407 protein-coding genes, 2 tRNA genes, 2 other RNA genes, 4 pseudogenes and 2 riboswitches (2 of these 417 running past the window's edge) are annotated in these 456239 nt (G+C 62.4%); of the genes and pseudogenes, 212 read left to right on the forward strand and 203 right to left on the reverse strand.

The window, feature by feature from the left end:
- Both AC1Z32_RS15305 and rnpB read left to right on the forward strand, forming a co-directional pair.
- Positions 1-567: the 3' portion of a DUF3025 domain-containing protein gene (locus AC1Z32_RS15305; RefSeq protein WP_483479441.1), read on the forward strand. Its footprint begins 246 nt before the window's first position; 567 of the gene's 813 nt are visible here — the last part of the coding sequence; the start codon falls outside the window, past its left edge; its stop codon occupies positions 565-567.
- Between the two features lie 13 nt (positions 568-580).
- Positions 581-996: RNase P RNA component class A (gene rnpB, locus AC1Z32_RS15310), an RNA gene on the forward strand.
- 67 nt (positions 997-1063) lie between these two features.
- Here rnpB and AC1Z32_RS15315 read toward each other — a convergent pair.
- Complete coding sequence (locus AC1Z32_RS15315) at positions 1064-1486, reverse strand: OsmC family protein (RefSeq protein WP_014190403.1); 423 nt, start codon at positions 1484-1486, stop codon at positions 1064-1066.
- Positions 1487-2073: 587 nt separating this feature from the next.
- On the opposite strand from AC1Z32_RS15315, the gene rplM reads away from it, so the two are divergent.
- The 3 genes from rplM (at position 2074) to erpA (ending at position 3486) form a co-directional block, all read left to right on the forward strand.
- Positions 2074-2502, forward strand: a complete 429-nt coding sequence (rplM, locus tag AC1Z32_RS15320; protein WP_008351572.1) for a 50S ribosomal protein L13 — start codon at positions 2074-2076, stop codon at positions 2500-2502.
- An 11-nt stretch (positions 2503-2513) separates the two neighbouring features.
- On the forward strand, positions 2514-2906 hold the full coding sequence (rpsI, locus tag AC1Z32_RS15325; protein ID WP_061117817.1) for a 30S ribosomal protein S9: 393 nt from the start codon (positions 2514-2516) through the stop codon (positions 2904-2906).
- A 214-nt stretch (positions 2907-3120) separates the two neighbouring features.
- Entirely contained in the window at positions 3121-3486 is a 366-nt protein-coding gene (gene erpA, locus AC1Z32_RS15330; RefSeq protein ID WP_483479442.1) for an iron-sulfur cluster insertion protein ErpA, read from the forward strand.
- A gap of 54 nt (positions 3487-3540) precedes the next feature.
- On the opposite strand, the gene AC1Z32_RS15335 is transcribed toward erpA, so the two are convergent.
- Both AC1Z32_RS15335 and AC1Z32_RS15340 read right to left on the reverse strand, forming a co-directional pair.
- Entirely contained in the window at positions 3541-4671 is a 1131-nt protein-coding gene (locus tag AC1Z32_RS15335) for an anhydro-N-acetylmuramic acid kinase (protein WP_483481640.1), read from the reverse strand.
- 206 nt (positions 4672-4877) lie between these two features.
- Positions 4878-5081 carry a hypothetical protein gene (locus AC1Z32_RS15340; protein ID WP_483479443.1) on the reverse strand — a complete coding sequence of 68 codons (204 nt, stop codon included), beginning with the start codon at positions 5079-5081 and terminating at the stop codon, positions 4878-4880.
- Between AC1Z32_RS15340 and tyrS the strand changes: the two genes are divergently transcribed.
- From tyrS to AC1Z32_RS15355, 3 genes are read left to right on the forward strand one after another with little or no spacing between them, the layout of a single operon-like run.
- A complete protein-coding gene (gene tyrS / locus AC1Z32_RS15345) occupies positions 5065-6321 on the forward strand; it encodes a tyrosine--tRNA ligase (RefSeq protein ID WP_483479444.1) in 1257 nt (418 codons plus the stop codon). The two genes, AC1Z32_RS15340 and tyrS, sit on opposite strands and share 17 nt — an antisense overlap.
- On the forward strand, positions 6318-6776 hold the full coding sequence (gene dtd / locus AC1Z32_RS15350) for a D-aminoacyl-tRNA deacylase (RefSeq protein WP_483479445.1): 459 nt from the start codon (positions 6318-6320) through the stop codon (positions 6774-6776). Before tyrS ends, dtd begins: the two co-directional genes overlap by 4 nt.
- Before the next feature lie 13 nt (positions 6777-6789).
- A complete protein-coding gene (locus tag AC1Z32_RS15355; RefSeq protein ID WP_062606287.1) occupies positions 6790-7440 on the forward strand; it encodes a histidine phosphatase family protein in 651 nt (216 codons plus the stop codon).
- On the opposite strand, the gene ruvB is transcribed toward AC1Z32_RS15355, so the two are convergent.
- The 9 genes from ruvB to AC1Z32_RS15400 form a co-directional block, all read right to left on the reverse strand.
- Positions 7437-8498: a Holliday junction branch migration DNA helicase RuvB gene (gene ruvB, locus AC1Z32_RS15360; RefSeq protein ID WP_008351556.1), complete on the reverse strand. Its 1062-nt coding sequence runs from the start codon at positions 8496-8498 to the stop codon at positions 7437-7439. The genes AC1Z32_RS15355 and ruvB overlap by 4 nt on opposite strands.
- Positions 8499-8554: 56 nt before the next feature.
- Positions 8555-9136, reverse strand: a complete 582-nt coding sequence (ruvA, locus tag AC1Z32_RS15365; RefSeq protein ID WP_483479446.1) for a Holliday junction branch migration protein RuvA — start codon at positions 9134-9136, stop codon at positions 8555-8557.
- A gap of 23 nt (positions 9137-9159) precedes the next feature.
- Positions 9160-9702 (reverse strand): crossover junction endodeoxyribonuclease RuvC, encoded by a 543-nt coding sequence (gene ruvC / locus AC1Z32_RS15370; protein WP_062606281.1) that lies wholly within the window; start codon positions 9700-9702, stop codon positions 9160-9162.
- A gap of 103 nt (positions 9703-9805) precedes the next feature.
- On the reverse strand, positions 9806-11371 hold the full coding sequence (gene purH, locus AC1Z32_RS15375) for a bifunctional phosphoribosylaminoimidazolecarboxamide formyltransferase/IMP cyclohydrolase (RefSeq protein WP_483479447.1): 1566 nt from the start codon (positions 11369-11371) through the stop codon (positions 9806-9808).
- Between the two features lie 64 nt (positions 11372-11435).
- Positions 11436-11669 carry a Fis family transcriptional regulator gene (locus AC1Z32_RS15380; RefSeq protein ID WP_008351548.1) on the reverse strand — a complete coding sequence of 78 codons (234 nt, stop codon included), beginning with the start codon at positions 11667-11669 and terminating at the stop codon, positions 11436-11438.
- Positions 11666-12760 carry a tRNA dihydrouridine synthase DusB gene (gene dusB, locus AC1Z32_RS15385; protein WP_483479448.1) on the reverse strand — a complete coding sequence of 365 codons (1095 nt, stop codon included), beginning with the start codon at positions 12758-12760 and terminating at the stop codon, positions 11666-11668. The genes AC1Z32_RS15380 and dusB overlap by 4 nt, the downstream gene beginning before the upstream one ends.
- 223 nt (positions 12761-12983) lie before the next feature.
- Positions 12984-14180 (reverse strand): UbiH/UbiF/VisC/COQ6 family ubiquinone biosynthesis hydroxylase, encoded by a 1197-nt coding sequence (locus AC1Z32_RS15390; protein ID WP_483479449.1) that lies wholly within the window; start codon positions 14178-14180, stop codon positions 12984-12986.
- Positions 14181-14182: 2 nt separating this feature from the next.
- The gene (locus AC1Z32_RS15395) at positions 14183-15580 is read right to left on the reverse strand and encodes an aminopeptidase P N-terminal domain-containing protein (protein ID WP_483479450.1); all 1398 of its coding nucleotides are present in this window, start codon (positions 15578-15580) and stop codon (positions 14183-14185) included.
- Between the two features lie 95 nt (positions 15581-15675).
- Positions 15676-16980 carry a THUMP domain-containing class I SAM-dependent RNA methyltransferase gene (locus AC1Z32_RS15400; protein WP_483479451.1) on the reverse strand — a complete coding sequence of 435 codons (1305 nt, stop codon included), beginning with the start codon at positions 16978-16980 and terminating at the stop codon, positions 15676-15678.
- 147 nt (positions 16981-17127) lie between these two features.
- Between AC1Z32_RS15400 and AC1Z32_RS15405 the strand changes: the two genes are divergently transcribed.
- Positions 17128-17829, forward strand: a complete 702-nt coding sequence (locus AC1Z32_RS15405; protein ID WP_483479452.1) for a hypothetical protein — start codon at positions 17128-17130, stop codon at positions 17827-17829.
- Between the two features lie 64 nt (positions 17830-17893).
- On the opposite strand, the gene AC1Z32_RS15410 is transcribed toward AC1Z32_RS15405, so the two are convergent.
- The 3 genes from AC1Z32_RS15410 to AC1Z32_RS15420 are packed head-to-tail and all read right to left on the reverse strand — an operon-like array spanning position 17894 to position 20816.
- Complete coding sequence (locus AC1Z32_RS15410; protein WP_483479453.1) at positions 17894-19336, reverse strand: NAD(P)(+) transhydrogenase (Re/Si-specific) subunit beta; 1443 nt, start codon at positions 19334-19336, stop codon at positions 17894-17896.
- Entirely contained in the window at positions 19337-19657 is a 321-nt protein-coding gene (locus AC1Z32_RS15415) for an NAD(P) transhydrogenase subunit alpha part 2 (protein ID WP_483479454.1), read from the reverse strand. It lies immediately after the preceding gene.
- 13 nt (positions 19658-19670) lie between these two features.
- Entirely contained in the window at positions 19671-20816 is a 1146-nt protein-coding gene (locus AC1Z32_RS15420; protein WP_483479455.1) for a Re/Si-specific NAD(P)(+) transhydrogenase subunit alpha, read from the reverse strand.
- Between the two features lie 223 nt (positions 20817-21039).
- Between AC1Z32_RS15420 and AC1Z32_RS15425 the strand changes: the two genes are divergently transcribed.
- From AC1Z32_RS15425 to AC1Z32_RS15440, 4 genes are all read left to right on the forward strand, one after another.
- The gene (locus AC1Z32_RS15425; RefSeq protein WP_483479456.1) at positions 21040-21522 is read left to right on the forward strand and encodes an NUDIX hydrolase; all 483 of its coding nucleotides are present in this window, start codon (positions 21040-21042) and stop codon (positions 21520-21522) included.
- Between the two features lie 42 nt (positions 21523-21564).
- Positions 21565-22695 carry a tRNA 2-thiouridine(34) synthase MnmA gene (gene mnmA / locus AC1Z32_RS15430; RefSeq protein WP_483479457.1) on the forward strand — a complete coding sequence of 377 codons (1131 nt, stop codon included), beginning with the start codon at positions 21565-21567 and terminating at the stop codon, positions 22693-22695.
- 172 nt (positions 22696-22867) lie between these two features.
- Complete coding sequence (locus tag AC1Z32_RS15435; protein WP_483479458.1) at positions 22868-23425, forward strand: TetR/AcrR family transcriptional regulator; 558 nt, start codon at positions 22868-22870, stop codon at positions 23423-23425.
- A gap of 281 nt (positions 23426-23706) precedes the next feature.
- The gene (locus AC1Z32_RS15440; RefSeq protein WP_483479459.1) at positions 23707-24741 is read left to right on the forward strand and encodes an alpha/beta hydrolase; all 1035 of its coding nucleotides are present in this window, start codon (positions 23707-23709) and stop codon (positions 24739-24741) included.
- Positions 24742-24786: 45 nt separating this feature from the next.
- Here the strand turns inward: AC1Z32_RS15440 and AC1Z32_RS15445 are convergent, their stop codons facing one another.
- The 5 genes from AC1Z32_RS15445 to AC1Z32_RS15465 all read right to left on the reverse strand — a co-directional run bounded on the left by AC1Z32_RS15445 (position 24787) and on the right by AC1Z32_RS15465 (position 29290).
- Positions 24787-25395 (reverse strand): glutathione S-transferase, encoded by a 609-nt coding sequence (locus AC1Z32_RS15445; protein WP_483481641.1) that lies wholly within the window; start codon positions 25393-25395, stop codon positions 24787-24789.
- Positions 25396-25553: 158 nt separating this feature from the next.
- Positions 25554-26258 carry a PqiC family protein gene (locus AC1Z32_RS15450; protein WP_483479460.1) on the reverse strand — a complete coding sequence of 235 codons (705 nt, stop codon included), beginning with the start codon at positions 26256-26258 and terminating at the stop codon, positions 25554-25556.
- Positions 26255-27940 carry a PqiB family protein gene (locus AC1Z32_RS15455; protein WP_483479461.1) on the reverse strand — a complete coding sequence of 562 codons (1686 nt, stop codon included), beginning with the start codon at positions 27938-27940 and terminating at the stop codon, positions 26255-26257. Before AC1Z32_RS15455 ends, AC1Z32_RS15450 begins: the two co-directional genes overlap by 4 nt.
- On the reverse strand, positions 27933-28613 hold the full coding sequence (locus AC1Z32_RS15460) for a paraquat-inducible protein A (protein ID WP_483479462.1): 681 nt from the start codon (positions 28611-28613) through the stop codon (positions 27933-27935). The genes AC1Z32_RS15455 and AC1Z32_RS15460 overlap by 8 nt, the downstream gene beginning before the upstream one ends.
- A complete protein-coding gene (locus AC1Z32_RS15465) occupies positions 28610-29290 on the reverse strand; it encodes a paraquat-inducible protein A (RefSeq protein WP_483479463.1) in 681 nt (226 codons plus the stop codon). The genes AC1Z32_RS15460 and AC1Z32_RS15465 overlap by 4 nt, the downstream gene beginning before the upstream one ends.
- A gap of 451 nt (positions 29291-29741) precedes the next feature.
- On the opposite strand from AC1Z32_RS15465, the gene AC1Z32_RS15470 reads away from it, so the two are divergent.
- The 3 genes from AC1Z32_RS15470 (at position 29742) to AC1Z32_RS15480 (ending at position 31623) form a co-directional block, all read left to right on the forward strand.
- On the forward strand, positions 29742-30311 hold the full coding sequence (locus AC1Z32_RS15470) for a cytochrome b (protein ID WP_483481642.1): 570 nt from the start codon (positions 29742-29744) through the stop codon (positions 30309-30311).
- A 116-nt stretch (positions 30312-30427) separates the two neighbouring features.
- Positions 30428-30985 carry a YceI family protein gene (locus tag AC1Z32_RS15475; protein ID WP_483479464.1) on the forward strand — a complete coding sequence of 186 codons (558 nt, stop codon included), beginning with the start codon at positions 30428-30430 and terminating at the stop codon, positions 30983-30985.
- Positions 30986-31044: 59 nt separating this feature from the next.
- Complete coding sequence (locus tag AC1Z32_RS15480) at positions 31045-31623, forward strand: YceI family protein (RefSeq protein WP_483479465.1); 579 nt, start codon at positions 31045-31047, stop codon at positions 31621-31623.
- Between the two features lie 77 nt (positions 31624-31700).
- On the opposite strand, the gene secF is transcribed toward AC1Z32_RS15480, so the two are convergent.
- From secF to queA, 5 genes are all read right to left on the reverse strand, one after another.
- Positions 31701-32651 carry a protein translocase subunit SecF gene (secF, locus tag AC1Z32_RS15485; protein ID WP_483479466.1) on the reverse strand — a complete coding sequence of 317 codons (951 nt, stop codon included), beginning with the start codon at positions 32649-32651 and terminating at the stop codon, positions 31701-31703.
- Between the two features lie 26 nt (positions 32652-32677).
- On the reverse strand, positions 32678-34744 hold the full coding sequence (gene secD, locus AC1Z32_RS15490; protein WP_483479467.1) for a protein translocase subunit SecD: 2067 nt from the start codon (positions 34742-34744) through the stop codon (positions 32678-32680).
- 127 nt (positions 34745-34871) lie between these two features.
- Positions 34872-35201: a preprotein translocase subunit YajC gene (gene yajC / locus AC1Z32_RS15495; RefSeq protein ID WP_062604644.1), complete on the reverse strand. Its 330-nt coding sequence runs from the start codon at positions 35199-35201 to the stop codon at positions 34872-34874.
- A 183-nt stretch (positions 35202-35384) separates the two neighbouring features.
- On the reverse strand, positions 35385-36548 hold the full coding sequence (tgt, locus tag AC1Z32_RS15500) for a tRNA guanosine(34) transglycosylase Tgt (RefSeq protein ID WP_483479468.1): 1164 nt from the start codon (positions 36546-36548) through the stop codon (positions 35385-35387).
- A gap of 56 nt (positions 36549-36604) precedes the next feature.
- A complete protein-coding gene (gene queA / locus AC1Z32_RS15505) occupies positions 36605-37651 on the reverse strand; it encodes a tRNA preQ1(34) S-adenosylmethionine ribosyltransferase-isomerase QueA (protein ID WP_483479469.1) in 1047 nt (348 codons plus the stop codon).
- An 83-nt stretch (positions 37652-37734) separates the two neighbouring features.
- Between queA and recG the strand changes: the two genes are divergently transcribed.
- The 6 genes from recG (at position 37735) to ubiA (ending at position 44517) form a co-directional block, all read left to right on the forward strand.
- Complete coding sequence (gene recG / locus AC1Z32_RS15510) at positions 37735-39921, forward strand: ATP-dependent DNA helicase RecG (protein ID WP_483479470.1); 2187 nt, start codon at positions 37735-37737, stop codon at positions 39919-39921.
- 120 nt (positions 39922-40041) lie between these two features.
- A complete protein-coding gene (locus AC1Z32_RS15515; RefSeq protein WP_062604647.1) occupies positions 40042-41001 on the forward strand; it encodes a hydrogen peroxide-inducible genes activator in 960 nt (319 codons plus the stop codon).
- 218 nt (positions 41002-41219) lie between these two features.
- Positions 41220-42692: a catalase gene (locus tag AC1Z32_RS15520; RefSeq protein WP_483479471.1), complete on the forward strand. Its 1473-nt coding sequence runs from the start codon at positions 41220-41222 to the stop codon at positions 42690-42692.
- Positions 42693-42725: 33 nt separating this feature from the next.
- The gene (locus AC1Z32_RS15525) at positions 42726-42878 is read left to right on the forward strand and encodes a hypothetical protein (protein WP_483479472.1); all 153 of its coding nucleotides are present in this window, start codon (positions 42726-42728) and stop codon (positions 42876-42878) included.
- Between the two features lie 179 nt (positions 42879-43057).
- Entirely contained in the window at positions 43058-43546 is a 489-nt protein-coding gene (locus tag AC1Z32_RS15530) for a Dps family protein (RefSeq protein ID WP_062604766.1), read from the forward strand.
- Between the two features lie 113 nt (positions 43547-43659).
- A complete protein-coding gene (ubiA, locus tag AC1Z32_RS15535; protein ID WP_483479473.1) occupies positions 43660-44517 on the forward strand; it encodes a 4-hydroxybenzoate octaprenyltransferase in 858 nt (285 codons plus the stop codon).
- Positions 44518-44590: 73 nt separating this feature from the next.
- Here ubiA and proC read toward each other — a convergent pair whose 3' ends face one another.
- The 6 genes from proC to AC1Z32_RS15565 form a co-directional block, all read right to left on the reverse strand.
- Positions 44591-45403 (reverse strand): pyrroline-5-carboxylate reductase, encoded by an 813-nt coding sequence (gene proC / locus AC1Z32_RS15540; RefSeq protein ID WP_483479474.1) that lies wholly within the window; start codon positions 45401-45403, stop codon positions 44591-44593.
- Between the two features lie 13 nt (positions 45404-45416).
- The gene (locus AC1Z32_RS15545; RefSeq protein ID WP_483479475.1) at positions 45417-46112 is read right to left on the reverse strand and encodes a YggS family pyridoxal phosphate-dependent enzyme; all 696 of its coding nucleotides are present in this window, start codon (positions 46110-46112) and stop codon (positions 45417-45419) included.
- 46 nt (positions 46113-46158) lie between these two features.
- Positions 46159-47385: a glycolate oxidase subunit GlcF gene (gene glcF / locus AC1Z32_RS15550; protein WP_483479476.1), complete on the reverse strand. Its 1227-nt coding sequence runs from the start codon at positions 47383-47385 to the stop codon at positions 46159-46161.
- An 8-nt stretch (positions 47386-47393) separates the two neighbouring features.
- Entirely contained in the window at positions 47394-48482 is a 1089-nt protein-coding gene (gene glcE / locus AC1Z32_RS15555) for a glycolate oxidase subunit GlcE (protein ID WP_483479477.1), read from the reverse strand.
- Positions 48483-48591: 109 nt separating this feature from the next.
- Complete coding sequence (locus AC1Z32_RS15560) at positions 48592-50136, reverse strand: FAD-linked oxidase C-terminal domain-containing protein (protein ID WP_483479478.1); 1545 nt, start codon at positions 50134-50136, stop codon at positions 48592-48594.
- A 67-nt stretch (positions 50137-50203) separates the two neighbouring features.
- Positions 50204-51622, reverse strand: a complete 1419-nt coding sequence (locus AC1Z32_RS15565; RefSeq protein WP_483479479.1) for an FAD-binding oxidoreductase — start codon at positions 51620-51622, stop codon at positions 50204-50206.
- 257 nt (positions 51623-51879) lie between these two features.
- Here AC1Z32_RS15565 and AC1Z32_RS15570 point away from each other — a divergent pair, with 257 nt between their 5' ends.
- Together AC1Z32_RS15570 and AC1Z32_RS15575 are read left to right on the forward strand one after the other, a co-directional pair.
- A complete protein-coding gene (locus tag AC1Z32_RS15570) occupies positions 51880-52440 on the forward strand; it encodes a cob(I)yrinic acid a,c-diamide adenosyltransferase (RefSeq protein ID WP_483479480.1) in 561 nt (186 codons plus the stop codon).
- Positions 52441-53167: 727 nt separating this feature from the next.
- Entirely contained in the window at positions 53168-53695 is a 528-nt protein-coding gene (locus AC1Z32_RS15575) for a hypothetical protein (protein ID WP_483479481.1), read from the forward strand.
- 53 nt (positions 53696-53748) lie between these two features.
- Here AC1Z32_RS15575 and aroG read toward each other — a convergent pair whose 3' ends face one another.
- Positions 53749-54822, reverse strand: coding sequence for a 3-deoxy-7-phosphoheptulonate synthase AroG (gene aroG / locus AC1Z32_RS15580; protein ID WP_483479482.1), 1074 nt, complete (start codon positions 54820-54822; stop codon positions 53749-53751).
- 41 nt (positions 54823-54863) lie between these two features.
- On the opposite strand from aroG, the gene AC1Z32_RS15585 reads away from it, so the two are divergent.
- On the forward strand, positions 54864-55079 hold the full coding sequence (locus AC1Z32_RS15585) for a hypothetical protein (RefSeq protein WP_483479483.1): 216 nt from the start codon (positions 54864-54866) through the stop codon (positions 55077-55079).
- Positions 55080-55174: 95 nt separating this feature from the next.
- On the opposite strand, the gene tldD is transcribed toward AC1Z32_RS15585, so the two are convergent.
- The 3 genes from tldD to AC1Z32_RS15600 all read right to left on the reverse strand — a co-directional run bounded on the left by tldD (position 55175) and on the right by AC1Z32_RS15600 (position 61988).
- Positions 55175-56641 carry a metalloprotease TldD gene (gene tldD / locus AC1Z32_RS15590; RefSeq protein ID WP_483479484.1) on the reverse strand — a complete coding sequence of 489 codons (1467 nt, stop codon included), beginning with the start codon at positions 56639-56641 and terminating at the stop codon, positions 55175-55177.
- Positions 56642-56784: 143 nt separating this feature from the next.
- Entirely contained in the window at positions 56785-57615 is an 831-nt protein-coding gene (locus AC1Z32_RS15595) for a carbon-nitrogen hydrolase family protein (protein WP_483479485.1), read from the reverse strand.
- Positions 57616-57683: 68 nt separating this feature from the next.
- Positions 57684-61988, reverse strand: coding sequence for a YhdP family phospholipid transporter (locus AC1Z32_RS15600; protein WP_483479486.1), 4305 nt, complete (start codon positions 61986-61988; stop codon positions 57684-57686).
- A gap of 183 nt (positions 61989-62171) precedes the next feature.
- Here AC1Z32_RS15600 and glnE point away from each other — a divergent pair, with 183 nt between their 5' ends.
- Positions 62172-64967, forward strand: a complete 2796-nt coding sequence (gene glnE / locus AC1Z32_RS15605) for a bifunctional [glutamate--ammonia ligase]-adenylyl-L-tyrosine phosphorylase/[glutamate--ammonia-ligase] adenylyltransferase (protein WP_483479487.1) — start codon at positions 62172-62174, stop codon at positions 64965-64967.
- Between the two features lie 3 nt (positions 64968-64970).
- On the opposite strand, the gene recN is transcribed toward glnE, so the two are convergent.
- Together recN and AC1Z32_RS15615 are read right to left on the reverse strand one after the other, a co-directional pair.
- Complete coding sequence (gene recN, locus AC1Z32_RS15610) at positions 64971-66623, reverse strand: DNA repair protein RecN (protein WP_483479488.1); 1653 nt, start codon at positions 66621-66623, stop codon at positions 64971-64973.
- A 36-nt stretch (positions 66624-66659) separates the two neighbouring features.
- Positions 66660-67556: an NAD kinase gene (locus AC1Z32_RS15615; RefSeq protein WP_483479489.1), complete on the reverse strand. Its 897-nt coding sequence runs from the start codon at positions 67554-67556 to the stop codon at positions 66660-66662.
- A 174-nt stretch (positions 67557-67730) separates the two neighbouring features.
- Here AC1Z32_RS15615 and hrcA point away from each other — a divergent pair, with 174 nt between their 5' ends.
- The 3 genes from hrcA to AC1Z32_RS15630 all read left to right on the forward strand — a co-directional run bounded on the left by hrcA (position 67731) and on the right by AC1Z32_RS15630 (position 70380).
- Positions 67731-68747, forward strand: a complete 1017-nt coding sequence (gene hrcA / locus AC1Z32_RS15620) for a heat-inducible transcriptional repressor HrcA (RefSeq protein ID WP_062604664.1) — start codon at positions 67731-67733, stop codon at positions 68745-68747.
- 132 nt (positions 68748-68879) lie between these two features.
- The gene (gene hemH / locus AC1Z32_RS15625; protein WP_483479490.1) at positions 68880-69947 is read left to right on the forward strand and encodes a ferrochelatase; all 1068 of its coding nucleotides are present in this window, start codon (positions 68880-68882) and stop codon (positions 69945-69947) included.
- 25 nt (positions 69948-69972) lie between these two features.
- The gene (locus AC1Z32_RS15630; protein ID WP_483479491.1) at positions 69973-70380 is read left to right on the forward strand and encodes an RNA-binding S4 domain-containing protein; all 408 of its coding nucleotides are present in this window, start codon (positions 69973-69975) and stop codon (positions 70378-70380) included.
- On the opposite strand, the gene AC1Z32_RS15635 is transcribed toward AC1Z32_RS15630, so the two are convergent.
- Positions 70352-70513, reverse strand: a complete 162-nt coding sequence (locus tag AC1Z32_RS15635) for a hypothetical protein (protein ID WP_483479492.1) — start codon at positions 70511-70513, stop codon at positions 70352-70354. The genes AC1Z32_RS15630 and AC1Z32_RS15635 overlap by 29 nt on opposite strands.
- A gap of 372 nt (positions 70514-70885) precedes the next feature.
- On the opposite strand from AC1Z32_RS15635, the gene grpE reads away from it, so the two are divergent.
- The 5 genes from grpE to pabB all read left to right on the forward strand — a co-directional run bounded on the left by grpE (position 70886) and on the right by pabB (position 77228).
- On the forward strand, positions 70886-71488 hold the full coding sequence (gene grpE, locus AC1Z32_RS15640; RefSeq protein WP_483479493.1) for a nucleotide exchange factor GrpE: 603 nt from the start codon (positions 70886-70888) through the stop codon (positions 71486-71488).
- Between the two features lie 16 nt (positions 71489-71504).
- Positions 71505-71912, forward strand: coding sequence for a thioredoxin domain-containing protein (locus AC1Z32_RS15645; protein WP_483479494.1), 408 nt, complete (start codon positions 71505-71507; stop codon positions 71910-71912).
- A 163-nt stretch (positions 71913-72075) separates the two neighbouring features.
- A complete protein-coding gene (dnaK, locus tag AC1Z32_RS15650; protein WP_483479495.1) occupies positions 72076-74031 on the forward strand; it encodes a molecular chaperone DnaK in 1956 nt (651 codons plus the stop codon).
- Positions 74032-74269: 238 nt separating this feature from the next.
- Complete coding sequence (gene dnaJ, locus AC1Z32_RS15655) at positions 74270-75403, forward strand: molecular chaperone DnaJ (protein ID WP_483479496.1); 1134 nt, start codon at positions 74270-74272, stop codon at positions 75401-75403.
- A 37-nt stretch (positions 75404-75440) separates the two neighbouring features.
- Positions 75441-77228 (forward strand): aminodeoxychorismate synthase component I, encoded by a 1788-nt coding sequence (gene pabB, locus AC1Z32_RS15660; protein WP_483481643.1) that lies wholly within the window; start codon positions 75441-75443, stop codon positions 77226-77228.
- 24 nt (positions 77229-77252) lie between these two features.
- Here pabB and dgoD read toward each other — a convergent pair whose 3' ends face one another.
- Positions 77253-78401, reverse strand: coding sequence for a galactonate dehydratase (gene dgoD / locus AC1Z32_RS15665; protein ID WP_483479497.1), 1149 nt, complete (start codon positions 78399-78401; stop codon positions 77253-77255).
- Between the two features lie 104 nt (positions 78402-78505).
- Between dgoD and AC1Z32_RS15670 the strand changes: the two genes are divergently transcribed.
- Entirely contained in the window at positions 78506-79222 is a 717-nt protein-coding gene (locus AC1Z32_RS15670; RefSeq protein ID WP_483481644.1) for a FadR/GntR family transcriptional regulator, read from the forward strand.
- On the opposite strand, the gene AC1Z32_RS15675 is transcribed toward AC1Z32_RS15670, so the two are convergent.
- From AC1Z32_RS15675 to AC1Z32_RS15745, 15 genes are all read right to left on the reverse strand, one after another.
- A complete protein-coding gene (locus AC1Z32_RS15675; RefSeq protein ID WP_483479498.1) occupies positions 79219-80079 on the reverse strand; it encodes an MBL fold metallo-hydrolase in 861 nt (286 codons plus the stop codon). The genes AC1Z32_RS15670 and AC1Z32_RS15675 overlap by 4 nt on opposite strands.
- Before the next feature lie 137 nt (positions 80080-80216).
- The gene (locus tag AC1Z32_RS15680) at positions 80217-81146 is read right to left on the reverse strand and encodes a DMT family transporter (protein ID WP_483479499.1); all 930 of its coding nucleotides are present in this window, start codon (positions 81144-81146) and stop codon (positions 80217-80219) included.
- A gap of 175 nt (positions 81147-81321) precedes the next feature.
- Positions 81322-81708: a lactoylglutathione lyase gene (gene gloA / locus AC1Z32_RS15685; RefSeq protein WP_483479500.1), complete on the reverse strand. Its 387-nt coding sequence runs from the start codon at positions 81706-81708 to the stop codon at positions 81322-81324.
- A 79-nt stretch (positions 81709-81787) separates the two neighbouring features.
- Entirely contained in the window at positions 81788-82708 is a 921-nt protein-coding gene (locus AC1Z32_RS15690) for a M48 family metallopeptidase (RefSeq protein ID WP_483479501.1), read from the reverse strand.
- An 85-nt stretch (positions 82709-82793) separates the two neighbouring features.
- Positions 82794-83567 (reverse strand): lysophospholipid acyltransferase family protein, encoded by a 774-nt coding sequence (locus AC1Z32_RS15695; protein ID WP_483479502.1) that lies wholly within the window; start codon positions 83565-83567, stop codon positions 82794-82796.
- 12 nt (positions 83568-83579) lie between these two features.
- A complete protein-coding gene (gene gmhB, locus AC1Z32_RS15700) occupies positions 83580-84152 on the reverse strand; it encodes a D-glycero-beta-D-manno-heptose 1,7-bisphosphate 7-phosphatase (RefSeq protein ID WP_483479503.1) in 573 nt (190 codons plus the stop codon).
- Positions 84153-84161: 9 nt separating this feature from the next.
- A complete protein-coding gene (gene glyS / locus AC1Z32_RS15705; RefSeq protein ID WP_483479504.1) occupies positions 84162-86261 on the reverse strand; it encodes a glycine--tRNA ligase subunit beta in 2100 nt (699 codons plus the stop codon).
- Between the two features lie 17 nt (positions 86262-86278).
- A complete protein-coding gene (gene glyQ / locus AC1Z32_RS15710) occupies positions 86279-87298 on the reverse strand; it encodes a glycine--tRNA ligase subunit alpha (RefSeq protein ID WP_483479505.1) in 1020 nt (339 codons plus the stop codon).
- Between the two features lie 187 nt (positions 87299-87485).
- Positions 87486-89159 carry an apolipoprotein N-acyltransferase gene (lnt, locus tag AC1Z32_RS15715; protein WP_483479506.1) on the reverse strand — a complete coding sequence of 558 codons (1674 nt, stop codon included), beginning with the start codon at positions 89157-89159 and terminating at the stop codon, positions 87486-87488.
- Positions 89160-89236: 77 nt separating this feature from the next.
- Positions 89237-90142: an HlyC/CorC family transporter gene (locus tag AC1Z32_RS15720; protein ID WP_483479507.1), complete on the reverse strand. Its 906-nt coding sequence runs from the start codon at positions 90140-90142 to the stop codon at positions 89237-89239.
- A gap of 202 nt (positions 90143-90344) precedes the next feature.
- Entirely contained in the window at positions 90345-91037 is a 693-nt protein-coding gene (locus tag AC1Z32_RS15725; protein ID WP_483479508.1) for a gamma-glutamylcyclotransferase, read from the reverse strand.
- 35 nt (positions 91038-91072) lie between these two features.
- Positions 91073-91537 (reverse strand): rRNA maturation RNase YbeY, encoded by a 465-nt coding sequence (gene ybeY / locus AC1Z32_RS15730; RefSeq protein WP_483479509.1) that lies wholly within the window; start codon positions 91535-91537, stop codon positions 91073-91075.
- Complete coding sequence (locus AC1Z32_RS15735) at positions 91534-92649, reverse strand: PhoH family protein (RefSeq protein WP_062604682.1); 1116 nt, start codon at positions 92647-92649, stop codon at positions 91534-91536. The genes ybeY and AC1Z32_RS15735 overlap by 4 nt, the downstream gene beginning before the upstream one ends.
- Positions 92650-92670: 21 nt before the next feature.
- The gene (gene miaB, locus AC1Z32_RS15740) at positions 92671-94032 is read right to left on the reverse strand and encodes a tRNA (N6-isopentenyl adenosine(37)-C2)-methylthiotransferase MiaB (protein WP_483479510.1); all 1362 of its coding nucleotides are present in this window, start codon (positions 94030-94032) and stop codon (positions 92671-92673) included.
- A gap of 113 nt (positions 94033-94145) precedes the next feature.
- Positions 94146-95117: a LysR family transcriptional regulator gene (locus tag AC1Z32_RS15745; protein WP_483481645.1), complete on the reverse strand. Its 972-nt coding sequence runs from the start codon at positions 95115-95117 to the stop codon at positions 94146-94148.
- 111 nt (positions 95118-95228) lie between these two features.
- Between AC1Z32_RS15745 and AC1Z32_RS15750 the strand changes: the two genes are divergently transcribed.
- The 3 genes from AC1Z32_RS15750 to AC1Z32_RS15760 are packed head-to-tail and all read left to right on the forward strand — an operon-like array spanning position 95229 to position 97542.
- Entirely contained in the window at positions 95229-95627 is a 399-nt protein-coding gene (locus tag AC1Z32_RS15750) for a VOC family protein (protein WP_483479511.1), read from the forward strand.
- A gap of 12 nt (positions 95628-95639) precedes the next feature.
- Positions 95640-96818 (forward strand): MFS transporter, encoded by a 1179-nt coding sequence (locus AC1Z32_RS15755; RefSeq protein WP_483479512.1) that lies wholly within the window; start codon positions 95640-95642, stop codon positions 96816-96818.
- Between the two features lie 37 nt (positions 96819-96855).
- Complete coding sequence (locus tag AC1Z32_RS15760; RefSeq protein WP_483479513.1) at positions 96856-97542, forward strand: HAD family hydrolase; 687 nt, start codon at positions 96856-96858, stop codon at positions 97540-97542.
- Between the two features lie 13 nt (positions 97543-97555).
- On the opposite strand, the gene ribB is transcribed toward AC1Z32_RS15760, so the two are convergent.
- Both ribB and glpK read right to left on the reverse strand, forming a co-directional pair.
- Positions 97556-98293 carry a 3,4-dihydroxy-2-butanone-4-phosphate synthase gene (ribB, locus tag AC1Z32_RS15765; protein ID WP_483479514.1) on the reverse strand — a complete coding sequence of 246 codons (738 nt, stop codon included), beginning with the start codon at positions 98291-98293 and terminating at the stop codon, positions 97556-97558.
- Positions 98294-98444: 151 nt separating this feature from the next.
- Positions 98445-98610, reverse strand: a riboswitch (FMN riboswitch).
- 119 nt (positions 98611-98729) lie between these two features.
- Complete coding sequence (glpK, locus tag AC1Z32_RS15770) at positions 98730-100226, reverse strand: glycerol kinase GlpK (RefSeq protein ID WP_483479515.1); 1497 nt, start codon at positions 100224-100226, stop codon at positions 98730-98732.
- Between the two features lie 212 nt (positions 100227-100438).
- Between glpK and AC1Z32_RS15775 the strand changes: the two genes are divergently transcribed.
- Positions 100439-100819, forward strand: coding sequence for a hypothetical protein (locus tag AC1Z32_RS15775; protein ID WP_483481646.1), 381 nt, complete (start codon positions 100439-100441; stop codon positions 100817-100819).
- A gap of 74 nt (positions 100820-100893) precedes the next feature.
- On the opposite strand, the gene AC1Z32_RS15780 is transcribed toward AC1Z32_RS15775, so the two are convergent.
- Positions 100894-101091, reverse strand: coding sequence for a hypothetical protein (locus AC1Z32_RS15780; protein ID WP_008351420.1), 198 nt, complete (start codon positions 101089-101091; stop codon positions 100894-100896).
- 461 nt (positions 101092-101552) lie between these two features.
- Between AC1Z32_RS15780 and ggt the strand changes: the two genes are divergently transcribed.
- From ggt to AC1Z32_RS15800, 4 genes are all read left to right on the forward strand, one after another.
- A complete protein-coding gene (gene ggt / locus AC1Z32_RS15785) occupies positions 101553-103190 on the forward strand; it encodes a gamma-glutamyltransferase (RefSeq protein WP_483479516.1) in 1638 nt (545 codons plus the stop codon).
- Between the two features lie 125 nt (positions 103191-103315).
- Entirely contained in the window at positions 103316-104665 is a 1350-nt protein-coding gene (locus tag AC1Z32_RS15790; protein WP_483479517.1) for an MFS transporter, read from the forward strand.
- A gap of 350 nt (positions 104666-105015) precedes the next feature.
- Positions 105016-105840: a ferritin-like domain-containing protein gene (locus AC1Z32_RS15795; RefSeq protein ID WP_483479518.1), complete on the forward strand. Its 825-nt coding sequence runs from the start codon at positions 105016-105018 to the stop codon at positions 105838-105840.
- Positions 105841-105882: 42 nt separating this feature from the next.
- Entirely contained in the window at positions 105883-106392 is a 510-nt protein-coding gene (locus tag AC1Z32_RS15800; RefSeq protein ID WP_483479519.1) for a hypothetical protein, read from the forward strand.
- Positions 106393-106439: 47 nt separating this feature from the next.
- On the opposite strand, the gene AC1Z32_RS15805 is transcribed toward AC1Z32_RS15800, so the two are convergent.
- From AC1Z32_RS15805 to AC1Z32_RS15820, 4 genes are all read right to left on the reverse strand, one after another.
- Entirely contained in the window at positions 106440-108020 is a 1581-nt protein-coding gene (locus tag AC1Z32_RS15805; RefSeq protein WP_483479520.1) for a DEAD/DEAH box helicase, read from the reverse strand.
- 236 nt (positions 108021-108256) lie between these two features.
- Positions 108257-108877 (reverse strand): PAQR family membrane homeostasis protein TrhA, encoded by a 621-nt coding sequence (gene trhA / locus AC1Z32_RS15810; RefSeq protein WP_483479521.1) that lies wholly within the window; start codon positions 108875-108877, stop codon positions 108257-108259.
- A 124-nt stretch (positions 108878-109001) separates the two neighbouring features.
- Positions 109002-110300, reverse strand: coding sequence for a c-type cytochrome (locus AC1Z32_RS15815; protein ID WP_483479522.1), 1299 nt, complete (start codon positions 110298-110300; stop codon positions 109002-109004).
- A gap of 21 nt (positions 110301-110321) precedes the next feature.
- Positions 110322-111068, reverse strand: coding sequence for a c-type cytochrome (locus AC1Z32_RS15820; protein WP_062604698.1), 747 nt, complete (start codon positions 111066-111068; stop codon positions 110322-110324).
- Positions 111069-111530: 462 nt separating this feature from the next.
- Between AC1Z32_RS15820 and AC1Z32_RS15825 the strand changes: the two genes are divergently transcribed.
- On the forward strand, positions 111531-112463 hold the full coding sequence (locus AC1Z32_RS15825) for a copper resistance D family protein (RefSeq protein WP_483479523.1): 933 nt from the start codon (positions 111531-111533) through the stop codon (positions 112461-112463).
- Positions 112464-112513: 50 nt separating this feature from the next.
- Here AC1Z32_RS15825 and AC1Z32_RS15830 read toward each other — a convergent pair whose 3' ends face one another.
- The 7 genes from AC1Z32_RS15830 to hda form a co-directional block, all read right to left on the reverse strand.
- The gene (locus AC1Z32_RS15830) at positions 112514-112813 is read right to left on the reverse strand and encodes a hypothetical protein (protein WP_483479524.1); all 300 of its coding nucleotides are present in this window, start codon (positions 112811-112813) and stop codon (positions 112514-112516) included.
- 126 nt (positions 112814-112939) lie between these two features.
- Positions 112940-113755 (reverse strand): 3-methyl-2-oxobutanoate hydroxymethyltransferase, encoded by an 816-nt coding sequence (gene panB / locus AC1Z32_RS15835; protein WP_483479525.1) that lies wholly within the window; start codon positions 113753-113755, stop codon positions 112940-112942.
- Positions 113756-113791: 36 nt separating this feature from the next.
- The gene (locus AC1Z32_RS15840; protein ID WP_483479526.1) at positions 113792-114472 is read right to left on the reverse strand and encodes a deoxynucleoside kinase; all 681 of its coding nucleotides are present in this window, start codon (positions 114470-114472) and stop codon (positions 113792-113794) included.
- Entirely contained in the window at positions 114469-115035 is a 567-nt protein-coding gene (folK, locus tag AC1Z32_RS15845) for a 2-amino-4-hydroxy-6-hydroxymethyldihydropteridine diphosphokinase (protein ID WP_483479527.1), read from the reverse strand. Before folK ends, AC1Z32_RS15840 begins: the two co-directional genes overlap by 4 nt.
- 78 nt (positions 115036-115113) lie before the next feature.
- A complete protein-coding gene (gene pcnB, locus AC1Z32_RS15850; protein WP_483479528.1) occupies positions 115114-116682 on the reverse strand; it encodes a polynucleotide adenylyltransferase PcnB in 1569 nt (522 codons plus the stop codon).
- Positions 116675-117361: a histidinol-phosphatase gene (locus AC1Z32_RS15855; RefSeq protein ID WP_483479529.1), complete on the reverse strand. Its 687-nt coding sequence runs from the start codon at positions 117359-117361 to the stop codon at positions 116675-116677. Before AC1Z32_RS15855 ends, pcnB begins: the two co-directional genes overlap by 8 nt.
- An 11-nt stretch (positions 117362-117372) precedes the next feature.
- Entirely contained in the window at positions 117373-118212 is an 840-nt protein-coding gene (hda, locus tag AC1Z32_RS15860) for a DnaA regulatory inactivator Hda (protein WP_483479530.1), read from the reverse strand.
- Positions 118213-118452: 240 nt separating this feature from the next.
- Between hda and purM the strand changes: the two genes are divergently transcribed.
- On the forward strand, positions 118453-119508 hold the full coding sequence (gene purM / locus AC1Z32_RS15865) for a phosphoribosylformylglycinamidine cyclo-ligase (RefSeq protein WP_483479531.1): 1056 nt from the start codon (positions 118453-118455) through the stop codon (positions 119506-119508).
- Between the two features lie 59 nt (positions 119509-119567).
- On the opposite strand, the gene miaA is transcribed toward purM, so the two are convergent.
- Positions 119568-120515, reverse strand: a complete 948-nt coding sequence (miaA, locus tag AC1Z32_RS15870) for a tRNA (adenosine(37)-N6)-dimethylallyltransferase MiaA (protein WP_483479532.1) — start codon at positions 120513-120515, stop codon at positions 119568-119570.
- The gene (mutL, locus tag AC1Z32_RS15875) at positions 120512-122464 is read right to left on the reverse strand and encodes a DNA mismatch repair endonuclease MutL (protein ID WP_483479533.1); all 1953 of its coding nucleotides are present in this window, start codon (positions 122462-122464) and stop codon (positions 120512-120514) included. The genes miaA and mutL overlap by 4 nt, the downstream gene beginning before the upstream one ends.
- A 206-nt stretch (positions 122465-122670) precedes the next feature.
- Between mutL and AC1Z32_RS15880 the strand changes: the two genes are divergently transcribed.
- Positions 122671-123330, forward strand: a complete 660-nt coding sequence (locus AC1Z32_RS15880) for a DedA family protein (RefSeq protein WP_483479534.1) — start codon at positions 122671-122673, stop codon at positions 123328-123330.
- Positions 123331-123388: 58 nt separating this feature from the next.
- Here the strand turns inward: AC1Z32_RS15880 and AC1Z32_RS15885 are convergent, their stop codons facing one another.
- Positions 123389-123640, reverse strand: a complete 252-nt coding sequence (locus tag AC1Z32_RS15885) for a GlsB/YeaQ/YmgE family stress response membrane protein (RefSeq protein ID WP_483481647.1) — start codon at positions 123638-123640, stop codon at positions 123389-123391.
- 377 nt (positions 123641-124017) lie between these two features.
- Here AC1Z32_RS15885 and AC1Z32_RS15890 point away from each other — a divergent pair, with 377 nt between their 5' ends.
- The 3 genes from AC1Z32_RS15890 to AC1Z32_RS15900 are packed head-to-tail and all read left to right on the forward strand — an operon-like array spanning position 124018 to position 125945.
- Complete coding sequence (locus tag AC1Z32_RS15890; RefSeq protein ID WP_483479535.1) at positions 124018-124950, forward strand: peptidoglycan DD-metalloendopeptidase family protein; 933 nt, start codon at positions 124018-124020, stop codon at positions 124948-124950.
- The gene (locus tag AC1Z32_RS15895) at positions 124947-125540 is read left to right on the forward strand and encodes a hypothetical protein (RefSeq protein WP_483479536.1); all 594 of its coding nucleotides are present in this window, start codon (positions 124947-124949) and stop codon (positions 125538-125540) included. Before AC1Z32_RS15890 ends, AC1Z32_RS15895 begins: the two co-directional genes overlap by 4 nt.
- A gap of 18 nt (positions 125541-125558) precedes the next feature.
- On the forward strand, positions 125559-125945 hold the full coding sequence (locus AC1Z32_RS15900) for a hypothetical protein (protein ID WP_483479537.1): 387 nt from the start codon (positions 125559-125561) through the stop codon (positions 125943-125945).
- A 375-nt stretch (positions 125946-126320) separates the two neighbouring features.
- Here the strand turns inward: AC1Z32_RS15900 and AC1Z32_RS15905 are convergent, their stop codons facing one another.
- Both AC1Z32_RS15905 and AC1Z32_RS15910 read right to left on the reverse strand, forming a co-directional pair.
- Positions 126321-126812, reverse strand: coding sequence for a hypothetical protein (locus tag AC1Z32_RS15905; RefSeq protein ID WP_483479538.1), 492 nt, complete (start codon positions 126810-126812; stop codon positions 126321-126323).
- Between the two features lie 124 nt (positions 126813-126936).
- On the reverse strand, positions 126937-127632 hold the full coding sequence (locus tag AC1Z32_RS15910; protein WP_483479539.1) for a glycine zipper 2TM domain-containing protein: 696 nt from the start codon (positions 127630-127632) through the stop codon (positions 126937-126939).
- A gap of 178 nt (positions 127633-127810) precedes the next feature.
- Between AC1Z32_RS15910 and AC1Z32_RS15915 the strand changes: the two genes are divergently transcribed.
- Positions 127811-128713 carry a glutamate/aspartate ABC transporter substrate-binding protein gene (locus AC1Z32_RS15915; protein ID WP_483479540.1) on the forward strand — a complete coding sequence of 301 codons (903 nt, stop codon included), beginning with the start codon at positions 127811-127813 and terminating at the stop codon, positions 128711-128713.
- Between the two features lie 39 nt (positions 128714-128752).
- Here the strand turns inward: AC1Z32_RS15915 and AC1Z32_RS15920 are convergent, their stop codons facing one another.
- From AC1Z32_RS15920 to AC1Z32_RS15940, 5 genes are all read right to left on the reverse strand, one after another.
- Entirely contained in the window at positions 128753-129307 is a 555-nt protein-coding gene (locus tag AC1Z32_RS15920; protein ID WP_483479541.1) for a carboxymuconolactone decarboxylase family protein, read from the reverse strand.
- A 37-nt stretch (positions 129308-129344) separates the two neighbouring features.
- Positions 129345-130688: an aspartate aminotransferase family protein gene (locus AC1Z32_RS15925; RefSeq protein ID WP_483479542.1), complete on the reverse strand. Its 1344-nt coding sequence runs from the start codon at positions 130686-130688 to the stop codon at positions 129345-129347.
- A 126-nt stretch (positions 130689-130814) separates the two neighbouring features.
- The gene (locus AC1Z32_RS15930; RefSeq protein ID WP_483479543.1) at positions 130815-131675 is read right to left on the reverse strand and encodes a MurR/RpiR family transcriptional regulator; all 861 of its coding nucleotides are present in this window, start codon (positions 131673-131675) and stop codon (positions 130815-130817) included.
- A 340-nt stretch (positions 131676-132015) separates the two neighbouring features.
- Positions 132016-133998: a hypothetical protein gene (locus AC1Z32_RS15935; protein ID WP_483479544.1), complete on the reverse strand. Its 1983-nt coding sequence runs from the start codon at positions 133996-133998 to the stop codon at positions 132016-132018.
- 365 nt (positions 133999-134363) lie between these two features.
- Positions 134364-134636: a helix-turn-helix domain-containing protein gene (locus AC1Z32_RS15940; RefSeq protein ID WP_483479545.1), complete on the reverse strand. Its 273-nt coding sequence runs from the start codon at positions 134634-134636 to the stop codon at positions 134364-134366.
- A gap of 723 nt (positions 134637-135359) precedes the next feature.
- On the opposite strand from AC1Z32_RS15940, the gene AC1Z32_RS15945 reads away from it, so the two are divergent.
- From AC1Z32_RS15945 to AC1Z32_RS15990, 10 genes and pseudogenes are all read left to right on the forward strand, one after another.
- A complete protein-coding gene (locus tag AC1Z32_RS15945) occupies positions 135360-135875 on the forward strand; it encodes a hypothetical protein (RefSeq protein ID WP_483479546.1) in 516 nt (171 codons plus the stop codon).
- 283 nt (positions 135876-136158) lie between these two features.
- Positions 136159-137271 (forward strand): hypothetical protein, encoded by a 1113-nt coding sequence (locus AC1Z32_RS15950; protein WP_483479547.1) that lies wholly within the window; start codon positions 136159-136161, stop codon positions 137269-137271.
- 219 nt (positions 137272-137490) lie between these two features.
- Positions 137491-138048 (forward strand): HAD domain-containing protein, encoded by a 558-nt coding sequence (locus AC1Z32_RS15955; RefSeq protein WP_483479548.1) that lies wholly within the window; start codon positions 137491-137493, stop codon positions 138046-138048.
- Positions 138045-139391, forward strand: a complete 1347-nt coding sequence (locus tag AC1Z32_RS15960) for a type II toxin-antitoxin system HipA family toxin (protein WP_483479549.1) — start codon at positions 138045-138047, stop codon at positions 139389-139391. The genes AC1Z32_RS15955 and AC1Z32_RS15960 overlap by 4 nt, the downstream gene beginning before the upstream one ends.
- Complete coding sequence (locus AC1Z32_RS15965) at positions 139388-139720, forward strand: helix-turn-helix domain-containing protein (protein WP_483479550.1); 333 nt, start codon at positions 139388-139390, stop codon at positions 139718-139720. Before AC1Z32_RS15960 ends, AC1Z32_RS15965 begins: the two co-directional genes overlap by 4 nt.
- A gap of 641 nt (positions 139721-140361) precedes the next feature.
- Entirely contained in the window at positions 140362-140952 is a 591-nt protein-coding gene (locus AC1Z32_RS15970; RefSeq protein ID WP_483479551.1) for a hypothetical protein, read from the forward strand.
- A gap of 76 nt (positions 140953-141028) precedes the next feature.
- Positions 141029-141397, forward strand: coding sequence for a hypothetical protein (locus AC1Z32_RS15975; protein ID WP_483479552.1), 369 nt, complete (start codon positions 141029-141031; stop codon positions 141395-141397).
- Positions 141398-141589: 192 nt separating this feature from the next.
- Positions 141590-148195 carry a DUF3320 domain-containing protein gene (locus tag AC1Z32_RS15980; protein WP_483479553.1) on the forward strand — a complete coding sequence of 2202 codons (6606 nt, stop codon included), beginning with the start codon at positions 141590-141592 and terminating at the stop codon, positions 148193-148195.
- A gap of 96 nt (positions 148196-148291) precedes the next feature.
- Positions 148292-148438 (forward strand): annotated as a pseudogene (locus tag AC1Z32_RS15985) (DUF4236 domain-containing protein); the annotation flags it as partial.
- A 99-nt stretch (positions 148439-148537) separates the two neighbouring features.
- Positions 148538-150016 (forward strand): lysozyme inhibitor LprI family protein, encoded by a 1479-nt coding sequence (locus tag AC1Z32_RS15990; protein WP_483481648.1) that lies wholly within the window; start codon positions 148538-148540, stop codon positions 150014-150016.
- 484 nt (positions 150017-150500) lie between these two features.
- On the opposite strand, the gene AC1Z32_RS15995 is transcribed toward AC1Z32_RS15990, so the two are convergent.
- Complete coding sequence (locus AC1Z32_RS15995; RefSeq protein WP_483479554.1) at positions 150501-151436, reverse strand: 8-oxoguanine DNA glycosylase OGG fold protein; 936 nt, start codon at positions 151434-151436, stop codon at positions 150501-150503.
- A gap of 1075 nt (positions 151437-152511) precedes the next feature.
- Between AC1Z32_RS15995 and AC1Z32_RS16000 the strand changes: the two genes are divergently transcribed.
- On the forward strand, positions 152512-153012 hold the full coding sequence (locus AC1Z32_RS16000; RefSeq protein WP_483479555.1) for a hypothetical protein: 501 nt from the start codon (positions 152512-152514) through the stop codon (positions 153010-153012).
- A 215-nt stretch (positions 153013-153227) separates the two neighbouring features.
- Here AC1Z32_RS16000 and AC1Z32_RS16005 read toward each other — a convergent pair whose 3' ends face one another.
- Complete coding sequence (locus AC1Z32_RS16005; protein ID WP_483479556.1) at positions 153228-153650, reverse strand: HU family DNA-binding protein; 423 nt, start codon at positions 153648-153650, stop codon at positions 153228-153230.
- A gap of 208 nt (positions 153651-153858) precedes the next feature.
- Positions 153859-154254: a hypothetical protein gene (locus AC1Z32_RS16010; protein ID WP_483479557.1), complete on the reverse strand. Its 396-nt coding sequence runs from the start codon at positions 154252-154254 to the stop codon at positions 153859-153861.
- Between the two features lie 255 nt (positions 154255-154509).
- On the opposite strand from AC1Z32_RS16010, the gene AC1Z32_RS16015 reads away from it, so the two are divergent.
- Positions 154510-154737, forward strand: a complete 228-nt coding sequence (locus AC1Z32_RS16015; RefSeq protein WP_483479558.1) for a hypothetical protein — start codon at positions 154510-154512, stop codon at positions 154735-154737.
- 130 nt (positions 154738-154867) lie between these two features.
- Here the strand turns inward: AC1Z32_RS16015 and AC1Z32_RS16020 are convergent, their stop codons facing one another.
- Positions 154868-155347 carry a LysR substrate-binding domain-containing protein gene (locus AC1Z32_RS16020; RefSeq protein ID WP_483481649.1) on the reverse strand — a complete coding sequence of 160 codons (480 nt, stop codon included), beginning with the start codon at positions 155345-155347 and terminating at the stop codon, positions 154868-154870.
- A gap of 290 nt (positions 155348-155637) precedes the next feature.
- Positions 155638-156657 (reverse strand): TauD/TfdA family dioxygenase, encoded by a 1020-nt coding sequence (locus AC1Z32_RS16025; RefSeq protein WP_483479559.1) that lies wholly within the window; start codon positions 156655-156657, stop codon positions 155638-155640.
- A gap of 221 nt (positions 156658-156878) precedes the next feature.
- Between AC1Z32_RS16025 and AC1Z32_RS16030 the strand changes: the two genes are divergently transcribed.
- The 3 genes from AC1Z32_RS16030 to AC1Z32_RS16040 all read left to right on the forward strand — a co-directional run bounded on the left by AC1Z32_RS16030 (position 156879) and on the right by AC1Z32_RS16040 (position 160398).
- Positions 156879-158225, forward strand: a complete 1347-nt coding sequence (locus AC1Z32_RS16030) for an MFS transporter (protein ID WP_483479560.1) — start codon at positions 156879-156881, stop codon at positions 158223-158225.
- 4 nt (positions 158226-158229) lie between these two features.
- Positions 158230-158907, forward strand: a complete 678-nt coding sequence (locus AC1Z32_RS16035; RefSeq protein WP_483479561.1) for an RraA family protein — start codon at positions 158230-158232, stop codon at positions 158905-158907.
- A gap of 126 nt (positions 158908-159033) precedes the next feature.
- Positions 159034-160398 (forward strand): MFS transporter, encoded by a 1365-nt coding sequence (locus AC1Z32_RS16040; protein WP_483479562.1) that lies wholly within the window; start codon positions 159034-159036, stop codon positions 160396-160398.
- A 46-nt stretch (positions 160399-160444) separates the two neighbouring features.
- On the opposite strand, the gene AC1Z32_RS16045 is transcribed toward AC1Z32_RS16040, so the two are convergent.
- Positions 160445-161155: an IclR family transcriptional regulator gene (locus tag AC1Z32_RS16045; RefSeq protein ID WP_483479563.1), complete on the reverse strand. Its 711-nt coding sequence runs from the start codon at positions 161153-161155 to the stop codon at positions 160445-160447.
- Positions 161156-162020: 865 nt separating this feature from the next.
- On the opposite strand from AC1Z32_RS16045, the gene AC1Z32_RS16050 reads away from it, so the two are divergent.
- The 7 genes from AC1Z32_RS16050 to AC1Z32_RS16080 all read left to right on the forward strand — a co-directional run bounded on the left by AC1Z32_RS16050 (position 162021) and on the right by AC1Z32_RS16080 (position 170764).
- Positions 162021-163394 (forward strand): MFS transporter, encoded by a 1374-nt coding sequence (locus AC1Z32_RS16050; protein ID WP_483479564.1) that lies wholly within the window; start codon positions 162021-162023, stop codon positions 163392-163394.
- 168 nt (positions 163395-163562) lie between these two features.
- Positions 163563-164348, forward strand: coding sequence for a class II aldolase/adducin family protein (locus AC1Z32_RS16055; protein ID WP_483479565.1), 786 nt, complete (start codon positions 163563-163565; stop codon positions 164346-164348).
- A 200-nt stretch (positions 164349-164548) separates the two neighbouring features.
- Positions 164549-165442 (forward strand): amidohydrolase family protein, encoded by an 894-nt coding sequence (locus tag AC1Z32_RS16060; protein WP_483479566.1) that lies wholly within the window; start codon positions 164549-164551, stop codon positions 165440-165442.
- A 207-nt stretch (positions 165443-165649) separates the two neighbouring features.
- Entirely contained in the window at positions 165650-166801 is a 1152-nt protein-coding gene (locus AC1Z32_RS16065) for a porin (RefSeq protein WP_483479567.1), read from the forward strand.
- A 410-nt stretch (positions 166802-167211) separates the two neighbouring features.
- Positions 167212-168531: an MFS transporter gene (locus tag AC1Z32_RS16070; RefSeq protein ID WP_483479568.1), complete on the forward strand. Its 1320-nt coding sequence runs from the start codon at positions 167212-167214 to the stop codon at positions 168529-168531.
- A complete protein-coding gene (locus tag AC1Z32_RS16075) occupies positions 168528-169343 on the forward strand; it encodes an alpha/beta fold hydrolase (protein WP_483479569.1) in 816 nt (271 codons plus the stop codon). Before AC1Z32_RS16070 ends, AC1Z32_RS16075 begins: the two co-directional genes overlap by 4 nt.
- 56 nt (positions 169344-169399) lie before the next feature.
- Complete coding sequence (locus tag AC1Z32_RS16080; protein ID WP_483481650.1) at positions 169400-170764, forward strand: MmgE/PrpD family protein; 1365 nt, start codon at positions 169400-169402, stop codon at positions 170762-170764.
- Positions 170765-170833: 69 nt separating this feature from the next.
- On the opposite strand, the gene gcvA is transcribed toward AC1Z32_RS16080, so the two are convergent.
- Positions 170834-171739 (reverse strand): transcriptional regulator GcvA, encoded by a 906-nt coding sequence (gene gcvA / locus AC1Z32_RS16085; protein ID WP_483479570.1) that lies wholly within the window; start codon positions 171737-171739, stop codon positions 170834-170836.
- Between the two features lie 106 nt (positions 171740-171845).
- Between gcvA and AC1Z32_RS16090 the strand changes: the two genes are divergently transcribed.
- The 6 genes from AC1Z32_RS16090 (at position 171846) to pcaF (ending at position 180278) form a co-directional block, all read left to right on the forward strand.
- On the forward strand, positions 171846-172991 hold the full coding sequence (locus AC1Z32_RS16090; RefSeq protein ID WP_483479571.1) for an acyl-CoA dehydrogenase family protein: 1146 nt from the start codon (positions 171846-171848) through the stop codon (positions 172989-172991).
- 30 nt (positions 172992-173021) lie between these two features.
- Positions 173022-175130 carry an acetate--CoA ligase family protein gene (locus AC1Z32_RS16095; RefSeq protein ID WP_483481651.1) on the forward strand — a complete coding sequence of 703 codons (2109 nt, stop codon included), beginning with the start codon at positions 173022-173024 and terminating at the stop codon, positions 175128-175130.
- Between the two features lies 1 nt (position 175131).
- Positions 175132-177210: a 3-hydroxyacyl-CoA dehydrogenase NAD-binding domain-containing protein gene (locus AC1Z32_RS16100; protein WP_483479572.1), complete on the forward strand. Its 2079-nt coding sequence runs from the start codon at positions 175132-175134 to the stop codon at positions 177208-177210.
- A 54-nt stretch (positions 177211-177264) separates the two neighbouring features.
- On the forward strand, positions 177265-178014 hold the full coding sequence (locus AC1Z32_RS16105) for an electron transfer flavoprotein subunit beta/FixA family protein (RefSeq protein ID WP_483479573.1): 750 nt from the start codon (positions 177265-177267) through the stop codon (positions 178012-178014).
- Positions 178015-178038: 24 nt separating this feature from the next.
- Positions 178039-178971, forward strand: a complete 933-nt coding sequence (locus AC1Z32_RS16110) for an electron transfer flavoprotein subunit alpha/FixB family protein (RefSeq protein ID WP_483479574.1) — start codon at positions 178039-178041, stop codon at positions 178969-178971.
- Between the two features lie 104 nt (positions 178972-179075).
- Positions 179076-180278, forward strand: coding sequence for a 3-oxoadipyl-CoA thiolase (gene pcaF, locus AC1Z32_RS16115; RefSeq protein ID WP_483479575.1), 1203 nt, complete (start codon positions 179076-179078; stop codon positions 180276-180278).
- A gap of 1197 nt (positions 180279-181475) precedes the next feature.
- Here the strand turns inward: pcaF and AC1Z32_RS16120 are convergent.
- The gene (locus AC1Z32_RS16120) at positions 181476-181850 is read right to left on the reverse strand and encodes a hypothetical protein (protein ID WP_483479576.1); all 375 of its coding nucleotides are present in this window, start codon (positions 181848-181850) and stop codon (positions 181476-181478) included.
- A gap of 360 nt (positions 181851-182210) precedes the next feature.
- Between AC1Z32_RS16120 and AC1Z32_RS16125 the strand changes: the two genes are divergently transcribed.
- A complete protein-coding gene (locus AC1Z32_RS16125; protein ID WP_483479577.1) occupies positions 182211-182447 on the forward strand; it encodes a hypothetical protein in 237 nt (78 codons plus the stop codon).
- 223 nt (positions 182448-182670) lie between these two features.
- On the opposite strand, the gene AC1Z32_RS16130 is transcribed toward AC1Z32_RS16125, so the two are convergent.
- A complete protein-coding gene (locus tag AC1Z32_RS16130; protein ID WP_483479578.1) occupies positions 182671-183174 on the reverse strand; it encodes a hypothetical protein in 504 nt (167 codons plus the stop codon).
- A gap of 407 nt (positions 183175-183581) precedes the next feature.
- Here AC1Z32_RS16130 and AC1Z32_RS16135 point away from each other — a divergent pair, with 407 nt between their 5' ends.
- Positions 183582-184091, forward strand: a complete 510-nt coding sequence (locus AC1Z32_RS16135; RefSeq protein ID WP_483479579.1) for a PRC-barrel domain-containing protein — start codon at positions 183582-183584, stop codon at positions 184089-184091.
- Between the two features lie 418 nt (positions 184092-184509).
- Positions 184510-185148, forward strand: coding sequence for a hypothetical protein (locus AC1Z32_RS16140; protein WP_483479580.1), 639 nt, complete (start codon positions 184510-184512; stop codon positions 185146-185148).
- A gap of 513 nt (positions 185149-185661) precedes the next feature.
- Here the strand turns inward: AC1Z32_RS16140 and AC1Z32_RS16145 are convergent.
- Entirely contained in the window at positions 185662-186021 is a 360-nt protein-coding gene (locus tag AC1Z32_RS16145; RefSeq protein WP_483479581.1) for a hypothetical protein, read from the reverse strand.
- Between the two features lie 118 nt (positions 186022-186139).
- Here AC1Z32_RS16145 and AC1Z32_RS16150 point away from each other — a divergent pair, with 118 nt between their 5' ends.
- Positions 186140-186436, forward strand: coding sequence for a DUF6723 family protein (locus tag AC1Z32_RS16150; RefSeq protein ID WP_483479582.1), 297 nt, complete (start codon positions 186140-186142; stop codon positions 186434-186436).
- Positions 186437-187915: 1479 nt separating this feature from the next.
- Positions 187916-188233 (forward strand): hypothetical protein, encoded by a 318-nt coding sequence (locus AC1Z32_RS16155; RefSeq protein WP_483479583.1) that lies wholly within the window; start codon positions 187916-187918, stop codon positions 188231-188233.
- A 152-nt stretch (positions 188234-188385) separates the two neighbouring features.
- Here the strand turns inward: AC1Z32_RS16155 and phoU are convergent, their stop codons facing one another.
- On the reverse strand, positions 188386-189093 hold the full coding sequence (gene phoU / locus AC1Z32_RS16160) for a phosphate signaling complex protein PhoU (RefSeq protein ID WP_483479584.1): 708 nt from the start codon (positions 189091-189093) through the stop codon (positions 188386-188388).
- 850 nt (positions 189094-189943) lie between these two features.
- Between phoU and AC1Z32_RS16165 the strand changes: the two genes are divergently transcribed.
- Positions 189944-190165 carry a hypothetical protein gene (locus AC1Z32_RS16165; protein ID WP_483481652.1) on the forward strand — a complete coding sequence of 74 codons (222 nt, stop codon included), beginning with the start codon at positions 189944-189946 and terminating at the stop codon, positions 190163-190165.
- A 132-nt stretch (positions 190166-190297) separates the two neighbouring features.
- The gene (locus AC1Z32_RS16170; protein WP_483479585.1) at positions 190298-190507 is read left to right on the forward strand and encodes a dodecin; all 210 of its coding nucleotides are present in this window, start codon (positions 190298-190300) and stop codon (positions 190505-190507) included.
- A 286-nt stretch (positions 190508-190793) separates the two neighbouring features.
- On the opposite strand, the gene ligD is transcribed toward AC1Z32_RS16170, so the two are convergent.
- From ligD to hfq, 4 genes are all read right to left on the reverse strand, one after another.
- Entirely contained in the window at positions 190794-193301 is a 2508-nt protein-coding gene (gene ligD / locus AC1Z32_RS16175; protein WP_483479586.1) for a DNA ligase D, read from the reverse strand.
- A gap of 174 nt (positions 193302-193475) precedes the next feature.
- Positions 193476-194600: a VIT1/CCC1 transporter family protein gene (locus AC1Z32_RS16180; protein WP_483479587.1), complete on the reverse strand. Its 1125-nt coding sequence runs from the start codon at positions 194598-194600 to the stop codon at positions 193476-193478.
- Between the two features lie 245 nt (positions 194601-194845).
- Complete coding sequence (locus AC1Z32_RS16185) at positions 194846-195379, reverse strand: cytochrome b (RefSeq protein ID WP_483479588.1); 534 nt, start codon at positions 195377-195379, stop codon at positions 194846-194848.
- A 586-nt stretch (positions 195380-195965) separates the two neighbouring features.
- Positions 195966-196223 (reverse strand): RNA chaperone Hfq, encoded by a 258-nt coding sequence (gene hfq, locus AC1Z32_RS16190; protein WP_483479589.1) that lies wholly within the window; start codon positions 196221-196223, stop codon positions 195966-195968.
- Between the two features lie 1673 nt (positions 196224-197896).
- Between hfq and AC1Z32_RS16195 the strand changes: the two genes are divergently transcribed.
- The gene (locus AC1Z32_RS16195; protein ID WP_483479590.1) at positions 197897-198127 is read left to right on the forward strand and encodes a DUF6723 family protein; all 231 of its coding nucleotides are present in this window, start codon (positions 197897-197899) and stop codon (positions 198125-198127) included.
- Between the two features lie 340 nt (positions 198128-198467).
- Here the strand turns inward: AC1Z32_RS16195 and AC1Z32_RS16200 are convergent, their stop codons facing one another.
- Together AC1Z32_RS16200 and AC1Z32_RS16205 are read right to left on the reverse strand one after the other, a co-directional pair.
- Positions 198468-198914, reverse strand: a complete 447-nt coding sequence (locus AC1Z32_RS16200) for a response regulator (RefSeq protein WP_483479591.1) — start codon at positions 198912-198914, stop codon at positions 198468-198470.
- 176 nt (positions 198915-199090) lie between these two features.
- Entirely contained in the window at positions 199091-200827 is a 1737-nt protein-coding gene (locus tag AC1Z32_RS16205; protein ID WP_483479592.1) for an ATP-binding protein, read from the reverse strand.
- A gap of 428 nt (positions 200828-201255) precedes the next feature.
- Between AC1Z32_RS16205 and AC1Z32_RS16210 the strand changes: the two genes are divergently transcribed.
- Positions 201256-201636 carry a response regulator gene (locus AC1Z32_RS16210; RefSeq protein ID WP_483479593.1) on the forward strand — a complete coding sequence of 127 codons (381 nt, stop codon included), beginning with the start codon at positions 201256-201258 and terminating at the stop codon, positions 201634-201636.
- A 258-nt stretch (positions 201637-201894) separates the two neighbouring features.
- On the opposite strand, the gene AC1Z32_RS16215 is transcribed toward AC1Z32_RS16210, so the two are convergent.
- Positions 201895-202143: a hypothetical protein gene (locus AC1Z32_RS16215; RefSeq protein ID WP_483479594.1), complete on the reverse strand. Its 249-nt coding sequence runs from the start codon at positions 202141-202143 to the stop codon at positions 201895-201897.
- Between the two features lie 160 nt (positions 202144-202303).
- Positions 202304-202492, reverse strand: a complete 189-nt coding sequence (locus tag AC1Z32_RS16220; protein WP_483479595.1) for a CsbD family protein — start codon at positions 202490-202492, stop codon at positions 202304-202306.
- A gap of 355 nt (positions 202493-202847) precedes the next feature.
- On the opposite strand from AC1Z32_RS16220, the gene AC1Z32_RS16225 reads away from it, so the two are divergent.
- On the forward strand, positions 202848-203282 hold the full coding sequence (locus AC1Z32_RS16225; protein WP_483479596.1) for a response regulator: 435 nt from the start codon (positions 202848-202850) through the stop codon (positions 203280-203282).
- 569 nt (positions 203283-203851) lie between these two features.
- Positions 203852-205126 carry a hybrid sensor histidine kinase/response regulator gene (locus tag AC1Z32_RS16230; RefSeq protein ID WP_483479597.1) on the forward strand — a complete coding sequence of 425 codons (1275 nt, stop codon included), beginning with the start codon at positions 203852-203854 and terminating at the stop codon, positions 205124-205126.
- Positions 205127-205188: 62 nt separating this feature from the next.
- Here AC1Z32_RS16230 and AC1Z32_RS16235 read toward each other — a convergent pair whose 3' ends face one another.
- The 5 genes from AC1Z32_RS16235 to AC1Z32_RS16255 all read right to left on the reverse strand — a co-directional run bounded on the left by AC1Z32_RS16235 (position 205189) and on the right by AC1Z32_RS16255 (position 211130).
- Positions 205189-205686 carry a DUF421 domain-containing protein gene (locus tag AC1Z32_RS16235; RefSeq protein WP_483479598.1) on the reverse strand — a complete coding sequence of 166 codons (498 nt, stop codon included), beginning with the start codon at positions 205684-205686 and terminating at the stop codon, positions 205189-205191.
- 56 nt (positions 205687-205742) lie between these two features.
- Positions 205743-206336: a ParB-like protein gene (locus tag AC1Z32_RS16240; protein ID WP_483479599.1), complete on the reverse strand. Its 594-nt coding sequence runs from the start codon at positions 206334-206336 to the stop codon at positions 205743-205745.
- A gap of 426 nt (positions 206337-206762) precedes the next feature.
- Entirely contained in the window at positions 206763-207077 is a 315-nt protein-coding gene (locus tag AC1Z32_RS16245) for a response regulator (protein ID WP_483479600.1), read from the reverse strand.
- Positions 207078-208145: 1068 nt separating this feature from the next.
- Positions 208146-209921 (reverse strand): ATP-binding protein, encoded by a 1776-nt coding sequence (locus AC1Z32_RS16250; RefSeq protein ID WP_483479601.1) that lies wholly within the window; start codon positions 209919-209921, stop codon positions 208146-208148.
- Positions 209922-210746: 825 nt separating this feature from the next.
- Entirely contained in the window at positions 210747-211130 is a 384-nt protein-coding gene (locus tag AC1Z32_RS16255; protein WP_483479602.1) for a hypothetical protein, read from the reverse strand.
- Between the two features lie 224 nt (positions 211131-211354).
- Between AC1Z32_RS16255 and AC1Z32_RS16260 the strand changes: the two genes are divergently transcribed.
- From AC1Z32_RS16260 to AC1Z32_RS16275, 4 genes are all read left to right on the forward strand, one after another.
- On the forward strand, positions 211355-211795 hold the full coding sequence (locus AC1Z32_RS16260; protein WP_483479603.1) for an Hsp20/alpha crystallin family protein: 441 nt from the start codon (positions 211355-211357) through the stop codon (positions 211793-211795).
- A gap of 9 nt (positions 211796-211804) precedes the next feature.
- Positions 211805-212212 (forward strand): Hsp20/alpha crystallin family protein, encoded by a 408-nt coding sequence (locus AC1Z32_RS16265; RefSeq protein WP_483479604.1) that lies wholly within the window; start codon positions 211805-211807, stop codon positions 212210-212212.
- Between the two features lie 567 nt (positions 212213-212779).
- Positions 212780-213280 carry a response regulator gene (locus tag AC1Z32_RS16270; protein WP_483479605.1) on the forward strand — a complete coding sequence of 167 codons (501 nt, stop codon included), beginning with the start codon at positions 212780-212782 and terminating at the stop codon, positions 213278-213280.
- Positions 213281-213403: 123 nt separating this feature from the next.
- Positions 213404-215221: a hybrid sensor histidine kinase/response regulator gene (locus AC1Z32_RS16275; protein WP_483479606.1), complete on the forward strand. Its 1818-nt coding sequence runs from the start codon at positions 213404-213406 to the stop codon at positions 215219-215221.
- 270 nt (positions 215222-215491) lie between these two features.
- Here the strand turns inward: AC1Z32_RS16275 and AC1Z32_RS16280 are convergent, their stop codons facing one another.
- Positions 215492-215695: a cold-shock protein gene (locus tag AC1Z32_RS16280; RefSeq protein WP_483479607.1), complete on the reverse strand. Its 204-nt coding sequence runs from the start codon at positions 215693-215695 to the stop codon at positions 215492-215494.
- A 1218-nt stretch (positions 215696-216913) separates the two neighbouring features.
- Positions 216914-217807, reverse strand: coding sequence for an NAD(P)H-binding protein (locus AC1Z32_RS16285; RefSeq protein WP_483481653.1), 894 nt, complete (start codon positions 217805-217807; stop codon positions 216914-216916).
- Between the two features lie 272 nt (positions 217808-218079).
- Here AC1Z32_RS16285 and AC1Z32_RS16290 point away from each other — a divergent pair, with 272 nt between their 5' ends.
- Positions 218080-218661 (forward strand): TetR/AcrR family transcriptional regulator, encoded by a 582-nt coding sequence (locus AC1Z32_RS16290; RefSeq protein ID WP_483479608.1) that lies wholly within the window; start codon positions 218080-218082, stop codon positions 218659-218661.
- A gap of 228 nt (positions 218662-218889) precedes the next feature.
- Here the strand turns inward: AC1Z32_RS16290 and AC1Z32_RS16295 are convergent, their stop codons facing one another.
- Entirely contained in the window at positions 218890-221079 is a 2190-nt protein-coding gene (locus AC1Z32_RS16295) for a hybrid sensor histidine kinase/response regulator (protein WP_483479609.1), read from the reverse strand.
- 405 nt (positions 221080-221484) lie between these two features.
- On the opposite strand from AC1Z32_RS16295, the gene AC1Z32_RS16300 reads away from it, so the two are divergent.
- Positions 221485-223257: an SWIM zinc finger family protein gene (locus AC1Z32_RS16300; protein WP_483479610.1), complete on the forward strand. Its 1773-nt coding sequence runs from the start codon at positions 221485-221487 to the stop codon at positions 223255-223257.
- A 186-nt stretch (positions 223258-223443) separates the two neighbouring features.
- Positions 223444-224457: an H-NS family nucleoid-associated regulatory protein gene (locus AC1Z32_RS16305; protein WP_483479611.1), complete on the forward strand. Its 1014-nt coding sequence runs from the start codon at positions 223444-223446 to the stop codon at positions 224455-224457.
- A gap of 113 nt (positions 224458-224570) precedes the next feature.
- On the opposite strand, the gene AC1Z32_RS16310 is transcribed toward AC1Z32_RS16305, so the two are convergent.
- A complete protein-coding gene (locus AC1Z32_RS16310) occupies positions 224571-225521 on the reverse strand; it encodes a LysR family transcriptional regulator (protein ID WP_483479612.1) in 951 nt (316 codons plus the stop codon).
- A gap of 335 nt (positions 225522-225856) precedes the next feature.
- Here AC1Z32_RS16310 and AC1Z32_RS16315 point away from each other — a divergent pair, with 335 nt between their 5' ends.
- The 10 genes from AC1Z32_RS16315 (at position 225857) to AC1Z32_RS16360 (ending at position 235466) form a co-directional block, all read left to right on the forward strand.
- A complete protein-coding gene (locus AC1Z32_RS16315; protein WP_483479613.1) occupies positions 225857-227164 on the forward strand; it encodes a cation:dicarboxylate symporter family transporter in 1308 nt (435 codons plus the stop codon).
- Between the two features lie 20 nt (positions 227165-227184).
- On the forward strand, positions 227185-227745 hold the full coding sequence (locus AC1Z32_RS16320) for a carboxymuconolactone decarboxylase family protein (protein WP_483479614.1): 561 nt from the start codon (positions 227185-227187) through the stop codon (positions 227743-227745).
- Positions 227746-227755: 10 nt separating this feature from the next.
- Entirely contained in the window at positions 227756-228589 is an 834-nt protein-coding gene (locus AC1Z32_RS16325; RefSeq protein WP_483479615.1) for an SDR family NAD(P)-dependent oxidoreductase, read from the forward strand.
- Positions 228589-229416 carry an amidohydrolase family protein gene (locus AC1Z32_RS16330; RefSeq protein ID WP_483479616.1) on the forward strand — a complete coding sequence of 276 codons (828 nt, stop codon included), beginning with the start codon at positions 228589-228591 and terminating at the stop codon, positions 229414-229416. The genes AC1Z32_RS16325 and AC1Z32_RS16330 overlap by 1 nt, the downstream gene beginning before the upstream one ends.
- An 8-nt stretch (positions 229417-229424) precedes the next feature.
- Positions 229425-230726, forward strand: a complete 1302-nt coding sequence (locus AC1Z32_RS16335; protein ID WP_483479617.1) for an MFS transporter — start codon at positions 229425-229427, stop codon at positions 230724-230726.
- A complete protein-coding gene (locus AC1Z32_RS16340) occupies positions 230723-231658 on the forward strand; it encodes an SMP-30/gluconolactonase/LRE family protein (protein ID WP_483479618.1) in 936 nt (311 codons plus the stop codon). The genes AC1Z32_RS16335 and AC1Z32_RS16340 overlap by 4 nt, the downstream gene beginning before the upstream one ends.
- A gap of 41 nt (positions 231659-231699) precedes the next feature.
- A complete protein-coding gene (locus AC1Z32_RS16345) occupies positions 231700-232515 on the forward strand; it encodes a substrate-binding domain-containing protein (protein WP_483479619.1) in 816 nt (271 codons plus the stop codon).
- Between the two features lie 74 nt (positions 232516-232589).
- Positions 232590-233465 carry an alpha/beta fold hydrolase gene (locus AC1Z32_RS16350; RefSeq protein WP_483479620.1) on the forward strand — a complete coding sequence of 292 codons (876 nt, stop codon included), beginning with the start codon at positions 232590-232592 and terminating at the stop codon, positions 233463-233465.
- A gap of 55 nt (positions 233466-233520) precedes the next feature.
- On the forward strand, positions 233521-234402 hold the full coding sequence (locus AC1Z32_RS16355; protein WP_483479621.1) for an alpha/beta fold hydrolase: 882 nt from the start codon (positions 233521-233523) through the stop codon (positions 234400-234402).
- A gap of 83 nt (positions 234403-234485) precedes the next feature.
- A complete protein-coding gene (locus AC1Z32_RS16360; RefSeq protein WP_483479622.1) occupies positions 234486-235466 on the forward strand; it encodes an amidohydrolase family protein in 981 nt (326 codons plus the stop codon).
- 110 nt (positions 235467-235576) lie between these two features.
- Here the strand turns inward: AC1Z32_RS16360 and AC1Z32_RS16365 are convergent, their stop codons facing one another.
- The 3 genes from AC1Z32_RS16365 to AC1Z32_RS16375 form a co-directional block, all read right to left on the reverse strand.
- A complete protein-coding gene (locus AC1Z32_RS16365; RefSeq protein ID WP_483479623.1) occupies positions 235577-236395 on the reverse strand; it encodes an H-NS histone family protein in 819 nt (272 codons plus the stop codon).
- A gap of 281 nt (positions 236396-236676) precedes the next feature.
- Positions 236677-237000, reverse strand: coding sequence for a hypothetical protein (locus AC1Z32_RS16370; protein WP_483479624.1), 324 nt, complete (start codon positions 236998-237000; stop codon positions 236677-236679).
- 811 nt (positions 237001-237811) lie between these two features.
- Positions 237812-238213 carry a hypothetical protein gene (locus AC1Z32_RS16375; protein ID WP_483481654.1) on the reverse strand — a complete coding sequence of 134 codons (402 nt, stop codon included), beginning with the start codon at positions 238211-238213 and terminating at the stop codon, positions 237812-237814.
- Positions 238214-238618: 405 nt separating this feature from the next.
- Between AC1Z32_RS16375 and AC1Z32_RS16380 the strand changes: the two genes are divergently transcribed.
- The 3 genes from AC1Z32_RS16380 to AC1Z32_RS16390 all read left to right on the forward strand — a co-directional run bounded on the left by AC1Z32_RS16380 (position 238619) and on the right by AC1Z32_RS16390 (position 239847).
- The gene (locus AC1Z32_RS16380) at positions 238619-238948 is read left to right on the forward strand and encodes a hypothetical protein (protein ID WP_483479625.1); all 330 of its coding nucleotides are present in this window, start codon (positions 238619-238621) and stop codon (positions 238946-238948) included.
- Positions 238949-239055: 107 nt separating this feature from the next.
- Positions 239056-239307 carry a hypothetical protein gene (locus AC1Z32_RS16385; protein WP_483479626.1) on the forward strand — a complete coding sequence of 84 codons (252 nt, stop codon included), beginning with the start codon at positions 239056-239058 and terminating at the stop codon, positions 239305-239307.
- A 348-nt stretch (positions 239308-239655) separates the two neighbouring features.
- Positions 239656-239847 (forward strand): hypothetical protein, encoded by a 192-nt coding sequence (locus tag AC1Z32_RS16390; RefSeq protein WP_483479627.1) that lies wholly within the window; start codon positions 239656-239658, stop codon positions 239845-239847.
- Between the two features lie 1048 nt (positions 239848-240895).
- On the opposite strand, the gene AC1Z32_RS16395 is transcribed toward AC1Z32_RS16390, so the two are convergent.
- The 6 genes from AC1Z32_RS16395 to AC1Z32_RS16420 all read right to left on the reverse strand — a co-directional run bounded on the left by AC1Z32_RS16395 (position 240896) and on the right by AC1Z32_RS16420 (position 248638).
- Positions 240896-241726 (reverse strand): hypothetical protein, encoded by an 831-nt coding sequence (locus tag AC1Z32_RS16395; RefSeq protein WP_483479628.1) that lies wholly within the window; start codon positions 241724-241726, stop codon positions 240896-240898.
- 643 nt (positions 241727-242369) lie between these two features.
- Positions 242370-244070: a DUF6538 domain-containing protein gene (locus tag AC1Z32_RS16400; RefSeq protein WP_483479629.1), complete on the reverse strand. Its 1701-nt coding sequence runs from the start codon at positions 244068-244070 to the stop codon at positions 242370-242372.
- A 165-nt stretch (positions 244071-244235) separates the two neighbouring features.
- A tRNA-Met gene (locus AC1Z32_RS16405) sits at positions 244236-244312 on the reverse strand.
- A gap of 94 nt (positions 244313-244406) precedes the next feature.
- The gene (locus tag AC1Z32_RS16410; RefSeq protein WP_483479630.1) at positions 244407-246065 is read right to left on the reverse strand and encodes an MFS transporter; all 1659 of its coding nucleotides are present in this window, start codon (positions 246063-246065) and stop codon (positions 244407-244409) included.
- Positions 246066-246296: 231 nt separating this feature from the next.
- Complete coding sequence (locus AC1Z32_RS16415) at positions 246297-247886, reverse strand: sensor histidine kinase N-terminal domain-containing protein (RefSeq protein WP_483479631.1); 1590 nt, start codon at positions 247884-247886, stop codon at positions 246297-246299.
- Between the two features lie 5 nt (positions 247887-247891).
- Positions 247892-248638 (reverse strand): response regulator, encoded by a 747-nt coding sequence (locus AC1Z32_RS16420; protein ID WP_483479632.1) that lies wholly within the window; start codon positions 248636-248638, stop codon positions 247892-247894.
- A 284-nt stretch (positions 248639-248922) separates the two neighbouring features.
- Here AC1Z32_RS16420 and recA point away from each other — a divergent pair, with 284 nt between their 5' ends.
- The 8 genes from recA to AC1Z32_RS16460 all read left to right on the forward strand — a co-directional run bounded on the left by recA (position 248923) and on the right by AC1Z32_RS16460 (position 257564).
- Positions 248923-249993, forward strand: a complete 1071-nt coding sequence (recA, locus tag AC1Z32_RS16425) for a recombinase RecA (protein ID WP_483479633.1) — start codon at positions 248923-248925, stop codon at positions 249991-249993.
- Between the two features lie 19 nt (positions 249994-250012).
- On the forward strand, positions 250013-251017 hold the full coding sequence (gene recX, locus AC1Z32_RS16430) for a recombination regulator RecX (protein WP_483479634.1): 1005 nt from the start codon (positions 250013-250015) through the stop codon (positions 251015-251017).
- Between the two features lie 126 nt (positions 251018-251143).
- On the forward strand, positions 251144-251785 hold the full coding sequence (locus AC1Z32_RS16435) for a DUF2889 domain-containing protein (protein WP_483479635.1): 642 nt from the start codon (positions 251144-251146) through the stop codon (positions 251783-251785).
- A gap of 104 nt (positions 251786-251889) precedes the next feature.
- On the forward strand, positions 251890-253071 hold the full coding sequence (gene sucC, locus AC1Z32_RS16440; protein ID WP_483481655.1) for an ADP-forming succinate--CoA ligase subunit beta: 1182 nt from the start codon (positions 251890-251892) through the stop codon (positions 253069-253071).
- Positions 253072-253167: 96 nt separating this feature from the next.
- Positions 253168-254049: a succinate--CoA ligase subunit alpha gene (sucD, locus tag AC1Z32_RS16445; protein ID WP_483479636.1), complete on the forward strand. Its 882-nt coding sequence runs from the start codon at positions 253168-253170 to the stop codon at positions 254047-254049.
- A 108-nt stretch (positions 254050-254157) separates the two neighbouring features.
- Positions 254158-254868 (forward strand): TerC family protein, encoded by a 711-nt coding sequence (locus tag AC1Z32_RS16450; protein WP_483479637.1) that lies wholly within the window; start codon positions 254158-254160, stop codon positions 254866-254868.
- Between the two features lie 167 nt (positions 254869-255035).
- A complete protein-coding gene (locus AC1Z32_RS16455) occupies positions 255036-255572 on the forward strand; it encodes a pilin (RefSeq protein WP_483481656.1) in 537 nt (178 codons plus the stop codon).
- Positions 255573-255752: 180 nt separating this feature from the next.
- Positions 255753-257564 carry a PglL family O-oligosaccharyltransferase gene (locus tag AC1Z32_RS16460; protein WP_483479638.1) on the forward strand — a complete coding sequence of 604 codons (1812 nt, stop codon included), beginning with the start codon at positions 255753-255755 and terminating at the stop codon, positions 257562-257564.
- 11 nt (positions 257565-257575) lie between these two features.
- Here AC1Z32_RS16460 and moaC read toward each other — a convergent pair whose 3' ends face one another.
- Positions 257576-258073 (reverse strand): cyclic pyranopterin monophosphate synthase MoaC, encoded by a 498-nt coding sequence (gene moaC / locus AC1Z32_RS16465; protein ID WP_483479639.1) that lies wholly within the window; start codon positions 258071-258073, stop codon positions 257576-257578.
- A gap of 188 nt (positions 258074-258261) precedes the next feature.
- On the opposite strand from moaC, the gene AC1Z32_RS16470 reads away from it, so the two are divergent.
- Entirely contained in the window at positions 258262-260313 is a 2052-nt protein-coding gene (locus AC1Z32_RS16470; RefSeq protein ID WP_483479640.1) for a M48 family metalloprotease, read from the forward strand.
- Here AC1Z32_RS16470 and AC1Z32_RS16475 read toward each other — a convergent pair whose 3' ends face one another.
- The 6 genes from AC1Z32_RS16475 to AC1Z32_RS16500 all read right to left on the reverse strand — a co-directional run bounded on the left by AC1Z32_RS16475 (position 260314) and on the right by AC1Z32_RS16500 (position 265104).
- Positions 260314-260895 (reverse strand): DUF2946 family protein, encoded by a 582-nt coding sequence (locus AC1Z32_RS16475; protein WP_483479641.1) that lies wholly within the window; start codon positions 260893-260895, stop codon positions 260314-260316.
- 6 nt (positions 260896-260901) lie between these two features.
- Entirely contained in the window at positions 260902-261975 is a 1074-nt protein-coding gene (locus AC1Z32_RS16480) for a YheT family hydrolase (RefSeq protein ID WP_483479642.1), read from the reverse strand.
- A gap of 40 nt (positions 261976-262015) precedes the next feature.
- Positions 262016-262462 (reverse strand): nuclear transport factor 2 family protein, encoded by a 447-nt coding sequence (locus AC1Z32_RS16485; protein ID WP_483479643.1) that lies wholly within the window; start codon positions 262460-262462, stop codon positions 262016-262018.
- Positions 262463-262662: 200 nt separating this feature from the next.
- A complete protein-coding gene (gene waaF / locus AC1Z32_RS16490) occupies positions 262663-263736 on the reverse strand; it encodes a lipopolysaccharide heptosyltransferase II (protein WP_483479644.1) in 1074 nt (357 codons plus the stop codon).
- A 183-nt stretch (positions 263737-263919) separates the two neighbouring features.
- Complete coding sequence (locus AC1Z32_RS16495) at positions 263920-264117, reverse strand: zinc-finger domain-containing protein (protein WP_008351333.1); 198 nt, start codon at positions 264115-264117, stop codon at positions 263920-263922.
- A gap of 66 nt (positions 264118-264183) precedes the next feature.
- Positions 264184-265104, reverse strand: a complete 921-nt coding sequence (locus AC1Z32_RS16500) for a branched-chain amino acid transaminase (protein WP_483479645.1) — start codon at positions 265102-265104, stop codon at positions 264184-264186.
- Between the two features lie 355 nt (positions 265105-265459).
- Between AC1Z32_RS16500 and AC1Z32_RS16505 the strand changes: the two genes are divergently transcribed.
- The 9 genes from AC1Z32_RS16505 to AC1Z32_RS16545 all read left to right on the forward strand — a co-directional run bounded on the left by AC1Z32_RS16505 (position 265460) and on the right by AC1Z32_RS16545 (position 275107).
- Complete coding sequence (locus AC1Z32_RS16505; RefSeq protein ID WP_483481657.1) at positions 265460-266230, forward strand: AzlC family ABC transporter permease; 771 nt, start codon at positions 265460-265462, stop codon at positions 266228-266230.
- On the forward strand, positions 266227-266550 hold the full coding sequence (locus tag AC1Z32_RS16510) for an AzlD domain-containing protein (RefSeq protein ID WP_483479646.1): 324 nt from the start codon (positions 266227-266229) through the stop codon (positions 266548-266550). Before AC1Z32_RS16505 ends, AC1Z32_RS16510 begins: the two co-directional genes overlap by 4 nt.
- Positions 266551-266932: 382 nt before the next feature.
- A complete protein-coding gene (locus AC1Z32_RS16515; protein ID WP_483479647.1) occupies positions 266933-268129 on the forward strand; it encodes a phosphoglycerate kinase in 1197 nt (398 codons plus the stop codon).
- Between the two features lie 370 nt (positions 268130-268499).
- Positions 268500-269936 carry a pyruvate kinase gene (gene pyk / locus AC1Z32_RS16520; protein ID WP_483481658.1) on the forward strand — a complete coding sequence of 479 codons (1437 nt, stop codon included), beginning with the start codon at positions 268500-268502 and terminating at the stop codon, positions 269934-269936.
- Positions 269937-270104: 168 nt separating this feature from the next.
- Positions 270105-271169 carry a class II fructose-bisphosphate aldolase gene (gene fba / locus AC1Z32_RS16525; protein ID WP_035497826.1) on the forward strand — a complete coding sequence of 355 codons (1065 nt, stop codon included), beginning with the start codon at positions 270105-270107 and terminating at the stop codon, positions 271167-271169.
- A gap of 136 nt (positions 271170-271305) precedes the next feature.
- Positions 271306-272196, forward strand: coding sequence for a phosphoribosylaminoimidazolesuccinocarboxamide synthase (locus AC1Z32_RS16530; RefSeq protein ID WP_483479648.1), 891 nt, complete (start codon positions 271306-271308; stop codon positions 272194-272196).
- Between the two features lie 57 nt (positions 272197-272253).
- Positions 272254-272775: a 5-(carboxyamino)imidazole ribonucleotide mutase gene (gene purE / locus AC1Z32_RS16535; RefSeq protein WP_483479649.1), complete on the forward strand. Its 522-nt coding sequence runs from the start codon at positions 272254-272256 to the stop codon at positions 272773-272775.
- 91 nt (positions 272776-272866) lie between these two features.
- The gene (locus tag AC1Z32_RS16540) at positions 272867-274054 is read left to right on the forward strand and encodes a 5-(carboxyamino)imidazole ribonucleotide synthase (RefSeq protein ID WP_483479650.1); all 1188 of its coding nucleotides are present in this window, start codon (positions 272867-272869) and stop codon (positions 274052-274054) included.
- Between the two features lie 21 nt (positions 274055-274075).
- The gene (locus AC1Z32_RS16545) at positions 274076-275107 is read left to right on the forward strand and encodes an L-threonylcarbamoyladenylate synthase (protein ID WP_483479651.1); all 1032 of its coding nucleotides are present in this window, start codon (positions 274076-274078) and stop codon (positions 275105-275107) included.
- A gap of 79 nt (positions 275108-275186) precedes the next feature.
- Here the strand turns inward: AC1Z32_RS16545 and AC1Z32_RS16550 are convergent, their stop codons facing one another.
- Both AC1Z32_RS16550 and dacB read right to left on the reverse strand, forming a co-directional pair.
- Positions 275187-276290 (reverse strand): SGNH/GDSL hydrolase family protein, encoded by a 1104-nt coding sequence (locus AC1Z32_RS16550; RefSeq protein WP_483479652.1) that lies wholly within the window; start codon positions 276288-276290, stop codon positions 275187-275189.
- Positions 276291-276524: 234 nt separating this feature from the next.
- A complete protein-coding gene (gene dacB, locus AC1Z32_RS16555; RefSeq protein WP_483479653.1) occupies positions 276525-278129 on the reverse strand; it encodes a D-alanyl-D-alanine carboxypeptidase/D-alanyl-D-alanine endopeptidase in 1605 nt (534 codons plus the stop codon).
- Between the two features lie 284 nt (positions 278130-278413).
- Here dacB and AC1Z32_RS16560 point away from each other — a divergent pair, with 284 nt between their 5' ends.
- The 9 genes and pseudogenes from AC1Z32_RS16560 (at position 278414) to AC1Z32_RS16600 (ending at position 285454) form a co-directional block, all read left to right on the forward strand.
- The gene (locus tag AC1Z32_RS16560; RefSeq protein WP_483479654.1) at positions 278414-279076 is read left to right on the forward strand and encodes a response regulator; all 663 of its coding nucleotides are present in this window, start codon (positions 278414-278416) and stop codon (positions 279074-279076) included.
- Positions 279076-280377, forward strand: a complete 1302-nt coding sequence (locus tag AC1Z32_RS16565; RefSeq protein ID WP_483479655.1) for an ATP-binding protein — start codon at positions 279076-279078, stop codon at positions 280375-280377. Before AC1Z32_RS16560 ends, AC1Z32_RS16565 begins: the two co-directional genes overlap by 1 nt.
- A gap of 518 nt (positions 280378-280895) precedes the next feature.
- Positions 280896-281024 (forward strand): annotated as a pseudogene (locus AC1Z32_RS16570) (hypothetical protein); the annotation flags it as partial.
- Between the two features lie 102 nt (positions 281025-281126).
- Positions 281127-281231 (forward strand): annotated as a pseudogene (locus AC1Z32_RS16575) (hypothetical protein); the annotation flags it as partial.
- Positions 281232-281330: 99 nt separating this feature from the next.
- Positions 281331-281750, forward strand: a pseudogene (locus AC1Z32_RS16580) (YadA family autotransporter adhesin); the annotation flags it as partial.
- Positions 281751-281938: 188 nt separating this feature from the next.
- Positions 281939-283441, forward strand: a complete 1503-nt coding sequence (locus AC1Z32_RS16585) for a DegQ family serine endoprotease (protein ID WP_483479656.1) — start codon at positions 281939-281941, stop codon at positions 283439-283441.
- Positions 283442-283581: 140 nt separating this feature from the next.
- Positions 283582-284064, forward strand: a complete 483-nt coding sequence (locus tag AC1Z32_RS16590; RefSeq protein WP_483479657.1) for a carboxypeptidase regulatory-like domain-containing protein — start codon at positions 283582-283584, stop codon at positions 284062-284064.
- Positions 284065-284209: 145 nt separating this feature from the next.
- Positions 284210-284587 (forward strand): DUF427 domain-containing protein, encoded by a 378-nt coding sequence (locus tag AC1Z32_RS16595; protein WP_483479658.1) that lies wholly within the window; start codon positions 284210-284212, stop codon positions 284585-284587.
- 75 nt (positions 284588-284662) lie between these two features.
- On the forward strand, positions 284663-285454 hold the full coding sequence (locus tag AC1Z32_RS16600; RefSeq protein ID WP_483479659.1) for an SRPBCC family protein: 792 nt from the start codon (positions 284663-284665) through the stop codon (positions 285452-285454).
- 4 nt (positions 285455-285458) lie between these two features.
- Here the strand turns inward: AC1Z32_RS16600 and AC1Z32_RS16605 are convergent, their stop codons facing one another.
- Positions 285459-286415: a helix-turn-helix domain-containing protein gene (locus tag AC1Z32_RS16605; protein WP_483479660.1), complete on the reverse strand. Its 957-nt coding sequence runs from the start codon at positions 286413-286415 to the stop codon at positions 285459-285461.
- 129 nt (positions 286416-286544) lie between these two features.
- Between AC1Z32_RS16605 and AC1Z32_RS16610 the strand changes: the two genes are divergently transcribed.
- Complete coding sequence (locus tag AC1Z32_RS16610) at positions 286545-287177, forward strand: cysteine hydrolase family protein (protein ID WP_483479661.1); 633 nt, start codon at positions 286545-286547, stop codon at positions 287175-287177.
- Here the strand turns inward: AC1Z32_RS16610 and AC1Z32_RS16615 are convergent.
- Positions 287160-287804 carry a TetR family transcriptional regulator gene (locus AC1Z32_RS16615; RefSeq protein WP_483479662.1) on the reverse strand — a complete coding sequence of 215 codons (645 nt, stop codon included), beginning with the start codon at positions 287802-287804 and terminating at the stop codon, positions 287160-287162. The two genes, AC1Z32_RS16610 and AC1Z32_RS16615, sit on opposite strands and share 18 nt — an antisense overlap.
- 447 nt (positions 287805-288251) lie before the next feature.
- Between AC1Z32_RS16615 and AC1Z32_RS16620 the strand changes: the two genes are divergently transcribed.
- The 7 genes from AC1Z32_RS16620 to AC1Z32_RS16650 all read left to right on the forward strand — a co-directional run bounded on the left by AC1Z32_RS16620 (position 288252) and on the right by AC1Z32_RS16650 (position 301348).
- Positions 288252-289499: an efflux RND transporter periplasmic adaptor subunit gene (locus tag AC1Z32_RS16620; protein ID WP_483479663.1), complete on the forward strand. Its 1248-nt coding sequence runs from the start codon at positions 288252-288254 to the stop codon at positions 289497-289499.
- Positions 289500-289517: 18 nt separating this feature from the next.
- On the forward strand, positions 289518-292703 hold the full coding sequence (locus AC1Z32_RS16625) for an efflux RND transporter permease subunit (protein WP_483479664.1): 3186 nt from the start codon (positions 289518-289520) through the stop codon (positions 292701-292703).
- 1 nt (position 292704) lies between these two features.
- Positions 292705-294231, forward strand: coding sequence for an efflux transporter outer membrane subunit (locus AC1Z32_RS16630; protein ID WP_483479665.1), 1527 nt, complete (start codon positions 292705-292707; stop codon positions 294229-294231).
- 476 nt (positions 294232-294707) lie between these two features.
- Positions 294708-295898 (forward strand): efflux RND transporter periplasmic adaptor subunit, encoded by a 1191-nt coding sequence (locus AC1Z32_RS16635; RefSeq protein ID WP_483479666.1) that lies wholly within the window; start codon positions 294708-294710, stop codon positions 295896-295898.
- A 17-nt stretch (positions 295899-295915) separates the two neighbouring features.
- Positions 295916-299095, forward strand: a complete 3180-nt coding sequence (locus AC1Z32_RS16640; RefSeq protein WP_483479667.1) for an efflux RND transporter permease subunit — start codon at positions 295916-295918, stop codon at positions 299093-299095.
- Between the two features lie 2 nt (positions 299096-299097).
- Positions 299098-300573: an efflux transporter outer membrane subunit gene (locus tag AC1Z32_RS16645; RefSeq protein WP_483479668.1), complete on the forward strand. Its 1476-nt coding sequence runs from the start codon at positions 299098-299100 to the stop codon at positions 300571-300573.
- 190 nt (positions 300574-300763) lie between these two features.
- Positions 300764-301348, forward strand: a complete 585-nt coding sequence (locus AC1Z32_RS16650) for a LysE family translocator (protein WP_483479669.1) — start codon at positions 300764-300766, stop codon at positions 301346-301348.
- 11 nt (positions 301349-301359) lie between these two features.
- Here AC1Z32_RS16650 and AC1Z32_RS16655 read toward each other — a convergent pair whose 3' ends face one another.
- The gene (locus AC1Z32_RS16655; protein ID WP_483479670.1) at positions 301360-302172 is read right to left on the reverse strand and encodes an AraC family transcriptional regulator; all 813 of its coding nucleotides are present in this window, start codon (positions 302170-302172) and stop codon (positions 301360-301362) included.
- A 161-nt stretch (positions 302173-302333) separates the two neighbouring features.
- Positions 302334-303725: a nucleobase:cation symporter-2 family protein gene (locus AC1Z32_RS16660; protein ID WP_483479671.1), complete on the reverse strand. Its 1392-nt coding sequence runs from the start codon at positions 303723-303725 to the stop codon at positions 302334-302336.
- A gap of 334 nt (positions 303726-304059) precedes the next feature.
- Here AC1Z32_RS16660 and AC1Z32_RS16665 point away from each other — a divergent pair, with 334 nt between their 5' ends.
- From AC1Z32_RS16665 to fghA, 4 genes are all read left to right on the forward strand, one after another.
- On the forward strand, positions 304060-305505 hold the full coding sequence (locus AC1Z32_RS16665) for a xylulokinase (protein WP_483479672.1): 1446 nt from the start codon (positions 304060-304062) through the stop codon (positions 305503-305505).
- Between the two features lie 97 nt (positions 305506-305602).
- Positions 305603-306829, forward strand: coding sequence for an AGE family epimerase/isomerase (locus tag AC1Z32_RS16670; RefSeq protein WP_483479673.1), 1227 nt, complete (start codon positions 305603-305605; stop codon positions 306827-306829).
- A 50-nt stretch (positions 306830-306879) separates the two neighbouring features.
- The gene (locus tag AC1Z32_RS16675) at positions 306880-307986 is read left to right on the forward strand and encodes an S-(hydroxymethyl)glutathione dehydrogenase/class III alcohol dehydrogenase (protein WP_250476345.1); all 1107 of its coding nucleotides are present in this window, start codon (positions 306880-306882) and stop codon (positions 307984-307986) included.
- A gap of 14 nt (positions 307987-308000) precedes the next feature.
- The gene (gene fghA, locus AC1Z32_RS16680) at positions 308001-308849 is read left to right on the forward strand and encodes an S-formylglutathione hydrolase (protein WP_483479674.1); all 849 of its coding nucleotides are present in this window, start codon (positions 308001-308003) and stop codon (positions 308847-308849) included.
- 699 nt (positions 308850-309548) lie between these two features.
- Here fghA and AC1Z32_RS16685 read toward each other — a convergent pair.
- The 13 genes from AC1Z32_RS16685 to AC1Z32_RS16745 form a co-directional block, all read right to left on the reverse strand.
- A complete protein-coding gene (locus AC1Z32_RS16685) occupies positions 309549-310337 on the reverse strand; it encodes a metal ABC transporter permease (RefSeq protein WP_483479675.1) in 789 nt (262 codons plus the stop codon).
- On the reverse strand, positions 310330-311232 hold the full coding sequence (locus AC1Z32_RS16690) for a metal ABC transporter ATP-binding protein (RefSeq protein WP_483479676.1): 903 nt from the start codon (positions 311230-311232) through the stop codon (positions 310330-310332). Before AC1Z32_RS16690 ends, AC1Z32_RS16685 begins: the two co-directional genes overlap by 8 nt.
- Positions 311229-312110 carry a metal ABC transporter solute-binding protein gene (locus tag AC1Z32_RS16695; protein WP_483479677.1) on the reverse strand — a complete coding sequence of 294 codons (882 nt, stop codon included), beginning with the start codon at positions 312108-312110 and terminating at the stop codon, positions 311229-311231. Before AC1Z32_RS16695 ends, AC1Z32_RS16690 begins: the two co-directional genes overlap by 4 nt.
- A 41-nt stretch (positions 312111-312151) precedes the next feature.
- Positions 312152-312610, reverse strand: a complete 459-nt coding sequence (locus tag AC1Z32_RS16700; protein WP_483479678.1) for a Fur family transcriptional regulator — start codon at positions 312608-312610, stop codon at positions 312152-312154.
- Positions 312611-312850: 240 nt separating this feature from the next.
- On the reverse strand, positions 312851-313372 hold the full coding sequence (locus tag AC1Z32_RS16705; protein WP_483479679.1) for an Lcl C-terminal domain-containing protein: 522 nt from the start codon (positions 313370-313372) through the stop codon (positions 312851-312853).
- A 103-nt stretch (positions 313373-313475) separates the two neighbouring features.
- Positions 313476-313892 (reverse strand): hypothetical protein, encoded by a 417-nt coding sequence (locus AC1Z32_RS16710; RefSeq protein ID WP_483479680.1) that lies wholly within the window; start codon positions 313890-313892, stop codon positions 313476-313478.
- 68 nt (positions 313893-313960) lie between these two features.
- Positions 313961-314764: a hypothetical protein gene (locus AC1Z32_RS16715; protein ID WP_483479681.1), complete on the reverse strand. Its 804-nt coding sequence runs from the start codon at positions 314762-314764 to the stop codon at positions 313961-313963.
- Positions 314765-314776: 12 nt separating this feature from the next.
- On the reverse strand, positions 314777-315316 hold the full coding sequence (locus AC1Z32_RS16720) for a tetratricopeptide repeat protein (RefSeq protein ID WP_483479682.1): 540 nt from the start codon (positions 315314-315316) through the stop codon (positions 314777-314779).
- Complete coding sequence (locus AC1Z32_RS16725; protein WP_483479683.1) at positions 315313-316059, reverse strand: enoyl-CoA hydratase/isomerase family protein; 747 nt, start codon at positions 316057-316059, stop codon at positions 315313-315315. Before AC1Z32_RS16725 ends, AC1Z32_RS16720 begins: the two co-directional genes overlap by 4 nt.
- 181 nt (positions 316060-316240) lie before the next feature.
- A complete protein-coding gene (locus AC1Z32_RS16730) occupies positions 316241-317107 on the reverse strand; it encodes a TauD/TfdA dioxygenase family protein (protein ID WP_483479684.1) in 867 nt (288 codons plus the stop codon).
- A 94-nt stretch (positions 317108-317201) separates the two neighbouring features.
- Positions 317202-318395 carry a bifunctional glutamate N-acetyltransferase/amino-acid acetyltransferase ArgJ gene (gene argJ / locus AC1Z32_RS16735; protein ID WP_483479685.1) on the reverse strand — a complete coding sequence of 398 codons (1194 nt, stop codon included), beginning with the start codon at positions 318393-318395 and terminating at the stop codon, positions 317202-317204.
- On the reverse strand, positions 318392-319168 hold the full coding sequence (locus AC1Z32_RS16740; RefSeq protein WP_483481659.1) for an enoyl-CoA hydratase/isomerase family protein: 777 nt from the start codon (positions 319166-319168) through the stop codon (positions 318392-318394). The genes argJ and AC1Z32_RS16740 overlap by 4 nt, the downstream gene beginning before the upstream one ends.
- Before the next feature lie 22 nt (positions 319169-319190).
- Entirely contained in the window at positions 319191-320693 is a 1503-nt protein-coding gene (locus AC1Z32_RS16745) for a carbapenam-3-carboxylate synthase domain-containing protein (RefSeq protein WP_483479686.1), read from the reverse strand.
- A gap of 1008 nt (positions 320694-321701) precedes the next feature.
- On the opposite strand from AC1Z32_RS16745, the gene AC1Z32_RS16750 reads away from it, so the two are divergent.
- From AC1Z32_RS16750 to AC1Z32_RS16780, 7 genes are all read left to right on the forward strand, one after another.
- Positions 321702-322475 (forward strand): L-iditol 2-dehydrogenase, encoded by a 774-nt coding sequence (locus AC1Z32_RS16750; RefSeq protein ID WP_483479687.1) that lies wholly within the window; start codon positions 321702-321704, stop codon positions 322473-322475.
- 281 nt (positions 322476-322756) lie between these two features.
- Positions 322757-324124, forward strand: coding sequence for an ABC transporter substrate-binding protein (locus AC1Z32_RS16755; protein WP_483479688.1), 1368 nt, complete (start codon positions 322757-322759; stop codon positions 324122-324124).
- Between the two features lie 66 nt (positions 324125-324190).
- A complete protein-coding gene (locus tag AC1Z32_RS16760) occupies positions 324191-325129 on the forward strand; it encodes a carbohydrate ABC transporter permease (protein ID WP_483479689.1) in 939 nt (312 codons plus the stop codon).
- Positions 325126-325977, forward strand: coding sequence for a carbohydrate ABC transporter permease (locus AC1Z32_RS16765; protein WP_483479690.1), 852 nt, complete (start codon positions 325126-325128; stop codon positions 325975-325977). The genes AC1Z32_RS16760 and AC1Z32_RS16765 overlap by 4 nt, the downstream gene beginning before the upstream one ends.
- A gap of 10 nt (positions 325978-325987) precedes the next feature.
- Positions 325988-326701, forward strand: a complete 714-nt coding sequence (locus AC1Z32_RS16770; protein ID WP_483479691.1) for an HAD family hydrolase — start codon at positions 325988-325990, stop codon at positions 326699-326701.
- Positions 326702-326745: 44 nt separating this feature from the next.
- Positions 326746-327882 carry an ABC transporter ATP-binding protein gene (locus tag AC1Z32_RS16775; RefSeq protein ID WP_483479692.1) on the forward strand — a complete coding sequence of 379 codons (1137 nt, stop codon included), beginning with the start codon at positions 326746-326748 and terminating at the stop codon, positions 327880-327882.
- A 136-nt stretch (positions 327883-328018) separates the two neighbouring features.
- Positions 328019-328870 carry an MOSC domain-containing protein gene (locus AC1Z32_RS16780; protein ID WP_483479693.1) on the forward strand — a complete coding sequence of 284 codons (852 nt, stop codon included), beginning with the start codon at positions 328019-328021 and terminating at the stop codon, positions 328868-328870.
- Between the two features lie 4 nt (positions 328871-328874).
- On the opposite strand, the gene AC1Z32_RS16785 is transcribed toward AC1Z32_RS16780, so the two are convergent.
- From AC1Z32_RS16785 to dalD, 3 genes are all read right to left on the reverse strand, one after another.
- Positions 328875-329822, reverse strand: coding sequence for a sugar-binding transcriptional regulator (locus AC1Z32_RS16785; RefSeq protein ID WP_483479694.1), 948 nt, complete (start codon positions 329820-329822; stop codon positions 328875-328877).
- A 724-nt stretch (positions 329823-330546) separates the two neighbouring features.
- Complete coding sequence (xylB, locus tag AC1Z32_RS16790) at positions 330547-332028, reverse strand: xylulokinase (protein WP_483479695.1); 1482 nt, start codon at positions 332026-332028, stop codon at positions 330547-330549.
- A 171-nt stretch (positions 332029-332199) separates the two neighbouring features.
- Positions 332200-333579, reverse strand: a complete 1380-nt coding sequence (gene dalD / locus AC1Z32_RS16795; RefSeq protein WP_483479696.1) for a D-arabinitol 4-dehydrogenase — start codon at positions 333577-333579, stop codon at positions 332200-332202.
- Between the two features lie 368 nt (positions 333580-333947).
- Between dalD and AC1Z32_RS16800 the strand changes: the two genes are divergently transcribed.
- Positions 333948-335495, forward strand: a complete 1548-nt coding sequence (locus AC1Z32_RS16800) for an FGGY-family carbohydrate kinase (RefSeq protein WP_483479697.1) — start codon at positions 333948-333950, stop codon at positions 335493-335495.
- A 1149-nt stretch (positions 335496-336644) separates the two neighbouring features.
- Here AC1Z32_RS16800 and AC1Z32_RS16805 read toward each other — a convergent pair.
- The gene (locus AC1Z32_RS16805; RefSeq protein ID WP_483479698.1) at positions 336645-337466 is read right to left on the reverse strand and encodes an EAL domain-containing protein; all 822 of its coding nucleotides are present in this window, start codon (positions 337464-337466) and stop codon (positions 336645-336647) included.
- A 251-nt stretch (positions 337467-337717) separates the two neighbouring features.
- Between AC1Z32_RS16805 and hmgA the strand changes: the two genes are divergently transcribed.
- The 4 genes from hmgA (at position 337718) to AC1Z32_RS16825 (ending at position 341601) form a co-directional block, all read left to right on the forward strand.
- Complete coding sequence (gene hmgA / locus AC1Z32_RS16810; protein ID WP_483479699.1) at positions 337718-339055, forward strand: homogentisate 1,2-dioxygenase; 1338 nt, start codon at positions 337718-337720, stop codon at positions 339053-339055.
- Complete coding sequence (gene fahA, locus AC1Z32_RS16815) at positions 339052-340338, forward strand: fumarylacetoacetase (protein ID WP_483479700.1); 1287 nt, start codon at positions 339052-339054, stop codon at positions 340336-340338. The genes hmgA and fahA overlap by 4 nt, the downstream gene beginning before the upstream one ends.
- Positions 340339-340482: 144 nt before the next feature.
- The gene (locus AC1Z32_RS16820; RefSeq protein WP_483479701.1) at positions 340483-341229 is read left to right on the forward strand and encodes a hypothetical protein; all 747 of its coding nucleotides are present in this window, start codon (positions 340483-340485) and stop codon (positions 341227-341229) included.
- A 6-nt stretch (positions 341230-341235) separates the two neighbouring features.
- Positions 341236-341601 (forward strand): hypothetical protein, encoded by a 366-nt coding sequence (locus AC1Z32_RS16825; RefSeq protein WP_483479702.1) that lies wholly within the window; start codon positions 341236-341238, stop codon positions 341599-341601.
- A 95-nt stretch (positions 341602-341696) separates the two neighbouring features.
- Here AC1Z32_RS16825 and AC1Z32_RS16830 read toward each other — a convergent pair whose 3' ends face one another.
- Together AC1Z32_RS16830 and AC1Z32_RS16835 are read right to left on the reverse strand one after the other, a co-directional pair.
- Positions 341697-342857, reverse strand: coding sequence for an MFS transporter (locus tag AC1Z32_RS16830; protein ID WP_483479703.1), 1161 nt, complete (start codon positions 342855-342857; stop codon positions 341697-341699).
- A gap of 22 nt (positions 342858-342879) precedes the next feature.
- Complete coding sequence (locus tag AC1Z32_RS16835; RefSeq protein ID WP_483479704.1) at positions 342880-344052, reverse strand: MFS transporter; 1173 nt, start codon at positions 344050-344052, stop codon at positions 342880-342882.
- Positions 344053-344368: 316 nt separating this feature from the next.
- Here AC1Z32_RS16835 and AC1Z32_RS16840 point away from each other — a divergent pair, with 316 nt between their 5' ends.
- A complete protein-coding gene (locus tag AC1Z32_RS16840) occupies positions 344369-344812 on the forward strand; it encodes a hypothetical protein (RefSeq protein ID WP_483481660.1) in 444 nt (147 codons plus the stop codon).
- On the opposite strand, the gene pdeM is transcribed toward AC1Z32_RS16840, so the two are convergent.
- Genes pdeM through AC1Z32_RS16860 form a run of 4 tightly spaced genes read right to left on the reverse strand, consistent with a single transcriptional unit; the run spans position 344775 to position 350796 of the window.
- Entirely contained in the window at positions 344775-345464 is a 690-nt protein-coding gene (pdeM, locus tag AC1Z32_RS16845) for a ligase-associated DNA damage response endonuclease PdeM (RefSeq protein WP_483479705.1), read from the reverse strand. The two genes, AC1Z32_RS16840 and pdeM, sit on opposite strands and share 38 nt — an antisense overlap.
- On the reverse strand, positions 345465-348065 hold the full coding sequence (locus AC1Z32_RS16850; protein ID WP_483479706.1) for a ligase-associated DNA damage response DEXH box helicase: 2601 nt from the start codon (positions 348063-348065) through the stop codon (positions 345465-345467).
- Positions 348062-349729 (reverse strand): ATP-dependent DNA ligase, encoded by a 1668-nt coding sequence (locus tag AC1Z32_RS16855; protein ID WP_483479707.1) that lies wholly within the window; start codon positions 349727-349729, stop codon positions 348062-348064. The genes AC1Z32_RS16850 and AC1Z32_RS16855 overlap by 4 nt, the downstream gene beginning before the upstream one ends.
- Positions 349726-350796, reverse strand: coding sequence for a ligase-associated DNA damage response exonuclease (locus tag AC1Z32_RS16860; RefSeq protein ID WP_483479708.1), 1071 nt, complete (start codon positions 350794-350796; stop codon positions 349726-349728). Before AC1Z32_RS16860 ends, AC1Z32_RS16855 begins: the two co-directional genes overlap by 4 nt.
- Before the next feature lie 222 nt (positions 350797-351018).
- Here AC1Z32_RS16860 and AC1Z32_RS16865 point away from each other — a divergent pair, with 222 nt between their 5' ends.
- Positions 351019-351516, forward strand: coding sequence for a plasmid fertility inhibition factor family protein (locus AC1Z32_RS16865; RefSeq protein ID WP_483479709.1), 498 nt, complete (start codon positions 351019-351021; stop codon positions 351514-351516).
- An 87-nt stretch (positions 351517-351603) separates the two neighbouring features.
- Here the strand turns inward: AC1Z32_RS16865 and AC1Z32_RS16870 are convergent, their stop codons facing one another.
- Entirely contained in the window at positions 351604-352602 is a 999-nt protein-coding gene (locus tag AC1Z32_RS16870; protein WP_483479710.1) for a LysR family transcriptional regulator, read from the reverse strand.
- Positions 352603-353253: 651 nt separating this feature from the next.
- Between AC1Z32_RS16870 and AC1Z32_RS16875 the strand changes: the two genes are divergently transcribed.
- Together AC1Z32_RS16875 and AC1Z32_RS16880 are read left to right on the forward strand one after the other, a co-directional pair.
- Positions 353254-353574, forward strand: a complete 321-nt coding sequence (locus AC1Z32_RS16875; protein WP_483479711.1) for a hypothetical protein — start codon at positions 353254-353256, stop codon at positions 353572-353574.
- 27 nt (positions 353575-353601) lie between these two features.
- On the forward strand, positions 353602-354450 hold the full coding sequence (locus AC1Z32_RS16880) for an aldo/keto reductase (RefSeq protein ID WP_483479712.1): 849 nt from the start codon (positions 353602-353604) through the stop codon (positions 354448-354450).
- Between the two features lie 12 nt (positions 354451-354462).
- On the opposite strand, the gene AC1Z32_RS16885 is transcribed toward AC1Z32_RS16880, so the two are convergent.
- The 10 genes from AC1Z32_RS16885 to AC1Z32_RS16930 all read right to left on the reverse strand — a co-directional run bounded on the left by AC1Z32_RS16885 (position 354463) and on the right by AC1Z32_RS16930 (position 365507).
- The gene (locus tag AC1Z32_RS16885; RefSeq protein WP_483479713.1) at positions 354463-354882 is read right to left on the reverse strand and encodes a hypothetical protein; all 420 of its coding nucleotides are present in this window, start codon (positions 354880-354882) and stop codon (positions 354463-354465) included.
- A 92-nt stretch (positions 354883-354974) separates the two neighbouring features.
- The gene (locus tag AC1Z32_RS16890; RefSeq protein ID WP_483479714.1) at positions 354975-357044 is read right to left on the reverse strand and encodes an ABC transporter ATP-binding protein; all 2070 of its coding nucleotides are present in this window, start codon (positions 357042-357044) and stop codon (positions 354975-354977) included.
- Positions 357041-357901: an ABC transporter permease gene (locus tag AC1Z32_RS16895; protein ID WP_483479715.1), complete on the reverse strand. Its 861-nt coding sequence runs from the start codon at positions 357899-357901 to the stop codon at positions 357041-357043. The genes AC1Z32_RS16890 and AC1Z32_RS16895 overlap by 4 nt, the downstream gene beginning before the upstream one ends.
- Positions 357898-358905 (reverse strand): ABC transporter permease, encoded by a 1008-nt coding sequence (locus tag AC1Z32_RS16900; protein WP_483479716.1) that lies wholly within the window; start codon positions 358903-358905, stop codon positions 357898-357900. The genes AC1Z32_RS16895 and AC1Z32_RS16900 overlap by 4 nt, the downstream gene beginning before the upstream one ends.
- Positions 358906-360567 (reverse strand): ABC transporter substrate-binding protein, encoded by a 1662-nt coding sequence (locus AC1Z32_RS16905; protein WP_483479717.1) that lies wholly within the window; start codon positions 360565-360567, stop codon positions 358906-358908.
- A gap of 147 nt (positions 360568-360714) precedes the next feature.
- On the reverse strand, positions 360715-361197 hold the full coding sequence (locus tag AC1Z32_RS16910; protein ID WP_035497879.1) for a cupin domain-containing protein: 483 nt from the start codon (positions 361195-361197) through the stop codon (positions 360715-360717).
- 97 nt (positions 361198-361294) lie between these two features.
- Positions 361295-363400, reverse strand: a complete 2106-nt coding sequence (gene fusA, locus AC1Z32_RS16915) for an elongation factor G (RefSeq protein WP_483479718.1) — start codon at positions 363398-363400, stop codon at positions 361295-361297.
- A 204-nt stretch (positions 363401-363604) separates the two neighbouring features.
- Complete coding sequence (locus AC1Z32_RS16920) at positions 363605-364042, reverse strand: DUF192 domain-containing protein (RefSeq protein ID WP_483481661.1); 438 nt, start codon at positions 364040-364042, stop codon at positions 363605-363607.
- Between the two features lie 294 nt (positions 364043-364336).
- Positions 364337-364546 carry a hypothetical protein gene (locus AC1Z32_RS16925; RefSeq protein WP_483479719.1) on the reverse strand — a complete coding sequence of 70 codons (210 nt, stop codon included), beginning with the start codon at positions 364544-364546 and terminating at the stop codon, positions 364337-364339.
- A gap of 385 nt (positions 364547-364931) precedes the next feature.
- Complete coding sequence (locus AC1Z32_RS16930) at positions 364932-365507, reverse strand: pseudouridine synthase (RefSeq protein ID WP_483479720.1); 576 nt, start codon at positions 365505-365507, stop codon at positions 364932-364934.
- A 203-nt stretch (positions 365508-365710) separates the two neighbouring features.
- Here AC1Z32_RS16930 and icd point away from each other — a divergent pair, with 203 nt between their 5' ends.
- Positions 365711-366967, forward strand: a complete 1257-nt coding sequence (icd, locus tag AC1Z32_RS16935) for an NADP-dependent isocitrate dehydrogenase (protein WP_483479721.1) — start codon at positions 365711-365713, stop codon at positions 366965-366967.
- A 159-nt stretch (positions 366968-367126) separates the two neighbouring features.
- Here the strand turns inward: icd and AC1Z32_RS16940 are convergent, their stop codons facing one another.
- A complete protein-coding gene (locus AC1Z32_RS16940) occupies positions 367127-367333 on the reverse strand; it encodes a cold-shock protein (RefSeq protein ID WP_041730164.1) in 207 nt (68 codons plus the stop codon).
- A 523-nt stretch (positions 367334-367856) separates the two neighbouring features.
- Here AC1Z32_RS16940 and clpS point away from each other — a divergent pair.
- Complete coding sequence (clpS, locus tag AC1Z32_RS16945) at positions 367857-368171, forward strand: ATP-dependent Clp protease adapter ClpS (protein ID WP_014190611.1); 315 nt, start codon at positions 367857-367859, stop codon at positions 368169-368171.
- Complete coding sequence (gene clpA / locus AC1Z32_RS16950; protein WP_483479722.1) at positions 368168-370471, forward strand: ATP-dependent Clp protease ATP-binding subunit ClpA; 2304 nt, start codon at positions 368168-368170, stop codon at positions 370469-370471. Before clpS ends, clpA begins: the two co-directional genes overlap by 4 nt.
- 78 nt (positions 370472-370549) lie before the next feature.
- On the opposite strand, the gene dut is transcribed toward clpA, so the two are convergent.
- The 6 genes from dut to AC1Z32_RS16980 all read right to left on the reverse strand — a co-directional run bounded on the left by dut (position 370550) and on the right by AC1Z32_RS16980 (position 377714).
- Positions 370550-370996 carry a dUTP diphosphatase gene (gene dut, locus AC1Z32_RS16955; RefSeq protein WP_483479723.1) on the reverse strand — a complete coding sequence of 149 codons (447 nt, stop codon included), beginning with the start codon at positions 370994-370996 and terminating at the stop codon, positions 370550-370552.
- 11 nt (positions 370997-371007) lie between these two features.
- The gene (locus tag AC1Z32_RS16960) at positions 371008-372009 is read right to left on the reverse strand and encodes an LLM class flavin-dependent oxidoreductase (protein WP_483479724.1); all 1002 of its coding nucleotides are present in this window, start codon (positions 372007-372009) and stop codon (positions 371008-371010) included.
- 4 nt (positions 372010-372013) lie between these two features.
- The gene (gene coaBC / locus AC1Z32_RS16965) at positions 372014-373222 is read right to left on the reverse strand and encodes a bifunctional phosphopantothenoylcysteine decarboxylase/phosphopantothenate--cysteine ligase CoaBC (protein ID WP_483479725.1); all 1209 of its coding nucleotides are present in this window, start codon (positions 373220-373222) and stop codon (positions 372014-372016) included.
- Between the two features lie 54 nt (positions 373223-373276).
- Positions 373277-373795 (reverse strand): signal peptidase II, encoded by a 519-nt coding sequence (gene lspA / locus AC1Z32_RS16970; protein WP_062608819.1) that lies wholly within the window; start codon positions 373793-373795, stop codon positions 373277-373279.
- Positions 373795-376626 (reverse strand): isoleucine--tRNA ligase, encoded by a 2832-nt coding sequence (gene ileS, locus AC1Z32_RS16975; RefSeq protein ID WP_483479726.1) that lies wholly within the window; start codon positions 376624-376626, stop codon positions 373795-373797. The genes lspA and ileS overlap by 1 nt, the downstream gene beginning before the upstream one ends.
- Positions 376627-376718: 92 nt before the next feature.
- Positions 376719-377714: a bifunctional riboflavin kinase/FAD synthetase gene (locus AC1Z32_RS16980; protein ID WP_483479727.1), complete on the reverse strand. Its 996-nt coding sequence runs from the start codon at positions 377712-377714 to the stop codon at positions 376719-376721.
- A gap of 150 nt (positions 377715-377864) precedes the next feature.
- Between AC1Z32_RS16980 and purN the strand changes: the two genes are divergently transcribed.
- The 6 genes from purN to nadC all read left to right on the forward strand — a co-directional run bounded on the left by purN (position 377865) and on the right by nadC (position 384739).
- Positions 377865-378515, forward strand: a complete 651-nt coding sequence (purN, locus tag AC1Z32_RS16985; protein ID WP_483479728.1) for a phosphoribosylglycinamide formyltransferase — start codon at positions 377865-377867, stop codon at positions 378513-378515.
- Positions 378512-379810 (forward strand): RsmB/NOP family class I SAM-dependent RNA methyltransferase, encoded by a 1299-nt coding sequence (locus tag AC1Z32_RS16990; RefSeq protein ID WP_483479729.1) that lies wholly within the window; start codon positions 378512-378514, stop codon positions 379808-379810. Before purN ends, AC1Z32_RS16990 begins: the two co-directional genes overlap by 4 nt.
- Before the next feature lie 3 nt (positions 379811-379813).
- Positions 379814-381178, forward strand: coding sequence for a mechanosensitive ion channel family protein (locus AC1Z32_RS16995; protein WP_483479730.1), 1365 nt, complete (start codon positions 379814-379816; stop codon positions 381176-381178).
- Positions 381179-381427: 249 nt separating this feature from the next.
- The gene (locus AC1Z32_RS17000; protein ID WP_483479731.1) at positions 381428-382624 is read left to right on the forward strand and encodes a DesA family fatty acid desaturase; all 1197 of its coding nucleotides are present in this window, start codon (positions 381428-381430) and stop codon (positions 382622-382624) included.
- Between the two features lie 115 nt (positions 382625-382739).
- Positions 382740-383867: a quinolinate synthase NadA gene (gene nadA / locus AC1Z32_RS17005; RefSeq protein WP_483479732.1), complete on the forward strand. Its 1128-nt coding sequence runs from the start codon at positions 382740-382742 to the stop codon at positions 383865-383867.
- Complete coding sequence (gene nadC / locus AC1Z32_RS17010) at positions 383867-384739, forward strand: carboxylating nicotinate-nucleotide diphosphorylase (protein WP_483479733.1); 873 nt, start codon at positions 383867-383869, stop codon at positions 384737-384739. The genes nadA and nadC overlap by 1 nt, the downstream gene beginning before the upstream one ends.
- On the opposite strand, the gene nadB is transcribed toward nadC, so the two are convergent.
- The 4 genes from nadB to radC all read right to left on the reverse strand — a co-directional run bounded on the left by nadB (position 384736) and on the right by radC (position 387939).
- A complete protein-coding gene (gene nadB / locus AC1Z32_RS17015; RefSeq protein ID WP_483479734.1) occupies positions 384736-386334 on the reverse strand; it encodes an L-aspartate oxidase in 1599 nt (532 codons plus the stop codon). The genes nadC and nadB overlap by 4 nt on opposite strands.
- Positions 386335-386521: 187 nt before the next feature.
- On the reverse strand, positions 386522-386689 hold the full coding sequence (gene rpmG, locus AC1Z32_RS17020; protein ID WP_006478046.1) for a 50S ribosomal protein L33: 168 nt from the start codon (positions 386687-386689) through the stop codon (positions 386522-386524).
- Positions 386690-386700: 11 nt separating this feature from the next.
- Complete coding sequence (rpmB, locus tag AC1Z32_RS17025; protein WP_008351171.1) at positions 386701-386934, reverse strand: 50S ribosomal protein L28; 234 nt, start codon at positions 386932-386934, stop codon at positions 386701-386703.
- 246 nt (positions 386935-387180) lie between these two features.
- On the reverse strand, positions 387181-387939 hold the full coding sequence (radC, locus tag AC1Z32_RS17030; RefSeq protein ID WP_483479735.1) for a RadC family protein: 759 nt from the start codon (positions 387937-387939) through the stop codon (positions 387181-387183).
- A 204-nt stretch (positions 387940-388143) separates the two neighbouring features.
- On the opposite strand from radC, the gene AC1Z32_RS17035 reads away from it, so the two are divergent.
- The 7 genes from AC1Z32_RS17035 (at position 388144) to AC1Z32_RS17065 (ending at position 395090) form a co-directional block, all read left to right on the forward strand.
- The gene (locus AC1Z32_RS17035) at positions 388144-388599 is read left to right on the forward strand and encodes an FKBP-type peptidyl-prolyl cis-trans isomerase (protein ID WP_483479736.1); all 456 of its coding nucleotides are present in this window, start codon (positions 388144-388146) and stop codon (positions 388597-388599) included.
- Between the two features lie 2 nt (positions 388600-388601).
- Entirely contained in the window at positions 388602-389564 is a 963-nt protein-coding gene (ispH, locus tag AC1Z32_RS17040) for a 4-hydroxy-3-methylbut-2-enyl diphosphate reductase (protein WP_483479737.1), read from the forward strand.
- Between the two features lie 429 nt (positions 389565-389993).
- The gene (locus AC1Z32_RS17045) at positions 389994-391214 is read left to right on the forward strand and encodes a branched-chain amino acid ABC transporter substrate-binding protein (protein ID WP_483479738.1); all 1221 of its coding nucleotides are present in this window, start codon (positions 389994-389996) and stop codon (positions 391212-391214) included.
- A gap of 217 nt (positions 391215-391431) precedes the next feature.
- Entirely contained in the window at positions 391432-392382 is a 951-nt protein-coding gene (locus AC1Z32_RS17050; RefSeq protein WP_483479739.1) for a branched-chain amino acid ABC transporter permease, read from the forward strand.
- Between the two features lie 22 nt (positions 392383-392404).
- Entirely contained in the window at positions 392405-393574 is a 1170-nt protein-coding gene (locus tag AC1Z32_RS17055; RefSeq protein ID WP_062608833.1) for an ABC transporter permease subunit, read from the forward strand.
- Positions 393575-393590: 16 nt separating this feature from the next.
- Positions 393591-394367 carry an ABC transporter ATP-binding protein gene (locus AC1Z32_RS17060; RefSeq protein ID WP_483479740.1) on the forward strand — a complete coding sequence of 259 codons (777 nt, stop codon included), beginning with the start codon at positions 393591-393593 and terminating at the stop codon, positions 394365-394367.
- Between the two features lie 18 nt (positions 394368-394385).
- A complete protein-coding gene (locus AC1Z32_RS17065; RefSeq protein ID WP_008351154.1) occupies positions 394386-395090 on the forward strand; it encodes an ABC transporter ATP-binding protein in 705 nt (234 codons plus the stop codon).
- A gap of 55 nt (positions 395091-395145) precedes the next feature.
- On the opposite strand, the gene AC1Z32_RS17070 is transcribed toward AC1Z32_RS17065, so the two are convergent.
- The 3 genes from AC1Z32_RS17070 to AC1Z32_RS17080 form a co-directional block, all read right to left on the reverse strand.
- Positions 395146-395568, reverse strand: a complete 423-nt coding sequence (locus tag AC1Z32_RS17070; protein ID WP_483479741.1) for a GNAT family acetyltransferase — start codon at positions 395566-395568, stop codon at positions 395146-395148.
- The gene (locus AC1Z32_RS17075; protein WP_483479742.1) at positions 395565-396749 is read right to left on the reverse strand and encodes an acetylornithine transaminase; all 1185 of its coding nucleotides are present in this window, start codon (positions 396747-396749) and stop codon (positions 395565-395567) included. Before AC1Z32_RS17075 ends, AC1Z32_RS17070 begins: the two co-directional genes overlap by 4 nt.
- A 276-nt stretch (positions 396750-397025) precedes the next feature.
- Positions 397026-398057: a CDP-6-deoxy-delta-3,4-glucoseen reductase gene (locus AC1Z32_RS17080; RefSeq protein ID WP_483479743.1), complete on the reverse strand. Its 1032-nt coding sequence runs from the start codon at positions 398055-398057 to the stop codon at positions 397026-397028.
- An 89-nt stretch (positions 398058-398146) separates the two neighbouring features.
- Here AC1Z32_RS17080 and AC1Z32_RS17085 point away from each other — a divergent pair, with 89 nt between their 5' ends.
- The gene (locus AC1Z32_RS17085) at positions 398147-399265 is read left to right on the forward strand and encodes an NAD-dependent epimerase/dehydratase family protein (RefSeq protein ID WP_483479744.1); all 1119 of its coding nucleotides are present in this window, start codon (positions 398147-398149) and stop codon (positions 399263-399265) included.
- Here AC1Z32_RS17085 and AC1Z32_RS17090 read toward each other — a convergent pair.
- The 4 genes from AC1Z32_RS17090 to AC1Z32_RS17105 form a co-directional block, all read right to left on the reverse strand.
- On the reverse strand, positions 399262-399438 hold the full coding sequence (locus AC1Z32_RS17090) for a hypothetical protein (RefSeq protein ID WP_483479745.1): 177 nt from the start codon (positions 399436-399438) through the stop codon (positions 399262-399264). The genes AC1Z32_RS17085 and AC1Z32_RS17090 overlap by 4 nt on opposite strands.
- 261 nt (positions 399439-399699) lie before the next feature.
- Positions 399700-400422: a pseudouridine synthase gene (locus tag AC1Z32_RS17095; protein ID WP_483479746.1), complete on the reverse strand. Its 723-nt coding sequence runs from the start codon at positions 400420-400422 to the stop codon at positions 399700-399702.
- A gap of 189 nt (positions 400423-400611) precedes the next feature.
- On the reverse strand, positions 400612-401709 hold the full coding sequence (locus tag AC1Z32_RS17100; protein WP_483479747.1) for a TIGR03118 family protein: 1098 nt from the start codon (positions 401707-401709) through the stop codon (positions 400612-400614).
- Between the two features lie 108 nt (positions 401710-401817).
- The gene (locus AC1Z32_RS17105) at positions 401818-402426 is read right to left on the reverse strand and encodes a hypothetical protein (RefSeq protein WP_483479748.1); all 609 of its coding nucleotides are present in this window, start codon (positions 402424-402426) and stop codon (positions 401818-401820) included.
- On the opposite strand from AC1Z32_RS17105, the gene AC1Z32_RS17110 reads away from it, so the two are divergent.
- Both AC1Z32_RS17110 and AC1Z32_RS17115 read left to right on the forward strand, forming a co-directional pair.
- Positions 402377-403540, forward strand: a complete 1164-nt coding sequence (locus AC1Z32_RS17110) for a hypothetical protein (RefSeq protein ID WP_483479749.1) — start codon at positions 402377-402379, stop codon at positions 403538-403540. The two genes, AC1Z32_RS17105 and AC1Z32_RS17110, sit on opposite strands and share 50 nt — an antisense overlap.
- A 625-nt stretch (positions 403541-404165) precedes the next feature.
- Complete coding sequence (locus AC1Z32_RS17115) at positions 404166-404699, forward strand: hypothetical protein (protein WP_483479750.1); 534 nt, start codon at positions 404166-404168, stop codon at positions 404697-404699.
- 266 nt (positions 404700-404965) lie between these two features.
- On the opposite strand, the gene AC1Z32_RS17120 is transcribed toward AC1Z32_RS17115, so the two are convergent.
- From AC1Z32_RS17120 to AC1Z32_RS17130, 3 genes are all read right to left on the reverse strand, one after another.
- Positions 404966-405050: transfer RNA gene (locus AC1Z32_RS17120), tRNA-Leu, on the reverse strand.
- Positions 405051-405175: 125 nt separating this feature from the next.
- On the reverse strand, positions 405176-406336 hold the full coding sequence (locus AC1Z32_RS17125) for an ABC transporter substrate-binding protein (RefSeq protein WP_483479751.1): 1161 nt from the start codon (positions 406334-406336) through the stop codon (positions 405176-405178).
- Between the two features lie 56 nt (positions 406337-406392).
- Positions 406393-407334: a CysB family HTH-type transcriptional regulator gene (locus tag AC1Z32_RS17130; RefSeq protein ID WP_483479752.1), complete on the reverse strand. Its 942-nt coding sequence runs from the start codon at positions 407332-407334 to the stop codon at positions 406393-406395.
- 238 nt (positions 407335-407572) lie between these two features.
- Between AC1Z32_RS17130 and AC1Z32_RS17135 the strand changes: the two genes are divergently transcribed.
- The 6 genes from AC1Z32_RS17135 to cobA all read left to right on the forward strand — a co-directional run bounded on the left by AC1Z32_RS17135 (position 407573) and on the right by cobA (position 413702).
- Positions 407573-409249, forward strand: a complete 1677-nt coding sequence (locus tag AC1Z32_RS17135) for a nitrite/sulfite reductase (RefSeq protein ID WP_483479753.1) — start codon at positions 407573-407575, stop codon at positions 409247-409249.
- A gap of 10 nt (positions 409250-409259) precedes the next feature.
- The gene (locus AC1Z32_RS17140) at positions 409260-409799 is read left to right on the forward strand and encodes a DUF934 domain-containing protein (protein WP_483479754.1); all 540 of its coding nucleotides are present in this window, start codon (positions 409260-409262) and stop codon (positions 409797-409799) included.
- A 3-nt stretch (positions 409800-409802) separates the two neighbouring features.
- Positions 409803-410525 (forward strand): phosphoadenylyl-sulfate reductase, encoded by a 723-nt coding sequence (locus AC1Z32_RS17145; protein ID WP_483479755.1) that lies wholly within the window; start codon positions 409803-409805, stop codon positions 410523-410525.
- A gap of 82 nt (positions 410526-410607) precedes the next feature.
- Positions 410608-411570: a sulfate adenylyltransferase subunit CysD gene (gene cysD / locus AC1Z32_RS17150; protein ID WP_483479756.1), complete on the forward strand. Its 963-nt coding sequence runs from the start codon at positions 410608-410610 to the stop codon at positions 411568-411570.
- A gap of 28 nt (positions 411571-411598) precedes the next feature.
- The gene (locus tag AC1Z32_RS17155; RefSeq protein WP_483479757.1) at positions 411599-412912 is read left to right on the forward strand and encodes a sulfate adenylyltransferase subunit 1; all 1314 of its coding nucleotides are present in this window, start codon (positions 411599-411601) and stop codon (positions 412910-412912) included.
- 34 nt (positions 412913-412946) lie between these two features.
- Complete coding sequence (cobA, locus tag AC1Z32_RS17160; RefSeq protein ID WP_483481662.1) at positions 412947-413702, forward strand: uroporphyrinogen-III C-methyltransferase; 756 nt, start codon at positions 412947-412949, stop codon at positions 413700-413702.
- A 70-nt stretch (positions 413703-413772) separates the two neighbouring features.
- Here cobA and AC1Z32_RS17165 read toward each other — a convergent pair whose 3' ends face one another.
- Genes AC1Z32_RS17165 through lptF form a run of 4 tightly spaced genes read right to left on the reverse strand, consistent with a single transcriptional unit; the run spans position 413773 to position 416678 of the window.
- Positions 413773-414021, reverse strand: a complete 249-nt coding sequence (locus AC1Z32_RS17165) for an AbrB/MazE/SpoVT family DNA-binding domain-containing protein (protein ID WP_483479758.1) — start codon at positions 414019-414021, stop codon at positions 413773-413775.
- Complete coding sequence (locus AC1Z32_RS17170) at positions 414018-414407, reverse strand: sirohydrochlorin chelatase (RefSeq protein WP_483479759.1); 390 nt, start codon at positions 414405-414407, stop codon at positions 414018-414020. Before AC1Z32_RS17170 ends, AC1Z32_RS17165 begins: the two co-directional genes overlap by 4 nt.
- Positions 414408-414427: 20 nt before the next feature.
- On the reverse strand, positions 414428-415576 hold the full coding sequence (gene lptG / locus AC1Z32_RS17175) for an LPS export ABC transporter permease LptG (protein ID WP_062610186.1): 1149 nt from the start codon (positions 415574-415576) through the stop codon (positions 414428-414430).
- Positions 415577-415580: 4 nt separating this feature from the next.
- Entirely contained in the window at positions 415581-416678 is a 1098-nt protein-coding gene (gene lptF / locus AC1Z32_RS17180; protein ID WP_483479760.1) for an LPS export ABC transporter permease LptF, read from the reverse strand.
- Between the two features lie 179 nt (positions 416679-416857).
- Here lptF and AC1Z32_RS17185 point away from each other — a divergent pair, with 179 nt between their 5' ends.
- The 4 genes from AC1Z32_RS17185 to AC1Z32_RS17200 all read left to right on the forward strand — a co-directional run bounded on the left by AC1Z32_RS17185 (position 416858) and on the right by AC1Z32_RS17200 (position 419660).
- On the forward strand, positions 416858-418381 hold the full coding sequence (locus AC1Z32_RS17185) for a leucyl aminopeptidase (RefSeq protein WP_483479761.1): 1524 nt from the start codon (positions 416858-416860) through the stop codon (positions 418379-418381).
- Between the two features lie 7 nt (positions 418382-418388).
- Complete coding sequence (locus AC1Z32_RS17190) at positions 418389-418802, forward strand: DNA polymerase III subunit chi (RefSeq protein WP_483479762.1); 414 nt, start codon at positions 418389-418391, stop codon at positions 418800-418802.
- A gap of 61 nt (positions 418803-418863) precedes the next feature.
- Entirely contained in the window at positions 418864-419205 is a 342-nt protein-coding gene (locus AC1Z32_RS17195; RefSeq protein ID WP_483479763.1) for a DUF2486 family protein, read from the forward strand.
- Between the two features lie 254 nt (positions 419206-419459).
- The gene (locus tag AC1Z32_RS17200; protein ID WP_483479764.1) at positions 419460-419660 is read left to right on the forward strand and encodes an autotransporter outer membrane beta-barrel domain-containing protein; all 201 of its coding nucleotides are present in this window, start codon (positions 419460-419462) and stop codon (positions 419658-419660) included.
- 76 nt (positions 419661-419736) lie between these two features.
- On the opposite strand, the gene ilvD is transcribed toward AC1Z32_RS17200, so the two are convergent.
- Positions 419737-421410 carry a dihydroxy-acid dehydratase gene (gene ilvD / locus AC1Z32_RS17205; protein ID WP_483479765.1) on the reverse strand — a complete coding sequence of 558 codons (1674 nt, stop codon included), beginning with the start codon at positions 421408-421410 and terminating at the stop codon, positions 419737-419739.
- A 109-nt stretch (positions 421411-421519) separates the two neighbouring features.
- Here ilvD and AC1Z32_RS17210 point away from each other — a divergent pair, with 109 nt between their 5' ends.
- Positions 421520-422479: a LysR substrate-binding domain-containing protein gene (locus tag AC1Z32_RS17210; protein ID WP_483479766.1), complete on the forward strand. Its 960-nt coding sequence runs from the start codon at positions 421520-421522 to the stop codon at positions 422477-422479.
- Between the two features lie 39 nt (positions 422480-422518).
- Positions 422519-423421, forward strand: coding sequence for a prolipoprotein diacylglyceryl transferase (gene lgt / locus AC1Z32_RS17215; protein ID WP_483479767.1), 903 nt, complete (start codon positions 422519-422521; stop codon positions 423419-423421).
- A 42-nt stretch (positions 423422-423463) separates the two neighbouring features.
- On the opposite strand, the gene AC1Z32_RS17220 is transcribed toward lgt, so the two are convergent.
- The 5 genes from AC1Z32_RS17220 to AC1Z32_RS17240 all read right to left on the reverse strand — a co-directional run bounded on the left by AC1Z32_RS17220 (position 423464) and on the right by AC1Z32_RS17240 (position 425805).
- Positions 423464-424195, reverse strand: coding sequence for an SIMPL domain-containing protein (locus AC1Z32_RS17220; protein ID WP_483479768.1), 732 nt, complete (start codon positions 424193-424195; stop codon positions 423464-423466).
- A gap of 87 nt (positions 424196-424282) precedes the next feature.
- Positions 424283-424741 carry an EVE domain-containing protein gene (locus AC1Z32_RS17225; RefSeq protein WP_483479769.1) on the reverse strand — a complete coding sequence of 153 codons (459 nt, stop codon included), beginning with the start codon at positions 424739-424741 and terminating at the stop codon, positions 424283-424285.
- 85 nt (positions 424742-424826) lie between these two features.
- A non-coding RNA gene (gene ssrS, locus AC1Z32_RS17230) (6S RNA) lies at positions 424827-425008 on the reverse strand.
- A gap of 117 nt (positions 425009-425125) precedes the next feature.
- Entirely contained in the window at positions 425126-425440 is a 315-nt protein-coding gene (locus AC1Z32_RS17235; RefSeq protein ID WP_483479770.1) for a cell division protein ZapA, read from the reverse strand.
- A complete protein-coding gene (locus AC1Z32_RS17240; RefSeq protein WP_483479771.1) occupies positions 425437-425805 on the reverse strand; it encodes an ATPase in 369 nt (122 codons plus the stop codon). The genes AC1Z32_RS17235 and AC1Z32_RS17240 overlap by 4 nt, the downstream gene beginning before the upstream one ends.
- A gap of 259 nt (positions 425806-426064) precedes the next feature.
- Positions 426065-426364: riboswitch (cobalamin riboswitch) on the forward strand.
- 83 nt (positions 426365-426447) lie between these two features.
- Here AC1Z32_RS17240 and AC1Z32_RS17245 point away from each other — a divergent pair.
- The 6 genes from AC1Z32_RS17245 to cobC are packed head-to-tail and all read left to right on the forward strand — an operon-like array spanning position 426448 to position 432501.
- Complete coding sequence (locus AC1Z32_RS17245; protein ID WP_483479772.1) at positions 426448-428322, forward strand: TonB-dependent receptor domain-containing protein; 1875 nt, start codon at positions 426448-426450, stop codon at positions 428320-428322.
- A gap of 26 nt (positions 428323-428348) precedes the next feature.
- A complete protein-coding gene (locus AC1Z32_RS17250) occupies positions 428349-429347 on the forward strand; it encodes a FecCD family ABC transporter permease (protein WP_483481663.1) in 999 nt (332 codons plus the stop codon).
- Positions 429344-430120 (forward strand): ABC transporter ATP-binding protein, encoded by a 777-nt coding sequence (locus AC1Z32_RS17255; RefSeq protein ID WP_483479773.1) that lies wholly within the window; start codon positions 429344-429346, stop codon positions 430118-430120. The genes AC1Z32_RS17250 and AC1Z32_RS17255 overlap by 4 nt, the downstream gene beginning before the upstream one ends.
- A gap of 11 nt (positions 430121-430131) precedes the next feature.
- The gene (gene cobT, locus AC1Z32_RS17260) at positions 430132-431184 is read left to right on the forward strand and encodes a nicotinate-nucleotide--dimethylbenzimidazole phosphoribosyltransferase (protein ID WP_483479774.1); all 1053 of its coding nucleotides are present in this window, start codon (positions 430132-430134) and stop codon (positions 431182-431184) included.
- A 1-nt stretch (position 431185) separates the two neighbouring features.
- Positions 431186-431947, forward strand: coding sequence for an adenosylcobinamide-GDP ribazoletransferase (locus AC1Z32_RS17265; RefSeq protein WP_483479775.1), 762 nt, complete (start codon positions 431186-431188; stop codon positions 431945-431947).
- Positions 431932-432501, forward strand: a complete 570-nt coding sequence (gene cobC / locus AC1Z32_RS17270) for an alpha-ribazole phosphatase (protein ID WP_483479776.1) — start codon at positions 431932-431934, stop codon at positions 432499-432501. Before AC1Z32_RS17265 ends, cobC begins: the two co-directional genes overlap by 16 nt.
- Here the strand turns inward: cobC and AC1Z32_RS17275 are convergent, their stop codons facing one another.
- Genes AC1Z32_RS17275 through cobU form a run of 4 tightly spaced genes read right to left on the reverse strand, consistent with a single transcriptional unit; the run spans position 432502 to position 435897 of the window.
- Positions 432502-433395 carry a cobalamin-binding protein gene (locus AC1Z32_RS17275; RefSeq protein WP_483479777.1) on the reverse strand — a complete coding sequence of 298 codons (894 nt, stop codon included), beginning with the start codon at positions 433393-433395 and terminating at the stop codon, positions 432502-432504.
- Complete coding sequence (gene cobD, locus AC1Z32_RS17280; protein WP_483479778.1) at positions 433392-434387, reverse strand: threonine-phosphate decarboxylase CobD; 996 nt, start codon at positions 434385-434387, stop codon at positions 433392-433394. Before cobD ends, AC1Z32_RS17275 begins: the two co-directional genes overlap by 4 nt.
- Position 434388: 1 nt before the next feature.
- Entirely contained in the window at positions 434389-435330 is a 942-nt protein-coding gene (gene cbiB, locus AC1Z32_RS17285) for an adenosylcobinamide-phosphate synthase CbiB (RefSeq protein ID WP_483479779.1), read from the reverse strand.
- 18 nt (positions 435331-435348) lie between these two features.
- Positions 435349-435897 (reverse strand): bifunctional adenosylcobinamide kinase/adenosylcobinamide-phosphate guanylyltransferase, encoded by a 549-nt coding sequence (cobU, locus tag AC1Z32_RS17290; RefSeq protein WP_483479780.1) that lies wholly within the window; start codon positions 435895-435897, stop codon positions 435349-435351.
- Positions 435898-435953: 56 nt separating this feature from the next.
- On the opposite strand from cobU, the gene AC1Z32_RS17295 reads away from it, so the two are divergent.
- Positions 435954-437429, forward strand: coding sequence for a cobyric acid synthase (locus tag AC1Z32_RS17295; RefSeq protein ID WP_483479781.1), 1476 nt, complete (start codon positions 435954-435956; stop codon positions 437427-437429).
- Here the strand turns inward: AC1Z32_RS17295 and AC1Z32_RS17300 are convergent.
- A complete protein-coding gene (locus AC1Z32_RS17300) occupies positions 437423-437842 on the reverse strand; it encodes a PaaI family thioesterase (RefSeq protein ID WP_062610114.1) in 420 nt (139 codons plus the stop codon). The two genes, AC1Z32_RS17295 and AC1Z32_RS17300, sit on opposite strands and share 7 nt — an antisense overlap.
- A 198-nt stretch (positions 437843-438040) precedes the next feature.
- Here AC1Z32_RS17300 and AC1Z32_RS17305 point away from each other — a divergent pair, with 198 nt between their 5' ends.
- Positions 438041-438667, forward strand: coding sequence for a ParA family protein (locus tag AC1Z32_RS17305; protein ID WP_483479782.1), 627 nt, complete (start codon positions 438041-438043; stop codon positions 438665-438667).
- A 54-nt stretch (positions 438668-438721) separates the two neighbouring features.
- Here AC1Z32_RS17305 and panD read toward each other — a convergent pair whose 3' ends face one another.
- The 4 genes from panD to AC1Z32_RS17325 form a co-directional block, all read right to left on the reverse strand.
- Positions 438722-439108: an aspartate 1-decarboxylase gene (gene panD, locus AC1Z32_RS17310; protein WP_062610110.1), complete on the reverse strand. Its 387-nt coding sequence runs from the start codon at positions 439106-439108 to the stop codon at positions 438722-438724.
- Between the two features lie 41 nt (positions 439109-439149).
- Positions 439150-439983, reverse strand: coding sequence for a pantoate--beta-alanine ligase (gene panC / locus AC1Z32_RS17315; RefSeq protein ID WP_483479783.1), 834 nt, complete (start codon positions 439981-439983; stop codon positions 439150-439152).
- Positions 439984-440052: 69 nt separating this feature from the next.
- Positions 440053-440880: a segregation and condensation protein A gene (locus AC1Z32_RS17320; protein WP_483481664.1), complete on the reverse strand. Its 828-nt coding sequence runs from the start codon at positions 440878-440880 to the stop codon at positions 440053-440055.
- Between the two features lie 86 nt (positions 440881-440966).
- Positions 440967-441155, reverse strand: coding sequence for a DUF3460 family protein (locus tag AC1Z32_RS17325; RefSeq protein ID WP_198399382.1), 189 nt, complete (start codon positions 441153-441155; stop codon positions 440967-440969).
- Positions 441156-441479: 324 nt separating this feature from the next.
- On the opposite strand from AC1Z32_RS17325, the gene AC1Z32_RS17330 reads away from it, so the two are divergent.
- From AC1Z32_RS17330 to AC1Z32_RS17370, 9 genes are all read left to right on the forward strand, one after another.
- The gene (locus tag AC1Z32_RS17330; protein ID WP_483479784.1) at positions 441480-443267 is read left to right on the forward strand and encodes an autotransporter assembly complex protein TamA; all 1788 of its coding nucleotides are present in this window, start codon (positions 441480-441482) and stop codon (positions 443265-443267) included.
- 34 nt (positions 443268-443301) lie between these two features.
- Positions 443302-447405, forward strand: a complete 4104-nt coding sequence (locus tag AC1Z32_RS17335; RefSeq protein ID WP_483479785.1) for a translocation/assembly module TamB domain-containing protein — start codon at positions 443302-443304, stop codon at positions 447403-447405.
- Positions 447406-447643: 238 nt separating this feature from the next.
- The gene (locus AC1Z32_RS17340; RefSeq protein WP_483479786.1) at positions 447644-448195 is read left to right on the forward strand and encodes a fimbrial protein; all 552 of its coding nucleotides are present in this window, start codon (positions 447644-447646) and stop codon (positions 448193-448195) included.
- A 553-nt stretch (positions 448196-448748) separates the two neighbouring features.
- Positions 448749-449294, forward strand: coding sequence for a fimbrial protein (locus AC1Z32_RS17345; protein ID WP_483479787.1), 546 nt, complete (start codon positions 448749-448751; stop codon positions 449292-449294).
- Between the two features lie 248 nt (positions 449295-449542).
- Positions 449543-450286, forward strand: coding sequence for a fimbria/pilus periplasmic chaperone (locus tag AC1Z32_RS17350; protein WP_483479788.1), 744 nt, complete (start codon positions 449543-449545; stop codon positions 450284-450286).
- A 208-nt stretch (positions 450287-450494) separates the two neighbouring features.
- Complete coding sequence (locus AC1Z32_RS17355; protein ID WP_483479789.1) at positions 450495-452324, forward strand: fimbria/pilus outer membrane usher protein; 1830 nt, start codon at positions 450495-450497, stop codon at positions 452322-452324.
- Positions 452245-453273, forward strand: coding sequence for a fimbria/pilus outer membrane usher protein (locus tag AC1Z32_RS17360; RefSeq protein ID WP_483479790.1), 1029 nt, complete (start codon positions 452245-452247; stop codon positions 453271-453273). The genes AC1Z32_RS17355 and AC1Z32_RS17360 overlap by 80 nt, the downstream gene beginning before the upstream one ends.
- Before the next feature lie 31 nt (positions 453274-453304).
- Positions 453305-454414 (forward strand): fimbrial protein, encoded by a 1110-nt coding sequence (locus AC1Z32_RS17365; RefSeq protein ID WP_483479791.1) that lies wholly within the window; start codon positions 453305-453307, stop codon positions 454412-454414.
- A gap of 98 nt (positions 454415-454512) precedes the next feature.
- Positions 454513-455043 (forward strand): fimbrial protein, encoded by a 531-nt coding sequence (locus AC1Z32_RS17370; protein WP_483479792.1) that lies wholly within the window; start codon positions 454513-454515, stop codon positions 455041-455043.
- Positions 455044-455161: 118 nt separating this feature from the next.
- Here the strand turns inward: AC1Z32_RS17370 and metG are convergent, their stop codons facing one another.
- Positions 455162-456239: the 3' portion of a methionine--tRNA ligase gene (gene metG, locus AC1Z32_RS17375; protein WP_483479793.1), read on the reverse strand. The gene runs 1043 nt beyond the window's last position; 1078 of the gene's 2121 nt are visible here — the last part of the coding sequence; its start codon lies off the right edge, out of view; its stop codon occupies positions 455162-455164.

Raw genomic sequence — 456239 nt, forward strand, 5'->3', positions numbered from 1 at the left:
ACACGCCACAATCTCCACGATTTTTTCAACGGCTCGATGTGGTTTGCGTATCCGCGCATCAAGGCGGCGCTCAACGCGCGCCAGGCGCAGCAGATCGATGCGCTCGGCATCGGCCCGACGCGCGGCGGCGTGCGCGACGCGCTCACGCTCTTCGACGAAAACGCGGTGCTCTTCGCCTGCGCCGATGCATCGCTCGCCGATGCGCTGCGCGGCTTCGGCTGGCGCGCGCTGTTCGTTGGGGAGCGCGCGGCGTGGGGCATGCGCTGCGAGGCGCGCATCTTCGGGCATGCGCTGCTGGAAAAGCTCGTCGCGCCGTACAAGGCGTGCACGGGGCACGCGTGGATCGTCGATGTTCCCGCTGACTATTTCTCCCTCGACGATGCCGCCCGCCGCGACCTCATCGACGAACGTGTCGCGCAGCGCCTGAACGCGGAACCGCTCGATAGCCGCGCGTTCGCGCCGCTGCCGGTGCTCGGCGTGCCGGGCTGGTGGGACGCGAACACATCGCCCGATTTCTACGACGATGTTTCCGTGTTTCGCCCGGGCCGCCGAGCTCGCGGATGCTAAAATCGATAGCTGCAAAGCAGGCTAGGCAATCGCGGCTTCGAAGGTTTCGGCCGGAGAAGGCGAGGAAAGTCCGGACTCCACAGGGCAGGGTGATGGCTAACGGCCATCCGTGGCGACACGCGGAACAGGGCAACAGAAAGCAAACCGCCGATGGCTCCGGGCGCAAGTCCGGAGATCAGGTAAGGGTGAAACGGTGCGGTAAGAGCGCACCGCGGACGTCGCGAGACGCTCCGGCACGGTAACCTCCACCCGGAGCAATTCCAAATAGGCAGGCGCGCATCTTCGCGATGCAGGACGGGGCCCCCGTTTCGTCTGCGGGTAGGAAGCTTGAGCGCGTCAGCAATGGCGCGTCTAGAGGAATGATTGCCACGCGCGGCCAGCTTTAGCCGGACGCGTGCACAAAATCCGGCTTATCGGCCTGCTTTGTCGTCGTTCAAAAGAGAAGAGCCGGCGTCTCGCGACGTCGGCTCTTTTCATTTCGGCGCACGGCCTGAATTTACGCTTCGACGATCTCGAAGGAATGCGTGAGCTCCGCCGACTTCGCGAGCATGATCGACGCCGAGCAATATTTGTCGTGCGACAGGTTGATCGCGCGCTCGACCGTCGCCGGGTTGAGGTTCTTGCCCGTCACCGTGAAGTGGAAATGGATTTTCGTGAAGACCTTCGGGTCTTCGCTCGCGCGATCCGCCTTGAGGGTGACCGAGCAGCCCTGGATTTCCTGGCGGCTCTTCTTCAGGATCATCACGACGTCGTAGGCGGTGCAGCCGCCGGTGCCGAGCAGCACCATTTCCATGGGGCGCGGCGCGAGGTTGCGGCCACCGCCTTCCGGCGCGCCGTCCATATTGACGAGATGGCCGCTTCCCGTTTCCGCGGCGAAGGCCATGCCGTCTTGTCCCATCCAGCTAACTTTGCATTCCATGCTCAGGCTCCAGCTGCTCAACGCGTCGTTTACAGAGGCTTCATTGTAACGGTTCGTGGAATTTCGATCGGTCGGGCCTTACGCGCTTCCACTGGTTGACGCCGCAAAAAACGACGAGACAGTTCCGTCGCTGAAGATGCGTGATCGATTGGAGTCAGCCCTCTAGATGCCACAGTCAAGGCAAATGCGCCAACGGTTCGTTTTTAAGTTATTGATAATAAGGTAAAAAGTATGGTTTCGCGCAAGCCGGTCTAAATTTCAAATTATGAAATTCACTTTCACTATGCAAATTCTCTTGCCTTGCAGCATGACCGTGCCTATACTCGTTCCTGTCTCCTCCACCTCCTCCTTGGTGGATTAAGCCCGAGCCTCAGTTGCTCGGGCTTTTTTTCGTCCCGTGCGGCCCGCGAACCAAAGCTTTTGACGCGGTGGCCAAATTCCCTTTATAATTCAAAGTTCTCTTCGCTCTACGCCCGCGAAGGGAGGCTTGTGAGAGCCTGCACGCGCCGTGGATGACACGAGCGCACTCATATAAGCAGGGCCGAGCAAGGCATGTTCAAAGGGCAGATTAAATTTTTGGATCGATCATGAAGACGTTTTCCGCAAAAGCCGAAGAGGTGACGCGCGAATGGTACGTGATTGACGCGACGGATAAGGTTCTCGGCCGTGTCGCCAGCGAAGTGGCACGCCGTCTTCGCGGCAAGCACAAGCCTGAATTCACTCCGCACGTCGACACCGGTGATTTCATCATCGTCGTCAATGCCGGCAAGCTTAAGGTCACCGGCAACAAGACCACGGACAAGAAGTACTATCGTCACTCGGGCTACCCGGGCGGCATTTACGAAACGACGTTCGGCAAGATGCAAGAGCGTTTCCCGGGCCGCGCGCTCGAGAAGGCTGTCAAGGGCATGCTTCCGAAGGGTCCGCTCGGCTACGCGATGATCAAGAAGCTGAAGGTCTACGCCGAAGCAACGCATCCGCACACGGCTCAACAGCCTAAAGCGCTCGAGATCTAAGGGGAGCCCACATGATCGGTAACTGGAACTACGGTACGGGCCGCCGCAAGAGCGCCGTCGCTCGTGTCTTTATCAAGTCGGGCAAGGGCGACATCGTCGTCAACGGCAAGCCCATCGCCGACTACTTCTCGCGCGAAACGTCGCTGATGATCGTGCGCCAGCCGCTGGAACTCACGAACCACGGCACCACGTTCGACATCAAGGTCAACGTGTCGGGCGGCGGTGAAACGGGTCAGGCCGGTGCGGTTCGCCACGGCATCACCCGCGCGCTGATGGACTACGACGCAACGCTCAAGTCGCAACTGTCGAACGCAGGCTTCGTCACCCGCGACGCGCGTGAAGTGGAACGTAAGAAGGTCGGTTTCCACAAGGCACGCCGCCGGAAGCAGTTCTCGAAGCGTTAAGCGCTTTGGCGTTTCGCCGGCCCGGGTCTCCCGGCTCACCGGCGAAGCTGCTGCAAAAACCGCCCGCACTCCGTGTGCCGGCGGTTTTTTCGTTTTGGCGCGTTCAGGCAGAAGCGTGTCGAATTTGCATATAGCCTCTTGATTTCATGGACATTCGGCACGATTTCGAGATCGGCCCTACAATATCGCTTAGAAGCTTAATTGGAGAATTCGAATGAGCGCTGTCAGCGACACCCCCACGACCGAAATGCCGATGCCGTTCGTCTTCACCGACGCGGCTGCGGACAAAGTCAAGCAATTGATCGACGAAGAAGGCAATCCGGATCTGAAGCTGCGCGTGTTCGTGCAAGGCGGCGGATGCTCGGGTTTCCAGTACGGCTTCACGTTCGACGAGGAAATCAACGAAGACGACACCGTGATGGACAAGGCGGGCGTGCAGCTGCTCGTCGACTCGATGAGCTATCAGTATCTCGTCGGCGCGGAGATCGACTATAAGGACGATATCAACGGCGCCCAGTTCGTCATCAAGAACCCGAACGCCACGACCACGTGCGGTTGCGGTTCGTCGTTCTCGGTTTAAGCGCGCATTTCCGGCGTTGTGAGAAAACGGAGCCTTCGTGGCTCCGTTTTTTCGTTAACGCGGATAGATCGCGCCCAGTACGCGATCGCCCGCCGCGCCCGTCACGGCCGGCAGATTGCCCGGTTCACGCGCGACGCAGCGCATCGCAAGCCATGCGAAGGCCAGCGCTTCCACTTGCTGCGGCGGCACGCCGAGCGCTTCGGTCGTCATGACGGGCACGCCCGCGACACCGCTGTCTTCGAGCGCCTGTTGCAGCATCGACAACAGCACCGGATTGCGCGCGCCGCCGCCGCACACGTACACGGCGCGCGTATCGGACGCGTGGCGGACGATCTCACGTGCGACGGTCATCGCGGTGAGTGCGGTGAGCGTCGCCTGGACATCGGCGGGGGCGAGGCTCGCGAACGCGGCGAGCTTCGCATCCATCCACACCGGATTGAACAGGTCGCGGCCGGTGCTCTTCGGCGGCGCCAACTCGAAGAAAGGCTCGTCGAGAAACGCGTTGAGCAGCGGCTGATGCACCTCGCCTTGCGCCGCGAATTTCCCGCCATCATCGTAGGGTCTTTGCAGATGGCGCAACGCCCACTCGTCGATCAACGCGTTGGCCGGGCCGCAATCGAAGCCGCGCACCTCGCCGTTCGCCGACAGAATCGTGATATTGCTGATGCCGCCGAGATTGCACACCACCCGCGTCTCGTTTTTCGCGCCGAACACCGTCGCGTGAAAAGCCGGCACGAGCGGCGCGCCTTGACCGCTGGCGGCGACGTCGCGGCTGCGGAAATCGGCGACGACGTCGATGTTGGTCATCTCCGCGAGCAGCGCCGGATTGTTGATCTGCCGCGTGTAGCCCCTTTCGGGCCGATGCCGCACCGTTTGCCCGTGCACGCCGATCGCGCGCACCTTCGTCGCCGAATAGCCGCTCATGCTCTGCAGCTCGTGGCAGCAGACGGCATAGCGCGTCGCGAGCGCGTTGGCCGCGAGCGCCTCGCGCTCGAGCTCGTTTTCGCCAGGCGCTTGCAGTTCGAAGAGCGCATCGCGCAAGCCCTTCGAAAAGGAAACGTGCGCCTCGCCGAGCACGACGGGCGGTTTGCCGGTCGCGAACTGCACCGCGACGCCGTCAACGCCGTCCATGCTGGTGCCAGACATCAAACCGAAGTACACGCCGTCTGCCTTGCCGGTTTCGATTGCTTCGGTTTTCTTTCCCACGCCGCTCTCCTCTTCGATGCCGTATTGCCGCGTTGCCGCGTCGCTTGCCAAGCGGCGATTATCCGCGTTACGGACCGAATCGTTAAGATGCGTCTAATGCGTGTCAGCATCACACGGCGCATTCCGAAGCTCGGAAAGGCGCGCAAAACGGCCCGAAACGACACGAAAAGGCGCGAACGACCGCGTCATCGCGTAAAATCCTGAGCCTGAACAAGCAATTGCGCGCGATTTTCATCATTTTCCGCGCGCGCCGCTTTCAACGAAGCGGCGTCTTTTCCGGCCGCGCCGCCGGATCGCAGCGACAGCGTCGAGGCACCATCTTGCCGCCGCGTCGCCAGCCATCGAACCCTTTTGACTTCACAAGCCGCAAGCATGACCACTGATTCCAACGCTTCTTCCGCGCCCGGCGCGCAGAGCTTCCCGATCACCGACGAAGTGAAGAGCGCGCTCGCCATCGCGAAGCGTGGCTGCGACGAACTGCTGATCGAAGACGAATTCGCGCAAAAGCTCGCGAGGAGCGCCGCGACGGGCAAGCCGTTGCGCATCAAGCTCGGTCTCGATCCGACCGCACCCGACATTCACATTGGCCATACGGTCGTGCTGAACAAGATGCGCCAGTTGCAGGATCTCGGCCATCACGTCATTTTTCTGATCGGCGATTTCACGTCGCTGATCGGCGATCCGTCCGGCCGCAACGCGACGCGCCCGCCGCTCACGCGCGAGCAGATCGAAATGAACGCGAAGACGTACTTCGAGCAGGCGTCGCTCGTGCTCGATCGCGAGAAAACGGAGATCCGCTACAACAGCGAATGGTCGATGCCGCTCGGCGCCGACGGCATGATCAAGCTCGCGTCGCGTTACACGGTCGCGCGCATTCTCGAGCGCGAAGACTTCACGAAGCGCTTCCAAAGCGGCGTGCCGATCTCGATCCATGAATTCCTGTACCCGCTGATGCAGGGCTACGACTCCGTCGCGCTGAATTCGGATCTCGAACTCGGCGGCACGGATCAGAAATTCAACCTGCTCGTCGGCCGCGAATTGCAGAAGCAGTATGGTCAGGAGCAGCAATGCATTCTGACGATGCCGCTGCTCGAAGGTCTCGACGGCATCGAGAAGATGTCGAAGTCGAAGAACAACTACGTCGGCATCAGCGAGAAGCCCACCGAGATGTTCGGCAAGCTGATGAGCATTTCGGACGTGCTCATGTGGCGTTACTTCGAACTGCTGTCGTTCCGCAGCATCGAGGAGATCGCGCGCTTGAGGAGGGAAGCCGAAGGCGGGCGTAATCCGCGCGACTTCAAGGTGATGCTCGCGCAGGAAATCGTCGCGCGCTTCCATTCGTCGGCGGATGCCGAGCGCGCGCTCGACGACTTCAACCATCGCGCGAAGGGCGGCGTGCCGGACGATATTCCGTCGGTGACGCTCGCGGGCGCGCCGCTCGCGATCGGCCAATTGCTGAAGCAGGCGGGACTCGTGCCGTCGACGAGCGAAGCGCTGCGCAACATCGAGCAGGGCGGCGTGAAGATCGACGGTGCGACCGTTTCGGACAAGGCGTTGAAGGTCGAGGCGGGCGAGTTCGTCGTGCAGGTCGGCAAGCGGCGCTTTGCTCGCGTGACGCTCTCGGCATGATCGCTCTGATACAGCGTGTCAAACGCGCCGACGTGCGCGTGGGCGAGCGCGTGACCGGCGCGATCGACGCGGGCCTGCTCGCGCTGGTCTGCGCCGAGCGCGGCGACAACGAAGCCGCCGCCGACAAGCTCCTCGCGAAGATGCTCGCCTACCGCGTGTTCAGCGATGCCGCCGGCAAGATGAACCTGTCCGTCTCCAACATGGACGGCGCGGGACAAGCGGGCGGCGTCCTGCTGGTGTCGCAATTCACGCTCGCCGCCGATACGTCGAGCGGCCTGCGCCCGAGCTTCACGCCCGCCGCGCCGCCCGACGAAGGCAAGCGGCTCTTCGATTACTTCGTCGAGCGGGCGCGCGCGACTCATCCTATCGTCGAGACGGGCGAGTTCGGCGCGGAAATGCAGGTCTCGCTCGTGAACGACGGGCCGGTAACGTTCTGGCTGCAAGTGCGGCCCTGATCTCGAAAAGCCTATGACGACCCAGATCCTTTTCATTCGACACGGCGAAACCGACTGGAATCGCATCAAGCGCATCCAGGGGCATGTGGACATCCCCTTGTCCGAACACGGTTTCCTGCAAGCGGAACAACTCGGTCAGCGGCTCGCGCGCGAAGGGCGGATGGATGCCGTCTATTCGAGCGATCTGCAACGCGCGCAGCAGACGGCGCGTCCTTTCGCAGATGCGCTCGGGCTCGAATTGCGGTTGTCAGAGGGGCTGCGCGAGCGTTTCTACGGCGCGTTCCAGGGCCACGACAGCGACGAGATCAACGACAAGTTTCCCGCCGAATACGTGGAATGGCAGACGCGCGACCCCGGTTTCGCACCGCCCGGCGACGGCGAATCGCAACGCGTGTTCTATCACCGCGTCGTGCATGCCATGGAGCCGATCGTCGCGGCGCACCCGGGCGGGCGCGTCGCGGTGGTCGCGCATGGCGGGGTGCTCGATTGCATTTACCGGTTCGCGATGAAGCTCTCGCTGCAGGAGCCGCGCAACTGGCCGCTGCTCAATTGCAGCGTGAACGTGGTGGACTATGCGGACGGCGGTGCGACGGTCGTCTCGTGGGGCGATATCAGCCATCTTTCCACCGATACCGACGACGATAGTCTGCGCAAGCGCGCTTAGCCGTTGTTCGTATCCCAGAGATCGCGGATCGGCCCCGCATCCGGCGCCGCGAGGCCGAAGTGGCGATACGTGAGCATCGTCGCGACACGGCCGCGCGGCGTGCGCTGCAAAAAGCCCTGCTGAATCAGATACGGTTCGAGCACGTCTTCGATGGTATCGCGCTCTTCACCGATGGCCGCAGCGAGATTGTCCACGCCGACCGGCCCGCCATCGAACTTGTGCAGGATCGCTTCGAGCAGCTTGCGGTCCATCAGGTCGAAGCCAACAGGATCGACATCGAGCATCTTGAGCGCCTTGTCGGCGACGTCGGCGGTGATCATGCCATTCGCTTTCACTTCGGCGTAGTCACGCACGCGCCGCAGCAGGCGGTTGGCGATACGCGGCGTGCCGCGCGAGCGCTTCGCGATTTCCAGCGCGCCTTCGGGCACGATTTCCGCCTTCAGCAGCGACGCCGATCGCGACACGATGCGCGCCAGTTCGCTCGCGTTATAAAACTCCAGCCGCGACACGATCCCGAAGCGGTCGCGCAGCGGATTCGTCAGCATGCCCGCGCGCGTGGTCGCGCCGACGAGCGTGAACGGCTGAAGATCCAGCTTCACGCTGCGCGCGGCCGGCCCTTCGCCGATCATGATGTCGATCTGATAATCCTCGAGCGCCGGATACAGGATTTCCTCGACGACCGGTGACAGCCGGTGAATCTCGTCGATGAACAGCACGTCGTTCGCTTCGAGATTGGTGAGCAGCGCGGCGAGATCGCCTGCGCGCTCCAGCACCGGCCCCGACGTCTGCCGCAGATTCACGCCCATTTCGCGCGCGATGATATGCGCGAGCGTCGTCTTGCCGAGGCCCGGCGGGCCGAACAGCAGCACGTGATCGAGCGCCTCCGAACGGCGCTTGGCCGCTTCGATGAAGATTTCGAGCTGGCCGCGCGCCTTTTCCTGCCCGATGTATTCATCGAGCTTGTGCGGGCGCAGCGCGCGCTCGAACGCTTCCTCGTTCGGCGAGACGGGCGAGGCCGAGATGACGCGTTCGGCGGCGAGTTTGTCGGTTTCGATCATGGGTCGATTGTACAGCGAGCTTTTTTGCGGCGAAGCTGGCCGAATGGCCTAGGCAATTACGCCTTCGACAGCGATTTCAGCGCCAGTTTGATCCCCTCCGACACGCCGGTTCCCGCCGGCACGTTCTTGATCGCGGTGAGCGCTTCCTTCTCCGAATAGCCGAGCGCGAGCAGGGCGTTGAGAATGTCGGATGCGTGATCCGACGCCGAAACAGCCGCCGCCGCCGAACCGAGATCCGCGCCAAGCTTGCCCTTTAGTTCGAGCAGCAAGCGCTCCGCCGTCTTCTTGCCGATGCCGGGCACGCGCGTGAGACGCGCCGCGTCCTGCGTCGTGACGGTCTGCGACAGTTCCTGCACGCTCATGCCCGACAGCACCGCCAACGCCATGCGCGCACCGATACCGCTGATTTTCAGAAGCTCGCGGAACGTCGAGCGCTCCTGCGCGGTGAGAAAGCCATACAGCAGATGCGCGTCCTCGCGCACGATCAACTGCGTGAGCAGCACCACCTTCTCGCCGGTATTCGGCAGGTTGTAGAACGTGCTCATCGGCACGTCGATTTCGTAGCCGACGCCGTTGCAGTCGACGAGCAAATGCGGCGGATTTTTTTCCAGCAGAACGCCGGCGATGCGACCGATCATGTTTTGGTATTCGTAGAAGAGATTTAGCCGATGAGCCTGCCGCGCCGCACGCGCAAGCCCTTCTTCGCGAGCCCCGGCGCGATGCCGCCCAAAGTCGCGAGACCCGTGCCGCCGTGCGCGTGGCAGATGGCCATGCCGAGCGCGTCGGCGGCGTCCGTGCTGGGCACGCCGGAGAGGCTCAGAAGCCGCACGACCATCTGCTGCATCTGTTCCTTCGTCGCGCGTCCATAGCCGACGACGGCCTGCTTCAGTTGCAGCGCCGTGTATTCGGCCACCGGCACGCCGCTCGCGACGAGCCCGCAAATGGCCGCGCCGCGCGCCTGGCCGAGCAAGAGCGTCGATTGCGGATTGACGTTGACGAAGACCTTTTCGATCGCCGCCTGATCCGGATTGTGCTGCGCGATGAGCGTCGAGATGCCGCTGAAGATCGTGTTGAGACGCGAAGGCAGATCCGCCTCGGCCGTCTTGATGACGCCGCTCGTCACGTAATTGAGCGTGTGCCCCGTCTTGTCGATGATGCCGAAGCCCGTCACGCGCAGGCCGGGGTCGATGCCTAGGATTCTCATTCGTTCGCGTTACGCGTTGTCAAAAAGGCGTCGTCAAAATCAAAATGGCCTGTTTGCGCCTTCCAGAGCGCAAACAGGCCAATCTTAAATGAAGCCGTGATGCTTAATGACGGAAATGACGCGTGCCGGTGAAGATCATCGCGACACTGTGCTCGTCGGCCGCGGCGATCACTTCGTCGTCGCGCATCGAGCCGCCCGGCTGGATCACGCAGGTCGCGCCCGCGTTCACGACGACGTCGAGGCCGTCACGGAACGGGAAGAACGCATCCGACGCCACCGCCGAGCCGTTCAGCGTCAAACCGGCGTTCTGCGCCTTGATGCCCGCGATGCGCGCCGAATCCACGCGGCTCATCTGGCCCGCGCCGACGCCGAGCGTCATGCCGCCGCTGCAGAAGACGATAGCGTTCGACTTCACGTACTTCGCAACGCGCCACGCGAACATCAGATCGTCCATTTCCTTCGGCGTCGGATGGCGCTTCGTCACGACGCGCAGTTCGTGCGGCTGCACGTTCTTCGCATCGAGCGATTGCACGAGCAGGCCGCCGCCCACGCGCTTCAGGTCGAACTTGTTGTGTCCATCGCCGAGCGCGATTTGCAGCAGACGCACGTTCTGCTTCGCCGCGAACACGGCGCGCGCCGCCTCGCTGAACGAAGGCGCGATCAGCACTTCGACGAACTGCTTCGCGACAGCCTGCGCCGCGGCTTCGTCGACTTCGCGATTGAACGCGATGATGCCGCCGAACGCGGAAGTCGGATCGGTCTGGAACGCCTTCGAGTACGCTTCGGCGGCGTTCGCGCCGAGCGCCACGCCGCACGGATTCGCGTGCTTGATGATGACGCAGGCCGGCGCGTCGAACGTCTTCACGCATTCCCACGCGGCGTCCGAATCCGCGATGTTGTTGTACGACAGCTCCTTGCCCTGCAGCTGCTCGTAGTTCGCGAGCGCGCCCGCCGGCACCGACAGATCGCGGTAGAACGCCGCGCTCTGATGCGGATTCTCGCCGTAGCGCAGGTCCTGCACCTTGTCGAACGCGAGGTTGAACGTGGCCGGATACGTGTTGCGATCCGAGTGCTGCAGCGCTTCGGTCAGGCTCGTCAGATAGTTCGTGATCGCGCCGTCATACTGCGCGGTGTGCGCGAACACCTTGGTCGCGAGACGGAAGTTCGTCTTGTAGCCGACGGAATTATTGTTCGCGCGCATTTCGTCGAGCACGGCGGAGTAGTCGGCCGGATCGACGATCACCGTCACGTCGCGATGATTCTTCGCCGCCGAGCGCAGCATCGTCGGGCCGCCGATATCGATATTCTCGATCGCGTCTTCCAGCGAGCATTCTTCCTTCGACACTGTTTGCACGAACGGATAAAGGTTCACGACCAGCAGATCGATGGTCGGAATGTCGTGCTTTTCCAGCGCGGCCATGTGCTCGGGCAGGTCGCGGCGCGCGAGGATGCCGCCGTGAACTTTCGGATGCAGCGTCTTCACGCGCCCGTCGAGCATTTCCGGGAAGCCGGTGTAATCGGCGACCTCGGTCACGGGCAGGCCGGCGTCGGCGAGCAGTTTCGCCGTGCCGCCGGTCGAGAGGAGCTTGACGCCGAGTTCCGACAGCGATTTGGCGAAATCGACGATGCCGGATTTGTCGGAGACGGAGATGAGCGCTTGCTTGATCATGATGAACACTGAAACCGAGAAGGGAAAACAGGCCGGACCAAGGCGCGCGCCCCAGTCCGATGAATCAAATCAATCCGTGCTGCTGAAGCTTCTTGCGCAACGTGTTGCGGTTGATGCCGAGATACTCGGCCGCGAGCGACTGGTTTCCGCCCGCCTGCTCGAGCACCACCTCGAGCATCGGTTTTTCCACGCACGAAATCACCATGTCGTATACGTCGTGCGGGTTGGATCCGTCCAGGTCCTGAAAATAGTTGTCGAGGCTCTGGCGGACGCATTGTTCGATGTTATGTCTGCTCATGCGGCAATCAATCGGTCTGTCGTGTTGTCGAGCCCGCCGCACGATTCTTCGCCGTCAGCGTCATCGGCGTCACCGGCCTCGTCCACATAGACGAGACGGTCCGACAACGCCTTTTGAGCGTCGAAGAATTCATTAACAGCGAGCAATTGTTCTTTGGTCGTGTCCAGCGTATTCATCCGGTGCCGGAAGGTGTTGGCGCCGGAAAGGCCGCGAGTGTACCAGCCGATGTGCTTGCGCGCAGTCCGAACGCCCGTGAATTCCCCATAAAAGGCGTAGTGATCTTCGAGGTGCTCGTTCATCACCTGCTGGATCTCGTCGATGCGCGGCGGCGGCAGGCGCTCGCCCGTCTTCAGAAAATGTTCGATCTCGCGAAACAGCCACGGACGCCCCTGCGCCGCGCGGCCGATCATGATGGCGTCGGCGCCGGTCGCGGCGAGCACGTCACGCGCTTTTTCCGGCGTGGTGATGTCGCCGTTCGCGACCACCGGAATCTTGACCGATGCCTTCACCGCCGCGATGGTTTCGTATTCCGCGTCGCCCTTGTAGAGATCGGCGCGCGTGCGGCCGTGGACGGTGAGCATCGAAATGCCCGCGTCCTGCGCGATCCTCGCGATGGTCAGCGCGTTCTTGTTCTCGCGATTCCACCCCGTGCGGATCTTGAGCGTGACGGGCACGGCGTCCGGCCCCACGCCAACCGCCTGCACCACGGCTTCCACGATGCGCGCGACGAGCGGCTCGTTCTGCAAGAGCGCCGACCCGGCCGCCACGTTGCAGACCTTCTTCGCCGGGCAGCCCATGTTGATGTCGATGATCTGCGCGCCGTTCGCGACATTGTGCCGTGCGGCTTCGGCGAGCATCTGCGGATCGGCGCCGGCAATCTGCACGGAGATCGGCTCGACCTCGCCCGCGTGGTTGGCGCGGCGCATGGTCTTCTCGCTTTTCCACAATTGCGCGTTCGACGCGACCATTTCCGACACCGCGTAGCCCGCGCCCATGCGCTTGCAGAGCTGCCGGAACGGGCGGTCGGTGACGCCTGCCATCGGAGCGACGAACAGGTTATTGCGCAGAACGTGTGAACCGATGGTGGGCATGAAGGCTAAAGGATCCGCGCTGGCGAAAGCGGTCCGGAAAGATTCGGAGCCGCGTCAGGCGGATGCAACGTTGCTGAAGGGGAAACGCGTATTTTAACGCGAAGCGGGTGCTGAAATTAAGAGCAATCGCATGCAAGTCTTTAAATCTTCTATGAAAGCACGGGCGTTCATAGAGGATAAGTGCTTCGGATTGGCCTAGACGATTGCCTATTTCCGTGCCTGATCAACGCCTCTGGCCGAACATCATCTGGCGGGCGAGCGCGGTTTTGAGCGGCGGCAGGAACTCGAGCGCGGTGAGGGCGAGGCCGCGCATCGCGGCGAGCGGCGGAAAATCCACCGTGAAGATGCGCGCGAGCGTATCCGTCGCGCCGATAGTCAGGCGCCGGTCCAGCGCGCGGCGCTGCGCGAAATGGGCAAGCGCGAGCGGGCGCGGGCCGTCGGCGGAAAGGGCGTCGGTGAGCGCGAGCGCGTCGCGCAGGCCGAGGTTCAGCCCCTGGCCCGCGACCGGATGAAGCGTCTGGGCGGCATTGCCGATGGCGACGGTGCGCCGGTCGACGAGCACGTCGAGCGCGGTCAGCCCGAGCGGGAAGGCGGCGCGGCCCGCGATGCGCGTGAAGCGGCCCATGCGCGTGCCGAATGCGGCGCCGAGCTCGGCGAGGAAGGTGTCGTCGTCGAGCTGCATGCGGCGCGCGGCTTCGTCGGGTGTGCAGCACCAGACGAGCGAGTAGTCCGCGTGCCGCTGGCCGCCGCAGGGCAGAAGCGCGATCGGACCTTCGCTCGTGAAGCGCTCCCAAGCGACATTTGCGCGCGGATCGGACACGCTCACCGTGCCGACGATGGCCGTCTGACCGTAATCGCGCGCTCGCCGCTCGCCGGGCGCGGTGACGTCGCTCTTCTGATAGAGCCCGCCTTCGGCATTCACGAGCACTTTCACGCGGATCGTGCGCTCGCCGCTCGCCGATTGCAGCGGCAGCGTGACGCTGTCGTGGTCCTGCAGCGGGGCGAGCGCGGAGGTATCGGTGAGCCAGTCGACCTTGGTCGCACGCACCGCATCTGCGAGCGCCCCGACGAGCGAGCCGTAGCGCACCACGTAGCCGAGCTCGGGCAACTCGTGCTCGTCGTGCTCGATCAGGGTCCGGCCGAAATGCCCGCGCTGCGAAACGTGAATGCGGCGAATGGGCGTGGCGTCGGCGGGAAAGCCGAGTGGCTGGAGCATCACGCGGCTGCCGTGCGAAAGCGCGAGCGCGCGCGGATCGTGCGCGGCGGCTTCGGGCGTGCGCGCGTCGATCAGCGCGATGGAAAGCCGCGAGGTCGCGCTGCGGCGCGCGAGCCAGCCCGCCAGCGCGAGCCCGACCGGCCCCGCGCCGACGATGGCGATGTCGTAGTCGAAATGCGGTTCGGTGCCTTGAACGTCGCTCATGGTCAGTTTGCGTTTGATTCGCGCATCAGCGCTTCGATTTCGTCGGCGGCGACGGGCACTTCGCGCGTGAGCAGCTCGCAGCCGTTCTCGGTGATGACAGCGTCGTCCTCGATGCGGATGCCGATGTTCCAGTATTGCTCGGGCACGTCGTCGGCGGGGCGCACGTAGAGACCCGGCTCGACGGTGAGCGCCATGCCGGGCGCGAGCATGCGCCACGGACGCGCGCCCTGCTCGTCGAGCGGACCGTCCGCTTCGCGATACTCGCCCGCGTCGTGCACGTCCATGCCGATCCAGTGTCCGGTGCGATGCATGTAGAAGCGCGCGTAGGCGCGTTGCGCGAGGACATCGTCGACGCTGCCGAATTTCGATTTGTCGAGAATGCCCGTGTCGAGCAGGCCTTGCGACAGCACGCTCAACGCGGCCTGATGCGGCGCGTCGAAGCTGACGCCGGGACGCGTCGCAGCGACGGCGGCGGCCTGCGCCGCAAGCACGATGTCGTAGAGCTCGCGCTGTGCGGGCGTGAAGCGGCCGCTCGCGGGAAACGTGCGCGTGATGTCGGACGCGTAGCCGTCGAGTTCGCAGGCGGCGTCGATGAGAATCAGGTCGCCGTCGCGCGCGATCGCGTTGCCCGCCGGATAGTGCAGCACGCAGGCGTTCGCGCCCGCCGCGACGATCGATCCGTACGCTGGCGCCTGCGCGCCGTGGCGGCGGAACGTGTACAGGAGTTCGGCTTCGATTTCGTATTCGCGCATGCCGGGGCGGCACGCGCGCATGGCGCGGCGGTGCGCTTCGGCGGAGATCGATGCGGCGCGGCGCATGATCGCGATTTCATGCGCGTCTTTGATGAGGCGCATCTCGTCGAGAAGCGGCAGCAGGTGCGCAGCCTTCGCAGGCGCCCGCACGCCGCTGCGGCTCTGTGCGCGCACGGCAGCGAGCCAGCCGCGCACTTGCGCGTCCAGTTCCGCCGATGTCCCGAGCGCGTAGTGCAGCGCGGGTTTATCGGCGATGAGACGCGGCATTTCCTGTTCGAGCGCGCCGATGGGAAACGCGGCATCGAAACCGAAGACGTCGCGCGCGGCCTCGGGGCCGAAGCGGAAGCCTTCCCACGTTTCGCGCTCGGCGTTCTTCTCGCGGCAGAAGAGCATGGACGCGGGCTCGCCCTCTTTCGCGCTCGCGTTCAGCACGAGCGTGGCCTCGGGTTCGTTGAAGCCCGTCAGATAGTAAAAGTAGCTGTCGTGACGGAAAGGGTAGTCCGTGTCGCGGTTGCGCATGACTTCCGGCGCGGTCGGCACGATGGCGACGCCGCCGCCTTGCGCACGCAGCGCGGCGAGCACGCGCTCGCGACGTGCGCGGTAAATTTCGACGGCGATGGGACTGGCGAGTTCGGTCGGTGAGTTCATGCGCCGATTGTAGCGCCGGCCCGGCGATGCCGGCACTCGGCCATTCGGCATAGGCCGTTCGGTCTCATGGCGCGCGGCACTCGCGCGCCGGATACTCATTCACCGGCGGGACGGTTGCGCACGCTGCCCGCGATCAGATCGAAGCGGAACAGGCGGCATTCGAGCGCGCCGTTGAAAAGCGGCGTTTTCGTCGATTCACGCAGCCGCATCAGGCCTGGCAGCTTGCGGTCGGACGTGAGCACGTAAGCGCGCCAGCCGGGAAAGCGCTGCTTGAGGGCGTTGCCGAAGGAGACGAAGAACTCCGTGTCGGCGGGGTCGGGCTGCGCGCGCGCGAATGCGTCGTCTTCTTCGCGGCGGGAGCGCGCGGTCTCGCGGATCTCGCCGCGCGGACCGCGGCCGCGCACTTCGATACGCTCGCCGTACGGCGGATTCGCGATGAGAATGCCGGGCGTGTCGGTCGGCGGCACCATGTTGCGGGCGTCGACCTGCTTGAGCGACAAATCGGTGATGCCGGCACGGCTCAGGTTCGCGCGCGCCTTTTCGAGCATGTCGCCGGAGATGTCGCTGCCGAAGATGCGCAGCTCGGCCTGTGATGCGCGCGCGGCGCGGCGTTGTTCGAGCGCGGCTGTCTTGAGCTTTTGCCACATGCCCGGATGGAACGGCTTGAGCTTTTCGAAGCCGAAGCGCCGATCGCTGCCCGGCGCGATGTTGAGCGCGGTCTGCGCCGCTTCGGCGAGGAAGGTGCCGCTGCCGCACATCGGATCGAAGAGCGGCGTGCCGGGCGTCCAGCCGGTGAGACGCAGGATGCCCGCCGCGAGATTCTCGCGCAGCGGCGCCGCGCCTTTGTCGAGGCGCCAGCCGCGCTTGAAGAGCGGTTCGCCGGAGGTGTCGAGGTAGAGCGTGCACTCGTTCACCGTGAGGAACGCGAACACGCGCACGTCGGGCTGCGCGGTGTCGATGCTCGGGCGCGCGCCGGCGACGTCGCGCAGACGGTCGCAGACGGCGTCCTTCACGCGCAGCGTCGTGAATTCGAGGCTCTTGACCGGCGATTTGATCGCGGTGAGGTCCACGCGCATGGTCTGGCTGGGCGTGAACCATTGCTCCCAGCGCTGGCGATGCGTGAGTTCGTAGATATCGTGTTCGTTGCGATACGGGCCTTGCGCGACCTTCAGGAGCACGCGGCTCGCGATGCGCGAATGCAGGTTCGCCGCCATGCCCGCGACCCAGCCGCCCCGGAAATGCACGCCGCCGGGCACCTGGGCACCGACGATCAGTGATCCGCCGCCCGACAGCGGGGCGCTCGCTACATGCCGCTCTCCGATCTCCGTGAGCTCGGCGGCGAGCGGCGCTTCGAGACCGCGCGGGCAGGGGACAAACCAGTCGAAGAGGGGGGAGGACATGAGGTGGTTTTGCTGATGTTCAAAGGCGGTATTGTACGCGGGGGAGCGACCTCGAACCTGAACTAGAAATTCGGATGTAACGTCTTGTCCTTGCGCGCTAACTTGGGCATCGTCTGAACTCCGAACAATTAGTAGGCAGATCGCCGTATGACCCGAGAAGTAGAAAGAATCATAAAGATGCTCTGTGCGATGGAGCCTTTCAACGCTTCGAATCTCAAAACTTCATTTCATGCCAGGTCAGAGCGCATCGTGCGCCGAATACTTTTAGCCAGTGCGATTTTACTTCTGATTCCGGCGGCGGTCATGTTTTGGAAAAAGTATATTGGGCCAACGCCGCAGCTGATTCAGATCGGCGCCGGAGTTCTAGCGATCGCGTGTATTTTATGCGTCTCAATTGCGCTTCTTATATCAATGCTATTCGACATTCCCGTAGTCTGGAATTTTCAACGGTTCGAGGCGAAGCGCTTCAGGGCGGAATTTAGACATGACATGCTCTACGTCACAAAATTAGCACGTTACGACTTCTCAGCTCTGAAGGAGGCGGATGGCCATATAAAACGGGTTGGCAAGCGCAGAAAGACCTACGTCTCGATCTTCATAGGTTCGATAGGTTCGGTCACGCTTTATTGGCTAGTCTCAAGGGGCTCGGATATCATCGAGCAATTTCAGCATGCGCATTTCGATATGAGCATTTCTTGGCAGACACTGTTTCAACTTGGAGGCGCTCTGCTTGTGGGTCTCTGTTTTGGTGCTTTTCAAATGAAATTTGTCTTGAGTCGATATACTTATTTGCGTGAATTGCTGGCGTTAGCGTTGAAACATAAAGCGAGCCGGCAAACGTCTCTATAGTGAAAAGGAGTACGCCATCCCGGTCGCGTAGGTATCCGAGATGGCGTCCGCTGCTCGCTAGCCGTTACTCCACCGCCTTCATCATCTCCTCAACCACCTTCTTCGCGTCCCCGAACACCATCATCGTCTTGTCCATATAGAACAGTTCGTTGTCGAGACCGGCATACCCCGCGGCCATCGACCGCTTGTTCACGATGATCGTCCGCGCCTTATACGCCTCGAGAATCGGCATGCCCGCGATCGGCGATTTCGGATCGGTCTTCGCGGCGGGGTTCACCACGTCGTTCGCCCCGAGCACCAGCACCACGTCCGTTTGACCGAACTCGCTGTTGATGTCCTCCATCTCCTGCACCATCTCGTAAGGCACTTCGGCTTCGGCCAGCAGCACGTTCATGTGCCCCGGCATCCGCCCTGCGACGGGGTGAATCGCGTAGCGCACGTCGATGCCTTTTTCCACGAGCTTGTCCGTGAGTTCCTTCAGCGCATGCTGTGCGCGCGCCACGGCCAGACCATAACCCGGCACGATCACCACGCTTTCCGCATTGCCGAGCATGAACGCGGCGTCATCGGCGGAACCGGATTTGACCGGACGCTGCTCCGTCGAGCCGCCCGCAACCGCACCGCCCGCCTCGCCACCGAAGCCGCCGAGAATCACGTTGAAGAACGACCGGTTCATCGCCTTGCACATGATGTACGACAGAATCGCACCCGACGAGCCCACCAGCGAACCCGCGATGATCAGCATCGGATTGTTCAGCGAGAAGCCGATGCCCGCCGCCGCCCAGCCCGAGTACGAGTTCAGCATCGACACGACCACCGGCATGTCCGCGCCGCCGATCGGAATGATGATCAGCACGCCCAGCGCGAACGCGATGATCGTCATGATGATGAACGGCAGCCACGATTCGGTGAGCATGAAGATCACGCCGAAGCCGACCATCGCGACGGCCAGCAGCAGGTTGATCAGATGCTGTCCCGAATACACGACCGGCGCGCCCTGAAACAGCCGGAACTTGTACTTGCCCGACAGTTTCCCGAACGCGATGACCGAACCCGAGAACGTGATCGCGCCGACGAACGTGCCGATGAACAACTCGACGCGATTGCCGTACGGAATCGGCTCGCCGAGCGGCGCGAGACCGAACGCGGCCGGTTCTGCAACCACGCCATACGCGATGCAGACAGCGGCAAGACCGATCAGCGAGTGCATCGCCGCGACGAGCTCGGGCATCTTCGTCATCTCGACTTTCGCCGCGATGTACGCGCCCGCGCCGCCGCCGACAATCAGCGCCACGAACAGCAGCGAAAGCCCGAGCGCCAGATTCGCTTCGAGATAAGCCGCCTGCTTCACGATCAGCGCGAGCGTGGTGAGAATGGCGATCGCCATGCCCGCCATGCCGAACGTATTGCCGATGCGCGCGGTCTTCGGATTGGACAAGCCCTTCAACGCCTGGATGAAGCACACCGAGGCGACGAGGTACAGGAGAGTAACGACGTTCAGGCTCATTTACGCACCCTCCTTGCTCGCGATCTTCTTCGGTTCTTTCTTCTTGAACATCTCGAGCATTCGCCGTGTGACGAGAAAGCCGCCGAACACGTTCACCGCCGCGAGCAGCACGGCGAGCGTGCCGAAGAACTTTCCGGCGCCGCCGACGGTCAACCCAGTGGCAAGCATCGCGCCGACGATGACGATCGCCGAAATCGCGTTGGTCACCGCCATCAGCGGCGTATGCAATGCAGGCGTGACGTTCCACACCACGTGGTAGCCGACGTAAATGGCCAGCACGAAGATGATGAGGTTGATCACCGTGTGATTGATGACATCCATGTGCGTCTCCGTGTTATGCCGTGGCGCGCGCCACTTGACCATCGCGGCACTGGAGCGTGGCCGCGACGATGTCGTCCGCGAGGTCGATGTTGAGCGTGCCTTCCTTGGTGAGGATCAGCTTCAGGAAGTCCAGAAGATTGCGGGCATAGAGCGCGGAGGCATCGGCGCCGACCATCGAAGCGAGATTCGTGTGACCGACGATATGCACGCCGTGCTTCATCACCACCGTATCGACTTCGGTGAGCGGGCAGTTGCCGCCCTTTTTGCCCTCGAACTCGGGACCGCGCCCGGCGGCGAGATCGACAATCACGGAACCCGGCTTCATGTGCTTGACCGTTTCGACGGAGATCAGCGTCGGCGCGGGACGGCCAGGAATCAGCGCCGTCGAGATGACGATGTCCGCCGCCTTCGCACGCTCGTGCACTTGCGCCGACTGCCGCGCGAGCCAGCTCGGCGGCATCGGGCGCGCGTAGCCGCCGACGCCTTCGGCCGCCTCGCGTTCTTCATCGGTTTCGAAGGGCACGTCGACGAACTTCGCGCCGAGCGACTCGATCTGCTCCTTCACCGCCGGCCGCACGTCGGACGCTTCGACGACCGCGCCGAGACGCTTGGCCGTCGCAATCGCCTGCAAGCCGGCCACGCCCGCGCCGAGCACCAGCACGCGCGCCGCTTTCACGGTGCCCGCGGCGGTCATCAGCATCGGCATGAAGCGCTGGTAGTACTGGCAGGCCATCAGCACCGCCTTGTATCCGGCGATGTTGGCCTGCGACGAAAGCACGTCGAGGCTCTGAGCGCGTGTCGTGCGCGGCGCGGCTTCGAGCGCGAACGCGGTGACGTTCGCGGACGCGAGCCGCGCCGTGTTCTCGGTGTTGAAGGGATCGAGCATGCCGACGAGCACGGCGCCCGGTTTGAGCATCGCCAGCTCGCTTTCGCTCGGCGATTGCACTTTAAGGACGATCTCGGCGGAAAAGGCCGTGGCCGCATCGACGATATCCGCGCCCGCCTGAGCGAACGCATCGTCGATATAACTTGCCGGCAAGCCCGCGCCGCTCTGGACAGAAACGCGATGTCCTTGCGTGACGAGCTTTTTGACCGTTTCGGGCGTAGCGGCGACGCGCGCCTCGTTCGCCCGCGTTTCAGCAGGCACTCCGATGTGCATCTTCCAATCCTCCTGTCTTTGTTGCCACCGTCGCCTGGGAAGGCTTAGGAAGGCTTAAGGCTGAGTTTTATTTCAAATGCTGGAACTTACGGCTATCGCAACTGTAACCGAAGATTGCGTGCGTAAGAATCCGATCCGGCACTCGTTCCGTTTTGCCCACACTCGGCGCTTACCCTTAGGGCGGGTGCGCGGGATCTGTGCGGGGACGGTAAAATATCTCACCATGAAATCAGACACTTGGGCCCCCCACGTTACGGTGGCTGCCATCGTCGAGCGCGAAGGGCGCTTTCTCGTCATCGAGGAGCACACGTCGGCAGGGCTGCGAATCAACCAACCGGCCGGTCATCTGGAAGCGGGCGAGACGCTCGTCGAAGCGGTGATCCGCGAGACGCTCGAGGAAACGGCGCATCGCTTCGAGCCCGAGGCGCTCGTCGGCGCGTACATGACGCACTTCGCGCGGCCGGGGCGCGATGTCACGTATCTGCGCTTCACGTTCTGCGGCAAGTCGGCGGGCGAAGAGGCCGGTCGTTCGCTCGATGAAGGCATCGTGCGCGCGATGTGGCTCACCGCCGACGAGCTGCGGGCGTCCGCGCAAAGGCATCGGACGCCGCTCGTGATGAAGTGTGTCGACGATTATTTATCCGGGCGGCGCGTGCCGCTCGATTTCATTCATACGCATTCGGTCGCGCCGGTGGTGCGGGCCTGAGGCTCTGGGCTTTGATCGGCCTTCAGCAAACGCGGTATTCCTATGAGCAAGCGAAGAGTGGTGGTGGGCATGTCGGGCGGCGTCGATTCGTCGGTCACGGCATGGCTTCTGAAGGAGCAAGGCTACGATGTGGTCGGCCTCTTCATGAAGAATTGGGAAGATGACGACGACGGCGAATACTGTTCGACGCGCCAGGACTGGATCGACGTGGTGTCGGTCGCGGATCTGCTCGGCATCGACGTCGAGGCGGTCAACTTCGCCGCTGAATACAAGGACCGCGTGTTCGCCGAGTTCCTGCGCGAATACTCGGCGGGCCGCACGCCCAATCCGGACGTGCTCTGCAACGCCGAGATCAAGTTCAAGGCGTTTCTCGATCACGCTATGTCGCTCGGCGCGGAAACCATCGCCACGGGTCATTACGCGCGCGTGCGCGAGCACGACGGGCTCTTTCAACTGCTCAAGGCCACCGATTCGACCAAGGATCAGTCGTACTTCCTGCATCGGCTGAATCAGGCGCAACTGTCGAAGACGCTGTTCCCGCTCGGCGAGATCCCGAAGACGAAAGTGCGCGAAATCGCCGCGCAAATCGGTCTGCCGAACGCGAAGAAGAAGGATTCGACCGGCATCTGCTTCATCGGCGAACGGCCGTTCCGCGAATTTCTGAACCGCTATCTGCCGACCAAACCCGGCCCGATGAAAACGGCCGACGGCAAGATCGTCGGCGAGCATATCGGGCTCGCGTTTTACACGTTCGGGCAGCGAAAAGGCATCGGCATCGGCGGCGCGAAGGACGGCAGCGGCGAGCCGTGGTTCGTCGCCGGCAAGGACATGGCGAGCAACACGTTGTATGTCGTACAGGGGCACGATCATCCGTGGCTGCTGTCGCCGACGCTCGTCGCGGGCAATACGAGCTGGGTCGCGGGATTCGCGCCGCAAGAGGGCGCGGCATGCGGAGCCAAGACGCGCTATCGGCAGCAGGACGCCGCGTGCCGCTTCGCCCGCGCGGAAGACGGCCGCTTCGCGCTGCATTTCGACGACGCGCAATGGGCCGTGACGCCGGGCCAATCCGCCGTGCTGTATCAGGGCGATGTTTGCCTGGGCGGCGGCATCATCGAGCAGGCAGCGGCGGGGCAGGATACGCCGCAGACCGCGGCGCTTGCCGCCGCGCGCTGATCCCGGCGACGGCAATCGAGCGATGAGCCCTGGTTTCGACCAGGGCTTTTTCTTTCCCGCTGCGTCCAGGCGATCCCTATCGGTCCGATAAAAACTTTTTTGATACAAGCGCTTGACTGTCTATCTAGTGATAGATAAATTACGCACATCGAATGCAGGGACATAGACGGAAATGGACAGAAACACGGTACGCGAAGCGCTGCTGGACCATGCTCAGACGCTCCTGATGACGCGCGGCTACAACGGTTTCAGCTACCGCGACCTGTCCGATCTGGTTGGCGTGAAGACGTCCAGCATTCACTATTACTTTCCGACCAAGGAAGACCTCGCGCTCGAGGCAGTGAACGCGTACAGCGCGGACGTGATGTCGTCGATCTACGCGATCGACAGTTCGGCCCCGGCCGACAAGAAGCTCGATCGCTACACAAAGCTGTTCGGGCGAATCATCGGCGGGGGCAACCAGATTTGCCTGTGCGGCATGCTCGCGGCGGACATCGAATCGCTGCCGGAGAGGGTCCGGCACGCGGTGCAGTCGTTCTACAAGGCCAACGAGAACTGGCTGGCGAAGGTGCTCGCCGAAGGCGAAGCACAGGACACGCTCGATGCGGGTGGAAGTCCGGAAGCGGCGGCGCGCACGCTGTACGCGGCGTTTCAGGGAAGCCTGCTCGCATGCCGCCTGTTCCAGACACGGGCTCGGCTGGACGAAGTCGCGAACGCTTTCCGCCGGTAGATAACCCTGTGGATAACCGTGTGAAAAGTGCTTTTTTCATCGCCGTGTTGTCTATCTTTGCATAGATAGATTTTGGCGGAAAAAAGCATGGATTTGGTCCGCGTCGCCAATCCATCCGTTGATATGGCCATACGACGCAGTGGCATCGAAGAAAAGTTGGTCGTACCGCGCCTCATATAGCTGTGTCGTAGCTGGTTATCTATCTAGCAGTAGATAAATTTGTTAAACCCGTCTCGCTGCGTTTTCACATCGCCTGATCGAATCGAAAGAAGGAGTGCCTCATGAAGAAGCTCAAAGCCGCTGTCCTCGCCACCGCAGCTGCAAGCGCCGTTCTGGCGCAGCCCGCCGCGCATGCGCAATCCGCCGCGCCCGTCCTCGAACCCGCGACGCAGCGGTTCATCGACACCCTTGCGGCGACCAACGCGCCGCCGATCTACACGCTCTCGCCCGCCGACGCGCGCAACGTGCTCGCCGGGGCGCAGGCTCAGCCGGTCAGGAAGCAGGCGGCGAAGATCGAAGATCTCGTGATCGAAGCCGGCCCGACTGGCAAGATCGCGCTGCGCATCGTGCGGCCCGAGCGCGCGGTCGGCGCGCTGCCGGTCATCATGTATTTCCACGGCGGCGGCTGGGTGCTCGGCGACAAGAACACGCACGACCGTCTCGTACGCGAGATCGCCAATGGCGCGCAGGCGGAAGTTGTGTTCGTCGACTACGACCGCTCGCCCGAGGCGAAGTATCCGGTGCCGATCGAGCAGGCGTACGCGGCAACGCGCTATGTCGCGGATCACGCACGCGAATTCAACGTCGATGCGTCGCGCATGGCGGTCGCGGGCGACAGCGTCGGCGGCAACATGGCGGCCGCGGTCACACTGCTCGCGAAGGAGCGCGGCGGGCCGAAACTGCGCGCGCAAGTGCTGTTCTATCCGGTGACCGACGCGAATTTCGACGACGCCTCGTACACGCAGTTCGCGAACGGCCCGTGGCTGACCCGCGACGCGATGAAGTGGTTCTGGGACGCCTACGCGCCGAACGCCGCGGATCGCGCGAAGATCACCGCGTCGCCGCTGCGCGCGAGCATCGAAGATTTGAAGGGATTGCCGCCGGCGCTCGTCATCACCGATGAAAACGACGTGTTGCGCGACGAAGGCGAGGCTTATGCGCGCAAGCTGACGCAAGCGGGCGTGCCGGTCACGTCCACGCGCTACAACGGCACGATCCACGACTTCGTGATGCTCAACGCGCTGGCCGATACGCCCGCGACGCGCGCGGCTATCGCACAGGCGAACGCAACGCTCAAAGGCGCATTGAAGAAGTAAAGGAAGGACGCTCCCGCCACGCGCGGGAGCGTTTTCGCGCGCGAATCAGACCGGCGCGGTATCGACGAACGACTGGCGCTGCGAGAGGCGCGCGAAGTATTTGTCGAGGTTCGGATGCGCTTCGCGCCAGTTCAGATCGGGCATGCGGAAGTCGAGATAGCCGAGCGCGCAGCCGCACGCGATATCCGCGAGCGTGAAGCGGTTCGCCGAGCACCACTGCTTCGAGCCGAGCCCGCGCGCCATCGCGCGCAAGCCGTTTTCCACTTTCTGACGCTGGCGCGCGATCCACTTCTCGCTGCGATTCGCTTCCTCGCGCACCACGCCCTCGAGACGGATCAGCACGGCGGCGTCGAGCATGCCGTCGGCGAGCGCTTCCCAGCAACGCACTTCCGTGCGCTCGCGCCGCTCCTGCGGCAACAGCTTGCCGACGGGCGTCAGCGTGTCCACGTACTCGCAGATGACGCGCGAATCGAACACCGCTTCGCCGTCGTCCAGGATGAGGCAGGGCACCTTGCCGAGCGGGTTGTAGTCATGGATCTTCGAATCGGATGCCCAGACGTCCTCGAGCACCAGTTCGCAGTCGATCTTCTTTTCCGCCATAACGATCCGCACTTTGCGGACGAATGGGCTGGGGTGCGAACCGATCAGTTTCATCATCTATTTTTCGCGTTTATTCGGAATGCAGGCGACGACGATCTTAACCGGGCGCGCACGGCCATCGGCAAAATCGAGATGGCGGCGCGCGACAATGTCGCCTGCGGACAACATGAAGCACGCCCGGCGCGATGCCGGGCGCGGCCTGGATCAGTGGATCATTGCGCGTTGGCAGACGTCGCCGCGCTCGCGGAGGGGCACGGCAAGATTGGCGCGGAAGCGGGCTTCGTGGCCGCGCCGCTCTTGCCCTTCGCGGCCGCGACAGGCGCGTTCGCCGTCACGCGCGGCAGCGAACCGAGGCTGCGCACGCCGGCCGAGATCGCGGTGGCGAGTTCGCCGACCGCCTTGCGATGGCCGTCGACGAGCGCGTCGTAACCCGTGCCCACGCGTTCCTCCGCGACCGTCCGGCACGTCAGCACGGTGTCCGAACCGGCGGCGTGCACGCTCCACACGGCGTCGATTAGCGCCTGTGAGCCCGGCCACGATTCGAAGCGCTTCACGTTCACCTTGACGCGATACACCGGCACCGATTCCGGATGCGGCGTGCCGTAGACATCGATCGCGCCCAACTGCTGCGTGAGATCGGCGGACAGCGCGCGCCGCACTTCGTCGCCGGGCAGCGATGCCCAGCGCTCCTCTTCGAGCACGCGCACCTGCGCGGGACTCGTCTGCACGACCAACTGATTCTTCGCGACCTGCTGCGGCATGTCGACGGGCGCGAGCTCGAAATAGAACGAAGCGGGCGTGGAGGACACGGGGCGCGCGTCGCCGCCGCCGAGCGTGTAGAAACGGCTCGTCGGCGAAGCGCAGGCGGCGAGCATCGCGGCCGCGCCCAGAATCGATATCAACGAGCCGAACTTCATGGTTTGTCTCCCGATTTTCCGCGCAAGAGCGATTCCGGATGGCGTTCCAGATAGTCCGCGAGCGAGTTGAGCGATTGAAGCGTGCGCGTGAGCTCCTGCAGCGCCTGATGCACGTCCGACTGAAGCGGCGAGTCCGACTGCAGCGTCGATTGCGCCTGGCCGAAAGTCTTCCGCGCCTCTGTGAGCGTGTCGCGCATTTCCGGCATGACTTCCTTGTCGAGCCGGCCGAAGAGCGCGTTCGCGTTCTTGAGCGAGCCGTTCAGGTTGTCGCCGATCTGGTCGAACGGAATCTTGTCGATCTTGCGCGCGATATCCGCGATCTGCAGTTGGAGTTCGTCGAGCGTGTTCGGCACGGTCGGCAGTTCGAGCGGGTCGCTGTTGAAGTTGACCTTCGCGGGCGCGGCCTTCGGGAAGAAGTCGAGCGCGATATACAACTGGCTCGTCAGCAGGTTGCCGGTGCGCAGTTGTCCGCGCAGGCCGCGCGTCACGAGCAGTTGCAGCATGTCCTGGCTGGCCGGCGACCCTTGCTCGGGCAACACCTGCTTCGCGCGGCGGCCGAGGCGGTCGGGATAGAGATCGACCGTGACCGGCATCATGAAGGCATGCGACTTCTGATCGTATTGCACGCCAATGCCCGTGACCTGGCCGAGCACGATGCCGCGGAAATCGACCGGCGCGCCGACCGACAGCCCGCGCAGCGACTGATTGAAGTTCATCACGACGCGCACGGCCTGCCCGTCCGGATCGCGCATGGCGTCGGCCTGATCGGCGGCGAGGGCGAACGTCGCGCTGTTCTGCGCCTGCGGCCCGGCTTGCTGGTTCGGCGGCGTCTGGAACGCGATGCCGCCCAGCACGACCGTCGCGAGCGATTGCGTGTTGAGCGTGAAGCCGCTCGAATCGAGCCGCAGATCGACGCCGCTCGCATGCCACCAGCGCGAGTTGGTGCCGACATACTGGTCGTAAGGCGCGTTGACGAACACCTGCAGCGTGACGCCGGTGCCGTCCTTGTCGAGCGAAAACGCGACGACCTGCCCGACCTGCACGCGCCGGTAATAGACCGGCGAGCCGATATCGAGCGAGCCGAGCGATTCGCCGTGCAGCGTGAAGGTGTGGCCCTTCTGATCGCCGGTGACGGCGGGTGGCGTTTCCATTCCGACGAAGTAAGTCTCGTCCTCGGTCGACTTGCCCGCATCGACACCGATATACGCGCCGGACAGAAGCGTAGAAAGCCCGGTCACGCCGCTCGCCGCGACGCGCGGACGCACGACCCAGAAGCGCGTGTCCTTCACCGCGAAATCGGTGGCTTCCTTGGTGAGCAGCACGTCGACGAGCACGCGCGAATGGTCCTTCGACAGCGTGATGGTCTTGACCGTGCCGATATCGACGTCCTTGAACTTCACCTTCGTCTTGCCGGGCTCGAGGCCTTCCGCGGAGACGAAGCTGATGGTCACGGTCGGCCCGCGGCTCGACACCGTCTTCACGACGAGAATCACGCCGATCAGCGCCGCGACGAGCGGAATCACCCACACGAGCGACGGCAGCCAGCGGCTGCGCGGCTCGATCACGGGTTCGGGGAGATTCGGCGGCAGGCCGCCGCCTTTGCCATTGCCTTCGCTATTGCTGCTGCCGGCGGATGGCGGTGCCGGCTGCTTCGGGTCGTTCGGACCTTGGGCACTAGTCATAAGTCTTCCCTGACGGTTCGATGTTGTCCCACATGAGGCGCGGGTCGAATTGCATGGACGCGATCATCGTCAGCACGACGACCGACGCGAACGCGAGCGCGCCCGGCCCCGGCGTGATGACGGCGAGCGATTTGAAGCGCACGAGCGCGATGGTCAGCGTGATCACGAAGACGTCGAGCATCGACCAGCGGCCGATGCCCTCGACGATGCGAAAGAGCGTCGTGCGCTGGCGCGGCCGCCACGTCGAGCGCCGCTGCACGCTGATGGTGAGAAAGGCGAGCGTGACGAGCTTGAGCATCGGCACGAGAATGCTGGCAATGAAGATCACTGCGGCGAGCGGATAGTCGCCGTCGTTCCAGAAGAGCGCGACGCCGCTCATGATGGTGTCGTCCTCGGAGCCGAGAATCGACGACGTGTGCATGATCGGAAAGAGATTCGCGGGAATATAGAGAATCGCCGCGCTGATGAGCAACGCCCACGTGCGCGCGATGCTGTCCGGATGGCGCCGGTGCACGACCGCGTTGCAGCGTGTGCAGCGCTGTTTCTCGACGGTGTGCGCAAGCGGTTGCACGAGGCCGCATGCGTGACAGGACACGACGTTCGCGCGCGATGCCGTGGTGTACTGCGCCGTGCTCGCGCGCTCGCCCGCGGCCGGATCGATGATTTCGCTCACGATTTCTGCCTCGCTTCAGAGGGGATGCGTTCGCGGCCGTTCGCCTGCTTCGTCTCGCCGCGCGGGCCGAGTCGGCTCGCGATATCCCACAGCGCGCGCGGATCGAAGCTCACGACGACCGCGAACATCAAGGTCAGCGCGCCGAACGCGAAGAGCGCCGCTTCGGGAATCACGCGCGCGATGCTCACCATCTTCACGAGCGTGACGAGCACGCCGAGCATGAAGACTTCGATCATTCCCCACGGGCGCACGAACTGGATGCCGCGCAGCAGCGCGTTGAAGCCCGGCGGCACATAGCCCGAGCGCAGCGGAATCAGCACGTAAAGCAGCGCGAGCAATTCGCACAACGGAAAGAGAATGGTGGAGCAGAAGACGAGCACGGCCATGAGCTCCATCTGCTCGTTCCACAATGCGACGATCGCGCCGATGAGCGTCGTCTGCGACGTGAGGCCGTTGGCGTCCAGTTCGACGATAGGAAACCCCTGCGCAATCACGAACGTGACGAGCGCGGCGAGCGTCATTGCGCAGATTTTGTCGAGATTCGATGAGATGCTGCGATAGAGCAGCGATCCGCAGCGTGGGCACTTCGCCGAAGTGCGCCGGGGCAGCACGCATTTATGGAAGAGCGCGTCGCATTCGTGACAAGCGATCAGATCGTCCGGTTCGTTCGCGTTCATGTATCGAGGCCCGAAGGGTGTCGAGCGTATTTGTCGGGGCCGCGAGGACCGGCTCCGACGGAGGTGAGCAAGCAGCGGGCCAGCGCGAATGGTAACAAATGCTGCATTTCGGCGAACTGCCGGCGGATTGGAGGGGCGTGTCGAGCGCGTGCGGAATGAAATCGCTCGTCCGCTCGTTAATACCTTTGATGCCGCAATCCGTTGCGGTTCGCGCCGCTACGTCGCGTCTGGATCGACCGTTGCAGGCGTGGAATAGTTCGTTGCATGCGCGGCATGCAAAGACGCGGCATGATGGCCGAAAAGCCCGCAAAGCCGCGCCGGCTCTGGCTGCGCGCGCTGCCGGCGAGCCATTTTGCGGGCGCTGGCAATTCGTTAGCGTTGAGGTAGCATGGCGGCCTTGGATATCTGCCGCCGGCAGGCCGGAACATCGAACACATTGGGTGAAAGCATGATGGAAAGCAGCGCACGCATCGCGGCGACCTCGCCGGCGCAACGATACAGTGCCACGGCGATCGGCCTGCACTGGCTGATCGCGTTGTTGATCGTGTGCGGCTTCTGGCTCGGCTGGATCATGACCGACATTCCGGGCATCACGCCGACGAAGCTCAAATACTTCTCGTGGCACAAGTGGATCGGCGTGACGGTGTTCGCGCTCGCGCTCGTGCGCCTCATCTGGCGCGCGACGCACCCGACGCCGCCGATGCCCGACGGCATGCCGCGCTGGCAGCAAAGCGCGGCCAATCTCACGCACTTCCTGCTGTACCTTCTGATGCTCGTCATTCCCGCGTCAGGTTATCTGTACAGCTCGGCGGCGGGCATTCAGGTGGTGTATCTCGGCGTGCTGCCGCTGCCGACGATCATCGGCCCGGACAAGGCCCTGAAGGCGACGCTGCGCATCGTGCATGTCGCGTTGAACTACACGCTGCTGTTCTTTGTCGTGATGCACGTGCTCGCTGCTCTGAAGCATCATTTCATCGATCGCGATGGCTTGCTCGGGCGCATGCTGCCGTTTCTCAGATAAGCGCATCGCATTGTTTCCTCGCCGTTGGCAGGCCGTTTCCCGGCGGCTGATTGTTCTCGCGTTCTTTTGATTTCCAATACCGGTTTGCTTTTTCGAACCGTTTGAATAGGGCACACATGAAAGTGAAACTCAATCGTTGGATGCTGGCTGCGGCAGCATCGCTCGCCTTGGTCGCCGGCGCGCATGCGCAGGTGGACATGAGCAAGAGCACGGTGATCGCCACCTCGAAGCAGATGAACGTGCCCACCGACGGCAAGTTCAACAAGTTCACCGCGCAGATCGCGTTCGATCCGGCGAAGCCGACGGCAGGCACGGCGAGCATCACCATCGACACCGGCAGCTACGATCTCGGCGACGACGAGTACAACAAGCAGGTGCGCGGCGCGGAATGGTTCGACGCGGCCAAGTATCCGACCGCGACCTTCGCCTCCAGCGCGATCGCACCGGCGGGCGGCAACAAATACAACGTGACGGGCAAGATCACGATCAAGGGCAAGTCGCAGACGGTCACGGTGCCCGTGACGGTCACGCAACAGGGCGCGACGGAAACCTTCGACGGCGCGCTGCCGATCAAGCGTACCCAGTTCGATGTCGGAACGGGCGAATGGAAAGACACGTCGATCGTTGCGGACGACGTCGTCATCAAGTTTCACATCGTCGCCGCGAAGAAGTAAGCGGCGCTTCAGTCACACACGACGCATATTCAGCGTATCTGGTTAGTCAGGAGAAGAACTTGAAAAAGCTTTCGATCATCGCAGCGGGCGCGCTCGCACTGGGTCTGTCGGCGGGCGCGATGGCCGCCGACACGTATCAGCTCGACCCGAACCACACCTATCCGAGCTTCGAGGCCGATCACTTCGGTGGCGTGTCGACGTGGCGCGGCAAGTTCAACAAGAGCAGCGGCACGGTGGTGCTCGATCGCGCGGCGAAGACCGGCACGGTCGACGTGACGATCGACGTGGCGTCGGTCAACACGGGCAATGTGAAGCTGGACGAGCATCTGCAAAAGGCCGAATTCTTCGATGTCGCGAAGTACCCGACGGCGGTGTACAAGGGCACGTCGATCAAGTTCGACGGCGACAAGCCTTCGGAAGTGATCGGCATGCTGACGATGCACGGCGTGACGAAGCCGATCAACCTGAAGGTCGAGAGCTTCAAGTGCTTCGTGAACCCGATGATGAAGAAGGAAGTGTGCGGCGTGGAAGCGACGACGACCTTCGATCGCGGCGACTTCGGGATGGACTACGGCAAGGCGTATGGTTTCAGCCTGAAGACGGTGCTGCATATCCAGGCTGAGGGCGTGAAGCAGTAAGTCGGGCGCCCCAAAACAAAGCGGCCGGTCTGTGAAGACCGGCCGCTTTTTTTACGCCCTGACGAAACGCGTGAGACTCAAACCTGCGCCCCCGCATTCGGATCGTTCGGATCGAACTTGTCCTTCTTGTCCTTCACGAGATCCTCGCGCTTCACGCCGAACCACATCGCGAGCGCCGCCGCGACGAACACCGACGAATAGATACCGAAAAGAATACCGACGGTAAGCGCCAGCGCGAAGTAGTGCAGCGTCGGGCCGCCGAAGAAGAACATCGACAGCACCATCATTTCCGTACAGCCGTGGGTGATGATCGTGCGCGACATCGTGCTCGTGATCGCGTGGTCGATCACTTCCTTCACGGTCATCTTGCGCTGCTTGCGGAAGGTCTCGCGAATCCGGTCGAAGATAACCACCGATTCGTTCACCGAGTAGCCGAGCACCGCGAGAATCGCCGCCAGCACCGACAGCGAGAACTCCCACTGGAAGAACGCGAAGAAGCCGAGGATGATCACCACGTCGTGCAGGTTCGCGATGATGCCCGCCACCGCGTACTTCCATTCGAAGCGGAACGACAGATAGATCACGATGCCGATCACCACGCACGCGAGCGCGAGCAGGCCGTTCGTGACGAGCTCCTTGCCGACCTGCGGACCGACGAACTCGACGCGCTGCAGCTTCACCTGGGCGTTGTCGGCCTTGAGCGCGTTCATCACCTGATCGCTCTGCTGGGCGGACGTCAGACCCTGCTTGAGCGGCAGACGGATCAGCACGTCCTGCGACGTGCCGAAGTTCTGCACCTGCGCATCGGCATAGCCGAGCTTCGCCATGGCCGCGCGCACGGGCTCGGGCGACGCGGCTTGCGGATACTGCACCTCGACGACCGTGCCGCCGGTGAACTCCACCGACAGATGCAGGCCGCGGTGCATGAGGAAGAACACAGCCACGAGGAACGTCACGAGCGAGATCACGTTGAAGATCAACGCGCGCTCCATGAACGGCAAATCGCGGCGAATGCGGAAGAATTCCATTGTCTATTTCTCCGGACTCAGCGGAATCAGCGGGACTCGCCCGGTTTCTGTTGATCGACGCCCGGGCCCGAGCGGCGGCGCACCGTCGGCTTGCCGGAGCGTGCTTGCGCCTGGCCAGTCGCGCGCGGCGCGGCCACCGCGGTCTTGGTCTTGCCCTTCGCGGTCTTCACGATTTCATCGACCGGCGATTCGTCGCCGCGCTGCGCAGCGAGATAAGCCGCCGCGGCCGCTTCGGCGTTCGTGCCTTCCGGCCGCCACACCTGGCCGATCGCGAGCGTCTTCAGCTTCTTCTTGCCGCCGTACCACAGGTTCACGAGGCCGCGCGAGAAGAACACCGCCGAGAACATCGACGTGAGAATGCCGATACAGTGCACGACCGCGAAGCCGCGCACCGGACCCGAGCCGAACGCGAGCAGCGCGAGACCGGCGATCAGCGTGGTGACGTTGGAGTCGAGAATGGTGGCCCACGCGTGCTTGAAGCCTTCCTGGATCGCGGTCTGCGGCGGCGCGCCGTTGCGCAGTTCCTCGCGGATACGCTCGTTGATCAGCACGTTCGCGTCGATTGCCATACCGAGCGCGAGCGCGATAGCCGCGATGCCCGGCAAGGTCAGCGTCGCTTGCAGCAGCGAGAGGATCGCGACCAGCAGGAGCAGGTTGACCGACAGCGCCAGCATGGAGAACACGCCGAACAGCAGGTAGTACGCGATCATGAAAATGGCGATCGCGGCGAAACCGTACTGCACCGAATCGAAGCCCTTCTTGATGTTGTCCGCGCCGAGGCTCGGGCCGACCGTGCGTTCCTCGATGATATCCATCGGCGCCGCGAGCGAGCCCGCGCGCAGCAGCAGCGCGAGATCGGCGGCGGCTTGCGGCGTCGGCTGGCCGGTGATCTGGAAGCGGTCGCCGAGTTCCGACTGGATGGTCGCGACCGTCAGCACTTCGCCCTTGCCCTTTTCGAACAGGACCATCGCCATCGGCTTGCCGATGTTGTCGCGCGACACCGCCGACACCGCGCGGCCGCCGGCGGAATCGAGACGGATGTTCACGGACGGACGCTGATGATCGTCGAAGCCCGCCGACGCATCCACGATGCGGTCGCCGGTGAAGATCACCTGCTTGCGCAGCAGCACGGTGCGGTCGCCCTGCTTGAACGCTTCGTCGCCGGCCGGCACCGCTTCGTTCGGGCCGATGTAGGTGTTGACCGGATCGGCGAGGCGCGCTTCGAGCGTCGCCGTGCGGCCGATGATGTCCTTCGCCTTCGCCGTGTCCTGCACGCCCGGCAGCTCGACCACGATGCGGTCCGAGCCCTGCTGCTGGATGACTGGCTCCGCGACGCCCAGTTCGTTCACGCGGTTATGCAGCGTCGTGATGTTCTGCTTGAGCGCGCCGTCTTCGACCACCTTCTGCGCATCCGGCGAGAACGTGCCGACCACCTGGAAGCCGTCACCGCCCTGGCGCGTGCTCCATTGCAGTTCGGACACGCCGGTCTGGAGCAGGGTGCGCGCGTTGTCCGCGGTCGCCTGCTCGGAGAAGTTCACGACGACCGACTGCCCGACGCGGTTCACGCCGCCATCGCGGATATTGCGGTCGCGCAGATACGTGCGCGCATCGGCGGCGTCGGAGTCGAGCTTCTTGTTGAGCGCGCCGGCCATGTCCACTTGCAGCAGGAAGTGCACGCCGCCGCGCAGGTCGAGACCGAGGTACATCGGGAGCGCGTGCAGGGCCGTCAGCCAGCGCGGCGAGGCGCTCTGCAGGTTCAGCGCGACGATGTACTGCGGATCGGTCGGATCGGAGTTCAGCGACTTGCTGAGCAGGTCCTTCACGCGCAATTGCGTGTCGGTGTCCTTCAGGCGCACGCGGATGTTCGCATTCAGCTGCGAGTTGTCGAACGTGACTTCGTCAGCCTTGATGCTGTTCGCGGCGAGCGCGGCTTCGACATTCGAAAGCGTCGCCGAATCGAGCTTGACGGTCGCCTTGCCGCTCGATACCTGAACTGCGGGCGCCTCGCCGAAGAAATTGGGCAGCGTGTACACGAGGCCGATGACGAGCGCCACCAGCATCACGACATACTTCCAGAGGGGATAACGATTCATGGGGATGGGCCGACCGTAAAGTTGGCTTCGGAGGAGAGGGCGTCCGGCGATATGCGCGACGAGCCGGTCGGATGACTCGGATGGCTCGGTGAGCGAGGCCGCGCCGGACGCGGAAGAACGAGTGGCCTTACAGCGACTTGATCGTGCCCTTCGGGAGAATGGTCGTCACGGCCGCCTTCTGGATGGTGATTTCGGTGCCTTCGGCGATTTCCACGCCCACATATGCATCCGACACCTTCGTGATCTTGCCGACGATGCCGCCGTTCGTCACCACTTCGTCGCCCTTGGCCATGGCGGAGAGCATGTTGCGATGCTCCTTCTGACGCTTCATCTGCGGACGGATCATGATGAAGTACAGCACCGCGAACATCAGGATGAGCGGCAGGAAGCTCATCAGCTGGGATTCCGCGCCACCACCGGTTGCGCCTTGTGCGAAGGCATTGGAAATGAACGACACGTTGGTCTCTCCGTTGTTACATCGAAATAATTGACTGGAAGTCAGCCCGGCATTCTACCACCCGCACCTGTCCTTAAATGCCCGAATGCGCTTTGTCATCAAGCCGTTACGGGCGGTTCGCGGGATTTTCCGCAAGCGGTAGAAAGCAGATTGTAAAGCTTGGCGAAACGAAGCCGCGCGTTTTCAGTCCACGCCGCGCGCGCGGTTCTCCGCGAACGTCTTGCGAAACGCCTCGAACGTGTGATTTTCGATCGATTCCCGCACTTCGCCAATGAGTTGAAGGTAATAGTGCAGGTTGTGAATCGTGTTCAATTGCGCGCCCAAAATCTCGCCGACGCGATGCAAATGATGCAGATACCCGCGCGTGAAGTTCCGGCACGTATAGCAGGCGCAGCTTTCGTCGAGCGGCTTCATCGAGTTCTTGTGCGTCGCGTTCTTGATCTTGAGATCGCCGAAGCGCGTGAAGAGCCAGCCGTTGCGCGCGTTGCGCGTGGGCATCACGCAGTCGAACATGTCGACGCCCGCCGCGACGCCCGCGACGAGGTCCTCCGGCGTGCCGACGCCCATCAGGTAATGCGGCTTGTCGGCCGGCAGCTTCGGGCCGATGTGGTTCAAGACGCGCATCATGTCGTCCTTCGGCTCGCCGACAGACAGGCCGCCGATCGCGAAGCCGTGGAAACCGATGTCCGACAGACCCGCCAGCGATTCGTCGCGCAGATCCTCGAACATGCCGCCCTGCACGATGCCGAAGAGCGCGTTCGGATTGCCGAGCCGGTCGAACTCGTCGATTGAGCGCTTCGCCCAGCGCATCGACATGCGCATGGAATCGGCGGCGTCCTTGTGCGAGGTCGGGATGCCGTTGGTCGCGTAGGGTGTGCATTCGTCGAACTGCATGACGATGTCGGAGTTCAGCACCTTCTGGATCTGCATCGACACTTCGGGCGAGAGGAAGAGCTTGTCGCCGTTGATCGGCGAAGCGAACGTCACGCCATCTTCGGTGATCTTGCGCAGATCGCCGAGCGAAAAGACCTGAAAGCCGCCGGAGTCGGTGAGAATCGGCCGGTTCCAGCCCATGAACTTGTGCAGGCCGCCGTGCGCGCCGATGACTTCCAGCCCGGGACGCAGCCACAGGTGGAACGTGTTGCCGAGGATGATTTGCGCGCGAATTTCTTCGAGCTCGCGCGGCTGGATCGCCTTGACGGTGCCGTAGGTGCCGACCGGCATGAAGATCGGCGTCTCGACGACGCCGTGATTCAGCGTGAGACGGCCGCGGCGCGCCTGGCCGTCGGTCGTCAGCAATTCGAACTTGAGCCCGTTTTCGGGCGGGGTAAATTGACCAGCGGTCATCAATGAAGCTCCAATGCAACCGGAAAACAGTCCGGCGCAAATGTTGTTGAAGAAACTTAGCTTTGGCGAGTCAGCAGCATCGCGTCGCCGTAGCTGAAAAAGCGGTAACGCTCGTCGATCGCGTGACGGTACGCATCGCGGATCGTCTCCATGCCCGCGAACGCGGAAACGAGCATCAGCAGCGTGGACTTCGGCAGATGGAAATTCGTCACGAGCCGGTCGACCACGCGGAATTCGTAGCCCGGCGTGATGAAGATATCGGTTTCGGCCTGTGTCGCGGCGAGCGGGCGGCCCGCCACTGCCGCGTCGCGCGCGGCGGCTTCCAGCGCGCGCATGGACGTGGTGCCGACCGCGATCACCTTATTGCCGCGCGCCTTCACCGCCGCGATACGGTCGACGAGCGACTGCGGCAGGTCGTACCACTCGCTGTGCATCTTGTGCTCGGCGATGTTTTCCACGCGCACCGGCTGGAACGTGCCGGCGCCGACGTGCAGCGTGAGCGTCGCGCGCTCGACGCCGCGCGCATCGAGTTCGGCGAAGAGCGCGTCGTCGAAATGCAGGCCGGCGGTCGGCGCGGCCACCGCGCCCGGATTCGCCGCATAAACCGTCTGATAGCGCGTTTCGTCGTAGGCGTCGGCGTCGTGCTCGATATACGGCGGCAGCGGCAGGCGACCGTACTGCTCGATGAGCGTCAGGCATTCGGCCGGAAAATGCAGCGTGTAGAACGGCTCGACGCGCTCGCCGACGGTCACGTCGAATGCATCGGCGAGGCGGATCGTGCTGCCTTGCACCGGGCTCTTGCTCGCGCGGATCTGCGCGAGCGCCGTGGTCGCGCCGGTCAGACGCTCGACGAGTACTTCCACGCGCCCGCCGCTGGCCTTCTGGCCGAGAAAGCGCGCCTTGAGGACTTTGGTATCGTTGAAGACGAGCAGATCGCCGGACTCGATCAGATTCGGCAGTTCGGAGAAACGACGGTCGACGAGCGTGGCCGGACTCGTGCGGTTGTCGACTTCGAGCAGACGGCTCGCGCTGCGCTCGGCGAGCGCACTCTGCGCGATCAGCTCGGGCGGCAGATTAAAATCGAAATCGGAAAGCGTGAACATGGCGTGAATGAAGCGCGAACAGGACGCGAACACAGCGCAAACGCGCCGAACAAACCTCATATTGTACTTTGCGAAGAGAGTCGATGCCCTTGTCCGACCGCCGCCCGGCTTCCCAGACCGATCCGCTGACCGTGGAGGAAAGCGAAGCGCCGCGCGCCGCCGCACCGGCGCGCAAGAAGGCGAAAGCGGAGGAAAAGCCCAAGCCCGTCGTGAAGACGGCGGACAAGCTCGCCAAGCTCGGCCTGAAATCCGACATCGATCTCGTCCTGCATCTGCCGATGCGCTACGAGGACGAAACCTCGCTCACGCCCATCGGTGAGCTGATTCCCGGCGATATCGCGCAGACCGAAGGCGTCGTGTTCGACAACGAGATCGCGTATCGGCCGCGCCGGCAGTTGCTCGTCAAGATTCATGACGACGCCGGCGACGAACTTACGCTGCGTTTTCTCAACTTCTACGGCTCGCAGGTCAAGCAGATGGCTGTCGGCGTGCGTTTGCGCGTGCGCGGCGACGTGCGCGGCGGCTTCTTCGGCCTGGAGATGGTGCATCCGGCGGTGCGCCCGGTCGATGACGGCACGCCGCTGCCGCAGGCGCTCACGCCCGTTTATCCGTCGACGGCGGGCATCTCGCAGGCGTACTTGCGCAAGGCGATCGACAACGCGATCACGCGCGTCGATCTGCCGGAACTGCTGCCGGAGCCGATCGCGCGCGCGCATCTCGCGCCGCTGAACGTCCCCGGCCTGCTCGATGCCGTTAGGACGCTGCATCATCCGCGCGCGGATTCGGACGAAACCGCGCTCATCGACGGCACGCATCCGGCGTGGACGCGCATCAAGTTCGAGGAATTGCTCGCGCAGCAACTGTCGCTCAAGCGCGCGCACGAGGAGCGGCGCACGCGCGCCGCGCCCGCCATGCCGCGCCGCCTTCCCGACGACGACGGCTCGCTCGTCGTGCGCCTGCTGCGCGCGCTGCCGTTCGCGCTGACCGGCGCGCAGCAGCGCGTGGTCGCGGAAATCGCGGGCGAACTGACGCTCGCGCATCCGATGCAGCGTCTCCTGCAGGGTGATGTCGGCAGCGGCAAGACGATCGTCGCGGCGCTCGCGGCGGCGCAGGCCATCGACGCGGGTTATCAGGCCGCGCTCATGGCGCCGACCGAAATTCTCGCGGAGCAGCACGCGCGCAAGCTGCGCGGCTGGCTGGAGCCGCTCGGTGTCACGGTCGCGTGGCTCGCGGGCAGTCTCAAGGCCAAGGAAAAGCGCGCCGCGCTCGAAGCGGCAGCGCTCGGCACGGCGCAACTGATCATCGGCACGCACGCGATCATTCAGGACGCGGTGGAGTTCGCGCGCCTCGGGCTCGTGATCGTCGACGAACAGCATCGCTTCGGCGTCGCGCAGCGGCTTGCATTGCGCGCGAAGGCGCTCAACGCGGCGGACGGCCGTGCCGACTTCCAGCCGCATCAGCTGATGATGTCCGCCACGCCGATCCCGCGCACGCTCGCGATGACCTACTACGCGGACCTCGACGTCTCGACCATCGACGAATTGCCGCCCGGCCGCACGCCGATTCTGACCAAAGTGGTCTCGGACGGCAGGCGCGATGAAATCATCGGCCGCGTGCGCGAGGCGGCGCTGACCGGGCGACAGGTCTATTGGGTGTGTCCGCTGATCGAGGAAAGCGAGACGCTGCAGCTTCAAACTGCCGTCGAGACGTACGAAACGCTCGTCGCCGCGCTGCCGGAATTGCGCGTCGGGCTGGTTCACGGACGCCTCGCGCCCGCCGAAAAAGCCGCGGTGATGGACGCGTTTTCGCGCAACGAAGTGCAACTGCTCGTCGCGACGACGGTGATCGAAGTCGGCGTCGACGTGCCGAACGCGTCGCTGATGGTGATCGAGCACGCGGAGCGCTTCGGGCTCGCGCAGTTGCATCAGTTGCGCGGGCGCGTGGGGCGGGGCAGCGCGGCGTCCGTCTGCGTGCTCATGTACTCGAATCCGCTTTCGCAGACCGCCCGCGCGCGTCTGCAAACCATGCGCGAAACCACCGACGGCTTCGAGATCGCGCGGCGCGATCTGGAAATTCGCGGCCCCGGCGAGTTTCTCGGCGCGCGGCAATCGGGCGAGGCGATGCTGCGTTTCGCGAGCCTCGAAAACGACGGCTGGCTGATCGAGCCCGCGCGCGAAGCCGCCGACCAGATGCTCAGGTCGTTCCCCGACGCCGTAACGCGCCATCTCGCGCGCTGGCTCGGCGCGCGGGAGCATTATTTAAAGGCCTGATGGCTGAACTTGCGCGTATCTCGTCGGTCCCTATTTGGGCCATGCGGCCTGCAGTTGTCTAGTACGGGCGGCGGGTGTATAAGTCAAACCTATCGAATCAATGTATTTCATTGGCCTCCAATGACGCTCACTGAACTGAAGTACATCGTCGCGGTGGCGCGCGAACGGCATTTCGGCCGCGCGGCCGAGGCGTGCTTCGTGAGCCAGCCGACGCTGTCGGTGGCAATCAAGAAGCTCGAAGACGAACTGAACGTGCAGATCTTCGAGCGCGGCACGAGCGAAGTCAGCGTGACGCCGATCGGCGAGCAGATCGTCACGCAGGCGCAGCGCGTGCTCGAGCAGACGCTCGCCATCAAGGAAATCGCCAAGCAGGGCAAGGATCCGCTCGTCGGCCCGCTGCGTCTCGGCGTCATCTACACGATCGGGCCGTATCTGCTGCCAACGCTCGTCAAGCAGATGATCAAGGCGGTCCCGCAGATGCCGCTGATGCTCCAGGAAAACTACACGCTCAAGCTGATCGAGCTCCTGAAGCAGGGCGAGATCGATGTGGCGATCATGGCGCTACCGTTCCCCGAAACCGGCCTCATGGTGCGCGCGCTGTACGACGAGCCGTTCGTCGTCGCGATGCCGTCCGGCCACGCGTGGGAAAACCGCCCGAAGATCGATCCCGACGATCTCAAGCAGGAGACCATGCTGCTGCTCGGCAGCGGCCATTGCTTCCGCGATCACGTGCTCGGCGTGTGCCCGGAGCTCATGCGCTTCTCGCAGAACGCGGACGGCATCCAGAAGACGTTCGAAGGCTCGTCGCTGGAGACGATTCGTCATATGGTCGCGAGCGGCGTCGGCATCACGGTGCTGCCGCGCATGTCGGTGAGCGAGGTGAAGCCGCATGCGCCGGGCATCGATTCCGGCCTGCTCAGCTACGTGCCGTTCGACGAGCCGGTGCCGGACCGCCGCGTCGTGCTCGCGTGGCGCAAGAGCTTCACGCGCCTGCCCGCCATCGACGCCATCTGCGAGGCGATCGCCAATTGCGATCTGCCGGGTGTCAAAAAGCTCGATATGCCCGTCGCGGTGAACTGAGTTTTTCTCTTCCAGACGCGCGCGGCCCCCGGCTCCCGGGCGCCGCGCGTTTTCATTTCTGGCGCGAAACGCTGCCTATCGAATAGATAAAATTTATTGAATTAAAAATATCGATAGTTTTGTTAAGATTCCTTCCATCGGTCGACGAGACCAGGACGCCTCGGCGCGTTCCCATCCGCATTCATCTCAAGCCATACCTCAAAAACAGGAGCATCACGATGACGACCCAACGACTCACGACCGCAGCCGGCGCACCCGTCGGTGACAACCAGAACTCGCAGACCGCGGGCCCGCGCGGCCCGGTCACGCTGCAGGACTTCTGGCTCGTGGAAAAGCTCGCGCATTTCGACCGCGAAGTGATTCCGGAGCGCCGCGTCCACGCGAAGGGCTCGGGCGCGTTCGGCACGTTCCGCGTGACGCATGACATCACGCGCTACACGAAGGCGAAGCTCTTCGCCGAAATTGGCAAGGAAACGCCAATCTTCATGCGCTTTTCGACCGTCGCGGGCGAGCGCGGCGCGGCCGATGCCGAGCGCGACGTGCGCGGCTTCTCGATCAAGTTCTACACGGAAGAGGGCAACTGGGATGTCGTCGGCAACAACACGCCGGTGTTCTTCATCCGCGATCCGTTGAAGTTTCCCGACTTCATCCACACGCAAAAACGCGATCCGTACACGAATCTGCGCAGCAACGTCGCGGCGTGGGACTTCTGGTCGCGTCATCCGGAATCGCTGCATCAGGTGACGATTCTCATGAGCGATCGCGGCATTCCGAAGAATTATCGGCAGATGCATGGCTTCGGCTCGCACACCTTCTCGTTCATCAACGAGGACGGCGAGCGCTTCTACGTGAAGTTCCACTTCAAGTCGCAGCAGCCGCTCGAGAATTACACCGATGCCGAAGCGGCCGCCGTGATAGCGAATGACCGCGAAAGCGCGCAGCGCGATCTGGTCGGGAACATCGACGAGGGCAATTTCCCACGATGGAATTTCCGCATCCAGGTGATGACCGAAGAGCAGGCCGCGAATTTGAAGGTCAATCCGTTCGATATCACGAAAGTGTGGCCGCACAAGGACTTTCCGCTCATCGATGTCGGTGTGATCGAGCTGAATCGCAATGCGCAGAATTACTTCGCGGACGTGGAGCAGGCCGCGTTCACGCCGGCGAACGTGGTGCCGGGCATCGGCTTCTCGCCGGATCGGCTGCTGCAGGGGCGTCTGTTTTCGTATGGCGACACGCAGCGGTATCGCCTCGGCATCAACCATCACCAGATTCCGGTGAATGCGCCGCGTGCGCCGACTGCGAATCCATTTCACCGCGATGGCGCGATGCGCACCGACGGCAATCTCGGCGGCCGCGTGAACTACGAGCCGAACCGTTACGGCGAATTCGCGCAGGACGTGAACGCGAACGAACCGCCGCTCGCGGGCGGCACGGTGCATCGCTATGACCATCGCGAGGACGACGATTACTACAGCCAGCCGGCCGCGCTCTTCAGGCTTTTCGACGATGCGCAACGCGAGCGCTTCTTCGGCAATATCGCGCGTCATATTCACGGCGTGCCGAATGAGATCGTCGCGCGGCAGATCGCGCACTTCCGACGCATCGATCCGGCTTACGCGGAGGGCGTCATCGATGCGCTCGCGCAGCTCGGCCAGCAAGTCGACGAGCAAAGCATAGCCGCTGTCTGACAGCGGCCCTTCGAAACACAGGGAGAAAACATCATGTCTCAGGCGTTGAACCACATTGCAGAGGCCGTCGAGCATATCGAAGCGAGGAGCCGTCAGGCTTCGCGCGGCGTGCGTGTCGCGATTGCGTTCGGGATCGTCGCGGCCGGGTATGGGCTCGTCGTCGCGAGCGGTGTCGTCGGCGCCTGAGCGTGAACCGGCGGCGCACGGAGTGCGTCATCAAGGCGCAGCGGCGAGCGCCCGGAAGCCCTGCGCCGCGGTGAATCGTCCCTGTTTCTACGATAAACTGTCGAGCGCTCGAAACGCCCGCGGCAACACCATGCGCGCGGCGTTCGCAACCGTTCGAATCACTCTCTCACGGAGTCATCATGGCGAAGAAAGGCACTGCACCTGCCGTCAATATCGGCATCAGCGACAAGGACCGCAAGAAGATCGCCGAGGGCCTGTCCCGGCTGCTGGCCGACACGTACACGCTGTATCTGAAGACCCATAACTTCCACTGGAACGTCACCGGCCCGATGTTCAACACGCTGCATCTGATGTTCGAGACGCAGTATACCGAGCTCGCGCTCGCCGTCGATTCGATCGCGGAACGTATCCGCGCGCTGGGCGTGCATGCGCCGGGCAGCTACAAGGAATTCGCGAAGCTCTCGTCGATTCCCGAAGCGGACGGCGTGCCGGCCGCCGAAGACATGATCCGCCAGTTGGTGGAAGGCCAGGAAGCGGTGGTGCGCACGGCGCGCGAAATCTTCCCGGCGACGGAAGCCGCGAACGACGAGCCGACCGCCGACCTGCTCACGCAACGCATGCAGACGCACGAGAAGACCGCGTGGATGCTGCGCGCGATGCTGGCCTGAGCATTCGTTCGAACCGAAGAAGCCCCGCTCTGAAGCGGGGCTTTTGCTTTTCATGGCGTACGCGCGCGCTGTTCTAAAATACCCGCATCGTGTTTTTCCGCCTGCCTGCCTCCATGTTCGCCCGACTCCCGCTCTTCATGCGCCTCGTGCGCCTCGACAAGCCCATCGGCAGCCTGCTGCTTCTATGGCCGACGCTCAACGCGTTATGGATCGCATCGGACGGCCGTCCTTCGCCAATGCTGCTCGTCATCTTCATCGTCGGCACGATCTTCATGCGCTCGGCGGGCTGCGCGATCAACGACTACGCCGACCGCGACTTCGACCGCCATGTGAAGCGCACCGCCGAGCGGCCGATCACATCGGGCAAGATCAAGGCGTGGGAAGCCGTGGCGCTGGCCGCCGCGCTCGCGCTCGTCGCGTTCCTGCTGATCCTGCCGCTCAACACGCTCACGAAGGAACTGTCGGTGTTCGCGCTCTTCGTCGCAGGCACGTATCCGTTCACCAAGCGCTTCTTCGCGATTCCGCAGGCGTATCTCGGCATCGCGTTCGGCTTCGGCATTCCTATGGCCTTCGCCGCCGTGCAGAACCAGGTGCCGATGCTCGCGTGGATCATGCTCGCCGCGAACGTGTTCTGGTCGGTCGCGTACGACACCGAATACGCGATGGTCGATCGCGACGACGACATCAAGATCGGCATCCGCACGTCGGCGCTCACTTTCGGCCGCTACGACGTGTTCGCCGTGATGCTGTGCTATGCGGTGACGCTCGCGGTCTACGTGGGCATCGGCATCGCGCTCGGCTTCGGCTGGCTGTACTGGCTCGGCTGGCTCGCGGCGGCGGCCTGCGCGGTGTATCACTACGGGCTGATCCGCAACCGCGAGCGGATGGCGTGCTTCGCCGCGTTCAAACACAACAACTGGCTCGGCGGGATGCTGTTCGCGGGCATCGCGCTGCATTACGCGGTCCACTGAACGTTAACGCCTGAAAAGACAAACGGCAGTTCGCAATGAACTGCCGTTTTTTCGTGGCGAGGCGGTTCGCGCGTCAGGCCGCGCCCAGCTCATCCCCCATCTCCTTCGCACGCGCCTGTGCCGCCAGCGCGCCGCGCACGATCGCGTCCTTCACGCCTTGCGCGTCGAACGCGGCGAGCGCCGCTGCCGTCGTGCCGCCCTTCGACGTCACGCGCTCGCGCAGCACGCTCGCCGGCTCGCCCGATTGCGCCGCCAGTTGCGCGGCGCCCGTGAACGTCGCGACGGCGAGCGCGCGACCTTGCTCTTCATCCATGCCGAGCTGGCGCGCCGCTTCCTGCATCGCTTCGATGAAATAGAACACATAGGCCGGGCCGCTGCCGGAGATCGCGGTGACGGCGTCGAGCTTCGCTTCGTCGTCGAACCAGACTGCCGTGCCGACCGCTTCCAGCACTTGCGATGCGAGTGCCTTCGCGGCATCGGTGACGCCGGGCAGCGCGGCGAGGCCCGTCACGCCCATGCCGATCAGCGCGGGCGTATTCGGCATCGTGCGCACGATCTGCGTGTAGCCGTTCAGCCAGCGCGAGAGATCGGTCGCGCGGATGCCCGCCGCGATGCTGATGACCGTCTGCTTCGACAGATGCGGCGCGAGCGCTTCGGCCACGCCTTTGAGCACTTGCGGCTTCACGGCGAGCACGATGGCGTCGTAGCCGGCGAGCGTCGCGTCGACGGCCGCGCCCGTCGCGATGCCGAACTGCTGCGCGGTGCGCTCGCGCGCTTCGTCGTTGATGTCGACAGCATAAATGTCGGCGGGCGCCGTGCCGCGCTTGATGAGACCGCCGATGAGCGCCGCAGCCATGTTGCCGCCGCCGATGAATGCAATTTTCATGATGAAGGTAAGGTCAGGTGGTGTAATTGCGCGCGCCGAAAATCGCGGTGCCGATGCGCACCATCGTCGCGCCTTCGAGCACGGCGGCTTCGAGATCGGCGGACATGCCCATCGAGAGCGTGTCGAGATCGAGGCCATCCGCGCGCAAGGTGTTCATCAATTCGCGCAGTCGCGCATGCGGCGCGCGTTGCGCATCGAGCGTTTCGGCGGGTTCGGGAATCGCCATCAAACCGCGCAACGCCAAGCCGGGCAGGGCGGCGACCGCATGCGCGAGCGCGACGGCTTCATCCGGCTCGACGCCGCTCTTCGATGCCTCGCCGCTCACGTTCACCTGCACGCAAACATTGAGCGCGGGCGCGCCTTCGGGACGCTGCGCGGAGAGACGCTCGGCGATCTTCAGGCGATCGATGGAATGCACCCAGTCGAACTGCTCGGCGACGACCTTCGTCTTGTTCGATTGCAGCGGCCCGATGAAATGCCATTCGATTTCGCTGCGCAGGTCCGCCAGTTCCGCGATCTTCGCGATGCCTTCCTGCACGTAGTTCTCGCCGAACGCGCGCTGGCCGGCGTCGAAGGCGGCGCGCACGTCGCTGGCGGGGAATGTCTTCGACACGGCGAGCAGCTTCACGGACGACGCATCGCGCGATGCGTCGTGCGCGGCACGCGCGATGCGCTGCCGGACTTCTTCGAGATGTTGGGCGATAGACATGCGTAAGCTTCAAGGGCGATCGAGCCACTCATTATACGAAGCGGCTTCACCCGTACAGGAGATGCTCCAGAAGTTGGATCCAGTGCGTGACGGGCGTCGACGTGCCGCTTTGCAGATGCGCGATGCAGCCGACATTCGCCGAGACGATCACCTGCGGCTCCAGCTTCTCCAGCCGGTCGAGCTTCTGGTTGCGCAGCGTGTACGAGAGCTTCGGCTGCAGGACGGAATACGTGCCCGCCGAGCCGCAGCAGAGATGGCTGTCGGCGGGCAGGCGCACTTCGAGGCCGAGCGCGGTCAGCAGATGCTCGACGCGTCCGCGGATCTGCTGCCCGTGCTGCAACGTGCACGGCGGATGAAACGCGACCGTATGCACGCCGCGCCGCCGCGCGAGCCCGACGAGCTCTTCCTCGTACATCGGCAGGATTTCGGCGAGATCGCGCGTCAGATCGACGATCTTCTGCGCCTTCTCCGAGTACGCCGGATCGTTGCGCATCAGGTGTGCGTACTCTTTCACGGTTGCGCCGCAGCCCGACGCGTTCATCACGATCGCCTCGACGCCGCTTTCCACATACGGCCACCAGGCGTCGATGTTGTTGCGCACGTCATCGAGCGCGTCGTCGTTGTAGCCGAGATGCAGGCGGATCGCGCCGCAGCAGCCCGCGCTCGGCGCCGTGACGATCTCGATACCGAGCGCATCGAACACGCGCGCCGTTGCCGTGTTGACGTTCGGCATCATCGCGGGCTGCACGCAGCCGGCGAGCATCAGCATCTTGCGTTCGTGCTTGTTCGTCGGCGCGACGAGCGGCCGCTCGGGCACCGGAATCTTCGCGCGCAGCTTGCGCGGAAGAATGCCGCGAAACTGCTGGCCGAGCTTCATCGCGGGCGTGAAGAGCGTGCTGTTCGGCAGGAAGCTCGCGAGAAAGCGGCGCTGCAGCCGATGCCGCATCGGCCGCTCGACTTTCTCCTCGACGACCTTGCGCCCGATCTCGACGAGCCGCCCATATTGCACGCCCGACGGGCACGTGGTTTCGCAATTGCGGCAGGTGAGGCAGCGGTCCAGATGCAGTTGCGTGCTGCGCGAGACGGGCGCGCCTTCGAGCATCTGCTTCATCAGATAGATGCGTCCGCGCGGCCCGTCGAGCTCGTCGCCGAGCAACTGATACGTCGGGCAGGTCGCCGTGCAGAAGCCGCAGTGCACGCACTTGCGCAGGATGGCGTCGGCTTCGTCGCCATCGGCTGTGCCGCGGATGAATTCGGCGAGATTGGTTTGCATCGAAGCGCCTAAAAGTCGGGATACAAACGTGCGCGGTTGAAGATGCGCGCCGGATCGAATGCGGCTTTCAATCCACGATGAATCTTCATCAGCGGCGCGGGTAGCGGCGTGAACACGCCCGCATTGCGATCATAGGCGGAGCCTGCGCGGAAGATCGTCGCGTGGCCGCCGGCCTGCTTCGCGCTGATGCGCACGGTTTGCGGATCGGTGTCGGTGATCCACCAGCGTTGCGCGCCGCCCCATTCCATCAGTTGCGCGCCCGGCAGATGCAGCGGCTCCGCGATCGACGGCAACGCGAGCCGCCAGAGCGCCGAGCGTGGCTCGATCACCGCGAAGAACGGGTCGGTCTGTTCGCGCATGCCGATCCAGAAGCGGTCGGCTTCGACGGCATCGACCACTTCGCCGCCGAGCGTGTTGCGCGCGGTCTTCACGGCGGCTTCCGCGCCCGCGAGACGCAACGCGAGCGTGCCGTCGCGCCACGCGCTGCCGCAGATCGGCAACGGATGACCGCCCCATTCGTTGAGCTTGCGCACGCCGTCGGTGGCGTGCATGTCGAATTTAAGCGTGGCTTCCGCGACGGGGCGCGGCAGCACCTTGATCGACAGTTCGAGAATCAGGCCGAGCGTGCCGAGCGAACCGGCGAGAAGGCGCGACACGTCGTAGCCCGCGACGTTCTTCACGACTTGCCCGCCGAAATGCAGCACTTGCCCGTGCCCGTTCATCACGACCGCGCCGAGCACGAAATCGCGCGGCGCGCCGGTCCAGGCGCGGCGCGGCCCGGCGAGCCCCGCCGCGATGCAGCCGCCGAGCGTGGCGTTGCGCCCGAAGTGCGGCGGCTCGAACGGCAGCATCTGGTCGTGCTCCCGCAGCGCCGCTTCGATTTCGGCAAGCGGCGTTCCGGCGCGCGCGGTGATGACCAGCTCGGCCGGATCGTAGGCGATGATGCCGCGATACGCGCGCGTGTCGAGTATTTCTCCCTGGAGCGTCTGACCGTACCAGTCCTTCGTGCCGCCGCCGCGGATGCGCAGCAGCGTGCCGGTTTCGGTGGCCCGGGCGATCCTCTCCGACCAGCCGGCGACGATGTCGTCCTGTTCCATTCGTGTCCCGCTCGTATTTCGATTTCTGGTGGACTACCCGGTCGATTGTACCGGCCGCTTAAGGGCGCAATACTCGGTGAAACGTGGATAGCGGAACGCGATCCCTCGCTCAGAAGCGCGGCAGTTCGGGATGCGGCAACAGCCCGCCCCGGATATGCATCTTGCCGTACTCGGCGCAGCGCGCGCGCGTCGGGATGCCCTTGTCGGGGTTGAGCAGACCGGGCGGATCGAACGCGCGCTTCACGGCAAAGAATGCGTCACGCTCTTCCGGCGAGAACTGCACGCACATCGAGTTGATCTTTTCGATGCCCACGCCATGTTCGCCCGTCACCGTGCCCCCCAGCTCGACGCAACATTCCAGGATGTCGCAGCCGAACGCCTCCGCGCGATGCCATTCGTCGAGATCGTTGCCGTTGAAGAGAATCAGCGGATGCATGTTGCCGTCGCCGGCATGGAACACGTTGATGCAGCGCAGCGCGTACTTCTTCTCCATCTCTTCGATGCGCGCGAGCAGCGGCCCGATCGAGCGGCGCGGCACGGTGCCGTCCATGCAGTAGTAATCGGGCGAGATGCGGCCCGCCGCCGGAAACGCGTTCTTGCGGCCCGACCAGAACTTCAGCCGCTCGGATTCGGAGCGCGAGATCTGGATGCGCGATGCGCCGTGCTCGCGCAGGACGGCTGTCATGCGGACGATTTCCTCGGCCACTTCGTCGTGCGTGCCGTCGGATTCGCAGAGCAGGATCGCGGCGGCGTCGAGGTCGTAGCCCGCGTTGACGAATTCCTCGACGGCGCGCGTCGCCGGCTTGTCCATCATTTCGAGGCCGGCCGGGATGATGCCCGCCGCGATGATCGCCGCGACCGCGTTGCCGCCTTTCACGACATCGTCGAAGCTCGCCATGATCACTTGCGCCGTCTGCGGCTTCGGGATCAGCTTGACGGTGATTTCGGTGACGATCGCGAACATGCCTTCGCTGCCGATCAGCACCGCGAGCAGATCGAGACCGGGCGCGTCGGGGCCGAGCGAGCCGAACTCGACGACATCGCCGTCCATCGTCACCGCGCGCACGCGCAGGACGTTGTGCACGGTGAGGCCGTATTTCAGGCAGTGCACGCCGCCCGAGTTCTCGGACACATTGCCGCCGATGGTGCAAGCGATCTGCGACGACGGATCGGGCGCGTAGTAGAGACCATAAGGCGCGGCGGCTTCCGAAATGGAGATGTTGCGCACGCCGGGCTGCACGGTCGCGGTCCGCGCGTAGGGATCGACTTCGATGATCTTGCGAAAGCGCGCGAGCGACAGCACGATGCCGTGGCGAATCGGCATCGCGCCGCCGGAGAGGCCGGTGCCCGCGCCGCGCGGCACGATAGGAATGGCGAGGCGCGCGCAGATCTGCACGACACGCTGCACCTGCGCTTCGGTTTCCGGCAGCGCGACCGCGAGCGGCAGACGGCGATACGCCGCGAGGCCGTCGCACTCATAGGCGGCCGTGTCTTCCTCGCGAAAGAGCAGGCAATGCGTCGGCAGCACGGCCATCAATGCCTGCACGACTTCACGCTGACGCGCGGCGAGTTGCTCTTCGCTCAGCTCGGGTGCCTCTTCGTGCGGCAGATTGGGCGACCGTTGCTCGGATTTGAGCTCGTCGGGTGCGTTCATGTCTCCTCCTTTTGATGCCTGCGCTGTCCGTGGCGCTTATTTCCTGCGTGCATCTTGCGCGACTTCGTCAGCCTTCGAAAGTGAAGATTTTCCCCGGGTTCATGAGGTTCTTCGGATCGAGCGCGTGCTTGATCGCGCGCATCGTGGCGACGGCGTCCTCGCCGTGCTCGTCGATCAGAAAACCCATCTTGTGCAGCCCGATGCCGTGCTCGCCCGTGCAGGTGCCGCCCATCTTCAGCGCGCGCCCGACGATGAGCCGGTTGATGCGCTCGGCTTCTTCCAGCTCTTCGGGCTTGGCCGGATCGAGCAGCATCGCGACGTGGAAGTTGCCATCGCCGACGTGGCCGACGATCGGGCTCGGCAAGTACGAGCCTTGCAAGTCCTTCTCCGTTTCCTCGACGCATTCGGCGAGGCGCGAGATCGGCACGCAGACATCGGTCGTGACGGCGCGGCAGCCGGGCTTCAGTTGCAGCATTGCGAAGTAGGCCGAATGGCGCGCGTTCCAGAGACGGCTGCGGTCTTCGGGGCGCGTCGCCCATTCGAAGTCTTCGCCCTTGTTCTCCGCGACGATGTCCTGCACGGTCTGCGCCTGTTCCTTGACGCCGGATTCGGTGCCGTGGAATTCGAAGAACAGCATCGGCGATTCGCGCAGCGTCAGATTCGAGTGACGGTTGATGGCGCGCACGGCGAGCTTGTCGACGAATTCGACGCGCGCGATCGGCACGCCCATCTGGATCGTTTCGATGACGGCGCGCACGGCGTCGCCCATGGACGGGAATGCGCACACGGCGGCCGAGATCGCTTCGGGCTGCGGATAGAGGCGCACGGTGATTTCGGTGATGACGCCGAGCGTGCCTTCTGAGCCGACGAAAAGACGCGTGAGGTCATAGCCCGCCGACGACTTGCGCGCGCGCGTGCCGGTTTTGATGACGCGGCCATTGGCGGTGACGACCGTGAGGCCGAGGACGTTTTCGCGCATTGTGCCGTAGCGCACGGCGTTGGTGCCGGAGGCGCGCGTCGCGGACATGCCGCCGATGCTGGCGTCCGCGCCGGGGTCGATCGGGAAGAAGAGGCCGGTGTCTTTCAGCGCTTCGTTGAGCTGCTTGCGAGAGATGCCGGGCTGCACCGTCACCGTGAGGTCTTCGGCGTTGATCGAGACGACCTGGTTCATCTCGGACAAGTCGATGGAGATGCCGCCTTGAACCGCGAGCAGGTGGCCTTCGAGCGACGAGCCGTTGCCGTAGGGGATGATCGGGACATCGTGTTCGGCGCAGAGCTTGACGATGGTCTGGACTTCCTCGGTGCTGCGCGCGAAGACGACGGCATCGGGAAGTTGCGGGTCGAACGGGGATTCATCGCGCCCGTGGTGTTCGCGGACGGCCTGCGATGTCGTTGCGCGGTCGCCGAATGCTTTTTTCAGCGCTTCGAAAAGGGGCGCGGGGAAGGGGCGTTTTTGGAGCGCCTGGTGTTCGGTGGGGTGGTTCACGTGCGTGTCTCCGGGCGGTGCGGCTTTGTGTTGTCGGCTTTCGCGCTTGGTATGGGCGTTGCGGGTTTCGCTTACGGTCTCGCTCGTTTTGCCGATCGTTCTGCCGATCGTTCTGCCGATTTGCGATTCGTGCGAAATCCGTACGGTGTTCATCTCATTTTACGCCGTCAGGGCGATGGCAGGCGGGGCCTGGGTTTTGGGCCTGGGGGCGTGCCTATAATGGGTCGGACTATGGTTGGTATATCAGGGAGTCAGCGATGGGAAACCGCTTGAGCAAAATCGCCACGCGTACAGGGGATGATGGGACGACCGGGCTTGGTGATGGCAGCCGTGTATCGAAGGACGATGCGCGCATCGCCGCGATCGGGGATGTGGATGAGTTGAATTCGTGTATCGGCGTTTTGCTTTGTGAGCCGATGCCTTCTGATGTGCGCGATGCGTTGACGCAGATTCAGAATGATTTGTTTGATCTGGGTGGGGAGCTGTCGATTCCGGGGCATTCGATGATTCAGAATTCTCATCTTGCGCAACTGGATGCGTGGCTGGAAGAGTACAACGCGACGCTGCCGCCTTTGAAGGAGTTTATTTTGCCGGGTGGCTCGAGGGCGGCGGCTCTCGCTCATGTTGCGCGCACCGTCTGTAGGCGCGCGGAAAGGGCGATTGTGGCGCTTGGGCATCTTCAAATTGCCGAAGTAAATGAGGCACCGCGAAGGTATGTAAATCGACTGTCGGATTTGATGTTTGTGTTGGCGCGGGTACTGAATAGGGCGGATGGAGGGCACGACGTCTTATGGAATCGCTCCGATTCACGACCCTGAGGCGGCGACTGGGAAATTGAAACATTTTGGGGTATTTATTGCATCGAGTTTGTTGATGCACTAGCTTCCTCGTTCAGACGGACGGTCGGCGTTTGAAATGAAAAATCGAGGAAGCAATACTTGGCGAAATTGAAGAAGGACCAACTCTCGTTCCTGAAAAGACACCAAATTCCGGAGTCCTTGCTCTTTGACGCATCGGGACTATCCAAAAGGCCTCGTGAACTAGCAATGGAAGCCCTAAACAAAAAGTTCTTTTACGGCGGCTCGGTATGTACGAAGGGAGGGCACTCGCTTCGGACCAAGGTGGGGCATTGCATTCAATGCGGCACTTCGAAGATTGCGTTCCAGCTCAGAAGCTCCGAGTCTGGATTTGTGTACCTTTGCCATTCAAAATACACTGGTTATGTGAAAGTTGGCTTTAACAAAGATCACCCCAAGACAGGATGGAGAAGCTTTGCGAGCAAGGCTACGGTGGCGCGCGCGACTGGGATTTAAAGGCGTTCGTATGGCTTGACCGAAATGCCGGGAGGCATGAGTTCGCGATTCACGAACGGCTTTCGAAGTATCAGAAGTTGGTCGATTACGAAAAGGACCCTGGCTATATTGTTCAGTGTCGAGAAATATTTGATTGTTCGTTAGACCGTGCTAAAGAAGCCTTTTGTCATAATAAAGCGCTAAGAGATTAAATTAAGCTACGTGGATGTGCTGATTTTTTGAAGGAAGAGAAATGTCGGATTTAATTTTCTTGGACTTGGCCGTTTATCGTCTCGATGAGCGTCGCTATTACAACGGGCGAAATGACTATGTCGAGCGCACGCTTTTTCCGCGGGGTAGCAAAGATAGCGAGAAGCGACGGGAGAATGAAAAGGTGAGCCCCGAACGTCTTTTTCATCTCAGAAATCGCCTGGAACATTCGTATGGAGGCATTTGGCGCTACAACGAGATCATTGGCTTCATTCGACTCCATTTCTTAGGTTCGCAAGTCAGAGGAGAATATTTCGGTGTAGATCGTCGACGGGTGGTGAAAACTAGGAAAAAGCGATTTGAGTTTAAGACTTGGAAACTTGCTCCAGAGAGAAGTATTGACCCGGACGCCACCGACGATGAGATTTATACAACGATTAAGGAGTACGTTGACGCCTGCCGCACAGAACTCGACGGACGCTATATAGACGATAGCGAGCTTCTCGTCCTCGGACCTTATATTAAGTGGCGTTCCCTTTATGAATTCTCGATTTCGCGCCGCCCCGTGTAGTTTTCTACACAAGGGCGCACGGTGTCTTAAAGAGGTCTTCTTACGCTGATCGATCAGTTGCCGCCGCCCCGCGCGACTCGCCGCTGTTTGACGGATTCCGCCAATCCCTCAAGAACTTTGACGCTTTCGTCCCAACCAATGCACGCATCGGTAATGCTTTGGCCGTAAGTCAGTTCGCATCCCTCCTTCAAATCCTGCCGCCCAGCAACAAGATGCGACTCCACCATCACACCAACAATCCGCTCATCCCCCGAAGCGAGTTGACGCCCAATATCCTCACAAACAGGAATCTGATTCTCATGCTTCTTCGAGCTATTCGCATGGCTCGCATCGATCATCAGACGCGCAGCAAGTCCAGCCTTCCCGATATCGCTACAAGCAGCATTAACTGAGTCGGCATCGTAATTCGGCGTCTTACCACCGCGCAGAATGATGTGGCAATCCTCATTGCCCGCAGTCGAAACGATCGCCGAATGCCCGCCCTTGGTGACGGACAAGAAATGATGCGGCTGCGAAGCCGCCTTGATCGCATCGACAGCGATCTTCACATTCCCATCCGTACCATTCTTGAACCCGACAGGGCAAGACAGCCCCGACGCAAGCTCCCGATGCACTTGGGATTCAGTAGTCCGCGCCCCAATCGCCCCCCACGAAATCAGATCCGCAATGTATTGCGGGCTAATCATGTCGAGGTACTCGGTCCCGGCAGGCAAACCAAGCTCGTTGATATGCATGAGCAGTTCACGCGCGGCTCTCAACCCATCATTGATCTTGAAGCTGTTATCCATATACGGATCATTGATGAGCCCTTTCCACCCGACCGTCGTCCGCGGCTTCTCGAAGTACACGCGCATCACGATCTCCAACTCGCCCGCGAATCGGCGACGCTGCTCGATCAAGCGCCCCGCATACTCCATAGCGGCCTTGGGATCATGAATCGAGCAAGGCCCGATGATGACGATCAACCGGTCATCCATCCCATGAAGAATGCGATGCATCGACTGGCGCGCATTGAAGATCAGCTCGGAAACAGGCTCGGCGCAAGGAAACTCACGGATCAGGTGCGCGGGCGGGGTCAGCTCTTTCAGCTCACGGATACGGACGTCATCGGTATTGTGCGGGGGCATTTCTGTTCTCCTACAGCGGCGTGTGATTCGAACCAAGAAAGATGGAAGGCGAAAAAAAACCGCCAGACTCGCTGGCGGTTTTTTCGGGAATTCGGTCTGTTCAACCTGTGTACGACTCACCCCTCTCGATCCGCCAGCGGCTTGAGATGCCAAAAGAAATAAAAATAAAACTTGGCGGACGTCATGGTTTGGACGGGATCGAAGGTGTGTCGAAAAAAGTTGTGACTGCTTTTATAACCTCAAACGTGCGGCGCTGACAAGCCTGCAACCGCAAAAACGCGGACAATCCGCATCGCAACGGACAAAGACGCTAGATCCGAGCCCGAGCGATGCGGAAAACCCGCATGAAAAATCAAACCGTCCCGCCCACCGTCATCTTCTCGATGCGCAACGTCGGCTGCCCGACGCCCACCGGCACGCTCTGGCCTTCCTTCCCACACACGCCCACGCCACTGTCCAGCGACATATCGTTGCCGATCATCGTCACGTACTTGAGCGACTCCGGCCCGCTGCCGATCAGCGTCGCGCCCTTCACCGGATACGTGATCTTGCCGTTCTCGATCATGTACGCCTCGGACGCCGAGAACACGAACTTGCCGTTGGTGATATCGACCTGACCGCCGCCGAAGTTCACCGCGTACAAGCCGTTCTTCACGGAAGCCAGAATCTCCTGCGGATCCTTGTCGCCGTTGAGCATGTATGTGTTGGTCATGCGCGGCATCGGCAGCGCGGCGTACGATTCGCGGCGCGCGTTGCCCGTCACCGGCATCTTCATCAGACGCGCGTTGAGCGAATCCTGGATGTAGCCCTTCAGGATGCCGTCCTCGATCAGCGTCGTGCACTGCGTCGGGTTGCCTTCGTCGTCGATGTTGAGCGAGCCGCGCCGGTTCGGCAGCGTGCCGTCATCGACGACCGTGACGCCCTTCGCCGCCACCTGCTCGCCGATGAGTCCCGCGAACGCCGACGATCCCTTGCGGTTGAAATCGCCCTCCAGCCCGTGTCCGACCGCCTCGTGCAGCAGCACGCCCGGCCAGCCCGGCCCGAGCACGACGGTCATCGCGCCGGCCGGAGCGGGGCGCGCTTCGAGATTGACGAGCGCTGCGTGCACGGCGTCATCGACGTACTTTTGCAGGATCGCATCGGTGAAATAGGCGTAGTCGTAGCGCCCGCCGCCACCGCCCGTGCCGATCTCGCGCCGGCCGTTCTGCTCGGCGATCACCGTCACCGAGACGCGCACGAGCGGACGCACGTCCGCCGCGAGCGCGCCGTCGCTGCGCGCGACGAGCACGACATCGTATTCACCGGCCATGCCCGCCATGACCTGCGTGATGCGCGGATCTTTCGCGCGCGCCATCTGCTCGACGCGCTCCAGCAGCTTCACCTTGGCCGTGGCATCGAGCGAATGGAGCGGATCGGCGGCGAGATACAGATCGCGGCCCGAAATGCCCGTGAGCGTGCTCGCCGGCTTGATCTTGTGCTTGCCGCCGCCGGCCTTGGCGATCGCGCGCGTGGCGATCGCGGCCTGGCGGATGGATTCGGGCGACAGGTCATCCGAATAGGCGAACGCCGTGCGCTCGCCGGACACGGCGCGCACGCCGACGCCCTGATCGATGCTGAAGCTGCCCGATTTGACGATGCCTTCCTCGAGACTCCACGCCTCGCTGCGCGTGGACTGGAAATAGAGGTCGGCGTAATCGACGCGATGCGTGAAGATCTCCGCGAGCGTGCGCGTGATCAGCCCTTCGTCGAGGCCGTACGGCGTGAGCAAAACGTCCTTCGCCGTGACCAGGTTGCGAATGCCGGGTTCGATGATGTTCATGCGGTGCCTATTGCGTGTGCTGTGACGTGTTCGGTGATATTTTCAGACGAATTTCAGACGATTCTAAGGTCTGTTTCAGTCCGATGATGTGCGGGGAGAAACCCGCGTTTTCAAATCGAGTGTTCCAGCCAACGAACGCGCGATCACTCGATCACGCGATGCCGGTAAGCCGGCAAGCTCTGCCGCACGGCCGCGATGCGTTCCAGATCGATGCCGCCCGCCACGACGCCCATGCCTTCATCCTTCACGGCGACGATCTCGCCCCACGGGTCCACCAGCATGCTGTGCCCCCACGTGCGCCTGCCATTCTCGTGCCTGCCGCCTTGCGCCGCCGCCAGCACATAGCATTGATTCTCGACCGCGCGCGCCTTCAGCAATGTTTCCCAATGCGCGTTGCCGGTCGTGTAGGTGAACGCGGACGGCACGACCATCAGCGCGCAATCGCCGAGCTTGCGATACAGCTCCGGAAAGCGCAGGTCATAGCACACCGACAAGCCCACGCGCCCGAAGGGCGCTTCGAACGCGCGCACTTCGCTGCCTGGGCAAATGGTGCGCGCTTCGTCGAACTTGTCCTCGCCCTTTTCGAAATTGAACAGATGAATCTTGTCGTAGCGCGCGACCTGCTTGCCCGCCGGATCGAAGACGAGCGTCGTGTTCAGCACTCGATCCGGTTCCGGCGATTGCAGCGGCAGCGTCCCGCCGATGATCCATACGCGATGCTCGCGCGCCGCATCGGAGAGAAACTGCTGGATCGGGCCCGAACCCGGCGTTTCGCGGATCGCGAGCTTGTCGGTGTCCTTGAAGCCCATGTAGCAGAAATATTCAGGCAGGAGCACCAGTTGCGCGCCGCCGCGCGCGGCCTCGGCGATGAGGCGTCCGGCATCGGCCAGATTGCGTTCGCGGTCCGGCGTGCTGACCATCTGCAGCGCGGCGACCTGAAACGGGGCCGCGCTTTCGCTCGATCTTTCGCTCATGTCTCGATTGCGCTGGTAGAAATTGGGGACGAAAACGGCGTTGCCGACGCCAGCGCGAGCGCCCGTTCTCAGCGGGCAGCCGACGGAACCACGGCGGCGGCGGGTGTTTCGATCTTACCCTGATCGCCACCCAGGCGCTGGATGACGGGTTTGCTCCACGATCCGGTGATCGAATAGTCGAGCTCGAAGGCTTTCTGGATCGATGCCGACAGCGCGAGATCCGCCGCGAGCGCGCCGAGGCCGAGCAGCGGATTGATCACCGCCGCGCCCAGCGCGACCGCGCCCGCGCCGACAGTCGGAATCACTTTCACGCGGAGGTCTTGCGTCTGCTTCGGCATGTCGACGCTGCCCTGCATCTGCACGCGCGCGGGCGACGTCACCATGAGGAAGTCGTCCGTGTGGCTGATGCCATCGACGATCTTCGCATTGCCCGTGATCTTCTCGAACGGCAGCCCCTTGCCGACGACATCCTCGAAATGCAGCGTCAGCAGGCTCGCGAGGCTGCGCAGGCTGAAGATGCCGAGCCACTTCGCGGCGCCCGGCGCGCGCAGGATCTGCCCGTGACGCAGATCCACGGCGACGTTGCCATCGAGCGTGTTCACATCGACGGCAGTCGGGCCGCCGTTCCAGCCCGCGTGACCCGAGATCGTGCCGCTGCCCGCGTTCACGACATGCGGCGCGCCGAAGCGGTCGATCAGCTGGCCGCCGTTCTTCACGTCGAGCTTGAAATCGAGCGACGTGCGGCGCGCAATGCCGTCGTCGGCGGCGTCGCGCGGGGTGTCCGGTTGCGCGCTCTTCACGGCGCCGCCCGGCAGCGAGCGCCACGTTGCGTTCGCGAGGAGCGTCGCGTCCGGGTTGGCGAGCTCGAGCTTGTCGAGCGTCCAGATCGGTTCGTCGCCGATGACTTCGTTGTGCGCGTCGACTTCGAGCCGCCCGAGGCTGTGTCCGCGATACACGAGATCGTCGATGGCGAGATCGATCGTCGGCATGTTGCGCGGCGGCTTGCTGATCATCTTCGCGGCAGGACCGCTCTCCGTCTTCTCCGGAATCACGACCCGCGCGAAACGCGCCTGCAACGCGCCGGGGCTGTCCTTCGTCGCGCCCTGCGTCCACGCGACATCGCCGGAAATCTGATTCGACACGATGTTCGCCTGCCACTTCCGATCCGTCCCGTTCGCGTCGATGGCGACATTGTCCCAGCGCCGGTCGAGCAGCTTGAGCGTCGTGAAGCGGAGGGCGGCGCGCGTCGGGATGAACTGTTTGACGTTCTCGCTCATCGGCGGGCGCGGCGCGTTCGCGGCTTCGGAACCGGGCGTGCCGGCCGCGCTGAGATCGGTGAAGGTCTTGCGCCAGGCATCGGCGTCGAGCTCGTCGAGATTGGCGGTGGCGCTCACGCCTTCGGCGGGCAAGTCCGCGGGCTTGTTCACGCTGATCGCGCCGCGCACGACTTTGAGCTGCGCGCGCATGTTCATCGGCTCGGCGGCGTTTTGCGGATCGATCTTGACCTGCGCCTTCCCGATCTGCTGCAGCACGTAATGCGCTGCCACGGGCCCGAAGCTCAGCTTCGCGTCATGCAGGTCCGACGCGCCGCCCGGCGTGGGCTGGAAGCTGAACGAGAGGGGCATAGGCGTGCCCTGAGCCTTGCCGAACGGCGCGGGCAGATCGATGCCGAGGCCCGTCAGATCCGAGCTCGCCTGCACGTTCGGCAGCGCGTTCCTCGCGCCGTGCACGTGCAGCTCATACGGCGCGGTGCCGTCGATGCGCTTCATGAACTGCACGGCCTGCGGACTCATGCGCGCGTTGAGCCGCTGGGCCGCGTCCGCGCCGATGCGTCCGTTCACGTCGATCGCGTAGCTGCCGTCAGGCTGCACGCCGCCCTTGGCGCGCACATCGCCGCCGAGCAGTTGCGCGGAGAGGCCGTCGAGCGTGACGGTCTTCGCGGCGAAGTCGGCGCGGCCGCGCAGATGCGTGAGCGGCGGCAGATTGCCGTACGCGACCACGTTGTCGGCGAACGTGACCGAGCCTTTGTATTCGGGCTTGATCGGCGGCAGGGGCGCGGGCGGACGGTAGCGTGGAATGCCGAGCGTGAGCGCGAGCACGGCGTCGCCCTTCGCGTCGATCTTGCGCGTGGCGTGCTTCGCCATCAGGCCGAGCGAGCTGTCGTCGACATAGCGCAGCATGTCGGCGAGCGGACCGCGCGCACGGCCGTCGATCCAGAGCTTCGTCTCGCGATTGCCTGTATCGTCGATGCGCCCGACGACCTTCGATACCTTCACGCCGCGGTAATGCCCCTTGTCGATATCGAAGCCGAGCTTGTTCTGCGCGAGCGTGAACGTGCCGTCGATGCCCTCGAACGCCGGCCAGAAGTTCGGCATTCCGTTGGCCATCTTGCGCGGCGGGAACGGCGTCGGATCGAACTTGCCGTCGGTGAAGGGCGCGTTGATGCGGAAGATGCCCGCGTCGGGGAACTTCGCGTACGGAAAGCGCGTGAGATCGCCGTGCACTTCGATCGTGCCGTTTCTCGATACGCCCGCCTGCAGCGCATGGCCGAGATAGACGCGCACGCGCTCGTTAAGGCTCGTCGGCAGATAGCGCACGAGGCTCGTCACCTTGAGATGCGCGACCTTCGCCTTCAGGTCGAGATTGCCGCGTCCGTGGCCCTGGTTCCAGTAGTCGGCGGTGACTTCGCCTTCGGCGTCGGCGTTCTTCACGCGCAGTGTTTCCAGATGAATCGTGAACGCGCGGCGCAGCTCGCCCGGCGCGATGGCATCGGCGACCGTCCAGCGCGCACGGCCATTCAGCGAATCGAAGGTGAGGCGCGGATCGTCGAATGCGCCGGGAATGATGACGGCCGCGTTCTTCGTGTCGATGGTGATCCTGCCTTCCTTCTCGTTCGCGTCGACGCGGCCCCACAGATTGTCGATGCCCGGAATGCCCGCGCGCGGATGGTTGTTGATCGTGAGGCCGGGCGGTGGCTCCTGCGCCTGAATGCTCAGCCCTTCGAGGTCGCCCTTGAAGGCGTAGCGCAAAAGAGGCTCGTCGCCTTTCTTGCGTTGCTGCTCGGCTTCTTCTTCGGTTTTCGGCGCGCCGCGCTCGGTGAAAATCATGTAGTTCGACACCTGGCCGCGCGGATTGAAGCGCACGAGTTCGTTGAGCACCTTCGCCGGCACCGGCAGCGCGCGCACGAATTCCGCGAGGATGCCGATATCGACGGTATCGCCCGTCAGCCGCACCAGTTGCCCCTTGCCGACACTCGGCGCCCGATACGTGCCCGTAAGCGTGCGCGACACGAGCAGGCGCGTGACCGGCGTGCCGTCCTCGAGCGGCGGCTGGCCGAGCTCCGCGTGCAGGTTCGTGAGGTTCAGCGTGTATTCAGTGTCCTTCTTGTCGATGCTCCAGCCGAAGCGCGCGATCGGCAGGTCGAGACGCGGCTGTGTCGCGCGCACGCGCAGCGCGACGTTCGCGCCGGTCAACTCGCCGGCCGCGCTCTGCAGCTCGCCGCCCGCGAAGTTCAGCCAGATCTGGTTGTTGATGCGGCCGCTGTACATCTGGAACGGCAGCTTCACGTAGCGCGAGAGCGTCGGCAGATCGACCGGGCCCGTCGACATGAAGAGCCGGCCGCTCCAGTTCGCGGGCGCGCCCATTGCGGAAAACGGCTGGTGACGGAAGTCCGCGCGGAGATCGAGCGGGCCGTGCAGCACGTCGCCGTCGGCGGGGGCCTTGAGCGCGAGCCGATGGCGCGTGCCGTCGTTGACGATCGCGAGATGCAGCCGCTTGAACGCGATTTCCGGCGCGGTGCGTTGCGCGTCGCGCCAGCGCAGCGTGCCGTCGCGCAGAAGGATGTGGTCCTGGCCGAGCAGCCATGTCGTGAACGCGTTCGAGCCGGTGCGATGCGTGGGAAGCGGCACGCCCGCGACCGAGAGCGCGCCTTCGGCATTGCGCGCGATGATCACGTCGGGGCCGTCTACGGTGAGGTCAGCGAGCTTCGGCTGAAGATGGAGCAGCGAAGCCCACGCGATGCTCGCGCTCGCGTGCGGCACGGCGAGGCCGGGCGAGCCGTCGGCGGCGTCGATGCGCAGGTTGTCGATATCGAGTGTGGGCGAGAGCCCCGACCATCGCGCGGAAATCCTGCCGATATGAAGCTGCGCGTGGATCTTCGACGAGACGAGTTCTTCGATGCGCGGCCGGAACGAATCGACCTGCGGCATGACGAGATAGCGCAGGCCGACATACACGCCCGCCACCGCGAAATACGCGATGGCCGCAATGACGAGAACGGTTTTGAAGACGCGCGAAAGCACGCGCTCGGCGTTGCCGCTGGGCTTGGCTTGTCCAACTTCGGTCGGGTCGACGGATCGTCTGCTGTCGGACATGCTGCGGCTGTTCGGCGATATGGTAGTTTTGCGTGTTTGACGCTGAAATGTAACACGGGCATAGCGGGGACGGCCGCGGCCTGCGCACTCGTGGATGCTCGCAAAGCCGCGCCCGGCAAGACTCGCGGCGCGATGCCCGACGCGCTATGTCTTTCCGGAAGCAACGAGCGAACCCAATCTTTCATGACCGACGCCACTCTTCTCAGTTCCGACTATTCCAACTATGCGGCGCGCGCGTATGCGGCGCGACCCGAACTGGCGTCGAATGTTGCGCAGTGGGCGCAGTCGCGTATCACGCGCGGCTGGATCGAAGCACGCCTCGACGCGCACTGTGCGCCATGCATCGCAAACGGCGTGCTCGACGAAGCCGCGCTCAAGACCGCGCTGCGGCGTCTGCGCACCGACGTGTTCTGCACGGTGATGGAGCGCGACCTCGCGGGCCACGCGGATGTCGCCGAAGTCACCGGCGCGATGACCGATCTTGCCGAAGTCACCGTGCAGCGCGCGCTCGCGGTGCTCTCGGCGGATCTCGAAGCGCTCTTCGGCGAGCCGCGCGGGCCGGACGGCGAGCGGCTGACGCTCGGTGTCGTCGGCATGGGCAAGCTGGGCGGGCGTGAGCTTAACGCATCTTCGGACATCGATCTGATCTTCGTTTATGAAGAAGATGGCGAAACCTCCGGCGGCACGCGCTCGCCGCTCACGACGCAGGAATTCTTCACACGGCTCGGCAAGCGGCTGATCGGCGCGCTCGCGGAGATCACGCAGGACGGCTATGTGTTTCGCGTCGACATGCGGCTGCGGCCCAACGGCGATTCGGGTCCGCTCGTGTGCAGCCTCGGCATGCTCGAGGAATATTTCTACGTGCAGGGCCGCGAATGGGAGCGCTACGCGTGGATCAAGGGGCGGCTCGTCTCGGAGACGCAAAGCGAGTCCGCGAAGCGCCTTGTGAAGCAGCTCGAAGCGATCGCCACGCCGTTCATCTACCGGCGCTATCTCGACTACGGCGTGATCGCGGCGATCCGCTCGCTGCATCAGCAGATCCGGCAGGAAGCGCGGCGGCGCGCGTCGATGCGCCCCGACAAAGCCGACGACATCAAGCTCGGTCGCGGCGGCATCCGCGAGATCGAGTTCAGTGCGCAGGTATTTCAGTTGATTCGCGGCGGACAGGCAGCGGATTTTCGCATCCGGCCGACGCTCGCCGTGCTCGAGCGCGCTGCGGCGCACGGCTTGCTCGCGCCCAATGTGTGCAAGGCGCTGTCCGATGCGTATCTGTTTTTGCGCACGGTGGAACATCGGCTGCAGTATCGCAACGATGCGCAGACGCACGCGATGCCCGTCGCCGATGACGAACGCGCGCGGCTCGCGGCATCGCTCGGCTTCGCGGACTACGCCGCGCTGATGGAGAAGCTCGACGCGCATCGCGAACTCGTCGAGCAGCAGTTCGACGCGATCTTCGCCGACAAGGTGAGCGGGCAGGGCGGCTGCGGCGTCGCGGAGGATTCGGCGGCGTCGTGGATCTGGAGCAGCGCGCTCGCCGACGACTCCGCGCAGGAAGAGCTCGCCGCGCGCCTGTCGGAACTCGGCTTCGCGGACCCCGCGCCGGTGCTTTCGCGCCTGACCGGCGTATGGAATTCGGCACGCTATGCGGGCTTGCCGTCGCAGAGCCGGGAGCGCTTCGATATCGTCGCGCAGCGCGGGCTCGAAGCGGTGCAGTCGATCGATGCGGCGCGGCGCGGCGACACCATCACGCGTCTCTTCGATCTGCTCGAAGCCATTGGCAGGCGCGGCGCGTATCTCGCGCTGCTGACGGAATATCCGGCGGCGCTGGAGCGCGTGCTGTCGGTGCTGTCCGGCTCGCGCTGGGCGGCGGGCTATCTGATCCGCCATCCGCAATTGCTCGACGAACTGCTCGACGACGAAGCCATCGCGAGCCCGTTCGACTGGACCGCGTTCAAGCGCTCGCTGATCAAGCGGCTCGATGCCGCCGAGGACGCGGAACATCAGATGGATCTGCTGCGTCACGCGCATCAGGCCGAAGTGTTCCGCATTCTGCTGATCGACCTCGCGGGACACTTAAGCGTCGAGCACGTGAGCGACCGTCTCTCCGAACTCGCCGACGCTGTGCTCGACGTGACGGTGCAAACCGTGTGGAAGCAGTTTCCGAAGCGGCATCGCGAGACGCCGCGCTTTTCCGTTATCGCGTACGGGAAGCTCGGCGGCAAGGAGCTGGGTTACGCGTCGGATCTCGATCTCATCTTTCTCTACGACGATCCGCACGAATCCGCCTCGGATCTCTACGCGATGTTCACGCGCCGCCTCATTACCTGGCTCACGGCGGCGACGGGTGCGGGCACGCTCTTCGATGTCGACTTGCGCCTGCGTCCGAACGGCGAATCCGGCCTGCTCGTGACCGACCTCGATTCCTTCCGCCGTTATCAGATCCGCGAAGGCGATGCCGCGAACACCGCGTGGGTCTGGGAACATCAGGCGCTTTCGCGTGCGCGTTTCAGCGCGGGCGATGCCGAGATCGGCGCAGAGTTCGAGAAGATCCGCGCGGACGTGCTCGTCATGGAACGCGACGCCGCCGCGCTCGCCCGCGAGATCGTGTCGATGCGCCAGCGCGTCGCCGAGGGACATCCGAATCGCAGCGACCTGTTCGATCTGAAGCACGATCGCGGCGGCATGGTGGATATCGAGTTCATCGTGCAGTACTGGGTGCTGCTGCATGCGCGCGAGCATCGCGAGTTTCTGCGCAATGCGGGCAATATCACGCTCCTGAAGATCGCGGCGAAAAGCGGACTGATCGCCGAAGAGGAAGCGGATGTGATCGGCGCGGCATACCGGCATTACCGCAAACTCCAGCACACGCTGCGGCTCGACGGCATGGAGAAGGCGCGCGTCGATCCGGCCGAGGTTCAGGGCGAACGCGACGCGGTGACGGCGCTGTGGGAGCGCGTGTTCGCGGTAGCGGCCGGCTGACGCTCAGGCGGCCAGCATTTCCTTCGCGTGCTTGCGCGTGGTCGCGGTGATTTCGAGACCGCCCAGCATGCGCGCGACTTCCTCGATGCGCCTGCTCTTGTCGAGCGGCGTCACCGTGCTGACGGTGCCGCCGGCATCGTCCGACGATTTCGCGACCTGGAAATGCTGGTCGCCGCGCGCCGCCACTTGCGGCAAGTGCGTGACGCAGAGCACCTGACGGTCGCGCCCGAGCTGATGCAGTAGACGCCCGACCACTTCCGCGACACCGCCGCCGATGCCCGTGTCCACTTCGTCGAAGATGAGCGTGGGCGTCGGGCTCGCGGTGCTCGCGATCACGGCCAGCGCTAGGCTGATGCGCGCAAGCTCGCCGCCCGACGCGACTTTCGCGAGCGGCCTCAATGCGACGCCCGCGTGACCGGCGACGCGGAATTCGATCTGCTCCAGCCCGTTCGCGCCGCCCTCGGCGAGCGGCACGAGCGCGACTTCGAAGCTGCCGCCAGCCATCGACAATTCCTGCATGCCTTCGGTGACTGCTTTCGACAAGCTCCTGGCCGCTTTGGCGCGCGCTTTCGACAGCACTTTGGCCTGCGCGAGATAGTCGCTCTTCGCCTTGTCGGCGATGGCGTTGAGCGCGTCGAGATCGGCGGCGGCATCGAGTTCGGCGAGTTGACGGCGGCGCGCGTCGTGTTCCTCCGGCAGCGTTTCGGGCTGAAGACGGAATTTGCGCGCCGTCGAGTGCAACTGGTCCATGCGCTTTTCGACCTGGGCGAGCCGGTCCGGATCGAGCTCCAGCCGCTGCGCGTAGTGCGACAGCGAGTACGAGGCCTCCTGCAACTGAATCTCGGCGGGTTCGAGCGACGCGAGCACGTCGTTCAGCGCCGGATCGATGTCGGCGAGGCCGCGCAGCTTCGAGATGATCGCGCCGAGCTGCGAGATCATCGCTTCGTCGGATTCGGAGAGCGCGCCGAGCGCGCCCTGCACGCCGTCGATGAGACTCGCCGAATGCGACAGCCGATGATGCTCCGCGCTCACTTCCTCCCACTCGCCCGGCTGCGGCGCGAGCTTGTCGAATTCGCTCAGTTGCCAGGCGAGGCGCTCGCGTTCGAGTTGCAGCTCACGGTCTCGGCTTTGCGCGGTCTCGACGGCCTGCTGCGCGTCACGCCACGCGCGCCAAGCGCGATTCACCGCTGTCGCGGCGTCGAGCAACTGCGCGTGGGTGTCGAAGAGTTCGCGCTGCGCATCCGGCCGCATCAACAGTTGATGCGCGTGCTGTCCGTGAATATCGACGAGCATTTCGCCCACTTCGCGCAGTTGCGCGAGCGTCGCGGGCGTGCCGTTGATGAACGCGCGCGAGCGGCCGCCCGAATCGATGACCCGGCGCAACATCACCGAATCGCCGTCTTGCGACAACGCGTGCTCGTCCAGCCATTGCACGACGAGCGGATGCGTCGAAAATTCAGCGGTGATGTCCGCGCGCGCCTGGCCCGCGCGCACAACGCTCGCGTCGCCGCGTGAGCCCAGCGTGAGCGCGAGGGCGTCGATCAAAATCGATTTGCCCGCGCCGGTTTCACCGGAAAAGACCGTGAAGCCTGGATCGAAATCGATATCCAGCGTGGCGACGATGACGAAATCTCGAATGGAAAGATGACGGAGCATGGACGCTTCGGAAGAGGAATTCGGGATTCGCGCGGTTCAGAGAGCGGACGAGTCCTGCGACGGATGCTCGTTCCAGTGCAGCTTCTTGCGCAGCGTCGCGTAGGTGCTGTAGCCGACCGGATGCAGCACCGGCACCGTGTGCTTGGAGCGCCGCACTTCGATCGCGTCATTCAGCTCGACGGCGGTGAACGACTGCATGTCGAAGTTCACGTTGACGTCCCGCCCGCCGATGATCTGAATGGTCACCTTCGAATCGTCGGCCAGCACGATCGGTCGGTTCGACAGCGAATGCGGCGCGATAGGCACGAGCACGAAGCCTTGCAACTGCGGATGCAGGATCGGCCCCGCCGAGGACAGCGCGTACGCGGTCGAGCCGGTAGGCGTCGCGACGATCAGGCCGTCCGAGCGCTGGTTGTACATGAAGTGGCCATCCACCGACACGCGCAGCTCCGCCATGCCGGAGAAGCCGCTGCGGTTCACCACGACGTCGTTGAACGCGAGCGCGTGGTAGATCGGCTTGTCTTCCCGCACGATGCGCGCTTCGAGCAGGCTGCGGTCTTCGCGCTCGAACTGGCCCGCGAGCATCTGCGGCACGAGTTCGCGCATCGCCTTGAGCGGAATGTCCGTGATAAAGCCAAGCCGCCCGTGATTCACGCCGATGAGCGGCGTCTTGTACGGCGCGAGCTGCCGGCCGATGCCGAGCATGGTGCCGTCGCCGCCGATCACGATCGCGACGTCCGCGCGCGCGCCCATCTCGGCGATGGAGAGCGCCGGAAATTCCGTCACGCCGACATCCTTCGCGGTGCCCGCCTCGAACACGACCTCGAAGCCCTGCTGCGAGAGGAGATCGGCGAGCGATTTCAGCGGCGCCTCGATGCCCGGCGTGTTGGTGCGCCCCACGAGCGCGACGGTCTTGAATTGGCCAATTTCCATGCCGGCATTACACCATAGTCAGAGAACGAAAAGAACCGTGGCCGATGCCGTGAAGCCTGACGCGAAGCATGTTCCAGGCAGGGCGATCGTTTCTCGCTAGAATGGAGCGGACGTTGAACGCAGCCCAGGCGGCGCGGTTCGCCGCTACCCGACACGTTGAGCTAAAATTTCCCCATGCTAGACCCACGTGCACAAACCCTCCTCAAAACGTTGATCGAGCGCTACATCGCCGAAGGTCAGCCGGTCGGTTCGCGCACGTTATCACGTCATTCCGGTCTCGAACTGAGCCCCGCGACGATCCGCAATGTCATGTCGGACCTCGAGGAGCTCGGTCTGGTCGCGAGCCCGCATACCTCGGCGGGTCGCATCCCGACGCCGCGCGGCTACCGGCTCTTCGTCGACACGATGCTGACTGTAGAAGCGCCGCAAGACGAAGCCATGACCACTGCGGTCAAGACCCGCCTGCAAGGCGAGGAGCCGCAGAAGATTGTCGCGGCGGCGGCGAGCGTGCTCTCCAATCTGTCTTCGTTCGCGGGCGTGGTGCTGACTCCGCGACGCAGCCACATGTTCAGACAGATCGAGTTCATGCGGCTGTCGGACAAGCGCATCTTGCTCATCATCGTGACGCCGGAAGGCGACGTCCAGAACCGCATGATGGCGACGCAGCGCGACTACTCGCCCTCGCAACTCACGGAAGCCTCCAACTACATCAACGCGCATTTCGCGGGCCTGTCCTTCGACGAGGTGCGCCGGCGCCTGCGCGAGGAAATCGACCAGTTGCGCGGCGACATGACCGCGCTCATGCAGGCGGCCGTGGTTGCGAGCACCGCCGAGACGGACCCCACGGACACCGTGCTCATATCCGGCGAGCGCAACCTGCTCGAAGTGGCGGACCTTTCCTCCGACATGGCGCGGCTGCGCAAGCTTTTCGACTTGTTCGACCAAAAGACGAGCCTCCTGCAATTGCTGGATGTATCGAGTCACGCACAGGGCGTGCAGATTTTCATCGGCGGCGAGTCGAATCTCGTGCCGATCGAGGAAATGAGCGTCGTGACGGCGCCGTACGAAGTGAACGGGAAGATCGTCGGCACGCTCGGCGTGATCGGCCCGACACGCATGGCGTACAACCGCGTGATTCCGATCGTGGACATCACCGCGCGCCTCCTCTCGATGTCGCTCAGCCATCAGTAACGCTGTTTTCACGTCCATCTTGGCGCGCCGACGAAGGCCGCGCCACTAGGCCATTCGGCCAATGATGCGCCCGAAAACGCGCCGCTATAATGAACTTCACCTTTTCGACGGCTCTTCCGGCCCGCTTGCCCTATGCGTTTCGACCTCGAGTTGCCCTCGCAGCCTAGCGCTTCGCATCGCGTCGCGGTGCTGCTGATCAATCTCGGCACGCCGGACGCGCCCACGCCGAGGGCGGTGCGCAAGTATCTGGCGCAATTCCTGTCGGACCCGCGTGTCGTCGAAATTCCGTCGTTCGTCTGGCAAGTCATTCTGCGCGGCCTGATTCTTCCATTGCGTGGACGCGCGTCGGCGAAGAAGTACGCACAGGTGTGGATGCCCGAAGGCTCGCCGTTGCGCGTGCATACGGAAAAGCAGGTCGACGGTTTGCGGCGCCTGTTCGCGGCGAACGACTATCACGTGATCGTCGACTACGCCATGCGTTACGGCACGCCCGGCATCGGCGTGATGTTGAATCAGTTGAAGCTCGAAGGCGCCGATCGCATCCTGCTTCTGCCGATGTACCCGCAATACTCGTCGTCCACGACAGCCACCGCCTTCGACGATGCCTTCGCCGCGCTCAGGCGCGTGCGCAACCAGCCGGAGATTCGCACCATCCGCCATTACGCGGATCATCCGGCGTACATCGCGGCGCTCGCGGAGCAGGTGCGCGACTACTGGCGGCATCACGGCCAGCCGGATTTCGCCGCCGGCGACAAGCTGGTCTTGAGTTTCCACGGCGTGCCCAAACGTACGATGGACCTGGGCGACCCGTATCACGACCAGTGCCAGCTAACCGGCTCGCTGCTCACGGCAGCGCTCGGGCTCACGCCGGTGGAATGCCGCGTGACGTTCCAGTCGCGCTTCGGCAAGGCCGAATGGCTTCAGCCCTATACGGCGCCCACGGTCGCGGAACTGGGCGCGGGCGGCGTCGCGCGCGTGGACGTTTTCTGTCCCGGCTTCACGGCGGATTGCCTCGAGACGATCGAGGAAATCGGCATCGAGGTACGCGACGAATTTCTGAAGGCCGGCGGCAAGCAGTTTCACCGCATTGCCTGTCTGAACTCGGCGCCCGCGTGGATCAAGGCGCTGGGCGAAATTGCCGCGCAACATCTGCAGGGATGGCCCGTGCAGACCGTGCAGCCGCTCACCGCAGTGGCCTGAGCGCGGCTTTATCAAGCATTCACTGATGAACTACAAGATTTCCACGGAACCCGGCGCGCGTTTGCGCATCGATAAATGGTTGTGGGCGGCGCGTTTCTTCAAGACGCGTTCGCTCGCGAGCGACGCGGTGGAAAAAGGCCGCGTGAAGATCGGCGGCGCGAACGTGAAGCCGTCGAAGGACGTGCGCGTGGGCGATATCGTCGAAATCGATATCGAGCGGCTCGTCTGGCAAGTCGAGGTGCTGGGCCTGTGCGAGGTGCGCGGACCCGCGACGGTCGCGCAGACGCTCTATGCCGAAACCGAGGAAGGGCGCACAAAGCGCATGGCCGAAGCCGAGCGCCGCAAGACCTTCCGCGAGCCCGCGGCCAGCATGCAGGGCAGGCCGACGAAGCGCGACCGGCGTGTCATCGACAAATTTTCAGGTTCTGACTAAGGAGTTCGTCCAGGGTCGCGTGGACGCCGCCGTACTCGGTGGTACGGTCGGTCACGGCGCCGGACATGCAGATGGTGGTCGTTCCCGCGACGAGTACCAGGGCGACCACCGCGATAGCAAAGGTCAGTTTCATGGTACCCCCGAAGAGCGGGTTTGCCCGGTCAGGCAACGGCCGGGTCAGGAAACGGGCATGGGCTGAAAGCGGATTGTAGCATTCGTAGGATTAGGGTTAACGTGCGTCCTGCGGTGCTTGTTCGAAGTGTAGGCGAGGCAGTGATTTCCCTCAATCTGAAAATTGCGCGATGCGGCGAAGCTCGCGTTACCGCTCGTTTCACGGTTCGCTGCATCGTTGCCAAGCATGCAAAAACGTCAGAAAAAATCGCCCGCGAAGGCTTGAAAACACCTTCGATGCCCCAATTTTCGCCGCTAGTGCGAAAAATGCGTGCTCGATGTGAGGGGCCGCTTTCGCATCCGATTCAACTCACAGCAATACACATTCAGCGACATGGAAAACACGCAAGAGAATTCAGCGAGCCAGAACCCGACGCCCGCCGACGATAACGCGCGCCAGGCCGCCGACACGACCAATGCCGCCGCGCAGGCGCCTCAGGCCGCTTCGGCGGACGGCGCCGCCGCGCCGCAAGCGGCGACGAACGAGGCCGAAGCCGCGCTGGCCGAGGCGCAGGCCACGATCGTGGCGCTCAAGGAAGACTTCCTGCGCGCCAAGGCCGAAACGGAAAACGTGCGCCGCCGCAGCCAGGAAGATGTCGCGAAGGCGCATAAATTCGCCATCGAAAACTTCGCGGAAAACCTGTTGCCCGTGCTCGACAGCCTCGAAGCGGCGCTTGCCGACCAGTCTTCGGATCTCGTCAAGGTGCGTGAAGGCGTCGAGCTGACGCTGCGCCAGCTCACCGGCGCGCTGGAGAAGGGCCGCGTCGTCGCGGTGAATCCGGTCGGCGAGAAATTCGATCCGCATCGCCATCAGGCTATCTCGATGGTCCCGGCCGATCAGGATCCGAATACCGTGGTCACCGTGCTGCAGAAGGGCTACGTGATCGCCGACCGCGTGCTGCGTCCGGCGCTCGTGACCGTCGCCGCGCCGAAGTAACGCGTCCGAAGCGACCATGGCCAGCGTGCCCGTCGACTCGACCGCCTTCGCGGTCTTCGAGATGCGCGAGCTCGACGAAGCCGGCTTCGACGCCGGCCTCGCATCGGCGGGCGACCAACTGGCCGTGGTGTTTTTCTGGGGCCTCGACTGCTTCAACTGCGAGATCGCCAAGAAAGCGATGCTCGCGAAACCCGATGAAATCCGCGCGCTCGGCCTGACGTGGTTTCACAGCAATGTGTACGCGCAGCGCGGGCTGGGCCGCCGCTTCATGCTGCACGGCGTGCCGACGTGGTTCTTTTTTCATCGGGGCAAGCGGCTCGGCCGGGCGACCGGCTGGCATGGCCTCGCGCACTTCGAAGCGGCAGTGGAGGCGGCGCGCGAAAAGATCGGCGCCAGCGCGGGCGACCGCGAAAAAAAGTTATAGACCGCATCGATTGCAGGGTCTTGAAATCGAAACCTGCGCTCTTATCTTGCGTACAGGTATGAATTTTGGGCGTTCGGCCCGGTAAATCGGCACAAGCCGGCGTCAGGCAAGACACACCGCCGCCGCAACGCCACTGCAATCAAAGCTAGGAGAGTGATAAAAAATGGGCAAAATCATCGGTATCGACCTCGGCACCACGAACTCGTGCGTGGCGCTGATGGAAGGCAATCAGGTCAAGGTCATCGAGAACTCGGAAGGCGCGCGCACCACGCCGTCGATCATCGCGTACATGGATGACAACGAGATCCTCGTCGGCGCGCCCGCAAAGCGCCAGTCGGTCACCAATCCGAGAAACACGCTGTACGCGGTCAAGCGCCTGATCGGCCGCCGCTTCGAAGAGAAGGAAGTGCAGAAGGACATCGGTCTGATGCCCTATAAGATCGTCAAGCACGACAACGGCGACGCATGGGTCGAGGCGCACGGCAAGAACCTCGCGCCGTCGCAGGTTTCGGCCGAAGTGCTCCGCAAGATGAAGAAGACCGCTGAAGATTACCTCGGCGAGCCGGTGACGGAAGCCGTCATCACGGTTCCGGCGTACTTCAACGACAGCCAGCGTCAGGCAACCAAGGACGCGGGCCGTATCGCCGGTCTGGAAGTGAAGCGCATCATCAACGAGCCGACGGCAGCCGCGCTCGCGTTCGGTCTGGACAAAGCCGAAAAGGGCGACCGCAAGATCGCGGTGTTCGACCTGGGCGGCGGCACGTTCGATATCTCGATCATCGAAATCGCGGACGTCGACGGCGAAATGCAGTTCGAAGTGCTCTCCACCAACGGCGACACGTTCCTCGGCGGTGAAGACTTCGACCAGCGCATCATCGATTACATCATCGGCGAGTTCAAGAAGGAGCAGGGCGTCGACCTGTCGAAGGACGTGCTCGCGCTGCAGCGCCTGAAGGAAGCCGCTGAAAAGGCGAAGATCGAACTGTCGTCCACGCAGCAGACCGAAATCAACCTGCCGTACATCACGGCGGATGCCTCCGGTCCGAAGCACCTGAACCTCAAGATCACCCGCGCGAAGCTCGAAGCGCTCGTGGAAGACCTGATCGAGCGCACGATCGAACCGTGCCGCATCGCGATCAAGGACGCGGGCGTGAAGGTGGGCGAAATCGACGACGTGATCCTCGTCGGCGGTATGACCCGCATGCCGAAGGTGCAGGAAAAGGTGAAGGAGTTCTTCGGCAAGGACCCGCGCCGTGACGTGAACCCGGACGAAGCCGTCGCCGTTGGCGCCGCGATTCAAGGCCAGGTTCTGTCGGGCGACCGCAAGGACGTTCTCCTGCTCGACGTTACTCCGCTTTCGCTCGGCATCGAGACGCTCGGCGGCGTGATGACGAAGATGATCAACAAGAACACGACGATCCCGACGAAGCACGCGCAAGTGTATTCGACGGCGGACGACAACCAGGGCGCCGTGACGATCAAGGTGTTCCAGGGCGAGCGCGAAATGGCCGTGGGCAACAAGCTGCTCGGCGAGTTCAACCTCGAAGGCATTCCGCCCGCACCGCGCGGCGTGCCGCAGATCGAAGTGACCTTCGACATCGACGCGAACGGCATTCTGCACGTGGGCGCGAAGGACAAGGCGACGGGCAAGGAAAACAAGATCACCATCAAGGCGAACTCGGGTCTGACGGACGCCGAAATCGACAAGATGGTGAAGGACGCCGAAGCCAACGCCGAGGAAGATCACAAGCTGCGTGAGCTGGCCGACGCGCGCAATCAGGGCGATGCCCTGGTTCACAGCACGAAGAAGGCCGTCGCCGAGTATGGCGACAAGGTCGACGCTTCGGAGAAGGAGAAGATCGAAGCGGCGCTGAAGGACCTCGAAGACACGCTGAAGAGCAGCGCGAGCGACAAGGCCACGATCGAAGCGAAGGTCGAGGCGCTGGCTCAGGCGTCGCAGAAGCTCGGCGAGAAGATGTACGCCGACATGCAGGCGCAGCAAGGCGCGGCGGGTGCGGCTGCCGGTGCGGCGGGCGCGGGTGCATCGGCGGATGCGGGCGCGAGCCAGCATCACGACGATGTCGTCGACGCCGACTTCAAGGAAGTGAAGAAGGACTAACGCCGGATTCGGGCGCGTGAGTGGCGACATTCACGCGCCTTTTCGGTGGGATCACCGGGACGCGTTGGCGTCTTACGTGGAACGCGCCTGGCGAGCTTTTTCGGCTCTCCGGGCACGTTGTTTTTAGAGGCGCGTTGCTTCAGGCGAGGCGCAAAAGGTTTACGCGCGGGTTTGCAGCACGAAACCCGCAGCATCTGACAGGAACCGTCGCGGGCAAGCGCGGCGGCATTGAACCGACATGGCGAAACGGGACTACTACGACGTTCTGGGCGTCGCGAAAAACGCGAGCGACGACGAGATCAAGAAGGCGTATCGCAAGCTCGCGATGAAGTATCACCCTGACCGCAATCCGGACAACAAGAAGGCGGAAGAGAATTTCAAGGAGGCGAAGGAAGCCTACGAAATGCTCTCCGACCAGCAGAAGCGGGCTGCGTACGATCAGTACGGCCACGCGGGCGTCGATCCGAACATGGCGGGCGCGGGCGCGCAGGGCTTCGGCGGTTTCGCCGATGCCTTCGGCGATATTTTCGGCGACATCTTCGGACAGGCGGCGGCTGGCGGCGCTCGCGGGCGCGGCGGTCCGCAAGTCTATCGCGGCGCGGACCTGCGCTACAGCATGGAGATCACGCTGGAGCAGGCGGCGCACGGCTACGACACGCAAATCCGCGTGCCGAGCTGGGTGAACTGCAATGTCTGTCACGGCTCGGGCGCGAAGCCGGGCACCAAGCCGGAAACCTGCCCGACCTGTCACGGTCAGGGCCAGGTGCGCATGTCGCAGGGCTTTTTCAGCATCCAGCAGACGTGCCCGAAGTGTCACGGCAGCGGCAGCTACATTCCCGATCCGTGCGCGAACTGCCACGGCGCGGGCAAGGTGAAGGAAACGAAGACGCTGGAAGTGAAGATTCCGGCGGGCATCGACGACGGCATGCGTATCCGCTCGGCGGGCAACGGCGAGCCGGGCATCAACGGCGGGCCGAACGGCGACCTGTATGTGGAAATCCACATCAAGCAGCATTCGGTGTTCGAGCGCGACGGCGACGACCTGCATTGCCAGATGCCGATTCCGTTCACGACGGCGGCGCTGGGCGGCGAAATCGAAGTGCCCACGCTGGCCGGCCGCGCGAGCTTCACGGTGCCGGAAGGCACCCAATCGGGCAAGACGTTCCGTCTGCGCGGCAAGGGCATCAAGGGCTTGCGTTCGAGCATCGCTGGCGATTTGTACGTGCATGTGCAAGTCGAAACGCCGGTGAAGCTCACGGAGCAGCAGCGCGATCTGCTGAAGCAGTTCGAGAAGTCGCTGGAGCAGGGCGGCGCGCGGCATAGTCCGCAAAGCAAGAGCTGGTTCGACCGCGTGAAGAGCTTCTTCGACTGATGCGGTCGAGTGCATGGTACGTCGTGCGGGCATGACGATGAAAACCGAAGAGCGCGGCGCGATATTCGCGCTGCTCGACGATTGCGATGCGACCGCCGAAAGGCGGTCGAGTCGTTTGTACACGGACTTTGCGCACGAACGCGTGTGCGTGGACGGTCATGCGCTCGAAGCAGTGTGCGGCGACATCGAGCGTGATCTGCGAAGCGGCTTGCATGCGGTCGTCGTCGCGGATTACGAGTTCGGCCGCAACCTCCAGTTCGGCACGGTCGGGCGCGGTGACGATCACGCTTTGCGCGTGCTGATGTTCCGCGAGTGCGCGCATCTGTCGCGCGATGAAGTCGATGCGTGGCTCGCGTCCCAAGGCGATGACATGACCGCAGGCGTCGCGGGCATCGAGCCGAGCGTCACGCGCGGTGAATTCGATGCCGCCATCGCCGCCGTGCAGGATGCCTTGCGAGAAGGCGAGTCGTATCAGATCAACTACACCTATCGGCTGAACTTCGATGTGTTCGGCGGGCCGCTCGCGCTCTATCGGCGCTTGCGCGAGCGTCAGGCGGTGCATTACGGCGCGTTCATCGCGCTGCCGGATGGGCGCTCGGTCGTGTCGTGCTCGCCGGAACTGTTCGTCGAGAAGCGCGGCGACCTGCTGCGCGCGCGGCCGATGAAAGGCACCGCGCCGCGCGACGCCGATCCCGAAGCGCTTCGCAATGACCCGAAGAATCGCGCGGAAAACGTGATGATCGTCGACTTGCTGCGCAACGACATGTCGCGCGTGGCCGTCACGGGTTCGGTGAATGTGCCGGCGCTCTTTTCGGTCGAGCCGTACGCGTCGGTGTGGCAGATGACCTCGACCATCGAGGCGCGCGTGATTCCCGGCACGCCGTTCGCCGGCATCGTCCGCGCGTTGTTTCCGTGCGGCTCGATCACCGGTGCGCCGAAATATCGGACGATGCAGCTGATCGACGAGATCGAAAGCACGCCGCGCGGTCTGTATACCGGCGCGATCGGCTGGCTCGATGCGACTGGCGACTTCTGCATGTCGGTGGCGATACGCACGCTCGTCGTCGATGCGGCGCGCGAGCGCGGCGTGCTCGGCATCGGCGCGGGCATCGTGCTCGATAGCGTCGCCGCCGACGAATACGAGGAGTGTCTGTTGAAAGCGCGCTTTCTGACCGGTGCCGATCCGGGCTTCGAGCTCTTCGAGACGACCTACGCGACGCGCGAAGTAGGCGTTCGCCATTACGCGCGGCACGTCGCGCGGTTGAAGACAAGCGCGGCGTATCTCGGCTTCGCTTTCGACGAGCGCGCGCTTTCGACGCAAGTCGAAGAACACTGCGCGACGTTCGAAGCGGGCAAGCCGTATCGTCTGCGCATCGCGCTGGACAAGGGCGGGCGCATCGCGATCACGAGCGCGCAACTGGCACCGTTGTCATCGGATACGGTGGATGTCCTGCTCGCGTGCGATCGAGGCTTCGCGCCGCAATCGTCCGGCGATCCGCTGCTTCGGCACAAGACGACGCGCCGCGCCGACTACGATCGCGCATGGAAAGCCGCCGAAGCCCAAGGCGCGTTCGACATGCTGTTTTTCAACGAACGCGGCGAGCTCACCGAAGGCGGCCGATCGAGCGTCTTCGCGCAACTCGACGGCAAGTGGTGGACGCCGCCCATCGACGCCGGCGTGCTGCCCGGCGTGATGCGCGCGGTGCTGATGGAAGAACTCGGGGCGGCGGAGCGCACACTCACGATGGACGACCTGCAGAAAGCCGAGAACCTGCTCATCAGCAACGCGCTGCGCGGCGCGGTGAAAGCGCGTCTGAGACGCTGACGCCGCGCGGCGGTCAAACGGAAATCACCACTCGGCCACGCTTCCATCCGCGTGACGCCACACCGGATTGCGCCAGCGATGGCCCACCTTCGCCATCTCGCGCACCTTCTCCTCGTTCACTTCGATGCCAAGGCCCGGCCCTTGCGGAATTGTCACCATGCCGTCTTCGTACTTGAAGACTTCCGGATTCCTGATGTAGTCGAGCAGGTCATTGCCCTTGTTGTAGTGAATCCCGAGGCTCTGCTCCTGAATGAACGCGTTGTAGCTCACCGCATCGATCTGCAGGCAGGTCGCGAGCGCGATCGGCCCGAGCGGGCAATGCAGCGCGAGCGCGACATCGTAGGCTTCGGCCATCGTCGCGATCTTGCGGCATTCGGTGAGCCCGCCCGCATGCGACGCGTCCGGCTGAATGATATCGACGTAACCGCCCGCGAGAATGTGCTTGAAGTCCCAGCGTGAGTAGAGCCGCTCGCCGAGCGCGATCGGCGTGCTCGTCTGGCTGACGATATCGCGCAGCGCCTCGACGTTCTCCGAGAGCACCGGCTCCTCGATGAACATCAGCTTGAACGGATCGAGTTCCTTTGCGAGCACCTTCGCCATCGGCTTGTGCACGCGCCCATGAAAGTCCACGCCGATGCCCACGTTCGGGCCGACCGCCTCGCGCACCGCGCGCACATTGTCGATGACGCCCTGAACCTTGTCGAAGGTATCGATGATCTGCAGCTCTTCCGAGCCGTTCATCTTCACCGCCTTGAAGCCGCGCTCGACAACCGCGCGCGCGTTGTTCGCGACATCGCTCGGACGGTCGCCGCCGATCCACGAATACACCTTGATCTTGTCGCGCACCTGGCCGCCGAGCAGCGCGTGAACCGGCACGCCGTGATGCTTGCCGAGAATGTCCCACAGCGCCTGATCGACGCCGGCGATCGCGCTCATGCCGATCGGGCCGCCGCGATAGAAGCCGGAGCGATACATCACCTGCCACAGGTCTTCGATATGACGCGGATCCTTCCCGATCAGATAGTCGGCGAGTTCATCGACGGCGGCAGCGACGGTATGCGCGCGGCCTTCGACGACCGGCTCACCCCAGCCGGTGATGCCTTCGTCGGTTTCGATCTTGAGGAAGCACCAGCGCGGCGGAACGATGAAGGTCTCGAGTTTCGTGATTTTCATGAAGCGTCTCCCGATAAGGATTCACATGGTAGCAAAAACTCGCGATGTGGGCATATTAATAGTATTATTGAAAGGTAAATTGGGACTTACGAAACATCGGATGAATACCGGATAATCGTGAGGAAATCGAGAAGGAGACCATCATTCACAGGGACCTGCATGGCCGTGTAGCCCATGAACTGGGCACGGCGATTCTGCGAGGCGACTTCCAGCCTGGCTTTCCCTTGCCGCGCGAAGCGGAATTGATGGAGCGCTTCGGCGTGAGCCGCACGGTGCTTCGCGAGGCGTTGCGCACGCTTACGTCGAAAGGGCTGATCGAGTCGCGGCCGAAAGTCGGTACGCGTGTGCGCGCGAAGGCTGCGTGGAACCTGCTCGACGCCGACATGCTCGACTGGTATTCGCGCGTCGCACCGCCGCTGCAGTTCGCGCTCAAGCTTCAGGAAATGCGCGAGATGATCGAGCCGTACGCCGCCGCGCTCGCCGCCGACAACCACGAGGAAGGCGCGCGCGAGCGTCTCACGCGCGCGCATCGGGCGATGGCCGACGCGCAGAACGTCGATGAATGGGTGCGCGCCGATCTCGACTTCCATCTCAGCGTGCTCGCCGCGTGCAGCAACGAATTGCTGATCCCGCTCGGCGCGTTGATCGAACGCACGCTCGAAGGCCAGTTGCGCTTGAACGCGAAGCGCGCGGACATTTACAACGCGTCGCTCGCGGAGCATACGGCGGTGTTCGATGCGATCATCGGCCGCGATGCGAACGGTGCGCGCCGCGCGATGGCCGATCTGCTCGGCGTGACGCGCGGCAGAATCGAAGCTTAGAGCGCGTTGAGCGGAATCTTCAGATAGGTCGTGCCGTTGCCTGCGGCCTCGGGAAACTGGCCCGCGCGGATGTTGACCTGGATCGCGGGCAGGATGAGCGTCGGCATGCCGAGCGTCGCGTCGCGGGCTTCGCGCATCGCGACGAATTCGTCTTCGGTCTTGCCGCCGCCAACGTGAACATTGTGTTCCCGCTGATCGCGCACGGTGGTCTGCCACTGCGGCGCGCGCGTGTTTGGCGGATAGTCGTGGCAGACGAAGAGACGCGTATCGGGATCGAGCGCGAGCAGGCGGTGAATCGAGCGATACAGCGTGCGCGCGCTGCCGCCCGGAAAGTCGCAGCGCGCGGTGCCGACGTCCGGCATGAAAAGCGTATCGCCGACGAACACCGCATCGCCGACCCGGTAAGCCATGTCGGCGGGCGTATGGCCCGGCACGAAGAGCGCACAGGCCTCGATCGCGCCGATCATGAAGCGCTCGCCGTCCGTGAAGAGGTGATCGAACTGCGAGCCGTCGAGCAGGAACTCCGGCTCGAGATCGAAGATCTTCTTGAACACGCCCTGCACCGTGCGGATCGATTCGCCGATACCGATCTTTCCGCCGAGCTCGCGCTTCAGATACGGCGCCGCCGAGAGATGGTCCGCGTGCGCGTGCGTCTCCAGAATCCACTCGATGGAGAGGCGCTCTTCGCGCACGAACGCGATGACCGCATCGGCGGAACGCGTCGACGTGCGGGCGGCTTTCGGGTCGTAGTCGAGAACCGGGTCGACGATCGCTGCGGTTGAACCGGCCGCCTCATAGACGACGTACGTCATCGTGCCGGTGTTGATATCGAAGAAAGGCTGGATGATCGGTTGCACGCTGATTCCCCCGGCTGCGGCGCGTTGCCTCGCGCTGGTCTCTGCTCTTGTCGTCCGGTAAGCAGGGACGCGTTCGGCAGGGTCGCGATACAGTGTAACGCTTTGCGCACCGCGCGGCAGTTGCTACCGCAGTACTGCTACGCGCGTCGCGCCGGCCGGTTCACGAGCGCGATGCCCGCGAGCACCATCACCGCGGCGATCATGAAACGCGTGGTGAAATGCTCGCCGAGCAGGACCACGCCGAAGGTGACGCCGAAAATCGGCGTGAGAAACGAGAACACCGAAAGCCGTGACGCCATATAGCGCGTGAGCAGCCAGAACCACGTCAGATAGCTGATGAATGCGACGACGATCGCCTGATAGGCGAGGCTCGCGATCACGAGCGGCGGCACGGCTTCGACATGCGTCTGCCCGATGCCCGCGGCGAGCACGAGCAGCAGCACCGCCGATACCGCCAGCTGATAGAACAACGTCTTGCTCGCGCTCGCCTGCGCGAGCGTGGACGCGCGCACCACGACGGTCGTCGCGGCCCAGAAGAGGCCGGCCATGATGCCGAGCACATCCCCCGCGATGCCTTGCAGCGTCGGCGTGCCGTTCGGATCGCCATGCAGGAAGCCGTCGGCGAACGCGAGCGCGATGCCGCAGAACGCGAGCACGATGCCGCTCCACTGCGTGCGCGACAGCCGCTCGCCCGCGACGAAAAAGTGCAGGCCGAGCGCGGTGAAGCAGGGCGCGGTGTAGAGGAACACGGCCATGCGCGTCGCCGTGGTCAGGCTCAGGCCGAAGAAAATGCAGACGAACTCGCCGCCGAAGAGCAGTCCCGCGAGCAGGCCGGCCGGCAGCGTGTCGTCGCGTTGAAAGAGCGGCACGCCGCGCGTGCGCGTCCAGATCCACACGAGCAGGGTCGCGATCAGCGAGCGGATGCCAGCTTGCAGCATCGGCGGAATCGATGCGTTCGCTTCCTTGATCGCGACCTGCTGGAATCCCCATGCGCTGCACAACGCGATCATCACGATGATGGCGGTGGCGTCCGGGGCGCGGCGCAGGGCGAGGGAAGACGTGCTCATCGGCGGGCTCTGTCAGGCGTGACGGGACAGGGCCGACGTGAAGCGCACATCGGCCATGCACTGATATGGAGCGTCGATTGTGCCAGCGAACGGCCGGCGAGAGGGAAAGGTCGGGTCGAGCCCGTGGGAATGCGGGGAGTGCGCGCCGCATCGAGCGTGCGGCGCGCGAGATGCATCAGGAATGCTTTTCGATCAGCTCGACCTTGTAGCCGTCCGGATCTTCGACGAACGCGATCACCGTCGTGCCGCCCTTCACGGGGCCGGCCTCGCGCGTGACCTTGCCGCCCGCCTGACGAATGCGCTCGCACGCGTCGGCGGCGCTGTCGACTTCGAGCGCGATATGGCCGTAAGCCGTGCCCAGGTCGTACTTGTCGGTGCCCCAGTTGTAGGTCAGTTCGAGCACGCTGTTCTCGCTTTCGGGACCGTAGCCCACGAACGCGAGCGTGTACTTGTACTCGGTGTTTTCGCTTTGACGCAACACGTGCATGCCGAGAATGCGCGTGTAGAAATCGATGGAACGCTGCAGGTCGCCGACGCGCAGCATCGTATGGAGGAGTCGCATGATGGGGTTTCCTGTTTTGTATTTGCGAGGGACAGGAAAGAAATTGTACCGTCGGCGCTTTTTGCGTGCTGACGACGCATCAAAGCGCCGGCAGCAAGTCTGGCGGATGATGCTTCAGCGTATGCCGCGCTTCGCGGAACTCGGGGAAGATCGATTCGACCGTCCGCCAGAAGCGCGGGCTGTGGTTCATTTCGCGCAGATGCGCGAGCTCGTGCGCGACCACGTAATCGATGATCGACATCGGAAAATGAATGAGCCGCCAGTTGAGGCGGATCTTGCCGTCGCTGGAGCAACTGCCCCAGCGCGTCGCCGCCGACGACAGCGCATACGCGCGATACTCGACGCCGAGCTTCGCCGCATACACTGCGAGCCGCTCGCCGAAGATGCGCTTCGCTTCCGATTGCAGCCAGCCCTGCACGCGATCCTTGATCTGCTGCGTATCGGCGAGCGCCGGCATCGCGAGGGAGAGCACGTTGGTTTCATCGTCGAAAGACAGCACGCTCGCGCTCGATCCGAGCGACACGCTGATGGTCTTGCCGAGATACGGAAACTGCGCGCCGTCCTTCCATTCGATGCGCGGCAGCGCGCGCTGCTCGACGCGCGTCTGCCATTCGGTGAGCTTCTTGACGATCCAGTTCTGCTTGTCGAGGATCGCGCTTTCGATGTCGGCGACCGTCACCCAGCGCGGCGCGGTGATGGCGAGCCCGGTGCCGTCGATGCAAAAACCGATCGTGCGCCGCGACGAGCGCTTCAGCCGGTATTCGAGCGCACCTGCCTTCAGCACGATGCGGCGCAGGCGCACGCCATCGGGAAGCGGAGCCGCCGGCGTTGCGGGCGTGAGTGCGGGAACGGGATCGGCGCTCGGAACGTCGCCACGCAGCGGAGCCGGACCGCTCGCGGGCGGTGCGCCGGAGTAAGCCGGCGCATGCTCGAACGGCAGATCGAGTTGCAGGGTATCGAGCGCGACGGCGGGGCGCTGTCGCGATGGGGCTTTCTGCATTGGCTCGGCTTTGCGCTCACGGCGCAGGAATGACGAGAAGAACGAGTAAGGCACGCCGCGGCTCGATATGAATGCGAGAGCCGCTTCAGCGGCCCGCGCCCGCGGCGCCGGCTTCACCCGGCTGCGCGTTCGGCGCGGCGTAAGCGTGCGGATCGATGCGGCGCATTTCCGTTTCGATCCAGCTTTCGACACGCGTGTTCACTTCCTCGGGTGTGAGGCCTGCCGTATCGATCGGCTTGCCGATCGACACCGTGACTATACCCGGATATTTGATGAACGAATTACGTGGCCACACGTGCCCCGCGTTGTGCGCGATCGGCACGACGGGTGCGCCGGTCGCGACAGCGAAGCGCGCGCCGCCCGTCTTGTACTTGCCCTGACTGCCCGTTTTCGTGCGCGTGCCTTCCGGAAACATGATGACCCACGCGCCTTCGTCCATGCGCGCGCGGCCCTGGCGCGTGACGGACACGAACGCGTCGCGGCCTTGCTTGCGGTCGATATGCACCATCTTCAGGAGTCCGAGCGCCCAGCCGAAGAACGGCACATAGAGCAGCTCGCGCTTGAACACGTAGCAGAGCGGACGTGGCATCAGCGCGGGGAACGCGAGCGTTTCCCATGCGGACTGATGCTTCGAAAGCAGCACGGCGGGGCCATTCGGCAGGTTCTCCATGCCCTCGATCGTGTAGCGGATGCCAATCAGATGCCGCAGCACGACGATCGTCGACTTGCACCAGCCGGCTGCCATCCAGTAGCGCTTGTCGGCACGCATGAACGGAAACGCGATGAAGCAGGCGATCGCGTACGGCACCGTGTACACGATGAAGTAAAGCATCAACAGCAGCGAACGGATGAAGCGCATGGAGTATCGGTGTTACTGGGCCGCGGAGCGGTCCTGATGCCGCGCGAGGAAGTCGAGCGCGAACGCGCGCAAATCCTTGTGAACGACGGTGCCTTCGGGCAACTGGCCTTCCTTGAGCGTCTTTTCGCCCTTGCCGGTGAGCACGAGATGCACCGGAAAGCCGAGCGCCGCGCCCGCCTGCAGATCGCGCAGCGAGTCGCCGACGACCGGCGTGTCTTCCGGATCGATCTCGAAGCGGTCGATGATCTGCTGCAACATGCCCGGCCGCGGCTTTCTGCAATCGCACTGGTCTTCGGCCGTGTGCGGGCAGAAGAACACCGCGTCGATGCGCCCGCCGACAGCCGCCGCCGCGCGATTCATCTTCTCATGCATCGCGTTCAGCGCGGCCATGTCGAACAAACCGCGCCCGATGCCCGACTGATTCGATGCGATCGCCACGCGATAGCCCGCCTGATTCAGGCGCGCGATCGCTTCGAGGCTGCCGGGAATGGCGACCCATTCGTCCGGCGACTTGATGAAGGCATCGGAATCGACGTTGATGACGCCATCGCGATCGAGGATGACCAGTTTTCGGTTCATGACCATGGCGGCGTTTTATGCGGCGAGCTTCGAAATGTCGGCGACGCAGTTCATCTGCTGATGCAATGCATTGAGCAGCGCGAGGCGATTGTTGCGCAGTGAAACGTCTTCCGCGTTCACCATTACGTCGTTGAAGAACGTGTCGACGCTCTCGCGCAACGCGGCGAGCGCGGTCAGCGCTTCCGTGTAGTTGCGCGCGGCGAGCTGGCTCTGCACGCGCGGCGTCACTTGTTCGATCTGCGCGTACAGGCTCTTTTCCGCCGCTTCGACGAGCAGTTCCTTGTTCACCGACGACGGCGCACCCTGTTCCGACTTCTTCAGGATGTTCGAGATGCGCTTGTTAGCGGCGGCAAGCGCAGCGGCTTCCGGCAGCGCGGCGAACTCGCGGACCGCATCGAGGCGCGCGACGATGTCGTCGAGACGCGTCGGATTCAGGCTCAGCACGGCTTCGATGTCGTTGGCCTCGAAGCCGCGTTCGCGCAACAGGCCACGCAGGCGGTCGATGAAGAACGCGTACACCGCTTCCTGCGAATCCGCGACTTGCGGTACGTTGACGAACTGACGCTGCGCGGCGGCGACGAGATCGCGCAAGTCGATCGGCAGCTTCTTTTCCAGCAGGATGCGCAAGACGCCCAACGCGTGACGGCGCAGCGCGAACGGATCTTTCTCGCCGGTCGGCGCGAGACCGATACCCCAGATGCCGACGATCGTTTCCAGCTTGTCCGCGAGCGCGACCGCCGCGCCGACGCCTGTGGACGGCGTTTCGTCGCCCGAGAAGCGCGGCTGATAATGCTCCGAGCACGCGAGCGCGACTTCTTCCGGCTCGCCGTCGTGACGCGCGTAGTACGTGCCCATCGTGCCTTGCAGCTCGGGGAATTCGCCGACCATGTCCGTCAGCAGATCCGCCTTCGCGAGACGCGCGGCGCGGCGCGCCAATGCGGCATCGACGCCGACCATCGGCGCGATTTCGCCCGCCAGCGCTTCGAGGCGCTCGACGCGTTGCAGCGTCGAACCGAGCTTGTTGTGATAGACCACGTTCGCGAGCAGCGGCACGCGGTCTTCGAGACGCTTCTTCTTGTCCTGCGTGAAGAAAAATTTCGCATCGGCGAGGCGCGGGCGCACGACGCGCTCATTGCCTTCGACGATCTCGCCCGGCGTCTTCGTATCGATGTTCGACACGATCAGGAAACGCGAGCGCAGCTTGCCGTGCTGGTCGGTGAGCGCGAAGTACTTCTGGTTCGTCTGCATCGTGAGGATCAGACATTCCTGCGGCACTTGCAGGAACTCCTCGTCGAAGCGGCATTCGTAGACAACCGGCCATTCGACGAGCGCGTTCACCTCATCCAGCAGCGCTTCGGGCATCACGACGCTGTCTTCGCCCGCGAACGCCTGCAACTGCGTGCGGATCGATTCACGGCGATCGTCGAAGTTCGCGACCACCTGGCCTCGGCCGCGCAGCGTCGTGGCGTACTCGTCGGCATGCGGAATCGCGACGAAGCCTTCCGACATGAAGCGATGGCCGACGGTCGTATCGCCCGAGTCGACGCCGAGCGCGCTGACCGGCACGACCTTGCGGCCATGCATCGCGATCAGGCGCTGCACCGGCCGCACGAACTGCACGCTGGTGCCGTCCGGGCGCTGATAGGTCATGACTTTCGGAATGGGCAGCTTGCCGAGCGTTTCGTCGAGCGCGGCCTGCAGGCCATCGGCGAGCGTCGCGCCCGGCGCGGCATAGCGCAGGAAGAACGCTTCGGCCTTGCCGTCCTGCGCGCGTTCGAGTTCGGCGATGGGGAAATCGGGGAAGCCGAGCGCCGCGAGCTTCTTCGCGAGCGGCGGCGTGGGGTTGCCTTCCTTGTCGAGCGCGACCGTCACCGGCAGCACTTTCTCGCGCACCTGCCTTTCCGGCGCGACATCGCGCACGTTCCTGATGAGCACGGCGAGACGGCGCGGCGTCGCGAATTTTTCGAACGAAGGCGCGCCGTCGATCAGATCGCGCGCGGCCAGGCGCTCGACGATGCCATCGGCAAACGCGGTGCCGAGACGCGCGAGCGCCTTCGGCGGCAGTTCTTCAGTCAGCAGCTCGACGAGCAGCGAAGCGTTGTTGGATTGCGTCATTGTTCTGTCGAGCCTCGTCAAACCTGTTCGTTATTGCCCGTGGGCGAGCTTTCCACCTTCAGCGGCGGCGCCCATGCGGGGCGCTGCGCTTCCTGCTCGTCGGTGATGAGATCGCGATCGCCCTTGACCGGATTGCCGAGCATCGGAAAGCCGAGCGCTTCGCGCGAGTCGTAGTAGGCCTGCGCCACGAGACGCGACAACGCGCGGATGCGGCCGATATACGCCGCGCGCTCCGTCACGGAAATGGCGCCGCGCGCATCGAGCAGATTAAACGTGTGACCTGCCTTCAGCACGAGTTCGTAGGCAGGCAGCGCGAGCTTCGCGTCGATCATCTTCTTCGCTTCTTCTTCGTAGCTCTTGAAGAACGTGAAAAGCAGATCGACGTTCGCGTGTTCGAAGTTATACGTGGACTGTTCCACTTCGTTCTGGTGGTAGACGTCGCCGTAGGTCAGCTGACGCAGCACGCGGCCGTTCGGGCCATCTTCTTCCCACTCGGTCCAGATGAGGTCGTACACGTTCTCGACCTTCTGCAGATACATGGCGAGGCGTTCGAGACCGTAGGTGATTTCGCCGAGCACCGGCTTGCAGTCGATGCCGCCCGCCTGCTGGAAGTACGTGAACTGCGTCACTTCCATGCCATTCAGCCACACTTCCCAGCCGAGGCCCCACGCGCCGAGCGTGGGATTTTCCCAGTCGTCTTCGACAAAGCGCACGTCGTTCTGCTTCAGGTCGAAGCCGAGCGCTTCGAGCGAGCCGAGGTACAGATCGAGGATGTTCTCAGGCGCGGGCTTCAGCACGACCTGATACTGATAGTAGTGCTGCAGGCGGTTCGGGTTTTCGCCGTAGCGGCCGTCTTTCGGGCGGCGCGACGGTTGGACATAGGCGGCGCGCCACGGCTCGGGGCCGATCGCGCGCAGGAACGTGTGGACGTGCGAGGTGCCCGCGCCGACTTCCATGTCGATCGGCTGGAGCAGTGCGCAGCCCTTCTCGTTCCAGTAGGACTGCAGCGTCAGAATGATTTGCTGGAAAGTGAGCATGATTGCCTTATGCGGGGCGCGGCCATCGTCGTGACGACGCGACTCGGAGGCTCGGCCGAAGTGCTAAAACGTTGAATTTTAGCCGAATGGAAGGGTGGGTGCGGCTTTTTGGGAAGCCGGGCACCCGGAAAGCGCGGATGCGCGAGCCGGGCCGCATCGCGCGGCGCGGCTTTGTTTCAATCGATATTCAACGCGTGCCCGAGCGTTTTCGGTTCGGCGCGAACGCAAACCCGAACGCCAGCAGAACCAGCGACACCACGATCACCGTCATATTCCCGCTCGTCACGTAAGGCGTGGTTCCCGCCGTGCCTTGCACGCGCGCTTCGAGCACGCCTGTCGTGAAGGTGGGCAGCTTCGACACGACATCGCCGTTCGCCGCGATCACCGCCGTCATGCCGGTATTGGTCGCGCGCAGCATCGGCCGGCCGGTTTCGATCGATCGCATGCGCGCGATCTGAAGATGCTGATCGAGCGCGATCGTGTTGCCGAACCACGCGAGGTTCGTCGAATTGACGAGAATGCCCGCGGGCGTTTCCTGCTCGCGGATCGTGCGCGCGATCTCTTCGCCGAAGATGTCCTCGTAGCAGATATCGACAGCGACCGGCTGGTTGTGCACGAGGAACGCCTTCTGCGCGACCGGTCCGCGCGCGAGGTCGCCGAGCGGAATGCCCATCATCCGCACGAACCAGTGAAAGCCGAGCGGCACGAATTCGCCGAACGGCACGAGATGATGCTTGTCGTAGCGGTAGACGCCGTTCACGTGCGGCGTGACGCCGAAGAGGCTGTTGGTGAAATCGGTCGCGCGGCCGTCGGGGAGGATCGTGACGCCCACCACGCCAAAGAGGATCGACGAGTTCGTGTCGTCCGCGAAGTTGCGGATGGCCAGAGCGAAGTCCTGCGGAATCTGCACCGACAGCACCGGCAACGCGGTCTCCGGCGTGACGATCAGATCGGCGGGTTTCTCTGTGATGAGCCGCTTGTAGAGCGCGAGGGATTCATCGATGCCTGCCTGCTCGAACTTCATCTCCTGCTTCACGTTGCCTTGCAGGAGGCGAACGTCGAGCGGCGCGTTGGCGGGCGTCGTCCATTGCACGAGCGACAACAGCGTACCCGCGACGATCAGCGCAATCGCGACGATGCCCGGCGCGAAGCGCGCTCCGAAACTCTGCGCGCGACGCAGGTTATAGAGCGTCTGCACGATCAACGCGGCGACGAGCGCGAGCACCCAGCCGACGCCATACACGCCCACGATCGCGCCGAAGCCCTTGAGCGGTCCGTCGACCTGCGCATAGCCGCTCGCGAGCCACGGGAAGCCGGTGAACACGAGGCCGCGCAACCATTCGCCGAGCGCCCATGCGCTCGCGAAGGCGAACGCGCCGTGCCACGTCGGCGCATGGCGGGGCGAGGCTTCGATGTCGCGCGCGGTCGCGGCGTCTTCATCGCCGAAACGGGCGCGGCCCGCGACGAACGACCAGGCCACGCTCGACAACGCCGGATAGATCGCGAGATACAGCGAGAACAACGCGACGGCGGCCGCGGCAAGCGCCGGAGCCATGCCGCCATAGACGTGCATGCTGACATAGAGCCACCACACGCCCGTCACGAAGTTGCCGAAGCCGAAGGCCCAGCCGGTGGCGGCGGCGCTCTTCCAGCCGCTCGTGCGCGACAGCCACGCGAAGAACAGCGCGAAGATGACGAGCTCGATCCAGCCGCCGTGCGGCGTCGGCGCGAAGGAGAGCGTGTTGACGGCGCCGAGCACCGCGGCGACGAGGTAATGCCAGAAGGGCAGCGCGCGCGGTGTCGTGGCGATCACCGAGGTGTCGCGTTGACGGGAGAGAAAGGGAAACGATGAATCGGCCATTGACGACGGTCGAGTTGGAACGGAAGCGGGCAAGGAATGAAGACGGGCGTCGGTCGATGCCGACGCCCGCGAAGCGCTCAATCGCGCAGTTCGTCTTCGTCGTCGCCCGCGTGATGATGTTGCTGGGCGAGATTCGGCACGCGCCGCACGAGGAGGACGTGAATCTGGCGGGCGTCGCCGCGCAGGATCTCGAACACGAAATCGTCGATGCGCACCTTCTCGCCGCGATGCGGCACGCGCCCGAAGCGATGCGTGACGAGACCGCCGATGGTATCGACTTCGTCGTCGGAGAAATCGGTGCCGAATTCCTCGTTGAACTGTTCGATGCCGGTGAGCGCGCGCACCCGGAACTTGCCGTCGGGCGTCGCGATGATATTGCCGGCTTCCTCGTCGAAATCGTATTCGTCCTCGATGTCGCCGACGATCTGCTCCAGCACGTCCTCGATCGTGATGAGGCCGGCGACGCCGCCGTATTCATCGACGACGAGCGCGATGTGGTTGCGGTTCACGCGAAAGTCGTGCAGCAGCACATTTAGGCGCTTCGATTCGGGGATGAAGACGGCGGGGCGCAGCATGCCGCGCACGTCGAATTCCTCTTCGGCGTAATAGCGCAGCAGGTCTTTCGCGAGCAGCACGCCGATGACGTTGTCGCGATTGCCTTCGTAGACGGGATAGCGCGAGTGTGCTTTTTCGAGCACGAAGGGGATGAACTCGGCAGGCGTGTCCGCGATGTTGATGGCGTCCATCTGCGCGCGCGGAATCATGATGTCGCGTGCGCAGAGATCGGACACCTGGAAGACGCCTTCGATCATCGAGAGCGAATCGGCGTCGAGCAGGTTGCGCTCGTGCGCGTCCTGGAGCACTTCGAGAAGTTCGTCGCGCGATTCAGGCTCGTGCGAGATGAAATCGGTCAGGCGTTCGAGAAGCGAGCGCTTTTCCTGCGGTTTGTCGGTATGGCGTCGACTGGGATAGGGTTCGTTCATAGCGGAGCGCCCGGGAGTTCCCGGGCGCGGGTTAGCGGAGAGTTAAGCATACACCAAGGCAAAACGCGGGCAGCGTGGCGCGGCGCGCATGTCATGAGCCATGCTAGCCGATAAATATGCGAGAAGTATGTCGGCCCGTGATCCTTGGCCGAACGGACGATGGCCGACGCAAAAAATCATACGGAACGAAGCGCCGCGCGCGTCATTTGCCCGCCTTCGCCTGACAGCGCTTCAACAGCGCTTCGAGCGCGCGATCCGGCATGCCGCTTTCGCGCAAAGCTTCGACCGTCCGGCTGACGTATTCGAGCGTCGTGCCGTAGCGGCCGCTCGCGCAGCCGAGCACGGTGCGCACGATCGGATCGGCGAGCTTGCCGGTATAGGACGTGGCCTCGCGGCGCATGACGAACGCGAGCGCGTCGACGCGCCGTCCGTCCGCGAGCGTGCAGGGCAGCCACGCGGGCCGGTACGACGCCATCGCCATTTCGCGACGCCACAGCACGTCGAGATGTTCGAGGGCATCGGCGCCGGCGAGCCGGAACGCCATGCCGGTGCACGAGCCGCCGCGATCCAGCGCGAGCACGAGGCCCGGCTGCTCCGGCGTGCCGCGATTCACGCGCGACCACAGATACAGCCCGCGATGATAGCCGTGCACCTTGCCGCGCACCGCCTCGAGCGTGGGCAGACCGGGGTTCCAGATCAGCGAGCCGTAACCGAAGAGCCACAGGTCCGACTTGCGGTCCCACTTCACGAGCGCCGCCTCGCGCGAGGCGGCGAGCTCCTCGTCGGTGAGGAGCGCCGATTCGCCGAGCGCGGGCGGATAGTCCGGGCAGGGCGCGGGCGTCTGTTCGGCGGGAAGCGTTGCGGGTTGCGCGGGTTCGGGCGTCTTGTCGTTCACGGCGTTCTGAACATCGGACCGGATTCAGGTCGAGGTCACGTCAAAGGCACATAAGGATCGGAGAATCCCAGAGACTGCATGATATCCGTCTCGATGGATTCCATCTCTTGCGCCTCGCTTTCGACTTCGTGATCGTAGCCCTGCGCATGCAGCGTGCCGTGGACGATCAGGTGCGCGTAGTGCGCGGCGAGCGGCTTGCCCTGCTCGGCGGCCTCGCGCTCGACGACCGGGCAGCACAGGATCAGATCGCCCGCGACGGGATCCTCCTCCGATTCCGCGTAGGCGAACGTGAGCACGTTGGTGGCGTAATCCTTCTGCCGATACGTCCGGTTGAGCATGCGGCCTTCGTCCTCGTCGACGAAGCGCACGGTCAGCTCGGCGTCCGCGAAAAGCGATGCCTTGATCCAGCGCACGACGGTCGCGCGCGGCAGGATCGCCTTGTGCGAAGGGAACGCCTTCGCGGCGGGGAACTGCAACGTCAAAGTGAGGCGCGGCTTCATTCGGGCTTTTGGGCCTGCTGTGCTGCACGCGCGGCTTCGGCGAGCGCGGCGTCCTTCTGCGCCTGCGCGTCGTAAGCCTCGACGATGCGCGCCACGAGCGGATGCCGCACCACGTCCGCCGACGTGAAGTGCGTAATGGCGATGCCGCGCACTTCCGACAGCACGTGCTGCGCCTCGATCAGCCCGCTCTTCTGGCCGCGCGGCAAGTCGACCTGAGTCGTATCGCCGGTGACGACCGCCTTCGAGCCGAAGCCGATACGCGTGAGGAACATCTTCATCTGCTCGGGCGTGGTGTTCTGCGCCTCGTCGAGAATGATGAACGCGTGGTTCAGCGTGCGCCCGCGCATGTACGCGAGCGGCGCGATTTCGATCATCTGGCGCTCGAACATCTTCGCGGTCTTGTCGAAGCCGAGCAGATCGTAGAGCGCATCGTAGAGCGGACGCAGATACGGATCGACCTTCTGCGCGAGATCGCCCGGCAGGAAGCCGAGCCGCTCGCCCGCCTCGACGGCCGGGCGCGTGAGCACGATGCGCTTCACCTGATCGCGCTCGAGCGCATCGACCGCGCACGCGACCGCGAGATACGTCTTGCCCGTGCCCGCCGGCCCAATGCCGAAGGTCACGTCATGCTGGAGGATCTGCTTCAGATACTCGCGCTGCGCGGGCGTGCGGCCGCGCAGGTCGGCGCGGCGCGTGTAGAGCTTCGGCCCGTGGTCCTCGTCCTCGCCGAGATCGATCGTCGCGCTGGGTTCATCGAAGGGATGATCCAGGTCGCCGCGAAAACGCGGATCGGCCTCGGCCTCTTCGCCGTTGGCCTCGCGCGCGTCCTTCGCGCGGCGCGTCGCATGGCTGGCTTCGACAAGCGCGAGCTGGATGTCATCGACGGAAATCGGATCGCGCGCGCGGTTGTAGAAGTTTTCGAGCGCCGCGAGCGCGACTTTCGCGCCACGGCCACGGATCGAAATCTTGTGGCCGCGCCGGGAGAGCGTCACGTCGAGCGCCTGCTCGATCTGCCGCAGGTTTTCGTCGAGCGGGCCGCAGAGGTTGGCGAGCCGCGCGTTGTCCTCGCGCGGTGCGGTGAATTCCAGATGCTGCGTAGGAGCGTTCTTCAAAGTGACTTTGAATTCCTGTCTTTAATGCGTCAGCTCGGGCGCCATCACGAGCTCGCCGCGCAGCGAGTGCGGATACGCGTGCACGATCTTCACGTCGATCATCTGGCCGATCAGGCGCGCGTGCGATGCCACCGGCGCGGGGAAGTTGACGACACGGTTGTTCTGCGTGCGTCCGGCGAGCTCGTTCGGGTCCTTGCGCGCCGGGCGCTCCACCAGAATGCGCTCGACCTTGCCGACCATCGACTCGCTGATGCGCTGCACGTTCTGCTCGATCGTCGCCTGCAAGTGTTGCAGACGTTCGAGCTTCACTTCGCGCGGCGTGTCGTCGTGCAGGTTCGCGGCGGGCGTGCCGGGGCGCGGGCTGTAGATGAACGAGAAGCTCGTGTCGTAGCTCATCTCGTCGATGAGCGTCATCATCTTGTTGAAATCGTCCTCGGTTTCGCCAGGGAAGCCCACGATGAAGTCGGTCGACAGCGACAAGTCCGGACGGATCGCGCGCAATTTGCGGATGACCGATTTGTATTCGAGCACGGTGTAGCCGCGCTTCATCGCCATCAGGATGCGGTCCGAGCCGTGCTGCACCGGCAAATGCAGATGCGAGACGAGCTTCGGCACCTTCGCGTAGGTGTCGATGAGGCGCTGCGTGAATTCCTTCGGATGCGACGTGGTGTAGCGAATGCGCTCGATGCCCGGCACGTCCGCGACATACTCGATGAGCGTCGCGAAATCCGCGATTTCGCTCGAACCGAGCGTCAGCGCGCCACGATACGCATTCACGTTCTGGCCGAGCAGCGTGACTTCGCGCACGCCCTGATCGGCGAGGCCGGCGATTTCCGTGAGCACGTCATCCAGCGGGCGCGACACTTCTTCGCCGCGCGTGTAGGGCACGACGCAATAGCTGCAATATTTCGAGCAGCCTTCCATGATCGACACGAACGCGCTCGGGCCTTCGACGCGCGCGGGCGGCAGGTGATCGAACTTCTCGATTTCCGGGAACGTGATGTCCACCTGCGCGCGGCCGGTGGCGCGGCGTTGATCGATCATCGCGGGCAGGCGATGCAGCGTCTGCGGGCCGAACACGAGATCGACATACGGCGCGCGCGCGACGATCGACGCGCCTTCCTGGCTCGCGACGCAACCGCCGACGCCGATCAGCAGATTCGGGTTCGCTTCCTTGAGCTCACGCACGCGGCCGAGATCGGAGAACACTTTCTCCTGGGCCTTTTCGCGCACCGAGCACGTGTTGAACAGAATGACGTCCGCGTCTTCGGGCGTGTCCGTCTTGACGAGTCCTTCCGCGGCGCCGAGCACGTCGACCATCTTGTCGGAGTCGTACTCGTTCATCTGGCAGCCGAAGGTCTTTACATAAACTTTCTTGGTCATGAATCGTCGCCGGTCGCAGTGGTTAACCTGGGGGCGCTATAAAAGAGATTGAACGGGAGTTTCGCGGACTTCTACAGTGATCTGCCCGCTTTTTACTGTAATTTAGCCCGATATTATAGCTCCGGCGGCAATTCCTGACGCCGTGGCCTGCGATCCGGCGGATAGGCGAGATCGCCGAGCAGTTCGTCGGCCGTTTTCTCGAAGCGCTCGACCAGGAAGTCCAGCAGCACGCGCACGCGCGGCGCCATGTAGCGGTTCGCATGAAAAAGCGCGTGCACGGCGGCCTCGTGCGTGCACCAGTCGGGCAGCACCATCCGCAGCGTGCCGGCGCGCACGTCGGCGGCAATGTCCCAGATCGATTTATGCGCGATGCCGTGGCCCGCTAGCGCCCACTCGCGCAACAGCGCGCCGTCGTTGGTTTCCCATGCGTCCGCGAGCGGGATCGTATAGGCGTAGCGCTCGTCGCCGCGCACGAAACTCAACTCGTTGAGCGGCCCGTTCGCCGTGACCACGATAACGAAATCGTGCCCCACCAGATCCGCGGGCGTCTTCGGAACGCCTTTCTTCGCGAGATATTCCGGCGACGCGCACAGCACCCGGCGATTCGGCGCAAGCGCGCGCGCGGCGAGTCCGCTTTCGGGCGGCGCGCCAAAGCGAATCGCGAGATCGATTTCCTCAAGCAGCAGATTCGACACCGAGTCTGACAGCGTGAGCGCGAAGCGCACGTCCGGATGCAGCGCGCTGAATTCATCGAGCCAGCCGCGCAGCAGCGAGCGCCCGAAATTCGACGTCGCCGAAATGCGCACCTTGCCGCGCACGACGTTCTGGCCGGCTTGCAGCGCGGCCTCGGCGTCGTCGATCGCCTGCAATGCGACGCGGCAATGCTGCAGATACATGCGGCCTTCGTCCGTGACGCGCAGTTGACGCGTCGTGCGCTCGAAGAGCCGCGTGCGCAACGCCTTTTCCAGCTTGATGAGCCGCGCGCTCGCCGCCGCCGGCGACAGTCCGAGCTTGCGTCCCGCCGCCGACAGGCTGCCCGCAGCCGCTGCTTCCACGAAAAGGCGCATGTCGCCCAGCCGGTCCATCGTCATTTTCAAATCCGGTTTGATAATGATTCAAAGCGTAGACCAATTCTCAAAACAGTGCCCGCCTCGCAAAATGCGACCCAAGCGTAAACCCTTGCGGGGCACCCACGTATGCAACTGGACCACGTCACGATCGTCGCGCCCGACTGCGATGCGCTCATGCGCTTTTTCGTCGATATCGCCGGCATGCGGGTCGGGCCGAGGCCGCCTTTCGGCGTCGGCGGCTACTGGCTCTATCTCGGCGCGCGGCCGGCGGTGCATCTGATCGCATCGGGCGCGTCGTCGGCGTCGGCATCGGCGGAGCGGCAAGGCGTGACGCGCATCGACCATCTGGCGCTGCGCATAGGCGACGAAGCCGAATGGCGCGCATTGCTCGAACGTCTCGATTGCCACGGCTACGCGTATCAGCTCGCCGAAGTGCCGCTCGCGCGCGAGTTGCAGCTTTTCGTGCGGCTGGCGCCGGGCGTCGTCGTCGAATTCGTGGCTGCTCAACCCCGCGCTCAATCCTGATCTGGAGTCACCATGCCTCTTCCGCTTCTCGCGCTGGCGATCAGCGCCTTTGCCATCGGCACGACGGAGTTCGTGATCATGGGCTTGCTGCCCAACGTCGCGCGCGATCTTTCCGTGTCGATCCCGTCGGCGGGTCTCCTCGTCACCGGCTACGCGCTCGGCGTCGCGGTCGGCGCGCCGCTGCTCGCCGTGCTGACGAGCAAGCTGCCGCGCAAGCTCGCGCTGCAATTGCTGATGCTCGTGTTCATCGTCGGCAACGTGCTGTGCGCGGTCGCGCCGGGCTACGGCCTGCTGATGATCGCGCGCGTCGTGACCTCGTTCGCGCACGGCTCGTTCTTCGGCATCGGCGCAGTGGTGGCCGCGTCGCTCGTGCCGGCGGAAAAGCGCGCGAGCGCCATTGCGCTGATGTTCACCGGCCTCACGCTCGCGAACGTGCTGGGCGTGCCGTTCGGCACCTTCATCGGCCAGGAGCTCGGCTGGCGCGCGACGTTCTGGATCGTCGCGGGTCTAGGCGTGCTCTCCGCGCTCGGCGTGACGGCGCTCGTGCCGAATCGTCACGATGTCGCGCAAAGCCGCCTCGGCCAGGAAGTGCGCGTGCTGCGCGACGGCCAGGTCTGGCTCGCGCTCACGATGACCGTGCTGGGCTTCGGCGGCGTGTTCGTCGTGTTCACGTACATCGCGCCGATTCTCGAACAGGTGGGCGGTTTCTCGCCGCGCGCGGTCACGCTGATTCTGGTGCTGTTCGGCATCGGCCTCACGATCGGCAATACGATTGGCGGCAAGCTCGCCGACCGCGCGCTGATGCCGTCGCTGATGGGCATTCTGTTCGCGCTCGCGATTGTCATGGCGGTGTTCGCGAAGACGAGCCACAGTCAGACCGGTGCGATCGTCACGATTTTCGTGTGGGGCATCGCGGCGTTCGCGACGGTGCCGCCGTTGCAGACGCGCGTCGTCGAGAAGGCGAAAGATGCGCCGAATCTCGCGTCGACGCTGAATATCGGGGCGTTCAACGTCGGCAATGCGGGCGGCGCGTGGCTCGGCGGCGCGGTGCTGACGCACGGGCACGGGCTCGACGCGCTGCCGTGGGCCGCCGCCGCGGTGGCGCTCGCCGCGCTGGCCGTGACGTGGTTCGCCGCGCGACTGGACGCGCCGCGGGTTACATCGGAAGTAAATGCGGCCGACGCTTGCTGAGCGCTTATCATGTTGGCTCAACGTAATCCGAGGCAACATGATCGATCATCTCATCTGCGATTGCGACGGCGTGCTCGTCGACAGCGAAGTCATCGCGGATCGCGTCATGCTGGACGTTCTCTCAGAGACGTTTCCCGGCATCGACTTCAAACCGGCCGTCAAGACGGCTTTCGGACAGCAGACCTCGCGCTTTCTGGCCCATCTGGAGACGAAGTTCGGCATTCTGATGCCGCCGAACTTCGTCGATACGATCGAGGCGCGCGTCTCGGTGGAGCTCGCGCGCTCGGTCGGACCGATCGCCGGCGTGCGCGCCGCGCTGGAAGGTTGCGGCCTGCCTGTCGCGGTGGTGTCGAACAGCCGCATGGAGCGCGTGCGTGCGTCGGTGCGGCGCGCTGGGCTCGACGAGATCGTCGGCGCGCGCGTGTTCAGCGCGCAGCAGGTTGAGCGGCCGAAGCCTTATCCGGACGTCTATCTGCTTGCGGCGCGCACGCTGGAAATCGATCCGGCGCGTTGCCTCGTCGTGGAAGACAGCGTCGCCGGGCTCACGGCGGCGCGCGCGGCGGGGATGAAGACCATCGCGTTCGTCGGGGCGAGCCATATTCCGTCCGGCTACGCGCAGGTGCTACGCGAAACCGGCATCACCCGGATCATGGAGCACATGGACGAATTGCCCGCGCTCGTCGCTGCCGGCGTGCGCGGGGATTTCGGCGACGTGCTGTCCTGAAGGCGCTTCCGGTTTAGGCCGCTTCCTCGACGGCTTCGCGCGCGGCTGCCAGCGCCGCGCGGAATTCGACCAGTTCCGCGATGGTGAGCATCGGCAGCTCGTGTTCCTTCGCGAAGCGCTCGACCTGCGCGCCGCGGGTCATCGTGCCGTCGGCGTTCATCAGTTCGCACAACACGCCCGCCGGCCTGAGGCCCGCGAGAATCGCCAGATCGACCGTGCCTTCGGTGTGGCCGCGCCGCGCGAGCACGCCGCCCGGCATCGCGCGCAGCGGGAACACGTGGCCGGGCCGCACGATGTCGCCCGGCTTCGCATGATCGGCGATGGCCGCGCGGATCGTCGTCACGCGATCGGCGGCCGACACGCCCGTGGTCACGCCTTCCCGCGCCTCGATCGACACCGTGAACGCCGTGCCGTAGCGGCTGCCGTTCGCGGCGGCCATCGGCGGGAGTTCGAGCGCGCGCACTTTTTCGTCCGGCAGGCACAGGCACACGATGCCGCTGCATTCGCGGATCAAAAGCGCCATCGTGGCGTCGGTGAGCTTTTCGGCGGCGACAATCAGATCGGCTTCGTTTTCGCGATCGTCGTCGTCCTGCAGAACGACGGGGCGGCCTGCGCGCATGGCGTCGAGCGCGGCGGCGATGCGCGGGGGAATTTCGAACGAAGCGAGTTGCGGAAGATCGGCAGTGGCGTCATCGGCGATGACGGCGGGTGCGGCGAACGACAGGCTGCTGGTGAACTGAATCTGGGACATGTGAAACGCTCTCGCGGAAAAATTGGGCGAAAAACGTTTCAGGGCATTGCAAACAGACAGAACGGCACCCCGCGGCGACGCGCCGGAAGGCGCGGCGTCGTCCGGTTCGGCGCGATGCGTGAATCGCCAAGGGGAACGGACATGACCATCTGCACATCTTCTCTCATCCGGACTGTGACCGTCGGCTCTGGCTTCTCACCAGATCTGCTGACCCCGCGCATGAATTGATCGCGCGGGCGCTCGCGGGCTCGTGGTCCGGCCTCGAAGCCTCGCCACATACCGCCGGTGGGGAATTACACCCCGCCCTGAAGACGTACTGAACGCCGGCAAGCTCGAAAGCTCGACGGCTTTTTTAGGATACCGCACGCGATCGTTTTTTGCACTGCCGCAAGCGTCGCGGCTTTTCCAGAAAGCGACATGGGCGGTCCGCACGTTCCTAGCTGTCCGCCCAGGCTTTTGCCGCGTCGATCGCGCGCCGCCATCCGGCGAGACACGATTCGATCTCGGGCGCGGGCATCGATGGCGTGAAACGCCGTTCGAGTTGCCATTGCGCCTTGAGCTCGCCGACATCCTTCCAGTAGCCGACTGCGAGCCCCGCCAGATAGGCCGCGCCTAGCGCCGTCGTTTCCGCGATGCGCGGGCGCGCGACATCGACGCCGAGTATGTCCGCCTGGAACTGCATCAGGAGATCATTCGCGCAGGCGCCGCCATCCACCCGCAATTCGCCTATGCGCATGCCCAAATCCGCTTCCATTGCCTTCAGCACATCGAGCGATTGATACGCGATGGAGTCGAGCGCCGCGCGCGCGATATGCCCCGACGTCGTGCCGCGCGTCACGCCGAAGAGCGTGCCGCGTGCGCGCGCGTTCCAGTGCGGCGCGCCGAGACCGGCGAATGCCGGCACGAGATAGACGCCGTCGCTGTGCGGCACGCCGCGCGCGAGCGTTTCGACCTCGCTCGCGCGGTGGATGAGCCCGAGCCCGTCGCGCAGCCATTGCACGACCGCGCCCGCGATGAAGATGCTGCCTTCGAGCGCGTAATTGACCTGATCGCCGATTTGCCAGGCGATCGTCGTCACGAGGTTGTTGCGCGATTCGATAGGTTTGCCGCCCGTGTTCATGACGAGAAAACAGCCGGTGCCGTAGGTGTTCTTCACCATGCCGGAGTCCGTGCACATCTGTCCGAAGAGCGCGGCGTGCTGATCGCCGGCGAGCGATGCGAGCGGGATGTCCGCGGCGAACACGGTGCCTTGCGTCGTGCCGTACACCTCCGACGACGTGCGCACTTCTGGCAGCATGCTGCGTGGAATGTCGAGCGCGTCGAGCAACTCGTCGTCCCAGCGCCGCTCGTGGATGTTGAAGAGCATTGTGCGCGAGGCGTTCGTGATGTCGGTGACATGCATGCCGTGCCGCGTGAAGTTCCACATGAGCCAGCTGTCGACGGTGCCGAACGCGAGCCGTCCTTGCTTGGCCTTGCCGCGCGCGCCTTCGACGTTATCGAGGATCCAGCGGATTTTCGTCGCGGAAAAATACGCGTCGATGGGCAGGCCGGTTTTCGCGCGCACCATCGATTCGAGTCCGCGCGATTTCAGTTCGTCGCAAAACGCAGCGGTGCGGCGGTCCTGCCAGACGATCGCGTTATAGACCGGTTTGCCCGTCTCGCGGTCCCAGACGATCGTGGTTTCGCGCTGATTCGTGATGCCGACCGCCGCGATCGACGAGGCGCTCGCGCCTGCGCGCGTGACCGCTTCCGCGGCGACGCCTGCCTGCGTCGACCAGATCTCCTGCGGATCGTGCTCGACCCAGCCCGCTTCCGGATAAATCTGCTGGAACTCCTTCTGCGCCACGGACACGACGTTGCCTTTCCTGTCGAAAAGCATGGCGCGCGAGCTGGTGGTGCCCTGGTCGAGCGCGAGAACGTACTGATCCTGCATGGTCTTCTCCGGGTCTGGGCGGACGTAGATGTCCGCCGATGTTCGTTCGGGCAAATCTATCGGACCGCGCTGCTGCGGACAACTCGGCCGAACGGCATAAGCCGATTAACACCTTTTGCGTCGAGTGCAAATCGCCTATGCCATTCGGCCGAGTGGCGCGGCCGTTGCGTTCGTCCGATACTGGCGGCACGAATTCGAACGAGGGGACTGCGATGCGAATCCTGATGGCTTCAGGCGTGCTGGGAGCGGCGATTCTGGCGGGCTGCGTGGGCACGCCGAACCTGGATGGCACGAGGGGCGCGCCATCGTTCAGTGCGCTGCAAGAGATGTGTGGAACGTCCCCGGTCGATTACGGCGCGGATGCGCAATCGGTCTACTCGGCCTTTTTCGACGCCTATGTGGCCCAGCGGCGCGGCGGGCTGTCGAAGGAGCGCTTCTGCGCGTTCCAGGCGGCGATCGCCGAGCGCTATCGCGCCTATCGCGCGAACCCCAGCCCCGAAGCGCAAAGCGCATGGGCGAATTTCTTCCTGGATCAGCGAGCGCAGGCGCTGAGCTGGCGCGCAGCGGTCGATCCGACGCTGCGCGCCGGATGAAGCGGCTTGATCAGAGATGCGAAGGAGGGTGAGACGGACGCGGCCGCAGGCCGCGCCCTGAGTCCTGCCGGGCGCTACGAGTAACGCTTGAAAGCCTTGACGGTGGAATCACCGGTGGCGGTGAGGCGCCATTGCTGGCGTCCTGATGCGAGATTTTCTAGTTGAACGAGCTGGCGTTCGAGCAGGGCGTCGAGCTCCTCGCGTTCCATGTCGACCTGATTGGGCGCTTCCTGAACCAATAGCAGCGTGGCAAATTCGTGCGGACTCAGCATTGTGTTCTCCATGACGACCGAACGGCATAAGCAGCCGGCTTTGTAAGCCGGATCTTTTTGCATCGAAACGTTGTGCGGGGAAAACTGAAAAGCCGGGCAAGCGCGTTGATTTTGTGCTGCGGTTGCCGGGAATTGGGATTGTAGGCAAGCGTCTGACAAGTGCCAAATTCGAAACGAAAATTTTGCCTTTGACTTTTTGCCACGGTGGAGGCGGTCCATCGCGGCCGGAAATTCGAAGAATCGACTTGAGCTTCGTGCCGCAGTGCACACAAGCATGGCGCATCGCTGAAACGCTTTGAGCATCACGAACGGCGCGGGCGATCCATGCGCACCATTCATTAATTTATACGATAAATGAATTTGTTTTGGATTAAGCGGACAATGCAATATTCGTCTTTTGCCCGGCCCGCTTTCAAAATCGCCCGGGTGGTTCTGCCCGCTGGTATTTCGGACTTCATTCAATGACTCGCTTCAACTGGCAAAACCCCTATCCCACGCCGCGCCTGCCGGTGTTCGCCCGCAACATCGTTTCGACCTCACATCCACTCGCCGCGCAAGCGGGCCTGCGCATGCTCTGGAAAGGCGGCAATGCCGTAGATGCAGCCATTGCCGCCGCAGCGGCCATCACCGTGGTCGAGCCGGTGTCGTGCGGCCTGGGCGGCGACGCCTTCGCGCTCGTCTGGGACGGCAAGAAGCTTCACGGTTTGAACGCGTCGGGCGTGTCGCCCGCGGCCTGGAACGTCGATTATTTCCGCCGCAAATACGGCGAGGAAAACGGCCTCGCGCGCCAGCCCAAGCGCGGCTGGGATGCGGTGACCGTGCCGGGCGTCATCGCGGGATGGGAGGCGCTGCACACGAAGTTCGGCTCGCTGCCGTTCGCGGACCTGATGGAGCCGGCCATCGAGATCGCCGAGCGCGGTCACGCGGTGGCGAGCATCGTCGCGTACAAGTGGGCGGCGGCGGTGCCCGAGCTGAAGGATCAGCCGGGTTTCGCGGATGTCTTCATGCCGCACGGCCGCGCTCCTGAAGTAAGCGAGCTCGTGCGCTTTCCGGGCCACGCGAAGACGCTGCGGCTGCTCGCGCAGCACGGTCCGCGCGCCTTCTACGAAGGCGAGATCGCGGAGCGCATTGCCGCGTTCGCGCGAGAGGGCGGCGCCGCGTTGACCATGAACGACCTGCGCGGCTATCGCGCGGACTGGGTCGAGCCCATCAGCAAGGACTATCGCGGCTACACGGTGCACGAAATTCCGCCGAACGGGCAGGGTATCGCCGCGCTGATCGCGCTCGGCATTCTCGACAAGTTCGATGTCAGCGCGCTGTCGGTGGACCGCATCGAGTCCCAGCACTTGCAGATCGAGGCGATGAAGCTCGCCTTCGCGGACGTCTATCGCTACGTCGCCGATCCTCGCTCCATGGAAGTGACGCCCGAGCAGATGCTCGACGACGCCTATTTGACGGAGCGCGCGAAACTCATCAATCCCGCCAAGGCCACGCACTTCGATTTCGGCATGCCGAAGGCGGGCGGCACCATCTACATGTCCGTGGCCGACGAGCGCGGCATGATGGTGAGCTTCATCCAGTCGAACTACATGGGCTTCGGCTCGGGCGTGGTCGTGCCGGAAACGGGCATCGCGTTGCAGAACCGTGGCTGCGGCTTCTCGATGGACCCGAAGTCCGCGAACGTGGTCGAGGGCGGCAAGCGTCCGTTCCATACGATCATTCCGGCGTTCCTGACGCAAGAAGTCGACGGCGCCCGCGAAGCCGTGATGAGCTTCGGCGTGATGGGCGGCGACATGCAGCCGCAAGGCCATCTGCAATCGATCGTGCGCATGCTCGACTACGGCCAGCAGCCGCAGGCCGCGTGCGACGCGCCGCGCTGGAAGGTGAACCGCGACTTCACGATCGACATCGAAGCCACGCTTGATCTCGACACCGCGCGTGGGCTCGAAGGGCTCGGCCACACGATCAAGTCCATCGACGATCCGTACATGGACTTCGGCTCCGGCCAGTACATCTGGAAGCTGGATCGCAACGATCCCGAGCGTGGCTACGTCGCGGCCAGCGACAGCCGCCGCGACGGACTCGCTGCCGGGTTCTAACTCCACCGTCGGAGGCCGTGTCATGTGACCGGTCTCCATCCAACGAGACATAGCGTCCATTCGCCGCTCACGGGCAGCGAAGGGGACCGCGCGCGCCCGCGTCGGGCGACAAGAGAGGGGACATCATGAACGAACAGGTGTATGAAGCGCCGAATGCTCGAGGCGCCTCGGCGGCGAATAGCGAAACGTTCACACAGAAAGCGCCGCCGTCGAAGGCGATGATTCGGCGCATCGTGTTTTCATCGTCGGTCGGCAACGCGCTCGAGTGGTTCGACTTTCTCGTCTACGGCTACTTCGCGACGGTCATTGCGAAGGCGTTCTTTCCGTCGAACGACGAGTGGCTCTCGACCATGCTGGCCATCGGCACGTTCGGCATTTCGTTCCTGATGCGCCCACTCGGCGCGATCGTGCTCGGCGTCTACGGCGACCGCAAAGGCCGTAAAGCCGCGCTCACGCTCGCCATTTTGCTGATGATGGTCGGCACCCTGACGATGGCGGTGATGCCGTCGTATCAGCACATCGGCGTCGCGGCACCGCTGTTGATCCTGCTCGCGCGTCTCGTGCAAGGCTTCGCGGTCGGCGGGGAATTCGGCAGCGCGACCGCGTTCATGGTCGAGCACAGCGAGGCGCGGCGCGGCTATTACGCAAGCTGGCAGTTCGCGAGTCAGGGCCTTGCCGCGATCATGGCTGCGTCGTTCGGCTCGGTTCTGAGCGCGTGGCTGCCGCAGCCGCAACTCGAAAGCTGGGGCTGGCGCATTCCCTTCGTTTTCGGGCTGCTCGTCGGGCCGGTCGGCTACTACATTCGCTCGCATCTGGACGAAACGCCGGAATTTCTCGCGACGCGTCCCGCGAAAATGACGAGCTCGCCGGGCGTCTCGTTCTCGAATCAGTGGCTGAATCTGTTGCTCTCCGTCGGCATCGTCGCGCAATCGACAGTCGGCGTGTATGTCCTGCAGCTTTACATGCCGATGTATGCCGTGAAGCAACTGCACCTGCCGGCCACGGCGTCGTTCGCCGTCGTGGTGCTCAACGGCGGACTACAGTTCATTTTCTCCCCGCTGATGGGCGCGCTGTCCGACCGGCTCGGACGCATCCGCATCATGCTCGGCACATCGATCTTCATGGGCGTGACGATTTATCCGATGTTTGCGTGGCTGCAGGCGCATCCGACGGTCGCGTCGCTCGTGGTGCTGCAAGCGGTCGCCGGCATTCTCAAGGCAGCGTATTCCGGCCCGATGCCCGCGCTCATGTCTGAAATCTTTCCGACGCGTGTTCGTTCCACGGGCCTCTCGATCGGCTATGCGCTCGGCGTCACGCTGTTCGGCGGATTCGCGCCGACGATCGTCGAAGCGTTCATTCACGCCACCGGCGACAAGCTCGCGCCGAGTTACTACGTGCTGTTCGCCGCGGTATTGTCGGGCGTGTCGCTCGCGATCGTCGCTTGGCGCATGCGCACGGCGCGGCGCGCGAGCTGACGCCACACGGCTGGTATCCCTCATTCGAATCAAACGAGGCGGCTTCGGCCGCCTTCGTGCTTTTGCGCTCTTCAAACTTCCCGTCGATGCATAACCGGCATGTTTCATGCTGCGCTGCATCGATAGCCCTCGCTCCGAGTCGTAAGAATTTGCCATGGAAGGAACCGGCACGCCGCGCGCGAGTCTGTCCCCATGCCTGCAAACTCGTTGCAGGGCGGCTAAGATGGAAAAAACAAGCCGTCAAGACTTGAAGTTGAGGACGCTGCGACCGAACCGTTCACGGCGTCGCCTGACCTCGGCCGTCTCTTGTTGGCCGATGGCGCGTTCAGTTCAGCCTGGGAGCGCGATATATGCACACAGAAAGTAGCCACGTGATGCCGTGGCGCATTGAAGACATCGATCTCGCACGAATCGATCGTCAGAAGGCGGTATCCAACGAACATCTTCTCTTGTTGCTGTGCGCCTGCTCATTTATCGAGAGCGGCACCGATCTCTACACGAGCAATCTCAGCAAGTATTTTCACGACGACCCCGAGATCTCGGCGTGGCTCAACAATGAATGGGAGCCCGAAGAGATGCAGCACGGCCGGGCACTCAAGACATATATCAATCACGTGTGGCCCGAGTTCGACTGGGACACGGCGTTCAGGAATTTCTTCGACGAATACTCGCTCACCTGCTCTTATGAGGAATTCGAGAAGAAGCGCGCGCTCGAAATGGTGGCGCGGTGTGTCGTCGAGACGGGAACGGCCACGCTCTATCGCGCGATTGGCGAATGCTCGGATGAACCGGTGCTCAAGGAAATCACCGATAACATCCGCACCGACGAAGTGCGGCACTACAAGCACTTTTTCCATTTCTTCAAGAAGTGGAACAAGATCGAAGGCAATGGCCGCATGGCCGTGCTCGGCGCCCTCGTGCGGCGCGTGATGGAACTGAAAAGCGAGGATTCCGAGATCGCACTGCGGCATGTCTTCGCCATTCGTTATCCTGAGCGTGCGCAGGACGCGGAGTACAACCGCGAGCTTTCGGCGCGCGTGAACGCGCTCGTGCGGCGCAATCTGTCGGCGGATCAGGCCATCAAGATGCTGCTCAAGCCGCTCGACTTGCCCGCGCGCATTCAGCCCGGCGTGCATTATCCGCTCTCGAAGATGACGCAACTGTTCTTCCGATAAACCTTGCTCGACGCGATGCTGGCCCAAAACCGGCATCTTCCTATGACCGATTCCAACGCGACAGAACCGCTTTCATCGCACTCCGTCTTCGACGAATGGCCGCCCGAGTTGCGCGCGCTTTTCGACGGCACGCTCGCCATTGCGGATCGCGGTTTCACCGCATCGCTGTGCGCGGCCGATCACGCGCATCGGGTGCGCACAGCGCTTTTGAGCGCAGGCGAACTGCTCGCCTCCGATGCGCGCACGCTCGCATTCGCGCTGTGGCCATCGTCGCGGACCGCGCAGGCCGTTGCCGCCACCGGACGCGCAACGCTCGCCTTCGTGTTCGATGAGGCGTTCTATCAGGTGCATTTCGATGCGCGCCGCGTGCCGCTCAACGACGTGCCGCTCGCGTGCTTTGTCGGCACGATCGAGAGCGGAGAAATTCAGCGGGTGGGATATGCGCGACTCACGAGCGGAATCGCGTTCGAATTGACTGAAGCGCAACCGGCGCTCGCGCGCTGGCGCGAGCAGCTCGAATGGCTGAAGCGGGCGGCGAGCGCCGCCGCCTGAAGCATCGACGCGGTGCGTTCGCGCCGCATCGAATCACATCGAATGGCTCAACGGCCGCGATCGCCCGAGCGCAACGCGTCGCGCCGGCCGCCCAGCAGGGCGCCGGGATTGGCCGCCGGCTTACGCGCATTGGCGACATGGCCCGCCTGCGCCGGTTCCGCGCGCCGTGGCGCCGAGCCCGCGCCCACGTTCGGCTTGTTCTGATTGCGCGGCTCGCGTGAAGGCTGCGCGCCGGACTTGCCGCTATTGCTTCCGTTCGACGGCCGTGCGCCGCGTGCCTCGCCATTCGGACGGCCGCCGTCGCGGCGCGGCTCGCCATTGCCATTGCCATTGCGCCGCGTTTCGCCGTTGCGTCGCGCTTCGCCGTTCGCACGCGCTTCCGCATTCGGGCGCGCCTCGCCGTTGCGCTGACCTTGACGCCCTTGGCCGCCTTGACCCTGACCGCGCCCCTGGCTGCGACGCTGGATCGGCTCCGGCTTCGCGTTCGGATCCGGCTCGAAGCCGGCGATCACTTCGCGCGGAATCGGCCGCTTGATGAGGCGTTCGATGTCCTTCAGCAATTGATGCTCGTCCACGCACACGAGCGACACCGCTTCGCCTTCCGCGCCCGCGCGCCCCGTACGGCCGATCCGATGCACATAGTCTTCCGGCACGTTCGGCAGATCGAAGTTGACGACATGCGGCAGTTGATCGATGTCGATGCCGCGCGCGGCGATATCGGTCGCGACCAGCACCTGCAGCGTCTCGGCCTTGAACTCGGCGAGCGCGCGCGTGCGCGCCGACTGGCTCTTGTTGCCGTGGATCGCGAGCGCGCTGATGCCGTCCTTCGTCAATTGCTCGGCGAGGCGGTTCGCGCCATGCTTCGTGCGCGTGAAGACGAGCACCTGGAACCAGTTGTTGCCGCGGATGAGATGCGTGAGCAACTCACGCTTGCGCTCGCGATCGACCGGATGGATTTTCTGGTCGACCGTCTCCGCCGTGGTATTGCGGCGCGCGACTTCGATGAGCGCGGGCGAATCGAGCAGGCTGTCGGCGAGCGCCTTGATCTCGTCGGAGAAAGTGGCCGAGAACAGCAGGTTCTGGCGCTTCGCGGGCAGGCGCGCGAGCACGCGTTTGATGTCGTGGATGAAGCCCATGTCGAGCATGCGATCGGCTTCGTCGAGCACGAGAATTTCGAGCTGCGAAACGTCGATCGTCTTTTGTTGCATATGATCGAGCAGACGTCCGGGCGTTGCCACGACGATATCCACGCCACGGCGCAGCGCGTCGATCTGCGGATTGATGCCGACGCCGCCGAACATCACCGTCGACTTGAGCTTCAGGTATTTGCCGTACGCGCGCACGCTTTCCTCGACTTGCGCCGCGAGCTCGCGCGTCGGCGTGAGGATCAGCGCGCGCACCGGGCGCTTCGCGCCGCCCGTGGCGGGCGCGAGTTGCGACAGGCGTTGGAGGATCGGCAGCGTGAAGCCGGCGGTCTTGCCCGTGCCGGTCTGCGCGCCCGCGAGCAGATCGCCGCCTTTCAGAACGGCGGGAATCGCCTGAAGCTGGATCGGGGTGGGACTGGAATAGCCGAGTTCGTTGACGGCGCGAAGCAAAGGTTCAGACAGACCAAGTGAATCAAAAGACATAAATTGGTGTTCGTTATGTCGAACGGTGCGCATGCGAATCGAGGCTGCGGCGAATCATGGTTCGGCCGGCAGAGCGCATGTGCGACGCTCGGGAATGAATCGGGCGGCGGGCCAGTCGGCGATCAGCGATCGCCCGGCGTTGCCGCGAGGTTCGACGTGCTATCAAGACACGTCATCTGGCGCTAAGTTGCATCGATGACACTGCGACGCGAGCGGCGCCCGTTTCTGTCCGGCGCTCACGCGACATAGCGCGCGACGCTCACGAACTGGCACAGGCTGCCTGCGAGCACGAACAGATGCCAGATTCCGTGTCCGTGCCGGATGCGCTCGTCGTTGATGAAAAAATAAATGCCGGCGCTGTAAATCACGCCGCCCGCCACCAGCCACGCGGTCCCCGCGGGCGGCAGCGCCGTCACGAGCGGATGAATGGCAACGAGCGCGAGCCATCCCATCAGCACGTACAGCATCATCGATACGCTGCGGGTTCGGCGCCCGAGCGTGAGCTCCTGCGTGATGCCGAGCACGGCAAGCCCCCAGCTCACACCGAAGAGCGACCAGCCCCAGGGACCACGCAAGGTCACTAGTGTATACGGCGTGTAGCTGCCGGCGATCAACAAGTAGATGGCCGAGTGATCGCACTTCTGCAGCACCGCTTTCATGCGCGGCGTACGCGCGCAGTGATACAGCGTGGAGATGATGTAGAGCACGCAGAGCATTGCGCCATACACCGAAAAGCTGACGACCTTGTACGCGTCGCCATCGAGCGCGCCCATGATCACGAGCGCGGTCAGTCCCGCCACCGAGAGCAGCGCGCCGATCAAATGGCTGATGCTGTTGAAACGCTCACCTGCATGCATGACACCCCATCCGCAAAAACGAATGCGCAAAAAAGCGAAGGGCGCGGCCCCAACTACGAAGGCTGCGCCCCAGAGCGTATTGTACGCTGTCGATGCGATGAACGTCGGCGGTGGCCGGTGGACCTCAGTCGAGCGGCGCCGAACGCAGGTTGCTCACCTGCTGCGGCGACACCGGCGTGCCATGGTTGCCCCACGACATCCGGATGTACGTCACGACCGCGGCGACATCCGTATCCGACAGCGACTGCGCGAAAGGCGGCATGCCGTGCGGCATGGGGTTGCCTTCCGTACTCGGCGGATAACCGCCGTTCAGCGTCATGCGGATCGGATTGACGGCCGATTGCATCTGGATCGACTGATTGTTCGCGAGCGGCGGGTAAGCAGGCGGCTTGCCGAGACCGTTCTCCGCGTGGCACTTCGCGCAGTTCTCGGTGTACACCTTCTTGCCCAGCGTGAGCAGTTCACCGCCGAACTTGTCGGAGGTCTCGAGCTGCATGACTTCCGGCGCTTCCTTCTTCTGCGGGATCGACTTGAGATACGTCGACATCGCGTTGATGTCCGCGTCGGTCATGTATTGCAGGCTGTTGTGAACGACTTCGGCCATCGGGCCGAACACCGCGCCGCGCTGCGACACGCCGGTCTTGAGCAGATCGTTGATGTCCTTGATGTCCCAGTCGCCGAGGCCCGCTTCCTTGTTCGACGTGAGCGACGGCGCATACCAGTTCTGCAGCGGGATCAGGCCGCCGGCGAAGGCCGCCGAGTTGACCGGGCCGCCCATCGCGTTGATCGACGTGTGGCACATGCCGCAGTGGCCGAGGCCTTCCACGAGATACGCGCCGCGGTTCCATTCGACCGACTTGGTCGGATCCGGCTTGTACTCGCCTTCGCTGAAGAACAGCGTGCGCCAGCCGATCAGCAGGTTGCGGTTGTTGAACGGGAAGCGCAGTTCATGCGGACGGCTCGGCTCGGAAACCGGCGGGACCGAGCGCAGGTAGGCGTAGATCGCGTCGGAGTCGGCGCGCGTGACCTTCGTGTAGCTCGTGAACGGGAAGCCCGGATACAGCAGCGAACCGTCCTTCGAGCGGCCGGTGTGCATCGCGCGATAGAAGTCGTCGGAGGTCCACTTGCCGATGCCGTATTGATCGTCCGGCGTGATATTCGGCGTGAACATGGTGCCGAACGGCGTGGCCATCGGCAGGCCGCCCGCGAACTGCTTGCCGCCGCGCACCGTGTGGCAGGCGATACAGTCGCCGGCGCGCGCGAGGTATTCACCTTGCTTGATGAGCGCGGCTTTGTCGGCCGGCGTCGCCGCGATGGCGCCGCCCGAATGCAGATTGTCGCCGCCCGACCAGAGGACGGCGCCGGCTGCGACGGCTGCCACCACGACAGCCGAGGAAAGTGCGAACAGGGACTTGCGTTTCATTATGTTGTCGCTCCAGACGCCTTATTGCGGTTCGCTGCCGCACTTGAGCGGCATCTTCAACGAGCCAGCGGGCGCGGGCACCGGGTTGGCGGGTGCTTGTTGCGTGGACAGCCAGGCGGCGACGGCGGTCACGTCGTCGTCCGTCAGGCGCGAGGCGATCTGCTGCATGCAGTCGGGCGCCTTCGCGTGACGCGTGCCCGACTTCCATGCGCCGACTTGCGCGCTGATGTAGTCCGAATGCAGGCCGACGAGACCCGGGATGGCCGGCTGCATGCCGGTCAGGCCCTTGCCGTGGCAGGCCGCGCACGCGGGAATGTTCTTCGAGCTATCGCCGTTCAGCACGATCTGCTGGCCGCGCGCGAGCGCCGTGGCCGAGACGTTCGACTTGGCCGGCTGCGGATACGGCGGACGCTGGTTCGAGAAGTACGTCGCGATCTGATGAAGGTAATCGTCCGAGAGATACGTGACGAGGTAGTTCATCGGCGGGTACTTGCGCCGGCCTTCGCGGAAGTTCTGGAGCTGGTTGTACAGATAGTCGGCAGGTTTGCCGGCAAGACGCGGGAAGTAGTCGTTGTCCGTGCCTTCACCGTGAACGCCGTGGCACGCCGTGCAGCCTTGCACGCGGGCGGCCATCGTGTCCGGTGCGATTGGCTGGTTTTGCGCCTGCGCGGCGGAGCTGAAAACGCCAGCGCTGCCTACCAGAGCCGAGGCAAAAGCCATAGCGAGCAGCGGACGAAAAATGCGTCTTGAAAACACGCGACACTCCATGAAATTCGGGGACCTGCCGAGCTTCGTGCGGCTCGGTGCGAAGGTGGCGAACCACGGCCACGCAGGGGGCGGTGGGTGGCGGACCACGGCCACAGCGGCTCGACGAGCCTCTGATGCGACGCGGCATTCTATCATCGATGCATGATGATGACTATTTGACACAATCTCGCTCTAAGTCCCACTGCAGCGCATTCGCGACAATATGCCGCGCGGCTATTGACCGCCCGCGACGAACCTCGGAGGCAGGCGCGCTTCATTGCGTTTCGACAAATATTCGACCTGAATGAGCACCGCCATCCCGATGTGCTTCATGCAGTTTCGGAAGCGTCCGGCAAAAATTCAAGGCGTTTCGCGCGCGTTCGATGTTGTGCTGCACCGTGGACGTTCGTTTAGACTCCGCAAATTCTCTTCGATGACCTCCGCTTCGGCGACCGGCATTCACGCCGCGACCCGTTCCGCATGATGAACGACGATCCTCTCTGGTTGGCTCAAACCGCGTTCGCGGCGCTCGCCGACATCGCCTTTGCAACTGCGCTCGGCGCGTTGCTCCTGAACGCGTGGCTGTCCCGCGAACAGGCGTTCGCTCCGGTCTCGCCCGCGCAGCGCGGCTGGCGGCGCGCGGCGCGAGGCGGCCTGGCCGCCGCGGCCGCTCTGGTGCTGTGCAACTTCGTCTCGCTGTGGCTGCAGTCGGCGGCGATGAGCGGTGCGCCGCTCGCCGAGGCGGGCGCGTCGCTGTGGCTCGTCGCGACGGGCACGCATGCGGGCATCGGCTGGTCCGTCGCGCTGGCGGGTAGCGTGCTGTTGTCGTTCGCGGCGGCGGGCGGCGGTTCGCTATCGGCTTCGCGGATCGGATGGGTGGGACTCGCCGCGCTGATCGTCGCGGCGGGCAAGTCGGCGATCGGCCATGCCGCAGATGCGGGCGCGTTCTCCGTTGCCGAAGCGGTCCAGACGCTTCATCTGCTCGCAACGGGCGTGTGGGGCGGCATCGTGATCGCGGGGGCGTTCGTGCTGCCGGCGCTCGATACGTCGGTGGCGCGCGCGTTCCTGATCCGCACGGTCGCGCGGATGTCGCGCGCGGCGGCGATCGCCGTGGCATTCGTCGTCCTGACGGGCGTCTTCAATGCGTGGCGGGGCGTTGGTGGCTCGCCCTCGGTGCTGATCGCGAGCACCTGGGGTCACGCGCTGATCGTGAAAATCGTGCTGATCGCGGCGGCGCTCGCGTTCGGCGCGCTCAATCGCTGGTCCGCGCTGCCGCGCCTGCAACGCTCGGCATCGACGATGGACGCGCACACGGTCATCAACGTGATGCGGATCGAGGCGGTGATGATGGCGGGTGTTTTCGTGGCAGCGGCGTTGCTGTCGCACAGCGTGCCGGGCTCGGCGCTTATGAATTGATGCGTGCGCCGCCGGGCTGATCTGGACGGCGAAACAAGTTGCGAGCGCGCCTATTCGTATCCGAGTCGGTGACTGACGATCGGCGCGCAAAAAAGCGCCACCGCGCAACCGATGATCTTGCCCTGCAACTCGACGAACGCCGTATGCGAATCGGCGATGAAGATCACTTCGAGCAATTGCGGCAGGCAGAACACGACCGCCGCGCCGATGAACCAGCGCGTCACCGCCGAGATGCGCCAGCCGTGCTGAGCGCCGACGCCGGCGGCCACCACGCGCGCAACGCCCAGCGCGACGAGCGAGCCGACCGCAAGCTGCGCTCGGACGTATTCATCGGGGAGGGTGTGCCACATGATCGTTCTCGCTTTTGTCGGTGACTATTGGCAAGCATATGCGCAAGAAGCTCGCCAGTATGTACGAGAAAACGCAGATCGTGGGCGCAGACATCGAGGGGCGCGCCCGGCGCCCCTTCAGCACGCTCAGAATGTGTGCTCGGGACCGGGGAAGCTGCCTTCCTTCACTGCGCGCACATACGCTTCGACGGCCGCGAAGATGCTCGGCTGGCCCTGCATGAAATCCTTGACGAACCGCGGCCGCTTGCCGTGGAAGATGCCGAGCATGTCGTGCAGCACGAGCACTTGCCCGGAACAGTCGATGCCCGCGCCGATGCCGATGGTCGGAATCGCGAGCGCTTGCGTGACTTCGCGTGCGAGCAATGTCGGCACGGCTTCGATCACGAGCAGTTGCGCGCCCGCTTCCTGCAGCGCGATGGCGTCGCGCTTCATCTGCTCGGCGGCCGCTTCGGACTTGCCCTGCACCTTGAAGCCGCCGAACGCATGCACCGATTGCGGCGTGAGCCCCACGTGGCCGCACACCGGAATCGAGCGCTCGACCAGAAAGCGCACCGTTTCCGCGAGCCATTCGCCGCCTTCGATCTTCACCATCTGCGCGCCCGCGCGCATCAGCGCAACGGCGTTCGCATAGGCGTCTTCCTTCGAGCCGATGGTGCCGAACGGCATGTCCGCGACGATGAGCGCGCTCCGGTTGCCGCGCGCGACCGACGCCGTGTGATACGCGATGTCGTGGATCGTGACGGGCAGCGTCGTGCCATGACCTTGCAGCACGTTGCCGAGCGAGTCGCCGATCAGCATGACATCGACGCCCGCGCGCTCGAGCAGCGCGGCGAAGCTCGCGTCGTAGCATGTGAGCATCACGATGCGTTCGCCTGCCTCGCGCATGGCCTGGAGCTTGGGGACGGTGATCGTCGAGCGATTCGTTTCCTGCAGATACGTCATGATCGTTTCACTAGAGAGAGTAGCCGGGAGACGAGATCAGACCGATACGCCTTTGACAAAGAATTCCTTGCGTCCGCGCATGGTCTCGATGCGCTCGACCAGGAGCGCGAGATCTTCATCCGATGCAAGCGGGTTCAGGTGCTCGGCGTTCACCGTGAGCAACGGCGTTGCGTCGTAGTGGTAGAAGAACTCGTTATAAGCATCGCAGAGCGCGCGCAGATACGAATCCGAAATCTGCAATTCCATGGGCAGCGCGCGTTTCTGAATGCGCGAGAACAGCACTTCCGGGCTCGCCTGCAGATAGATGACGAGATCGGGCGCGGGCCCGCTCGAACGAATGTGCGAGGCGACGTCCCTGTACAACTGGAACTCGTCGTCCGGCAGCGTGAGGCGCGCGAAAAGCTCGCTCTTTTGCGTGAGGAAGTCCGTCATCAACGTGGCGCCGCTCGTGACGATATCGGCGGCTTCCTTCGTCTGCGATGCGCGCTGCAACGCGAAGCACAACTGCGTGGCGAGCGCGTGACGCGTGGTGTCGCGATAAAAGCGCTCGAGAAACGGATTGTCCTGCGCTCGCTCGAAGAGCGTGCGCATCGACCAGCGTTCGGCGAGCAGCGTCGCGAGCGTGGTCTTGCCGACGCCGATCGGCCCTTCGATGGCGATATAGCGGTGCGGCGGCCGCAACTGCGGCGCGGTGACGGTGAGTGGCGGAACGCTCATCGGCAGTCTGTCTTGTTGGATGGGGCGGAAGTCGGGTTCGCGTCGGCGTTCGTGTCGCGCGCCTGCGTACCGACCATGCACTGGCACGTGGCAACCTTCTCGATGCGCTGATCGGCAACGCCTGCGATGAAGGCATCCGCGCGGCCGCGTTGCGGAAGGATGAGATCGGGCTCGAGCTCGACGAGCGGCACGAGCACGAAGGCGCGCTCGGTCATGCGCGGATGCGGCACGACGAGATCCGCTTCGTCGATGCTCGATGCGCCGTACAGCAGGATATCGAGATCGAGTGTGCGCGGCGCGTTGCGATAGGGCCGCTCGCGCCCGAACTGCAACTCGATGTGATGACACAGGCGCAGCAAAGATCGCGCGGGCAGGCTCGTCTCGAGCTTGACGACGCAATTGAAGTAATCGTCGCCCGATGCATCGATCGGCGCGGTGCGATAGAGGCTCGATTTCGCGAGCACGGTGATCGTGTGCTGCTGGGCGAGACACACGACTGCGTCTTTCAGGGTCTGGCGCGCATCGCCGAGATTCGCTCCCAGGCCCAGATAAGCAATCGTCATGGCAGAAGTCCTACGCGTGGGTCACAGCGAAAAGCGGGAAAGCGAAATTGCTCTTCGCTACTGTAACCAAAACCGGCGTTATTCGTTGTCGGCGCCTTCGCGCTTGTTCGCCGCACTGGATACCGAGTCGCCTTCGTCTGCTTGCGCGGTCTGCTCCGCCGGCTCGCCCGAGCGGCGCTTCGCATTGCTGCGACGGCGCCGCTTCTTTGGCGCGCTGCGGTCCTTGCCGCCTTGCGACAACATCGCTTCGCGCGCGGCGTGATCGCCGTCGATGAAATCGCCCCACCATTGACCGATGGCCGCATCGAGCTCGCCCGATTCGCAACGCAGTAGCAGGAAATCATACCCCGCTCTGAATCTTTGGTGTTCCAGCAGCTTCAGCGCGCTGCGGCCACGCTTTTCCAGCCGATGCTGAAGACCCCAGATCTCGCGCATATCCGACGAGTAGCGCTTGTGGATCGCGAGCTTTTCGGTCTGCATGTCGAGCACGTCATCCATCGCGCGATGCAGCGCGGGCACCGGATACTCGCCGTTCGCCGTGAATTGCTGCCAGCGCGTCTGCACGTCGTGCCACAGCAGCGTGGCGAACAGGAAGCCCGGCGATACCGGCTTGTTCGCGCGCACGCGTTCATCGGTGCTGGTGAGCGCGAGCGTGACGAACTTCTCGCCGTGCGGCTGCTCGAGCACGACATCGAGCAAGGGCAGCACGCCGTGATGCAGACCTTCCTGACGCAGACGCGTGAGGCACGCGAGCGCGTGGCCGGAGAGCAAAAGCTTCAGCATCTCGTCGAAGAGACGCGCGGCCGGCACGTTGTTCATCAGGTCGGCGAGATCCTGGATCGGCGCGCGCGTGGCCTCGTCGATCTCGAAGCCGAGCTTCGCCGCGAAGCGCACGACACGCAGCATGCGCACAGGATCTTCGCGATAGCGCGTGGCGGGGTCGCCGATCATGCGCAAGAGGCGCGCGCGGATGTCGGCCATGCCGTCGTGATAGTCCAGCACGGTTTGCGTGGCCGGATCGTAGTACATCGCGTTGATGGTGAAATCGCGGCGCGTGGCGTCTTCGTGCTGTTCGCCCCACACGTTGTCGCGCAGGACGCGTCCGCTCGCGTCGACGGCATGCGTGCGGCCGTCGAGCTCGCCGCGCTTGAGCCGTCGCGGCGGTTCAGCCGACGGTTCCGGAGGGACATCCATCAGCGCGCGGAACGTGGAAGTCTCGATGATCTCCTGCCCGAACTGCACGTGCACGATCTGAAAGCGCCGCCCGATGATGCGCGCGCGGCGAAAGAGCTTCTGCACCTGGTCGGGCGTGGCGTCGGTGGCGACATCGAAATCCTTCGGCGCGACGCCGAGCAGGAGATCGCGCACGGCGCCGCCGACGATGAACGCGCGGTGCCCGGCCTGCTGCAGCCCTTCGGTCACGCGAATCGCGTTCTTCGAGATCAGCGACGGATCGATGCCATGAATGTCCGACGACAGGATGACCGGCACGTTCGGGTCGCGCCTCACGGGCGCGGCGGCTTTCTTGCGCGGGCTTTTGCGGGCGGGTTTGGCTTCGGAGGAAGCAGTCGGATCGTCGTTGGCCGCGCCTTCGATCGAATCGGCGCTGTCTTGCCCGAACAGCTTGCGGATGAGTTTTTTAATCACGTGTGTCGAAGAGATTCAGGATGCGCCAGCCTTTGGCTCGCGCATGCGCGCGCAGGGTGTCGTCGGGATTGGTCGCGACGGGATCGGTGACGCGCTCGAGCAGCGGAATGTCGTTGTGCGAGTCGCTGTAGAAATAGCTGTGCTTGAAGTCGCCGAGCTTCTTGCCGAGCGTTGCGAGCCATGCTTCGACGCGCACGATCTTGCCTTCGCGATAGCTCGGCGTGCCGCTCGGCCGGCCGGTGAGCGCGCCTTGCGGATGATCGTCGACGGTTTCCACTTCGCACGCGATCAGGGTCTCGATGCCGAAGGCTTCCGCGATCGGCGCGGTGATGAACGCGTTCGTCGCGGTGACGAGGCAGCAGAGATCGCCGTTGTCCTGATGCTCGCGCACGAGCGTGACGGCAGCCGGGACGATGCGCGGATTGATCACCTCGCGCATGAACTGCGCGTGCCAGTCGGTGAGCTGCTCGCGCGAGTATTTCGCGAGCGGCGCGAGCATCGCGTGCAGGTACGCGTTGATGTCGAGCACGCCCGCCTTGTAATCGGCGTAGAAGGCGTCGTTCTGACGCGCGAAGGATTCCCCCTCGACAATGCCGAGTTTCACCATGAAGCGGCCCCATTCGTGGTCGCTGTCGGTGGGAATGAGCGTGTGATCGAGATCAAAGAGGGCGAGGTTCATGGGTGCGCATTTTACTTGAAGCGGGTCGGAGCGTTGTCCGGCGTGGCCGGGCTGGAATCGGGGCCGAGCGGATCGCCGAGCAGATCGGTCGGTGCATCGGTGGCTGCATCGGTCGGTGCATCGCTTGCGAGCTCCTGGGAGGTCACGGGAACGAGCGGCGTCGCGCGGCCGGTCTGCTGCAGCATCGCGCGCAGGAGCGGGCGCGTCACGGCGCGCTTTTGCTCGAGCGAGAAGCGGTCTAGCTCGTCGAGCAGGGCCATCAGGCTCGGCATGTCGCGGCGGAAATGCGTGAGCAGATAGCCCGGCACGTCTTCGGCGAGCACGATGCCGCGCTCGCGCGCCGCGTGCTTCAGCACCGACGCCTTCGCGTCGTCCGAAAGCGGCTGCAGATGAAACACGAGACCCCAGCCGAGCCGGGTGCGCAGGTCCTCGCGCACGGTCAGCGCGAGCGGCGCGTCGTTGCCGGTCGCGACGAGCGCGCTCGCCGGATACGCGCGGACTTCGTTGAAGAGGTTGAAAAGCGCGATCTGCTGCGCCGGCGACAGGCGGTCGCAATCGTCGACGGCGTAGAGCGTCACGCGCGGATCGAAGCCGAACGCGTTGAGCGCGCTTTGCGGGCTCAGATAGCGCGCGTGGCCGTTCGCCTCGTGCGTGAGCGCCTGCAGCAAGTGGCTGCGGCCGCTGCCCGGCTCGCCCCACACGTAGAACGTGCGGTCCGCGACCGGCCCGGCCGCGAGCGCGCCTTCGAGCTCGCGCAGGCGCGCGACCAGTTCATGATTGCCGGCGGCAAAAAAATTGTCGAAGGTGGCGGGCGGCGGCGTGCCCAGATCGAGCGTCAGTTGGCGTTGCACGGGAGATCGATGTCGTCGGGGCTTCGAGCCGGGTAATATCTTGAAAATGAACGGACCAGCCGGGCCGTGGCGCGCGAAGCTGCCTTTGGCCGCTCCTTGCCCTCGTCGCGCGGGCGGCCGCTCGATCCGTCTTTATCCTGAAAAGGGCGCCTTCGCGGTGTTTCCCGCGCGCGGGAAATCCGGTTGGCCGGTCATCATCGGGTAAAATCGCATTTTACCGACCTTCGAGCACTCCCCTCCATGAATCAACCGAAATCCGCCTCTGACGCCCAAGGTTTGTCGTATCGCGACGCGGGCGTGGACATCGACGCGGGCGACGCGCTCGTCGATCGCATCAAGCCGTTTGCCAAGAAGACGTTGCGCGACGGCGTGCTGGGCGGCATCGGCGGATTCGGCGCGCTCTTCGAGGTGCCGAAGAAGTACAAGGAACCGGTGCTCGTGTCGGGCACGGACGGCGTCGGCACGAAGCTGCGTCTGGCGTTCACGCTGAACCGGCATGACACCGTCGGCCAGGATCTCGTCGCGATGAGCGTGAACGATATCCTCGTGCAGGGCGCCGAGCCGCTCTTCTTCCTGGATTATTTCGCGTGCGGCAAGCTGGATGTCGACACGGCGGCGGACGTCGTGAAGGGCATCGCAACGGGTTGCGAGCTGGCCGGGTGCGCGCTGATCGGCGGTGAAACGGCGGAAATGCCGGGTATGTACCCGGATGGCGAGTACGATCTTGCGGGCTTCGCGGTCGGCGCGGTGGAAAAGAGCAAGATCATCGACGGCAGCACGATCAAGCCGGGCGATGTCGTGCTCGGCCTTGCGTCGAGCGGCATTCATTCGAACGGTTATTCGCTCGTGCGCAAGATCATCGAGCGCGCGAACCCGGATCTGAACGCCGATTTCGACGGCCGCACGCTGGCGGACGCGCTGATGGCGCCCACGCGCATCTACGTGAAGTCGCTGCTCTCGGCGATGCAGAGCGTGACGGTGAAGGGCATGGCGCACATCACGGGCGGCGGTCTGGTCGAAAACATTCCGCGCGTGCTGCGCGAAGGGCTGACCGCTGAGCTGGATCATCGCGCGTGGCCGCTGCCGCCGCTTTTTGCGTGGCTGCAGAAGCACGGCGGTGTCGCGGACGCGGAGATGCACCGCGTGTTCAACTGCGGCATCGGGATGGCGGTGATCGTCGCGGCGGAAGATGCCGATGCGGCTATCGGTTTGTTGTCGGGCGCAGGCGAGCAGGTGTGGAAGATCGGCGTCGTGCGCGAGAGCAAGGAAGGCGAAGCGCAGACGGTGGTGGTCTGACATCGCCGTGTCGTAGAGCAAAAACCGTCGCCGAGTGCGAGGGTTTTTTGTTTTGGAGGCTATGTGCGCGTTATCCGCTCCACCGCCTCTACCGCCCGCTGCGTCGCATCCCCCGCGCAGCAATCCACCACGATCCTTTCCGGCATCGCCCGCAACCACGTCAGCTGCCGCTTGCACAACTGCCGCGTCGCGAACACGCCCTTGTCGCGCATGTCGTCGTAGCTCGTCGCGCCGTCGAGGTATTCCCACGCTTGCCGATAGCCCACGCAACGCATCGACGGCATCGACAGGTTCAGATCGCCGCGAGCACGCAACGCGCGAACTTCGTCGATGAAACCGTGCGCGAGCATCGCATCGAAGCGCGCGGCGATGCGCGCATGCAGCACCGCGCGATCCGAAGGCTCCAGCGCGACCGGCACGAAGCGATACGGCGCATCCGCGTCCTGGGAACGTGGCGCGGCGAGCAGCGCGGACATCGGCTGCCCGCTGAGCATGAAGATTTCGAGCGCGCGCTGGATGCGCTGCGAATCGTTCGGCGCGAGACGCGCCGCCGTTGCCGGATCGACCGCCGCGAGCCGCGCGTGCAGCGCGGGCCAGCCGTCGCGGGCGGCGTCGGCGTCGAGCGCGGCGCGCACGTCGGCATCGGCGCCGGGGAGGTCGTTCAGCCCTTGCGTGAGCGCCTTGTAGTACAGCATCGTGCCGCCGACGAGCAAGGGCACATTCCCGCGCGCGACGATCTCGCCGACGAGCCGCAGCGCATCCGCGCGAAACTGCGCGGCGGAATACGTATCGGCCGGATCGATGATGTCGATCAGATGATGCGGCGCCGCCGCGCGTTCCCCGGCGCTCGGCTTGGCCGTGCCGATATCCATCTCGCGATAGACGAGCGCCGAATCCACACTGACGATCTCGACCGGATGCCGCGCCGCGAACGCGAGCGCCGCCGCTGTCTTTCCCGATGCGGTCGGCCCGAGGAGACAGGCCACAGTCAAAGCGGAGTCGCTCATTGTCCGCGCATGAAAAGGCGGTCCAGATCGGCGAGCGTGAGCTGATACCACGTCGGACGGCCATGATTGCACTGATCGGCGCGCTCGGTCGCTTCCATCTGGCGCAAAAGCGCGTTCATCTCGTCGAGCGTGAGCCGGCGGTTCGCGCGCACCGCGTTGTGGCAGGCGAGCGTGCCGAGCAGTTCGTGCTGACGCTCGGTGAGCACGCGCGAGCCGCCGTACGCGTGCAGATCGGCCAGCACGGCGCGCGCGAGCGATTGCAGGTCGGCGTCCTTCAGGAGCGCGGGCACGGCGCGGATCGCGATGGAGGTCGGCGAGAGCACGGCGAGATCGAAGCCGAGCGCATCGAGCGTGTCGCGCTCTTCCTCGACGATGCCGATCTCGACCGGTTCGGCCGTCATCGACACGGGAATCAGAAGCGGCTGCACGGCGATCGCGCGATCGGCGAGCGCGTGCTTGAACTGCTCGTAGAGAATGCGCTCGTGCGCGGCGTGCATGTCGACGATCACGAGCCCGCGCGCGTTCTGCGCCAGCACATAGATGCCGTGAATCTGGCCGACGGCGAAGCCGAGCGGTTGCTCATCGGCGTGATCGAGCGCGCTGTCGTTCGCCACGAGCGGCGCAGATGGCCGTTCGTCTAACGTCGGATAAGGCGTGTCGACGGTTGTCGTCGCGCTCTGCGTGCCCGCGCCGATATCCTTGCGGCCGAAGAGCGCGTCATACAGCGCGAGCGGCTGCGCGACCGGCAGCGTGCCTTGCGTCATGCGCGACTGGCGCATCCACGAGGTGCCGTTCTCACTCTTCAGATTGAGCGTGTCCGGCGTGCCGACGAAGGGCTTCGCACTGAACGACGCCGGCCCGGTGGGCTGCAGTTGCGCCGCGTGCCCGCCCGATGTCGTCTCCGGCGAAGCGCCCGCGTGCCGCGCGAGCGCGCGCTGCACCGCGTGGAAGACGTATTGATGAATCGAGCGAGAATCGCGAAAACGCACTTCGATCTTCGACGGATGCACGTTCACATCGACCGACTCGGGCGGCAGATCGAGAAACAGCACGTAGGCCGGATAGCGGTTGCCGTGCAGCACGTCTTCATACGCGGCGCGCACGGCGTGCGTGAGCAGCTTGTCGCGCACGAAGCGGCCGTTCACGAAGAAATACTGCTGGTCGGCGCGGCCCCGGCTCGCGGTCGGCAAGCCCGCGCAGCCGTACACGGCGAGCGGCCTGGCGCGCTCGTCGAGCGGCAGATGCGAGGTTTCGAAAACTTCGCCGAGAATCTTCGCGACGCGCGTTTGCGGATCGCTCGCGTTCCAGTGCTCGACCGCCTTGCCGTTGTGCATCACCGAAATCGCGACGTCCGGCCGTGAGAGCGCCGCGCGGCGAATCACCTCGAGGCAATGCCCGAGCTCGGTCTGCTCGCTTTTCAGGAACTTGCGGCGTGCGGGCGTGTTGAAGTACAGCTCGCGCACTTCCATCGTCGTGCCGACCGTGCCCGCAGCGGGCGAGATCGCGCCCGTCTGCGCGTCGATGCGCGTCGCGTGCGGGCAGCTTTCGGTGCGGCTCGTGATGAACAGCTCGGCCACCGAGGCGATCGAGGCGATCGCCTCGCCGCGAAATCCCAGCGTGGCGACGGCTTCGAGCTCGGCGAGGGAGCGGATCTTGCTGGTCGCATGGCGCATCAGCGCGAGCGGGAGTTCGTTCGGCGGGATGCCGCAGCCGTCGTCGGCCACCACGATGCGCTTCACGCCGCCTTCGTCGAGCGTGATGCGCAGCGTCGTCGCGCCCGCGTCGAGCGCGTTTTCCAGCAGTTCCTTGACGACCGATGCCGGCCGCTCCACCACTTCGCCCGCGGCGATCTGGCTGATGAGCTGGTCGGGCAGCGGGGCAATGACGCGCGAACGGCGCGCGCCGTCGGCTGTCAAAGCGCCGGCGGAGGGTTCGTTGAGATCGGCCATGGCGAAATTATAGCGATTCGCAAGCTGCCGCCCGTCGCGCGCCCGGGCATCCGTTCATGTCCGCCAACGCGCTGCGGGATGGCGCCTGGATGCGGGTTTTTAACCGACGCGACGCGTCACTTCGGTATCATGGCGCGACTCCCATATTCATTGCCGCGCGCCGGTTTTTTTCCGGCGCCGGCGCAATTTTATTCGAGGAAAGCTTTTTGGACACGCTGCTGCAATTCCTGGGACTCATCCTTCACATCGACAAGTCGCTCGGTGTCTTCATCCAGAATTACGGCGCCTGGGTCTACGCGGTGTTGTTCCTGATCGTGTTCTGCGAAACCGGGCTCGTCGTGTTTCCGTTTTTGCCGGGCGATTCGCTGCTCTTCATCGGCGGCGCGTTCGCCGCGTCGCATGAGATGGATCTGTTCGCGCTGATCGCGCTGCTGCTCATCGCGGCGATATCCGGCAACACGGTGAATTACTGGATCGGCCGCGCGATCGGGCCGAAGGTATTCGACACGAACATTCCCGTGCTCGAACGCTTTCTCGACCGCGCGGCGCTGCAAAAGACGCATAACTTCTACGAGAAGCATGGCGGCAAGACCATCGTGATTGCGCGTTTCGTGCCGGTGGTACGCACTTTTGCGCCGTTCGTCGCGGGGGTGTCGTCGATGAGTCACACGCGCTTTCAGCTCTTCAACATCATGGGCGCGCTGATCTGGGTGCTGCTGCTGGTGCTGCTCGGCTATTTCTTCGGCAACATTCCGTTCATCAAGCAGTATCTGAACGTGATCGTGCTGGTGGGGATCGGCGCGGCGGTCGTGCCGATCGCGATCGGCGCATTGTGGAAGATGAGCCGTCGCAATTCGAAGGCTTGAGGTGAGCCGATGCCCGCGCGGTCGCCGTGCGGCGCCGCGCGGGCGTCCTGAAGCCGCTTCAGCCGCGGCGGAACAGGCGAATGATGAATAGCAGCACCACCGCGCCGATCACGGCGGTGATCAGCGTGCCGAGAATGCCGCCGCCGAACGAGATGCCGAGCGTGCCGAAGATCCATCCGCCGATCACCCCGCCGACGATGCCGACGATGATGTCGACGATCACGCCGAAGCCGCTGCCGTTCATGATGAGGCCGGCGAGCCAGCCTGCTACGCCGCCGATGATCAGGCTGAGGATGATGCCGTGTTGCATGAGGTGCATACGCTTAAACTCCTGTGAGATGTGAGTTGCGGGATGCAGGCGGAACCTGCATCCGGGCGCGGGGAATGTAGCGGAAATGACCGGCGGGCGGGCACGGCAACTGTCAAGGATTGTCGATGCCGCGAGGCATTCGTCCGTCGCGCCACAGGCGGCGCATGGGCCCCGCGGTATACGTCAAAAATTTAGAATGCCAAACGGTTTCGTCGGCAGTGTCCGAAGTGTGTCGTTTAGGTCACTGGGACGAATTTGCGTCTGTAATGTTTTATGCTGGCGGGGTTGTGTTTTCTCAGAAATTAGGTGTTTCGCAGGACGAGCGGAGACGCCGCGCGGGACGTGGCCGACAGATTGAAAAGTTCAAGACGACAAGCATGAGAGAGCGGGTGGTGATGCACAAGAAAGGTTTCGGATCCAAGGGGGCGGTCGCCTGCGCGGCGATGGTGGCGGGGGTGGTCGCGGGATTGGCGGGATGTACATCGACGCCGCGCACGCCGGCGCCGATCGTCGAGAACTCACTGAATACGCCGCCGGTCGCGCAGGTCACGCCGCCGAACGTCACGCCAGCGCCGCTGATTGCGCCCGGCCCGACGGCCGCCGCGCCTGCCGAGCCGGGGTTTTATCGTGTGAAACCGGGAGATACGCTCTACGGCATCGCGCGCACCTTCAAGCAGAAACCCGCCGATCTCGCCAAGTGGAACAATCTGCCTGAAAGCAGGCAGGTGAACATCGGACAGACGTTGCGCGTCGTGCCGCCGGGGGCGTCGGCGGCGAGTACCACGGCCGCGGCACCCGCGACATCGAAGATGGCGCAGCCGCCACTGCTGCCAACGCCGGAGAAATCGGCGGCGCAGAAACCCGCGGCGGAGAAGCCTGCGGCCGAGAAGCCCGCGGTGGCCGAAGAGCGTCAACCCGCGGTTGCCGCCACCGCGCCCAAGGGCACCTTCGTCTGGCCCGCGCACGGCGAAGTCGTGCGCAAGTTCGGCGCGAGCGGCAACAAGGGCATCGATATCGAGGGCAAGGTCGGACAGCCGGTCAAGGCTTCGGCGTCGGGCAAGGTGGTGTACGCGGGCAGCGGCTTGCGTTCCTACGGGCGCATGATCATCGTCAGGCACAGCAACGACTATCTGACCGCCTACGCGTACAACGAAAAACTGCTCGTGAAGGAAGGCGACACCGTCAAGCAGGGCGCGACGATCGCGGAAATCGGCACCGGGCCGAGCGGCACGCCGGCGCTGCATTTCGAAGTGAGAAAATCCGGCGCGGCCGTCGATCCGGTGCCGCTGCTCGGCGCGGCGGGCGGATGATTCGCACGCCGGCAAGAAGGGAGTTGAAGGTGAGGAAGATCGTGTTCGCCGCGCTGGCCGCGGCGTCGCTGGCGCTGCCGTTGACCGGCTGCGATCAGCAGCAGAGCGAGGAAGCGTTGAACAAGCTCAAGGCATTTTTCAATGCGGTGAAGCCGGACAACCTGCTGCTCAAGAATCTGCAGCCGGGCGTGACGACCGAGGCGCAGATCCGCGAACAGATGGGCGAGCCGGAAACGGAGCGCAAGTTCACGGACGGATCGAAGCGCCTCGAATATCCGCGCGGCCCGGCCGGAACGAACACCTACATGGTCGATATCGACTCCGACGGTCTCTTCGTCTCCGTGACGCAAGTGCTCACCGCCGAGAATTTCGCGAAGGTGCGGCCCGGCATGACGATGGACGAAGCCCGCCGCCTGCTCGGCAAGCCGACCGAGATCGCGGAATATCGCCTGAAGAAGGAGCGCGTCTGGAGCTGGCATTGGCTGGAGGACGGCGTGAATCAGGACGCGATGTTCAACGCGCACTTCGGTCCCGACGGGACGGTCGTGACCACATCGCGGTCCGAAGCGATCCGCGGCGGCCAGCGCTGATCCACCATCTCACGAACCATGAGCGATTCCGTTATCTGCGATACGCGCCTCCGTCTGATGGACGAAGCAGCGCGTTATCGCGAGCAGGCATTCGAGGATTCCGACGAGCATCTGTTGATGCGCTGGGAGTGCGGCCGCGGTCATAGCTGGGACAAAACGCTCGATGTCGATCGGAACGTGCGCTGCATGAACTGTACGGCGGAGCGGCGCGAAAGAGAGACGAGGCGCCTGCGCGACCTGGCGGGGGAGCGCGGCGGCGCGCTGCTTTCGCGCCGCTACGTGGACGCCGCGACGCCGCTCACCTGGCGATGCGCGTACGGCCATGAGTGGGACGCTCGTCCCGGCGCGGTATCGCGTCACTGGTGCGCGCAATGCGCGCGCACGTTGTTCGCCGGTATCCGCTGATCCGGTTCAGGCGCCGTTCAGCGCTGCGGCCAGTGCCTCCGTCGAATCGTGCATCGCGCACCGACGCGGCAAAAGAAAAAGCCGGCGAATGCCGGCTTTTGAGTTTCGTTGTCGGGACGCCGGCTTCCTTCGCCTGCGACTCGCCGCGCCGTTGGCAAAAGCTCGCGCTTTGTTTTTATTGTTGCGCTCTACTTTTACCCACGACCCGGCCGAGTGCCGCCCATCCTGTTTTTCGGTCTCTCAGCGCGTTTTGCTGCTTCCCCCCGTGCGCTGGAATAAGTATTGCGAACGTCGATTCCTCGGAATGTACGCTCGCAAACACATTCGCAGAATGATAAGCGCATTAGGGGAAAGCCCTGATCTCAGGCGTGGCTTTTAGCCGACGGACGACACCGCTTGCGCGCGCCCGACGCCCGAGCGCATGTTCGCCGCGACGAGCGATTGCGTGACCATGCGCGCTTCCGCCTGGGCGATGTGTTCGAGCGTCGCGTCTTCCAGTTGCGCCGCGAAGACGGCGAGCGCCGTGCAGAGCCGCGCATGCTCGCCGGAGTCGAGCGTCCAGACGCCTTCGGCCGAGTGACGTGCATCCAGCTCGACGAGCGCTTCGTGCGCGAGCGTGATGTCGTTCTCGTCATCCGGCGCGTGACCGAGCTGGCACAACTCCTCCGCGACCAGCATGTGACGGCACAGCGTCATGAAGAGCGGATGCGAGCCGTGTCCGCGGTGAAACGCGTCGAGCGCCACGTAGCATCGCAGCAGCATCGCGTCGATCATCGGTTCGCGCGCCGTGCGGCTGTACGTCAGCGCGCGCAGCAGCGGCGACATCGCGGGACGGGGGGATTTCATGTTCGTCGATTTCTTCTTCACGACAGTGCTCCCAAAGAAGGTTCTCGCGCCGGCAGGGGCACAGCGCCGCGCCGCCGGATGCGTGTTGATGCGTTTGACGTCGAAAGCATCATCGCAGCCGAAAATTAGCGGTGAATTAAGGCGCTTACGCGGGCGTCAGCGTCTCGCCGGACACGCGCACCTTCTGGCCGACCGCCACGCCGGGCGCGGCCTCGTAGTTGAAGTTGCGCACGCTGCCGTCGTTCATGCGGACCTGCACCTGATAGGTCGTCGCCTTGTGAACCACGTGTTCGATCTGATTGCCCGCGAGCCCGCCGCCGATCGCACCGATGATCGTCGCCGCCGTGCGTCCGCGGCCATTGCCGATCTGCGTGCCCGCGAGTCCACCCACCACCGCGCCGCCGATCGCGCCGAGGCCGGTCGTCGGCTGCGCGGTCTGCACGGCGTTGACGGCGGTCACTTCACCGGCATAGGGGTCGTAGGCGGGCGCGGCGGGCGGCGTGTAGGAAGCGTTTTCCTGAACGGGCGCGGGTCTGCGCGCCGGCGTCGGATGATGTCCCCGCACGGCGCGCGGCAAGGACGCGGCCGGTTGCGTGGCGGCCGCGGGCTGCGATGCCTGCGAGACGGGTTGCGACGTTTGCGTCACGGCTTGCGTCTTCACGACCTGCGCGTCGACGAGCGGCGAAGCCGTGACCGTCGTGGCCGTCGCCTTCGATGATGGCAGCAGACCCGTCATGGCCGCGACGCCAGTGCCGCACGCGAGGATGACCGATACGGCGGCGGCCGCGACGAGCGGGTGAATGCGGGACGGCTTCGTTTGAATCTCGGGAACGGCGTTCATGGCAGCGACTCCTGTAGGTGCCTGCTAGCTATAACGCCGCGCGGCGTGCGCGGTGGACGCGGTTGCTGTGACATTTGTAAGCAAAAATCGCAGAGCAACCGGCTTAGGGTGAATACATATGTTGCGTTAATTTTGTCAGTGGCAACATATGTATCATTCCACACGAAAAGAGGAAGTCATGTCATTCAAGCCGCTCGCATCCACTCTGGCGCTTGCCGCGCTTTCGCTCGTCACGGGGGCGAGCTATGGCCAGGACGGCCAGTCGACGCTCGCGAAGATCCAGAACGTGAATCTGATCGCGATTGGCCATCGCGAGACGTCGGTGCCGTTCTCGTATGTCGATGCGAGCAACAACGTCGTCGGCTTTTCGCAGGACTTGTGCAACAAGGTGATCGATGCGGTCAAGGCGAAGACGAAGCATCCTGATTTACGCGTGCGCTTCATTCCGGTGACGTCGCAGAACCGCATTTCGCTCGTGCAGAACGGCACGGTCGATCTCGAATGCGGTGTGACGACCAATCTCGCGTCGCGGCAGAATCAGGTTGCGTTCTCCGATACCTTCTTCGTCGCGACGACGCGCCTGCTCACGAAGAAGGATTCCGGCATCAAGGACTTTCCCGATCTCGCGGGCAAGACCGTCGTGACGAATCAGGGCACGACGTCGGAACGCATTCTGCGCAAGATGAACGAAGACAAGAAGATGAACATGAGCATCATCAGCGCGAAGGACTACGGCGAAGGGCGCGCGACGCTCGAAACCGGCCGCGCGGTGGCCTACATGATGGACGACGTGCTGCTCGCGGGCACGCGCTCGCTGACGGCCAAGCCTTCGGACTGGGTGCTCGTCGGCACGCCGCAATCCTCGGAGGCATATGGCTTCATGATGAGAAAGGACGATCCGGCGTTCAAGAAGCTCGTCGACGACGCGATGAGCCAGGTGATGAAGAGTCCCGAGATCAACACGATGTACGACAAGTGGTTCATGAAACCCGTGCCGCCGAAGAACATCAACTTCGATTTCCCGATGAGCGACACGATGAAGAAGCTCTACGCGGAACCGAACGACAAGGCGTTCGAATGATGACCGGGCCGGACGCGAAGCTGCGCCCGGCCTCTTTTTTTATTCCGCGAAAGGCAGGTCCGTTTGGCCTTCGGCGCGCATGCCGAAGGTATTGAGCGTCATCGCGACGAGCGCGTAATAGCCCAGCAGTCCGACGAGATTCACCACGACCGTATGACCGAAGCGCGCAACGGCGGCGTCGTAGGTTGCATCGCTCACGCGCTTGGTTTCGTAGAGTTCGGTCGCGAAATCGAAGATGAGCTTGTCGTCGGCGTCGGCGAAAGTCGGCGTCTTGTTCGTACGCAGCGCTTCGGCGACATCGGCGGGCAGGCCCGCATCGAGTGCGATCGGATGATGAATATGCCATTCCGCCTGGGAGCGCCAGCGCGCCGCCGTCACGAGAATCGCGAGTTCGGAAAGGCGCAGCGGCAGGCCCGTCTTGTAGCGGCAGAACGCGCCGAGCTGCTGCGCGTTCTGTGCGAGCTCCGGACTGAAGATCCAGCCGAGGAACGGGCCGTTGAGATTGCCGCGCGGCCCGCTCAGGATGTCTTGCAGCACGGCTTTCTGTTCGTCGGAAGCGGTGGCGATCTGAAAATCGGGAAGTCTCTTGCTCATGTTTCGATCGATGTTGGTGGGTTCAGACGCGTGACGATCAGGCCGTCTTTGCGCCGATAGCCGAAAGCGCGCCGCCGATGGCATCGGAAAGCCGCTCGACGATCGTTTCGATCTGCTCGCTCGTCGTGATGAACGGCGGCGCGATGAGCACGTGATCGCCGACCCTGCCATCGACGGTGCCGCCCATCGGATAGACCATGAGGCCGCGCTTCATCGCCTCGCTCTTGATGACCGCGTGCAGCTTGTGCTTCGGATCGAACGGCGCCTTGCTCGCGCGATCCTGCACGAGTTCGACGCCGGTGAAGAGACCGCGCCCGCGCACATCGCCGATGAAAGGATGATTCGCGTGCCGCTCGCGCAACAAGGCACGCAACTGCTCGCCGCGCGCCTTCACGTTGTCGAGCAGCCTGTCTTCGGCGATAACCTTCTGCACTTCGAGCGCGGCCGCGCACGCCGTCGCGTGACCGATGTACGTATGACCGTGCTGGAAAAACCCCGAGCCGCCGACGATCGTATCGAAGATGTCGTTGCTGACGAGCGTCGCGCCGATCGGCTGATAGCCCGCGCCGAGTCCCTTCGCGATCGCGAGAATATCGGGCGATACGCCGTCTTCCTCGCACGCGAAAAGGTAACCCGTACGCCCCATGCCCGACATCACTTCGTCGAGGATCAGCAGCACGCCGTATTTGTCGCAGACCGAGCGGATCTTGCGGAAGTATTCGCGCACGGGCGGCACCGCGCCCGCCGTCGCGCCGACGACCGTCTCCGCGACGAATGCCGCGACCGACTCCGGACCGAGTTCGAGGATCTTCGCTTCGAGTTCATCGGCGAGACGCTGCGCGAAGGCTTCGTCGGTTTCGCCCGCTTGCTGCTCGCGATACGCGAAGCAGGGCGACACGTGATGCGCTTCGATCAGGATAGGCAGGAACGGCTCGCGACGCCACGCGTTGCCGCCGATCGCGAGCGCGCCGAGCGTGTTGCCGTGATAGCTCTGCCGCCGCGCGATGAAATGCCGGCGCTCGGGCTGGCCTTTTTCGACGAAATACTGGCGCGCGAGTTTGAGCGCGGCTTCCATTGCCTCGGAGCCGCCCGACACGAAGTACACGTGGCCGAGGTTCTTCGGCGCGGCTTCGACGAGCAGGTCCGCGAGCGCCTCGGCCGGTTCTGTCGTGAAGAAGGACGTGTGTGCGTAGGGCAATTGCTGCACCTGGCGCTGAATGGCTTCGATCACGCGCGGATGGCTGTGACCGAGGCACGACACGGCCGCGCCGCCGCACGCGTCCATATAGCGCTTGCCGTTCGAATCGATGATTTCGATGCCGTCGCCGCGCACGGCGACGGGAAGCGTGGCGCGCGGCGCGCGATGAAATACCGTGGTCATGGTGCCTGCCCTTTTAAGTGCGTGCGCAACACGCGATGTATTATTCTAACCCGTCAACAACATATGTTGTCAATGGGCAGTGCACGTGGACGCGGCGACGGCGGCTGGCGTCGCGTGCGGGGCTGCTCAGCTCGCCGCGTAGGCGCCTTGTGAATGCAGGGCGGCCTCGGCCTGCTCGAGATTGGCGATGGCATCCTTGCCTTCGAGCGCGAGCAGTTGCGCGACGAGCATTTCCGCCAGCGCCGACGCCGCGACGAGCGACGGAAAGAACGACGGCGATTCGTGCGAAAAGATGAGCGTGTGATCCGCGTTCAACGCGATGGGCGACACGGCGCTGTCCGTGAGCGCGATGAGCTTTGCGCCGCGCTCGATCGTCGCCTGCGCGACGCGCACGGCTTCGACGGAATACGGCGCGAAGCTGACGACGACCGTCGCATGCCGCTTCTCGATGCCGCGCAATTGCATTTCGAGCGTGCCGGCTTCGCCCGAGATCAGACTCACGGATGGGCGAAACAGCCGATAGCCGTAGAGCAGGCCGAACGCGACGGGATAGCACGAGCGGAACCCCGCGACATGCACGTGCGGCGCCTTCTTCAGCGTCTTCGCCGCTTCGATGACGCTCTCGGCGTTTTGCGCGAGCGTGAGTTCGAGGTTGTGCGATTGCGCTTGCGCGAGATCGCGGCTCAGGTGATTGTCGGCGCCGCCTTTCACGAGCGAGCGCGCGCGGGACGTCAGTGGTTCGGGGCGCGTGCGCACGCGGCTCACGAAGATCTCGCGCAGCTCGTTCCATCCGGGGAAGCCGAGTTGCTGGGAGAGACGGACCATCGCGGCGGGCTGGACCTTCGCGCGTTCGGCGACCTTGCGCATGGAGAGGACGGCGACTTCGTCGGGATAGTCGAGAAGGAAAGCGGCGCCCGCCTGAAACTGCGGGCTCAAGTCGGGGAAGCGGTCGCGGATCGTGGCGGCGAGTTGGTCGAAGGTGGGCACGTTGAGGTCGAGATGAGGCGGACGTGCTATTTAAGCATGAGCGCGACGGGGATCGCGTGCGCGGCGGAGAAAGCAAAAAGCCGCTGTCCTTGCGGAACAGCGGCTTTTTGTTGAAGCTGGTGGCGAATCAGGGACTCGGGACGGCTACTTTCAGAGTCCCATCCAGCTTGAATTTCCGGCTGTTACACCTCCACAGCATAGCAGCTGGGGGTAACAGGAGAAAGCATGAGGTGTTGATGCCAGTCGGGGCGCAGAGGAAAGCATAGCTGCGTCAGATATGTAAGCAAATTTTTAAATGCACTGATGATTGGCCCTAGCGTGCTAGGGCCAGGTCGGTGAATCAGCGGTTTAGCGCAGAGCCGATGGCATTAAGGTGCGCATCCAACCTATTAAACGCGTCGTCTTGTCTCAGATGCGCATAGGCTCGGAGGACCGTTTCCAACTTGTCATGTAGGAGTTGAGCAACGGTTAAGAAGTCGTTTGGGTGTTTGCGAAGATAGTCAGTGGCCACCAAGTGCCTTACCGCATGTGGCCCGAATCCCGGCGTCTGAGGAATGAGTTGACGTGTCACCTTCCTCAACTGGTTTCCCATCGTCTTAAACTGCATTCCCGCTTTCGTGGGGAACAACAGCGAGCATGTAGGATGGTCTTTCACGAGTTGCGGCCGAAACTCCATCACATACTCCTCGATTCGCGGTGAGAGAAAGGACGGAAGCGGAGCATCATAGTCCCTCTGCGCAGAATTTCGACTCGTCTTGAAGTCGTCGGCGTCGAAACGCAGTCGCCACTGCCCGTCCTCGCGCCTATGCAGGTTTCCGTTTCCTGCAGGGCTCCAGTTCATGAGGATGTAGTTACGGGAGCGCAGCGGATTAGCCATGAGCATACTCAACAGAAGCGCGTCGCGTTTGTGAAGGGCCTCCTCAATGCTACCAGACGGCGTTTGCGCTGCGAGATAATCCAGCGATTTAACGGCTTGGAAAAGCGGCGCGAGTGGCTCAGACATAATGAGCAGACCCTGAATAGGCTCATTGGGCTTGCGCGACAAGTCTTTCGCTTCTGATTTCCATTGCGAGTAGAGGCGATGGGCTCGAGCACAGCTACTCGCCCATTCTCCATTTATAGTTTGAGCGGGCAACTTCGTTGCAAATTCTGGCTGCTGAGTAAGGAAGCCGGTTTTTGGGTGAGTCAAGCTGGCGCCGATTCCGCAGAATCCTGCATGGCCATTATGGATAGCTCCGTCGCCGCGTTCGGTCAAGAAGTTCAGGTAGCCGTCAATCGCGCGGGGTATTGCGAACCAAGCCAGCGACTGAGCTTGCTCTTTCGGAAGCCCGAGCCCTCCTTCCCGCTTGGGGAGCGTGAGATAACCAAAGAATGAGCGCAGCCGCTTCATCACGATATCGGCCGTAACGCAACCGCGATTGTCGCAACGCGCATAGGAGGGCACTTCATACGCTATTTTCGCGAAAGGCAGCAAACGCCATTTGCCCCTGCTGGCCCGCTCAAGTGCGGGACTATGGCATGTTTTGTAGTGAAAGAGACTCGCCCATTCGTCGGCAATGAACGATGACATCTCCTCTTCTCGCATCCAGTACTGCTTCTGCACGTTTCTTTTGTGCCGTTCACGAAAATCAATGGCGGTTGCCGTCTTTGATATGTCACGCGCGACCTTTGGGATTAGATGCACTAGCGCGTCGCGCTCTAGACCCAGAGCTTCTTCAATGCGTCGTACCGAGGGAAAGGCCCGACTGTTTGGGTAGGCACCTTTGAGCCATCGAGCAATTGCCGAGGTCGAAGCTCCAGCGTTCCGCGCCAACGTTTTCGGCGCACTCCCGGCGTTTGCGAGGGCCTGGCGCAGCAATTGATGGAAGCTGCTTTCTGACTTTGATTCAATTGGTTGCACGCAGTTGGCAAGCATTTCTTCCACGGCTTTTTGCCAACCGCGGAGATGGCTGCGTCTATCGCTTACTGTTCTCTCCGACAACGATGAAGGCAATGATTCGAGATAGGAGTCACGCTTTTCAACGTGGGCCGTGGTCATTTCGCGGCCGACGGTCGAGTCATCCGTTTTTCCGCAAAACGCCAAAAACGAATGTAGGGTGGACAGATTGTTCCGGAAGACTTGCGTGTCTGCCGCGTCACAAGCGTCTGTGTTCGTGTTGAGTTCGCGCTTACGATGCGCGATAAGTTCTTTATAGGTGATGTGCAACTCTGGCTCACTTGGATTATCGGTGAGCTGCCAGGCGTCGCTGCTGTCCTCGTTATGACACAGCTTAACGAAATAACGGAAAGTCTTTACCCGATTGATTTCATTGCGCTTTTTCATATGTCCTCTGAGCATGTGCTTGGAAGGCATACGCTCGACCGTCCGTTACGACCCCTGCAGCACCATCGGTGGTTGTTGATGGTGCTGCGTATAGGCAGCTCATTTAAATTGATGAGCCGCAATGCTCTATCGACGACCGGCTTTTCTAGTGCGGAATGTAACGATTTCGCCCGCGTATCGGAGCGGTAACGCGCGCGAGCTGCGAGGGATGACTGCAGAGCCACTGCGAAGAGTGCTCGCGCCGCGTCTCCTGTTGCGGACGGCGCCTCCGGCTTCGCACGGCAGCAGCGAAAAATAGGGCGCTCTCGCCGCGCTCGTCGGCGTTCGAGCAGCTAAAAGTTTTTCTGATGCGCGTTTGACGTACATCAACGGCTTGATTCTGTCCCGCCCTTTGTGCCTTCAGTGTGCGCGAGCAAATCCAGGGCGTCGACCCCGAGAACCTTAGCCAGTGCCGCTAGGTTGTCCAACGTTGGGTTTGCCACCATCCTTTCGACCTTGCTGACATAGGTGCGATGGGCGCCGGTAGCAGCACCTAAATCTTCCTGCGAAATTTTCTTAATGCCTCGTAGCCGCTTGACGTTCTCCGAAAGTCGCCTTCGGAGCGCCCGCTGCTCGGCAGAAAAGTCTTGTTCGTTCATGGGGCGCAAGCATGAACGAATGTAGCCCTGTAATCTACAGCCAAAAAGGCTACCGCTCATATGGCTACTGCTTTAAAAGCTACTTTTAAAATGGCTACTGTGTTTACGGCTACTTCTTTTAGAGCTACACTGTGAACATTGCTACACCTGCCGCTAAATTCCGGTCGACTCAGATGTGGCGATAACTCCTTGGAGAGCCTCGCTCTAAAGGTCAGGCCTTTGGGAGTAGTAAGCCCAATGCTGAGCGGAAGTGGAAGACGATACCCGGTGGTGTCTTTGCACGTGACGAATCAAAATTTGCGGCTTTTACGGGCAGCGGAGCTCTTGCGCGACTGTAATGCGGAAGGCACCTCACCCTAGACCCGCATCGCCGCCGTCTTTGATGCCACGTATCTGGGGTGCGTCGAAAGCGCCGGACCCCAAGATTGCCCCGGTAGCGAAGGAAAAGCTTGGGCTGTCAGCGCCGCAAGTCGATTTAATTTTGAGATTGATGCAGTGGAGCATCTGTGCATTCTGCGTCGATGCTCCTTGTGCACCTGAGGACGCTGTCGCGCTCGCAAATGATGACGTCACGCGAGCACATCAGCTGCAGCAGAACATCGAAGCCAAGGCTAGGCAGCATCGCTAACCGGCCCTTGAAGGTCAAAACGGTCGAACCTTAGAGAGCCGAATTCTTTATCTCGATTAGAAGACCCCATCAGGGACGTATCTGACGGAGAGTTGATGGGACCAGTACATATGAGTTACGCGCCGGCCACGACGAGGGCGATGATGGCCCGGGTCGGCGCATACGTCTCGCTTGACATAGAAGGCGAACGATATCGCCTTTCTCCCCATGAGATGCCAGGCGAGTTGGAGTGGCGGATTGATTTCATTAGATGGCTCATCCTGCGCACATCTCTTCAGCTAGCAGTGCTACCGGCGACATCGCGAGTCAAGAAGCTCGTGGAACTTGAGCTCGAGTTGTTGCGAAAGACGAATCTTCATCCATACGAGTCGCAGGCGGTAGCCGAAGGCGCATTGCACGCACTCGACGAATACAGCGAAGAGGAATTTGCCGACATGCGTGCACGGCGCTCCTACTTCGACTCTCAGGTGGAAAGCCAGGGCGCGGTTTTGATTACCCGATACCTCGAGCTGGTTAAGCGTTACGGCAGAAAGAAAGACGAGATGGGTCTAGACCGGAATTCGAAGGCGTTACCAACGGATTGGAACTGGGGGCAGTTCCTAGATTGGTGACGAACTCGGGCCTCGCATCAGGGAGGCGTCTGCAGCCAGCCAGCGATGGAGCCGAACGAATCATGAGAATTCAGGTTGCGTCTGACCTGCATCTTGAGTTGCTCGCAGATGCGTTTCCCGGCGAGACCATCATTCGACCCGCTCATCAAGCGGACGTCCTCGTCCTTGCCTGGAGACATCGCTCATGCAGGCAACGTCGTAGATATGTTTGGAGACTGGCCCGTGCCTGAAAAACACGTCCGGGTCCAAAGGCACTACGTAGGCGGCCATAGGGAGATGCTCCGTGAAGGTCTCAAGTTTGATTGCAAAGTTGAGCGCGCTCGACCCCAATGCAGAGGTGCTGCTGATATCGGGCTGTGCCGACATATCCGAAGCCGAAGAGTTGAGACGTGTTGAGCTGCAAGATGAATGGCGCTGCGAGGTGCACTTTCGTGACGACGGTCTTTGCCAGTCCCTTCATGCGCCTTCTGGCTTTGGCGCCACCATCAACTACGACGCTCAGTACGATAGGACGGTCAACGAGAAGGTTGTCCTTCTTGCTGCGAGCAGTGCAAATCTGGACCACATGTTTGTGGGCGATTTCGCGCCTGAAGGTCCTAAGCTGGGTAAAGACTGGATTGAGAATGAAGTGCTGCAAAGTCGGCGAGGCATGCTCGAAGACGGGACGCTCATTTCACGTGAATTGCTCCTTCGCTTGCTGTCTATAACGGACGAGCAGCTTAAAGTGCTCGTAGAGCAAGGCCGCGTCTTTGGCATCTGCGTTGATGGAGTCACGTGTTATCCGAGCATCTTTGCAAACCCTCGAATCAACCCAGAGCGCCTGCAGTCAGTTTGCCGCTTACTTCAACCTGTCTCTGAGACCAGCCGACTCGACTTCCTGCTTTCAGCTTGGGGCCACCTAGGTGACCGCCGGCCCGTAGAAATGCTGGATGACGCTAAGGACTACAAGCTGGTTCGTCATGCTGCGATGGTGCGAGCTGAAGAATCGATGCGAACTTCGGTCAGGTTTTTCGAGGGACAACACGTGGCAGCACCCGCGACAGCAGAGCCGCTCTACACGGTGTCAGCCGAGCTTAACCCTCGGATGCCCATTTGGCGCCGAGCTCGCGCGACATTGAGCGAATTCGGCTTCGAATATCCGTTCGCGCCGTATCCGCACACCAGCGTCTTCACTGCGTTTATCGAGAAATCGTTCGAAGGTGAATCGGGCAGCGTCTTAGAAGGTTTCGTTTGCGTCCATCGCGTAGCAGGGGAGTGGCAAATATCCGCTGCGCAGCCCCTTGCCAGCACGACGAAGATGAATGCAACGCTACGATGCGAAGAGCATGACATTGTATCTGTTGCCACGGCTGCATTCGAATACCTCAAACGCCTGAGTGCGGACGAAGCTCGATAGCAAGGAGGCCCTGTGTTTACGAGAGTTATGAGTGAGCCCGTCGAATTCGCTAGCGCTTCTACGAATCACCGGCTGCCGCCAAGATTGGCTGTCATTGCACGAAATTGCCCTGCTCACCAGGCGTAAGCATGTTGCTCGATGCAGCCGGTCTGACACCCTCGGCGGTTCTGGATTGCGGCTTCCCGGTACTTCGCTCGTTCGCGCGCTGTGGACAGTGACATGCTGACAGGACTTCCCGGACGCGCTTTCCACGTTCCGCCGCCGAAGTATTGCGGAGGGTGCATCCTTTACGTCGATTTTGACGGATGTCTGCACCCCAGCGAGGTCTACACAAAGCGCGGCGTCGGCCCGTTCTTGTTGAACTGCCCGGGGCATAAGCTCTTCGAGCAAGCGCCGCTGCTCGACCGATTATTAGCAAGGTATCCCGACGTAAAAATCGTTCTCAGCACGTCTTGGGTCAGCAGGTACCGTGGACGAATTCCTCGACTCTCATCGAATCTGCCGACGGGTCTTCGTGACCGCGTTGTTGGAGCGACATACCACAGCGAGATGGACCGCGACCTTTTCTTGACCTCGTCGAGAGGCATGCAAGTTTGGTCGGACGTGTTGCGACGCCGGCCAGCACGCTGGCTTGCAATCGACGACGACGCGGAAGGATGGCCCGATTGGTGCCGTGACCAGCTTGTGAAAACAGATGAGACGTTCGGCATCGGTGAGCCATCAGTACGCGCTGAACTTGAGTCCAAGCTCAAAGCTACATTTGGGACGACGGCATGACTGGCGCAGAGCATCTTCTCGTGTTCGTCCATCTTGATGGCAAGTGGACACATTGCGGCAGGCTCGTCATGGCCGAGGAGACCGACGGCCACGTATCGTCGACGTTCGAATATGACGAAGGGTATAACGCGCTGCCGAATCGGGTCGGGCTGGACCCGGTGAGCTTTTCGTTCCCTGAACAATTACTCACGCCGGGCGAACTGCGAGTGCCGAAGAATCACTTGCCGCTGTTCGGCGCATTCCGCGACGCGACACCCGATGCGTTCGGCCGCCGTGTAATTGAGCGCAAGCTCGGTGCTCCTTTGAATGGACTCGAGGAGGCCGAGTATTTGCTGCACGCAGGGCCGCATCGGGCCGGCGCGCTTGACTTCCGGTTGGAGTCGTCCACGGAATTATGGCCGGTAATCGATGAGTCGCTCGACTTAGAGGAACTTGCAGAGGCTGCCACTCGCATCGACGACGGACTTTCGCTGCCGTCGGAACTGCAAGCAATTTTCACCCGGGGCGCAGGACTCGGTGGAGCTCGGCCGAAAGCCTCGTTTCGCGACGAGAACGGGGTATCCTGGGTGGCGAAATTCCCAACGATGAGCGACTCGTTCGACGTCTCGAGTGTCGAATGCGCAACGCTGACATTGGCGGCAAAGACTGGTGTCCATGTACCCCTGGTCAAGACAGTCGCGATAGGCGACCGCCGAGTCTTCCTGTCCCAGCGATTCGACCGTTTTTGGGCTCCTTCGGGCGGTTCGGAATCGCACCCGTTAGGTCAAGGGCAATTCTCCGAACCGGGACACGGAACGGTCGAGCATCGCGCGTTATACGTGAGCGCACTGTCGATGACGGGCCGCAATGAGTCCGATTCTCGCTTCGCGTCGTACGCCGATATCGCGGCTGCCGGGCTGGAGCATAGCCGCACCATTGTGGGCTTTGACGATGCCGCACAGCTTTACAAGCGCATGCTCGTCGACATCCTTGTGAGCAATGACGACGGGCATCTTCGCAACACCGGCTACATTTACAACAGCGCGTTTCGAACGTGGCAACTGAGTCCTTGTTTCGACGTCGTCCCGAGACCAAGCTTCGCATTTGACCGGTTCTTGCATCTTCAAGTCGGAGAGTATGGAAGAGCGGCGACGCTCGACAACGCTCTCTCTTGGCATCAAAAGTTCTGGCTCTCTGAAGAACTCGCCTGCCAGTACATCGCTGAGGCGTGGAACACAGTTCGCGATTGGCGACAGCACTTCGAACATTCCGGAGTGGGCCCCATTGACATCGAACAGGTCGCTTCTGCCTTCAGGAGTATTGATGACATAGCGAGTCCCGAACTTCGCCGAAAGCTTCCATGACTGTCGCATGGCTCGGCGGAGCTTTTGAGAGCGAAGACGACGATAGCGCCGAGCGCGGCTCGGCACTCGATACTCTACTTACGAGAAGGGGTGAGTCGATGACGCTGCTATCAGTGCCGGAAGTAGCCGCGCTGCTCAATGTTTCGCGCGCGTACGTCGTGCAGATTATGCGCACTCACACTTTGCGGCCAGTCTTCATGCTCCACGGTCGTCGATACGTGTTGCGAGCAACTGCGCAGAGGTATCGGCGCGTGCAGCAAATCCGACAGCTGCGCGCATTGCGAGAGCTCGGGCGGATTTCACAGAAAACGGGGTTGTATGACAACTGAAGTACGTGTCCACGCGGGCTCATTTCTCGCACACGACCTTACTGACGCTATGCCCCTTGTCGCCACAGGAAGGTACACGCCCATCCCGGGAGAAGACCTCTGGGAGCGCGCAGTTCGCGCTCTGCTGACAGTCAAGCCCTCAGGACCATACCCGCAGGCTGACGCACTAACAGTCTTCGTGCTCGACGACGGTAGGCTCACGATGCGCTTCGATATTGAAATCCACAACGGAGCAGCAAGAGCGACATTCGTGCGCGAGGGGATGCCCTTCGCAAACCACTCGCCAATTCCTATTGATGCGGACGACGATGTCGTCGCTGTAGCACGCAAATTGTTCGCAGCGGGTTTGCCGCGATGAACAATATCGCCCCAACTCCAGCGAGCGCCTCCGAATGCAGTCATGAGCGGCCCCAAGCCGCCCCGGATGCACTGATGTCTCGCTCGTTGGCGGCATCTCGAGACGCATGCGAGTTCGCACGCGCTGAATTGCGCTCAAGTTTCTAGCAGTATTGCCGTTACCGCAATTAAGCGGTATATGGACGCGGCCGACGCGACTCGTTTGTTCGGGGCCTGGCTGACTGGGCGCATATGCCAAGTCACGACGCTCCATGTTAGCGAGCGTAAAGAATGTTCGAAGAAATATGCTAGACGAAAGCTTATCCAAAGGCCTCGCGACTCGGTTCTTCCAAGAGCACGCTGAGGTCTGCAGCGCCGCCAACGACAATGTCCAACGACACGCCGCGACCGCGCGCAAGTTCGCTCACCATCCCGAAAAATGGCGCCAATGGCTTTCTGGCATCGAGGACGCACTCGGCAAAACCATGCTGTCAAAGGTCGAGAACGGAGGCAAACGGAAGTTCTTGACGGTGTTCCATTTCCTTGGCGCGCCCGATTCGAATCCGGTGACCGAGTGGAACGAGCCCGTTGTGCCGATAATGTTTCGTTCTTATGTCTATCCTGCCGCGCAGGTCGCACATCGACTCCCCGACCGGTGTTACGTAAGTAAGCACGCTTTCGCCCGCCTGATACAGCGGCTCGGACTAGGTGAAGGCGCGAAAAAGGGAACGTACGACTTCTACATGCTCAACGAAGAGCTATCCCCGCTGGTGGTCGACGGTTTGGATGATGTGCCTGAAAGATGTCGTGCACCTGCCGCAGTTGCCGAAGGAACTGCTTGCATTGCCTATTCCCTCTCCCAACGGCATGTTTTTCGCGACCCTCAACATGTCTAGACCGCTGCTGAACATTCGGACATGGGTCCACGACCGACAACTGTCGACTCAGCAACTCAGACTGAAGTCACGACTCATGGGGGCCATAGAAGCGTCGGAGGCGGACCTCATCTCATGCATGTCGGAAGGGATGTGGGCTCCGGGTTGCGGCTTTACCGTGCGAGCCGTCTGCAGTCGTCTCTCCAGCTTCTCGCACGAGTGGTTTGAGGCGGCGTTTGAGCAGCTGAGCGATACCGCAGAAAAAGTCGAGCTTCAGGCACTCATCCGGAAAACCGTGGAGGCATTCAAGCTTTCCTCTGACGCTCTTGCGGCCTATCAGACGCTCAGTCGAGAGACGCTCCTTGCCGCGCTTCGCCGACCCGATGGCGAGAAGCATCTCATCATGCTGCTCGAAAAAGCAGTAAGCGACAATCCAAGTCTTGCGCAAGCGTTTGCGCACGAGTAGAGAGAAGTTGCAGTCGGCGACTTGTTGCAAGCAGTAGTGGGGAACAAGTCGACTGCGGGCCACGCCGCTCGGACGGCCGTCTTGGCAAAAGCCCAAAAAGCCGGGATTTTCCGTTGTTGTTTGGCTAATATGCCTCCTGCTGCCAGAAGGAAAATAAAAGTAACCAAGAGAGAGAGCAGGAAACGGGGCCAGATGGATACTGTAATAATTGAGCCGGCTGTTCAGCCGGAAGAGCCGTGCTGCGTCGAAATCAAGACGACGCTTGCCACCAAGGTCAACCTCGCCGACTTCCAGAACGCCGTTCCGGTGATTCGTGAGTTGTCGTTGGTCAACGACACGAAGAGCGACTACAAATCGCTGCGACTGACGGTCAGTTCGGAACCGCCGTTCTTGAAGCCGAAGACCTGGCACATCGACCATCTGGCGTCCGGGCAGACTGTTCGGCTCACAGACATCGACCTCGGACTCGATGGTCCGCTGCTTGGACGACTGACGGAGTCCGAGAAGGCCGTTGTCACGTTCCGCCTTGCATACGGCAACGAAGAGCCAGCAGATTTGGCCTCGGCCGAGTCAATCGTTGACTTGCTCCCTCGAAATCAATGGAGCGGTTTGTCATCGCTTCCCGATATCGTGGCTGCGTTCGTCCAACCGAACGAACCAGCAGTCGAGCGAGTTCTCAAGCAAGCGGCGGAAGTCCTGCGTAGCGCCGGGAAGTCTGGCGCCATCAATGGCTACCTAGAGGGACCTCGGCGAGCGTGGGAGTTGGCGTCGGCCATCTGGAATGCCATTGGTGCCATGGGCATCGACTACGCGTTGCCCCCTGCGAGCTTTGAGCAAAACGGCCAAAAGGTCCGCGCGCCCAGTCACATCGCAGAATCGAAGCTCGGCACCTGTCTCGACCTAGCGCTTTTCGCCTGTGCTGCGCTTGAGCAAGCTGGCCTCAATCCGCTGGTTATCTTCCAAGAAGGACACGCGTTCCCAGGCGTCTGGCTGAAACCGGAGGAGTTCTCCACGACGGTCGTCGACGACATCACGGCTCTCAGGAAGCGCGTGAAGCTCAGAGAGATGGTTCTATTTGAGTCCACGTTTCTTACGCAGCGGCCTCTGCCGAAGTTTAGCTTCGCAGCGGAGAAGGGCGAGGAGCACATCTCGGAAGAGGCTGAAGGCAAATTCGAACTTGCGGTGGATATCCATCGCGCGCGCCTCCAGCGCATCAAGCCGCTGGCAAGCGAGCAGGCAGTCCTGCGCGGTAGCTCAGATGAGGACTCTGGCGTCAATTGCGCGCCCATCTGGGAGGAGGCTCCTGACCTTCCGACGAGTTTCGGAGACACTGATTTCGAGGGCGACCTCGAGCGTCCTGAAGACCGGCTGACCCGTTGGCAGCGCAAGCTACTCGACCTGTCCCTGCGGAACAACTTGTTGAGCTTTAAGGCTGGAAAGAAGTCGGTAAAGCTTGATGCTCCGGAACCGGGCCTGCTTGAAGACATTCTCGCGGAGGGTCAAGCGCTCAAGCTTCTGACCCGCCCGGACTTGATGGACGGTGCCGACCCGCGAAGCCAGGCGATTCATGAAGCTCGCGAGCGGGAACACATTCGACGTCGGCACGCGCTCGATGCTCTCAAGCGGAAGGAAGTCTTCATCGGTCTCTCGCAGGAAGAGATGGATGACCGCTTGCTCGAGCTATTCCGCAGTTCTCGGACGACGCTCCAAGAAGGCGGCTCGAACACGCTTTATCTCGCCTTGGGTTTTCTCTCGTGGACCCGCGACGACAAAGACGACAAAAAGTATCGAGCGCCTCTCATCCTGGTGCCTGTCACGCTCGAGCGACGCAGCGCCCGTTCCGGCTTTGGTCTCAAGCTACACGACGATGAGCCGCGGTTCAATCCGACGCTCATCGAGATGCTCCGCCAGGATTTCGAGCTGGAACTCGGCATCCGTGACACGGAGTTGCCAAAAGATGATTCTGGTCTCGATGTAGCCGGCATTTGGAAGACCGTCTCGAACGCAATCAAGGACATCAAGGGATGGGAGGTCGTAGAGGACGTCGTTCTCGCGTCGTTCTCTTTTGCGAAATACTTGATGTGGCGGGACCTTACCGAGCGAACCGAGCAACTCAAGCACAATGCGGTCGTTCGTCATCTCATCGACACTCCGCGGGATTCATATCAGACGAGCGTCGAATTTCCGGACGTGCGGCGGTTGGACCGAGAGCTTCCGGTCAAGGAAACCTTCTGTCCGCTTCCTGCTGATTCGTCTCAGTTGTCTGCGGTGGTTGCCGGAAGCAAGGGCAAAGACTTTGTCCTAATTGGACCTCCCGGGACCGGCAAGAGCCAGACAATCTCCAACCTCATCGCTCAGTTCCTCGCCGAGAAGAAGCGGGTACTGTTCGTCTCCGAGAAAATGGCTGCGCTCGATGTCGTCTATCGGCGTCTCGCGGATGTCGGTCTTGGAAACTTCTGTCTCGAACTCCATTCGAGCAAGGCTCGTAAGACCGAGGTGCTCGAGCAACTCCGTACGTCCTGGGATGCAACATCGGCGCTCGCTCCCGAACAGTGGCACGCGGAGGCCGAGCGCCTAGAAGCAATTCGTTCGCAACTGAACGGCTATGTCGAGCGACTCCACAACCGTCACGAAAACGGCCTGAGTGTCTATGAAGCAATCGGCCGAGTGGTCGGCGGGCACGACCTGCCGGCACTGCGGTTGTCGTGGCCGTCTTCAAAGGCGCATAACCTTGATGGCATGCGCGCACTTCGTGAGACAGCGGAACTGCTCGACGTCAATGCGAAGGCATTCGGCGAGGGCCAGCTCAATGCGACGCCTCTTGCTCACGTCGCACAAACCGAATGGTCGCCGCTGTGGCAATCCGCATTTCTCGACGTGGCCGAGGCGGTGCCGGACGTTGTTTCCCGGTTCGAAAAAGCCGCAGATGACTTGCGTGCAACCATCGGGCTGCCATCCCTTCCGCTTGACGCTCGAGTCCGCGAGGGTTTTCGCATGCTCGCGGCGACGCTTCCGTTAGCCTCGGGTTATGACTGGCGTTTCGCCCTGCGCCCAGATGCAAAGGCCATCGCTGACGCGCTCCGCCAAGCAGTGCCGATGCTTGAGCGTTATCGTGAATTACTCGCAGGTCTGTCGACGCCGAAAGGCAATCAGACGCTCGAAGACCTTCGACTTGGCATCACTCATGTACAGCGCGACGCGGAACTGCGGGCTGCGTTGTCCCAGCCGTGGAATGAGACGCTGAGAAACCGTTTGGCTAATGGTATCGAGCTGCTACGCAGTCGTCTCGACACTGTGGGTCAACTCTCCCTGCCTTACAACGCGAGCATTCCGACGAAAACGGTCGCTGAGTTGCAGTCGGACCATCGCGAGCTGAAGGATTCGAGTTGGCCGATGAGCATGATGCGTAAGCGCTCGCTCACCAAGAAGCTCAAGGAGCTCGCCACAGGCGGCAGCGAGCCCGACATCGATGGCGACATCGAGCGCTTGTCCAAAATCGACACGCTCAACGAGCAAATCAAGGCGCTCGATGACCTTTCGTTGCCGACGTCGAACGCTTGGGCCGGATTGAAGACGGACCTCGATGTCGTTCGTGCACTTCTAGCGTTCCAGACCGCATTGGTTCAGGTTCGTGCTCGCAACGACTGGGAAGATGTCGGTCTCGACCCGGTCAATCGAGGCCAGTGTGGTGACGCGGCTCGTGACGACCTTCAGCGCATGCGTGAATTGCGCCAGATTGAGCAGGTCGTCAGGCGCCTCGCGCCGCTTCAGGCAGAAATGGATGGAATCTGGAGCGCTTTCCAAACCGACGTCGGCGTAGCAAAGGTTTATTTGACCTTCCAAGGTGCACTGGCGGCTGCACGAGCGGAGAGCCACTGGCTCGACGACGGATTCTCGGCAATGGAGTCCGGACGTGCCGGAGCAATCGCTGCCGCAGACCTCAAGAAAATGCGCGAGTTGGTGACGCTTCATACGCGCCTTCAAGAATATTCCGACCTTTCGGCGAAAACCTCAGGTCTCTGGAGCGGCCTGAAGACAAAAACCGAGGGGGTCGAACCAGCGCTGACATTCTTTGAGTCGCTGGCGGCGGCCCTCGCGAATCTCGCTGGAACTCCCGAACTCCTCGCAGCCGTGAAATCGCCGGTTGCTCTGTTGCTTGGTGACAGCAATGTGTTGCTCGAGCCATCAGGCATTGTTGCTGGCACAGGCCGAATTTATGCCGAGGCGCTCAAGGCTTTCGACGAAGCAGTCACGAAGTTCGCGTCGGCAAGCGGTCTTGCTCTACCCGAGCATACGAGCTTCGCGGCCCTGCTGCCGACAGAAATCACAGAGCGTGCCCGAAACGTATCTAAGCATGCGAACCGTTTAAACGCGTGGTGTGCCTGGCGCAAGGTGCGTCAGCACGCGTTTTCGCTCGGCTTGGCGCCGCTGGTGGCAGGCGTGGAGCAGGGCATCATTGCGCGCGGTCGCGTCAAGGAAGTATTTGAGACTGACTATTGCCGCTGGTGGCTGAACGCAGTGGTCGATGCGGATGAAGTGCTGCGCACCTTCGTGTCCGCGGAGCACGAGAAGCGCATTCAAGACTTCCGCGAGCTCGATGAGCAGTTCATCGCGCTGACGCAGTCTTGGGTCAGAGCACAGCTGTCGGCAGGTCTACCTTCCCCGGCCAGGGTGTCGCATGGCTCCGAGTGGGGGCTTCTGCGCTATGAAATGCAGAAGAAGACCCGTCACCTGCCATTGCGGGAGTTGATGACGAAGGCCTCGACCGCCATTTTGCGCCTTACGCCTTGCTTGTTGATGAGCCCGTTGTCGATTGCACAGTATCTCCCCGCAGAAACGTCTGACTTCGATGTGGTCGTCTTCGACGAAGCGTCTCAAATTCCCGTATGGGACGCAATTGGCGCCATGGCGCGCGGCCGCCAAGTCATCATGGTCGGCGACCCGAAGCAGCTTCCGCCGACAAGCTTCTTCGACCGCGCGGAATCTGATGTTGACGACACGGACGTCGAAACTGAGCTCGAAAGCATCCTGGAAGAGTGTATCGGTGCGAACCTGCCGACGATGAAGTTGTCGTGGCACTACCGCAGCCGTCATGAAAGCCTCATTGCTTTCTCGAACTATCGCTACTATGGCGGTGACCTCGTGACGTTCCCGAGCCCGGTGACTGATGACCGAGCGGTGAGCTTCCATTTGGCATCGGGTGGCCAGTATGAGCGCGGAGCGTCGCGTACGAACAAGCCTGAGGCGAAGGCCCTCGTTGCGGACCTCGTAGGTCGTCTCAAGTCGTCCGGATTCGCCGAAAGCGGGCAGACGGTTGGGGTCGTCACCTTCAATGCCGAACAGCAGCGACTCATTGAGGACTTGCTGGACGCAGAGCGCCGCAAGGACCCATCCATCGAGCAGCACTTTGCGGATACTGCCCTTGAGCCGGTGTTTGTGAAGAATCTCGAGAGCGTGCAGGGTGACGAACGCGACATCATGTACTTCTCCATCACGTACGGTCCGGGTCTGGATGGCACGATGCCGATGAACTTCGGTCCGATGAACCAGCAGGGTGGTGAGCGTCGCCTCAACGTTGCAATTACTCGCGCTCGGCAGGAGCTGCGCGTTTTCGGCAGCTTCAGGCCGGAGAAGATGGACTTGTCTCGAACCCAGGCGCTGGGAGTTCGAGACCTCAAGCACTTCCTCGAGTTCGCAGAGCGTGGTGCGAGAGCGCTCGGTGAAGCAGTCGCCGGCAGCATCGGTGACTTTGATAGCCCGTTCGAGAAAGCTGTCTGCGTGGCGCTTGCCGAACGCGGCTGGACTGTCCACCCACAAGTGGGCGTTTCTGCGTTCCGCATCGATTTGGGCGTCGTTGACCCGGATGCTCCCGGGCGCTACCTTGCCGGCGTTGAGTGCGACGGTGCGACTTACCACCGGTCCGCGACGGCGCGCGACCGCGACAAGTTGCGAGAGCAGGTCCTTCGCGGTCTTGGATGGGAGATTGTCCGCATCTGGTCGACCGACTGGTGGATTGATATGCCCGGAACGCTAGAGAAGGTCGACGCACAGTTGCAGGCTCTTCTTTCAAGCCAGCGTCAGCAGCGGGTCGTCGACGAGTCTGAAGCTGCCGCGTTGGCGGAAGAAGTGATTGCAGCAGCGAAATCAGGCGTTGATGTAGAGAAAGACGCCATCGACTCGGCAGACAGCGACCCAGAAGACGGGACATCGAACGCGGAAGCAAATGTGGTCGAGGTGAGCGCGCCCGCAATGTATGCACGAGCAGTGTCTTCTGTCGCTCGTCGCGAGGAAACTCACGACGTCTTCGTTGAGGTCGACCTGGCGACGACTGAACATACTATGGAGCCGGATTTATTCTTTAGCCGAAGCTACGACGCTCGCCTGCTTGCAATGATTACCACCGTCGTAGAGAGGGAAGGGCCCGTGCGCGATGAAGTTCTCGCCCGTCGCATTGCCCGAGCACACGGTTGGACACGCACTGGTTCCCGAATTGTGGACCGGGTCATGGACCTCGCAAAGGTTCATTTCAAGACCGAACACGAAGCCGTCGGCGCGTTCGTGTGGCCGAGGCGCGACGATACCAGAGCAATCAACTTTCGTCGGCCTGCGGCAGGCACGGCTCGTTCCGTCGACGAAATCTCGCTTGCGGAACTGACCGCGCTTGCGACTCAACTGAAACGCCTCGGCTACGACATGGAATCTGGTGTCAGTGCTATGAGCCGTGACATCGGACTGCAACGAGTCCGGGCCACTAGCCGTGAACGGCTTGAGCAAGCGTGGACAAGTGCGGTTGCGTAAGCAGAAGTCCGTGGAGTTGAAGGAGGGAAGGCGCCGCCGCGCCTAGCCGAAGGGCCTTGGCATCACGTTGGCGTTCCTATCGAAGAATAGAAAAAAATGGGCTGGAGTTTTAGGAAGAGCATAAAGATTGTACCAGGCATCCGCGTGAACCTGAGCAAGAGCGGCGTAAGCACGTCTATTGGCGGCAAGGGCTTGACCTATAACACGCGAGGTCGAGTGACCGCCAGCATTCCCGGGACGGGAATCCGTTTCACCCAAAACCTGAAATCGCGAGAGTCCTCTCGTTTCAGCAGGTCAGACCAAGCGGGCGTCCGAGTAGTCACCAGTCAAAACGGGGAGCCAATGTCAAAACGTGAGCAGGCAGCGCAGGAGTTCGTCTGGCAGGTGAACTCGCGAACGCGAGCCGCCCTTGTCAACTATTTTGTCTCCCATGGGGTGTGGGTCGAAGACCATGAGCTTGAGACCGCATTGAAACTTGAAGCGCATCGCCCATTTCTCAACACACTTGCAAAAGACCTAGATATCACCGCGAAGGCCACGAGACTGGCTTCAGATATCGGGTCAATCTCGCTGGCGGAGAAAGAGAAGGCGATGAAATCGGTGTACGAGGTGGAGGAGATGTGCAGGGAAGGCGCGGGAGACCGCGGCGCGTTGCATGCGCAAGCCGCGTCTCTTTATGGTTTGGTCAACGCGTGGCCGGCGACGCCTGCGCTTGGTGCCGCCTTCGCTCTCGGGATTTTGGGCTGTTTCCTTATTTTCGTGAATCTGTTCGAGCCTGGCGCGCTAGCGATTGTGGTCGCGGCCGGTTACGTACTGTTTAAAATCATGTCGTTCGAGCGTCGGAAGGAGACCCTCGCTGAACAAATTGCGAACGCGAACGCACAGTTTGAGGCGTTGCTTTTGCTCGAAGTGACGCAGCGTCCTAACACTCCTCATGGAAAGGACTGGACCCGACTGAAGGCGTACTCGATTGCCGGGATAGTCGTTCTGGCATCGATTGCAAGTTTTGTTCTCCGTCAAGGAAGTTCGCACGGTCAGTCCGAGGTCGCGCAAGCCTCTGCGGCAACGCCGTCTACGATTTCTCAGGATGCGCAAGCTTCGGTGCCTGAACCAGCATCTAAACCGGAGCAACGCCGCTTTGCTTGGTTAGTGGGTAAGTATCCGTCGGAGGTCTTGAACGATAAGCGAGTTCGTGCCGCATTCAATCATGTTCCGCAGCATGCTTGGAAGAAAATTTTGGAGCGCCTCGCAGTGACCAATGACGCTATCCATATGAAGGACGGCTTTCTCGTGGCCGAAGGGTGTATGTCTCATCAGTGCAGGTCTGACCAGGCCGCCTTTGTCATCAACGAAATGACGGGCAAGGGCGCCATCGCGTATCGCGATAGCAGCATCGCCGACCAAGATGCGGGTACGACCAAGGTGTTCGCATGGCGCGAAATGCCTCTTTCTGGGACGCCGCTCGAGGACTGGGTCCGGCCGGCCGGTGCCTCGGTCTCTACCGCGACTGCATCGGTTAGTGAGTCGACATCGTCAAGCATGTACAAGACCAGCTTCGACTGCGCAAAGGCCCACTCCGAGGCGGAGCGTCTTGTTTGCGGTGATGCAGAATTGGCTGCAGACGATGTTCAATTGGCGACTGTGTACGCGCAGGCGAAGGCCGCCGCCACGGACCAGAACGCATTCCGGGAGCGAACGCGCGCTCAGTGGAACTATCGCGAGCAGAATTGCCACGACAAGGTCTGTCTGCAACGATGGTATGCCGACCAGAAAATTGCGCTGGCACAGATAGCGCAGACTGGACACATCGACGAACAGTAATATCTTGACCGTCTCGTACCGAAGAAGCGCTATGAAAGACAAATGTGAAAGATGTGGCTGCACACCACACTCTCCACGCCGTCGCTGCCCAAAGTGCCAGAAGCTTGTTTGCGTCAGTAGGTGCTGGTCGAAAAGAAAGCAAGAATGCGCAACTTGCACACCTGCTTCTGATTCAGCCGTCAAGCCTACCGTACAAGAGCGCGATACGGCGCGCCGGTGCCAATTCTGTTCGAAAGTTCTTACGTCCGTCGATAACGCTCGTTGCTCAGGGTGCTTCGGAATAGTCTACTAGCCGGCTGTTCGGGGCGTCGTAACATGATGGGAAGAATTCACGCGCATTGGGACCGCGTTTCGCGCGGCAAAACACAGTTCGCAATCTAAGCCCAAGCGCTGCCCTAGACGAAGTCGAGGCCCATTGACGGGAGAGTTGCAAGTGCCGAGCAACCACAGGGTGCTCGGCGTCTGGAGAGCACGGGCACCCTTGTCACCGGGTAGTCTGTATGTCGCTTTCCTTTTTCGTCTTCTCGCGATTGGCCCAAGCCGCACGAACGCGCAGACGCCACGGGTGCCCTCGAGATGAGAAAAGGCGGCGCTCTGCCTCGGCCGCGTTCTCAAGTGAAAGCAGGACCGCAAGTTCATCCAGCAAGCAGCAGTAGAACTCGTAGTGGACCGCGTTGAAATCATCGTGCAGCGTTGTTCCTTCTGAATTTCCCAATTTGGGGAAGGCACTATATGGATGAAAACGCCCACGGTTCCAATTTCGCTCGTTTAACAAATGGAATGACTTCGATGTCCACTGGTCCGCAATATGCGCAGCCTGCCCTCCCAGGAATCGGATGAGCTTTGTGAAGTAAGAAGCGCGCAGCCCCTTCAACTCACCGCTGCACTGCGCTTCATGAAACCTCATGAACGCCTCTTTCCGCGTCAGTTCTGGCAGCGCATCGATGATAGGCATAAGCACCTCCCTGCAACTCCAAGCAAGTCGAGCGTGTTTAGGCCTCTGCCGACCCCAAGCCATGACCGCAATCCATTTGACATCGTTAGGAAGCGTCAGATGTACTTTCAAAAGCGCATCGAGCTTGGAGCTCGACAGGCGGTGCGCAAGAGCTGGGCAGCTCTTCATATGCTCCCGCACACGCTTTGCGAGTTCACGGTCGACTTTCTCGGCCAACTCCAACGCTGCCCCGCCTTTATATTGAGAGGGAGGAGCGAATCCCTTCAACTCCCGAATCAGCTCCGCATTCCATTCAAACAAGACGAACGGTTGTTGCCGTGGGGCAGTACCGAGTGGAATAGATTCAACGCTTCGTTGAAGCGAAAAACTGACAATATGACCGTCGGTTTGCGGTTGCGAAGGCTCGTCGACGGATGAGGGCGTGTTTGGTATTGAGAAGTCAGCCGCAGAAACGGAAAAAGCCATCAATTTCTCCAAAAAATGATGGCTTTCATGACGGTGACAGTTGCCGGCCGATTTGCCATCGAACAAAGTTCACTTCCCCATCATGGGAAGCACTACTTTGTCGAAAGCCTATACATCCATGGCACCTAGCCTTGCGCTGGGCTGACCCTTAGGTCCTCGCATCTCGCTTGATGCTGCCTGGAATAATCGGCCGAACAGTTGTCTGCTGCGCGGCGTCGTTGCATGCTTGCTCTAGACGGAGCGGAGACTACCGGAAATGCTCCGCTCTGTCAAATCGGCGTCAGCGCACGTCATCGAATCGATTGGACAGTCGCAGCCTTAGTACAGTTCTCAGCATTAGGTCACGCAGGTAATTGCAGTCGCAGGAGATTCAGCGCACGAGCGAGTCGATGATGACCAAGAGAAACGGTTTCCCGCGTGCAATTTCGGCGGACTCGCTGGTCAACCGTAAATCGCTTGCAGACGACGTCGTGTTTCAGCGAGCTTGGGCAAATCCAACTTCACCTTGTGGACACCGCTGTCGAGGTACTGGCGTAGGCACGCTGATGCCGAGAATATCCAAACCGATTCGAAGGCACCCGGTAGGCCGGCAGTGAAACGCCGTCGCGACCTCGTTCAAGCCCGGGCAGTTCAACGACTGCTCGATGAGCAGATGCTCGCGCCTGCTTAGGCGGCTCATCGAGCGCAAGCCATTCGGCCGCAACGTTGCCGTAATCTTGCGGCCAACAGCTTACGAGCGTTTCCAGTCCCGCCCGACGTCATCCCCCGGTTCGCGCTCTTGGCTATGCACATCGTCGGTAGCCTCAGCGGGAAAATCACCGCGCAGGGCTTCGGCGATGCTCTGTGCGCAAACTAAGCGGCCGAGCGACCGAGGAAGTCGTTTTGAACCGCTCCAGTCGAAACATTGGACAAATAGGCGCGACGGCTAACGCTGGAAATCTCCGCGCGGACCTTCTATAACCATCTCTATGCTTTCCACGCGCTTTCGATTGGCTTCCAAAAACATACAGCGTCAAGGCACGCAGGAAGCAGGTCCACCTGAGTTCGAAGGGGTCAACAACACGAGGTGCCACGAATGAAAAAAGTCTCATTTAAAGGCAAGGACATTCTTGTTCTTTCCTCAATCGTCTTATTCTCGATGCCAGTGATATCGGCAGAAAACCTGCCAAAGCAAGGGGCGATTGACGCGACTTACACAGCTGCCGGGTCCGACGTTCGGGAGCTTGGCGTTAGCGGTGATGACATGGTGTATCTGTTCGAATCCACGTTGCTGATGACAAGCAACAACAAAACGCCCCTCATGCACAACATAACGGCGCACTGCGTCGAGGCGGGCTTCACTGCGGGGGCGGGAAACGGCTATTGCGTCTACACCGACAAAGATGGCGACAAGTTCGTTGAAGCCTTTAACCACCCAAAAGGGTCGACCTCGGGAAAAGGGACACTCGGCTCGGGCACAGGCAAATACAAGGGTATCGAAGGCCAATTTGATTGGCAGGTCGTGCAGGAGTTGCCAGCGGAAAAAGGCGCCTATCACTACGTGGGTAAAAAAACCGGCAGCTACCGAATCCCGTAGAGCGTGATACACCGGCCCCGGCTTCAATGCCTTTGGCTCTTGCTCGGGAGTGAGTCTGCGCCGATGAATGCGTCCAGGGCGTTTGATACTAGGTTCTCGAAGCGGCTAAACACGGAACCTGCGGCCCATCCGTCGCGGTGTCCGACGCAGGTCCGAGAAGCAGATGCGAATAAGCCCGCACGAAGCGGGCTTCTTGCCAACACGAGGCGCGGGCCTTAGGCAGCTGCGTCCTTCAACTTCTTAAGAGCACGTACCTTCAGCTTGACCGTCGCCGGCTTGGCATCAAACCAGCGCTCCTGACCCGTGAACGGGTCCTTCCCAAAGCGGCGCTTCTTTGCTTCCACCTTCTGCACGTTGATTTTTAGCAGGCCGGACAGCGTGAACTCGCCGAGGCCCTTCTTGTGAACAGCACCCAGAATCGTGTCTTCGAGCGCTGCCAGCACGGCCTTCGCTTGCTTTGGCTCGACACCAGCTTGCATAGCCACATGAGTAACGAGCGACGCCTTGGTGAACGTGTCTTTCACCGGCTTGAGCGTTGCGTCGGCCGCAGCTGCTTTCCTTGCCGGTGCTGCTTTCTTCGCTGCCGGTTTGGTCGCAGCAGCCTTCTTGGCTGCAGGTTTCGCGGTCTTCGTTGCCATGTGCGCGTCCTTGTCGTCATAGATTGATAGACGCTTAAGACGAAGCACCCCGGCGTCGAGCGGTCGGCACATGCGTCGTCGTAAGCCGTCGGTTAGCGTAGCAACGCGCACGACAATGTGCAATCAGAATAGACCTTAAAACAAGGCATTTTTCACATTTTTCTCTAAAAAACAACCTCAAGACTTCAGTTCTCTTGGCCGGATGACCTCAGGCTGCGGGCACCCTCGATTCATAGCGGCGCTCGTCGAGCACAAACCACTCGACCGCTTCGAAGTCGTAGTCTTGAGGCCAACTGGTTGCGAGCGTTTCCATTGCCCGCGCGACGTCGTCACCTGATTCGAGCTTGTAGCTGTGCCCATCGTCGGTAGCAGCAATAGCAAATTCAGCGCGTAGGGCTTCAGTGACGCGCTGGGCACAGACTAAGCGGTCGACCGACCGACGAAGTCGTTCGCGCATCTCGTCTCGCAATCCAAGCTCTCTTGCGACGACTTCAATATCGTTCATCGTGTCGGCGAGCAATAGGTCGAGAAGCTGGCCGACCTTCGAGGTCATCGCGCGTGGGCATCGGCAACTGCGATTCGGGTGATTGTTGAATTGGTTCATGCATCCCTGTAAGCATCACCGTTTATGCGCCGGACCGTCCCGTCACGCGCTGATGTCCGATTTTGCGAACTGAAGAAGGCGATTAGCCTTTCAAGCGTCCGGCAGTATTTCGCTCAAGCTTGCGCGGCATCCAACCGTTGGCTTACGCGCGCTGTTCTATGCTGCGGCTCCTCTTTAAGCAAGGGTGCCCGGCGCGGCGTAGCATTTGCGGGACGCGTCGCTCGGTGCCGGCAAGCGAAATTGCAGACAGAACACATGGAACGAATCGAAAAACGAGATGAAGAGGCTGCAGCCGTCGCGCGTATCGCCGACGCCGCTCGCGAAGTCCAGCTCGCCTCAGCCGTGCTTGAGGGGCACTTCCACGATACCGGCGGTGCGGCACCAACGTTGATGCTCGCAAGGCTGACAGCAGCGATGTCGGAGTTGCAAGCTGCGCGGGACGCGTTCGACGCACTACTTGCTGCCAAACTCTCGGCAGAGTGAGTCGCTCGCCGTCTTCGTGGGCGCTCGATGCAGTTCACTTGCCCGTTAGAGCGTTACCTCCAGCGCTAGAAAGAACCTCAAACGAGCGCCGTCGACAACCTCGGCAGCTCAGGCTTCGTGCCGAAGTAGATTACAGCCTGACCGTTTCGGGAGGTAGCTGCCTGAAGTATGTCTGCAGGGCCTTTACTGCGGCTCGCACTTTGGCCGGTTCACTGTCCCGACGAGGAGAAACGACAGTTACCGGGAGAGAGGGAAGGTTCCAGGTAGGCAGGACCCTCACGAGTTGATGACGTTCGATTGGAACATGAGCGTCAATATGAGCAACGCGGGCGATGCCTAATCCTTGCTCGCAAATCTGCTGAAGGGTGGTTTGCGTTGTCGTGGCAATCCGGACGTTCATGGTTACCTTCTCAGCTCTGCCTCCCTTTCCGCTCAAAGCCAGCGTAATGGTCGATGAACCAGTGTCACGGGCCTTTGTGCCCTCTGGCTGACAGGCTGGACCAATGTTTTCTCTCGTTGCTTCAGCTTGTATCGCTTGCAAGGCTGGGGCGCGATGACGGCCAGTGGGCAGCGTGTCCTGAGCAGTAAAGGCTCCGGTACGACGCGACATCGCAATGGATTCCTCGAGGGAATTCTTGGTCAAGAGGGTAAGCGGAGAAGCGGGGGAGGCAAGAAGTCATGCTGGAGGTTGTGAGTGCCTTTGGCGAATATAAGTGACGTCGCTAAAGATGTCTTTAACTCTTCTGTCTTACCTGACTTCTTCTTACATCAAAGCCATTAGATGGAAGGTAGTCTTTTTCGCGACCGTCACCCCATGCGGGGTTGACGGCCGCACTTCAGCGGCCCCGCACACTCGACGGGACGGGACTTCGTACCAGAGAATGTTGCGCGACCGGTGGCTTAAAGAGCCTCAATTCTTTCAAAGATGGGTACGCCTTGACGCGCCGTTCCCGGACCGAAGCGTTCCGCGAACTCATGCGCGAGCGGCCGTTCATCATTACGCAGCCAGAGACGGAGGAGATGGCGCTTCTTGTCGTCCTCTTCGAAATCTTCGAAGTGGGTCCGGGAGTGGACGATAACGTGATTGTTCAGCAGTTGCATGTCGCCCGGTTCGAACTGCATCTCGAAGCACAGCTCAGCTGAGTCGGCGAGCTTGTCGAACAGGTTCAGCGCTTCTTCCTGCAAATCCGTCTTCGGCTCACCACTCTTTGCAAACGCAGGTTCGATGGCGTTACGCACATATCTGCAGCTCAGATAGCCCTCGTGGTCGCTGAGGACCGGAATCTTGTGGTCGCTCAGTTCACCTGCGCCGGGCCGTCCTTCGCCCTTGAGGTCGTAATAAAAACCCTCGAAAAGGGGCGCGAGCAAATCCGGACGTTCGGCCAACATACGATTGAAAATCGTCGTCGAACTGGTGAAACGGCTCAGACCGCCGCTCTTCGGCGTGCGCAGGCATAGCAGGCCGACGATGTCGCAATTATCGGTGTGGAAGTTCAGCTTCGCGTTGGTGTTGTACCCACGCGTTTTCTGGCTATAAGTCACGCCCTCGTCCTTCACATGCCCTAGCAGGTGGGCGCGCGAGTTCTGAGTCACCGGCGTGCCCAAGTGCAATCCCACGCCCCAATAAATCCTCGAAGCGTCCTCCTTGGAATAGCGCTCGACCTGCAGACCTCGCAGGACGACGAGCCCGTGCCCATGATGGATTTCGTGCGACGCCTCCATCAGCGATTCAGCGAGACCGTCGAGCGAGAAGTCCGCCTTGGTGATGTCCGTAATGGGCAAATGGCGCACGCGCTGCAAAGCAGCGTCCAACTGCGCCAGTTCATCGCCGCTGAAATGCCGAATCCAGCCTGCCTCTGCCTTCAGGCTGTCAGCGGTCCATGCGGTTTTGTCGGTCACGGGGGTCGTACGCGTCGCCATGTCTGTCTCCTAAATCATCAGTTGAATCAACGGGGTTGGCAAGCGGATTCGCGTCGCCAAGGGTGTTTCGAGTCACCGTGAAAAAAATCATAACGCCGTTATGATTTGCTTGCAACATTTTCATAATGGCGTTATAAAATCAACATGCGCCGCTCGGAGGACGCGTTTTTCCGAAGACAACAAGACGCTTACATTCGAGACAATCCAACTAGGAGGACCCCATGGAGACACCCGCGCACCGCGCTGAGCTAGCGCGTTCGACTTTTCGCAAAATGGCTTGGCGTGTGATGCCTCTACTGATGCTGGCCTACCTGGCTTGCTATGTGGACCGCGCGAACATTTCGATTGCGGCGCTGAGCATGAACACCGCTATCGGCATCAGCAAATCGACCTACGGTGTGGCCGCCGGAATCTTCTTTCTTGGCTACCTGCTGTTCGAAGTGCCTTCGAGCCTTGCTTGCCATCGTTATGGCCCCCGTATGTGGATGGCTCGAATCATGGTCACCTGGGGCCTGCTGTCGGCACTCACGGCGTTCGTATGGGACGGCACCAGCTTCGTGTCCCTGCGATTCTTGCTCGGTGTAGCCCAGGCCGGCTTCGTACCGGCGGCCGTGCTCTATGTTGCGAGAGCATTTCCCGAGGCCTATCGCGGCCGCGTGACGGGGTTGTTTCTCATGATGGTTCCGCTGTCGAGTGTCATCAGTGCTCCGGCGTCTGCGTGGCTCGTCAGCCTTCACGGCGTCGCCGGTCTGCAGGGCTGGCAGGTGATGTTCATCGTCGAGGCGATTCCTTCGGTGCTCCTCGCACTGGTCGTGATGCGCCTGATGAGCGATAAGCCCACGGAAGCCAAGTGGCTGAGCACGGAGGAGCAGGAATATCTTCGCAGCGTCATGAGCGCCGAGAGCAAGACCAAACATGAGCACAACTTGCGCGAGGCATTGTTCGACAAGAAGGTGCTGGCGCTCGGTATGGTGAACTTCGGCGTTTTGATTACCCATCAGACTGTTGGGCTCTGGCTGCCGCAAATCATGGCCGAGTTCGGTTGGCCGAAGGGTGAAATCGGATGGTCGATGGCAGGTATCTATGCGCTTTCCGCCGGGGCCATGGCTTTTTGGGGGCGCCATTCGGATAAGAAGCGCGAGCGCAAGTATCACCTCCTTGCAGCCCTAGCCATTGCTTCCGCAGGTCTTGTCCTGTCGACGCTCATGCCGAGTCCCCTGGCAAAGTTCCTCACCCTGACCGTGTCGCTGGTGTGCAGCTTCGCATCGATGTCAGTGATTCTCGCTATTCCGACTCAGTTCCTGAAGGACCGCGCTGCGGCCGGTGGGGTCGCGATGGTGATGGCAATTGGGAGCTTGTCCGGTTTCCTCGGCAGTTCGCTCGTCGGCGCGCTCAGGGAATGGACCGGCTCTTTCACGACCCCGATTATCGTTATCGCCGCCTTTGGGGCGGTTGCATGTGCAACGCTCGCTCGAATCAAGATTGGGCGCCCCGGAGAGGCGAACAACGACTCGTCGGAATCCGCCCCCTTTCACACTGCGGTGATGGCCGGCCATCACAAGGACTAATGCCATGACCACCGGATTTCGCATCCTTTCCTGCGAGCGACGCGTCTCGCCCAATCTCATCGAGCGCTTTCGCGCGCTGCCCGTGGCCAATGTCAGCGATGCCGCTCAACGTCTCAATGGTGCTGGCGCCGCTATGCGACCAATGCACGACGGCACGAAGTTGGCCGGTACGGCCATTACGGTGCGGTGTCGCCCCGGCGACAACCTCATGGTGCACAAGGCGCTCGACCTGGCACAGCCCGGCGACATTGTGGTCGTTGACGCGGGCGGCGACCTCACCAACGCCATCATCGGTGGACTGATGTCCGCTCATGCCGAACATCGTGGACTGGCCGGCATTGTCATCAACGGCGCCATCCGGGATGCAGCTGAGCTTCGCCGAGCATCCTTTCCCGTGTTTGCATGCGGCGTCACTCATCGCGGCCCCTACAAGGATGGTCCGGGCGAGATAAACGTTCCTATCTCTATCGGCGGCATGGTCGTGTGGCCCGGCGACATCGTGCTGGGCGATGATGACGGCGTCATCGCGGTGGCATTCGACGATGCCGAGGAACTTCTCGCCAAAGCGGAGACCAAGTTCCGCCAGGAAGCGGAGCAGCTCATAGCTATCCGCGAAGGACGCAATTCGAGAGAGTGGGTGGACGAGACACTCCGTCGACTTGGATGCGTCGTACCGGCTTGACTTTGTAGGAACCAGACAGTGGGTGTGGACGGAGCAATCGTGCAAACATACATTGGCAACAAATCAACTCGACGCGAGGAATCGGCCAGCGGAGATGGACTCCCACGTCGGAGTCGCAATCTCGCGATGGTCACCATTGCAATCAGCTTGACGCTCGCTCTGCTTGACGGCTCGGTTGCAAACGTCGCGTTGCCGATGATTGCTGTTGACCTGCACGCGGGTGCGTCCACGGCCATCTGGGTCGTGAATGGCTATCAGTTGGCGCTTGCGGTCTGCCTCCTCCCGTTCGCGGCGCTTGGCGAGCGGTACGGGTATCGGACGGTGTACAAGCGTGGCTTGATTCTCTTTACGTTGGCCTCGGTGGCGTGCGCTGTGTCGCCATCAATGACGGCGCTCACGCTGTCACGAATCCTTCAGGGCGTTGGCGCTGCAGGGATTCTGGCAGTGAACACAGCGCTCATCCGCTACATCGTTCCGCATGACAAGCTTGGCAGTGCGCTCGGAATCAACTCACTGGTCGCAGCGACTGCTGCAACGCTCGGCCCGAGCGTATCGGGCGCGATATTGTCCGTAGCCTCTTGGCCGTGGTTATTTGCAATCAATCTGCCGCTGGGTGCGGTTGCAATCACGTTGGCCCATCGGAACTTGCCCGACAGCGACCGCAGCAACCAGCCGTTCGATACCCGAAGCGCTGTGCTCGGAGCGCTGATGGTCGGCATGCTCATCACGAGCGTCGAGAGCTTGGGGCATGGTCTGCCTTGGGCTGCTGTGCTCGCCCAAGTCGCCGCATGTGTCATGGCTGGAGTGTTGCTTTTGAAACGTGAAGCCAAGCTCGAGCTTCCGATGTTTCCTCTGGACCTGCTGCGTATCCCGGTGTTCTCTCTGTCCCTCGGGACATCCATCGGCGCGTTTGCAGCCCAGATGATGTGCTTCGTGGCGCTTCCTTTTCTGCTGCATAGCGGATTAGGGTATCCGCCCGCCATGGTCGGATTACTGATGACGCCATGGCCTCTCATGGTCGCGTTCGTCTCACCGTTCGCGGGAAGGCTGTCTGACCGGGTTTCACCGGGCTTGCTTGGCGGGATTGGACTAGCTTTGCTGGGCGTCGGACTGCTGAGCTTCGCGTTCCTGCCAACGCATGCACAGCCTTTCAGCATCATCTGGCGAATGATTGTGAGTGGCGTGGGTTTCGGGTTGTTCCAGTCCCCGAACAATCGGACCTTGGTTGGCGCCGCGCCAAGGGCGCGAAGTGGAGCAGCTAGCGGGCTGCTCGGTACTGCGCGACTTATTGGACAATCGACGGGCACGGCGATGGTGGCGCTTATGCTGGCCGTATTTCAAGTCAACGGAGCAAAGTTTTCGATTATCAGCGGTGCTGTGCTGGCAAGCATTGCTTGCGTCGTGAGCTTGCTGCGAATCCGTCACTTCAGCGCGCCTAATACCAATGGCACGAGCTCAGAAGGCTCGATAGTCGACGTCGCAGAAATTTGAGCAGATATATGTGCAGGCACTGCCGGAAAGCTCGACAGTGCCTCTTTTATTGTTCCGGGAAGTTTGCGCCGAGTAGTTTGCTCGCGGACACTGCCTCGTCGAACAGGAGCGTGCGCAAGCGCTCGCTGCCCACATCGAAATGACCGTTCACACCTGCCAGTGTGAGCGTGCCCAGACAAACATCGCCTGGCCCAAACAACGGCATCGCCATCGACGCCAGCAATGGGTCGCCTATGCCAGCAGTCGAAGCGATAACGTCAGGAGTCAGCGGGCCCGCTTCTGCGAGCGTTTTCCCGAAGAATTGGGAAAGAATGAGACTGGTCGCTGTCCCGTTCATCGGAAGGCGGGTACCGACGCGGGTAGCAACACGCACTGCCCGATTGGGCTCGGCGCGGAGCAGGCAGATTCGCCACTCTCCGTCTTTGATGTAGACCGAGGCGCTTTCGTTCGTTGCGTGCATTAGCCGGTCGAGCACCGGTTGCATCGTCGCCGACATGTCAAAGCTGTTCTCGAACGCCTTGCCAAGCTGAAAAGCCTTCGGTCCAAGCCAATACTGGCCTCGTTCATCTTTGCGAACGAAGCCTCGAGCTTCGAACGAAATCATGTAGCGCAGGATGAGGCTTTTGAACAGGCCGGTTCGCTCCTCCAACTCGATGAGAGACCTAGGACCAATGTCCCCCAAGAACGCTTCCAAGATGAGCAACGCTCTTTCAGCGGCAGCGACCGAGCGGTCGACTGCAGCTTTGTCGCTTTCCATATGCCCTCGCATGTATCCAGTAGAGGTCGAGATTATCAGACTCGAAGATGTTCCTACAACACCGTTCGACTATGAGGAGAAGCCCGACGCACTGTCGCGGATTGCCACTCAAGCAGGCATTGGAATGGGCGGTACCAATCCATCCGGGAAAAGCTGAATGTCGTCGGAGTTGAATGTCAGGCGCGCTGGGTACAACGACCACGCACCGGAAGCAAAAATCCGGGTAGGCGTCGCGGCGAAATCGACGCTTGGACAGTTTCAGTCGGACGACACCATCCCATCGCTGCTCAAATCGCCTCGATGTGACTTTTTAGAACGTCTGTGTGAGCGATGGGAAGTATTCAACGCTGACTACACGAAGCAAACTCGAAGCACACATCCAAGGTCTGGAGAGCAGGTTAGTCGTCGAGACCGGAAGAGCGATAACAGCCCAACAGGAGACACGGTGTCACACATCCTATCGAGCGAGCAGGCGAGGGAAGCTTCAAGTCGAGCGCACCTGCGCAGTCGCATCGCCGGCTGCATCGGGCATGCCAAACCCGCTACGGGCGCAAGACTGCTCTCGCTCAACTAATTGCGGCGTTCAAGGAGAAAGTGCTCGCCTGCGTTATCTCTTCGTCTTTGAGCAGGAGCCGCCAACCAAGGCCTCACCGCTTTGGGAAATGCCGAATGTGACTGTCATGCCACACAGCAGATTACGCCGGCGGCCACTACATGGGTTTCGGACGCACTGGCTCGGCAATCGCGGACGCTGGTGGCAGGCGAATCATTACTGACCGAGGCGCCATCGCATAAAGCGGCCTAGGCGCTTTTTGCTACTTACATACTAATAGACCCTCGCCAAAGCGAGATGGAGACAAGAGCCATGAGCCCCAGCTTTCAAGCCAGGGTGCCGACCGGCACTGGAAGCCGCATTGTCCACGAAGAACAAGAGCGCGCGATTTATCGAAAAATCGCCTGGCGCATCCTACCTCTCCTCGTGTTCTGCTACATCCTAAACTATCTCGACCGCGTCAACATCGGCATCGCTCAGTTGCAGTTCAAGGCTGACCTTGGCTTCAGCGACGCGGCTTATGGCTTGGGCGCAAGTTTGCTATTCGTTGGGTATGTGCTCTTTGAAATTCCGAGCAACTTGCTGCTTGACCGGGTCGGCGTGCGCAAGACACTGTTGCGCATCATGGTTGCATGGGGTCTTCTTTCAGCAATGACGATGTTTGTGAAGACCCCTACGGAGTTTTATATTGTGCGATTTCTTATCGGAGTCGCAGAGGCAGGATTCATTCCGGGCATCCTTCTCTATCTGAGCTACTGGTTTCCGACGCATCGACGCGCGCGCATCACTTCCATTTTCTTCCTTGGAATCCCGGTTTCGGCAATCGTTGGTGCGCCGTTGTCCGGTTGGATTATGCATGCCTTCGCTGGCGCCTTTGGTCTGAAGGGCTGGCAATGGCTCTTCCTACTCGAAGGTCTGCCGTCTGTAGTTTTTGGTGTCGTCGCGTATTGTGCGCTCAGCGACCGGCCGCAATCAGCTAAATGGCTGACCAATGCAGAGCGCGAGTTCGTGGTGAGCCAGCTTGCAGAGGAAGACGCAAAAAAGCAACAGAAGGGCGATGCTACCACTCATGGGCTTCCGTCATTGTTGCGCGTGGTGCGCGACCCTCGAGTACTCGCTGCGGGTTTCACCTTCGCCTGTAGTTATTCCCTCGGAAATACTCTTGCCTTTTGGGCACCTGTCGTGATTAAAAACTCGGGCGTCGCAAACATTGCGAACGTCGGGTTGCTTGCGGGTATTCCGCCGCTTGTCGGTATCGTCGTGATGCTTTTGGTTGGACGCCATTCGGACCGGACGCTGGAACGACGTTGGCACGCAGCCCTACCGCTGTTCACGGCAGCTTGTTCTCTCATCCTCTTGCCGCTGTTTCGTGGCGATACATCCCTTGCACTCGCATTGCTTGCGGTTGCTTCGGCGGGTCACTACTCGTGCCTCTCGGTGTTTTGGTCAATTCCGCCCGGATATCTCAAGAGTCAAAACGCTGCCGCGGGTATCGCGCTCATTAACGTGATTGGTGCCCTCGGCGGTGCAGTCAGCACAACCGCTCTCGGCGCGGTAAGTAAGGGAGCGCAGGGCTTTGGCGTGGGGCTTTCGATGGTCGGCGCAGTGGTTGCTTGCGGGGCAGTCCTTTTGCTCATTGCGTTTCCGGCTCGAGCACTCGCGGCCAATATGGCGGCACGGGAATAAGACGCACAGCAGAGCATCATCTCGAGGGACATTCAAGCAGTGGAGTGGAAGGCAAGCAAGGACCAGTCGCTACTCGACGGCGCACCAGAGGTGGAGCGCGCTCTTACGAATTTTCGCAAACAGCAGCCTGATAACCGTTAGACAGCTGAATCAGTATTGGAGATTTCTATGAACAAACATGTCGAATTCACAGTTCCTTCCATGCGTGAGCAATGCTCGGAGCCGGAATGGCAAACGCGTGTAGACCTCGCTGCATGCTACCGCCTCATGGACCTGTACGGCATGTCGGATATGGTGGCCAACCACATCTCGGCACGTGTACCTGGTGAAGAAGCATTCCTCATCAACGCCTATGGGATGCTTTATGAAGAGATAACCGCGTCGAGCCTCATCAAAATCGACAACGATGGAAATATCCTAGCCAAGCCCGCATTCACCGGAGCCGACTATGGCATCAACCGGGCGGGTTACGTGATTCATGGGGCGATTCACGATGCCAAGCCGGAGCTCAGCTGCGTCATCCATACGCACACCTGGGCGGGGATGGCGCTGTCGTCACTCAGATGCGGATTGATTCCGATGACTCAAACCGGCATGCGGTTCTTGAACATTGGATATCACGATTTTTGCGGTGTAGTTCTCGACATGTCCGAACGGGAGTCGTTGATAAACGACCTGGGCGATGGCAACGCAATGATATTGCGCAATCATGGTTTGCTGACAGTCGGCAAAACCATTCCAGAGGCTTTCAACGCCATGCATCGACTCGAACTGGCTTCGAAGGCGCAACTCGCAGCGATGGCATGTGGCAGGGAACTCGTCGAAGTACCGCAAAAGGTCCTTGAAGAGACTTGGTCGAATTACCAGCCCGAAGTTCGTCGTGCCTTTGGACTCATGGAATGGCCGGCGCTCCTTCGTAAGCTTGACAGGATTGACCCGTCTTATCGCGACTGAGGAAGCGAATGCTCACAACGTTGAGAGCCGATGATGGTTGTCTGACGCGGAGCCACGTGAGCAGACTGTATTTCTAGAAGAAGAGAAAAGGACCTTGTCTACGGCATTTGAGCGTCGGCTGACGCCGAGAGCCCAGAGGCCTGGACTAGCTGAGCGGCCGCCGGGTATTGCAGCATCTATTTTGGAAACGAACGACTCTTATGACGAGACCTTGTCTTGGGCCGCTTCCGGCGGCCACAACCCCTGCATCCCAGGTTCCGGCACGCGCTTGCGATTGCCATGTGCACACGTTCGGCCCATATTCGCGCTTTCCGCTATCTGACGAAAGAAGTTATACACCTCCCGAAAACCCAGAGGACCGTTTGATTGCGCATCTCGACGGGCTCGGATTCGAGCGCGGAGTAGTGGTGACGGCGAGCGCCTACGGAACCGACAACGCTTCGCTAGTCGAGGCTCTGACACGATATCCCATGCGGCTTCGCGGCGTCGCCGTGCTTGGGTCCAGTACGTCGGAGAGCGAACTCGACCGTTTGTCCGAACTAGGGGTCCGGGGCGCCCGATTCAACCTCTACCGACACAACGGCGTTCCCGTGTATCGCAACGGCTCGGGACTTGATGCGCTAAACGTGCTTGCTCCGAAGTTGGCAGCACGAGGATGGCACGCGCAAATCTGGATTCATGCGCCGGACCTTCCCGAGCTGGAACCGCTTCTGCGTTCGCTCTCGATTCCACTGGTTGTCGACCACATGGGACGAATAAGTCCAGAGCGTGGCGTCAACGACCCTGGATTCAAGCGGCTTCTTAAGATGCTCGCTGATGGCGTTGCGTGGGCCAAGGTGTCAGGCGCAGACCGGGCGAGCACGGCGGGCGCGCCCTATGAGGACGTCGTACCGCTGATGGCTGCGATAGTCGGCGCGAATCCGGAACGCGTCGTCTGGGGGAGCGACTGGCCGCACGTGAACATATTCGATTCCGCAAGCATGCCTGATGACAGTGCGTTGCTAAAGCGCTTTCTGGATGCGGTGCCGAACAGCGCACTGCGAAACACAATTCTCGTCGAGAATCCGGCGCGTCTCTACGGCTTTGCCAAGTAGTACTCCTGCCCGCAGTCATCGATTCGATGCCTATCACGACGAAAGCACATGGTGCGACGCCGCGTGTGAGGGATTGCGCTCCTAAGGAATGGAGACTAGACACAAGCAGGCGCCGGACATCGATGACGCAAAGGGTCTGCGCCATTGTGCTCGGGGCGCCTGCGGCCGAGGACCGTAACGAACCTATACCCAACCGTTGGAGACTCCATGTCGTTAAAGAAAGTAAATGATAAGAATGAAGCTAGTACTACTTTCAAAGTAAAGGCAATCGCTGTTGCCGGTCTGGCATTCGCTTCAATCGCCGCGCACGCGCAAAGTAGCGTAACGCTGTACGGAATCGCGGACGTCGGCATCGAGCACATCAACAACACCACCGCCGGCGGTGCTCAGACCCGGGAGGTCTCTGGGAATCTCTCCGGCTCCCGTTGGGGCTTGAAGGGAGTCGAAGACCTCGGCGGCGGCCTGAAGGCAATCTTCGTTCTGGAAAGCGGATTCAACATTAACGACGGCACGACCGCGCAATCGACGAAAGGTCTGGGCACGAATGCAGCCACGACATCTCGGCTCTTCGGCCGCCAGGCATGGGTTGGCCTTTCGTACAAGGGTCAGCAGTTGACCTTCGGACGACAGAACGCGCTGATATATGACCAGGCGGTTATCTTCGACCCGATGGGCGTTTCATCCAGATACTCGGCACTTTCAGTCGACTATGCGCTGGCTGCCCGTATCGACAACTCCGCGAAATACGTAGGCAATTTCGGCCCGCTCACCGCGCAGGCCATGTACAGCACGCGTTACGACACGGGTTATGGCTCGGAAGTGCCGGGCGCGCAGCTCACCGGGCGCTTTTTCAGCGGCGCGCTGACCTACGCGACGGGGCCGTTCGCTGCGACCGCCGTTTATGAACAACGCAACAGCAACACCGTCGACACTAATACCAGCACCGAGCGTCGCGCGATGGCCGCCGCGACTTATGTATTTGGGCCGGTCAAGGGGTTCGCCGGCTACCGATACCTTCGCGCGTCCAACGCGTTTCTGCCTGTCAACCCCATCGCGGTGGCCAACGGCTCGCAAGCCAACGCCGCCAACCTGTACTGGGCAGGCGCGACTTATCAAATTACGCCCGCGTTTCAGCTCACCGCCACAGGTTACTACCAGGACGTGCATTCGACCGGCGCAGACCCGTGGCTCGCCGTGCTTGGCGCGGACTACTTCCTGTCTAAACGGACCGACTTGTACGCGACCGTCGGCTTCGCTCGCAACAAGGACAACTCCGCGCTCGGCGTGAACGGATACGGCACTGTTGCGCCCGGTCATAACCAGACCGGCGTCACCATTGGCATGCGTCAAAAATTCTGACGCGGAGAACTGTGCAAATCGCCAGGCACCAACTTGCGGCCACGTGGAGTCAAGGTGATTGCAATTGACTCGCACATTCCGAGTCATGACAGAAGGTCGAGCCATGGCGCCACTCGCATTACTTGCCTGGCGGTGGGCGAGGGAGACATCTACGTCCCCATCATCAAGCGTTCTCGAAACAAGTTGAGGCGGCAACAGGCGCTGGGGTCCGATGAGGCGCCGCCTCCCTGTAGGGACACCATTGCGTGCTGTTGCCGTCTGGCCGCTGTGATTTTTTGGAACACCAGCGTGACCGATAGGAAGTGTTCAACCCTAGCGGCACGAAGCAAACTCTAAGCACATATCCGAGGTCTTGAGACCAGACTGGCCGCCAAGACCGGAAGAGCGATAACAGCCCAACAGGAGACACCGTGTCACACATCCTATCCAGCGTGCAGCCGAGGGAGGCTTCAACTCGAGCGTATCTGCGCAGTCGCGTCGCCGGCTGTATCGGACACGCCATCGAGTGGTTCGACTTCTCGATATACGCCAATCTCGCCATTTTCTTCGGTTCACAACTGTTTCCGGCCGATAGCCAGAGCTCCGCGCTGCTCGCCGCATTCGGTGTGTACGCGCTTGGCTTTGTGATGCGGCCGGCGGGCGGTTGGTTGCTCGGTATCGTCGCCGACCGTTACGGGCGAAAGACGGCTCTCACTGTGTCAGTGACAACGATGGCAATCGGGTCGCTCATGATTGCCGTCGTTCCGACGTATGCTGCGATTGGTCTCGCAGCACCCATCATCGCGACTATCGCGCGCTTGCTGCAGGGCTTGTCGGTCGGAGGCGAGTTCGCCGCGGCTTGTTCTTTCCTGGCTGAGACAGCGCCACCGAATAAGCGGGGCTTTCACGGCAGTTTCCTGTTCTTCGGCACTGGCATCGGGCTAATCTTGGCATCAGGCATCACGTGGGCACTCACGCAGACGCTGAGCCATGACCAGATGTTGAGTTTCGGATGGCGCGTACCGTTCGTTATCGGCGCATTCGGCGGGCTGTTCGGATATTGGTTGCGTACCCGAGTCAGCGAGACGGAAGCGTTCACGGAGGCCGCAGCACACGGAACCCGGCGGACAAGCGGCTCGGTTCGCTCCCTCCTGTCGCTCCATCGACGCCAGATTTTGACGCTGATTGGTGCCAGTGTTCTTGGTGCCTTCGCCTTTTACCTGTTCATCGTCTACGTTCCGGTGTATGCGATTCACAAGTCGGGTGCTACGCCCGCCACCGCCTACGCGGCCAGCACTTGGAGTCTTATCGTGTTCACCGTCGTTCAGCCACTATTCGGCGCTCTTTCCGACCGGTTCGGCCGTCGCCCGCAGCTGATTTTCATGGCGGCGGTATACACGGTGTTTCTCTACCCGGTCGTTCTCTCGGTCGGCGACACCTTCTGGTCTATCTTCCGAGTTGAAATGTTCGGGATGATTCTTTACGCGCTCTACACGTCCATCGCACCGGCAGTGATGGCAGAGATGTTCGACACCGACGTTCGAGCTTTGGGTATCGGCCTGCCGTTCAATCTGGTGGTCGCTGTGCTCGGTGGGACGACACCGTATCTGATGACATGGCTCCAAGGTCGTCATCAGGAGCAGTTCTTCCTCATCTACGTGTGTGTTGGGTCCGCTATAAGTCTGGTCACGTACCTTGTTATGGCCGAGACCAAAGCCAAGAGTATCGAGCACTCCTCGGTGGAATCATGATTGCGACGACTTTTGAACGGCTCTCAGGGGCGGCAAAGCAGCATGCCGTCGCGCAAGGGAATCTGAGCTACCTAGACCTTGGTAGCGGCCAACCGGTCGTCTTTATCCATGGCGGGCATGGCGGTTGGTACCACTGGATAGCGAACATCGAGTCGCTCGCCGAAAGGCGACGGGTCATCGCGCCCGACCTTCCAGGGTTTGGCGCATCATCGCCCCCTACAGAAACCTTCTCGCTCGAAGTCGCCGCGCAGAGCGTCTTCGATTTGCTAGATGAATTAGGCGTCGGGCGGTTCGACCTCGCGGCATTCTCCTTCGGCAGTTGCGTTGCGGGATACATAGCAGCGAGTCGGCCCGACCGAGTCCGCACGCTCACGCTTGTCAATCCCGCGGGCATGGGCCCGGTGTCGGCCTCCCTTACCGGGATTCAAGATGAGGCGTCTGAAGTTGCCCGCCATGATGGGATGGAGGGCGGCGTTGAGGTCTCGTTGAAGCAAATCATGCTGTCGGACCACTCACTGGTGACGTCCGAGCTCACGGCTCTCGCGGCGCAGCACGTTCGGGCTACCCGCGTTCTCACTCGCCCCATCGCCCGAACAAACCCAACCCGGGCGTTAATCGCCAAGGTTCAGGCGCCGGTTTGGTTGGTACTCGGGTCGAAGGACCCTCATCAAGCTCATGAAATCGACGCGCGCGAGTACTGGATTCGGAGTCTTTCCTCGAAGAACCGTTCGTCAGTGCAACCGGCTGCTCATTGGCTACAGTACGAGCGCGCCGATTGGTTCAACAAACATATCAGCGAGTTCATCTCCTAGCGCCAGGTCACTGTCATCAGGCGTATGTCGACGTTGCTCACTTAAAAATGGCGGCCATGATACTGGAATCATTTGCGAAGTACGTTGGACGGCAGGCGACATCGCCGTTGACCCCGAGCTCGCTTCACGCATCCAAGCGCGTGCTGATTGATTGGTTTTCAGCCTTGTTGCCGGGCACTCAGGTAGCCCCAGGCATCCAACTGCTAAAAGCGCATCGCGCGGAACTCGGGCATGGCCGGTCGAGTCTTCCCGGCAACGAGACGACAGCATTCGCTCCTACAGCCGCATGGCTCAACGGGAGCATCTCGCATGCCGTGGAATTCGACGACATCTTCCGCGATGCGGTCTACCACCCGGGTTGCCCGACAATCGCTGCCGCGCTTGCACTCGCCGAGGAAACAGAAGCTTCCGGACTCATGCTTTTGAAGGCCATCGTAGCCGGCTACGAAGTATCGACCCGCATCGGAGCGGCAATCCAGCCCGCGCACTATCGATTTTTCCATACCACTGGAACGGTCGGATGCTTCGGTGCGGCGGCCGCAGGCGTCCTTCTGACGTCGCCTGGCGACTGCAACGCTGCGATGCATGCGATGGCTACGTCCGCGACTTTCGCGTCGGGTCTCCAGCAGGCCTTCAGGTCTGATGCGATGACAAAGGCTCTTCATGCCGGTCATGCGGCCTGGGTCGGCGTTACATCGGCGCAAGGTGCTACTGCGGGCATCACCGGCGTCGCAGACATTCTTGAGGGGAGTGCCGGCTTTGGTGCCGCACTTTGCGATTCGCCTGATTGGAGCTCGGTAACGGAGGGGCTGGGCGAAATCTTCAACATCGAACGTATCACCCAGAAAAACCATGGGTGCTGCGGCCACACCTTTGCGGCTATCGACGCGTTGCTCGATGCCATGGAAGCAAACGGCCTACGCTGGGAGCAAATCTCCCGAATCGTTGTCCGGACATACGCTCCGGCGCTCGAAGTCGCTGGAATTCCAGAGCCGAAATCTGCGTTCGAAGCTCGCTTCAGCCTGCCGTACGTCCTGGCCCACGCAGCCGTGCATGGTTCCGTCCGCCTAGAGGCTTTTTCGGAAGAACGTCTTCGCGATAGTCAGGTGCGGGAACTCATGAAGAAGGTCGAGCTGGTCGCGGACCCGGAGCTCACGCGGAACTTCCCCAAGATGCGCTCCGCCCGAGTCGAGTTGAACTCGCTTGACGGCAAGACTGTTGAAGTGTTCGCGCCTCATCGGCGCGGTGACCCGGAGGCCCCGCTCAGCGACGAAGAAATAAACGGCAAATTCCTGGAACTCGCCGGGCCTGTGATTGGCGCGCAAGCCGCGGACGTCCTTTTGCAAAGACTGTGGCACATGGATGAACTCAACGTGTCGGACTTGAGCCTGTCGCACCTGCTGTCCAACAATTCGAAGTGAAACTGCTGTCCCGGGAGGGGCTTGTCATCGCGAGACAACTGGCACGCGGACAAGCTAGCGCAACTACCGCTAGCTTGTCATTGTTTGTATCTCGGACCGAAGCCAGACTCTGAACGCTTCGACTTTCCGCGAATGCCTTCGATTATCTGGGACTAGAAGGTAGTAGGCGAGCTCACGCGTCACCGGCCGGTCGAAGGGCCGCACCAGGACGCCAGCGGCGATATCGTTGGCCAGGAGTCGCGTCTGGCCAATTACAACACCCATCCCCTCGATTGCTGCTTGGTATGCAAGCAGCGAATTCTGAAACCCTCCGCGTTGACGGCTGACCAGTCCCTCCAGGTCGCCGCGGCCAACCGCGCGCAGCCAATCGAACCAATCGTTCCGACGGTACCTCGACTGAAGCAACCGATGATTCGCAAGGTCATCGATGCTTTCCAAGGGCGGACCGTTCTTCAACACCTGCGGGCTGCATACCGGTTCGATGACATCGTCGAAAAGACGCTCGCAGTTGATACCGGGCCAGTTGCCGTCGCCGAACTGAATGGCCGCATCTACCTGAACTTCGCTGAAGTTTATCTTCGCGACAGTTGTGCTCAATTCTACGGGGATGTTCGGATGAGCTTGCTCGAAGCGATGAAGCCGGTGCATGAGCCATTTCGCTGCGAACGTCGTGTACACCGACAAGCGCAGTGGTTCACCTTCCATCCGTCCGACAATAGTCTCGGTGGCGCTCACAATCGAAGCGAACGCGGGCCCAATCTGCTTGTAATAAGTTGCGCCAACCTTGGTGAGCTTCACACCTCTGGGTACTCGGTCGAACAGACTCACGCCGAGGTAATTTTCCAGCGTAGCGAGTTGCCTGCTCACCGCTGAATGCGTAACGCACATCTCGGCCGCTGCGCTCGTGAGGCTCCCCAATCGAGCAACGGCTTCGAAGACATGAAGAGGGTTCAGAGGCGGGACCGTGCGTGGCATGCGATGTTCCAAAAAGTCACATTAACGTACCGTATGTGAAGTAGTGTGTCAAACGACCGGCTGGAATAATCAATTCCATAGCAGTCCCACGGTCAGAGAGGAAAAGATGGATTTCGCATTTAATGAGGAGCAGACCGCGTTCGCCGATGCAGTGCAGCGATTCGCGCGAGATACGTTGGCAGAAGGCGCGCTCAAACGCGCCCACCACGCTGGTTACGACTTCGACGTCGCGCGGCAACTTGCAGAGCAAGGCCTGCTCGGTATCACCATGAAGGAAGAAGATGGTGGTCAGGGGGGCACCCTCATGGACGCGGTTATCGCGATTCAGGAAATCGCGTTGGTCTGCCCGAAAAGTGCGGACATCGTACAGGCCGGGAACTTTGGACCCATCCGTACCTTCGTCGAGTACGCGACGCCCGAGCAGAAGAAGCGGTATCTGGCGGATTTGCTCGGCGGTCGAAAAGTGATTTCGCTTGGGATGACGGAGCCCGGTGCCGGCTCGGCTGTCACGCAGCTCAAGACATCCGCGCGCCGCGAGGGAGATGAGTACGTCATCAATGGCACGAAAATCTTCTCGACCCACAGCCCCGATGCCAACCTGTTCCTAATCTATTGTCGATTCGGTCCGGGTGTGGAAAACATCGGCTCTGTTCTGATTGAGAAGGGCACCCCCGGCTTCACCGTCGGACAACCCTCAAGCTTCATGAGCGGCGAGGAATGGTCTCAGCTCTATATCGAAGAGTGCCGCATCCCTGCGGAAAACGTTCTTTTGGGACCGGGCGGATTCAAAAAGCAAATCTCTGGCTTCAACGTCGAGCGCGTCGGCAATGCATCGCGTGCCTTGGCACTCGGACGCTATGCCTTCAATACGGCACGCGAGCACGCTCTGATGCGCGAACAGTTCGGTCGCCTGCTCTGCGAGTTCCAAGGGATTCAGTGGAAGTTTGCGGACATGGCATTGAAGCTGGAAGCTTCCCAGCTGCTGCTGTATCGCGCGGCGAACGTTCCGAACGGTGAGCTGCCGTCGGCATACGACACCGCCATCGCAAAGGCGCATTGCAACATGACCGGCTTCGATGTTTCAAACGAAGCGCTGCAAGTGATGGGCGGCATGGGTTATAGCCAGGAGTCGCTCGTCGAATACTGTGTCCGCCGCACGCGTGGCTGGATGATTGCTGGCGGTTCGATTGAGGTTCTGAAGAACCGCATCGCTGAGAACGTGTTCCAACGCCGCTTCGACCAGCGCAAGTAAGGGGTAGCGTCTAACATGGAAAACAGCATCATGCCCAAGGGCGAATCGCAGCGCAGGTCGCTTGCAGACGTGCTCCTTTCGCCGCGAAGCGTTGCGCTCGTCGGTGCATCGGACGACCCCTCGAAAACAGCAGCGCGTCCGCTCCGGTTTATCCGCCAAGCGGGGTTTGATGGTGATGTGTATCCCATCAATCCGAATCGCGACACCGTGCTCGGCGAGAAGGCGTGGCCCAGCCTTCGAGACCTGCCTGTCGTCCCTGAGCACGCGTTTATCCTCACGCCGACTGACGCAGCAATCGACGCGCTACAGGAGTGTGCCGACCTCGGTGTTCCGGTCGCTACCATCCTCGCTGCCGGGTTCTCGGAAAGCGGTCCGGAGGGCGAGGCGCGCGAGGAGCGGGTTCGCAAAATCGTTGAGCAAACCGGAATTCGCGTTCTGGGTCCAAGCGGTCTCGGAATGGTGAACGTGCGTCGCAAGCTCGCGCTGACCGCAAACGCGGCGTTCGCGGAGCCTGACCTGCCGGTGGGTGGAATCTTCGTCGCATCGCATAGCGGCAGCATGATTGGCGCCCTCGTATCGCGCGGTAAGGCTCGCGGGGTTGGCTTTGCCGGGCTGGTCTCAGTCGGCAATGAGGTTGACCTCAGCGTCGGTGAGATTTGCGCGGCTACGCTGGACGACCCCGAAGTCACGGGCTACATGCTTTTCCTCGAGACACTGCGACACTCGGACAAGCTTCGCCAATTCGCCATTCAAGCTGCAGCGAAAGGCAAACCCGTCGTTGCATACAAACTCGGCCGCTCGAGTGCGGCGGCAGAGTTGGCTGTGTCCCATACCGGAGCCCTCGCCGGCGAGGACGACGTTGCCGATGCATTCCTGAGAGACTGCGGCATCGCACGAGTCGAAACACTGGATGCTTTCCTCGAGTGTTCGCCTCTGTTGGCGCGTGTTCCTGTTGCCAAGGCTGCCCTGTCGAGCAAGCCGCGCGTCGCGGTGGTAACAACCACGGGCGGCGGTGCCGCGATGGTTGTTGACCAGCTCGGCGTTCGGAACATCGATGTGCAGCATCCAAGCAAGCAGACGTATGAGCGTCTGGCTGCTGCAGGCGTGAAGGTGAACAGTGGGCGAATCGTCGACTTGACGCTTGCCGGAACTCGGTACGACGTGATGAGCGCTGCACTCGGCGTGCTTCGGTCGGCGCCGGAATTCGACTTGGTTGTCGCCGTGGCCGGTTCCTCCGCGCGATTCTCGCCCGAGCTTGCTGTACGTCCGATTATCGACAGCGCATCCCAGTCTCCTGAACTGCTCCCGCTCGCAGCGTTTGTCGTACCGGACGCACCCGAGGCACTGCTCCGCCTGACAGCGAGCGGCGTGCCGTGCTTCCGTACGCCCGAGTCCTGCGCAGACTCCATCGCTTCAGCTTATGCGCGACGCATGCCCTCGGCGATTGTTGTGCCAACGGAAGCCAAGGTTGGAGGAGCGGCCGAACTTCTCGACGAGATGGCGGCGTACGAACTGTTGACGAAAGTGGGCGTCGTCCATGCTCCGGCCGTGGCGATTGACGTGACAGGCGGAGACCGACTTCCGCAAGACTTGCCGTATCCGCTTGCAGTGAAGGTGTTGTCGGCCGACGTGCCGCACAAGACTGACGTTGGCGGAGTTGAGCTCGGCATTCGCGACGCCGACCAGCTCGGGACGGCCATCGAAAAAATCCGTGCGAATGTGGCTCGCAACATTCAAGGGTTCGAACTCCAGCGCGTGCTTGTGCAGCAAATGACCAAGGGGCTCGGCGAAGTTCTCATCGGCTTCCGTCACGACGCGCAAGTTGGTCCGATTGTGATGCTGGCCGCAGGCGGGGTCCTCACGGAAATCTATCGTGACCGCGCGCTTCGCCTCGCGCCGGTGACGCGGGAATCTGCGCTCGAGATGATTTCAGAAGTCAAGGCGATGCGTGCGCTCGACGGATATCGCGGAAAGGCGCGCGGTGACATGGAAGCACTGGCGGACGCCATCGTCGCAGTTTCGAAGCTGGCTACGCTGCCTGGCGCTCCGGTTCTGGAGGCAGAGGTCAATCCCGTGATGGTGCTGGAGGAAGGTAAAGGCGTTCTGGCCGTCGATGCCCTTGTGAAAATCGGAGGCTAGTATGGACGCACTTTCAAGCGCGGTGCCAGAAGTAACGGTTCAGGCTGTGCGCCAGGAGAAGCGTGGAAACATCGGTTTCCTCGTCATCGACAATCCCCCGGTGAACGCAAGTTCGGTGGAGGTGCGCCGCGGACTGCTCGATGGTGTTCATTTCTTCGGCGGCGACCCGACGCTTCGCGGCATCGTCATCATTGGCGACGGGAACACCTTCGTCGCCGGCTCGGATATACGTGAGTTCGATGTTCTCATTAAGTCACCGTCCTTGCCCGAGGTGATTCTCGCGATTGAGAAGGCACCGGTTCCCGTCGTCGCCGCGATACACGGCAACGCCTTGGGCGGCGGCTTTGAACTGGCACTCGGTTGCGACGGGCGAATTGCTGTATCTGGGTCGATGGTGGGGTTGCCAGAGGTCAGTCTCGGCATGATTCCCGGCGCCGGTGGCACTCAGCGCGTCGCTTACGTCACGGGGAAAGCCAAGGCTATCGAGATTGTCACGTCGTCTCGACGCCTGACGGCCGCCGAAGCATTCAAGGTCGGTCTGATTGACCAGGTGGTCGAGGACGACTTGGCAGATGCGGCTGCAAAGTTCGCGGAGTCGCTCGATGGAAAGAAACGGCGGATTCGTGACCGAGCAGTCCCAGTTGCAACTGACGAGGAAATTGAGGCTGCAACACGGGCCGCCTTGCGACTACGCAAGCAACTGCCTCATATTCAGCAGGCCGTGGACGCGGTGAACATGGCCGGTGACGTTCCGTTCGATGATGCGCTGTCGCGTGAGCGTGCGGTTTTCAACGTGCTGCGGACGAGCATTGCTGCACGGGCATTCCGTCACTTGTTTTTCTCAGAGCGAGAGTGCCTTCGTTCGCGCCACGGCGGCCGTCCGAACACAGCAAACATTCGCCGCGTGGGCGTGGTCGGCGCTGGCACCATGGGCGTGGGTATCGCTGGTTCCTTTGCCGATGCGGGTTATGACGTTGTTCTTTTCGACACCAACGAAGCAGCGCTCGCGGCGGTGACGGAAAAGCTCGGACAGACCTACAACGCACTCTTGAAAAAGGGAAAACTCGAAGAACGCGAGATTCGAGAACGCCTTGCTCGAGTTCGTACGGTCGGCGACCTGCAGCAGTTGAGCAACGTCGACCTTGCTATCGAGGCCGTTTTCGAAGACTTCGATGTCAAGCGCGACATCATGGCAAAGCTGCATGAGGTCTTGCCGGCAGAAGCCATCCTCGCCTCGAACACGTCGTATCTTGACCTCAACCGGCTGGCGGCAGAGGCAGGTCGCCCGGAACGCACGATTGGCCTGCACTTCTTCAGTCCGGCGCAGGCCATGCGGCTCCTTGAGATTGTCGAAACGGAATACGTGAGCGCGGAGATTGTCGACGCCGCCATCGCAATCGCAAAACGCCTTGCAAAAGTACCGGTTGTCGCTCGGGTATCTGAAGGCTTCATCGGAAATCGTATCTTCGCGGCCTACCGAAGACAGTGCGAGTACATGATGGAAGAAGGCGCGATGCCTGAGCAAATCGATGGGGCTCTTGAAGAGTTCGGCTTCGCGATGGGCCCCTTCGCGGTGGCAGACCTTTCTGGCTTAGACATCGCCTGGAGAATGCGCCAGCGACTGAACGCGGGGAGCAAGCCTGCGCGTTACGTGACGATTCCGGATGCATTATGCGAGGCGGGCCGATTTGGCCGCAAGACCGGCGCCGGATATTACAAGTACGAGCCAGGCGGTCGGCGCGGCGTTGCTGACCCCGACGTACACGCAATCATCGCGAGAGAGCAGCAAAAGAAAGGTGTTGTCGCGCGTACGTTGAGCAAGGAAGAAATCGTTGAACGCGCTCTGGCCGCAATCGTGAACGAAGCGGCCAAGGTGATGGGAGAAGGCGTCGCCTCTCGCACGAGTGACATAGACGTCGCTCTCGTTCACGGCTACGGATTTCCGCGGCATTTGGGGGGACCGATTTTCTGGGCGCAGCAGCGCGGTGCCGACAAGACCTACGAAATGATGAAGCGCTTGCGCGTAGCGTCCGGCCCTGACTTTGTCGCTGGTGACGTTGCCACGATTCTCTCGAAATAACGAAAGGGCGGGACTTTGTCTCGCTCCGAACGGCCGGATAGCGGAGGCAATTCAGTGAAGATTGTCGTAGGAGTGAAGCGTGTCGTCGATGCGAACGTGAAAGTCACAGTCGCCTCGGACAACAGCAAGGTGGACCTGAACAACCTGAAGATGGCAATGAATCCGTTCGATGAAATCGCCATCGAAGAGGCGGTCCGCCTGAAGGAAAAAGGCGTGGCGAGCGAAGTGGTCGCAGTGTCGGCAGGCGTCGCACAATGCCAGGAAACGCTGCGCACAGCGCTGGCAATGGGCGCAGACCGAGCGATTCTCGTTGAGACCAACGTCGAGTTGCAACCGCTTGCTGTTGCCAAGGTGCTGAAGGCGCTCATCGACAGGGAACAGCCGCAACTCGTCGTTCTTGGCAAGCAAGCCATCGACGACGATGCAAACCAAACCGGCCAGATGGTGGCAGCACTCGCGGGTTTCGCACAAGCGACCTTCGCATCGAAGGTGACTGTGGAGGATGGTCGAGCCGTCGTGTCCCGCGAAGTTGATGGTGGCATCGAGACGCTCTCATTGCGACTGCCGGCGGTCGTCACGACCGACCTCCGGTTGAACGAACCGCGCTATGTCACCCTCCCGAGCATCATGAAGGCAAAGAAGAAGCCCTTGGAGTCTTTGAGGCCAGAGGACTTGGGTGTTGATGTTTCGCCTCGCCTAAAAACGCTGAGAGTCAACGAACCTCCCAAGCGTGCCGGGGGCATGAGGGTCGCCGATGTGACGGCTCTGGTCGACAAGCTCAAGACCGAAGCCAAGGTGCTTTGAACCGTCGGGTAACGGAGAGAAAGAATGACGATTCTGGTGATTGCCGAACATGACGGCACTCAACTGAAGGCCGCGACATTGAACACCGTGTCGGCGGCGCAGAAGATTGGCGGTGACGTACACGTTGTCGTTGCAGGCAACGATATTCAGCGCGTAGCGAGCGTCGCGGCGGAGGTCGAGGGCGTTTCAATCGTCCTCGTGGCAGACGCACCGCATCTCGCCGATGGTCTGGCAGAAAACCTCGAGGCAACTGTACTGACCATCGCGAAGAAGTATTCGCACATCCTCGCGCCGGCAACGGCGTACGGCAAGAACATCGCTCCGCGTATCGCTGCAAAGTTGGACGTCGTGCAGATTAGCGACATCATCGCCGTTCACTCGGCTGACACGTTCGAGCGACCCATCTACGCGGGCAATGCGATTGCAACGGTGCAATCGTCGGACCCAATCAAGGTGGTCACGGTCCGGGCTACTGCGTTTGATGCCGTTCCCCCTGAGGGCGGCGCCGCATCAATCGAGAGTGTGGATGTGCCACCCGATGCGGGTCTGTCGCAGTTTGTCAGTCGCGAAGTGACCAAACTCGACCGCCCGGAGCTGACGAGCGCGAATATCATCGTTTCGGGCGGCCGGGGTCTGGGCAGCGGAGAGAACTACACGAAGGTGCTCGAGCCCCTTGCCGACAAGCTCAACGCTGCGCTTGGGGCATCGCGAGCGGCCGTGGACGCGGGATTCGCTCCGAATGATTTTCAGGTGGGGCAAACCGGCAAGATTGTCGCACCGCAACTGTATGTGGCGGTCGGCATATCCGGCGCCATCCAGCATCTGGCTGGCATGAAGGACTCGAAGGTCATCGTTGCTATCAACAAGGACGCTGAAGCGCCGATTTTCAGCGTCGCTGATTATGGGCTCGTCGGTGACCTGTTCTCGGTGGTTCCAGAGTTGGTCGCCGCGGTCTAATTCGCGCGCGACAGGACGCCCGCCAACCAAACTACATTCATCCGAATGTCGGACCAAATATGGTCACGGCAGGAGGAGCTTCACCCCTACACTGGAGACGTAACATGTCCGAGGCTTTCCTTTGCGATGCTATTCGCACACCAATAGGCCGTTATGGTGGTTCGCTCTCGTCGGTCCGCGCGGACGATTTGGGCGCTGTGCCGCTTAAGGCGCTGATGGAGCGTAACGAGGAAGTCGATTGGGGCGCAGTCGAAGACGTGGTCTTCGGATGCGCCAATCAAGCCGGAGAGGACAATCGAAACGTCGCTCGCATGTCGTTGTTATTGGCGGGCTTGCCGAAAGAAGTCCCAGGCTCGACGGTGAACAGGCTGTGCGGCTCTGGCATGGATGCGGTTGGCATTGCAGCGCGGGCAATCAAGTCAGGCGAAGCCGGCTTGATGATTGCCGGCGGCGTCGAGAGCATGAGTCGCGCGCCGTTCGTGATGGGCAAGGCGCCGACTGCGTTCTCGCGTAATGCCGAGATTCACGACACTACGATTGGGTGGCGCTTCATCAACCCGCTGATGAAGAAGCTGTACGGTGTGGATTCCATGCCGGAGACGGCGGAGAACGTGGCGATTGACCACAAGATTAGCCGCGCGGACCAAGATGTTTTCGCGCTGCGAAGCCAGCAGAAGGCGGCCCGCGCGCAGCAGGACTGCACGCTCGCGGCCGAAATCGTTCCGGTCTCAATCGCGCAGAAAAAGGGCGACCCCATCCTCATCTCGAAAGACGAGCATCCGCGTGAGACAAGTCTCGATACGCTCGCCAAGCTGAAAGGTGTCGTCGGTCCGGACGGCACCGTAACGGCGGGAAACGCGTCTGGCGTCAATGATGGCGCCGCCGCCTTGTTGCTCGCAAACGAGGAGACTGCAAAGCGCTTCGGCCTCACGCCGCGTGCGCGCGTGCTTGGCGTTGCAACTGCGGGTGTCGCCCCGCGAGTGATGGGAATCGGCCCTGCGCCCGCTACCCAAACCCTGCTCGCACGGCTTGGGATGAAGATTGACCAGTTCGACGTCATCGAGTTGAATGAGGCCTTCGCTTCCCAAGGTCTGGCGGTTCTGCGCGCCCTCGGCGTGGCGGACGATGACCCTCGCGTCAATCCCAACGGCGGAGCAATCGCCCTCGGCCATCCGCTTGGGATGAGCGGTGCACGTCTCGTCACCACGGCGATGTACCAGTTGCAGCGCACACAGGGACGGTTCGCGCTTTGCACGATGTGCATCGGCGTTGGGCAAGGCATCGCCGTTGTCATTGAGCGAGTTTGACGTTTCTCGAATCGCGACGCGAGGTGCTCATGAACGCAATGACGGGCTTTGAGATGCGCAGGATGGCTGCCGCCGCATCGGCAAATCAGGAGGATGCGCAACTGTGGCGGATGTTCTCGCAGCTCTACGAGGACCGACGTATTCGATGGTGTAACTCAGCCGACGGATGGCTTGTATCAATCGACCATCGGCACGTCGCAACTGAGGCGAACTTCGACCAGGCCATCCGCCGAGCTATCTCATGCCTTCAGGGCGCCTCAAGCAACTCAGGTATCTAGCCGCCCATGGCGTTGACGTTCTCCGAGTACGCCGCGCCATAGAACTGGCCAGAGGTAAGCGCCGCTTTGTTCCTCCAATGCAGCGAATCGGAATCCTCATACAAGCAAAAAGGTACAGACAGAAGCGACCATTCGTCGCGTAACGGCCAGCACGTCCAGCGCGACAATACGTGGATGGCGCAAGAAGCGTTGCGGAGGATAGTGGCGGGCTCTGGCCCTGCAACTGCCGCCAACGCCGCAACAGCGTCAAACTCATCTGCTAGCCTGATTCCAACTGCGCTCCTCGCTTAGCGAAGTAGAGGAAAAGGAGCACCGGTCCGCTGAAAGACTGACTATCGAATGGAGCTCATCAATGTCGACATGTTTCGCTGTACTCCATCCAGAAGACGACCAAATGCTGCAGTCTTCTGAACACAGCATCTTGCAAGCAATTGCCGATGAAGCCAGGCTCCAGTTTGAGCCTGGGTTCGCGGGACGGAGCTACCTTGAAGTTCCGGGAAACGATGATGTAAAGCACGCAGTGGAAGCGCGCTTGGAACAGAATCACATGTCCTTCCGCGTCTTGACCCGTATTGCGTAGAGCGCTTAGGCGCTCGCTCGATACGGGAGCACTCCTGCCAGCGACAACCAGACGGGCATCGTGGTGCGCATGAGGCAGAAGTTCTAATCGCTCATACGCAAGCGAGGTTGTGCGAAGCACTCGACACATGCGTCGTCTTAAGCTGTCGGCAAGCGTAGCAATCGTTATCGCAATGCGCAATGGGAAGAGGTCTTAAACAAGGTGCTTTTCACGTTCTTCTCTCAAAAAGCCACCCGTATCTCAGTTCTTGCGGGAAAGCGGTCGAGTGACTGGGTGTAAGAGGGTTCATCTCTCGGATGCGGGCGGCAAAGATGGCCTGAAACTCGCGGACACCGCGATTCAATAGCGGCGCTCGTCGAGCACGAGCCATTCGACGGCGTCGGCGCTGTAGTCTTTGGGCCATTCGCGAGCGAGCGTGTCCATTGCTTGCAGTACGCTCTCCCTCGGGTTGACCTCGTCGTGGCCGCCGTCGTCGGATGCATTCACAGCAAATCCACGGCGCAAGGCCTCCGCTACGCTCTGTGCGCAAACTAAGCGTTCGCGCGAACGCCGAAGTCGGTCGCGCATCTCATCGTGCAAGTGCAGTTCTCGTGCGACAACCTCGATATCGTTCATTGTGTCGGCGAGCAAAAAGTCGAGAAGCTGGCCGACCTTCGACGTCAAGGCGCTGGGGTGTCGGCGGGACCGCCTGGTCTGGTTGTCAGAATGGTTCATAGGTTCTGGTAGACAGAACCGTTTAAACGATGGTACCTCCAGTCACGGACCTGTGCCCGGTGATTCGAAGGGCATTGGATACGCTCAGCTTCGCGGCGCAGGAACTTCAACATGTTGAAAGTGAGGTCCATAGGATGCCCCGAGCCAAAGTTGGAACCGCTTCCCGTGTGTTGACGCGGTCAGTCATAGTCTTTAGCCGACCATCTCGAACGAGAAATCTGGGACGACCATCTCTGTGCGGCAGCACACCACCGCACATGACCATCGCTGGTTATGCTTCCCGCTTTCACCCTCGTACCGCATCCGACTTGGCGTAGCATTGTCCTTGGCAGCTGCGCGTCGAGCGTCGCTCGGAATTTTGTGGACAAGATGATGGGGCAAACCGAGAAGAGCGCAGACGAAGCCGCGGCAGTTGCACGTGTCGCGGAAGCCGCCAGGGAAGTTCAAACCGCATCAAGCGCATTGGAAGAGCATTTCAAAGCAGAAAGGGCGGAGGCTCCGACGCTGCAGCTGGCGCGGCTTGCGGCTGCGATGACTGACCTTCAGAAAGCGCGAGATGAATTTGATGCACTTCTTGCAACCAAGCGCTCGCAGTGAAGGAATCGATGCCTCGCTTGTCAATGATGCGTGGTCGCATCCAAGCCCGCCGCTGCGATGAATGCAGCCACTACAGCGGCGGTTCAGTCTGCGAAACGCATCGTTTCACCGTACCGCTTGAGTCTATCGGAAAAGAGCGTCTATATTTTGCAGGCGCCTTGCATGGGCGCGTTCATCTTGGCCCGTCGTTCGCGACGGGTCTCTTTTCGACAACGGCCTTCATTCAACGGACTTGCGGCGCAAAAGGATTGATAGGTCGCACGCTGCCCCGGTCTTTCACGCGTTCGAGCATCTGTACCTTCTCCCAGTCGGAGACCATAGCCTCCAGCCCGCGCACGACATCTGCTTCCATTGCCTGCCATGCAGCGTCGCCTCGAAAGCTTGCTCTGAACACAGTATTCCACCGGTACTGAAAATGTCTGGAGACTTCTTGAATCCGCTCGGGCGTCCCAGCGTCCGCGAAGACAACGGATTGAGGAGAGAAGACGTCATAGTAGATGACATGTGCTTGGTCGGTTTGCACAGCGACGCTTGGCCCTTCGCTGACTAGCAGCGACGCCACAAGCTGTATCGAGCCTTTCATACCTCTGGGCGTTTTGAAGACCCATACCCGCTTCGGCAGGCGATGTGACAGCTCGACAATCTTCGTGCTACTGGACCCTATCAAACCGACGGAGCCGCCTTTGACGTTCTGCTCGAAACTCTGCGAGTGATAGAAGATATCCATTCGCTACTCAATACCTCGTTGGTTGTTGTTTGCAGTCATGCGACGGGGCTATGTTATCAATTTCGTCTTCTAGGCTCCTCAACGCTAGGTCGAATTTTCGAGCAGAGCTACCAATTCGACCAACTTGGTCTTTCCCCCCGGCTTCGGCGAACGCCGTTTGCCGTCCGTCGCAGAGGCGGTGTAGACCAGTTCATGGTACTAGGCCACGCACTGACCCATCGGCGTGTCTTAGACAACGGCGCAACATCGAGACGCTCTTACACTTTTGCTCTCGTGGCAGGAAACTGCGGCACGTCCATTGCGGCACAGTAGTTCCCTGTGTTCGCTCGCCCGCCCGGCGCAGGGTGTGCGAAAGCAGCCCTTGGTTAAGAGGGAAGAGAGCGGGTCAGAATTGGGAGGCGACAATCATGACGACAAGCAATTTGACGGGTACCGGTGCCGCGGAAGGCGGTGCCAAGATTGTGGGCGGCGGCGTGGGCGACGGGCCGGGACCTGATGTAATGGCGGCATCCACACTCGACAGCGCCACCGTTATTACATCGGATGGGGAGGACGTCGGGAAAATCAAAGACATCATGCTGGACGTGCGTAGCGGACGCGTCGCGTACGCCGTTCTTTCGAGTGGAGGCTTTCTTGGCATGGGTGACACCCTAAGGGCGATACCCTGGAATGCGCTGACGCTTGACACGGACCAAAAGGTGTTTAGGGTCGACATAACCGCTGACCGCATCAAGAGTGAGCCTGGATTCGACAAGGACAACTGGCCGTCGATGGCGGACGTCAGTTGGGGAACGTCTATGCATCGATACTATAATCGTCGACCATATTGGTCGAGCGCATCAGACCCGCTGACTGGTAGCAGCGACCCGCTGACAGGAACGAATCCGGTGACCGGTAGCCGCGACCCGCTTGTGTGAGTTATCCTTTAACCAACCGGGCGCCGTATGTCGACCGGTCCGCCCGGTTTGAATCATGTTTTTCCGTTTCCTGCCCAACATTACCGGCGGCTCTGCCTCGTCCAATCTATCTGGGCCGCATCAACGGCGCTTTCCGCCAACCAGCCTAAACGGCGGCGTCAATGAGCCCGTCCCATCTACGATTGCATTCAAGCACAGGTCTTCGCAACTTCATTGAGCGGTTTACTCAGAGGGGCAGACGACATGCCGTCGAGTTCAATGTGCGCAGCTTGAGTAACAGTTGAATCGTCCAGGCGAACTTACAAGCATCGCAGCGGTCCTCCCTTCGAGCGTCTCGCTCATGGAGTGCGGCGAACGGCTGACGGTTTGCACTGTAAAATCAGCATCAACTCGAGGGCCGTGGAAAGGGGCAGCAGGAATGGGTGTTCGACGCTCTAAGGACATTGCGAAAGCGCACACAGAAATTGAGTATCTGCATGCATTGTTTGCACTTCGACACGGACCCGACGGAACCCTGCAAGGCGCAGGTACAGAAGCGTTAGCGCTTTATGAGCTAATGCACCAACTGACGCAACGAAATTCGCTGACGCTCGAGAATCGGCGCATTCCGTTCGTTCCATTCCCGCCCAAACCTGAGCCGTCACGCAGCGACGTCTTTAGATGGGGTGTCTGGAGCGCCGCGCTGCAGCGTCACAGCGAAGAGCTGCGCGACTGGACGTGGTCTGGATACCGGTATCTTCAGAGCCTATACCCGAAGTACCGACTTGAAACAACGACACGAGGTGCGTCTGTCGTCTACTTCCACAGAGAAAGCGGCACCGCAATTACGGCGGGCGCAATTGAAGTCGGTCCAATGCTTGAGATGGTCGTGCGCGACGAAATCGCTCAGATGGTGTTAGTTCTCGGCGTTGGGACTTGGCGAGTAGATGAATCCGGGCCGCCGCGGCGACCTTTGGTTGACGTCGCGGTGCTTACGTTTGACGTGAGGGCGCACGCCGCTCTCGAAGCGTTCTTCGAAAAACGGGACCAGGCGGTTCGGGCGGCGGAGCGCGGATAACGTGTAGGTGCCTCCGCAACCCAGACGGACACGTGCAATCGGCAGCGGCCGTGTTTTCAAATAGCGCGCGCCAGCGTCGCTCGACCGGTGAGCGGGCTCCGACGCTTCCGTTGAAGCGGAGAAGAGCCGTGTTGCAGACCCGCGTTACCGCCGATGCTACGCATATGAAGCTTACCGTTAATGGTTCATGCCGGCGCTGGAAGTGCGCTACCGGCACCTTGGCGCGAGCACCCGTCGGTCGGTTCTCGGGTCGAAGATTGAGCGACCGCATGGGGAGTAAAGCGGAATAAAACGGAATGAACGGCGAAAGCGACGAGGCACGAGCCATCGCGCGAATGGCAGACGCAGCTCGACGTCGGCTGTTTCGTAAGACGACGATGGTGTGCCGGAGGTCGGCTTGTAGTACGAAGAATGCTCCGCTCGCTCTCTGCGGCTCCGGATACTCAATCCACCTTTTTGGAATGCCGGGTTTCGTTGAGAAATTCAAAGGCCTTCGATATGCTCGAGATGCCCTTAGAGCGCCAGTTCGACGAAGGTGAAAGCATGCGCGGTCCGACTTTTCTGGAGCAAAGCACCGATGACCAGCTGAACGTTCTTGCTCCCCGATTCGTGTTCAGACTTTCGACGCTCGAGGAAAATTTCCAGTGGATTCACCCAACTGACGACCTTGGAAGTTGTTGGCCCCGCATCGACCAGCATGTTAACGAGTATCCAGACTTGTTTCCCGGGAGTTCTGAGTATGATGCTGAAGGAATAGAAGTCTGCAGAGATGCAGAGGGCAACTTCGCTATCCCCGGCTGTTCCGGCGAAGCGTTGCCTAAAATCCGGCAGGTGCTGGAATATCTGATAAGTCGCATGGCCGTAGATGGTCATGCAGACGTCTTTCCTATCTCGAAATGAGAGGCCGCAAGGGTTACACCGCCGGGTAGCGCCTTGGCATATCGATTGCTGACGAGCCACACGTACCTGCGCTACTTCTTCCAACAGCATCATGCCAAATACTGTCTCTCGAAAAGCCAAGCTTGTTCTTTTTCTCGGCAAACCCATGCGTGAGGCAAAGGCAGGGCAAAGCGAGGAAGATTACATGATTTATGCATCGTACCGCACGCACGTTGGAAGCTTTTTTGGAACGTTGAAGGTCGTCCGGCAAACCGATGGTCGGCTGCTCTATCCGTTCGACGGGTCGAACGACATCGGGCCGTTTCCGTCAAGAGACGCTGCGAAGGCGGCGGCAGTGCAACTCGGCGGCGAGATTGTCGAGGCCGACTTGCAAAACCCTGAGCTTTAATCAGCGACCAGCTCTCAGGCGGAATACAAGATTGATTCAACGGTCCTCTTTGAGGTTACGTGCGTAGAGGACAAACATTCCCCTTCCAACAAGAAACGGCACTGGCGCATCACAGGTTGAATTCGGCGCCACGCACTCCCTAGCACGCCGAGTTGCAAGGCACCGGTCTCGCGGAAAATGATGCCGGATTGATGTCAATCAGCGTTCGATGGAAACGAAGGCCCGTTCCGCGTGGCCGACGCGCGACGGTCTATCCTTAAGTAAATCCAGCTTCTCTCGGTCCCAAAGGCGACTTCTCGGAAAGTCATGCGCCCCAGGCGAACTGTGCTGATTTCGCTTTCGACATGAACGCGGACAACAACCAGGCCTGGATGAGGCTACTGTGACGATGACCGTTCGTCGATATGCCGGAGCAGTCGTCGAAGCCGGTCTCGCTGCGCTGGTATCAAGCCCGGTGTCTCCAGCGCTTGCATCACTCGTTCGCGCCAATAGGTTTGTGCGAATGTTGAATGCGCGCCTTCACCCGCAAGAATGCGCTCTAAGTGTTCGATTTCTCCATCGAGGCTGAGTGCATGACATGCCCATAGGCCTCGAATCTGGCTCGACCCTCTTCTCATTGGCTCCCCCTGCATGCCGACGACTGGCCCGTGCAAACGTCGTTCTCGAAGCCGCATAAATAGGTATTTAGTTTACATATTTTTGGACAAGTACGGCGGCAGATTTATAGGGGTTTTTCCGGCTTGGAGAGCCGCTTCGTCGAGGAGTTGCCACGGTCACAAGAGCGTCTGTCTGCGCCGCCTATGAGTGAGGACCTTCCTCCAGCCGAGGCCAACGAGAGTCCAAGCAATCGTCTGTCGAGGACGACTGCGAGCGATAGCCAAGAACCTTCGTTGAAGAATCGGTGAGCAGACTAAGCGTACGAGTCGAATCGTAGAGAGACTCAAGCCAAAAGCGAATGCAGGTCAAAGGCTCTTCTGACGAAAACGCTGTATGCCTTTCATTCCACCAGTCCTCTGTTCTCTTTGTCCCTTGATATTAGGTGGGCCTGCTTTGGTGTCTTAGACATTGTCCGTCGATGTCGATGGCTGACGTTAGCTGGGGAGCGTCGATGCATCAGTACTACAACCGCCAACCGTATTGGTCGACCGCGTCCGATACGCTTACCGGAAGCGCTGACCCATTGCCGGGAACGAGCTCGGCTACGGGCAGCCGCGACCCGCTTCTCTAAACCCGTGCGTCGCAGACCGGCCCGCCTCATCGTGAAGCCGCCCGGTTAAAAATCCGATGGTTCGGCTTTTGCTTGCAACTGTCGTGAAATCATCCTCGTTGAGGATGGAGCGCGCTGCCGCGACGACGTTTTTGAAGGCAACCGTATTGGAAAACAAAGGGAAAGAACCCTGTGCCGACATCCGAAGGACGGCCCGGGACACCCACGTCGGTAGCTAGAATTCGAGATATCGAATGCCAGCGGAGGACGCCATGCTTGAACTTTCCGGTAACGCAGAGCTGCTAATCGTCGATGTGGAAACCCAACAGGAGGAACGCCTCGTATTGACGGAGAAAGACTTCCATCAAGAGAAGCGTTCCATGCTTGACGATGATGTTCTGAGCGAAGACGAAGAAGGCGAATTCGTGGCGGAGGCAAGTGCGCTGGGCTACGACTTCCGCGTAATCGCTACGCCACCGAACAATCTCGACATCGAGGACGACCCCGAAGAAATCCGGGTGGAGGTCGTTGAGAACAATTTCGAGTTCGTTGAACCGTCCGATGACCAAGACGAAATCGAAGACTTGTGATGCCTTCCGGCAGGCTCGTGATGGCGGCATCGAAAACTGGTCGTGCACGCCCCTGCATTCCTCGCAGGTCGCGGCAGGGCGAAAGGAGGCGCCGCCTACCTGCCGGTGAGAGGAACGGCCCTTCGTCCGCCGAGTCGAACCGAGGAGGAGTTTCAGTCTGAAAACGCCGCGCGTTCAAGCTCATCAAAGGGGATATGGCGCACGTCGCGACCCTTGACGACAAACACAAGGAATTCAGCGATGTTCTTAGCGTGGTCTCCAATGCGCTCAAGCGCTTTGGCTATGAATAAACATTCAAGCGCGACCGGAATGGTTCTGGGCGCCGCATTCATTTGTATAGCAAGCCTTCGAGACAAAGCACGGAACGCTTCGTCAATGGCCTTGTCGTCGCTTACAATCCGCGCCGCACTGACCGTATCCATGCGGGCAAATGCATCAAGCGCGTCATGCAAAATAGAGTAGGCCATCTCGCCGCATCTCCGTAGCTCGACGCCGTGGCACGTCGCCGCACGACCACTCTCTGAAATGCGACGCATGCATTTAGAAATCTTTCGTGCCTCATCACCGGCGCGCTCGAGGTTCGTCACACATTTTGACATCGCCATGAGCAACCGAAGGTCAGAAGCAGCGGGCTGTCGTCGGGCGATGACGTGTTGTATCTCTTGGTCAATTGCAATCTCGAGCGCATTGAGATGTCTCTCACTGGCGCGAATATCCGCGACGAGCGTGCAGTCATACCTGTTCAACAGTTGCAGGCAGCGCTCGATTTGTCTTTCGACGATACCGCCCATCTCGAGGAGATGCGTCGAGAGCGCATTGAGCGAGGCATCGAATGCGCTTGAGAGATGTTTGTCAGGCATGCCGGTTCCCCAGTTCGCGCCCCCGTGATGGGTGCCGCGGCCGTGCGGCGTCTAAGCACGCAGCCTATCTTATCGCATCGAAAAAACGGTATATATCGTTTCGTGGTATTTCCACGACTATATATGGCGAATCACTTCCGGTGCCCGGAATTGCGCTAGGAGGTTTCGGCAAGGCGAGCGCGACGTCCGCATCTCGTTCTTCTCGGACATAAAAACTTCCGATTTTATGTGCCCGAGTTTCCTCGTAGCTTAGTCGTTTTACCGACCGTTTCGGACAGTGCGCACTGGCAAATCTTGCAGCGCTTCCTGCTGAAGATGTCCAGCACAGGTACCGGGCTCAAATGATGAAGCCGCTCTATGAGAAATCACTGTCTATCAAGGCCCAGAATTGCTTCATCCGGGCGGCGAGTAATTCGGGTGCGGCGATGGACCGTATCACATTGTCCAGGAACAACTATCGGTCGAGCTCGGAAAAGTCGCTACGGCAGTGTGCAAGTGAGAGAGAAACTATCTGCGCTTCAGATTTATTTCGACCGCCCAGCTGCAGAGGCGGTTATAAGACTCATTGAAGCGACAATCGGGCGAAGCCGCGTCACGTGTGAGTTCTGGGGCGCGCCAGGTAGACCCCGCCGGTACCGCGAGAGGAGGCTGACAACCCTGTGCGATGCGCAGCACAGGCGCAGGCGTGACGCACGATTGCATGCCGACATCCGGCGCTGGAGAGGAAACTCCGCAAGCCGCGCGCCTCACGAGTGGCCCAAAATCGGTGGAAAACGCGCCCTGAGTGGCGACCCTGGTGCGCGGAACGTCAATTGCTGCCTGTCGTCTGAACAACTACGCGGAGGCAAAAATGGCTGGCGACACTGCATACAAACCCGGCGAAATCGTGAAAGTCAGCGGCATTTACTCCGTCGTCCACGACGACGGAAAAGACACGTTCGAAGTGACGTGTGTCGAGGGCGAGCACTTCCCGCCGACGCGAAGCGGGAAGGGAGCGCACTTCGAACTGAAGTACTCCGCGATGCACTCGCACGAGCATGAGAAGTTGAAGGGCACAGAGGCGCGCAGCTGACGTCGTAGTGTGCCGGATGGCGCAGGGGACGCTGAATCTGGTCGGCTGCGCCTGTCTTCCACGTGGGTGGCAACCTTGCCCGCACGGTTGCCACCGAGAGCCTAGGCAACCTGTATATAGTCTGGAGCTTCCATGTCCGAACACGTGTACGAACTTCTTGAAGTCACCGGCTCTTCGCCGGTTTCATCTGATAACGCGGTGCAGATAGGAGTTGAGCGGGCCTCTGCCACCGTGCGGAACCTCGAGTGGTTTGAGGTCAAGGAGGTTCGAGGTCACGTTGAGGGCGCCAAAATCATCCACTGGCAGGTGACGCTGAAGGTGGGTTTTCGCATCGAAGACTGAGCGCCCACTTCAGAGAAAAGCGAACTGAATAAAGGAAGCGACGAGGCCGACGCCATTGCGCGGGTTGCAGACGCAGCTCGACAGGTATTGTCAGCCTCGGAGGCGTTGGAGCAGTTTGTCAGAACGTCGCACGATGAAAGCGCGCGGACGCTTTATCTGGCCCGTCTGACCGCTGCTGTCAATGAATTGCATGCAGCGCGTGTAGCGCTCGCTGAGCTGCTGGAACGGAACTGAATCGACTGAGCGAATTTGCCGAGGCTACGTCATTGCTGGGCTGCGGCGTCGCTTATGGCAGACGCTTGATTGCCACGGACAGCGAGTGACCGGAAGTCCAGAACTCCGACCAAGGGTCGCTCGACTGGAAGCTCAGGTACTCGCGAGCGGTCTGCACATTCCACTGAGCTCCGCTTTTGAGGTCGTGAAGCTGTTCCCACGCGACTGGCATCGATACACCCATCCCTGGTCGAGCTCGAGCAGAGAACGCTGCAGCAGTGGTCTGTGCCTTCCCATTGCGCAGATAGTCAACATAAACCTTGCCGACTCTATTCGACGGGCCGGATACTGCAGAGAAGCGTTGTGGAATTGTCTTCGCGAGGTGTCGGACGAATGATTGAGAAAAAGATTTGACCGTCGCGTAGCCCAGCCGGGGCGTGAGCGGGACGACGACATGCAGACCTTTGCCGCCACTCGTCTTCAGCCAAGCTTTCAGGTCCAGTTCCGAGAGCAATGTTCGAACGAGTTGAGCGGCTTCTTGTACGTGTGCCCATTTCACGCCGTCCCCCGGGTCCAGGTCGAAGACGACTCTGTCAGGCTTGTCGAGGCGGGAGACTACGGAATTCCAGGTGTGAAATTCAATAGAGTTCATTTGAGCAGCCGCAAGCAGGGCGTCCGCAGAATCGACGGTCAATAGTGGCGGATGCCCAGGCCAGAGGTCACGGTCGTGAGCTAGGAGGCCAGGCATCGCTGTCCTCTCCGCATGCTTCTGAAAGAAAAGTTGCCCGGCCACGCCTTCGGGCGCACGAACTAAAGCGACAGGGCGGTCTTTCAGATGTGGCAGCATCCACTCAGCGACGCTCGCGTAGTATCGGACGAGGTCGCCTTTCGTGATTCCCGCGGCAGCGTCAATCACTCGCTCGGCATGAGTGATTTTCATCTCCGGAATAGGTGCAGGGACCTCCGTCTTTCCTCCTTCTCGAACGACGCTGCCGGCGGGCTTATCGAGCCGCAAGCCTCTGAATGAAGCCTGTCGAACCACACCTTCTGCAGTCCACTCCGCAAACTCAACCTCTGCAACCAATGTCGGCTTCACCCACACTTCGCTTCCGACCGCTCGTCTCGACCAACTGCCCGGTTTTCTGACGGGTGTAACGAATGGCGCCGCGTTGACTTGTAGCGGCGCGAGTTGCTTCCATAGGTCACGCGCAGTTTTGGAATTCCAGCCAGTGCCGACGCTTCCGGCGTCGTGCAACTCCTTGCCAGAGTAGTAACCAAGCAATAGGCTGCCGACTTCCCCGGAATTGCCGCCGCGTGCGGTCATGCCGACGATGACGAATTCTTGCCGCAGGCGTGCTTTCGCCTTCAACCACGATTCGGTCCGGCCCGATTGGTACGGCGCATCGCGCCGCTTCAGCACAAGACCCTCAAGGCCAAGCTCGGCGGCAGCTGCAAATATCTGAGCAGGCGGCGCGTCGAAATTTTGACTGAACATCAGATGTTCGCCGGCATCCGCAAGAATAGTCGCGAGCTGTGCACGCCTTGCCCACAACGGTACTTTTCTAAAGTCGTCCCCATCGAGATACATCAGGTCGAACATGAAAAAGACGATGTCTTGATTAGCGGGTCCGTCAATCGCATCTTGAAGAGCAGAGAAGCTCGGGACGCCGTCTTCTAGAACAACGATTTCACCGTCGAGCCAGGCACTCGCAAAAGGAAGCTTTTGAATCTCTCCTTGAAGCGTCGGAAATTTCTTCGTCCAGTCGTGGCCATTCCGCGTGAGCAACTTGACTCGCCCCTTGTCAACACGGGCCAAGAGGCGGTACCCATCCAGTTTTGCCTCGGTAATCCAGTCTCCGCCCTTGGGGAGAGAACTCGCGAGTGTCGCCAGTTGTGGTTCGAGCTTTGCGGGCATGCAAGCGGGTGCCGCTGCAGACAGGTCTATCTGCCGCTCCTTGCTCTGTGAGCCGCCAACACTCCTTGGCTCTCGTTCTTCGATAAGTCCAAGCGGACGGGCGATGACGCTGTCGGGAAGCGCTTTGATGACATCATATTCGTCGAGGGGACGCGCCCACTCGTCCCGCTTCTTAAAAAACATCCAGGAATCCTGCTTGTCGTCCGGCTTTGAGATGCGGACCAATTCCCAAAGCCCGGCCAGTTTTTCTCCGTGCAACCGGAAGACGAGCTTCCCGGCAGTCATCCCTTTGGTCGCATCGCCGACCGGCTCCCATGTTCCGCGGTCCCAGACAATGACCCTACCGGCTCCGTATTGTTTCGGCGGAATGGTTCCTTCGAACGCAGCATAGGAAACTGGATGGTCTTCGACGTGCACCGCCATCTGCTTTCGTGCGGGGTCGTAGCAAGGACCCTTGGGAACAGCCCACGACAGCAGCACCCCATTCAGTTCGAGCCGGAAGTCGTAATGCAGGCGGCTCGCCCAGTGCTTTTGCACGACAAAGCTTTGACCGTTGCTAACAGTCGTGCCAATGGTAGCTTCCAACGGTTCTGGAGTGATAGTAAAGTCCCGCTTAGTTCGGTAGCGGGCCAGTGGCGGAGACGTCGTGTCGCGAGTCGAGGTCATGGTCACAGTCGGTTATTGCGGCAGCCAGCGGGGAACTACTTCTTGCCATGCGTCGAGACAACCGTACGCGTAAGCGCACAGCAACACCGGCGACGTGGTTGGCGCATTCCATTCCCCCGAGTTGCCTCTTTGCATTGACGCGCCGTCGGGTGTTAAAAAGGTGCATCTGCGTTCTTACGACACGGCGACCCCTAGGGCCCGGCCGACACCAAACGTGAATGCGGCAGCGACAAGGCCAATGAGTATCTGTCGGACGGCCGAGAAGCCCGCGCTGCGTCCGTTGAAAAGCGACGTGAAAACGCCAATTGCCGCGAGTGCAAGCACGCTGAAAGCGATGCACTGGACGATAGCAGGTATCCCCGATGACCACAAAAACGGCATGGCGGGAAAGATTGCGCCAACCGCGAACAGGCAAAACGATACACCGGCGGCCGACCACGGATTGCCTCCGAGCTCAGCTGGGTCGAGGCCTAGCTCTTCGCGAACAAGCGCATCTAGAGCTTTGTCCTTGTCCTGCATCAGTTGCGAGGCTACTCGCTTCGCTTCGTCAGCGCTCAATCCCTTGGCCTTGTAGATAAGCGCCAGTTCATGCTCTTCCGACTCTGGGCTGTGCTCAAGTTCGTTCGCTTCCTTCGAGACCTGCGCCTGCGCGAGCTCCCGTGCGTTGGTCACAGACAACCATTCGCCGAGCGCCATCGAGCACGCGCCGGCAATGAGGCCAGCGAGCGCTGTCAGCAGAATGGCTTTGTTGCCGGTGCCAGCGCCCGCTACGCCCATAATCAGACAGAAGTTGGAGACCAGACCGTCGTTGGCACCAAGCACCGCCGCGCGCAAGTCGTTGCCTGAGGCGACGCCGCGATGCCACGATTCCGCCTGAGCGATGTCCGCGCCCTGCGCGGCGGCCGGCTTCCCGGAGTTGGCCATGGCCTGAACAACATTCGCATGTTGGTGCTCGTCCTCCGACATGCGAGCGGTATCCGGATTGCCAGCGTACTTGTTCCGGTCTGCAAACTCGGCCGCCGCGAGAGACGGCAGGACGAAGCGTGGCCCTAGCAAATGCACGAGGCCCTTCATCAAATAGGTCTTGGCACTGACGTTAGTCGGCACCTTTCTTCCATTTGCTTTCAACTTGTCTGCCCACACCCGGGCGTGCGTGCGTTCGGACGCAGCGAGTTCTCTAAAGACCTGCTTGCGAGAATCGTCTCGCTCAACGCGTGATAGCGTCTCGTAGATTGCTGCGCTGTGAAGTTCGTCGGCGAGGTTTGCTCGAAATTTTCTGAGCTCTTGTGCGGAAGCCATTTAATCACCCATTGCAGTGGCGGGACGACATGAGGTCTTCGACTCACCGCTAAAAATATAAACGGCCCAAAGCCCAAATGAGAATAAAAACACTTCTAAATCTTCTTGTGTTAGCGTTTATGCGGAGCGCAGGTGCGCAAATCGGGCGGCCGGTCAATTGACCGGTCGCCCGAATTCAGAACCCGGGTTGCACAACTGCCGAGCCCTTCGGCCCACGTGCTTCGATTGTGCCCTTTGAATCTCAATCAGAGCATTCGTCGAAGCACCGAGTCACGAAATACAAACCGGTGGAACAAGGCGGCAGCGATATGCAAAGCAATTACCGCAAACAACACCCATGCGAGCACGCTGTGAACGTCGCCCAGCGCCATTCCAACGGACGAACCTTTCGCCGTAAGCGCCGGAAAGAGAAGCACGCCGAATAGGTTCACCATCCAACCACGTGCCGACGCATTTGCCCATCCCGCAAGTGGGACAGCAAGAAGCAAGCCGTAGAGAAGTAGGTGAGTCGCTTTGGATGCGAACGTCAGTAGGGGCGAGAGCTTAGCCGGTTCCGGCGCATGTGTGACGCGCCAGATGATTCGAAGTACCATGACTGCGACAATCGCTGCACCCACGCTCAAGTGCCAGGCTATCTCGCCAGTCGGCAACGTGTCGTGATGCACGTCCGGCATCGTCCACCCGATGATGAACTGAGCCAAGATGAGACCTGCGATAAGCCAGTGCAGAACACGGGCGACCGGACTGTACACGTAACTCTGCGAATGATTCTCAACCACTTTGAGTCAAACTCCTATAGAGGCGAGGACGTCGATGTTAGCGCGGCCGACCTGAGGACAACCTTGACGGCCTGTACTACGTAGAGCGAATAGCCCCTTGGACTACCGACGGAAACGTTGGTTGCAGACCTGGTAGAACGAGCACGTGCCCTAATTGACAGCAGCCTTGAAAGGGCTGCGCAATGCAATTTCGCGGTCGGTTCGGCTAAGAATGGACAGCACGTCAACTTGCCCTTTCGACCTGACTACGACATGGCTGAGTCAATATGCGCGTTCCAAGTAAAGACAAGCAGTGAGCATATGCGAGGATAGTCAGAGGAAGGATGCCGCCGCCGAGGGACGCTTGCAAGGTGAACGTGCCACCGATGTAGTCTGCCCTTCGCCGAACTAGAGCGAGTTGAGGGTCGACGCGACTCCCTGCGCGACATGTGACGGTAGCCCATTGTCTCGGGCACGCAAAAAAACCTCTTCGCCGTCGCGTCGCCGCCTAGATACTTCGCGCGAGGAAGAGTGTAAATCAATGACCGCCTGGCTCCTTAAGTCTTTCGATGCGTACATATCTTCTCGCAGGCTTAAGGGGAGACGTTCAGCGCCTTTTCGGTCTCTCAATCGCAAACCGCGTCGGCGATACTGCTTGAGCAGTCTGCTCGATGACAGTTGAGACGGAGTGCTTGTACACAATCTGAGTGGCCGCGGGCGACTGAATGGATATGACATGTTGGTCAAACGACGCGATGACCCCGGATAGTTTGATTCCGTTTTTGAGGAATACCCAGACGGGCGTTCGGCTTGAAACTAATGCGCTGAGAAAGTCCGACTGCAAATCGGCTCTGCTTGGTTCCACGGCGGCCTCCCTCTGGGGCGGGATTTCGAATGAGCATTGAGTGCAATAAAAATTCGCTCTCGGTTCCTCGCAACTATTGGACCGGCGTTCGCTACGTAGTTCCTACCGAGGGAAGCAAAAGAGGGTAGGAGCGACGGACATTGGCGCCGTTACCGCGGAGCCCTTCGTCGTCGAGGAACCGATGCGAAAAGAGGGCGGAGCGTGGTGCTCGTCGCTTTTCAGTGCTTCTACAGAGTCACCCATCGCTTGCGCGATTGAAAAGAGGTCGCGTCGTATAGGTCTTCACCCAACGGTTGGTCAAGCCAGTAAGCCCGTATAACCTGCTGCAGACAAGGGGCGCTCCGTTTATCTAGTCCATGTCTAACCGCCGAAACAACCGTTGGAGTCGTTCTCGCTGTGCCTGTAACAACCCTGGGGTCGAGAGCGTTTGCGCTACTCGGTCTCGCCAGTAATTTCTCGCGAAAAGGTACCGGCTGGTAGGCCCGTTGAGGACGCGCTCTAGATGTTCGATTTCACCATCGACCCGGAGGAGGTGGACATGCATCTCTTGGGTCTTCTTTCGCCCTGCTCTCAGTTTCGTCATTTCCCCGCGCGCTTAGTGTAAGTGGAATATTGGGCTATGCACTTCCCGAAGTAAAAGATTACCTGGTCCTGCAGCTCGGAAAACGTGGAAATGCGGTGGACCCAACTATCCTTATCCTCACACGGAATGCGGTTACTTCTATTGAGAATCATTCAGTCAGCACGCTGCGATTTCTGCTTGTTTTGCTGGCTTCCGATATCGGCAAGGTTCCGTAGTCGTTTGCGTGTATGTCCCGGGCCCACTCAAGCGAGCAACAGTCGTCCGTTCCGAATAAGCGGGTTTCGTACGGTAACTTAGCCAGAGTAACGGCTTGCGACACGATTTTGAGAAGGCATACTTGGACCTGCGCCGTCGCATGGCGCGGTTTGGAAGCAAAGTCCCTTCGCCCGCCTTACGGCGGGCGTTTTCTTGAGTCCGGGCTTAAACGGACGCTCCGGCGCCGCTGACGAGGAATGAAACGTGAGAGTCCTGCAGTTCACGGTAAACGCGGCTAGCCAGGTCCATCCTCCGGGATGAGGCTGCGAAGCGAATTGCACACCATAACTACGGGACACGGTCGGGATTTCAAACCTCGCGTGCAGCTGACGCGACTGAAGGTCCACGTCTGTAGTGTAGGTCTGCGCTCGCGCATGCCACATATAAACCAATATCTCTATTTTGTTAAAAAGAGTTCATCTCCTGACACAAGGCTCCTTAAAAACAAAGAAAAGCCTTTTAGAGAAGCCGTCTTCAAGCGTGACCTTTGGTCGCTCTTTATTCTGGACTCGCAGAACCGTGACCGCTCAAAATGGACACCTGAATGTGGCGTAGGGGGCGTCGCAATTTGCGCACCTCTTGATAGTAGCGCCGCGCTCGATGTTTGGGATTTATACGCGAGCCGCCAAAAGGGACTGCTGAGACGTCTTAAGTGGCTCCGGTGCTTCGGGCCCATCAGTGCGTGTAGCTGCTAACGCCCGACACGACAGGTGGCCGGCCTTTCGTACAGGGTGCCATCGGTCAAGGGTATGTGCTTTGCATGAAACATGCACATCATCACTTCTTTTCCATTCGCGCTATCGCTATCACCACATCTCGATGAGCAAAGTTAGTCTTGTTTCAGACAAAAACGGTCGTCGCGACGAAGCCGGCTGAGACCGAAGACGACTATGCGATTCACGCCTCGTGCCGTCCGGGTGTTGGCAACACATTTATCGGCACGTTGAAAGCTGTCAGACTAACTGATTCTAGGCCCCTCTATCCATTCGATAGCTGTGGTGAGATTGGCTCTTGCCTACGAAGGATGCAGCAAGGCAAGCAGCGGCCCAGCACGGGAACGGAATAGTGCACGCTGACCTTCAAAATCGAGAGCTTTAGTGCGGGCGCCAAGGAAAGGGGAGCGGTGGCGAAATACGCTGGGAATCAGAAGGTTTTCATGATGACCCGAGAAGGTGTAGACGACGCGAAAGTCATTGTGCGCGAGCGAGGAGGCGGGACGCGGCAAGTGGAGTCTCCTGCGAGGCAAAGAGTTTGCAGAATGATAGTAGGTGACCAATGCCGAGCAGTCACATTGGCTCGCCCAAGTTCGGATTCTGCTCGCGGACGAGACCGGCGCTAGTGTCTAATGCGAATCGGCTCAGCGCACACGATATCGATGTCCAGAGCAAGCATCTGAGGACGCTGTCTCAGCCAGGTAGAGCCTCCCGCGTAAAGCTCGTGAGCAGGCTCGAGAGTGCGTCGAGCATCAACCCCTTCTGGCAGTACCCGTCGAAGTCCATGTGAGATGAACTCTGCTTCACAAAACTTTCGTCATGTGCAGTGAGAGCGACTATCACCGCAGCCGCAGTGCGTAGGTTGCTTCTGAGGGCCCGGGCGACGGCAAAACCATCTATGCGAGGCATGGAAATATCGAGCAGAACGACGTCCGGTTTCCAGACGCACGCAGCAGCAATTGCCGCCGCGCCCCCATAAACCGCGGTCACCTTATGCTTACTCATTTCCAGGTACGCCGCGAGTGCATCGGCGCCACAGCTATTGTCGTCGACGACGAGGACCCGCGGCGAGCGCCCTCGCGCAAGAAAAGTCCTTGATGTCCATCGCCGAGCTGTCTGGGCCGGTCGTATCATTTTCATGAAGCGCAGTGGTCTTAGGAGAATAATAAGCGAACACTGCGGAATGTGATGCTTTTATTTAAAACACAGCCTTCTAATCTCGGTTGACCGCGGCATGTTGCATCGTTTTTACCAGCGGTTGACATTTTTAGTGAAACAGCTCGCGCGAAAGGAACCCTTCTCTTCGACGCCGGCCATCAGTTGCGAGAATCAAGTGCAAGGCGGACCGCCTTGGCTAGCTCGTCGAGGCTGTATGGTTTGGACAGCAGCGTCACGCCCTCGTCGAGCCGGCCCTCATGAGAGATGATGTCGCGCGTGTAACCGGAGGCGAACACGACCGCCGCTCGATGCGGGGGAGCGCTCGCAATGGCTGCAAGTTCGCTGCTTCGCACAGTCCCCGGCATCACGACGTCTGTGAACAGTAAATCGATGGGCGGACCTTTTTGCAACACAGCTAGCGCGGAATCACCGTCATGCGCAGACAGGACTTTGTAGCCAAGCTGGGCAAGCATATCGATTGCCGCAAGGCGAACATCGGAATCGTCTTCTGCGACTAGAATGGTTTCTTGGCCGTGAAGCGCATGTGGACTTGAAACGTGCTCATCAGTGCTTTCATCTTCATCGCATACTGGGAAATAGAGTGAGACTGTCGTGCCTTTTCCGAGCTCAGTCTCGACGTCGATGAACCCCGAGCTTTGCGTGACGAAGCCGAACACCATACTGAGCCCCAATCCAGTGCCGTGCCCTTCGGGCTTAGTCGAGTAAAACGGTTCGAACATGCGCGCTCGAACAGTCTCGGACATGCCCTTCCCGTCATCGGTGACCGATAGTTTCACATATTCACCGGGTGATGTCCCTGGACCGCTGGGCACCTGATTATGCCCAGAGGAGTTGCGAACATCGACCAGAATGCGTCCGGCCTTGTCAATTGCGTCTCGTGAGTTAAGCACAAGATTGAGAAGGGCGTTCGCAAGCTGATTCCGGTCGACATTGATGTTGCGGACCTCCGGAGCGACTGTGACAGTCAATGCTATCGATTCGGGAAGTGCTCGTAACATCAGCTCCGACATTGTCCCCAGTAACTTCGTCAGGTTCGTCGACCTCGGGTTAAGCGGCTGCCTGCGCGCGAACGCGAGCATTTGCGAGGCGAGCTTACTTCCGCGACTTATAGCCGACGACATCGCATCAAAACGCGCTTCGAGCTTTGAGTTGTCCCGCGTCGCCAATCTAACGAGTTCGACGTTCGACGATAGTATCTGCAGCACGTTGTTGAAATCGTGGGCGACTCCGCCAGTCAGATTTCCTATCGCTTCCAGTTTCTGAACTTGGCGGAAACGCTCCTCGGCCGCGACACGCGCTGTGACCGCTTCAGCGACGCGCTCTTCAAGCGTTTGGGTAAGTCGCAGCAGTTTTTCTTCAGCGACCCGTCGTTCTCGCTCAGCGAGCACTTTTTCGGTGGTCTCAAAGACGACCGCAATGACGCCTGCCGGCCTCCCGTCGTCGTCCGCAACTGGAGAATAGTGCAAGTCCATCCAGACCTGTTCAGGAACGCCGCTTCTGAGAAGGGTGAGCTCCTTGTCTTTATACGAGAGCGTTCCTCCGGCGAGGCAAGTGTCGACGACGTTGCGATTGAACGGTGCAATCTCCGGCCATCCTTCCTCCACTGGTTTTCCGAGCAAGAAAGGATGCCGCCCGCCTGCAAAGACAGCGTAGGAGTCGTTGTATATCATCGTCCCTTGCTTGCCCCAAAGCATGACTAAGGGGAGGGGAGACCCTAATACGAATCTAACCGCTGATTGCAAGCTGTTCGGCCATTTTCCTATCGGACCCATCTCAGTGTGGCTCCAGTCGAAAGCGGCGATGCGTTTCGACATCTCACCGTGCCAGCCGGAGCAACCGTGAGTCTCCGCAGGCCATTTCGCACCCGTGCTCATTTTTCTTAACGTTCTATCAACGATGTCTAACTTCCGTCTAGCGAATCGCGTGGACGGACCTCTCTACGACAAATATACATCCTACGCACTGCAATTAGGTGACCCCCTCGCGCTGGGGCGCCGTGCGATAAAAGAGCCGACGTTCAGGCGAGGCGACTCCATACGCGACTCGCAACAGTTTTCAGGGCTAAAAAGTCAAAGTATTATCTAATTGGTCGCTGCGCTTTTTGTTATAACCGCTCGTCATCGAGTGCTTACAAGCGGAGCGATAAGGAAGCGATTCTCATTCGCAGAGAGTGTCGGCCAGAGGTTGCGAGCCTTAGGATTGTCGCAACTTTCATCAGTGCGATGCCGCGTGAATTCGCTTCACGGCAAGCCAATCTTTCGTGCCCTTTTCGAGGGCCACAACCTATCGGTCGACCAACGCGATGTCAACGATTACTCGGCCGCCTATCGTGCTTCTCATCGACGACGAGGACGATACTCGAAGCGTTTGGTGCATGGTGCTCGAGTTGGAGGGGATGACAGCAATCTCGGCGGCGAACGGCGAGGAAGGACTCTCAAAGGCAATCCTGCATCGCCCGGATTTGATAATCACCGACTTTATGATGCCGGGCATTGACGGCCTCGAAGTGTGCCGCAGGGTCCGAGCTGACGGACGTCTCGGCGACGTGCGCTTGATTCTGTGGTCGGCCGCGAGAGGAATCGACGCGAAAGGTCTTGCGGATTTAGTTGTCGAGAAGCCGGTTCAAATCGAAGTGCTGCTCCGCCACGTGCAGTGTTTGGTACGGGGCGCCGACCGCGAGTGAACTCGCTATGTAGGAAGGCGAGGATAGCCGAGGTGTCCAGCCACAATCGAAACAGACGCATTCGCCAATCACGTACCCGAAGGGAGGTCGGGACGTTAGTGGCAACGGAGCGATTCGAAGCGCCCAGGCGCTGCCTGGACAAACGGTGGAACACTCAAGCATGTCAAGCGACGGACCTCTCGCCTACCGCAGCAGGACCAATGTTCAACGAAACGCCCATCTATCGTAGACGCCTCAAGTTATTGCCTCGTCGACGCGTTAGCCCTTGCTGCTATTCGTGCTGCCAGGCGCACTCGCTGCAGTTGACTCGCTCGCAGCTTTGCTTTTCTTCGTCGCTTCGTGGTGACCGATTGCACAGCCAGCGGCGGCGCCCGCAACGCCATGTTTGCCTGCGACGTGACCGGCAACACCGCCGACGGCTGCTCCCTTCAGGCAGCCTTCGGCGCTCGCATCGTATGTGATTGTAGCGATGATGAGAGCGGCGCCCAGGGTGAGAAGTTTAGTCATGTGACATCTCCAAAAATTGATTTTCCGCCGCCGCCGCAATGCGCTGTCTGTTGCGATTTGCAGCGGGCTCGTTCGAGCTACTAAAGTAGTGACGAGGCGGCTTGTAGAAAAGGAGGCAGCCGATGTCGGCTGCCCAGTACGGCGAACAGCGCGACGCCGACTACCTGGTCGTTTTAAGGGAATCCTTCGCTGACTCCTTGATGTCACCCATCGCTCTCTGTGTTTTGCCCGCCACCTGCTGCGCTTCGCCCTTTAGTTCTTGAGCTCTATCGCCGGTTGCTTTGCCGACCCTTTCATTGACCCTACCTTTTACTTGTTCGGCAACGCCCTTCCATTGGTCCTTGTTCATCACGTCCTCCAGTGAACCGTGTTGATACGGCAGGCGGATTGAGCACATCTCATTCCAGCGACGTGCATGACCCCTTTCGGGAGTTGGCCGCGAGCAGGCGCCGACCCGCGGCCGACAACTAGACGACGACACGGTACTCCGGGGCTAGAGAGCTCGCGGAGCGATGTCAATTAAATGACGATGTGTTGCGTTAGGCCAGTTCGAACCGAGCGAGGAGGGCATCAATAGATAAGACGGGCGCGGAGAGGCCGGCGTGCGCGCACGTCAGTTGAAGCGTAGGCTGCGACGACTCGCGAAACGAGCGATATCTTTCGGCATGGGCGTTGCTTTGGATGTGGGCAAACTGCGAGCAACCATGGCCACCGTTCTCTTGCTTGACGACAACGAAGCAAACCTGCCGAGCTTGCAGTTAGCGCTCGAGCATGCCGGGCATCGCGTTCTCGCTGGTGACAGTGGCGCGAGAGGGCTCGAAATAATAGCCGCGCATTGTCCGCACGTGGTCGTCACTGACTGGCAGATGCCTAGTATGGACGGGGTGGAGTTCTGTTCCGAACTGCGCAAACGCGTCATCTTCCGGCGGGTGCCTGTCATCCTTCTTTCCGGCGAGCAGGAGCCCGCGTATGCGAGCCCGCCGTGGACAAGGTTCTACAGGAAACCAGTGTCAGTCGTCGTTTTGGTTAGCGCAGTCGAATCGTTTGCAACGCCCAGTCAGTTTATAGACCCTACCGGGCGGGATGGTGGACTACATGCCTCCCGCTGGGCAGCTGTCCACCCTAAATTGTGGCCATGATTGCAGTGTCATCGGAAAGCGGTCAGAATTTCGTGCGAAGCAAGCCTTGACCCCACGAACGGTAGAATTGCGACATGATTCCCATACATCTCGCACCCGAGGTCGTCTGGTCCCGCTACGCCGGTGCCAACGTCAGCGCAGAGTTAGACACACGACCGACTCGACAGCCGGACCTCGCAAAAGAAATTGCTGTTCTGAAAAGGCTCACTGACGCGCTGGCTCGAGGCGAGAGTGCGACGCTTTCCATTCTCACCCAGGACGCACTCGAGCTGTGCCGTGCAGATAGCGCTGGCGTTAGCGTGTTGGAGGTGCAGCCAGACGGGTCGGCTGTGGTCAGGTGGATAGCGGTTGTCGGCAATTGCGGCGAAACAGTGAGCGGAAGCTCCCCGGTCGACAAAAGCATCTGCGGAGTTACGCTCGGATTAGGCGGGCCTCAGTTGTTTCGCCATTCGCAGCGGTGCTTGTCCGGCCCAAACGACGTGTGCGCGCCTGACATCGAAACTCTAGTGGTTCCGATTCCTGGCGTCATGGGTCCGCTGGGTACGCTCGCGGTTTCGTCGCAGCGCGCTATGCCTCATCTTGACGCCGAGCACCGTCGGATATTGGCAAGTCTCGCGAGTATGGTCGGCCCGGCGCTCAGGGTAGAACGCACGCGCGACGAGTTAGGGTCGCGTGCCGAGTCTGCGGAGGAGCAAGTCTCGCTAGCCCAGGAGGCTGAGACGAGGACAGACAGCTTCATTGCAATGCTCAGTCACGAGCTGCGTAATCCGCTTGCACCTATTGATGCTGCGCTCCGGACCATCGAGCGGGTGTCGACGAACAACGCCGCCGCGCTCGCCGCAACGGCGGTAGCGCAGCGCCAGATGAGACGGCTGTCACGGCTCATAGACGACCTGCTGGATACCACCCGAATTCGACACGGGAAGCTCGCGGTCAACAAGGATTACGCGAACCTTGAGGAGATTGTTGGAGATGCGGTCGCGTCGGTCCGTGCCGACGCCACACGTCTTGGTCAACAACTTGTTGTGGAGCAGCCCGAAGTACCAGTGACGGTCTTCGCGGACGCCTCGAGGCTCACGCAGGTCGTTGCCAACCTTCTGTCCAACTCGGTGCGGTATACGCCTGCGGGACGCAAGATAACGCTGACCGTAGAAGCGATATCGAGCACTGGCGGCCCCTCGACGCCTTCCGCGCCCGATAGCGTCGACATCACGGTCGTAGACGAAGGCGTTGGAATCGGTCCTGAGGCGCTGTCGCACGTGTTCGACCTCTTCAGACAGTCCGACCCCGAACATCGACAGGCCGACGGCGGTCTAGGCATTGGCCTCGCCGTTGTCAAACACCTTGTGGAGCGTCACGACGGTTCAGTGACTATCCACAGCGCCGGCGCTGGTCGTGGGACGACGGTTCGCGTCAGTCTTCCCATTGTGCGGTCGGAGGTGACGGCCTCCACGCTGATTCCGCAGAAGGTGGCTCCGCCAACGCAAATCTTGTTGGTCGACGACGACGCGGATTCCGCCCAAGCGCTTGCAATGTTACTCGAACTCGACGGGCACGAAGTACGAACTGCGTTCAGTGGTCCAGCGGCGCTTCAGGTAGTTGACACGTTTCGGCCTGCGGTCGCGTTCATCGACCTCGGCATGCCTGGAATGACGGGAATCGAGTTGCTTCAACGTCTCCGAAGCCGCGCAAGCCTCAATGCGACAAGAATGGTTGCACTTACTGGCGCGTCTGGACCTGATACGCAGGCGAACCTCATCGCTGCGGGCTTCGCCGAATGTTGTATAAAGCCGCTGTCGCCTGAGAGGCTCTATGAAATCATTGATGAGCGAAGTGGGTCTTAAGGCACAATCTTGCTTCGATTGAGAATCCGAACAGGATTAAGCTAAGAGCCGCCCGTGGTCAGTTAGCGCTGACGCGGCTTAAGTATGAGGCTCACCTGCCCATTTCGCTCGAGGATGGCGGCTTTCACGTCATCAAGCTCGGTGGTGTGTAGCTCTTGTCTCGCCGTCTCTAAGACATCGGTCTTTGTGATTAGAGCCGCCGACATTTGCTTGTCGTCAAAGATGCCGTCGGCGAAGACCTCTCTTTCGGCGCCGACAATGATTCTCTCCAGTTTGGGCGAGTGAACACATGCCCAGGCGAGGACACGATGTACGACAACGATTACGAGCGATGCAGCGACGGTCGGGATGGCAGGGGAGGCACCGACGATGACGCGGCTCAGCGTGGCCCCGAGAAGAATCGCGACCACGTAGTCGAAAGGCGAACGCTGTCCGAACGAGCGACGGCCGGCGATGCGAATAAAGACCAATGCACCGAAGAAGACTGCGAGCGCGCGCGCGGCCATCTGATACGCGCCGAGGTCCCGTCCTTCACCGAAAATGCTTAGCATCAGACTCATTGGTTCCTCCCACTGAAAAACGTCGCCATGGGCCGGCCGACGCCGCGCTTGCTATTTCAGTCATCTGGTCCAAGGTAACCCGGCAGCCCCATGGCAGCGGGGCTTTTCGCGAGCTCCATGGCCTTCTTAACAAGCGCGTGGAAATCCCCGTCACTGGTCGGCGAAGGAAGCGAACGCCGGAAAAAGTCGGCCCATCGGAACTCCTCCAGCGGAACGGGAGTCTTCTCGTACCCTCCAGCGTCGCGGACGAAAGCGGACAGGCTCCGGAATTCGTCGTCCTCGAGTTCCCAGATGTGTTTGCGCATTTCAGAGAATGACGCCCGTTCTCCTTTCGCGTTATACGGGTACGCCCATCGATTGTTTTCAAGCGTAAGCCAAAACTCCGACTGCTTAAGGCCTGATAGGTCTCTGACCAGGACGAAGGGAACGCTCTCCGCTTTTATTCGCCACAGGGCGGCGGCAACGTGGTGATGGTCGATTGCGTACGGCATGTTTCCAGGGCCGTAGACGATAGGAATCGGCTTTTCGGCGATGGCCATGTCCAGGTCATGCCCTTCGAGCTTCGCGTAGGCCTCTGCTTTTTGGCGGACTTCCCGCAGTCCATGCGTGAGCTGAGTCGGTCGGAGCTTCTCGATTTTTATCATTTTCATTGCGTCCTCCAAATCGCGTACGTGCCGCCCGACCGAAGTCCAAACAGCAAAAGACTTAACGAACGAAGTAAAGCAACTCTCGCGCCTATCTGAAACCGCGCGACGCTTGAGCCGACTGGTGCGATGCGAATGTTGTTAGGAGGCTCGCCAATGGCTCACGGAATAAGGACGCCGCCTTGATTAAAACCGCGAGTACAAACGCCGGCCGTACCGGAAGGTCTTGCTTTGTAATTGACTCGACTGTAGGCGCCAACGCAGCGTTCATCGTAAAGGCGTAATGAGTACCGACCACGGAAGCCGGCAGAATAACGAGAGCGTCATCCGCGAGGGGTCTCTTCTCAACGCGATGCAGCACGAATCGCTTCGAGCAATCTCAGCGGGTCAAATGGGTTTCTGACGAATGTAAGCCCCCGCTGGTCTGGTAGTTCACTGACTAACGCGGTTCCCCGACATGAAGACGAACGGGACCGAACATAAAGATGACTGCGCCCGAAGCTTTCCATCGAGTCCCGGCCCGTTCAGGTTGGGCATCATCCAATCTGAGACAACGATGTCCGGCTTCTGCGCCAGCGCAATGAATATTGCCTCGGTGCCATTGCCTGCCGTGGCTGCGTAAAAGCCGTGCGCGGCGAACACCGCGCACAGAGACATCCGAATTTCCGGTTCATTGTCGACCACGAGGACGATTCGCACATATTCCTCGACCGTTCGCAATGGAATACGGACGGGAGCACCTACCATTCTTCTGACGCCTCAGGCTTATAACGTCGTGCCAGACACCCAACCGCCAAGACGCCGCTTTCGGTTCTATCGGCCCAAGGGTACGACGGCGAGGCGCGGGTATGCTTGCAATGCTGCGTTGCACAATTATTGCTACGATGTCCAAGTACGCGCGGCCTGCTGATACGGCCCTGTTCCGTAGACTGATGATTTGGAGGCAAAGATGGTGCATGACGCCGATGTAGCGGCGACGTTGCTGAACCGATGGCAGGCAAAGTCTGGCCCGTTGGAGGGTACCGCCTCTTCGTACGACCTCCTTCGCGAGGGAGGGCTTGAGTTCACATTGGTCCGCGGGCTCCTCGGCCACGGCGATGATTCGTGCGACGGGATGGAGGTTGAATGTCTTTCTTTCAAAGATGGCTCGCGCGCGCTGAGGCTCGTTCGCACCCGACCGGCTCACGACCTGACTCGATGGGCCGCTCTGGGGCCGCTAGGGAAGCTCACCGGCAGTCTACTGGGGAAGTGAACGCCGTCGTTCGTGACAGCCCGGGGCCGGTCGGTCAATTCGACCGTAAGGCAATTAAAAGCCCCACGCGCAAGGCCTGGGATGTATTGCGGTCGACTTTGCGAGTAAGTAATATCCCTCGCAGGTAAACACCTAATGTGACCCATCATGCCTGTTGCTGCACTGGCCCCTCAACGGCGAACCGAGTCCGTTCGACAGTACGCCAAGGTGGTCGCAAAGCCGATTGTCATCATTTCGATTGGATATTGTGTACTGTCGAGTGCTTGCTTCCAACTGTCTGCAGATGGCGCCCTCGACATCCGTGGGGCGCAGCAAGCTGGACTGGTTACCGAAGACTATGCGCTCCGGCATACGACGGACGCCGTACTCTTCAAGCAGGTGGGTCCAAGAATGTTCGAGTTCCGCGTGAAGCGTCCGATATTGGGCTACGCTGGCATCCCGTGGCTCATCTCTCACCGCACAGACATAGACCTTGTGCATCAGTGCGAGAAGCTGGCAAACGACGGTTGCACACTGCGAGCTGATTAGTGGCCGCGCCGCTTCAGTTTCGAAGGACATCGCCATCAGACATTGTCAGCCAATGGTCGACGGAACGGCTCGACTTGCAACACCTGTATCAAGTCCTCTAACGCCGGTGGCTTGACGAGGAAACAGTCGAATACTCCGTCTTGGGACGGTGCGGCGTCTCCGGTAAGGGCGACGAGTCGAGTCATGGAACATTGGGGAAGCTGCCTGAGCACACCGGCGAGCGTCGGGCCGTCCATGCCAGGCATATGGACGTCAATCAATGCTACGTCTGGCGTGAATGTCTCGACCAGAGCCAGCGCCTCCGCGCCGCTTTGTGCGCGGCGTACGTCATGTCCGTCGAGTGCGAGCAACATCGAGAGCGCCTCGGTCGCATCGCAGCTATCGTCTACTAACAAGATTCGAGCGGGGGGGATGCCGTGAGTGGTCGGAGCGGAATGGCCGATGCCGCTCTTGCATACGATGGGCAATCGCATTGTGACGCAGGTTCCCTTGCCTTCACCATCGCTTGCGACAGAAACGGTGCCGTGATGTGCGTGGACGAGAGACTTTACGACCGAAAGTCCTAGGCCCAGTCCCCCATCAGCACGCGTCCCCAAGTAGGGCGATTGCGCGTACAGCTCGAAGACACGCGGCAATAGGTCCGGTTCGATGCCGATGCCATTGTCGGTTACCGAGATGACGGCATCACCCCTGTATTGCTCATCACGTGCAACTGCATCTGCGTCGGGCGCCTCGACGAGAAGCGTGATTTCGCCGCCTGGAGGCGTGTACTTCACCGCATTCGACAGGACGTTGCAGATAACCTGCGTCAGGCGAGCCGAATCGGCATAGACCGTCACGGGGTAAGGCGGCAAGGTTGCACGCAACTGATGTCTGCGCCTCCTCGCATCTTCGCCGACGGCCGCCATGGCGTCTTTGACAATGTCACCAATCAAACAGTACCCGAGGTTGACAGAGAGCTTGCCATGCCTGACCCGAGAGGCATCGAGCAAGTCGCTCACCAGACGTTTCATCTGCTGAACCTGGCGGTGTGCGAGGGCGAGAGCCGAGAGCACGGCGGGGCTTTCGGCCGCAAGTTTCTGTGCTACCTCAAGCGCTGCATCTATGGGCGCCAGTGGACAACGTAGCTCATGGGCCAAAGTCGCGATGAAGTTGTCCTTGTTGACCTCGACCTGCAGCAGCGATTTTCTAGCCGCCTCGGCTTCCGCGGCGCGCGCTTCAGCGTCGGCTCTGGCATCCGCGACATTCAATGCCGCGAATGTGAAGTCGGCAAGGCTCGTCAGGATGCGACGATGCTCGCCGTCAAACTGCACCCCGGCGTCGTGAGAAACGACCCACAGCGCCCCTCGAGGACCGGGCCTGCCGGGGACCGGTACGACAAGTTCTTCAGTGATGTCTGGCTCAATGACCGACAGACACGGGAAATGCCGCTTTGGAAATGCTATGAGTTGAGGTGCGCCCAGCCGAAGCGCGATGCTGGCGGGGCTTTCGTCTTCCGGGATGACATGGCCAACAAGTTGAGCGCAGCGACCCGACACGGCAATCCAACGGAAGGTTTCCGGCTGACCTGGCAGGTGCTCGCGAAGACTGATGCCGGCGCTGTCAGCGCGACATAGGGCGAGCGCTGTGTCGGCTAACGTCTGGAGCATCGCGCTTTCAGATGTAGTAAACGCTTTAGCCAGCGCATGCAGCGCCGCGCTCTCCGCGGCGTAGTCGGGCGAGCGTCGGCAGCGTGCGTCAAGTTCCCGAGTGATAAGCGAACCCGCGCGCTGAATGCGCTCGACGATGGAAAGTTCAGACGGCCCCTGCATGTTTAGCTCTTGTCAGGCTGAAAGCAGTACGCGTGCTTTTATTCTAGGCGTTGCGCCGTCATTGTGCGGCGCCGGGCGCCGTAGATAAGTCGACCAATTTCGACGTACTGACCCGCTCGGGCGCCATCCTGCCGTTCAAGGCAGCGCCGACTAGGCGTTCACAGGTCTTGAGCTCCGAAAATGCGCCTCGTGCCCTGAGCGAATCAAAAATGACACTCACAACAACAGCACGCGTCCCGTGCTAGCGTCAGCCCTCGGAGTAGCGCGCAGCTCAGAAATTATGACAGTAGGTATCCTGAGTAAATTATTTGTGTTTATCTATGAGGCTTTATCAGCTGGCGGTTGCGGAACCACGAACTTGCGAAGGCCGCAGCATAGTGCGGCCACGCTAAAGTACCTCGTTGCTCTTGGCAAAAAGTCCCGGTATGTACCGGAGTTATTCAGCCCGATGGCCACTTGAAGCTCAAGGAATATATCGCAGTTGTCCGGCAGGCTTGTCGGCACTGTCATGCTCTTGACGACCAGGTTTCCCTTTCACTTTAGCTATGCGTTCCTCCAATAACGTCTTCCAACGGGTTTTCGCGCCCGCGAGCGCAGATGGTCACGCGCTAGATACACGCGTGAAGCCTAACGGCCGGTCTTTAACGGACTGAGTTATCGCGTTACCCACTGCACATCTGCGATGCCACGACCGCCGCCCGTCTAGTCGGCCGGCGGTGTCGCGACATCACTGCTTCTGCGAAGTCGAATTTAGTAAAGCGTCAATCACGAGTCAATAAACGGGCACGAATAATCGGCGTGGTCGGATATAAATCCGCTCTTATGTCACTGTAGCGGCGGGATGGCGCCGAACTTCTCCGCGAGCATTCTTTCGTACACGCCGAAGTGTAAGTCGACCTCGTCCTGTGACACGGTCTGCACGAAGATGTTGACTTTCTCAGGTATCAATCCCATGACCGCCGCGACGGCAGCTTCGAGTTGCGGCGCGCAGATGCGGTCTTCCGGCAAGGTCGAACCTACAGTAATGTCGTAGGATTTGTCTTCGCTAAATACGATGTCGACGATGCGCGCCCGTGCGCTCATGTTGTTGTCAACGGCTAGTCGCGTCACATCTGCCAGTTGGTGCATGACTTCCGTCGGGAACCCTTTGACCGAACGAAGCCGAATGCGATGTTTGCCAAGCGTGCGCCAATCAGTGTCGAATTCCATGACTGTTCTCCACGTAGTCCAGGTGCGCGGATGATATGGGCCGCAGACCGCTTTTCAAGACCTAAAAATTTGATGGAATGGGCCCTTGAAATGCCTCAGCCAGCTCCTATATTTCGCGTTGCACGGCAGTCGCGCATACGCGGCGTGCTTCAACTTAATTGGTCGCGGGCACGAGGGCCTGCTGGAAATGTAGCAGCCCGTCATGCCGCGAGAGGAGAGCGAAAATGAGTGATGCCTTCATTGGACCCGACCTCTTCAGTGAACTGGACCGGCTACAGCGCCAAATGTCCAGTCTGTTCGGCGGGTTCCCCACCAGTCTTCGTTCGACAAGAGCCGGGATGTTTCCGCAAATCAACGTCGGGTCGACTGAGAACACGGTCGAAATCGTTGCGTTCGCGCCCGGTCTGGACACGAGCAAACTGGACGTGTCTGTCGACAAGGGACTACTCACCATTGCGGGTGAACGAAAGACGGGCTATGAACAACCGCAGGAGGGTTCCCGACAGTATGCCCAAGAGCGCTTCTCCGGGGTTTTCCGCCGGGTTATCGAGCTTCCTCAACAAGCAGACCCGGACAATGTTCACGCGAGGTATGTCGACGGGTGTCTCCTCATCTCAGTCGGCAAGCGAGAGATGTCCAAGCCACGTTCGGTTACTGTTCAATGAGGTGACGTCATGAGCGACAACACAGAAATCACCGAACGCGACCAAAGCGGCATTGCTCGTCGAGACGCCGCGGACGCGCGCCGGCGCCAAACATCGACGCCCGCTGTTGACATTATCGAAGATGGCCACGGGGTGACCCTCTGGGCCGACCTCCCAGGCGTCTCGAGAGAGAAGCTGGAAGTGAAGGTTCATGACGGAAGCCTGACCATCGATGCAGAATCGGTGGTCCCGGTGCCGGCGAACCTACAGCTTGCCCACACCGAAATACGCGCGCCTTATTTTTCTCGCACCTTCACGGTCAGCGAGGATTTCGATACGTCGAAAGTTAAAGCGTCGTTAAAGGACGGCGTGCTGACGCTGACGATTCCCCGACGCGAAGAAGCGAAGCCGCGAAGGATTGAGGTGTCGGCAGGCTAATCAAAGGGCGCGGCGGTGAGGCGAGTGCTTTGCCGCCGGCGCTGGTAGGAGGAACGCTTGTCAGGCCGAAACGCCCCCTTTGCACCTGCTATGGGCAGTAAGTGCGGGACTTCAGGCGTGGCGTTGGTCGCCCGTTAGGGCATCGTGGCATGGGCCGCACGACTCGTTCGCGATGGCCTACCTAACGATAATCGCTGGGTCGCACCGCAAGACACCTGGGGGGCGAGCGCCGAATGGACCGTCGAGAGAACCTGACGTACCGATGGCCGGACTCGAGCATATGGACCTCAAGTGAATTGAACGGTTAGAGAAGAGCGCCGTAACGGTTTCTACGTTCTTCGTCCAACTGAGGGGCGTCAGCATTGCACTTTGCAGGCGAAACTGGTCGGGTTTGCTTAAGGGCTTCCTCGATTCGCGCCATCCGTCGTTATCACCGCCAGAAGCTCGACCCAGAAACAAACTTTGAACGGGCGCTGTCGATGGTCATTAGCGTGCGGTTGACGGCATTCGACCGTGACGCCTGCTTGCATAATCTGGTCTTCCCATGTGGACTGGTGAGGGGACGCGATGGTAACCGAAAGGGGAAACTGGACGCACCGTCGAGTCGAGGTTTTAGAGCGGGTGCTCATTGTCGACGACTACCGAGGGGCGGCCGTCGCCACTGCCGAATGTCTATCGTTAGAGGGGCTGCGAACAAGAGTAGCAGGGGGGTGCGCTGAGGCTCTTGAAATAATTCGACGTTGGTCGCCAGACGTGGTTTTGCTTGACTTGATGATGCCGCAGCGAGACGGCTTTGCGACTGCGCGTGCCATCCGCGGATATCCCAATTCGACCGAGACGTTCATTTGCGCGTACACAGCGAAAGACGCGGAGTTCGTCGCGCGAAGCAGCGAAGGGGCGCTCTTCAACGGATATTTCAGAAAGGGCGCGTCGCCCGACCGGCTTCTATCGTACCTACGCGATTTGTGCGTCTCCCCCGAAATCTCAAAGAGTGGCGGTCGCCATAACAACATGCCTAGCCTGCAGCCGAATCCTCACGTATCCGCCAATCGTTCTAAGCTCCGTTGAGCGGCCGCCCGACCGCTGACACCGGCGACGGTATGTAGGAGACTCAGGAGGTCGCTCTGCTAGCGCATGCGAGCAACGCGTATCGGTCGACCGATGGTCAGGGTTCGACGAAAAGCAGCGAGTGTGAAAGTGAGGGCGCCGGGCGAGAAGGCGCACGATTCCCGCTCAGGCAAAAAGCCCGACGCACAAAAACCGGTCTTCCGACAGGCGCTGTTTGGCGATAGCGCATCCATAGGCGAGAACCGCCGCACGCGCCAGCGAGAACGACCGTCAGGAACGGAAATTGCACTGCTATCTGGCTGCTTTCCGATGCCGGACGGTGACGATTCAATTCCCGGCGAGTTTATGTTTCCGAACGCGGACGCCGCGATGCCGAACAAAAGACTAGCACGAGACACCGCGGCCCCTCATGACCAGATTGCGGCGGAACGCATGACGTTCGCCTTGCTCGTGGATGCAGTGGTCGACTACGCGATTTTTAGCCTGGACGAAGCCGGCATCGTTACGAGCTGGAATACGGGAGCCGAACGTCTGAAGGGCTACGCTGCCGAGGAGATTATCGGTAAGCATTTTTCAGTCTTTTATCCGGACGACAAAGTCCAACAGGGTGTTCCGGAAGCGAACCTTAAGCGAGCGCGCGCCTCGGGCCATTGCCTGGAAGAAGGGTGGAGGGTTCGCAAAGATGGTTCAGTCTTTTGGGCTAGCGTGGTAATTTCGGTGGTAAAGGATGGGACGGGCAAGATAATTGGCTTCGCTAAGGTAACTCGTGACATGACAGAGCGGCATAAGCTCGAAGAACTCGAGGCATCGCGCCACCGAATGTACGAGTTTCTTGCGCTGTTAGGCCATGAGCTTCGCAATCCGCTCGCGCCGATTCAGAACATCGTGAACTTGCTCGAGCGCTTTGACTCCCCTCCGAGAGAAATCTTTGAATACGCGAAGGGCGTGCTCGGACCACAGGTTTCGCATCTGACCAGGCTGGTCGACGACTTGCTCGACGTCGCTCGCCTAACAACCGGGAAAGTTCGAGTGTATTTGCAACCGCTTGACATGAGAGCCGTTGTAGAGCGTGCTGCTGAGAACGTCCTGCCCAAGATTGATGGAAAAAGGCAGTCCTTGGTGGTCGACTTAGCAAGCGCACCGCTGAGGGTATCAGGAGACTTGGTACGACTGACGCAAGCGGTCTTTAATGTATTGGACAACGCGAGCAAATTTTCGCCAGTCGGTTCGAGAATAAATCTGACTCTGACGCATGAGCGCCAGTCGTGCGCGCTTTCGGTCGAAGACCCGGGACGCGGCATTGCGAAAGACAACCTTGAGTCGGTCTTCGCTCTCTTCTTCCAAGAGCACAAACCCGGAACGATACAGGACGACAGCGGTCTCGGCATCGGATTGACAATCGCTCGCTCTATCGTGGAGTTGCACGGGGGCAGCATCACGGCAGAGAGTGACGGGCCTGGGCGAGGAGCGGTTTTCAGAATCCACCTCCCGCTCTCGGCGAAATCTGAAGCTTCGCTGTCGAAGCCTCGTCGTTCTCGACCACAAGAGCAGACGCGTACATTGAGAGTTCTCGTTGTTGACGATAACCGCGAGTCAGCGCAGAGCATGGCAGCGCTGCTTGAGGTGGACGGACATGCAGTGCGTACCGCATTCGATGGACATAACGCGGTCCAAACAGCCGCAGCTTTTCAGCCCGACCTCGTTCTCCTAGACCTTTCAATGCCCACGATGTCAGGATATGAAGCCATTCGTTTAATGCGCGAGACACTGAACAATCGCGATATGACCATCGTGGCAGTGACCGGGCTCGGACTTGAGGAAGATAAGCAACGCACTGCGGACGCGGGTTTTGACGCTCATCTGACCAAGCCGGTCCCGGCGTCAGCTCTCAGCGAGGTGATTGAACTGGCGTCTCAAAAGATTGCACGAGGCCAAAAATGACCGCCATGTTAGGAAGTCCTTCGGTATCGACGGCAGAGGCCTCGCCAGCGGGCGTCATGTCCATGAGGTTCGAACACCCAAAGACGCTGTCATAAGAATGATTCTCGAGCATGAGAACGAACACGTACTGTATAACAGCCGTAGGTCACGTTGGCTCCGTTCTTCGCAAGCGGCTCTTTTGTGAGGCGGCGAGCCGGACATAGAAGAGAAGCGTGAGAACCTTTGAGCCTATTGTCGAGCAGTCAGTCGTTGCGCCACTTGCCAGCGTGGCTACAAAGGATGAATGTTTCCCGCCTGCTTACCTTTGGGTCCCTGCTTTACCTCGAAGCTGACTTTTTGGTTCTCTGATAACGTCTTAAATCCCTCGATTCTAATCTCCGAAAAGTGAGCGAAAAGGTCATCTCCGCCGTCATCAGGCGTGATGAAACCATATCCCTTGGCGTCGTTGAACCACTTTACTGTCCCTGTCTCCATACTTCGCTCCAAGTTAAATTTCGATGTCTTCTATCATCTTCCGGAATCGATACCGAGCCGAGCGTGGTTCTATATATTAGGAATGCTACGCGAAAATATAAAAGAAAACACGCGCAGTGCAAAGAAAACATGCGGTTCGCGTCAGGCGGAGCTCGCTGCAATGAGAAGTTAAGGTAAAGTTCTCTTATCAAAACGATAGGTGCATTTTTTGTCCAAGTGGGCGTGAGTGTCAAGCAGTTAAATACCTCATTGCGACGCTCATCTTTCTGATGCGGTCGTTTCTACCTTTTCAACCTCTATGTCGGTCTTTAATACATAAGACAAAATGGGTTCTCGTACCTTACCCAAGACTAGAATCATCAACGGTTTCAAGCAGTATTCCTCGCGCATTGGATTGATTCTCATGACGCGGGGGCCCGTCTCACCCTCGCGCGAGGCTGCGTCAACGAGAAGCGAAGCGTCACGAAAACAACTTGGACGGGAAGGTACTCTCGGCTTCGAGCGGCCTTGGCCGTACTCGTTCTTGATTTGTTGAGTAGGGCCAGGTGAGTCGTCGAAAATCGTTTGCGGCTCGGACGCGACTTGCTATGAAAACCAACGCGACGGAGCGGGCGCGGCCAAGGCATAAGTCGCTGATGCTTTGCGGGTTCATTTTGCTCGGCCATTTCGCATCAAAGCTACGCGTCTGAAATTCATCAAGGCCATTAGACTCTCTTCGAGAGCTGCCAACAAAGCTCGCGAATCTGGGTAGTCAACTGTTCGGCCGCTCGCAACGCGCTCTCGCTGCTTGGCAATCAAAGTCCTTGTCTCGAAAATGTGGGCGTCGAGCGTCGAGCGTCGAGCGTCGAGCGTCGAGCGTCGCGCGCCACCGTCGTTGCGCTTCAGGGTCATAGCGGGACGCGTAAGAGGTCTTTGTCGTATCTTGATTCTGCCGTCGTTTCGGTTGGATAGAAAATCGTGTACGAAAAGGTGCCCTTGCCGTTTCCGTTCACCGCCTGCGAGGAGAAGTCTGCAGTACCTCGGGGCAGCTGTTGCGACCACCGCGCACAGGAGATAGCTCGCGTCTCCCGAGAGGCAACCTCGAGCAGTCAGAGAAGGGGTTATTTTCCGCTTTAGTATTGCGATAGTCGCTTACACGTTTTCCGATGGTAACCGCTCCTGTCGGCCGACGGAGTTTGACTTTTTACGACCAAGCCCACCATCGGTCGGTCACCATGGTTAGTTATCTCTGGCTCGGTCGAACGCCGCGCGATTCGACGTCACGAATTGTTCAACAGTCTGCGGCGCCGTTCCAGTTATCTGCTGGATAACGGTATCCGTTCCTTCGAACACACCGTTCTGGTAATCGACCGCGACCTGGATGAAGTGCTGAATCATGAAGTCCGGCAGGTCGTAGTGGCTCAGATGCTCGTGGTACCCATCAAGAGTCGTCGGGTTATAGACGATTTTCCGCTTGAGCACATCACTCATGACGCCGGCGATTTCAGCTTGCGTCATTTGAGTCGGACCGCATAGCTCATACGACTTCCCGATGTGACCACTGGGATTCGAGAGCACAGTGGCGATGAAGCGCGCCTGGTCTTCGGCGGTGATGGGCGCGTGCTTGCCACCACCGAAGGGTAGCGCAATCTCTCCGTTGCGCACAATCGTGTCCCGTACCCAAGGAAACACGAGCCACTCGGAAAAGAACGTTGGCCTGACATGCACGGTGGGCACCCCTGACCAGTCGAGCACGCGCTCCGCAATCCAATGGTCTCGAGCGGCGTTGCTTTTAGCGTCTTCTCGCGCTGAAATCTGCGACATATTCACGACCACGTCGAGTCCCGCACGACGCGCGGCGTCGGCGAAGTAAGCGGTCACTTGAATGAATCCTGGACGAACGGGGAAACACAGGTATGCGCCGTCAGTGCCTTCTGCCGCCCGTATGGCATCGTCATGCGAAAGCAAATCTCCAGTAATGACGTGTGCGCCGGCGCGACGAAGCGCATCACTACGCTCATCTTCGCTGCGGACAAGGGCGCGGACTGCATGGCCACTGTCGAGGAGGTTCCGAACGACATGAACACCCGTCTTTCCGGCTGCCGCCGTTACCAAAATCTTGCGTTGCTTCATCATGCTTCTCCTTACCCTTCAGAGGTCAAGTTCGGACGTTTTCCGTTGTCGTCCACTACCGGACGACCCATTTCGTGCGTGCATATGCACATATATGGACGCGGGCCTTCAAGGCTCAACGTCGACGTCAGTGTCGTCACCAGCAGACTTATCAGGATTATAGATATAATCCTGATGTCGAGGGCGTAGCACGCCGCAAGTCACAATTGTCGAACGTGCATCAATGGCGACCCGACCGAGAACCACCGCTAAACGAGACATAAGGGAACAATATGGGGCACTCGCAAACCGAAAAACTAGCGACGCATCAGCGAGTCGTCGATATCGCGGCGAAGCGGTTTCGCGAACGAGGAATCGATGGCGTCAGCATCGCTGACGTGATGAAAGAGGCTGGTCTTACAGTCGGCGGCTTTTACAAGCATTTCTCCTCGCGCGACGAACTTGTCGTGGAGGCATTCAAGAACGCATTAAAAGACATCGAGTCATGGGAATCGACCATTCCCGTCTCGGCCTCCCAAGCGATGCGCTCCTACTTGTCGGAATCGCACAGCGACAACCTCGTTAAGGGATGTCCCATATCGGCGCTAGTCAATGACGTGGGTCGTAGCCCTAGTGGAGTGAGGGAGGTCGTGTCAACGGAGGTACGCAAGATTGTTGACTTGATTTCGCAAGCGTCACTCGCTCACGAGACTGCTTCGACGCGCAGCGACGCACTTCTTGTGTTGAGTGCTTGTGTTGGGGCGGTCGCGTTGTCGCGAGCTGTCTCAGACCGAGGGCTTTCGAGGGAAATTCTCGGCGGGACATTGACGGGGGTTCTCAAAATATTGTCGCCAAGTCGACGGGCCGATGAGTAGCTGTGTGGAATTCCCGTGTCGGCGGGGGGCAACGTTTATAAAATAGATTTTTGTGCCTCTGTATCGTGCAGGTGGACGGATGCACTCGGTAACGGCGGCCCAGGTCGCAAAATCCACGCATGACCGTTCGTAGACTTGTGAACACGAGTACCAAATCTCACCTCGGCTACGTCGATTGATTTTTTGGGCTAGAGCGAATGTTCCGACGGTTGGGCTGGACCACGAGGTCTACCTAATTGCGGGACTCACGTTATGCAATAGCGCTTGAAGGTCATCAATGTTGAACGGCTTGGACAGAATCGTTACGCCAGCGTTTTTCGCTCGCTCAAATTCATCTGCATAACCGGTCATCAGCGCGATAGCTTGCTTCGGCCACCTCCGTCGCACTTTCTCCGCGACGTCAATTCCGTTGTTCATTCCAGGCATTTGTATGTCGGAGAGGATGAGGTCGAAAGTTGCTCCGTCTTCCAACAATCCTAACGCTGCATCTCCCGTGAGCTCGTGCCGAGATTCCCAGCCGAAGACCTCAAGTACGGCCGAGAGTCCAGCAGCTACTTCCTCGTTATCCTCAACCAGCAAAACGGAACCTTTGATTGCTTCCGCGACGGAAGATGCTTGTGCGGGTGCTACTGTCGCCTTAGCGTCGGCCTCTCCCAATGCGCGCGGAAGAATGAGAGAAACGGTGGTCCCTTCGCCTTCCGCGCTCACGATACGGGCGGTCCCTCCAGCCTGCTCACACATTGTCATGACCTGTGCTAGGCCGAGGCCCGTACCTGCACTGGCAGCTTTCGTCGTGAACAGTGGCTCGAATGCGCGTTGCGCGACGGCGGAAGGCATGCCTACGCCAGAATCGGAACAAGCGATAACAACATACTCTCCTGGCTTCAGACTTCGTTTCGCGTGGTCGAGCGTGACGTTCTCACAGCGAATAGTGAAGTCACCGCCGTTCGGCATGGCATCCTTGGCATTAACGGCGAGGTTTATCAATGCTGATTGCAATTCGGTCGGGTCAACGTACGTCGACCAGATTTCCGCTGGAGATGTGATTCGCAAGCGGACGCGGTCGCTGAGCGACGTCTGAATCAGCGATGCTTCTTGCTCAATCCAATCTCGGACGTCAATCAGTTCCTGGCGTAGCGGCTGCTTGCGCGCGACACTGAGCAGCCGCCTTGCCAAGACCTCGGCCGTAGCCGATGCTCGCTCGACCGCGACAACCTCCCTCTCTAGGTCATTGAAGTTTTTTCGGCGTGCCAGCTCCATATTGGCTTTGACGACCATAAGGAGATTGTTGAAGTCGTGCGCTACGTTTGCGACCAGATTACCAAGTGCACCCATGCGCCGCATTTGTCGGCTCGTGGTTTCTGCGGAGACGCGCATTCCAAATTCGGCTTTCCAGCGCTCCCACGCAGTCCGTTCTCGCTTCAGACGGTGCAAACTGAACAAGACCAGAATCCAAATACCGACGCACGGGACCAACGTTGCAATTGCGATGAAACCGTCGTGTCTCAACCATCTGTAGGTCACCGTCGAGACAGGGATACCGGCGGTCACATAAAGCGGATAGCCACCAACCCGCCGGTAGACCAAGAGCTTCTCGACCCCGTCGAGAACCGAGAAAATCTTGAGCCGTCCACCTTCACGATTGAACCGCATGGCGTCCAGCAGAGGTTGATTTCTCGTCGGCGCTCGTCGCGCGCTAGGGGCAGGGATACGAACGAGAGTGGTGCCGTCGCTTCGAAACAGGCCGACAGTCAATGCCCTGTCGTGCGTGGTGAGCCGCTCGTAAAACGACTGGAAGTACTCGCGCCGAAGCGAGACTACCAGGACGCCAAGTAAATGTCCGCTCGTGTCGTATCGGGGCAGCGATATGTTGAAAACATTCGCTAAGGGGTCGGAGATTTGCTCCTGCTCGGAAATGGTCGCGCTCGTTTCATCGTCATGATGTGCGAACAATAGAACTGGGGACGCGCCGAGCGACTGAAACCCAGCGGGGTAGACACTACTACTCGCCAGTAGGGTTCCCGTGCGTCCGAAAATTGCGATGGCGGCAACGGAAGGCAGGCGCCGCACGATGTCTGCCAGGAAATTATGGAGCGCCAACTGTCGCTTGCGAATTTCCGTGTCTCCGTCTTGCGCGAGCTGCGCCGTTACGCGTAGCGACATCTCACTCGTGACATCGAGGACTTTAACCGCCTGTTCCTCTGCAACTCGCGACAAACGGTCTATTCCTTCAGACGAATCGGAGACGCGGTTCTGATAGCCGAAGATTCCGTACGCGGCTAAGAAAAGTAGGGGCGTAACGATTGAGGCTAAGAGCGCCGCAATGAGCATGCGTCGAGTCGACCCAAAGTCGCGTGGCGGCACGGGAATGTCCAGCGCCAAGCTTTCTGATGCGGAAACTTCGGGAGTGTTAATCATGGGACCTGCGTTGCGATGCGCGAAGGCGAAGTCTATTCATATGTATGTTCGGCGTCAAACCAACGTGGCCAGAACCTAACCGACGCCTGGTTCGAAGCCATATGGGGACGAAAACGACTCGCGGGCAATGAACTGAAAAGCCGCGCAATGGGGCAGCGCCCGCTCCACCGCACGAGCAATGACGTTTGGCTGGCTCATATGGGGCGTTCGCTTCTAGCTGTCGCAGCCAGCGCCTGCCGTGTCAGCTTTCATCGGACTGGCTTGGGTGTGGACCATTTTCACCATCGCGATGTACGCATGCCGATTACCCTGTAAAAATGGGCGGATGCGCTCAGGATGCGCGCCGCTATAAAGGCGCGACCTGACTACTAGCATCCGTTGGTGACCACTTTCGTATTGAGGGATATGAATAGCAAAACTCAGCTCAGCGACCTTCTAACCTTGGACGAGGTGCAATCTCTTTCGGATGTGAAGACATTTGCTCGCGGGCGTGCGTACTTCCATGATGGAGCCGTATCTCGACTCGACGAGCGCGAAGGGGTTTTGCGTGCAAACGTCAACGGCACAAACCGCTACAGCGTCGAACTGAAGGTCGGCCTCGACGAAGAGCTTGCCTACACTTGCGATTGTCCGGTTGGGCAGTCAGGCGCATTCTGCAAGCATCTCGTCGCAGTTGCTCTCTCCTGGCTCGAGAACTCCGGCGCAGAGGTTTTTCATGCTGACGATTCTGCCCCTGCGAAGCACCGAAAGAAGCGCAAGACGTCTGAGGAACTTATCAGTGAGTACGTCGCGACCTTGAGCGACGACGCTATGCGCGAACTGCTGCTCGATGCGGTTGAACGCGACATGGTGTTGCGCGACAAACTCCTTTTCGCTGCCCGAGCAGCCAGCGCTAACGACTTGCCCAGCATGAAAGCGGCCGTGAGGGATGCGACGAGAATCGGCCGGCCACTCGATTGGCGTGAGTCTGGTGCATACGGCGACGGACTATTTTCGCTCGCCGACGCGCTTCGCCAACGACTCCAAGGTCCAGCAGCTTCTCAAGTAGTTGAGCTCGCCGAGTTAGCCGTCGCAGGTGCGGAGAAAAGTCTCGAGCAGATTGACGACCGCAACGGCGATGTGATGCCAGGTATCCTCGAGTTGGCAGCAGTTCATCTCGAAGCGTGCGAGCAGACATCTCCCGACCCGGTGAAGCTCGCGGACCGCTTGTTCCGATATCAATCTGAGGGAGCGTGGGACACGTTCTACGACGTTTTACCCAAGTACGCCGAACCGTTGGGCGAACAAGGAATGCGGCGCTATCGAGCGCTTGTAGAAGAGGCGTGGCGCCAGGTTCCGAGCCTTTCGCCGAAAGATGGTGTTCGCCGGTCGTTTGACGGCAATCGAACTCGGCTCGAACAGGCAGCCATTAGCCTCGCCGAGTTCGACGGCGACGTGGACGAACAGATTGCAATTCGACAGAAGGACCTCTCGGCACCGTATCGATATCTGCTTGTTGCAGAGATTTGCGCCCAGAATGGACGATACGATGAAGGCCTTGACTGGGCTCGGCAAGGGCTCGCTGCTTTTAAAGACGGGGACCGGCGCCTCCTTGATTTTTGCGTGCAGGAGTACTTGCGTCGTGGTGACTCGGTCGAAGCGAATTTGTACGCCTGGGTGCGCTTCGAGCAGCGACTAGATGCAGAAGGATTCGCGGCCCTGATGGAGGTAGCGCGAGCCACGCACAGCGTCGACCAAGCGCGCGAGCGAGCATTCGCCCTTCTTTGGGCGCTTGTAAAGAAGGAGGCTTCGGCTGCCGTCAATAAGTCGGCCTGGTATCACCCGAGGTCGCGCACGGCTATCGTCGAAATCCACCTCGCATCGAAGGAGCACGACAAGGCGTGGGAAGCTTTCGCCGGCGGACCGGTCGCGACGAATTTGTGGGCAACGATGGCGTCAATCCGAGCGAAGACCCATCCGCGGGACGCCATCGCTCTCTATCACCGCCTGCTGCCAATTGCCGCGGAGCAGGGCACTCGAAAGGCTCGTTACGATGAGGCATTCGCAATCGTGCGCAAGATACAGAGTCTGAGAAGAGAACTCGGCGAGCACGTTGAATTTGCGAAAGAGCTCGATGTCATTCGAGACGCGTATGGCGCCAAGAGAAATTTCATGAAGTTGCTCGCTATTTTGTCATGATGCAACGCGATAAAGCGATGGTATTGAGGCAACTGCTTCATTGGTTTCCGCTAGTCGATACCGTTGCAATGAATGCCCGCGATTCGACTTTTTCCATCATTAGAGCATCGCTCTAGGCGCTAACGCTCGCATTTCTTACTGCGAATATGGCATAGTGCGTCGACTACAACCGTGAACAGGAAAGTCATGGCCACCCTTCAAAGCCTTCAGGCGAAGATTGCCAAATTGCAGTCGCAAGCTGAGGCAATCGTCAAGAAACAATCGGCGAAGGTCGTTGCCGACATTCATGCTCTCATGGCAGACCACGGAATAACGATGGACGACCTTGGCTCTGCGTTTGGTGGCAAGAAGCGTGGCACCAAGATGGCGGCCAAGTCAGCTTCGGACAAGGCAATGTCGAGTGCGAAGTACCGGGACCCAAATTCCGGAGCCACATGGAGTGGACACGGCCGCGCGCCAGGCTGGATTGCGAGTGCAAAGAATCGCGACCGCTTTTTGATTGATGGCAGCTCGCCGGGCACGGGAGGGGCCGCCAAGGACACTGCGAAGCCGGGAAATTACGTTCGTGGTCCGCAGCCTGCGCTGTATCGTGACCCGAAGTCGGGGGCGACGTGGAGTGGTCGTGGCAGAGCTCCGTCATGGATAGTGAGTGCGAAAACTCGAGACAGGTTTCTAATCGATGGCAGTGCAACGACTACGCTTAATACCGACAAAGCTTCGGCGAAGCCTGCCGGCAACTACCCGCGCGGTCCTCAGCCTGCGAAATATCGCGACCCGAAGTCAGGGGCGACATGGAGCGGTCGTGGGAAAGCGCCGGCTTGGCTTGCGGGAGCCAGAGACAGGACCAAGTTTCTGATTGACGGCGCTCCGGCCGACGCGCTTGATGCCAAGGAAAGCGCGCCCAAGACTGCGACCGCAAAGAAAGCGGCCGCGAAGAAGGCGACTTCGACGGTGTCAGCAAAGAAGGGCGCGGCAAAGAAAGCTTCAGCGACGTCCGGGAAGAAATCTGCCAGCAAGAGCGCTGCTGCGAAGAAGTCGATGACCGCGACGAAGAAAGGACCGCCGGTTGGGAGCAAGAAAGCTGCTGCGAAAAAGGTCGCGGCGACGGGGGCTGTTCGGGCAGCGACAGCAGAGAAAGCCGCAGACTCGACGCGTCTGCCGCCTGCGACGAGTACAAGCGAAGTCGACGCCGTTGCGTGAAGGCAGAAGGCTCGATGGCTTCCGCTACCGCAACTGCGCACGGTAGGCAGAAGCCGTCGGCGGCTCTTCACCCATTCACATCGACGGGCGGTGATGGCTGGCTGCAACGAGGGTTAGCTAAAATCAGTTGCGTCGTTATCGAGCCAGACAATATCTTCTTTCCACTGTTCGCTACCGACGAACCGTTTTAGTTTCTGTCGAAGCATCGCCATCCAATCGGTTGCAAACCTTGACAGCGAGTTTTCACGCAGGGTAGTTATTGCGACCGTCGACCGTATGGACGGCCGCGTAATTGCTTCCGCAACCAGCTCGCCACTTGCCAACTCGTCACGAATCGCGATTGACGTGAGAATCGAATACCCAACGCCCGTTTTGACGAGTTTTTTCGTAAGCGCAACACTGTCGACTTCGAGCTCCACGCGAAGACGAATGCCGTTCTGCACCGCGGCGTGTTCAATGACTCGCCGATTACTGTGCGGCATCCCGGGAAGAATGAGAGGTAGGCTGGCGAGGTCCCTTATCTGGAACCCGTCCTTTGGAACCGGCGTCCCTGGCGGAGCAATTAGAATCATTGGCTCGCTAAAAAGCGGCCGAACCTGAAAGGCGTCCAAGGGCGGCTGGTTATAGACCACCGCTAAGTCGACACGGCGGTCGGCCACCCACTCTTGTAACGAACTACTTTGCCCCTCACGGACGTGAAGCGCGACACGCGGATACACTTCGCGAAAATCGCGCACGAGTTCAGCGCCAATGAGGGCTCCCATCGTGGGCGGCAGTCCGACGGCTAGGTAGCCACGCTCCTCGTCGGCAGTCGCGCGGACGTGCTCACCGGTTTCACTCACCATGTTGGAAATCATTTCGGCTCGTTCGAGCAGGCGAGCGCCGGCCGCCGTGAGCCGGACGCCTCGGCCGTGACGCGCCAGCAATTCGACCCCAATTTCCTCTTCTAGCTTCGCTATTTGCCTGCTCAACGCAGGCTGGGCGATGTACAACTCAGCTGCCGCACGGCTGAAACTGCCCGCGCGAGCAACATGGATGAAACTGCGCAGTTCCCGAATGTCCATGCTCATGTCCTATGCCATCCGGGCATAGCTTGGTATCAAAACTCGGCCTTTGTCAAGCAATCGCGCCTCACCTATGCTCTGGATTAACGAACAGAACTAGAAAAATTGAACGGAGACGCGAGGGTAACTCCCTCACCGGCGTGGCGACGTTGCTCTGTAGGCAACTTAACCCGAACCGGCGTAGTTCGCGATGCGGCCGTATCGCCGGGTCTGTCACGGACTAGAACTTCTCCGCTTCTCCCACTTTCAGGACAAAACTTCGGTGTAGGTCCCAGGACAGATGACGCGGTAACGGGTCACCTCAAGGGACATTGGATTCGAACTTAGGAGACGAGATGAGTCGGTTAAAACAACTACATGTGCAAGTACTTATCGGCTTGACTTGCGCAATCGTGTTAGGGATAGCAAAGCCTGACTGGGCCGTGGCAATGAAGCCTCTCGGAGTAGGGTTCATTGCCTTGCTCAAGATGATGCTGGCGCCCATCATTTTCTGCACGCTGGTTCAGGGCATCGCACACGTCAAAGACCTCCGTATGCTCGGACGGATGGGCGTCAAATCCCTCGTTTATTTCGAGGTGGTCAGCACTGTCGCAATGATTCTCGGATTTGTGATGGTGAACGTGTTCCAGCCGGGTGCAGGCCTCCATGCAACGAACATCGCCGAGAGCCAGGCCGCCGTCAAGGCAACGGCGAGCGCTGGGGGAATCTCGGCCGTCGACTATCTGCTAAGCCTGATTCCCCATACTCTTGTCGACGCGTTCGCAAAGGGCGACATCGTCCAAGTTCTAATCATTTCGCTCCTGGCAGGTCTCGCACTCAACATGTCGGTCGGCCCGGATTCGGTCCTTCTTCGAGGTATCGACGAAGCGCAATCGGTTCTCTTTCGCATGCTCGCTTTCATCATGAGACTCGCGCCGGTGGGAGCTTTTGGTGCAATGGCAGCAGCGATTGGTAGCTACGGTAGTGTGACGCTTATGTACCTTCTGAAGGTAATCGTGCTGTACTACGCCGCCTCTCTCTTGTTCGTATTCGGTGTGCTCGGCAGCATTAGCTGGATGATTGGCCTTCCTTTCTTTAGCATCCTGCGGCTCATTCGCGACGAACTGCTGCTGATTTTTGGGACGGCGTCCAGCGAAGTAGCACTGCCTCGACTCATCGAGAAATTGCAGCGCTCTGGTTGCGACGAGGCGGTGGTTGGCTTCGTTCTCCCGGCCGGCTACAGCTTCAACCTCGACGGCACGTCGATTTACATGGCGATTGCAATCGGATTTATCGCTCAAGCGACCGATACACCTTTTTCCCTGTGGCAGCAGCTTGGATTGCTGGCGATTCTGAGCCTCACCTCGAAGGGCGGTACGACCGTCGCAGGCGGTGCCTTCGTGAAGCTTGCAGCAACGCTCCAATCGGTCCGAACGCTTCCTCTGAGCGGCCTGGGTCTTTTGTTCGGCATCGACCGCGTAATGGCCACGGCTACTGCGCTCGTCAATGTGGTTGGAAACACGCTCGCGGTATTCACCATTGCCCGCTGGGAAGGTGCATTCGACGCCAAGGCTTTCGAACAGGAGACTGGCGCAAGGCCCCGTCGGTTCTGCCTCCAGCAAGACAAGAGCGCTGCAACCACTGCGACTGCCCAGTCTCACTGAACTACTGAGAATCGACCCAAATGACACGTCTTTCACCCATCGACCCGGCGCAACTCGACCCTGAGCAGCGCGCCGTCTACGACGCAATCGCAAATGGTCCACGAAAGGGCGTCAGAGGCCCGCTCGCAATTTGGCTGCATCGGCCGCAACTTGCCGACCGCTCCCAAGCCTTGGGCCGCTATTGTCGGTATGACAGCAGCCTCCCGGCCCGTCTCTCGGAACTTGCCATCATGTTCATGGGCCGGTACTGGCTCGCGGAATACGAATGGGCCGCGCACAAGCCTTTCGCTCTCGAGGCCGGCGTTTCGCACGAGGTCATCGACGCAATCCGTGATGGAAAGGCGCCTCCCTTCGCGAAACGGGATGAGGAACTGATGTTCGCCTTTCTCACCGAACTGCATGAACAGCGCAAAGTTCCCGACACTCTCTACCAAGAGCTCGTGAACGAAATCGGCAAGGATGGCGTAGTCGACCTGGTTGGCATTGCCGGCTACTACACGTTGATTTCGATGACCATCAAAGTGTTCGAAGTGCCGCCGCCAGAAGGCGCAACACCGGAACTCCCCCAAGAATCGAACTGAGGAACTTCAAGTGGAAACTTCGCAAAATCTCGTGAATGGCGTGAATTCAGGACGCCTTAATGGAAAAGTCGCCATTGTCACCGGCGCGGGCTGCGTCGGCACTGGATGGGGAAACGGCCGCGCGGTTGCGGTGCTCTTCGCCCAAGCAGGCGCCCGCATCTTCGCTGTCGACAAAAACCCGGACGCGATGGAAGAAACCGTGCGGCGCGTGCGCGAAGTCGGTGGCGACATCACGGCTTACGGTTGCGACGTCACGGACTCGGACGCAGTTCGGGCGATGGTCGAGGCATGTCGCGAGAAGTACGGTAGCGTCGACGTTCTGGTGAACAACGTTGGCGGCTCGGCGGCCGGCGGACCCGTTGCACTCTCCGAAGAGGCGTGGGACGCTCAGGTTGCCTTCAATCTGAAAAGTGTCTACCTCACTTGCAAGCACGTCCTTCCCGTAATGGAAGCGCAAGGCAGCGGTTCAATCGTCAACACCGCATCGACCTCCGGTATCCGCTGGACGGGCTCGGCGCAAGTCGCCTATGCAGCCTGCAAAGCTGGCGTGATTCAACTGGGCAAGGTGGTCGCGGTCGAGTACGCAAAGAAGGGCATCCGTGTGAACACCGTGGTCCCGGGCCAACTGCACACGCCGATGGTGGAAGCTCGGCTGGCGGGTCAGCGAACGGGCGGCGACGTAGACAAGTTGTTGGAGACCCGGGTCGCGCGCATTCCGTTGGGCTTCATGGGTGACGGCCGCGATACGGCAAACGCCGCGTTGTTCCTTGCTTCCGACGAGGCTCGCTTTGTCACTGGCACGGAAATCGTCGTAGATGGCGGCATGACGGCACGGTGCGACTGATGGACAGCCTCCACGTGAACGGTGGCCGGTGGGATTGCCACACGCATATCTATGGACCGTGGGACGATTTCCCGCTTCCAGAAAGCGCAGTGTATCGGCCCGCAGCCGCACCGATGGCTGCACTTCTCGAAATGCATCGAAAGTTGGGCATTTCCCACGGTGTCTTGGTTCAAGCAGCCTGCTACGGGACAGACCATTCCGCGCTACTCGACGCGATTGCCGTCACTGGGGGCCGATATAAAGGCGTAGCGCTGCTCAACGGCTCGGAAAGCGACAGTCAGTTGGAGGCGCTCCACGCCGGAGGGGTTCGTGGTGTCCGATTCAATTTCATGGGGCACCTCGCCGAAGGGCAGAACATAAGCGAACTCAAGGCGCTGGCGGAGCGTGTGGGCTCAAGAGGTTGGCACGTCCTGCTTCACGGCAAGCTCGGGCAGATTCTGCCCATTCTCGACAGTTGGCGGAGTTTGCGTACCACGTTGGTAATTGACCATATGTCACGTCCCGACCCTGCTCTCGAGATGGACAGAGATGGGCTTGTGGCTCTGCGCAGATACCTTGATAACGAGCGCCGTTGGATAAAGCTCTCCGGTATCGACCGCATGATGAGTGGGTCGAACGAGCCGTGGTCCCGAGCGCTTCCTCACGTTCGGGGGTTGCTCGCGGCAGCGCCGGAGCGGGCAATCTGGGGCAGTGACTGGCCGCATCCGAACATTCAAGGCGACGTGCCGGATGATTCAAAGCTCCTCGCCTTTGTCGAAGAGGTCTGCGGCGACCCCGAGGCGGCGGATGCGGTGCTTGTTAACAATCCGCGACGACTTTACCTGTAAGCAACATCATGCGCACAACGACAATTACTCAGGAGACAGCGCGCAGCGTCGAGCAGGTTGCCTGCAGGAAGGCAGCTTTGCGAATCGTTCCCCTGCTGGCGTTTGCCTACTTCATCAACTACCTGGACAGGACGAACGTCGGCTTCGCCGCGTTAGCGATGAATCGCGACCTCGGGTTGACGGCGTCCCAGTTCGGATTAGCTGCCGGTATCTTCTACGTCGGTTACTGCTTCTTCGAAGTCCCCAGCAATCTCGCGCTCTACCGGTTCGGTGCGCGGAGATGGCTGGCTCGAATCATGATTACGTGGGGCTTGTTCGCAGCTGCAACCAGCTTTGCGACCGGTGCGGTGAGTTACTCCCTGCTTCGCCTGCTCGCAGGCATCGGCGAGGCAGGATTCTTTCCCGGTGTCATCTTCTTCCTGACTCTGTGGTTTCCGGCGAGCTATCGCACGCAGATGATGGCGTGGTTCCTGGCAGCAGTGCCGCTGTCGTCGGTATTCAGCGGCCCGTTGTCCGTTTCGATGTTAAAGCTTGAGGGGTGGCTCGGACTGCATGGCTGGCAGTGGCTATTCATCCTCCAGGGTCTTCCGGCGTGCGTGCTGGGCATCCTTTGCCTGAAAGTCTTGAGTGACTCGCCGGACAAGGCGAAGTGGCTGACACCTGAAGAGCGTTTGGCTTTGCAGACCGCTGTCGAGCGAGAACGCCCGGCGAACGCAGAGAAGCACTTCATGCGCTCGCTGCTGGATTGGCGCGTGTGGCTGCTCACTGCCATCCTTTTCAGCTACATCATCGGAATTCTCGGCATTGGCGTATGGTTGCCGACGATTTTGAAGACACACCATCTCAGTGACACGCAAATCGGGTTGTTGACCGCACTTCCCTATGTTGTCGGGAGCGTGGGGATGCTTCTCTGGGGGAGGGCCTTGGCGCGCTCGCAACGCTACGTCAAGCATCTCGCCCTGACCTGCGGACTGGCTGCAATTGGCTTCTTCTGTTCAGTGGTCTCCGATGAACTGGTGCCTGCGATGGTCGGCTTGACCATCGCACTGATTGGCCTTTCATCCGTGCGCACGTGCTTCTACAGCATTCCGGCGACGTTTCTAGGAAAAGAAGCAGCTGCCGGAGGCCTGGCGTTCATCAATTCGGTCGGTAGCCTTGGCGGCCTGGTCGGCCCCTACATGGTCGGCTGGCTGAAGGACACCACGGGCTCTTTCAAGGCTGGTCTCATCGGAATGGGCGCGATGCTTGTCCTGGCGACCTTTCTGACTGTTGTTCTGCTGGTGATTATGAAGAGGAAGGACGCAAGATGAATACGTGGCAGCCAAGTTTGAGGACCCCCGACCCAGCAGTTCGCATCCTGGACAAGCGATTCGAACCTTACCGCCTGGCGCATGCAAAGGTTGAGCGCCTGTGGACGGGGTGCCGCTGGGCAGAGGGACCCGTGTGGTTTGGTGACGCTGGCGTGCTCTACTGGACCGACCTGCCAAATGACCGAATCCTGAAGTGGGACGCCGCCACGGAAATGGTTTCGACGTGGCGGGCCCCGTCAAGCAAAGCGAACGGCATGACTCGCGACCGTCAAGGCCGACTCGTCGTATGTGAACATGGGACAAGGCGCGTCACTCGCACTGAATACGACGGCCGCGTCACCGTGCTCGCCGATACGTTCGAAGGGAAGCAGCTCAACTCGCCAAACGATGTCGTTGTCGCCAGTGACGGAGCTGTTTGGTTCACGGACCCGCCGTTTGGCCTGGTCAGCGACTACATGGGGCAGGTCGGCACGCCCGAGTTGCCAGCATGTGTCTATCGCATTGATGCGCAGAGTGAGCAGATTGAGTGCGTGGCCGATGACATTGAGGGGCCGAATGGGCTCGCCTTTTCGCCTGACGAGCGAACGCTGTATGTCGTCGCATCGCGAGCGCGGCCTCGAGCAATCATGGCGTTCGATGTTCTCGACAATCGCAAGCTCCAAAACGGCCGGGTGCTCATCGACGCAAAGGACGGCACTCCGGATGGCTTCAGAGTCGACGTCGACGGCAACCTCTGGTGCGGATGGGGTACGGGCAGCGATGAGCTTGACGGTGTACGAGTATTCGCGCCTAACGGTACGGCCATCGGACACATTGCGCTGCCTGAGCGCTGCGCAAATCTATGCTTCGGCGGCAAAGACAACAATCGCCTGTTCATGGCTTCGACGACCTCGGTATACGCACTGTTCGTGAATACGCGTGGCGCCGTCTGAGCAGTATTGAATCGAAAATCCACAAGGTAAGGAGACAAGCAATGGCAATCGAAACAAAAAAATGGGCTATCCGTGCATCAATGCTGGCTCTGGCTTGCGCGGCCGCGTTGAGCGGTCCAGCGCACGCTGAGGATATTCACGTGCTTGCAACGGGCGCACTTTCGGCCGCGTTCAAGCAACTTGTACCCGCATTCGAACGCGAAACTGGCAATCACCTTCTTCTTTCCTGGGGGCCGTCCTATGGAACCTCGCCGGACGCGTTGCCCATGAGAATCAAGAGCGGCGAGCCGATGGATGTCTGCTTCATGATTGGCGCCGCGCTCGACGAGCAAATCAAACAGGGAGCGTTCGTTCCGGACACGAAAACTGATATTGCCGAATCAGCAGTCGGGGTCGCTGTACGTGCCGGCATTCCAAAGCCGGACGTATCGACGCCGGAGAAGCTGAAGCAGGCTCTGCTGTCGGCCAAGTCTGTCGCCTTTTCTGAGGGTGCGAGTGGAACCTACATTACGGGAACGCTCTTTCCAAAGCTCGGTATCGCGGAGCAGATGAAGCAGAAGAGTGTACTTATCAAAGGGCGCGAACTTGTTGGGGCAGCGCTTCAGCGAGGAGATGCCGACCTGGGACTTCAGCAAATCAGCGAACTGAAAGCATTCAAGGAGATTCAGTTCGTCGGCCCTCTCCCGCGCGAAGTTCAGAAGGTCAGTGTCATTTCTGCCGCAATTGCGAAGAACGCCCAACAGGCTGAAGCCGCAAAAGCCTTCATCGGATATTTGAAGTCGAAGAATGCGGTGGCAATCTTCGACAGCACCGGACTTGAGCAACCACAGTCGCAAGCACAGGCAACGGCGAACTAGAGAGGCAGAGCAACCAGCCGATAGCAATCCACGTAACAATATAAGTACAACTACTAGAAATAGGAGATAACCTGATGAATGTAACGGGGCGTTTCATTGCTCTTGCGTGTACGTGTCTTGCCTTCGGGTGCGCTTCTCACTTGTCGTCGAGCTCTCCACCCGAACACCTGGTCACTACACACGGCACCGTAACAATTGAGACTATCCGTCAAGGTAAGGGGCCGGTAATTGTCCTTCTCCCGTCCCTTGGAAGGGGAGCGGCAGACTTTGATGAAGTCGCTGCATACCTCGAGCGTGACGGCTTTACGGTGCTGAGGCCTCAGCCGAGAGGTATCGGCGCGAGCGTAGGTCCTCTCACTGACCTCAATATGCACGACTTTGCTGCCGACGTCGCCTCGGTCCTGGATGAGCAAAAGACGGGCTCAGTCGTCGTCGTCGGGCATGCGTGGGGAAGTCAACCAGCACGCATGTTGGCCGTGGACCGTCCGGACCTCGTTCGGGGATTGGTCATGGCGGCCGCGTCGGCTGGAAAACTACCTCCCGGTTCAAATGAGAAACCGTACGGAAGGCTTCGGGACGCGATTGACGGGTCCGGGAATCTCTCACTACCGGAGGCGCAGCGGCTGAAATATCTGCAGCAAGCGTTCTTCGCGCCGGGGCATGACGCGCGGCCTTGGTTGAGCGGTTGGTACCCGGCAACTCACGAAGCCGAAGCGCATGCGAGAAATGTCACGCCGGTCGATGCGTATTTCGCAGGCGGGACGGTTCCCATTCTTGACCTCCAAGGTCAATACGACGCTGTTGTCGTCCCCAATATTTTCAAGCCGATGTTGGGGGACCGGGTGACCGTGGAGGTCGTTTCGAATGCAGGCCATGCGATGGCCCCTGAGCAACCGCAGGCTATGAGCGACGCCATCGCGCGGTTTGCACACCGGATGTACAGGCAGTAGGCGGCAGCTGATGCTAACGAATCAGCTTTGTGAAATAGGTCAAGGAATTGCTCTCATGAAATTCTCGAAAACTGGTCTCGCAGCAATCATTCTCTCTGTGTCGGTAAGCGCCTTTGCGGCAGCCGGCGGTGCAAAAGTCACTGACGATGTTGTTAAGCATGGAAATGTTCAGATTGAGGTTCTGAGCCAAGGCAATGGACCGACCATCGTTATGCTTCCGTCCCTGGGCCGCTCGGTGCGCGACTACGACCAGGTGGCGCAATATCTCGTCGCGGATGGGTTCCGTGTACTGCGCCCGGAGCCTCGCGGTGTCGGCAAGAGCAAAGGACCGATGGAAAACCTCAGCGTTCACGATTTTGCGTCTGATGTCGCGATGGTCATCGACGAAAAGAAGGCTGGCCCGGTCGTCGTGGTCGGGCACGCGTGGGGTAATTTCGCCGCACGTCAATTGGCTGCCGACCGCCCAGACCTTGTGAAGGGGGTCGTGGTGGCGGCCGCCTCGGCAGGAAAAGTTCCGCCTGGTTCGACAGAAAAGCCTATCAACGCGGAAATGCGCAAGGCGATTGATGGTGCTGGAGACCTCAAGCTTCCCGAAGCACAACGGCTGCAGTATCTGAAGGAAGCGTTCTTCGCACCCGGGAACGACCCTAGCGTGTGGCTCGGCGGTTGGCATCCCGAAACCCACGAAGCTGAGGGACATGCACGCAACACTACTCCCGTCGACGACTACTTCGCAGCCGGCACTGCACCGATTCTCGACCTGCAGGGCGAGAACGATGCGGTGGCACCTCGCCGGTTTTCGCAAGTGCTCAAGAACATGCTCGGAGACCGAGTGACTGTTGTGGTGTTACCCAACGCAGGTCACGCCATGGCACCGGAGCAGCCGAAAGCGATGGCCGACGCCATTTCGACTTTCGCGAAGCGAGTCAATCAGTAACTGATTCCAGATGTTCGGGCGGCGGAGCGCGCAGCGCGTCCGCTCCGTCCGCAAGCGCAGTCAACATTTTCAACGGTACAGACATGGATTCCAAGGTTTCAACGGCTGGTGATGGGTTTGATGCGCGGCGTCGGGCGCTCGCATTAGCTGTGGCTGCTGGTGGCCTGGTCAGTTGGTTGCGGACGACCCCTGCTCGGGCCGCAGAGAACGCTTCATTCTCGAATTCAAGCGGCAGCGAGAATGCTTCATTGAAAGCGCCAGCAATGGCATGCGACGCGCATATTCACATCTACGACGATAGATTTCCAATCGTTAATGCGAACGCCACGCTTCCACGCAAGGCGACGGTTGAGGATTACCGGAAGATTCAAAGCCGACTCGGCACGACGCGCACCGTAATCGTTCAGCCTGCAAACTACGGAACCGACAACCGCATCACCTTGGACGCGATTTCAAAACTCGGGGTGGACAAGGCACGTGGTATTGCCGTAGTGTCTTCCGACATTTCGGACGAGGAACTTCGTGCGTTACATCAGGGCGGAATTCGCGGTGTTCGATTTTCCCTTTTTGAGCCCACGACCGCTGTCACTCGGGCGGACATGATTGAACCAGTCGCGAGAAGAATCCACGACCTGGGTTGGCATATACAGCTCCAAATGCGCTCGGACCTCATTGTCGGAAACGGCGAAATGTTGAAACGGTTGCCGTGTCCGGTAGTCTTTGACCACATGGCGCGGTTGCCGCAAACTGAGTCAGGGCGCGATGCATCCAACGTCATCCGTGGGATGCTCGACAAAGGGCGCACGTGGGTGAAGGTGTCCGCCGCTTACCTGAATACAAAGGTTGGACCGCCGAGCTATGAAGACGCGACGAAGATGGCTCGTTCATATATTGCGGCGGCTCCCGAGCGGGTCGTTTGGGGCAGCGATTGGCCGCATCCAACCGAGAAGGTGAGCAAACCGGACGATGCACAACTCCTCGATTTGCTGGCTGCATCCGCTCCGGATACCGCGACTCAACATCGCATTCTCGTCGACAATCCGGCGGCTTTGTACGGGTTCTGAGCACGGTTTGCTACGACGGACGCAACGCGCGCCAACGGTAAAGCGCTGGTTAAGTTGCCGGTCCAATGGTAATGCGCGGGCAGGCGCGACGACTCGCGCCGCGTCTGCCATTAGTCGCATACCAATGCGACCGTCGCTGTTTCAGGCGTCGGCACGGTCGGGGCCGTCGTGGCCGTGGTTTTGCGCGAAGTGGTTTTGCGAGCAGAGTGCTTCTTTGCAACTGCGGTTGCGTTTGCTGAGCCCATCGTCGCGGTCGTTTTGACGCCCGCAGACTTCTTGGATGCCACCACCTTCTTGGCGCCAATCTTCCTGCTCGCAGCGCGAACCTTCGATACGGCCTTCGACGTGCTCAACTTGCGAGTCGGCGACGCGTTCGATGTGGCGGCAGGGGCGTCTTCAATCAGGAACTCGGTTCGGTCCTTTGCGGAAGCCAGCCATTTGGGAGCCGGGCCGCGGCCACTCCACGTTGCCCCGGACTTTGGGTCTTGATATTTTGCGGGCTGAGCGCCCTTTGATTGCACTTTCCGGACCGAAGCCTTTCCTCTGGACGCGGTGACCTTGTTTGCGAGGGAGGTGGTAGCGGCACCAACAATGAGAAACTTCGTGCGGTCCTTCACGTCTTTAATCCAAGCGGGCGGTCGCGCATGCCCACTCCACGTCTCACCGGTCTTCGGATTGAGATACTTTGCCGGCAATTTGCCCTTGCCGGCGTTTGACGCCTTGGCGCCTCGACTGGCGAGAGCTCGACTGCTTACCTTTGCATCCCTTCGCGCTTTGGCTTTGGCTTCGATGTCCGCGGTAGTAAGTCCGTGTTTCAGCATCAATTCGCGAATCTGGTCCACAGCGGCTTGCGCGCTTTTGGCGACAATGGCCTCCGCTTGTGCTTGCAGCTTCTTCACCCGCGCCTGGATTTGCTCTAGTGTCGTCATGTTCGCCTCCGTGGGGTCATTCGGCGAACCATGACACACCCTTTATTGAATTAGTATCGCAAGTGCCCGTTTCGACACGCAAATTCAGTCAAAAGGTCCTCGAAAGCGAGCGCGAGTCGTCGAAAAGTGCAACGAGTACAAAGCATTGCCTTCAAGACGGCTTCCGCCGGCGCGGTGCTATCAAGCGTCTGCTGTGAATCTCGGCGCGGCGAAGAAGGCTGGCCCAGCTCAACGGCGAACGAAGTCAGCCGCTATCAGACCCGCCTTCTCCGGCTTGTGGGTTATTTGCTGGCATCAGCCTCGCACTTTTTCATGAACGATGTCTTCGCAGCACCGGAGAGCGGCTTTCCATCTTTCCCTACCGCTTTGCTCGCGCACGAAGCGGATACATTGGTCTTGTTGCCGGCTTCACACTTCTTGACGAATGAGTTTTTGGCCGCGCCGGCCAGCGGCTTTCCGTTCTTATCGATGGCTTGAGCTTCACAATTCGACGCTGCTGCGGTGGGCGCAGGTTTGGCGGTTGTTGCGGCCGGGGCGGACGTTTGGGCGCACGCGATTCCGACCGAGAAGAATGCTGCCATAGCGACTGCAAGAAACTTGTTCATGACTATTCTCCGGGGATGTAAGGCTGAGCGCCTTGATTGCATTAACGCCCAGAGAGCTGTGACGTTGACGCTAGCCACGAAGAATCGTTGGTGCAGCGCCGTATCGGCCGCGCCGTCGCTGCTGCTTCGCTCACATAGCCTCAACCGACCGGTGAACCCGATGGGCGTATAACTCAAACGTGCGGGAACGAGAGCGGGGCGACGATAGGTAGGGTTTCTCGCTAGCAGCCACGAGCGGCCTTATGAGAATGGCAGGACGGCGCAGTACACGCAGGAATAGAATCGTTCCATGTTCGCTATGGCAATTGCCGTTCAGCTGGTGGGGAGCAACCCGCGCTTGCCAAGGAAAGGGAGGAGACCATGGTTGTGACTACGGCAAACCGGGAGTTCATTTGGATTTGTCTGACTGTCTTTTTATCTGCGTGTAGCGTTGCGCCTGTCGTTGCGACAAAGAAACCAACCGAGGGAAGCGCGAGGGTTCGGGCAGCAATAGAAGCTGCGGTCGCGTCATCAGACTCGGAGCTGACGAAGGACAGTTCGGCCTCCGCCGGGCGCCGGCAAACAACCGTTCAGTGCGACGCGGTTGGTAGCATGTTTGTTTGCACGGATGGTCAGGCGATATGTTGGTGGAATCGTCGCACCGGCTACGGCTGCAACTGAAGGCAGTTTGCCTCGAGAGGGGTCCTGCGAACACGTCGAGATGAACGTCGGTCGTCTTTGCGGACGACTCTCGCCTTCAAACGCTTATGCGAGCGGCTCCGGGAAGCAGCCATCGCGAGTGCGTCCAACGCTTTTGCCAGAGCTGCGCGCGTCAATACCCGCGTCTCTCGTCGCCGTCTCGATGATTATGGTGCCAGTCAGGCCTTGGTCCGCCATCTTCGCGGTCACGGTCCCAGCGTCCGTGATGTTCGTTGTAATGGTCCCGTGCATCGTGCCACTCCCGGTCGCGATGTCGCTCTTCCCATTCCCGGCGCTCCCAATAGCGATGCCCGTCGTAATACCTTTCGCCGTACCAACCTGGACTGATGACAATAGGAGGGGGAGGTTCGGCATATACCGGCGGCGCAGCATAAACCGGCTCAGGCGCATATGTCGCGCCGGGAATACTGATGTCGAATCCGACGTCGACATGCGCGAGTGCGACGGACGACACACCAATTCCAAGGCTGGCGACTAGCGTCATCGCGAACCGACGGCTGCGTAAAATGGCCATGATGTCTGTAATGTGGAGTGTAGGGTTGAACAATCGAATGTCCGCGAATAGATGCAATCAATAACGGTGGTAATAGCCACCGCCTGCAGGGACATCGATGCAGCCGCCCAACTCGCCTCCGAGAGATATGGCCAAAAGCATCAGCGCAGGAATTCGTTTCATGACGTGCCTCACTGGTCAGTTGTGAACGCACTATATTTAGACGGCAGATTACTGGTGTTTTTGTGTGTAACGAGGCGTGTAATTTGAAACATGGGCGCCTTCACGTGCGACGCTCCCAACTGCAGCAAGCGCGAAATATTCCGTTTCATAACTCACAGATGCTGCGTCAACAAGGCGGGCAAGGAAAGCGTTGAGGCAGGGAACGGCAGGAAGCCGTCACATCGACTCGACAGGAGGTAACCCATGAGAAAGCTTACTCAGAAGTTCGCCGCAATCGCTGCATTGTCGATTGTCTTCGCAGGCACGGCGTCGGCAGCCACAACCTGGGATGCATCGCATGCGCGTCGCGCCGAGGTTAATCAGCGGCTGTCCAATCAGGACCGCCGAATCCAGCAGGAAGTCCGAGAAGGCGAATTGTCCCGCGGCGAGGCAATGCGCTTGCATCGTGACGACCACCAAGTGCGAACGGAGGAACGTCTGATGGCAAGCCAGAACGGCGGCCACATCACCCGCCAGGAAGACCGCGCGCTCAACCGGCAGGAAAACCACGTAAGCAGGCAAATTGGGCAGTGAAGCTGTCACTCGGAACGCCGGACAGACCCTTGATTCCCGACGGGTCGACTGTATGTACATGGACAAGGGGCGGAGTTCGCCCCTTCAACGAACACGAGAGTCAAGCGATGAAGAAGATGATTTTGGTGGCGCTAGGAAGCGCCTTGCTTGCATCCGCCGGCGCCGCGAGTGCCGAGGGTTGCCTGAAAGGCGCTGTAGTGGGCGGTGTCGCCGGTCACTACGCTGGGCATCACGCCGTGGTCGGCGCCGTTGGTGGCTGCGTTGTCGGCCGGCATCTCGCTAAGGAGAAGCACAAGCAAGCTGACGCTCAGGCGCAAGCTCAACAGCAGGCGCAGGTGCAACCGACAGTCGCGCGTTGAACGACGGCGTCGCCACGTGCTGACCGCAGGAAGCAATTGATTTGGCTTGCAGGTATGAACATCGAGCGGTGCGTCGGGCGCACGCTCATCCATGAGCGACCACGTCAGGCGAGTGATTCCTGAAAGCGTTCCTCAGGAAGCGCTCGTTTATGTGTCTGTCCAGAGCAGGTTGTCGGCTTGGTACCCGGCTCGGTGCGATGGAAGATGCTGCCGAGTCGGACGGTGCGCTATTGCTTGCGCGGTAACACGAAGCGCTCAAAGACCGCGGTGGTCTGCTTCTCCGCATCGTTGTGAAGCGCCGCTAGCTACATCCCGACGAGCTTTCGCCTGGCGACCTATCCGAAACTTATGGATTCGGCACTCGAGGCGGGCGAATTCGTCGCAGACACGAGCGCTTTGGGCTACGACTTCCGCGTGGTCGCTACGCCGCCGAACAACCTCGACATCGAGGACGATGCTGAGGAAATCCGAGTTGAGATTCTTGAGAACAACTTTGAGTGCGTCGAACCGTCCGACGAGGAGGAGGATGGGGAAGACTGAGAAGCTTCGGGGCCGAGGACGATGTGGTCTCGAAGTCGTGGCGGCGGGCCCTAAGACTGGTGCTTGCGCGGCAGCATGAAGCGTTCGAGTAATGCGGCCGTCTCCTGCGCTGCCCTCTCTCGAAGCGGCGTCGGGTACCGGACGACTCGCGCGTGCTTGGTGGCCTTTCCGAAACAAATAGGAGCGTGGTTCGATGCCTCGACACTAGCGAAGCGCGCCATGATGCCTTCTTCCAGTAAACTCACTCTGTCGAGGGCGGTTTTAAGGCGGATGCTGAAGCACACGACGAGCGTGAAGCCTGTGAACAGGGCACCACGCGCTAGACACGTGAAACCAAAGGAACCCCACGCGACAGTATCGGCGCCGGCGGTCCAAAGTAAGGCAGAGGCCAAGACTCCGACACCGGACCCGAAGGCCACGCCTGCCAACGCTACGCCTACGGCGCGAGTCTCACCGAGAAGTGCCTGAACATTCGCTGTTCGGAAATCGATGTTTGGAGATGGCGCGGACACGTCTTTCTGACCTTCCGCTTGTGTTGAAGGATTTTCACGATGCGCTTTAGGGTAGGGGCATGACGAGTGCGCGTCCGTCCGCTAGGGAACGTTGGCTTCTTTTGAAGCGGTGGTCCCCGGAACGGTAACGCAGAGCCGCTCGGGGCGGCGGCTAGCTGTGGAGCGGGGATTGCTGCACCGGCTGATTTGGGCAGCACGGCGATGGTCGCCGTCTTGAACGCAGTATGCCTCTGCAATGACCAGTCAAGTGCGGTCAGGTACGAGAAACCGATGGAAGAAAAAAGGCGTGCTGCCGCACGCCCTCAGAGTTCGCCAGTCAGCGAGTCGACGTTATTCACTGCCCCCTCGGACCTTCGCGCCTTATGCAAATGCTTTCTATCCTCTCGCGGCACGGGGCCGAAATCAGTAGCCAGTCCGTGCGCAACTAATCCGTAGACAGATTAACGACTCGGAAAGCCCGAACTTTAGCTCGCTGTGTAGCGCTGTGAGCTCCAGACGCGCTGCCACCTTTAACATATGAATGGTCAACCCGGCGGCTACAGCGCGTTCCTATGCTCAATCCAGTATTTCGCAGTCGTCGCTCGCTTAAGCAAGGTGTTCCCAGGATTCTTCTCTGCAAATCCCTGCCGAATTTCGAGCGCCCATTTAATCTGCCGAGGTGTACCCGAAAGAAGCGGGAGGCCCTTTTCGATATTTGCATCCTGAAGCTTCTGAAGTGCGTCAGCGGTGGCGCGTGCCTTCTCGGCAGCTGCTTCGCAATACCGACACGCGTCGACGGGTTCTGACAATCGACCGACGAGGTCATCCACGGACCGAGTCGAAATCTCGTCGAAATGTCCACAGGGCTTTGTTCGCTTGACCGTCAAGCACTTCAGTTGGAATTGCTCGTCGACGTCAAGCGCGATGACCGCGAGTAATTCGCCCTCGCCGGCAAGCTCGTCTACTTCAGACTGGACCTGAGGGTGCAACTCGGCGCGACGTTTTGACTTCTTTCGCCCATGTTCGACTTTCGCAAAGTTCTGGGGACTCATCGCGCGCAACCGTTCCGCAAGCTCGTGCCGGTCAAGCTTGACGAGGGCGTTGCCCGACACCTCGAAATATATTTCGGGGCCCTCGCCCCGGTTGGACTCAGCGTATCCGTATGCTCGATAGACTCCGTCACCGGCGAGAGCGTAGTTGACAGACCCGCTTCGCTTAGAGCCGCTGCGGTCGTCGTACAGAGAAAGCCGACTCGTTTGTAGCTCACCGCGGTCCGAAATTCCTGTGACTTTTTCGCAAATTCCGGGTCCGTATTTGCCACCTCCCGAAACGTAGCCGTAGAAATAGTCAAGGTCCGCACTGGATTTGCCGAAGTTCAGTTGATGCATCTTGCCTGCTGTATAAGTTGGGATTACAGCGACGAGCTTTCGATTTCCGCATACGGCTCCGCTGCCTCTCGGGACCGTTTCGTTTCCGCGACCAGGAGGCGTCAGAGACGCTGATGCGGATAGACACTTGCGAGCTCGTCATATCGCATCAGCGTCCTATGCATATAGCGAGGCAACTTAAATGCTGACGGAGCAATCTTTTTAGATTTGAGATTTTTCCATGCGACTGGTTGTCGGCCACGTTATTTGGTTGTCTCGGAGCCACGTCGGGCCTGACGTTCCTTCTCGACGGTTCGACCATGTCTACCCATGCGAGCCAATCATCTCAAGTGTCTGGTTCACTCATATATCCCTGCGCAGCAAGCGTGGAATGTATCTCTCCCGTGAAATGGCGATTGATGTCGATGTGCCACCTGACATGTCCTTGTACATGTCTAAGGATGATGGCACCTCTTCCCTGTAAGGAGACTCTTTTTTATTGGTTTTCAGAGAACTCTCTCAAGTTCGAAGAAACTCTTTTTAAAACCTTTAGCGAGCCGGTTTATACGAAATCGTGCGCTCGTCCGTAGTAGTACCGGCCACATGAGCGGCCGGCCTTCGCAAACAACGAACGGACATTGTTGTGCTTAGTTATGGGCAGGTATTACGCTCGACCTGCATAAGGCAGGTGTCCGAGTTGCAGGTTCGGGAAGTCGAGTCGTTCCATCGCCGGCGGGAGCAGTTCGAAAGGCAGGCGCTTGACCCCGGCTTCCTTACGCCCGTAGCGGCTGTCAGGGGCATGCCCGATAAGTTCTTCGATGACCTGAGCGCTGATGCCGGAAAGCTCGCCAAACGTCTGGAACGTGTGGCGGAAGCTGTGAAACACCAACGCGGGGTCCATTATACCGACGGTTGTCCGGAGGTACTCATTGAACCAGTTCGAAAACACCGCGCCGCGCTTGTCGTACTGATTGACGGAAAGGTCAGGGAAGAGCCACGTGGCGCTGCCGGCCGCGCGGCGACTGTCAACGTAGTCGAGCCAGCCGAGTTCGAGCAGATTGCGGTGAATTGGGACATAGCGCATCACGCTACGCGTGCCGGTCCGGCTCTCGCGCTTACTGTCATGCAGGTGAAAGCACCATACGTCATCCCGTTGCACGATATCAGCAGCGGTGAGCCGGCACACGTCCTCGACGCGTGCGCCAGCATGCAGCCCAATCAAGGGAACCCAGTAGGCGGCATCGCCGCCGCCTTTTTTGGGGCGGTGTCCGCGCGTGTAGACCGGTGAGCTGAAAATCTTCTGAAGCTCGTCCACGGTGAACGCTGTGCGCACGGTTTTCCGGTGCGCCTGCACGACCTTGTCGGCGTATTTCATCCCCTTGAAGGGATTCACCACCAGCGCAGTCAGCTTCTTGGCAATGGCGTGACTGACAAGCGGGGAGAGCAGCGACAGAATCGTGTTGATGCGGCTGTGCTCCAGCTTGTCGTTCGTCAGGCAGCGCATCTTGAAGTTCTCAATATGGTCGGCGGTCAGGACAGACAAGGGTACGTCGCCCACATGAACTTTGAAGCGCTCAATTTGTCGTTCGACGTCGTCGACGGTTTTCTGCGCCGGTTGCCGAGCAGCCCTCCAGCCGAACAGTGCGGCTTCCCAGGTGTCGTCTAGGTCGACGAGTGGAATGAGCTGCGGCGTAGGCTTGACCACGCCCTCAAGACGCCGAAGTTCTTCTTCGACGACTGCGAGTTGCGCGTCGGCAATCGCCATCAGCAGTTCGGTGAAGACGGGAGACTCGGCCGGCGCCCATGCCCGTTCCCACGTGAGGTGCTCCTCGACCGATTCGCGCACCGACGACAGGTCGTTGGCCGCCCGGGCACGCCGCAGTTGTTTGCGCGCCGCTTGCAGCATAGTCTCATGGGCCTCGTCGTCATAGCGGGTCCCATCGTGTTCAACGGCGGGTGCATCGTCAAACAGCGTCGGGCGGAACTCATCGTCGTTGCCCAACGCATTCGCTTTGTAGCGCTCAACCAGACGCGGAATGTGCAACGCGACGAGGCGGGTCGTGCCAGGCGGCTGGATAGTCGGGTGGTACGGATGCGGCTCGTCTTCGGTGGCAGCGCGCAGGCCAGGCGGCAGCCAAGCCTGTTCTTCCGTAGCCGCTGCGGCAGACGTACGCGCCGGCGCCACCAAGCGTTCGTATTCAAGCGCCGCTGTCGCGAGTCTGGAAACGGCCAGTTCCTTGACAGGCGTGTCCAGGCTTAGCCAGATTTCGCTTCGATGCAATTGAGCGCGCAGCGGAACGGGAACCTTGCGACGGAAGTAATAGTTCGACGAATCGGCGCGGGTGGTGAGGTAGGGGTGCTTCATTGGGTGTGCTCCACTTGAGAAGGTAACAGTGGCGTGTAGCACCCGACTTGCGAAAACCGGCCGCATCTAAAATTTAGGCGCGTAACGCCCCATTTCGGGCGCATTCCCGGCATTCGACGACAAAAAAGCCGCTGTCCTTTTGGAACAGCGGCTTTTTGTTGAAGCTGGTGGCGAATCAGGGACTCGAACCCCGGACCTGCGGATTATGATTCCGTCGCTCTAACCGACTGAGCTAATTCGCCGAAAGAAGACGAGATTATGGCGAGCGTTGAAACACCTGTCAACCCCTTCCACGCAATTTCTTAAGAACCGCGTGGAAGGTCCACCGAGCAAGCATCAATCCTCGTGATAGACATTCGACTTGCGCGTGTCCTTCACGAACAGCATGCCGATCACGAAGGTGATCAACGCGATCACGATCGGATACCACAAGCCCGAGTAGATATCGCCCTTGGCCGCGACGATCGCGAACGCGGTCGCCGGCAGGAAGCCGCCGAACCAGCCATTGCCGATGTGATACGGCAGCGACATCGACGTATAGCGGATCCGCGCCGGGAACATCTCCACGAGCATCGCCGCGATCGGACCATAAACCATCGTCACGAAGATCACGAGGATCGTCAGGATCACGATCGCCATCGGCCAGTTGATCAGCGCCGGATCGGCCTTCGCCGGATAGCCCGCGCTCTTCAGCGTGCCGGCGAGCGTCTTGTCGAACGCAGCGCCTTGTGCCTTCGCATCCGCGGCCTTGCCGTCGTACGTGTTCACCACCGTCTCGCCGACCTTGATCTGCGCGAGCGTCCCCGCCGGCGCCGCCACGTTCTCATAGTTGAGACCAGCCTTCGACAACGCGCTCTTCGCGATATCGCACGAGGTCGTGAACTTCGACGTGCCCACAGGATTGAACTGGAACGAGCACTCGTCCGGATTGGCGATCACGACGATCGGCGACTTCTGCGTCGCGGCTTCGAGCGTCGGGTTCGTGTAGTGCGCAAGCGCCTTGAAGAGCGGGAAGAAGGAGAGCGCGGCGATGAGACACCCCGCCATGATGATCGGCTTGCGCCCGATGCGATCCGACAGCGATCCGAAGAACACGAAGAACGGCGTGCCGATCAGGAGCGCCACGGCGACCATGATGTTCGCGCTGGTCCCATCGACCTTCAGCGTCTGCGTGAGGAAGAAGAGCGAGTAGAACTGGCCCGTGTACCACACGACCGCCTGGCCCGCCGTCAGGCCGAAGAGCGCGAGCAGCACGATCTTCAGGTTTTTCCATTCGCCGAACGCTTCCGTGAGCGGCGCCTTCGAGGTCTTGCCTTCAGCCTTGATGCGTTCGAACACCGGCGATTCGTGCAGCTTCATCCGGATCCACACGGAGATGGCGAGCAGCAGGATCGACACGAGGAACGGAATGCGCCAGCCCCACGCGCCGAACTGCTCTTCGCCCATGGCCGTGCGCACCACGAGAATCACGATCAGCGAGATGAAGAGGCCGAGCGTCGCCGTGGTCTGGATCCACGCCGTCCACGCGCCGCGCTTGTTCGAAGGCGCGTGTTCGGCGACATACGTCGCAGCGCCGCCGTATTCGCCGCCGAGCGCGAGGCCTTGCAGCAAACGCATCGCGATGAAGATGACCGGCGCCGCGATGCCTATGGTCGCGTAGCCGGGCAAAAAGCCGATCAGGAACGTCGACAGACCCATGATGACGATGGTCACGAGAAACGTGTACTTGCGCCCGACCATGTCGCCGAGCCGCCCGAACACGATCGCGCCGAACGGACGCACCGCGAAGCCCGCCGCGAAGCCCAGCAGGGTGAAGATGAAGCCGGCCGTCGGATTGACGCCGGAGAAGAACGTCTTGCTGATGTAGACGGCGAGCGAACCCGCCAGATAGAAGTCATACCATTCGAACACCGTGCCGAGCGATGAGGCGAAGATGACTTTCTTCTCCTCCGACGTCATCGGTGCGTGTGACACGCGCCCCTCAACCGTAGCCATGGTTCGTCTCCTGATTTGATTTTCGAATACGTCGGTCCGCGACAAGGCGGCTCCGGTGCAAGGATTATTGGAACGAAAACTTACGGCGTTCTGACGCGGCGCCGGCCAGCCCCGCTGCGTGGCGAAATCGCGAAATGCGTCGAATTCTCAAGCATCCCATTCGAACGATCGTTTAAATTCTTCTAATATCGTTCTTCTCGCGCGTATTTGAAGTCTCCGCGACGCTTACGCTCAGGGTTTGTCCCGGGCAGGAAAAACCCGCTGCAGGCTGACACGGACGAGGGTTCCGGCGAGACGCGGGTTCTCCTGATACACATGATCCTCGATCGCGAGCGCGCCGCCGTGCATCGCGGCGATCTCCTTGACGATGGCGAGCCCGAGACCGCTGCCGTCGCCTTCGCGCCCGAGAATGCGATAGAAGCGCTCGACGACGCGTTCGCGCTCCGCCGGCGGAATGCCCAGTCCCGTGTCCTCGACTTCGAGATGCACGAGATCGAGATCGTCGTCATCGGTCCGCACGCGCACGGTGATGCGCCCGCCCGCGGGCGTGTAGCGGATCGCATTGTCGATGAGATTCGACAGCATCTCGCGCAGCATCACGACGTTGCCTTCCACTTCGACCGGATAGGGCGGCTCTTCGTAGCCGAGGTCCATGCGCTTCGCGAGCGCGGCCTGCACCCAGTCGCGCACCGCGAGCCGCGCGAGGTCCGTGAGCACGATGCGCGTGAAGATCTGCCCCGTCGCGCGATTCTCGGCGCGCGCGAGCGCGAGCAATTGCGTGACGAGGCGCGCCGCGTGCTCGGAACTGGTCGCGATCTGTTCGAGCGAGCGCTGCACTTCCGTCGATACATCCTGGCGCATCGCCAGTTCCGCCTGCATGCGCAGGCCCGCGAGCGGCGTCTTCATCTGATGCGCGGCATCGGCGATAAAGCGCTTCTGGAAATCCATGTTCTGCTCGAGGCGCGTGAGCAGATCGTTGAACGATGCGACGAGCGGCGCGATCTCCGGCGGCGCGCTGCCCGCCTGAAGCGGCGAGAGATCGTCGGGGCGGCGCGCGCGGATGTTCGACTGCAGCGCATGCAGCGGCGCGAGCCCGCGCGAGAGCCCGAACCATACGAGGATGATCGCGAGCGGCAGGATCACGAACTGCGGCAGGATCACGCCCTTGATGATGTCGTTGGCGAGCTGGCTGCGCTTGTCGAGGGTCTCGGCCACCTGCACGAGCACGGGCTGCGCGCTGTCGGGATCGCGTCCGGGCGAGAGGCCGGGCAGATCGACCGTCGTATACGCGACGCGGATGTCGTTGCCACGGAGCACATCGTCGCGAAACTCGACGATGCCCGGCTGCGGGCGGTCGTCGTCGTGCGGCAGGGGCATGTCGCGATCGCCGCCGACGAGTTCGCCGCGCGTGCCGAGCACCTGGAAGAACACGCTGTCGACGTTGTCGGCGCGCAGGAAATCGCGCGTCGCGTCGGGAAGCCGCAATTCGGCGACGCCGTTGACCGGCTGGATCTGGCGCGCGAGCACGTAGGCGTCGGCTTCGAGCGCGCGGTCGAACGGCCCGTTGGCGATCGACTTCGCGACGAGATACGTCACCGCGATGCTCATCGGCCAGAGCAAGAGGAGTGGCGCGAGCATCCAGTCGAGAATCTCGCCGAAGAGCGAGCGCGGATGCGCCTCGCCGTCGGGCTCGAGTTCATCGGGCGGCGCGAACGGGTTCGCGTAGCGCGCGTCGCGCTGGGCGTCGGAATCGTCGGCGGCGGTGCCCGCTTCGGCGTGGTTCTTCGACTCGCGCGATTCGGTGGAAGCGGGCGACGCCATGCGGCCTACTTATAGTGATGGCTGGCGGTTTCGCCGGATGGTTGCGGGCTCGCGCTGCTTGCGCCATTCCCGCCGTTCGCCGTGGCGCCCGCCTTCTCCAGCGTGTAACCCAGACCGCGTACCGTGATGATCTTCGCGCCGCTCGGCTCGATCTTCTTGCGCAGCCGGTGTACGTAGACCTCGATCGCGTTGTTGCTGACTTCCTCGCCCCACTCGCACAGATGGTTGACGAGCTGTTCCTTCGATACGAGCCGGCCGGTTCTTTGCAGCAGCACTTCGAGCACGCCGAGCTCGCGCGCGGAGAGATCGATGACCTGATCGCCGATGGTCGCGATCCGCCCGACCTGGTCGAAGGAAAGCGAGCCGTGCTTCACGACGGTCGGGCCGCCGCCCGCGCCGCGCCTCGTCAGCGCGCGCACGCGTGCTTCGAGCTCGTTGAGCGCGAACGGCTTGGCCATATAGTCATCGGCGCCGAGATCGAGTCCCTTGACGCGTTCGTCCACGCTGTCGGCGGCGGTGAGGATCAGCACCGGCATCTGCGAATTGCGCGCGCGCAGGCGCCGCAGCACTTCCAGACCGGGCATGAGCGGCAGGCCGAGATCGAGGATCAGCAGGTCGAAAGGCTGCAGCGAAAGCGCGGTATCCGCCTCGACACCATGCTTCACATGGTCAACGGCGTATCCCGATTGGCGGAGTGATCGGACGAGGCCGTCCGCGAGTATGCTGTCGTCTTCGGCAATGAGGATTCGCATCGTTGTGTGCGCCTTTGTACGCCATGCATGCGCGATGAAGCGCATCGGCATTGCCGGCACCGTTTGTCGCCCGGCGCGGCGGTCTCCAGGTGTTCCGTGGTTTTTGCGCGGCTCGCGCGGCGTGGAAAAAAAGCAGCACCACGCCCGTACATGCTTGCAAAAACTACTGTTTTTTTATACAGTGTCTGCGTGAGTGCCGAAGGTGGGTTTCATATGCGTATATGCAGGTGAAAAGCCCCGTGAGCACTGCCTCAGACGCCGTTCATCATAGCAAAGGACGATTCATGGAAGAAAGCAAGAAAGGCCCGGCTGGAATGACTGCGGAGAAAAGCAAGGCGTTGGCCGCCGCGCTCTCGCAGATCGAAAAGCAATTCGGCAAAGGGTCGATCATGCGGCTCGGCGCAGGTGAGGCGGTCGAAGACATCCAGGTGGTCTCCACCGGTTCGCTCGGGCTGGACATCGCGCTCGGCGTCGGCGGTTTGCCGCGCGGCCGTGTCGTGGAAATCTACGGTCCCGAGTCATCGGGCAAGACCACGCTCACGCTGCAGGTGATCGCGGAGATGCAGAAGCTCGGCGGCACGGCGGCGTTCATCGACGCGGAACACGCGCTCGACGTTCAATACGCGGGCAAGCTCGGCGTGAACGTGCCGGAACTGCTGATCTCGCAGCCGGACACGGGCGAGCAGGCGCTCGAAATCGCGGACGCGCTGGTGCGCTCCGGCTCCATCGACATGATCGTCATCGACTCGGTCGCGGCGCTCGTGCCGAAGGCGGAAATCGAAGGCGAAATGGGCGACTCGCTGCCCGGCCTGCAGGCGCGTCTGATGTCGCAGGCGCTGCGCAAGCTCACCGGCACCATCAAGCGCACGAACTGCCTCGTCATCTTCATCAACCAGATCCGCATGAAGATCGGCGTGATGTTCGGCAACCCGGAAACCACCACGGGCGGTAACGCGCTGAAGTTCTACTCGTCGGTGCGTCTGGATATCCGCCGCATCGGTTCGATCAAGAAGAACGACGAAGTCATCGGCAACGAGACGCGCGTGAAGGTCGTGAAGAACAAGGTGTCGCCGCCGTTCCGCGAAGCCATCTTCGACATCCTCTATGGCGAAGGCATCTCGCGTCAGGGCGAAATCATCGATCTGGGCGTGCAGGCCAAGCTGATCGACAAGGCGGGCGCCTGGTACAGCTATCAAGGCGATCGCATCGGTCAGGGCAAGGACAACGCGCGCGAATTCCTGCGCGAGAATCCGGATATCGCACGCGAGATCGAGAACAAGATCCGCGAATCGCTGGGTGTGGCCGCGTTGGGTGAAGCTGTCGCCGCGGGCGCCGCAACGGCCGACGACGAGTAAGCATCAGGCCTGAAGCGCAATGCAGAAGCGCCGGTTCGGATCGAAGGCTGACACGGCGGATGAAGGAACCGAAGGCGGCTCCGAATCCGTCGATCGCTACGAGCGAAGCAGTGAGCGGCGCGGTGCACCGTCGAAGCCGGGCGGATTCAGACGCGGTAACAAGGAACGCGCCGACGCGAAGCCATTCGCGTCGGCGCGTCGCGTTTCCGGACCCCTCAATGACGATGGCAGCGGCGTTGAGGGCGGCACACACCCCGGAAATCGCGCTGCTCGTCTGGAGCAAGCCCGGGCCTTGCTGAAGCAGGCAACCGAGCAACCCAAAGCGCTGCGCGCGGAATGTGCGCCAAGTTCGCCGGCGCCTGAAAGCGCAATCTCCAAAGCAGACCACGGATCTTTCGCAGACCCGTTCGAAGACGCCGATCCTTTCGAGCCGTTCGAACAATGCGCGCCTTTGGAGGAGCCACGTACCGCATCAGACGCATCGAGCGAATCGGCCTACAGCCGCTCGAGCCAGCGCACCCGCAAGACTTCGGTAGCCGAAGCCAACAACCCAAAACGCCCGCAACGCTCACTCAAGGGGCGCGCGCTCGCGTTTCTGTCGCGTCGCGAATACAGCAGGGCGGAGTTGTCGCGCAAGCTGCGCCCGTACGTCGAGGAAGCCGATTCGCTCGAGTCCCTGCTCGACAGTCTCGAGCGCGACGGCTGGCTTTCGAACGAGCGCTTCGTCGAGAGCGTCGTGCATCGCCGCGCGTCGCGCATGGGCGGCAGCAGGATCATCAGCGAACTGAAGCGCCATGCCGTCGGCGACGCGCTCATCAGCGAGACCGCCGACAAGCTCGCGCAGACCGAGGCCGCGCGTGCTCAGGCGGTCTGGGAAAAGAAGTACGGCGTCTTGCCGCAGACGCCCGCCGAACGGGCCAAGCAGGCGCGCTTCCTGGCTGCGCGCGGCTTTTCGGGCGGCACGATCGGCAAGATTCTCAAGGGCGGCGACGAAGACTGGAGCGAAGAGATCGTCGACGACTGAGACCGGGCCTCGCGCCATCTACACCCAATCCCGCACGCACGTTCCTTTCGCGATGCGCATCCCCCGGCCCGGAATACCCAATATGCTAAAATTGCACGGTTTTCCCCGTACCGGCTCACGTCCAGCATGCCTCTTTCACCTCCCGCTCCCCGACAATTGCGCCATCGCCGCGCGATTCGGCTGGAAGCCTTCGAGCGTGACGACGGCCTGTGGGATATCGAAGCCTGTCTAACCGATGAGAAGCCGCGCGACTTTCGCCTCGCGACGGGCGTCCGGCCACACGGCCTGCCGATCCATGAACTCTGGCTGCGCATCACCATCGACCGCAAGCTCACCATCGTCGACGTCGAAGCGTCGTCCGACTGGTCGCCCTATGGCGGTCTGTGCGCCGAGTCCAATCCGGTCTATCGCAAGCTCATCGGGCTCAATCTGCTCCAAAGTTTCCGCCGCGAAGCCAACAAGGTGCTGCGCGGCACAGCCGGCTGCACGCATCTCACCGAGTTGTGCGGCGTCCTGCCTACAGCCGCGGTCCAGGCGTTCGCCGGCGATGTCTGGAAGATCGAGGACGGCAATCCGTTCAAGCACTCCGACGAATCGAATCCAAACGCTGCCGCGCCGCAGGACGAGCCGCCGTTTCAGCTCGGCCGCTGCCATGCGCTGCGTTTCGACGGCCCCGCGGTCAAGGAGCATTACCCGCGCTGGTTCGGCTACACGCCCGGCGAAAAAGCGGAAGCCGGAACAACGGCACAAGACAAGCCGGAGACTTAGTCCGCCTCGTCGCGCGCAGGCGGTGCCTGCGTGATGCACGGAATTCAAAGAAGAATCGAAGAATCAGCGGTTCAAGCAAATAGAAGTTCACTCCAACTCTCAGACTGAAGGAATCACGCATGAAGATTCACGAGTACCAGGGTAAGGAAATCCTGCGGAAATTCGGCGTCGCGGTCCCGCGCGGCAAACCCGTGTTCTCGGTGGATGATGCGGTCAAGGCCGCGGAAGAGCTGGGCGGCCCGGTTTGGGTCGTCAAGGCGCAGATTCACGCCGGCGGCCGCGGTAAGGGCGGCGGCGTGAAGGTCGCGAAGTCGATCGAGCAAGTTCGTGAATACGCGAACCAGATCCTCGGCATGCAGCTCGTCACGCACCAGACCGGCCCGGAAGGCCAGAAGGTGAACCGCCTGCTGATCGAAGAAGGCGCGGACATCAAGAAGGAACTGTACGTCGGCCTCGTGCTGGATCGCGTTTCGCAGAAGATCGTCGTGATGGCGTCGAGCGAAGGCGGCATGGACATCGAAGAAGTCGCGGAAAAGACGCCGGAACTGCTGCACAAGTTCGCCGTCGAGCCGTCGACGGGTCTGCAAGACGCGGACGCCGATGATCTCGCCCGCAAGATCGGCATTCCCGACGCATCGATCCCGCAAGCGCGCGCGATCCTCCAAGGCCTGTACAAGGCGTTCTTCGAAACCGACGCATCGCTCGCGGAAATCAACCCGCTGATCGTGACCGGCGAAGGCAAGGTCATCGCGCTCGACGCCAAGTTCAACTTCGATTCGAACGCGCTCTTCCGTCATCCGGAAATCGTCGCGTACCGCGATCTGGACGAAGAAGATCCGGCTGAAGTCGAAGCGTCGAAGTTCGACCTCGCGTACATCTCGCTCGACGGCAACATCGGCTGTCTGGTGAACGGCGCGGGCCTCGCGATGGCGACGATGGACACGATCAAGCTGTTCGGCGGCGAGCCGGCGAACTTCCTCGACGTCGGCGGTGGCGCGACGACCGAGAAGGTGACCGAAGCATTCAAGCTGATGCTGAAGAACCCGAACCTGAAGGCCATTCTGGTGAACATCTTCGGCGGCATCATGCGCTGCGACGTGATCGCGGAAGGCGTGATCGCGGCATCGAAGGCCGTGCATCTGCAAGTGCCGCTCGTCGTGCGCATGAAGGGCACGAACGAAGACCTCGGCAAGAAGATGCTGGCGGATTCGGGCCTGCCGATCATCTCGGCGGACAGCATGGAAGAAGCCGCGCAGAAGGTCGTCGCGGCAGCCGAAGGCAAGTAAGCGCGTTCGCTTACCCGCCTGAGAGAGCGTTCCACCAGATACGAATGGCGGCGCCGGCGCGAGCTTGAGCGCCGCCAAACGAACAGAGGTCACTACATGTCGATTCTGATCAACAAAGACACGAAGGTCATCACGCAGGGCATTACCGGCAAGACCGGCCAGTTCCACACGCGCGCGTGCCGCGAATACGCGAACGGCCGCGAAGCATACGTTGCGGGTGTGAACCCGAAGCGCGCGGGCGAAGACTTCGAAGGCATTCCCATCTACGCGTCCGTCAAGGAAGCGAAGGCTGAAACCGGCGCGACCGTTTCGGTCATCTACGTGCCGCCCGCGGGCGCTGCCGCCGCGATCTGGGAAGCCGTCGAGGCCGATCTCGATCTCGCGATCTGCATCACGGAAGGCATTCCGGTTCGCGACATGCTGGAAATCAAGGACCGCATGCGCCGCGAAAACCGCAAGACGCTGCTGCTCGGACCGAACTGCCCCGGCACGATCACGCCGGACGAGCTGAAGATCGGCATCATGCCGGGCCACATCCACAAGAAGGGCCGCATCGGCGTGGTGTCGCGCTCGGGCACGCTGACGTATGAAGCAGTCGGCCAGTTGTCGGCGCTGGGCCTCGGCCAGTCGTCGGCGGTCGGTATCGGCGGCGATCCGATCAACGGTCTGAAGCACATCGACGTGATGAAGATGTTCAACGACGATCCGAACACGGACGCCGTCATCATGATCGGCGAGATCGGCGGTCCGGACGAAGCGAACGCCGCTTACTGGATCAAGGACAACATGAAGAAGCCGGTCGTCGGCTTCATCGCGGGCGTGACGGCGCCTCCGGGCAAGCGCATGGGCCACGCAGGCGCGCTGATCTCGGGCGGTGCGGACACGGCTGACGCCAAGCTGGAAATCATGGACGCGTGCGGCATCAAGGTCACGAAGAACCCGTCGGAGATGGGCCGTCTGCTGAAGTCGGTGCTGTAAGTGCATTCGGCAAAATACGCGAGGGTTTGGTACTCTTACTGATTCCTTTCGTACAAACCGATGAAAAGCGAGGGAGCATTGCTTCCTCGCTTTTTTGTTTTCTGCCACATGCTCGAATTTTTCTCGACGCTCCATTGGGGCGCGGTCGTTCAGATCATCGTCATCGACATTCTGCTCGGCGGCGATAACGCCGTGGTGATCGCGCTCGCATGCCGCAATCTGCCCGACCGGCAGCGCACGCGCGGCATTGTGCTCGGCACGCTCGGCGCGATCATCCTGCGCGTCGTGCTGATCGCCTTCGCGGTGATGCTGCTCGATGTCCCGTTCCTCAAGTTTCTGGGCGGCGTGCTGCTCTTGTGGATCGGCGTGAAGCTGATGCAGCCGGATCATGACGATCACCACATCGACGCATCGGACCGGCTGTGGGCGGCGGTGAAAACCATCATCATCGCGGATGCCGTGATGAGCCTCGACAACGTGATCGCGATCGCAGGCGCGGCCGAGGCCGCCGATCCGCAGCATCGGCTCGCGCTGGTGATCTTCGGCCTGATCGTGAGCATTCCGCTCATCGTGTGGGGCAGCACGCTGGTGCTGAAGCTGCTCGACCGCTTTCCGGTGGTCGTGCTGCTCGGCGCGGGGCTGCTCGGATGGATCGCGGGCGGACTCATCATCGACGATCCCTTCATCGACCGCTGGCCCGCGCTCAATACCGAGCTCGTGGGTTATGCGGCGCGCATCGGCGGCGCGGTGTTCGTCGTCGCCGTGGGCTGGCTGCTGAAGCGCCGCACGCTCGCCGGCAACAGTCGTGCGGCGGGCTGAATTCTCCTAGGCCGTTTGGCCGACTGCCGCTCGTTCCTCTCCCTCAATACGATCGAAGCGTCCTGACCGCATCGCGCGGAAGGGCGCTTTTCGTACTTATGGGAGCAGCAATGACGACGATGGTTTGTGGTTCGAACGCGCCGCGCGCGCGGAGCGTGTTGTTCTGGATGGGCCGCGCCAGAGAGGTGGCGGCGCGAGGTTTCACTCTGATCGAACTGATGATCGTGCTCGCGATCGTCGGCGTGGTCGCGGCCTACGCGATCCCCGCGTATCAGGACTATCTGGCGCGAAGCCGGGTGGGCGAAGGCATGGCGCTCGCAGCGTCTGCCCGGCTCGCGGTGGCGGAGAACGCGGCGAGCGGGGCGGATCTCGCGGGTGGCTATGCGTCGCCGCCGGGCACGCGCAATGTCGAGTCGATACATGTCGACAGCGACACGGGGCAGATCACGATCGCGTACTCGACGCGCGTCGCGCCCGCGGGTTCGAACACGCTCGTGCTCGTGCCGTCGACGCCCGATAACGCCGATACGCCTACCGCGCGCATCGCGCTCAGTCGCGGCGCGGTGCAGGCGGGATCGGTGACGTGGGAGTGCTTCGCGGGCGCGAAGGCGGCTTCATCGCTTCCCGCACCGGGCGCCGGTCCAATGCCCGCGCAAGCGCCGACATTGCCGGCCAATCTCGCCCCGCCGGAGTGCCGCGCGTAAGCCGTGCGAAAGACCGGAAGGAATCGGCGAGGCGCGGCGGCAGGATTTACGGCGCCGCCGCGCCTTCGTGGCGTCGGTTTTGCATGAAAGTCAGCGATTTCGTAGCAAAACCGGCTGTTCGCCGGACAGCCGGGGCAAAGTTTTGTATAGTGCGCCGGTTGCCGACGTTCCCAGTCCCTCATGCCTTCCCAATACGCGCGTTTTCTCTGCTTTGCCGTTCTGTGTCTTGCGTTGACGATTCCTTTCGCCGTCGTCAACCACACGTATCCGATTCCGACTTTCTACGCCGAATACAGCGCGCTCGCACTTTACCTGGCGCTCGGCGCGACGGTCGCGCTGCTCGTGCGGGTCTCGGAGCCGAGTGTGCCGTTCGCGTCGCCGGTCGTCGCGCTGATGCCGCTCGCCTTCGGCGTGCTGCTCGTCGCGCAGACGGTTTTATTGCCCGTCGCGCAGCCATCGATGAACTGGCTGGGCGGCGCGTATCTGCTTGCGTCGTTTATCGCGGTGCATACGGGTTTCGGGCTCGTGCGCGCGGGGCTCGCGGAGAAGGCGCTGCGTATCGGTGCGGCTGCGCTGATGGTCGGCGGCCTGTTCGCGGTCTTCTGCCAGATCGTGCAACTGCTGCATCTCGAAGTGAAGTTCACGCCGTTCGTGGTCGCGTACAACGTGGCGATCGAGCGGCGCCCGTTCGGCAACATGGCGCAGGCGAATCACCTCGCGACCGTCATCGCGTTCGCGCTGGCGGGCGCGCTGTATTTCGTGCAGACGCGGCGGCTCCCGGTTGTGTTGTGGCTGATCCTGTCGGCGGTCTATTCGCTCGGGCTTGCGCTCACGGTCTCGCGCGGGCCGTGGCTGCAGACAGCGGTGATCGTCGTTGCCGGTTTCTGGATGGCATTCGTACTCGGGCGGCCGGTCGCGTCCGAAGGCTTCGACGGCCCGGGCCGGCGCGATGCGCGCGCGTGGATCGTGCCGGTTCTGCTCGCGATCGTATTCTTCGCCGTGAACGCGGCGGTGCGCTGGGCGAACGTGCGCTACGACTTCGGTCTCGCGCAATCGGCGGCGGAGCGCATGCAGGACGCCAATCAGATCGCGCCGCGCCTCGCGCTCTGGAAATACGGCTGGACGATGTTCCAGACGCATCCGTTGCTGGGCGTTGGCTGGGGCGAGTTTCCGCGCTATCAGTTCGATCTCGTGCGTGATCTCGGCGGCGTCGAGATCGCGAACAACGCACACGATATCTTCGTCGATCTGCTCGCGAAAACCGGCGCGCTCGGCATGGCTATTCTGGTCGCGGGAATCGTGTTCTGGCTGATTCGCGTGCTGCGCGCGCCGCAGACGCCGGCGCGCATTTTCGCGCTGTCGCTGCTCGGCGTGCTGATGATGCACGCGCTCGTCGAGTATCCGCAGCAGTACATGTTCTTCCTGATGCCGGCGATGCTCGTCATCGGCCTTCTGGAGACGCGGCCGTTGCGGCTCGTTGCGCGGCCGCTGTCGTATGGCGTGTATGTCGTGCTCGTGGCCGGCGGCCTTGCGGCGCTGTATCCGACGCTGCGTGACTACAACCGCGCCGAAGTGCTCTACTACGGTTCGCGGCCGGCGGAGCAGTATCGCGATGACCCGTCGTTCCTGTTCACGGCGTGGGGCGAGTATGGCGCGGCGACGCTGTTGCCGATCAACGCGCAGAACGTCGAGGAGAAGCTCGCCGCGCATCGGAAGGCGATCGCGCTGTTGCCGGGCGAAACCGTGTTGCGACGATATGCGGTGCTTCAGGCGCTCGCCGGGCAGCGCGCGGAAGCGCTCGATACGATGGCGCGTCTGAAGATCTTCGCGACGCAGCTGCACGACTGGCCGAAGCAGCTTGCGGCCGTCTATCAACTTGTCGATGAGGCAGGCAAGCCGCTGGCGTCGTTCAGGGCGGATCTGGTCAGGCTATATGGGATGCCGGCGGAGAGTCAGGCGCCTTCAACGGACGATGACGACGAGGAGGAGTAAGGGTCGACGTATCAGGGTGTCGGCGGCGCATGATCTTCCGCCACCCAATCCCCCGACTTCCCCCCATGCTTCTCCATGACCTTCACATTGTTGATGGTCATCCCCCGATCCACCGCCTTGCACATATCGTAGATAGTCAGCAACCCGACCTGCACGGCGGTCAGCGCTTCCATCTCCACGCCGGTACGTCCGACCGTTTCCACGCGCACTTCGCAATGCACGCCCGGCAACGTTTCGTCGATGGTGAAATCCACCGCGACGCGCGTCAACGCCAACGGATGACACAACGGAATCAGATCGGCGGTGCGTTTCGCGCCCTGAATCGCGGCGATGCGCGCGACGCCGAGCACGTCGCCCTTCTTCGCGCGGCCTTCGCGGATCAGCGCGAGCGTGCCTTCGAGCATCGCGATCGAGCCGCGCGCCACGGCGATGCGCCGCGTTTCGTTCTTCGCGCCGACATCGACCATGTGCGCCTCACCGGCGGCATCGAAATGAGTGAGTCCGGACATAGTGTCTCCTTCGAATGGGCGCCTATCATACCAGCGTGAATTCACGCATTTTTCCCAGGACGTCGCGGTGCGGCACAGCCCGCAGCCGCCACCCGCCGCCGCAACGGGACGCCCCACGCGCAACACTTGATACGATAAGCTCGTTTTAATTTTCGAGCCGACCATCGGCGCCGCGCCCGATTCGCGCCATGCATTCGACACGTCCGAGCCGCGTGCTCATCTCCCTGCTGTGCGTCGCCCTCGCCATGCCGCCCGCGGCGCTGGCGCAGGCGGGGGCGTCCGCCGCCGGCGGATCGAACGCCGCCGGTGCGACCGGCACGCTCGCGGCGTCGCAGTTGCGCTCATCGCAGGAAATTGGCGGAAACGGCGTGCCCGGCAACGTCGCCGAAGGCGTCTTCGGCGTCTACGGCGGCGCCGAAAGCCGCTTCGCGAACCGTCCCGGCACGATGTCCGGCCTGCGCGCGCCGCTCGCGTCGGTGCAGCTTCCCGATCTCGGCGACGGCTCCGGCGGCTCGCTCACGCCGCAAGCCGAGCGCAAGATCGGCGAGCGGATGATGCGCGAAGTGCGCGCCGACCCCGACTATCTCGACGACTGGCTCCTGCGCGACTATCTCGACTCGATCTCGTCGAAGCTCTCCGCCGCGGCCTCCACGCAGTATCTCGGCGGCTACCAGCCCGATTTCGACCTCTTCGCCGTGCGCGATCCGCAGATCAACGCGTTCTCGATGCCGGGCGGTTTCATCGGCGTGAACACGGGGCTCATCGCGGCGTCGCAGACCGAGTCCGAGCTCGCATCGGTCATCGGCCACGAAATGGGGCACGTGCTTCAGCGCCATATCGCGCGGATGCTCGGCACGCGGGAAAAAAGCACCTACGCCGCGCTCGCCGGCATGCTCGCCGGTTTGCTCGCGGGCCTGCTGGCGCATAGCGGCGATCTGGGCATGGGCATCGCGATGGGCGGCCAGGCGTTCGCCGTCGACACGCAGTTGCGCTTCTCGCGCGCGGCCGAGCACGAGGCCGATCGCGTCGGCTTCCAGATGCTCACCGCCGCCGGCTACGATCCTTACGCGATGGCCGCGTTCTTCGAGCGTCTCGACCGCTCGACGATGGCCGATAACGGCGTGCCGCCCTACGTCCGCACGCACCCGCTCACGACCGATCGCATCGCCGACATGGAAGGGCGCGCGCGCCGCGTGCCGTACCGGCAGCCGCGCCAGTCGGCGGAATATGCGTTCGTGCGGGCGCGCGCGCGCGTGCTGCAGGTGAATTACACGAGCGATTATCGCGAAGTCGCGAGCCGGCTCAAATCGGAGATAGAGGATCAGACGGCGCTCAATCCGGCGTCGAACTGGTATGGCATCGCGCTCGCGCAATCGTTGATGGGCGATTACGGCGCCGCCAACGATGCGCTCGCGAAAGCGCGGCGGCTCTTCGAAGGCGAGGAGGCGAGTTCTGCGGCCGCATCGGCGCAGGTTCAGCAGGAGGATCGCGCGCGGACATCGGTACCGAAAGCGGCATCGGCATCGAAGGAAGTGGCGACGGCGCCGCCATCGCCGCCTGCGCCCGCGCGCAAGAACGCGGAGCAATCGCTGCGCAACGCCGATGCTTCGATGATCGCAACGCCGCTCAACAGCGCACGCGCCACGCTCAATCTCGGCAACATCGCACAGCCGGAATCGACACCCGCCAGTCCGGCGCGCGCGGGCAGCGAGATCGAGCTCCCGCCGGTCCGCGTGCAGGCCAGGCCGCTCCCGTCACCGAAACCGCAGCCCGCGCCGCAAGTCCAGCGCAGCACGCCGAGCCTCGACGTGCTCGCCGCCGACATCGCGCGCCGCGCGGGCCGCAACGACGACGCGATCCGTCTCGCCGACATCGCCCAGAAGCGCTGGCCGGAGTCGCACGCGGCCATCGACGTACATCTGCAGGCGCTGCTGTCCGCGCGCCGTTACACCGAAGCGCAGGCGCTCGCGCGCCAGGAAACGCGCGCCGAGCCGACGCGCCCCGACTGGTGGCTCTATCTGGCACAGGCGAGCGCCGGTCTCAACGATCCGCTGCGTCAGCATCAGGCGATGGCCGAGAAATTCGCGCTCGACGGCGCGTGGGCGTCCGCGATTCGTCAGTTGAAGGAAGCGCGCGACGCGAAGAACGTGAGCTTTTACGATTTGTCAGCGATTTCCGCGCGCCTGCGCGATTTCGAGACGCGCTACAAGGAAGAGCGCGAGCTCGAGAAGAACGGCTGATCAGCTTGTCGACGCGGCGCGCGCGGCGGGGCTTGCGATGAAGCCGAAGCGCGCTGCGACATCGGCGCGGGCGATCGGCTGTACAGGAAGATCGACGTCCGCGCGCCAATGGAAGACGCCGCCCTTGCCCGCGTCGTCGAGCGATGCGTGATTCGCGAACAGTTCGAGATCGTGGTCGTGCAGCGCGGCCACCCGCGCGGGCGATGCGGCATCGGAGAAGAGGATGCCGCCTTCGTCGTCGATCCACGCCTGCGCGGGCTCGAACGCCGCGCCCGCCTGATCGGTCAGGCGCAACGCGCCATCGGTCGCGTGCAGGCGCACGATCCACGGCGTGTACACCAGTTCCACATACACGCGCTGCGGCCCGTTCTGGAAGAACCACTGGCCGTCGGCATCGCATTCGTAGTTGCGGTTGATGAAGCCCAGAAGCGCTTCATGCCGGATCGGCGTGCCCAGTTCGCCCGCCGCTTGCGCGGCCTCGTCGCGCATGCGCCACTGGCCGCGCCGGTCGAGCAGCAGCCAGCCCGTGCAATGCGGAACGTCGGGCCATTTGGCGAGCGCCTGCCTGACGATGTCATCCATGATCGTTCACGAAACGAAGTTCTCCAGATAACCGAACACGCGCAGCGAGAGCCAGTCGATGCGGCCCGGGAACGGCCCCGTCATGAAGCCGACGTGCCCGCCGTGGTTCGGCTGATCGAGCGTGACGCGCTCCGATACCTCGGCGAGCGAGGGCAGCGCGAACTCGGGCAGGAAGGGATCGTTGCGGGCGTTCAACAGCAGCGCCGGCACTTCGATGTGCTTCAGATGCGCGCGCGTGGTCGCGGTCGACCAGTAATGATCCGTATCGCGAAAGCCATGCAAGGGCGCGGTGACCACATTGTCGAATTCGTACAGCGTGCGCGCCGCGAGCACGGCGTCACGGTCGTAGAGGCCGGGATACTGGCCGAGCTTCGCAAGCGCCTTCTTCTTCAGCGACTTCAGGAAGCTGCGCGTATAGACCATGCCGAAGCCCTGCGAGATCGCGAGGCCGCCCGCGTGCACATCGAGCGGCGCGGAGATCGCCGCGGCCGCGCTGACGATCGATGCATCCTTGCCGCGTTCGCACAGCCAGCGCAGGAGCACGTTGCCGCCGAGCGATACGCCCGCCGCGACGATCGGCCCGCGATGCGATTGCGCGAGCCGCCGCAGGATCCAGTCGGCTTCGGCGCTGTCCGCAAGATGGTAGAAGCGCGGCAGCAGATTGAGCGGCCCGCTGCAGCTGCGAAAGTGCGGCACGACGCCGTGCCAGCCGCGCGCTTTCGCGGCGGCCATCATCGTGCGGGCGTAGTGCGAGTCGGAGTTGCCTTCGAGGCCGTGAAAGAGCACGAAGAGCGGGGCGCTCGGGGCGGGTTCGTCGTCCGGGGCGTGCGCGAGGAAGTCGAGGTCGATGAAATCGCCATCGGGCGTGTTCCAGCGTTCGCGCCGGTACGACACGACGGGCTTGCGGCCGAAGAGCGCGGGAACGATGGTCTGCGCGTGGCTCGTCGGCAGCCAGCGCGGCGCGCTGTAGAGCCATTCCGGCCGCGGCTGTCCGAGCCCGTGCGTGTGCGCGTTCAGTACCACGGCGGGCGCCTTGTCCACGAACGACGAATCGTGTTTCAACAACGGATCGCGCTTCATGGCCCCTCCCCGACGAACGTCTTTCTAATGCTTCAAATCTTCAGTGCAGCGGTCCCTGACCGTGACGCAGCTTGGCCGCGAACTGGCCCGCCGTTTCCAGCGGCATCTCGCTCGCGTGGATGTGCGCAATGCGCCATTCGCCGCGCTCGTGAACCATCACGTAGGTTGTATAGATCATGCGCGGCGTGCCCGCCGGATCAGCCGGCTGATGCGCCTCGGCGATCGCGTAGACGACCGTGCCCAGGCTGTCGTACACGCGGATATCGAGCGGCTCGATGGTCACCTGCTGCGTTTCGAACTGCTTGCCGAAACCGGCGCGGATGCTCTCCAGCCCGTGCAGATGCGTTCCGTCCGCGCAGACGCAGGTGGCGAATTCCTCGTCGATCCAGAGCGACATCACGCTGTCGATGCTGCTGTCCGCGACTGCCTGATAGTAAGCGTTGAGAGTATCGGCGGCGGCTTCGAAGAGGCGGGCGAAACGTGGCATGGCTCGTGGGTCTCTGGCATTCGGTGCAGACGCCGCTCGTTGCTGCTTCCTGCCGTTGATGGCGGCAGGGCAAGGGACGGCGCGCTGCATCGGTCATTGGTCAAAGCATGCCCCCGTTCGGAGACATTCGCGTGTCCGCGTCCGCACACACGGCTGGAAACCGCTGCGCCGGACGCGCGTTTCGACGCGCGAACGCAACATCAACGATGCGCGAGCAGCATGCCGCGCAAATCGCCGAAGACCTGTTCGGCCGAGAGTTCGCGAAGGCAGTTCAGATGGCCGAGCGGACACTCGCGGGCAAAGCACGGACTGCATTCAAGATGCAGCCATTGTACCTTTGCGAGATCGGACAAGGGCGGCGTGTGGCGCGGATCGGTCGAGCCGTAGACCGCGACGAGCGGCCGGCGCGACGCGGCCGCGACGTGCATCAGGCCGGAATCGTTGGTGACCACCGCGCTTGCCCGCGAAATGAGCGCGCATGCTTCGCCGAGCGAGGTCTGGCCGCACAGGTTGCGCACGTTCGGCGCGCGCTCCGCGATGGCCTGCGCAATCGGCGCGTCCTTGTTCGAACCGAGCGCGATGATGCGCGCATACGGGAACGACTGCGCGATGAACTGCGCGAGCGACGCGAAATGCTCCGGCGGCCAGCGCTTGGCCGGGCCGTACTCCGCGCCAGGGCAGAACACGACGAGCGGCGTGCGCGTGTCGAGGTTGAAGCGCGCCGAGACGCGCGCGGCTTCGTTCGGATCGGATTCGAGACGCGGCACGGGAAGCGTCTGCGCGTCGGGCTGCGCGGCGGCTTCGGGTTGCGCGAATTTGTCGACGAACGGCAGCTTCGCGCCCGGCGCGTACGCCAGCGCCGCGTAGTGCGCGGTCATCGGCGGGCGCTCGGTCTTCGGCGGATTCGCATGGCGCACGTTCAAGAGCCCATAGCGGCTCTCGCCCTTGTAGCCGATGCGCAGGTTGATGCCCGCCATCCACGGAATCAGCGCGGATTTCACGGAGTTGGGCAGCACGTAGGCGGCGTCATAGCCGACATCACGCAAATCGCTCGCGAGCTGCCAGCGGCGTAGCAGTTGCAGCTTGCCGTGGGCGAGATCCGTCGCGTAGACGTCGCGGATCTCGGGCATGCGCTCGAGCACGGGCGCGACCCAGGTGGGCGCGACGGCATCGATCGCGATGCGCGGATGGAGCTTGCGCAAGAGCGTGAAGAGCGGCTGCGCCATCAATGCGTCACCGATCCAGTTCGGTGCTATAACCAGCGCGCGGCGCATCTGTCTTTGTCCGATCTCAAAAAAGAAACGCGGCCCGCCGTCTTGGGGCGAGTCGTCGATTGGTGTGGGTCTGGTTTGCGCCCGCTGGCGAACGATGCTTTCACGGCGCGAGCGGATGCGGCAATCCGGCGGCGGGGCGGCGCCGCGTCGATGCCGGGCGCCGCGCGGGCGCCCGATGCATCTTCAGTGGCCGCCCTTGAGCACTTCGCCGTCTTTCAGCTTGTAGCGCGTGCCGCAGTAAGGGCAGCGCGCCTCGCCGTGGGTTACGTCGATGAAGACGCGCGGGTGCGTGCTCCAGCGCTGCATCTTCGGGTTCGGGCAGAAAGCGGGCAGATCCTTCGCCGACAGTTCCACCAGCGGCATTTCCTTCAAGTCACTCATTGCTATCTCTTATCAGGTGTCCGGCATGCGGCGGGCGAACGGGCCGCCGCCATTGCATGAGATCGATTAAACCTTCGCGAGCCAGCTCGCGTACTTCTCGTTCTTGCCGCCAACGACGTCGAAGAACGCGCTTTGCAGCTTTTCCGTGATCGGGCCGCGCTTGCCCGAGCCGATCGTGCGATTGTCGAGCTCGCGGATCGGCGTGACTTCGGCGGCGGTGCCGGTGAAGAACGCTTCGTCGCAGGTGTAGACCTCGTCGCGGGTGATGCGCTTTTCGATGACCGGGATGCCGAAGTCGCGCGCGAGCGTGATGACCGTGTCGCGCGTGATGCCGTCGAGGCACGAAGCCAGATCGGGCGTGTAGATCTTGCCGTTGTTCACGAGGAAGAAGTTCTCGCCGGAGCCTTCGGACACATAGCCGTCGACGTCCAGCAGCAGGGCTTCGTCGTAGCCGTCGGTGACGGCTTCCTGGTTCGCGAGAATCGAGTTCACGTACCAGCCGGACGCTTTCGCGCGCACCATCGACACATTCACGTGATGGCGCGTGAACGACGACGTCTTCACGCGGATGCCTTTCGCGAGGCCGTCTTCGCCGAGATAGGCGCCCCACGGCCATGCGGCGATGGCCACGTGGATGGTGTTGCCCTTGGCCGAGACGCCGAGCTTCTCCGAGCCGACCCAGATGATCGGGCGGATGTAGCACGACTCCAGATTGTTCGCCTTCACCACTTCGAGCTGCGCGGCTTCGAGCGTCGCGGCGTCGAACGGAACGTCCATCTGGAAGATCTTCGCCGAGTTCAGCAGGCGCTTCGTGTGCTCCTTCAGGCGGAAGATGGCCGTGCCCTGCGCGGTCTTGTACGCGCGCACGCCTTCGAAAACGCCCATGCCGTAGTGCAACGTGTGGGTCAGAACGTGGATCTTGGCGTCGCGCCATTCGATGAGCTTGCCATCCATCCAGATCTTGCCGTCGCGGTCGGCCATTGACATACGGTTCTCCTAGCTGTCTCGTTCAGTGAGTTCGGGGCAAGCCGCCCGATCGACCGGGGCGGCGGCGCTCGTGCGCGGTGTCGTGCGCGTTCGTGCGTCGATGACCGCCGGGGAACGCGCGCTTCAAGGGCGCAAAGGGGCGAAAGACCGTCATTTTAGCGTCTTTTCGCGACGAAACCGATCGGGAAGCGCCTTTCGCGACGCTATAATTTGCCTTTCGCCGCGCGCTCGAAATGGCGAAGCGAAACGACAAAGCTCACTGTTCCCGATTTTCCCGGTATTTCCGAATCCGTCGCGCATCGATCGAGGCCGTGCGATGGCATCACGGGTTGTCCCACTCGCCTCGCATTCGCTCATGCTCGACCGGCTGTCCGACACGAATCGCCGCGCATTTTTCGAGGGCGTGCGCACCTTCTCTCCCGCCGTCCTCGCGACGTTCTCGTGGGGCCTCGTCACCGGCGTCGCGATGACGAAATCCGTGCTCACCGTGCCGCAGGCGCTCGGCATGTCGTTCGCGGTCTACGCGGGCTCGTCGCAACTCGCGGTGCTGCCGCTCTTCGCCGCGAAGCTGCCGCTCTGGACCGTGCTGCTGACCGCCGCGATGGTCAATCTGCGCTTCGTGATTTTCAGCGCGGGGCTCGCGCCACATTTCTCCTATCTGTCGCTGCGGCGGCGTCTGCTGCTCGGTTATTTCAACGGCGACATCATCTATCTGATGTTTTCGAAGCGGAATTTCCCGACCGGCTGGCAGCCCGGCAAGGAAGCGTTCTTCTGGGGGCTCGCGGCATCGAGCTGGTTCTCGTGGCAGATTTCATCGGTGATCGGGATTCTGCTCGCGAGCCTGATTCCCGATTACTGGGGGCTCGAGCTTGCCGGCACGCTCGCGCTGATTCCGCTCATCGTTTCGGCCATCGCGACGCGCTCGACGCTCGCGGCCGTCGCGGTGGCGTGCGTCGTCGCGCTCTTGACCTTCGATCTGCCGTACCGCTTCGGCTTGCCGCTTTCGGTGTTCGCGGCGCTCATCGCGGGCACGCTCGCGGATGTCATCGCCGAGCGCGGGCATCCGAAGCCCGCCGCCGGCGACAAAAAGGACGACAAGCCCGCCACCACGAGGACCGTCCGATGAGCACGCTGCAAATCTGGCTCGCGATCCTCGGCATGGGTCTCGTCACCGCCGTGACGCGCGCGCTCTTTCTGGCCGGCGGCGAGCGCATGGTGCTGCCGCCGCGCGTGCAGCGCGTGCTGCGCTACGCGCCGGCGGCGGCGCTCGCGGGCGTCGTCGTGCCGGATCTGCTCGTGACGCCCGCGGGCATTTCGCTCGCACTGTCGAATCATGCGCTGTGGGCATCGGCGGCCGGGCTTGCGTATTACCTGTGGCGGCGCGGCATGATGGGCACCATCGCCATCGGCATGCTGGTGTTCACGCTGCTGCGGCTCGCGGCGTGAGCGCATGCGTGCCGCAGCAAATACGCGTCATCAACGATTGCCCGCTAAAAGCGGTCAGGGTGATCGGTTAAAATGAGGGTCTTTCCCGAGTGAGCGAGGTCGAAAGTGTGTCCGGCAGTCACCGCGCTACGGTTGTCCAACTCGCCGTTCCCGGCTGCATCGCCGCGCCCGGGCGCAGTTGGCGCGCATCTCCGGATTCATCTGTCCGATCCCTTTCTCCCGCTTCCCGCACGCGCGTTCGGCTTCAACGCGCGGCCTTCGCCTCCCGCTTGATCCGCGCGCGAGCCGTCCTGCCCGGCGGCCCGCGCGCGGCGACTCCCCGAACCGGCCAAGCCCCGCGGCCGTTCCCGCCCGAACCGCTTCTCTATCTACGTTGACTCCCATGACGAAAGTACTGCGTTTCACCGATCTGATCGCCGAAGGCAAAGTCTCCGGCAAGCGTGTGTTCATCCGCGCGGATCTCAACGTGCCGCAAGACGATGACGGCAACATCACCGAAGACACGCGCGTGCGCGCTTCGGTCCCGGCGATCAAGGCCGCGCTCGACGCGGGCGCCGCCGTGATGGTCACGTCCCACCTGGGCCGCCCGACCGAAGGCCAGTTCAAGCCGGAAGACTCGCTCGCGCCGGTCGCGAAGCGTCTTTCCGAGCTGCTCGGCCGCGACGTGCCGCTCGTCGCCGACTGGGTCGATGGCGTTCAGGTCCAGCCGGGCAATGTCGTGCTGCTGGAAAACTGCCGCTGCAACAAGGGCGAAAAGAAGAACGACGATGCCCTCGCGCAGAAGATGGCGAAGCTCTGCGATGTCTACGTGAACGACGCATTCGGCACCGCGCACCGCGCGGAAGCCACCACGCACGGCATCGCGAAGTACGCGGGCGTCGCGTGCGCGGGCCCGCTGCTCGCCGCTGAGCTCGACGCGCTCGGCAAGGCGCTCGGCAACCCGAAGCGTCCGCTCGTCGCTATCGTCGCGGGCTCGAAGGTGTCGACCAAGCTCACCATCCTCAAGTCGCTGGCCGAAAAGGTCGATCAGCTGATCGTCGGCGGCGGCATCGCCAATACGTTCATGCTGGCGTCGGGGCTCAAGATCGGCAAGTCGCTCGCCGAAGCCGATCTCGTCAGCGAAGCGAAGGAAATCATCGAGCAGGCGCGCACGCGCGGCGCGTCGGTGCCGATTCCGAGCGATGTCGTCACCGCGAAGGAATTCGCCGCGACCGCGAAGGCGGAAACCAAGCCCGTCGCCGATGTCGCCGACGACGACCTGATCCTCGACATCGGCCCGGACACGGCCAAGGCGCTCGCCGCGCAACTCGAAACCGCCGGCACGATCGTCTGGAACGGCCCGGTCGGCGTGTTCGAGTTCGACCAGTTCGGCAACGGCACGAAGACGCTCGCGCAGGCCATCGCCAATTCGTCGGCGTTCTCGATCGCCGGCGGCGGCGACACGCTCGCGGCCATCGCGAAGTACGACATCGCCGACAAGGTGAGCTACATCTCCACCGGCGGCGGCGCGTTCCTGGAATTCCTGGAAGGCAAGAAGCTGCCCGCGGTCGAGGTGCTCGAATCCCGCGCAGGGGCTTGAGGCCTTGGCGGCCCGAGGCAATCCGGCGAAAGCAGGCAAGAAGGGCGCGCAAGCAGCCGGCGGCGCGCAAGACGAAGTAACGCAGGACATGATCGACAGCGGCGCGACCGATGCCGCCGCTGAAGCAGCGCTGGTGATCGCGGAAGCGGCTCGTCCAGATCACGCATCACCCGAAGGCGAAACGGCATATCCGGAAACGGAGACGCCTCCGGTCATCATCGGCGGCGTGCCCGCCCATGCCTTGAAAGAAATCGACAAAGCGACGCCGGCACGAACCGGCGCGCGCGCGCAACCGGTGAGCAACACCTCACTGCAAGCGCAACGTGCTCGCAGCGTAGTTACGGGCGATCCTACTGAGACGAGGAATTCCATGCATCGCGCTACAAAGATTGTTGCCACCATCGGCCCGGCTTCCACGAGCCCGGACATCCTGCTGCAAATGCTGCAGGCGGGTCTCGACGTCGTACGCTTCAACTTCTCGCACGGCACCGCCGACGATCACCGCCAGCGCGCCGAAATCGTCCGCGAGGCGGCGCGCCAGGTGGGCCGTGAAGTCGCGATCATGGCGGACCTGCAAGGCCCGAAGATCCGCGTCGGCAAGTTCGAGAACAACAAGACGATGCTCGTCGCGGGCAACACGTTCATCCTCGACGCCAACTGCGCGCTCGGCAACAACGATCGCGTCGGCCTCGACTACAAGGATCTGCCGCGCGATCTGCGCGCGGGCGACGTGCTGCTGCTCAACGATGGCCTCATCGTGCTCGACGTCACGCGCGTGATCGGCGAGGAAATTCACACGGTCGTGAAGGTCGGCGGCGAGCTGTCCAATAACAAGGGCATCAATCGCCAGGGCGGCGGCCTCACCGCGCCCGCGCTGACCGAGAAGGACATGGAGGACATCAAGACGGCGATGTCCCTCGGCGCGGATTTCGTCGCGGTGTCGTTCCCGAAGAACGCGACCGACATGGAAATGGCGCGCCAGCTCGCGAACATCGCGGGCGCGCCGTACGGCATCAAGCCGAAGATGATCGCGAAGATCGAGCGCGCCGAGGCCATTCCCGCGCTGCAGGGCATTCTCGACGCATCGGACGGCATCATGGTCGCGCGTGGCGATCTCGCGGTGGAAGTCGGCAACGCGGCGGTTCCGGCGCTGCAAAAGCGCATGATCCGCATGGCGCGCGAGTCGAACAAGCTCGTGATCACCGCCACGCAGATGATGGAATCGATGATCCACGCGCCCGTGCCGACGCGCGCGGAAGTGTCGGACGTGGCGAACGCCGTGCTCGATGGCACCGACGCCGTGATGCTCTCCGCCGAAACGGCAGCGGGCAAGTACCCGGTGACGACCATCGAAACGATGGCCGCCGTCTGCGTGGAAGCGGAGAAGTCGGAAGAGTCGCAGCTCGACCGCGATTTCCTCGACCGCACGTTCACGCGCATCGATCAGTCCATCGCGATGGGCGCGCTCTTCACCGCGTATCACCTCGGCGCGAAGGCCGTGGTCGCGTTGACGGAATCCGGCTCGACCGCGCTGTGGATGTCGCGTCACTGGACCCACGTGCCGATCTTCGCGCTGACGCCGCGCGTGTCGAGCGAGCGCACGATGTCGCTGTATCGCAATGTGACGCCGCTGCACGTCGACACCAACATGGATCGCGACGCCGCGCTGAATCAGGCGCTGGAAGTGGTGGTGTCGAAGGGCTATGCGGCGCGCGGCGACATGGTCGTGCTGACGGTCGGCGAACCGATGGGTCAGGCGGGCGGCACCAACACGCTGAAGATCGTGCGCGTGGGCGATCACTTCTAGGCATTGAACAGCAGGACGCGCTCATCACGGTGAGCGCAAGCGCGCAGGACACGCGGGCAAGCCGATGCTTGCCCGCGTCAGTCATGGCGATGGAAAAAGCCGAAAACCGCCCGAGAGCGGAATCGAGCGCGCTGCAAAATTCGTTTCACATCATGGAGTTTCACCACAATGCCTCTCGTATCAATGCGTCAACTGCTGGATCACGCAGCCGAACACGGCTATGGTCTCCCGGCATTCAACGTCAACAATCTGGAACAGGTGCAGGCGATCATGTCGGCCGCGAACGAAGTGAACGCGCCCGTCATCATGCAGGCGTCCGCCGGCGCGCGTAAGTACGCGGGCGAAGCGTTCCTGCGCCATCTGATCGAAGCGGCTGTCGAGTCGTATCCGCATATTCCGGTCGTGATGCACCAGGATCACGGCCAGTCGCCGGCCGTGTGCATGGCCGCGATCCGGTCCGGTTTCACCAGCGTGATGATGGACGGCTCGCTCGAAGCGGACGGCAAGACCGTCGCGTCGTACGAGTACAACGTCGCGGTGTCGAAGCAGGTCGTGGAGTTCTCGCATTCGATCGGCGTCACGGTCGAGGCGGAGCTGGGCGTGCTCGGCTCGCTCGAAACGATGAAGGGCGACAAGGAAGACGGCCACGGCGCCGAAGGCACGATGACGCGCGAGCAACTGCTCACCGATGTCGAGCAGGCCGCCGACTTCGTCAAGCAGACGCAATGTGACGCGCTCGCCATTGCCATTGGCACGTCGCACGGCGCGTACAAGTTTTCGAAGAAGCCCACGGGCGACATCCTCGCCATCGATCGCATCAGGGAAATCCACCAGCGCATCCCGAACACGCACCTCGTGATGCACGGTTCTTCGTCGGTGCCGCAGGAATTGCTGGCCGAAATCCGCGAATTCGGCGGCGACATGAAGGAAACCTACGGCGTGCCGGTCGAAGAGATTCAGGAAGGCATCAAGCACGGCGTGCGCAAGGTGAACATCGACACGGATTTGCGTCTCGCGATCACCGGCGCGATCCGCCGCTATCTGTTCGAAAACCCGTCGAAGTTCGATCCGCGCGACTACCTGAAGCCCGCGCGCGAGGCGGCGAAGGAAATCTGCCGTCAGCGCTACATGCAGTTCGGCTGCGAGGGCATGGCCGGCAAGATCAAGCCGGTTTCCCTCGACAAGATCGCCGAGAAGTACAAGTCCGGCGCGCTCGCGCAGATCGTGAAATAACGCTGCCGCAAAGCAAGCTCGATTTGTAAAGTAAAATCAACGGGTTCCGGGTTCGGAACCCGTTCGCGTTTTTTTCCCCGCGTCTGACGCTCCCGGCGCGGGGCTCATCATTTCAGTCCTTCTTCGGTACATGACGATGTCCACGTTATACGAATCCACGATCAAATCGCTGCCGCTGCTCGGCCGCGGCAAGGTCCGCGACAACTACGCAGTCGGTCAGGACAAGCTCCTGATCGTGACGACCGACCGCCTTTCCGCATTCGATGTCGTCATGGGCGAGCCGATTCCGAACAAGGGCCGCGTGCTGAACACGATGGCCGATTTCTGGTTCGAGAAACTCGGCCATATCGTGCCGAACCACAATACGGGTATCGATCCGGCGTCCGTCGTCGCGGCGGACGAAGTCGAGCAGGTGAAGGGCCGCGCGGTCGTCGTGAAGCGCCTCGAGCCGATTCTCGTCGAAGCGGTCGTGCGCGGCTATCTCGCGGGCAGCGGCTGGAAGGACTATCAGGCGACGGGCGCGGTGTGCGGCATCGAGTTGCCGCCGGGCCTGCAGAACGCGCAGAAGCTGCCCGAGCCGATTTTCACGCCGGCAGCGAAGGCGGAAATGGGCCATCACGACGAAAACATCACCTACGATGACATGGAGCGCCGCATCGGCACCGAGCTTTCCGCGACGATCAAGCGCATTTCCATCCAGCTGTACAAGGAAGCGGCCGAGTACGCGGCGACGCGCGGCATCATCATCGCGGATACGAAGTTCGAGTTCGGTCTCGACAACAAGGGCGATCTGTATCTGATGGACGAAGTGCTGACCGCCGATTCGTCGCGCTTCTGGCCCGCCGATGGCTATCAGGTCGGCACGAATCCGCCGTCGTTCGACAAGCAGTTCGTGCGCGACTGGCTCGAAACGCAGCCGTGGAAGAAGGAGCCGCCCGCGCCGAAGCTGCCGGACGACGTGATCGCCAAGACGTCGGAGAAGTATCAGGAAGCGCTGCAGCGTTTGACCGGCAAGACGCTTTCTTAAGGTTCGACACGCGCGCCGCTCATGAAGAAGCGGCGTGCGCAATTCAAGGGAACAGGAATGAGCGAAGTACAGACCGCGGCGCATACGCACGAAGCGCCGCTCGTCGGCGTGTTGATGGGCTCCAGCTCCGACTGGGACGTGATGAAGAACGCGGTGGCGATTCTTCAGGAATTCGGCGTGCCGTACGAGGCGAAAGTCGTGTCGGCGCATCGCATGCCGGACGAGATGTTCGCCTACGCCGAAAGCGCGCGTGAGCGCGGCGTGCGCGCGATCATCGCCGGTGCGGGCGGCGCGGCGCATCTGCCGGGCATGCTGGCCGCGAAGACCACGGTGCCGGTGCTCGGCGTGCCGGTGGCGAGCAAGTATCTGAAGGGCGTCGATTCGCTGCACTCGATCGTGCAGATGCCCAAGGGCGTGCCGGTCGCGACCTTTGCCATCGGCGAGGCGGGCGCGGCGAACGCGGCGCTGTTCGCGGTATCGATTCTGAGCGTGACGGACGCGCGCTACGCCGATGCGCTCGCCGCTTTCCGCGTGAAGCAGAACCAGGCGGCGCGGGACATGGCATTGCCGCCGCTTTGATGGTGCCTTGATCCCACTTTGGCCCGCATAGAGCATTGAGAGCGGCGCGCGCCGCTCGCCGTTCGCAACGTAGCGCCCACGTTCAGCCACGATGAACCCACAAAACTCCCCGATTTCTCCCATCCTGCCGGGCGCCTGGCTCGGCATGGTCGGCGGCGGCCAGCTCGGCCGCATGTTCTGCTTCGCCGCGCAGTCGATGGGCTATCGCGTCGCCGTCCTCGATCCGGACGAGACGAGCCCCGCGGGCGCCGTCGCGGACCGCCACATCCGCGCGCCCTATGACGACCGTGCCGCGCTCACCGAGCTCGGCCGCCTGTGCGCGGCGGTATCGACCGAATTCGAGAACGTGCCGTCCGCGAGCCTCGACTTTCTCGCGTCGTGCACGTTCGTGAGTCCGGCGGGCAGTTGCGTGGCGATCGCGCAGGATCGCGTCGCGGAGAAGCGCTTCATCGCGGAGTCGGGCGTGCCGGTCGCGCCGCACGTGGTGATCGAATCGATGGACGCGCTCGCCGCGCTGCCCGACGAGAAGATCGCCGCCGTGCTGCCGGGCATTCTGAAGACCGCGCGTCTCGGCTATGACGGCAAGGGGCAGGTCAGCGTGCGCAACGTCGCGGAATTGCGCAACGCGTATGCGTCGTTGTCGGGCGTGCCGTGCGTGCTGGAGAAGCGCATGCCGCTCAAGTACGAAGTGTCGGTGCTGATCGCGCGCGGCGGCGACGGCAAGTCGGCCGTGTTCCCGCTCGCGCAGAACGTGCACGTGAACGGCATTCTCGCGAAGACGGTCGTGCCCGCGCCCGACGCCTCCGATGCGCTCGTCGCTCAGGCGCAGGACGCGGCGCTGACCATTGCCGCGAAGCTGGGTTATGTCGGCGTGCTGTGCGTCGAGTTCTTCGTGCTGGAGGACGGCTCGCTGATCGCGAATGAAATGGCGCCGCGCCCGCACAATTCCGGCCACTACACGGTCGATGCCTGCGCGACGAGCCAGTTCGAGCAGCAGGTTCGCGCGATGACCGGCATGCCGCTCGGCGACACGCGCCAGCATTCGCCCGCCGCGATGCTGAATCTGCTCGGCGATATCTGGTTCGATGGCGACAAGGCGCGTGCCCCCGGGTGGCCGGAAGTCGCCGCGATGCCGTCCGCGCGGTTGCATCTGTATGGCAAGGAAGAGGCGCGCCGGGGCCGCAAGATGGGCCACATCAACTTCACGGCGGCGACGCTCGAGGAAGCGCGCACGGCGGCGCGCGACTGCGCGCGCATGCTGCATATTTCGCTCGATTGAGACTTACCGAAGCACCAGGCAATGACCATCCATTTTCCGAGCGCCGCGCAGATCGACGAAGCCGCGGCCCTGCTCGACGCGGGCGAACTCGTCGCGTTTCCGACCGAGACGGTCTATGGGCTCGGCGGTGACGCCGAGAATCCGGACGCCATCGCGCGCATCTATGCGGCGAAGGGGCGGCCTGCGAATCATCCGGTGATCGTGCATCTCGCGCCCGAGGCTGATCCGGGCTACTGGGTGCGCGAGTTGCCCGTCGATGCGCGCAAGCTCATCGATGCGTTCTGGCCCGGCCCTTTGACGCTGATTCTGAAGCGCGCGGCGCATATTCCGGCGGCGGTGAGCGGCGGACAGGATTCGGTGGGCGTGCGGTGTCCGTCGCATCCGGTCGCGCAGCAGTTGTTGTCGGCGTTTCACGCGCGGCGTCTTCGTACGGGCAAGCAAGGCGGGGTGGCGGGGCCGTCCGCCAATCGCTTCGGCCATGTGAGTCCGACGACCGCGCAGCACGTGCGCGAGGAATTCGGCAACGCGGTGCACGTGCTCGATGGCGGCGCGGCGGATGTCGGCATCGAATCGACCATTCTCGATTTGTCGCGTGGCTTTCCGGCGCTGTTGCGGCCGGGGCATGTGAGTCCGCAACAGATCGCGGATGTGATCGGTACTGCGCCGCGTTTGCCCGATGGCTCGGATGCGACGGCGCCGCGGGCTTCGGGTACGTTGAAGGCGCATTACGCACCGCGCACGCCGCTTGCCTTGCTGCCGTTTGCATTGATCGAGCCGCTACTTGCCAGTCAGGATCGGGCGAGCGGGAAGAAGATCGCGCTGGTCGCGCGCAGTTCGAGTGCGGGGGAGTGGGCGCACGCGGCGAATGTTCACTTCGTTGCCGCGCCGGAAGATCCGCAGAGCTATGCGCGGGACCTTTATGGCTTGCTGCGCGCGCTGGATCGGGCGAATGTCGAGCGGATTCTCATCGAGAAGTTGCCGGAGACGGTCGAGTGGATCGCGGTGAATGATCGGCTGGGAAGGGCGGCGGCGGCGTTCGAGGCGGATGCGTGATCGCTGGGTCAAAAACAAGAAAAAACCGCCCGGCGATTCCTCGGTCGGGCGGTTTTTAACTACTCACTAATCCAACCGCTTACTTCCCCAATCCCGACTTCGCCACCGTCTGCTCCGCCGCCTGCGCATAAAGCGCACCGAGATGCGTCGTCGGATGCACGGTGTCCGCGTACATATACGTCTGATCCGCGCCGGCAACCGTCAAAGTCTCCGGCGAACAGAACAGCGAAGTAGCGAAAGCCTGAGGATTCGGCTCGCCGAACTTCTGCGCCGCGGCCGCCATCGCCTGAAGATTGCAGGCGGTTCCCGTGTTCGACACAGCGAAGCCGAATTGCTGGAAGTTGGCCGTGACATTGGCGAGCACCGGCACGATGTCGAGATAGATCACCTTCGACATCAGCCCCGTCTGCGTCAGCGCGCCCGCGAGCGCCTTGTTGAACCCGACCGATGCCTGCGTGAGCAACGCGCGATTGGCCGCCGAGCTCATCAGGCCCTGCGGCGTCGCGCCGACGTCCGGCACGTTCGAGACCAGCACGTGCGTCGCGCCGCTCTGCAAGATTTTCCCGATCACGCCCGCGAGGTCGAGCGCCGCCTTGCCGATCGCCGCGCTCGCCTGATCCGGCGTGATCGCGCCCGCGACGGCGCGCTGGAAGTTATAGAGGATGTCGTTGCCGCCGCCATTGACGATCACGAGCTGATTCGCGTTGAAACTGCCATGCGCCGCGAGATAGTTCGAGACCTGCTGCACGACCGGCACCGTGAGCGCGCCCTGATAATTCGCCGGATCGTTCGACACATGGTTGATGCCGATCGGATTCGTCACCAGCGCGCCACCTTGCGCATAGCCCAATCCCGACTGCGTCTGCGGCGGCACGCCGAAGCCGCCCGTCATCGCCGGCGTCAGCGTGTCGCCGTAATACTGCGCGACGTTCTGCACCCAGACCTGTCCCGGATTCGTCGTGAAGCGCCCGCCGCCGAAGTTCGCCGCCGCAACGGGCGCATACGTGCCGACATCGGAAAGGCTGTCGCCGAACGACACCACCTGCAGCTTGACGCCGCCCGGTGGCGTGGAATTGTTGTCGTCACCGCCGCCGCACGCGGCGAGCAGGGCGAAGGCCGCGCTGGCCGTCGCGACTTGGGCAAAGCGCGCCAGGGCGGCGCGCGTCGAGCGTTGCTTCTTCATGGACCTCGTCTCCGTTCTTCGGTGTTTTCTAGTTCGATTGCGGCGCTTGACCGTCTGCGGTCTTCACGCCGCGTCCTGCGATATTAAGCGATGCCGCACGCCCACCGTGTCGCGCAATGCACCCGGCCGTGCGCCGTGCCCGACAGCGTACACGGCGGGCGTGCCTTCCCGGGCCTCACTTCGTAGAAGAAATCTTCGGTCACGTCCGGCTCGCATGCCCGCGAGCGACGCGTCTCAGTCCGCCGCGCCCGGGCGGCGCGCACCCTCGTAGACCCATTCGAGCAGCGCATCGTGCGCGGCGCGCGCGGCCTCGGCGCGCGGATTGTTGATGAAGCTCACGACGACATAGCTCTCGCCATTCGCCGCGCCGACATAGCCGGCGATCGCGCGCACGTCGCGCAGCGTGCCGGTCTTGATGTGCGCATTGCCGAGGGCGCCCGCGTTGGTGAGGCGGTTGCGCATGGTGCCGTCGACGCCCGCGACCGGCAGGGATTCGACGAACACCTGCGCGACCGGGCTCGCGTTCGCCGCCATCAGCAGATCGGCGAGCGAGGCCGCGGAAATGGTTTCGTCGCGCGAGAGGCCGGAGCCGTTGTCGAGCGCGAGGCCGTTCATCGGCAGGGCACTGCGTTTCAGGAACGCCTGGATCGCCGCAGCCGATTTCGCCGTCGTCGCGGGCGGTTTCGATTGCGCCGCGCCGATCGTGAGGAACAGGTTGCGCGCCATCACGTTGTTGCTGAACTTGTTGATGTCGCGAACGACATCCGACAGCACCGGGCTGCGATGCGTGCCGACGAGCCGCGCGTTCGAAGGCGTCGGGCCTTCGCGCGTCGCGCCCTGGAACGTGCCGCCCGTCTGCTTCCACAGCGCGAGAAAGCCGCCCGCAAAGAAGGTCGAATGATCGAGCGCGGCGACGTTGACCGTGCGCGAGCCGCAGCGCAGCGGATAGTCGCCGATGAACGACGCCTGCACGAAGCCGCCCTGCGTCTGCGCGACCGAAGGCGACGCGGCCTGCAGCGACCCCGTGCACGCGCCGCGCGTGACGCGCAGTTCGTTGTCTATCTGCAGTTGCGCGAGCTGCGGCAGCACGTCGATAGACACCTGTCCGTCCTCGCCCGGCGTCAACGTGAAGGACAGCGACTTGAACGCGTAGAGCAGCGGGTCCGGGCCGACGTTGTAGGGCGCGGTGTCGTCGTTGTCGAACGCGGGGAGATCGCGCGTGGAGGCGTCGAAGTAGCGCTTGTCGAGCACGAGCGCGCCGTCGATCCCCGTGATGCCGTTCTTGCGGATCTGGTTGACGAGATCGATCAGCTCTTCCGGCACGAGCTTCGGATCGCCCGTGCCCTGAATGTACAGATTGCCGTGCAGGACGCCTTGCGCATCGAGATCGCCGTCGGCATAGGCGGTGGTCTTCCAGCGGTAGTCCGGCCCGAGCATCGAGAGGCCCGCGTAGGTGGTGACGAGCTTCATCGTCGAGGCGGGCAGCATCGGCTCGTTCGCGTTGATCGAAACGAGCGGCACGGGCGCGCCGACGCGTTGCACGACGACGCTCATCGACGAGAGCGGCACATGCGCGCGCGCGAGCGCCGTCATCACCGAAGCGGGCAGCGGACCGGCGGGCACTCTGGCCTTCGCCTCGTGCTTCGCTTCGTTCTTCGCGGCGCGCTTCGATTTCGCGCCGCCCTTCGCCGCATGTTCCGGCCGCTGCGCCTGCGATTCGGCTTTGGTGCCGCCGCGCGCTTTCGCATCGGGCATGTGGCCGAGCGCCGCGCAGGCAAGAGCAGCGGCGAGCGCAAACGAAGAAAGACGGCTGGACACGGAACGAGAAGCGAGCGGCATGGACGAGCGTTGTTCTTGGACTGGATGATGGGCGGCGGCGCGGGATGAGCGCGCGTCGCGCCGCGTGGGAAGCGGCTATTGTAGACAAGCTGGCTTGCGGAAATCGTACGCGTGGCAAATCTTCATCACGCGATGCTGACGCGGCCGGCATGCATCGCGCCGTTGCCCTCTGAAAGTGGACGGTCCGCGCGGTTAAGTCCCGTTTAAGCCTGTGGCGGGCAGGCGCCGCTACAATGGGTCGCGGCCCGAAAGCTGCCTTATGTAACCACGAACAGATATGTGCCATGCGAATCCTGCTTGTCGAAGATGACCGGATGATCGCCGAGGGCGTGCGCAAGGCGCTGCGCGCGGACGGCTTCGCAGTCGACTGGGTGCAGGACGGCGAGGCCGCGCTCACGGCGGTCGGCGGCGAGCCCTACGACCTGATGCTGCTCGATCTCGGCCTGCCCAAGCGCGACGGCCTCGACGTGCTGAAGACGCTGCGCGCGCGCGCCAACGCCGTGCCGGTGCTGATCGTCACGGCGCGCGACGCCATCGCGGATCGCGTGAAGGGGCTCGACGCCGGCGCCGACGATTATCTCGTCAAGCCCTTCGATCTCGACGAGCTCGGCGCGCGCATGCGTGCGCTCATCCGCCGTCACGCGGGGCGTGGCGAATCGCTCGTGCGGCACGGCGAACTCACGCTCGATCCGGTCGGCCATCAGGTGACGCTCGCGGGCGCGCCCGTAGCGCTGTCGGCGCGCGAGTTCGCGCTGCTCGAAGCGTTGATGGCGCGGCCCGGCGCGGTGCTTTCGAAGAGCCAGCTCGAGGAGAAGATCTACGGCTGGGGCGAGGAAATCGGCAGCAACACCGTCGAGGTCTACATCCATTCGCTGAGAAAGAAGCTCGGCGCCGATCTCATCCGCAACGTTCGCGGCCTCGGGTATATGGTCGCGAAGGACGCCTGATGCAGTCGATCCGGCGGCAATTGGTGATCTGGCTGCTCGCGCTCGTGATCGTCGGCGTGGGGTTCGCGGGCTGGCTCATCTATCGCCAGGCGCTCGCCGAAGCCAACGAACTCTTCGATTACCAGCTTCAGCAGATCGCGGCGGCGCTGCCTTCGGAGCCGTTTTCGTCGGTGCTGAGCTCGCGCAGCGAGAGCGATGAAGGCGTCGTCATCCAGATCTGGAATCGCAACGGCGTGCTGATGTACTACTCGCATCCGCGCGTGCCGCTGGCGCCTCACGCCGAACTCGGCTTCTCCACCGAAATGACGCCGCGCGGCGAATGGCGCGTGTATAGCGCGATCGTCGGCGACAACGTCGTGCAGCTTGCGCAGCCGCTGTCGATCCGCAATCGCGTCGCGGCGGGCGTCGCGTGGCGCACGCTGTGGCCGCTCGTGCTGCTGCTGCCGCTGCTCGGGCTCGCGATCTGGGTGATCGTCGGGCGCGGTCTCGCGCCTTTGCAGCGCGTGACGCGCGCGCTCGACACGCGCCATCCCGAGGCGCTCGATCCGCTTTCCGATCAACGTCTGCCGCAGGAAGTGCGGCCCGTCGTGCGCGCATTGAATGCGCTGCTTTCGCGTTTGTCGGCGGCGCTCGATACGCAGAAGGCCTTCGTGGCCGATGCCGCGCACGAGTTGCGCACGCCGCTCGCCGCCGTGCAGATCCAGGCGCAGCTCGTCGCGCGCGCGCAGGATGATGTTACGCGACGCGAGGCGCTTCACGACCTGCACGAAGGCATCGCGCGCGCGACGCGTCTTGCCGAACAGTTGCTCGCGCTCGCGCGATCGGAGCCGGATGGCAAGACAGTCGAAGCCCGCATCGATCTGGGCGAGTTGCTGGAAGGGTGCGTGCGCGGGTATGTGCTCGTGGCGCAGGAGCGTGAAGTCGATCTCGGTATCGAGGCGAGCGAGCCCGCGATCGTCAACGGCGATCCGGATTCGCTGCGCGTGATGTTCAACAATCTCATCGACAACGCGACAAAATACACGCCGCCCGGCGGGCGTGTGGATGTCTGTCTGAAGGTCGAGGACGGGCATGCGGTCGTCGATATCGACGACACCGGGCCGGGCATTCCCGCCGAGGAACGCGAGCGCGTGTTCGACCGTTTTTATCGCGTAGGAGAAGGCGCCAACCGGGCGCGCACCGATGTGGCGGGCAGCGGGCTCGGACTCGCGATCGTGCGGCGGATCGCGGCTCAGCATGGCGCTGCGGTCGCGCTCGGGGAATCGCCGGCAGGCGGGTTGAAAGTGACTGTGCGGTTTTGAATTTGGCGGCGGAAATGCTGCTTTGTCGTGGAACAGATTGATCGAAGTCGGCGAGGAAGTTTTTTTGGTGGACCGATGTTTGTTTGTTTTTTTATAAGGCAAGTAATTGATTTGACTGATTTTGTTTTTTAGGAAACCTCGCCTACATTTGAATAGGATTGTTGATTAATCTCCGCAGCTCTTTATCTTCCGGATGATTGATCATGAATGGCTTGAGCGGTGGACGTTGGCTCACTCTACGGTCGGTGCTCGCGAAGCGAGGGTGGCTCGTAGTGGCGGTCGGGTTGATGGCGGGAAGTTCCGGCGCGTGGGCTGACCCGCAGTTGACGATTTGTGGCGGCAATGGGATTGGGCAGGGTCTGGTTCCGATGAGCCTTACTCTCCTTCCCGGATGCACTGCCAATACTGCGACACTTACCACCGATAGTTCAAACCCAGCAGCCGATCAAATTCAGCTAGGCGGCGGCGTGGTCGGCATCACCGCGGGCACCAGCATCGAGATGCACCAGTACGTCGACATGCTTAGCAACAAGATCAGCGGCCTCGCCCCCGGCGAGATCTCGGCAACGAGTTCCGACGCGATCAACGGCTCGCAGCTTTACACCGCTGTCAACGACCTCACGACCAACATCAACAACGGCACCATCGGCCTCGTGCAGCAGGACCCGACGTCGCGCGCCATCACCGTCGCGAAGGACACGGACGGCACGATCGTGGACGTGACGGGCACGGCAGGTGCACGCCAGGTCACCGGCGTGGCGGACGGCGAGCTCAGCGTGACCAGCACGGACGCGGTCAACGGTTCGCAGTTGTACGCGACGAACCAGCAGGTCGATGCGCTGAACCAGCGCGTGGCGAACATCACGATCGGCGGGGCGACGTTCATCGATTCACAGGCGAACGATGCACCCGCCGCGGCGACGGGCGCGAACTCGACCGCCATCGGTAACGGCGCGCAGGCGAGCGGGGCGAATTCGGTGGCGCTGGGCGACCGTTCCGTCGCATCGGAAGACAACACCGTGTCGGTCGGCTCGGCGGGCAACGAGCGCCGCGTGACGAACGTCGCGCCGGGCATCAATGGCACGGACGCAGCGAACATGAACCAGTTGAACGCGGTGCAAAGCAGCGTCAACACGGTCGCGCGCGAAGCGTTCGCCGGCGTTGCCGCGGCGATGGCCATGCCGAACCTCACGCCGCGTGAGCCGGGCAAGACGGTGGTGGCCGCGGGCGTGGCGAACTATAAGGGCTATACGGCAATGGGCGTCGGTGGCACCTATCGTTCGCAAGACAGCCGTTGGCTGGTGAACGGTGCGCTGTCGCTGACGGGGCATGGCGACGCAGGCGTCCGCGCGCAAGTCGGCTACGAGTTCTAAGCTCGCAGCGAAGCGGCGCCGGCAGCAAGGCGCCCGGTACAAGGGGCGGCCATCCGTGAGGGTAGCCGCCTCTTTTGCATTCGCGCGCGTCCTTCTGGCCTTTTAAGAGAGATTTAAGCGACGAACCGTAATCTTCCTTCATCCGCAAAGCGCATCCACGCAGCGCATCCCGTTATCAGGAGCACACGATGAAAGCGAAGATCCTCACCCGCAGCGCCGTCGCGGCAGCCGTTGCCGTTGCCTTGTCGGCGGGCTACGTGGCCGGACATAACAACGTGCCTGCGCCCCAGGTCATCGCGCCCGCGCAAGCGGCGTTGATGCCCGCCGAAGCCGCGGCCAAGACAGGCATTCCGGATTTCTCCGGTCTCGTCGAGACCTACGGCCCCGCGGTGGTGAACATCAGCGCGAAGCATGTCGTCAAGCAAACGTCGAACCGGCGCGGCCCGAATCAGTTGCCGATGGACCCGGACGATCCCTTCTACCAGTTCTTCAAGCGCTTCGGCGGCATGCCCGGCTTCGGCGGCGGCGATGGCGGCCCCGGCGCGGATCGTCCGAGCGAAGGCCTCGGCTCCGGCTTCATCGTGAGCAGCGACGGCTACATTCTGACGAACGCGCACGTCGTCGATAACGCCAATGTCGTCACCGTGAAGCTCACCGACAAGCGCGAGTACCGCGCGAAGGTGATTGGCGCGGACAAGCAGTCGGACGTCGCCGTGCTCAAGATCGACGCGAAGAACCTGCCTACCGTGAAGATCGGCGATCCCAACGGCAGCAAGGTGGGCCAGTGGGTGGTCGCGATCGGCTCGCCCTACGGCTTCGACAACACCGTGACGTCGGGCATCATCAGCGCGAAATCGCGCGCGCTGCCCAACGAGAACTACACGCCGTTCATCCAGACCGACGTGCCGGTGAACCCCGGCAACTCGGGCGGGCCGCTCTTCAATCTGCAAGGCGAAGTGATCGGCATCAACTCGATGATCTACTCGCAGACAGGCGGCTTCCAGGGGCTTTCGTTCGCCATCCCGATCAACGAGGCGATCAAGGTCAAGGACGCGATCATCAAGACGGGCCATGTAGATCGCGGCCGTCTCGGCGTGACGGTGCAGGGCATGAACCAGACGCTCGCCAACTCATTCGGCATGAAGTCGCCTCAAGGCGCCCTCGTGAGCTCGGTCGAGCCGGGCGGACCGGCGGCGAAGGCGGGACTTCAGCCCGGCGACGTGATCACCGCGCTGAACGGCGTGCCGGTGACGGATTCGACCTCGCTGCCTTCGCAGGTCGCGAGCCTTTCGCCCGGCACGTCGGCGAAGGTGACGGTATGGCGCGACAAGGGCGCGAAGGATCTCAGCGTGACCATCGGCGCGCTCAAGGACGCGAAGACCGCGAGCGCAAATACCGGAGGCGACGAAGGCGCGTCGGCGCAGGACGCGCGGCTCGGCGTCGCGGTGCGGCCGCTCACGCCGGAAGAGAGGCAGAACGATTCGCTCTCGCGCGGCCTGCTCGTGCAGCAGTCGAACGGCGCTGCGGCGACCGCGGGCATCCAGCCGGGCGATGTGATTCTCGCGGTCAACGGCCAGCCGGTCACAACCGTGCAGCAGTTGAAGTCGATGGTCCAGCGCGCGGGCGACAGCATCGCGCTCCTGATCCAGCGCGACGACGCGCAGATCTTCGTGCCGGTCGATCTCGGCTGAACGGCGCCCGTTGCGTCGCGCGATGCGGGCACGAACCATGCTCCGTGGTTCCCTGGTGCCCCATCGCGCGAAACCGGCGCATCGGGCGTGACGCCGCGGGCGCCTGACGGGCCGGCGGCATCGGACAAAGGAGCACGAACATGACGAGCAGAACCACGGGCAAGCTGGCGGCCGCAGTCCTCGTTGCGGCGGCGAGCGCGGGCATGGCAGGCGGCGCCTGGGCGCAGGCATCGGGCGGCACGGCCACCGACATGTCCAGCGCCGGCAACACCAATGGCGGCGGCCTGCCGCAGATCCAGCAGCAAGGCGACGTTTCCTACACATCGGGCGGCGTGGGGCTCGACGAATCGCGCGCATTGTTGCGCGAACAGGCGCAGTGGCCGTTGTCGCTGCGCTTCACGGGGCCGACCGCCGACTATCTTTCGGGCGTGCATGTGCGGATCGTCGGCGGCAAGGGCGGCGAAGTGCTGTCGACCGAATCGATGGGACCTTACATGCTCGTCAAGTTGCCGCCGGGCAGCTATACGGTCTACGCGAAGTACAAGGATCAGGAAAAGAAACAGGCGGTGACGGTGGCGGGCCCCGGCAAGGCGAAGGCGGCGTTTCACTGGAACATTCAGTAGCCGCGGGCGTCGAAGAGGTTAACGCCAGAGGCAGCGAAAGCGCTCACCCGACATCGGAATCTTGTCTCATAATTAAGCCACGGGTATCTCGGTGACTCGTGGCTTTTTCATGTGATGTCGGTTCGCACGCGGGAGGCGCATCAGGATGGGCACGGAACTCAACGACGGGCACGAAGCGGCGCAACGCATCGAGATCACGCCGAACGGCCGGCGCTGTCGCGTCATCCATCAGGGCGTCACCTACGCGGATACGCACGCGTCCATGACGCTCCTCGAAACGGGCGCGGATAAAGTGCACTACTTCCCGCGCGCCGACGTGAACATGGCGCGCCTGGAACGCTCGATCCACACCACGCATTGCCCGGTGAAAGGCCAGGCCACGCATTATCATCTGCTGACCGAGGACGGTCCGGTCGAGAACGCTGCCTGGAGCTACGAGGCGCCGCTCGACGCCGCCGCGAAGATCAAGGGCTACCTCGCGTTCTACCGCTCGCGCGTCGATCGTATCGACGAAACTTCCTAGGCGCGCATCCGAACAGACACCGCCCCACCCGTTGAGCCATAACGAACGCATGCGATCCTTGTCCCGGAGGCTCGAATGGAAGTCACCGATGCGTTGCGCGTTCCGCTCGACCCGGCGCACGTCCGGGAGGCGCTCGGCGATCTCGCGCTCTTGCGCGCGAGTCTCGACAATTGCGAATCGTTCATCCGGACGCCAGGCGGCGAGTATGTTCTCACGCTGACCGTGCCGCTCGGCGCGCTGCGTGCGCGCTACGAAATCCGCGCGCATGCGGCGGGCCGCACGCGTCAGGCGGCGCATGCCGAGGGCGACAGCGAGGAATCTGCAGATGCCGTCTACGCCCGCACGCTGAGCTTCAAGGCGCGCGGCGAGGGCGTCGGCTCGTTGCGCGGCCAGATCGCCGTCGCGCTGAATCCGGACGACGACGGCGACGCGACCTGGATCGAATACACCGTCTGGGCCACGGTATCGGGCCCGCTCGCCGGCTTGCCGTCACGGCAGATCGAAAACGCGCTGCGCGAGGGCGCCGACGAGTTCTTCGCCGAGTTCTGCGAAGTGGTGCGCGCGAAGCACGGCCTGCCGTCGATGCGCGCGGCGGGCGAAAGCGCGGCGCGGCGGCACGTGTTCCTTCGGCCGAGCGTGGTGTCGGCGGCATTTTCGCGTCGCGCGGGCGCGATGCGCGCACCCTCCGCCGATGCCCATGCGAGCGGCGTGCTGCGGCATCGTCTGCACGGGCACGGCTTCGCGCATCACGACCCCGATCATTCCCACGATTCGCATCCGCTCGGTCTGCCCGGCTGGGCCTGGGCGGCGATGCTCGTGTGCGTCGCGCTGTTCGCGTACCTCGCCGAGCACATCGGCTTGCCGTGACGCGTCACACGCCGCGAAACGCCCGCCGATAAGCCGATGGCGACGTCTTCAGCGTCTGCGCGAATTGCTGGCGCAGCGTCGCGCCGGTGCGCAAGCCGCTCTTCTCCGCGATGCGGTCGATGGGCAGATCCGTGTCCTCGAGCAGACGTTGCGCGAACGCGACCCGTTGCCCGATGAGCCACGCGCCGACGGTCGTGCCCGTCGTTTCCCGAAAGCGCCGCGTAAAGTTGCGGCGGCTCATCGCCATGCGCGCGGCGAGCGCATCGAGTGAATGGTCCGTTTGCAGATTGGCGCGCATCCAGTCGAGCAGCCCGGCGAGCCGTTCGCCGTTCGCGCGCCCGGGCAGCGGCTCGTCGATGAACTGCGCCTGCGAGCCTTGCCGGTGCGGCGGCACCACGAGCCGCCGCGCGACCTGATTCGCCGCGTGCGATCCGGCCAGCTTGCGCAGCACGTGCAGGCAGCAGTCGAGTCCGGCCGCGGTGCCGGCGGACGTCGTGATGTTTCCATCGTCGATATAGAGCACGTTCGGATCGAGCCGCACGCGCGGATAGCGGCGCGCGAAATCGCCGGCCCAGGCCCAGTGCGTCGTGGCCGCGCGGCCGTCGAGCAGGCCCGCCGCCGCGAGCACGTACGAGCCGAGGCACAGGCCGACGACCTGCGCGCCGCGTGCGTGCGCCGCGCGCAACGCGTCGAGCAGGGCATCGGGCGGCGTCTCGCCGGGATCGCGCCACGAAGGCACGATGACCACGTCGGCGGCGGTGAGCACATCGAGCGAATGCTGCGCCGCGATCGTGAATCCCGCCGATGTCGCGAGCGCGTCCGGCTCCGCCGCGCAGACCCGAAAGTCGAACGGCGGCACGCCGATTTCACCGCGATCCTCGCCGAACACGATGCACGGCACCGCCAGATGAAACGGGCTGATGCGGTCGAACGCGACGACGGCGATCGAATGGCGATTCATGGGCGGCTCCGGGGAAACATCCAATGCGCGTATTTTGGCCCGATTCCCGCGAAAAATGGCAATCGGGCCACTTTTGGGCGTCGCGCGGGCGCGGCGACAATGCGCTCAACCATCCACAAGGAGCTGACCATGCCGCGCCGCGCCCTGATCGTCATCGACGTGCAGAACGAATACGTCACCGGCAATCTGCCGATCGAATATCCCGATGTGAACGTGTCGCTCGCCAATATCGGCCGGGCGATGGATGCCGCCGAAAAGCACGGCGTGCCGGTCGTCGTCGTGCAGAATTTCGCGCCGGCGGCCGCGCCGATCTTCGCGCGCGGCTCGGCGCTGGCGGAGCTGCATGAGACGGTGACGTCGCGGCCGCGTGCGCATTACGTCGAGAAGTCGCTGCCGAGCGCGTTCGCGGGCACGGACCTCGGCGACTGGCTCACCACGCACGATATCGACACGATCGTGATCGCGGGCTACATGACCCACAATTGCGACGATTCCACGGTGAAGCACGCGGTGCACGCGGGGCTTTCGGTCGAATTTCTGATCGACGCGACGGGCGCCGTGCCCTACGAAAACCGCGCGGGCAAGGCGAGCGCCGAGGAAATCCATCGCGTGTTCACGGTGGTGATGCAGTCGCGCTTCGCCGCCGTGCTCAGCACGGACGAGTGGATCGCCGCGCTGGAATCCGGCGAGCCGCCCGCGCGCGACAACATCTACGCGTCGAACCAGCGGGCGCGGGGCGTGAATTCAGCCGCTGGCCGGTGACAGAAGGGCGGCGCTGCAACGCAGGGCGTCGAAGCATGCGTCGATCAGCGCTTCGGCGTCCCGCTCCGGATGGACGAGGTCCGGCAGCATCAGCGAATCGTGCAGGATGCCGGTGAACAGGCAATGCAGCATGGTCGTCGCACGGTTCGTATCGAGCGTTTCCGGAAGCTGTTTTTTCTCGACGGCGTTGCGCAGCGCGCGCTCGATGCGCTCCATGCCGTCGCGCATGTTGTTCTGATGCCGCTCGCGCACCGGCCCCATCTCCTCCACGAACTCGCATTTCATGAAGAGAATGTCGAACACGCGTCGACGCTGCTCGTCGGTGGTGATATTGCGCATGCACCAGACGAACAGCTCGCGCAGGCGCGCCAGCGGATCCTCTTCCTTGCCGTCGAGCGTGGCTGCCACGAGTTCGTCGAGCGGCAGCAGGCTGCGGTCGAACATCGCGTTGAAAAGATCGCCCTTGTTGGCGAAATGCCAGTAGATCGCGCCGCGCGTCACGCCCGCGGCCTGGGCGATGTCCGCGAGCGTCGTGCGCGATACCCCTTTCTCATAGAAGACGCGCTCGGCTGCGTCGAGTACCCGGTTGCGCGTCGCCTGCGCTTCTTCCTTGGTTCGTCTGACCATATCGTGCGGCCTGTGGCCGTCTGCTCCTGCTGCTGCCGTTGAAAGGACGCGCTGCATGCGTCCTTGTCGAAGATCCGTCGAACGTAATCGATTCCCGGAGCGGTTTTTTTCTCGCCACCAATGGGGAGAAACGCGTACGGTTTTTTACATTCATTCGTGAATGTATATACAATACCACCCGTTAACAAATTTCGACAAATTGAGTCGGCGAGCAGACTTCACGTAAGCTTTCAATCCGATTGCCCGTTCTGGCCGTCCTCTGGTCAAGCGCCGGCGCTTCTGAGCGCCTCGCACGGGCATGCAACGTCGGCCTTCGGCTGGCGGTAATGGTCACTCGTCGAACAGTCGGTTTGTCGGTCAGCGTCTTAACGACGCTCGTGCGCGGCATGGCCCGGGGAAGGCCGCCGCGCACCCACTTCACTCTCAGTCTTAGACAGAGGTCGCTCCATGCGCGTCGAACGGGTTCCACTCCGCTTAATCACCGCCGCGACGGCTGCCGTTTTCGTGGCAGCGTGCGGGCAAAAACAATCAGCACCTCCGCCGCAAACGCCCGAAGTGGGCATCGTCACCGTGCAGCCCACGAGCGTGCCGGTGGTTGTCGATTTGCCGGGCCGCACCAATGCCTATCTCGTTGCGCAGGTCCGCGCGCGGGTGGACGGCATCGTGCTGCGCCGTGAATTCACCGAAGGCTCCGAGGTCAAGGTCGGTCAGCGGCTCTACAAGATCGATCCGGCGCCGTACATCGCCGCGCTGAACAACGCGAAGGCGTCGCTCGCGAAGGCGCAGGCGAACGTCGCGTCGCAGAACGCGCTCGTGTCGCGCTACAAGATCCTCGTCGCGGCCAACGCGGTGTCGAAGCAGGACTACGACAACGCCGTGGCCGCGCAAGGCCAGGCCGTGGCGGACGTCGCCGCGGGCAAGGCATCGGTCGATACCGCGCAGATCAACCTCGGCTACACCGACGTCGTCTCGCCGATCACCGGCCGCACGGGCCTGTCGCAGGTCACGCCGGGCGCCTACGTGCAGGCGAGCGCCGCGACGCTGCTCACGACGGTTCAGCAGCTCGATCCGATCTACGTCGATCTCACGCAGTCGAGCGTCGAGGGCCTGAAGCTGCGCAGGCAGATCCAGGAAGGCCGCCTGCAGACCGAAGGCATCCACGCCGCGAAGGTCTCGCTCGTGCTCGAAGACGGCCGCACCTACACCGAGCAGGGCAAGCTGCAGTTCTCCGACGTGAGCGTCGATCAGAGCACCGGTTCCGTGACCGTGCGCGCGATCTTCCAGAACAAGGACCGCGTGCTTCTGCCGGGCATGTTCGTGCGCGCGCGCATCCAGGAAGGCGTGAACGATCACGCGCTCGTCGTGCCGCAGATCGGCATTACGCACGATCAGAAGGGCCAGCCGACGGCGCTCGTCGTCAACAAGGACGACAAGGTCGAATTGCGCCAGCTCGTCACGGGCGGCACCTTCGGCAACAACTGGGTGGTCGACGGCGGCCTGAACGCAGGCGATCGCGTGATCGTGAACGGTGTCGACAAGGCGAAGCCCGGCATGCAGGTCAAGCCGGTGGCCGCGAAATTCCCGTATCCCGCCTCGGACGCACAGGCGGCGGGCGCTGCATCGGGCGCACCCGCCGCAGCCGCTCCGGCGAACGCGAGCGGTGCCCAGCCGGCATCGGCCGCGTCGGGCGCGTAATAAAAGGGAGCCTGTTACATGGCAAAGTTTTTTATCGATCGACCGATCTTCGCGTGGGTGATCGCGATCATCCTGATGCTGGCGGGGATGGCGTCGATCTTCACGCTGCCGGTCGCGCAGTATCCGACGATCGCGCCGCCCGCGATCCAGATCAGCGCGACCTATCCGGGCGCATCGGCGAGCACTGTCGAAAACACGGTGACGCAGGTGATCGAGCAGCAGATGAGCGGTCTCGACCACTTGCTGTATCTCTCGTCCACTTCGGATGACTCGGGCACGGCCACCATCACGCTGACGTTCGCGGCGGGCACGAACCCGGACATCGCGCAGGTTCAGGTGCAAAACAAGCTGCAGCTCGCCACGCCGCTTCTGCCGCAGGTCGTGCAGCAGCTCGGCACGAAGGTCACGAAGTCGAGCTCGAGCTTCCTGCTCGTGCTCGCGTTCGTGTCCGAAGACGGCAGCATGAGCAAGTACGACCTCGCGAACTACGTGGCGTCGAAGGTGCAGGATCCGCTCTCGCGTATCGACGGCGTCGGCACGGTGACGCTGTTCGGCTCGCAGTACGCAATGCGCATCTGGCTCGACGCGACCAAGCTCACGAACTACGCGCTCACGCCCGTCGACGTGAAGAACGCCATCACCGCGCAGAACGTGCAGGTGGCGGCGGGCTCGCTCGGCGGTACGCCGGCGGTGGCGGGGCAGATGCTCCAGGCGACCATCACCGAGGCGACGCTCCTGCAGACGCCCGAGCAGTTCGGCAACATTCTGCTGAAGGTGAATCAGGACGGCTCGCAGGTGCGCCTGAAGGATGTCGCGAAGATCGAGCTCGGCGGCGAAAACTACAACTTCGACACGAAGTACAACGGCCAGCCGACCGCCGGCTTCGGTATCCAGCTCGCGACCGGCGCGAACGCGCTGAACACCGCGAAGCTCGTGCGCCAGAAGATCGACGAGCTGTCTAAGTACTTCCCGAACGGACTCGTGGTGAAGTATCCGTACGACACGACGCCGTTCGTGCGCCTGTCGATCGAGGAAGTGGTCAAGACGCTGATCGAAGGTATCGTGCTCGTGTTCCTCGTGATGTATCTGTTCCTGCAGAACCTGCGGGCAACGATCATCCCGACGATCGCGGTGCCGGTCGTTCTGCTCGGCACGTTCGCGATCATGTCGGCGGTGGGCTTTTCGATCAACGTGTTGTCGATGTTCGGGCTCGTGCTCGCGATCGGTCTGCTCGTCGACGACGCGATCGTGGTCGTGGAGAACGTCGAGCGCGTGATGACCGAGGAGCATCTGTCACCGCGCGACGCGACACGCAAGGCGATGGGCCAGATCACCGGCGCGCTGGTCGGCGTGGCGCTGGTGCTGTCGGCGGTGTTCGTGCCGGTGGCGTTCTCGGGCGGCTCGGTCGGCGCGATCTATCGGCAGTTCTCGCTGACGATCGTCGCGGCGATGGTGCTGTCCGTGCTGGTCGCGCTGATTCTGACGCCGGCCTTGTGCGCGACCATCCTGAAGCCGCATCCGGAAGGACACGAGCCTGAGAAGAAGGGCTTCTTCGGCTGGTTCAACCGCACCTTCAACAAGAGCCAGGCGAAGTATCACAGCGGCGTGCAGCACGTGATTCGCCGCTCCGGGCGCTGGCTCATCATCTACATCGTCGTGATCGTCGCGGTGGGCATGCTGTTCCTGCGTCTGCCGAAGTCGTTCCTGCCGAACGAAGACCAGGGCACGATGTTCGTGCTCGTGCAGGCGCCGCCCGGCTCCACGCAGGAGTACACGGCGCACGTGCTCAAGGACGTGCAGGAGTATCTGCTCAACGACGAGAAGAGCATGGTCGAATCGGTGTTCACGGTGAACGGCTTCTCGTTCGCGGGCCGCGGCCAGAACTCCGGTCTCGTGTTCGTGCGGATGAAGGACTATGCGCAGCGCCAGGCGAGCAACGAGAAGGTGCAGGCGCTCGTCGGCCGGATGTTCATGCACTTCGCGCCTTACAAGGACGCGATGATCTTCCCGGTCAATCCGCCGTCGATTCCGGAGCTCGGCACGGCCGCGGGCTTCGACTTCGAGCTGCAGGACCGCGCGGGCGTGGGTCACGCGAAGCTGATGGAAGCGCGCAACATGCTGCTCGGCATGGCCGCGAAGGACCCGACGCTGGCTCAGGTGCGCCCGAACGGTCTCAACGACACGCCGCAGTTCAAGGTGAACATCGACCGCGAGAAGGCGAACGCGCTCGGCGTCGCGATTTCGGACATCGACCAGACGTTCTCGATCGCGTGGGCGTCGCAGTACGTGAACAACTTCCTCGACGTCGACAACCGGATCAAGAAGGTCTACGTGCAGGGCGACGGTCCGTTCCGCATGAGTCCGGAAGACCTGAACAAGTGGTATGTGCGCAATGGCGCCGGAACGATGGTGCCGTTCGGCGCGTTCGCGACGGGCAACTGGATCTACGGTTCGCCGAAGCTCGAGCGCTACAACGGCATCTCGGCGGTGGAAATCCAGGGCGCGGCCGCACCGGGCAAGTCGACCGGCCAGGCCATGACGGCGATGGAAGCGATCGCGGCGAAGCTGCCCGCGGGTATCGGCTACGAGTGGACGGGCCTTTCGTATCAGGAACGCCAGTCGGGTTCGCAGGCGCCGATCCTGTATGGCATCTCGATTCTCGTCGTGTTCCTGTGTCTCGCCGCGCTGTATGAAAGCTGGTCGATCCCGTTCTCGGTGATCATGGTCGTGCCGCTCGGCGTGCTCGGCGCGCTGCTCGCCGCGACACTGCGCGGTCTGGAAAACGACGTGTTCTTCCAGGTCGGCCTCTTGACGACGGTGGGTCTGTCGGCGAAGAACGCGATTCTGATCGTGGAATTCGCGCGTGAGCTGCGCATCCAGGGCATGTCGACGGTCGAAGCGGCAATGGAAGCGGCGCGCCTGCGGTTGCGCCCGATCCTGATGACCTCGCTCGCCTTCATTCTCGGCGTGCTGCCGCTCGCGATCAGTAACGGCGCGGGCTCGGCGAGCCAGCACGCGATCGGCACCGGCGTGATCGGCGGCATGTTGACCGCGACCTTCCTGGCCATCTTCATGATCCCGATGTTCTTCGTCGTGATCTCGAAGTTCAGCAAGGCCAAGGATGTGCCGGCGGCAGGCTCGGGCGACTTCGGCGGTACCGGCGGTACGCACGGCTCGCCGTCTTCGGACAAGGAAGGACATTGAGATGCTTAAACATTCGTTGATCGCGGCCGCCGTGGCCCTGCTCGCCACCGGCTGCACGCTGCAGCCGAAATACGAGCAGCCGGCGGCGCCCGTCGCGCAGACGTTTCCGGAAGGCGACGCGTACGCGCACCAGCCGGATGCGTCGTCGACGGCGAGCAATGGCCGCAGCGCGAACGGGCAGAACGCGCCGGACATCGGCTGGCGTGATTTCTTCTTCGACGCGCGCCTGCAGAAGATCGTCGAGCTCGCGCTGAAGAACAACCGCGACCTGCGCGTCTCGGTGCTCAACGTCGAGGCGGCGCGCGCGCAGTATCAGATCGTGCGCGCGGGCCTGTTCCCGACGCTCGACGCCAGCGCGTCGCAGAGCAAGCAGCGCACGCCGAAGAACCTGTCGTTCCTCGGCAACACGATCTCGAACGAGTATTCGGTCGGCCTGAACGCCTCGTGGGAAATCGACTTCTTCGGGCGCATCAGAAGCCTGAAGGATCAGGCGCTCGCGCAGTATCTGTCGACGGCTCAATCGCGCAAGGCGGCGGAGATCGCGCTGGTGTCGTCGGTGGCGGATCAATATCTGACGATGCTCGCCTTCGACGACGCGCTCATCGTCACGCAGAACACGCTGACGACCGCGCTGGAGTCGTATCGCATCACGAAGCTGCAATACGACAACGGCACGGGCACGGAGCTGGATCTGCGTCAGTCGGAGGGCGTGGTCGAAGAGGCGCGGGCGAATCTGCAACAGCAGGCGCGTCTGCGCGCGCAGGCGGAGAACGGGCTCGTGCTGCTGGTCGGCGAGCCGCTGCCGGCGGATCTGCCGACCGGCATGCCGCTCGACACTCAGAACATTCTCTCGGACATTCCGGCGGGCCTGCCGTCCGACCTGCTGACGCGCCGTCCCGACATCGCGGCGGCGGAGCAGTCGCTGCTCGCGGCCAACGCGAACATCGGCGCGGCGCGCGCGGCGTTCTTCCCGCGCGTCTCGCTGACGGGCAGCTTCGGCACGCTTTCGCCGACGCTCGGCGGTCTGTTCAAGCCGGGTTCGGCGGCGTGGTCGTTCGCGCCGCAGATCACGGTGCCGATTTTCGAGGGCGGCCAGAACAAGGCCAATCTCGATCTGGCGAACGTGCAAAAGCGCATCGAGATCGCCAACTACGAGAAGGCGATCCAGACCGCGTTCCGCGAAGTCGCCGACGGCCTCGCCGCGCGCGGCACGTTCGACGAGCAGATCAAGTCGCTCGAGCGCTTCGTGAACTCGCAGAGCCGTCGTCTGGAGTTGTCGGACCTGCGCTATCGCAACGGCGTGGACAGCTACCTGGCCGTGCTGACCGCGCAGACGGCGCTCTACGCGTCGCAGCAGCAGCTCATCACGGCGCGGCTGAATCGCCTGACGAACCTCGTCGACCTGTATCAGTTCATGGGCGGCGGGTGGATCGAGCATTCGGGCGACGCGCCGCGTCCCGCGGATGCGCCGGTCGACTACGGCTCGCAAGGCGCGCCAAAGCCGGCTTCGACCGCCACGGCGGGTTGATCCGCCTAGAAGTGATGCAAACGAAGCCCGGCCGCGCGCCGGGCTTTTTTTCGCGCTTTCGAACGCGCTTCGCATCGAGGCAGAAGCAAGCCGCATGACGCGCGGCGTTGCACGATATTTCAGTCTCGGCGCCGGTTCGCCATATTTGTTTTAATCCTCGTCAAATTGTCACACAACTGCCTGTTGTTTAGGCTTCCTCACCGCGCGCGATATCTATAATCGGCTGCTTGTCGCAGTCGTGCGGGCGCGAACCGTTGCGCCGATCGGTTCACCCGAGCGCCAAACGCACTTAGTTATCCCAAAAAATGGCCGTGCTTTCGTGAAAGCGGCCAACCTCATCCGAAGCGCGGGCGGGCCGGACGCCCCGCGCGCCGCGATCCGCGACTTTCGCATCGCACGACAGCACGTCGCGCGGCCCGCCATGAACGCGAGGACGCGCGCCTTTCATCTTGAGTAACCACAGAGGTCCGCGTTCCATGCGTCTCAAACGGATTCCATACCGTCTCATTGGTGTCACGACGGCCGCCCTGCTGGCAGCCGGCTGCGGGGACAAGCATCCCGCGATGGCGCCGCACACGCCGGAAGTCGGCGTCGTCACGCTCGAATCGGCTTCGGTGCCGGTCACCACGGAACTCCCGGGCCGCACGAGCGCCTTCCTCGACGCGCAGGTGCGCGCGCGTGTCGACGGCATCGTGCTGCGCCGTGAATTCACCGAGGGCAGTCTCGTCAAGGCGGGGCAGCGGCTTTACAAGATCGACCCGGCGCCGTACATCGCGCAACTGAACAACGCGAAGGCGCAGTTTGCGAAGGCGCAGGCGAACCTCGTATCGACGAGCGCGCAGGCCGAGCGCTACAAGGTGCTCGTCGCGGCGAACGCGGTCAGCAAGCAGGACTACGACAACGCGGTCGCGGCGCACGGGCAGGCGCAAGCCGAAGTCGCGTCGGCCAAGGCCGCGATCGACGCGGCGCAAATCAACCTCGGCTACACGGATGTCAGGGCGCCGGTTTCGGGGCAGGCCGGCATCTCGCAGGTCACGCCGGGCGCCTATGTGCAGGGCGCGCAGGCCACGTTGATGGTCACCGTCCAGCAGCTCGATCCGATGTACGTGGATCTCACGCAATCGAGCCTCGACGGTCTCAAGCTGCGCCGTCAGATCCAGGAAGGGCGTCTTTCGGCCAGCGGACCGGACGCCGCGAAGGTCACGCTGATCCTCGAGGACGGCCGCGTCTATCCGGAGCAGGGCAAGCTGCAGTTCAGCGATGTGACCGTCGACCCGTCCACCGGATCGGTGACGGTGCGCGCGGTCTTCATGAACAAGGACCGCGTGCTGCTGCCGGGCATGTTCGTGCGCGCGCGCATCGAGGAAGGCGTGAATCCGAATGCGCTCGTCGTGCCGGTGCAGGGCGTGTCGCACGACCAGAAAGGCACCGCGGTCGCGATGATCGTCGGCAAGGACAGCAAGGTCGCGATGCGTCCGCTCGTGACGTCGCGCACGCACGGCCAGAGCTGGGTGGTCGACAGCGGCCTGAATCCGGGTGACCGCGTGATCGTCGAGGGCATCGACAAGGTGCGTCCGGGCATGGAAGTGAAGGCGGTGCCCGCGCATCTGCCCGCAACGCCCGCCGATGCCGCTGCCGCCGCCGCTTCCGGCGCCGCCGGCGCGTAGGACGGGAGGCACGCTTCATGGCCAAGTTCTTTATCGATCGCCCGATCTTCGCGTGGGTGATCGCCATCATTCTGATGCTGGCGGGCGTCGCGTCGCTTTCGACGTTGCCCGTCGCGCAATATCCGACCATCGCGCCGCCGTCGATCCAGGTCAGCGCGTCGTATCCGGGCGCATCGGCGCAGACCGTGGAAAACACCGTCACACAGGTGATCGAGCAGCAGATGAGCGGCCTCGATCATCTGCTGTACATGTCCTCGGCCTCCGACGACAGCGGCACCGCCACCGTCACGCTGACGTTCGCGGCGGGCACGAACGCCGATATCGCGCAGGTGCAGGTGCAGAACAAGCTGCAGCTCGCCACGCCCAACCTGCCGCAGGTGGTGCAGCAACTGGGCACGCGCGTCTCGAAGTCGAGCAGCAGCTTCCTGCTCGTGCTCGCGTTCGTGTCGGAAGACGGCAGCATGACCCGCGACGACCTCGCGAACTACGTGGCGTCCAACGTGCAGGACTCGATCAGCCGCCTGAACGGCGTCGGCACGGTTACGTTGTTCGGCTCGCAATACGCGATGCGCATCTGGCTCGATCCGAACAAGCTCGCCAAGTTCAACCTCACGCCGGTCGACGTGCAAGGCGCGCTGCAAGTGCAGAACGTGCAGGTCGCGGGCGGCCAGCTCGGCGGCACGCCGGCCGTGCCGGGCCAGTCGATGCAGGCGACCATCACGGAAGCCACGCTCCTGCGCACGCCCGAGCAGTTCGGCAATGTGCTCCTGAAGATGAATCAGGACGGCTCGCAAGTGCGCCTGAAGGACGTCGCGCGCATCGCGCTCGGCGGCGAGAACTACAGCTTCGAGACGCAGTACAACGGACGTCCGGCCGCGGGCTTCGGCATCCAGCTCGCGACGGGCGCGAATGCGCTCGCCACCGCCAACGCGGTGCGCGCGAAGATCGATGAACTGTCGAAGTACTTCCCGCCGGGCCTCGTCGTCCAGTATCCGTACGACACGACGCCGTTCGTCAGGCAGTCCATCACGGACGTGGTGACGACGCTGCTCGAGGCCATCGTGCTGGTGTTCCTCGTGATGTACCTGTTCCTGCAGAACCTGCGCGCCACGCTCATTCCGACGCTCGCGGTGCCGGTCGTGCTGCTCGGCACGTTCGCGATCATGGGCGCGGTCGGCTTCTCCATCAACACGCTGTCGATGTTCGGGCTCGTGCTCGCGATCGGCCTTCTGGTCGACGATGCGATCGTGGTCGTCGAGAACGTCGAGCGCGTGATGGCGGAGGAGGGCTTGCCGCCGAAGGAAGCCACGAAGAAGGCGATGAGCCAGATCACCGGCGCGCTCGTCGGCGTGGCGCTCGTGCTCGCGGCCGTGTTCGTGCCGGTGGCGTTCTCGGGCGGCTCGGTCGGCGCGATCTATCGGCAGTTCTCGCTGACGATCGTCTCCGCGATGGGCCTTTCCGTCCTCACCGCGCTCGTTTTCACGCCGGCGCTGTGCGCGACCATTCTTAAGCCGCTGCCGCAGGGTCACGAAGAGAAGAACACGGGCTTCTTCGGCTGGTTCAACCGCACGTTCAGGAAGAGCCAGCAGAAGTACCACAGCGGCGTGTCGCACGTCATCAGGCGTTCGGGACGGTTCCTCATCCTGTATCTCGTGATCATCGCAGCCGTCGCGCTGATGTTCACGCGTCTGCCGAAGGCGTTCCTGCCCGATGAAGATCAGGGCACGATGTTCGTGCTCGTCGCGACGCCCGCCGGCTCGACGCAGGAAATGACGCAGCGCGCGCTCGACGACGTCGCCGGCTATCTGCTGAAGGACGAAAGCGCCGTCGTCGAATCGGTGTTCACGGTGAACGGCTTCAGCTTCGCGGGACGCGGGCAGAACTCGGGCCTCGTCTTCGTGCGCATGAAGGACTTCGCCAAGCGCAAGGGCGCGAACGAGAAGATTCAGGCGCTCGTCGGCCGTACGTTCGGCCGCTTCGCGGGCTACCGGAGCGCGCTCGTGTTCCCGGTGAATCCGCCGTCGATCCCCGAGCTCGGCACGGCCGCGGGCTTCGACTTCGAGTTGCAGGACCGCGCCGGCCTCGGCCACGAGAAGCTGATGGAAGCGCGCGGGATGCTGCTCGGCATGGCCGCGAAAGATCCGTCGCTCGCGCAGGTGCGTCCGAACGGGCTGAACGACACGCCGCAGTTCAAGGTGAACATCGACCGGGAGAAGGCGCTCGCGCAGGGCGTCGATCCGTCCGTGATCGACCAGACGTTCTCGATCGTGTGGGCATCCAAGTATGTGAACAACTTCCTCGATACGGACAGCCGCATCAAGAAAGTCTATATGCAGGGCGATGCGCCGTTCCGCATGTCGCCCGAGGACGTCGAGAAGTGGTACGTGCGCAATGCCTCGGGCGCGATGGTGCCGTTCTCGACGTTCGCGACGGGCGAATGGAGCTACGGCTCGCCGAAGCTCGAGCGCTACAACGGACTTTCGTCGATCGAGATTCAAGGCGTGGCCGCGCCCGGCAAATCCACCGGCCAGGCGATGGCCGCGATGGAGGCGCTCGCCGCGAAGCTGCCCGCGGGCATCGGCTACGAATGGACGGGCCTCTCGTATCAGCAGATCCAGTCGGGCTCGCAGGCGCCGATTCTCTACGGCATCTCCATTCTCGTCGTGTTCCTGTGTCTCGCGGCGCTGTACGAGAGCTGGTCGATTCCGTTCTCCGTGATCATGGTCGTGCCGCTCGGCGTGATCGGCGCGTTGCTCGCGGTGACGCTGCGCGGCCTCGAAAACGATGTGTTCTTCCAGGTGGGTTTGCTGACGACCGTGGGCCTGTCGGCGAAGAACGCGATTCTGATCGTCGAGTTCGCGCGCGATCTCCAGCTCTCGCAAAAGATGGGGCCGATCGAAGCGGCGATGGAAGCCGCGCGCCTGCGCCTGCGCCCGATCCTGATGACGTCGCTCGCGTTCATTCTCGGCACGTTGCCGCTCGCGATCAGCAACGGCGCGGGCTCGGGCAGCCAGCACGCGATCGGCACGGGCGTGATCGGCGGCATGCTGACCGCGACCTTCCTCGCGATCTTCATGGTGCCGATGTTCTTCGTCGTCGTGCGGGCGCATTTCGGCGGCGACAAGGAAGACGTGGATGCTGCGCTCGCGCGCTATGACGCGCATCACCGCGCGCAACAAGGCAAGGAAGGGCACTGAACATGCGTAGATTCACTCTCACGGTAATGGCCGCCGCCGCGCTGGCGAGCGGCTGCACGATGGCGCCGAAGTACGAGCGCCCCGCACAGCCGGTCCCGGCGAACTACCGGACGGACGGCGTGTACGGCGCGCAGCCCGCCGCGGCTGCGGGCGAGCGCAGCGCGAACGGCGTGGCCGCGGCCGACATCGGCTGGCGTGACTTCTTCGTCGATGCGCGGCTGCAGAAGCTCGTCGACATCGCGTTGCAGAACAACCGCGACCTGCGCGTGGCGGTCCTCAACGTGCAGGCGGCGCAGGCGCAATACCGCATCGTGCGCTCGGAGCTGCTTCCCACTATCGGCGCGCAGGCGAGCCAGTCGAAGCAGCGCACGCCGGCGGATCTGTCGTTCTTCAATCAGACCATCTCGAATCAGTACAGCGTGGGTCTGAACGGATCGTGGGAAATCGATCTCTTCGGCCGCGTGCAGAGTCTGAAGGATCAGGCGCTCGCGCAGTACTTCGCCACGGCGTATGCGCGCAAGGCGGCGGAGATCTCGCTGGTGTCGCAGGTCGCGACGCAGTATTTCCAGGTTCTCGAAGCGGACGATCTCCTCAAGGTGACCGTGCAGACGCTGAAGACCGCGCGGGATTCGTACAACCTGATCAAGCTGCAGTTCGACAACGGCACGGCGTCCGCGCTCGATCTGAGCCAGTCGCAAACCGTGGTCGAAACGGCGGCGGCGAATCTGCAGGCGCAACAGCGCGCGCGGGCGCAGGCGGTCAACGCGCTCGTGCTGCTGCTCGGCGAGCCGATGCCCGACGACCTGCCGGGCGGCGCGGCGCTCAACGGTCAGGATCTGCTGACGGACATTCCGGCCGGTCTGCCTTCGGATCTGCTGACGCGCCGGCCCGACATCATGGAGGCGGAGCAGAATCTGCTGGCGTCGAACGCGAACATCGGTGCGGCGCGCGCGGCGTTCTTCCCGAGCATCTCGCTGACGGGCAGCTTCGGCACGTTGAGCCCGTCGCTCGGCGGACTCTTCAAGCCGGGTTCGGTCGCGTGGAGCTTCGCGCCGACTATCACGCTGCCGATCTTCCAGGGTGGGCAGAATCTCGCGAATCTCGATCTTGCGACCACCCAGAAGACCATTCAGGTGGCGCAGTACGAGAAGTCGATTCAGTCGGCGTTCCGTGAAGTCGCGGACGGCCTGGCAGCGCGCGGCACATTCGATCAACAAATCGCGGCGCTCGAACGCGATACGGCCGCGCAGCAGCGGCGGCTGGATCTGTCGACGTTGCGATATAAGCAGGGCGTCGACAGTTATCTCGGTGTGCTGACCGCGCAGCAGGATCTTTATGCTGCGCAGCAGACGCTGATCAGCGCGCGCACGCGGCGGCTCGCGAATCTCGTGACCTTGTATCAGGCGCTGGGAGGCGGGTGGATCGAGAAGACGGGAGATACGCCGCGCGCGGCGGATGCGGCGGCGAGCGCAACGTAAATCCATTCGCGTCATGCAGTGAAACGGCACCCCGGGCCCGATGCATCGCGTCCGGGGTCTCTGCTTTTTGGGAGGCGCCGATCCGCCCGTCTTGCGCCGATCGAGGAGCGCGAGAACAGCAGTTTTGTTCAATACTCGCCGGGCCGCTCTGCCTATTCTTTTCGCTCGTCATACACAGGAAGGAAAGCAAATGGGCAATCTTCTCTCGATGTGCGGCTTCGCATTGGCGGCATCGATTTCCCCCGGCCCCGTCAATCTGGTTGCACTGAGCAGCAGCATCCAGCATGGATTCGACGTCAGCATGCGGCACGTCACGGGCGCCACGTTCGGGTTCACGCTTCTGCTGCTTCTGACCGGGCTCGGCGTTCATGAGCTGTTGACCTGGCTGCCGAGCCTGATCTCGTTCGTCAAATGGGCAGGCGTGGGGTTCTTGCTTTACATGGCCTTCAGACTCGCGGTCGATAACGGCGAACTGGGCATCGGCAAGGCCGCGCGTGCGCCATCGTTTCTATCCGGGGCCACGATGCAATGGCTCAATCCGAAGGCATGGCTCGCATCGCTGGCGGGCATGGGTGCCTTCGCCGGAAAGGAAATGGATCTCGTCTGGGTGTTCGTCGGCATCTACTTCGTGATCTGCTATGCATCGCTTTCCTGCTGGGCGGCGGTCGGCGTGCTTCTGCGTCGATATGTCGATAACCCGAGACGCATCAGGTTATTCAACCGGGCGATCGCGATGCTGGTCTTCGCCAGCGCGATCTATCTGGTCGTCGAATGAGCGATCGGCGATCATCGGCGCAGATATTGCCCCGGCGTCGCGGCAACGAATCGTTTGAATGTGCGCTGCATATGCGCCTGATCCGCGAAACCGGCATCCACGGCGATGTGCGCGATGGCCCGGCCGCGTCTCAATTCCTGGCGGCAATACTCGATGCGCGAGTTCATCTGATAGGCGTGCGGCGTCATGCCATATCGATTCTTGAACGCGCGGATGAGATGGGACGCAGACAAGCCCGACACAGCGCATAAATCCTCGACGCGAAGCGGCCGCGTGCAGTTCACCCGGATGTATTCGGCGACCGGCTCGAGCTTCGGGCTGGCGATGCGCCTTGCGTCCGATCCCGGCTCCAGACGGTGATGCACGTCCGAGAAGAACATCAGCGCGCCGCACTCCTTTTCGAGGTGGCTGGTTTCGTCATCGAACAAGGTTTGGTAAAGCCGGTTCAGCCCTCCATACAGCGCCGCGTCTTGCGTCGCCGCGATGGAATAGGCGTGCGTGCCCGATTCACCTTGCAAGGAGCCGAGCCAAAGCGCGTCCACATACAGCATCCGATAGGACCACGGCTTCTCGTCGATGGGATTGCATGCGTGGACATCGCCGGGATTCATGACGACGACCGAACCGGCTCCGACGCGTTCGGACCGTCTTCCGTTCGTGTAGGTGCTGATGCCGCCGTTGATTGCGCCGACGGAAAAGGTCTCGTGCGAATGAGGCGCATAGCAGACGTTGCGTCCGTCGAGGATTTCGCGCGCCTCGATGTAGGGAAGGGCGGCGCTGCGCCAGAAACGGGGTGTCGGATTCGAGGAACGAGGATGGAGCATGGTCACCGGCCGGGTCGGGTGAATGCCTCGAGAATAACCGATTCCATCGTGGCGGGACGCGCGCATCACGGCATTGGCGATCCACCAAAAAAAACGCCGCGGCTCCCACCGCGGCGCATAACGCAAGACAGCCAGCAAGCACTTCCAGGGTTACGACTTCCTTAGTGCGCGTCACCCGCATGAGCCGCGCCTTCGAACTCGTGCGCGGCTTCACGCGCATCGCGGCGCGCATCGCGTTCCTTGCGCACGCCGTTGAACACGATATTCAGCACCACCGCCGACACCGACGCCAGCAGGATGCCGCTGTGAAGAATCGGCTCGAGCGCATGCGGCAGTTGGGTGAAGAACTTTGGCGCGACGACCGGCACCATGCCCATGCCCACGCTCACCGCGACGATGAACAGGTTGTGATGGTTCTTCGAGAAGTCCACGCGGGACAGCGTCTTGATGCCGTTCGCCGCGACCATGCCGAACATCACGATGCCCGCGCCGCCGAGCACGAACGGCGGCACCGACGCCACGACCTGCGCCATCTTCGGGAAGAGGCCGAGCACGACCAGGATCACGCCGCCCGTCGCGCAGACGAAGCGGCTCTTCACGCCCGTCACGCCGATCAGACCGACGTTCTGCGAGAACGACGTATGCGGGAACGAGTTGAAGATGCCGCCGATCAGCGTGCCGAGTCCGTCGACACGCAGGCCGCGCACGAGCGCCTTCTGATCGACAGGACGATCGACGAGATCGCCGACCGCGAGGAACATGCCCGTCGATTCGATGAAGGTGACGAACATGACGATAACCATCGTCGCGACGGAGAGCGCGTCGAAGTGCGGAAGGCCGAAGTGGAACGGCATCACCACGCCGACCCACGGCGCATGCGCGACGCCATCCATGTTCACGCGGCCGAGCATCGCGGCGATGATGAAGCCCACGACGATGCCGAGCAGCACCGAAATATTCGCGATGAACCCGCGCATGAACTTGTTGATGAGCAGGATCAGCGAGAGCACGACGAACGACAGCAGCAGATACACCGGATTGCCGTAATCGGGATTGCCAACGCCGCCCGCGGCCCAGTTGATGCCGACGCCCATCAGCGAGAGGCCGATCACCGCGATCACCGTGCCGACCACGACCGGCGGGAAAAAGCGCAGCAGCTTGCCGATCATCGGCGCGAGCACGATGCCGATCACGCCCGCCGCGATGGTCGAGCCGAATACGTCGAGAATGCCGAGCGAGGGATTGGTGCCGATCGCGACCATCGGGCCGACGGCGGCGAACGTGCAGCCCATGATGACGGGCAGGCGGATACCGAAGATCCACAACCCGAGCGTCTGGATCAGCGTGGCGATGCCGCACGAGAACAGATCCGCGCTGATGAGGAACGCGACCTGATCTTTCGGCAGGCCCATCGCCGCGCCGAGAATCAGCGGCACCGCAACGGCGCCCGCGTACATCACGAGCACGTGCTGAATGCCGAGCGTCAGCAGTTGACCGGCGGGCAGCCGTTCGTCGCACGGGTGCACGGACGGTTTCACCGAACTTGAAGCCATGTCTCTCTCCTTTATCGCCTTCCATTTGAATGGCCTCCAAGTTAAGTGCATTAAAAGGCGCGAACAAGACCGCGCGCCGCTATACATCGCGTTCGCGCGCCGATATGGTTTTCGGGCGCCATTCCTCGCGCAAACGTGCGCAGGCCTTTGCCACAAGGGGTTTGACGCATATCGCGGGAAATTTGTCGTGCGGCGCAAGGCCGCGTTCTTCGGATGCTCGTTATGATGCGGATCACGCCGCTCATATAGTCCGTTTTTCGCGTTCGCCGCGCGATGGCGGGGTATACCCGGGTTTTACGCGTTTTCCCTAACGTCATTTTCAGACTCGAATCCCATGCGTTTTTTAGGCATCGATCTCGGCACGGGCTCCCTGAAACTCGCCATCGTCGATGAAGACGGGCGCGAAATCGCATCGTCGAGCGCCGCCTACGCGGTGACGAGCGCGCAGCCCGGCTGGGCCGAAACCACGGTCGATGCGTGGTATTCGGCGCTCGTCGATGCGGCCTCGCGCCTGCCCGCGAACGAGCGCGAAGCGGTGAGCGCGATCGGCTTCTCCGGGCAGATGCACGGCGTCGTGCCGGCCGCCGCCGATGGCCGTGCCTTGCGCGCCGCGATGCTCTGGCCCGACACGCGCGCGCGCGATCTGCTCGACGCGTGGCCCGAGCCGCAAGCGAATCCGGTCGCGCCCGGCATGGCGGGGCCGTTGCTGCGCTGGCTCGCGTCTCACGAGCCTGAAGTCGCGGCCGACACGCGCTGGGCCTTGCAGCCGAAGGACTGGCTGCGCGCGAAGCTCGGCGGGACCGCTGTTGCCAACTTCGTCACCGATGCATCAGACGCCTGCGCGACCGCGCTCGCTTTGCCGTCCGGCGACTGGGACGATGCGCTCATCGACCGGCTTGGCTTGCCGCGCAAGTGGTTCGCGCCGCTCGCGGCATCGCATGAAACCAGCGGCGCGCTATCGAACGCAGCGGCGGCGCAGCTCGGCTTGCGCGCGGGCATTCCGATGGCCGTCGGCGCGGGCGATACGCCGTGCGCCGCGCTCGGCAGCGGTCTCTCGTCCGATGGCGACGCGCTGCTCACCACGGGCACCGGCGGCCAGATCGTCGTCATGTGCGCCAATGCGCCCGCGCCCGTGCATGGCCTGCACACGTACCGCGCGGCGACGGGCGCGTGGTATCGCATGGCGGCGATGCAGAACGTCGGCGTTGCGCTGGAGGCGGTGCGCGGCTGGCTCGGCTATGCATCGTGGCCCGAAGCCTACGACGATGCGTTCGCCGCGAAATCCAGCGCGTCGGTAAGCTTTCTGCCGTACCTGAGTGGCGAGCGTTCGCCGTGGATGAACCCGAATGCGCGCGGCGGCTGGCTCGGCCTCGGCCTCGTCGACACGCGCGGCACGATGATGCGCGCCGCGTTCGAAGGCGTGGCATTCGCATTGCGTGCAGGACTGGACGCGATCCGCGCGAATGGCACCACGCTCGATTCGATGCTGCTCGCGGGCGGCGGCTCCGTTGATCCGCGCTGGCGCCAGTTGCTCGCCGATGCCTTGCGCGTCGAGTTGCATGCCGTCGATTGCCCCAACGCGGCGACGCGCGGCGCGGCGATTCTCGGCGGCATCGCGGCGGGCCACTGGCGCGTGGACGATCTCGCATCGCTCGCGCCGACATCGACGCTCGCCGCGGCACCGCGCGCGAATGCATCGCTCGATGAACGGCTCGCGCGCTTCGTCGATCTGTACAGGCGCACCGAAGACTGGTTCACGCCGCCGCGCGAGAGCGCTTAAACTTTCGTACCTTCGATTCCGTTGCAATGCGCATCCGGAACCATGAAGCGGCGCTTCATATGAGGCTCGCTTCATCACGACACTATCGAATTCAGCCATGTCCGCATCCGAACTGTCCAGGCCCGCGTCGCTTCCCGAGTTCCGCTCACGTGCGTTTCTGCTCGATCACGCGTTGCGCACGATGACGTTCTATCACCCGCACTGCATGGACCCGGCGGGCGGCTTCTATCACTTCTACAAGAACGACGGCACGATTTACGACCGCACCTCGCGTCATCTCGTGTCGAGCACGCGCTTCGTCTTCAACTACGCGATGGCATACAAGCACTTCGGGCTCGATGAATATCGCGGCGGCGTGGCGCACGGCATCGAATATCTGCGCGAGTTTCATCGCAATCCTGAGACGGGCGGCTATGCGTGGACGCTGAATGGCCGCGCTGTCACCGATGCGACCAACCATTGCTACGGCCTTGCGTTCGTCGTGCTGGCGTATGCGAAGGCGGTCGAAGCGGGATTCGACGAAGCGCGCGCGTATCTCGACGAAACCTGGAACCTGATGGAAGCGCGCTTCTGGGACGCGCGGCACGGTCTCTACAAGGATGAGGCGAGCGCGGACTGGCAGGTGTCGGACTATCGCGGCCAGAACGCGAACATGCATACGTGCGAGGCGCTGCTGGCCGCCTTCGAAGCGACGGGCGAAGCGCGCTATCTCGAGCGCGCGGCCTTGCTTGCGGACAACATGGTGAACCGTCAGGCGAAGCTCGCGGGCGGTCTCGTGTGGGAGCACTACAAGCCGGACTGGTCGATCGACTGGGATTACAACAAGGGCGACCGCAGCAACATCTTCAGGCCGTGGGGTTTTCAGCCGGGGCATCAGACGGAGTGGGCGAAGTTGCTGCTGATTCTCGACCGGCACAAGCCCGAGGCGTGGCATGTCACGCGTGCCCGCGAGCTGTTCGATCGCGCGCTGGAACTGTCGTGGGATCACGAGCATGGCGGCATGGTCTACGGCTTCGATCCCGAAGGCAAGTTCTACGACGAAGACAAGTACTTCTGGGTTCAGGCCGAATCGCTCGCGGCGGCGGCGCTGCTGGCGGACCGTGCGCAACGCGATGGCGACGCCGCGCTCGCCGCGCGTTACTGGAACGATTACGACCGCCTGTGGGCCTATAGCTGGGCGCATTTCGTCGATCACAAGTGGGGTGCGTGGTATCGCATCCTCACGCGCGACAATCGCCAGTACAGCGACGAGAAAAGCCCTGCCGGCAAGACCGACTATCACACGATGGGCGCATGCTACGAAATCCTGAACGTCGTGCGCTGAAACAAATCCGCATTATCGAAACGCATTTTCCAAGATCAAGGAGCTGAACGATGAAGACGAAAGCAGCAATTGCATGGGAAGCGGGCAAGCCATTGACGATCGAGGAAGTCGATCTCGAAGGCCCGCGCGCGGGTGAAGTGCTGATCGAAGTGAAGGCGACGGGCATCTGCCACACCGATTACTACACGCTGTCCGGCGCCGATCCGGAAGGCATCTTCCCGGCGATTCTCGGGCATGAAGGCGCGGGCGTTATCGTCGATGTCGGGCCGGGCGTCGGCACATTGAAGAAGGGCGATCACGTCATTCCGCTTTACACGCCGGAATGCCGCCAGTGCAAATTCTGCCTGTCGCGCAAGACGAATCTTTGTCAGGCGATTCGCGCGACGCAGGGCAAGGGTTTGATGCCCGATGCGACGTCGCGCTTTTCGCTCGATGGCAAGCCGCTCTTTCACTACATGGGCACATCGACGTTTTCGAATTACATTGTCGTGCCTGAGATAGCGGTTGCGAAAGTGCGTGAGGACGCGCCGTTCGACAAGATCTGCTACATCGGCTGCGGCGTGACGACGGGCGTCGGTGCCGTCGTGTATTCGGCGAAGGTGGAAGCGGGGGCGAATGTCGTCGTGTTCGGTCTCGGCGGCATCGGGTTGAACGTGATTCAAGGCGCGAAGATGGTCGGCGCGGATAAGATCATTGGCGTCGATATCAATCCGGGGCGTGTCGAGCTCGCGAAGAAATTCGGCATGACGCACTTCATCAACCCGAAGGAAGTGGAGAACGTTGTCGACCATATCGTGCAGTTGACCGATGGCGGCGCGGACTATTCGTTCGAATGCGTCGGCAATGTGAAACTGATGCGTCAGGCGCTCGAATGCACGCACAAGGGCTGGGGGCAGTCGTTCATCATTGGCGTGGCGGCGGCGGGCGAAGAGATCAGCACGCGTCCGTTCCAGCTCGTCACGGGCCGTGAATGGAAAGGCTCGGCATTCGGCGGCGCGCGTGGCCGCACGGACGTGCCGAAGATCGTCGACTGGTACATGGAAGGCAAGATCAATATCGACGATCTGATCACGCATCATCTCAAGCTGGAGCAGATCAACGACGGCTTCGACCTCATGAAGAAGGGCGAGTCGATCCGTTCCGTCGTCATCTATTGAGCGAGGAGAAGTCCATGCTGGAACTCGTGGAAGAACATCGTTGCTTCGATGGCGTGCAGCGCATCTATCGTCATGATTCGCGGACGATCGGCCTGCCGATGCGTTTCTCCGTCTTTCTGCCTGCGCAAGCGTCTTCGGCAAAAGTGCCTGGTCTGTTCTATCTCGCCGGGCTCACCTGCACCGAAGAGACGTTTCCGATCAAGGCGGGCGCGCAGCGTTACGCGGCCGAGCACGGTATTGCGCTGATCGCGCCGGATACGAGCCCGCGCGGCGCGGATATTCCCGGTGAGAAAGATGCGTGGGATTTTGGCGTCGGCGCGGGTTTTTATGTCGATGCGACGCGCGAGCCTTGGGCGGGGCGTTATCGCATGTATTCGTATGTGACGCAGGAGTTGCGCGAGACGGTCATCGCGGAGTTGCCGGTGCGCGAGGAGCGCATTGGTATCTTCGGGCATTCGATGGGCGGGCATGGCGCGCTCGTGCTCGCGTTGCGCAATCCGGACTTGTATCGGTCGGTGTCGGCGTTTGCGCCGATCGCGGCGCCTTCGCAGTGTCCGTGGGGTGTGAAGGCGTTTTCGGGATATCTCGGGGATGATCGCGAAGCGTGGAAGCAATACGATGCCAGCGAGCTTATCAAGGGTAATGCGGCTTCGCGGTTTGAAGGCGGTGTTCTGATCGATCAGGGGCTGGCGGATCAGTTTCTTGCCGAGCAGCTGCATCCCGATGTGTTTGAGCGCAACGCGCGGGAGGCGGGGCACGAGGTGACCGTGCGGCGTCATGATGGGTACGACCACGGGTACTTCTTTATCTCGACTTTCGTCGGGGAGCATGTCGCGCATCATGCGCGGGTTTTGTGTCGCTGACTGGGAATTGAGGGGTCCGGTTTTTTTTTTCGCCGGATCCCGTTGTGGCTTTGGTTTATTAGCGTTGCCCCTATGCGGGGCGGCAGTCACTTTCTTTGCTGCTGCAAAGAAAGTAACCAAAGAAACAGCTATCCCCATCCAAAGTACTTCAAGCCGGCCCCGGCACAGAAGAAGTCTCGTGGTCCGGCAGTAGCGAGTGCCCTCACAAAACTCACCGGGCTTGGATCGCGCACGGTCTGCCACATCGCGCCGCTTAACGAACTGGTAAGGCGCCAACTAGCTCCGGCCCGCTTCGCGGCCGACCGGTCCATCGGGTCCGCGCGTGCTTCTTTGCTGATGCTTCCATCTCACTGCATTCGCGTTAGGTTGGTTTCCCTTGCAGACCCAGCGGCAGCGCGTAGCGCTGTGCCGGAGCTATTTGGCGCTGAACCAGGGCCCTTAAATTGCTAGCTTGTCAGACCGTGCGCGGTCCAAGCCCGATTAGGCCTGTGAGGGCACTCGCTACTGCCGGACCACTTGCTATCTTCTGTGCCGGGGCCGGCTTGAAGCACTTTGGATGGGACAAGCTGTTTCTTTGGTTACTTTCTTTGCAGCAGCAAAGAAAGTGACTGCCGCCCCGCATAGGGGCAGAGCTAATAGACCGACGCGAATACAAGTTCCACGACAGACTAAGCACCCCCACCCCAACCCCACCCCCCTTCAATGCCCCCTCCGCCCCAGCAAACTCGCCCCATACACAACGGCGGCAAGCATCGTGATCCAGAAGCTCGTAGGCCAGTCGGAGTAGTAAGCAAGCGTCAACCCGACCCACGCCTGCCCGAGGGCGAACAGCGCCGCGAACACCAACCCCGACGACAATCGCGTCGTCACGTTCTGCGCCGCGGCCGCAGGCCCGACCATCAACGCGAACACGAGCAGCACCCCGACGATCTGCGTGCACGCCGCCACCGCGAGCGCGGTGATCGCGAGAAACAGCACCGAAACGAGCCGCAGCGACACGCCCTTGGCTTCCGCGAGTTCCGGCTGCAACGACGCGAACAGCAGCGGCCGCATGATGAAGGCGAGCGCCGCGAGGCTCACGACCGCGAGACCCAGCAGCACGACGAGCGTCTCATGACTCACGCCGAGCACGTTGCCAAAGAGAAGCGCCGTGGCCTGCGTGGCATACGCGGTGAAGAAGTGCAGAAACAACAAGCCAAACCCGAGCGATAGCGAAAGAATCACGCCGATCGCCACATCGCGGCCGGAGAGGCGCTCGCCGAGCGCGCCCATGCCGACGCCCGCCGCGAGCGTGAATCCCACCATCCCCCAGAGCGGCGGCATGCCGAGCAACACCGCGCCCGTGGCGCCCGTGAAGCCGACGTGCGACAGCGCGTGACCCGCGAAGGTCTGTCCGCGCAACACGAGAAAGTACCCGACGATCCCCGACAGCACCGCGACGATCCCCGAGGCCGCGAATGCATTCACCATGAAGTCGTATTCAAACATTGTGCGTGTGCTGTCCCTTCTTGCCGTGACCGTGACCGCGCTCATGACCATGATCGTGGTCATGTTCGTGCTCGTGCGTGTGCTCGTCGCCTTCTTCATGCGCGTGATCGAGCTTGTCGATCTCTACATCGCCGGACATCACGAAGATGCGCCCGTTCACGCGCATCACGTCGATGGGCGAACCGTAGAGACGCGACAGCACCGGCTTCGAGATGACTTCATCGACTGTGCCGAGCGCCGCGCGCCCGCTGCCGAGATAAAGCACGCGGTCGAGCGAATTCAGCAGCGGATTGAGTTCATGTGCCGAGAAGAGCACGGTGATGTTCAGCTCACGCTGCACGCGCCGCACGAGCTCGACCACGCCCGTCTGATGACGCGGATCGAGACTGATGAGCGGTTCGTCGAGCAGCAAAAGACGCGGATTGCCGAGCAGGCATTGCGCGAGCAAAAGACGCTGACGCTCGCCGCCCGACAACTCCGACAACGGACGCGAAGCCAGCTGATGCGCGCCGACGAGCTCGAGCACGCGCTCGACATCCGCGCGAATGCGCGCGTTGCGATGCGGCAGGCCCCAGTGATGCCCGTCCGCTGCCATCGCGACGAAATCGCGGCCCAGCACGCGGCGGTTCGCGAGCCCCGTGCGGATCTGCGGCATATAGCCGATCGACGGATTGCCGCGCACAACGGCCTCGCCGTTCACGCGGATGGTCCCGCTTTTCACAGGCACGAGCCCGAGCAGGGCGCGCATCAGCGTGGTCTTGCCCGCGCCGTTCGGCCCGAGCACGCCGATGAACTCGCCGTTGTGAACGGTGAAGCTCGTGTCGTTGAGAATCTCGCGCCCGCCGAGCGCGAGCGTCACGCGATCGACTTCGAGCGCGGCTTGCGCGGCGTTCATCGTTGCCATCCTTGCAGGGCGCCCGCGAGCGTGTCGAGCTGCGACTGCATCCATTGCTGATAGGTCTGCTTCGCGGGCATGGTTTCCGTCACGCTGACGCTTGGCACGTGCGCGTCCTTCGCGACGTTGAGCAGGCGCTTCGTGAGCGCGCCCGTCGCCTGGCTGTTGTAGATGAGCACATGCACGCGGCGCTCGCGCAGGTCCTTCTCGAACGCGGCGATATCGGTGGCGCTCGGCTCGGTCTCGTTCATCTCGGCCATCTGGAAACGCTGGTTGCGCATCTCGAAGCCGATCGCATCGGACATGTAGCCGAACACCGGCTCGGTCGCCGTGACCGGCACGCCCTTGTAGCGAGACTTGAGTTGCGCGACGCTCGCATCGATCGGCTTCATCGAATCCAGAAAGGTGGTGAGGCGCGCGTCGTAGTCGCTCTTGTGCGAAGGGTCTGCGGCGACGAGATACGCGCTCACCGCCTTCGCGACGGCGGGCATCGTCGCCGGGTCGTACCAGAGGTGCGGATTGTCGCCGGCCTTCTTGCCGACGAGCTTCGCCGCGACGATCACCGTGCGCTTGTCATTGCTCTTCGATGCCGCGAGCAGCTTGTCCATCCACGGATCGTAGTCCGCGCCGTTATAGACGACGAGCGCCGCGTGCTGCAACGCGCGCGCGGTCTTCGGGCTCGCTTCGAAGAGATGCGGGTCTTCGTCCGGATTGTTGAGAATGCTCGTCACCTGCACGCGATCGCCGCCGAGCTGGCGAATGACGTCGCCGTAAAAGTTCTCCGCCGCGACCACCGGCACGCGCGCGGTCTGTGCCGATGCCGCGCTGCAGAAGCCGAGCGCGATGGCGAAGCAGGTCAGGACGTGCGCGAGTTTCATCGAAATCCTTTGTGGATGAGTTGTTCTCGAGAAGGCGCGCGTCAGGCGCCGCGATGTTTCTTCTGGCAATCGCTGCACAGGCCGCTCAGCTCGACGACCTGGTGATGCACCTGAAAACCGTGCGCGGGCGGGCTTTTGGACAGCGACGAAGCAAGTTCGCGGCCCTGGATCTCGAGCGTTGCACCGCATTCGTCGCAGATGAGGAACTGGCTCTCGTGCGGCTTGCCCGCATCGCAGCAAGCGACGAACGCGTTCTTCGATTCGATGCGATGCACGAAGCCGTTTTCGACCAGAAAATCCAGCGCGCGATACACGGTGGTCGGCGGCACGCGCGCGCCGCGCTGCGGCTCCATGGCGTCGATGAGGTCGTAGGCGCCGATCGGCTTGTGCGCCTTCAGCACGAGTTCATACACCTGGCGGCGCAGCGGCGTAAGGGCGACGCCGCGCTCGCCGGCGAGGGCTTCGGCGCGTGCGAGCATGATTTCGACGGATGCGGTCATGTCGGATTGGCCACGCGGGGCGTGACGCTTGGTGTTGACTGGAGACGTGCCTCCACCGGCCTCGGAAGCTAGTGTCGGACGATTGACGAGATGATATAACGTATCACATCAAACGGTGAACAATTTTTTGCGTTCGGTCAGGACATGATCAGGACCCGACTTGAAGTCTTTGCCGCTGGAAGTCGCCGGAAATGGCCGCCAAAAGAAGAGAAACGCGCTTCGAAGATGGCGACCGTCTCTTCATCGTCGATCGCGTGCCGCACTCCGAACCAGAAGCACCGACAGTGCGAAGCCCGCACTGTGGAAATCGACGGAGCCGTCCGTGAAGTTGAAGTAGTAGAACGTGCCGGGCATGGCCGCAGTCGATGTCCAGAAATTCGCGCCTTCGCCGAAATCAGACAGTCCTATGCCCGGAAACGCCTTGGCATCGATCTTGGGTCCCTTGCACGCGTTTCGACGTAGCGTGTCCATTTCGCGGCCCGTGGGAATGCGCCAGCCGGGTCCCGCGCGTTGTGCAGCCTGCCGTGCGTCGTCCTGGCTCAAACCCGTTGGCCGGCCGGTGCATCGTTGCCCGTGTTTGTCCCATTCCCTTCCGACTGCACATCTCTTCCAGACCAGACCGGCATTCCGGTCGATTGCCAGGCCGTCTTGCAGCGACAGGTTTCTATCGAAGCCTCGATCGCAGGCCGCCATACTGGAAGAGGATGTCAGCAAGGCCAAAAGAAATGCCAAAAGGGACACCGGAGGAGAACGCCATTTCATATCCGCAATTTCCATGGAGCTGCGATTTTTTCATCCGAAACGGTCTCAATGACCGAACCGGTGTGTGCCCGACATATCCGAGGTCGATGTGATCTTGTCTGCTTTACCTGGAGCCCGTCGCGATAGGTTCGTTCTTCACGGGCACACGCAAGCGTCCGGCGCGCGCGTCGTGCATGATCGTGTAGATCAGCGGATCGTTCGTGACGCGAATGCGGCCCGTCTGCACGAGCTTTCCTCCGACAAAGGTCGCGCCGCGTACGAACTGACAGTGGTCAAAGCAACTCAACGTTCCGCTGCTCGCGCCATCCTGATAGCGGATGACAGGTTCCTGGTCCTTGTTCGCGCCCAGGTACCAGACCAGCACCGTGTTCTGCGCTTCGGCCGGGCCGCCGGGGATCTTGGCGTACTCGAACGCATCGCCTCTCCTTCCGACGTAGTAGTGGTCGGGTACCGACGATGAGGACGCGCCGTCCGCGGAGGACAGATCGGCAGCCGAGCTGCCAAAGGCCAACGGCGCCAAGAACGGCGCCGGAAGCAGAACGAGTGGGAAGGTGAGAACTCGAAGAAGCCGGCCCATGTCTCGAACCATTACATGCGAGATTGTTGCTGGCGCGAATGACCCGCGAGACTTCTGGCGTCGAGGTCGATGTTTTCGGCCCGGGTGAATTGCTCCATGGTCTGCCACTTCACGAGGCCGTTCGGCAAACCGTACGCGAGCTCGTTGTCCTTCGGCGCATCGTAGGTATCGGGTGCGGTCGGGAAGCGCGTCTTTCGCCATGCCAGCGCCGCGAGTTGCTTCTTGCCCCCTGGCATAACGTTGAATACGCGAATCCATGCCGGATGCTCGCCTAGCTGGGACGGATCCGAAGCTTCGTCGTCCATGTCGGATGTGCGTGCCCAACCGACCACGATGAGCCTGACCGTTCTGCCGGCCTGATCCAGTTGTTCCTGACGTTGAACCTGTTTGCCGAGCAACTGAAAGCGAGACACCGGTATGTGCGAGCCAGCCCGGAAGTATTCCGCGATGACCCAGTCTCCGCCCGAAGAAACGATGGGAACGTCCCGGCGGCGATCGTAACCATAAATGCCCGACAGGTGCGACAGCACCGATCGCGGAACGTGAGAATTGGGAAAGGTGTATCGGGCGGGCTTGAAGTCGTCACCGGCTTCGGATTTGATCGAGTTGACAACATTCATATCGAGCTTTAACACCTGGGGCTGCAAGCTGATCGAGATGAGCCGCTCATTCGCTACGCCGGCGACGTAGGGCGGATGTGAAGACTGAACCGTTCTGATCGGAGGCGTGGCGGACGTGGCCGAGGTTGCGCCGGCAGTTTCCCCTATGAGGATGAAGGCCGCCGCTAGCGACAGTCCGATGGCGAAAAATTTCATGCTTCGAGTTCCTCAGTGTTTGGCAGAAGGCGGATGAGAATCCGGTTCATCGGCGGAAGAGCAGTGAGTTCCCATCGCATACTTCACTTCCTCGATGCCGCTGTCGCCTGCCCGGCAAAGCCATTTCGCAGCTTCCCGGCAATTCGCGGGCGTGCCGGTTCCGGTGGCATAAAGGTAAGCGACGATCATCGCGGCCTCCACGTCGCCTTGTTCTGCGGCGCTCAGAAACCAGGCGAACGCCCGATTCGAATCTTTTCGGGCGTTCTTGCCGGTCAGGTATGCGGCGCCCATATCGAACCGCCTCTGGTTCGATATGGGGTGGTCCGCGGGCTCATTGCCTGGACCGGGCTGCGCATTGGTGATCGGCGGTTCTTCGCCGAAGCGAAATGCGATCGCGTTTTCGACGTCCGCCCGGGTGACGACGCTTTGCGCCGCGCACGATACCAGTTGGGCTGAGGCCTGCCGGTACGCGAACAGGAGCATCGAGACGAGCGCTGCCTGAATCAGTGCACGCGAGATCAACGTGAAAGTTGCCGCAAGCGGGCGGGTCATCTCTTATCCGCTACGAGCAGCATCTTATGCATGTGCCGGGCAGCCGGAAGGCATGACCTCAGCTCTTCGATCATGTTGCGCGCGATGATACGTTTGGTGTGCGCGAAAGCCTGGGGCGAATAGTCGGCAAGGCGCTGCGCCCAGTGCAGCGCGGTGGACATTAGATCCTGGTCACGGACAGCCGAATTGATCAGGTTGTATTCCATGGCGGTGATCGCGCCGATTTCCCGGCAACCGTACACCATCTCGGTGGCCACGCCGTACGAGACGAAGTGGCGAAGGATAGTCGCGCCCACAGCGCACCCCACGCCATGCGTGAGTTCCGGCTCGGCGAACTTCGCGCCGTATGCGGCGATCCGAACATCGCAGAGCAGCGCGAGCTGCAGGCCTTGTCCCTTTGCCTCTCCCTGGATAGCCGCGACGACGGGCTTCGGGCAATTCAGCGGGGCCAGGTAGAGTGCGATGATACTGTCCAGCCAGCCGTCGACATCGGCTTCCTCGTGGATCTTGCTGACTTCGCGGATATCTCCGCCGCCACAAAAAGACGCACCGGAAGGGCCCGACAGGATCAAGGACGCGATGGCCGGGTCGCGGCCCGCCGCTTCGATCGCGCGCACGGCTCTGAGGCGCGCGTCCGTGTCCAGGAAATTGCTTGGGGTTGAGCCGTCCAGCGTCAATTGGACGACCTTCGAGGAAGGATGCTCAACGCGTATGAGATTCTCCGTGGTGCTTATTGTATCCATCCTCTCCTCCAAACTGACGAGCTTCGCGGACGCATCTGTTCAGGCCGCATGTGCCGCATTGTTACATGCGAAGAGCTCTAATATGATTAGCATAACAAAATAATGCAGCGCCGCATCCACGACGGGATGAAACGCTGCTGACGGAAGTCAGATGGCTGAATGAGCCGGGGCAGCCACGCGGCTAGCCGAGCGCGACGTCGCGAACCGGACCGCGCGTGGCCGTCTCCGCCGTCTGTCCGCGCCAGAGGACGCGCTCGATGGCAGTATCGTTGAACTCTTCGCGCTCGTGAATGCTTCGGCGGTTGTCGGTGATCAGCAGATCACCCTCTTTCCAATAGTGCGTGTAGGTATAACGCGGCAACTTGAAGAAGCTCGACAGTTCGGCGAAGTATTTTTGAGTCTCATAGGGCGAGAAGCCGACGATTCGCGGCTCCCAGCTCGCCGGTTGGCCCTCATCGAAAGGGAAGTAGATCAACATCTTTCTGACCCAACCGAGATCAGTGAAGACCGGCACCTTGAACCAGCCTTCCGGCGATACATCCACATAGTAGCCGCGTTCAGTGACACGAACTTCGAACGTTTCGTGTTCGAGCACGTCGCGCAGATGGCTTGGCATCTCGTTCAGAGCGAGAACGTGATCGGTCACGAGCGTCGCGCCGCGGTACTTCATGTTCCTGATGCGTGCGCCATAGAGGAAGACCAGGTCGACCTGGCTCAGCAGCAGGCCGCCGTCCGCATGGTAGGGCAGTTGCCCGCGACCCGTGACGATCTTCTTCTTGTCGCCGTCGAGTTCGAGTGTATCCCGATAGCCGTAGCCGACCTTCTCGCGCTCATTCACGTACGCGACGATGTTCCCGTAAGCCGAATACAGTTTCAGGAAATCTTTCTTTTCAAAATCGAGGCCCCTGATCAGCGCGAATCCCTTTTGCTTCAGGATCTCCTTGATTTCCTCGGGATCGGCACCGAGAAAAGCGTCCCGGTTCATCAATGCCCCGAATCCCGAAGGCAGCAGCGATTCCTTCTCGTAAAGACGTACACGTGTATCCATTTGCTTCTCCTTTTTTCAGGTGGGAACGCGTTCCCAGGGTTTGCGTCGAGCGCGGGCGGCGCGCCGTTGCTCCCGGCGGAATGGTGAATCGAAGCTACGTGGTGTAGTGGCTGTTCAACTCGACATACGTGGGTGACAGATCGCATCCCAGCACCTCGGCCTGTCCGCTGCCGACTGCGAGATCCACGTGGATATCGAGATGGCGCGAAGTGCGCATCGAATCGCGCACTGCGACGACGCTTTCTTCGTCCGACGACGGGTAGACGCGAATGCCGCAGATCGAGATGCGCGTGCGCTCAGGTTCGATGCGATATGAGCGATCACACTTGCCGATGGCCATCGCGACTCTGCCCCAGTTCGGATCGTTGCCGTGAATGGCGGTCTTCACGAGCGGGGAGTTGGCGATCGACTTGGCGACTGTTTTGGCGATCGCATCGGATTCCGCGTGCTCGACGATGACCTTGAAGACCTTCGTCACGCCCTCACCGTCGCCCATTATCATTGTGGCGAGCTGCGACGCCGCGTCGAGCAGTGCATGCGCGAAGTCGTCAGCGTCGACCGGACCGGCAAGTCCGTTCGCGAAGATCGCGCAACTGTCGCTCGTCGACGTATCCGAATCGACTGTTATGCAGTTGAACGTTTCGTCGACGACCGAAGCGAGCATTGACTGCAAGACTGGCTGGGCGATCCGTGCGTCGGTGAAGAAGTACACGAGAAGGGTCGCCATGTCCGGTTCTATCATGCCGACGCCCTTGGCAACGCCCACCAGTACGCTCTTTCCGACCGGGATGCACACCGCCTTGGCGGTCGTGTCGGTGGTCATGATCGTTTCCGCGAAAGCACGGAAATTCGCCGGCGCGGTCAACTGGTCTCGATCGAAGGGCAAGACCTGAGCGATCTTGTCGACGGGCAGCCGCCTCCCGATGACGCCCGTCGCCGCGCTTTGCACTTCCTCCGGTCCAATGGCGAGTTGCGTGGACAAGCGGCGAATGAGCGTGTCCAGATCGGCTACGCCCTGCGAGCCCGTCGCGACGTTCGCGTTCTTGGAAACAACGAGTAACGCTCGCGCCGATCCATGGGTCAGTTGCCTGCGCGACGCTTGCACTGCCGGACTGGCGAAGTGGCTGCGCGTGTAGACGCCGGCCACCGCGCACGGGACGTCGCTGAACATCACGGCTACGTCACGGAGGGCGTTCTTGATCCCCGCCGAGGCGACGAACGTTCTGAAGCCGCGCGGTGCCGGCGATATGTCGCTCAACGGCACCGAAACGAAATCACGGTTTTTCATCGGGAATTCCCGCTCGCTTCGGTTTGTCCTAGCACTCGTGCGAAATGCGCGTGCGGGCTGCGTGCCGAAAAGGCGGCTTTGTGAACCCGCTTCGATGAGTTGGCCGATTGCAGCAGTACCTCGCGCATGCTTTCCACGATGGTCCGCTTGGTCGCGCGATAGGGCACCTGCGGATAGTCCGCCAACTCTTGCGCCCGGGCGATCGCATCGCGAAGCACGTCTTCCGGCGTCGACAGGCGATTGACGATGCCATACGCCATGGCCTTGTCCGCTTTGATCGACTCACATGCGAAGACGATCTCCTGCATGGTCGCGTAACCGATGGCGTGCCGTAGAATCGCCGCACCCACCGAACATCCGATACCGTGCCGCAATTCCGGCATGCGGAACTCTGCCGATGTGGCGGCTTGCCGCCAGTCGAACATCAACGCGAACTGAAAGCCCATCCCGATGGCGTAGCCATCGATGGCCGCGACGGTGGGTTTGTCGACCATCAGCACGCTGGAATAAAGATCGGTAATCCGGTCGATCCAACGGTCGACCTCCTCGCCGCCCTTCATGAGCCCTACTTCGTTGAAGTCACCGCCCGCGCTGAACGAGCGGTTGCTCCCACCCGTCACGACGACGGCGGTGACGGCCGGGTCCTCGTCAGCTCGCGCCAGTGCCGCTTTGATGCTGTTTTCCAGTTCCGTGCTGAAAGGATTCATACGGCTCGGATGATTCAACGTAACGACGCGGACGCCCTGAACATCGGTTTCTACGACTTGCGACATCGACCTTCTCCTTGAAATGCGGTTAATGTGTGCGCGCTTCCGCGTCGGGCAGCGTTTCTTCACCGGACAGATACGCCCGATACTTCCGATAGGTGTATTGGGTCTTTGCGGCGTAGTCGGCGGTCGCGACGCCGATATGGGCCGCGAAGATGCTGTTCACGGACGAACCTTCGTGGATGCCGATCTTGCGTCGCCAGACGATCTCGTCAGGGAGCAGCGCGTTCTCGGCGGCACACTCGCGAAGCATCACCTTGACCTCGTCGGCCGAGACTTTCATTTCCGGCGCGAGGCTCAGGGCGAATGTCATGAGACGCGTCGTCCAGAACGGGTGATGTACTTCGAGACCGTAGCGATTCGCGCCGAACTGGGAAAACTCGCCGGTCCAGCGTGTCCGATAGACCTGTCTCCATAGTTCGGCATTTGCGTCATTGGGGGCGGCACCGGCCTTGAGGACGCCACCAAACAGCAGATCCGAGCCGTAGCCCGTTACGATTCGGCCGCCCGTACCCTCCAGCGATCGGTACAGGCAAAGGAGACTGGCCTGAATTTCGGCCGACAAGCCGTCGAAAATCTCGTTGTAGTAGATGGCTTCGTGGGCTCCCCGAAGGATGGCATCGTCGTCAAAGGTCAATTCGCGATGTGTGGTGTCGACATGCCGGGCGACTGTCTGCGCAAACTGGAATTCGTTGCTCGTTCCGGTGCCGATGGCGAACGTGTGGATGTCCGGCCGATGTCGTGCGGCAATGGCCGTCACCATGCTCGAGTCCAGACCTCCCGACAGCGGAACCGAAACCGGGCCAGCCGCACCGGTGATGCTTTTCACGGAAGCCGACAGCAATGAATAGGTCAGCTCCCGCGCGTGCTTGCGTTCGAGGCGCTGGGGCGTCGCGAGTCTCAGCGTCAGATACTGGCGCGCGTTGATCATGGAATGACCACGTCCGTCGAAGCTGAATGAACAGATCGATCCCGGCCGGATGCGCTCGGCATTACGAATGGGCAGAAACGTGTCCGCCCGGTCGTCATGCGCGATGACCTCATTCTCGGGCAGGAAGTCGAATTCGCCGGGTCCGCACAGCCCGACATTCTTGAGTTCAGACGTCACCCATAATGCACGGCCGTGCACTACGTGAACGGGCTGCAGACCGAGGGCGTCCGTAGCGACCGTCAGCCTGCCTCGCGGCCCGAAGGTCAAAAAGCTGAAGGGTCCCTCGACGAGCGAAAGGATGCCGTCGCCGTAGGCTTCGCGCAGGATGACAAGGATCTGAGCGATATTTGCCGACAGCGCTTCTGCCGTTGCCACGGTCGCAAGAGAACGCAATTCCTCGGTGTTGGTCGGACAGCCGATCAGGACGTGAGTCTGGTTATTCTCGACATGCATAATCTCCGACTGATGCGTACCGCCCCATTTTTTTAACCAGAATTGCCAGCCAGAGATTTCGAGAAGCTCTCCCCGGCTCCGTAAATCGGCCAGAGAAGCCGTGAGAGGCCGGGCTGCATTCGGAGTAGCAACGAATGAAAATGTCATGGCATATATCAGTTGGGTTGAGCGCATTCGCGCTGGAAATGCTTTTGTCTAATCGCCGTGAATAATATTTGATGCATTGTTGACTTGATATATATTCGTAACGGACTTCTCTAGTCCCGTACAGCAACGTTGCCGAAATGAAAGCGAAAACGGTTAATGACTGCCGTTATTCATTCTTCTGTGCGCAGTCACTACATCGGTAACCTCTGCGACTATTTCGACATGCGAGTCATGGATCATGTTGACCGTTGAGCAAGCTGCGCTCGTTGCAACGAGCTCCGGGTGTTCAGTCGAGGGTCAGGCGTGTAGAGCGCCGCGACGCGACGTGGATCAAATCAATGCAAGTCGCGTCTGAACCAGCCATGGCCCGGGCGGTGAGCGGCTAATGGCTCAGAAGCCGCAGCCGTTCTTTCGCGCAATCACTTCTGCGATGGACTGACGTTGTTCGATTTTTCCCAAAATGGAATCTCTCATTTTTATCCTCAGACGCCCGTTAAGGAAATTCTGAATGTCATGTCAGCGAAGGAGCTTCGCTGCATGTTTTAATGTGAGCAATTAAAGCATAGTTATTCGTCTCTGATAATTGATCTGGTATGCAAAATTTTGTGTCGCGTTTGTGACGTTCATTTTCTTTGATTTGATTATTTTCGGGAGGGCGAATATTCGCTTTTCCTGATTTTAAACAGCAGTGTTCATATTTGATTCATATTTATCGCGAACGAGAAATTAAATTAAATCAGGCGAAAGAAAATGATCGATCGGTAGAACTGGCCGGAATGTCTCCGCGGCACGCCACTTGCTCCTCCTTAACGCCAAGACGGGTTTTCCCGAGGCTTTTAGACGTTTGCGCGCCGCAACATCGAAACCTGTGCCGATGCCTTGACACGATCACGCGCAACGCCGATCATTCGACCAAACACAGAGCAATTGTTCAGTCGCGGAGCGTTCGCTCACATCGGCGGATGCACCCGACGCGGTTCGAACGAAGCGAAAGAATCGGAGACATCGGTGAGACTGAGAGACAAGGTCGCGATCATCACAGGCGCCGCGAGCGGCATCGGCTGCGCGGTCGCGCGGCGCTATCTGGAGGAAGGCGCGCAGGTCGTCGTCGTCGACGTGAAAGACGAGCACGACATGGCGCAGCGCTTTGCGGACGTCTCGGCGAGCGTGCTCGCGCTCAAGGCGGACGTCACCCAACGAGAAGACATCGAGCGCATCGTGACGCGCACCGTCGAGCGATTCGGCGGCATCGACATTCTCTTCAACAACGCGGCGCTCTTCGATATGCGCCCGATCCTCGACGAATCCTGGGACGTCTATGACCGCCTCTTCGCGGTCAACGTCAAGGGCATGTTCTTTCTGATGCAGGCGGTCGCAAAGCGCATGGTCGAGCAGGGGCGCGGCGGCAAGATCATCAATATGTCATCGCAGGCCGGGCGGCGCGGCGAAGCGCTCGTGTCGCATTACTGCGCGACCAAGGCGGCGGTGATCAGCTATACGCAATCGGCGGCGCTCGCGCTCGCGAAAGAGCGCATCAACGTGAACGGCATCGCGCCGGGCGTCGTCGATACCCCGATGTGGAAGGAAGTCGACGCGCTCTTCGCGCGCTACGAGAACCGTCCGCTCGGCGAGAAGAAGCGGCTCGTCGGCGAGGAAGTGCCGCTCGGGCGCATGGGCCTGCCTGCCGATCTGACGGGCGCGGCGCTCTTCCTCGCTTCATCGGACTCGGATTACATCACCGCCCAGACGATCAATGTCGACGGCGGCAACTGGATGAGTTGATGAACCGCATTCGCGCGGCTTGAAGCGCGGGAAGCACCGTCTATAGTGAAACGGCGTCGCGGCGATCCTCACGCGGCGCGAGGTCGGAGACGAAGGCGCTACAGCGGCGAAGGCAGGCGCGGCACACGAGTTGTGCGAAGTGCGGCAACAAGGCTAAACCCGGCAACCACGCGATCCAGGATCGCGCACCCTCAAAAGCAGGCAGCGGCATACACGGCACGCGCGGTCATGCAACGAGACCCTGCGCTGTGCCCGTGCCAACAAAAAGGAGACGAACCAAGATGAAACGCACTCAACGCATTGTTGGAGCACAACCGCGCGGGCGTCGCGCTCCGTTCGTGACCGGGGCGCTCTCGGCCGCGCTGGCCGCCGCCGCGCTCGTGCCGCTGTCGGCGCATGCCGCGACGACCATCACCATCGCCACGCTCAACAATCCGGACATGATCGAGTTGAAGAAGCTCGCGCCGGCGTTCGAGAAGGCCAATCCTGACATTCAGCTGAAGTGGGTGATTCTCGAGGAAAACGTCCTGCGCCAGCGCGCCACGACCGATATCACCACCAATAGCGGCCAGTTCGACGTGATCACCATCGGCACGTATGAGGCGCCGCAATGGGGCAAGCGCGGCTGGCTCTCGCCGATGACCGGCCTGCCCGCCAACTACGATCTCGAAGACGTCGTGAAGACGGCCCGCGACGGCCTCTCCTACAACGGTCAGCTCTACGCGGTGCCGTTCTACGTCGAAAGCTCGATGACGTACTACCGCAAGGATCTGTTCCAGGCCGCGGGCCTCAAGATGCCCGACCAGCCGACCTACGACCAGATCAAGCAGTTCGCCGACAAGCTCACCGACAAGTCCAAAGGCCAGTACGGCATCTGCCTGCGCGGCAAGGCGGGCTGGGGCGAGAACATGGCGTACGTGTCGACGGTCGTGAATACCTTCGGCGGCGAGTGGTTCAACGAGAAGTGGCAGGCGCAGCTCGACACGCCCGAATGGAAGAAAGCGGTTGGCTTCTACGTGGATCTCCTGAAGAACGACGGCCCGCCGGGAGCGAGCTCGAACGGCTTCAACGAGAACCTCACGCTGATGTCCTCCGGCAAATGCGCGATGTGGATCGACGCGACAGTCGCCGCGGGCATTCTCTATAACAAGGCGCAGTCGCAGGTGTCGGACAAGATCGGCTTCGCGGCCGCGCCCGTCGCCGTGACGCCGAAGGGCTCGCACTGGCTGTGGTCGTGGTCGCTCGCGGTGCCGAAGACGTCGAAGCAGCAGGACGCCGCGAAGAAGTTCGCCGCGTGGGCGACCTCGAAGGAATACATCGAGATGGTCGGCAAGGACGAAGGCTGGGCCTCGGTGCCGCCGGGCACGCGCAAGTCGACCTATGCGCGCCCCGAGTACAAGCAGGCCGCGCCGTTCGGCGACTTCGTGCTGAAGGCTATCGAGACCGCGGACCCGAACGACGCGACGCTGAAGAAGGTGCCGTATAGCGGCGTCCAGTTCGTCGGCATTCCGGAGTTCCAGTCGTTCGGCACGGTGGTTGGACAGTCGATCGCGGGTGTCGTTGCGGGGCAGACGAGCGTCGACCAGGCGTTGAAGGCGGCGAACGCGGCCGCCGATCGCGCGGTGAAGCAGGCCGGCTATCAGAAGTAAATCTTCCGCAGCACACGGGCCGCGTCGCCTGATGCGGCCCGCGAAGCATCATCGAGAGGTGAAACGATGGCTCAACTGAATCCCCCCATCACGGATCATCATCTGGAGGAGTCCGCCGCCGAACGCGACAAGCGGCGCGCGAAATCGGTGCGATGGCTGATCTCGCCATCCACCGGACTGCTCTTCCTGTGGATGGCCATTCCGCTCGCGATGACGATCTGGTTCTCGTTCTCGCGCTACAACTTGCTGAACCCCGATGTCAAAGGCTTCGCGGGCTTGGACAACTTCGAGTTCCTCGTCACGGATCCGGCGTTCGGGCCGTCCATCGGGCACACGCTGACGCTGATCATCTCGGTGCTCGTGATCACGGTTGTCGGCGGCGTTTTGCTCGCCGTGCTGTTCGATCGCAAGTTCTTCGGGCAGGGCATCGCGCGGCTGCTCGTGATCGCGCCGTTCTTCGTGATGCCCACGGTCTCCGCGCTCATCTGGAAGAACATGATCCTGCATCCGGTGTATGGCCTGATCGCGGGGCTCATGCGCTCGATGGGCATGCAGCCGATCGACTGGTTCGCCGACTATCCGCTTTTCGCGGTGATCGTGATTGTCGCGTGGCAATGGCTGCCGTTCGCGTTCCTGATTCTTTTCACGGCGATTCAATCGCTCGACCAGGAGCAGAAGGAAGCGGCGCGCATCGACGGCGCGGGTCCGTTCGCGATGTTCTTCTTCATCACGCTGCCGCACCTGAGGCGCGCGGTCGCCGTGGTCGTGATGATGGAAACCATCTTCCTGCTGTCGATCTTCGCGGAAATCTATACGACGACGGGCGGCGGCCCCGGCACCGCGACGACCAATCTGTCGTACCTGATCTACGCGCTCGGCCTGCAGCAGTTCGACGTCGGTCTCGCATCGGCGGGCGGCATTCTCGCGGTCATTCTCGCCAACATCGTCGCGTTCTTCCTCGTGAGAATGCTCGCGAAGAACCTGAAAGGGGAGTACGAAGCATGAGCACTCATCCGGTAACCGCAAGCACGTCGATGCCCGTGCTGGATCACGTGAAGCGCGTCGTGCCCGGCATCGTCGCGTGGATCTTTTCCATCCTGCTGTTCTTCCCGATCTTCTGGATGACGATCACCGCGTTCAAGACCGAGCAGCAGGCCTATTCGTCGTCGCTGTTCTTCACGCCGACGCTGGAAAGCTTCAGGGAAGTGTTCGCGCGCAGCAATTACTTCGGCTTCGCGTGGAATTCGGTGCTGATCTCGGTGGGCGTCACATTGCTCTGCCTGATTCTCGCCGTGCCGTGCGCGTACGCGATGGCCTTCTTCCCCACGAAGAAAACGCAGTCGGTCCTGCTGTGGATGCTGTCCACGAAGATGATGCCGTCGGTCGGCGTGCTCGTGCCGATCTATCTGCTGTGGAAGAACACGGGCCTGCTCGATACCGTGTCCGGCCTCGTCATCGTGTACACGCTGATCAACTTGCCGATCGCGGTGTGGATGGCCTTCACGTACTTCAACGAAGTGCCGAAGGACATTCTCGAAGCCGGCCGCATCGACGGCGCGACGACGTGGCAGGAGATCGTCTATCTGCTGATGCCGATGGCGCTGCCTGGGCTTGCATCGACGGGCCTGCTGCTCATCATCCTTTCGTGGAACGAGGCGTTCTGGAGCATCAACCTGTCGAGCTCGAATGCGGCGCCGCTGACCGTGTTCATCGCGTCGTACTCGAGTCCGGAGGGCCTCTTCTGGGCGAAGCTCTCGGCGGCCTCGCTGCTCGCGGTCGCGCCGATCCTGATCGTCGGCTGGGTCTCGCAGAAGCAGCTCGTGCGCGGTCTCACGTTTGGCGCGGTGAAGTGAGGGTGCGAGCGTGAACCTCACTCCATCCCGAGAGGCCAACCTCGAAGATCGCCTGCTGATCTGCGATTGCGACGGCGTGCTCATCGACAGCGAAGCGGTGGCGGCGCGCATGCTCGTCAGCGAGCTGGAAGCGCTGTGGCCGGGCGTCGATGTCGAGCCGGTCGTGATGCCGCTGCTCGGCCTGCGCATCGAGGCGGTGCTCGCGAGCGCCGCCGACACGGTGAACCGTACGCTGACGCATGACCAGGTCATCGCGATCCGGCGCGCTGTCGAAGCCTCGGCGATGCAGGCGCCGGCCGTGCCGGGCATCGCCGAGGCGCTCGCGTCCGTGCCCTTTCAGAAGGCGTGCGCGAGCAACAGCTTCTCGACCTATGTCGATACCGTGCTGCAACGCACCGGTCTCGTGCGCTTCTTCGGCGAGCGGCGTTTCTGCGCCGACATGGTCGAGAACCCGAAGCCCGCGCCCGACGTGTATCTCGCGGCGGCGCGCGCGATGCGCATCGCGCCGCTGCGCTGCCTCGTCGTCGAGGACAGCGTGACGGGCGTGACGGCGGCGAAGGCGGCGGGCATGCCGGTGCTCGGTTTCATCGGCGGCGGGCACGCGACCGAAGGACAGATCGGCGCGCTCGAGAAAGCGGGCGCGCAGGTGGTATTCGACGACATGACGCGATTGCCGGCGCTCGTCGAGCAATGGCTGCAGAACGCGACGTTCGAAATCAGATAGCGGTGGCGTTCATCGCCTCGCTAATGAAGACTGGAGACACAACCATGGCTAGCCTGACACTGCGCAACATCAGCAAGCGTTATGAAGAAACCGAGGTGATGCGCAACATCAACCTCGATATCAACGACGGCGAGTTCGTCGTGTTCGTGGGCCCGTCGGGCTGCGGCAAGTCGACGTTGATGCGCATGATCGCGGGTCTGGAAGAGATCAGCGGCGGCGATCTGATGATCGACAGCGCGCGCGTGAACGAACTGCCGCCCGCGAAGCGCGGTATCGCGATGGTGTTCCAGTCGTACGCGCTGTATCCGCACATGACGCTCTACGACAACATGGCGTTCGGCCTCAAGCTCGCGGGCGAGAAGAAGCCCGCGATCGACGCCGCCGTGAAGAACGCCGCGAAGATCCTGCACATCGACCATCTGCTCGACCGCAAGCCGAAGCAGCTCTCGGGCGGCCAGCGTCAGCGCGTGGCGATCGGCCGCGCGATCACGCGCAAGCCGAAGGTCTTTCTCTTCGACGAGCCGCTCTCGAACCTCGACGCCGCGCTGCGCGTGAAGATGCGCCTCGAATTCGCGCGCCTGCACGACGACCTCAAGACGACGATGATCTACGTGACGCACGATCAGGTCGAAGCGATGACGCTCGCGGACAAGATCGTCGTGCTGTCGGCGGGGAACATCGAGCAGGTCGGCACGCCGAACGCGCTGTATCACGCGCCGGCGAACCGTTTCGTCGCGGGCTTCATCGGCTCGCCGAAGATGAATTTTCTGTCGGGCACGATCGCGCAGGTTCAGAGCGACGGCGTGCTCGTGAAGTACGCGACGGGCGAGACGCAGCTCGTCGGCGTGCTGCCGGGCAATGCGAAACCGGGCGACGCGGTGACGGTCGGCGTTCGTCCCGAGCACCTGCAGCCGAATTCATCGGAAGCGGGCGATTTCGGCCTCTCCGCGACGGCGATGACGGTCGAAACGCTCGGCGATGCCGCGTATCTCTACGCGGAAACGGAAGTCGCGCCGGATGGATTGATCTCGCGCATTCCGCCGCTGGAAAAGCACGCGCGCGGTGAAAAGCTCAAGCTCGGCGCGGCGCCGGATCATTGCCATCTGTTCAATGCGGAAGGGCAGGCGTTCACGCGCAAGGTGGTGGATTCGTGGATGCGGCAGCACGCGACGGCGGCGTGAGGCGCTGAATCCCCGCAAGAACGGCGCCATTCGAAAGAATGGCGCCGTTGTTTTTTGCAGCAGGCGGCTGTGCGCCATAATTCGGGCTTCGACCGGCCGCACCCGATGGCCGGCGCCGTTCCCACACGATATCGCCATGCCCGTTCTGAACGAACTCTTCGTCTATCCGATCAAGTCCTGCGCGGGCATTTCCCTGCGCCGCGCGATGCTTCTCGACACGGGTCTCGAATACGACCGTCACTGGATGGTGACCGATCCGGCGGGCGGCATGTTCACGCAGCGCGCGCATCCGCGCATGGCGCTGATCAAAACCGCTTTCGATGGCGACGATCTCGTCATCGACGCGCCCGGCATGCCGGCGCTGCGTACGCCTTTGAATGCCGAGGCGCTCGCGGATGCGCAGGCGCTGCGCGCGACCGTCTGGAGCGACACCGTCGATGCGCTCGACACCGGCGAGCACAGCGCGCAATGGTTCAGCGAGTTTCTCGGCATGCCCGCGCGCCTCGCGCGTTTCACGCCGTCCGCGCGCCGCGATGTCAGTGACAAATGGACCGCGCCGCTTGCCGTGCACACGCGCTTCGCGGATCAGTTTCCGTTGCTGGTGGTCGGCCAGGCCTCGCTCGACGATCTCAACGCGCGCTTGTCGGGCAAGGGCGCGCCGGGCATCGCGGCCAATCGCTTCCGGCCGAATCTCGTGATCGGCGGACTCGATGCGTACGAGGAGGATTACGTCGGCGACATGCGGATAGGCGCTGCGGGTCTGCGGCTCGTGAAGCTGTGCACGCGCTGCCCGATTCCGTCGATCGATCAGGACACGGGCGCACCGAACCCGTCGTGGCCGCACGAGCCGCTCGACACGATGAGCGCGTACCGCGGAAGCGTCCAGTTCGACGGCGCGCTGACCTTCGGCAAGAACGCGATCATCGTGAAAGGAGAGGGCGTGGTGCTGGAAGTCGGTCAGGAAGTGGAAGCCGACATCGACTTCTGACGCTTCAGGCGTCGAGCGCGGCCTTCGCGCAAAGCTCGTCGGTCACGAGCCCCGACAGCCATTGCCCCTTCAAAGCGGCGATCAACGCCTCGCGCTTGCGCTGCCCGCCCGCGAAGCCGATCGTCGGGCGCTTGGGCGGCGCATCGAGCTTGAGGCTCGTCACGCGCGCGCCGGTTTTCGAGCGCACGCGCTTGCCTTCGGCGTCGATCGGCAGGCCGAGCCATTCGGCCACGGCGCCCGCGTTCATGAGTTCGTCGACTTCCGCGCGCGTGATGAAGCCGTCTTCATGCAGCGGGCAGTTCACGCCCACGTTGCCGATGCCGACGAACGCGACATCGGCGCGTTGCGCGAGTTCATCGACGATGCGATACAGCCGGTGATTGACCCATTGCGCGCGCTCGGCTTCGCTGTCGGCCATGAGCGGCGCGGGCAGCATGAAGTGCTTGCCGCCGGTTTTCTCCGATAGCTGCTGGGCGACGTCGTAGCGGTTGGAGGAGCCATCCTGCGCGATTGCGCCGACCATCGAGACGAAACGATGCTGCGGGCGGTCGATCTGGCCGATCTGCGCGACGCAGGCCTTCAACGTGCGCCCGCTGCCGATGGACACGACGAGCGGCTTTTCTTCGAGCAGATAGCGCTCCATCACTTGCGCGCCCGCGACGGCGAGCTTGCGGTCGACCTGCTCGGGGGCATCGCCGTCGATGGGCACGACTTCGCACATCGCGAGGCCGTAGCGGTCGCTGAGCGCTTTGGCGAGCGACAGACAATCGGCGATGCGGTGATCGACCCGCACGCGGATCAGGTTCTTCTCGACCGCGAACGCGACGAGGCGCTGCGCCACCGGGCGCGAGATTTGCAGCTTTTCGGCGATCTCGTTCTGGGTGTTGCCGGCAACGTAGTAGAGCCACGCTGCGCGTGTGGCGAGATCGAGTTTTTCGGTGGATTTGGGCACTGTGGTTCTTTTTTGGTTTTGCTGACGCGGTCGGGGCGGTCTGAGTGTTTTGTCGTTGAACTTGTATTCGCGTCGGTCTATTGGCGTTGCCCCTATGCGGGGCGGCAGTCACTTTCTTTGCTGCTGCAAAGAAAGTAACCAAAGAAACAGCTATCCCCATCCTAAGCACTTCACGCCGGCCGCGGCACAGAACTGCGCAAGTGGTCCGGCAGTAGCGAGTGCCCTCACAGGCCTAACCGGGCTTGGATCGCGCACGGTCTGCCACATCGCACCGCTTCACTTACTGGTTCAGCACGAAATAGCTCCGGCTCGCTGCGCGGCCGACCGGTCCATCGGGTCTGCCTGCACTTCCTTGCTAACGCTTCCATCTCACCGCATTCGCCGCAGGCTGGTTTCCTTTGCATACCCAACGGCAGCGCGTAGCGCTGTGCCGGAGCTATTTTGTGCTGAACCAGCGCGCCAAAACAACTAGCTAGTCAGACCGTGCGCGGTCCACGCCCGGTTAGGCCTCTGAGGGCGCTCGCTACTGCCGGACCACGTGCCATCTTCTGTGCCGGGGCCGGCCTGAAGCACTTTGGATGGGACAAGCTGTTTCTTTGGTTACTTTCTTTGCAGCAGCAAAGAAAGTGACTGCCGCCCCGCATAGGGGCAACGCCAATAGACCGCCACGAATCCAAGTTCCATAGAAGCCCAAGCCAACCACAAAATCAAGCCAACCACAAAATCAAGCCAACCGCGGCCGCGCCGGATCAAACAACGGTCTCACATGCTGATAAAGCTCCCTGAACCCTTTCAACCGCTGCCGCAAGAGCTCATGCCGCGCCGCATTCGGCGTGAACTCCTGCTTGATTTCGGGCTTGGCGAGCACGGTCGCCGGATCGCCCCCCGCCGCGAGCCACCCGAGCCGCGCTGCGCCCAACGCCGCACCCGTCTCCCCGCCGCCGTGCGTGCGCGTCGGCGTATCGAAAGCATCGGCGAACATCTGCGCCCAGTACGCGCTGCGGGCGCCCCCGCCCAGCATCGACAATGCACGCGCCTGAGTGCCGGCAGATTCGAGCGCATCGAGACCATCGGTGAGCGAGAGCGTCACGCCTTCGAGCACCGAGTAACCGAGCAATGCGCGATCGGTCGCGTGCGTCATGCCGAAGAACACGCCTTGCGCATACGGATCGTTGTGCGGCGTGCGCTCGCCGGAGAGATATGGCAGGAACAGCGGCGCGGAAGGGAGCAAATCAGGCGATAGCGCTTCGATCTCCGCGAGCAGAGTCGGCTCGTCCGTCGACGTCAGCTTGCACACCCAGCGCAAACAGCTCGCCGCCGACAGCACCACGCTCATCTGATGCCAGCGATCCGGAATCGCGTGGCAGAACGCATGCACCGCCGATGCCGGATTCGGCCGGTAGCGGTCGCCGATCACGCACAGCACGCCCGAGGTGCCGAGGGACAGGAAACCGTCGCCCGGATCGGTCGCGCCGATGCCCACCGCGCTCGCGGCATTGTCGCCGCCGCCCGCCGCGACGACTACACCCTCGCGCAAGCCGAGTTCACGCGCGAGCGCGGGCCGCAACGTGCCCGAAGGCTCGCTGCCCTCGGCAAGCGACGGCATCTGCTGACGCGACATGCCGCACGCGGCGAGCAACTCGTCGGACCAGTCGCGACGCGCGACATCGAGCCAGAGCGTGCCCGCGGCATCCGATGGATCGGACACCTTCGTGCCCGTCAGATGCATGCGCAGATAATCCTTCGGCAAGAGCACGCACGCGGTCTGCCTGAATATGTCGGGCTCGTTGTGCGCGACCCACAGGAGCTTAGGCGCGGTGAAGCCGGGCATCGCCAGATTGCCGGCGATTTCGTGCAGGTTCGGCGCGCGCTCGTAGAGCTCGGCGCACTCCTTGTCGCTGCGCATATCGTTCCAGAGGATCGCCGGGCGCAGCACGTTGTCCTGCGAATCGAGCAGCACCGCGCCGTGCATCTGGCCCGAGAGGCCGATGCCGCGCACCTGCCCGAACTCGTCGGGGAATTTCTCGCGCAGCTTGAAGAGCGCGGCGCGCGTGCCTTCCCACCAGTCGAGCGGATTCTGCTCCGACCAGCGCGGCTTCGGACGCGATACCGTGAACGGCGTGCCCGCCGTGCCGATCACGCCGCCGTCGGAGGCGAGCAGCAGAACTTTCACTTCGGAGGTGCCGAGGTCGATGCCTAAGTACATGAACGGACCCTTTGTCGTTGCCGGGATCGAAGCCGGCGCAAAACGAGGCGTGATGCCAATGCGGCGGAGGCGCTAATTTAACGCCACGCCGTGCGCCGCGCCATGGGCACATTACCCGAGCGGCGCGGCGCGCGCTTCACGGTGGCGATTAACGTGGCGATAACGTCGCCGTTATGGACGATTCGCGAGCCACGCATCGACCTTCGCGATGGCCTTGCGCATCACGCGCTCGAGTCCTTCGGTCTGCGCCATGCTGCCCCACAGAAGCTTGTCGCCGGTGAACGCCTTGACCGGATCGGGCGACGTGAAAAAGCCGTGCGCGACGGCCGGGTCCATCACGCCGTCCTGATACGTATAGGGCAGCTTGCCTTCGTGCCAGCGTTCGAGGAAGCGGAAGAAGAGCGCGGGCAGGATCGCGGTCGAATCGGGATCGACGTTGCGCGCGAAGCATTCGGACAGCGTTGGCGCGATGAAGCCCGGCAGCTTCGAGAAGCCATCGGCCGCGACGCGCTGGTTCGTGTCCTTGATATACGGATTGCTGAAGCGGTCGAGCACGACATCGCGATACTTCGCGAGATCGATCGGGCTTGGCGTGAGGCAGGGAATCACGTCGTCGGTAATGTAGGCGTCCGCGAGCGCGCGGATCTCCATGTCCTGCGTGCCTTCGTGAATGTATTGCAGGCCGACGAGCGTGCCCGCCCACGCGATGCAGCTATGGCTCGCGTTGAGCACGCGGATCTTCGCTTCCTCGTACGCGTGCACCGAATCGACCATCTCCGCGCCGACCTTCTCCCACGCGGGCCGCCCGGCGATGAACCGGTCCTCGATCACCCACTGGATGAACTTCTCGCCCATCACCGGCGCCTTGTCGTCGAAGCCGGTCGCGGCCTTCACGCGCTCGGCCACGTCGGGCGTCGGCCGCGGCGTGATGCGGTCGACCATCGCGTTGGGGCACGACGTGTTCGCGTTGAACCAGTCGCGCAACGCCGTTGCGCCGCGCAGTTCCAGGAATTGCAGCATGCCTTTCTTGAAGCGGTCGCCGTTGCTGCGCAGGTTGTCGCAGTTTTGCAGCGAGACCTTGCCCGCGTTGTTCTTCATGCGCGCATCGAGGATCGCGGCGATCGCGCCGTAGATCGTCGTCTTGCCGCCTTTCAGATCGGCGGCGAGATCAGGATTCGCGGTGTCGAGCTTGTCGTGCTCGTCGAGGTAATAGCCGCCTTCAGTGACCGTGAACGACACGATCTTGCAGGCCGGATCGGCGCCCGTCGCGATGAGTTCGCTCAGGTCGGCGGACCACGGCACGACCTTTTTGATCGCGCGGATGGTCTCGTACTCACGCTCGCCCTTCGGCGTGACGGTTTCGAGCGTGTACGCGCCGTTTTGCGCGGCGAGCGCATCGAGCACCGCGTTCATGTCGCCGCGGATATTGCCGACCGCGAGCGACCAGCTTTTGTCGCCCGTCTCGTTCAGCCGATGCAGATACCACGCCTGATGCGCGCGATGAAACGACCCGGCGCCGATGTGCAGGATCACGTTGGCTTCGCTAGTCATGTTGTCTCTTCCTCTGATGGGCGGTGCGCCCGTTCTTCGCGGACGGCTGTTCGCAGTGACGCCCGATGGCGACCAAAGCGGCTATGCGAGCATTTGCTCGTTTGATGATCTAATGATCGTATTCGCTCGGGCGAAAGTCAAGGCGCGGTATTTCCCGCGACGCCGCGCAATTTGCGCGCCGCGTGGCATCGTGATGCGCCGTCGGCGCGTGCGCCGGGAGCGCATTGCGGCGCACAAACGTTGTCCTTCGGCGTGGATCGGGAATAACCCGGATAGGCAATGTGGCGGCCATTGAACGAAGGTGCGTGAGCCAAATGCCCTTTGACGCCTTTAACGATAGGCGGAAAAACAGAACGCGGGAGACAGACATGGATTACGTGATCGGCATCGACATCGGCACGCAGAGCACGAAGGCGCTGCTCGTCGATACCAGCGGCGCGATCGTCGCGCAGCATTCGAGCGCCTACCATCCCGATACGCCCAAGCCGCTTTGGGCGGAGCAATGGGCGTCCGTATGGTTCGATGCCGTGACCGAATGTATCGCGGGCGTCGTTACGAAGGCGCGGGAGAAGGGCGTCGCGGCGAGCGACGTGAAGTCGCTCTGCGTGAGCAGCCTGTACGGCGGATCGGGCATTCCCGTTGATGACAACATGGAACCGCTCTATCCGTGCCTCATCTGGATGGACCGGCGCGCGACGGCGGAGGTCGACTGGGTGCGCGAGCACGTCGACATGAAGCGGCTGGCAGCGATCACCGGCAATGGCGTGGACAGTTACTACGGCTTCACGAAGATGCTCTGGCTGCGCAACCACAAGCCGGACGTGTGGAAGAAGACGCGTTATTTCCTGCCGCCCAATGCGTTCGTGATTCAACGGTTGACGGGCGAACTGGCTGTCGATCACAGTTCGGCGGGCAATCTCGGCGGCGTGTACGACGTTGCTGCGCGTGCATGGTCGACGGAGGCACTCGACATGCTCGGCATTCCCGCATCGATGATGCCGGAGCGGCTCGTCGAATCGTCGGAGGTGGTGGGCGGGCTCTTGCCGCAGTGGGCCGACAAGCTCGGTCTTGCGGCGGGCACGCCGGTCGTGGCCGGCGGCGTCGATGCCGCGGTGGCGACCTTCGCGGCGGGCGTCACGAAAGCGGGTCATCACGTCGCGATGATCGGCACGAGCATGTGCTGGGGCTACATCAACCAGACCGTCGATGCGAGCCATGGGCTCGTGTCGATGCCGCATGTCTACAACGGCAAGCATGATCTATATGTATTCGGCGGCGCGAGCACGGCGGGGCAGTGCGTCGCGTGGTATCGCGATCAGTTCTGCCAGGGCGAGATCGCCGCGGCGAAGGCGATGCCGCATGGCGATCCGCATGTGCTGCTGGAGGAGGCGGCTTCGAAGGTCGCGGCGGGTTCGGATGGCGTCGTGTTCCTGCCGTATCTGATGGGCGAACGCAGCCCGGTCTGGGACGCGCGCGCGAGCGGCAGCTTCGTCGGGCTCAATTTGTTTCATACGCGCGCGACGCTTTATCGCGCGGTGCTGGAAGGTGTCGCGTTCGCGTTGAAGCACAACATGGAGGCGGGGCGGCGCGGCGCGCAATCGCTCGATGACAGGCTGATCGTCGTCGGGGGCGCGGCGCATTCGGATCTGTGGATGCAGATCATCGCGGATGTCACCGGGTATCCGGTGCTGTCGATCGAACAGGATGTCGAAGCGGCGATGGGGGCGGCTTTGCTCGCCGCGCTGGGCGTGGGACTGATTTCGCGCGAAACGGCGGAAGGCGGGTGGGTAACGCTCGTTGAGCGGGCTCGGCCGGATGGCGCGCGGCAGCGCGTGTATGCGGAACGTTTCGGCGTTTATCTCGAGCTTTATCCGGTTTTGAAGCCGTTGATGCATCGGTTGAGGGGGGGTGAGTGAGGTCGCAGGATCCTGATTTCGCGTCGGTCTATTAGCGTTGCCCCTGTGCGGGGCGGCAGTCACTTTCTTTGCTGCTGCAAAGAAAGTAACCAAAGAAACAGCTTGTCCCATCCAAAGTGCTTCATGCCGGCCCCGGCACAGAAGATGGTATGTGGTCCGGCAATAGCGAGTGCCCTCAGAGGTCTAACCGGGCGTGGACCGCGCACGGTCTGACAAGCTAGTTGTTTTGGCGCGCTGGTTCAGCACAAATAGTTCCGGCACAGCGCTACGCGCTGCCGCTGGGTCTACAAGGGAAACCAACGGTCGGCAAATGCAGTGAGATGGAAGCGTTAGCAAAGAAGCACGCGCAGACCCGATGGACCGGTCGGCCGCGAAGCGGGCCGGAGCTTGTTGGCGCTTTACCAGTCCGTTATGCGGCGCGATGTGGCAGACCGTGCGCGATCCAAGCTCGGTGAGTTTTGTGAGGGCACTCGCTACTGCCGGACCACTTGCGCAGTTCTGTGCCGGGGCCGGCCTGAAGTACTTTGGATGGGGATAGCTGTTTCTTTGGTTACTTTCTTTGCAGCAGCAAAGAAAGTGACTGCCGCCCCGCACAGGGGCAGAGCCAATAGACCACCAAGAAAACGGGATCCGGCAAAAGCACTGGCAAACCCAACGACAACCGCAGAAACCCCTTACCGCCCATGAACAGAATAGTGTTTGAGCGCGCTGGTTCGGCACCAAATAGCTCCGGCACAGCGCTACGCGCTGCCGCTGGGTATGCATGAGAAACCAACGGTGGGCGAATGCAGTGAGATCGAAGCATTAGCAAAGAAGCGCGCGCGGACCCGATGAACCGGTCGGCCGCGCAGCGGGCCGGAGCTAGTTGGCGCCTTACCAATCAGTTAAGTGGTGCGATGTGACAGACCGTGCGCGATCCAAGCCCGGTATGGCCTGTGAGGGCACTCGCTACTGCCGGACCACATACCATCTTCTGTGCCGGGGCCGGCCTGAAGTACTTTGGATGGGGATAGCTGTTTCTTTGGTTACTTTCTTTGCAGCAGCAAAGAAAGTGACTGCCGCCCCGCACAGGGGCAACGCTAATAGACCACCAAGAAAACGGGATCAGCCGAAAGCACTGGCGAACCCGACGACAACCGCAGAAACCCCTTACCGCCCATGCACAGGATGTGCATCAAACACCGGCCCCTGCACGAAATGCACATCGAACTGCTGCAACGCGTTGAACATCGCTTCATCGGAGACATTAGAAAAGATGAGCGGAATCTTCAACCGATGCGCATAAGCCACGAGATGCTTCACCACGGAATCACGCAAAGCCGCGCCCGCATCCATCTTGATGAAGTCGAGCCGCGCCATATCCGACACTGACATGATCTGCCCGGCATTGGGCAAATTCCCGGCGACCTTGAACCCGTAATGCTGATAGCTCTTGGTGAGATACCCGAGAAAGGTCTTGTGCGCGACCGCTGCCGCGGGCAGTTCGATCACCACGCGCGACGGGCTCATGCCGAACTCCATCAGCACGGAAGAGAAGTGCAGCCCGTGGTCATACTTCACGCTCTTCAGAAGCCGCTCGTGCACGCGCAGGAACAACAGCCCCGGCCGATGCGGCCCGAAGAAATTGAACGCATGCAGCGCCCGCGATAACCGGTCGAGCGCGACCAGCTCGCGATCGTCTTCCAGCTGACCGAACGGATCGCGCGGCGCATCGCCCTGGATCAGCGTCAAGGCCTGCACGCCGAGTTCATCGCCGAAACGCTCGGCGCTCTCCGGCGATGCACTCAATGTCTGCGGAAAGCTGTGCGTGCCGACATCGAAGATCGGCTCGTACGCGCTCGAGATGCAAAGGTCGCCGTAGTGCGCGATCGCCTGTCCCGCATGTTCGCTCTCTCCGAGCACGACATGCGCGCCAAGAAACGGATGCCGCGCGGCGCGGGCGACGAGTTCAGGCAAGGACGGGGCGATCATGGATGGAGCGTTCGAGTTCGTGAGGCATGCCGTACCGGGCGATTTTCATTCGAATGGTCGATGGTATCAGCGCGCAACACCGCGTCCAGCACCAAATTGACATATTGATATGCCGGCAAGAGCGCGTCGATTAAGGGTTTACGATGAATTTCACTAATCGTAATTGGTTTTACTATGCGTAAAACGCAGCGACGGAACGCCGCACAGTTTCCGTCGCCTGCATTGCCGATCACCCGCCGAGGATTTCGACCATGCCAACGTTCGAGACGCACACGGACGCAAACCAGCACTACCAGTCCGGTTTCGCCAATGATTTCGCCACGGAGGCGCTGCCGGGCGCGCTGCCGATCGGCCGCAACTCGCCGCAGCGCGCGGCTTACGGCCTATACGCCGAGCAGCTTTCGGGCACGGCGTTCACCGCGCCGCGCTCGCACAACCGCCGCTCGTGGCTGTATCGCATCCGGCCGGGCGCGGTGCACAAGCCGTTCACGCGCATTCCCGCCGACATGCTGCGCGCGAAGCTCGTCGCCAATTTCGCCGAGGTTCCCGCGACGCCGCCGAACCAGCTCCGTTGGGATCCGCTGCCGATGCCCGCCGCGCCGACCGATTTCATCGACGGCTGGGTGACGATGGCCGGCAACGGCGCCGCCGAATCGATGACGGGCTGCGCGATTCATCTCTACGCGGCGAACCGCTCGATGCAGGACCGCTTCTTCTATAACTCCGACGGCGAACTGCTGATCGTGCCGCAGCAAGGCCGACTCGCGATCTGGACGGAGCTCGGAAAGGTGGATGTCGAGCCATACGAGATCGCGGTGATCCCGCGCGGTGTGCGCTTTTCGGTTGCGCTGCCGGACGGCGAAGCACGCGGCTATATCTGCGAGAACTTCGGCGCGCTCTTGCAGCTGCCGGACCTCGGGCCGATCGGCTCGAACGGACTCGCGAATCCGCGCGACTTCCTCACGCCGAACGCCGCGTATGAAGACCGCGAAGGCAAGTTCGAGCTGGTCACGAAGATGAACGGCGTGCTGTGGCGCGCGGATATCGGTCATTCGCCGCTCGATGTCGTTGCGTGGCACGGCAACTATGCGCCGTACAAGTACGACTTGCGCCACTTCAATACCATCGGCTCGATCAGCTATGACCATCCGGATCCGTCCATCTTCCTCGTGCTGCAGTCGCCGAGCGACACGCCGGGCGTCGATACGATCGACTTCGTGATCTTTCCGCCGCGCTGGCTCGCCGCCGAGGATACGTTCCGTCCGCCCTGGTTCCACCGTAATGTCGCGAGCGAGTTCATGGGCCTCGTGCACGGCGTCTATGACGCGAAGGCCGAAGGCTTCGTGCCGGGCGGCGCGAGCCTGCATAACTGCATGTCGGGGCACGGGCCGGATGCGGAGACGTTCGAGAAGGCATCGAATATCGATACGACGAAGCCCGCGAAAGTCGACGCCACGATGGCCTTCATGTTCGAGACGCGCAATCTCATCAAGCCGACGCAGTTCGCGCTCGAAACCGCGCAACTGCAGGCGAATTACTACGAGTGCTGGCAAGGCCTCACGAAACACTTCAACCCGGAGCAACGATGAACGACGCGCTCAAAGCCACACTCGCGCCCACTCTGAAGAGCTGGATCGAATCCGCGAACGATCCCGCGAGCGACTTCCCGATCCAGAACCTGCCGTTCGGCATTTTCAGCGACGCGGTGAATGTCGCGCCGCGCGCGGGCGTCGCGATCGGCGAGTGGATCGCTGATCTCGCGGTGCTCGAACGGGCGGGTCTCCTCGATGCGCAAGGCACGTTCGACAAGCCGCGCCTGAACGATTTCATCGCGCTCGGACGCGAGAAGTCGCGTGAAGTGCGCATCGCGCTTTCGGCCTTGCTCGCACAGGGCAACGCGACCTTGCGCGACGATGAAGCACTGCGCCGCCGCGCGCTCGTGCCGCGCTCCGACGCGACGATGCATCTGCCGGTCGAGATTCCGGGCTACACGGATTTCTATTCGTCGAAGGAGCACGCGACCAATGTCGGTTCGATGTTCCGCGATCCGAAGAACGCGCTGTTGCCGAACTGGTCGGAGTTGCCGGTGGGTTATAACGGGCGCGCGTCGTCGGTGGTGGTGAGCGGCACGCCGGTGCGCCGCCCGAACGGCCAGATCAAGCTGCCGAACGAAGACCGGCCGGTTTTCAGCGCGTGCCGCAAGCTGGATATCGAACTGGAAACGGGCTTCATCATCGGCCGCGGCAATACGCTCGGCGAGCCGATCGCGTGCGAGGACGCCGAGGCGCATATCTTCGGCATGGTGCTGCTCAACGACTGGAGCGCGCGCGATATCCAGCAGTGGGAATACGTGCCGCTCGGGCCGTTCAATTCGAAGGGTTTCGCGACGACCATCTCGCCGTGGATCGTCACGCTCGATGCGCTCGAGCCGTTCCGCACCGCGACGCCCGCGCAGGAGCCGCAGCCGCTCGCGTATCTGCGTCACGAAGGCGATCACGCGTTCGATATCGAACTGCAAGTGACGCTGCGCCCCGAAGGCGTGCAGACGCCGACGACCATTTCGCGCACTAACTTCAAGCTGATGTACTGGTCGATGGCGCAGCAGCTCGCGCATCACACGGTGGGCGGCTGCAATACGCGCGTCGGCGATCTGATGGGCTCCGGCACGATCAGCGGCCCGACGCCGGAATCGTGCGGCAGCCTGCTCGAAAGCACATGGAACGGGCAGCGGCCCTTGACGCTGGAAGAGGGCGGCGAGCGCGTGTTTCTGCAGGACGGCGATGAAGTCACCTTGCGCGGATGGTGTCAGGGGGAGGGGTATCGCGTGGGGTTTGGGGAGTGTGTGGGGGAGATTCTGGCGGCGCGGGGGTAAGGAGAGAAAGCGACTTGATGCATGCCTCGCGTCCGAGGAAACAGACGCGGGGCATTCAATATTTATTACGCATATCGAAGTATTTATCGAATAGGGTTCTCTGCATGTAAATCTCACGAACGCGGGCTACGCTCGACGAGGCGGATGTTCAAGAACACCACTGTCCTGTCCATATCGGGACGCATATATCAATACTTTCAGCGAAGCCTGACCATGACGAAAAATCGCTGGGATGACAAGACATATGTGATCTGCGAGTCTTTCTTCTTTAAAGCGCAACTGGACCCGTTTGAAGTGCACGCCGCGAAAGTCGAGGCGGATACCATCAACTTTCTCGAATGCGTTGGTCGCACCCCCGACTATATCGATCCGCGCATCGAGCTCGAAGACGTGCGGCAACTTCTGGGCGATCGTATCGTGAGCGGAAGCGAATGGCACGGCCCGGTTGGAGAGCACTTTCCGGACGATCAACTGATTCCAGCGTTTGTGCGCGAGCTGGAGCGTCGTAAGCTGATCGCGATCGAGTATGAGTGGCCACACACATCCCCGATCGCGTCCGCCGAGGCGATCAGCCAGCGACAGAAGCTTCGACCGGAAGAAGTCAGGAGTTCGGCGCACGCTTCGCTGGACGGGAAACCCTTCGAATACACGGAAGAAGGCGTTGGCACCGACTCCGAGCTAGTCGCCGGAATGCCATTCAACGGTGCGCCAGGAGCGTGGGCCTCCAGCATGCCAGGCAAGATGCCGCAATTGCGGCAGTACGGCGCGGACGGGCGACCACAGACCGACTTCGATCTGGAGGCGCATCATCGCAATCCGAATCCCCATGCGCATAATTGGAGCAACGGAACGCGCGATGAAGGCGCGCCCGTCTCCTTGCTCCCTTGGTGACTCGCCATGTCGATCACACTGCTAGACGAATGGAACAACTTCCACGATTGGTATCTGGACAGCATCACCATCGGTCCGAACTCGGAGCCGAGGCGAATCGCGCTCGGTTTGCATCGGCAAGAGGCGCGCGTGCTGATCGATTTCAGCGGTGTGACGTGCGTCGTACTGGACGGACTGGGGCTGTTGAACATCGTCTACTCGATCAAGGCGATCGAGCCGACGAACGAGAATTACGCACGAGTCAGAGCCGCTCTGGAAAAGGGAGAGCGCCTCTCTGACAGAAGCGGAGAGCATACGGTCTTCATGTACTCGACCTTGGGCGCCGAACTCGCAATCGAATTCGACGCGCTTTCGATCGAGCCCATTGGGTAGCCGGAAGACGCTGATCGATTCCAGTCCCAAACGCAAGGCGCCCAATTCTGCGTTTGCACACGGCGGCGGCCGGCTCGCGGGCGAATGCCGAAGACCTAACCAGAAGAACGCGCCGCGGACATGCGCCCTTCCCACCACGCCGCCACCACGAACGCCACCGCCGCGACCGTCAACACGCCGATCAACGCATCCGCGCCGATACGCTGCATCAACGTCCCCGCGACGATCGGCCCGCCAAAACTCGCCACACTCCACGACGCCCCGACGATCGCCGTCGCCGACACCAGCGTCGGGCCGCGAAAGCGCTCGCCGCACGCGACGATCGACAGCGTATAGACGCTGCCCGCCGCCGCGCCGATCACGAAGAGCAGCGGCCAGCAAATCCACGGATACGCGACCGCCCACGGCAAGAGCGGCAGCAGCAGCGCCACGACGATACCCGCGCCCGCATGCACCTTCGCGCGCCCGATGCGATCGGCGAGCCAGCCGATCGGGAATTGCATCGTGGTATCGCCGAAGAGAATCGCGGACGCGAACAGCACGCCGATATCCTCGCCGATCCCATGCGACATCGCGAAGAGCGGCATCAGCGAAAGCGCGAGCGTATCGAAGAGCGCGAAGAAGCCCGTGCCGATCACGAGCGCCGGCATGCGCGGCAGCACCTGCCGCCAGTCGCCGTGCTCGCCTTCCCCGGACGCCAGCGCGTGCGGCGTGCCGCGAATGGAGGCGAGCACGGGCAGCGCCAGCAGAAAGATCGCGCCGCAGATCGCAAAGCGCATCGACGGCAGGCCGCCTATCGCGGTGATGAGCACCGGGCCCGTCATCTGGAAGAGGGTGAAGTTGGTCGCGTAGATCGCCACGACGCGCCCGCGCGTGGAATCGTCGGCGAGCTGCGTGACCCACGCCTCGCCGATGGTGAAGAGCAGCATCAGCGCCGCGCCGCACAGAAAGCGCAGCACGGCCCAGAGCCACAGGTTCGCCGTGAACTGCATCGCAATGGTGGACAGCGCCGCGACGACCACCGTGCCGACGATCGTCTCGCGCGCCCCCACACGCGCGGCGACGCGGCTCGCGAACGGCGCGACGGCGAGGCCGCCGCCCGCCTGCATTGCCGTCATCAGGCCGACGATATCGGTGCCGTGGCCCGCTTGCGTGAGCGCGAGCGCGGTCAGCGGCAGCGTCGCGCCGAGGCCTAAGCCGACTACCGCCACGCTCAGGATCAGCGCGAGAAAGTCACGCGAGAGAATGCCCTTCATTCACCGTGCCGACCGCCGGAAATCAGGCGGCTTGTCCGATCGAAAGACGGCGCGCGCGCTTGTCGAGCGTCGCCGAGAGCAGCGTGAGGCCGAACGCGCTCGCCGCCATCAGAATGCCGACCCAAGGCAGCGACGTGAGCGGCGCGCCCGCGCTGATCACGCAGCCGCCGAGCCACGCGCCCGTCGCGTTGCCGAGGTTGAACGCGCCCTGATTCAACGTCGACGCGAGATTCGGCGCATCGCTCGCGCGGTTCACGATCAGCATTTGCAAAGGCGGCACGATCGCGAACGCGAGCACGCCCCAGAAGAAGATCGTGATCATCGCCGAGACGGGCTCGTGCATCGTGCCCGCGAAGATCGTCAGGATCACGACGATCGCCAGCAGGAACGACAGCAGCGAGCGCAGCAGCTTCCAGTCCGCGAGCTTGCCGCCGAGCGTGCTGCCCACCGTGAGCCCGAGGCCGAACAGCAGCAGCACGTACGTGACCGCGTGCGGCGAAAAGCCCGTCACGTCCTCGAGGATAGGCGTGATATACGTGAACACTGAGAAAAGACTGGCCGATGCGAGCACGCTGATGCCGAGCACCATCAGCACTTGCGGGTTCTTGAGCACGTCGAATTCGCGCAGGATGCTGGTCTCGCGCATCTCGATGTGCTTCGGCAGGCACACGGCGAGCGCGCCCGCCGCCGCGATGCCGATCAGCGTGACGACCCAGAAGGTCGAGCGCCAGCCCGCCGCCTGGCCGAGCGCGGTGCCGAGCGGCACGCCGAGCACGTTCGCGAGCGTGAGGCCGGTGAACATCAGCGCGATGGCCTGCGCGCGGCGGTTCGGCGCGACGAGATCGGCGGCGACCACCGAGCCTATGCCGAAGAACGCGCCGTGGCAAAACGCGGTGACGATGCGCGCGCCCATCAGCACCCAGTAGTTCGGCGCGAGCGCGCACAGCAGATTGCCGACGATGAACACGCCGATCAGGTTCATCAACGCCTTCTTGCGCGGCATCTTCGCGGTGACGACGGCGAGGATCGGCGCGCCCACCGTGACGCCGAGCGCATAGCCGGACACGAGCATGCCCGCCGCCGGGATCGACACCGCGAGATCGCGCGCGACGTTGGGCAAGAGGCCCATGATGACGAATTCGGTCGTGCCGATGCCGAACGCGGCAATGGCGAGAGCGAAAAGAGGCAGAGGCATGGCGGAGGGCGGCGCAAGTGTCACGCTTTCAGCGCGCATCGTCGGATTGAGCGATGCAGGCGCCGAGGCGGAGTGGAAGGCTCGAATTGTACCGAAAGGGGTTTTTTGATGCTGGTATAAACCCTGATGCCTCTCGGCCCGAGCCATGCTTTGGCCTGAACGGATATTCTTACGGACGCAGTCCCGGCGCATGAGTCTTGCAGGCAGCGCGCCGCCATGCGTCAGATGTTCCCGGTAACACACGCGCGGGCGCGCATTCGTTGCGCGCGGCGCTCGCCCGTGAGTGTTGGAAAAACGCAGCAACTACTCGATGAAGATGTCACCTATCAAAGCCCTTATCCGCACCGCCATCGCATCCGCGATGCTGCTCGCCACGCTCGCGCACGCCCAGAGCGACGCCGCCGGCCCCATCGCCACGAAGGCGGGCGCGCTGAATTTCCTGCGCGACGAATCCGGCATGGCCGCGCTCATCGACACGCAAGTGTTCGATCGCTTCGACGCGAAGCGCATCGCGCACTTCGACGAAACGTCCGGCACGAGCGACTCCGTCACGCGCATGCTCGTGCAGTCGGACACCGGCCCGGTGCTCTACGACTTCCGCCGCAATCCGCCGCTCGTGCAGCGCGTGAATCAGCGCATGACGGTCAAGCGCGTGTTCTGGCAAGGCGAGGAAGTGGTGATGCAGTCGAATCTCGGCTGGTACGGCTTCCAGCGCGGCAAGCTCACGAAGCTGCAATCGTCGACCTCGGTCTACCACTGAGCGGAAATACGCGTTCGCCGGCGATCACGTAGACCGCTTCGCCGCGTGCGTCGGCGTTCACTTCGAAGCCGCCCGTGAACGCGCCGAACGCGGGCAGCACGCCCGCGCGCGCGCCGAAGCGAAAGCACGGCAGACGCGCGCTGTCGATGCGCGTCGCGAGCCGATACACCGGATGCTCGTGACCGGCGAGCGCATAGGCGTCACCGACCGTCCGCGGATGATGGCAAAGCGCCCACGGCCCGAGCACGTACGGCTCCTTCACGACCTCGACGCCAAACAGGGCGGGCAGCGCGCCCGCGTGTTTGTCGTGATTGCCTTCAACGAGCACGAGCGTCAACTCGCGATGCCTCGCGCGCCACGCGGCGAGCGCGTCGAGCGTTTCTTCGGCGTGGGACTCGCGTGCGTGCAGCAAGTCGCCGAGAAAGACGATCGCTTCCGGATGATGCGCCGCGACGAGCGCATCGAGCCGCGCGAGACTTTCTCCCGTCGTGCCGATGGGCACCGGAATGCCGCGCGCGCGAAACACTGCATCCTTGCCGAAATGCGCATCGGCGATGAAGAGCGTCATCCGGTGCGGATCGAAGGCCGCGCGGTCCGCGGAGAGCAGAAGCGCATGGCCGTTCACATCGATAGTCAAAGCCTCGGTCGTCATTTATGCCTTCGCCGCCTTCTCCAGATCCGCGAGCATGCGCTCGACGCGATCCGACAGCTTCTCCGTGCTCACCTTCTCCCGCAAGCGCGCGACGATCAGCGGAAACGCGAAAGGCGTCGGCTTCTTCGGATGCGTCAGGGCGAGCCGGCTTTCGCTCATGCGCTGCAACGCCGCGCGGATGCGGCCGAGCTCGAGCTCCTGCAGCATCACTTCCTGATCCGCCTGCGCGAGCAGCAGATTGGCGCTGTCGTGCTTGCGGAAGACTTCGTAGAAAAGGCCGCTCGACGCCTGCAGTTGCCGCGCGCTCTTCTGCTGCCCCGGATGTCCTTGATAGATGAGCCCCGACACGCGCGCGATCTCGCGAAAGCGCCGCGCCGAAAGCTCCGATGCGTTCAGGCTCGCGAGAATGTCGTGCTCCAGATTCTCCGGTGAAAACAGACCTTCCGCGATGAGCGTCTCCCAATCGAACGGCTGTGCCGACAGCAGTTCGAAGCCGTAGTCGTTCATGGAAATGGAGAACGTGCCCGGCCGGTCGCGTGATGCGCGCCAGCCGAGCAGCGATCCGAGCCCGATATGCGCCATGCGTCCCGCGAACGGATAGCAGAAGAAGTGATGTCCTTCGCGCGAGCGCACCAGCTCGACGACCAGCACGCCCGGCCCCGGCAGCGCCGACCACTTCGCCTGCAAGTCGAGCAGCGGCTTGACGGCGCGCATCTCGGGCTCGTCGTAGATGCCATCGTTGGCGCGCGCGAGCATCACGAGCGCGGCGTCGGCCAGCTCGGACGAGAGCGGCATCTTGCTGCCGGCCCATTGCGGCATCGCGCCGCGCGACGAGGTCGCGCGCTTCACGTAGGCGGTCATGTCGCGCACGCGCACGAGTTCGAGCGCGCGCCCGCCGAAGGTGAAGACATCGCCGGGCTTGAGACGCGAGATGAACGATTCCTCCATTGCGCCGATGCGTCCGCCCGTCATATACGCAACGCTGATGGTTGCGTTCGCAACTATCGTCCCGACGTTATTGCGGTGCCTGCGCGCGAGATCCTCGCGCGGCACGCGATACACGCCGTCATCGCCTTTCACGACGCGATGAAAATCCGGATACGCCGCGAGCGACGCGCCGCCGCGCTCGACGAACGCGAGCGCCCAGTCGAACTCGGCTTGCGTCAGATCGCGATACGCGTAGGCGGTGCGCACTTCGTCCAGCATGTCATCGGGCGTGAAGCCGCCGCCGATCGCGACCGTCACGAGATGCTGCACGAGCACGTCGAGCGGCTTCAACGGCATGTCGCGCCCTTCGATGCGATGCTCGCCGATCGCCCAGCGCGCCGCGGCCGCTTCGACGAGCTCGAGCGCGTGCGTCGGCACGATCGACACGCGCGACACGCGGCCCGGTGCGTGGCCCGATCGCCCGGCGCGCTGCATCAGGCGCGCGACGCCCTTCGGCGAGCCGATCTGAAACACGCGATCGACCGGCAGAAAATCCACGCCGAGATCGAGACTCGATGTGCACACGACCGCCTTCAGTTGTCCGTTCTTGAGCCCGAGCTCGACCCAGTCGCGCACTTCCTTGTCGAGCGAGCCGTGATGCAGCGCGAGCAGGCCCGCCCATTCGGGCCGCAATTCGAGCAGCGCGCGATACCAGATCTCCGATTGCGAGCGCGTGTTGGTGAAGACGAGCGAGCTTTGCGCGCGATCGATCTCATCGGCGACGGGACCGACTTGCCGCACGCCGAGATGTCCGCCCCACGGAAAACGCTCGATGGTCTCGGGAATCAGCGTATCGACGATGAGCGTCTTCGGCTGCGCGCCGCGCACGACGACGCGCGGCGTCTTCACGGGATGGAGCAGCGCGTCGTGCGCCAGAGCGAGATTGCCGAGCGTTGCTGACAGTCCCCAGATTTGCAGATGGGGCCGCCAGCGCGCGAGGCGGGCGATCGCGAGTTGCGTCTGCGTGCCGCGCTTGTTGCCGAGCAGCTCGTGCCATTCGTCGACGACGATCATGCGCAGATGCTTCAGCTCGTCGCGAGCGTTGGTGCGCGTCAGCATCAGCGTGAGGCTTTCGGGCGTCGTCACGAGCGCCGACGGCATGCGGCGGTTCTGACGCGCGCGTTCGGTCGACGACGTATCGCCGGTGCGCAGCCCGATCGTCCACGGCACGGACAGCGCGCTGACGGCGGCCTGCAGCGCGCGGGCCGTGTCGGCGGCGAGCGCGCGCATCGGCGTGATCCAGAGCACGGTCAGCGGCGCGGGCAGGGCGTTCGGCTTCGGCGGCTTGTCCGCATACGCGGCGAGCGCGCCGAGCCACACGGCCCAAGTTTTGCCGGCGCCGGTCGTCGCGTGAAGCAGGCCGCTCGCGCCGCGTCCTATCTCGCGCCACGCCTCGCGCTGGAATTCGAACGGCTGCCAGCCGCGCTCGTCGAACCAGCGCGCGATGCGTTCATCGACAGGCTTCGCGGCCTCGTTTTCGTCGTAGGCGAAAGGCGCGGGCGTGAAAAGCTCGGCGGCGGCATCGAGTTTTGCTTGGGCGGCGCGCGTGCGAGGCACGCGGCGCGGCCGTGGAGCGCGACGCTTGCGCTCGTCCGCCGATTCGGGCGCGCTCATGCCACCGCCTCGTGCAGAAAGCCCTTGAGGATGTCGAGCGTATCGGCGTCTTCGATTTTCTTGTCGGTGCGCCAGCGCAGCATGCGCGGAAAGCGCACCGCGATGCCCGACTTGTGGCGCGGGCTCGCCTGTATCCCTTCGAAGCCGATCTCGAAGACGAGCGTCGGCGTGACGCTTCTCACCGGCCCGAACTTTTCGATGGTCGTCTTGCGCACGATCGCATCGACCTGGCGCATTTCCTCGTCGGTCAGTCCGGAATACGCTTTCGCGAAGGGCACGAGCGTGCGCACGCCGTCGGCTTCGTCCCAGACGGCGAACGTGAAATCCGTGTAGAGGCTCGCGCGCCGTCCGTGGCCACGTTGGGCATAGAGCAGCACGGCGTCGATGGAATACGGATCGATCTTCCACTTCCACCATGTGCCCGATGCCTTCGTGCGCCCGACGCCGTACATCGACGCGCGCTCCTTCAGCATCAGGCCTTCGACGCCGCGCGCGCGGCTCTCGTCGCGCAACGCGGAAAGCGCCGGCCAGTCCGGTGCGGCGACCATCGGCGAAACGCGCAGCAAGTCCATCGCGAGCGATGTGGAGAGTGCATGCGCGAGCGCGTCGAGCTGCGCGCGCCGCGCGTGGAGCGGCTCGGTGCGCAGATCGCGGCCATTCGCTTCGAGCAGATCGTAGGCGAGCAGCGCGGCGGGCGAATCGGCGAGCACTTTCTTCGTGAGCGACTTGCGCGTGATGCGCGGCTGCAGACGGGCGAACGGCAACGGCGCGCTCGCGCCCGGCTCCCACGCGAGAATTTCGCCATCGATCACCGTGCCATCGGGGAGCGCCGCGCCAAGCGACGCGAGTTCCGGAAAGCGTTCGGTGACGAGATCCTCGCCGCGCGACCAGATCCACACGCGCCCCGCGCGCTTCACGAGCTGCGCGCGTATGCCGTCCCACTTCCATTCGGCGATCCAGTCGTCGGGCGAGCCGAGCGTCGCAGGATCGGCCTGCAGCGGATGCGCGAGAAAGAACGGATAGGGCAGGCCGATATCGCTTTCGTGCGGCGTATCGATGTCGTCGCCCGCGGCTGCCGGTGCGACGAGCCGCAAATAGCGCGCCGCGCTCGGCGCCTGCCGCGAATCGGTCCAGCCGACCATGCGCTGCGCGACGCGCTTGTGATCGACGCCCGCGACTTCGGCCAGCGCGCGCACGACGAGCTGCCGCGCGACGCCCACGCGAAAGCCGCCGCCGATCAGCTTCGTCAGCAGAAAGCGCTCGCTCCAGTCGAGTTCATCCCAATAGCTCAACAGGCGTTCACGCAATTCCGAAGGATTCGCGCCGCGCAACGTGAGCACGCGCTCCTCGATCCATTGCGCGAGCCCGAGCGACGATTCGCCCGACGCGGGCGGCAGCACATGCGCGATGGTCTCGGCGAGATCGCCGACTGCCTGATACGACTCCTCGAAGAGCCATTCCGGCAGGCCCGCGCGCTCGCGCGCGAACTCGGTGAGCAGGCGCGTCGGCACCGACTGGCGCGGCTTGCCGCCCGCGAGAAAGTACGATGCCCATGCGGCGTCTTCAGGCTCCGCCGCCGAGAAATACGCGATCAGCGCTTCGAGCTTCTCGTTGGTCGATGTCGTCGCGTCGAGCGCGGCATAGAGCGTCGCGAAGCGTTTCATGTCGCGGCGCTCTCGGGCTGCGCGGTATCGGCTTCGATCGCGTCGTCGCCGTATTCGGTCTTGAACGCGCCCGCATCGAGCCCCTGCTCGCAGAGCCAGCGCACCATCGGCTCGATCTGGCCGTGCGTGACGATCACACGCTGGGCGCCCGTCGCGCCGATCGCGAGTTGCAGGCCGGGCCAGTCGGCGTGATCGGAGAGCACGAAGCCGCGATCGACGCCCTTGCGTCTTCGCGTGCCGCGCAGACGCATCCAGCCGGACGCGAAGGCGTCGCTGTAGTCGCCGAAGCGGCGCATCCACGTGCTGCCTTGCGCGGACGGCGGCGCGACGATCAGCGCGCCTTTGAACGCGGCCTTGTCCTTCGCCGCGATCTCGCTGACGAGGCGCGTTTGCGGCAACGCGATGCCTGCGTCGCGATAGGCGCGATTGAGCGGCTCGACTGCGCCGTGACAGAAGATCGGGCCGATGGCGGCATCGACGCCCGCGAGAATGCGCTGCGCCTTGCCGAACGAATAGCTGAAGAGCACCGACACGCGTCCTTGCGCGGCGTTGTGCCGCCACCAGGCATCGATGCCGTCGAAGACATCGCGCGAGCTGTCCCATCGATAGATCGGCAGGCCGAACGTCGATTCGGTGATGAACGTATCGCAGCGCACGGGCTCGAAGGGCGCGCAGGTCGGATCGGGCTCCACCTTGTAATCGCCGGATGCGACCCAGACGCGTCCCTTGTGCTCGACGCGCACCTGCGCCGAGCCGAGCACGTGCCCAGCGGGATGCAGCGACACGCGCACACCGTTTACGACGATTGCTTCTCCATAGGCGAGCCCTTGCACATCGATGCCTGGAAGCCGCGACAGCAGCACGCCGACGCCCGGCTCGGCGGCGAGGTAATGCGCGTGACCGAAGCGTGCGTGGTCCGCATGCGCATGCGTGATGACGGCACGTTCGACGGGCCGCCACGGATCGATATGAAAGTTGCCCGGCACGCAGAAAAGTCCCTCGGGCCGCGCCACGATGAGGTCGGAAGAAGTGTCCACTGACGGTTGAGCGATGCGCGTTTGATGCATGCAGGGCAGCCGGGCGACATGCGTGCCGCCATGCCATTCGGGAGTGTTCGATTCTGGCAACAAAAGCACGCCACGTGCCCGTCATGGCGCTTTCATGAATCGCGTCTAGGGTGTAAAAGTTTATCTGGTTCGAGCGACTGTTTAGCGACGTTCGTTCGAGCCGTTGTCAGCGAGGCACGCGCGCACGGGGCGCGCTCCACAGTCTTCTTCTTATTGCCGAACATGGACACGATGGTTGCGCCGACCGCCGCAGAAGCGGTCTGGATCGTCAGGCTCCAGAGCCATCCGCAGTATGACTTCGTGCGCCTGAAACGGGTTTTCAGCGAGTACGGTTCGCGCCATCAGGTCGTGCTCGTCGACGTGAGAAAACTTCTCGAATGCGCCGACCGCGACGACACCGACTACGTGCTCAAGGCCGTCGACGACTGGCACGCGGGCAAGGTGCGCGGCATCCGCGAGTTTCTCGACCCGGATAATCCCCGCGTGCCGGAAATGCCTTACGTGACCATCAGCGTGCGCCGCTCGCCGGGTCTGCTCGGGCTTCTCGGCGTGCACAGGGATGGCGTCGTCGCGTTCCGCAACGGGCAGCATCGGGCGCGCTACATGGCCTATGCCGGCGCGCTCTGCATGCCGGTCGAAGTGCATGAGCGCGAGGCGCCCTTGCTGCGCGCGATGTGCGCGGCGCCGGATGCATCGAGTTCGGAGTACGGGGAATTTTGAGCGTTGCGCGCGCCGCGCGCTATCGCGCGGTGTTCGTCATCGACGCGGGCCGGACGGCGGAGTGGCCGTGCCGGCACGCGCGGGTCTTCAGTTGGCGGTGGCCGATGCGTTGCGCATCGTTTGCAGGGGCATGATCGACGAAAGGGGCGACCGGACCACTTCGTCGGGGCGGCCGCTGTTGGCGGCGAACTCGCGACTCAGATAGTCCAGTGCATAGTCGATGAAAAAACGCGTCTTGACAGGCAGATATTGCCGCCCCGGATAGACGATCGACACCTTCATGTCCGGGTCGTCGATGGTGTATTCGGGCAGCATGCGAACGAGCGTGCCGTCTTCCAGATCCGCGTGCACGATGCCTTCGGGCAGAATCGAGAGGCCCATGCCCCGCAGGGTGGCGAGGCGGACCATCAATCCGTTGTTGACCGTGTACACCGGCGCGAGCGTCACCTGGTCCGCCGCGCCGAGGCGGTGGCGGAAGTGCCAGGTCTGGCTGCGCATTTCGTTCGGCAGTCCGACGGATGGCAACGTTTGCAGATCGGTGGGCGAAGCGGGCATGCCATGCTCGGCGATGAACGCGGGCGTAGCGACCGGGACGAGCGCGTTGGTGCCGACGGGCCGTTCGATGAGCGCCGTGCTCGACACCATGAACGCCGTCACGATGCCGACGTCATAGCCGTCCTCGACAAGATCGACGTGGCGCTCGGCGAGCGTCAGGCGAACATTGACCTTCGGATAGAGGTGACGGAAGCCGTCGATGAGCGGCGTCAGCGTGAGAAGCGAGAGCGCGCTGGACGCAACGACGCGCAACGTGCCGCTCGGTTCGCCTTCGGTATGCGTGACAGTGGATTCCAGATGGTCCAACTCTTCGAGCAGCGCGCGGCAACCCTCCAGATAACGGGTGCCGGCTTCAGTAAGAGACAGATTGCGGGTGGTGCGATTGATGAGACGGGTTCGGAGGTGCGCTTCGAGCATCGCGATTGCCCGCGTTACAAGCGCATTCGAGACATCGAGTTGTTGAGCCGCGCGGCGAAAACTTTCCGTATCCGCCACACGCACGAAGACGCGCATTGCATGGATCTGGTTCATCTTGATGCCCTCGGTTGTGCCACGGTGTTTGGACACATCGGTGGTGTCAGATGTGTCCGGTTATTGACCGATCTGTGAATCGATAATATTGACGTGCGGAAAATATTGCAATAACTAAATATCGAAAGTGATGCGTTAGCCCGGACGATTATCCCAATGGCCTTGTATTGCGCGGCGCCCCGGCGTGCGGGCGAGCGTCATTCCTAACGGGAGCGGCCGCATCCGCATTAACCCCCGCCATATAAGTTTTGCGGCGCGAAAACGATCTGGTCGCCACTGAGTTTCGTATGAGACATGGGGGTAAATACTTAATAAGTCGCATTTTCTGTCACGAAGATGACAACACCGGGGGTCATATATCACCAAATGCGATTAAAGATTTTATTTATTGATTTGAAGTTCCGATAACTATTTTTGTGATCGGTTCGAAGATATCGACGGGATTATTGAGATTGAATGCCCGGATCGCCGGCGGGTCAATAAGAATGGTCGACACCGCATTATGGAATCTGATTGGAGCAGCCTTGGATTCCCCTCTTTTGACTCGCAAACGGCTATTTCATTGGCTCGACCAGAAACGGTCCGTTTTGGACCGGCGGCATTTGCGGCGCGCTGATTCTCCCTTAAAGCGCCGCGCGCGTTTTGCCCGCCATGAAGGACATCGCAACGGCGTTTTTCATCTTCGCGCTGTTTTCACTGGTCCGCAATATTTCGCGAACATCGGGCGCGGCTGGCGGTGACGATCGCGCCCGTCATCGTTTTAGGCGGCGTCCCGGATGTCTATGTCAAACGGGCCGGCGTGATGCGCCGCGCGCGGCGCCCGCCGATACGCACGGTGTCTTCGTCGCGCCCGGGCCTCTCCTCTCCGGCACGGATCCCGCGCTGTCCGGCACGCAATTGCAACTGCTCTCGCTGCCGGAACCCTTGGCGGGCTGGCTGGTGCGAAACGATGGTGTGCTCCTTGCGCCATAATCGCCGGACACACAAGGAGGCTCTTTCATGGCGCAATCCAATCCGACGACCGTCACGCTCCCCGCCGGCGAAGCCATCCCGAAGCTCGGCCAGGGCACCTGGGAAATGGGCGAGCGGCCGAACGCGCGCAAGAGCGAAATCGCGGCGTTGCGCGAAGGCGTGGAGCTTGGCATGACGCTCATCGATACCGCCGAGATGTACGGCGACGGCGAAAGCGAAAAGCTCATCGCGGAGGCGCTCGGCGACCGGCGCGACGCGTTGTTCATCGTCAGCAAGGTCTATCCGCACAACGGCAGCGAGCGCGGCGTGCAGGCCGCGTGCGAGCGCAGCCTCAAGCGCCTGAAGACCGACCGCATCGATCTGTACCTGCTGCACTGGCGCGGCGGCGAAGATCTGGAAGGCGTGGTCGCCGGGTTCGACAAGCTGAAGCGCGACGGCAAGATTCGCCACTGGGGCGTCTCCAACTTCGACACCGACGACATGGAAGAGCTCTTCGCGCTCGATGGCGGCGACGCCTGCGCGACCGATCAGATTCTCTTCAACGTCGCGCGGCGCGGGCCGGAGTTCGATCTCCTGCCGTGGCTGCGCGAGCGCCGCATGCCCGCGATGGCCTATAGCCCCGTCGATCATGCGCGCCTGCCGCGCGGCGGCGCGCTGGAAAGGATCGCGGCGGCGCGCGGCGTGTCGGCATTTCAGGTCGCGCTCGCGTGGGTGTTGCAGCAGCCCCAGGTGTTCGCGATACCGAAAGCGGCCGACGTCGCCCACGTGCGCGAGAACCGCGCGGCGCTCGACCTTCAGTTGTCCGCCGACGAACTCGCGGACATCGATTCGCAGTTCAAACCGCCGAAGGCGAAGCGCTCGCTCGAAATGCTTTGATGTTGCTGCGGATCACGTGCATGCGTGATGCGCATGCACCGAACCGAGCACGGCGACTTCGGCGGGCGTGCGCTTCAGATCGGCTTCGTTGACCTGCTTCGCGTCGGCGAGGAAGTCGTCGACGATCGACGAGACCTTCGTGTCCGTCAGGCACAGCGACACGCGCTTCGTCTCGGTATCGGGCAGCGATGCGCGCTGCGACAGGAACAGCACGCCGTACTGATAGCCGCGCACGATGCCGCGCACCGCGCCCACGCATTGCCCTTGCGCCGTGTTGTCGGACTTCGTGGCGCATTGCTGCGCGAGCGCGTAGGCGGAGAAGGTGGGATCAGTAGCGCCGGGCGCCGGGGCTTGCGGCGCGGTCTGCGCCTGCGCGGCCATCGCGGCGCCGAAGGTGAGTGCACAGAGCGCAACGGAAAGGGCGGGTTTCATCGATTGAATCCTCGTTGTTTTGGACATGAACCGATGAGAGACGCGCGGCAGCGCTTTGGTTCCGATGAAACGCCGCTTCGCCTTGCGCGAGGTCAGCTTTGCCGCCGCTGGAGCGTGCGCAGTTCGTCGATGGGAATGTGGCAGTGAATCGCGTGGCCGTCGCCGGCGTCGCGGCACGGCGGCGTCTGGGTTTCGCAGATCTCGCCGACCTTGCGCGGGCAGCGCGTATGAAACACGCATCCCGAAGGCGGATTCGCCGCGCTCGGCAATTCGCCCGAGAGCCGGATGCGCTTCGCATGCGTTCCATCGATCGACGGCACCGACGACAGCAGCGCTTCCGTGTACGGATGCTGCGGGCCGTCGAAGACCGCGGCCGCGCGCCCGATCTCCATGATGCGGCCGAGGTACAGCACCGCGATGCGATCCGACAGATAGCGCACCACATGCAGATCGTGCGAGATGAACACGTAGCTCACGCGCCGTTCGCGCTGCAAGTCCGCGAGCAGGTTGAGGATCGCGGCCTGCACGGAGACATCGAGCGCTGAAGTAGGCTCGTCGCAAACGACGACGCGCGGATCGCCCGCGAACGCGCGCGCAATTGCGACGCGCTGCTTCAATCCGCCCGACAGTTGCCGCGTGCGCGCGCCGAGATAGCGCTCCGGCAGGCGCACGGCTTCGGTCAGCGCATGCAGGCGTTCCTCCTTCGCCTCGCCGCGCAGCGCCGCGAGCTTCGACAGGGAACGCGCGATCAGACGCCGCACCGAATGCGCGCGGTTCAGCGCGGAATCGGGATTCTGGAACACGATCTGCAGCGACTTCACCTGTTCTTCGCTGCGCCGGGTCACGCGCTCGGGCAGGGTCGCGCCGTCGAGCTCGAGCGACGCGCCCTTGTCGGGCGACACGAGGCCGAGCAGCAGCTTCGCGAGCGTCGTCTTGCCGCTGCCCGATTCGCCGACGAGACCGAGCGTTTCGCCTTGCTCCAGATCGAGCGAGACATCGTGGACGGCGCGCACGTCTTCATCGCCGACGCGGAAGGTCTTCGACAGATTGCGCGCCGATAACGCGAGCGGCTGATCGTCGCCAGGGGGTATCGGCACGGGCGCTTCGTCGGCCGAGCGCGGCAGCGTTTCCGCGCGCTCGTGATAGTGACAGCGCGCCATCTGGCCGCCGTGCGCCGACGCGACGCGATACGGCGGCGGCGCGTCCTTCAGGCAGCGCTCGTCGGCGAGCTTGCAGCGCGGCGCGAAGATGCAGCCCTGCGCGATCGAGCCGGGCAGCGGCAGCGAGCCGGGAATCGTGTCGAGACGCCCCGTCTCCTTGCCGCGGCCTTCGCGCGGCAGGCAGCGCAGCAGGCCGACCGTGTACGGATGGCGCGGCTTCGCGAACACGTCGGCGGTCGCGCCTTCCTCGACGAGCTTGCCCGCGTACAGCACGCCGACGCGGTCGCACATGCGTCCGATCACCGCGAGGTTGTGGCTGATGAAGAGCACGGCCGTGCCGAGCTCCGCACGCAATTGCGCGATGAGATCGAGCACTTCGGCTTCGACGGTGGCGTCGAGGCCGGTGGTCGGCTCGTCGAGAATCAGCAGTTCGGGATTGCACGCGAGCGCCATCGCGATGACGACGCGCTGCTGCATCCCGCCCGAAAGCTGATGCGGATAACTCTCCATCACGCGCTCTGGCGAGGCGATGCGCACGCGCCTCAGCATCTCGGCGGTGCGGGACAGCGCTTCGTCGGCGGAGGCGCCCGTGACCTCGAACGCTTCGGACACTTGCCGCGCGATCGTGAGCGACGGATTCAGCGCGCGCCCCGGGTCCTGATAGACCATCGACACGGCATTGGCGCGCATGCCGCGCAGCGCGTCGGCGTCGAGCGATGCGACGTCGCGCCCCGCGATCGCGATGCGGCCTGCCTTCACGCGCCCGTTGCGCGGCAGGTAGCGCAGCACCGCGAGCGCCGCGGTCGACTTGCCGCAACCCGACTCGCCGACGAGCCCGTACGCCTCGCCGCGCTTCACGCGCAGCGTCACGTCCTGCAGCACGTCGCGCTCGCGTCCGCGCGAGCGGTACGCGACGGTGAGCCCGATGACCGTGAGCGCGTCGGCCTGATCGCCTTTCGCGGCGCCGAACGTGGGGAAGGCCGATGGCGGCGGTCCGTTCATCGGTCGAGCACTCCCTGCACGGCATCCGCGACGAGATTCACCGCGACGACGAGCGAAGCGATCGCGGCGGCATCGAAGACGACGGTCCACCACGCGCCGCCCGCCATCAGCGTGTAGCTTTCGGAGAGCGCGAGCCCCCAGTCGGCGGACGGCGGCTGGATGCCGAAGCCGAGGAACGACAGCGTCGCGACGGCGAAGATCGCGTAGCCGAGCCGCACGGTCGCCTCCACGATGATCGGCGGCAGCACGTTCGGCAGGATCTCCGCGAACATGATGTAGAGCGCGTTCTCGCCGCGCAATTGCGCCGCGAGCACGTAGTCGAGATGGCGCTCGCTCAGCACGGCGGCGCGCACCGTGCGCGCGGTGATCGGCGCGAAGGTCAGGCCGATCACGAGAATCACCGTCGTGTTGCTCGCGCCGACCGCCGCCAGCGCGAGCAGCGCGACGATCACGAGCGGCAGAGCCAGGAGCGCATCGATCACGCGGCCGATGGCGGCATCGACCCAGCCGTCGAAATAGCCGACGACGAGGCCGATCGCGGTGCCCGCCGCCGTGCCGAGCAACGTCGCGAGCGGCGCGATGGTGAGGATGTCGCGCGAGCCGACTATCACGCGCGCGAACACGTCGCGGCCGAGCTGATCGGTGCCGAACCAGTGATCGGCGGACGGCGGGCCGAGCGAGTTGAGCGGATCGGACGCGTAGGGATCCTGCGGCACGAGCCAGTGGCCGAAGAGCGCGCACGCGACCCAGAAAAGCAGGATCAGCACGCCGATATCGAAAGTGGCAGAGCGCAGCAGCGCGCCGAGCGCCTCGTACCGGCGCGCCTTCGACGGCGGCGTGGCGGCCGCGGTGCTCATCGCGATGCTCCCGTGCGCAGGCGCGGATTCAGCACGACATAGAGCGCATCCGCGATCAGGTTCGCCGCCGTGTAGATCACGCCTATGGTCAGCACACCCGCTTCGAGCATTGGAAAGTCCTTCGCCTTCGCGGCGTTGTAGATCAGCGAGCCGATGCCCTGATAGTGGAACAGCGTCTCCACGACGACGAGCCCGCCGATCATGTAGCCGAGCTGCGTCGCGGCGACGGTCACGGTTGGCAGGAGCGCGTTGCGCAGCACGTGCCGCAGGATCACGACGCGCTGCGGCAGGCCTTTGAGAATCGCGGTGCGCGTGTAGTCGGCATCGAGCGCCTCGACGGTGCCCGCGCGCGCCATTCGCGCGATATAGCCGAAGAACACGAACACGAGCGGCAGCACCGGCAGGATCAGATGCTTCAGCTGCACGAGGATGTTCGCGTCGGCGGGCGCGGTCGCCTCGATCGGCAGCCATTGCAGCCACACGCCGAAGATCAGGATCAGCACGATCGACGACACGAACTCGGGCACGACCGTCGCCGTCAGGCCGCCGATGCTGATCACGCGATCGATCCAGCGCCCCGAATGCAGCGCCGCATACACGCCCCCCGCGATGCCGAGCGGCACCACGACGACGAACGCGAGCGCGCCGAGCTTCGCCGAGTTCCACAGCGCGCTGCCGATGAACGGCGCGACCGGCGCGCGAAACGCGTACGACTCGCCCATGTCGCCGCGCAGAAAGTGGCTGATCCAGCTCGTGTATTGCGTGAGGAGCGGCCGGTCGACGCCCAGTTGATGATTGAGCGCCGCGACCGCGCGCGCATCGGCGAGCGGGCCGAGAATCGCGCGTCCGACGTCGCCGGGCAAAAGCTGGCCGCCCGCGAAGACGATCATCGACAGAAGCCACAGCGTGACGAATGCGAGCAAGAGCCGCACGCCGATGAAGCGCACGATGCGCCTCATTCTCGCGAAGTCAGTGACGCGCGCCGTCGGCGTGATCGTGCTCATTTACGCCGTGACCGTCGCGCGGTCGAACCACATCTGCGAGATGGCGTTGAAGCGCACGCCGGAGACGTTCGCGCGCGTGACGATCAGCTGGTCGTAGAAGTACGGGATCACGACCGGCGTTTCGTCGAGCAAGAGGCGCTGGATCTGGCCCGACAGCTTCTTCTGCGACGCGACATCCAAGGCAGCTACGAACTGCGCGACGAGCTTGTCGTATTCGGGATTCTTGAAGTGCGCCGCGTTCCAGGTGCCGCCGCTCGTCAGGGGCGCATTGAGGAACACGTTCGGCACGCCGCGATGCCCGTAATCCGTGATGCCGAGCGGCGAATCCAGCCAGTCCGACTTGCCGAAGGTGCCGGAGCCGTAATACAGATCCTGGCTTTCGACCTTCAACTGGATGCGGATGCCGATAGCCTTCGCCGCGTTCTGCACGACGACCGCGAGATCGGGAATCTCCATGTACTTTTCGGTCGTGAGCGTGACGTCGAAGCCGTTCGCGACGCCCGCTTCGCTCATCAGCTTTTTGGCCTGAGCGACGTCGATCTTGCGTTGCGGCACGGTCAGATCGCTCGATGGAAACACGGGCGCGAAAGGGCTGTCGTTGCCGACCTGCGCGCGGCCGCGGAACAGGCCCTTCACGATGACCTCGCGATCGATCGCGAGCGCGAGCGCCTGACGCACGCGCTTGTCCTTGAATGCGCCCATGTCGCAGCGCATGTGCATCTGCCGATGCGAGCTCGACTTCGTGCCGAGCACCTTGAATTGCGGATTGCTGAGCATCGCGACGCCGCCCTGCACGGTGAAGTCGCTCATCACGTCGGCCTGGCGGCCTTGCATCGCGAGGAGCTGCGCCTGCTGGTCCGCATAGAAGGAAAACTGCACGCGATCGGGCAGCGCCTTTTCGCCCCAGTAGTCCGGATTGCGCACGAACGACGCACCGACTTTCGGCGTGTATTTCTCCAGCTTGAACGCGCCCGTGCCCATGAACGACTTCTCGTAGGGCCCCGTGAAATTCGCCGGAAGTATCACCGCGTTATACGTATTCGAGGAAACGTAATACGGGAAATTGCCGTTGGGCGCATCGAGATGGAACTCGACGGTGTGATCGTCGACGGCCTTCGCCGAATCCTTCGACAGCACGCCCTTCAGCACCGAAAGCGCCGCCGAGCCCGCGTTCGGATCGGACAGACGGTTGAAGGTCGCGACGACGTCCTTCGCGCTCATCGGCTGGCCGTCGTGGAACTTCACGTTCTGGCGCAGCTTGAAGGTCCACACATCGCCCTTCGCATTCGACGACCACGACAGCGCGAGCGCGGGCCGCAAGGTGAGATGCTCGCTGTCGTCGTCGATCAGGAATTCGCCCGTCTGATTGATGAGCGCGAGACCGGATGCATCCGTCACGGTGAGCGGATCGACGGCGCCCGCGGGCATCAGATGCGCGACGCGGATCGTGCCGCCGGGCTTGCCCGCGCCTTGTGCACGCGCGCCCGGCATGCCGAAGATGCCGCCCGCCGTCAGCGCGAAGCCGAGCACGCTCGCATGGCGCAGCAGCTCGCGGCGCGTGAGGCGCCCGGCCATGAATTCGTCGATCGCGTGATTGCCCAGTTCGCCCGCGTGCGGGCGTGCCTGGGCGAGGAGTTGCGCGTCGGTCGAAGGTTTCTTCATCGGTGCTTTTCCGTTGTAGTTGTTCGAGTGCCCGCCGCCACGCGCGTACGGATCGACCGCGCCGCTTGCGTTGTTGGCGCGGCGCATTCAGGCGCAGGTAGCAAGGAACGCGCCGCATTGGCTTCATGGCGCGCGCCCGTGCCCCGTTCAGTGATCGTGAGGATGCTTGTGAATCGGATCGACCCAATAGACTTCCTCGGGCTTCTCCACGGCATCGATGTTCAGATTCACCACCACCGCTTCGTTGTCGCTGCGCACGAGCACGCATTCGAGCGGATCGTCGGTGCTGGCGTTGATTTCCTGGTGCGGCACGTAGGGCGGCACGAAGATGAAGTCGCCAGGACCCGCCTCGGCGGTGAATTCGAGGTGCTCGCCCCAGCGCATGCGCGCCTGGCCGCGCACGACATAGATGACGCTTTCGAGCGCGCCATGATGATGCGCGCCCGTCTTCGCATTGGGATGGATCGTGACCGTGCCGGCCCAGATTTTCTGCGCGCCCACGCGCGCCGCGTTGATCGCCGCCGCGCGGTTCATGCCGGGCGTCTGCGGAGTGTTGGTGTCGAGCTGATCGCCCTTGATGACCTTGACGCCGTGTTCGCGCCAATCGATGTGCTGATGTGCGTCGCTCATGTCGCTCATGCCGTTTTCATCTGCGGATATGAAAAGTCCGTTGCCGCCACCAACAGAGCGAGCAACGGACTTCCGATACTACACGTTTAGGCCGCGATCATTTCGCTTTCGAGTTGATGATCGCCTCCGACACGTTCGACGGCGTCTCCGCGTAGTGCTTGAACTCCATCGTGTAGGTCGCGCGGCCTTGCGTCAGCGAACGTAGCGAAGTGGAGTAGCCGAACATCTCGGCGAGCGGCACTTCCGCGCGCACGAGCTTGCCGCCGCCGCCCGCGATGTCTTCCATGCCCTGCACGATGCCGCGCCTGCCGGACAGATCGCCCATTACGTTGCCCATGAACTCTTCGGGCGTCTCCACTTCCACCGCCATCATCGGTTCGAGCAGCACGGGCTTCGCCTTGCGCATCGCTTCCTTGAAGGCGATCGAGCCGGCCATGCGGAACGCGTTTTCGTTCGAATCGACATCGTGATACGAGCCGAAGGTCAGCCGCACCTTCACGTCGACGACCGGATAACCCGCGAGCACGCCGGCCTTCAGCGTCTCCTGAATACCCTTGTCGACCGCCGGAATGAATTCGCGCGGAATCACGCCGCCCTTGATCTGGTCGACGAACTCGTAGCCCTTGCCCGGATCCGGCTCCAGCGCGATCACCGCATGACCGTACTGGCCGCGTCCGCCCGACTGCTTGACGAACTTGCCTTCGACATCCTCGACCTTGTTGCGCACCGTTTCGCGATACGCGACCTGCGGCTTGCCGACCGTCGCCTCGACGCCGAACTCGCGCTTCATCCGGTCGACGAGAATTTCGAGGTGCAGCTCGCCCATGCCGGAGATGATCGTCTGGCCGGATTCTTCGTCGGTCGTGACGCGGAACGACGGGTCTTCCTGCGCGAGACGATTGAGCGCGATGCCCATCTTTTCCTGGTCAGCCTTGGTCTTCGGCTCGACGGCCTGCGAGATCACCGGATCGGGGAAGATCATCCGTTCGAGGATGATGATGTGCGCCGGATCGCACAGCGTGTCGCCGGTCGTCGCTTCCTTAAGGCCGACCGCCGCCGCGATGTCGCCCGCGCGCACTTCCTTGATTTCCTTGCGCTCGTTCGCGTGCATCTGCAGGATGCGCCCGAGCCGCTCCTTCTTTTCCTTCACCGGGTTGTAGACCGTGTCGCCCGATTCGACCACGCCCGAGTACACGCGGAAGAAGATCAGCTGGCCGACGAACGGGTCGGTCATGATCTTGAACGCGAGCGCGGAGAACGGCTCGTCGTCGCTCGGATGACGCTCCGCTTCCTTGTCGTCCTCGGTGTGGCCGAGAATCGCGGGCACATCGACGGGCGAGGGCAGATAGTCGATCACCGCGTCGAGCATCGCCTGCACGCCCTTGTTCTTGAAGGCGCTGCCGCAGAGCATCGGCACGATTTCATTGGCGATGGTGCGCTTGCGGATCGCCGCCTTGATCTCGTCCTCGGTCAGGCTCTCGTGGTCTTCGAGATACTTTTCGAGCAGATCCTCGCTCGCTTCCGCCGCCGCCTCGACCATCTTCTCGCGCCACTCGTGCGCGAGCGCCTTGAGGTTGTCGGGAATCTCTTCGTAGCTGAACTTGATGCCCTGGCTGTCGTCGTCCCAGACGATCGCCTTCATCTTCACAAGATCGACGACGCCCTGAAAATGGTCCTCCGCGCCGATCGGAATCTGGATCGGCACCGCGACGCCCTTGAGGCGCTCGCCGATCTGCCGCTGCACGCGGAAGAAGTCCGCGCCGACGCGATCCATCTTGTTGACGAACGCGATGCGCGGCACCTTGTACTTGTTCGCCTGACGCCACACGGTTTCCGACTGCGGCTGCACGCCGCCGACGGAGTCATAGACCATGCACGCGCCGTCGAGCACGCGCATCGAGCGCTCGACTTCGATGGTGAAGTCGACGTGCCCCGGCGTGTCGATGATGTTGATGCGGTGCTCCGGATAATTGCCGGCCATGCCTTTCCAAAAGGCCGTCGTTGCCGCGGAAGTGATCGTGATGCCGCGCTCCTGCTCCTGCTCCATCCAGTCCATCGTGGCCGCGCCGTCGTGCACTTCGCCGATCTTGTGCGTCACGCCGGTGTAGAAAAGGATGCGCTCGGTAGTAGTCGTTTTGCCGGCATCGATGTGAGCGCTGATCCCGATGTTCCGATAGCGCTCGATGGGAGTCTTGCGGGGCACGTGAACCTCCTGTTGATAGAGTCAGCGCGGCGTGTATGGCCAACGCGAGAGCGTCGCGCTGAATCTTTTTAGGATAGCGCGTCGGCAGGGTCTTTGCAGGATTCTTGCCAGCTCGCGCAGAGGCGCTCGCACGCCGCGCGCAGGCGAAAAAAAACCGGCGATGACTCGCCGGTTTTCATGTTCGATGCGACGTTTTCTGCGCGCTCACTGCGCGCGCGGCAGGCCCTTGATCTGCATGCCGGGCTTGATGCCTTTCGCGGCGAACCAGCCCTTCGGCATTTCGAGCGCGTACACGCCGTTGTTGCGCGGACAGTGATTGTTCTCCGTCTCCGCCTGCATCTCGTCGATGTCGGTGATCGTGCCGTCCGCGCGAATGAACGCGATCGACAGCGGGATCAGCGTGTTCTTCATCCAGAAGCAGTGCACGGCATTTTCGTTGAACACGAAGAGCATGCCTTCGTTCGGTGCGAGCTTCGTGCGATACATGAGTCCCTGCTCGCGGTCGGCATCGCTCGCGGCGACTGCGGCATCGATCACGTACATGCCGGCGGTGAGCTTCGCGCGCGGAAAATCGGACGGCTGCTTCGCGCCGGGGGGCATCGTCTGCGCCTGCGCGAGTGACAACGCGGCGAATGGCAGCATCGACGCGATCACGCATGCGCGCACCATGACGGCGATGCGCGAGCGCCGGGCCGAAGCCGTAGAACGGAATGGGGACACCAAGGCACGCAACAACTGCTTCACGACGATGCTCCTCTCAAGACGATCGTTGCGCCGGAAATCCGGCGGGCCCCGCGCATGTTACTCGATGCGCCGGTGCAATACACGCAACCCAAAACAAAAGGGCAGACGCCTCGCGGCCATCTGCCCTTCAACGCCGTAAGAACGGCGGTACAACTCGTTCTTGGCTTCGCTATACCGCCTCTTACAACGAACTTACTGAGCTGCCGAAGCGGCTTCCGGTGCCGAAGCAGCGGCCTTCTTGTGCGACTTCTTGTGCGACGTCTTGTGCGTCGACGACTTGTGCGCCTTGTGAGCCGGTGCCGAAGCAGCAGCCGGAGCAGCAGCAGCCGGAGCCGAAGCTTCTTGTGCGAATGCAGCCGTTGCGAACAGGCCAGCGACGAGAGCAGCGATCAGTTTGTTCATCTTGTGAATCCTCAGCTTGAGTAAATTAACCAAACGACCCGGTCATTGAGTCATGTCGGTAAACGAGCCACCTACCTTTCGGTTGACAGTCATATCGACAATTTGATTTTCGATATGACTGTGAACGCTTGAACCTTTCAAACTCCCTGGAGCACACAGGTTGTTGTAATCGGCTATTCGCTCATGCCGGATAGCTTTACGCGGCATCTGAGGCCCTTAACGCATCGTGCGACGAGTCGGTTGACGCGATTTACAGAGAATTGCGCAGCAGGCCAAAAAAATATTCGATGCGCGATACGCACTACTCGAACTTGATGACATGACGTTTAAGCGCGTCGCAATCCACGCAGCGCGATTTCTTATTTACGAGATAGTTGAATGCGATTCAACGAACGCGTTGCCACGGCGCGCGAGGTGCAACCTCGGCGGTCTCGCCGGGCGCGAGGCCGAGCGCGAAGATATCGAGGGCACCGATCGCGACACGCACGAGCCGCAAGGTCGGATAACCGATGGCCGCCGTCATGCGCCTGACCTGCCGGTTCTTGCCTTCGGTGATGGCGAGCTCGATCCACGTCGTCGGGATGGCGGCGCGATAGCGGATCGGCGGATTGCGCGGCCAGAGCGCATCGATGTCATCCTCGGAAACGAACGCGGCGCGGCAGGGCTGCGTCACGAAGTCGCCGAGATCGACGCCGTTCGCGAGACGCGCAAGCGCTGCATCGTCCGGCGCGCCTTCCACTTGCGCCCAATAGCGTTTCACGAGCTTGTGACGCGGCTCCGCGATACGCGCCTGCAGCGCGCCGTCGTCGGTGAGAAGGAGAAGGCCTTCGCTGTCCGCGTCGAGCCGGCCGGCGGGATACACGCCCGGCGTCTTCACCCAGTCGCCGAGCGAGGCGCGCGTCTCGTGCGCGGAAAACTGGCAGATGGTGCCGAAGGGCTTGTTGAGGGCGATGAGCGGCATCGGAAACTCTGAGCGGGGCGCTTTGATCGAATGCGGCATCTTAATGCATGCGCACGGCCGCCTCGGGCGCGCCGGGGCAGGCCAGCATGGTTAGAATGTTGTTGTGACCATCATCGCGTGCCGCAACGCCCGCGCATGCTGCATCGCGTTGCTTCTCTAATCAGTTTGCTTTCATACAAGCCCGGACTTATCTGGAGTCGACCATGCCGTATCAGCACATCAAGATTCCGGTGGACGGTGACAAGATCACCGTCAACGCGGATAACTCGCTCAACGTTTCGGATCAGCCGATCATCCCGTATATCGAGGGCGATGGAACGGGCGTCGACATCACGCCGGTGATGCTCAAGGTCGTCGACGCCGCGGTGGAAAAAGCCTACGGCGGCAAGCGCAAGATTCAATGGATGGAAATCTTCGCGGGCGAAAAGGCGACGCGCGTCTACGGCCCCGACGTATGGCTGCCCGACGAAACGCTCGAAGCGGTGAAGGACTACGTGGTGTCGATCAAGGGGCCGCTCACGACGCCGGTCGGCGGCGGCATTCGATCGCTAAACGTTGCGCTTCGTCAACAACTCGATCTGTATGTGTGCCTGCGGCCGGTGCGCTACTTCAAGGGCGTGCCGTCGCCGGTGCGCGAGCCGGAGAAAATCGACATGGTGATCTTCCGCGAGAACTCGGAGGACATCTACGCGGGCGTCGAGTGGGCGGCGGATTCCCCGGAGGCGAAGAAGGTCATCAAGTTCCTGCGCGAGGAAATGGGCGTGACGAAGATCCGCTTTCCGGAATCGTCGGGGCTCGGCATCAAACCCGTGTCGCGCGAGGGCACGGAGCGGCTCGTGCGCAAGGCGATTCAGTATGCGATCGACAACGACCGCCGCTCGGTGACGCTCGTGCACAAGGGCAACATCATGAAGTTCACCGAAGGCGCGTTCCGCGACTACGGCTACGCGCTCGCGCAGAAGGAATTCAACGCGGAGCTGATCGACGGCGGCCCGTGGATGAAATTGAAGAATCCGAAGTCGGGCAATGACATCGTCGTGAAGGACGTGATCGCCGATGCGTTTCTCCAGCAGATCCTGCTGCGTCCCGCCGAATACGACGTCATCGCGACGCTGAATCTCAACGGCGACTACATCTCGGACGCGCTCGCGGCGCAGGTCGGTGGCATCGGCATCGCGCCGGGCGCGAACATGTCGGATTCCGTCGCGATGTTCGAAGCGACGCACGGCACGGCGCCGAAGTACGCGGGCAAGGATTACGTGAACCCCGGCTCGGAGATTCTCTCGGCTGAAATGATGCTGCGCCATCTCGGCTGGCTGGAGGCGGCGGACCGGATCATTTCGTCCATGGAGCAGTCCATTCTGTCGAAGCGCGTCACCTACGACTTTGCCCGGCTGATGGAAGGCGCGACCCAGGTTTCGTGTTCGGGCTTCGGACAGGTGATGATCGAGAATATGTGAGGACTCACCTCGATTCGACGTGGTAAATAAAAACCCCGGAAGGCCTACGCTCTCCGGGGTTTTTTATTCGATGCAAATACCTTGTATATCTGCACGGCACGAGGCGAAAAAAACCCGGCGCGAAGGCCGGGTTTTACGAGGCAAAGTTCGATCGAACGGTCAGACAGCGTCCTGGATGTTCGATGCCTGTTTGCCTTTCGGTCCCTGGACGATCTCGAAGCTGACCTTCTGGCCTTCTTTGAGCGTCTTGAAACCGTTCATTTGAATCGCCGAGAAATGTGCGAACAGATCCTCGCCGCCTTCATCGGGCGTGATGAATCCGTAGCCTTTCGCGTCGTTGAACCACTTGACCGTACCAGTAGACATTCGTACTTCCCCTCTAACTCTCGTCGCAACCTGAGCACGCTCGAAAAGCTCGACGGCCACCCCACAATGTGAACCGCCCCCTCCTCACAAGCTCTCCTCGGCCTCTTTTTTCGTCCGCGGTTGGCCCCCGGAAAAAAGTGCCAGTTTGATTGTTAAATCTCTTAAATCGGGTGTCAAGGAATTTTTGGGATAGCCGTTAAGCTCGTTGCATAGACCGCATTTGTAGGGTAATTCCTGCTTTGCGTGTGCGCTGCCGTCCAAGCACGTCATCTTGAAAAGTCGCATAATCGACTCACTTGTGTGATACCCGGCGGCCCGCAACGCCTGGTGTTCGGTTTGTTTTTTTTGAAGCTGTGCGATACTGGATTCGACGAGGTGCAAGCGGGCCGCGCCAAAATGTTGGGCAGCGGCAGGATTCGATGGGCGACAGTTGCGCATACGCACTTTCAGCGTTTCATTCCGACCGGATGGTCGGTGCTGGAGCAGCAATTGCGAGGGCGTCCGTGTTGTTTAGAATGGGTGTATGGCGATCAATCCCAACAAGCAGGATGGCACGGTACTGGAGCGGCAGGAGCAGAAGCTCAAGAAGCCGGCCATGTACAAAGTGGTGCTGCTGAATGACGACTTCACGCCGATGGAATTCGTCGTGATGGTCGTGCAGGAATACTTCAATAAGGATCGTGAGACTGCGACGCAGATCATGCTGAAGGTTCATCGCGAAGGCAGGGGAGTTTGTGGGGTCTACACGCGAGATATTGCGTCGACCAAAGTTGAGCAAGTCGTTAGCCATGCACGGCAAGCGGGGCACCCGCTGCAGTGCGTGATGGAGGAAGCATGATTGCCCAGGAACTGGAAGTCAGTCTGCACATGGCGTTTATGGAAGCACGTCAGGCGCGGCATGAGTTCATAACGGTCGAGCATCTGCTGCTCGCCCTGTTGGACAATCCGACCGCGGCTGAAGTGTTGCGCGCCTGCGCAGCCAATATTGAAGATTTGCGTCAGAACCTGCGCAATTTCATTCATGACAACACGCCGACCGTGCCGGGCACGGACGACGTCGATACTCAGCCGACGCTTGGTTTCCAGCGCGTGATCCAGCGCGCGATCATGCACGTGCAATCGACCTCGAACGGCAAGAAGGAAGTGACCGGCGCGAACGTGCTGGTCGCGATCTTCGGCGAGAAGGACTCGCACGCGGTGTACTACCTGCAACAGCAGGGCGTGACGCGTCTGGATGTCGTGAATTTCATTTCGCACGGGATTGCGAAGACCAACAGTGGCGATGCCGCGAAGGCGAACAGCGAAACCAATCCGGAATCGGAAGACGCCGCCGCGCAGAAGGAAACGCCGCTCGCCCAGTTCACACAGAATCTCAACCAGCTCGCGAAGGACGGCAAGATCGATCCGCTGATCGGCCGCGAGTTGGAAGTCGAGCGCGTGGTGCAGGTGCTGTGCCGCCGCCGCAAGAACAATCCGCTGCTCGTCGGTGAGGCTGGCGTCGGGAAGACCGCGATCGCCGAAGGCCTCGCGTGGCGCATCACGCGCGGCGAAGTGCCGGACATTCTTGCCGACGCGCAAGTGTATTCGCTCGACATGGGCGCGCTGCTCGCGGGCACGAAGTATCGTGGCGATTTCGAGCAACGTCTGAAGACGGTGCTGAAGGAACTGAAGGAGCGTCCGCACGCCATTCTGTTCATCGACGAAATTCACACGCTGATCGGCGCGGGCGCGGCATCGGGCGGCACGCTCGACGCATCGAACCTGCTGAAGCCGGCGTTGTCGTCGGGGCAGCTGAAGTGCATCGGCGCGACCACGTTCACGGAATATCGCGGCATCTTCGAGAAGGACGCGGCGCTGTCGCGGCGCTTCCAGAAGGTCGACGTCACCGAGCCGACGGTCGAGCAGACCGTTGCGATCCTGCGCGGCCTCAAGACGCGCTTCGAAGAGCATCACGGCGTGAAGTACTCGTCGGGTGCGCTGTCGGCGGCGGCTGAGCTTTCGGCGCGTTTCATCACGGACCGTCATCTGCCGGACAAGGCCATCGATGTGATCGACGAAGCGGGCGCGGCGCAACGCATCCTGCCGAAGTCGAAGCAGAAGAAGACCATCGGCAAGGCCGAGATCGAAGAGATCATCTCGAAGATCGCGCGCGTGCCGGCGCAGAGCGTGTCGCAGGACGACCGCAGCAAGCTCCAGACGCTCGATCGCGATCTCAAGGCTGTCGTGTTCGGCCAGGATCCGGCCATCGACGCGCTGTCGGCATCGATCAAGATGGCGCGCGCGGGTCTCGGCAAGCTGGACAAGCCCATCGGCGCGTTCCTGTTCTCCGGCCCGACCGGCGTCGGCAAGACCGAGGTCGCGAAACAGCTCGCGTTCACGCTGGGCATCGAACTGCTGCGCTTCGACATGTCGGAATACATGGAGCGCCATGCGGTGAGCCGTCTGATCGGCGCGCCGCCGGGCTATGTCGGTTTCGATCAGGGCGGTCTTCTGACCGAAGCCGTCACGAAGAAGCCGCACTGCGTGCTGCTGCTCGATGAAATCGAGAAGGCGCATCCGGACATCTACAACGTGCTGCTGCAGGTCATGGACCATGGCACGCTGACGGACAACAACGGACGCAAGGCGGATTTCCGCAACGTCATCATCATCATGACGACGAACGCGGGCGCCGAAGCAATGGGCAAGGCGGTGATCGGCTTCACATCGCGCCGCGAGTCGGGCGACGAAATGGCCGACATCAAGCGCATGTTCACGCCGGAGTTCCGCAACCGTCTGGATGCGATCATCAGCTTCCGTTCGCTGGACGAGGAAATCATCCTGCGCGTGGTCGACAAGTTCCTCATGCAGCTGGAAGATCAGTTGCACGAGAAGAAGGTCGATGCGGTCTTCACCGATTCGCTGCGCAAGCATCTCGCGAAGCACGGTTTCGATCCACTGATGGGCGCGCGGCCGATGCAGCGTCTGATCCAGGACACGATCCGTCGTGCGCTGGCCGACGAACTGCTGTTCGGCAAGCTGGTCAACGGCGGCCGCGTGACGGTGGATGTCGACGCGGACGACAAGGTTCAGCTGACGTTCGACGAGAACTCGGCGCCGCCGCGCAATCCGAATCCGGAAGCAATCGAAGTGGATTGATCGAAGGGGTCTGCAGAAGCGAAAACGGCGCGGTTTCGACCGCGCCGTTTTTTTTCGTCTTTCAGTCTGCGACGAGGCTCAGTGTTTGCCGGTGCTGCCGAAACCGCCCGCGCCGCGCTCGCTCGTCTCGAAGTCGTCGACGATATTGAACTGCGCCTGCACGACGGGCACGATGACCATTTGCGCGAGACGCTCCATAGGGTTGAGCGTGAACGCGGTGTCGCCGCGGTTCCACGTCGAGACCATCAGTTGGCCCTGGTAATCCGAATCGATCAGGCCCACGAGATTACCGAGCACGATGCCGTGCTTGTGGCCGAGACCCGAGCGCGGCAGGATCATCGCGGCGTAGCCGGGGTCGGCGAGATGGATCGCGAGGCCGGTCGGCACGAGCACGGTCTGATGCGGCTCGATGACGAGCGGCGCATCGAGACACGCGCGCAGATCGAGGCCCGCGCTGCCGGGCGTGGCGTAGGCGGGCATGTAGTCGCGCATGCGCGCGTCGAGAATCTTGACGTCGAGTTTCATGGATCGAGGCTTCAGCGGCCGAGCTCGAAGGCTTCGGCCAGGAGTTGATAGGACCGCGTGCGCGCGGCGTAGCTGCCGGAGACCGTGAGCACGATCAGTTCGTCGGCGTTGAATTGCTCCTGCAGCGCGTGCAGTTTTTCCGTGACGCGCTCCGGCGTGCCGATGATGCTGCGCGCCTTCTCATGCGCGATCACCGCGAGCTCGCGTTCGCCGTAGACCTGCGAAATGCCTTGCGCGATGGATGGAATCGGCTGATTGATCCCATACGCCATCTGCACGCGACGCAGATCGACGGCGCGTTCGAGCGCTTCGGCTTCGCGATCGGTATCCGCGCAAATGACGAACACCGCTGCGGCGAGATAGGGCTTCTCTTCGTGACCCGGTGTGAAGCGCTCGCGATACGCTTCCGCCACGCGATGCCCATACTGCGCGTTGATGAAATGCGCGAACGCGAAGCGAATGCCAAGCTGCGCGGCGAGCAGACCGCCGAAATCGCTGGAGCCGAGCATCCACAGTTCCGGACGCGTGTCGATCTGCGGCTGCAGCAGCACGCCCTTGGCGAGCGAGTCGTCGGGAAGGTTGCCGCTGAAAAGCGCGACCAGTTCCGCGACCTGCTGCGGGAAGATGTCGCCGCGATTGTACGAACCAGCCGCGACCGCCTGCGCCGTGCGCATGTCGCCGCCGGGCGCGCGTCCAACGCCCAGATCCACGCGGTTCGGAAACAGCGCCTCGAGCATCAGAAACTGCTCGGCCACCTTGAACGACGAGTAATACGGCAGCATCACGCCGCCCGAGCCGATGCGAATGCGCTTCGTCAGGCTGCCGATGCGCGCGAGCATCACTTCCGGGCACGGGTTCGACACGCCGTATAAACCGTGATGCTCCGCGCACCAGTAGCGTGTGTAGCCGAGATCATCGGCGAGCTGTGCGAGATCGAGCGTCGCGGCGATCGCGTCGGCGGTCGTGTGGCCGTGGATGACCGGCGTCTGATCGAGAACTGAGAGCTTCGTCATCGTGTCATGAGAGAAGCGGGCCGCCGGTCTTCGGCGCGCGCCGGGCGATTTCCGCTATCAACGTGCGCGCGAGTTGCTGCTTGTCCGCGCGCGGCAGCGGCGTCGTGCCGCTTTCTTCGAAGAGCACGACTTCATTGTCGTCGCGCCCGAAGGTGAGTTGCCCGATATTGCCGATGAGCAACGGCACGCCTTTGCGCTTGCGCTTCTCCGCACCGTGCACGTCGAGATCGCCGCTTTCCGCCGCGAAGCCGACACAGTAGGGCGGGTTCGGCAGCTTCGCCACCGCAGCGAGAATGTCCGGATTCTCGACGAAGTTGAATGTCGGCAAAGTATCGGCGGTTTTCTTGATCTTCTGTTTGCTGACGTGATCGATGCGCCAGTCCGCGACCGCGGCGACCGCGATGAAGATATCGGCATCGGGCGTCGCGGCCATCACGGCGTCGTGCATCTGCTGCGCGGTCTGCACGTCTTCGCGATACACGCCCCAGGGCGTCGGCAATGAAACGGGCCCTGCGACGAGATGCACGTCCGCGCCAGCCTGCGCCGCCGCGCGCGCGAGCGCGAAGCCCATCTTCCCCGACGAGCGATTGGTGATGCCGCGTACCGGATCGAGCGGCTCGAAGGTCGGGCCTGCCGTAATCAGCACGCGCTGGCCGCGCAGGATCTTCGGCTGGAAGAACGCGCAGATCGCTTCGAACGCGGCTTCGGGCTCGATCATGCGGCCATCGCCGACTTCGCCGCACGCCTGAGAGCCGGAATCCGGGCCGAGCACTTCGACGCCGTCCGCGCGAAGCTGCGTGACATTGCGCTGCGTCGCCGGGTTCTGCCACATCTGCCGGTTCATCGCGGGGACGACGAGCAGCGGACAATCGCGCGCGATGCATAGCGTGGAAAGCAGGTCGTCGCACATGCCGTGCGCGAGCTTCGCCATGAAGTCGGTGGAGGCGGGCGCGATGACGATGGCATCGGCTTCCCGCGAGAGATCGATGTGCGGCATGTTGTTGGGCATGCGCGCATCCCATTGCGACGTGTAGACGGGACGGCCGGAGAGCGCCTGCATCGTGACGGGCGTGATGAACTGCGTGGCCGCTTCGGTCATCACGATCTGCACGGTCGCGCCCGCCTTGATGAGCAGGCGCGTCAACTCAGCGATCTTGTAGCAGGCGATGCCGCCGGTCAGCCCCAAAACGAGATGTTTGCCTGCGAGTTCCAACTTGCCTCCGTCGCAAAAGAACACGGCTCCGAGGACGGAGCCGCATCGTGAACATCAACGCGAACCGCGCACGCGCCGCAATTCGTCGAACACGAGCAGCACCGCGCCGACGGTGATCGCGCTGTCGGCGAGGTTGAACGCGGGCCAGTGCCACGCGTTCACGTGAAAGTCGAGAAAGTCGATGACATGCCCGTACGCGATGCGGTCGATCACGTTGCCGATCGCGCCGCCCATGATGAGCGAGAGCGCGAGGCAGAAGAGCCGCTGCGTCGCGTGCTTCTTCAGCAGGTAGCAGATCACCACGGCCGCGACCACGCCCAGCGCCGTGAACGCCCAGCGCTGCCAGCCGCCCGCCATCGCGAGGAAGCTGAACGCCGCGCCGCGGTTGTAGACGAGCAGCAGGTTGAAGAAGGGCGTGAGCGCGTGTGGATCGCCGTAGGCGAACACGCGCTGCACGGCAATCTTCGTCAACTGGTCGAACAGAATCACGATCAGCGCGACGCCGAGCCACGGCGCGAGCGATCCGCTGCTCGCGGCTTTACCGGTAGTTTGTTTCGCCATCGTTCGAGCCATTATGCTGCGCCCCGCGTTTCGCCGGCGCCGAAGAGGTTGGAGAAGCAGCGGCCGCACAGGCCGGGATGCTCCGCGTGCGAGCCGACGTCCGCGCAGTAGTGCCAACAGCGCTCGCACTTCATATAGCTCGATGCCGTCACGTCCACGCCTTCATCGGCTTCGCTCGCCACCTTCTCGACCTTCGCGGACGAAGTGATCAGCACGAAACGCAATGCATCGTCGAGGCTCGCCAGCGCGTCGTAACGCGCGCCGCTTGCACGAACCATGACTTCCGCCTGCAGCGACGAACCGATCTGGTTCGCCGTGCGCGCTTCTTCGAGGGCCTTGGTCACGTCGCTGCGCGCGTTGCGGATGAGCGTCCACTTGTCGAGCAGATCGCCGCCGTTCGCGATGTCCGGATAGCTTGCGAACACTTCGGTGAAGATCGTGTCCTGACCCGGCTTGAGCACCTTGTAGGCCTCTTCCGCCGTGAACGACAGATACGGCGCGACGAGACGCAGCAAGCCGTGCGCGATATGGAACAGCGCGGTCTGCGCGCTGCGGCGCTCGCGCGAATCGGGCTTCGTCGTGTAGAGACGATCCTTCAGCACGTCGAGATAGAAGCCGCCGAGATCTTCCGAGCAGAACGTCGCGATCTTCGCGACGACCGGATGGAACTCGTACTTCTCGTAGTGCGAGAGCGCGTCGTCCTGCAGGTTGCGCGTGAGCGCGACCGCGTAGCGATCGATTTCGAGCCACTCCTGAACCGGCAGCGCGTTCTTGCCGACATCGAAGTCGGAGAGGTTCGCGAGCAGGAAGCGCAGCGTGTTGCGGATACGGCGATACGTTTCCGTCACGCGCTTCAGGATTTCCTCGGAGATCGCGAGCTCGCCGGAATAGTCCGTCGATGCGATCCACAAGCGGATGATCTCCGCGCCCAGCCGGTTCGATACCTCATGCGGATCGATACCGTTGCCGAGCGACTTCGACATCTTGCGGCCTTCGCCATCGACCGTGAAGCCGTGCGTGAGCAGCGCGTCGTAAGGCGGACGGCCATCGAGCATCGACGCTGTCAGGAGCGACGAATGGAACCAGCCGCGATGCTGGTCCGAGCCTTCGAGGTAAAGGTCCGCCGGGAATTGCAGCGAATCCTTGTGCGAGCCGCGCAGCACGTGCCAGTGCGTCGTGCCGGAGTCGAACCACACGTCGAGCGTGTCGCGGTTCTTTTCGTACATGTTGGCGTCGTCGCCGATCAGCTCCTGCGGATCGAGTTTCTGCCACGTCTCGATGCCGCCTTCCTCGACGCGCTTTGCCACTTCCTCCAGCAGCTCCAGCGTGCGCGGATGCAGCTCGCCAGTTTCCTTGTGCACGAAGAACGCCATCGGCACGCCCCATTGACGCTGACGCGAGAGCGTCCAGTCCGGGCGGTTCGCGATCATGCTGTAGAGACGTTGCTTGCCCCACGACGGATAGAACGCCGTATTCTCGACGCCTTCGAGCGCGATCTCGCGCAGCGTGCGGCCGCCGTCCTTCGGCTTCACGTCCATGCCGGCAAACCATTGCGAGGTCGCGCGATAGATGATCGGCGTCTTGTGGCGCCAGCAGTGCATGTAGCTGTGCGTGTACTTTTCGCTCTTGAGCAGCGAGGCCGCGCCCTCGAGCGCCTCGACGATCTGCGGATTCGCCTTCCAGATCGACAGGCCGCCGAAGAGCGGCAGCGATTCGATATAGCGGCCATCCCCCATCACCGGATTGATGATGTCGGAATCCGCCATGCCGTGCGCCTTGCACGACACGAAGTCCTCGACGCCATACGCCGGCGACGAGTGCACGATGCCCGTGCCGCTTTCGGTCGTCACGTAGTCGCCGAGATAGACCGGCGACGTGCGCTTGTAGCCCGGATGCGCGGCCGCGAGCGGATGATGGAAGCGCAGGTTGGCGAGCTTCTCGCCGGCCGCCGTTGCGATGACTTCACCGGTCAGGCCGTAGTTCTGCAGGCACGCCTCGACACGCTCCTGCGCCAGGATCAGCAGACCGCGCGGCGTATCGACGAGCGCGTAGACGATCTCCGGATGCACATTGAGCGCCTGGTTGGCGGGGATGGTCCAGGGCGTCGTCGTCCAGATGACGATGCCGCCTTCCGCCTTCGGCAGCGCATTCAGCCCGAACGCCTGCGCGGTCTTCTCCGGGTCCGCGAACGCGAACATCACGTCGATGGTCGGATCGGTCTTGTCCTTGTACTCGACTTCCGCTTCCGCCAGCGCCGAGCCGCAGTCGAAGCACCAGTTCACGGGCTTGAGGCCGCGGAACACGAAGCCCTTTTCCATGATCTTGCCGAGCGCGCGGATTTCGCCCGCTTCGTTGGCGAAGTTCATCGTCTTGTACGGGTTGTCCCAGTCGCCGAGCACGCCCAGGCGCCGGAACCCGACCTTCTGCTTCTCGATCTGCTCGCCCGCGTACGCGCGCGCCTTCTGCATCACTTCGGCGGCGGGCAGCGATTTGCCGAACTGCTTTTCGATCTGGATTTCGATCGGCATGCCGTGGCAGTCCCAGCCCGGCACGTAGACGGCGTCGAAGCCCGCGAGATTGCGCGCCTTGACGATCATGTCCTTCAGGATCTTGTTGACGGCGTGGCCCAGGTGGATGTCGCCGTTCGCATACGGCGGGCCGTCGTGCAGGATGAACTTCTTGCGGCCCTTCGATGCCGCGCGGATCTTCTCGTAGATCTTGTTGTCCTGCCATTCCTTGACCCACGCGGGCTCGCGCTTGGGCAGGTCGCCGCGCATCGGAAAGGGCGTGTCGAGCAGGTTGACGGGATACTTCGAGGAGGCTTTCTCTTTCTTGTCGCTCATGGGTGACTCAGTGAATTCGGTGAGACGGCGCTTGTCTGGGCGCGCGATGATCGGTAGGCGGGGCAGCGGGCGGCACGTGAAGCGCCGCGCGCTCACCTAATTCGGTCGGTCGCCGAAATGGCGAAGCCCGTGGCGCGGCTGCCGGCATTGCTCGCGGGCGGCAGGCCGAAGTACGCGCGCGCGTTGTCGACATCCTTCGCGATGGCGGCACCGAGCGTTTCGAGGTCGACGAACTTTTCCTCGTCGCGCAGTTTCTTGAGGAACTCGATGCGCACGAGCTTGCCGTACGCGTCGCCATGCCAGTCGAGCACGAAGACTTCGAGCAGCACGCGGCCGGAATCGTCGACGGTCGGACGCAGCCCGAGACTCGCCACGGCGGGCAGCGGTTCTTCGGCGAGGCCGTGCACGCGCACGACGAAAATGCCCGCGAGCGCCGGACGCTTGTGCGCAATCGGCAGGTTCAGCGTGGGAAAGCCGAGATCGCGGCCGAGCTTCGCGCCGTGCACGACGTGCCCGCTGATGATGTACGGACGCCCGAGCGCGACTTGCGCCGCGTCGAGGTCGCCCGCGACGAGCGACGCCCGCACCGACGACGACGAAATGCGCGCGCCGTTCGGATGCGCGACGGTGGCCATCTGCTCGACTTCGAAGCCGTGTTTTTCGCCGGCGGCCTTCAGCGAAGCGAAATTGCCCGCGCGTTTCGCGCCGTAGCAGAAGTCGTCGCCGACCATCACCCAGCGCGCGTGCAGGCCATCGACGATGACGTTCTTCACGAACGTTTCCGGCGACTGGCTCGCGAACGTCTTGTTGAAATGCTCGACCACCACGCGATCGACACCGTTGGTGCGCAGCGCTTCGAGCTTGTCGCGCAGCATCGCGATGCGCGGCGGCGCGCCCGACGGATTGAAGAACTCGCGCGGGTGCGGCTCGAAGGTCATCACGCAGACCGGCAGGCCGCGCGCGTCGGCCGCGGCCCGCACGTGCGCGAGCAGCGCCTGGTGACCGCGATGGACACCGTCGAAGTTGCCGATGGTCAGTGCGCAGGGCGCCCGGCTTTCGGCATTGGGGAGGCCGCGAAAGACTCTCACGATAGGCGTTGGTCGGTGGGCGGGGCTGATGCCGCAAAGCGTTAGATTATAAACGCTCGCACGGACCGACGGGCGCGCGCGGCCAGGCCGGCGCCCGCGCCGATCCCGTTTGGCACGATTTTCGCACCCCGCGAATGATAAAATCCGCGGATGAAAAAAATCGTCATTCTGATCTCCGGACGCGGAAGCAACATGGAGGCCGTCGTGCGTGCGTGCGCGCGCGAAGGCTGGCCGGCCCGCATCTGCGCGGTCATTTCCAACCGGCCCGATGCCGCCGGGCTTGGCTTCGCGCAAGCGAACGGCATCGCAACCGCTGTAGTCGATCATCGTCAGTTCGACGGGCGCGAATCGTTCGATGCCGCGCTCGCGGGTGAAATCGATCGCTTCGAGCCGGATCTCGTCGTGCTGGCGGGCTTCATGCGCGTGCTGACCGACGCCTTCGTCGGGAAATATGCCGGGCGCATGCTGAACATTCATCCGTCGCTGCTGCCGTGTTTTCCGGGCCTGCGCACGCATCAGCAGGCGCTCGACGCCGGCGTGCGCGTGCACGGCGCGAGCGTGCATTTCGTCACGCCCACGCTGGATCACGGGCCGATCGTGGCGCAGGGCGCGGTGCCGGTCATCGCCGGCGACGATGCCGCGGCGCTCGCCGCGCGCGTGCTGAAGGTCGAGCACGTCATTTACCCGCGCGCGGTGCGCTGGTTCATCGAAGGGCGTCTTTCTATCGAAGGGGAGCGCGTCGCGCTCACGCCGTCTGAGCCGCAATGGCTCTTTGCCGACATTGCCGGGGAGGGCGCATGAGGCTGCATGGATTTCTGATCGGACAAACCGAAACATTGCTGGCGGACGTGCTGCGCTTCGCCGGCCCCGCCGATGCCGCGACGAGCCGCTTTTTCCGCGCGCATCCGAAGCTCGGACACAGCGAGCGCGGCGTGATCGCCGAAGCCGTGTTCGCGGTGCTGCGCCGGAAAATGGAGTTTTCGCACCTCGCGGAAAGCGGCAGCGGCAACCAGGCGCGCCGTCTCGCGCTGCTCGGGCTGATGCAGACGGCCGGTCTCACGGCGCTCAAGCCTTTCGTTTCCGCCGACGAGCACCAGTGGCTCGCTCAAGTCTCGAAGATCGATCCGGCGAGCCTGCCCGTGCGCGTGCGCACGAACCTGCCGCAGTGGATCTACGACGCGATGGGCAAGCGTTTCGAGCCCGAGGAGCTCGCGCAACTCGCCGCCGCGCTGAACTATCCTGCGCCGCTCGACCTGCGCGCGAATCCGATCAAGGCGAGCCGCGACGATGTGCTGAAGGCGCTGGCCGCTGCGGGCATCGACGCAGGCGAAATGCCTTTCGCGCCGTTCGGCATCCGCGTGGAAGGCAAGCCGGCGCTGACGCGTCTCGCGCCGTTCCAGGAAGGCTGGATCGAAGTGCAGGACGAGGGCAGCCAGCTGCTCTGCTCGCTCATCGCCCCGCGCCGCGGCGAGATGATCGTCGATTTCTGCGCGGGCGCGGGCGGCAAGACGCTCGCCCTCGGCGCGATGATGCGCTCGACTGGCCGCCTCTACGCGTTCGACGTCTCCGACCGGCGTCTCGCCAAGCTGAAGCCGCGCCTTGCGCGCAGCGGACTGTCGAACGTGAATCCCGTGCTGATCGACAGCGAGCACGACGCGAAGATCAAGCGACTCGCGGGCAAGATCGACCGCGTGCTCGTCGATGCGCCGTGTTCCGGCCTGGGCACGCTGCGCCGCAACCCGGACCTCAAGTGGCGCCAGTCGCCCGCGACGGTCGCCGAACTGACGCCGAAGCAGCTCTCGATCCTCACGAGCGCCGCGCGCCTCGTGAAAACCGGCGGGCGTCTCGTGTACGCGACCTGCTCGATGCTCGAAGCGGAGAACGAAGGCGTCGTGAAGCAGTTCCTCGAGACGCATCCGAACTTCCGCGTCGTGCCCGCGCGCGACGTGCTCGCCGAACAGCGCATCGACCTGGACACGGGCGAATTCCTTTCGCTGTGGCCGCACAAGCACGGCACCGACGGCTTCTTCGCGGCGGTGCTGGAGCGCGTGCCCGACGCAGCGAAAGCGCCCAAAGCGGCTGAAGAATCCGCGTAAGCAATGCAGAACCGCTTCCTGTCCGAACTCTCCGCACGGCTTTTCCGCGATTTCGGCGAGCCGGAGATGATCTGGCAGGTCGCGGTGCTGCTTGGCCTGCTCGTGGTCGCCTGGTGGTGCGCGCGCGTGCTTCGCAAGAAGCTCGATGCGCGCCGCCAGTCGCGCTTCGAAGCGGTGCGCTTCAGCGCGGAAAGCCTCAACAAGGCGCTCTTTCCGCTGCTCGGCACGGTGTTCGTGTCGATCGCGCAGGTGGCGCTGACGCCGTTCATCCACACGTCGTTCCTGCGTCTCGCGCTCGTGCCGCTGTGCGGCATCACCGTGATCTACACGATGCTCTACGTCGCGCGGCGCGTGTTCAGCCGCGGCCAGGCGGAGCACGAGGCGAACGCGCTGCTCTATCTTTTCGAGAAGCTCGTGACGGTGATCGTCTGGGTCGCGATGCTGCTCACCGTGATGGGCATCCAGGACGATGTCGTCCACTGGATGGCGAGCGTGCGCTTCAACTTCGCGAACGCGCACATGACGCTGCTCTCGCTCGCGTCGGGCGTGCTGTGGGTGTGCGTGACGCTGATCGTCGCGATGTGGGCGGGCGCGCTGCTCGACGACCGTCTGATGCGCGCCCGTTCCCTCGATGCGAACCTGAAGGTCGTGCTCGCGCGCGTCGGACGGGCGCTGATGATCCTCGCCGCGATTCTCGTGAGCCTGTCGATCGTCGGCATCGACATCACGGTGCTCGGCGTGTTCGGCGGCGCGCTCGGCGTCGGGCTCGGCTTCGGCTTGCAGAAGATCGCGAGCAATTACGTGTCGGGCTTCATCATCCTGCTCGACCGCTCGCTGCGCTTGGGCGACATGATCAACGTCGCCGGCAGTCAGGGCACCGTCACGCAGATCCGCACGCGCTACACGGTCGTGCGCGGGCTCGATGGAATCGAGACGCTGATTCCGAACGAAAAGCTCATCACCGATGTGGTGCAGAACCATTCGTCGTACCTTACGCGCGGCAATGCCAAGATCGCGGTGCAGGTGAGCTACCGCTGCGACGTCGAACGCGCAATGCAACTGCTCGTCGAGGCGACGCAGGGCGTCGAGCGCGTGCTGCAGGACCCGGCGCCCGCCGCGCTGCTCGCGAGTTTCGGCGCGGACGGCATCAATCTGGAGCTGAGTTTCTGGATCGAGGAAGCCGCAAAGGGCACGGGCGGCGTAAAGTCGCACGTGAATCGCGCGGTCTGGCGGTTATTCTCGGAGCACGGCATTGAAATCCCGTACGCTCAGCGCGAGATAAGGATTATCGATGGCGTCGCCCGAGCGGGCGGCGAATCGGTACTAAATGCCGAAACTCCTGATCGCGGTGCGGCCCCTGCGGCCTGATTGCCCGCGACAGACGCAATCTTTCGCAATCGTTCGATTTGGCAGGGGAATCAACACCATTTCGAGGCGTCAGATTTTCCTCGTTTTGCTACGATTCAAAAAATTTCACCTTTAGGACAACGACTTGGAACGCATGCAGTAGAATGCGATCGAACTTGCGCGCGTTCCTTTCATGCGCACAACACGTCGCCCGAAGTTGGTTTGACCGGCCATTTTTCCCGAATTTCACAGCTACACAGGTAAACCGCCTTGCTGAATTCTTCGCTCGAATTTCTCGCCAACGGATTGCTGGACTTTTCCTGGTGGCAGATTCTGCTGTTCACGCTCGCGATGACTCACGTCACTATCGCCGGCGTCACCATCTATCTGCACCGCTGCCAGGCGCACCGCGCGCTGGACCTGCATCCCGTCGCGAGCCATTTCTTCCGCTTCTGGCTGTGGATGACCACAGGCATGTTGACCGGCCAGTGGGCGGCGATCCACCGCAAGCACCACGCCAAGTGCGAAACCGAGGAAGATCCGCACAGCCCGCAGACGCGCGGCATCTGGAAGGTGCTGCTCGAAGGCGCGGAACTCTATCGCACCGAAGCGAAAAACGAAGAAACCATGCGCAAATTCAGTCACGGCACGCCGAACGACTGGATGGAGCGTAACGTCTACACGCGTTATCCGATTCTCGGCATCAGCGTCATGATGGTGATCGACGTCGCGCTGTTCGGCATCGTCGGTCTGTCGGTGTGGGCCGTGCAGATGATCTGGATTCCGTTCTGGGCGGCGGGCGTTGTCAACGGTCTCGCGCACTGGTGGGGCTACCGCAACTTCAATTCGTCGGATGCATCGACGAACATTTTCCCGCTCGGCATTCTGATCGGCGGCGAGGAGCTGCATAACAATCACCACACGTTCGCGACTTCCGCGAAGCTGTCGAGCAAGTGGTACGAGTTCGATATCGGCTGGATGTATATCCGCATGATGTCGATGGTCGGCCTCGCGAAAGTGAAGAAGGTCGCGCCGACGCCGAAGCTCGCCGCGAGCAAGGCCGTTGTGGATCAGGACACGCTGCAGGCCGTGCTGTCGAACCGCTACGAAGTGATGGCGCGTTACGGCAAGGCGCTCAAGCGCGCCTACGCGCAGGAACTGGCAAAGCTGAAGGAAGCCGGCGCGCGCGAAAAGTATCAGTTGATGCGCGGCGCGCGAAAGTGGTTCCACAAGGAAGAGGACGGCCTGAACGAGCCGCAACTCAAGCAGCTGCCGGAACTCACTTCGGACAACCAGAAACTGCGCACCTTCATCGAACTGCGCAAGGACCTGTCTTCGATGTGGGATCGCTCCAACGCGTCGCGCGAGCAACTGGTCACGCAATTGCAGGACTGGTGCCATCGCGCGGAACAGAGCGGCATCAAGGCTCTGCAGGATTTCGCTTTGCGCCTGCGCCGCTACGCCTGACGCGCGATATCCGTTAAAATTTAAGGACGTCACAAGACCCCGCTCTGGCGGGGTCTTTGTTTTTGGCGGCTGAATTTTCGCGTCACGTTGTTGGCATGGAGCAGGGGACAGGGACATGGAAGCGATTAGGAGCGTCGAGTACGACCGGCCGCAAGGCCTCACGTGTGGAGTGGGCGAGGCGTGGGCGCGGGTGCCGAGCGCGCCGTCGCCGGAAGAGAAGCGCGAGCTGAAGGAGCGCATTCGCGCGCTTCTGAAGCGGGAAGAGGCGGTATTGGTCGCGCATTATTATGTCGATGCCGAACTCCAGGAGCTCGCCGACGAAACCGGCGGCTGCGTCGCCGATTCGCTCGAAATGGCGCGCTTCGGCCGCGATCATGCGGCGAAGACGCTGGTGGTGGCGGGCGTGCGCTTCATGGGCGAGACGGCCAGGATCCTGAGCCCGGACAAGCGCGTGCTGATGCCCGATCTCGACGCGACGTGCTCGCTCGACCTCGGTTGCCCCGCCGACGAGTTCTCCGCGTTCTGCGACGCGCATCCGGACCGCACGGTCGTCGTGTATGCGAATACGAGCGCGGCCGTGAAGGCGCGCGCGGACTGGATGGTCACATCGTCGATCGGTCTGGAGATCGTCGCCGATCTCCACGCGCGTGGCGAAAAGATTCTGTGGGCGCCGGACCGGCACCTCGGCAACTACATTCAGAAAAAGACAGGCGCGGACATGCTGCTGTGGCAGGGCTCGTGTCTCGTCCACGACGAATTCAAGGGCATCGAACTCGATCTGCTGCGCAATGAGTATCCCGATGCGAAGATTCTCGTGCATCCGGAATCGCCGGAGGGCGTCGTCGCGCTCGCGGATGTCGTCGGCTCGACCACGCAGCTCATCGATGCCGCCGTGCGTATGGACGCGAAGCGCTTCATCGTCGCGACGGATCTCGGCATTCTGCACAAGATGCGGCTCGCCGCGCCCGGCAAGACCTTCATCGAAGCGCCGACCGCCGGCAACAGCGCGACCTGCAAGAGCTGCGCGCATTGCCCGTGGATGGCGATGAACGGCCTCGCCAATCTCGCCGACGTGCTGGAGCGCGGTCACAACGAGATCCACGTGGATCCGGCCATCGGGCTGCGTGCACGCGTGCCGATCGACCGCATGCTCGACTTCGCCGCGCGCCACAAGAAGCGCGTGCAGACGAGCGGCGATCTTGCCAAGGACAGCGTGCTGTTCACGAACGTGGGAGCCGCGTGATGGCTGTCTCGTCCATTTTCGAAGAAGTCCGCGCCCAATACGGCGAAGCGTTCGACGTAGCGCTCGCGCGCAATGTCGTCGATGCCCTCGATGAAGACGTCGGCAGCGGCGACGTCACCGGCCGTCTCGTGCCCGCGGATTCGCGGCGCACGGCGCGCATCATCGTGCGCGAGGAAGCGGTGCTGTGCGGCGTGCCGTGGTTCGAGGAGGTGATGCGCCGCGTCGATCCGACGATCGAAGTCGAATGGCAATACCGCGAGGGGGAGCGCATGGCGGCGAATTCGCCCGTCGTGCTGCTGCACGGGCCGTCGCGCTCGCTGCTCACCGCGGAGCGCAACGGTTTGAACTTCCTGCAGCTGCTTTCGGGTGTCGCAACGGCGACGCGCCGCTATGTCGATGCAATCGAAGGCACGCGCGCGTGCATCCTCGATACGCGCAAGACGCTGCCGGGCTTGCGGCTCGCGCAGAAGTACGCAGTGCGGGTGGGCGGCGGCGCGAACCAGCGTCTCGCGCTCTACGACGGCATTCTGATCAAGGAAAACCACATCGCGGCGGCGGGTGGTGTAGGCGCGGCAATGAACGCGGCGCTCGCCCTGAATGCCGGCGTGCCGATTCAGATCGAAGTGGAAACGCTGGAGCAGCTCGAAACGGCGCTGGCACATTGCGCGGAATCGATCCTGCTCGACAACTTCACGCCCGACATGATGCGCGACGCGGTGCGCATCACGGCGGGGCGTGCGTTGCTCGAAGTGTCCGGCGGCGTGAATTTCGATACGGTTCGCGCTATCGCGGAAACCGGCGTAGACCGCATTTCCATCGGCGCGCTCACGAAGGACGTGCGCGCGACCGACTTCTCGATGCGTATTCTTTAAAGGCTCGTGCGGCGCGCGGCCGGCGGCATCAGCACCGTCGGCAACGCCTTCGGCAAGGTCTCGGGCCAGTCGCGGCTGTAGTGCAGGCCGCGGCTCTCGCGCCGCGAGCACGCGCTTTCCACGATCAGCGACGCCACATCCACAAGATTGCGCAATTCCAGCAGGTCGCGGCTCACCTTGAAGTTCGCGTAGTACTCGTGGATCTCGTCGCGCAGGAGCGCGAGCCGATGCTGCGCGCGCGCCAGGCGCTTGTCCGTGCGCACGATGCCCACGTAATTCCACATCAGACGACGCAGCTCGTCCCAGTTGTGCGCGACGACCACTTCCTCATCCGGATCGGACACGCGGCTCTCGTCCCAGTCGGGCAATTCAGCGTGACAGCCGTTCGAGAACCCGTCCGCTTCGATCGCCTGCGCCGCTGCGCGGCCGATCACGAGGCATTCGAGCAGCGAGTTGCTCGCGAGCCGGTTCGCGCCATGCAGGCCGGTGTACGAGGTTTCGCCGACCGCATACAGTCCCGGTCGATCCGTGCGCCCTGCGAGATCCGTGACGACGCCGCCGCACGTGTAATGCGCGGCCGGCACGACCGGAATCGGCTCCTTCGCGATATCGATGCCGAATTCGCGGCAGCGCGCGAGGATCGTCGGAAAGTGCTCTTCGAGAAACGCGCGCGGCTGATGGCTGATGTCGAGATACACGCAATCGATGCCGCGCTTCTTGATTTCGAAGTCGATCGCGCGCGCGACGATATCGCGCGGCGCGAGTTCGGCGCGCTCGTCGTGCGCGGGCATGAAGCGCGTGCCGTCCGGCAGGCGCAGAATGCCGCCTTCGCCGCGCACCGCTTCGGAAATGAGGAACGACTTCGCGTAGGGGTGAAACAGGCACGTCGGATGAAACTGGATGAACTCCATGTTCGCGACGCGGCAGCCCGCGCGCCACGCCATCGCGATGCCGTCGCCGGTCGCGGTGTCGGGATTCGTTGTGTAGAGATAGACCTTGCCCGCGCCCCCCGTTGCGAGCACGGTGTGCGGCGCCTGGATCGTCACGGTGCGGCCCGAGTTGAGATCGAGCGCGTAAAGCCCGTGACAGCGGTGTCCCGGCAGCCCGAGGCGATCGGACGTGATCAGGTCGATCGCGTAATGATCTTCGAGAACGGTGATGTTCGGATGGTTGCGTACGCGCTCGCTCAAGGTCGTGACGACCGCGTGACCGGTGGCGTCGGCTGCGTGAATGATCCGGCGGTGACTATGGCCGCCTTCGCGCGTCAGATGGAAGCCGAGCTCGGCGGAGACATCGCGCGTGAAGGGCACACCTTCGTCGATGAGCCATTCGATAGCCGCGCGCCCGTTCTCGACGATGAAGCGCGTCGCCGCTTCGTCGCACAGGCCGCCGCCCGCGACGAGCGTATCGTCGACGTGGTTGTCGACGCTGTCGGCCGAGTCCAGCACGGCCGCGATGCCGCCTTGCGCCCAGTCGCTTGCGCCCACGCTCGCCGCGCGCTTCGCCAGAATCGCGACACGCCGCGTTTCGGCCAGATTCAGCGCAACGCTCAAGCCTGCGAGGCCGCTTCCCACGATCGCTACATCGAAATTCATGCTGCCGGTTCTCCGTGCGTATTCTCTTCGATAGCCGGCAAGCATACCCCGCATGAACCCTGTGTGACAGCGAAAACAGCCGTACGGTCGTGTGTAAATCGCGTGAAATCCGGAGCCGAAAAACAAAAAGCCCCGCGGTGTGCGGGGCTTTTTGCTGTCTTCGTCAGGCTACTCAATATCAAGCGGCTTACTTGATCTTGGTTTCCTTGTACTCAACGTGCTTGCGGACGACGGGATCGAACTTCTTGATCGCCATCTTTTCCGGCATGTTGCGCTTGTTCTTGGTCGTCGTGTAGAAGTGACCCGTGCCTGCGGTCGATTCCAGCTTGATCTTGTCGCGTGCGCCCTTGGCCATGTGCGTGCTCCTTAGATTTCACCGCGTGCGCGCAAGTCTGCGAGCACGGCGTCAATACCGTTCTTGTCGATCAGGCGCAGGCCGGCGTTCGAGACGCGCAGACGCACCCAGCGATTTTCACTTTCAACGAAGAAACGGCGGTTCTGCAGGTTCGGCAGGAAACGACGCTTGGTCTTGTTGTTTGCGTGGGAAACGTTGTTGCCCGACATCGGGCCTTTCCCAGTTACTTGGCATACGCGTGCCATGAGGACACTCCTAAATACACGTTAAGTCCGAGTCGAACGCTCAAATGAAAGCACTCGCTTCCAGTTCGATGCCTCTTATCGCCCAATTTGCCGATCGGGGACTTGGCAGCACGGTTATGCCAATGAGGACTGCGCTCAGCTCACCATTTCTGGCGAACCTACTCAGAGCAGGTGGGTTGAGAAAAGCAAACGCGGATTGTAGCAGGAAAAACGCTGCAATATCAAACCCTTTATGGCTCGGCGATATCACAGCCAGCCCTGACGCGCAAACGAAAATACGTCGTTCGCCGCGACGACGACATGATCGAGCAGCCGCACGTCGATGAGCGTGAGCGCGTCCTGGAGCGTTTTGGTCAGCCGCCGGTCGTTGGCGCTCGGCTCGACGCCGCCGGACGGATGATTATGCGCGACGATCAGCCCCGCCGCGTTGAGCGTGAGCGCGCGCCGCACGATTTCGCGCGGATACACGGCCACGCGCGTCAGCGAGCCGCGCGCGGACTCCTCGGCGAGCAGCAGCTGATGACGCGCGTCCAGATACAGGCAGACGAACACTTCGTAGGGCCGCGTGCCGATCAGAAGCCGCAAATAATCCTCGACCGCGCCCGGCGCGTTCATCAGTTCGCGATCGCGCGCCTTTTCCGCGAGCGCGCGCCGGCACAGTTCCGACACGGCGAGCAGCGTCGCCGCCCGCGCGGGCCCAATGCCGCGCTGCTCGCGCAACTCCAGCTCCGATGCATCGAGCACGCCGCGCAGCGAGCCGAAACGCCGCAACAACTGGCGCGCGACATCGATCGCGTTCACACCCGAGACGCCGGTGCGCAGGAACAAAGCGAACAACTCCGCGTCCGATAGCGTTGCGGGGCCCGCATCCAGGAGGCGCTCGCGCGGGCGCTCGGCGCGCGCCCATTTACGGATGGGCAGCCTGGGGGCCGGTTCGGGCGCATCGATTGCATCGATCGCGTCGGGCACGCTGGCCGGCTGCACGAGCCGCAGATCGGCGCTCATTTCAGCCTCCCGGGACGTCTTGTCGCGCGCGCGGGCGCACACGGGACTGAGCCGCGCGACGCGTCCCGACACAACTCTGTCTTACAATAGCGGTTTTGGCGTCCGGTTCGCACCGGCGCCGCGCGGTTCGCTGCCTCGCGCCGAAGAGCCGCCCCATGCGGGGCCCGCGCCCCGCCTTCAAATGAACGGCCACATCCAATACTCATGAGCATCATCGATATCTCCGAGGTGAAACCCGGTTCGCACGTCACGCTTCATTACCGGCTCGCACTGGCCGATGGTGCTGACGTCGTCAACACGTTCACCGACAAGCCCGCGACCCTCCTGCTCGGCGCAGGCCAGCTCGCGCCGCCGTTGGAAGAGATTCTGCTGGGCCTGAAGGTCGGCCACCATTCGACCTTTCAGCTAACGCCGGATCAGGCGTTCGGGCCGCGCAATCCGGAGCTCGTCCAGTGGGTGTCGCTCGCGACGCTGCGCGAAAACAGCATGATCGGCGAGGATTTTTCTCCCGGCGATCTCGTCGAATTCAACGCGCCGAACGGCGGCCGCTATGCGGGCGTGCTGAAGGAAGTCGGCGAAACCGCGGCGCTGTTCGACTTCAACCACCCGCTCGCGGGCCAGGCGCTCGTCTTCGAAGTGAAAATCATCGGAATTCTGTAACCATGATTGAAAGCCTCAACGAAGTTCAGACCGACGTCGAAATCCTGCTCGCGCAGCCGCGCGGCTTTTGCGCCGGCGTCGATCGCGCGATCGAAATCGTCGAGCGCGCGATCAAGCTCTTCGGCGCGCCTATCTATGTGCGTCACGAGATCGTCCATAACGCCTATGTCGTTGCGGATCTGCGCAAGAAGGGCGCGATCTTCATTGAAGAGCTGGCCGACGTGCCCGAAGGCGCCACGCTGATCTTCAGCGCGCACGGCGTTTCGAAGGCGGTGCGCGGCGAAGCGGAAGCGCGCGGCCTGCGCGTGTTCGACGCGACCTGCCCGCTCGTGACCAAGGTGCATATCGAAGTGGCGAAGATGCGCCAGGAAGGCTTCGACATCGTGATGATCGGCCACAAGGGTCACCCGGAAGTCGAAGGCACGATGGGCCAGTCGGGCGAGGGCATGCATCTCGTCGAGGATATCGACGATGTGCTGAAGCTCGACCTGCACGATCCTGAGCGTATCGCGTACGTCACGCAGACCACGCTTTCGGTCGACGACGCCTCCGCGATCATCGATGCGCTGAAGGCGAAGTATCCGCAGATCAAGGAGCCGAAGAAGCAGGACATCTGCTACGCGACGCAAAACCGCCAGGACGCGGTGAAATTCCTCGCGCCGCAGTGCGATGTCGTGATCGTCGTCGGCAGCCCGAACAGTTCGAACTCGAGCCGCCTGCGCGAAGTGGCCGAGAAGCGCGGCATCCCTTCATATATGGTGGACTCGCCGACGCAGATCGACCCGGCGTGGGTGGAAGGCAAGAAGCGCATCGGGGTGACGGCGGGCGCATCGGCGCCGGAAGTGCTGGCGCAGGCCGTCATCGGGCGTTTGCGCGAGCTCGGCGTGCGCAACGTGCGTTCGCTCGAAGGCATCGAGGAGACGATCTCCTTTCCGCTGCCGCGCGGGCTGTCGCTGCCGCAGTAAGTTAGTCGGACTCCTCGAAAAAGCGCCTCCGGGCGCTTTTTTTTCGCCCGGCGACAAGACCTCGCGGCACTCAATGGAACCCTCGCGCGCGAGACGAAACCAAGCGTGAGCACCGTCTTGGGGCGCGTACCGGATTGAGTATTTTCTTCTAAAAATCTTAAGGGTTTCCCCGTAATTCCGATAAGCAAACGTAACCCTTCAAACCCGGACGATTAGACCTGTTTCCGTTATGGTGCAACTACTGCACAAAATCGAATCGCAACCCGGTTGCGCTTTAGCGGGAAAATCGTCGGAAAATGGTGGTTGCAATGCTGGAAAACCCCGCCACGCAAGAATATTGCTCGTCTCATATTTAGCGTTACAATTCGCGCGTCTTGAGGCCAGAAGGGTTCACGACGACAGTTTTTAGGGGCGCAGGAGACCTATTTGATGCGATTCAAGTTTGCTCACGCCGTGTCAATCGCGGCTGCGGTTGCAATGACGACCGCATGCGGCAAGAAGGACGAAAGCGGGGCGAGCACGGCAGCGTCGGCGGCGAGTTCCGCGGCCGCGCCGGCCGCGTCCGCGCCTGCGCCGTCGAGTGAGGCAACTGTCGTGAAGATCGGTCATGTGGCGCCGCTGACGGGCCTGCAGGCTCACCTCGGCCAGGACAATGAAAACGGCGCGCGTCTCGCGCTGGAGGAGATCAGCGCGCAAGGTCTGACGATCGACGGGCGCTCCATTCGGCTCCAGCTCGACAGCCAGGACGACGCGGCCGATCCGCGCGTCGGCACGGAGGCTGCGCAGAAGCTCGTCGACGACCATGTGGTCGCGGTGATCGGCCACCTGAATTCGGGCGTGTCGATTCCGGCGTCGAAGATCTACAGCGATGCGGGCATCGCGCAGATTTCGCCCTCGACGACGAACCCGGAGTATACGAAGCAAGGTTACAAGACGACGTTCCGCGTCGTGGCCACCGACGCGCTGCAAGGCCCCGTGCTGGCGAGCTACGCGATGAAGACGCTGCATGCGAAGAAGGTCGTCGTGGTGGACGACGCCACCGCCTACGGCCGGGGATTGGCCGATGAATTCGTCAAGACCGTGCAGGCCGGCGGCGTGAAGGTCGCGGGCCGCGAGCAGACCACGGAGAAGGCTCGCAATTTCAAGGCGATCCTGACGAAGATCAAGCGCATTCAGCCGGATGTCGTGATGTACGGCGGCATGGACGTGACGGGCGGCCCGTTTGCGAAGGAAGCGGCGGCGCTCGGCATCAAGTCGAAAATTCTCGCGGGCGACGGTGTCTGCACGGAAAAGCTGGCCGAGCTCGCGGGCGACGCGGTGCAGAACATCGTTTGCTCGGAGGCGGGACTCGCGCTTTCGAAGATGGACAAGGGAGCCGACTTCGAAAAGAAGTACGAAGCACGCTTTCATCAGCCGGTGCAGATTTACGCGCCCTTCACGTATGACGCGATGTACGTGATCGTCGATGCAATGAAGCGCGCGAACTCCATCGAAGCGCCCAAGGTGCTCGCTGCGATCGCCACGACCGATTTCAACGGTCTGACGGGGCATATCGCGTTCGACGACAAGGGCGACCTGAAGGCGGGGACGATTACGCTTTACGACTTCAAGGACAAGAAGAAGGACGTGCTCGACGTCGTCAAGCAGTAAGTAGCAGCAAGCCAGCGGCGCTAAACCGACAGCGCCGTTTTCGTATCCGTCCGTGAAACGCTCGCGGCCTCATCCGGCGGCGAGCGGACGATCGGACGATTGACCCTTACCGGTTTTTTAAAAAGTACGCGCAGTGCCGCTTCAGATTTCGCTTCCCACCGGTTTATCGGCCGGTGATAAAAGCGTTATCGAATCGCACGGGGCTAAGGAGCTTTAAATGGATATTTTCATCCAGCAGATCCTCAACGGTCTGGTGCTTGGCAGCGTCTACGCCATCATCGCACTAGGCTATACGATGGTGTACGGCATTCTCGGCATCATCAACTTCGCGCACGGTGACGTGCTGATGGTCGGCGCGATGGTTGCGCTTTCCGCCATCGGCGTCATGCAAAATCACGCGCCCGGTTTGCCCGGGCCGATCATGTTGACGATCGCGCTCATCGTTGCCGCAATCGTCTGCGCGATCGTCGGCTACACGATCGAAAAAGTCGCGTACCGGCCGCTGCGCAAGGCGCCGCGTCTCGCCCCGCTGATCACCGCAATCGGTGTGTCCATTCTGCTTCAGACCATCGCGATGATGATCTGGGGCCGCAATCCTCTCGCGTTCCCGCAGCTTCTGCCGACCGATCCGATCAACGTGATCGCCGCCGACGAAACCCGTCCGGGCGCGGTTATTTCGATGACCGAAATCGTGATCATCGTCGTTGCGTTCATCGTGATGGCGGGCCTGCTGCTCCTCGTGCACAAGACCAAGCTCGGCCGAGCGATGCGCGCGATCGCCGAGAATCCGGCTAACGCCTCGCTCATGGGCGTGAACCCGAACTTCGTGATTTCCGCGACCTTCATGATCGGCTCGGCGCTGGCGGCGCTGGCGGGCGTGATGATCGCATCGGAATACGGCAACGCGCACTTCTACATGGGCTTCATTCCCGGCCTGAAGGCGTTCACGGCGGCGGTGCTCGGCGGTATCGGCAACCTCGGCGGCGCGATGGTCGGCGGCGTGCTGCTCGGTCTCATCGAACAGTTGGGCGCCGGTTACATCGGCAACCTGACGGGCGGCGTCTTCGGTTCCAACTACCAGGACGTGTTTGCCTTCATCGTGCTGATCATCGTGCTCGTGTTCCGTCCGTCGGGTCTGCTCGGCGAACGTGTCGCGGACCGCGCTTAAAGACTGAGAGGAGCTCATAAAAATGACTTCGATTCAACCGATTGAGCCGTCCACGACGCTCATCCCCGAGAAGAACATGACGAAAACGCTCGTCGTGGGCATTCTCACCGCCGTGTTCGTCATTGCCGCGCCGATGGTCATCGGCGCCGCGGGCGGCAACTACTGGGTCCGCGTGCTCGACTTCGCGATGCTCTACGTGATGCTCGCGCTCGGCCTCAACGTGGTGGTCGGCTTCGCCGGCCTGCTCGATTTGGGCTACATCGCGTTCTACGCGGTCGGCGCTTATACGGCCGCGCTGCTGTCGTCGCCGCAGCTCTCGACGCAGTTCGAATGGATCGCGGCGCTCGCGCCGACCGGACTTCACTTCCCGTTCTTCATCATCGTGCCGATCGCGATGGCGCTCGCGGCGACCTTCGGCGTGCTGCTCGGCGCACCGACGCTGCGTCTGCGCGGCGACTATCTCGCGATCGTGACGTTGGGCTTCGGGGAAATCGTCCGGATCTTCATGAACAACCTCGATCGTCCGATCAACATCACGAACGGTCCGAAGGGCATCACGGGTATCTCTCCGGTGCACGTCGGCGACTTCAGCCTCGCGCAGACGCACGAGTTCCTGGGCTTCAAGTTCCCGTCCGTGTACCTGTACTACTACCTGTTCGTACTGTGCGCGCTGTTCGTGATCTGGGTCTGTACGCGTTTGCAGCATTCGCGTATCGGCCGTGCATGGGCCGCCATTCGTGAAGACGAAATCGCCGCGAAGGCCATGGGCATCAACACCCGTAACGTGAAGCTGCTCGCGTTCGCGATGGGCGCATCGTTCGGCGGTCTGTCGGGCGCGATGTTCGGCGCGTTCCAGGGCTTCGTGTCGCCGGAATCGTTCACGTTCTGGGAATCGATCGTCGTGCTGGCGTGCGTGGTGCTCGGCGGCATGGGCCATATCCCTGGCGTGATTCTCGGCGCGGTGCTGCTCGCCGTGTTCCCCGAGTTCCTGCGTTCGACGATGGGTCCGCTGCAGCACGCCATTTTCGGCCATCAGATCGTGGATACCGAAGTCATCCGTCAGTTGCTGTATGGCCTGGCGATGGTGCTGATCATGCTGTATCGCTCGGAAGGTCTGTGGCCTGCCGCGAAACACGAAGACAAGATCGCGAAGATCGCAAAGCGCAGCGGCAAGAAGCCGGTGCGCGCATAAGGCGGAGATTCAGAACATGAGCGATAAACAAACACGACTTTCCGTCAAGGGTGTCAACAAGCGCTTCGGCGGCTTGCAGGCATTGTCGGATGTGGGCCTTCAGATCGAAGAAGGCACGATCTACGGTCTGATCGGCCCGAACGGCGCGGGCAAGACGACGTTCTTCAACGTGATCACCGGCCTCTACACGCCGGATTCGGGCGAGTTCAAGCTCGACGGTCAGGCGTACACGCCGACGGCCGTGTATCAGGTGGCGAAGGCGGGCATCGCGCGCACGTTCCAGAACATTCGCCTCTTCGGCGGCATGACCGCGCTCGAAAACGTGATGGTCGGCCGTCATGTGCGCACGAAGCACGGACTGCTGGGCGCGGTGTTCCAGACGCCGGCCGAGCGCCGTGAAGAGCGCGAGATCAAGGAACGCGCGCTCGAACTGCTCGAGTACGTCGGCGTGCTGCAATACGCGGACTACACGTCGCGCAATCTGTCGTACGGCCACCAGCGTCGTCTGGAAATCGCGCGCGCATTGGCGACCGATCCGAAGCTGCTCGCGCTCGACGAACCGGCCGCCGGCATGAACGCGACGGAGAAGGTCGAGCTCACGCGTCTGCTCGACAAGATCCGCGCGGACGGCAAGACGATTCTCCTGATCGAACACGACGTGAAACTCGTGATGGGATTGTGCAACCGCATGACGGTGCTCGATTACGGCAAGGTGATCGCCGAAGGTCTGCCGCAGGACGTGCAGAAGGACCCGAAGGTGATCGAGGCATATCTGGGTGCGGGGGTGCACTAAATGGCGACCACAAGCGCAATGTTGAAGGTCAAGGGTCTGCAGGTGAACTACGGCGGCATCCAGGCGGTGAAGGGTGTCGATCTGGAAGTCGGGCAGGGCGAACTCGTTACGCTGATCGGCGCGAACGGCGCGGGCAAGACCACGACGATGAAGGCGATCACCGGTCTCAAGCCCTATTCGGGCGGCGATATCGAGTACATGGGCCAGTCGATCAAGGGCGTGCCGACGCACGAGCTGCTCAAGCGCGGCCTCGCGATGGTGCCGGAAGGCCGTGGCATCTTTGCGCGCATGTCGATTCTCGAGAACATGCAGATGGGCGCGTATCTGCGCAACGATTCGGACGGCATTCAGAAGGATACCGAGCGCATGTTCGGCTTCTTCCCGCGCCTGAAGGAACGTGCGTCGCAGTATGCGGGCACGCTGTCGGGTGGTGAGCAGCAGATGCTCGCGATGGCGCGCGCGCTGCTTTCGCGTCCGAAGCTCTTGCTGCTCGACGAGCCGTCGATGGGTCTCTCGCCGATCATGGTCGAGAAGATCTTCGAGGTGGTTCGTGAAATCTCGAAGGAGGGCCTGACGGTGTTGCTGGTCGAGCAGAACGCGCGTCTCGCGTTGCAGGCAGCGAATCGCGGCTACGTGATGGATTCGGGCACGGTCACGATGTCCGGCGACGCGAAGGTCATGCTGGATGATCCGAAGGTTCGCGCAGCCTATCTCGGCGAGTAAGTTCGCGGGTTGCTGGAAAGAACAAAGCCGGCTGTCGCAAGACAGCCGGCTTTTTTCATAGCCGCTTGCCGAGGCTCACGACTTCGTCCATCCGATACCCCAGCTTTTCATAGAACCCGCGCAATTCCGTCTTGAACGACAGGATCTGAAGATTCACCTTCGGACAACCGAGCTTCGTCAACGCGGCTTCCGCGTGCTTCATCAACGCGCTGCCGAAGCCGCGTCCGCGCAGCGAAGGCGTGACGGCGAGCGAGTACACCCAGCCGCGATGCCCGTCGTAGCCGGCCATGACCGTGCCGATCACGTCGCCGTCGAGCGAACCGACGAAGAACAGCGCCGGCTGCGTTTTCATCTTGTTGGCGATCGATAAAGCCGGGTCGCGCTGTGGCCGCGATGCGTCCGCGTACTCCGGAAACACATCGCGCCACAGGGCGATCACGGCATCGCGATCGCCTGCATCGAACGCGCGGATGATCACAGCGAATCGAGCACCGAGCGCAGCATTGTCATCATCTGGTCGATCTCGTCCCTGGTGACGTTGAGCGCGGGCATGAAGCGCAGCAGGTTCGGGCGCGCCGCGTTGAGCAGCAGGCCGTCGGGCTGCATCAGACGCGCTTTTTCGACGATCTGCGGACCCTTGTCGCTGTCGAGCAGCAGCGCGCGCAGCAGGCCTTCGCCGCGCTCGCCCTTGAAGCCGCGCTCCGCCGAAAGCTTCAGCAGTTCCTGCTTCAGATACTCGCCTTTCTCGCGCACGCTTTCGAGGAAGCCCGGTGCGACGAGTTGCGAAATCACCGAATGACCGACCGCTGCCATCAGCGGGTTGCCGTTGTACGTGCCGCCCTGATCGCCTGCTTCGAAGCACGCGACTTCCGCCTTCGAGAGCAGCGCAGCGAGCGGCACGCCACCACCGATGCCCTTGCCGAGCGTCATGATGTCCGGCTCGATACCCGAGAGCTCGTACGCGAACAAGGTCCCCGCGCGGCCGCAACCGCTTTGCACTTCATCGACGATCAACAGCAGGTTGTGCTTCTTCGTCAGCTCGCGCAGCTGCTGCATGAACTCGCGCGTTGCGGGAATCACGCCGCCTTCGCCCTGAATCGGCTCGAGCATCACGCCGACGGTCTTCTCGTTGATGAGCTTCTCGACCGACGCGATGTCGTTCAGATCGCCCTTCGGAAAGCCCGGCACCTGCGGCGCGTAAATGGTGTCCCAGCCGGCCTTGCCGCTCGCGGACATCGTCGCGAGGGTGCGGCCGTGGAAGCTGTGATCGAAGGTGATGATCTCGTATGCGCCATTCCTGAACTTCCTGCCCCACTTGCGCGCGAGCTTGATCGCGCCTTCGTTCGCTTCGGCGCCGCTGTTCGCGAAGAACACCTTGTCGAAGCAGCTGTTCGCGGTGAGCAGACCCGCGAGCTGTGCCATCGGCGCGTTGTAGAACGCCGGCGACGGATTGATCAGCGTGCGCGCCTGCTTCTCGAGCGCTTCGATCATGCCTTCGTTGCAGTGGCCGAGCGAGTTCACGGCCCAGCCCTGGATGAAGTCGAGATAGCGCTTGCCCGTGTTGTCGTAGAGCCAGGAGCCCTTGCCGTGCGTGAACACGATCTCGGGACGGTTCGTGATGTACATCAGCGAATCAACGGGGTACTCATTGAAATTCATGACAGGGGGCTCCACGAAGGCTAGTGCGAGAGAAAGATGAAAACGATGCGGAAAAAACAAAAGCCACGGATTTCCGTGGCTTCATTTCGTGCGCTTCGAACAAACCGAACCGTGAGCGCAAATGCATGACGAGCCAGCGGCATCCCTAGGGAAGCGGCGAGCGGCGACGTCGAAGTGCGTTCAGGGTTTTGATCATTCGCGAAGGATACGTTAAGCGGTTGCTGCCTGTAAACCGTGCACGCGGATTTTTTGTCCGCGTGCAGGTTGTGTGCAACATCAGACCGGATGCGCGAGATCCGCCGCGCTCGTGAACGAATCCGCGTAGAACTCGTCTTCCGGCAGGCGATGATGCTGCGTGAAATCGCGCTGGGCGGATTCCACCATCACGGGCGCGCCGCACGCGTACACCTGATAGCCGCTCAAGTCTGGCAGGTCCTCGATGACAGCGCGATGAACGAAACCCGTACGCCCCGTCCAGTTGTCGTCCGCATCGGGTTCGGAGAGCACCGGCACGAACCTGAAGTTCGGGATGTCCTTCGCCCACTGTGTGGCGAGGTCCATCATGTAGAGGTCCTTCTTGCGGCGGCCGCCCCAGTAGAGCGTCATCGGGCGGTTCAGGTTCTTGAACACCGCATGCTCGATGATCGCCTTGATCGGCGCGAAGCCCGTGCCCGATGCGAGCAGCACGATGGGCTTCTCGGATTCGTCGCGCAGGAAGAACGTGCCGAGCGGGCCTTCGAAGCGCAGGATGTCGCGCTCCTTCATCGCGCCGAACACATGATCCGTGAACGTGCCGCCCGGCATGTGGCGGATATGCAGTTCGAGCGGGCCTTCGTGATGCGGCGGGCTCGCCATGGAATAGCTGCGGCGCTTGCCGTCCTTCAGAATGAATTCGATGTACTGGCCCGCGAGATACTGCAGGCGCTCGTTCGCGGGCAACTGCAGCTTCAGCTCGATGACGTCATCCGCCTTGCGTTCCAGCGCGTTCACGCGGCACGGCAGCTTCTTCACCTGCACGTCGCCGACGCCCGCGACTTCGCGCACGTCGATTTCGAGGTCGGTCTGCGCTGTGGCGCAGCAGAAGAGGGCCATGCCGCGCGTCTTTTCATCGTTCGACAAAGCCGACGACGAATGCGGCGCCTGCTCGACTTCGCCGCTCACGACGGCGCCCTTGCAGGAGCCGCACGCGCCGTTCTTGCAGCCGTACGGCAGGCCGATGCCCTGACGCAGCGCGGCGGTGAGCACCGGTTCGTCGGGTTCTACTTGAAACTGCCGGCCGCTTTGCCGGAGCGTTACGTTGAAAGCCATAGATCGATTCTGCGATGTGTGGAGTTGTCTCTTGGGTTGCCTTTTTTCGACGCCGCACGCCCGTTTCGAGCGGCGGATAGAATGCCCGGATGATCGCCACTCGAAACCTTCGTCGCGCGCGAGTCCTGATCGTCGGATGCGGCGATGTCGGCATGCGCGCGCTGCCGCTCTTTCAGGCGCGCGCCGCGGCGCCCCGCGTGATCGCGCTCACGCATCATCCCGAGCGCGCGGGCGAACTGCGCGCGGCGGGCGCGACGCCTATTCCCGGCGATCTCGATGCGCGCAAAAGCCTCAAACGGCTCGCGGGCATCGCGCGAAGCGTGCTGCATCTCGCCCCGCCGCCGCGCGATGGCCTCGACGACCGCCGCACGCGCGCGCTGATCGCCACCTTGCGCGCGCCGCGCCGTTCGACCGCGCGCGCAGCGCAGACGCCGGTCATGGCGCAGCGGTTGATACGCGGCTACATGCGCGCCTTCGAAACACGAACGCGGCATGTGTTGCGCGACGCCTCTCGCGCGCCTTTGCGCCGGCCCGGCCAACGCCCGGGCTCATTTGCGAAAACGTCTTTCATTGTACCCGACGGCCCTTTTCCGACCAGCATCCGGCAAGCGAGCTTCCGCCCCGGCTTGCGCTTCGTCTACGCGAGCACGACGGGCGTCTACGGCGATTGCGGCGGCGCGTGGATCGACGAAACGCGGCCTGCGCGCCCGGAGAACGAGCGCGCGCGGCGGCGCGTCTCGGCGGAGCGGCAGTTGCGCGCGGCGGGCGTGGAGAGCGGCTGGCGCGTGTCGATCGCGCGCATCCCGGGCATCTACGCGGGCAACCGTCTGCCGCTTGCGCGCATCGAGCGGGCGCAGCCGGCGCTCATCGAATCCGACGACGTCTACACGAACCACATTCACGCCGACGATCTCGCCGCAATTCTCGTGCGCGCGCTCGCGCACGGCCGTCCGCAACGCGTCATCAACGCTTCCGACGACACCGATTTGCGCATGGCGGATTACTTCGACCGCGTGGCGGATGCGTACGGGCTCCCGCGCGTGCCGCGCATTTCGCGGGCGGAAGCACAGACGCGTCTCGAACCGCTCACGCTCTCATTCATGCGCGAGTCGCGGCGGCTCTCCAACGCGCGCCTGAAGCGCGAACTGGCTTACGTACTGCGCCATCCGACGGTCGAAGATTTCCTGCGAACGAACGCGCGGCGCTAGATCAGCGCGGGAATCGTTTCGAGCAGGACGAAGCACATCAACGCGCCGATCAATGCGCCGATGAGATTCGGCGAATCCTTGTGGCGCAGGTGCATGACGAGGGCCAATACCCCGATGAGGACAGCGCTCAACGCAACGAACGCAATCAGCGCGGCGGTCGAGTGGGAGACCATGATGCCCTCCTGCTTTTTTGATAGTCGTTATCGGTATCCGTTAGACCAGTATATGAGGGCCGATCACGGAAGGCATGCTGCGCCGCAGCGCCGGCCGTTCAGGGCTTTTACCGATTTGCATGCTCAATGCGCGTGGATCGGTGCGACGACTTTCGTCAAGATCGGCGAACGCGCGCGCTGCGCCGCCCGGAGAGCGATCTCGGGCGTGGTCCGCATGGCGCTTCATCGTCGTGCGCGCGCAACGCATCCGGCTCGGCGATGTCAGGGCGCTTTTTCTGGCGTTTCGCGCAGCGCGGCGAGATCGGCTTCATCGAGCCAGCGCCACGCGCCTTCGGCAAGGGTCTCAGGCAACGCATAGCCGCCGACGCGCTCGCGATGCAGTTGCTCCACACGGTTGCCCGCCGCCGCGACCATGCGCTTCACCTGATGGTATTTGCCTTCGAGCACGGTGAGTTCGAGCAGCCGGTCGCCGCGCCGGTTCGCCGCGAGCGCGGCGCTCGGCTTCGACTCGCCGTGCAACAGCACGCCTTCGCGCAGCTTCGTGAGCTGAGCATCGTCGAGCGGATGACGCACCGTTGCGAGATAGACCTTCGGCACCTTCCGTTTGGGCGATGTGAACGCGTGCACGAACGCGCCGTCGTCGGAAAGGAGGAGGAGGCCGGTCGTGTCCTGATCGAGCCGCCCGACCGCCTGAACGCCGCGCTCGGCAAGCTGCGGCGGCAGCAGATGAAAGATGCTCAGATGATGCTGCGGATCGCGCGAGCATTCGTAGCCCGCGGGTTTGTTGAGCGCGATGTACGCCTTCGCGCGATACGTCCAGCGGTGATCGTCGACTTCGAATTCGAGACCGGGCGCGACGGGAAGATCGGCATGCGGATCGTCGCGCACGACGCCCGCGACGCGCACGCGTCCTTCGGCGACGATGCCGCGGCACTGGCGGCGCGACCCGAAGCCTTGGGAGAAGAGGAGGGTTTCGAGGTCCATCGGATGAGCGGAGTTGAAGCGCGCATTCTAGCAAGCCGCGCTTCGAGTCAGCGCTCATGCGCTCGCCTCGCGTCATCGATAAAAAGGGCGCCGCCCGAACCACGGACGGCGCCCGGAGTGGCGATGCGCACTTCGGACGAGGAGGTGTCCGTGGCCGGCGTCATCGCCCAGGGAAAAGCGGCGCGCGCTTCATTGCACGTCGATGCGCCCGTACACGCCGTCGGCTTCGTCATTCGGACCGGCGGCGAAGAACAACGTGTTCGACGGCTGCGCGTTCAGGTTGTTGCCGAACGCGATGCCCCAGAGGCCGGGCTGCACGAGCGGCTTGCCGTCCGTGTTCATGAACTGCCCGACGAACGCGCCGGTATTCGGATCGAACGCGTTGATCGTGCCGTCGCCGAAATTGCCGACGAGAATGTCGTTGCTGAAGGTGCCGAAGTTGCCCGGCGCCTGAGCCACGCCCCACGGCGCATTCAGCGGGCCGTTCGCGGCGAAGCGCTGCATGAGGTTGCCGTCGATGTCGAACACGTCGACGAAGCCCTGGCCAGCGCCCGCCACGTCGTCCTCGGCGTCGCTGTCCTGCTTCGCGTAGGTCACGAAGATCTTCGAGCCGATCGCCTGGATGCCGAAGGGCGCGAAGCCCGCGGGAATCTGCGTGTCCTTGAAGCCGCCGGGCACGGCGATTCGCGTGAACGTGCCGTCGAAGACATCGACCTTGTTGTTGTGGAAATCGGTCGCGTAGAGCCGATGTCCGCCCGCCGCCGTCGTGGCGATCGCGAGTCCCTTGTAGATCGCGCCCGACGCGCTCGAATCGACGGCGGTGAACGCGTGCGTCGTGTCGACGGCCGGCGCCCACGCAGTGATCGAGCCGCCTTCGCCCGCGAAGATGAACGCCGCGACGCCGGACTTGCCGTTGCGCGCGAGCGTCAGATCCGGTCCCTGGTTGAAGACGATGCCGGTCGGGTTCGCGGGGCCCATCGCAGTGGGAGGAATCGCCACGACGAGCGACTGAACCACGCCGTTGCCGTCGTAGAGCGTGGCCGTCTGCGTGCCGTTATTGGCGACCCAGACGAAGCCGTTCGGGTTGAACGCGACGCCCCAGCCGTTTTTCAGGTTGGGGTCCGTGTGCGGGGCGGGGACGGCGCCGTCGGATACGACGATCGTCATCTTGAAGCGCGTCGCCGCCGGCATGCTGTCGCTCGAGCCGCCGCCGCAGGAGACAAGGCCCGTCAACGTCACGACCGCGGCGGCGCAAGCCAGGAGGCGGCTCCACAATCCGGTTTGCATGATGGTGACTCCTTCGGCCGCGGCGCGCCGTCAGTTCGTTCGTCACCTCTAAACGGATGGGCCCGGAAGCTTATTCCGTTCGCAATCGCGTGATTGCTTCGATGCGCTTCAGTGCGCGTCGCCGCGTCCCTTTGCGACCATCGGCACGCCCAGCCCGAGAAGCGTGAAGCGGGCGTCGTCCTGATCGCCAGCCGCCGCGCCGTGCTTCGGGCTTACGCTCCAGCGGCCGTCGAAGGTCATTGCCGGGACGGTGGGCTTCGGTATCGCGCTGGCCTGGCGGAAGTACTCCGTATTGGACTCTTTCTGTACGACGAGCGCGCGGCGCAAGCTCGCCTGGGTCTGGGCGTTGCGCGGGTCCAGCGCGACCGCGCGGCGGGCATTGCGCAATGCGCACGCCGGCTCCTGCTTGGCGGCGCACGAGCGGGCGCTCGTGATCGCGCCGTCGCGCGCGCGTTCCTGCCGCGACACTTCGGCCGCAAGCTGCTGGATTTCCGGACTGCGAGGCTGGCTTGCGTAGAGGCCGCGCATGTGACGTCGCGCGGCGGTGAGATCGCGATTGGCGAGCGCCTGCTGGACCGCCGCGATGTCATGCGCAATGGCGGCGGGCAGCGGCTCCTGGGAGGGCTTGTCGATCGCGGCGATAGTCGGTGCGATGACGGGCTTGTCCTTGTTCGCGACCGCTGTCGTGCCGCGCGGCGGTTCGGATGGGCGCGTCACGGGCTTTGTCGGGATCGGCGCTGACAGGGTCAGCGTTGCGCTTTCGCGCGGTTCCGGTTTTTGTGTCGATGCGATGGCGGGTTTGATCGAAGGCGTCGCGGCGGCCACGGACGCGGCTGGCGCCGCGGCGGCGTTGATCGTCGTCGTGGCTGGCGTCGATGGCTTGGTGGCGCCGATTGCAGCCGATATCGCGACGGCGTGCGAAGGCGGGTTTGCTGCAGCGACTGCTGTGGGCGCACGGGTCGCGGGCGTACCCGTTGTGACCGATGTGGCCTTCGTCGTCGATTGCGCCACGACCGTGGTTGACGCGACGGACACTGGCGGCTTTGCGGGCGCGCTGATCGCGACCGTGCTGCTTGATCTCGCCGAAGCGGCTTCCATTGGCGCCCGCACCGCGACCGTGGTTGACACAGCGGACGCTGGCGGCTGTGCGGGCGCGACTGCGGCGACCGTGCCGTTCGCCGTGGCTGATGCGGTTGCCGCCGGCGCTCGCGCCGCGATTGCGGTTGGCACAGCGGGCACGGGCGGCTTCGTGGACGCGCTTGTTCCGAGCGTGCTGCTCGATGCGGCCGAAGCGGTTTCCGCAGCCGTCCGCGCCGCGACTGCGGTTGACACAGTGGACGCTGGCGGCTTTGCGGACGCGCTTGCCGTGACCGTGCTGCTCGATGCGGCCGAAGCGGTTTCCGCAGCCGTCCGCGCCGCGACTGCGGTTGACACAGCGGACGCTGGCGGCTTTGCGGACGTGCTCGCCGCGACTGTCCCGCTCGCTGCGGCCGAAGCGGTTTCCGCCGCCGTCCGCGCCGCGACTGCGGTTGACACAGTGGACGCTGGCGGTTTTGCGGACGTGCTTGCCGCGACTGTCCCGCTCGCCGTCACCGAAGCGGTCTCCGCCGCCGTTCGCGCCGCGACCGGAACGCTCGGCGCCGCGTGCATCGACGTGATCGCGGTTTGCGCCGACGACTCCTTTGCTCCCGAGTTCCGGACGAGCGCTTCCGATGCCTGTCGTTCGCGTGTGGGGCTTGTCTTCTCCGGCGCGTGCCCGTTCGCATTCGAGCGCGTCATCGATGCATGCCGCGCATCGCTCGCGCTCGGTGCCTCGGATACGCCGTCGTGAATCGCGCCTGCCACGCTGACGGCGGGGCGCGCGCTCGTCGCGCCGGGGACGGTGTTCGGATCGGCATAGAAATAGGCCCCGGCCGCGATACCGGCCACGACACCGCCGACCAGCACCGCGATGCCCCTGCGAGCGGGCTTGCGCGTTTGCGCGGGCGGAAGGTCGCCGGGCTCGGCGAGACTCGGGTAGGACGTCAGCATCTTGCGGCGCACGAGGCGCTGCAGCCAGCCGCTGTCGCGCAAGTCGACGATGTCGAGTTCGCCGGGCATGTCCGCGGGCGCGGCGGTATCGGCGCGGCTCGTGAAAATCGCGCCTTGCCGATCCGATCCGCAGGACGGGCAGGAGTCTTCCTCGGCCCGGGATACCGTGTTGCACCGATGGCAGATCACGGAGTCGAGCGACAGCGAGTATTCAGGTCGATTCATCTCGCACCCTTGTTCGATTTATGGCTCGCCGCGTCGCGCGAGCGGGTCACGACATCAGGCGTGTCCTGAGCAACCCGACATGCGGCTGCCGCGCGCGCGAGCATCCTCGTGATGATCCGGGCGCCGGGGTTCTGAATGCCGATCGGAAGCCATTTTTGCGGCGCGCGGTGACAGGCGTCTACGCGCTTGCGCACATTTGAATGATGAACGGACCAAGGAGAAGGAGGCCCGGTAGCCAACCGGACGACTTCCGCGCCCTCACGCCATCGGCGAAATTGCGTGGCATCACGCACGAAAGGATGATGACCATGCAAAGGAAAGGCTTCGACACGACGGCGCGGCAATTGATCGTCGGGCTGCCGCTATTCATGGGCGCGATCGAATATATCCTGCGGGTCGCGCTCAACCAGCCCGGAAAGGACGACTTCTTCCCCATTTCACTCGTCGCCTCGAGCGTCAGTCTGAACGTTGCGCTGGCAGTGCTGCCGGCCGAGCTTCGCAGCGGTTTCCCTCGCTGGGCTTCGAGACAAGGAACCAGTCAGGCGATCCTTATCGCCAATCTGGGAATTTTCGCCTCCCTGATTGGAATGCTTCTGTGGATATACTTGCTCGTCGCTTCGTTTAGTCAGGAAGTACGCGGGCTCCTGCCGTCGCACCCTCTGAGAGATGCTTTGGTGTACTACGGGTTATCAATCGTGTTGAATGAATGGAAGGCTGGGGTGTCAAGATGTTGAACTTCGTATTGGGATTCTTTCGGGAGTATTGGCCGGTCGTCGTAGCTTGTGCATTTGCGAGATTTGGCGCTCCGGTTCTGGCGGACTGGTTATGTCGTAACGTCGCCAAGGAGGCGCCTCAGGGCGGAACGAAACCCGATTCTGGCGCCGAGTGAAAATGGGCTGCCGCGACCCGTCGGTGCGACGAGGCTTCCAATTGCGCGTGGGATTTCGCCCGCCCCAAACGCAAAAAGCCGCTCCGGAAGGAGCGGCTTTTTGAACAATCCTGGTGCCCAGGGCCGGAATCGAACCGGCACGCCTTGCGGCGGGGGATTTTGAGTCCCCTGCGTCTACCAATTTCACCACCTGGGCCTGAACTGGTTCGTACCGGGAAAAACGCAGCAACGAACCAATCGAGTCGGCGATTATGACCGAAAACGCCGTCGCCGGCAAGCGACAACGGCGCCAATACTGGAAACTCGCCGCAACCTCGGAAATTACTGAGCGAGATAGGTGAACGCGCCGTTTTTGATCACGCCCATCACGCTCGCGCGCTGATCCAGGCCAACGTGATCCGTCGCGCTCGTATTCACCACGCCGTTCGGCACGACGAGTTCATGCGCGTGCTCCAGTTCCGATCTCAGCGCAACGCGGAACTCCTTCGTGCCCGGCTTGGCCGTCTTCAGCGCGCGCGACACGGCATCCTGCAGGCGCGGATACACGCCCGCCGCATCGCCCGCGAATTGCGTGACCGTGCCTTTGCCGTATTTCTCCTCATACGCGTTCACGAACGCAAGCGCCGCCTTCTTCGACGGATGATCCGCCGGCAGCGTACGCGCCACGACCACCGGCTGCGTCGGGAAGAGCGTGCCTTCCACATCCTTGCCGCCGAGCTTGATGAACTCCGGCGTCGCGATGCCGTGCGTCTGATAGATCGCGCCCTTGTAGCCACGCTCGACGAGCGTGCGCTGCGGCAGCACCGTCGGCGTGCCCGCGCCCGCGATCAGCACCGCGTCCGGCTTCGCGGCCATCAGCTTGAGGATCTGGCCGGTGACGCTCGCATCCGTGCGGTTGAAGCGCTCGCTCGCGACAATCCTGATATGCCGGAGATCGGCGAACTTGGTGAACTCGTTGAGCCAGCTATCGCCGTAGCTGTCCGCGAAGCCGATGAAGCCCACCGTCTTCACGCCGTGATTCGCCATGTAGCGCGTCATCACGTCGGCCATCGCGCGGTCGGTCTGGGCCATCTTGAATGCCCACACCTTCTTGCCCTCCTGCGGCTCAACGACCGAAGCCGAGCCGATCAGCGTGATCATCGGCGTTTCGGATTCGGCGACGGGATCGAGCGCGGCGAGCGCCGCCGGCGTGATGTTCGGCCCGACGATCACGTCGACGTGGTCCTCGCTGATGAGCTTGCGAATGTTGCGCACTGCCGCGCCCGGGTCCGAGCCGTCGTCGAGGATGATGTACTCCGCGTTCTGTCCGGCGATGGTCTTCGGCCACATGAGCATCGCGTTCTTGCTGGTGATGCCGATCGCGGCGGCGGGGCCGGTGCTCGACAGATCGATGCCAACTTTCAATTGCGCGTGTGCGGCGGCAGCAATGACGGACAATGCGACGCCGGCAGCGAGCCGGCGCGTGAACTTCGACAACGTCATCGGGAAGGTCTCCAGGGGAAGGTTTTCTTTTTCGAGGCGGCACGCGCCGCCGATTTTCAAAGCTCGTAGCTTTCGTGTTCGCCGGAAAGGGCCTGCTCGATCAGCTTGCGGTTCAACGACGGCGACAGCAGTTCGACGAGCGTATACACATAGCCGCGCAGATACGCGCCCTGTTTCAGCGCGAGCCGCGTGACGTTGGTGCCGAACAGATGGCCGACGGGCATCGCGCGCAGATGCTTGTCGCGCTCTGGATTGAATGCGATGTCAGCAAGGATGCCGACACCCAGCCCGAGTTCGACGTAAGTCTTGATCACGTCCGCGTCGATGGCTTCGAGCACGATGTCGGGCGTCAGATTGCGCAGGGCGAACGCCTGATTGATCTTCGTGCGCCCGGCGAACGACGCCTCGTACGTGATGATCGGGTATTGCGCGAGATCGTCGAGCGTGAGCGTCTTGCGCTCCAGCAGCGGATGATCCGGCAGCATGACGGCGAGATGCTGCCACTGAAAGCAGGGCAGCGACACCAGTTCCTTATAGTTGGCGATGGCCTCGGTCGCGATGGCGATATCCGCCTGATCGTGGATGACCATTTCGGCGACCTGCGTCGGACTGCCTTGCAGAATTGAAAGGTGGACCTTCGGAAAGCGCTTTTTGAACTCGGCGATCGCCGCCGGCAGGGAGTAGCGCGCCTGCGTGTGCGTCGCGGCGATCACAAGATTGCCCTGATCCTGCGCCGCGTAATCCTTACCGACGCGTTTCAGGCTCTCCACTTCCTGCAAAATTTTCTCGACCGACGCGAGGATGATCCGACCCGGCTCGGTCAGCGATCTCACGCGTTTCCCATGTCGCGTGAAGATCTCGACGCCCAGTTCGTCTTCCAGTTCGATGATCGCCTTGGAGACGCCTGGCTGCGATGTGTACAGCGCCTTCGCGGCTTCCGTCAGATTGAAGTTCTGCCGGACGGCCTCGCGCACGAAGCGGAACTGATGCAGGTTCATTTATAACTCAGCCGCATATCAAAGTAATTTTTCAGTCGTTTGCAATATATAGCAGGTTCTTTACTATCAGTCCAATTTTTCCAATATCCATATCTCTATCTGTCATAAGCAAATGAGCGTTCCGTCTGAACGGCTCGCGCGGCAGGCACTCAATGGATATTCGATGGATGAGACGCGCGACGGGTCTGGGATTCTGAGCTAGGACGCCGCGCTTTACACAAGAACTTGGGGTCCCCGAATGTACCAATACGATCAGATCGACCAACGCATCGTCGACGAACGTGTCGCGCAGTACGCTGACCAGGTCCGCCGCCGTCTGTCGGGCGAATTGACCGAAGAGGAATTCCGTCCGCTGCGTCTGCAGAACGGCCTGTACATGCAGCGCCACGCGTACATGCACCGCATCGCGATTCCGTACGGCAACCTGCGCAGCGACCAGCTCCGCGTGCTGGCGACGATCGCGCGCGAGCACGACCGCGGCTACGGCCACTTTTCGACGCGGACCAACATCCAGTTCAACTGGGTCGAGCTCGAAGAGACGCCGGAAATCCTGCGCAAGCTCGCCTCGGTGCAGATGCACGCGATCCAGACCTCGGGCAACTGCATCCGCAACATCACGGCCGATCAATTCGCTGGCGTCGCGCCCGATGAAGTCGTCGATCCGCGTCCGTGGTCCGAAATCCTGCGTCAATGGTCGACGTTCCATCCGGAATTCGCGTGGCTGCCGCGCAAGTTCAAGATCGCGGTGAACGGCTCGGCGGAAGACCGCGCGGCCGTGCAGATCCACGATCTCGGCGTGTATCTCAAGAAGAACGCGCAGGGCGAAGTCGTGATGGACATTCTCGCGGGCGGCGGTCTCGGCCGCACGCCGATCGTCGGCGCGATCATCAAGCGCGATCTGCCGTGGCAGCACCTGATCACCTATTGCGAAGCCGTGCTGCGCGTGTACAACCGCTACGGCCGCCGCGACAACATGTACAAGGCGCGCATCAAGATTCTCGTGAAGGCGCTGTCGGCGGAGAAGTTCAGCAAGCAGGTCGAGGAAGAGTGGCAGCATCTGAAGGACGGTCCGTCGACGATCACGCAGGAAGAAGTCGACCGCGTGTCGAAGTTCTTCGCGCCGCCCGCCTACGAAAAGCTCGCGGACACGGATGCTTCGTATGAAAAGCATCTGATCGACAGCAAGCCGTTCGCGCGCTGGGTCGAGCGCAACGTGCGCCCGCACAAGGTGCCGGGCTACGCCGCGGTGACGCTTTCGCTGAAGCAGCGCGACATCGCGCCGGGCGACGCCACCGACAAGCAGATGGACGACGTCGCCGCCATGGCCGACGAGTTCTCGTTCGGCGAAATCCGCGTGTCGCACGAGCAGAACCTGATTCTCGCGAACGTGAAGAAGCGCGACCTGTACGCCGTGTGGGAGCGCGCGAAGGCGCTCGGCTTCGCGACGGCGAACATCGGTCTGCTGACGGACATCATTGCGTGCCCGGGCGGCGACTTCTGCTCGCTCGCGAATGCGAAGTCGATTCCGATCGCGCTGGCGATTCAGGACCGCTTCAACGATCTCGACTACGTGTACGACCTCGGCGACATGTCGCTGAACATCTCGGGCTGCATCAACGCGTGCGGTCATCACCATGTCGGCAACATCGGCATTCTGGGCGTCGATAAGGACGGCTCGGAGTGGTATCAGGTGACGCTCGGCGGCGAGCAGAGCTCGGGCGAAACGGGCGCGCATCTCGGCAAGGTTATCGGCCCGTCGTTCTCGGCGGAAGAGATGCCCGACGTGATCTCGCAAGTGATCGATACCTTCGTCGATAACCGCATCGAAGGCGAGCGTTTCATCGATACGTTCGGCCGCATCGGCATGGCGCCGTTCAAGGAGCGCGTGTACGCATCGCGCCAGGCTCACGCTTAAGGATCTGCAAATGACGTTGATTATCAAGAACCGCGCCGTTGTCGAAGACAATTTCACCGTCGTGCGTGCCGCCGAAGACGGCGCGTTGCCCGCTGTCGATGCGTTGCCTGCCGGCAAGGTGATCGTGCCGTTCGCGCTGTGGAAAGAGCACAAGTCGGCGATCGTCGCATCGCGTGCGAAGGAAGACATTGGCGTGTGGCTTGCACCGGACGACGAACCCGCGGACATCGTCGCGGACTTTACGCAGATCTCCGTGATCGCGGTCGATTTCCCGGTGTTCCGCGATGGCCGCGGCTTCTCCATCGGCCGCCTGCTGCGCGAGCGTTATCAGTGGACGGGCGAACTGCGCGCGATCGGCGACGTGCTGCGCGATCAGGTTGCGTTCCATGCGCGCTGCGGCTTCGACGCGTTCGCGGTGCGCGCGGACAAGGACATCAACGACGCGCTCAACGCGTTCACCGAATTCACCGAGCTCTATCAGGGCGCGACCGACAATCCGGAACCGCTGTTCCGCCGTCGCGCGGCGCTGATCGCAGCTCTCGGAGCCTGACGCATGACGCCAGAATTGCAAGCCAAGGTTGAACGCCTGGACGCGCTGCTCGATTCGATCGCGGCGCGCCATCAGAGCGTCAAGCTAGCCAGCAGCCTCGCCGCCGAAGACATGGTTTTGACGCACGCCATTCTTTCGCGCGGTGTGAAAATCGGCATCTTCTCGCTGAACACGGGCCGTCTGCATGCGGAAACACTCGGCATGCTCGACACCGTGAAGGCACGCTACGGCTACGACATCGAGCAGTTTCATCCGCAGCAGGACGCGGTCGATGCCTACGTGCGCGATCACGGCCTGAACGCGTTCTACGAAAGCATTGATTTGCGCAAGAGCTGCTGCCATATCCGCAAGGTCGAGCCGTTGAATCGCGCGCTGTCGGATGTGTCCGCGTGGGTCACCGGGCAGCGCCGCGAGCAGTCGGTGACGCGCGCCGAACTGCACGAGGAAGAGCACGACGAGCAGCGCAACATCGCGAAGTTCAATCCGCTCGCCGACTGGACCGAAACCGATGTGTGGGACTACCTGAAGGCCTTCGACGTGCCCGTGAACCCGCTGCATGCGCGCGGTTATCCGAGCATCGGCTGCGAGCCTTGTACGCGGGCGGTACGTCCCGGCGAGGACAGCCGGGCCGGACGCTGGTGGTGGGAGTCACGCGATTCGAAGGAATGCGGGCTGCACATCACGAACATCAAGATCGTCGAGGAAGCGCCCAGCTCCGCGATCTAACAGGCGCGCAAGACGCCGCATCAAAACCCTGTCACTGAACGCGGTCTTCGCAGAAAGACCGCCAAGAAAAGGATCGACGAACATGAGCACGACGCTCGACTCTACCGTCACCGCACCGATCGTCAACAAGGCGAGCCGGATGGATCACCTGGATTGGCTCGAAGCCGAGTCGATCCATATCATTCGCGAACTTGTCGCGGAGTGCAGCAAGCCCGCGCTGCTGTTCTCGGGCGGCAAGGATTCGGTCGTCGTGCTGGCCCTCGCGCTCAAGGCGTTCGGGCTCGGCGGCAACCGCAAGACGACGCTGCCGTTCCCGCTCGTGCACATCGACACGGGTCACAACTTCCAGGAAGTGATCGACTTCCGCGATCGTCGCGCGGCTGAAATCGGCGCGCAACTGGTCGTCGGCCACGTCGAGGATTCGATCAAGAAGGGCACCGTGCGTCTGCGTCGCGAAACGGATTCGCGCAACGCCGCGCAAGCGGTGACGCTGCTCGAAACCATCGAGGAATACGGCTACACGGCGATGATCGGCGGTGCGCGCCGCGATGAAGAGAAGGCGCGCGCGAAAGAGCGCATCTTCTCGTTCCGCGACGAATTCGGCCAGTGGGACCCGAAGGCGCAGCGTCCGGAACTGTGGAGCATCTATAACGCGCGCCTGCACAATGGCGAGCATCTGCGTGTGTTCCCGATCTCGAACTGGACCGAGCTCGACGTATGGCAGTACATCGCGCGCGAGAAGCTCGAACTGCCGAACATCTACTACGCGCATGACCGCGAGATCGTTCGCCGCAACGGCCTGCTCGTGCCGGTCACGCCGCTCACGCCCGTGCGCGAAGGCGAGACCGCCGAGATCGCGCAGGTGCGTTTCCGCACCGTCGGCGATATCAGCTGCACGTGCCCGGTCGCGAGCGATGCCGATGACGTCGAGAAGATCATCGCGGAAACGGCCGTGACGGAAATCACGGAGCGCGGCGCGACGCGCATGGACGATCAGGCGTCCGAAGCCGCGATGGAACAGCGCAAGAAGCAAGGTTATTTCTAAGCAACACGCCCCGAGGAACGAGAGAATCATGAGCATCTATCAAGCTGAAGACCTGGGCGTGTTGCGCTTCATCACGGCGGGTTCCGTCGACGACGGCAAGAGCACGCTGATCGGCCGCCTGCTGTACGACAGCAAGGCTGTGCTGTCGGATCAGTTGTCCGCGATTTCGCGGGCGAAGAACAAGCGCACGGTCGGCGATGAAATCGACCTGTCGCTCTTGACTGACGGCCTCGAAGCCGAGCGTGAGCAGGGCATCACCATCGACGTTGCGTATCGCTACTTCGCGACGGCGAAGCGCAAGTTCATCATCGCCGATACGCCGGGCCACGAGCAGTACACGCGCAACATGGTGACGGGCGCATCGACCGCGCATGCCGCGATCATTCTCGTCGACGCGACGCGCGTGACGTTCGAGAACGGTGAGGCGCAGCTCTTGCCGCAGACGAAGCGTCACAGCGCGATCGTCAAGCTGCTCGGCCTGCAGCACGTGATCGTCGCGATCAACAAGATGGATCTGGCCGAGTACAGCGAAGCGCGCTTCAACGAGATTCGCGATGCTTACGTTGCGCTCGCGCGTCAGCTCGGGCTGTCGAATGTGCGCTTCGTGCCCGTGTCGGCGCTGAAGGGCGACAACATCGTCACGGCGAGCGAGCGCATGCCGTGGTACGCGGGCGAGCCGCTGCTCGATCTGCTGGAATCGCTGCCCGTCGCGCAGCCGAACGATCAGGCGCTGCGCTTCCCGGTGCAATGGGTCGCGCGTCAGGACGGCTCGCAGGCCGACGATTTCCGCGGTTACATGGGCCGTGTCGAGGCGGGCGAAGTGCGCGTCGGCGATTCGATTCTCGTGCTGCCGGCCAATCGCGAAGCAACGGTCGCCGAGATCATCGCGCCGGTGCCGGGCGGCGTCGCGCCGGTGGATCGCGCGTTCGCGGGCCAGACGGTGACGATTCGCCTGACGGAAGACGTCGACGTGTCGCGCGGTGATACCTTCGTGCCGGCCGCGGCCAAGGTCGAGCCGGCGAAGAAGCTCGAAGCCGACCTCTGCTGGTTCGACGAAGAGCCGCTCTCGCCGCAGCGCAAATATCTGCTGAAGCACACGACGAGCACGGTGTTCGCGCGCGTCGGCGCGGTGAAGCAGGTGCTGGACGTGCACACGCTGTCGCATTCGGTCGACCGCAGCACGCTCGCGATGAACGATATCGGCCGCGTGGCGCTCACTTTGCAGAAGCCGATCGTCGCGGACGAGTACGATACGCATCAGGGCACCGGCGCGTTCGTGCTGATCGACGAGGCGACGCATCACACGGTCGCGGCCGGTATGATTCGTGCAATCTCCGCATGAGCCATCTGACCATCTGAGTTGATCGATGAAAGCTATGGGTAAGGTCTATCTGATCGGAGCGGGGCCGGGTGCGACGGATCTCATCACCGTGCGCGGCATGCGCTTGCTCGAACAGGCGGATGTCGTGCTGCACGACGCGCTCGTCGAACCGGCCATGCTCGCCTACGCGCCCAACGCGAAGAAGATCGCGGTCGGCAAGCGCTGCGGACAGCGTTCGACGGCCCAGCACTTCATCAACAAGCAGATCGTCGATGCGGCGCTGGAGCATGGCGTCGTGGTGCGTCTGAAGGGCGGCGATCCGATGCTCTTCGGCCGCGCCGACGAGGAAATGCGCGCGCTGGAAGCGGCGGGCATCGAGTTCGAAGTGGTGCCGGGCATCACGGCCGCGCTCGCGAGCGCGGCGGCGCTCAAGCGCTCGCTGACCTTGCGCGGCGTGTCGCGCAGCGTCGCGCTGGCGACGCACTCGCGCGCCGCCGACAGCGATGAGATCCGCGAGCAGGCGAAGGCGGATTCGCTCGTGTTCTATATGGGCCGCGACAGCGCGGTGGATATCGCGCAGCAGTTGATCGACGCGGGGCGTCCGGGCTCGACGCCCGTGGCGATTGTCGAGGCGTGCAGCACGCCGCGTGAACGCACGCTGACGTTGACGCTCGCGCGCATGGCGCTGGGTGAGGCGCAGGCGTGGCTGGATCCGTCGCAGCCGAGCTTGCTGATGATCGGCGAGGCGTTTCGCGAGCGGGCAACGGCCAAGCCGAAGGTGCATTTGAAGGGGATGCAGGCGGCGGCTTGAGGCGAGTTGCCAACGCATGAAAAAACGCACCGGCGACGGTGCGTTTTTTTCGTTTTGGCCTCGCCCCAGGTCACTCGCGCGCGCCGTTTCGCCGCAATTCGTCGATGACGGGATGAGTGAGTGGCTTCGAGTCGCGACGCGCAGCTAAGTCTCTGGTGAAAGCGCGTCGATCGAAATTGGCGGCACGAATACATATGCTTCCGTCGACCGTCATGCCTGCGGCGACCACGTTGCCTTCCTTCAGAGCATGGTGACGGGCGAACTTGCCCGGAATCCGCACCACCAGGTCTTGACCGAGTCGAAATAGCTTTAGGCTCATTTCTGATTCGGTGATCGTTCGTTCGTCTGCTGCAAACAATACTCCGCCACCGCATCGAGCACCGCATCGTCCTCGCCGACAGCCGTCGCACAGGAAATAGCCACTCCCGGATGCGCCGCCCGGCACTTCTCGACGATCTCCGGCAAATCCCTCCGCACATGCCCGCCCTGCCCGAAGAACACCGGCACGACAGTAATCGCCTCGCAACCTTCGGCGGCTTGCGAGGCGACGGCCGTTGGCAAATCCGGCGACATCAGCTCGAGAAACGCCAGCGACACCGGCTCACCGCGCGAAGTCCGCAGCTTCCCGGCAAGGCGCTCGAACGGCTCGGCCCAGCGCGGATCGCGCGCGCCGTGCCCGAACAGGATGATGCCGTGCTTCTTCATCGCGTCTCCCCGAAGAAACGTCAGTGCCGCTCCACCCATTTCAGCCCCACCAGCCCGATCGCCAGATAGGCGAGGGCGGGCGCCGCCGCCGTGATCGGCGCGGGCCACGTGTTCAGATTGCCGATGTGCGAAAAGAGCGTGTTGAACAACTGAAAGCTCATCCCGATCATGATGCCGCCGAACACCTTCACGCCGACCACGCCCGCGCGCGTGTGCAGATATGCGAACGGCAGCGAAAGAATCAGCATCACGAATACGGCGAACGGATACAGAATCTTGCGCCAGAACGCGATCTGATAACGCTGCGTGTCCTGATGATTCTCCGTCAGATGCTGGATATAGCGGAACAGATTGAACATCGACATGCGATCCGGCGACACCAGCAGCACCGACAGAATCTGCGGCGTCAGCTCGGAGCGCAACGAATACTCGGGCAGCGTGGTCTGCTTCGCCCGATACACCGGGTTCAGCGTATCGCCGGGATTCGCCGCTTGCGGCGGCGCGTCGCTCAGATGCGTGTCGGTCACGCCTGTGAGCTTCCAGTGTCCCGGCGGCTGATACACGCCGCTCTTCGCGATGCGCACGTTCGTCAGCCGGAACTTCGAATCGAACTCGTAGATGCGCACGTCGGCGATGGTCGTGTCCGGGTTCAATGTGCCCACGTTCACGAAGCGCGTGACCTGCTCGCCGTTCTCCTTCGCTGTCAACGTGTCCTTCACCCACACGCCGGACTGGAAGTTCGTCGAGACCGACGAGCCCAGCGCCTCCAGCCGCACGCGCTCGGACAGCTGATCCGAGTAAGGACCGACCACCTCGCCGATGATGTACGTGATGAGCACGATCGGAATGCCGATCTTCAGGAGCGAGCGCAGCGCCGCGCCCGTCGAGAGCCCCGACACGCGGAAGATCGTGAACTCGGAGGCCGCGGCCATCTGCGCGAACACATAGATGGCCGAGATGAGCGCGGCGACCGGAATGATCTCGTAGAAGCGCGAAGGCGTCTGCAGCGCGACGCGAAGCACCGCGAGCGTGAATTTGTAGTTGCCGTGCCCGACCGTGTTCAGCTCGTTGATCAGATCGAAGAAGAAGAACAGGCCCGAGAACGCGAACAGGATGAAGATGAACGCCAGATAGATCTGGCGCGCGAAGTATCGTTCGTAGATGCGCATCACGTCAGGCCCCCTTCGAACCCGTCAGCGACGAAAGCCTGAAGAGCGGCCGGTTACGCACGCGCAGCCAGAAGATGAAGGCGACGAGCGCCCCCACGATGACATGCAGCCCGACGATTCCCACGCCGAACGACAGCTTGCCCTGCTCGATCCACGACTGCACGACGTTCAGCAGGTTCGAGTAGGTGAGATAGATCAGCACGGCCATCACGAGATTGATCGTGCGGCTGCGGCGCGGGTTCTGATATGAAAGCGGAATGGCGAGCAGCATCAGATTGATGGCGATGATCGGAAGGCCCATGCGCCAGGCGAATTCCGCGAGGTTTTCCTTGGTCGGATCGGCGAGCAGATCGGGCGTGGAAATGCCCGTCGTGGTTGGCGTATTGACGACCTGGCGGCTCATTATCTTCACACCATAACGCTCGAACTCCATGATGCGGAAGTTCGGCTGGCCAGGCAGACCGTCGTAGCGGCGGCCGTTGTCGAGCACGATGAAGCGGTCGCCGTCTTCGCGCGTTTCCGTATGCCCCGTCTGCGAGACGATCACGTTGACCTTGCCGCCTTCCGTGCTCGTCACGAACACGTTCTGAACCTGGCTCTGATCCGGCGACATCTTCTCGATGAAGAACACGCGATGGCTCGAAGGCGATTCGCGGAATTGCCCCGGCGCGAGCAGCGACACTTCATCGCGCTGCTGAAAGCGCGCCTTGATGAGCTTGCTCTGCTGGTTCGACCACGGCCAGCCCACGAGCGCGAAGAAGATGATGAGAATGATGATCGGCGTGGAGAACACGGCGATCGGCTTGATGAGTTGCGTCTGACTCACGCCCGAGGCGAGCCATACGACCATTTCCGAGTCGCGATACCAGCGCGTGAGCACGAAGAGAATGGAGACGAACAGCGTCACGATCAGCATGACCGCGAGATAGCCGATGACGGTCAGCCCGATCAGCACGACGACGTCTTTCGGGTCGATTTGACCCTGCGCCGCGAAGCCGACGATACGGATCATCATCGTCGTGAGCATGATCGTGAGCAGCACCATGAACACGGCGCCGGCCGTGTACGCGAGTTCGCGCTGCAGGGAGCGTTCGAAGATCATTGAATTTTTGCTTGGAGCCGGCGGGGATGCGGAATCATGCACGCATCTTGTGGCTTACGGGAAGGGTATTCGCTCAATTCGCTTACCCTAGCGCCGCGCGCCTGTGACCGCCGCGGAAAAAATAGCGGATAATTGCGGCTTTCATCCTTCAGCCAAGATTTTATCCGAGGATAAGCGCGATGGACTTTAGCATAAAAGCCTGTGATTGGAGCAAAGGCGAGGCAAATGGTTTCCTTACCGGAAAGTCGGATGTCATCGTGCTCGGCATCTTCGAAGCGCAGTCGCTCACGGGCGCCGCGCGCGACATGGACGTCGCCACCAAGGGTCTCATCTCGCGCGTCGTGAAAGCCGGCGACATGAGCGGCCGCGCGGGCACGACGCTCATGGTGCCCGAAGTCACCGGCATCGGCGCATCGCGCGTGCTGCTCGTGGGCCTCGGCAAGCAGGACGCCTTCAATCAGAAAGCATATGGCGAAGCCGTGCGCGCTGCATGGCGCGTGGTGCTCGGCTCCAAGATCGGCCAGGCCACCTTCACGCTCGCGCAACTTCCCATCCAGGAACGCACCGGCGACTGGGCGGTGCGCGCCGCGATCCTCGCGCTGCGCGAGCTGACCTACAAGTTCACGCAGATGAAGAGCAAGCCCGACAACGGTACGCGCTCGTTGAAGAAGATCGTCTTCAGCGTCGACTCCGCCGACGAGAAAGCCGCGAAGGTCGCGGTGAAGCAGGGCGTGGCGATTTCGAACGGCATGGATCTCACGCGCGATCTCGGCAATTTGCCGCCGAACGTCTGCACGCCGACCTATCTCGGCCAGACCGCGAAGAAGCTCGGCCGCGACTTCAAGCTGAAGGTCGAGGTGCTCGGCCAGAAGCAGATCGAGGCGCTGAACATGGGCTCGTTCCTGTCGGTCGCGAAGGGCTCGGTCGAGCCGCCGCAGTTCATCGTCATGCATTACCAGGGCGCGGGCGCCGCGGCCAAGGGCAAGAACGCGCCTATCGTGCTGGTCGGCAAGGGCATCACGTTCGATTCGGGCGGCATCTCGATCAAGCCGGGCGAGGCGATGGACGAGATGAAATATGACATGTCCGGCGCGGGCTCCGTATTCGGCACGATGCGCGCGGTCGCGGAGATGGGCCTCAAGCTCAACGTGATCGGCGTGATCCCGGCCTGCGAGAACATGCCCGCGGGCAACGCGGTGAAGCCGGGCGACATCATCACGGCGATGAACGGCACGACTATCGAAGTGCTCAACACGGACGCCGAAGGCCGCCTCATCCTGTGCGACGCGCTGACTTACGCGGAGCGTTTCAAGCCCGCCGCCGTGGTCGATGTGGCGACGTTGACGGGCGCGTGCATCATCGCGCTCGGCCATCACAACACGGGCCTCTTCTCGAAGGACGACGCGCTCGCGGGCGAATTGCTCGACGCGTCGCGCGAGGCTGTCGATCCGGCGTGGCGCCTGCCGCTCGACGACGAGTACCAGGATCAGCTCAAGTCGAATTTCGCGGATGTCGCGAACATCGGCGGACGTCCGGCGGGCAGCGTGACGGCGGCGTGCTTCCTGTCGCGCTTCGCGGCGAACTATCCGTGGGCGCACCTCGACATCGCGGGCACCGCGTGGAAGAGCGGGCAGGCGAAGGGCGCGACGGGCCGCCCCGTGCCGATGCTGTCGCAGTTTCTGATTGATCGCGCCGGCGCTTGATGAAGGCATGACACGCATCGACTTTCATACGAACGTCGGCGATCCGCTCGCGTACGCCTGCCGCCTCGCCCGCAAGGCGTACCTGCTCGGCGAGCCCGTCGTCGTGCTCGCCGAGCCGAAGCGCCTCGCCGCATTCGACGAGCAGTTGTGGACGTTTCAGCCGCTCGAGTTCGTGCCGCATTGCATGGCCAAGAGCCCGCTCGCGGAGGACACGCCGGTGGTGCTGACTTCGAATCTCGATGAAGCGCCGCATCATCACGTGCTCGTGAATCTCGGCGCGCCTGTGCCGGGGCAGTTCGCGCGCTTCGAGCGGCTCATCGAGATCGTCGGCAGCGACGCCGATGAACTCGCCGCCGGCCGCGAGCGCTTCCGTTTTTATCGCGATCGCGGCTATGCGATCGCGCACAATCAGGGCGGCTGAGCGCACAGAGTGCGCTGGCTCGCTGCGCTATGCTCCGCTCAGATAGAGGAGACCTGCCAACATGACCGACAAGCCCGAATCCTTCGATCCATCCATCCCGGTCCTGACCGATGTCGTCGTGCCCGGCAAGCCGGAGTACGCGCGCGCGCCGTCCGCCGATGAAGCCGTGATCGAATACGATGCGGAGCTGATCGCCGAGCGGCTGCGCGGCCGCTTCACGGGCTTTCTGACCGGCGATGCGCGCGCGCTGATCGAAGAGCGTTGCCGCGAAGTGCTGCGCGAGCATTCGACACAGCTCGTCTCCGCGATCACGCGCGAAGTCGCGATGGCGCTCGAAGGCCGGATGAGCGAGTGGGTTCGCGAGGCGGTGGAGGAAGAACTGCGCCGCCAGCGCGGCGAATGAACGCGGCATGACGGAAACGCCCTGACGCCGCGCGCAGCAGGGCATTGCATGGCCTGACTGCGCGCGGGCCGCAATCGGCCGCCACGCCGCCTTTTATCGCTTCATGCATGGTCGCGTCTTTTTCGCGCCCGCGCATCGATCAGGTTCCGTGCGACGCATCGCATCATGCTGATCCTGTCCATTCGGACTCCCACGCATGTTTACCCATACTGCCATCGCTCCGTTCACGGCGTGACGTTCGCGAACGCGCCTGCATGCGAAGACACCGGTTTTCGCGAACGCGTACATCGCCGACGGCGTCGCAGGACGGGCCGGGGAATCGCATGGCAGTGAAACTCGGCGCGCAGGGGCAGATCGCGCCGCATTGGCGCGTCTGGTGCGATCTCGGGTATCGGCAAGGCGCGGACGATTCTCGCAGCTATCGGGGATTGCTGGGCGCGCGGTATATCTGGTGAGCCTCGCGGGCGCATGAAAAACGGGTGCGCCAGCCTGCGCGCACCCGTCGTTCGTTTCCGCGAGAAGACCGGCCGGTCAGCCCGTCACCGCGCCTTTGTTGGCCGGCTGCGCGAGCGCCGCGAACTTCGCCAGCACGCCGCGCGTGTACTTCGGCGCTGGCTTCTTCCAGGCGGCGCGGCGGCGCGCGAGTTCGGCATCGTCGACGTTGAGTTGCAGCAGCAGCTTGTGCGCGTCGATGGTGATCGAATCGCCTTCCTGCACGAGCGCGATGGTCCCGCCCGCATACGCTTCCGGCGCGACGTGGCCGACCACCATGCCCCACGTGCCGCCCGAGAAGCGCCCATCGGTGATGAACCCGACCGATTCGCCCAATCCCTTGCCGATGATCGCCGATGTCGGCGCGAGCATCTCCGGCATGCCCGGGCCGCCTTGCGGGCCGAGATAGCGCAGCACGAGAATATCGCCCGCCTTGATCTTGTCGGCGAGAATGGCTTCCATCGCGGTCTGCTCGTCGTCGAACACGCGTGCCGGGCCGGTGATGACCGGATTCTTGAGCCCCGTGATCTTCGCGACCGCGCCGTCTTCCGCGAGATTGCCGCGCAGGATCGCAAGGTGGCCTTCCTTGTAGAGCGCCTGCTCGATCGGGAAGATGACCTTCTGGTCCGCGCGCGGTTTGCCCGGCACATCCTTCAGCTCTTCCGCGATGGTGCGCCCGGTGATCGTCATGCAATCGCCGTGCAGCAGGCCCGCGTCGAGCAGGATCTTCAACACCTGCGGGATGCCGCCTGCCTTGTGCAGATCCGTCGCCACATATTGACCCGAGGGCTTCAGATCGCAGATGACCGGCACTTTCTTGCGCATGCGCTCGAAGTCGTCGATGCTCCATTCCACTTCCGCCGCGTGCGCGATCGCGAGATAGTGCAGCACGGCGTTGGTCGAGCCGCCCGTTGCCATGATGAGCGCGACCGCGTTCTCGATCGACTTCTTCGTGATGATGTCGCGCGGCTTCAGGTCCTTTTTCACCGCCTCGACGAGCACGCGCGCCGACTCCGCGGCGGAGTCGACCTTTTCCTGATCCGGATTGGCCATCGTCGACGAATACATCAGCGACATGCCGAGCGCCTCGAACGACGAGCTCATCGTGTTCGCGGTGTACATGCCGCCGCACGAACCCGTGGACGGGCACGCGTTCTTCTCGACGCCCTTGAAGTCCTCTTCCGACATGCGGCCCGCCGTGAATTCGCCGACCGCCTCGAACGACGACACGATCGTCAGATCCTTGCCCTTCCAGTTGCCGGGGCGGATGGTGCCGCCATACACGTAGATCGAAGGCACGTTCATGCGCGCCATGCCGATCATCCCGCCCGGCATGTTCTTGTCGCAGCCGCCGATCACGACGACGCCGTCCATCCACTGGCCCTGCACGGCGGTTTCGATGCAATCCGCGATCACTTCGCGCGATACGAGCGAGTACTTCATGCCTTCGGTGCCCATCGACATGCCGTCGGAGATCGTCGGTGTGCCGAAAATCTGCGGATTCGCGTCGGACTTTTTGATGGATTCGATGGCGGCGTCGGCTAGGCGCTGCAGGCCCGCGTTGCAGGGCGTGATGGTCGAGTGACCGTTCGCGACGCCGATCATCGGCTTGTCGAAGTCTTCCTCCTTGTAGCCGAGGGCGTAATACATCGAACGGTTGGGCGAGCGCGCGACGCCCTGAGTGATGTTCTTCGAGCGGCGATTGAAGGCCATGGTGTGCTCCTTGAGGGGATGTTTTTGCTCTAGTGCAGCAAGAATGCAGCGCGCACGATATGCCTGTCCAATATATTATTCAGGGCTTACTAGGTCGCAAAACATATCAATGGAGCAGAGAAATCCGCCCATCGAGCTGCGTCTCTTGCGCTACTTCGTGACGGTCGCCGAGGAGATGCACTTCGGCCGCGCCGCCGCGCGTCTCGCGATGACGCAGCCGCCGCTCTCGCAGGCGATCCGCGCGCTGGAAGACGCGCTCGGCGTCGCGCTTTTCGTGCGCACGAAACGGACCGTGGAGCTCACGCCCGTTGGCAAGGATCTGCTGCCGGAAGTGCGGCGCCTGCTCGCATCCGCCGATGCGCTGCGCCCGCTCGCGCAATCGCTCGCGCGCGGCGAGGCGGGCGTGCTGTCGCTCGCGTTCGTCTCCACGGCCGATTACGGGCTCTTGCCGGCGCTGTTGCGCGATTTCGGCGCGCGTTATCCCGGCGTGCGCCTGCAACTGACCGAGGCGACGAGCGACGTGCAGATCGAGGAGCTCGTCGCCGGTCGAATCGACGCCGGCCTCGTGATTCCGCCGCTGCCGCCGCGTTACGCGTCGTCGCTGTCGTACGTGGCCGTGGCGCGCGAGCCGCTCGTCATCGCGATGTCCGCCGATGCCGCGCAGGAACTGGGGCAGGGCGCGGAAGAATGGGCCGATACGCCCGTCGGGCTCCACGATCTCGCCGCGGCGCCGCTCGTCGTGTTCCCGAGACGGCTCGCGCCCGGTTTGTATGACATCATCATGGGCTGCTACGGCGCGGCGGGACTCACGCCCCGCATCGGCCAGGAGGCGATCCAGATGCAGACCATCGTGAGCCTCGTGTCCGCCGGCATGGGCGTCGCGCTCGTGCCGCAGTCGCTGCGTCATCTGCGGCGCACGGGCGTCGTGTATCGTCCTCTGCGGCCCTCGGGCGAGCCGGAAACGCTCGTCGAAACGGGCCTGGTGTGGCGCGCGGCGGAAGTGAGCCCGGTGCTCGCCGGGTTCATCGACATCGTCCGTTCGCGGACTGAAAGCACCGGTTCTGTATGATTCGCCCCTGTAGCTCGCTTAAAGATCTTCCACATCAGAATGCTCATACATCCCAATTTCGATCCCGTCGCGATTCATCTCGGACCGCTCGCCGTGCGCTGGTACGGCCTCATGTACCTGGTGGCGTTCGTGTCGGCCATCGTCATCGGCCGGCTGCGTCTGCGCCTGCCCTACGTGGCGGGCCAAGGCTGGACCGTGAAGGACATCGACGACATGCTGTTCTACGGCGTGCTCGGCACGATTCTCGGCGGGCGCATCGGCTACGTGGTCTTTTACAAGGCGAGCTATTACGCGGCGCATCCGCTCGATATCTTCAAGGTCTGGGAAGGCGGCATGTCGTTTCACGGCGGCTTTCTCGGCGTGACGCTCGCGATGGTGCTGTTCGCGTATCACCGCAAGCGCACGTGGCTGCAGGTGACGGATTTCGTCGCGCCCATGGTGCCGCTCGGCCTCGCGGCGGGGCGTCTCGGCAATTTCATCAACGGTGAGCTGTGGGGCCGCGTGACGGACCCGAACGCGCCGTGGGCGATGCTCTTCCAGAGCTCGACGAACGACGATGCGATCTGGCTCTCGAAGAATCCGCAACTCGATGCGCAATACCATCTCACGGAAATCTTCCAGCGCTATCACATGCTGCCGCGCCATCCGTCGCAGCTGTATGAAATCGCGCTCGAAGGGCTCGTGCTATTCATCGTGATCTGGACGTTCTCGCGCAAGCAGCGGCCCGTGGGCGCGATCTCCGCGCTGTTTCTGATCGGCTATGGACTCGCGCGCTTCACGGTGGAATTCGCTCGTGAGCCGGACGATTATCTCGGCCTGCTCGCGCTCGGCCTCTCGATGGGCCAATGGCTCTCACTGCCGATGATCATCGCGGGCGTGCTGATGATGGTGTGGGCGTACAAGCGCAATCTGCGTTTGCCGCCGGAATCCGCAAAGGCCTGATGAAGTGCAGGGCGGTCGCGTGCCGCCCTGCGATCGAAGCGTTTAACGCCCCATCTGCACCGAACCCGACACGTCGACGGTCACGGTCGTCGTGCCGGCTTCCATCGCGATAGGCGCGGCCACTTTCGCATCGGCGCTCAACGCGCGCGCCTGCATCATCATGACCGGGCGCGGCTGCGCGCCGCTGCGTCCGACGTTCACTTCCCGAATCGTGAAATTGCTGTAGCCGAACGCCTGCGCGGCGGTTTGCGCCTGCTTGCGATACGACTCGATGGCTTGCGAGACGAGCTTCTGCTCGGCCGCGCGCTGCGCTTCGGGCGACAGCGAGAACGCGACGCTGCCCACTTGCATCGACGAACTCATCTTGCCCGCGAGCTTCGACGCCGCCGCGAAATCATGCGATTCGAGCACGACTTCCGTGCGTCCGCGCCACGCGGAAATCTTGCCGTCACGGTCCGTGGACGGATAAACGGTGAACGAGCCGCTCTTCGCGGTCACGCCTTCGACGCCCTTCGCCTCGCGCAACGCGGCCTCGGCGCGCTGGTTGAGCGTGTTGGTGAGCGAAGAAGGATCAGCCGCTTCCTGCTCGTAGAAGAGCGTGATATTGACGACATCCTGCGGCACTTGCGCGCTCGCCTGCGCCGATAGCGAGAGCACGCCCGAAGGCTGCGGCTGCGTGATCACCGTTTGCGCGGTGGCAGCCTGAGAGAGGGTGAGCGCGGCGCCCGACATCGCGAGAAGCGCGAGTGCGGCGGCGGTTTTCTTGTTGATCATCGAAGGACTCCGAACGCCTCATGGCGTAATGCCGTCGCGTGATTCGCGACCGGATTTAGGCGTTGCCTTCGTGTCGTAAGTTCCGTGTTAGACGAGGTGCTCGGTAATAAATCGCCACTGTGCTTCAGTGACCGGCGTGATCGACAAACGATTGCCGCGCGCGAGCACCTGCATGTCCGCGAGTTCTTGATGCTCGCGCAACGTCGCGAGGGCAATGAGCGGCGTCTTCCTGACGAACTTCACGTCGACGAGCATCCAGCGCGGCGTCTCTTGCGTGGATTTCGGATCGTAGTAATCGCTCTTCGGATCGAACTGCGTGGGATCGGGATATGCCGTCGAGCACACGCTCGCGATACCCGCAATGCCCGGCTCCGGGCAGCTCGAATGATAGAAGAGCACGCCGTCGCCGACCTGCATCTGATCGCGCATGAAGTTGCGCGCCTGATAGTTGCGCACGCCCGTCCACGGCAAGGTTTTTTTCGGCGCGTGCGCGAGATGATCGATGCTCGCTTCGTCCGGTTCGGACTTCATCAGCCAGTAGCGCATGATTGTTCGCTATGCAGGATCGACGATGCTGAATCGACGATGCAAATGAAAACGGCACCGGAAGATCCGATGCCGTTTCTTGAATGAGGTCCCCGCCACGGCCGCTAGGCCGGCATCCTGAACCTGGGTTCAAGATTGGTCGCGGTAAGCAACACTTCGGGTACATCGGACTAGCGACGCGCGCGCCCATGTTGCAAGGTTCCGCAACCGTGCCAATGTAGCATTGGTTCAAGGAATATATGACCTTGGCGTACCAGGCAGGGAACCGTCACTTTACACCAATCGTTTGCCTTGTGCAGCTTCCCGGCAGTGTTCGGGCGGTTTCTTTTTTCGATTGACATCGGGCGTGCGATTGACATTCGCCCGGTGCCATTCGCGCATCACTTACTGCGCTTCATATTGCGCAATGACAGCGCTCAGTTGCTCGTTCATCGAGTGCATCGTGTGACGGATTTCCTCGGCGGGAAAGGCCTCGCCGTGACGCACGCTGTCCTGCAGCTTAAGCAATTCCGACGCCAGCGAGAGCGCCGCCATTACCGCGATGCGATCCGTGCCGCGCACGCTGCTTGCATTACGCACCTTGTTCATCTCGGCATCGACGCGCGCGACGGCTTCGCGCAACGCGCCTTCCGTTGCCGGCGAGCACGCGAGACGATAGGGCTGTCCGAGAATGGATACTTCGATCTGCGTGGTCGTCATGCCTTCTCTCCTTGATGATGCTCGCCGTGCAATTCCGCTTCATGTGCTTCCTGGGAATCGGCTTCGAGGAGATCGAGTTGATTGTCGGATTCGGCATGTTGCCCCGACTTCGCGCGCGGCAGCTTTTCGAGAATTGCGTTCAGGCGCACCTGCGCGTCGTCGATCTTCGCGGAGAGTGAGTCGCGTTCGGACTGCAGCGTATCGCGCTCTTCGCGCACTTGCGCGAGTTCGGCCTGCATGTTTGCATAGTCGGCGCGCAGCTGTTCGAGTTGTTCCTGCAGCGCCTGATGCGCCTGCTTGTGGCGCTCGCTGATCTGGATCAGCCGGCCGATGTTTCCTGACAGTGATTCGAGTTCGTTGAGCATGTGCTGCGTCCTCTAAAGACCTCGCATTTTAGCGCGGTTCAACGGAGCTTCCGATAATTGTCTCGTTTCGAGACGTAACAGCATGCGATCTCGCGCTTAAACCATCGATTAAGCGCATGTCGCCTTGCATTCGTGTGCAGAAAACGCGAGCGCTGGTCGTCGCTCGCGTAAGGAAAGGCCGGCCGATTCTCGTTCGATTCGTGATGCGCCGCGCCAATCCGCCGGTGCCGCTTTCTTGACGGCCCCCACCCGCGCTCCTACACTTGCCGCACTTTTTGGTGCTCGCATTCGCGGATCTCGCGGATGCAGTCAAACGGGAAACAGGGAGCGAAGTCTCGAAGTCCGACCGGGACGAGCCAACCTGTGCTGCCCCCGCAACGGTAAGCGACCGCAACGCAAGTTGCAAGTCGTCTCATGCGCGTTTTTGCGGCGCGAGCGTGTCGAATTTCATCGCACGTTCTCGACTGCAAGAAACGTGTCGACGCCACTGCGCACGATGCGCGGGAAGGCGAGACGATCCGTCGCCAGCCCGGATACCGGCCAAAGCTCGACGCATCGGCGCTCATCGCGCGATGCGTTCGTCGCGCATCGACCTCGCGGGGAGCGGGGCCGCGCTCATGCTCCACGGGAACGCCTCACACCATGTTTTTGCCTCTGGCCGCCATCGAGGACGGCCGCTTTCTTCGTCGCACGCTCGTTGCGGCCATCGCCGGTTTGCCGCTCGCAAGCACCGCGCATGCAGCGGACGATACATCGCAAACGCTTGCGCCCATCGTCGTCACCGCGACGCGCGCGCCGCAGCCGCTCGCGGACGCTCTCCCTCAGACATCGGTCTTCGACGAACAGGACATTGCCGATGCCAACGCCGACGATGCGCTCGGCCTCGTCGCGCTCGCGCCCGGCGTGCAGATCACGCGCAACGGCGGCCCGGGCGCGAACTCGGGACTTTTCATACGCGGCGCGGCGTCGTCGCAATCGCTCGTGCTGATCGATGGCGTGCGGGTCGAATCGGCGTCGCTCGGCGCGGCGCAGCTATCGCAAGTTATGCTCGATCAGATCGGGCGCGTCGAGGTCGTGAACGGCAATGTGTCGGCGCTGTATGGATCGAATGCGATCGGCGGCGTCGTGCAGATTTTCACGAAGGAAGGCGGGTCGCATCCGCCGCGCTTCAACTTCGAGGCGGAATACGGCAGCTATCACACGCAGCGGCAATCGGCGGGCGTGAACGGCGCGCTCGACAAGGACGGCCGTACGACCTTCAGCCTCAACGTCTCGCGCGAGAAAACCGACAGTTTCTCGTCGATCGATCCGAATATCGCGCCCAATGCGAACCCGAACGCAAACGGCTATCTGAACGAGAGCGTCGCGGCGACGCTGCGCCACAAGTTCAGCGACAAGTGGGACGCGGGCGTGCGCTTTTTGCAATCGAACGGCATCAACAGCTTCGACGATGCCTACGGCCTGCCGACCGATATCAACGAAACGCACGACCGCGTGCGCTCGGCTTCGGTGTTCGCAAACGGCAGGATCACCGACAACTGGACCACGCACTTCACGATCGCGCAGGGACAGGACCGCGCGAACATCGAGCACAACGGCGTCTATACGAGCCGCTTCGATTCGGAGAATCATCAATACACGTGGCAGAACGATGTCCGGATCACCGAGGCGCACAAGCTGCTCTTCGGCTATGAGCATCTCGACCAGACGCTCGATTCAGATCAGTTCAGCGCACCCGATCGTCACGTGAACTCGGTGTTCGCGGGCTACGTGGGCCGCATCGGCGCGAACGAGTTGCAGGCGAATCTGCGTCACGACCAGTATTCCGATTTCGGCGGCGCGAACAGCTACTATCTGGGCTACGCGTACAACTTCGACGCGCACTGGAAGGCGAGCGCGAGCTATGCGGCGGCGTTCCGCGCACCGAGCTTCGACGACCTCTACTATCCGTTCAGCGGCAATCCGTCGATTCAGCCGGAGCGCAGCCATTCCGTGGAAGCGGCGTTGCAGTACGCATCGAACGCGCTTGGCGTAATGCGCGTGACGCTCTTTCAGACGCGCTATTCGAATCTGATCGACTATGTGTCCGACGGCGGCTTCTACTATGTCGCGCAGAACGTCGGGCGCGCGAAGGTGCAGGGCATCGAGGGATCGTGGGCGGGGCATGTCGGCGCAACGGACGTGCGCGCGGGCGTGACGTTCCAGAATCCCGTCGACGAAACGAATAACGAGGAACTCACGCGGCGCGCGCGGCATTTCGCGACGTTGACGGCGCATCGCACCATCGGGCGCTGGCGTGTCGGCGGCGAATGGATCGTGAGCGGCCAGCGCAGCGATTACGATTCGACGCTCGCGGGCTATGGCATCGTGAATCTGTCGGCGCGCTATGACATCTCGAAGTCGTGGTACGTCACGGCGCGCATCGATAATCTGTTCGACAAGGACTATGAACTTGCGTACTCGTACAACACGCCACGGCGCGGCGCCTATGTCACGCTGGGCTGGCATCCGTCGTGAGCCGCGCCGTTGAACGTCCGCGCGCGATGAGCGCGAGCCGCGCCGCTGCGATCTGGATCGCGCTCGCGCTCGCCGCGTTCATCGTGCTCGTCGCCTCGCTCGCGATGGGCAGCGTCGCGGTGCCGGTATCGCGCGCGATCGGCGCGTTCTTTCGCGCGCATGCCGCGGCACCCGATCTGGCCGATGAAATCGTGCTCACGTTGCGTCTGCCGCGCGCGCTGGCGGGCTTCGCATCGGGCGCATTGCTCGCGATGGCGGGCGCGCTGCTGCAAGTGCTGTTGCGCAATCCGCTTGCCGAGCCCTACGTGCTCGGCGTGTCCGGCGGGGCCGCGACGTTCGCGCTCGCGGCGATGCTCGCATCGCTGCCGTGGTGGGGCGTCGATATCGCCGCTTGCGTGGGCGCCTTTGCATCTATCGTCATCGTGCTCGGACTCGCGCGCAAAGACCTTTGGCAAAGCGGACAGGATGCCTCGCCCCGGCTCTTGCTGACGGGCGTCGTGATCGCATCGGGATGGGGCGCGCTGATCACGCTGATCCTGAGCATCGCGCCCGAGAACCGCTTGCGCGGCATGATCTTCTGGCTCACGGGCGATCTCAACGGCGCGGCGGCGCCGTGGCCCGCGTTGATCGCGCTCGTGGTCGCGCTCGTCGTGATCGTTCCCGCCGCGCCGCAACTGAATGTGCTCCTGCGTGGCGATACCACGGCGCGTGCGCTCGGCGTGCCAGTCGAGCGCCTGCGTTTGCGCGTGTATCTCGTTGCATCGCTCGCGGCGGCAGCCGCGGTGACGACCGCCGGAACCATCGGCTTCGTCGGGCTCGTCGTGCCGCATCTGTTGCGGCTCGCCTTCGGCAACGATCAGCGCATGCTCGTGCCCGCCGCCGCGCTCGCGGGCGGCCTCGCCGTGATGGCAGCCGATCTCGCCGCGCGCACCGTGATCGCGCCCGCGCAATTGCCGGTAGGGGTCGTCACGGCGCTGACCGGCGTGCCGATGTTCCTGTGGATGCTGCTGCGGAGGCCGCGATGAGTCTGCATCTCGATGCCATCGTGCTTCGCGCGGGCGCGCGCACGCTCATCGACGGTCTCACGCAGACGATCGAATCGGGCGAAACGTGGTGCATCGCCGGGCCGAACGGCGCCGGCAAGACGACGCTCATCAACGTGCTCGCGGGGCTCGCGAAGCCGGCATCGGGCGGCGTGTCGCTCGATGGCCGCGCGCTCGCGTCATGGCGCGCGGCGGATCTCGCGCGCGCACGCGCATTGATGCCGCAAGCCACGCACGACGCCTTCAGCGCGACCGTGCTCGATACCGTGCTGCTCAACCGCTTTCCGTATCTCACCGGCTGGGGCTGGGAGAACGAAGACGATCGCGCGGCCGCTCGCGCCGCGCTCGATCTGCTCGGTCTCGCATCGTTTGCCGCGCGCGACGTGCTCACGCTGTCCGGCGGCGAACGCCAGCGCGTCGCGCTGGCCGCCGTGCTGTGCCAGAACGCGCCGCTCCTTTTGCTCGACGAACCGCTTTCGCATCTCGACCTGCATCATCAGATCGACTGCCTGCATGCATTGCGCAACGCCGCGCGCGAGCACAAGCGCAGCGTAATCTTCTCGTGCCACGATCTGAATCTCGCGCGCCGTTTCGCGACGCATGCGCTCCTGCTCGACGGCAAAGGCGGCGCCCACGCGGGCCTCGTTGCCGACGTATTGACGCCCGAACGCGCGAGCGCGGCATTCGGCTATCCGCTCGCGCTGATCCGCGACGGCGAGCACGAAGCGCTCGTGCCTTCCATTCATCGCTTTTGAAAGGAATTTCGATGTCCACGCTCAACGACATCCCGATGCCCCGCGCCCTCGACCGCGCCCTCGAAACCGAGCTGCGCCGCATCATCGACATGAAGACGAAGCCGCCCGGCAGCCTCGGGCGGCTCGAATCCATCGCGCTGCAGATGGGCCTGATTCAACGCACGACGAAGCCGCGCATCGAGCGTCCGGCGATGATCGTCTTCGCCGGCGATCACGGTATTGCGAAAGAGGGCGTGAGCGCGTTTCCGCAGGAAGTGACCGCGCAGATGGTCGCGAACTTTCTGGCGGGCGGCGCGGCGATCAATGCGCTGTCGCGCTCGGTCGGCATGACGCTCGAAGTCGTCGATGCGGGCGTCGCTACACCGATTCCCATCGATCATGGGTACGAGCGCCTGTCGCTCGGGCTCGGCACGCGCAACTTCGCGCAAGCGCCGGCGATGTCGCGCGACACCGCGCTCGAAGGCATTGCGCGCGGCGCGGCGCGCGTGCGGCACCACGCATCGCTCGGCACGAATGTGATCGGCTTCGGCGAGATGGGCATCGCGAATACATCGGCGGCGGCGTGTCTGATGAGCCGTTTGTGCGATCTGCCTGTCGACGAATGCGTCGGGCGCGGCACGGGTCTCGACGACCACGGTCTCGCGCACAAGCGCGATGTGCTCGGCCGCGCGCTCGCGCTGCATCGCGATGCGGGCGATGCCATCGACACGCTCGCGGCCTTCGGCGGCTTCGAGATCGCGATGATGACAGGCGCCTATCTCGCCGCCGCATGCGAAGGCATGACGATACTCGTCGATGGTTTCATCGCGACATCGGCGTTGCTGGTTGCATCGAAGATCGCGCCTGACGTGCTCGACTATTGCGTGTTCGCGCATGCATCGAACGAGACGGGGCATCGCCGCATGCTCGCGCATTTCGAAGCCGCGCCGCTTCTGCAACTCGACTTGCGGCTCGGCGAAGGCACGGGCGCGGCGCTCGCGCTGCCGATCCTGCGCGCGGCCGTCGCGTTCGTCGACGAGATGGCGAGCTTCGAATCGGCGGGTGTATCGAACAAAGCGGATTGAGATGAACCGGCCGCTCGACGAACTGCGCTACTTCTTCACCGCGCTCGGCTATTTCACGCGCGTGCCGGTGCCGCGCTGGGTCGGCTTCGAGCGTGAATATCTGAACGCGGCGGCGCGTTACTTTCCGCTCGTCGGCGCGATGGTCGGCGGCGTTGCGGCGCTCGTCTATCTCGCGGCGTTGCGCGTGTTTCCCTCGGGCGTCGCGGTGCTGCTTTCGATGGCCGCGACGCTCGTTCTGACCGGCGCATTTCACGAAGACGGCCTCGCCGATTGCGTCGATGCATTCGGCGGCGCATACACGCGTGAAGATGCGTTGCGCATCATGCACGACTCGCGCATCGGCGCGTTCGGCGCGATTGCGATCGTGATCGCGCTGGCGCTCAAGTGGCAGGCGCTTGCCGCGCTGCCGCCTCACCGTGTCGCGTGGATGATGATCGCCGCGCACGCCGCGAGCCGTGCGTTCGCGATCAGCTATCTGGTCACGCTCGACTACGTGCGCGCCGAAGGGAAGGCGAAGCCGGTTGCGCAGCGGATGAGTCTGGCGTCGTTCGCGCTGGCGCTCGGCTTTGGAGCGCCGTGGCTGTTCATGATCGACTGGAAACTCGCCTGCTTCACGATAGTCGCGTTGATCGTATTGCGCTTCGTCATCGGACGTTATTTCGTTCGACGCATCGGCGGCTATACCGGCGATTGCCTCGGCTTCGCGCAGCAGGTGTTCGAAATCGCGATCTACCTCATCGGGCTCGCATGGATCTCGTCCTGATCCGCCATCCGGAAGTTGCCGTCGATGCGGGCGTTTGCTACGGGCAAAGCGATGTGCCCTTGCAGCGCGATGCGCGCGAATCCGCCGATGTGTTGAAGGCGCGCATGACAGCGTTGAACGTGCCCGCGTGCGTCGATGGATGGCACACGAGTCCCTTGCGACGATGCGCATCGCTCGCGCAGGCGCTTTCCGACGATGCGCATATCGACGCGCGTCTCGCCGAAATGCACTTCGGTGCGTGGGAAGGCTGCAAGTGGGACACGATCGATCGCGCGCTCATCGACGCATGGGCTGCCGATATTCAGCACGCGCGTCCGCATGGCGGCGAGAGTTTCGCGCAGTTCGCTCTTCGCGTTATCGCGTGGTTCGAAGAAACCTGTGCCGATCAGAAAGCCGTGCATGTGATCGCGCATGCGGGCGTCGTGCGCGTGCTGGCATCGCATCTTCTGGGCATCTCGCGAGAGAACGCATTGCAATGGCCGCTCGATTTCGGCGCGATCGCGTGGTTCAGGCGCGTGCGCGGACAGTGGCTTCTCGTGCGCTGGAACGCCTGATTATCTGGCGCGCCGCTCGCGCGCCGCTTCGAGATCGCGGCAGAGTTCCGCCGCGCCCGTCGCGAGACGAGGCGTGGGCCGGTTGATGAGATCGCCATCGATACCGAAGAGATTGCCGCGCGCGACCGCCGTCAACGACGGCCAGCGCTTCCATCGATCGAGCGCGGGCAACGGGCGGTCGGGTTTCGTCGCGCCGGGCGTCGCGGTGACGATCGCTTCGGGATTCGCGGCGAGCACGGCTTCGGTCGATATCGTCGGCACGCGCGGCTTTTCCGCCGCGAACACGTTCGCGCCGCCGCATAGCCCGATCACTTCGTCGAAGACGTTGTCGCGATTGAGTGTCATCAGCGGATCGTCCCAGACCTGATAGAACACGCTGACGGACGGCCTTTGCGCATAACGCCCGCGCAGTTGCGCGATATCGCGCGTGAACGCATCCGAGGCCGCGCGCGCCTGCTCTTGCGTGCCGAGCAGCGCGCCGAGCTTGTCGATGCTCGCCGCGATATCGGCGAGATGCTTCGGCTCGCTGAAGTAGATCGGGACGCCGAGCGCCTGGAGCCGGTCCATCTGACGCGCCGCGTTCCCGTGCCGCCACACCACGATCAGATCCGGATGCAACGCGACGATGCGCTCCAGATCGAGCGCCTTGTTGTCGCCGACACGCGGGATCGCCTGCGCTTCCTTCGGATAGTCGCTATACGTCACAGCACCGACGATGCGCGCGCCGCCGCCCGCCGCGAACAGCAGTTCCGTGACGTGCGGCGCGAGACTGACGACGCGCTCGGCGGGCTTCGCGAGCGTGACGGATGCGCCGGTGTCGTCGGTGACGGTGATGGCGTGCGCCTGCGCAGCGGCCAAGCCGATCAGTAGCGCAATCGCACAGCGCAGCCTCACGCGCGGAGCTCCCGCAGCGCGAGCGACAGGCGCGCCCAATCGCCTTCCGCGCCCGGCAACCCGATGCGCAGGCTCGGCGTCATGCCGGGCAGATCGAAGAGGCGCGTCCAGATGCCGCGTAGCGCGAACGCGTGTTGCAGCTCGGGCGCTTTCGATGTCGGCGTCCATGCGAAGAGCGGCGTCGCGTGCACGTCGAAGCCTTGGCTCGCGATCAATGCGGCGAGGCGCGCGCCGTCGTGTTGCAGGCGCTCGCGGGTTTCGCGCTGCCAGGCGGCATCGGCGAAAGCGGTTTGCACCGCGTGACGCGCCGGGCCGCTCACGGTCCACGCGCCGAGCGTATCGCGCAATGCATCGAGACTCGACGGCGCCGCGAGCACGAAGCCCGCGCGGATGCCCGCGAGCCCGAAAAACTTGCCGACCGAGCGCAGCACGATGAGCCCGTCGCGCGCGGTCTCGCTCGCAACCGACGACGCCGCATCGACATCGGCGAACGCTTCATCGACGATCAATGTGCCGCCGCGCGCCGCGAGTTGCGCGTGCCAGCGCAAGAGCGTGTCGCGCGAAAGGCGCTCGGCGGTCGGGTTGTTCGGATTCGCGACGATGACGTGATCGAGCGTCTCGAGCACATCGCGCATGTTGACGTCGAGCGATGCGATCGTGTGGCCCGCGCGCATGAACGCGGGCGCATATTCGCCGTAAGTCAGCGGCGCGACGCCCGCCGTGCCGCGACGCAACAGCGCGGGCAGCGCGCGTATCGCCGCCTGCGAGCCCGCGACCGGCAACGCGAGCGGCGCGCCGTAATGACGCGCGGCGGCATCGGCGAAACCATCGTCGTCTTCGGGCAAGCGCCGCCATGCATCGGGCGGCACGGGCGGCACCGGATAGCCGCGCGGATTGATGCCCGTCGACAGATCGAGCCAGTCGTCGAAGGGAATCGCGTAGCGGCGCGCGGCTTCGCGCAGATTGCCGCCGTGTCGGATGGGATGCGCCATATCAGCTACTCGTGGTTGCGCTCAAAGCCGCGAAGATCAAAAGCGCCACGAGCCACATCAGCGTCGCGCGCTCGACGAGCCGCAACGCCGCGACCACATGCTTCGGATTCGCGCTGTGGCCCGCGCCGAGCGTCGGCCGCGCCTCGAGCTTGCCGTGATAGACCGCCGCTCCGCCGATCAGCACGTTCAGGCTGCCCGCGCCCGCGGCCATCACCGGGCCCGCATTCGGGCTGTCCCACGAGCGCGCCTGCGTGCGCCAGCAGTGCCAGGCCATGTGCGTGTCGCCGGCGAGCGCGTAGGTCGCCGCGGTCAGCCGCGCGGGGATGAAGTTGAGCACGTCGTCGAAGCGCGCCGCCGCCCAGCCGAAGCGCAAGTAACGCGGCGTGCGATAGCCCCACATCGCATCGAGCGTGTTGGCGAGGCGGAACATGAGCGCGCCGGGGCCGCCCGCAACGGCGAACCAGAAGAGCGCGCCGAAGATCGCGTCGTTGCCGTTCTCCAGAGCCGATTCCACCGCCGCGCGCGAGAGGGCGTTTTCATCGGCGTGAGACGTATCGCGCGACACGATGCGCGAGGTCAGCGCGCGCGCGGCGTCGATATCGCCGAAGCTCAATGCGCGCGCGATCGGCGCGATATGCTGCCGCAGGCTCTTCGCGCCGAGCGCGAACCAGAGCAGCAGCACGTGCACGAGGCACGCATAGCCAAACGGCAGCACGCTGACGAGAAACCACGCGATGCCCACCGGCGGCGCAACCGCGATGAACCACGCGAGTATGCCCGCCGGCCGCGCGCGAACGCCGGTGTTCATGCGCGCTTCGAGCCGGGTCGCGAGATTGCCGAAGCCGACGAGCGGATGCCGCGTGCGCGGCTCGCCGAAGATGCGATCGACGATCACGCCGAGCACCGCGAGCAGGGCCATTGCGTAGGCGGAGAGGAGGAGCATCGCTTGTCGATTCTCCTGTCAGCCTTTGAGCGCGAGCGGCAGGCCCGCGACCATCAGCGTCGCGCGCGTGCTCGCGGCGGCGACGCGCTGGTTCAGGCGCCCGAGTTCATCGACATAAAGGCGCGTGACCGAACCGAGCGGCACGACGCCCAGCCCGATTTCATTGCTCACGACGATGACCTTGCCGCGGGTTTGCGCCAGCGCCGCATCGAATCGCGCGAAGGCTTCGCGGGCGCTGTCGGGCAGGACGGCCACGTCCTCGCTCGCGTTCCCCGACACGAAAAGCAGATTGGCGAGCCAGAGCGTGAGGCAGTCGATCAGCACGCAATGCCCCGCGCGATCCGCCTCCTGCAACGCGCCCGCGAGATCGAGCGGCGCTTCGACGAGCGCCCAGTGCGCGGGCCTGCGCTCGCGATGAAGCTGCACGCGCGCCTCGAACTCGGCATCGCCGATGCGCGCGGTCGCGATATACGTCACGGGCAGCCCGCTTTCGGATGCAAGCCGTTCGGCGTGCGCGCTCTTGCCGGCACGCGCGCCGCCGAGGATGAAAGTGAGATCGGGGGTCATCGCGATATTGTACTGACGGGCTAAGATAGCGCGTCGTTCTTCATGAGAATCTCCCGATGCCATTCACGCCACGCGGCACGCTGATGATCCAGGGCACGACGTCCGATGCCGGCAAGAGCACGCTCGTCGCGGGCCTGTGCCGGCTCGCGCGTCGCGGCGGCGTGCGCGTCGCGCCGTTCAAGCCGCAGAACATGGCGCTCAACAGCGCGGTGACCATCGACGGCGGCGAGATCGGCCGCGCGCAGGCGCTGCAGGCCATCGCGGCGGGCGTCGATGCGCGCATCGACTTCAATCCGGTGCTGCTCAAGCCAACGAGCGATCGCGGCGCGCAGGTCATCATTCACGGTCACGCGCACGCGAACCTCGATGCGCGCGCCTATCACGCGTACAAGCGCATCGCGTTCGATGCGGTGCTCGCATCCTACGCGCGCTTGCGCAATGAGTTCGATGCGGTGATCGTCGAGGGCGCGGGCAGCCCCGCCGAAATCAACCTGCGCGACGGCGATATCGCCAACATGGGCTTCGCCGAGCACGTCGATTGCCCGGTCGTGCTCGTCGCGGATATCGATCGCGGCGGCGTGTTCGCGCATCTCGTCGGCACGCTGGCGTGTCTGTCGGAGAGCGAGCGGGCGCGTGTTCGCGGCTTCGTCATCAACCGGTTTCGCGGAGATATCGGCCTTTTGAAGCCAGGGCTCGACTGGCTGGAGGCGCAGACGGGCAAGCCGGTGCTCGGCGTGCTGCCATATCTGCACGGGCTCACGCTCGATGCCGAAGACATGCTGCCGAGCCAGCCGCACGCGCGCGGTGCCCTGTCCGCGCTGAAGGTGATCGTGCCCGCGCTGCCGCGCATCAGCAATCACACGGATTTCGATGCTTTGCGGGCGCATCCGCAAGTCGATTTCAGCTATGTGCGCGCGGGCATCGCGCCGCCGCCCGCCGATCTGATCGTGCTGCCCGGCTCGAAAAGCGTCCAGCGCGATCTCGCGTGGCTGCGCGAAAACGGCTGGGACCGCGCGATTGAACGGCATTTGCGGTATGGCGGCAAGGTGCTCGGCATCTGCGGCGGCATGCAGATGCTCGGGCGCGAGATCGACGATCCGGATGGCGTCGAAGGCGCGGCGGGGTGCGTGAACGGGCTCGCGCTGCTCGATCTCTGCACCGTGCTCACGCCGCAGAAGCAACTGGAGAACGTTGCGGGTCAGCTGACTCTGAACGGCACGCAAGCGCCCGTGCGCGGTTACGAAATCCATATGGGCCGCACGCACGGCGCGGCGCTCGCGCGTCCTTTCGTCGCGCTGGATTCGGGGCGTGTCGATGGCGCGGTGTCGGACGATGGCCAGATCGCCGCGACCTACCTGCACGGCGTCTTCGACACGCCGCAAGCATGCGCCGCGCTGCTCGCGTGGGCGGGCGTGAAGGGCGCCGAGCCGCTCGATTATCCAGCGCTGCGCGAAGCGTCACTCGACCGTCTGGCCGATTCTTTCGCGCAATCGCTCGATCTGGATGCGGTTCTGGCCGCCTTCGGTCAATAGAGAATCATCTGCGTGCAACGGAACATGGCGATGAGCTTGCCGTCGCCGTTCGTGACCGTTGCGTCCCACACCTGCGTGCTGCGCCCGAGATGCACGGCGCTCGCCTTCGCGATGATCTTCCCTTCGCGCGCCGTCGACACATGGTTGCTCTTCAGTTCGAGCGTCGTGAAGTTCTGCGCGTTCTCCGGCAGATGGGCGATGCACGCGTAGCCGCAGCACGTATCCGCAAGACCGACGACTGTCGCCGCATGCAGAAATCCGTTCGGCGCGAGCAGTTCCGGACGGATCGCAAGCTCGCCGGTCAACTGGCCCTGGTCGAGCGAGATGAGTTGCACGCCTAGCAGGTCGGGCAGGCGGCCTTTCTGGCGGTTGCGCAGGAAGTCGAGCGTGACATCGGGGCGGAGCTTGGTCATGGGTGTCGTGGGAATGGAAATGGATGACTAATGCCAACGTTGGCGGCAAATTAGGCACGGCCGTTCGGCCAGTGTGCCGCATGCACCACTTTTGCCGATAATATCAACGCTCGAATCATGCACCTGTTCCCGTAAAGACGAAATTCGTGCGCGCCGTGCGCCTAGCGCCCGCGCGCCCAACAAAATCCAGGACACTTCATGACCGTGATCGTGGTGGCAAATCCGAAGGGCGGCGTCGGCAAGAGCACGCTCGCAACCAATCTCGCAGGCTTTTTCGCGGCACAGGGCGAGTGGGTCGCGCTCGCCGATCTCGACAAGCAGCGCTCGTCGCACGCGTGGCTCACGCTGCGCGTCGACACGCTGCCGAAAATCGAAGAATGGTCGATCGACGTGGATTCTCCCGGCAAGCCGCCCAAAGGTCTGGAGAAAGCCGTCGTCGATACGCCCGCCGGCGTGCACGGCAATCGCCTCGCGCTCGCGCTGGAATTGGCGGACAAGGTGATCGTGCCGCTGCAGCCGTCGATGTTCGACATCCTTGCGACGCAGGACTTCCTCGCGAAGCTCGCGAAGGAAAAGGCGGTGAGGAAAGGCGCGATCGAAGTCGGCGTGGTCGGCATGCGCGTCGATGCGCGCACGCGTTCGGCGGACCAGCTGCATCGCTTCGTCGAAGGCCTGCAGTTGCCGGTGCTCGGCTTCCTGCGCGATACCCAGAACTACGTGCAGCTCGCCGCGCACGGCCTCACGATCTGGGACGTGGCGAAGAGCCGCGTCGAAAAGGATCTGGAGCAGTGGGAGCCGATCATCGAGTGGGTATCGAAGAAATGAAAAAACCGGCGTCCGTTGAGGAATCGCCGGCTTTTTCGTTCTAGTGCAACGGGATTACGTCCAGTTCTGAGTCGGCACGTGATCGCGGCTGCCCTTGATGCGGTTGTCGTCGTCGACGAACACGAGATTCGGCTTCCAGCCCGCCTTGATCTCCGCTTCGTCCACCTGCGCGAACGCCGCGATGATCACGAGATCGCCCAGTTGCGCGCGGCGCGCGGCCGAGCCGTTCAGCGAGATCATGCCGCTGCCGCGCTCGCCCTTGATCGCGTAAGTGGTCAGGCGCTCGCCGTTGTTCACGTTCCAGATGTCGATCTGCTCGTTTTCCATCAGGTTCGCGGCGTCGAGAAGATCTTCGTCGATGGCGCACGAACCTTCATAGTGCAACTCGCAGTGGGTGACCGTCGCGCGGTGGATCTTCGATTTGAGCATGGTGCGCTGCATGATGCTTTCCTTCCTGATTGCTTGAATTCGCTTCAGTTGCGTCAGATTTCGAGATTGTCGATCAGGCGCGTCGTGCCGAGCTTCGCGGCCGCGACCACGACGAGCGGCGCATCCGCATCCGCCTCGCCCGGCGGCAGCAGGTTCGAGCGCTTGCGCACGCTGATGTAATCGGGCTTCCAGCCGCGCTCGGCGAGCGCGTTCATCGCGGCGCGTTCGAGCGCGGCGATATCGCGATTGCCCGATAGCAGCTGCTCACGCACGCGCTGGAGTTGTGTCGCGAGCTGCGGCGCCTCGGCATGTTCGGCCTCGGACAGGAAGCGGTTGCGCGAGCTGAGCGCGAGGCCATTCTCCTCGCGCACGGTTTCCGCCGCGACGATTTCGGTCGGCAGCGCGAACTGGTGGCACATCGCGCGCACGATCATCAACTGCTGATAGTCCTTCTTGCCGAACACCGCGACGCGCGGTTGCACGCACGACATCAGCTTCATCACGACGGTGCACACGCCCGTGAAGAAGCCGGGCCGGAATTCGCCTTCGAGAATGTCGCCGAGATTGTGCGGCGGATGCACGCGATACTCCTGCGGCTCCGGATACATGTCCTTCTCGGTCGGCGCGAAGAGCACGTAGACGTTCTCTTTCTGCAGCTTTTCAATGTCGTCCTGCAGCGTGCGCGGATATTTGTCGAAGTCCTCGTTCGGACCGAACTGCAGCCGGTTCACGAAGATGCTCGCGACCACCGGATCGCCGTGCTGGCGCGCGAGGCGCATCAGCGAGAGATGGCCTTCGTGGAGGTTGCCCATCGTGGGCACGAAGGCGGTTCGGTTCTGGCCGCGCAACTGGTCGCGCAGTTCATGGATGGAGCTGATGACTTTCATCGAGCGGGTGTCTCCTGGCGGGCGGTCCGGACGAACCGCACGAGGCTAGGGTAAAGGAAAAGCGGATATCTAGGCGGGAGAGTAAGCCAATCTCACGTAGATCGGCGCATAAGGCTCGGCCTGCGTGATTTCGATCAGCGATTCGCGCGACAGCTCCAGCATGGCGATGAAGTTCACCACGACCACCGGCACGCCGCGCGAGGTATCGAAAAGCTCCGTGAACTCCATGAAGCGCGCGGTCTGCAGGCGCCGCAGGATCACGCTCATGTGCTCGCGCACGGAGAGCTCCTCGCGCGAGATCTTGTGATGCTGGACGAGCTTCGCGCGCTTGATGACGTCGGCCCACGCGGCGCGCAGGTCGTTCATGTCGACGTCGGGGAAACGCTGCTCGGCGGCCTGCTCGATATAGATGTCGGCGCGCAGGAAGTCGCGGCCGAGCTGCGGCAACTGGTCGATCTTCTGCGCGGCGAGCTTCATCTGCTCGTATTCGAGCAGACGGCGCACGAGTTCGGCGCGCGGGTCTTCGGCGTCCTCGCCGGTGTCCGCTTTCTTGACCGGCAGCAGCATGCGCGACTTGATCTCGATCAGCATCGCGGCCATCAGCAGATATTCCGACGCGAGCTCCAGATTCGACTCGCGGATCTGGTCGACGTAGCCGAGGTATTGCGCGGTGACATCCGCCATCGGGATGTCGAGCACGTTGAAGTTCTGCTTGCGGATGAGGTAGAGCAGCAGGTCGAGCGGGCCTTCGAACGCTTCGAGAAAGATCTCGAGCGCATCGGGCGGGATGTACAGGTCGGTGGGCAGCTTCCACAGCGGCTCGCCGTACAGATGCGCGATCGCGACGCCGTCGATGGTATCGGGCGTGGAATCCGTCGCGGGCGCGGCGAGCGCCACCGTGCGGTCTTCCCGTGCTTCGTCGCGCTTCGGCTCGTGAGCGGAATGCGCGGACGAATGCGGCTCGTGGCCGGCTGCGCTCACGTTCAGAAGTTCTGGTAGTAGACGTAGGACGTCTGCTTCACGCGCGCTTTCTGCTGCTCGGTGCGCTCGTCGAGGTCGATCGGCTGCTTGTCCCACAGAAGCGCGCGGCCGCGGCGCTGTTCTTCTTCCAGCGACGGCTTTTGCTCTTTCAACTGATTGATGAACTGGGTGATATCCGACTGATACATGATCCGGCTTCCGTTGGGTCGAGGCGTGTTCGTGTGACGAGGAGGGCGAGCGGCGGTCCGCATTTCGCCTGTGCGCCGCAATTTTACCGCAAGCGTGCGACGGCAACGCACGCGAGCGCGTTCCGCGCATCGAAAGGCGCACGCGCGTGCAGCTTTCGCGGAACCCGGCAGGCGCCGAGCCGTCCAAAGGCGCACGTCCGGCGCGCCGCGCGCCGCTTTTGCGGTGTCCGCGCGTGCCGTTGTGGTGAAATAGCGCCTGCGCCCGATTGCGCGGCGACTGCATTCTTTTCCTTTCAATCCCAATTGTTCCGATGCCGGAGGTCACGTTTGGCGGGGCGTTCGTTTGATCCGCTGCGCGCGTTGCGCGTGAAGCCGCTTGGCCCAAGACGCTTGCCGGCCGTGCTCGCCGCATTCATCGCGTTTGGCCTCGCCGCGCCCGCTTTCGCGAAATACGACGTCGATATCGACGCGCCGCGCAGCGTGAAGAAGCTGCTCAAGGAAAACCTCGACCTCGCCCGCTTCGCGAAGCGCGACGACGTGAGCGACGACCAGTTCCAGTTTCTCGTCACCGCCGCGCCGAAGGACGTGCGCGATCTCGTCGCGACGGAAGGCTATTTCACGCCGGTCGTGCGCACCGACGTCACGACCGTCGACGACAAGCGCAACGTCAAGGTGAGCGTCGATCCCGGCCCGCGCACGATGATTGCCTCGGTGCAGCTTCATTTCACGGGCGCCGTGACGACCGAGGACCGCGCGCAGGAGAACGCCGCGCGTTTCGCTTTCTCGGTGAACGAAGGCGATCCTTTCACGCAAAGCGGCTGGGACGACGCGAAGAACGCGGCGCTGAAGGCGCTGCAGTCGAAGCGCTATCTCGGCGCGAAGATCGTGCGCTCGCAGGCGCGCATCAATCCGCGCGCGCATCTCGCCGATCTTTCCGTGACCTTCGACAGCGGCCCGACCTTCACGCTCGGCAAGCTCGACGTGAGCGGCCCGAAGCGCTATCCCGGCTGGATCATCGATCACGTGAACCCGATCCGGGAAGGCGAGATCTACGACGTCGCGCGCGTGAACGAGCTGCAGCGCCAGATTCAGAACACGCCGTACTACGCGAGCGTCGCGATCGACGCGGACAACGACGTCAACAAGCCGATCGAGACGCCGCTGCACGTGAAGGTCAGCGAATATCCATTCCATAGCATCCGCTACGGCGTAGGCTACGCGACGGACACGGGCTTTCACATCCAGGGCGCGTACAGCTATCTCAATACGTTCGGCGCCGCGTATCCGTTCACGATTTCCGGGCGGCTGGACCAGACGCAGCAGTACGGCCGCGTGCAGCTCGCGATGCCGCCCGATTCGCACGGCTGGGTGAACGCCGTGTTCGGCTCCTACACGATCACCGATGTCTCGGACACGAACATCTATAGCGCGCGCATCGGCGTGCAGCGTTCGCGCTCGCGACAGAATATCGACACGACCTTTTCGCTCACGTTCTACGACGACCGGCTGACGCAGAACGAACCGAATCCGTCGACGGCGCGCGCCCTCGTGCCCGCGTGGACGTGGGTCCGGCGCAACGTCGACGATCCGCTCTTTCCGCGCCGCGGCAACATCGTCCGGGCCGAAGCCGGTTTCGCCGTGAAGGGCGTGTTGACCGACCAAACATTTGCCCGCCTGTACACCAATGCGGCGCAATATGTGCCGCTCGGCAAGAACGACTTGCTGGTGTTTCGCGCGGAGTTCGGCGGCGTGTTCACGAGCGGGCCGTCGAGCGGCGTGCCGGCGTCGCTGCTGTTTCGTGCGGGCGGCGCGAACTCGGTGCGCGGCTACAGCTATCTGAGTATCGGCAATAACGTGGCGGGCTCGATCCTGCCGACCAAGTACATGGTGACGGGCAGCAGCGAATATCAGCACTGGTTCACGCGCGACTGGGGCGGCGCGGTGTTCTTCGACATCGGCACCGCGACCGACACCTGGAGCGAACGCGTGTTCCAGCCGGGCGTGGGCGTCGGCGCGCGCTGGCGCAGTCCGGTCGGCCCGGTCAACGTGGACTTGGCTTACGGGCTGAAGAACAAGAGCATCAAGCCGTATCTGACGCTCGGCATCGCGTTCTGATGCGCGTGAGAACGATGAGGAAGATTGATTCGGCATGACGGACTCGACCAAGCAAGCGGACGCTGAAGCCCCGCCTCCCGGCAACGAAGGCGGCGGCGACGGCAACGCGAAGAAGACGCCGCCGCGCAAGAGCGGCTGGCGGCGCCTCGCGCGCTGGATCGGCGGGTTCGTGTTCGTGATCGTGCTGATCGTCGCGCTCGCGGCCGGCGGCGTGTTCTATGTGCTGACGACCGAGCGCGGCACGCGTTACGCGTGGGACGTGGCGACCTCGCTGCTCAAGGGGCAACTGACCGGCAAGCTCGACGGCGGCGCGATCGCGACCGGCCTGCAATTGCGCGACGTGCACTGGAAGGACGGCAAGGGCACGGATATCGCCGTGGACAGCGTATCCGGCCGGTGGGCGCTCACGCGCGAGCCGCTGCGCTTCACGATCGACTATCTGCATATCGGGACGATCGACGCGCGCATCGCGCCGTCGAACGAGCCGAGCAAAAAGACCGAGCTGCCAAACGAACTGCGCATCCCGATCCAGCTCGCGATCAATGATTTGTCCGTCGAGAAGCTGCGGCTGCATGAGGGCGCCACGACGACCGAGTTCTCGCGCCTGGTGTTCAACGGCCGCAGCGACGGCCGGCATCATGAAGCCACGGTCCAGCGTCTCGACACGCCGTTCGGCGCGGTGACGGCGGCAGCGAAGCTCGACGGCGGCGCGCGGCCGTTTCCGCTTTCCGGCGACCTGGGCTATGCCGGCAAGGTCAACGGCGAAGCGGTGAACGTGAGCGCGCGGCTCTCGGGCGCGCTCGAAGACCTGATCGCGGACATCGACGCGAGCGGCATGAAGCTGAAGGGCCAGGCGCACGTCGAAGCGCTGCCGTTCGCCGATGTGCCGCTCAAATCCGCGCTCGTCACCTTCGATCACGTGAATCCGCAGGCATTCAGCCCGAGCGCGCCCGAGGCCGATCTCGCCGTGCGCGCCGAAGTGAAGCCCGTCGCGGGCGCGGATCCGAAGGCGTTCGTCGTGAGCGGGCCGGTGTCGATCGTGAACGCGAAGCCCGGTTCCATCGACAAGAAACTGCTGCCGCTCATCGATGCCCGCGCGAACGTGCGGCTCGACGCCTCGGAGCAAAGCATCACCGATCTCAACGTGCGGCTCCTGAAGAACGCGACGGTGACGGGCGGCGGTGCGCTCGCGGGCGGGAAGGGCAAGTTCGACCTGAAGGTGGCGAAGCTCGATCTGAACGCGATCGAGCCGACCTTGCGCCCGACGGATTTTGCCGGACCCGTCGGCATCGTGCTCGCGGGCGACACGCAGAGCATTACCGCCGATCTGAACGATCCGAAGGCGGCCATCCGGGCGCAGGCGAAAGTCAAGCTCGATCCGAAGCAAACCTCGCTCGACGACGTGAAGCTGACAGTGGGCAAGGGCCGCGTGGAACTGAACGGCGCGCTGAAGAAGGACGCCAATTCGAGCTACGACCTGAAGGCGAAGATCGTCGATTTCAACCCGCTCCTGCTTCAGCAGCAATTGATCGCGCCGAAGCCTGCGCCGGTGAAGAAAGGCGTGCCGAACAAGCCCGCCGCGCCGCCGCGCGTCATCGAGGCGCGCGTGAACGGCACGCTGGCCGCCTCGGGCCAGCTCGCGCCCACGCTCACGGCCAAGGCGACCTTCAAGCTCACCGACAGCATGTACGACAACTTGCCGCTCACCGGCGAAGGCACCGTGCAGGTCGCGGGCGCGCGCCTCTTGCCGAGCAAGGCGTCGCTTTCGGTGGCGGGCAACGACGTCGATCTGAACGGCAGTTTCGGCGCGCCCGGCGACCGCTTGCGCTTCAAGGTCGATGCGCCCGCGCTCGAGCGGCTCGGCTTTGGCATCACGGGCACGGTGAAGGCGGACGGCGATCTGACCGGCTCGATCGCGCATCCGAACGTCGCGGCGAACTATCAGGCCGATGACGTCGTGTTCGGCGCGAATCGCCTGGGCCACGCGGAAGGCCGCGCCGATATCCGCGACGGCGCGAACGGCGCGCTGGTCTTCACGCTGAAGGCGCGCGATGCGAGCACGGAAGGCGTCGACATCGCGAATCTCGATGCGAACCTGAACGGCACGCGCGCGCATCACACGCTCGATGTCACCGCGACGGGCAAGGTCCGCGGCCAGCCGGTGAACCTCGCGCTCGGCGCCAACGGCAAGTTCACCGATGCGCCCGACGGCCCGCACTGGGACGGATCGATCACGAAGCTCTCGAACAAGGGCACGCCGTCGCTCAATCTCGAAGCGCCGCTTTCGGTGAGCTACGGGCCGAAGCGCCTCGTGCTCGGTGCGACGCGGCTCGTTGCGGAAGGCGCGGTGCTGAATCTGAAGTCGTTCGCAATGGAGAACGGCCGCCTGCAATCGGCGGGCACGCTCACGAACGTGTCCGTGCCGCATCTGCTCGAAGTGCGCCGGGAGCTGACGGGCGCGGAGCCGCCGATCCGCACCGACCTCGTCTTCGACGGCGACTGGAACTTCTCCCTCGGTGCGACGGCGACGGGCTACGCGCAGATCAAGCGGCGCGACGGCGACGTGACGATCGACGGCACACGCGGCGTCGCGGCGCTCGGCATCACGGACATCGTCGCGCGCGCGGACTTCACCAACGGCAACCGCCTGAACGCGTCGCTGCGTGCGCAGGCGAGCCGCATCGGCGTGATCGACGCCAACGTGCACACGCCGCTCGTCAATCGCGACGGCATGCTGACCATCGACGACAACGCGCCGCTCACCGGCGCGATCGACGCGAATGTTCCCGAACTGCGCACGACAGGCGGCCTGCTCGGCGCGAACTATCTGCTCGGCGGCAGGATTGCGCTCAAGCTCGTGATCGCGGGCATCGTGGCAAAGCCGAATCTCTCGGGCACGCTGACTGGCGACAACATTTCCGCGACGGTCGTCGACCAGGGCGTGCAACTGAAGGATGGGATCATTCGGATCGCGCTGTCGGAGAATCTTGTCGATCTCCAGCGAGTGGAGTTTCATGGCGCGAGCGGCACGCTGCGCGCGACCGGCAAGGTGCGGCTCGACCAGCAGCAGCCGGATCTGACGGCGAGCATCATCGCGGACAAGCTGGAGCTGTTCGCGTCGCCGGACCGCGAGCTGATGCTTTCGGGCAGCGCGACCATCGCGAACGCGGGGCTGCAGGGCGGCATGGCGATCGACGGCAAGTTCACGGTCGATCACGCGCTCTTCGATCTGCCGGAATCGTCCGCGCCCTCGCTCGGCGACGATGTCGTGGTCGAGCGCCCCGACGGCACGATCAAGGGCGGTAACCAGCAGCTAACGGCGGCGACCGGCAAGCCGGTCGGGCCGTTCACGCCGCGCGCGAACATCGACATCAATCTCGGCCAGCGCTTTCGCTTCAAGGGCGCGGGCGCGGATCTCGGCCTCGCGGGCACCATCACGGCGACGAGCGCGCCGAACATGCCGCTGCGCGCGGTCGGCAACGTGCGCGTGACGCCCGGTTCCACGTACACGACGTTCGGGCGCAAGCTCAACATCGAGAATGGCTTCTTCACGTTCAACGGACCGGTGGCGAATCCGGGCCTCAATATCCTCGCGATGCGCCGCAATCAGGAGGTCGAAGCCGGCGTGCAAGTGACGGGCACGGTGCAGGCGCCCGTCGCGAAGCTGATATCCGAGCCGAACGTGCCCGACAACGAGAAGCTCTCATGGCTGCTCTTCGGACACGGCACCGATCAGGGCAACAACGTCGGCCAGCAGAGCGCGATGACGAGCGCGCTGGCGCTGCTCGGCAGCACGAGCGGCAAGCGTATTGCGCAGACGTTCGGGCTCGACGAATTCACGATCGGCTCGAGCGAGGTCGGGCTCACTGATCCGCAAGTCGTGATGCTCTCGAAAGCGATCAACGAGCGGCTCGTGCTTGGCTACGAGCAGGGGTTGCAATCGGCGAACAACGCGATCAAGGCGACGCTGAATCTGTCGCGCTTCTGGTCGGTGACGGCGTATGGCGGGACGTATCAGGGCGTCGATCTGTCTTATACGCGGCGATTCAATTCTTGGGCGCGGCTGTTTTCGTCGTCTTCATCCTCGCCTTCGTCGTCTTCGTCGTCGGATGCGTCTGCACGCGACGCGGGGGATTGACGCAAGCGGGCGGGGCGGCGTTGGCATCGTGACCGGCGCCCTGCCAGAGCCTTTCGGAGTATTAGTAGGGCGCCTTTCTTCCTGCTTTCATATACTGCCTGTTCGTTCGAGGAATACCTTGAGCGATGAGGCATCCAAACTTGTCTGGCTCCGTTGCGACGATGCGTGCGAGGGTCGTGGTCGTGCATCGGATTCGCTGTCAAGTCGTGAAGAAAAATCAAAACATATAGGAATCCAGATGATGAAGAACATTGCTCTCTCCGCTCTGGTGGCGGCCGTTGGAATGGCGAGCGGGATGGCGTACGCAGAGTCATCGGAAAATGGCGGCGTGATCACTTTCTACGGCCAGGCGTACGGGCCTACATGCGTGGTCAACCCCGGTAGCAGCGGAAGCTTCTCGGTAGCGCTGCCCTCCATATCTACGAAATCTCTGAGCACAGCGGGAGCTACAGCAGGTTCGACAGGGTTCACCATCTCGCTGACGAGTTGTGCGTCGGACGGGGCGCGCGTGCGGGCAATGTGGGAGTACGGCGTGAGTACGTCTGCGAACGGTACGCTGAAGAACGACGGTTCGGCGACCGGGATCGAGATTCAGCTTGTCGACTATAACAGTGGCTCGCCCAAAGTCATGGACCTGAGCAAGGCTGACGGTGCACAGAACTCCCAAAGCGTGGCAATGGTGAACGGCGAAGCAAAGCTGCAATACGCCGCTCAGTACTATTCGCTTATCGGCAACGCGACGGGCGGATCGATTGTGACTTCCGTTCAATACTCGCTCACATATGAGTAATCTCGACGGTGTCCACGGATGCCCTCGACATGTCGACATCCCGGTTATCGATCAAGATCGTTCTGCGCCGGCTATTGTCTGTCAGCACGGTTCGTCCCAAGCGGGAAGCTGCGAAAAGGCAAATTAGTATTGCCATTAACCAAGTATCGATGAAATGAGCGTCAAGCCTTTAAGAATTTTAGTAAAGGCTGAATATCAGAGTCTTTTCTATAATGCGGCCTCGCTTTCGTACGGACAAGGCATCGCATGGGGTCGATGGCGCTGATCCCGTATATCTTGCCGGCGTCCTTGGTTTTCGGTGCTTCATTTGTCCATTCGCTGCCGAAATTCCGGAAGTTAGCGTGCGTTAGGCGAATTTTTCAGACAATAGCAATGTTCGTGAATGCAACTCTCGTGCATACTTTGGGTTCCTTATCAATGAGAATTCCACGCTAAGGATATCGACGATTCGGAACCGGATTCGAGATTATCGAGCTAACCCGGGCGGTTCGATTCCGTCGGCTGCGGGATCGTTTTTTGATTTGGTGTGTCACTTTAATAATCAGGAGTAAGAATGAAAAAGATTGCTATCTCGGCGATCGCCGCGGCAATGGGCTTGGCAAGCGTGTCGGCATACGCTGACGCTCCCAACGGTGGCGTTTTGACCATCAATGGTGCACTCACGGCTCAAACCTGCGATGTGAGCGGCAATGGCCAGGGCAATAACTTCACGGTCACGCTGCCGACGCTGTCCGCTGCAGCCTTCCAAACCGCAGGCGCGTTTGGTGGTAGCACCGGCTTCAACATCGCGCTCAGCAACTGTATGCCGGACACGGGCAACGTGCGCACGTTCTGGGAATACGGCGTCAACACGCTGGAAGACGGCAATCTCAAGAACAATGGCACTGCGACGAATATCGAGGTGCAACTGGTCGACTACAACAGTGGTATGACCGTGATGGACGTGAGCAAGGCTGATGGCGCACAGAACTCGAATACTGTTGCGATTGCAAGCGGCAAGGCGAGCCTCCAGTACGCGGCTCAGTACTACACGCAGACCGGCGGCGCAACGCCGGGCAGCGTGACGACGAACGTTACTTACTCGATGTCCTACCAGTAAGCATCTACGTGTAGAGAATGGTGCTTTGGCACCATTCTCTATTAGGAAAACTTAGGAAGAACCGAGTGCCATGGTCTTGCCATGGAGCGCTTGTTCTGCTGGTCTTAGTCCATTTCGACTGATTCTTCCTGAGTTGTCCTCGGTGGAGTGAATTGGGGAAACCCCCTCTGTGCACTTCGCTGTGACTTCTTGGACCTGCTCGCATGCACGCCGCTGGGTTATCGAATCACATTCTCTGATTGTCCGTCATGAATTCCCGAAAGATTGTCCTTAATGTATTGGCCGTGGGTCTGCTGGCCCTAGGTGTCATGCTGTCGTTTGCGAGCCGCGCCTCGGTCGTCATCGCGGGTACGCGAGTGATTTACAACGCTGCAGATAGCGAAGTCACTGTCAAGCTGTCCAATGTAGGAAAGAGTCCGGCGCTCACTCAGGTGTGGTTCGACAAGGGTGATCCGAAGGTCGATCCGAGTAAGCTCGATCTGCCATTTCTCCTTACGCCGGCGATTGCGCGCATCGATCCGACGAAGTCGCAGACCATTCGCATTTCTTATACGGGCGAACCGATGCCTCAGGATCGCGAGAGCCTGTTGTGGTTCAACATGCTGGAAGTGCCACCCAAGCCCACCGAAGCCGAGGCCGGTCCCAACTATGTGCAACTGGCTTTTCGTTCGCGCCTGAAATTCTTCTTTCGTCCGGCAGCGCTGCAGGGCAAGGCAGATGACGCACCGGGCAAGCTTACATGGCACTTGATCACCGAAAAGGGCAAAGCGGCTCTCCAGGTATCCAATCCCACGCCTTATCACGTCACGATCATCTCCGCTCAGATTGGTGAGGGTGCCTCTGCGCCGAAGTTCGAAGAGGGCGACATGGTGCCTCCGGCTGGCCAGATCTCGTTGCCCCTTTCCGCGGCAGCGGCGGCGGGCGGCAAGGTTTCGTTCACGACGCTGAACGATTTCGGCGGTCCTGTGAAGCATGAAGCGTCGTTGCAATAGGCACGCGGTCATGGGTGCGGCGTGATAGATCGGCTGGACCAGCGAGCCCGGAAAGCGCAGATCTGAAAGCTGACCTGAGAGCCGCCAGATCGACGATCCGCAGTCTCTCGCCACATCACTGTATTCAGTTGTCGCAAGCCAGAAGGTCTCAATGCTCATGCTCTCTTGCATTGGCAGGGACAGGCTTCGCCTGTGAATTCGGCTCAAAATGAAGAATATTCGTTACTCAAAATCGAACTCAAAAGCGGTCAACGCTGATCTGCTGTCGCTGAGCCAGGCGAGCGTCGCTGTGCTTCTCGCTTTCGCCGCCGCTCACGCGAAGGCAGAGGATGCTCCGGCTGTGAACGCGTCTTTGCAGTCGGGCGCCTCGTCGGCGGCGGATGCAGCAGCTGCCCGCGCGAAAGATCCGGCAGCGTCGGACAAGGCAAGCGCAGAACCCGTCGCGCCTGTGCCTTTGGCGCTGGGGGCGCAAGCGGCGAAGCCGAATGGGACGGAATTGGCCACGTCTGAGACCGTCCCGGCCGTGGCCCAGCCGGCAGAGCCCGTGAACGTGCAGTTCAACTCGCAATTCCTCGCCGGCAGCGGTGCTACGAATCTCGATATCAGTCGCTTCAACAAGGGCAACCTTGCGCCCGCCGGCAACTATCGCGCCGCGCTGTACGTCAATCAGACATGGATAGGGACGACCGACGTCACGCTGCGCGAAGTGAACGGCCCAGGAAAGGCCGCGCAGCCGGTGTTCGATCGCGATCTCCTCCTGCGCATGGGCGTCGATATCGCGCATCTCAGCGAGGCCGCCCGCGCAAAGCTCGATGATTCGGATGGCCATGGCGCCGTGCCGCTGAGCGAGCTCATTCCGCAGGCAACGGCCGCGTTCGATATGGGGGAACAGCGTCTTGATGTCAGCGTGCCCCAGGCGATGATGAGCCGGAGCGCGCGCGGCTGGGTCGACCCGAAGTTTTGGGACGATGGCATTCCTGCCGCCGTAGTCCAGTACAACGGCAACGTCTATCACTCGAATGGTAACGGTTTCTCGAACACGCAGAGTTACCTCGGGCTGGCAGCGGGTGTCAACATCGGTCCGTGGCGCTTCCGGTACAACGGCAACGTCACCAATACGTCGGGCTCGGGCACGCACGTGCAGAGCATGCAGACTTATCTGCAACGTTCCTTTGCGCCGATCAAGAGCCAGCTCACCGTGGGCGATTCGTACACGGACGGCAGGATCTTCGACTCGTTCGGTGTGCGCGGTGCGCAGATCGGCACGGACGACCGGATGTATCCCGAGTCGCAGCGCGGCTACGCACCGACCGTGCGGGGCATCGCAAACACGAACGCGAAGGTTCAGGTCAAGCAGAGCGGCAACATCATCTATGAGATCACCGTTCCGCCGGGCCCGTTCGAACTCAGTGATCTGTATCCGACCGGCTACGGCGGCGATCTGCAGGTCATTGTGACCGAGGCGGATGGCAGCCAGCACACGTCGGTGCTTCCGTATGCCGCACCGGTCAATGCGCTGCGTGACGGACGTTGGCGATACAGCCTCGCGGCCGGCCTATACCGCAATACGAGTCTCAGCAGTTCGCCGTTCGTGTTCGAGGCCAACCTGACGCACGGGCTGAATAACTTCGTCACCTTGTATGGTGGCGCGATCATCGCCGAGAACTACTTCTCGGCGGCGGCCGGCGCAGCACTCAATACGCCGATTGGTGCGTTCGGCTTCGATGTCACGCAGGCAAATGCGAGCCGCGCGAACATGCAGAGCCACAACGGGCAAAGCTTGCGGCTTTCGTATTCGCGCACGTTCACTCCGACCAGCACAGATGTGACACTTGCGGCGTACCGCTATTCGACGAGCGGCTTCCTGAGCTTTCAGGATGCGATGACGCTGCGCGATCTCTCCATGCGCGGGATCGCGTATCTCGACCAGGGTATTCAAGGGTCGCCTGCAGGTCACGGTGAATCAGAATCTCAGCCAGTACGGCTCGCTATACCTCTCGGGGTTCACGCAGAACTACTGGAACAAGTCGGGCCGTGATACCTCGTTCCAGATTGGCTACAACACGAATATCCGTCGAGTGGGCCTGGGCGTGTCGGCCTCGCGCGAGCTCGATGCGAGCTCCTCACGCTGGAGCAACCGGTACATGGTCAACCTGACCATTCCGCTGGATCTCGGCGCGACCATCGCCAATACGATGACGAGCTACTCGCACGATACACGCGACGGCAGCAATCAGATTCAGGAGACGTTCAGCGGGGCAGCGGGCAAGAACTACGAGTTCAATTACGGCGTCACGGCAGGCTACCAGTGGGGCGGCAATCAGAACGGTTCCAGCATCAATGCGAACGCGGGATATCTGTCGCCGTATACGCAAATACGTGCCAACGTCGGTCACGCGAACGGTTACACGCAGGTCGGCGGCGGATTGTCCGGCTCGATCGTCGCTTACGACGGTGGCGTCGTGGTGTCGCCGCAAACGGGTGACACACTCGCCATCGTCGAGGCCAAGGATGCAGTCGGCGCGCGCGTGGCCAGTTCGCCGGGCGTGCGCGTGGATGGCCGTGGTCACGCGCTGATTACGGGCATGGAACCGTATTCGATGAACACCGTGGAGATCGACACGAAGGGCTTGCCGTTGGGCGTTCAGCTGAAGTCAACGGAGCAGCACTTCGCGCCGACCGCCGGATCGGTGGTGCGCGTCAAGTTCGACACGGAGAACCGCGGCCAGGCAGTGGTCATCCGCGTGCGCCAACCGAATGGCGAAATGGTGCCATTCGGCGCCGATGTGGTCGATCCCGAAGGCAAGATCGTCGGCACGGTTGGCCAGGGCAGCCGCGCGATGTTCTATATGAAGCAACCGCAAGCCGACTTCGCGCTGAAGTGGGGCGACGGTGCAAACCAGAGCTGCAAGGTGCGTTACGACCTTCCCGAAGCTTCGAAAACCGCGTCAGCATCGACAATGTTTGCAGAAACGGTCTGCCAATAAACACGCGGCAGCCATAACTCGGAATTTGAAAATGATTTGGAATGGCTTGGCGCGAATCGCGCGCCGGTTTGGATTAGCGCTGCTGCTGGCGACCGTGACTTCAGGTGCATGGGCGCAAAACTGTTCTTATTCTGGAGAATTGATAATCAACCTCCCATTACCTTCGACGGTGTCGGTAGCACGTGACTTGCCGACCGGTGCTTTGCTTGCCGCATGGGTCGATTCCACGAACATGAATTGGAATTGCAAAGGAGGTAAGGTTAGCGGCGGCAAAGCAAAAACTGATTGGAGCGGCGTGCGAGGCGCGATTGGACCCGACATAGCCCAACCTGTCGGGACTTATAACGGTTACACGGTTTGGGATTCGGGGGTTTCCGGAATCGGTATCGTTGTAAAAGCGCGGTATTATTTGACGCCTACCCCCGGAACTACGTGCGATAACCATCCTTCTGATAACTGGTCGGCTTGGCAAAATCCCACACGCAGTTGGTGGGGGCTAACCTGCGATAAAGGCATTTTGCCTACGGGCCTGGCAGGCTCGGATGTTCAGGTAGCGCTTGTAAAAACGGGTCGGGTGGCGCAATCCGGGACCGTAAAGGGTAGAGTCATGCAGGTAGGTATGGTTGAGATGTCGACAAGCACCAACGACAAACCGGACTTGATCGTCTACTACAACATCCCATCCGTCCAAATTGTTCCGCTGACTTGCACGACGCCGGATGTCCACGTACCCATGGGCAAACCCCTGGTGGCGGACATTGATCAAGGTAAGAATGGAAACGTTTCGTTCAACATTGCGTTCAATGACTGCCCGGCGGGGGCGATCGTCACTGATACTTCGTCCGGAATGATTAGCACTGTAAAATATCAGATCGTTCCAACGATTGGGCTGGCAGCGACAGACATCGCGAAGATTGACAACACCGTTCAGTCTCCCGCCGGTGGAGTAGGCGTCCAGTTACTCACTGCAGGAGGAACGGTGTACCCATTGTCGACGTCGCCATGGCTGGATCTGAGCCAATTCAACGGGTCAGCAGGCGGCACTTATGTCGTACCGATGATGGCACGCTACGTTAAGACAGGCACGGTTACGCCCGGAACGGCCAATACCACAATGACCATGTATGTCCTGTATCAATGAAGCATCAATCGTGCACTGCGCCACGGGTCACCCTTGACAGTGGAAACTGGCGACGCTCTCAAGAAAGTTGGACCAGCCTTTTTACGGAACATCACGACATGCGTATTTTCAAGAAAGCACTTTTTGGCATTCTCGCCGCGACAGCTGCCGGATCGGCATTTGCAGTCGAGCCAGTCGATCCGGACGCGCATCTTTATTTCGAGGGGGAAATTCTCCCCGCGTCCTGTACCGTGGATACCACGACTGCGAATCAGACCATCCCGTTGGGCAGCGTAACCATCAGCAACTTCACCGGCACGACGAGCAACCCGGCGGCATTCAACCTGAAGCTGACCAATTGCTCAGCCAACGCGAAGGTGTCAATGACGATTACTGGCGAGATGGATACCGTCGCGAGCGTCTTGAAGAACACTGGCGCTGCCCAGCAGGTGGGTGTGCAATTGCTGACTGCGAGCAGTGTAGGTGCGATCACTGGCGCACCTTTCACGCTCAACAGCGAGACTAGTATGGGCACGGTGGACGCATCCAACGCCATGACGATCCCGATGGTCGCGCAGTTCTGCAAGCTGGGTACCTTGGGGCCCGGCTCGGTGAACGCGTCGGCGACCGTCGCATTCACGTACAACTGACGGCAGCCGCTACTTGCCGGTGCCGCGCAGGTCAGGCATCGCCAGAAGAAGAAAAGCACGCTTCGCAGCGTGCTTTTCCTTTTGGGCCAAGGCGCCACAGCGCCCCACGGCTACAGGCTTACTTCACCCGCATCCCCGCCTTCGCGCCGCTATGCGGCTCAAGAATATAAAGCCCCGGCTCGGCCTTCTCGTCCGTCGCGGATGCCGCCAGCACCATCCCTTCCGAAAGTCCGAACTTCATCTTGCGCGGCGCAAGATTGACCACCATCACAGTGAACCTGCCGATCAGGTCCTGCGGCTGATACGCCGATTTGATGCCCGAGAACACGTTCCGAGTCTTGTCCTCGCCGACATCGAGCGTCAGTTGCAGCAGCTTGTCTGAGCCTTCCACCGCCTTGCAATCGACGATCTTCGCAATGCGCAGATCCACCTTCGCGAAGTCATCGATGGAAATGACGCCCGATTCTGCCTCCTTCTTGGCCGCGGCTTTAGCCGGTGCCGGAGCAGCAGCCTCAGCCCCCGGTTGCAGCGATTCGCGATTCGCAGCCAGCAAGGCTTCGATCTGCTTCGGATCGACGCGCGTCGTCAGATGCTTGTACGCGTTGATCGCGCTGGCCGACGACAGCGGCTTCGTCGCATCGGCCCAGACGAGCGGCGCAATGCCCAGGAACGATTCGACCGACTCCGCGAGCTTCGGCAACACCGGCTTCAGCGCGAGCGACAACAGGCGGAACGCTTCGAGGCTCACGCTGCAGGTTTCATGCAGCGCGACGGCATTCGCCGGATCCTTCGCCTGGTCCCACGGCTTCGCGGTATCGACATAGGCGTTCACGGCGTCGGCGAGTTCCATCGTCGTGCGCAATGCGCGGCCATATTCGCGCGACTCGTAGAAACCGGCGATGTGCGGAATCGTCGAGCGCAGTTGTTCGAGCAGCGGATGATTCATCGCGCTGTCCTGCACGCGGCCGTCGAAGCGCTTGATCAGGAAGCCCGCCGCGCGGCTCGCGATGTTCACATACTTGCCGACGAGATCGCTGTTCACGCGCGCCTGGAAGTCGTCGAGGTTCAGGTCGATGTCTTCCATCGTGCTGTTCAGCTTCGCCGCGAAGTAGTAGCGCAGCCACTCGGGATTGAGGCCCGTGTCGATCACGCTTTGCGCGGTGATGAACGTGCCGCGCGACTTCGACATCTTCGCG

The sequence above is a fragment of the Caballeronia sp. 11_S32 genome (assembly GCF_056930355.1).

Excerpts from the sequence above, each read along its gene's own strand:
- AC1Z32_RS16700 (WP_483479678.1), bottom strand. The coding sequence starts at position 312,610 with ATGACCGCATCCGTCGAAATCATGCTCGCACGCGCCGAAGCCCTCGCC.
- recN (WP_483479488.1), bottom strand. The coding sequence starts at position 66,623 with ATGCTCCGTCATCTTTCCATTCGAGATTTCGTCATCGTCGCCACGCTG.
- AC1Z32_RS16180 (WP_483479587.1), bottom strand. The coding sequence starts at position 194,600 with ATGGCTTCCGCACAAGAGCTCAGAAAATTTCGAGCAAACCTCGCCGAC.
- pdeM (WP_483479705.1), bottom strand. The coding sequence starts at position 345,464 with ATGACGACCGAGGCTTTGACTATCGATGTGAACGGCCATGCGCTTCTG.
- AC1Z32_RS15695 (WP_483479502.1), bottom strand. The coding sequence starts at position 83,567 with ATGCGCTTCATCCGTTCGCTGCTGTTGATGCTTTACTTCATCGTGTAC.
- AC1Z32_RS15820 (WP_062604698.1), bottom strand. The coding sequence starts at position 111,068 with ATGGAGTGTCGCGTGTTTTCAAGACGCATTTTTCGTCCGCTGCTCGCT.
- AC1Z32_RS15910 (WP_483479539.1), bottom strand. The coding sequence starts at position 127,632 with ATGAACGCCGTTCCCGAGATTCAAACGAAGCCGTCCCGCATTCACCCG.
- AC1Z32_RS15410 (WP_483479453.1), bottom strand. The coding sequence starts at position 19,336 with ATGAGCCTGAACGTCGTTACTCTCCTGTACCTCGTCGCCTCGGTGTGC.
- AC1Z32_RS16515 (WP_483479647.1), top strand. The coding sequence starts at position 266,933 with ATGACGAAAGTACTGCGTTTCACCGATCTGATCGCCGAAGGCAAAGTC.
- AC1Z32_RS16460 (WP_483479638.1), top strand. The coding sequence starts at position 255,753 with ATGCCTTCCCAATACGCGCGTTTTCTCTGCTTTGCCGTTCTGTGTCTT.
- AC1Z32_RS16365 (WP_483479623.1), bottom strand. The coding sequence starts at position 236,395 with ATGACGACACTAGAGCAAATCCAGGCGCGGGTGAAGAAGCTGCAAGCA.
- cobU (WP_483479780.1), bottom strand. The coding sequence starts at position 435,897 with ATGACCCCCGATCTCACTTTCATCCTCGGCGGCGCGCGTGCCGGCAAG.
- AC1Z32_RS16895 (WP_483479715.1), bottom strand. The coding sequence starts at position 357,901 with ATGAGCACCGCGGCCGCCACGCCGCCGTCGAAGGCGCGCCGGTACGAG.
- AC1Z32_RS16415 (WP_483479631.1), bottom strand. The coding sequence starts at position 247,886 with ATGGCGTCGCCCGCTTCCACCGAATCGCGCGAGTCGAAGAACCACGCC.
- AC1Z32_RS16300 (WP_483479610.1), top strand. The coding sequence starts at position 221,485 with ATGAATAGCAAAACTCAGCTCAGCGACCTTCTAACCTTGGACGAGGTG.
- AC1Z32_RS16380 (WP_483479625.1), top strand. The coding sequence starts at position 238,619 with ATGAGAAAGCTTACTCAGAAGTTCGCCGCAATCGCTGCATTGTCGATT.
- AC1Z32_RS15830 (WP_483479524.1), bottom strand. The coding sequence starts at position 112,813 with ATGTGGCACACCCTCCCCGATGAATACGTCCGAGCGCAGCTTGCGGTC.
- AC1Z32_RS16395 (WP_483479628.1), bottom strand. The coding sequence starts at position 241,726 with ATGCATCAACTGAACTTCGGCAAATCCAGTGCGGACCTTGACTATTTC.
- AC1Z32_RS16320 (WP_483479614.1), top strand. The coding sequence starts at position 227,185 with ATGACACGTCTTTCACCCATCGACCCGGCGCAACTCGACCCTGAGCAG.
- AC1Z32_RS16390 (WP_483479627.1), top strand. The coding sequence starts at position 239,656 with ATGGATTCGGCACTCGAGGCGGGCGAATTCGTCGCAGACACGAGCGCT.
- AC1Z32_RS15585 (WP_483479483.1), top strand. The coding sequence starts at position 54,864 with ATGGAAGGCGAAAAAAAACCGCCAGACTCGCTGGCGGTTTTTTCGGGA.
- panC (WP_483479783.1), bottom strand. The coding sequence starts at position 439,983 with ATGAAAGTCATCAGCTCCATCCATGAACTGCGCGACCAGTTGCGCGGC.
- mnmA (WP_483479457.1), top strand. The coding sequence starts at position 21,565 with ATGAGCAAGCGAAGAGTGGTGGTGGGCATGTCGGGCGGCGTCGATTCG.
- fahA (WP_483479700.1), top strand. The coding sequence starts at position 339,052 with ATGAACGACGCGCTCAAAGCCACACTCGCGCCCACTCTGAAGAGCTGG.
- glcF (WP_483479476.1), bottom strand. The coding sequence starts at position 47,385 with ATGCAAACCAATCTCGCCGAATTCATCCGCGGCACAGCCGATGGCGAC.
- AC1Z32_RS16900 (WP_483479716.1), bottom strand. The coding sequence starts at position 358,905 with ATGAGCACGATCACGCCGACGGCGCGCGTCACTGACTTCGCGAGAATG.
- gloA (WP_483479500.1), bottom strand. The coding sequence starts at position 81,708 with ATGCGACTCCTCCATACGATGCTGCGCGTCGGCGACCTGCAGCGTTCC.
- cbiB (WP_483479779.1), bottom strand. The coding sequence starts at position 435,330 with ATGCTCCTCCTCTCCGCCTACGCAATGGCCCTGCTCGCGGTGCTCGGC.
- AC1Z32_RS16360 (WP_483479622.1), top strand. The coding sequence starts at position 234,486 with ATGGATTCCAAGGTTTCAACGGCTGGTGATGGGTTTGATGCGCGGCGT.
- AC1Z32_RS16080 (WP_483481650.1), top strand. The coding sequence starts at position 169,400 with ATGATACTGGAATCATTTGCGAAGTACGTTGGACGGCAGGCGACATCG.
- mutL (WP_483479533.1), bottom strand. The coding sequence starts at position 122,464 with ATGGCCGATCTCAACGAACCCTCCGCCGGCGCTTTGACAGCCGACGGC.
- AC1Z32_RS16375 (WP_483481654.1), bottom strand. The coding sequence starts at position 238,213 with ATGGCCATTTTACGCAGCCGTCGGTTCGCGATGACGCTAGTCGCCAGC.
- AC1Z32_RS16400 (WP_483479629.1), bottom strand. The coding sequence starts at position 244,070 with ATGAAGCACCCCTACCTCACCACCCGCGCCGATTCGTCGAACTATTAC.
- ilvD (WP_483479765.1), bottom strand. The coding sequence starts at position 421,410 with ATGGCCTTCAATCGCCGCTCGAAGAACATCACTCAGGGCGTCGCGCGC.
- AC1Z32_RS16720 (WP_483479682.1), bottom strand. The coding sequence starts at position 315,316 with ATGACCCGCCCGCTTGCGGCAACTTTCACGTTGATCTCGCGTGCACTG.
- AC1Z32_RS15680 (WP_483479499.1), bottom strand. The coding sequence starts at position 81,146 with ATGAGCACGTCTTCCCTCGCCCTGCGCCGCGCCCCGGACGCCACCGCC.
- clpA (WP_483479722.1), top strand. The coding sequence starts at position 368,168 with ATGATTGCCCAGGAACTGGAAGTCAGTCTGCACATGGCGTTTATGGAA.
- AC1Z32_RS17085 (WP_483479744.1), top strand. The coding sequence starts at position 398,147 with ATGATCGCCACTCGAAACCTTCGTCGCGCGCGAGTCCTGATCGTCGGA.
- AC1Z32_RS15760 (WP_483479513.1), top strand. The coding sequence starts at position 96,856 with ATGATCGATCATCTCATCTGCGATTGCGACGGCGTGCTCGTCGACAGC.
- AC1Z32_RS16010 (WP_483479557.1), bottom strand. The coding sequence starts at position 154,254 with ATGAACCAATTCAACAATCACCCGAATCGCAGTTGCCGATGCCCACGC.
- AC1Z32_RS15990 (WP_483481648.1), top strand. The coding sequence starts at position 148,538 with ATGTCAAAACGTGAGCAGGCAGCGCAGGAGTTCGTCTGGCAGGTGAAC.
- AC1Z32_RS16695 (WP_483479677.1), bottom strand. The coding sequence starts at position 312,110 with ATGAAACTCGCGCACGTCCTGACCTGCTTCGCCATCGCGCTCGGCTTC.
- AC1Z32_RS16345 (WP_483479619.1), top strand. The coding sequence starts at position 231,700 with ATGGCAATCGAAACAAAAAAATGGGCTATCCGTGCATCAATGCTGGCT.
- AC1Z32_RS16855 (WP_483479707.1), bottom strand. The coding sequence starts at position 349,729 with ATGAAACGCTTCGCGACGCTCTATGCCGCGCTCGACGCGACGACATCG.
- AC1Z32_RS16560 (WP_483479654.1), top strand. The coding sequence starts at position 278,414 with ATGCGAATCCTGCTTGTCGAAGATGACCGGATGATCGCCGAGGGCGTG.
- AC1Z32_RS15635 (WP_483479492.1), bottom strand. The coding sequence starts at position 70,513 with ATGAAACTGACCTTTGCTATCGCGGTGGTCGCCCTGGTACTCGTCGCG.
- AC1Z32_RS16655 (WP_483479670.1), bottom strand. The coding sequence starts at position 302,172 with ATGCTCCATCCTCGTTCCTCGAATCCGACACCCCGTTTCTGGCGCAGC.
- AC1Z32_RS16690 (WP_483479676.1), bottom strand. The coding sequence starts at position 311,232 with ATGAACGCCGCGCAAGCCGCGCTCGAAGTCGATCGCGTGACGCTCGCG.
- AC1Z32_RS17055 (WP_062608833.1), top strand. The coding sequence starts at position 392,405 with ATGACTTCGATTCAACCGATTGAGCCGTCCACGACGCTCATCCCCGAG.
- ruvC (WP_062606281.1), bottom strand. The coding sequence starts at position 9,702 with ATGAGAATCCTAGGCATCGACCCCGGCCTGCGCGTGACGGGCTTCGGC.
- AC1Z32_RS15750 (WP_483479511.1), top strand. The coding sequence starts at position 95,229 with ATGCAACTGGACCACGTCACGATCGTCGCGCCCGACTGCGATGCGCTC.
- AC1Z32_RS15965 (WP_483479550.1), top strand. The coding sequence starts at position 139,388 with ATGACTGTCGCATGGCTCGGCGGAGCTTTTGAGAGCGAAGACGACGAT.
- AC1Z32_RS16645 (WP_483479668.1), top strand. The coding sequence starts at position 299,098 with ATGCGTAGATTCACTCTCACGGTAATGGCCGCCGCCGCGCTGGCGAGC.
- AC1Z32_RS17340 (WP_483479786.1), top strand. The coding sequence starts at position 447,644 with ATGATGAAGAACATTGCTCTCTCCGCTCTGGTGGCGGCCGTTGGAATG.
- rplM (WP_008351572.1), top strand. The coding sequence starts at position 2,074 with ATGAAGACGTTTTCCGCAAAAGCCGAAGAGGTGACGCGCGAATGGTAC.
- AC1Z32_RS17155 (WP_483479757.1), top strand. The coding sequence starts at position 411,599 with ATGAGCATCTATCAAGCTGAAGACCTGGGCGTGTTGCGCTTCATCACG.
- AC1Z32_RS15720 (WP_483479507.1), bottom strand. The coding sequence starts at position 90,142 with ATGAACGAACCCTATCCCAGTCGACGCCATACCGACAAACCGCAGGAA.
- AC1Z32_RS15900 (WP_483479537.1), top strand. The coding sequence starts at position 125,559 with ATGAGCGATTCCGTTATCTGCGATACGCGCCTCCGTCTGATGGACGAA.
- rpmG (WP_006478046.1), bottom strand. The coding sequence starts at position 386,689 with ATGGCCAAGGGCGCACGCGACAAGATCAAGCTGGAATCGACCGCAGGC.
- AC1Z32_RS15525 (WP_483479472.1), top strand. The coding sequence starts at position 42,726 with ATGTCTCAGGCGTTGAACCACATTGCAGAGGCCGTCGAGCATATCGAA.
- purM (WP_483479531.1), top strand. The coding sequence starts at position 118,453 with ATGAATCAACCGAAATCCGCCTCTGACGCCCAAGGTTTGTCGTATCGC.
- fghA (WP_483479674.1), top strand. The coding sequence starts at position 308,001 with ATGCTGGAACTCGTGGAAGAACATCGTTGCTTCGATGGCGTGCAGCGC.
- AC1Z32_RS17060 (WP_483479740.1), top strand. The coding sequence starts at position 393,591 with ATGAGCGATAAACAAACACGACTTTCCGTCAAGGGTGTCAACAAGCGC.
- purE (WP_483479649.1), top strand. The coding sequence starts at position 272,254 with ATGAGCGAAGTACAGACCGCGGCGCATACGCACGAAGCGCCGCTCGTC.
- AC1Z32_RS16600 (WP_483479659.1), top strand. The coding sequence starts at position 284,663 with ATGGAAGTCACCGATGCGTTGCGCGTTCCGCTCGACCCGGCGCACGTC.
- AC1Z32_RS16340 (WP_483479618.1), top strand. The coding sequence starts at position 230,723 with ATGAATACGTGGCAGCCAAGTTTGAGGACCCCCGACCCAGCAGTTCGC.
- gcvA (WP_483479570.1), bottom strand. The coding sequence starts at position 171,739 with ATGCCACGCACGGTCCCGCCTCTGAACCCTCTTCATGTCTTCGAAGCC.
- ubiA (WP_483479473.1), top strand. The coding sequence starts at position 43,660 with ATGTTCGCCCGACTCCCGCTCTTCATGCGCCTCGTGCGCCTCGACAAG.
- AC1Z32_RS17355 (WP_483479789.1), top strand. The coding sequence starts at position 450,495 with ATGAAGAATATTCGTTACTCAAAATCGAACTCAAAAGCGGTCAACGCT.
- AC1Z32_RS16015 (WP_483479558.1), top strand. The coding sequence starts at position 154,510 with ATGGAACGAATCGAAAAACGAGATGAAGAGGCTGCAGCCGTCGCGCGT.
- AC1Z32_RS16475 (WP_483479641.1), bottom strand. The coding sequence starts at position 260,895 with ATGGATGACATCGTCAGGCAGGCGCTCGCCAAATGGCCCGACGTTCCG.
- AC1Z32_RS17065 (WP_008351154.1), top strand. The coding sequence starts at position 394,386 with ATGTTGAAGGTCAAGGGTCTGCAGGTGAACTACGGCGGCATCCAGGCG.
- AC1Z32_RS16265 (WP_483479604.1), top strand. The coding sequence starts at position 211,805 with ATGAGCGACAACACAGAAATCACCGAACGCGACCAAAGCGGCATTGCT.
- clpS (WP_014190611.1), top strand. The coding sequence starts at position 367,857 with ATGGCGATCAATCCCAACAAGCAGGATGGCACGGTACTGGAGCGGCAG.
- AC1Z32_RS16315 (WP_483479613.1), top strand. The coding sequence starts at position 225,857 with ATGAGTCGGTTAAAACAACTACATGTGCAAGTACTTATCGGCTTGACT.
- cobC (WP_483479776.1), top strand. The coding sequence starts at position 431,932 with ATGGATCTCGTCCTGATCCGCCATCCGGAAGTTGCCGTCGATGCGGGC.
- AC1Z32_RS16585 (WP_483479656.1), top strand. The coding sequence starts at position 281,939 with ATGAAAGCGAAGATCCTCACCCGCAGCGCCGTCGCGGCAGCCGTTGCC.
- dut (WP_483479723.1), bottom strand. The coding sequence starts at position 370,996 with ATGAAACTCGACGTCAAGATTCTCGACGCGCGCATGCGCGACTACATG.
- AC1Z32_RS17255 (WP_483479773.1), top strand. The coding sequence starts at position 429,344 with ATGAGTCTGCATCTCGATGCCATCGTGCTTCGCGCGGGCGCGCGCACG.
- AC1Z32_RS16020 (WP_483481649.1), bottom strand. The coding sequence starts at position 155,347 with ATGTCGCGTCGTACCGGAGCCTTTACTGCTCAGGACACGCTGCCCACT.
- AC1Z32_RS16255 (WP_483479602.1), bottom strand. The coding sequence starts at position 211,130 with ATGGAATTCGACACTGATTGGCGCACGCTTGGCAAACATCGCATTCGG.
- AC1Z32_RS16245 (WP_483479600.1), bottom strand. The coding sequence starts at position 207,077 with ATGGTAGGTGCTCCCGTCCGTATTCCATTGCGAACGGTCGAGGAATAT.
- AC1Z32_RS16025 (WP_483479559.1), bottom strand. The coding sequence starts at position 156,657 with ATGGCGACGCGTACGACCCCCGTGACCGACAAAACCGCATGGACCGCT.
- AC1Z32_RS15425 (WP_483479456.1), top strand. The coding sequence starts at position 21,040 with ATGAAATCAGACACTTGGGCCCCCCACGTTACGGTGGCTGCCATCGTC.
- AC1Z32_RS16090 (WP_483479571.1), top strand. The coding sequence starts at position 171,846 with ATGGATTTCGCATTTAATGAGGAGCAGACCGCGTTCGCCGATGCAGTG.
- AC1Z32_RS15400 (WP_483479451.1), bottom strand. The coding sequence starts at position 16,980 with ATGTCCTCCCCCCTCTTCGACTGGTTTGTCCCCTGCCCGCGCGGTCTC.
- AC1Z32_RS16230 (WP_483479597.1), top strand. The coding sequence starts at position 203,852 with ATGCCTCATCTTGACGCCGAGCACCGTCGGATATTGGCAAGTCTCGCG.
- tgt (WP_483479468.1), bottom strand. The coding sequence starts at position 36,548 with ATGACCGCTGGTCAATTTACCCCGCCCGAAAACGGGCTCAAGTTCGAA.
- AC1Z32_RS16565 (WP_483479655.1), top strand. The coding sequence starts at position 279,076 with ATGCAGTCGATCCGGCGGCAATTGGTGATCTGGCTGCTCGCGCTCGTG.
- AC1Z32_RS16170 (WP_483479585.1), top strand. The coding sequence starts at position 190,298 with ATGTCCGAACACGTGTACGAACTTCTTGAAGTCACCGGCTCTTCGCCG.
- AC1Z32_RS16780 (WP_483479693.1), top strand. The coding sequence starts at position 328,019 with ATGCCCGTTCTGAACGAACTCTTCGTCTATCCGATCAAGTCCTGCGCG.
- AC1Z32_RS17050 (WP_483479739.1), top strand. The coding sequence starts at position 391,432 with ATGGATATTTTCATCCAGCAGATCCTCAACGGTCTGGTGCTTGGCAGC.
- AC1Z32_RS17165 (WP_483479758.1), bottom strand. The coding sequence starts at position 414,021 with ATGAGCCTAAAGCTATTTCGACTCGGTCAAGACCTGGTGGTGCGGATT.
- AC1Z32_RS17145 (WP_483479755.1), top strand. The coding sequence starts at position 409,803 with ATGACGCCAGAATTGCAAGCCAAGGTTGAACGCCTGGACGCGCTGCTC.
- cobA (WP_483481662.1), top strand. The coding sequence starts at position 412,947 with ATGGGTAAGGTCTATCTGATCGGAGCGGGGCCGGGTGCGACGGATCTC.
- AC1Z32_RS16825 (WP_483479702.1), top strand. The coding sequence starts at position 341,236 with ATGTCGATCACACTGCTAGACGAATGGAACAACTTCCACGATTGGTAT.
- ggt (WP_483479516.1), top strand. The coding sequence starts at position 101,553 with ATGACTCGCTTCAACTGGCAAAACCCCTATCCCACGCCGCGCCTGCCG.
- AC1Z32_RS15780 (WP_008351420.1), bottom strand. The coding sequence starts at position 101,091 with ATGCTGAGTCCGCACGAATTTGCCACGCTGCTATTGGTTCAGGAAGCG.
- AC1Z32_RS16625 (WP_483479664.1), top strand. The coding sequence starts at position 289,518 with ATGGCAAAGTTTTTTATCGATCGACCGATCTTCGCGTGGGTGATCGCG.
- AC1Z32_RS16610 (WP_483479661.1), top strand. The coding sequence starts at position 286,545 with ATGCCGCGCCGCGCCCTGATCGTCATCGACGTGCAGAACGAATACGTC.
- AC1Z32_RS17225 (WP_483479769.1), bottom strand. The coding sequence starts at position 424,741 with ATGCGCTACTGGCTGATGAAGTCCGAACCGGACGAAGCGAGCATCGAT.
- AC1Z32_RS15560 (WP_483479478.1), bottom strand. The coding sequence starts at position 50,136 with ATGAACGCACCCGACGAGCTCAAATCCGAGCAACGGTCGCCCAATCTG.
- recA (WP_483479633.1), top strand. The coding sequence starts at position 248,923 with ATGGAAGAAAGCAAGAAAGGCCCGGCTGGAATGACTGCGGAGAAAAGC.
- miaB (WP_483479510.1), bottom strand. The coding sequence starts at position 94,032 with ATGACCAAGAAAGTTTATGTAAAGACCTTCGGCTGCCAGATGAACGAG.
- AC1Z32_RS15405 (WP_483479452.1), top strand. The coding sequence starts at position 17,128 with ATGACCCGAGAAGTAGAAAGAATCATAAAGATGCTCTGTGCGATGGAG.
- AC1Z32_RS16805 (WP_483479698.1), bottom strand. The coding sequence starts at position 337,466 with ATGATCGCCCCGTCCTTGCCTGAACTCGTCGCCCGCGCCGCGCGGCAT.
- AC1Z32_RS16470 (WP_483479640.1), top strand. The coding sequence starts at position 258,262 with ATGCATTCGACACGTCCGAGCCGCGTGCTCATCTCCCTGCTGTGCGTC.
- AC1Z32_RS15465 (WP_483479463.1), bottom strand. The coding sequence starts at position 29,290 with ATGAACGCGAACGAACCGGACGATCTGATCGCTTGTCACGAATGCGAC.
- AC1Z32_RS15915 (WP_483479540.1), top strand. The coding sequence starts at position 127,811 with ATGTCATTCAAGCCGCTCGCATCCACTCTGGCGCTTGCCGCGCTTTCG.
- AC1Z32_RS15390 (WP_483479449.1), bottom strand. The coding sequence starts at position 14,180 with ATGAGCGACGTTCAAGGCACCGAACCGCATTTCGACTACGACATCGCC.
- AC1Z32_RS16120 (WP_483479576.1), bottom strand. The coding sequence starts at position 181,850 with ATGAACCATTCTGACAACCAGACCAGGCGGTCCCGCCGACACCCCAGC.
- AC1Z32_RS16685 (WP_483479675.1), bottom strand. The coding sequence starts at position 310,337 with ATGTTTGAATACGACTTCATGGTGAATGCATTCGCGGCCTCGGGGATC.
- AC1Z32_RS17075 (WP_483479742.1), bottom strand. The coding sequence starts at position 396,749 with ATGAATTTCAATGAGTACCCCGTTGATTCGCTGATGTACATCACGAAC.
- AC1Z32_RS16480 (WP_483479642.1), bottom strand. The coding sequence starts at position 261,975 with ATGAAGCGCGATCCGTTGTTGAAACACGATTCGTCGTTCGTGGACAAG.
- AC1Z32_RS16155 (WP_483479583.1), top strand. The coding sequence starts at position 187,916 with ATGCTTGAACTTTCCGGTAACGCAGAGCTGCTAATCGTCGATGTGGAA.
- AC1Z32_RS17250 (WP_483481663.1), top strand. The coding sequence starts at position 428,349 with ATGAGCGCGAGCCGCGCCGCTGCGATCTGGATCGCGCTCGCGCTCGCC.
- lgt (WP_483479767.1), top strand. The coding sequence starts at position 422,519 with ATGCTCATACATCCCAATTTCGATCCCGTCGCGATTCATCTCGGACCG.
- AC1Z32_RS16715 (WP_483479681.1), bottom strand. The coding sequence starts at position 314,764 with ATGAAATTTTTCGCCATCGGACTGTCGCTAGCGGCGGCCTTCATCCTC.
- AC1Z32_RS17305 (WP_483479782.1), top strand. The coding sequence starts at position 438,041 with ATGACCGTGATCGTGGTGGCAAATCCGAAGGGCGGCGTCGGCAAGAGC.
- dusB (WP_483479448.1), bottom strand. The coding sequence starts at position 12,760 with ATGCCCACCATCGGTTCACACGTTCTGCGCAATAACCTGTTCGTCGCT.
- AC1Z32_RS16765 (WP_483479690.1), top strand. The coding sequence starts at position 325,126 with ATGAGCACTCATCCGGTAACCGCAAGCACGTCGATGCCCGTGCTGGAT.
- pyk (WP_483481658.1), top strand. The coding sequence starts at position 268,500 with ATGCATCGCGCTACAAAGATTGTTGCCACCATCGGCCCGGCTTCCACG.
- AC1Z32_RS16295 (WP_483479609.1), bottom strand. The coding sequence starts at position 221,079 with ATGATTAACACTCCCGAAGTTTCCGCATCAGAAAGCTTGGCGCTGGAC.
- AC1Z32_RS16910 (WP_035497879.1), bottom strand. The coding sequence starts at position 361,197 with ATGAGCGACGCACATCAGCACATCGATTGGCGCGAACACGGCGTCAAG.
- dalD (WP_483479696.1), bottom strand. The coding sequence starts at position 333,579 with ATGACTAGCGAAGCCAACGTGATCCTGCACATCGGCGCCGGGTCGTTT.
- AC1Z32_RS17115 (WP_483479750.1), top strand. The coding sequence starts at position 404,166 with ATGATGAACGGACCAAGGAGAAGGAGGCCCGGTAGCCAACCGGACGAC.
- AC1Z32_RS16860 (WP_483479708.1), bottom strand. The coding sequence starts at position 350,796 with ATGCATCAAACGCGCATCGCTCAACCGTCAGTGGACACTTCTTCCGAC.
- queA (WP_483479469.1), bottom strand. The coding sequence starts at position 37,651 with ATGTTCACGCTTTCCGATTTCGATTTTAATCTGCCGCCCGAGCTGATC.
- AC1Z32_RS15825 (WP_483479523.1), top strand. The coding sequence starts at position 111,531 with ATGAACGACGATCCTCTCTGGTTGGCTCAAACCGCGTTCGCGGCGCTC.
- moaC (WP_483479639.1), bottom strand. The coding sequence starts at position 258,073 with ATGTCCGGACTCACTCATTTCGATGCCGCCGGTGAGGCGCACATGGTC.
- AC1Z32_RS16290 (WP_483479608.1), top strand. The coding sequence starts at position 218,080 with ATGGGGCACTCGCAAACCGAAAAACTAGCGACGCATCAGCGAGTCGTC.
- AC1Z32_RS16775 (WP_483479692.1), top strand. The coding sequence starts at position 326,746 with ATGGCTAGCCTGACACTGCGCAACATCAGCAAGCGTTATGAAGAAACC.
- AC1Z32_RS15415 (WP_483479454.1), bottom strand. The coding sequence starts at position 19,657 with ATGGATGTCATCAATCACACGGTGATCAACCTCATCATCTTCGTGCTG.
- folK (WP_483479527.1), bottom strand. The coding sequence starts at position 115,035 with ATGACGATTGCTTATCTGGGCCTGGGAGCGAATCTCGGCGATGCGCGC.
- AC1Z32_RS16905 (WP_483479717.1), bottom strand. The coding sequence starts at position 360,567 with ATGAAGAAACCTTCGACCGACGCGCAACTCCTCGCCCAGGCACGCCCG.
- AC1Z32_RS16605 (WP_483479660.1), bottom strand. The coding sequence starts at position 286,415 with ATGAATCGCCATTCGATCGCCGTCGTCGCGTTCGACCGCATCAGCCCG.
- panB (WP_483479525.1), bottom strand. The coding sequence starts at position 113,755 with ATGACGTATCTGCAGGAAACGAATCGCTCGACGATCACCGTCCCCAAG.
- ribB (WP_483479514.1), bottom strand. The coding sequence starts at position 98,293 with ATGTCCCAGATTCAGTTCACCAGCAGCCTGTCGTTCGCCGCACCCGCC.
- recG (WP_483479470.1), top strand. The coding sequence starts at position 37,735 with ATGCCCTTGTCCGACCGCCGCCCGGCTTCCCAGACCGATCCGCTGACC.
- AC1Z32_RS15775 (WP_483481646.1), top strand. The coding sequence starts at position 100,439 with ATGCGAATCCTGATGGCTTCAGGCGTGCTGGGAGCGGCGATTCTGGCG.
- AC1Z32_RS16110 (WP_483479574.1), top strand. The coding sequence starts at position 178,039 with ATGACGATTCTGGTGATTGCCGAACATGACGGCACTCAACTGAAGGCC.
- AC1Z32_RS17200 (WP_483479764.1), top strand. The coding sequence starts at position 419,460 with ATGCGAAGACACCGGTTTTCGCGAACGCGTACATCGCCGACGGCGTCG.
- AC1Z32_RS15890 (WP_483479535.1), top strand. The coding sequence starts at position 124,018 with ATGAGAGAGCGGGTGGTGATGCACAAGAAAGGTTTCGGATCCAAGGGG.
- AC1Z32_RS16660 (WP_483479671.1), bottom strand. The coding sequence starts at position 303,725 with ATGGCTTCAAGTTCGGTGAAACCGTCCGTGCACCCGTGCGACGAACGG.
- AC1Z32_RS16065 (WP_483479567.1), top strand. The coding sequence starts at position 165,650 with ATGTCGTTAAAGAAAGTAAATGATAAGAATGAAGCTAGTACTACTTTC.
- AC1Z32_RS17245 (WP_483479772.1), top strand. The coding sequence starts at position 426,448 with ATGTTTTTGCCTCTGGCCGCCATCGAGGACGGCCGCTTTCTTCGTCGC.
- AC1Z32_RS16145 (WP_483479581.1), bottom strand. The coding sequence starts at position 186,021 with ATGACCATCTACGGCCATGCGACTTATCAGATATTCCAGCACCTGCCG.
- fba (WP_035497826.1), top strand. The coding sequence starts at position 270,105 with ATGCCTCTCGTATCAATGCGTCAACTGCTGGATCACGCAGCCGAACAC.
- AC1Z32_RS16500 (WP_483479645.1), bottom strand. The coding sequence starts at position 265,104 with ATGTCAATGGCCGACCGCGACGGCAAGATCTGGATGGATGGCAAGCTC.
- AC1Z32_RS16165 (WP_483481652.1), top strand. The coding sequence starts at position 189,944 with ATGGCTGGCGACACTGCATACAAACCCGGCGAAATCGTGAAAGTCAGC.
- cobD (WP_483479778.1), bottom strand. The coding sequence starts at position 434,387 with ATGGCGCATCCCATCCGACACGGCGGCAATCTGCGCGAAGCCGCGCGC.
- lnt (WP_483479506.1), bottom strand. The coding sequence starts at position 89,159 with ATGGCCGATTCATCGTTTCCCTTTCTCTCCCGTCAACGCGACACCTCG.
- AC1Z32_RS16940 (WP_041730164.1), bottom strand. The coding sequence starts at position 367,333 with ATGTCTACTGGTACGGTCAAGTGGTTCAACGACGCGAAAGGCTACGGA.
- AC1Z32_RS16835 (WP_483479704.1), bottom strand. The coding sequence starts at position 344,052 with ATGCCTCTGCCTCTTTTCGCTCTCGCCATTGCCGCGTTCGGCATCGGC.
- AC1Z32_RS16210 (WP_483479593.1), top strand. The coding sequence starts at position 201,256 with ATGTCAACGATTACTCGGCCGCCTATCGTGCTTCTCATCGACGACGAG.
- AC1Z32_RS16665 (WP_483479672.1), top strand. The coding sequence starts at position 304,060 with ATGCGTTTTTTAGGCATCGATCTCGGCACGGGCTCCCTGAAACTCGCC.
- lspA (WP_062608819.1), bottom strand. The coding sequence starts at position 373,795 with ATGGCTCGAACGATGGCGAAACAAACTACCGGTAAAGCCGCGAGCAGC.
- lptG (WP_062610186.1), bottom strand. The coding sequence starts at position 415,576 with ATGCGCATCTACGAACGATACTTCGCGCGCCAGATCTATCTGGCGTTC.
- AC1Z32_RS16925 (WP_483479719.1), bottom strand. The coding sequence starts at position 364,546 with ATGAACAAACTGATCGCTGCTCTCGTCGCTGGCCTGTTCGCAACGGCT.
- AC1Z32_RS15395 (WP_483479450.1), bottom strand. The coding sequence starts at position 15,580 with ATGAACTCACCGACCGAACTCGCCAGTCCCATCGCCGTCGAAATTTAC.
- AC1Z32_RS16150 (WP_483479582.1), top strand. The coding sequence starts at position 186,140 with ATGCCAAATACTGTCTCTCGAAAAGCCAAGCTTGTTCTTTTTCTCGGC.
- AC1Z32_RS16060 (WP_483479566.1), top strand. The coding sequence starts at position 164,549 with ATGACGAGACCTTGTCTTGGGCCGCTTCCGGCGGCCACAACCCCTGCA.
- AC1Z32_RS15795 (WP_483479518.1), top strand. The coding sequence starts at position 105,016 with ATGCACACAGAAAGTAGCCACGTGATGCCGTGGCGCATTGAAGACATC.
- AC1Z32_RS16865 (WP_483479709.1), top strand. The coding sequence starts at position 351,019 with ATGGACACGATGGTTGCGCCGACCGCCGCAGAAGCGGTCTGGATCGTC.
- secF (WP_483479466.1), bottom strand. The coding sequence starts at position 32,651 with ATGGAATTCTTCCGCATTCGCCGCGATTTGCCGTTCATGGAGCGCGCG.
- AC1Z32_RS15955 (WP_483479548.1), top strand. The coding sequence starts at position 137,491 with ATGCTGACAGGACTTCCCGGACGCGCTTTCCACGTTCCGCCGCCGAAG.
- AC1Z32_RS15595 (WP_483479485.1), bottom strand. The coding sequence starts at position 57,615 with ATGAGCGAAAGATCGAGCGAAAGCGCGGCCCCGTTTCAGGTCGCCGCG.
- AC1Z32_RS16615 (WP_483479662.1), bottom strand. The coding sequence starts at position 287,804 with ATGGTCAGACGAACCAAGGAAGAAGCGCAGGCGACGCGCAACCGGGTA.
- AC1Z32_RS17185 (WP_483479761.1), top strand. The coding sequence starts at position 416,858 with ATGGACTTTAGCATAAAAGCCTGTGATTGGAGCAAAGGCGAGGCAAAT.
- AC1Z32_RS16095 (WP_483481651.1), top strand. The coding sequence starts at position 173,022 with ATGCCCAAGGGCGAATCGCAGCGCAGGTCGCTTGCAGACGTGCTCCTT.
- AC1Z32_RS15530 (WP_062604766.1), top strand. The coding sequence starts at position 43,058 with ATGGCGAAGAAAGGCACTGCACCTGCCGTCAATATCGGCATCAGCGAC.
- radC (WP_483479735.1), bottom strand. The coding sequence starts at position 387,939 with ATGAGCGCCGATCTGCGGCTCGTGCAGCCGGCCAGCGTGCCCGACGCG.
- AC1Z32_RS15570 (WP_483479480.1), top strand. The coding sequence starts at position 51,880 with ATGGGAAACCGCTTGAGCAAAATCGCCACGCGTACAGGGGATGATGGG.
- AC1Z32_RS16635 (WP_483479666.1), top strand. The coding sequence starts at position 294,708 with ATGCGTCTCAAACGGATTCCATACCGTCTCATTGGTGTCACGACGGCC.
- AC1Z32_RS16450 (WP_483479637.1), top strand. The coding sequence starts at position 254,158 with ATGCTCGAATTTTTCTCGACGCTCCATTGGGGCGCGGTCGTTCAGATC.
- AC1Z32_RS15380 (WP_008351548.1), bottom strand. The coding sequence starts at position 11,669 with ATGAGCAGACATAACATCGAACAATGCGTCCGCCAGAGCCTCGACAAC.
- phoU (WP_483479584.1), bottom strand. The coding sequence starts at position 189,093 with ATGCCTGACAAACATCTCTCAAGCGCATTCGATGCCTCGCTCAATGCG.
- AC1Z32_RS16370 (WP_483479624.1), bottom strand. The coding sequence starts at position 237,000 with ATGAACAAGTTTCTTGCAGTCGCTATGGCAGCATTCTTCTCGGTCGGA.
- AC1Z32_RS15440 (WP_483479459.1), top strand. The coding sequence starts at position 23,707 with ATGAAGAAGCTCAAAGCCGCTGTCCTCGCCACCGCAGCTGCAAGCGCC.
- recX (WP_483479634.1), top strand. The coding sequence starts at position 250,013 with ATGCAGAAGCGCCGGTTCGGATCGAAGGCTGACACGGCGGATGAAGGA.
- AC1Z32_RS16260 (WP_483479603.1), top strand. The coding sequence starts at position 211,355 with ATGAGTGATGCCTTCATTGGACCCGACCTCTTCAGTGAACTGGACCGG.
- AC1Z32_RS15925 (WP_483479542.1), bottom strand. The coding sequence starts at position 130,688 with ATGACCACGGTATTTCATCGCGCGCCGCGCGCCACGCTTCCCGTCGCC.
- AC1Z32_RS17265 (WP_483479775.1), top strand. The coding sequence starts at position 431,186 with ATGAACCGGCCGCTCGACGAACTGCGCTACTTCTTCACCGCGCTCGGC.
- ispH (WP_483479737.1), top strand. The coding sequence starts at position 388,602 with ATGATTGAAAGCCTCAACGAAGTTCAGACCGACGTCGAAATCCTGCTC.
- nadC (WP_483479733.1), top strand. The coding sequence starts at position 383,867 with ATGGCTGTCTCGTCCATTTTCGAAGAAGTCCGCGCCCAATACGGCGAA.
- AC1Z32_RS17300 (WP_062610114.1), bottom strand. The coding sequence starts at position 437,842 with ATGACCAAGCTCCGCCCCGATGTCACGCTCGACTTCCTGCGCAACCGC.
- AC1Z32_RS16820 (WP_483479701.1), top strand. The coding sequence starts at position 340,483 with ATGTTCAAGAACACCACTGTCCTGTCCATATCGGGACGCATATATCAA.
- tldD (WP_483479484.1), bottom strand. The coding sequence starts at position 56,641 with ATGAACATCATCGAACCCGGCATTCGCAACCTGGTCACGGCGAAGGAC.
- AC1Z32_RS17045 (WP_483479738.1), top strand. The coding sequence starts at position 389,994 with ATGCGATTCAAGTTTGCTCACGCCGTGTCAATCGCGGCTGCGGTTGCA.
- AC1Z32_RS16250 (WP_483479601.1), bottom strand. The coding sequence starts at position 209,921 with ATGCAGGGGCCGTCTGAACTTTCCATCGTCGAGCGCATTCAGCGCGCG.
- AC1Z32_RS16830 (WP_483479703.1), bottom strand. The coding sequence starts at position 342,857 with ATGAAGGGCATTCTCTCGCGTGACTTTCTCGCGCTGATCCTGAGCGTG.
- AC1Z32_RS16650 (WP_483479669.1), top strand. The coding sequence starts at position 300,764 with ATGGGCAATCTTCTCTCGATGTGCGGCTTCGCATTGGCGGCATCGATT.
- hmgA (WP_483479699.1), top strand. The coding sequence starts at position 337,718 with ATGCCAACGTTCGAGACGCACACGGACGCAAACCAGCACTACCAGTCC.
- gmhB (WP_483479503.1), bottom strand. The coding sequence starts at position 84,152 with ATGGTCATGAACCGAAAACTGGTCATCCTCGATCGCGATGGCGTCATC.
- AC1Z32_RS16240 (WP_483479599.1), bottom strand. The coding sequence starts at position 206,336 with ATGAAAATGATAAAAATCGAGAAGCTCCGACCGACTCAGCTCACGCAT.
- AC1Z32_RS15745 (WP_483481645.1), bottom strand. The coding sequence starts at position 95,117 with ATGGACCGGCTGGGCGACATGCGCCTTTTCGTGGAAGCAGCGGCTGCG.
- aroG (WP_483479482.1), bottom strand. The coding sequence starts at position 54,822 with ATGCCCCCGCACAATACCGATGACGTCCGTATCCGTGAGCTGAAAGAG.
- AC1Z32_RS16930 (WP_483479720.1), bottom strand. The coding sequence starts at position 365,507 with ATGCCGCTCATCGCCCTCAACAAGCCCTTCGGCACCATCTGCCAGTTT.
- AC1Z32_RS15885 (WP_483481647.1), bottom strand. The coding sequence starts at position 123,640 with ATGCAACACGGCATCATCCTCAGCCTGATCATCGGCGGCGTAGCAGGC.
- AC1Z32_RS17335 (WP_483479785.1), top strand. The coding sequence starts at position 443,302 with ATGACGGACTCGACCAAGCAAGCGGACGCTGAAGCCCCGCCTCCCGGC.
- AC1Z32_RS15940 (WP_483479545.1), bottom strand. The coding sequence starts at position 134,636 with ATGAACGAACAAGACTTTTCTGCCGAGCAGCGGGCGCTCCGAAGGCGA.
- AC1Z32_RS16285 (WP_483481653.1), bottom strand. The coding sequence starts at position 217,807 with ATGAAGCAACGCAAGATTTTGGTAACGGCGGCAGCCGGAAAGACGGGT.
- AC1Z32_RS16800 (WP_483479697.1), top strand. The coding sequence starts at position 333,948 with ATGGATTACGTGATCGGCATCGACATCGGCACGCAGAGCACGAAGGCG.
- AC1Z32_RS17210 (WP_483479766.1), top strand. The coding sequence starts at position 421,520 with ATGGAGCAGAGAAATCCGCCCATCGAGCTGCGTCTCTTGCGCTACTTC.
- nadB (WP_483479734.1), bottom strand. The coding sequence starts at position 386,334 with ATGAATTTCGATGTAGCGATCGTGGGAAGCGGCCTCGCAGGCTTGAGC.
- AC1Z32_RS16875 (WP_483479711.1), top strand. The coding sequence starts at position 353,254 with ATGAAGGACATCGCAACGGCGTTTTTCATCTTCGCGCTGTTTTCACTG.
- AC1Z32_RS16135 (WP_483479579.1), top strand. The coding sequence starts at position 183,582 with ATGACGACAAGCAATTTGACGGGTACCGGTGCCGCGGAAGGCGGTGCC.
- dnaK (WP_483479495.1), top strand. The coding sequence starts at position 72,076 with ATGGGCAAAATCATCGGTATCGACCTCGGCACCACGAACTCGTGCGTG.
- secD (WP_483479467.1), bottom strand. The coding sequence starts at position 34,744 with ATGAATCGTTATCCCCTCTGGAAGTATGTCGTGATGCTGGTGGCGCTC.
- AC1Z32_RS16455 (WP_483481656.1), top strand. The coding sequence starts at position 255,036 with ATGGGCCGCGCCAGAGAGGTGGCGGCGCGAGGTTTCACTCTGATCGAA.
- AC1Z32_RS15575 (WP_483479481.1), top strand. The coding sequence starts at position 53,168 with ATGTCGGATTTAATTTTCTTGGACTTGGCCGTTTATCGTCTCGATGAG.
- AC1Z32_RS16675 (WP_250476345.1), top strand. The coding sequence starts at position 306,880 with ATGAAGACGAAAGCAGCAATTGCATGGGAAGCGGGCAAGCCATTGACG.
- cysD (WP_483479756.1), top strand. The coding sequence starts at position 410,608 with ATGAGCACGACGCTCGACTCTACCGTCACCGCACCGATCGTCAACAAG.
- AC1Z32_RS16100 (WP_483479572.1), top strand. The coding sequence starts at position 175,132 with ATGGACGCACTTTCAAGCGCGGTGCCAGAAGTAACGGTTCAGGCTGTG.
- AC1Z32_RS17125 (WP_483479751.1), bottom strand. The coding sequence starts at position 406,336 with ATGACGTTGTCGAAGTTCACGCGCCGGCTCGCTGCCGGCGTCGCATTG.
- AC1Z32_RS15895 (WP_483479536.1), top strand. The coding sequence starts at position 124,947 with ATGATTCGCACGCCGGCAAGAAGGGAGTTGAAGGTGAGGAAGATCGTG.
- AC1Z32_RS16305 (WP_483479611.1), top strand. The coding sequence starts at position 223,444 with ATGGCCACCCTTCAAAGCCTTCAGGCGAAGATTGCCAAATTGCAGTCG.
- AC1Z32_RS16550 (WP_483479652.1), bottom strand. The coding sequence starts at position 276,290 with ATGAAGAAGCAACGCTCGACGCGCGCCGCCCTGGCGCGCTTTGCCCAA.
- AC1Z32_RS17295 (WP_483479781.1), top strand. The coding sequence starts at position 435,954 with ATGCCATTCACGCCACGCGGCACGCTGATGATCCAGGGCACGACGTCC.
- AC1Z32_RS15980 (WP_483479553.1), top strand. The coding sequence starts at position 141,590 with ATGGATACTGTAATAATTGAGCCGGCTGTTCAGCCGGAAGAGCCGTGC.
- AC1Z32_RS16510 (WP_483479646.1), top strand. The coding sequence starts at position 266,227 with ATGAGCACGCTGCAAATCTGGCTCGCGATCCTCGGCATGGGTCTCGTC.
- tyrS (WP_483479444.1), top strand. The coding sequence starts at position 5,065 with ATGACCACTGATTCCAACGCTTCTTCCGCGCCCGGCGCGCAGAGCTTC.
- AC1Z32_RS16040 (WP_483479562.1), top strand. The coding sequence starts at position 159,034 with ATGGTCACCATTGCAATCAGCTTGACGCTCGCTCTGCTTGACGGCTCG.
- AC1Z32_RS16435 (WP_483479635.1), top strand. The coding sequence starts at position 251,144 with ATGCCTCTTTCACCTCCCGCTCCCCGACAATTGCGCCATCGCCGCGCG.
- AC1Z32_RS17100 (WP_483479747.1), bottom strand. The coding sequence starts at position 401,709 with ATGCAAACCGGATTGTGGAGCCGCCTCCTGGCTTGCGCCGCCGCGGTC.
- glnE (WP_483479487.1), top strand. The coding sequence starts at position 62,172 with ATGACCGACGCCACTCTTCTCAGTTCCGACTATTCCAACTATGCGGCG.
- AC1Z32_RS16540 (WP_483479650.1), top strand. The coding sequence starts at position 272,867 with ATGAACCCACAAAACTCCCCGATTTCTCCCATCCTGCCGGGCGCCTGG.
- AC1Z32_RS16840 (WP_483481660.1), top strand. The coding sequence starts at position 344,369 with ATGTCACCTATCAAAGCCCTTATCCGCACCGCCATCGCATCCGCGATG.
- AC1Z32_RS15970 (WP_483479551.1), top strand. The coding sequence starts at position 140,362 with ATGCTAGACGAAAGCTTATCCAAAGGCCTCGCGACTCGGTTCTTCCAA.
- hemH (WP_483479490.1), top strand. The coding sequence starts at position 68,880 with ATGCGTTTCGACCTCGAGTTGCCCTCGCAGCCTAGCGCTTCGCATCGC.
- AC1Z32_RS16220 (WP_483479595.1), bottom strand. The coding sequence starts at position 202,492 with ATGAACAAGGACCAATGGAAGGGCGTTGCCGAACAAGTAAAAGGTAGG.
- AC1Z32_RS15455 (WP_483479461.1), bottom strand. The coding sequence starts at position 27,940 with ATGACTAGTGCCCAAGGTCCGAACGACCCGAAGCAGCCGGCACCGCCA.
- AC1Z32_RS15630 (WP_483479491.1), top strand. The coding sequence starts at position 69,973 with ATGAACTACAAGATTTCCACGGAACCCGGCGCGCGTTTGCGCATCGAT.
- AC1Z32_RS16350 (WP_483479620.1), top strand. The coding sequence starts at position 232,590 with ATGAATGTAACGGGGCGTTTCATTGCTCTTGCGTGTACGTGTCTTGCC.
- AC1Z32_RS15545 (WP_483479475.1), bottom strand. The coding sequence starts at position 46,112 with ATGTCTATCGCCCAACATCTCGAAGAAGTCCGGCAGCGCATCGCGCGT.
- AC1Z32_RS15800 (WP_483479519.1), top strand. The coding sequence starts at position 105,883 with ATGACCGATTCCAACGCGACAGAACCGCTTTCATCGCACTCCGTCTTC.
- AC1Z32_RS15945 (WP_483479546.1), top strand. The coding sequence starts at position 135,360 with ATGGGACCAGTACATATGAGTTACGCGCCGGCCACGACGAGGGCGATG.
- pcaF (WP_483479575.1), top strand. The coding sequence starts at position 179,076 with ATGTCCGAGGCTTTCCTTTGCGATGCTATTCGCACACCAATAGGCCGT.
- rpsI (WP_061117817.1), top strand. The coding sequence starts at position 2,514 with ATGATCGGTAACTGGAACTACGGTACGGGCCGCCGCAAGAGCGCCGTC.
- trhA (WP_483479521.1), bottom strand. The coding sequence starts at position 108,877 with ATGCATGCAGGTGAGCGTTTCAACAGCATCAGCCATTTGATCGGCGCG.
- AC1Z32_RS17170 (WP_483479759.1), bottom strand. The coding sequence starts at position 414,407 with ATGAAGAAGCACGGCATCATCCTGTTCGGGCACGGCGCGCGCGATCCG.
- AC1Z32_RS15600 (WP_483479486.1), bottom strand. The coding sequence starts at position 61,988 with ATGTCCGACAGCAGACGATCCGTCGACCCGACCGAAGTTGGACAAGCC.
- rpmB (WP_008351171.1), bottom strand. The coding sequence starts at position 386,934 with ATGGCACGCGTATGCCAAGTAACTGGGAAAGGCCCGATGTCGGGCAAC.
- AC1Z32_RS16670 (WP_483479673.1), top strand. The coding sequence starts at position 305,603 with ATGTCCGCATCCGAACTGTCCAGGCCCGCGTCGCTTCCCGAGTTCCGC.
- AC1Z32_RS17135 (WP_483479753.1), top strand. The coding sequence starts at position 407,573 with ATGTACCAATACGATCAGATCGACCAACGCATCGTCGACGAACGTGTC.
- AC1Z32_RS15470 (WP_483481642.1), top strand. The coding sequence starts at position 29,742 with ATGGAAAGCAGCGCACGCATCGCGGCGACCTCGCCGGCGCAACGATAC.
- AC1Z32_RS16960 (WP_483479724.1), bottom strand. The coding sequence starts at position 372,009 with ATGACGAAGCTCTCAGTTCTCGATCAGACGCCGGTCATCCACGGCCAC.
- AC1Z32_RS16545 (WP_483479651.1), top strand. The coding sequence starts at position 274,076 with ATGACCATCCATTTTCCGAGCGCCGCGCAGATCGACGAAGCCGCGGCC.
- AC1Z32_RS16335 (WP_483479617.1), top strand. The coding sequence starts at position 229,425 with ATGCGCACAACGACAATTACTCAGGAGACAGCGCGCAGCGTCGAGCAG.
- erpA (WP_483479442.1), top strand. The coding sequence starts at position 3,121 with ATGAGCGCTGTCAGCGACACCCCCACGACCGAAATGCCGATGCCGTTC.
- AC1Z32_RS17080 (WP_483479743.1), bottom strand. The coding sequence starts at position 398,057 with ATGGCTTTCAACGTAACGCTCCGGCAAAGCGGCCGGCAGTTTCAAGTA.
- AC1Z32_RS16030 (WP_483479560.1), top strand. The coding sequence starts at position 156,879 with ATGGAGACACCCGCGCACCGCGCTGAGCTAGCGCGTTCGACTTTTCGC.
- pabB (WP_483481643.1), top strand. The coding sequence starts at position 75,441 with ATGAAAACCGAAGAGCGCGGCGCGATATTCGCGCTGCTCGACGATTGC.
- miaA (WP_483479532.1), bottom strand. The coding sequence starts at position 120,515 with ATGAGCGACTCCGCTTTGACTGTGGCCTGTCTCCTCGGGCCGACCGCA.
- AC1Z32_RS15520 (WP_483479471.1), top strand. The coding sequence starts at position 41,220 with ATGACGACCCAACGACTCACGACCGCAGCCGGCGCACCCGTCGGTGAC.
- AC1Z32_RS16130 (WP_483479578.1), bottom strand. The coding sequence starts at position 183,174 with ATGGATATCTTCTATCACTCGCAGAGTTTCGAGCAGAACGTCAAAGGC.
- AC1Z32_RS16885 (WP_483479713.1), bottom strand. The coding sequence starts at position 354,882 with ATGAAACCCGCCCTTTCCGTTGCGCTCTGTGCACTCACCTTCGGCGCC.
- AC1Z32_RS16235 (WP_483479598.1), bottom strand. The coding sequence starts at position 205,686 with ATGAGTCTGATGCTAAGCATTTTCGGTGAAGGACGGGACCTCGGCGCG.
- glyQ (WP_483479505.1), bottom strand. The coding sequence starts at position 87,298 with ATGCTCACTTTCCAGCAAATCATTCTGACGCTGCAGTCCTACTGGAAC.
- AC1Z32_RS16590 (WP_483479657.1), top strand. The coding sequence starts at position 283,582 with ATGACGAGCAGAACCACGGGCAAGCTGGCGGCCGCAGTCCTCGTTGCG.
- AC1Z32_RS17240 (WP_483479771.1), bottom strand. The coding sequence starts at position 425,805 with ATGCTCAACGAACTCGAATCACTGTCAGGAAACATCGGCCGGCTGATC.
- ruvA (WP_483479446.1), bottom strand. The coding sequence starts at position 9,136 with ATGATCGGTCGCATCGCCGGCGTTCTGCTGGAAAAAAATCCGCCGCAT.
- AC1Z32_RS17365 (WP_483479791.1), top strand. The coding sequence starts at position 453,305 with ATGATTTGGAATGGCTTGGCGCGAATCGCGCGCCGGTTTGGATTAGCG.
- AC1Z32_RS17130 (WP_483479752.1), bottom strand. The coding sequence starts at position 407,334 with ATGAACCTGCATCAGTTCCGCTTCGTGCGCGAGGCCGTCCGGCAGAAC.
- glyS (WP_483479504.1), bottom strand. The coding sequence starts at position 86,261 with ATGACGCAATCCAACAACGCTTCGCTGCTCGTCGAGCTGCTGACTGAA.
- AC1Z32_RS16330 (WP_483479616.1), top strand. The coding sequence starts at position 228,589 with ATGGACAGCCTCCACGTGAACGGTGGCCGGTGGGATTGCCACACGCAT.
- AC1Z32_RS16310 (WP_483479612.1), bottom strand. The coding sequence starts at position 225,521 with ATGGACATTCGGGAACTGCGCAGTTTCATCCATGTTGCTCGCGCGGGC.
- argJ (WP_483479685.1), bottom strand. The coding sequence starts at position 318,395 with ATGAAAAACCGTGATTTCGTTTCGGTGCCGTTGAGCGACATATCGCCG.
- AC1Z32_RS16850 (WP_483479706.1), bottom strand. The coding sequence starts at position 348,065 with ATGAGCGCGCCCGAATCGGCGGACGAGCGCAAGCGTCGCGCTCCACGG.
- AC1Z32_RS15615 (WP_483479489.1), bottom strand. The coding sequence starts at position 67,556 with ATGGAAATTGGCCAATTCAAGACCGTCGCGCTCGTGGGGCGCACCAAC.
- ileS (WP_483479726.1), bottom strand. The coding sequence starts at position 376,626 with ATGAGCGACAAGAAAGAGAAAGCCTCCTCGAAGTATCCCGTCAACCTG.
- grpE (WP_483479493.1), top strand. The coding sequence starts at position 70,886 with ATGGAAAACACGCAAGAGAATTCAGCGAGCCAGAACCCGACGCCCGCC.
- AC1Z32_RS17035 (WP_483479736.1), top strand. The coding sequence starts at position 388,144 with ATGAGCATCATCGATATCTCCGAGGTGAAACCCGGTTCGCACGTCACG.
- AC1Z32_RS16740 (WP_483481659.1), bottom strand. The coding sequence starts at position 319,168 with ATGTCGCAAGTCGTAGAAACCGATGTTCAGGGCGTCCGCGTCGTTACG.
- AC1Z32_RS17350 (WP_483479788.1), top strand. The coding sequence starts at position 449,543 with ATGAATTCCCGAAAGATTGTCCTTAATGTATTGGCCGTGGGTCTGCTG.
- AC1Z32_RS15815 (WP_483479522.1), bottom strand. The coding sequence starts at position 110,300 with ATGAAACGCAAGTCCCTGTTCGCACTTTCCTCGGCTGTCGTGGTGGCA.
- AC1Z32_RS16385 (WP_483479626.1), top strand. The coding sequence starts at position 239,056 with ATGAAGAAGATGATTTTGGTGGCGCTAGGAAGCGCCTTGCTTGCATCC.
- AC1Z32_RS15855 (WP_483479529.1), bottom strand. The coding sequence starts at position 117,361 with ATGAACCTCGCCCTCTTTGATCTCGATCACACGCTCATTCCCACCGAC.
- AC1Z32_RS16995 (WP_483479730.1), top strand. The coding sequence starts at position 379,814 with ATGCAGAACCGCTTCCTGTCCGAACTCTCCGCACGGCTTTTCCGCGAT.
- AC1Z32_RS17090 (WP_483479745.1), bottom strand. The coding sequence starts at position 399,438 with ATGGTCTCCCACTCGACCGCCGCGCTGATTGCGTTCGTTGCGTTGAGC.
- AC1Z32_RS16495 (WP_008351333.1), bottom strand. The coding sequence starts at position 264,117 with ATGAGTGACTTGAAGGAAATGCCGCTGGTGGAACTGTCGGCGAAGGAT.
- AC1Z32_RS16705 (WP_483479679.1), bottom strand. The coding sequence starts at position 313,372 with ATGAAATGGCGTTCTCCTCCGGTGTCCCTTTTGGCATTTCTTTTGGCC.
- icd (WP_483479721.1), top strand. The coding sequence starts at position 365,711 with ATGCCGTATCAGCACATCAAGATTCCGGTGGACGGTGACAAGATCACC.
- AC1Z32_RS15645 (WP_483479494.1), top strand. The coding sequence starts at position 71,505 with ATGGCCAGCGTGCCCGTCGACTCGACCGCCTTCGCGGTCTTCGAGATG.
- AC1Z32_RS15515 (WP_062604647.1), top strand. The coding sequence starts at position 40,042 with ATGACGCTCACTGAACTGAAGTACATCGTCGCGGTGGCGCGCGAACGG.
- AC1Z32_RS16055 (WP_483479565.1), top strand. The coding sequence starts at position 163,563 with ATGAACAAACATGTCGAATTCACAGTTCCTTCCATGCGTGAGCAATGC.
- AC1Z32_RS15995 (WP_483479554.1), bottom strand. The coding sequence starts at position 151,436 with ATGGCTTTTTCCGTTTCTGCGGCTGACTTCTCAATACCAAACACGCCC.
- nadA (WP_483479732.1), top strand. The coding sequence starts at position 382,740 with ATGGAAGCGATTAGGAGCGTCGAGTACGACCGGCCGCAAGGCCTCACG.
- AC1Z32_RS16505 (WP_483481657.1), top strand. The coding sequence starts at position 265,460 with ATGCTCGACCGGCTGTCCGACACGAATCGCCGCGCATTTTTCGAGGGC.
- AC1Z32_RS15975 (WP_483479552.1), top strand. The coding sequence starts at position 141,029 with ATGGGGGCCATAGAAGCGTCGGAGGCGGACCTCATCTCATGCATGTCG.
- AC1Z32_RS16920 (WP_483481661.1), bottom strand. The coding sequence starts at position 364,042 with ATGCTGCCATTCGCCGCGTTGTCACTCGCGCAGGCGCAGACGATGCCC.
- AC1Z32_RS16140 (WP_483479580.1), top strand. The coding sequence starts at position 184,510 with ATGGGTGTTCGACGCTCTAAGGACATTGCGAAAGCGCACACAGAAATT.
- AC1Z32_RS17195 (WP_483479763.1), top strand. The coding sequence starts at position 418,864 with ATGACCGACAAGCCCGAATCCTTCGATCCATCCATCCCGGTCCTGACC.
- AC1Z32_RS16410 (WP_483479630.1), bottom strand. The coding sequence starts at position 246,065 with ATGGCTACGGTTGAGGGGCGCGTGTCACACGCACCGATGACGTCGGAG.
- AC1Z32_RS16530 (WP_483479648.1), top strand. The coding sequence starts at position 271,306 with ATGTCCACGTTATACGAATCCACGATCAAATCGCTGCCGCTGCTCGGC.
- AC1Z32_RS16225 (WP_483479596.1), top strand. The coding sequence starts at position 202,848 with ATGGCCACCGTTCTCTTGCTTGACGACAACGAAGCAAACCTGCCGAGC.
- cobT (WP_483479774.1), top strand. The coding sequence starts at position 430,132 with ATGTCCACGCTCAACGACATCCCGATGCCCCGCGCCCTCGACCGCGCC.
- AC1Z32_RS17190 (WP_483479762.1), top strand. The coding sequence starts at position 418,389 with ATGACACGCATCGACTTTCATACGAACGTCGGCGATCCGCTCGCGTAC.
- AC1Z32_RS15805 (WP_483479520.1), bottom strand. The coding sequence starts at position 108,020 with ATGTCTTTTGATTCACTTGGTCTGTCTGAACCTTTGCTTCGCGCCGTC.
- AC1Z32_RS15755 (WP_483479512.1), top strand. The coding sequence starts at position 95,640 with ATGCCTCTTCCGCTTCTCGCGCTGGCGATCAGCGCCTTTGCCATCGGC.
- AC1Z32_RS16745 (WP_483479686.1), bottom strand. The coding sequence starts at position 320,693 with ATGACATTTTCATTCGTTGCTACTCCGAATGCAGCCCGGCCTCTCACG.
- ruvB (WP_008351556.1), bottom strand. The coding sequence starts at position 8,498 with ATGATCGAAACCGACAAACTCGCCGCCGAACGCGTCATCTCGGCCTCG.
- AC1Z32_RS17345 (WP_483479787.1), top strand. The coding sequence starts at position 448,749 with ATGAAAAAGATTGCTATCTCGGCGATCGCCGCGGCAATGGGCTTGGCA.
- AC1Z32_RS16595 (WP_483479658.1), top strand. The coding sequence starts at position 284,210 with ATGGGCACGGAACTCAACGACGGGCACGAAGCGGCGCAACGCATCGAG.
- AC1Z32_RS15355 (WP_062606287.1), top strand. The coding sequence starts at position 6,790 with ATGACGACCCAGATCCTTTTCATTCGACACGGCGAAACCGACTGGAAT.
- AC1Z32_RS15450 (WP_483479460.1), bottom strand. The coding sequence starts at position 26,258 with ATGAAGTTCGGCTCGTTGATATCGATTCTGGGCGCGGCCGCGATGCTC.
- AC1Z32_RS16880 (WP_483479712.1), top strand. The coding sequence starts at position 353,602 with ATGGCGCAATCCAATCCGACGACCGTCACGCTCCCCGCCGGCGAAGCC.
- sucD (WP_483479636.1), top strand. The coding sequence starts at position 253,168 with ATGTCGATTCTGATCAACAAAGACACGAAGGTCATCACGCAGGGCATT.
- hrcA (WP_062604664.1), top strand. The coding sequence starts at position 67,731 with ATGCTAGACCCACGTGCACAAACCCTCCTCAAAACGTTGATCGAGCGC.
- AC1Z32_RS15935 (WP_483479544.1), bottom strand. The coding sequence starts at position 133,998 with ATGAAAAAGCGCAATGAAATCAATCGGGTAAAGACTTTCCGTTATTTC.
- xylB (WP_483479695.1), bottom strand. The coding sequence starts at position 332,028 with ATGTACTTAGGCATCGACCTCGGCACCTCCGAAGTGAAAGTTCTGCTG.
- AC1Z32_RS16640 (WP_483479667.1), top strand. The coding sequence starts at position 295,916 with ATGGCCAAGTTCTTTATCGATCGCCCGATCTTCGCGTGGGTGATCGCC.
- lptF (WP_483479760.1), bottom strand. The coding sequence starts at position 416,678 with ATGATCTTCGAACGCTCCCTGCAGCGCGAACTCGCGTACACGGCCGGC.
- AC1Z32_RS17220 (WP_483479768.1), bottom strand. The coding sequence starts at position 424,195 with ATGATCAACAAGAAAACCGCCGCCGCACTCGCGCTTCTCGCGATGTCG.
- AC1Z32_RS15435 (WP_483479458.1), top strand. The coding sequence starts at position 22,868 with ATGGACAGAAACACGGTACGCGAAGCGCTGCTGGACCATGCTCAGACG.
- AC1Z32_RS16045 (WP_483479563.1), bottom strand. The coding sequence starts at position 161,155 with ATGGAAAGCGACAAAGCTGCAGTCGACCGCTCGGTCGCTGCCGCTGAA.
- AC1Z32_RS16035 (WP_483479561.1), top strand. The coding sequence starts at position 158,230 with ATGACCACCGGATTTCGCATCCTTTCCTGCGAGCGACGCGTCTCGCCC.
- glcE (WP_483479477.1), bottom strand. The coding sequence starts at position 48,482 with ATGGAACAGGACGACATCGTCGCCGGCTGGTCGGAGAGGATCGCCCGG.
- AC1Z32_RS16620 (WP_483479663.1), top strand. The coding sequence starts at position 288,252 with ATGCGCGTCGAACGGGTTCCACTCCGCTTAATCACCGCCGCGACGGCT.
- dtd (WP_483479445.1), top strand. The coding sequence starts at position 6,318 with ATGATCGCTCTGATACAGCGTGTCAAACGCGCCGACGTGCGCGTGGGC.
- AC1Z32_RS15790 (WP_483479517.1), top strand. The coding sequence starts at position 103,316 with ATGAACGAACAGGTGTATGAAGCGCCGAATGCTCGAGGCGCCTCGGCG.
- AC1Z32_RS17140 (WP_483479754.1), top strand. The coding sequence starts at position 409,260 with ATGACGTTGATTATCAAGAACCGCGCCGTTGTCGAAGACAATTTCACC.
- purH (WP_483479447.1), bottom strand. The coding sequence starts at position 11,371 with ATGATCAAGCAAGCGCTCATCTCCGTCTCCGACAAATCCGGCATCGTC.
- AC1Z32_RS16355 (WP_483479621.1), top strand. The coding sequence starts at position 233,521 with ATGAAATTCTCGAAAACTGGTCTCGCAGCAATCATTCTCTCTGTGTCG.
- dnaJ (WP_483479496.1), top strand. The coding sequence starts at position 74,270 with ATGGCGAAACGGGACTACTACGACGTTCTGGGCGTCGCGAAAAACGCG.
- AC1Z32_RS16630 (WP_483479665.1), top strand. The coding sequence starts at position 292,705 with ATGCTTAAACATTCGTTGATCGCGGCCGCCGTGGCCCTGCTCGCCACC.
- dacB (WP_483479653.1), bottom strand. The coding sequence starts at position 278,129 with ATGCCGCTCGCTTCTCGTTCCGTGTCCAGCCGTCTTTCTTCGTTTGCG.
- AC1Z32_RS16990 (WP_483479729.1), top strand. The coding sequence starts at position 378,512 with ATGAGGCTGCATGGATTTCTGATCGGACAAACCGAAACATTGCTGGCG.
- AC1Z32_RS15920 (WP_483479541.1), bottom strand. The coding sequence starts at position 129,307 with ATGAGCAAGAGACTTCCCGATTTTCAGATCGCCACCGCTTCCGACGAA.
- AC1Z32_RS15840 (WP_483479526.1), bottom strand. The coding sequence starts at position 114,472 with ATGAGCGTTCCGCCACTCACCGTCACCGCGCCGCAGTTGCGGCCGCCG.
- AC1Z32_RS16280 (WP_483479607.1), bottom strand. The coding sequence starts at position 215,695 with ATGGAGACAGGGACAGTAAAGTGGTTCAACGACGCCAAGGGATATGGT.
- dgoD (WP_483479497.1), bottom strand. The coding sequence starts at position 78,401 with ATGAAAATCACGAAACTCGAGACCTTCATCGTTCCGCCGCGCTGGTGC.
- purN (WP_483479728.1), top strand. The coding sequence starts at position 377,865 with ATGAAAAAAATCGTCATTCTGATCTCCGGACGCGGAAGCAACATGGAG.
- glpK (WP_483479515.1), bottom strand. The coding sequence starts at position 100,226 with ATGCAGGATCAGTACGTTCTCGCGCTCGACCAGGGCACCACCAGCTCG.
- AC1Z32_RS16075 (WP_483479569.1), top strand. The coding sequence starts at position 168,528 with ATGATTGCGACGACTTTTGAACGGCTCTCAGGGGCGGCAAAGCAGCAT.
- AC1Z32_RS16730 (WP_483479684.1), bottom strand. The coding sequence starts at position 317,107 with ATGGATACACGTGTACGTCTTTACGAGAAGGAATCGCTGCTGCCTTCG.
- AC1Z32_RS15420 (WP_483479455.1), bottom strand. The coding sequence starts at position 20,816 with ATGCACATCGGAGTGCCTGCTGAAACGCGGGCGAACGAGGCGCGCGTC.
- waaF (WP_483479644.1), bottom strand. The coding sequence starts at position 263,736 with ATGCGCCGCGCGCTGGTTATAGCACCGAACTGGATCGGTGACGCATTG.
- AC1Z32_RS15315 (WP_014190403.1), bottom strand. The coding sequence starts at position 1,486 with ATGGAATGCAAAGTTAGCTGGATGGGACAAGACGGCATGGCCTTCGCC.
- panD (WP_062610110.1), bottom strand. The coding sequence starts at position 439,108 with ATGCAGCGCACCATGCTCAAATCGAAGATCCACCGCGCGACGGTCACC.
- AC1Z32_RS17370 (WP_483479792.1), top strand. The coding sequence starts at position 454,513 with ATGCGTATTTTCAAGAAAGCACTTTTTGGCATTCTCGCCGCGACAGCT.
- AC1Z32_RS17095 (WP_483479746.1), bottom strand. The coding sequence starts at position 400,422 with ATGGACCTCGAAACCCTCCTCTTCTCCCAAGGCTTCGGGTCGCGCCGC.
- AC1Z32_RS16760 (WP_483479689.1), top strand. The coding sequence starts at position 324,191 with ATGGCTCAACTGAATCCCCCCATCACGGATCATCATCTGGAGGAGTCC.
- AC1Z32_RS16050 (WP_483479564.1), top strand. The coding sequence starts at position 162,021 with ATGAGCCCCAGCTTTCAAGCCAGGGTGCCGACCGGCACTGGAAGCCGC.
- AC1Z32_RS16870 (WP_483479710.1), bottom strand. The coding sequence starts at position 352,602 with ATGAACCAGATCCATGCAATGCGCGTCTTCGTGCGTGTGGCGGATACG.
- AC1Z32_RS16005 (WP_483479556.1), bottom strand. The coding sequence starts at position 153,650 with ATGGCAACGAAGACCGCGAAACCTGCAGCCAAGAAGGCTGCTGCGACC.
- AC1Z32_RS16420 (WP_483479632.1), bottom strand. The coding sequence starts at position 248,638 with ATGCGAATCCTCATTGCCGAAGACGACAGCATACTCGCGGACGGCCTC.
- AC1Z32_RS16205 (WP_483479592.1), bottom strand. The coding sequence starts at position 200,827 with ATGAGCACGGGTGCGAAATGGCCTGCGGAGACTCACGGTTGCTCCGGC.
- AC1Z32_RS16725 (WP_483479683.1), bottom strand. The coding sequence starts at position 316,059 with ATGGATACAATAAGCACCACGGAGAATCTCATACGCGTTGAGCATCCT.
- AC1Z32_RS15475 (WP_483479464.1), top strand. The coding sequence starts at position 30,428 with ATGAAAGTGAAACTCAATCGTTGGATGCTGGCTGCGGCAGCATCGCTC.
- AC1Z32_RS16890 (WP_483479714.1), bottom strand. The coding sequence starts at position 357,044 with ATGAACGGACCGCCGCCATCGGCCTTCCCCACGTTCGGCGCCGCGAAA.
- AC1Z32_RS15960 (WP_483479549.1), top strand. The coding sequence starts at position 138,045 with ATGACTGGCGCAGAGCATCTTCTCGTGTTCGTCCATCTTGATGGCAAG.
- AC1Z32_RS17235 (WP_483479770.1), bottom strand. The coding sequence starts at position 425,440 with ATGACGACCACGCAGATCGAAGTATCCATTCTCGGACAGCCCTATCGT.
- AC1Z32_RS15445 (WP_483481641.1), bottom strand. The coding sequence starts at position 25,395 with ATGAAACTGATCGGTTCGCACCCCAGCCCATTCGTCCGCAAAGTGCGG.
- AC1Z32_RS16485 (WP_483479643.1), bottom strand. The coding sequence starts at position 262,462 with ATGCCACGTTTCGCCCGCCTCTTCGAAGCCGCCGCCGATACTCTCAAC.
- ybeY (WP_483479509.1), bottom strand. The coding sequence starts at position 91,537 with ATGAAGCCGCGCCTCACTTTGACGTTGCAGTTCCCCGCCGCGAAGGCG.
- AC1Z32_RS16200 (WP_483479591.1), bottom strand. The coding sequence starts at position 198,914 with ATGAAAATGATACGACCGGCCCAGACAGCTCGGCGATGGACATCAAGG.
- AC1Z32_RS16215 (WP_483479594.1), bottom strand. The coding sequence starts at position 202,143 with ATGACTAAACTTCTCACCCTGGGCGCCGCTCTCATCATCGCTACAATC.
- AC1Z32_RS16000 (WP_483479555.1), top strand. The coding sequence starts at position 152,512 with ATGAAAAAAGTCTCATTTAAAGGCAAGGACATTCTTGTTCTTTCCTCA.
- proC (WP_483479474.1), bottom strand. The coding sequence starts at position 45,403 with ATGAAAATTGCATTCATCGGCGGCGGCAACATGGCTGCGGCGCTCATC.
- AC1Z32_RS15690 (WP_483479501.1), bottom strand. The coding sequence starts at position 82,708 with ATGCAGAAAGCCCCATCGCGACAGCGCCCCGCCGTCGCGCTCGATACC.
- ligD (WP_483479586.1), bottom strand. The coding sequence starts at position 193,301 with ATGACCTCGACTCGCGACACGACGTCTCCGCCACTGGCCCGCTACCGA.
- AC1Z32_RS16755 (WP_483479688.1), top strand. The coding sequence starts at position 322,757 with ATGAAACGCACTCAACGCATTGTTGGAGCACAACCGCGCGGGCGTCGC.
- AC1Z32_RS16270 (WP_483479605.1), top strand. The coding sequence starts at position 212,780 with ATGGTAACCGAAAGGGGAAACTGGACGCACCGTCGAGTCGAGGTTTTA.